Source organism: Nocardia sp. NPDC003269, assembly GCF_042888005.1.
In the GTDB taxonomy this organism is placed as follows: Bacteria; Actinomycetota; Actinomycetes; order Mycobacteriales; family Mycobacteriaceae; genus Nocardia.
In genome coordinates this window covers 659,364-1,107,231 of record NZ_JBIAPA010000003.1, presented here as the reverse complement: position 1 = coordinate 1,107,231, position 447,868 = coordinate 659,364, and the positions used below count along the sequence as shown (strand labels likewise).

Here is a 447,868-nt window from a genome sequence, read left to right as displayed (position 1 = left end):
GCGGCGGCGACCCGCGACGCCGAGACCGCGTTCCGGGTGTTCCGCGAGACCGGCACCGTCACCGGCAACGGCACCGTCAACTTCGTCGAGCGGGTGCCCGGCGAGGAGATCGCCGTCGCGCTAAACGCGCCGGGCCCGTGGGCGGCCGAGCGCACGGTCGAGCCCGTCGTCGCCACCTTCGACGGGGAAGTGCTGTCCGGCACGGGTTCCGCCGGTTTCGTCACCGGTTACGCCGAGGTGTTCCGCGCGCACCCGGAGATCACCTCCGTCGTCCACATCCACACGCCGTGGCTGGGCGGCTGGGCGCAGACCCACCGCACCCTGCCGATCCGCTACGCCGCCTCGCAGCGGCTGACCCTGTCGCGGGAGATCCCGCCGCACATCGACCGCACCATCGGCGCGGGCGAATTCATCCTGAGCAAGCTGACGACCGACCCGCACCTGGTCGCGATCTTCGAGGCCAACGGTGGCGCCAATGTGCTCGGCCGCGCCGGGCTGCTGGAACTGGCCAAGTTCGTGGTCCTGCTCGAGGAGGGCGCGCAGTACCAGGCCATCGCCGAAACCCTCGGCGGCTCGGTCGACTTCGATCCGTCCAACCTGGCGGTGCAGTGGCGCCGCAGCGGCCTGGCCGACGAGGCCCGCCGCCTCGGCCTGATCGGCGATGCCCGATGAGCCTGCGCGTCGGGTACTTCCCGCACAACAACTCGCTGTTCGTCCTGCGCCACCTCGGCATTCTGGAGCGCGCGATCCCCGACGTCGAGTGGGTCGACCTGCGCGCCCTGCCGCAGGCCGAGCGCGTCGACCCGAAGACCGCTCTGCCGGGCGAACATTCGGACTGGCTGTTCACCGAGGGCGGCTACGACATCATCGGCACCGGCTTCACCCCGCCGCTGACCGCGCTGGCCAACCAGCGCGACATCGTCTACCTCGGCATCTCCGGGCCGCGAGTGGAGAACGGCAGGCTGGTGGCGACGGCCGCGAGCGGCATCACCTCCGCCGCCGACCTGAAAGGCAAGCGGGTCGGCATCGCGCACGGGTCGTGGCAGACGACGCTGCTGCTGTTCGCCCTCGACCAGGTGGGACTGACCTGGGCCGATGTCGAACCGGTCGACGTCGACGTGCGCGGTGGCGGTGCCGCCCTGCTGTCCGGTGAGCTCGACGCCTGGGTCGGCACCTACCCCGGCCTGCGGGAGGTCGAGGCCGCCACGGAGCTGATCACCCTGGTCGACACCGCCTCGGTGTTCAGCCATCCGTCGCTGTGGTTCACCCGCCGCGACCTCGCCGAGGACAACCGGCCCGCGGTCGAGGCGGTGCTGGCCGCGCTGCGGGAGTCCGACGCGTGGATCGTCGCCAACCCGCGCGCGGCGGCCCAGTACTTCGTCGACGACGCGCGGGCGCGCGGCCTGCCCGCCGACCTGGACGCCTGGGAAGCCGCGCTGCGCGGCCGCCCGTTCGGCGTGCACCCGGTGAGCGAGGACTTCCTCGACGAACAGCAGCGCGCCGCCGAGCTGCTCGCCGCCAACGGTCTGCTGCCGCGCAGCGTCGACGTGCGGTCGGCGGTCCTGCCGTGGATCGGGACACTGCTCACCGAGCAGGCACCCGCCACCGTCTGACCCAGACCGACGATGTCCCGGTGCCGCATCGGTACCGGGACATCGCTCGTGCGGGTCAGCTCCGCTTGGACCCGGTGACCCACACGGGCCCGGTGAGCAGCCAGATCACGGTGATCACCCCCAGCGAGCCGAACACACCCATGAGCTGTTCGCGTTGCTGCGCATCGGCCACCGTGTAGCTCAACGCCAGGGTGAGCGCCCCGGCGATGGCCGCCGCGCCGAGCCAGCGCGCGAAGTCGGCCCACTCCTTGCGGGCGCGTTCCGGACCGTCCTTCGGCACCCGCACCGGCGCCGGTCCACCGGCGAAGCGGTAGGCGAAACGCGCGTCGAGCCACGCGATCATCCGGTGCCCGAACATCACCGTGCAGCCGAGGTAGATACCGGCCAGCCGGTGCGCGAAACCCACCTCGCCGCCCCGGTGCAGATCGATGGCCACCGCGACCACCAGGACCACGTCCAGCACCGGGACCAGCGCCAGCGTCACCAGGCCGGCGCGGCGCAGCCGCACGACATAGCGCAGCAGCAGACCGCCCACCACGAGCACCCAGAAACCGACCTCGCACGCGGCGATGGTCAGCAGTACGGGGTTGTTCCATGCGTCCATTTCCCCACTGTGCCGGGCACACCGGTGCGCCGTCGTCCCGCTGACGGCGCGCCCGCGGTCCCCCTTTCGGGGGACCCGGGACCCGACCCGGGTGTGCTGAAATGAGGCATGCCCCCGTCCCCCACGCTCCTGTCCCGGCTCGTGGCGGTGTACGACAGCGCGACGGCGGCCGCCGTCGGCGTGTTCCTCGTCGGGTTGCTGCTGTGGGCCGTCGGCGGCTGGCCAGTGGTCCTCGACCGCGATCTGTACCCCCCGGTGGCGAAGCTGGCGCTGCTGTGCGCGGCCTTCGCGATCCAGCTGACCGCGCAGCACCGGCCGGGTCTCGCCTTCGGGCTGATGGTCCTCCTGCTGGCCGGTGACTTCGTCCTCGGGCCGTCGCTGCCGCTGTGGATCGCCCTGTCCGACGTCATCTACCTGGCCGTCAGCGCCGGCTCGGACCGGCTCGGCGCGGTGGTCGCCGGGTTCGCGGTGGCGGTGACCGTGGGCGGTGCGCTGCTGGCGCTGACCGTGCTCGGGCTCCGGGCGGCGATCTACACCGCGCTGATCGGGGTCGCGATCACCTGGTCACCGCTGGGCTACGCGCGGGCGGTGCGGGCCTCGCGCCGCATGGTCGGGGTGGAGCGCAGCGCGGCCAGGGCCGAACTCGCCGCCCGCGACGCCGAGCGCTCGGCCGCACTCGGCGACGAGCGCAGGCGGGTCGCCCGGGACCTGCACGACACGGTGGCCGGTCACCTGTCCGCGGTCGCGATCCTGGCCGAGGTGGCGCAGAAGAACCCCGGCGACACCGCCGTCCTGCAATCGATCCGGGCAGGCAGCCTGGCCGCGCTCGACGAGATGCGCGCGACCATCGACCTGCTGACCTCCCCCGACGACACCGCCGTCACGGCGCGCCTGTCCTCCCTGGACGGGCTGATCGATGCCGCCGAGGCCGCCGGGGGCACGGTGACCCTGCGCCGACAGTCCGATCTGCCGCTGTCCACCGCGGTGGAAGCGGTGCTCACGCGCATCCTGGGTGAGACGATCGCGAACGCGACCAAGCACGCACCGGGCGCGCCGCTGGCGATCGACGTGCGCCGCGACGCAGGCAGGCTGGTCATGACGGCATCGAACCCGATCCCGCCGGGGCGGCCCGAGGGGGAAGGAAACGGATTGCGCAACATGATCTTTCGCGCCGAATCGATCGACGGCACGCTCACCGTGGGCGCCGAGGACGGCACCTGGCGCGTGCGCGCGCGGATTCCGCTGGGGGAGCGATGACGGTCACGGTGGTGGTGGCCGACGACCACGCCACGATCCGGGCGGGGATCACCATGCTGCTCGAGTCGTCCGGGCAGATCCGGGTCGTCGGCGAAGCGGGCGACGGGGTCGCCGCCCTCCGGCAGACCCGCGCGCTGAATCCCGACGTGGTGCTGATGGACGTGCGCATGCCGCGCGTCGACGGGCTCGAGGCCACCGCGGCGGTGGTCGCCGAGACGACCGCGAAAGTGCTGGTGCTCACCACCTTCGCCATCGACGACTACGTCCTCGGCGCGCTCGCGGCGGGAGCGAGCGGGTTCCTGCTCAAGTCCGTCGGTGGCGACGAACTGGTGCGTGCCGTCCTCGCCGTGGCCGACGGTGACGCGGTGCTCGACCCGAAGGTGACCCGCGCGGTGATCGCCGCGCTGCCCCGGGCGGCCGCCCAGGCGCCGCCGCCCGACCTGTCCGCCCTCACCGACCGCGAACGGCAGGTCCTGGCCGGTCTCGGCGCCGGACTGTCGAATCAGCAGATCGGCAGCCGCCTGCACATCGGCGAGGCCACCGTGAAGACCCACGTCTCCCGGGTGCTCACCAAACTCGGCGTGCAGTCGCGGGTGCAGGCGGCCGTGCTCGCCACCCAGGCGGGTCTGGAACCGTACTGACCGCGCGACGGCGATGCCCCGGGACCGCGTGCGGTCACCGGGGCATCGAGTCGGCGGGGCGGTGTTCAGCGTGCTGGTTGGGGGTCCGTCCGATCGTGACGGATCCGTCGTGATTCAAACCAATAGGTCAGGGAAACGGTGGCGTAGGAAGCCACTACCACTGCTGCGGTCACCAGAAGAAACGCGACGATCAAGGAAATCAGGAAAGCCATGTGCCCTCCTCGCGGTACGGTAGACAGGCGATGAAGGTGGTGGTCAGCGCCTCGTCGCGCCGATTCCGGACAAGCCCCGTGCTCTCGATAGTAGGGGCCCGGCGCGACAGTGGCACGGCCCGGCGGGTGTGACGGCGGTCATGGTCGTCGCGGAGTGTCGGCTACGCCATCGAAGCGGCCTGAGGTTGAATGTTCAATGGATCTGGGGTTCTACCGCGTCACGAGTTCTCGACATCGGCTTCACCACGAACATCCGACGAAGGAGCACGATCGTGAGCATGATCCTGGCTGTGTTGGACGGCGCTGTTCTCGCGCAGGTCGGCAACCCCACGCCGGAAGCCCCGCCGATGGCGGAGAAGATCTTGCAGTTGGGCCGGTACTTCACCTGGATGATCCTGCTGTCCGGCGTCACCGCCATCACCTACGGCGGTGGCCGGTTCGCCTGGGAGAAGTGGAGCGGCGGCGGTCTGCAGTCGCCGAAGATGATCGCCAGCGCCATGGCGGGCGGCGCCGTGGCGACCAGTGCGGGCACGATCATGAACGCGGTGATCGGAGCCTGACCTCCGGTCCCGTGGCGCGCGGCCCCGGCTAAGGTCGGGGCGTGCGTATCTTCCTCGCCGGCGCCACGGGCGTCATCGGAACGCGATTGCTGCCGTTGCTGATCGGCGCGGGCCACGAGGTAGCTGGCCTGACGCGCTCCCCGGGCAAGGCGGCAGCGATCCGCGCCGTCGGAGCCCACCCGATCGTGCACGACGTCTACGACGCGCCCGGCCTGGTCGCGGCGGTCACCGACTTCGCGCCCGATCTCGTGCTGCACCAGCTCACCGACCTTCCCGACGATGTCGCCGAGCTGGCGACCTCCGGCGAGGCGAACGCGCGCATCCGCACCGAGGGCACCGCGAATCTGCTGGCCGCGGCCGATGCCGCAGGCGCGCAACGCTTTCTCGCCCAGAGCATCGCCTGGCAACCGCCCGCCGGACGCGGAGCGGTGATCGCCGCGCACGAGGCCGCGGTGCTCGCCGCCGGTGGGGTGGTGATCCGCTACGGCCAGTTCTACGGCCCGGGAACGTATTACGAGTCGACACCGCCGGAGCATCCCCGCATCCACGTCGACGCCGCGGCCGCGCGCACGGTGGAGCTGCTCGATGCCCCGACCGGCACGGTGATCGTCACCGACCCGGTGGACGAGCCGAGATAGGCTACACATCGCGGTCAGCCGCATCTCGATAGTGGCTATCTATCATGATGGCCATGGAGCTGCGTCATATCCGGTACCTGCTCGCCGTCGCCGACCATGGGAACTTCACCCGGGCCGCCGAGTCGCTGCACATCTCCCAGCCGACGCTGTCCCAGCAGATCAAACAGCTCGAGCGGCTGCTCGGCGTGCAGTTGCTCGACCGCTCCGGCCGGACCGTGCGGCTCACCGACGCCGGTCGGGTCTACGCCGAACACGCGCGTAACGCGTTGCGCGATCTCGAAGCCGGGGAACGCGCGGTCCACGATGTGCAGGACCTGACCAGGGGACACCTGCGGGTCGCGATGACGCCCACGATCACCGCCTACCTCATCGGCCCGCTGATGGATCGGTTCCATCGCGCGCACCCGAATGTCACCGTGGCGGTCACCGAGACGACTCAAGATCGGCTGGAAGAGGACCTGCTCGCCGACGCCATCGATCTCGGCATCGCCTTCAGCGGCACCCATGCCGCGGGCGTCGACGGAACGGCCCTGTTCACCGAGGACCTGAGCCTGGTGGTCGGCGCGGACCATGCCCTCGCCGCGCACGCCGGGCCGCTGCCGATCGCGGATCTCGCCGCCGTGCCCCTGGCGCTGCTCAGCCGCGATTTCGCGACCCGCACCCATATAGACGCCTACCTTGCCGGCCACGAGGTGGCGCCGCGCATCGCGATCGAGGCGAACTCGATCAGCGCGCTGGTCGAATTCACCCGGCGCGGCACGCTCGGCACCGTCCTGCCCGACGCCATCGCCCGCGCCCACCCGGACCTGCGCCCGGTCCCGCTCGAACCCGCGCTGCCGAGCCGGACGGTGGAACTGCTCCGCCGCGGCACCGCCTATCACTCGGCCGCCGCCCGTGCCTTCGCCGCGATCGCCCGGGACGTCGCCGCCGAGTCATAGATGGCATCAATGGGAACTGTAAGAACTGCATATTGGACGCTATAGCTCCCGGCGGGCAGGCTGGATCTCGATCAGCAACACCGAGCCGGCACCCACCGAAGGGAGCGATTCATGACCGACCTCGCGGACGGCGTCACGCACTTCCAGCACGACGTCTTCCCTGGCAAGGCAACGCTTTTCGCCGATCTGGCGACCACCCACACGCCCCACACGCTGTTTATCGGCTGCTCCGACGCGCGCGTCGTGCCGGAGCTGATCACCAGCAGTGAGCCCGGCGAGCTCTTCGTGATCCGCACCGCGGGCAACCTCGTGCCCGCCTACGCGCCCGGGGGCGATGGGATCGCCGCCAGCATCGAATACGCGGTCGCGGTGCTCGGGGTGTCGCGGGTCGTCGTCTGCGGCCATTCCGGCTGCGGCGCGATGACCGCGGTCGCCGAGCGCCACGATCTGAGCACGATGCCGACCATCGCCCAGTGGCTGCGGCACACCGATGCCGCCGCGGCCCGGCTCGGCCCGGCCGGCGCGGTCGAGCTGCCGAGGCTCGTGCGCGCCAATGTCGTTGCGCAGCTGTCGAACCTGGCCACCCACCCGTCCGTGGCCCGCGCGCTCGCCACGGGTGCGCTCGTCGCCGAGGGCTGGGTGTTCGACATCGGCACCGGCGCGGTGACGGTCGTCGACGGCACCGGCACCGAGCACACTCCCGCCGCCTGAACCCCCTCCAGGAAAGGAACCATCCCATGATCCACGCACAGTTCGATCCCGCCGCCCGTCAGTCCCTGGCCGTCACCGCGGTCGCCGCGAAGACGGCGAAAGACCTGAGCTGGCAGGAGATCGCCGACGCTGCCGGTCTGTCGGTCGCGTTCGTCACCGCCGCCGTCCTCGGTCAGCACGCCCTGCCCGAGGCGTCCGCGGTGGCCGTCGCCGAGGTGCTCGGCCTCGACGCCGACGCGGCGGTCCTGCTGCAGACCATCCCCACCCGCGGCTCGATCCCCGGCGGCATCCCGACCGATCCGACGATCTACCGCTTCCACGAGATGCTGCAGGTCTACGGCACCACGCTGAAAGCGCTGGTCCACGAGCAGTTCGGCGACGGCATCATCAGCGCGATCAACTTCCGGCTCGACGTCCGCAAGGTCGCCGATCCCGAGGGCGGCGAGCGCGCCGTCATCACCCTCGACGGCAAGTACCTGCCGACCAAGCCGTTCTGAGGCCGAGATGGATTTCGCACAGCACACCATCGACCTGGCCCGCCGCAATGTCGAGGCGGGTGGGCGCCCGTTCGCGACGGTGATCGTGCGCGACGGCGAGATTCTGGCCGAGAGCCCGAATCTGGTCGCGCAGACCAGCGACCCCACCGCGCACGCCGAGATCCTCGCCATCCGGGCGGCCTGTTCGACGCTGGGCACCGAGCATCTGGTCGGGACGACGATCTACATTCTCGCGCTGCCGTGCCCGATGTGCCTGGGCGCGCTGTACTACTGCTCGCCCGACGAGGTCGTCTTCCTCACCACGCGCGACGCCTACGCGCCGCACTACGTCGACGACCGGAAGTACTTCGAGTTCAGCACCTTCTACGACGAGTTCGCGACCCCGTGGGATCAGCGTCGGCTGCCCCTGCGGCACGAACCGCGCGCGGAGGCCGTCGAGGTGTACCGCCGCTGGCAGGAGCGCAACGGTGGTGACCGCCGGGTCGGCGGCGTCCCGACCGCGGGCTGATCAGCGGCCCGACCGCACTTCGCGCACCGCGCGGCGCTTGAGCTGGGCGGACCGCAGCAGATACACCGGCGAGGGCGGCAGCCAGCCGAGCTGGCGGGCCATGCCCAGGTCGTCGCGGTTGGCCCAGTGCTCGAAGATCTTGCCGTCCCGCATGCGGAACCAGTGCGATTCGGTCATCGCGAAGGTCTTGCCGGTCGGCGGGAAGGCGTTGTCCACCGCGCCGGACTCGGTGTAGAAGACCAGCGGGCCGATCTGGCGGCCGTGCATCGTCGCGTAGACGGTCACCAGGTCGCCCTCGACCGCCGTGGCGTGGATGTCGTAGGACATGTCGGTGAACGCCTCGCGCAGCCACTCGGCGAGCGCGTGGATTCCGGCCGGGCCGGTGCCGCGCGCCCAGGGCGGCGCGGCCCGGCGTTCGCGGGTGATGCCGTCGGGATGGGTGACCTCGGCCAGGTCGGCGACGCTGCCGTCCACCATGAGATGGATGCCGCGAACCGCCACGGACGTCAGGTCGCCTGCGACGACCTGCGGGCTGATGGTGTTCATGATGACGCTCCGTCTGTGATAGAACTCCAATTGGGTAAAGTCGGACTGTATCTAAAAGTATTGGACCCCTCATGACCGAAGTCAAGAGGCGCTACGACGCGTCGGGGCGGCGCGCGCGAGCCAAGGCGCGGCGCCACGCGATGGTGGCCGCGGCCCAGGAGCTGTTCGAGCGCGACGGGTTCCGGCCGACAACCATCGCCGCGATCGCCGAGCGCGCCGGCGTCTCGGCGGAGAGTGTGTACAAGGCGTTCGGCACGAAGGCGGCGCTGGCGAAAGCCGTGTTCGACGTGGTCATCGCGGGCGACGACGAGGACGTCCCGGTCTATCAGCGCCCCGAGCAGCAGGCGATGCTGGCCGAACCGGACGTGCGCCGCAAGATCGCGATGTTCGTCCGCGGGCTGGCCCAGCGGCAGGCCCGGTCGGCCACGGTCCAGTTCCTGATCCGCGACGGCCGCCACGTCGACGATTCGCTCACCCCGGTGTGGGACAAGCTGGCCGAGGAGGGGCTGGTCGGGATGACCATGCTGGGCGGGCACCTGCTCGACACGGGGCAGCTGCGGCCCGGGATCGAGCTCGACGAGGTCCGCGACGTGCTGTGGAACTACCTGGCCATCGACACCTACGAGCGACTGGTCCTCGCCAGGGGCTGGTCGGTGGACCGCTACGCGGACTGGGTCGCGCGCACGATCATCGCCGCGCTCACCTGAGGCTCAGCCACGCGGGCGCGCGGTCCAGCCGCGGCAGGGTCTCGGACACCTGGGACACCAGCTGCCAGGGGCGATTCGTGTCGGTCCCGGCCTTGCCGCTGGTGAGGATCGCGCCCGCGAGCCCGCGCTCGGGATCGGCCCACCCGTACTGCGTCGTCAGCCCGCTGCGGCCGAAGTGGAATCGGGTGTCGCGGCCGAATTTCGAACGCCGCCCGCCCAGTTCGAATCCCGCGCGGCTGACCCGTCCCGCCGCGCCGGGCATCCGGTCGGCGGGCCGGATCGCATCGAACAGCGTGGTCGGTTCGATGATCCGGATACCGTCGAGTTCACCACCGTGGGTGAGGATTTCGTAGAAGCGCGACAGCTCGGCAGCGGTGGTCACCAGGTTGCCGGACGGTAGTTCGGCGGTGAGGAACGCGTCGTTGTCGGCTTTGGACGCCTTGTCCATCCGCCCGCCGAGCGCCTTGCGCGCCAGGAACAGCGACAGCCGCGACGGCGGCGGCCCGGTCTTCACGCTCGGTACGACCCGGTCGAGATCGGCCGGGTCGACGCCGAAATTGTTCCAGCGGAACCCGAACGGCACCAGTACCTGCTCGGCGAGGTGCTCGCGCATCCGCTTGCCGGTCGCCCGCTGCACGAGCAGGCGCTGGATCAGCCCGCTGGTCAGCGCGTGATAGACACGGAACCGGCCGGGCGGCCAGCTCGGCACGAGATCGGCGAGCGCCGCGACGGCCAGCTCCTCGTCGGGAACGACCTCGCTGCCTTGGTACGGCGGGGCGATGAACGGGACGCCCGCCGAATGCGACAGTACGTCGCCGATGGTGATCCGGTCCTTGCGATGCGAGGAGAACTCCGGAATGTACTCGCACACATGGTCGTTCAGTGCGAAGGCGCCCTGCTCGACGAGCATGGACATCACCGTCGCGGCCACCCCCTTCGCGGTCGAGAAGCCGCAGAACGGGGTGTCCGGGGTCGCCAGGATCTTCTCGGCATCGGGCGAATCCCTGGGCGCATTACCCCACCCGTGGCCGATGGTCCGGTTCAGCACGACCTTGCCGTTGCGCCGCAGGCACACCTGGATCGCCGGCGAGGTACCCATCGCGTACCACTCGCGCACGGAGTCCCACAGCCGAGCGACCGCCTCGGCCGACGTCCCGGCCTCGACGGGGTCGTCCTCGTGGCCGACCGTCGTCACCGTGTCCAGGTCCTCGGCGACCGTCACCAACGTGTCCGGGAGTGCGCTCATGCGACCCAGCCTATCGACGCCGCGGATCACCGACACTGTGACGCGGGCATCTCGAGGCTGTGACCTGGGGAGATATCGGGGAGATCGGATCGATGGGGACCGCGGGTGGACCGCAGTCGGGCTTCGCGGTGGTGTCGACACTACCCCGTGCGGGTGAACCGAAGCTGGCCGGTGCGGACGGGCCGAAGCTGCCCGATGCGGAGGGGCCGACATCGCCGACCCGGCGCCCGAACTGGGTTGTGCGCCGTCGCCCGGACTGTGTCGCTGCGGCGCTACGGCACGTTCCCGATGCGGCGCCGGTCACGCGCGCGCTTCGGACAGCTCGGCGGCCCGGGCCGGGTCGCCCGGGGTGCGGCCCGCCGCGACGACGGCACGCCGGGCGTAGGCGCGGACATCGGCGTCCGGGTCGGCGATCGCGGTCTCGAGCGCGTCCACGGCGGCGGTGTCGGTCGGCCAGGTCGCCAGGGCGAGGACCGCGGCCTTGCGGACGTCGAGATGCCGGTCGGTGAGGGCGTCGGCCAGTGGCGCCACGGCCACTTCGGGGGCGGCACCGGCGAGGCCGCGGGCCGCACCTACCCGGACCTGCCAGGCCGAATGCCGCAGTGCGGCAGCCAGTCCCGTGACGTCGTCGGCGCCGGGACCCAGCGCGGCGTAGGCCGTCAGCGCGGCGGCCCGCACCAGCGGATCGGGATCGGCGCCGAGTACCCGGATGACCTCGACCCCGCCCGCTCCGATCGACGCGAGCCCCTGGGCGACGGCGATGCGCACCTCACGGTTCGTGTCACCGGCGATGGAGGCCACCGCCGTGGCGTCGTCGAGCGAGACCAGTGCCCGCACCGCCTCGATCCGCACCCGATGATCGGTATCGCCCAGCGCCGCACGGTAGTCCGCCGCCGATCCGGCGCGCAGCGCCCGCAGCAGGTCGATCACGGTCGCCCTGACCAGCGGGTCAGGGGAGTCCAGGTGCTCGGCCAGCGCGCCCGCGCCCGGCAGCACCTCCACCAGTTCTCGCAGGCTCTCGGTCGCGGCCCGGCGCACCGAGGCCGCCTCGTCGCCGAGCGCGCGCACCAGTTCGGCGGCGAATCCGTCGGGCGTGTTCTCGGTGAGCACCGACAGCGCCGCCACCCGGACGACGGGATCGGGATCGGCCAGGTAGCTCGACACCTCCTCGACACCAGGGGAATCCAGCGCGAGCAGGGTCACCAGGCGGGGGGAGGACGGCGATGTCGCGACCGGCCGTTCGCGCACCGGGGCCTCCTGCGGCGCCCGCGTCCCGACGAGCGCCGGCTGGGCGATCACCTCGACGATCGGCTCGGCCGATGGCACGTCGTCGAGCCCGGGCACCGGCACCAGATACGGTGCCACCGAGCGCTTCACGAACTCCATCTCCCCGTCGGCGGTCTTGCGCAGATTCAGGTGGAAGTTCCACGACGCGTCGTCGCGCTCGGGCAGATCGGCCCGGTCGTGATAGAGCCCCCACCGGGATTCGGTGCGGGTCAGCGAACTCCGCGCCGCCATCTCCGCGCAGTCGCGGATGAACGAGACCTCCGCCGCCCGCATCAGCTCGTGCGGGGTGCGCGCGCCGATGCCCTCCACCTCCCCGCGCATCCGCTCGAAGGTCTCCACCGCGATCGACAGCTTGGCCGCGGTCTTCGGCGGCGCCACATAGTCGTTCACGAAACGCCGCAGCTTGTACTCGACCTGCGGCTGCGGCGGGCCCTCCGGCTGGCGCAGCGGCCGGTAGATGAGCTCGTGCGCGTCGGCCAGCTGATCCTCGGGCAGCTCGGCGGGGGCCGTGACCTCGGTCAGTGTCGAGGCCGCGTGCGCGCCGGCCAGATCGCCGTAGACGAACGCGCCGATCATGTAGTTGTGCGGCACGCAGGCCAGATCGCCCGCCGCGTACAGGCCGGGGACCGTGGTGCGCGCGTTCTCGTCCACCCAGACACCGGACGCGGAATGCCCACCGCACAAACCGATCTCGGAGATGTGCATCTCGATGTCGTGGGTGCGGTAGTCGTGGCCGCGATTGGCGTGGAAGGTGCCGCGGGTGGGCCGTTCGGTGGTGTGCAGGATCGACTCGAGCGTGGACAGCGTCTCGTCCGGCAGGTGCGAGACCTTCAGGTAGATGGGCCCGCGCGCGGACTCGATCTCCTGCTTCACCTCGGCCATCATCTGCCCCGACCAGTAGTCGGAGTCGACGAACCGCTCACCCTCGGCATTGACCTGGTAGCCGCCGAACGGGTTCGCGACGTAGGCGCACGCGGGTCCGTTGTAGTCCTTGATCAGCGGATTGATCTGGAAGCACTCGATGCCCGACAGTTCGGCGCCCGCGTGGTAGGCCATCGCGTAGCCGTCGCCTGCGTTGGTGGGGTTCTCGTAGGTGCCGTAGAGGTAGCCCGAGGCGGGCAGCCCGAGACGGCCGCACGGACCGGTCGCCAGGATCACCGCCTTCGCGCCGACCGCGACGAACTCACCGGTGCGCGTGTTCAACGCGGCCGCGCCCACCGCCCGCCCGTTCTCGGTGAGCACCCGCACCGGCATCAGCCGGTTCTCGATGCGGATCTTCTCGCGCATCGTGCGCTGGCGCAGGACGCGATACAGCGCCTTCTTCACGTCCTTGCCCTCGGGCATCGGCAGCACGTAGGACCCCGACCGGTGCACCCGGCGCACCGCGTACTCGCCGTACTCGTCCTTCTCGAACTTCACGCCGTAGCGTTCGAGCCGCTGCACCATCGCGAAACCCCGGGTCGCGGTCTGATACACGGTGCGCTGGTCGACGATGCCGTCATTGGCGCGGGTGATCTCGGCGACGTAGTCCTCCGGCTCGGCCTTGCCGGGGATGACGGCGTTGTTCACGCCGTCCATGCCCATGGCGAGCGCGCCGGAGTGCCGCACGTGCGCCTTCTCCAGCAGCAGCACGCTCGCCCCGGACTCCGCGGCGGTGAGGGCGGCCATGGTGCCCGCGGTGCCGCCGCCGATGACCAGGACGTCGCAGTCGAGCCGGACGCGGTCGGACAGGTCGGGAATGTTCACAGTGACTCCAGGATTCGGTCCCGTAGCGCCTGCCGGTCCACCGGCTCACGCGGGTCGGGAACCTCGACGAGCGCGCGCAGCGCACCGTCGCCGAGGACGGCGATCCGATCGCCGAGCAGCAGCGCTTCGTCGAGGTCGTGGGTGACGAAAACGATGGTGGTGGGATGCGCGCGCCAGGTGTCGACGAGCAGGCGCTGCATCTCCGCGCGGGTCTGGCTGTCGAGCGCGCCGAACGGCTCGTCCATCAGGACCGCGCGCGGCGACCCGGCCAGGCTGCGGGCCAGCTGCACCCGCTGGCGCATGCCGCCGGACAGATCGCGCGGCAGATAGTCGGCGTAGCCGGTCAGCCCGACCTCGTCGAGCCAGCGCTGCGAGCTCCGCGCCCGCTCACCGCGCGGTACGCCGCGAAGCCGCAGGGCCAGCTCGACATTGGCGCGCGCGGTGCGCCACGGCAGCAGCGCGTCGTCCTGGAACACCAGCGCGCGATCGGCCGACGGGCCGGTCACGGTGTCCTCGTCGGCCCGGATGACCCCGCCGCTCGGACGGCGCAGCCCGGCGATCGCGCGCAGCAGCGTCGACTTGCCGCAGCCGGATTTGCCCACCAGGACCAGGATCTCGCCGGGCGCGATGTCGAGGTCGATGCCGCGCACGACGGTCTTGGCGCCGTAGCTGATCCGTACCGATTCCAGGCGCAGCCGCATGCCGACCGAGACGGCGGGCGCGGCGGTGGTCGTGGTCATGACGCGACCTCTCTCGGCAGCCAGCGGGTGACCCGGCGGCCTGCCAGTTCGACGATTCCGGAGGTGAGGAAGCCGAGCACGCCGATGGTGATCATGCCGACGAACACGGCGGGGTAGTCGACGATGGTGTAGGACTGCCAGGTGCGGTAGCCGATGCCGAGCCGCCCGGAGATCATCTCGGCGGAGATGAGGCAGATCCAGGCCACGCCCATGCCCACCGAGAGCCCGCTGAACACCCCGGGCAGGATGCCGGGAACGACCACCCTGGTCAGCACCTCGCGCCGGGACGCGCCGAGCGTGCGGATCGCGTCCTCCCAGATGGTCGGCAGCGCCCTGGTGGCGTGCCGGGTGCTCACCAGCACCGGGAACAGCGACGCGGTGAAGGTGATGAACACGATGCCGGACTCGTCGCTGGGGAACAGCAGGATCGCCACCGGTACCAGCGCGATCGCCGGGATCGGGCGGACCAGCTCGGCCAGCGGACCGAACACGTCGGCCAGCAGCCGGGACCGGCCGAGGCCGATGCCCGCCAGCACACCGACGATCGCGGCCAGCCCGAACCCGGTCACGATCCGGATCAGCGACTGCGCCACATCGAGGTAGTACTGCCCGGTGCCCAGATGCTCGCCGAACTCGGCGACGATCTCGGTCACCGTCGGCAGCGTGTCGAAGCGCAGGCCCGCGCGCACATCGCCCGCGGTGAGCAGCTGCCACAGCCCGACCGCCGCCAGCACCGAGGCGACCCGGATCGACCGCGAGATCCACACCGACCGGCCGGTGTCGCTGTCGACGTCGTCGGGGTGCCGGGCCGCCGCGCCGTTGTCGTCCACGGCGGCCGCGGTGCGCGGACCGGAAATCGTGCTCATCCGCGGACTTCCGTCACGGCCTGGTCGTAGGCGATCGGCGTGGCGGCGGGATGGGCGGCGCGGTAGCGGTCGGCGGCGGCCTGCGTGGTGAACGGCAGGTAGCGGTCGGCGTCGCGCAGCCAGATCGCCTTGTCGGCGAACCAGCGGGTGCCCAGCTCGGCGTCGGGGAGGTAGACCGCGCGGATCGTCTTGCCCTGTGCCTTGGCGGCCTGCACCGCCCGCAGCAGGCAGGCCGGGTTCGCGGCGGGCTGCGGCTTGTCGGCGCCGTCGACCCAGATCTCGCCCGCCAGCGCCGGATCGGTCACGGGCACCGCGCAGATCGGATCGGTTCCGGTGACCTTGCTGGGGTTCACCCGCGATGCCAGCGCGGTGTCGTAGTCGCCGCGCCCGGTCTCGGCGAAGGCCTGGCTCAGCGGGCCGTCCTGGACGAACGCGTCGATGTCGAGGTCGGCGAAGTCGCCGATCGACTTCAGGTAGGTCACATCGTCTTTGAACGCGGCGATCAGGTTCGCCTTGAGGGTGGTGTCGAAGCTGGTGCCGCCGGGACCGTTGTAGAGGTAGACGACCTCCTGCGGCAGGCCGGAGCCCTTGGCGACGAGATCGGCCGCCTCGAACGGCTTCTCGTTGAGGAACGCGGTCGCGTCCAGCTGCGCGGCCAGGAACGCCTGCAGCACTTCGGGATGGTCGGCGGCGTAGGCGCGGCGGGCGACCACGCCGTGGAAGGTCGGCACGTTCAGCTCGGCGCCGTCGTAGAGCAGCTTGGCCTTGTTCTGCTGCACCAGCAGACCCGGCCAGGCCACGAACTGCGAGAGTGCGCTCACCTGATGCGATTCCAGTGCGGTCGCGCCGACCTGCGGCTGCTGGTTGAGCACCTCCACGCCCTTGGCCGGGTCGATGCCCGCCCGGCTCAGCGCCTGCACGAGCGTGCCGTGGCCCGCCGAACCGACACTGGCCGAGATCTTCTGGCCCGCCAGATCGGTGAGCGAGCGCGCGGGCGAATCATTCGGCACCACCACCATGTTCAGCGCGCCCTTGGGGTTGTAGCCGGTGATCGACACCAGCTCGGTGCGGGCGCGCTCGTTGGCCTGGGTACGGGAACCGTTGATGAGCAACGGGTAGTCGCCCATCGAGCCGATATCGATCTTCTCGGCCACCATCTGCGCGGTGATCGGCGCGCCGGTGTCGTAGTCCTGCCACTCCACCTGGTACTTCGCGCCGCCGGCGTCGGTGATCCGCTGCAGCCGCTGCTCCAGGTAGCCCTGCGCCTTGAGCAGGGTGCCCGCGGTGACGGTGTTGATGGTCTTGGACTGGTAGCCGATGACGACCTTGACGGTGCCCGCCGGCGCGGCATCGGTGCTGTCGAGCGAGCAGCCCGCCGCGGTGAGCGCGAGGGCGAGCACGGCGGGGACGAGACGAGTGAGCTTCATGCGTGGATTTCCCGGGTTCAGCGGAGCAGATAGGGCATGTTGACGGTGACGGCGCCGGTGGGGCAGCGGGCGGCGCACGGCCCGCAGTACCAGCACTCGTCGACGTGCATGTAGGCCTTGCCCGAATCCTCGTGGATGGCAAGGGAATCGAGCGGACACATGTCGACGCACAGGGTGCAGCCGGTGATGCACAGCGATTCGTCGATCGTCACGGGGACGTCGGCACGCTGGGGGACGAGCGCCATCTAGAGGACCTTCCATTCGGGTGCGCTGCGGGTGAGGCTGCCGCGCATAGTGATGCGGTCACCGCGCATGCGGATGTATTCGAGATCGACGGGCCTGCCGTCGTCGAGGTGGGTGAGGCGCTCCAGCATCAGCAGCGGGGCGCCGGCGGGGGTGTCGAGGGTGGTCGCGGTGTGCGGGTCGGCGGCCACCGCTTCGAGGGCGAGGTCGGCCGCGCCGAGCGACTGGCCGGTGACCTGCTCGAGCAGGACGAACACATCGGTCGTCTCGAGGTCGTTGGCCAGTACCGCGTCGCCGACATCGGGCGCGAGGTAGGTGAGATCCAGGCTCAGCGGCAGGTCGGCGAGGAAACGCAGCCGCTCGATGTAGACGACGCGGTCGCCAGGGGCCAGGCCGAGCCTGCGCGCGACGGCCGGGGGCGCGGTGATGTGGGTGGAAGCGCGCACCTCGTTGCGGACGGTGCCGTGTTCCTTGAGCGTCTCCTGCAGGCCGAGCAGGGCGTCGAGGCCGTGGTCGTACTTGCGGGCGGCGACGCGGGTGCCGACCTTGGGCGCGCGATCGATGAGGCCCTCGTCGCGCAGCAGCGCCAGTGCCTCGCGGACGGTGTTGCGGGAGGTGTCGTGCTCGGCGGCGAGCTCCTGCTCGCCGGGCAACCCGCCCTGGACCGCGCCGGCCAGGATCTGGTGGCGCAGGATATCGGCCACCCGGCGCGCCCGATCGGCGCGCTGGCCTCGGATCGGAGTGGGATCGGCGGCTGCCGTTTTCTCGCTGACCTGCATGAACAGCGACGATAGCGGCCGTTATGCGGCCCCGAGCCCGACGCGAATCGGGCCCGGATTCAGGGGATGTTTCTGCGCCGGGTGACCGTCGCCGGGACCTGCGGCGATCGGCGCGGGCGGCGGTATTGCGCCACCCCGGCCGGTGCGGGCGACATTCGGATCACGTCGATCGCAATGTCGCCCGGCGGCCGGGACGGATCAGGGCTGACCGGGCTTGAGGAGGATGAACAGCCCGTTCGCCTCGGCGCACAGGCGCTCGCCGTCGTGCATCGTGGCTCGCAGGTACACCTTGCGGCCGTCGGTCCGCTCCACCCACGCGCGCACCGTGAGCTTCTTGTTGAGCGGGGTGATCGAGCGGTAGTCGATCGTCAGCGAGGCGGTCCGGGTGACGGCCTTGGTGTGCACCGCGGCGGTCATGCCGAGGATGTCGTCGAACGCGACGCCGATCTGGCCGCCGTGCGCGGCGTTGTTGCCGCCCAGGTGGAAGGTGCGGAAGGTCAGCTCGGCGGTGACACCGTCGACGTCGGCGCTGGACACCGTGTACGGCGGCAGCGTGATGTTGCCGCGCGAGGGCAGGTCGGTGCGGGTCCAGCTCGGCGCCGACCACTCGTCCACGACCGCGGCGTCCAGGCGCGCGTTGAGCTGCTCGAGCGTCGCGATGGTCTCCTTGGCCAGCTCGTCGGACGGGTTGAGCAGGCGCGCCCGGTCCATCAGCTCGCGCACCTGTTCGATCAGTTCGCCGTAGTGCGGGCCGCCGATGGTCTGGTCCTGCATCGCCTGCCTGCGCTGCTGGATCAGCTCGGCGACCGGCCGGAAACCGCCCTCGTGGTGCTCTGCGTCCGGCAGCGAGTTGCCGACCTGTGTATCGTCCATATGCAACACGTTATCGCTGCGGAGCTGGATGTTCGCGTTCGGTGTCCCACTTGTGTACGCGCTCGTGACACGGCTCACCGCCGCAGGCGCTCCTCTATTAGGCTGGTCGGCGATCACCGAGCAGGTCTGTACGTACCGAGAGTCGGCGCGCCCGCGGGGTGCCCGGCGGATGAACGGCGAAAGGCTGAGCGCATGGGTATCGCGGCGGTTGTGTTCGACATGGACGGCGTGCTGATCGATTCCGAGCCCCTCTGGGAACAGGTCCGGCACGACTACGTCGACCTCAAAGGTGGCCGGTGGCAACCGGATTCGCAGCGCAAGATGATGGGCATGAGCACCCAGGAATGGGCCGCGTACATGAGCGACGACCTCGGCGTCGCCATGCCGCTCGACGACCTCTCGACCAAGGTCATCGATCTGATGGCCGACAAATACGCCCACCACGTGCCGTTGCTGCCGGGCGCCGTCGAGGCGGTGCAGCGGTGCGCGAGCCAGTGGAAACTCGGGCTGGCCAGTTCGTCGCCGCGCTCCCTGATCGACCTGGTGCTCGCGAAGTCCGGGCTGCTCGAGTACTTCTCCGCGATCCTGTCGACCGAGGAGGTCGGGCGCGGCAAGCCCGCGCCCGACGTCTACCTCACCATCGCCCAGCGCCTCGGCGTCGAGCCGGACAGCTGTACGGCCGTGGAGGATTCGACCAACGGCCTGCGCTCCGCGCACGCGGCGGGCATGCGGGTGATCGCCGATCCCCGTCCGGAGTTCCCGCCGGTGCCCGACGCGCTGGCGCTGGCCGCCGTGGTGATCGACGATCTCGATCAGCTCACCACCGAGGTGATCACCGGGACCGCCTGAGCCGGGTCAGAAACTGCCGGTGACGCCGTCGATCCGCTCCCGCAGCAGGTCGGCGTGGCCGTTGTGCCGGGCGTACTCCTCGATCATGTGCAGGTACACCCAGCGCAGGCTGTAGCCGTCGGACCGCCACGGGACGTGGAAGACGTGGTCGAGCGGCAGGTCGGCCACCGCCGCGTCGCAGGCGGCGACCTCGGCGTGGAAGAGCGCGAACGCCTCCTCGGCGGGCACCGAGGTGAGGTCGTCGAAATCGGCGTCCGGCTCCGTCTCGGACCCGTAGACCGGGTCGACGGGCTCCCCGGCGGCCGAGACCCGGAACCAGCCGCGCTCGACCTCGGTGAGGTGGCGGATCAGCCCGAGTAGCGAGAGTGTGGACGGGGGGACCGACCGGGTGGCGAGTTGATCGCGGTCGAGGCCGCCGCATTTGTTCAGCAGGCTCTGGCGATGGAAGTCCAACCAGGACTGCAACATCGGGCGTTCCGCCACCCCGACCAGCGTGCGGGTCGGGATGACTTCGGGCGCTGTCCACGTCATCGGGCCGACGGTACCGCCCGCCGCCGCGCGGCGCAGTCCGATTACCGTCGCCCGGCACCGATTCACCGGGACCCCTGGTCCCGTCCGCCCTCGATCCGGCACACTGACCGGATGGGTGCGCAGCGTGACGAATCGCCGGCGGTCGTGGTCCACCTCGGCGACGGTTCCGGCGCGCCACGGGCCGTCGACCCGGCCGATCCCGGCACCGCGGCCACCGACCCCGCCCCCGACCACCCGTTCCTGCTGCTGACCCGCACCGCCACCGAGCGGATCCAAGCGCGGTTCCTCGACGACGGCACCTACGAGCTCGAGCACACCGACGGTGGCGACCGCCGCCAGCTGTTCACCACCGACGCCCTGCTCGTGCGCGATGTCGTCTGGTCCTGGGTCCAGCAGGACCGCTGGTGGCGCGACACCGTCGCCTGGACCACCGTCGATCCCGCGATCGCCGAACTCGACGCCCTGCGCGCCGAACTGTCCGAGATGCTCGACGGCATCTCGGTGCTGGACGCGGTCACCGACGACCTCGACCGCGCGCTGGCCAGGGCCGACGAACTCCTCGCGGCCGACCCCGACCCGGACTAGTCCGCGTCGCCCTCGCACCAGTCGTCGAAGGCGTCGAACGCGGGCTCGGCGAAGGTCGGGACGGAATCCTCGACGGCGTCCTCGATCGGGTCCCAGACCCGGTCACACCCCGGCGGGGCAGGCGGCCACGACTCGATGAACCCGACCAGGGGGTCTTTCGGTGGCGTGGTGTCCTCGGCGGCGGCGATGCCCGTGCCCGCGGCGAGCAGTGCCACGGTGGCGCCCGCGGCGGCGACGATCCGGTACCCGATCCTCATGACATCCTCCTGTCGAGTCCGACATGCGATGTCCCGCGATCGTAACCGCCGGGCGGGGCGTCAGCGGGCGCGGGCGCTCCAGCGGCCGTCGTCGTAGCGCACCTCGATGGGGTGGGCGAAGGCGGTGGAGACATGGTCGGTGGTGATGACCTCGGCGGCCGGGCCGGTGGCGACGGTGCGGCCGTCGGCGATGAGCAGGGCGTGGGTGGTGCTGCTCGGCAGCTCCTCGAGATGGTGGGTGACCAGCACCGAGGCGACCTCGGGGTGGGTCCGGTCGAGGGAGTCGATGGTGGTGAGGAGTTGTTCGCGCGCGGCCAGATCCAGGCCGGTGGACGGCTCGTCGAGCAGCAGCACGCGGGGGCCGCTGATCAGGGCGCGGGCGATCAGGGTCCGGCCGCGCTCGCCCTGCGACAGGGTCGGCCAGATGTCGGCGGCCTTGCCGGTCAGGCCGAGGGTGTCGATGATCGCGTCGGCGCGGGCCAGGTCGTCGGCGGTGGGGGACCAGCGCATCGGTGTGTCGATCGTGCCTGTGATGCCGGTCAGCACGACCTCGCGAACGGTGAGCGCGTAGCGCAGCGGATGGCGCGGATTGACGTGGCCGATGGAGCGGCGCAGCCGGGCCAGCTCCACCCGGCCGAACTGCTCGCCGAGCACCCGCACCGCGCCGGTGGTGGGGAAGGTGACCGCGCCGCAGAAGCCCAGCAGGGTGCTCTTGCCCGCGCCGTTGGGGCCGAGCAGCGCCCAGTGCTCCCCGGCCCGCACGGTCAGCGAGATGCCGTTGATGATCTTCTTGCCCTCCCGCCGGAAGGTCACCTCGTCGAGTTCGATCACGGGCGCGCCGGTCATGCGAAGGCCTCCTTCAGGGCGGTCAGGTGGGTGCGGCTGAAAGTGGCTGCCGCCGTGGGGTTCCGGTCGGCGACGGCCTGGGTGAGCTGTTCGTGCGCGGCGTGGTCGGCCTGCTCGGAGGCGACCGGGCGCAGTTCCAGCATGTCGATCATGGCCAGGCGCAGGCGCGGCAGGAAGCTGTCGAACAGCTGGGTCAGCACGTCGTTGTGGGCGGCGACGATCACCGCGCGATGGAAGGCCATGTCCGCGTCGACGTGCTCGGCCACGGTCTGGCCGTCGGCGCGGCGCCCGGCCAGCGCGCGGCGGATGGCGCGCAGGTCGGCCGGTGTGCGGCGCTGCGCCGCCAGGGCCGCCGCCTCGGCCTCGATCGCGATGCGGGCCTCGATCACCGCCGCGATGGTCGCCCCGCGCAGCACGACGTCCCAGTCCTCGCTGACATCGAGCGCGGTGACGAACACCCCCGCGCCCTGCCTGCTGTCGAGCACGCCCTTGCCCGCCAGCTCCCGGATCGCCTCCCGCAGCGTCGACCGGCCCACACCGAGCTGGGCGGCGAGCAGCGTCTCGCCCGGTAATCGGTGGCCCAGCGGCCATTCGCCGGCGCGGATCCGCGCCAGCAGGAGTTCGGCCGCCTGAGCGGCCAGCGGCTGACGCCTGACCTGTGCAACCACCGGAGAACCTCTCTACTTGTCTGAGGAGTTGTGGTAGAAGTGTACCCATCATGACGCACACCGCGCTGCTCCTCCGCCGCCACGGCGGGGCCTGACCGACCGGCCGCCCCGCCGTGGGGCTCTGTCGTGGCCGGTCGCCGTCGTCTCGTGGCCGTTCGGCCAGGAAGCAGCACCGTCATGACCCCTTTTCCCACCCTGACCACCCCGAGCGGCGCGGTCGGCGCCGGCGCGCCCGCCTGGAATCGGCAGCGGCACTCGGCCATGCCCTCGCACCGCTATCGCGATGTCCATCGGCGCGTGGAAGTACCCGCCGGACACCGGGAGTGGCCGAATGCCCGGATCACCACGGCCCCGCTGTGGGTGCCCGTCGACCTGCGCGACGGCAATCAGGCGCTGGCCGAACCGATGGACCCCGGCCGCAAACGCCGGTTCTTCGAACTGCTGATCGCCATGGGGTACAAGGAGATCGAGGTCGGCTATCCGTCCGCCTCGCAGACCGACTTCGATTTCGTCCGCCTGCTGGCGCGCACCCCGATCGCGCCACCGGATGTGACGGTCGTCGTGTTCACCCCGGCCCGCCGCGATCTGATCGAGCGGACCGTCGAGTCGGTGCGCGGCCTCACCAACGAGGTGGTGATCCACCTGTACACGGCCACCGCGCCGGTCTGGCGGGAGGTGGTGCTCGGCAAGTCTCGCGAGCAGTTGCGGGAGCTGATCCTGGCCGGGGCCCGCGATGTGCTCGACACGGCGGGTGATCTGCCGAATGTGCGCTTCCAGTTCTCACCGGAGGTCTTCAACCTGACCGAACCGGATTTCGCGCTGGAGATCTGCGACGCGGTGAGCGAGCTGTGGCAGGCCTGCCCGCAGCGGCCGGTGACGCTGAATCTGCCCGCGACGGTGGAGGTCGCGACGCCGAATGTCTACGCCGACCAGATCGAGTACATGCACCGGAACCTGGCCCGGCGCGCCGGGGTGATCCTGTCGGTGCACCCGCACAACGACCGGGGCACCGGCATCGCCTGCGCCGAACTGGCCGTGCTGGCCGGCGCGCAGCGGGTGGAGGGCTGCGTCTTCGGCAACGGTGAGCGGACCGGCAATGTCGACATCGCGACCCTGGCGCTCAATCTGCACGCCCAGGGCGTCGACCCGATGATCGACTTTTCCGACATCGACGAGATCCGTCGCACGGTCGAGTACTGCACCCGGCTGCCCGTGCCCGAACGGCATCCCTATGTCGGCGATCTCGTGCACACCGCCTTCTCCGGCACCCATCAGGACGCGATCCGCAAGGGGCTGGCGCACCATCGCGCGACGGCGGCGCAGGCCGGGCTCGCCGAGCGCGAATCACCGTGGCAGGTGCCGTATCTGCCGATCGACCCCGCCGATATCGGTCGCTCCTACGACGCGGTGATCCGGGTGAACTCCCAGTCCGGCAAGGGCGGCATCGCCTACCTGCTGCAGACCGGGTACGGCTTGGACCTGCCCCGTCGTCTGCAGATCGACCTGGCTCGGCGGGTGCAGCGGCACACCGACGGGACCGGCGCCGAGGTCACCGCGAAGGACCTGTTCACGTTGTTCGAGCAGGCCTACACGGTCGCCGATCCGCGGATCGTGCTGGCGCGGTGGCAGGTCACCGACGCGAGCACCGAGATCGTGCTCGCCGTAGACGGTCGCGAGGTGCGCTCGGTACGGCACGGCATCGGGCCGGTCGACGCGGTCGTCGCGGCACTCGCCGCCGTCGGCCATTCGATCGAGATCCTGGGCCTGAGCCGGCATTCCGTGGAGGACGGCGCCGCCGTCAGCTACCTGGAGTACCGGGCGGCCGGGCGCACCGGCTGGGCCTTCGGGCGCGGCACCTCGGTGCTCACGGCGTCCCTGGCGGCGGTGCTGAACGCGGTGAACGCGACCACCTAGCCGACGATCTCGTGGGGCGGGCCCGACCCGCCTCACGAGAGACCGGTCAGCACCAGCCGGTGAGGTACATCAGGCCGAGGCTGGCGATGCCGAGGATCAGGCCGAGCGCGCCGCCGAGCACCAGCGGCCGCACCCCCGCGCTGCGCAGTCGCTCGACACTCAACGAGGTGCCGATAGCGGCCAGGACCGCGGCGATGAGCCAGCCGCTGGTGGTGGCCAGCGGGGCGGTGACCGCGCCGGGCAGAATGCCCAGCCCGGCGATGATCGAGGCGGCCAGGAACAACACGACGAACAGCGGGAACGCCTGACGCAGCGAGCCCGCGGGGGCACCGGTCTCCGCGGCGAGACGACGGCGGCCGACATGCAGACCGATACACAGCGGGACGATCGCCAGGCTGCGCACCAGCTTCACGATCACCGCGAAATGTGCGGCACCGGCGCCGAAGATGACACCCGCGGCCAGCACCGAGGAGGTGTCGTTGATCGCGGTGCCCACCCACAGCCCGAACGCCTCCTGCGAGAGCCCGAGCGCACGGCCGAGCGGCGGATACACCAGAACCGCCGCGACATTGAAGACGAAGATGGTGCCGAGCGCGTAGGCGACGCGCTGCTTGTCCGGCCGCAGGACCGCGGTGGCGGCGGCGATCGCGGACGCGCCGCAGATCGTGGTGCCCACCGCCACCAGCGTCGCCGACTCCCGGTCGACCGCCAGCATCCGGCCGACGAAGAACGCCGCCACCGCGCCGACGAGCAGCGTGCCGAGCAGCACGACGGCGGTCTCCTTGCCCACGCTCATCACCGAGCCCAACGGCAGGCCGAGCCCGAGCAGCACGATCGCCGCGCCGAGCAGCCGCTGCCGGGCGACGTCGAGGCCGGGGCCGAACGTCGCACCCGTCGCGTCCCGGCGACGCAGCACCATTCCGGCGACGGCGCCCGCGGCCAGCGCCAGCACGGGCGCGCCGATCATCGGCAGGGCCTTGCCGAACGGCATGGCCACGGTGGCCAGGAGTGCGGCGAGGGCCAGGCCGGGAGCGAAGGTGCGTACTCGGTTCACTCCTTCACCTTCGCCGCGCCGCAGACTTCCAGGTAGAGGCCGGTTTCCTGGGTGCACATAAGCCTGACTTATGGGCGGGTGTGGTTTCCTGGAAGAGTGCGGACACGAACCCGGCTCGCGCTGACCGCCGCAATCGCAGTGATGCTGTGGGGCGAGTGGGCGAACTGGCGCGCCTCCCGCGGGCGCGTCGGCTCGGCGGGCCCCGGGGCCGAGGCGGTCGTGGTGCTCGGCTATCGGGACGCGGGGCCGCGGGCCAACGCGATGAACCGGTGGCGGGTGCGCGCGGGCCTGCGCTCGATCGACCCGACGGCCACCGAATCCCGGCTGGTCCTGTGTGGCGGTGCGTGCGCGGGACCGGTCTCCGAGGCGGCGCTGATGGCCGACTACGCCACGGGGGAACGGGGCTATCGCGGTGACCTGGTGCTCGAGGAGTCGAGCCGATCCACCTGGGAGAACATCGCTTTCGCGATTCCGTTCCTGAAGGACGCCGACCGGATCAAGATCGTCTCCCTGCCCACGCACGCCGCGACCGGGCGCGACTATCTCTGGGAGCAGAGCCCGGAACTGGCCGTACGGCTGGTGCGGAGCGGGGAGTACCGCTTCGGTGAATGGATGCCGCTGAAACCGGTGGTCGCGCTCTACGGGGTGATTCGGAATCTGCGCGGCCGATACCGGGCCGAACACGACGACGAGAGTGCCTGATGCGGCGCGCCCGCGCGCGTCGCCCATAATCGGCGCATGACCCTGCCACCCGGAACCCCCGACCTGGAGGTCCTCGACCTCCTCGTGTCGGTGGCCGAGCTGGGCAGTCTGGGCGCGGCCGCCCGCCGCCACGGCATCAGCCAGCCCGCCGCCAGCATGCGGATCCGCGCCCTGGAACGGCGGATGCGGGTCAAGCTGCTCGACCGCGGCCCCACCGGCTCCGCGCTGACCGACGCGGGCCACGCCGTGGTCGAGCACGCGCGGATCGTGCTCGCCGCGGTGCGCGATCTCGTCGACGACGTCGACCGTCTGCGCGCCGCGGCCGCGCCACGGTTGCGCATCGCGGCCTCGAAAACGATTGCCGACCACCGTATTCCGCACTGGCTGGCCGCGCTGCGCACCGACCATCCCGAGGTGCTGATCTCGCTGGAGGTGGAGAACTCGACCCAGGTCGCCGCGCTCGTGCGCGACGGCGTCGCCGATCTGGGCTTCGTGGAGGGCCCGCATCCGCCCGCCGGGCTCGGCAGCCGCGTGCTCGGCACCGACGACCTGGTCGTCGTGGTCGCGCCCGACCACCCCTGGGCGCGCCGGACCACCCCGGTCGCGCTCGCCGAACTCGCCGGCACCGCCCTGCTGTGGCGTGAACCCGGGTCTGGCACCCGCGACACCGTCTGGGACCTGCTCAGCACCGCCGCGACGCCCGCGGGCCCGGCCGCCGAACTCGGCTCGGCCGCCGCCATCGTGGCGGCGGCCCGCACCGGCATGGCCCCCGCCGTCCTGAGCCGGCTGATCGCCGCGCCCGATCTGGCGACCGGCGCGCTGGTGGCGGTGCCGTGCGCCGACGCCGCCCGGCTGACCCGCAAATTCCGAGCCATCTGGCGCCGCACCACGCCGCCCTCGGGGCCCGGCGAACTGCTCGTCGACCGTGCCGCGCAACTCGAGATCGCCCGCTCGCCGGTGGTGGGACTTCCGAACGAGGGTGCATCGCCGCAGGTAGAGGGCGTGGAGCCGCAGCGCTAACTGGCGTAACTGTCCGGTAATTGCCCGAAACGTCCGCCGTAACGCGGCGTTCGGAGCATGTGCCGCATGACAGCCACTCCCTTTTCCTCGGCCCGGCCCCGGCCGCCCGATCCGGGCGCGGGCCGCCGCAGCGCACCGGCCCGTCGCATCCGTGACGTCCTGCGCGCCCGCATCCGCAGCGGCGTCTACGGCACCCGGCCGCTGCCCGCCGAGGCCCAGCTCGCCGCCGACTTCGCCACCAGCCGCAATATCGTCCGCGACGCGCTCACCCTGCTCCGCGACGAAGGCCTGATCGACCGGGTGCCGGGCGCGGGCACGTTCGTCGTCGCCGAGAAGGCGGTGCAGGGCCTGGACCGCCTGCGCGGCCTGGCCGAGACCTTCGAGACCCGCAGCGACCGGGTGGTGAACCGGGTCCTGCTCGCCGAGGTCGTGCCCGCCACGCCGCTGGTCGCCGAACGGCTCGAACTGGAGGCGGGCGACCCGGTCGTCGCGCTGGAACGGGTGCGCTACCTCGACGGCGCCCCGCTGTCGCTGGACGCCAGCTACCTGACCGCCGACATCGGCATCCCACTGCTCGATAAGGACCTCACCGGCTGTGACGTGTTCGGCCTGCTCGAAGCCGAGCTCGGGCTGCCGCTGGGCTCGGCCGCGGTCGCGATCGAGGCGGTCGCCGCCGATCCGACGGTCGCCGGGCTGCTGGAAGTCCGGGCGGGCTCCCCGCTGCTGTTCCTGGAGCGACTCACCTCCACCGATTCCGGCAGGCCCGTCGATCTCGAATACATCCGCTATCGCGGTGACCGGTTCTCCCTGTCCGGGCGGCTGGACCGCGTCCCGGTGACCCCGCGACGCACCGTCACCCGCGATTCCCACGAAAGGGGTTGATCCTCATGCAGATCCCATCGCTCACCGACCGGCGCGAGCTCGTCTGCGACGTTCTGATCGTCGGCGGCGGCACCGCGGGAACGATGGCCGCGCTCACCGCGGCCCGGCACGGCGCGAACGTGCTGCTGCTGGAGAAGGCGCACGTGCGGCACTCCGGCGCGCTCGCCATGGGCATGGACGGCGTGAACAACGCCGTGGTGCCCGGCAAGGCCAGCCCGGAGGACTACGTCGCCGACATCACCGTCGCCAACGACGGCATCGTCAACCAGCGCACCGTCTACGAGACGGCCACGCGCGGTTTCGAGATGGTGCAGCGCCTCGAGGGATACGGCGTCAAGTTCGAGAAGGACGAACACGGCGAATACGCGGTGCGCAAGGTGCACCGATCCGGCTCGTACGTGCTGCCGATGCCCGAGGGCCGGGATGTGAAGAAGGTGCTCTACCGCACCCTGCGGGCCCGCGACGTGCGCGCCAAGGTGACGATCTCCAACCGGGTGATGCCGGTACGGGTGCTCACCGTCGACGGCCGCGCGGTCGGCGCGGTCGGATTCGACACGCGCACCGGGGAATTCGTCACCATCTCGGCGGGCGCGGTGATCCTCGCCGCGGGCGCGTGTGGCCGCCTCGGGCTGCCCGCCTCGGGCTACCTCTACGGCACCTACGAGAACCCCACCAACGCAGGCGACGGCTACGCGATGGCCTACCACGCGGGCGCCGAACTGTCGGGCATCGAATGCTTCCAGATCAATCCGCTGATCAAGGACTACAACGGACCCGCCTGCGCCTACGTCGCGAACCCGTTCGGCGGCTACCAGGTCAACTCCGAGGGCAATCGTTTCGTCGACTGCGACTACTGGTCCGGGCAGATGATGGCCGAGGTCAAACGCGAACTCGACAGCGCGCGCGGGCCCATCTACCTCAAGCTGAGCCATCTGCCCGACGCCACGATCCGCGAGATCGAAGGCATCCTGCACACCACCGAGCGGCCCACCCGCGGCACCTTCCACGAGGGCCGCGGCACCGACTACCGCACCGGCGACATCGAGATGCACATCTCCGAGATCGGTTTGTGCAGTGGGCATTCGGCGTCGGGAGTCTGGGTCGACGAGCACGCCGCGACGACCGTCCCCGGCCTGTACGCCGCCGGTGACATGGCGCTGGTGCCGCACAACTACATGATCGGCGCCTTCGTCTACGGCGACATCGCCGGCGAGCACGCGAGCGCCTTCGCCCGCGGCGCGACGCATCCGGAACTGCCCGCCGACCAGATCGAGGCCGCCCACGACCTCATCTACCGCCCGCTGGGCAATCCCGACGGCCCGCCGCAGCCGCAGGTGGAATACAAGCTGCGCCGCTTCGTCAACGACTACCTGCAACCGCCGAAAGCGCAGTCCTACCTCGCGCTCGGCGTCGCCGCCTTCGAGCGGATGCACGCCGAGATCGCCGCCATGGGCGGGCAGACACCGCACGAACTGATGCGCTGTGCCGAGGTGAGCTTCATCCGCGACTGCGCCGAGATGGCGGCCCGCGCCTCCCTGCGCCGGACCGAAAGCCGGTGGGGGCTCTACCATCAGCGCGCCGACTGGCCCGCCCGCGACGACGCGGAATGGTTCTGCCACCTCAATCTCTATCGCGGCGCGAGCGGGTCGATGGAGTTCCGCACCCGCCCGGTCGCCCCGTACATCGTGCCGGTCCCCGGTTTCGTCCGGCCCGACGGCGTCGCCGATGTCGCCGCGCCCGACCTCGTCGGCGCGTGGGGTGCCCGATGAGCGCGCGCCTGCTGACCCTGCTCGACCTGGCCGACGAGTGCCCGGAACTCGACGACCTCACCCCGTACCTCGCCGACCCCGATCCCGAGGTCCGGCGCACGGCCCTGTCGGTGCTCAGCGAGACCACCGAGGACTGGGCCGCGGCGGCGCCGATCATCGCCGGCGCCCTCGCCGATGCCGACGTCGACGTCCGGCACACCGCGATCGGGCTGCTCACCGAACTGCTCGAGGTGCTGGTCCCCGGACCGGAATTCGATGCGGCCCTGCGGGACTGCGTCGCCGCGCCGGAACCGGCGGTGCGCTCGGCCGCGATCGAGGCGCTGTGGCGGCACCGCAGGGCGAGCGCCGGGGACCTGCTCGGGTGGCTGGCCGACCCCAACGCGACCGTGCGGCGCACCGTCGTCGGCGGACTCACCTCGGTCGACGCCATCGACGAACTCGCGGCCGCGGCGGCCGACGAGGACCTGAACGTCCGGATCGGCGTCGCGAAAGGGCTTGCCGCCGTCGGTGATCCGCGCGGCGCCGTCACGCTGCTGGCCCTGGCCGGCGACCCGGAACCGCTGGTCCGGGCCGCCGCGCTGGCGAGCCTGGCCGGCACCGGGTGCGACGACCAGGCCGCCGCCGTCGCCACCGCGGCGATGACGGATCCGGCCTGGCAGGTCCGGCAGGGCGCGGCGGTCGCGCTGGCCGCGGCCGATCCCGAGCTGGCGGCGGCCCCACTGCTGTCGGCCGTCTCCGACCCCAATCTCGATGTCCGTAAGGCGGCGGTGCGCGCACTGGCCGAACGGATCGCCGAACGCCGTGACATCACCACGGCGTTGCAGCGGGCACTCGACGACCCGGACGCCGACGTCCGCGCCTTCGCCCGCATCGGTATCGCCAACTCTGGAAAGGAACTCTGATGGCCCTGGTCAATGCCCGTCTCGATGTCCCCGTCTCGGTCGACGAGGCCACCTGTATCGACGGCTGCACGCTGTGCGTCGACATGTGCCCGCTCGATTCCCTCGCCATTCATCCGGAATCGGGCAAGGCCTACATGCACGTCGACGAGTGCTGGTACTGCGGGCCGTGCGCCGCGCGCTGCCCGGTCGGCGCCGTCACCGTCAACATCCCGTTCCTGTTGCGCTAGAAGAAGAACGGATCGACCCATGAGCTCTGCCTGCTTACGCCTGACCGCGCTGCTGCTCGGTGCCGCCGCGGTCGCTACCCTGGCCACCGGCTGCGGCGCCGGTGACGACGGCAAGACCGTCACCGTGAACATCGGCTACCAGTCCAAGACCATCAACACCGTCACCGCGGGCACCCTGCTCCGCGACCGCGGCACCTTCGAGGCCGAACTCGCGGCACTGGGCAAGACCACCGGCCTGACCTACCGGGTGGAGTGGAAGGACTTCGCCGCGGGTCCGCCGCTGACCGCGCAGATGCTGGCCGGACAGGTCGACATCGGCTCGATGGGCGACGCGCCGATCCTGGTGAACGGCTCCAAGACCCGTGATCACGCGGATGTGAAGTCGGAGCTGATCGCGGTCACCGGCTACAACCTGCGCGGTTCGCTCAACCAGATCGTCGTCCCGCTCGATTCGCCCGCGGCCACCCTGGCCGATCTGCGCGGGCAGATCGTGTCGACCAGTGTCGGTTCGGCCGCGCACGGCATGCTGGCGACCGGGCTGTCGGCGGCGGGGATGACCCTCGACGACGTGAAGCTGCTCGGCCAGGACCCCGCCGTCGGCGCCTCGGCGCTACAGGGCGATCAGGTCGCCGCGCTGGCCCAGTTCGTGCCGTGGCCACAGAAACTCGTGCACGACGGCAAGGCCCGGCTGCTCTACGACGGCGGCAGCGCGGGCATCCCGACCTTCCACGCTGTCGTGGCCAACGAGCGGTTCGGGACCCGGCACCCCGATGTCGTCACCGCGTTCCTCACCGCCCAGCGCAAGACCACCGACTACCTCAACCAGCAGCCGCTCGAGGCCGCGCAGCGGGTCGCCGAGATCACCGGTCTGCCCGCCGAAGTCGTCTACCTCTACAACGGCCCGAACGGCCTGGTGAGTTTCGACCCGACGATCAAGCCACGGCAGGTCGACGCGCTCGGCACCCTGCTGCCGTTCCTGAAGAGCCTGGGCGCGCTGTCCGACCTGAACCTCGGCGACTTCGTCGACGACCGGTATGTGCGGGCGGTCTACGGCGCCGGTTACGAGACCGCACGGGACTCGGTGACCGCGCCGTCGCCGCTGACCGGCACCGACAGCGTGTGCGGGGGAGTGGTCGACGGACTCGCGACCGCCTCGGAAGCCTGGTTCGCCGATCCGGCGACGACGTCGGTCGCCCGGACCCCGACCTGCCTGCTGCGGCAGATCGCGACCACGGGCGGCACCGTACGCGCCGCCTACGTTCCCGACCACGGCACCGGGACCAGACTGTTCGCCGCGACCGCGACCTGGGTCAGCGATCCCGGCGCCGGACCCGACGATCGGTTGCTGCCGTTCGCGATTCGCGCCGACGCGCAGCAGTACGCCGCCGCGCATCCGGGCGCCACGGTCATCGATTACCAGGCAGCACTGAAGTCCCGCTAGTTCCGTCACGTGAGACCAGGAGGCTCACCATGACCGTTTCCGCAGAACCCCTCGCCGCTCCGGTCGCGGCACCCGACACCGCCGTGCCCCGCGCGGAGTCACCCACCCGCTTCACGATTCCGCGCCGGGCGCGCAGGACCGTCCTGACCGCCGTCCCGCTGCTGGCGCTGCTGCTCGCGTGGCATCTGCTCACCACCTATCAGGTGGTGCTGTGGCTGCGCTTCGACAAGATCCCCACGCCCGCCGCGGTCTTCGAGTCGTTCCGCACCCAGCTGGGCGCGGCGAGCTACTACCGCGACATCGTCTCCAGCACCCGGCGCATCCTGGTCGGCTTCGGCCTGGCGACGGTGTCCGGTGTCCTGATCGGGATGGCGGTCGGCCGCTCGGCCGTCGTCAGCGCCCTGATCCGGCCGGTGCTCGAGGTCTTCCGCCCGATCCCCGCGATCGCGCTGGTGCCGCTGGCGATCCTGCTGTTCCCGACCGGCGAGCAGGGCATCGTGTTCATCACCTTCTTCGCCGCCTTCTTCCCGGTGGCGGTGAGCACCATCCACGCCATGCACGCGCTGCCCCGGGTGTGGGAGGAGGCGGCGCACACCCTCGGCGCGCGCCGGCGCGACATCCTCTTCCAGATCGCGCTGCCCGGCGCGCTGCCCGGCATCTTCTCCGGCCTGTCCGTCGCGATGGGCGTGGCCTGGATCTGCGTGATCAGCGCCGAGATGATCTCGGGGCAGTTCGGGATCGGCTATTTCACCTGGCAGTCCTACGGCCTGCTGGACTATCCCGGCGTGATCGTCGGCATGCTCACCATCGGGCTGCTCGGCTGGTTCACCGCCTGGCTGGTGGAACTGGCGGGGCGCCGGGTGAACCGGTGGCTGCCGAGGGCGCAGCGATGAGCGCCGGCGCCGCGGTGCGGCTGGCCGGCCTGCGCATCGCCTACGGTGCGAGCCTCGCTGCCGAAGTGGATCTCGACATCGAGGCCGGACAGATCGTCGTCCTGCTCGGTCCCTCGGGCTGCGGCAAATCCACGGTGCTGCGCGCGATGGCCGGTCTGCTGCCACCGGTCGGCGGCACGGTCTCGGTCGACGGCGGGCCCGCGGCACAGCACTGCTCAATGGTGTTCCAGGAGGACGCGCTGCTGCCGTGGCGCACCGCCCGGCGCAATGTCGAATTCGCGCTGAAGCTGCGCGGCGTCGCCCGCCGGGACCGCCGCGGCGAGGCGCAGGAACTGCTGAACCTGGTGGGGCTCACCGACTTCGGTGATCACCTGCCCGGCGCGCTGTCGGGCGGCATGCGCCAGCGGGTGCAATTGGCGCGGACGCTGGCGGCCCGACCGCGGGTGCTGCTGATGGACGAACCGTTCGGCGCGCTGGACGCGCAGACCCGCGCCGACATGCAGCGCCTGCTCATCTCGGTGTGGCAGCAACGGCGGACCACGGTCCTGTTCGTCACCCACGACGTCGACGAGGCGCTGCTGCTGGCCGACCGCATCGTGCTGCTCACCCCGCGCCCTGCCCGCATCCAGCGGGTGATCGAGATCGACGCGCCCCGCGCGCCGGGCGCGCGATTCGAGCCCGAATTCGCCCGTCTGCGTTATGAGATCCTCGCCGCGCTCGGCGAGCCGAACGAGAAGGAACTACAGCCATGAGCTTCGTCGTCGGAGCCGCCTGCGTGGACGTGCTCGACCGCGCCTGCGTGGAGGAATGCCCGGTCGACTGCATCTACACCGGTGACCGGATGGCCTACATCCATCCCACCGAGTGCGTGGACTGCGGTGCGTGCGAGCCGGTCTGCCCGGTCGAGGCGATCTCGCTCGCCGAGGACGTCCCGGCGGGACAGGAGGGCTTCGTCGCGGCGAACGCCGCCTTCTTCGACCTGCCGCTGCCCGGACGCGACGCCGCGCTCGGATCGCCGGGCAGCGCCGCCGCGGTGGGTGATCTCGGCGTGGACACGCCCTTCGTCGCGGAGTACCGGAAGTGACGGCCGCGCGTCATCCACTGCGCGTGGCGATCATCGGGGCGGGACCGGCCGGTATCTACGCCGCCGACGCATTGATGAAGTCCGATGCCGATGTCAGCATCGACCTCTACGAGCGCATGCCCGCGCCCTTCGGCCTGATCCGCTACGGCGTCGCGCCCGACCACCCGCGCATCAAGGGCATCATCACCGCCCTGCACAAGGTCCTCGACAAGGACCAGGTGCGCCTGCTCGGCAACATCGACTACGGCACCGACATCACCCTCGACGACCTGCGTCAGTTCTACGACGCGGTCATCTTCTCCACCGGCGCCAACGCCGACCGCGCCCTGCCCATCCCGGGCATCGACCTCGACGGCTCCTACGGTGCCGCGGACTTCGTGTCCTGGTACGACGGGCACCCCGACGTGCCGCGTTCGTGGCCGCTGGAGGCGGAGAAGGTCGCCGTGCTCGGTGTCGGCAACGTCGCCCTCGACGTGGCCCGTGTGCTGGCCAAGACCGGTGACGAACTGCTGCCGACGGAGATCCCGCCGAACGTCTACAAGGGTCTGAAGGCCAACAAGGCCGTCGAGGTCCATGTCTTCGGCCGTCGTGGTCCCGCCCAGGCCAAGTTCACCCCGCTCGAGCTGCGCGAGCTCGACCACTCGCCGACGATCGAGGTCATCGTCGACCCGGAGGACATCGACTACGACGAGGGCTCCGAGGCCGCGCGCCGTAACTCCAAGCAGGTCGACATGGTCGCCAACACTCTCGAGCAGTGGGCGATCCGCGATCAGGGCAACCGCCCGCACAAGCTGTTCCTGCACTTCTTCGAGTCCCCGGCCGAGGTCATCGGTGAGGACGGCAAGGTCGTCGGCCTGAAGACCGAGCGCACCCAGCTCGACGGCACCGGCAACGTCAAGGGCACCGGCGAGTTCAAGCAGTGGGACGTGCAGGCCATCTACCGCGCCGTCGGCTACCGCTCCGGCGAGGTGGCCGACATCCCGTTCGACGAGGACACCGGCACCGTTCCCCACACGGCGGGCCGGGTGCTCGCCGACGGGGGACCGCTGCCCGGTGTGTACGTGACCGGCTGGATCAAGCGCGGCCCGGTCGGCCTCATCGGCCACACCAAGGGCGACGCCAACGAGACCGTCGCCTGCCTGCTCGACGACCGGCCCGGCCTGGCTCGACCCGCCCGTCCCGAGCCCGGCGCCGTTCTCGAATTCCTCACCGGCGCGGGCATTCCGTTCACCACGTGGACCGGCTGGTACCGCCTCGACGCGCACGAACGCGCGCTGGGCGTGCCCGAGGGCCGGGAGCGGGTCAAAGTCGTCGAACGCGCGGAGATGCTGCGCGCCAGCCTCGGCCGATGAAGGGCACACCCATGCGCTTGCTCAATTCTCCGACCGCGGGACCGGGCACCACCGCCCTCACCGCCCCGGACTCCCCGACGACGGTGTACTGCGTCGTCTCCGGGAAGGGCGGCGTCGGAAAGTCCAGTGTCACCGTGAATCTGGCGGTCGCCCTCGCCCGGCGCGGCCTGCGCGTCGGCCTCATGGACGCGGATGTGCACGGGCACTCCATCCCCGCCATGCTCGGCATCACCACCGGACCGACGCTGGTGGAGCGAAGGATGGTGCCACCCACCGTCTTCGGTCTCCGGGTGCTCTCGGTCGGGATGTTCGCCGAGGACAACGCGCCGATCGTGTGGCGGGGCCCGATGCTGCATCACGCGCTGCGGCAGTTGGTGCACGACGTCGACTGGGGCGAGCTCGACGTCCTGCTGATCGATATGCCGCCCGGCACCGGTGACATCGCCATCTCCCTCGCCCAGCTGCTGCCCGCCGCGCAACTCCTGGTCGTCACCACGCCCCAGCGCACCGCGGCCCGGATCGCCGAGCGGGCGGGGGCCGTCGCCGCCAAGACCGGGCAGCGGGTCGCGGGCATCATCGAGAACATGTCCTGGTACGACACCCCCGACGGCACCAGGCACACCCTGTTCGGCGCGGGCGGTGCCACCGCCGTCAGCCGGGCGCTGAGCGGACTCCTCGACACCTACTGTCCCGTGCTCGGCCGGATCCCGTTCGATCCCGGCGTGTGCGCGGCGGGTGACGACGGCGCCCCGTTCACCCACACGGCCCCGGAGTCCGCGGCTGCCCGCGCGGTCGCCGAGATCGCCGCGACCCTGGCCGCCGCCCGCTCGCTCCACTCCGGCTGACCGCGGGCCGAGACCCCGATGAACCGCTCGGTACAGCGAAATGGTGCGTAAGCGACACGGACGGCTCTAGTCTGTATCCGCTACACACTGTGGAGGTTGGATCAATGACGGTCGAGATCGTGACCGAGCCGGCGCCGGAGGACCTGTGGACCGGATCGGGCCGGGCCGCCGGTGCGCCGCCGACGTCGATGATCGAGCGGATGACGCTGATCCTCGACGCGTTCGACGCGACCACCCCCACGCTCACGCTGCTCGGCCTGGCCGAGCGCACCGGACTACCGCGCTCCACGGTGCACCGCATCCTCGACCAGATGATCCGGCTGCGCTGGCTCGCGCACACTCCCGGCGGCTACCGCCTCGGGCTGCGCGTGCTGGAACTGGGTGGGCTGGCCGCCGAGCACAACGAGCTGCGCGAGGTCGTCGGCCCGCTGCTCTACGACCTGAGCCAGCGCACCGGCCTGATCGGGCATCTCGCCGTGCTCGACGGGCGCGAGGTGCTGTTCCTGGACCGGGCAGGCGGTCGCAGCCAGGTCGCCATCCCCACCCGCGTCGGCGGGCGGTTGCCCGCGCACTGTACGGCGGTCGGCAAGGCGCTGCTGGCCACGCTCGAACCGGGCATCGCGGAGGCCTCGCTGCGCGGGGTCACCACGCCGCGCACCGCCCGGACCATCATCGATCGCGCCGAACTGCACCGGGAACTGGCCCGGATCCGCAATCGGCAGGGTGTGGCCGTCGACTCCGAGGAATCGCTGCCCGGCGTCGGCTGCGTCGCGGTGCCGATCCGCGGCCGCGGTGTCGCGCTGGCCGCGATCTCGTTGTCGGGCACGGTGCAGGGCGACCGCAGCGCCCTCGACACCGCGCGGCTCGCCCGCGCGCTGGCCGAGGTGGCCAAGGAAGCGGCGCGTGCCCTGGGTCCCCGGCACGGCCGCCCCCTCTGACCGAGTCTCAGCCCCGCGCCATCGCGCGGCCCGCCGCGCGGCCGGAGAAGATGCACCCGCCGAGGAACGTGCCCTCGAGCGCGTTGTAGCCGTGCACGCCGCCACCGCCGAAACCGGCGACCTCACCGGCGGCGAACAGCCCGGGGAACACCTCGCCGTCCGGACGCAGCACCCGGGAGTCCAGATCGGTCTGCAAGCCGCCCAGTGTCTTGCGGGTCAGGATGTTCAGCCGCACCGCGATGAGCGGACCGTGCGCCGGATCGAGAATCCGGTGCGGCTTGACCACGCGCCCCGCCTTGTCACCGAAGTACTTGCGCGCGTTGTTGATCGCGGACACCTGCGCGTCCTTGGTGTACGGATTGGTGACCTCGCGGTCCCTGGCGACGATCTGGCGCTCCAGCACGGCGGCGTCCAGCTTCGGTCCGCGGGCGATCGCGTTCATCCCGTCGACGAGCTCGGTCAGCGAGTTCGCGACCACGAAGTCCACGCCGTGCTGCTTGAACGCCTCCACCGGTCCCGGCGCGCCCTTGGCGACCCGGCTGCGCAGGGTGAGCTTGAGATCCTTGCCGGTGATGTCAGGATTCTGCTCCGAGCCCGAGAGCGCGAATTCCTTCTCGATGATCGTCTGATCGAGCACGAACCAGGAGTAGTCGTGGCCGGTCGACAGGATCCGGCGCATGGTCTCGTTGGTGTCGAAACCGGGGAAACACGGTGCGGGCATACGGATTCCGTCGGCGTCGAACCACATCGACGACGGGCCGGGAATGATCCGGATCGCGTGATCGGGCCAGACCGGGTCCCAGTTGTTGATGCCCTCGGTGTAGTGCCACATCCGGTCCCGGTTCACCAGCGCGGCGCCCGCCTGCTCGGAGATGCCGAGCATCCGGCCGTCGACATAGGCGGGCACCCCGGAGATCAGCGTCTCCGGGCAGGGGCCGAGCCGGTCGGTGGGCCAGTTGCGGCGGATCAGCTCGTGCGCGTGCCCGATACCGCCCGAACTCACCAGCACCGCCGGCGCGTGGAAGGTGAACTCGCCCACCGTGTCCCGGTTCGAGGCCACTCCGCGCTCGGTGTCGCTCGGGGCCAGCACGCTGCCCGTGATTCCGGTGACGGCGCCGTCGGCGACGATCAGCTCGTCGACCCGGTGCCGGAACGCGAAGCGCACCAGGCCGCGGGCCTCACCGGCGAGCACGGGCTCGAGGAAGACGCGCAGCACCTCGGGGCCGGTGCCCCAGGTGAGATGGAACCGGGGGACCGAGTTGCCGTGCCCGTCGGCCAGCCCGCCGCCCCGCTCGGCCCAGCCGACCAGCGGGGTGACCCGAAGGCCCAAGGCGTGCAGGTAATCCCGCTTCTCGTCGGTGGCGAACCGGACGTAGGCCTGCGCCCACTGCCGCGCCATCCGGTCCTCGTCCTCGCGGTCGAAACCGGCCGAGCCGAGCCAATCCTGCAGCGCCAGTTCATAGGAATCCTTGATACCGAGCCTGCGCTGCTCGGGGCTGTCGACGAAGAACAACCCGCCCAGCGACCAGAATGCCTGGCCACCGAGATTGGCGCGGTTCTCCTGCTCGACGACCAGGACCTTGCGGCCGGCCAGGACCAGCTCGTGCGTGGCGACCAGGCCGGCGAGGCCTGCGCCGACGACGATCGCGTCGGGGGTGAAGTCGTCGGTGGGCTCTGACACTGTGCTCGACATCCACGGAACGTAGCATTGGTGCGTCGGTGGCCGGGGGTAAGTATTGGAAAATGCCCTGACCAGCGGCGTTTCGTTCGAGAGAGGTCTGGGAATCCATGAAAGTCCGAACCCGTACCGGTGCCGCGCTGCTGGTGTTCACGGTGCTCGCCGGTCTCGGCGCCACCTCCTGCTCGCGGTCGGAGCGGTGGTGCGAGCGTGACCAGGGCGATGTCCTCGTCGAGAACTCCTACTGCGAGCGCGGCGTCCCCGGCTACGAATGGGAGCCCGACCACGACAAGCCCAAGAAGAAGAAAAAGCCGAAGAAGCACTGATTCGCCTGCGGCCTTGTGCCGCAGGATGATCCGAGACCCGACCGTGGCGCAAGAGATGCCGACTTCGGATCGAGTCGATGCAGGTCAGCGGGTATCCCACCCCTGAGCGCGCCGAATACCGTTGTGGTGGACGGTGATCGCTCATCTCTATTTCTCACAACGGCGTGAGTGGGTGGGTGCCATGACCAATCGGAAGGTAATTCGTAACGTCGCACGACGGACAGCCCGGGTGCTGTCGGTGTTGCTACTGGCCGCGGGGATCGGGACAGCGATGTCACCGGGACTGACGGCGTTCGCGCAGAGTTGCGCCACGCTCGATGTCGTAGTCGCCCGTGGCACACAGGAACCCGGCTATCTCGGCGCCGTGGTCGGCGATCCGCTCTACGCGGTGCTGAGTGCGCAGCTACCGGTCGACACCACCGCCCACCGGGTCGAATACCCCGCGGATCTGCTGGTGCCCTCCTCGGTCAGTGACGGCACCCGGGCGATGACGACGCATGTGCTCGCCCAGGCCGCGGCCTGCCCCGATCAGCGGTTCGTGCTCGTCGGTTACTCGCAGGGCGCGGCGGTCGCGCACGGTGTGCTCGGTTCGCCGGCGATGATGATCCTGCCCGGGATGTGGGTGCTGCCCCCGGAGGTGTCCTCGCGCGTGGTGGCGGTGCTGCTGTTCGGTGACCCGCTGCGGCTCGTCGGCGGCACGGTCGCGCCGTTGTACGCCGATCGCACCGCGAACTACTGCACCGCGGGCGATCCCGTGTGCGCGGGCGGGGTGTTCCCCACGGCGCACGGCGCCTACAGCTGGGCCTTCGCGAACGCCACCGGTCAGGTGAACGCGCGGCTGTGAGGCCCGCTGCCCGTCGTCGTCAGGCGACGGGCAGTACCCCGGCCAGGACAGCGCCGATCTGCGCCACCGCGCGGTCGACGCTGCCGGTCGGCTGGAACAGATGACTCAGCGTCAGCCGGACCATGATCTCGACGAACGAGGTCAGCTCGTCGTCGGAGAGTTCGTCGAGCCGGTAGGACTGGCGCACGGTCCCGGTGAGCGTGGCGACCGCGCGGCCCAGGACCGGCTCCGGGTCGCTCATCAGCGCGGGCAGCAGGGCGGTGTCACCGTCGGTTCGCGCCGCGAGCACGGCCTTGATCAGGGTGTTGTCCCCGGCGTTGCGCAGCGCGTAGTCCGCGGCGGCGGTCATGCCCGCGATGGGGTCGGTCGGATGCTCGGCCAGCGTCTCGGCGATGCCGGCCAGATAGACGCCCAGTTCGCGCTCGATCAGCGCGTCGGCCAGCGCCTGCTTGGTGCCGATCTCCTTGTACAGGACCGGCCTGCTGATGCCGACCTCCTTGGCCACGCGCGACATGTTGACCGCGCCCCACCCTTCGGTGACGACCATCGTGCGGGCGGCATCGAGCATGCGGTCACGCAACAGCAGACGCATCTCGGCGTGGAAGTTCGGCGATTCGGCCACTCGATCATCGTACATGTGCTATCGAATCTGCTCGTTCATTGACAAACACTCCAACAGTGTATTCACTGAGAACACATTGCGCTATGTTGTAAACGAAGACGGCAACAACCGAGCCTGTGTCTCGGCGATCAGGAGAATGACAATGACGACATCTCGTATCGACGACCACGAAGGGTCGACGGCGGTCCTGCACTGGCGTGACCCCAAGCGGTACCTCTGGCTGTTCGGCCTGATCGCGCCCAGCGCGACACTGCTGGCCGTCGCCTTCGTGTGGACGTTCAACCAGCTGGGCTGGACCGCGGTCGCGCCGGTCTGGTGGTGGCTCGGGCCGCTGCTGGTCTACGTGCTGCTGCCGATCCTGGATCGCTTCTTCGGCCCCGACGGCAAGAACCCGCCGGAGGAGATGATGGAGCGGCTGGAGAACGACAGGTACTACCGGTACTGCACCTACGCCTACATCCCGCTGCAGCTGGTCAGCCTGGTGTTCGCCTGCTACCTGTGGTCGGCGCAGAACCTGTCCTGGCTCGGCGTCGAGGGTGGTCTGGGCCTGGTGTCCAAGATCGGCCTCGCCTTCACCATCGGCGCGATGGGTGGCATCGGCATCAACACCGCGCACGAGCTCGGGCACAAGAAGGACGAGCTGGAGCGCTGGCTGTCGAAGATCACCCTCGCGCAGACCGGGTACGGCCACTTCTACATCGAGCACAATCGCGGTCACCACGTGCGGGTGTCCACCCCGGAGGACCCGGCCAGCGCCCGCTTCGGCGAGTCGTTCTGGACCTTCCTGCCGCGCAGTGTGTGGGGCAGCCTGGTCTCGGCCTGGGAGCTCGAGCGCACCCGCCTCGAACGACTCGGCAAGAGCCCGTTCAGCATCCACAACGACGTGCTCAACGCCTGGCTGATGACGGTGGTGCTGTGGGTGGCGCTGGTCGCGGTGTTCGGCCCGGTGATCCTGCCGTTCCTGCTGATCCAGGCCGTGTACGGCTTCTCGCTGCTGGAGACGGTGAACTACCTCGAGCACTACGGCCTGCTCCGGCAGAAGACCGCCTCGGGCCGCTACGAGCGCTGCACCCCCGAGCACAGCTGGAACTCCGACCACATCGTCACCAACATCTTCCTGTACCACCTGCAGCGGCACAGCGATCACCACGCCAACCCGACCCGGCGCTACCAGACGCTGCGGCACATGGACGGCGCGCCCGAACTGCCCAGCGGCTACGCCAGCCTGATCGGCCTGGCCTACCTGACGCCGCTGTGGCGCAAGGTGATGGACCCGCGCGTGCTCGCGCACTACGACGGTGACATCACCCGGGTGAACATCCAGCCCGCGAAGCGGGACAAGGTCCTGGCGAAGTACGGAGCGCGCTGATGGCTGCCTACACCTGTCCGGTCTGCGACTACCGCTACGACGAGAGCGCCGGCGCGCCCCGCGAGGGTTTCCCGGCGGGCACCGCCTGGTCGGCCATCCCCGACGACTGGTGCTGCCCGGACTGCGGGGTCCGCGAGAAGCTCGACTTCGCCCCGAGCGAGGAGGTGTCGCGATGAGCGACTACAAGCTGTTCCGTTGCGTGCAATGCGGTTTCGAATACGACGAGGCGCTGGGCTGGCCCGAGGACGGCATCGAGCCGGGCACCCGCTGGGACGACATCCCCGATGATTGGTCGTGCCCGGACTGCGGCGCCGCCAAGGCCGACTTCGAGATGCTCGAGGTGAGTCGCGGATGAGCGGCCGGATCGTCATCGTCGGCACCGGCGTCGCCGGTGCCACCGCGGCCCAGACGTTGCGGCGCGAGGGCTACGTGGGGGAGATCGTCCTGGTCGGCGACGAGCCCGACCTGCCCTATCGCAGGCCCGCGGTATCGAAGGAACTGCTGGCGGGCACCGGTTCGTTCGATCGCGCGGTGCTCAAGCCGGTGAAGTTCTGGGTCGACAACCGGATCGATCTGCGTCCCGCGTTCGGCGTGGAGTCCGTCGACACCGACCGGGCGACCGTGCGCCTGGGCACCGGCGAGGTGCTCGGCTACGACAGCCTGCTGCTGGCCACCGGCGCCCGCGCGCGGGCGATCGACACCGCGTCGACCCGGGTGCACACGCTGCGCACCCGCGCCGACATCGCCGCGCTCCAGGCGGCGATCACCGCGGGCGGCTCGCTGCTGATCATCGGTGGTGGGCTGATCGGCTGCGAGGTCGCCGCCACCGTCCGTGGCCTGGGCGCGCGGGTGACCCTGCTCAATGCCGGTCCCGCGCTGATGGATCGGGTGGTGCCGGCGGTGGTGTCGGACCTGATGCGACGGATCCACGAGGAACACGGAGTCGTGGTGGCGAACGACGCGCTGACCACCCAGCTGGTCGACGCCGGTGACGGCGTCACCGCCACCGCCGCCGACGGGCGCACCTGGTCGGCCGCCGCCGCGCTCGTCGCCGTCGGTTCGGTCCCGGAGACGGCACTGGCCGAGGCCGCCGGGATCGCCGTCAACGACGGCATCGTCATCGACCAGCACTACCGCACCTCGGCGGCGGGGGTGTTCGCCGCGGGCGACGCCACCACCGGATTCCATCCGCTGCGTGGCGAATTCGAACGCGGCCAGCACTGGAACTCCGCGATGACCGCCGGTGCGGCCGCCGCGCTGTCGATCCTCGGCCATCCGGCCACGCCCGCGGAGGTCCCGTGGGGCTGGACCGATCAGCACGGTGTCTCGATGCAGTTCGCCGGGTGGCTGCATCCGCACGACGAGCTGATCGTCGACGGTGACCTCGACGGCAAGGACTTCCTCGCCGTGGCCCTGCGCGATCGACGGCCGGTGGGCGCCGTCGCCCTGCGCAGGCCCCGCGAGCTGCGGGCGATCCGTCCGCTGATCGCGGCGGGGGAGCCGTGGCAGTCGGCGGAGCCGGTCGCCGCGCACTGATCGGACACCGGTCGCCACACGCACCGGGCCGCTCCCGAGGTGATCTCGGAAGCGGCCCGGTGTCGTCACATGGTGCCTACCAGTGCACGCCGGGCAGCATCCGGCTCACCCGGGCGGCCGGGCTCGGCATCACCATCAGCGGGGTGAGCACCGGAGCCAGGACGGTGAGCGCGTTGCGGCTGGGCTCGGCCGGTTCGGCGGGCTCGGGCGCGGGCTCGGCCAGCACCGGCTTGCCCTGGGCGGCAGTGGATTCGCCGAACAGACGGAAACCGGTGTGCATGATGGTCCGCTTGAGCGAGGGCAGGAACATCTCCACGGCCTGCGAGAAGGTGCCGACCGGGGTGTCGATCCGGTCGGGCCGTTCCAGCATGGCACGCACCACGATCCGGGCGGCCCGCTCGGGATCGGGCAGCGGCAGGGCCCGGTAGAGATCGGTGGGCGCGATCATCGGGGTCCGCACCAGCGGCATCCGGATGGACGTGAAAGTGACACCGTCGCCGCGGTTCTCGACGGCGGCGATATCGCTGAAGTTGTCCAGCGCCGACTTGCTGGCGGCGTAGGCGGCGAAGCGCGGAACCTTGGTCTGCACCGCGATCGAGGAGATGTTGACGATGTGGCCGAAGTGCCGCTCGCGCATCGACGGCAGCAGCGCCAGGATCAGCCGCACGGCGCCGAAGTAGTTCACCGCCATGGTCCGCTCGAAGTCGTGCATGCGGTCCACCGAGTTGGCCACCGAGCGACGGATCGACCGGCCCGCGTTGTTGATCAGGTAGTCCACATGGCCGTGCTCGCTCAGCAGCTGCCGCACCAGGCTGTCGACGGCGGCCGCGTCGGTGATGTCGCACGGGTAGGCGAACGCGGTGCCGCCGTCGGCCCGCACGGATTCCGCTGCGGCGGTGAGGTCTTCGACGCCGCGCGCCACCATCAGCACGGTGGCGCCGCGCTGGGCGACCGCGTGCGCGGTGGCCAGCCCGATGCCCGAGGACGCGCCGGTGATCAGCACGATCCGGCCCGCGAGCCGATCGGCGTCGGCCGGGACCCGCCCGCGCTGCGGGTCGAGGTTCGCGCGCCAGTAGTCCCACAGCCGCTGGGCGTAGGTGTCGAAGGCGGGCACCGTCAGCCCGGGCAGCTGCGCCCGGGTCGACTCGGCGACGAACTCGGCGGTGAACCCGACGTGCGGGGCGACCTCGGCCGGAATGCCCGCCTGCTCGAACAGGAAGTCGCGCACGGCATGGGCGCCGGGCACATGACCGAGACCGGCCAGCGCGCGGGCACTGCCCGGGACGGTGCCGATTCCCACCGGGCCGCCCGCGGCGCCGGCCAGGGCGCGGTAGATCTCGCCGAAGGGCTGCGGTTCCGGGTTGACCAGGTGGAACGTGCGGCCGTCGAGCCCGTCCTTGCGCGCCAGCCGGACCATCGCCTCGGCGACGTAGTCGACCGGAACCACGTTGGTCGCGCCCAGATCGGGCAGCGGCAGCGGCAGATCGGCGGGCAGCGCGGACAGCGCGTCGATCGCGGCGAAGAAGTAGTAGGGGCCGTCGATCTTGTCCATCTCGCCGGTGCGCGAATCGCCGACCACGATGGCCGGGCGGTACACCCGCCAGCGCAGATCGGTGGCCTCGCGGACCAGCTTCTCGGCCGCGAACTTGGTGCGGTGGTACGGCGAGGTCAGATTCTGGCCGAGATCGAAGTCCTCCTCGAAGAACTTGCCGCGGTGATCGCCCGCCACGGCCACCGAGGACACGTGATGCAGCACGGCGTCGAGCCGGCGCGCCAGCTCGATCACCGAGCGGGTGCCCGCGACATTGGCCGCGTGCGCGGTCTCCTCGTCGGCGGTCATGTCGTAGACCGCGCCCAGATGCAGCACGTGGTCGGCGCGCGGCGGCTCGTCGCCCAGGCCGAGGCCCTCGGCGGTCAGGTCGCCGACCAGCGCGAACACCCGGTCACCGTCGGGATGCTGCGCGGTGAGCGCGGTGAACTTGGCCAGCGACTCGGCACGCACCAGCACGTGCACGATCGCCGTGGGATCGGCGGCGAGCAGCCCCCGCACCACTCGCCGACCGAGAAACCCGGTACCGCCCGTCACGATGTAGGAAACCATCGCCCCTCCTGAAATTCTCGAAACACGGTGTCGTGCAACAGTGATCCGGCATGCGGCGGTGGATGCGGGCATCAAATGTGCGATATCCAGCAGCAGGTGGCTGGAGAGAAACCGGGCACATCGTCGTCCCGGCAGGCCCTAACCGTACTCGTCGGTAACCTAGCCGGGCAAGCTCGTGGCGCCCGGTCACCGTGTGGGAATTGTCACCGATCGTCGCAGGTCAAACGGTGTGTGTGACAGTTGATTTCAGTAACTGAGAGTTTCGGACAACTTGTCGCTACCGTCCGGCGAGGACGTCGTCGACGACACCGCGCATCCGCGCGCGGAACACCTCGGGGGCGAAGGTGAGCGCGTGAGCGCGGATCTTCGCCGGATCGTAGGCGGCCGAATCGAACTCGCCCATCAGCTCGGCCAGCGCCGCGACGACCTCGTCGTCGGCACCGGCGGGCACGTACTCGCCGCTGACCCCCGGGCGCACCGTATCGAGCGCGCCGCCCGACCCGACGGCGAGCACGGGCGCCCCGCACGCCATCGCCTCGACGGGGACGATGCCGAAGTCCTCGATACCCGGCATGAGCAGTGCCCGGCAGCGCCGGTACATGTCCTGCAACTGCTCGGCGGAGGTGGCGCCGAGGAAGGTCGTCTCCGGGCCCGCGATCGCCTCGAGCTGGGCGCGGAAGCGGCCATCGCCGAGCACGACCAGGCGCACCCCGGCCCGCTGCGCGGCGCGAATGGCCAGGTCGGCCCGCTTGTAGGGCACCAGCCGGCCCGCGCACAGGTAGAAGTCCTCGCGGGCGACGGCCGGGTCGGGAGTGAACCGCGCGACCTGGACCGGCGGGTTGACCACCGAGGCGGGCAGGCCCCACCAGTCGGTGACCCGCTGCGCGACCGCGTGCGAATTGGCGACGACGTGGGTGAGCCGGGGCGCGGCGCGCAGTTCCCCGCGCCGGGCCAGGGTGCCCAGGGTGGCGAGGGCGAGCTGACCGGCGCGCCCGCCCGCCTCCTGGGCCCGGAATTCGCGATCCCAGGCCCAGCGGGCCGGGCTGTGCACGTAGGCGACGACCGGTGCGTCGGTGGCCAGGGCGGCCTGGGTGGCGAAGGCGTGATGGCTGATCACCACCACGTCGTGGTCGCGCAGCGGCAGGCGGCGCAGCACCCGCGGCACCAGCGGCAGCAGGGGAGCGTGCCTGCCGCCGGTCAGGGAGTGGGCCCGGCTGAGCCAACTGTCGTGGACCGCGCCGACCGGTGCGCGGACGCCACCCGGTGCGACGATCGGTGCGAAAACCTGGGCGTCGGGCCAGGTTTCGACGAACTCGCCGACCACCGCCTCGGATCCGCCGAACTCGGTGAAACGTTCGTGCACGAGGGCGACACGGGTCATCGGGAGGTGCTCGTTTCGATCTGTCGGGGAGCCGCGGTGCGGCGCAGGGCGGGGGCGACGGGCCTGCCACGCAGCAGGCCGTCGACGGTGCCGTGCTCGATCGCGCGGCGATAGATCACGGCCGCCTCGGCGCAGGCGGCGACCGTGGCGCGCACCGCGTCGGCGTCGTGGGCGGCGGAGACGACGAAGGACTGGCCGAGCACGCCGCGCTCGAGGAGTTCCTGGAGGAACAGGGTCCGAAAGGCTTGGGACGGAGCACCTTCCGCGTCGAGGGTGCGGAAGATCAGGCAGGACGGGCGACCCAGGACCTGGAGGTGGTCGGCGAGGCCGAGCGTGGCGGCGGCCGCGTTCACGCCGTCGGCCAGGTCGCGACCGGCCCGCTCCATCCGGGCGATCGGGTCCTCGGTGCGGTAGGCGTGCACGACCGCGCGGAACGCGGCCAGCGCCGAGGTCTCCGGGCCGTGTGTGGTCGAGAGCAGGAACACCCGGTCCTGGTCGGTGCGCAGGCCGCCGCGCTCCATGTACTCGCGTTTGCCGGCGAGCGCGGAGATCGGGAAACCGTTGCCCATCGCCTTGCCCCAGCACGACAGGTCCGGCGTGACGCCGTAGACGGCCTGCGCGCCACCCGCCGCCCAGCGGAACCCGGTGATCATCTCGTCGAACACCAGCAGCGTGCCGTGCCGATCACACAGTGCGCGAACGCCTTCCAGGTAGCCGGGCAGCGGCTCGGTCAGCGCGGTCGCGGCTTCGAGGAACACCGCGGCCACATCGCCGTCGGCCAGCGTGGCCGCCAGCGCGTTGAGGTCGTTGTAGGGGAACTTCACCGTGTCGACGACGGGGATGCCACCCGCCATGTCGGTGGTGCCGATGAACCAGTCGTCGACGGAGAAGAACGGCTGATCGCAGACGGCGATCCGGGTCCGGCCGGTCACCGCCCTGGCGAGGCGGACCGCGGCGGTGGTGGCGTCGGAGCCGTTCTTGGCGAACTTGACCATGTCGGCGCCGGGCACGAGCGACAGGAAGTCCTCGGCGGCGAGCAGTTCCAGCTCGGTCGGCCGGGAGAAGCTCAGGCCGTCGGCGGCGGCGAGTGCGGCGGCCGTGCACACCGGCTCGTAGCCGTGGCCCAGCGTGACCGAGCGCAGGCCCATCCCGTACTCGACGAACTCGTTGCCGTCGACATCCCAGACCCGAGCTCCCTTGCCGCGCACCAGCACCGGTGCCATGCCCTCGGGGTACTGGTCGCTGCCGCGCGCGTAGGTGTGCGCGCCGCCGGGAACCAGCTCGTGCAGCCGGGCCTGGACGGCCGTGCTGTGATCGAAGCTGCGCATCAGCATTCCTCTCGGCTCGTGCGGGTCCTCGGCGACCGGGTCCGAGCGGTTGCCTGCCTACGAGCTGGGCGTCGCGTTCTTGCTCGCGGTCTTCACCGGCGCCGCCCGCGGCGGCCACTGCCGGGGCAGGACCGTGGTCTCGGGGTCGTACGCGCCGGGTGCCGTCGCCGAGGCGACCGCATCGGCACGGGCGGACACGGCCGCGGAGGCACTCGCCGGCGCGGGCGTATCGGCGGTCGCGGCGGCGGGTTGCGGCTCGGCGGTGGGGCGCTTGCGGCCGGCGCGCCGTTCGAGCACACCCCGCGCGAGGACCAGGCCCTCGGCGGCGATGATCAACGTCGCCAGCGCGGCGAACAGGCCCTCCTGCACCGGGTGCGGGGCGACCAGTTCCGTGCGCGGGTTGCTGATCACGGTCAGCCGGGCCATGCCGAGCACCTGGCGGAACTCGATCTCGCGGGCGACGTCCCTGGCGTCGAAGCTCAGCTCCGGGCGCAGCGGATCGTCGACGAGCCGCTTGGAGAAGGTGTCCTCGACGGCCCGGCGGTGATCCTCCAGGTCGGCCGCCGAGCGGGCGATCGCCTCGGTGCGCATCTGGGAACCGACCCGGTCCAGCGACTGCTGCACCGCGAGGACGAGTTTGGCGGCCTGCTCGGGCGTGCCCGCCTGCGCCTTGATGATCAACAGCGACGGGGCGGGCCCGGTCATGGCCGAGACCCGGGGCCGCAGATCGTCTTCGGAGGGGGCGAGCCCGTTCTTCACCACGTCCGAGAGCACCCGGCTCTCGGTGACCAGCACGATGTAGGGCTGGGTGAGTTCGTTGAACACCGCGCCGATCGACTGCTGGGAGATCTGCGCGGTGAGGCTCGCCTCGTAGGTCCGGTCGCTGCGATCGCGCACCAGCCAGACGCCGGCGCCGACCAGCACCGCGATCACCAGGGCGATCGGCAGCACCCGGACCAGCTGGCGGGCGTGCCCGGCGAGGTCGACGCCGGACATCGACGCACTCGCCGAGCGGGACTCACCCGTCGCCGCCGTCCCCGTCTCGCTCACACTTCCCCCACATTCCGCCGGTAGTGGTGGCGATGTTAGCTGGGGTTCCGAGGTGTCGCGAGCGCGGCGAGACGCCGCCGCGAGCCGGTTACCCGCCGGGCGGGCTCGGCAAACGTGTCGCCGGATCGGAAACGTCGACGCCGTCGCGGTCGATACGCACGTGGTGCGGCGTGTCCGGCAACCGTTCAGCGGCTCGGTGTGGTGGAAATCGCCAGATGAGCGCGGGCACGGGGAGATCGGTACGCTGAGCCGGTTCGTGCCGGCCCCCAGCGGGCACGACGGATCGGTGAGTGACGGAAATCATGGAGGATCGAACAGTGGTGGGGGTTCGGGTGTCGGTGTGTGTCCCGGCATTCAACGCGGCGCGCACGATCGTCGAGACCATCGGGTCGATCCTGGAGCAGGACTTCGCGGACTTCGAGATCGTCGTGGTCGACAACGCGAGCGCCGACGGTACGGGCGACCTGGTGCGGTCGTTCGACGACGACCGGATTCGGCTGTACACCAACGACGCCGTCCTGCCGATGGCCGAGAACTGGGACAGGACGATCGGGCTGGCCTCCGGCGAGCTGGTCAAGCTCGTCTGCGCCGACGACCTGATCACCCCGAATTGCCTGTCGGCGCAGGTCGATGCGCTGCGCGATCCGGCGATCGCCGTCACCGGGGCCAGGTTCGACGTCATCGACGACGCGGGGACGCTGCTGGCCCGATCGCGCGGGCTGACGGGCCTGCTCGGCCGCTGCTCCTCGCGGACCACCCTGCGGGCCTTCGTCCGCAAGCTCCCCGACGAGCTGTGCCCGACGGCCGCGTTCATGTTCCGCCGCAGCGATCTCGCCACGACCAGCGGATTCCGCACCGACTTCCTCTACGCGATGGACATCGACCTCGTCGCGCAACTGGTCGAGCGCGGCGGGTTCTACGGCGACAGCCGGGTGCTGGCGGTCAACCGCGCCTCGACGTTCAACCATTCGTCCACCACGTCGACCCTGAGCAAGCTGTCCGACGTGCTCCGGTTCAACCACCACTACCGCCGCAGGCATCGCGATCAGATCCGTGCCGTCGATCTGCTCGTCGGTGACGGCAAGGTGGTGCGGCAGGCGCTGGTCCGGCTGTGCGCGCGGGTCAAACGCGCGATCGGGAAGGACTGAGCGCGTGGGCCCGCTGCTGTACCTGCTCGCCGTCCCGGTCGCCTGGGTGTTCCTGCGCTGGATCCGGCATCGGCCGCAGCGCGGGCTGTTGCTGGTCGCCGCGCTGGTGCCGTTCAACGGTCTGCTCCTGATCGCGCCCGGGTGGATGCAGGTCGACGGGTGGAAGGAGGCGCTGCTGCTGCTCACCCTCGGGGTGGCCGTCTTCGTCCCGCAGCGCGAACCCGAACCGCGCCCGGTGATTCCGTGGTGGTCGCTCGGCGCGGCCCTGGTCCTGTTCGGGGTCGTGTCGGCGTTCGTGACGGCGGGCTCGCTCGGCCTGTTCGCGATCAAGATCACGTTCTTCTACTTCGTCGTGGTCCCGCTGATCCTGTACCTGCGACCGTTCAGCGCGCGCGACCGCGATCTGCTGGTGACCATCATGATGGTGGAGTCGGTCGCCATCGCGGTGTTCGGGCTGGCCCAGCAGGCGATCGGCGCGGCCGGCCTGGCGCAGATGGGGTACGAGTACAACGAGACCATCCGGTTCTCCGGGGGCATCCTGCGCTCGTTCAGCACCTTCAACCAGCCGTTCCCTTTCGGCTTCTACCTGGTGACGGTCCTGCTCGTCGGCGGATCGGTCGCCCTCGCCGCGCCCCGGCGCCCACGCAACCGGATCTTCCTGCTGGCGACGCCGATCCTGGTGGCGGGGATCGCGGCGAGTGTGGTGCGGGCCGCGCTGGCCGGTCTGCTGGTGGGGGCGTTGGTGCTGGCGGTGGTGCGGTACCGGCGGCAGCTGAAATCGGTGATCATCGGCGGGGTCGTGCTGATCGTGCTCGGCAGTGTCGCGGTGTCCGCGCAGGCCCGCAGTTCGCTGTTCTCCTCGTCGAGCCTGGCCGACCGGGGGACCGGGTGGAACACCGTGCTCCGGTCGATGGGCAGTCATCCGTTCGGGGACGGGCTCGGCTCCACCGGGGCCGCGAAGGCACGTCAGCTGGTCGAGGAACTCGGCCCGATGGCGGAGAAACTGCCCTACGCCACCGGCGAGGTGCAGATCTACGGCCGTCCGTACCAGCCCGACAACTACTACGTGAAGCTGCTGATCGAACTCGGGCCGATCGGGGTGTGGTTGTTCGCGGCGATCATGGTGGTGATCTACCTGATGTCGATTCGCGCGGCCCGCACCCTGCGCGGGAACGACGCGGCCCTGGCCCTCGGGGTCGCGGCCGCCGTGCTGGCCAGTGCGGTGGCCGCGGTCGCCTCGAGCTACTTCGAGATCTTCCCGAGTGATTTCTACTTCTGGTTGCTGGCCGCCGTCGTCGGCTGTGCGATCACCCAGCAGTCCCCGACCGTCGAGCGCAGCTCCGTCCCCGAGCAGGTGGCATGAATATCGAGGCACGTGAGAATTCAGGTGGCGCACTGCGTTTCGGTGCGCTCGCCTGCCGCCCGAACGGGGCGGGGGTGTCGACGTATCAGCGTGAGCTGCTGGCGCGGATGCCCGCGCTGCTGGCGGGAACGGACCTGTCGGCCGTGGTCCAGGCCGATGCCGCGGCGACCCTGCCCCCGGGCATCACCCCGGTGCCGCGTCCGGTCGCGGCCGGAGCGCGGCGGGCCTGGCACGGCATCGCCCCGCTGCGCGGCGTCGATGTCTTCCACGGGCTCGACGTCGACGTTCCGGTCATCGGGCCGCGCGCCACCGTCAGCACCGTGCACGACCTGTCGGTGTTCGACGTGCCGTGGGCGTTCAGCCGCTACCGGGCGCGGGGCGAACAGCTGCTGGTCCGGATGTCGCTGGCCCGTGCCGATCTGCTCGTCGCGGTCTCGGAGTTCACCGCCGAGCGGATCGCGGACCGGTTCGGCCGGGAGGCGGTCGTCGTGCCGCTCGCGCCCGCCGGGTGGGCGCGGGTACCCGCGGACCACGAGGTCGCGCGGGTGCGCGCGCGATACGACCTGCCGCCGCGATTCGTGCTGCAGGTCGGCACCGTCGAACCGCGCAAACAGGTCGCGATGCTGGCCGAGGCGGCCGGTCTGCTCGACATCCCGCTGGTGCTGGCCGGTGCCGGGTCCGACGGCCCGCACGCGCCGAGCACGGCACTCGGACTCGGCTACGTCGACACCGCGGACCTGCCCGCGCTGTACGCGGCCGCGACGGTGGTCGCGTACTGCTCGCAGTACGAGGGATTCGGGCTGCCGCCGGTCGAGGCCATGGCCTGCGGTGGCGCGGTGGTCGCGAGCGCGGTCGGCGCGCTGCCCCAGGTCTGCGGGGACGGCGCGGTGCTCGTGGCGCGCACGACCGCCGAGGACTGGGCGAAGGCCCTGCGTCCGCTGGTGCACGACGCGGCCGCCAACCAGGACCTGCGCGAGCGCGGCCGCGCCGCGGCGGCCGAGCTGAGCTGGCAGCGGACGGCGGCGGCGACCGTCGCCGCCTACCGCGCGGCCGGGCTGCTGTCGTGACCGACGAGGCCACCGCGGCCGTCTCCCGCGACGATCCCGCGCACAGTGGCCGTGCTCGATCCGGCCGGGCCGCGGCGAGCAACACCGCGGCGATGCTGGCCAGCCGGATCTTCGCCGCGGTGCTGGGATTGCTGGGCACCACGCTGATCGCGCGCATGCTGCCCGCGGTCGAATGGGGTTACTTCTCCTTCGTGTTCGGTCTGCTCGGCATGCTCGCGATCGTCACCGATCTCGGTGTCGGACGCGCGGTCATCGGGAAGCTGGTCCACGGGGAACCCGCCGAGGCCGCCGAGATCGCCAGCTCGTTCATCGTGTTGCGGACGGTGCTCGGGCTCGTCGGCTACGGCCTGGCGCTCGGGTACGTGCTGGTCCTGCGATGTCCGCCGGAGGTGGTCACGGCCACCGCGGTCGCGGGGCTGGTGGTGGTCGTGGCCACGCCGAGTCACGCGCTGACCGTGCTGTTCCAGTCGACCATGCGGCTGACCCTGGTCGCCGCCGCCGAAGCGCTGGCCCGCACCGTGCAGCTGGCGCTGACGGTCCTGGCGGTGCTGTGGTCGCCGACCCTGCTCGTGGTCGTGGTGCCCGCCGTCGTGTACGAGATCGTCGCGCTCGTGGTGAAGATCGTCGGGATCGGGCGCGGGCTGGGCGGGCCGATCCCCGCGCGGCGCATCGAATTGCGCTGGTGGGGCGGCATGCTGCGGGAAGCGCTGCCGCTCAGCATCGGTCTCGCCCTGATCATCGTGTTGCAGAAGGTCGGGCTGCTGCTGCTCGGGCACTTCGACAGCTACGAGTCCGTCGGGCTCTTCGCCGTCGGCATGAAGTTCGCCGATCTGCTCGACACCGCGGCGCTCGCGGTGGTCGCCCCGCTGACCACGCTGCTGATCGCCCTGTGGCCGGACGATCCGGCACGTTTCCGCCGCTACTTCCGCCAGGCGACCACCGCGCTGACCGTGCTCGGGCTGGCCGCGCTGGTGGCCTTCTGGCCGGTCGCCACCGACAGTGTCCGGCTGCTGTTCGGCGCGGATCTGGACGCGGCGGCGGACGCCGCCCGGATCCAGATCCTCGGCGGCCTGCTGGGAGCGCTGGCGCACCTGGGCCTGGTCGCGCTGATGGCCGTCGGCCGCAATGTCGTCATCCCCTGGATCGCCGCGGTCGCCCTGCTGGTCGACCTCGCGCTGGCCTGGCCGCTGATCTCGCGCTGGTCCTATACGGGCGCGGCCGTCGCCGGATCGGCGGCGCAGCTGGTGCTGCTGGTCGCGGTCTGGGTCGCGCTGGCCGCCGCGGTCCGGGTGCGCCGGCTGGTGCCGCTGGCCACGGTGACCGCCGTCGCCGGGGTCGCCGCCGCGGTGATCGCGGCGGCGACCACGATCGACCGGCACTGGGCACCTCCGTGGATCGTCACCGCGATCACGGCCTGCCTGATATACCTGTTCCTCGCCGGCTGCATCGTGCGACGGACCGACGGATTGACGATACGAACCTTGCGGGGGCCGAAACCTGATGACACTGTGGCGAATCGCCCGGGGGATGCTCACCGCAGCAGTCGTCACGGTGACGATGCTGGGATGCGCGACGACCGTGCCGATCACCACTGACACCGCCGCCCCGGCCACCGGTCTCGGTGTGTCCGGTGGCCACGCCTGGCTGGAATCCGATGCGGCGGAACTGGATCGGCAGATGGCCGTCGTCGCCGCCAGCGGTGCCACCTGGGTCCGGATCGACCTCGACTGGTCGGTCATCGAACCGCAGCGCGGCCGCCAGGACTGGTCGGCGACCGACCGCGCCGTCGGCGCGGCCCGGGCTCACGACCTGTCCGTGCTGGCCATCCTGACCTACGCGCCCGCCTGGGCCGGGCTGCACGAGGGTGTCGAGACCAGCAAGGCGGTGCCGCAGCCGGTGCTGTTCGGCCGGTTCGTCGGCGACGCGGTCGATCGGTACCGCGACCAGATCTCGCACTGGGAGATCTGGAACGAACCCAATGTCACCGCCTTCTTCGCGCCACGGCCGGACATCGGCGTCTACGCGCATCTGCTGCGCCAGGCCGCACTGTCGGTCCGGGCGCGGCAGCCGCACGGCCAGGTCCTCGTCGGCGGGCTGGCACCGGCGACGAACAACGGCCAGGACATCGCGCCGACCTCGTTCGTGGAGCTGCTCTACGAACTCGGGGCCGCGGCCGACTTCGACGGGATCGCGGTGCACCCCTACTCCTATCCGGAGCTGCCCGCGTCGCCGGCCTGGTACAACGCGTTCGGCAATCTGATGGCCATCCGGCGCATCATGGACGCGAACAACGACACCTCGGTCCTGTTGTGGCCGACCGAATTCGGGGCGCCCACGGGTACCGGCGCGCGGGCTGTCAGCGAGGCCGTGCAGGCCGAGATCCTCGATCAGGGACTCGGTCTGATCGCCACGATGCACGATATCGGGCCGGTGTTCGTCTACTCCCTCGTCGACGCCGGGGACGACCGCGACGATCTCGAGGACAACTTCGGCATGCTCCGCCGCGACTACACCGAGAAACCCGCGCTGGCCGTGCTGCGCGCCCACGCGGAGGCCCGGCGTGCCGGCCGCTAGCGACGCTCGGGAGCTGGTGTTCGTCGCGCATTCCAGCCGGGCCTCGGGCGCCGAGAAGATCATGCTGGCCCTCGCCGAGCTGGCGGTGCGACACGGCAGGCGGGTGCGGGTGGTCTGTCCCGACGGACCGCTGCGGAATCTGCTGCCCGCCGCGGTCGGTCATGTCGCGATCCCGGAACTCGGGTTGGCCGGTCAGCGGGGCGGACAGCGGCTGCGCGCCGCCGCCGTCCTGGTGTGGCGGTGGTGGCTGGCCGCCCGGGTGCTCCGGCGGGTCTCGCGCACCGGCGAGGTCCGGCTGGTGGTGAACTCGACGATGGCCCTGCCCGCGGTGGCCCTGGCGCTGCCGCGACGGCGGTCGACGGTCTGGCTGGTGCACGACGTGGTGGTCAGCCGACGGCAGCTCGCGGTCGCGCGGGCGGGGCGCCGCGCGGTCGGTCGCGCGGTCGCCGTGTCCGAGCGAGCCGCGATGCCGTTGCGCGCGTTGGGATTCGAGGTCGAGGTCGCCCGGCAGGGCGTGCGCTGGCCGGTCGATCCCGCTCCGGTTGTCGAGCGCGAGCCCTTGGTGGCCGGGATCCTGGGCGTGGTGACCGAGTGGAAGGGCCAGCACGTGCTGCTGGCGGCCGCCGCCGAGCTCCCCGAGATCCGGATCGAGATCGCCGGCTCCGCGCATCCGGGCGACGAACCGTATCTGGCCGCGCTGCGGGAACGGGCGCAGCGGGCCGACCTGGCCGGCCGCGTCCGGTTCCTCGGCAACGTCGACCCGCTGCCGACGATCCGCGGCTGGGATGTACTGGTGTCGGCGAGCGTGCTGCCCGAGGCGGGCCCGCTGGTGGTGCTGGAGGCGATGAGCGTGGGTGTGGCGGTCGTCGCGACCGACCACGGCGGCAATGTCACCGACGACACGGCACTGTGCGTCGCGCCCGGCGATCCGATCGCCTTGCGCGACGCACTGCGGCGGCTCGGCCGGGACCCGGAGCTGCGCGCCCGGCTGCGGGACGGCGGCCGCGCCGCGATCGCGGCCGACCACGATCTCGCCGTGACGCTGCCCCGCATGCTGGACGCGCTGCTCGCGACCTCGGATCAGATCGAATAGGTCCGGCCGTAGGTGACGACGGTGTCGCCGGTGGCGGTGACGATCTTCACGAACGGACGGACATTGGTCTGGCCGAGCACACCGGTCACGGTGCCGTGGAACCCGGAAAGCCGCAGCACGCCTTCGGTTCCGGCGATGTCGCCACCGGCGACCTCGACCTCGCGGATACCCGGGCCGAACCCCACCGCCAGCTCGACGCCGGCGCGGGGGATCAAGCCGTCCAGTTTCACGGTCGGCCCGCTGCCGCCGACCTCGACCCCGAGACTGGGCGTCGACCACTCGAACTTCAGTCGTCCGTCGAGGGTGGCGGGATAGCCGACCTGGTAACCGATGGTGAGACGCCCGGTCCAGTCGGCCGCGTCGGGGCCGGTGACCAGGTAGGACGCCTCGCCGCTGTGGAACCACTCGCGGGTCAGCGGATTGCCGTCCAGCGGTGCGACGAAGTCGATCCGGGTGTGTGACTGGACCGCCTCGACGGTGCGGTCGTGCCCGTCGAGGACGGAGTTGCTGCTGTCGACGGCGGCACCGGCCGAGCCGGTGCCCATGGTGAGACCGATGACGACGGCCGAGGCCGCCGCGATCCTGCGCAGCGCGCGCGGACGAAACACGATGATGCCCCTCGGAATTGTTCCCCTGAACCTTCGCCCGCCGAACAATGTGTTCGACGTCGCCTCCCCACGATCCGGGCTCAGCCGGTGCGGCACTGCACCTGGCGCGACGTTGGGCACGTCGAGTATCCCACGGCGGCCGTTCATCCGCCGATCAGCGAAAGATCAGCTGCGCCACAGTGATCCGGGCGCGGCATCGAGCGCGCGGGCCCGTGGTCCGGCCGGATCGTCGACGAACCAGCGGCCGTCGAGGGCGGGCAGCAGCGCGGTGACCTCGTCGTACAGGTCGGGCAGCGTCAGCAGGACGGCGTCCGGGTCGGCCGCGACGAGGTCGGCGGGGGAGACGATCGGGACGTCGGTGCCCGGCATCCGGCCGCCCTGTTTGGCGGGCGAGGCATCGGCGACCCCGGCGAGCAGGCCACGGTGCGCGCCCGCCATCGCCAGCAGCGCGACGGCGCGCGAGGCCGCACCATAGGCGTACACCCGGTCTCCACGGGCGGCCCGGTGCTCGAGCCAGGCGCGCAGGGTGCCGACGTGCTGATCGACCACCCGCTGCAGGGTGTCGACGGCCGGGGCGGCGGCCTCGGCGGCGCGGATCGCCGCGACGGTGTGATCGGCGGGGTGGACGCCGTGGCGGGCGGCCAGCAGCACGGTGCCGCCGTAGAGCTCGAACCGCCATCCGGCGACCACACTCATCCCGGCCGTACGTAGCAGAGTGTCCAGCGTGGCGAGGGAGTAGTAGGCGAAATGCCCGTGCCGCAACGCATTCCACTGTCCCTGCGCGAGGATCGCGGCCAGTGAGTGGTACTGCACCAGCAGGACGCCGCCGGGTGCGGTGGCGGCCGCGCGGGCCGCGAAGGCCGCGCGCTGGTCGGGTTCGTGCATGATGCCGAAGCAGTCCAGGACCACGTCGGCGGGCCCGTCGGTCGTGGTGAAGCCGCGTTCGGTGAGCAGCGGCAGCCAGGTGCCGCCGTGCGGGCTGCCGAACTCGGTCACCGTCGTCCCCCGCAGCAGTCCCGCCGCGTCGACGAGCCGGACGGCCTCGGCGGCTTGTTCGCGCAGCGCCAACGGCTCGATGCCGCGCGGTTCCGCGGTGACGGTGTCGTCGTCGGCGAGCTGCGCCAGCCCACATCCCACGCAGCGGTCCATCCGCAACGGATGCCCCGACTCGGCGGCATCGACCGGGGTGTCGCGCGGCGGGAAGTGATCGGCGGCGGGCACCGAGCCCAGGTCGAGCACGGTGGTGAGGGCGGTACTTCCGCAGCCGCGGCACCGGCGGGTCATGACAGGATGTCCTCGTGCGTATCGAGCGGACCGAGCTGGCCGACGTGGTGGTACTGGTTCCCGAACCGTTCCGGGACGAGCGCGGACTGTTCACCCGCACCTTCGACGCCGCCGAGTTCGACGCGCACCTCGGCGTCGACGGTGCCGCGGCGAGCTTCGTGCAGGACTCGCAGTCGCGGTCCCGGCGCGGGGTGATCCGCGGCATGCACGGGCGCGGCGGCCGCGGCGAGGCGAAACTGGTCCGCTGCGCGCACGGCGCCGTGCACGACGTCCTCGTCGACATCCGGCCCGGCTCGCCCACTTTCGGCGCGCAGCAGGCGTTCCGGCTCGACGACGCGGACTTCCACCACCTGTACGTGCCGCCCGGCTTCCTGCACGGCTTCCAGGCGCTGACCGAGGTCGCCGACGTCTGCTACCGCATCGACCGCCCGCACGACCCGGCCGAGGATCTCGGGGTCGCCTACGACGACCCCGACCTGGCGATCGGCTGGCCGCTGCCCGTCGGCGTCGTCTCCGCGCGCGACGCGCAGGCGGGCAGCTGGGCGCGGCTGCGCGCTACGCTGGCGCCGTCGCACTGATCCGGCGCAACCGCGCGTCGAGTTCGCCGGTGTCACACAGCTTGCGCAGGTGCGGCAGCCGGGTGAACCGCTGGAAGAAGTCGTCGGCGGTCAGGCCGCGGGCGGTGTATTCGCGGTACAGCTCCGCGGCGCCCGCGGGCACCGTCCACCGCGCCTCGTAACCGAGCACCGTCCGCGCGGCGGAGAAGTCGACCCGATAGGACCGCGGGTCCGCGCCGTTCTCGCCGGTGACCAGCAGTCGCGACCCCGGCACCGTGTCGACGACGGCGGCCGCGATCTCGGCCACGGTGAGATTGTTGACCTCGGTGCCGATATTGAAGGCGCGGCAGGAGATGTCGGCCGCCGGTGCGGTCAGGCAGGTCGCGAACGCGGTCGCGATGTCCTCGGCATGCACCAGGGGCCGCCACGGTGTCCCGTCGGACAGCACCTTCACCTCGCCGGTGAGCACCGCGTAGCCGACCAGGTTGTTGAGCACGATGTCGGCGCGCAGCCGGGGCGAGAAGCCGAACGCCGTGGCGTTGCGCAGGAAGACGGGCGTGAAGTCGGCGTCGGCGAGGGCGGCGACGTCGTCCTCGACCCGCACCTTGCTCTGCGCGTACGGGGTGATCGGGCGCAGCGGGGCGTCCTCGGTGACCAGTTCTGCACCGGCCGCGCCGTACACCGAACAGGTGGAGGCGTACAGGAACCGCTGTACCCCCGCCTCTTTCGCCAGCCGCGCCAGCCGCACCGACGCGTGGTGGTTGATGTCGTAGGTGATCTCCGGGGCCAGCGCGCCCAGCGGATCGTTCGACAGCGCCGCCAGATGGATCACCGCGTCGAAGCCGCGCAGCTGCTCGACGGTGACCTCGCGCAGATCCACGGCCAGCTGGTCGGGATCACCGGCGAAGTCGCCGAGCAGGCAGTCGGCGAAGTAGCCGATGTCCAAACCGGTGACGGTGTGCCCCGCCGCCCGCAGCACCGGCACCATCACGGTGCCGAGATAGCCTTGGTGCCCGGTGACCAGTACCCGCATGTTCACGTCCGTTCCCATCTGATGATCGCCTTGTCCAGCACGAACGCCTCGGCGTAGGGCGCGTGGCACTGCACGCCACGCATCCGGGCCAGGCCGAGGAAGGCCTCTTCGTCGAACCAGTCGCGGCCGGTCTGCGACGGATAGTGCTCGTGCAGCAGCCGCGACTTCGCCCGCACGAGTTCCCGGGTCAGCGGGTGGTACAGGGTGGGTGCCGGAGTGTCGGTCTCCCACTTGAGGATCTCGTAGCCCAGGGTCAGGTGGTCGCGGAACTCGGTGGGCACCAGCTCGGCCAGCAGCCGGTGGTCCTGATGGGCGTCACCGCGATGCGGCGCGAACACCACATCGGGGTCGCCCGCGCGCCGGAATCGGGCCAGCGCGTCCTTGATCCGGTCCCAGTGCGCCGGTGCGCGGCCGTCGGGGATGTCGAGCACCTCGAGCTCGGGCTTCGTGCCGGAGCAGAACGCGGTCAGCGCCGCGCGTTCCTCGTCCTCGCGCGCGGTGCCGCCGCCGGACAGCACCAGGGCCCTGACCTCGAGCTCCGGGTCGGCGCCGGTGAGGGCGAGCAGCGTCGCGCCCAGCCCGATCGCGATGTCGTCACAGTGCGCGCCGAGCAGCGCGATCCGGCGCGGCGGACGGGGGAACAGCCCGATCACGCCTGCTCCCACACCATCCACGGCCGCGAGCCGTTGCGGTAGGCGTCGTCGAGTTCGGCGCGTTCCTTGAACGTGTCGGCCGGCTTCCAGAAGCCCAGATGCTGATAGCCGAACAAGCGGCCCTGCCCGGCCAGCGCGCCGCACGCGTCGGCGACCAGATCGCCGCCGGGCGGCAGCAGATCGAAGATCTGCTGGCTGAGCACGAAGTAGCCGCCGTTCTCCCACAGCGGCATCCGGGCCACCGGCATGATCTCCTTGACCTCACCGGCCGGGGTGATGTCGACACAGTGGAACGAGGACTGCGGCGGGACCACCAGCATCGACGCCGCCGCGCCCGAGGCGTGGAAGGTCTCGATCATGGTGTCCAGCGGGGCGTCGGTGAGCACGTCGGCGTAGTTGGCCAGGAAGTACTCGTCGCCGTCGAGGTACTGCCGGACCCGCCGCAGCCGCTCGCCGATCGCGGACTCCACCCCGGTGTCGACGAAGGTGATCGACCAGTCGCCGATATCGCTGCCCAGCAACTCCACCTGACCGTTGCGGATGACGAAGTCGTTGGACGCCGACTCCTGGTAGGTCAGGAAGAAGTTCTTGATGTGCTCGGCGCCGTAGCCCAGGCACAGGATGAACTCCTTGTGCCCGTAGTGCGCGTAGTACCGCATCACATGCCACAGCAGCGGCCGCGGCCCGACCAGCTGCATCGGCTTCGGGACGATGTCGTCGGACCCGCCGCGCATGCGCATGCCGTATCCGCCGCAGAACAACACGACCTTCATCGGTTCACCTTCGTTTCCGTGCCCGCGCGGTGCAGCACCGGCAGCGGATAGACCAGTTCGCCGCCCCAGTCGCCGACATGGCGCAGCTGGGCGGTGATCTCGGTTTCGAGATTCCACGGCAGGACCAGCACCACGTCGGGCCGGTCGGCATCGATGCGCTCGGGGGGATGGATCGGAATCCGGGTCCCCGGCGTGAATCGCCCGTGCTTGTAGGGATTGCGGTCCACGGTGTACTCGAGCAGGTCGGGCCGGATGCCGCAGTAGTTCAGCAGGGTGTTGCCCTTGCCGGGCGCACCGTAGCCGACGACCCGCCTGCCCTGCTCCCGGCAGTCGAGCAGGAAGCGCAGCAGCTCGAGCCGGACCCGCTCGGCCCGGACACCGAGTTCGGCATAACCGGCCGGGACGTGCAGGTCCGCGGCCCGCTCGAGCTCGAGGACCTCGGCCACGCGCGCGGTCGGCACCGCGACCGGATCGGGGCGGGCCCACAACCGGATCGACCCGCCGTGGGTCTCCAGCAGTTCCACATCGACCACCGTCAGCCCGGCGACCGCCAGCGCGCGCTGGGCCGAATGCACGGTGTAGTACTGGAAGTGCTCGTGGTAGACCGTGTCGAACTGGCCGAGCCGCACCAGCTCGAGCGCGTGGTGCACCTCGATGCTGAGCCAGCCGTCGTCGGCGAGCAGGGTACGCAGCGCGTGGGTGAAACCGCGCAGGTCGGGGACGTGCGCGTAGACATTGTTCGCGACCACCAGATCGGCGGGCCCGTGCTCGGCCCGCACCCGCGCGGCCGACTCCGCGTCGAGGAACGCGGTCTCGGTGGGGACGCCCGCCGCCCTGGCCGCCGCGCCGACATTGACCGACGGCTCGATGCCGAGGCACGGGATGTCCCGGGCCACCGCATGACGCAACAGATAACCGTCGTTGCTGGCGACCTCGACGACGAACGAGTCGGTGCCCAGCCCCAGCCGCTCGGTCGCGGTGGCGACGAACCGCTCGGCGTGATCGACCCAGCTGCGCGAGTACGACGAGAAGTACGCGTACTCGGTGAAGGTCTCCTCGGGGGTGATCAGCGCGGGGATCTGCAACAGCAGGCAGTCCCGGCACAGCCGCAGGTGCAGCGGATAGGTCGCTTCCGGCAGGTCGAGCTGGGTCTCGGACAGGAAACTCTCGCACGGTGGGGTCGCGCCCAGATCGAGCACGCTCACGAGCCGATCGGAATCGCAGAGACGACACTGCACGCGGGGTCCACCTTCTAGCTGTTCGATCATCGCGGCCGCTGCCGGACATGCCGGACGTCGGCGCGGCGAGCTCAGACGTTACAACCGGGGGGCGCGGGGGGCCATTCGAAACCGCTGGGAGCGAAACCGATTCGTGGTATGTTTCGGGGTTGTGGCTGTTCGCGGGCATTTCGGCAAATTGTCGGCGACGGCAACGCGACCCTGAGGAATTGTGACTCGTCCCACCGGGGAAATCAAATGTCCTGGCGTCATGTTTGATAGCCATGATAATTCGCGTGATAGCCGTGTGATTGCCGACATAGTCGGCAACCCTGTGGAATGCACTGTGGCGCATACCCTTCGGGAAGAAGTCCACTCGAGACTCTGTAACAATCATCGGACGGGTATCGAATCGACGGGCAGAGCGGCCGAGCAGGGGCCGCTTTTTCGGTCGACGGCGACCGGAAATTGATTCGTCTCCCGAGGGGGAGGTGTGGGTTCATGAGCTTCGAGCTCGCCGGTGGCAGCGACGTCGATGTGGTCAACGGTGTCCGAGTGCTGCGCCGAACGCAGCGTGAGAATTGGCAGGTGGCCTACCTCCAACGCCTGGCCGCCACCGATGTCGTCGCCGTGTTCGCGGCCGTCGTCGCCGCCCAGATCCTGCGCTTCGACGGCCCCGCCGCGCCGCCGCTGGCCTGGCCGCTGCCCTACGAGGTCGGCTACTCGGTGGTGTCGCTGGCGCTGGCCGCGGGCTGGCTGGCCCTGCTGCACGGGACCCGCACGCCGCAGGTGATCGGCTCGGGCAGCGAGGAATTCCGGCGGCTGGTCTCGGCGACGATGCGCCTGTTCGGGGTGCTGGCCATCCTGGCGCTGCTGCTCCGGGTGGAGGTGGCGCGCGGCTATCTCGCCATCGCGCTACCGGCCGGGCTGTTCGCCCTGATCGTGGGCCGGGTGGTGTGGCGGCTGCGGCTGCGGCGCTGGCGTGCCCAGGGACGCTGTCACACCGCGGTGCTCGTGGTCGGTTCGCCCGAGGCCGCGCAGGCGATGGCGGGCGCGTTCACCGACGACCCCGGCTCCGGCTACCGGATCGTGGGTGTCTGTGTGCCCGCCGGCGCCGGGGACGGGCGCTTCGCCACGGTCGACGGGCCCTCGGTCCTCGGCGACGATCGGTCGGTGCTCGAGGCGGTCCGCCGCAGTGGCGCCGACTCGGTGGCCGTCGCGGCGACCGAGCATCTCGGCCCGGTCGAGTTGCGCCGCATGGCCTGGGAACTGGACCCGCTGGGCGTCGATCTGATCGTGGCGCCGGGCGTGGTCGACATCGCCGGTGTCCGGCTCACCAACCGGATCGTTGCTGGCATGCCCATGCTGCACATCGACGGGCCGCGCTACGACCACGCCAAGTCCAGCCGCAAAGCGCTGTTCGACTTCTGTTTCGCCGCCACCGTGCTGCTGCTCATCGCGCCCATGCTGGTGGCCATCGCGATCGCGGTGCGCACGACGAGCGCGGGACCGGTCTTCTATCTGTCCGAGCGGATCGGCCGCGACGGCATCCCGTTCCGGATGATCAAGTTCCGCAGCATGCTGGTCGGCGCCGACCGCGCGGTGGACGCGCTGATCGAGAGCAACGGCGGCAATCCGGTCTTCTTCAAGGTGAAGGACGACCCGCGCGTCACCCCGGTGGGCCGCTTCCTGCGCAAGTACAGCCTCGACGAGCTGCCGCAGTTCTTCAATGTGCTGCGCGGGGACATGAGCGTGGTCGGGCCGCGTCCGCAGGTCCAGCGCGAGGTCGACAGCTACGACGGCGAGATGCGCCGCCGGCTGCTGGTGAAACCCGGCGTCACCGGGCTGTGGCAGGTGAGCGGGCGTTCGGATCTGTCCCCGGAGGATTCGGTGCGCCTTGACCTGTCCTATGTCGAGAACTGGTCGATGGTCCTCGACCTGGTCCTGATCGGGCGCACCATCGGCGCGGTCACCCGCGGCGACGGCGCGTACTGAGCACCGGGGTGGTGCGCCACGCGCACCACCCCGGCTCCGGCTCAGCGCAGGTCGCGCCGTCGGAAGGCGGTGAGCCCCACGGCGATTCCCGCCACCGCGACCAGCAGCAGCCACCCGAGCGGGACGATGTCGAACGCCGCGCCCGGCAGCTTCGGCGGATGCACGAACGGCACCAGATCCATCAGCCACTGCGGGAAGGTCCCCAGCGAGCCGAGCAGGACAACGACGATCATCGCGCTGAGCACCGCCCAGGCCAGCGACGCGTACTTCGGGACCACACCGAACAGCAGCAGCGCGATGGCGGTGACCACCCACACCGCGGGCAGTTGCACGGCGACCGCACTCAGCGCGTCGCCCAGCTTGCCGACGACGTCGCCGTCGGTGGCGCCCCAGACCACACCGATGCCCAAGCCCGCCACCAGCAGCGTGACGGCCGGACCGGCCAGCGCGAACAACAGGTGGCTCGACGCGTAGCGCACCCGGCCGACCGCCGCCGCCAGCACACTCTCGGCGCGGCCGGAGTTCTCCTCCTCGTGCAGGCGCAGCACCGCCGACACCGAGTACGCGGCGGCGGCCGCGGCGAGCATGGTGACGGCGTAGGCGATGAACGACTTCTCCAGGTCGGTCGACCCGCCCATCGAGGTGACCACGTCCTGCAGGGTGCCGCTGTCGTCGAGCATCCCGCCGATGCTGTTCACGGCACCGCCGATCAGCAGGCCGTACAGACCGAAACCGATCGTCCAGGCCAGCATCGACCCCCGCTGCAATCGCCACGCCAGCCCGACCGGACCCGCCAGCGCGGCACCCGCGACGGCGGGACCGGGACGTTCGGCCAGCAGACCGGCACCGAGGTCGCGGGTCCGCAGCAGCTGGTAGGCGAGCAGCGTCGCGCCGGTGGCGACGACGGCCAACGGCACCAGCACCCACCAGCGTTCCTCCGCGTACGGCCGGATCTGCAGGCACCAGCCCAGCGGCGAGAACCACGACAGCACACCGTTTCCGGCGTCGCCGACCGCGCGGATCGCGAACGCGGCACCCAGGGTGCCCAGCGCGACGCCGCGCGCGATCCGCGCGCTGTTGCTCAACTGCGCGGCGACCGCGGCCACCGCGGCCCAGACGATGCCCGACGCGGCCAGCGCCGCACCCCAGGCCACCGACCCCGCGACCGGCAGATCGGTCGCGAGCAGCGAAGCGGTACAGGCGATTCCGGCCACCGCCGACGCGCCGAAGGTGAGCAGCAGCGCGCCGGTGAGCCCGGCGAAACGGCCGATGCTGGTGGCGCCGACGAGTTCCGCGCGCCCGGTCTCCTCCTCGACCCTGGTGTGCCGGATGACCGTCAGCACGGCGGCGATGGCGATCATCGAATACATCGCCCCGGCCTTCCAGGTGCCGATGCTGCCGAGCGAGGAGCCGAACACGGGACCGTACATGGCCAGCAGCGCCGGGCTGGCCGCGGTGGTCGCGGCGAAGCTGTCGAGCTGCTGCTGGGTGGCGTAGAGGTCCTTGATCGAGACGATCTGCAGGGCCGGCATCAGCCCGATCAGCAGCGACCACAGCGGGGCGATGATCCGGTCGCGACGCAGATAGAGCCGCAGCATCTGCGCGGTGCCCGCGAACTCGCCTGCGGTGCGGGTGGTTCCGAGGAAGCCGGGGGAGGCGGCGATGGTGGTCATGCCCGCACCTTCTCCCCGGTGGCGGCCGCGTCGTCGGCGTCGACGTGGTAGTGCCGCAGGAACAGGTCCTCGAGGGTCGGCGGTGCGCTGGTGAGGCTGCGCACGCCCGCGTCACCCAGGACCCGGATGAGCCGGCCGAGGTGGTCGGCGTCGACCTGGCAGCGCAGGGTCGAGCCGTCGCGTTCGACGTCCTCGACGCCGGGCAGGGCGCCGACATCGCCTGGGTCGCCGATCAATTCGGCCGTGATCGCGGTGCGGCTGAGGTGCCGCAGTTGATCGAGCGAGCCGGATTCGACCGTGCGGCCCGCGCGGATGATCGTCACCCGATCGCAGAGATGCTCGACCTCGGACAGGATGTGGCTCGACAGCAGCACCGTCGCCCCGCGGGCGGCGGCCTCGCGCACACAGTCCTGGAAGATCCGCTCCATCAGCGGGTCCAAGCCCGAGGTCGGCTCGTCGAGGATCAGCAGATCGGCGTTCGCCGAGAAGGCCGAGACCAGGGCGACCTTCTGCCGGTTGCCCTTGGAATAGGTGCGGGCCTTCTTGGTCGGGTCCAGCTCGAACCGCTCGATCAGTTCGGCGCGGCGGTGCTCGTCGAGTCCGCCGCGCATCCGGGCGAGCAGGTCGATCGTCTCGCCGCCCGACAGCGACGGCCACAGCGTGACATCGCCTGGGACATAAGCGATCCGGTGATGCAGGGCGACCGCGTCGGTCCACGGGTCGCGGCCGAACAGGGCCGCGTCGCCGCCGGAGGCGCGCAGGACCCCGAGCAGGACGCGGATCGTCGTGGACTTACCCGCGCCGTTGGGGCCGAGGAAACCGTGGATCTCGCCGGGGCCGACCCGCAGGTCGAGCCCGTCGAGCGCGGTGAACCGGCCGAAGGTCTTGCGCAGGCCATGGACTTCGATGACCCGATTGGTGGTGGGGGAGGGCATCGTCTACTCCTCGATGAGGCTGTCGAGCAGAGTCGAATCGGTCAGCATGCCTTGGGTGTAGAGCTCGAGCGCCGGGAAGGTGGTCAGGTCCGAGAGGTCCCGGATCGCCTTGCGGTAGTCGAGCTTTCCCTCGCGCTGCATTCGCATCTGCAGATAGAGGTTGGTGGCTCCGACGTGGCAGAGCACGATGTATCTGGCCCGGGCCGCGGGGTCGCGGCTCGGTTTGAGCTGGCCCGCCTCGACGGCGGCCTGCATGTACTCCTGCGCGTCGGCGACCATGTGCTCGAGCAGGGACTCGGCCAAGGCGCCGCCGGCTTGGAAGCTGCGCAGCATGTAGGCGATCAGCGGGGCGTACATCTCGATCTCGGCCAGGGCGGTGAGCATTCCGGTGGCACCCTGCGAGCGGATGACGCGGAGCTTCTCGTCCCGGATGAGTTCGAGCACGCGGTCGTCGCAGGCGGCGCGCAGGCCGTCCTTGGAACCGAAGTGATGGTTCACCAGGCCGGGGGACACTCCGGCTGCCGCGGCGATCGCCCGGACGCCGACACCGAAACCCTGTTCACCGAACAGGTCGATCGCGGTATCGCGAATGCGGGCCATGGTCGTCAGATCGGCGGTGGATCCTTGCGGTACGGGCTGTTGGCTGAACACATGTTCAATATACTAAACACTCGTTCAATCCGCGAGCAAGAGTTTCCGGCGAACCAGTTATCAATCAATGTTTGAAATAGTGATTGAAACAACGATGGAAATCTGGTTGGCTGCCGGTATGGGATCAATCGGTACGAAGCCCCGCGACGCGCGGTCGGTGGAGACGCGGGAGCGGCTGCTCGCGGCGGCGGAGGAACTCCTGCTGACACAGCCGTCCGCGGAGGTCTCGGTGCGGGCGGTGTGCGTCGCCGCCGAGACCAATCCGGCCGCCGTCCACTACCACTTCGGCAGCAAGGACGCGCTGGTCGCGGCGCTGCTCGAGGATCGGCTCGCGCCGCTGTGGGCCGAACAGCTCGGTGCGGCGGCCCGGCGGGAGGCCGAGCTCGCCGAGGTGGTGGACGCGGTGATCGGCCCGCTGGCGGAACTGGCCGCGGATCCGCGCGGCCGCCTGTACCTGCGGCTGCTCGCCGAACTGGTGCTCGGCCGCCGCGAGGTGGGCTGGACCGGGGACTGGTTCCAGCTCGACTCCTGGGTGCGCTTCCTCCCCGACCTGGACCCCGCCGAGGCGCAGCGGCGGTGGCTGCTCGCCTTCGAGGTGCTGATCATGCGCTTCGGCGCGGGCCACGCGCCGTCGGCGGGCACCGTCGCCACGCTGCGCGATTTCGTGCTGGCCGGACTCGCGGGACCGGGTGCGCGATGACCGATATCTTCGCCCCGGCCACCCTCGGCCCGATCACCCTGCGCAACCGCGTGATCAAGGCCGCCACCTTCGAGGGCCGCACCCCGGACGCCCTGGTCACCGACGAGCTGATCGAGTTCCATCGCCGTATCGCCGCGGGCGGTGTCGGCCTGTCGACCGTCGCCTATTGCGCGGTCGCGCCCGAGGGCCGCACCGACCGGCACCAGATCTGGATGCGCCCCGACGCGGTGCCGGGACTGCGCAAGCTCACCGACGCGATCCACGCCGAGGGCGCCGCGGCCTCGGCGCAGATCGGGCACGCCGGGCCGGTGGCCAACGCCGCGTCCAATCGCGCGCCCGCGCTGTCGCCGAGCAGGCTGTTCTCCCCGCTCGGGATGCGGATGACCCGGCGCCCCGACGCCGACGGCATCGCGGAGCTGGTCGCCGCGCACGTGCGTAGCGCCCAGCTGGCCGAGGAGGCCGGGTTCGACGCGGTGGAAATCCATTTCGGCCACAACTACCTGGTGAGCGCCTTCCTGAGCCCGCTGCTCAACCGGCGCCGCGACGGCTACGGCGGCAGCCTGGTCAACCGGGCGCGGCTGGCCAGGGAGATCGCCGAGGGCGTGGCCGGCGCGGTCGGTGGCCGCCTGGCCGTGCTGGCCAAGCTCAATATGGACGACGGGGTCGCCGGTGGCCTGCGCCCGGCCGAATCGGTGCGGGTCGCGCAGATGCTCGAGGCCGACGGGACCCTCGACGCGCTCGAACTGACCGCGGGCAGCTCCCTGCTCAACCCCATGCTGTACTTCCACGGCGACGCACCACGGCGGTCCTTCGCCCGCACCTTCGGGCCGCCGCTGAGCTGGGGCCTGCGCGTGGCCGGGCCGGTGTTCCTGCGCGAATACCCGTACCGCAGCGCCTATCTGCTCGAGCGCGCCCAGCTGTTCCGCGCGGCGCTGCGCATGCCGCTCGTGCTGCTCGGCGGCATCACCGACTACGACGGCATGCGGCTCGCCCGCACCGAGGGCTTCGAGTTCGTCGCGATGGGCCGGGCGCTGCTGTGCGAACCCGACCTGCCGCGCCGGATCGCGGCCGAGACCACGACCACCGCCGCCTGCACCCACTGCAACGAGTGCATGCCGACCATCTTCACCGGCACCCGCTGTGTGCTGCCGATCGCCGAAGGAAACCTGTCGTGAGAATCGCCGTCACCGGGGGCACCGGCTATCTCGGCGCGCCCACCGTCGCCGCCCTGCTCGCCGACGGTCACGAGATCCGGCTGCTGGTCCACCCCGGGGAATCGCTGGACCGGTGGTGGCCGGAATTCGCGCACGACCGCGACCGCATCACCGTCGTGCGCGGCGACCTGCGCGACAGCGACACGATCACCGCGCTGCTCGACGGCTGCGCGGCGGTGCTGCACGCGGCCGGTGTGGTCGCCACCGACGACCGCCGGGAACCGCTGATGTGGCAGGTCAATGTCGACGCCACCGCCGAACTCCTGTGCCGCGCGGCCCTGGCCGGCCTCGACCCCATCGTGCACGTGGCCAGCTACAGCGCGCTGTTCCCGTGCCCGGACCCGGTGATGACCCCGGACAGTCCCACCGCGACGGGCCGCAGCGCCTACGGCCGCACCAAGTCCGCCGCCGACCGGGTCGCCCGGGCACTGCAGCGCAGCGGCGCGCCGGTGGTGATCACCTATCCCTCCAGCGTGATCGGACCGGGTCTGGCCGGCACCCGCGGCATTACCGAGCGCGGCTGGAACACCATGCTGCGCAGCGGCTTCGCGCCCCGGCTCGACGGCGGGATGGCGATGATCGACGTCCGCGACGTGGCCGAGCTGCACGCGGCGGTGATGGTGCCCGGTCAGGGGCCGCGCCGGTATCTGTGTGGCGGCCACCAGGTCCCGTTCGACACCGCCATCGACCTGCTCGCCACCGCCTCCGGCCGCCGGATCCGCCGGATTCCGGTGCGCCCCGGCATGTTCCGGGCGCTGGGCCGCGCCGCGGATGTCGCGTCGCGGTTCGTCGAGGTCGACGCCGCGTTCGGCTACGAGGCGGCGTGGCTGCTCACCTCCGACACCCCGACCGACGATTCGGCCGCGCTGACCGAGCTCGGGCTGACCTGGCGGCCCACCGCGACGTCCCTGCGGGACATGTTCGCCGCCTGAGCCCGCGGCGTCGGCACGATGTGAGGGAGAACGCGAATCCGCCGCCGGGCCGCGTGCACGGATTATGGTCGAAGGATGGCTACCGGCAACTCGACGACGGCAGAACATCTCCGCGCAGCGCTGGACGGACCTTGGCGCGCGGTCCGGGACCAGGCACGAGTCCAACTCGCCGACGACCGCTTCACCGGCGATCCCGAACTCGACATCCACGCCGCCAGGGCGCGCGTCCTCGACCAGATGCGGGTCATCGCGACCATGGGGTATCCCGAGCGCGGCTTCCGCTCCGAGAACGGCGGGACCGGTGACCCCGGCGGCGCGGTGACGGGCCTGGAGATGCTGGCCTACGCCGACCTGTCGCTGTGGGTGAAATCCGGTGTGCAGTGGGGCCTGTTCGGCGGCGCCGTGGAGAACCTGGGCACCGAACGGCACCGCGACTACATCAAGCGGCTGATCTCCCTCGACCTGCTCGGCTGCTTCGCGATGACCGAGTCCGGCCACGGCAGCGACGTCGCCAATCTGGAGACCACGGCCACCTACGACCCGGCCACCCAGGAATTCGTGATCAACACCCCGACCCCGTCGGCGCGCAAGGACTACATCGGCGGCGCGGCGGCGCACGCCCGCATGGCCGCCGTGTTCGCCCAGCTGATCACCGGCGGCGAGAACCAGGGCGTGCACTGCCTGCTGGTCCCCATCCGCGACGAGCTCGGCGCCGACCTGCCCGGCGTGACCACCTACGACGACGGCCTCAAGGGCGGGCTGCCCGGCGTCGACAACGGGCGGATCGTGTTCGACCAGGTCCGGGTGCCCAGGGAGAACCTGCTCAACCGCTACGCCGACGTCGAGCCCGACGGCACGTACTCCTCGGAGATCGAGAACCCGAGCCGCCGCTTCTTCACCACGCTGGGCACGCTGGTGCGCGGCCGGGTGAGTGTCGGCGGCGCGGCCGCGGCGGGCGCGCGGGTGGCGCTGAGCATCGCGGTGCGGTACGCGCTGGCCCGGCGCCAGTTCGCCGACCCCGACACCGGCGCGGAAACCCTGCTGCTGGACTACCGCAGCCACCAGCGCAGGCTGCTGCCGCTGGTCGCGAAGTCCTTCGCGCTGGCCTTCGCCCAGAACGACCTGGTCCGCCGCATGGACCTCATCCAGAGCGGCCGCGACACCGAACCGGGCGCCCAGCGCGCGCTGGAGAAGCGCGCCGCCGGCTTCAAGGTCGCCCAGACCCGGCACGCCACCAGGGCCATCCAGGAATGTCGCGAAGCCTGCGGCGGTGCGGGATATCTCACCGAGAACCGCCTCGTCACGCTCAAGGCCGACACCGACGTGTTCACCACCTTCGAAGGTGACAACGTCGTCCTCACCCAGCTCGTCGCCAAGGAACTGCTCACCGCCTACTCCGACGAGGTCCGCGATCTCGACGCGCTGGGCTGGGTGAAGTTCGCCGCCACCATGGCCGGTGACGTGGTGCGCAAGCGCTCCGGGGTGCGTCAGCTGATCCAGACCCTGCGCGATCGCTCCGACGAATCCGTCGACGAGGGCGACCTGTCCAAGCGCTCGGTGCAGCTGCAACTGTTCGCCGACCGCGAGGACTACCTGCTGCGGACCGCCGCGCACCGGCTGCGTGCCAGGGCCGCCGACACCGGTCCGTTCGAAGCGTTCAACAACGCCCAGGACCACATCCTCGCCGCGGGCGCCGCGCACATCGACCGGCTGGTGCTCGAGGAGTTCGTCGACGGGATCGCCGCCATCGACGATCCCGACGCCAAGGCGCTCGCCGAAACCGTCTGCGACCTCTACGTGTACGCCACGCTGGAGGAGAACCTGTCCTGGTACATCATGCACCGGTTCATGTCGGTGGAGCGGGCCAAGGCCGTGCGCCGCGGCGTGAACGAACTCGTCGACCGGTTGCGCCCGGACGCGCTGACCCTGGTCGAGGCGATGGGCGTGCCGGAGACCATGCTGCGCGCCGAAATGCTGCACGACGCCAGCGTTTTCGACCGGAGCTAGCGCGTTCCGGGGCGCAGTCGCTCCGCGAGCAAGCACAGGGCAAGGGCCAACGCCGCCGCCGCTGCCGCCCCACCGAGCACATCGGTGGGGCGGTGGTAGCCGAGCACGACCATGCCGGGCACGATCGCGACGAGCGCGAGCACGGTGAGCGTCGCGATCGCGACCCGCGCTGTGAGAGTGGTCACCAGGCACGCGAAAGTCGTTGCGACAGCGACCATATGGACCGTGTGACCGCTCGGGTAGGCGAGGTAGTCGTGCATTCGCCTGTCCCACAGCGGTTTCAGCACCACGGTGTTGATCACCAGCACGAGCTCGGGGACGACGAGCATGGTGACCGCCGCCCACCACCGGCGCCGCACCGCGAACCAGCCCACCGCCGCCAGCAGCGCGACCAGCACGACCGGCGCGTTGCTCGGCGTGACCAGCACCTGCGCCAGGCCGGGGGAGACCGCCGCGGTGATCGGGTCGGCGACGGCCGCGTCCAGTCCGGACGGTCCGCCGTCGGCGGGGAAGGTCAGCGGCAGCGCGGCGGTGAGCGCCGCGCCTGCCCCGATGGCCGTCGCGCGGACGACGGTGGTGCGCGGGGGAACGTGGTCGATCACCGACGCGACGATAGCCGCCCCGGGTGACGTCTCAGGCGGGGCCGTAGGTGAGCACCGCGGTCACCACGAACCACAGCACCCACGCGATCGCCACGATCATGCCGATCGCCAGGGTGATGCGCAGGAACGCGCGACCGAAGTCCAGGTCGCCGTCGACCCGCGGATAGAGCTTCCACGGGCTGTACCAGGGCGCCACCAGACCGCGCGAGGCCAGTTCGCGCTCGAGCTGGGCCTGTTCCTCGGCGTACTGCTCGGCCTGGGCCTGGGTCGGGCCACCGTGCCACAGCGTCACATCGATCGGGCCCAGGAAACCCTCGTTGAGCAGGTCCTGCGGCGCGGGCAGGAACGGCAGGATGCCCAGGCCGCGGAAGGCGATGGCGATGTCGTTGGCCGTCCAGAGGTTGTGTTCCTTGGCGGCCAGCATCTCGAAGTACTGCTCGAGCCGGTGCGGATCGTCGGTGACGATCACGTCGAAACTCGGATCGTTCCAGCCCTGGTGCACGTCGATCTGCGCGCCCGGCTGCGGCACGATTACGCCGAGCCCGTGCACGGCCCGCTGCCCGAGCCCTCGCGCGGCGAGGTAGTCCTGCAGGGCGAAGGTGTGTTCGCGCGAGCGCTCCAGTGGTGTCGACTTCTCGCCGCCGGTGAACTGGGCGAGCTCGCCGGAGACCATCCAGGGGCCGTTGAGCGGGATCTCCAGCACCCCGTCCTGCGGCACGGCGAAGGTCTCGGCCTCGATGATCACGCAGCTGGTCGGTGTCCAGACCACCGCGTCGAGCTGGTGCAGCCGGTCGTTGTGGAACAGGCCGCAGTTGATCGTGGCGACGCCGTGCGGGCTCGACGGGTCCTTCCACGTGCGCAGCCAATCGATGAGTGCGAGCTCGGCATCGGTGCCTGCCGCATTCTGCACGCGCACGAGCATGGAGTCCGCCCTTCTGGGTCGTTGGCGCCGCGGGCCGAGAACCGTTGGCGTACATCGTAGCTCGACAACCGGTGGATGCCCGGCAGGACGCCGGGAGGTGTTCAGCTCGGTTCGGCGGCGATCGTGCCCGCCGCGACGGCGGCGACCAGTTCGGCGTGATCGGCCTCGGTCCGATCGGCATAACGTACCGCGTAGGCGGCCACCGCCTCCTCGAACGCGTCGTCGTCGGCCTCGAGGTAGCCGGCCAGGGTGCGCGGGTCCAGCGAACGCGAGTGCGCCCGCGCCAGCAGCGCGCCCGCGAGCCTGCCGTAGTCGTCGAGGTCGTCGGCCGAGAGCCCGGCCGGGTCGATGCTGCCCTTGAGATTGCGGAACTGGCGCACGACGAACGGCAGCGGCTCGTCCAGGTCGACGGTGGTCCAGCCGAGCAGGATGTCGGTCTCGGACTGCACGCTGCGCGCGCCCGCCACGATGCGCTCGCCTTCGTGGCGCGGCGCGACCGGCGGCAGGAACGGGGCCAGCGCGGACGGCCTGGCCTGTTTGACCTGTAGCACCAGCGACTCGCCGTCGTTGCCGTGCAGCAGCGCCACATAGCTGTGCAGGCCGACGCTGCCGGTGCCGACGATCCGGAAGGCCACATCCGAGACCGCGAAGCGGGCCAGCAGGGCGCGACGGGACTCGCGGATGGTGCTCGCGTAGCGCTCGAGGCCGTCGATCACGGCGTCGGCGACCGGCGCGTCGACCGGGGTCAGGATCGGCGGGTCGCTGACGAAGCGGTGCTTGCGGATGCCGGTCTCGTGATCGTCGAGGTGCTCGGTCCACTTCGCCACGACCTTGGCGCTGGTGTTCTTGCGGGCCTTCTTGGCGGCCTTCTTGAAGTCGTCGATCAGGTCGTCGGCCTTGGCCGAGCCCAGGATCGACTCGTCGGGCAGCGCGGTCCAGGACTGCATGAACGGCATCTCGGCGAGCTCGACCGCGGTCTGCCGGTAGAAGCGGGCGGCGTCGCGCGCGGCGCGCACGCAGTCGTCCTCGGCGGCGCCGCTCTCGCGCCCGGCCAGCACCAGGCTGGCGGCCAGCCGCCGCAGGTCCCATTCCCAGGGCCCGAGCACGGTCTCGTCGAAGTCGTTGATGTCCATCACGATCTCGCCGCGCTGGGTGCCGTAGAGACCGAAGTTGGCGGCGTGCGCGTCGCCGCAGATCTGGGCGGGCAGCCCGCTGTCGGGGCCGGCGGCCAGGTCGGCCGCCATCAGCCCGGCGGCGCCGCGGAAGAAGGTGAACGGCGACGCGGTCATCCGGCCGATCCGCAGCGGGATCAGCCGCTCGATCCGGCCCTCGTTGCTCGCCTCGACGAACTCGAGCACCGTCGGCCGGTCGGGGCTCTCGACGACCCGCTCGGCCGCGTCGAACGGCACGCGCTGCCGGGCGGCGCGGCCGCGCGCACGGGCGTCCTCGGCGGAAACGTAGGAGCGCAGATCTGGACCACTGTCGGACACAACCGCCCAGGCTAGCGGGTCGGGGGACGACCGGCATCGCGACCGCGTGGCAACCGGACACGCCCGAAGGTTTTCGGCGTGGCCGGATGGCGCGAGCGGGGGTTCGTGCGGTATGCAGGGGCGTGGCAACCGAATCGGGACCGCCGGGCATCAACGACACCGAAACCGGTGGCGTGTTCAGCGACCGCATCCTGACCGTGCCCAATGTGCTGAGCCTGCTCCGGCTGATCGGTATCCCGATATTCCTGTGGTTGATGCTGGTCCGCCATGCCGACGGCTGGGCGTTCACCCTGCTGATCGCCAGCGGTGTCACCGATTTCCTCGACGGCAAACTCGCCCGCCTGCTCGACCAGTCCTCCCGGCTCGGCGCGCTGCTCGATCCGCTGGTCGATCGGTTATACCTCGTGACGACGCTCGTGGCGTTCGTCGCACGCGGGCTGATCCCGTGGTGGATCGCCGTGATCCTGATCGGTCGCGATCTGGTACTCACCGTGACCCTGTCGGTATACAAGCGCCGTGACCTGCCCGCGCCCGAGGTGATCTACCTGGGCAAGGCGGCCACCTTCGCGCTGATGTCGGCCCTGCCGTGGCTGCTCACCGGGGAGATGGACTGGGCAGGGGCGGGTTTCGGGTGGGCCTTCGGCTGGGCACTGCTGATCTGGGGCACCGCGCTCTACGTCTGGACCGGGGTGCTCTACGCGGGGCTGGCGGTCGCGGTCGCGCGATCGATACCGCCTGTGCCGCACCGCGGGAGCTAGTCGATACTCTTGCGTGCAACGTTGACGACGAAAGGACGTCCAGTGACCCGGACCCCCGAGGATCTGCGCTACACCGAAGAGCACGAATGGGTGCGGCGGACCGGCCCCACGGCGGTTCGTGTCGGCATCACCGACTACGCCCAGTCACAGCTGGGTGACGTCGTGTTCGTACAGCTGCCCGACGTCGACAAGGACGTGACCGCGGGCGAGAGCATCGCCGAGGTCGAGTCGACCAAGAGCGTGTCCGACATCTACGCCCCGCTGGGCGGCAAAGTCGTTGCGGTGAACGAGGATCTGGTCTCGGCACCGGAGACGCTGAACACCGATCCGTACGACGAGGGCTGGCTGTTCGAGCTCGCCTTCGACGACGCGGCAACGCTCGATTCCGCACTGGGTGAACTGCTGGATGCGGCGGGTTATCAAGGAGTTATCGGGGGCTGAGCAAGCCTTCACAGTTCTCCCTGCACGGGTACGCCCCGGCAGGGTACGGTCAAAGCCAAGCGGATACGTCGGGGAATCGACGCCGGGATCTTTTTCCTGGCGATGTGATCGCGCCGGTCGTGTCGCCGAATACAGCACCTGCTTGCATGGATAATCAGGTTCGAGGAGGAGAGAAACGGTGAGCGAGAACAGGGACCCGGGTTACGGGGAGACCGCGGCCGAGACGACGTCGGTCTTCCGCGCGGACTTCCTCAACGAGGTCGACGCGTCGCGCTCCGGAGAGCCGACCGGCGAACAGCCGGTGCAGGGCGTCGAGGGCCTGCCGGTCGGCGCGGCTCTCCTGGTGGTCAAGCGCGGCCCGAACGCGGGCTCGCGCTTCCTGCTGGATCAGCCGACCACCTCGGCCGGTCGCCATCCCGACAGTGACATCTTTCTCGACGACGTCACCGTCAGCCGCCGGCACGCGGAGTTCCGTCAGGACGACGACTCGTTCCAGGTCGTCGATGTGGGCAGTCTCAACGGCACCTACGTCAACCGGGAGCCGGTGGACTCCTCGGAGCTGCAGAACGGCGACGAGGTCCAGATCGGCAAGTTCCGGCTGGTCTTCCTGACCGGTCCGCGCGCGCAGGCGAACGAGTCGGCGTCGGGCGCGGGGTCGCGATGACCCCTACGGTGCTGGTGTCCGTGCTGGGCGCAGTGCTGTGACGGGGGCGGCGCAGTGGGCGCGCGGAGGAATGTCGATCGGCTCCGTGCTCGACCTGCTGCGACCAGATTTTCCTGACATCACCATCTCGAAGATCCGGTTCCTCGAATCCGAGGGCCTGATCCGGCCGGAACGAACGCCGTCGGGGTACCGGCGGTTCTCGGTGGCCGACTACGAGCGGCTGCGCTTCGTCCTGACCGCGCAACGCGATCAGTACCTGCCGCTGAAGGTGATCAAGGAGCAGCTCGAAGCGATCGACAGCGGTGCGGCGACCCTGGGCGTGCGTGAAGCGCGTGCCAGGGCGCACTCCCACCACAGTGCCGCGGAGGCCGGGCAGTCGCGGTCCGGCGCCGCGCGCGCGGAGACCGACGGCGAGGCCAGTCCGGCTCCGCCCCGTCGGCTCGGCGTCGTCCCCGGCGAGATCACGCCGGACGAATTGCGCTTCGACGTCGGGGTCCGGCTCACCCGGGCCGATCTGCTCGCCAAGGCGGGCATCGACGACCGTTTCCTCGACGACCTGCTGCGTGCCGGACTCATCGTCCCCGGCGCGGGCGGCTTCTTCGAATCCGACGCGGTGACGCTGGCGCACGCGGCCAAATCGATGGCCGAATTCGGCCTGGAGGCCCGGCATCTGCGCGCGTTCAAACTGGCCGCCGATCGGGAAGCGGCCCTGGTCGCCCAGATCGCCGCGCCGATCGCCAAGAGCCGTGACGCCGACGCGCGCGCCCGCGCCGAGGAGACCGTCCGCGAACTGGCGGCCCTGTCGCTGAACCTGCACGCGGCCCTGGTGAAGGCGGCCGTGCGGGCCGCGCTCGGCAACTGACACACCCGGCCACCGGATCGGGTATCACCCCGGCAACACGCCGATTTCGGCTCGGGCGTCCGCGTTGCACCGCCCGGAATTCGCCTAGACTCGTGGTTACGGCGAGCTGGGCAGCGGTCCTGCCGGCCGGCGGCGAGTATGGGAGGCAAGAACTCATGAGCGAGATGCGCGTCATCGGCATCCGTGTCGAGCAGCCACAGAACCAGCCCGTGCTGCTGCTGCGGGAAGCGGCGGGCGAGCGCTACCTGCCGATCTGGATCGGGCAGGCCGAGGCGACCGCGATCGTGCTCGAGCAGGAGGGGGTCACGCCGATCCGCCCGCTCACTCACGATTTGATCAAGATTCTGATCACCGAACTCGGGCACACCCTCAAGGAAGTGCGGATCGTCGATCTGCAGGAGGGCACCTTCTACGCCGATCTGGTCTTCGACGGCGACCTGCGGGTCTCGGCCCGGCCCTCGGACTCGGTGGCCATCGCGCTGCGCGTCGGCTGCCCGATCTTCGCCGAGGAGCCGGTCCTGGCCGAGGCCGGGCTGGTGATGCCCGACGAGCGCGAGGACGAGGTGGAGAAGTTCAAGGAGTTCCTCGAGTCCGTCTCGCCCGACGACTTCAAGGCCACGGACAGCTGATTCACATCACGATCTTCTAGACCTGAAGTAGAGGTCGAGGGAATCGCCGCGCGCGGTGCTTGGTGCGACAACAGTGCAGGTCCGACAATGGCAGGAGTAACCTCGAAAGTCGGGCAACATCCGTCGTGACTCCGGTACTCGAGAACGTCGGCAGAGCAAGGAGTGGTCAGTGGAAGAGCAATCGCAGGATGTGGTGCAGCCTGGCTTGTTCCCGGACGACTCGGTTCCGGATGATCTCGTCGGCTACCGGGTGCCGAGCGCGTGTCAGGTCGCGGGCATCACCTACCGGCAACTCGACTACTGGGCTCGCACCGGGCTGGTCGTACCGTCGATCCGTGGCGCCGCCGGGTCGGGCAGTCAGCGGCTGTACTCGTTCAAGGACATCCTGGTCCTCAAGATCGTGAAGCGACTGCTGGACGCGGGCGTCTCTTTACAGAACATCCGGATCGCCGTCGATCACCTGCGCAGCCGCGGCGTGCAGGATCTGGCCGGGATCACGCTGTTCTCCGACGGGACCACGGTGTACGAGTGCACCTCGCCCGAGGAGGTCGTCGATTTACTGCAGGGCGGGCAGGGTGTCTTCGGGATCGCGGTCAGCGGCGCCATGCGGGAACTGACCGGGGCGATCGCCGACTTCCCGGCCGAACGGGCCACCGAGATCACCGATCGACCCGAGGACGAACTGTCCTTCCGCCGCAAGGTGCGGGAGAACCGTAAGACCGGGTAGTGACGAGCACTACACCCCCGGCGTGCCCCAGGTGGCGCGGCCGGGGGTTTGCTGCATCTAGACTTGATGACGCGTCGCCGCCGTGCGGGAGAGTCCCGGAGTCGTGAGAGTCCGGGCGCCGAAGGAGCAGCACCTCCCCGTCAATCTCTCAGGCAACAGGGACCGCACGGTGATTCGACGCCTCTGGAAAGCGGTGGCTGCAGGCTGCCCGCCCACGGGGAAAGGGGCACGGCCGTCCGCGGTCGGGTCACCGAATCTCTCAGGCGCCACGACAGAGGGGGAGGGCTGGTACCCGTCGACCACCTGGTCGACCCGCCCGACCTTGGAGCTGCCGTGACCCGTTCGTTCGCCGACCGCCACATCGGACCCGATTCCGACGAACTCGCCCGGATCCTCGCGACCGTCGGCGTCGAGTCCCTCGACGCGCTCGCGACCACGGCGCTGCCCGCGACCATCCTCGACGAGTCCGGCCTCGGCGCGCTGCCCGCGCCCGCCACCGAGCACGAGGTCCTCGCCGAACTGGCCGCGCTGGCGCACTCCAACACCGTCGCCACCTCGATGATCGGCCTGGGCTACTACGACACGCTGACCCCGCCGGTGCTGGTGCGCAACCTGCTCGAGAACCCGGCCTGGTACACCGCCTACACCCCGTACCAGCCCGAGATCAGCCAGGGCAGGCTCGAGGCGCTGCTCAACTTCCAGACCATGGTGTCGGATCTGACCGGCATGGACGTCGCCAACGCCTCCATGCTCGACGAGGCCACCGCCGCCGCCGAGGCGATGACGCTGCTGCGCCGCGCGGGCAAGTCCAAGTCGAACCGGCTGCTGCTCGACGCCGATCTGTTCCCGCAGACCAAGACCATCATCGGCACCAGGGCCGAGCCGCTGGGCATCGAGCTCGTCGAGGCCGACCTGTCCACCGGCGTGCTGCCCGAGGGCGAGTTCTTCGGCGTCATCGTGCAGACTCCCGGCGCGTCCGGCCGGATCGTCGACTGGACCGCACTGTGCGCCGCCGCCCACGAGCGCGGTGCGCTGGTCGCCGCGGGCGCCGACCTGCTGGCGCTGACGCTGATCACCCCGCCCGGTGAGCAGGGCGCCGACGTGTGCTTCGGCACCACCCAGCGCTTCGGCGTGCCGATGGGCTTCGGCGGCCCGCACGCCGGCTACCTCGCGGTGCGCACCGCCTTCGCCCGGCAGCTGCCGGGCCGGCTGGTCGGCGTGTCGGTCGACGCCGACGGCGCGCCCGCCTACCGCCTGGCCCTGCAGACGCGCGAGCAGCACATCCGCCGCGAGAAGGCCACCTCCAACATCTGTACCGCGCAGGTCCTGCTGGCCATCGTGGCCGCCATGTACGCCAGCTACCACGGTGCGAACGGGCTGCGCGCCATCGCCCGCAGGGTGCACGCGCACGCGGCGGCCGTGGCGTCGGGCATCGGTGCGGCGCTGGTGCACGACACCTTCTTCGACACCGTCCTGGCGCACGTCCCCGGTGGCGCGGAAGCCGTTGTCGCCAAGGCGAAGTCGCAGGGGATCAACCTGCGCCTGGTCGACGCCGACCACGTGGCGATCGCCTGCGACGAGGCCACCACCGACGCGCACGTGGCCGCCGTCGTCGAATCCTTCGGCACCGCACAGGCTCCCGACGCGAGCGCGGGCGCCGAGCCCGCCGCGATCGAGAACCGCACCTCGGACTACCTGACGCATCCGGCGTTCACCCGCCACCACACCGAGACCGCCATGCTGCGCTACTTGCGTTCGCTGTCGGACAAGGACATCGCGCTGGACCGCAGCATGATTCCACTCGGTTCCTGCACCATGAAGCTCAACGCGACCGCCGAGATGGAGGCCATCACCTGGCCCGGGTTCGCCCGCCTGCACCCGTTCGCGCCCACCGAGGACGTGCCCGGCATCCTGAAGCTGATCGGCGACCTCGAGCAGTGGCTCGCGGAGATCACCGGCTACGACGCGGTGAGCCTGCAGCCCAACGCCGGTAGCCAGGGCGAGTACGCGGGCCTGCTCGCGATCCGCCGCTACCACCTCGATCGCGGCGACGACCACCGCGACACCTGCCTGATCCCGTCCAGCGCGCACGGCACCAACGCGGCCTCGGCGGCCATGGTCGGCATGCGGGTCGAGGTCGTGAAGTGCCGCGAGAACGGTGATGTCGACCTCGACGACCTGCGCGCCAAGATCGCCGACCACGCCGACCGGCTGGCCTGCATCATGATCACCTACCCGTCCACGCACGGCGTGTACGAGCACGAGGTGGCCGAGCTGTGCGCGCTCGTGCACGACGCGGGCGGTCAGGTCTACGTCGACGGCGCGAACCTCAACGCCCTGGTCGGCCTGGCGCGTCCGGGCCGCTTCGGCGGCGATGTCAGCCACCTGAACCTGCACAAGACCTTCTGCATCCCGCACGGCGGCGGCGGCCCCGGCGTCGGCCCGGTCGCGGTGCGCGCGCATCTGACCCGGTACCTGCCCGGCGACCCGCGCGAGACGGGCTCGCACGCGGTGTCGGCGGCGAACTACGGGTCGGCCTCGATCCTGCCGATCACCTGGGCCTACATCCGGATGATGGGCGCCGACGGCCTGCGCGCGGCGACGCTGACCGCGATCGCCGCGGCCAACTACATCGCCCGCCGCCTCGACGCCTACTTCCCGGTGCTCTATACCGGCGAGAACGGCATGGTCGCGCACGAGTGCATCCTCGACCTGCGCGAGATCACCAAGCAGACCGGCGTCACCGTCGACGATGTGGCCAAGCGCCTGGCCGACTACGGCTTCCACGCGCCCACCATGAGTTTCCCGGTGGCGGGCACCCTGATGGTGGAGCCCACCGAGAGCGAGAACCTCGAGGAACTCGACGAGTTCATCGCGGCCATGATCGCGATCCGCGGCGAGATCGACCAGGTCGGCGCCGGGGTGTGGCCGGTGACCGACAACCCGCTGCGCGGCGCACCGCACACCGCGGCGAGCCTGGTCGGCGAGTGGGACCACCCGTACAGCCGTGAGGTCGCGGTCTACCCGCGCGGCATCGGGCACACCCGCCCCAAGGTGTGGCCCCCGGTGCGTCGCATCGACGGTGCGTTCGGCGACCGCAACCTGGTCTGCTCCTGCCCGCCGCTGGACGCGTACGAGGACTGACGAACTCGACAGAGGGCCCCGCCGAAATTGGTTCGGCGGGGCCCTCTTTCGTCGTCGGCAGCCCGGCTACGGGATCACGGTGTCTGCTCGCCGGTCAGTAATCCCGCGCGGGCGAGCGCGATCGCCGCGTCGGCGGCCTGGTGCGCGTGCGCGGTGGTCACGGGCTCGTGGGTGACGAACAACCGGTGGAACAGCGGCGCCACCGCGAACCGGACCACCTCGGTACCGGCCACCTCCGGGTCGAGTTCGCCGCGCGCGATCGCCCGGTCGACGATCACCGCGGCCTCGGCGTGCCGTGCCGCGTAGAAGGTCCGCAGGGCCTCGGCCGCCGCGGGATGTTGCAGACCCGCGGTGACGAAAGCCGTTGCCACCGGACCTGATTCGGGGTCGGTGAACCCGGTGCGCACGAGCTCGGTGAGTGCGCGCAGATCGCCGGTGAGGGTGCCGGTGTCCGGGATGGCCCACGATCGGCCCGCGGCCAGGTCGAGCGCGTCGGCGACCAGGCCCTCGGGACTACGCCAGCGCCGGTAGACGGTGGTCTTGTGCACCCCGGCCCGCTGCGCGACGGCGTCGACGGTCAGGCCCTGGTAGCCGTGCTCGGCGAGCTCGGCCGTCGTCGCGTCGAGCACGGCCTCCCGCACTCGGGCGCTGCGCCCACCGGGGCGCCGTTGCGGTTCCAAAATCTACTCCCGTTGCGTTAGTGGTCGAGTGTCCGTATGGTTAAAGCTACACAAGTTGCGATTGGAGCGCTGTTTGACCACTCAACTGACCTTGCGGGGCGTGTCGAAGTCCTACGCGGACCGGCCGGTACTCGACGCGGTGACGGCGACGATCCGGCCCGGCGAGCGGATCGGCATCGTCGGGGAGAACGGCTCGGGGAAGTCGACCCTGCTGCGGCTGCTGGCAGGCGCCGAGCACGCCGATGCCGGATCGATCACCGTGACCGCCGAGGGCGGGCTCGGCCACCTCGCCCAGACCCTGTCCGGCGACACCGTCGAGGCGGCCGTCGAGCAGGCGCTGGCGGAACTGCGCGGGCTCGAGCGCGCGATGCAGGCCGCCGCCGAGGCGCAGGACATGGATCGCTACGGCGCTCTGCTCACCCGGTTCGAGGCCCGCGACGGCTACGCGGCCGACGCCAGGGTGGCGGCGTCGCTGCACGGACTCGGGCTGGGCGGGATCGATCGGTCGCGACGGCTGGACAGTCTCTCCGGCGGCGAGCGGGCCCGGCTCGGCCTGGCCTGTCTGCTCGCCGCGTCGCCGGAGGTACTGCTGCTCGACGAGCCGACCAATCACCTCGACGAGAGCGCGCTGACCTGGCTCGAGGCGCGGCTGCGCGGCCATCGCGGCACGGTCGTCCTGGTCTCGCACGACCGGATCTTCCTCGACCGCGTCGTGACCGCGATCCTCGAGGTGGCCGATCGCGGCCTGACCCGATTCGGTGGCGGCTACAGCGGGTTCCTGACCGAGAAAGCGGCCGCGCGGGTGCGCTGGGAGCAGGCGTACGCCCAGTGGCGCGCCGAGATCGGCCGGCTGGAGGAGTTCGCGACGACGACCGCGGTGCGGGTCGCGCACGGGCGGGCGATGACCGACAACAACAAGATGGCCTACGACCGCAACGCGGGCCGGGTGCAGAGTTCGGTCGCCTCCCGGGTGCGCCGGACCGCCGAACGCCTGCGCCGCCTGCGGGAGGATCCGGTGCCCCGACCGCCCGAACCCCTGCGCTTCCGTGGGCGATTCGCGGCGGCCGGATCGGACGCGGAGTTCGCCATCGGTCCCGTGACGCTGGGCGCCCGGGGACGGCTGCTCATCCACGGACCCAACGGCGCGGGCAAGTCGACCCTGCTCGACGCGCTGCACGCGACGGCGCCCGGCCGGATCGGCTACCTGCGGCAGGAGGAGCGATTCGAGCCGGACCGCAGCGTCACCGAGGCCTACGGCTTCGGCCGGGCCGCGCTGCTGGCGACGGGGCTGTTCGCGCCCGAACTGCTGGATCGTCCGGTCGGTACGTTGTCGGAGGGCCAGCGGCGCAGACTGTCCCTGGCGCGGGTGCTCGCGGGCGACCACGATCTGCTGCTGCTCGACGAACCGACCAACCACCTGTCGCTGACCCTGGTCGACGAGGTGGAACGCGCGCTGGACGACTACCGGGGCGCGGTCGTGGTCGTCTCGCACGACCGGGCGCTGCGCAGGCGGTTCCGGGGAATACAGAAGGGAATCGAAGACTTTGGCTGACATCGTACAAGTGATCGACGTACCCGGCGCGCCCTACGGGGTGACGGCCGGGCCGGACGGCGCGGTCTGGTTCACGCTGGTCGCGCAGGGCGCCCTCGGCCGTTGCGCCGGCGGCGAGGTGGAGATCTTCCCCCTCGACCCGGCCGACGGTCAACCGACCGTGATCGTGACCGGACCGGACGCGGCACTGTGGTTCACCGAGTTCCGGGGCGGACGGCTCGGCCGCCGCACCCTCGACGGCATCGTCACGAGCATCGCGATGGACGGGCCCTACGGCGTGTGCGCCGGCCCCGACGGGGCGCTGTGGTTCACCGCGTTGCAGGTGGGCCGGGTCGGCCGGCTGGGCGCCGACGGCACCGTCGAGCACGTCGACGTCGACGGGATGCCGTCGATGATCACCCCGGGAACCGATGGGGCACTGTGGTTCACGGTGAACCAGGGCAATGCGATCGGCCGGATCGACCGCGACCTCGCGCCCACCCTGTTCCCACTGCCCACACCCGCCGCCGCACCGGTCGGCATCACCGCCGGCCCCGACGGCGCGGTGTGGTTCACCGAGATCGGGGCGGGCGCGATCGGGCGCATCGAGACCGATGGCACCGTCACCGAATTCGCGCTGCCCGACCCGGCCGCGCGCCCGCACGCGATCACCACCGGCCCCGACGGCGCGCTGTGGTTCACCGAGTGGGCGAGCGGCACGCTCGGCCGGATCACCACCGAGGGCGACCTCGACCACCTGCCGCTCCCGGGGAAGGAACCGCACGGACTCACCGTCGACGCCAGCGGCCACCTCTGGATCGCGATGGAATCCGGTGCGCTGGTGGAGGTCTCACCCGGCTGAGGACCGCAATCGCTCGAGCAGCGCGCGCAACCCGGGCGCGGTCGGTGCCGTCGCGGCATCGATCGCGCCCAGCGGTATCTCGAGCATCCGCAGCGGATAGCCGTCGCCGGTCACCACGCCGGTGTCGGCGAACCCGAAGGCCGCGAGCAGGCGCGCGACACCGGTTCCGGCGTGCTCGGTCTGCGCGTAGACCCGGGTGGTCGGCCGGGCGGGATCGGCGGCGTGGATGTCGAGCAGGACCTCGGCCAGATGATCGATGTAGATCTGCGAGATGGTCAGCGGGCTGGCGCCGAGCCTGCCCCGGAACCCGCGCAGCAGCCCGACCGAGAACAGCACCACCGCGTCCGACCATTCGCCCGGCCTGCTCAGATGCAGACCGCGCAGCTGCGCGTCGGTCAGTCCGCCGGTGCGGCAGTAGGCGGCCTCACCGAGCCGGTTCAGCGGCAGGATGCAGGAGAATCCGACCGGGACGAAGGTGCCGTCGACCCGGGCCTCGATCAGGCTGTACGCGAGCGGATTGACCTGGTGCACACTGAGATTGCGCTGCCTGATCACATCGAGCGGGGTGGCGAATCCGGACCGGGCGAAGGCTTCCCGGTTGATCTGGCACAGCGTGTCCAGGTCGCGGTCGTCGAGATGGCGGACCCGGTAGTCGAGCTGCGGGGTCGCGTCGGTGTCGCCGGTCATCCGTCTCCCATAGTGCGAGGTGAGGTCGGGCAGCAGCCCGCTGTCGTCGATGATCCCGGCCAGCACGTCGATCGGTTCCCGGCCCGCGAGCCTGCCGACCGCCAGGGACAACCCGCGCAGCCCGGCCGCGATCACGACGGTGAACAGGACGAAGCCGAGCCAATCACTGTTGGTCACCACCGGCAGCGCGTCGATGCCCCGCTTCACCGGGTCGGCGATCTCGAGCGAACTGAACACGCCGGCGGTGGCCGTACTGGCGGTGAGGATGTAGTGGTTCGGCTTGCGCGCGGCCAGGATGACGCCGCGGTCGACGCGTTCGCGCCAGTGCCGGAACGCGACTCGCGCACCGTGGTTCGTCGCCATCACTCGTCTCCCCGCCGCGGATCGGACCGAACGCAGTGGGTTGCGAGTACCCGGCGGTGCGGTGGTTCACACCACCGATTCCGGCCGCGCGAGCGAATGATGGTGTCCGCGCGGCCGTTCGGGGCGTCAGGGTGTGGTCAGTGCCTTCACCACGGCGGTGCCGAAGCCGAGGTCGTTGCTCGTCGGCAGCCGGGTGTAGGTGCCGCCGGTCTGCTGCGCGAGGGTCTGCAGGGTCTGGGTGCCCTGGCCGCCGACTACGACGATGTCGATCCGGACGGGCTTGCCCGCGGTGGTCGCGGCGGTGATCTCGCTGACCAGCGCGGGCCCGGTCAGCGTCGAATCGTCGTCGGGACCGTCGGTGATGATCAGGATCGAGTTGGTCCGGCCGGGGGAGTAGGCCGCGACCGCGGCGCGGTAGGCGGCGAGCAGGCTCGGGTAGGCCTGATCGCTGGTGGTCTGGGTCGCCTTGGTGCTGGTGACCGCCGTCCCGACGGCATTGCGCTGCGTGTCGGTCAGCAGGGCGGTGGGGACCTGGACCTTGTACGGCGTGGTGCCGTCGAGGTTCTTGCCGAAGGTCCACAGCCCGAGACCGAAGTCCGGCGGCATCACGGTGAGCGTCGAGGCGAGCGCCGCGCTCGCGTTCGCGAGCCGGGTGGTCGATCCCTCGGCGGTGCCCATCGACGACGACACGTCGAGCAGCACCGTCGCGTTCACGCCGAGCACCGGGTTGGCCAGGGTGGACTGGACCTTCTGCAGTGCCGCCTTGTCCGGGTTCGGCGGGGCGGAGCCGATGGCCGGGCCGAACCCGTCGGTGGCCAGCGCGCCCGCCTGCTCCGGGGCCCGCAGGAAGTCGATGAAGCGGGAGGCGATGAGGTTCTGGGTCTTGTCGACCCAGGGGCCCGAGAGCAGCGCGGCGGGATAGTCCGCCAGCGGCGCGGTCCCGACCGGCCGGAACGCGGTCAGCCCGCCGGTGCCCAGCTGCTGGGCGGTCGCGGCGACGGCGTGCACCTCGTCGGCGGTGGGGTCGGTGGTGATCGCGGCCATCGCGGTCATCAGGTCGGCGGGCGTCTGGGCGCCCGCGGCCAGCCCGGAGATCGCGGCCACGACCTGCCCGGACCCGGCGGCCTGCTCGGTGAGCGGCTCGGTGCCCGAGACCGCGGCTCCGATCGAGGCGGCCGCCGCGGTGGTGGCGTCGCCCGTGGGCAGTGCCATCCGCAGGCCGCCCCAGCCGGCCAAGCCGACCTCGTCGAGCGAGCCCTGCTGCAGCCGTGGCAGGTCGGACCAGGCGACCTGATGCTGTTCGAGGGCCTGGCGCAGCGCGTCGGGCACGGCGAGCACGATCGGGCTGGTGGCGATGGAGGCGGGTGTGCCCTCGATCAGGCCGGGCACCCGGACCAGTTCGATCGACCGGGTCGAATCGGCGATCCACAGGCCGGGCTTCGGGCCCAGTGCCGGATCCCACTTCCCCGGATCGGCCAGTCCCGCGACGAGCGCGGCCGACGGCCGGGCCGACACCTCCACCCGGGCGCAGTGGTCGCGCACGCGCGGCTTGCTCGCGTTGTAGCGCTCGGCGGCGGCGCGCACCGGGCCCGCGATCGCCGGATCGACGGTCACGTCCAGCGACGCCGGTCCCTCGACACATTCGGCGGCCGCCGCGACGTCGGTGCTCGCGGCGCGGTCGCTGAGCTGGAACCACGCGAAGACGGCCACGATCACCAGAACGAGTACCGATGCCGCGATAACCGGACCTTTGCTGATGGTTCGAGATCTGGTCCCGCTGCGATGAGTACCCACGTGGCAAGTTTAAGGACTCGTGACCCGGCCGCCGCACGGTGGACTCCGGTGCGCATCGGTGCAGGTCACGGCGTAGGGCCGGGTGTCACGACGGACACCCGGCCCCGGCCGGTCACTCGCGGATCACGCGGCCACGGTCGTATTCACGGCCGCCCCAGACTCCCGACTGGCCGGTCTGCGCCGCGTACTCGGTGCACCCCGCGAGCAACGGGCAACCGGCGCAGATCCGGCGGGCGTAGTCGAAGTCCTGCGACGGGTACGGGAACCAGGCCTCGTGGTTCGGGTCACCCCGGCAGGCGGCGCGGTGCCATTGCCCCGAATCGGACAGAGTCAGCAGTTCGGTCAGTGCGAGGTCGGTGGTGGTCACGGCGCGTACTCCTTCCAGATCCGGCGCTGGGTGCGGGCCAGCGGGTCGGGAGCCTTGGGCTCCCACAGCAGCCGCATCCCCGCTTCCTCCGGGGTGCGGTCGGCCTTGCTCGTATTGCAGGGGCCGCAGCAGGCGATCAGGTTGCCCCAGGTGTTCGGTCCGCCCCTGCTGCGCGGGCGGATGTGGTCGACGGTCTGCGCCCAGTCGTCGCAGTAGCCGCAGCGGTGCCGGTCGCGGCGCAGGACACCGGCCAGGGTGGCGCGGCTGTCCTCACCGACCGGGGCGACGTGGCCCAGGTAGACGTAGCGCAGCAGCCGGATCGTCTCCGGCAGCCCGATGACCAGGTGCTGGGACCGGATCGGGAACCGCGGCGCCCGCTCGATGACGGTCTCCGCGGCACCGCTGATCAGCAGTGTCACGGCCCGGTCGGCGGTGATCTCGTCGAGGGCTTCGTAGCTGGCGTTGAGGACGAGCACCCTGGTGCGTATCCAGGTGTCGGACGTGGGCGCCATCGGGTCGACGGCATGACGGATCGTCATGGGAATCACCATGTTTCGAGAGAAGTGCGAACGACGGTCGGAGTCGAGTGGGATTACCGCGTCAGTGCGCGAACCGGAGACGGGCCATGGCATCGGGGCCCGCGCTCGACGCGCTGTGGGCCGAACCGGCGCGGCGATAGGTCTTCTCGGACTGTCGCAGTGGCGCAAGGTTTTTCATGGCCGTCTCCTCCTCTCGGGGTATCTCGTCGGTGTCGCCTTGTTGCGAATGACCGGCGTGGAATTCATGGTGGCATACGGCGCGCCGGATGTCGGCTGATTTATTTCCGGTAACGCTCCGATACCGACGGAAACCTCGAACCGGCAGGTCGCGATACATTTTCGGGGTGAGGTGCCCGTCGGGCGCACCGAACGCGAGGAGTGGTGCTCATGCGGACAGCGCTGATTCCGGCCACCGTGGCCTGCGCGGTGGTCCTGCTCCTTCCCGGCTGCGACAGCGATTCCGGCGGTACGAGCGCGCCCGCCGATCGGCCGAGTCCGACCCTGCCCGCACCCGGCCCGGCGTCGTCGGTCAAGACGAGCGCGGCGGGACCCGCGACCCTGGTGCCCCCGGCCGCCCTGCCCGCCCCGTCCCGGGGCCCGGCGGTGACCTCGGCGCCGGCGGCCACCGGCGGTCCGACCAGTCCGCCCGGCGTCGCGCTGCCCGATACCGCGCCCGCGTGCGCCGACGGCCAGGTGCTCGTCGGCGGCGGGCCGGTCACCGCGGCGGCCGGGCACCAGGGGCTGACCCTGCGCTTCTGGCTGGTCGGGGCCAGCGGGCCCTGTTCGCTGACCGGCTATCCGGGCGTCGACGCGATCGGGGACACCACCGCGAACGCGACCCGCACCCTGCGCGGCTACCTGGGCGGACTGCCACCCGATCGGAGCGAGCCCGCGACCGTGATCCTCACCCAGGACCACGGTGCGCAAGCCGTCGTGGAGGGCACCACCACCGACGCCTCGGGCAACGCCTGCCCGGTCTATACCGGGTTGCGGGTCACCCCGCCCGACACCACCGACACCGTCCCGGTGTCCGAGGCGCTGTCGGTATGCGATCTCGCGGTTCATCCGGTCACGCCGATGAGCTGATCGGCGGCGCCGGGGTGATCATGCCTGCGAGCACGGAACCCGCTGCGCCGGAACGGATTCCGATCTCTCATCGAGCCGGAACTGGGCCAGTCCCCAGACGGTGAGGCCGCACAGGGCGTAGCCCGCGCCGAATCCGCACGCGGCCCACCATCCCCACGCGGTGTACGCCCAGGCGGTGGTGACCGCGCCGAGCGCGGAGCCCGCGGAATAGAACGTCATGTAGGCGCCGAGGACGCTGCCGGTGCGGTCCGGGTGCGCGGTGGTCAGCAGATGCTGACTGGAGACGTGCACGGCTTGGACCGCGAAGTCGAGCACGACGATGCCGGCCACGAGCGGGAGCAGGGTCGGCCCCATCGGGGCGATGAGCAGCCAGGACCCGGCCAGGACCAGCAGTGACCACCCAGTGATCGCCTGCGCGTGACCGGCATCGGCCCACCTGCCCGCCCGGGTCGCGCCGAGCGCACCCGCGAGACCGACGACGCCGAACAGCCCGATCTCGGTGGTACCGAGCGACCACGGCGCGGCACCGAGGGGCAGGGCGAGGCCGCTCCAGAGGGTGCCGAAGGACGCGAAGAGGAAGAAGGCGATCAGGCCTCGGCTCCGGAACAGGCGATCCGTGATCACGAGACGCGCCATCGACCGCACGATCTGTGGGTAGCGCGCGCCGGGTGTCCGGATATCGGGACGCAGACCCGCCCGGGTGACGACGGCGAGCGTCGCGCACGACGCGGCCAGCAGGACGAAGACCGCGCGCCAGCCCAGCGTGTCGCCGAAGACGCCCGCGACCACACGGACACCGAGAATGCCGACGACCACCCCCGACGTGACGGCGCCGATGACGCGGCCGCGTTCGCCGGGTTCGGACACCGCGGCCGCGTAGGCGACCGTCACCTGCACGACGACCGCGAACACCCCGGCGACGGCGAGCCCCGCCATCGCGACGACACCGTTCGGCGCGGCGGCCGTGATCGCCGCTCCGACGCCGGTGAGTGTCAGCAGCCCGCCGATCAGCCCCCGCCGGTTCACCAGATCCCCCAGCGGTACCAGCAGGATCAGCCCGGCGAAATAGCCGATCTGCCCGGCCGCGACCAGCAACCCCACCGACTCGGCCGGCAACCCCAGCTGCGCGCCCGCCGCGCCCAGCACCGGCTGCATCGCGTAGATCGTCGCCACCGCCACGGCGCACACCGCGGCCAGGAGCAAGCGCTGTGGGCGCGCGATTCCGGTGACCATCACTCTCCAATCGGTAGCAAAATGCAACCAATTCACGATAGGGAATAATGGTTTCGAAACGCAACCCAATGCGGAAGGTGACAGATGACACCGACGTCCGGCCACGATCGCGCGTGGACCGACCCCACCTGCCCGGTCGCGCGCACCGTCGACCTGGTCGGTGATCGCTGGAGTCTGCTCATCGTCCGCGACGCCATGGACGGCCCCGGCTCGTTCACCGAGTTCCGGCAGCGCCTCGGGATCGCCCGCAACATCCTCGCCGACCGGCTGCGCAGGCTCGTCGACGACGGCATCCTCACCACCAGTGCCACCCCGAGCGGCAAGCGGCACGTCTACGAACTCACCGCCGCCGGGCGGGACCTGTTCACGACGATCGTCGCGCTGCGGCAGTGGGGTGAACGGCACGCCTTCGCCGACGGTGAACGGCACTCGACCCTCGTCGACCGGGACGATGAGGTGATCGCCGAGCTGCGGCCCCGCAGCGGGTCCGGCGCGCCGGTCACCGCCGAGACCACCCGCGTGCGGCGCGTGGACTGAGCACGCGACCGCCGCGGTGACCGCCCGATCAGAGGTTGCCGACCTCGCGTTCGAGCCTGCGGGCCACGAGATCGCGGGCCTCCTCGCGGAGCGTGGGCCGGAAACCGGTGGGGTACACCGGATCCGCGGGCGCGTACTGCTTCAGGACCTCCTTCGCGAGGGTGATCTTGTGGACCTCGGTCGGCCCGTCGGCGATGGCCATCACCTCGGCGTAGGTGGTCATGTCGAGGAACGGGAGGTCGGTGCTGACCCCGAGGGCGCCGTGCAGATGCAGTGCGCGGCGGGCGATGTCGTTCATGACCGTCGGCATGGCCACCTTGATGGCGGCGATGTCCTTGCGGACCGCGCGGTAGTCCTGGGCCTGGTCGATGCGCCAGGCCGTCCGCAGCACGAGCAGGCGGAACTGCTCCATCTGGATCCAGCTGTCGGCGATGCGCTCCTGGGTCATCTGGAAGCCGCCGAGCACCCCCTTGCGGGCCGGACGGGAGACCGCGCGCTCACACATCATGTCGAAGGCCTTGCGGACCAACGCGACCGTGCGCATCGCGTGGTGCACGCGGCCGCCGCCGAGGCGGGTCTGCGCGACGACGAAACCCGCGCCCTCCGCGCCGAGCAGATGATCGGCGGGTACCCGGACGTCGGTGAACCGCAGGTGCCCCTCGTGTTCGCTGAAGCCGGGCACGGTGAAATTGCGCACCAGTTCGAGGCCGGGGGCGTCTGCCGGGACGATGAACATCGACAGCCGCAGATGCGGTTCGGCGGACGGGTCGGTCACCACCATCACGATGTGGAAGGTGGCGAACTCGGCGCAGGAGTTGAACCACTTCTCGCCGTTGATGACCCACTCGTCACCGTCGCGGACGGCGGTGGTCCGGAACGCGGTCGGGTCCGAGCCGCCGGTGGGCTCGGTCATCACGTAGCAGGAGCCGATCTCCCCGTCGAGCAGTGGCCGCAGGTACCGCTCCTTCTGCTCCGCGGTGCCGAAGTGCGCCAGGATCTCGGCGTTGCCGGAATCCGGTGCCTGACAACCGAAGACGAGCGGCGCCCACATGGACGTGCCGAGCACCTCGTTGAGTAGAGCGAGTTTCAGCTGACCGTAACCGGGTCCGCCCAATTCGGGGCCGAGGTGGCAGGCCCACAGTCCCTGGTCCTTCACCTGCTGCTGCAGTGGCCGCATCAGCGCCCTGATCTCGGGATCGGTCCGGTCGTACGGGTTGGGGTAGATCAGATCCAGTGGCTCGACCTCGGTGCGGACGAAGTCCGCGACCCAGTCGAGCTTGCGCTGGTACTCCGGGTCGGTCTCGAAATCCCACGCCATGATCAGCCTTTCGGATCGGTGTCCGTGGCGCTGAGCCCGGACAGGACGGTGTCGGTGAGGATGTCGGCGATCTCGGCGGGGGAGTGCGCGCCGCGTTCGCGGTACCAGAAGCCGAGCGAGTTCAGCATGCCGAGCAGGCCGTTGGTGACGACGTGATCGGCGGTGCGCAGCCGCCCCGTGGCGTGTCCCGCGTCGATCACCTCCTGCCAGCGGTGCTGGAGGCGATCGCGCAGCCGCTGCAGCTCGACGGCGCGTTCGCCGGTGAGCGCGTCGGCGTCGCGCAGGTGCACCGCGACCGCCCGGCGATGGGTGACGATCAGCTCCACGTGACTGCGGATGAGCAAGCGCAACGTCTCGACCGGGTCGGTGCTCGCGTCGGCGATGCGCTCGGCGTCGGCGAGCAGCAGGCGGGTGTAGTCGGCGAGGATCTCCCACAGCAGCTCCTCCTTGGAGCCGATGTGGTAGTACAGCGCGCCGCGCTGGACATCGGCCCGCGCGCCGATCTCGGCGACGCCGGTGCCGTGGAAGCCGCGCTCGGCGAACAGGTCCAGCGCGGCGGCCCGGATGCGGTCGCGGGTGTCGGCCGCGCCACGATCGGTGGCGGGTGGGCGGCCCCGGCGGCGGACCGGGGCGACGGGTTCGCCGGATCGCGCGCCGTCCACCGTGCCTCCACTCCACCGGGCGACCTGGGACGAGCCGCCGAGAAATGTTCCGGTCAGTACATTAATTCTCCGGGTGCCTACAATCAAGGGGTGGGCCGCCACGCCCACGCGTCGACCTCGGCGTCTCGGCGTGGCGGAATGGACGGCGGTTCCACGGCGTTCGAACCCACACGAGGTGTCACCACTACCCACGGGTAACATGACATCGACTTTTCCCACCCGGCTTTCTCAAAAGTGAGGCAGTAGATGACAGAGCGGATTCAGGTCGGCGGGCTCCAGGTGGCCAGCGTTCTCCACGATTTCATCGAGAACGAGGCGCTCCCCGGTACCGGCGTAGATTCCGCCGCGTTCTGGGCCGGAGCCGAGCAGGTTATCAACGACCTCGCCCCGCGCAACCGCGCCCTGCTGGCCGAACGCGACGAGATCCAGGGCAAGCTCGACGCCTGGCACCAGGAGAGCCCGGGCGCCGGCTACGACAAGGGCGCCTACAAGCAGTTCCTGACCGAGATCGGTTACCTGCGCCCCGAGCCCGCCCCGTTCCAGATCGGCACCGGCAACGTCGACGCCGAGATCGCCACCACCGCGGGCCCGCAGCTCGTGGTGCCGGTGATGAACGCGCGCTTCGCGATCAACGCCGCCAACGCGCGGTGGGGTTCGCTCTACGACGCGCTCTACGGCACCGACGCCATCTCCGAGGCCAACGGCGCCGAGAAGGGCACCGGCTACAACCGCGTGCGCGGCGACAAGGTCATCGAGTGGGGCCGTAACTTCCTCGACGACGCCGTCACCCTGATCACCGGCTCGCACATCGGTTCGTCGTACTACAAGATCGTCGACGGCGAGCTCGAGATCGGCCTGGAAGACGGCACCGACATCGGCCTGGCCGACCCGTCGCAGCTCGTCGGCTACCTGGGCGACCCCGAGGCCCCGACCTCGGTGCTGCTCAAGCACAACGGCCTGCACATCGAGATCCAGATCGACGCGAACTCGCCGATCGGCTCGACCGACACCGCCGGTGTCAAGGACATCGTGCTCGAGTCCGCGCTCACCACGATCATGGACTTCGAGGACTCGGTCGCCGCGGTCGACGCCGAGGACAAGGTCGTCTGTTACCGCAACTGGCTCGGCCTGAACAAGGGCGACCTGGCCGAAGAGGTCACCAAGAACGGCAAGACCTTCACCCGCACCATGAACCCCGACCGCGTCTACACCGCGCTCGACGGCTCGGAGCTGGTGCTGCACGGCCGTTCGCTGCTGTTCGTGCGCAACGTGGGCCACCTGATGACCTCCGACGCGATCATCGACGCCGAGGGCAACGAGGTCCCCGAGGGCATCATGGACGGCCTGATCACCTCGCTGATCGCCGTGCACTCGCTCAACGGCACCGCGGCGCTGGCCAACACCCGCACCGGCTCGGTCTACATCGTGAAGCCGAAGATGCACGGCCCCGACGAGGCCGCGTTCACCAACGAGCTGTTCGGCCGGATCGAGGACGTCCTCGGCCTGACCCGCAACACCCTCAAGGTCGGCATCATGGACGAGGAGCGCCGCACCACGGTCAACCTCGCCGCGTCGATCGAGGCCGCCAAGGAGCGCGTGGTGTTCATCAACACCGGCTTCCTGGACCGCACCGGCGACGAGATCCACACCTCCATGGAGGCCGGGCCGATGGTCCGCAAGGCCGAGATGAAGGCCCAGACCTGGATCGCGTCCTACGAGGACTGGAACGTCGACACCGGCCTGGCCAAGGGCCTGCCCGGCAAGGCCCAGATCGGCAAGGGCATGTGGGCCATGCCCGACCTGATGGCCGGCATGCTCGAGCAGAAGATCGTGCACCCGAAGTCGGGCGCCAACACCGCGTGGGTGCCCTCGCCGACCGCCGCCACCCTGCACGCCACCCACTACCACCTGGTGGACGTGTTCAAGCGGCAGTCCGAGATCGCCAAGGGCGGCCCGCGCGCCACCGTCGACCAGATCCTGGAGATCCCGCTGGCCCAGTCCACCGACTGGTCCGACGAGGAGAAGCGCCAGGAGCTGGACAACAACTCCCAGGGCATCCTGGGCTACGTCGTCCGCTGGATCGACCACGGTGTCGGCTGCTCCAAGGTGCCCGACATCAACGACATCGGCCTGATGGAAGACCGTGCCACCCTGCGCATCTCGAGCCAGCTGGTCGCCAACTGGCTGCGCCACGGCATCGTCTCCGAGGCCGACGTGATCGCCAGCCTCGAGCGCATGGCCCCCGTCGTCGACCGCCAGAACGCCGGCGACAAGGCCTACACCCCGATGGCCCCGAACTTCGACGCCAGCATCGCCTTCCAGGCCGCCAAGGAACTGGTCCTCGAGGGCACCAAGCAGCCCAACGGCTACACCGAGCCGATCCTGCACCGCCGTCGTCGCGAGTACAAGGCCGCGCAGAAGTAGGACTGTCGAGTGTGTGAAAAGTAGCTCGTAGCAGTACTTTTCGCTTGCGGCCCCGCCTCGGAGAAATCCGGTGTGGGGCCGCTGTCTTCACCGGGGATCACCCTGGATACCGGCTCATCACCCTCAAAACGGTCACAAAAACGGTCGCACAATGATGCGCCGACATCGTCTGCAAAAGTTGACCTTCCACCGGGTTTGCGTCTCTCCTCGCGCGCCTGAAGACCTGTCGAGTGTTCTTTAAGCCGATAGCGCATCCTCGGCTGAACGCCGATCTTGTCCGCGCGGTGCCATCTGGTCACATGCGGGCGTCGGCTCGACCTCACACGGTGGCGGAAGCTGCTGGATCAGGCCCGGTCGACGAGTGCCGCGCGCAGCGCGTCGCGTTGACTCGCGAAGAACGACCGCGACACCGGTGCCTTTGGTAGGACCAGGTCGAAACCATGGAATGCGCCCGTGACGATCTCGACGGTGCACGGGACGCCGGCGTCGGCCAGGCGTTTCGCGTACGCCGTGGACTCGTCGTGGAACAAGTCGGCGGTGCCGACGCCGATCCAGGCGGGCGCGGTTCCGGAAAGGTCGGTGCGGCGTGCCGGTACGGCGATCTCCGGGTCGGTGTCGCCGAGGTAGGCGGCCCAGCCGAAGTGGTTGCTGCGCCGATCCCACAACCGCCATCGGGTGTCGTCCAGGTCGGACCGGGCCGAGGTTCGGTCGTCGAGCATGGGATAGACCAGCAGTTGAAATACGGGCGCGACCTCCTCGCGGTCCCGGGCGAGCAGCGCGAGGGCCGCGGCGAGGCCGCCGCCCGCGCTGGCGCCGCCGATCGCGACCCGTCGCGCATCGATGTCCGAGCGCCGCGCGAGCCAGGTCATCGCGTCGTAGCAGTCCTCGAGGCCTGCGGGATACGGATGCTCGGGGGCGAGCCGGTAGTCCACCGCGGCAACGACTATGCCCAGGGACTCGGCGAGATCGCGGCACACCGCGTCGTCCTGTTCCGGCACTCCGAAGACGTACCCTCCGCCGTGAATCCACAACAGAGCGGGGAGCGGACCGGTCATCGGGTGGCGCGGGCGGTGGAGCCTGATCCGGACCCCTGCATCAGTGGTCGCCTCGGTGGCATAGGGAGAGGAGCGCAGCTGCAGAATGCGGACAAGCCTGCGCAATAGCGGCAGTGACCTGCGGGAAATGGCGCGGCTCGGCGCGACCGCCGCCACCGAACGCAGGTCCGGATGGAAGTCGTGCAGTGAGAACCTGGCCCGGAGTAGTTTCCATCCGGGGGTGGAGGTGTGGCGATCCACGGTCGGTCTCCCCATGTCGCTGATGGTATCAAGCAATATAGAACGTGTTCTAGTTTCTCGGCGAATTGCGCCGCGCCGGATGCAGGCCGCCGTACTTCCGGCGCGGTCGCGATGATCCTCCCACCGGTGCTCTCCCTCGGGTAGGGGAGCACCGGCCCGGCGCGCTACACCGGATCGGGCGCGGCCTGCGCGGCCAGCAGTGTGGGCGCGGGGTTGGCGATCGGCAGGCCGAGGAACCGGCGCGCGTTGTCGCCCATGAAGTCGTAGGTCCGCTGCACGTCCATGTCCTCGGCGTACTTCCAGTAGCCGAGGGGCTCGGCGAGACCCTCCGGGTGCGGGTAGTCCGACCCGAAGAGCACCTTGTCCCAGCCGACCGTGTCGACCACATCGGCGACGCAGCCTTCCCAGAACGGGCTCACCCAGATGTTGCGCCGGAACACCTCGTGTGGGTGCTCGGGGAAGTTCTGCGGCATCTTCTTGTAGAGGTCCTCGAAGTCGTGGAACAGCGGCTGGATCCACGAGCTGCCGTTCTCGACGCTGGCGATCCGAAGATTCGGGAACCGGGTCAGGGTTCCGTGGCAGATGAGGCTGGTGATCATGTCGGCGATCTCGCGATGCCCCAGGGTCATCCACCGGAACGAGCTCTGCGCCATGAAGTTCGCCGTGTGCGGCGGTTCCCAGCGGGCGATGTAGCTGTCGAGTGGCGGGTAGCTCGCGTGCAGGACCACGGGCAGGCCGGCGGATTCCACATCGCGCCAGAAGGGATCGAACTCCGGCAGGGCGGGCGAACGCCAGCCGTGTAGCCCGTTGACCGGTCCGGGCTTAATCAGCACGGCTTTGGCGCCGTGGTCGAGGACATAGGCGAGTTCCCGCTGTGCCGCGTCGACTTCGGACAGGTTGATGATCGGCGTGGAGAACACGCGGTTCTCGTAGTTGTAGGTCCAGTGTTCGGCCATCCACTGGTTGAGGGCGTGGATGATCGCCAGCGTCAGCGCGGGATCGTCGGCGGCCGAATGCTCGACCAGACTGGCCAGAGTGGGGTAGTTCAGCGCTTCGACCACACCCTGGCGATCGAGCTCGGCGATCCGGTCCGCCGGGTTCCGGGTTCCCGAGGGCGCGTCGATCGCGGGGCCCTGCATCTCGCGCAGGGTGAGTCCCTCGGTGTTCTCCCCGGCGAAGAACTTCTCGTGCGCGCCGGGGGCGGCCACCCGCTCGAAGGTCGGGTTCGGGATGAAGTCGGTGACCTGGTTGTTGATCACGATCCGGGTCTGGCGGCCGATCTGGGCGAACTGCACCGCACGTTCGTACCGGTCCGGCAGGTACCTCGTCAGCGCGTCGGGGTTCTCGTACATGTGCTGGTCGGCATCGAAAATCGGTGCGGCACGGAATTGTTCGTCGGTGCTGCTCACAGTCGCCCTCCTCGGGAGCTGGGTTGTCGCTCCGGGCCGCGCCGCGCGTGCGGCGAAGGCGGGACGGCCCGGTGGCCCTGGATCACCCCACGGATAATTGTCTTATTTACGGTAAACCATACAGTAATGGATCAGCGGTGGGGTCGGGGAGTCGTGCCGACGGGGAATCGCAGCAGCGACTCCTGGGCGAAGGAGGCGATCAGGGTGCCGTCCTCGCCGAAGACGTCGCCCTGGCCGTAGCAACGGCCGCGTCCGACGAGCGCCGGGCGATGGCGCAGCAGCAGCCAGCCCTCGGTGGGCATCGGGCCGTGGAACCACAGCGTGTGCGAGGTGGTGGCGGAGGTGAAGTCCCGGCCGTTGCCGTGGTGGTCGATGCCGGGAAACGATCGCAGCGCGGTCGCGATCACGTGGAGGTCGCTCGCGTAGGCCAGTAGCGCCGCACGGACGCCGGAGTCGTTGCCGGGCAAGCGCATCCACAGGTCGAAGTCGGTGCCGGCATCGCCGTCGTCGGGTGCCGAGGTCGCTCGCGTATCCCAGGGCAGGAGCTCGATCTCGACGCGGTGCTCGGGCCCGGGCACCGACAGGGCCGGGCGGTCCGGCTGATACGCGGGGCCGTCTTCGTCGCTGTGCAGGGAGATCGCGCAGGTGGCGATCGTCCGTTCACCCTGTAGCGCGGAGACTGTCAGCGCGCCGAACGAGCGCCCGAGGTGGACGGGGTCGATCAGATAGGTGACCGGGTCGTCGGTGCGCCCTTCCCTGGTGAACAGGGCATGCAGGGATTTGATCGACCGGTCCGGCGCGTAGGCGTGGGCCGCGCGCGCGAACTGGGCGAGGAGTTGGCCGCCGAACAGGCGCCGGTGCGGCAGTTGCTGATTGGGTCCGGTGAGTACCCGCGGTGCTGCGCTCGGCGCCGAGGGTGCGGTGCGGTCCGCGCGTGGATCGTGTTCGCGCAGATCCAGGCAGGTCATGAGGTCGTGCAGCACGTCGGTCACGAGCTGATGATACGTTCTACTGGAATAGTTACAGTAGCTAATTCGACAGAGCATCGTGGAGGGTCGGATGACAGGGAACCGCGGCTCGAAGTGGCTCGGCGCAGCCCGTGTCTGGGCGCTGCTGGTGGCCTGTCTCGCGGTCGGGCTCGTGATCGCAGGCATGGTCGCGCTCTACGGAGCCCTGCCGAGCATCGCCACCGCGACCGGCGCCTCACAGCAGCAATTGACCTGGATCGCCGATTCCTACACCCTCGCACTGGCCTGCCTGGTGCTGCCGGGTGGCGCCCTCGGTGATCGGTACGGGCGCCGCCGGATGATGGTGGCGGGCTTGATCGTTCTGGCCGCCGGTTCGCTGATCCCGCTGGTGGTATCGGGCCCGGTCTGGCTCATCGCCGCGCGTGCGGTCACCGGTGCCGGCGCCGCGCTGGTCATGCCGTCGACCCTGTCGTTGCTGACCGCGGAGTTTCCCGCATCGCGCCGTGGGCTGGCGGTCGGAATCTGGGCGGCGGCGGTGGCCTGTGGTGGCGCGATCGGGCTGCTGGGTGCGGGCGCCCTGCTCGTGTGGTGGTCGTGGACGGCCATTCTCGTTGCGATGGCCGGTGCCGGGCTGATCCTGGCCGTGGCCGCGTGCACGGTGGCTGAATCCGTCGAGGAGTCGCGGCTCCGGTTCGACACGGCCGGTGCGGTGGTCGGGGCGGTGGCCGTCGGTTCGGTGGTGTTCGCGGCGTCGGAGGTGCCGTTGGTCGGGTGGAGCGATCCGCTCGTGCTGGTTCTCCTCGCGGTCGGTCTCGGCGCCGCTGCGTTGTTCGTCGCGGTGGAGTTGCGGGCGGATGCGCCGATGCTGGATGTGCGGCTCTTCGCCGACCGGCGTTTCGGTTCGGGAGCGTTCACCATCACGGCCCAGTTCCTCGTGGTGTTCGGCGTTTTCATGCTGGTCGTGCAGTATCTGCAGCTCGTGCTCGGGTACGGCCCGCTGGGCGCCGCACTGGCGGTGGCGCCGATCATGGTTCCCCTGATGCTTGTCTCACCGGTCGCCCCGTGGCTGTCGGAGCGCGTCGGGTTGCGCGCGATGATGGCGTCCGGGCTGGCAGTGACCGCGGTGGGCATGTACGGCTTGGCCCGGCTGTCGGTAGGCAGTGGGTATCTGGACCTGCTGTGGGCGTTGGTCGTGATCGGCTTCGGCATCGCGCTGTCCGCGACACCGGCCACGGCGGCCATCGTCGGCGCGGTGCCGACGCACAAGCACGGTGTCGCCGCGGCTGTGAACGATGCGACCCGTGAGGTGGGTGCGGCGATCGGGATCGCGGTCGTCGGGAGTCTGCTCGCTGCCGGGTATCGGGAGCGGATCGGCCCGGTGGTGGCGGCGCTGCCGCTGGAGTTGCGCGCGCCGGTGGCGGCCTCGCCTGCCGCGGCGCTGGAGGCGGCCGGGGTCTTCGGGCCCGCGGCGCGTCCGCTCGTCGAGCCGATCGAGGAGGCGTTCGTCCACGGGTCGGGCGCGGCGGCCACGGTGCTGGGGACCGGTGTGCTCGCCGCGGCTGTGGTCACCGTCTTTTGGGCGCCCGGCCGAGAGCGCTCCGCCGCCACCGATTCCGGGGTGGGCGAGCAGGCGTCCGAGTCCGCCCCGAACGACGCGCCGATCGTGGTCACCGGGAAAACGGCCGAGACGAACAGTTGACTGAATTATTTACTGTAATATCGACAGTAACTAGTTCACCCGAGAGGATGGTGCTCGATGGTCGATCGCAACGGCGCCGGAACCGGCTCGCGTCGGTTTCCCGGTACGGATGACGACGAGCCCGTCCTCGGTGATCTGATCGGCACCACGACCCACGACCTGCTCGACTATTTCGAGAAGTGCCCGTCGTGCGGATACGCGGCGCAGGCGTCGGTCACCACGCGCGCCTTCTCCCGGGGTGTCGTGGAGCGCAGGCTCTTTCGCACTTGTGGCCTGCCCTGCGGTTGGCACGTCTCGACAGCCGAGATCGTCGACGCGGTGCCGCTGACGCACTGCCGTGGGGTGGGCCGGCGAGCGGTGGCTACGTCGCAGCCCGGGTGAGGAACGTCCGGCGGACCACGCTGGCCGAGCCGGCGGCGAGGCCATCGCGCAGCGGTTCGTGGAGCAGCACGAGGTCGGCGGGACCGCCCGGCTGGACGCGCCGGGGCCGGCCGCCGGGATCGTCCAGCGGTGCGAGGTAGGCATCGAGTGCCTGTGTGGGAGAGAGACATTCCTCCGGACCGAGGACCTCGCCCGCATCCGGGCGGCGATGGACGGCGGCCGCGATGACGGCCCAGGGATCCATAGGGCCGTATGGTGCGTCACTCGACAGCGCGACACCCACCCCGGCGTCGAGCAGGGTGCGACAGCGGTACAGATCGGCCAGATCGTCGTCGGCGAGGTGGTCGCGGTAGTAGCTGCCACGCTGGGCGAGAAATCCGGGCTGGGTGACCACGCGCACGCCCCGGCTCGCGAGGGCGTCGATGATGTCGGCGGGCACGATGGCCGCGTGCTCGATACGGTCTCCGGGAAACGACCCGGCGACCTCCAGCGCGGCCATCAGCAGGACCAGCGCCTCGCGGGTCACACAGTGGACCGCGACAGCGCGGCGGTCCGCGTGCGCGGTGCGGACACGCGCGACGAGGTCGTCGAACAGCGGGAGTCCGGAATCGGCCAGCACGATCTTGTAGGGTCCGGCGCTGACGCGATTGGGGTACTCCCACGCGCCGCCGAGTGGGGTGCCCAGCAGCGAAACCCGTTGGGGTAGAGCACCATCGGCCACGGCGGAGATCAGCGCCGCGTGCGACCGGTCGGACAGGTCGGGCGTGGCGTCGGTGACCCCGGTGATCCCGAATCCCGTGAGGGTCGCACCCACTCCGTCGAGCCGCGGTGGCCCGGTGCGCGGCAGCCGGGTGCGCAGCCACGGGTCCGCACGCCAGATCCGGCCGGTCGGTAGCCCGTCGGTGCCGCATTCGACGCCCGGATGCGCGGGACCGCTGATTTCCGCGGCGGTGAGGGCGGCGGTGTTGAGGATCCACATCGCGCCGCTGCGATGCTGAATGCGGACTGGGCGCGCGGAATACAGCGCGTCCAGTGCCGCCGCGTCGAGATCGCCCGCGACGGTGTCGACGTAGCCGGTGCCGCGCACCCAGCCGTGTTCGTCACCGGGCGCGGCTGCCAACGCCGTCGCGAGGGCGGCGCGGTCCCGGACCGTGGGTGGTCCGCACGCCGTGGAGGTCGCGTCGGCGGCAATGGCGTGCAGGTGCAGGTGATGGTCGTGGAGACCGGGGATCAGCGCACCGCCGTGTGCGTGGATCACCTCGGCGGCATCTCGGGCGGACAGGTTCCGGCCGAGCTGATCCACGCGTCCGTCGCGGAGCCGCACATCCAGATCGGGGACGCCGTCGACCTCGGCGTGCCGGATCACGATGACGGTCACGGGACCGGAATCCGGAGGGAGCCGAGCACTCCGGCGGTGTCGGCGCCGGATTCCGGTGCGGGACCGGCCGGTGCCCGGGGAGTGGGGTCGGCCACCGGCACGGGGCCCGCCTCGGTGTCGGCGATCCACTGCTCGCCGTGGCGCCGGAGGTGTACGGCCGGTTCGTCGGTCAGAGTCGCCGTGACGACGTCGGTCATCGAGAGGTCCCAGAGCACGCCGGATCCGTCGGCAGGCGCCGAGGCCGCGAGCGCGGCGGCGGTGATCCCGGTCAGCGGGTCCGCGATCGCGTCACCGACGAACACCGGTGTGTTCGTGCCGATGTCGTGGGCGAGCAGACCCGCGGCCGCGGCGATATCGTCGCCGAAACCCACCCGGTGCGAGGATCGGCCCGCCGCCGTGATCGACAGCCAGGAGGTCCCGCGCGCGACCGCGCGGGCGGCATCGAGGCCGAATCCGGCCAGCGCCCTGGGCCGGGAGGACTCGATGACGATGTCGGCCGCGTCGACGAGCGCTGCCAGCGCGCGCCTGCCACCCGGTTCCCCGGGATCGAGCACCACGGATTCGTGGCCGTGGTGCAGCAGCGCGTAGAACTCGGGATTGCCCCGCCGCGCGCCGTCCGGGCGGTGGGGCGTTTCGACCTTGACGACGCGGGCACCGGCCAGCCCGAGCAGATGCGCGCAGAGCGGACCCGCCCACAGCGCGCTGAAATCCACGACGAGGAGTCCGGCGACCGGGCGAGCGGTCATTCCGGGCCATGGCGTTGCAGCGGGCGGGCGGAGGTCGGAGGTACCCGGGAGCCCCGGGACCGTGCTGCCGGCGCGGGTGCGGACGGGACCTGCCGCGAGACCGAGCAGTTCGGCGCGATGCCCCAGCTCGGTGCCGGGATGCTCGCGAGCCCAGCGCGTCAGCGCGGGCCAGGGATCCGCGCCGTCGAGGTTCACGCCGACGAGCGCGCCGATCAGGTCGGGGTCACCGGGCCTGGCACAGGACACCGCGGCCCAGCCGTCGGTGGTGCGCAGCAGCCGGCAATGGCGGCCCGCCGAGACCGCGCCACCGCGGCGCAGCCCGGTGAGCGCGGCGCGTTCGCCGAGCAGACGCGCGCCGTCGAGCCCGATCGGTGTCCCGGTAGCGGAAGCGAGAACGGAGATCAGCTCCCGAGCGTGCGTCGCGGCCCGTCCGGGCGGCATCAGCACGGGCCCGTCGGGCCGTCCGGTCAGCGCGACCACGCCACTGTCGGACCAGTCCACCACCGGTGAACCGGACTCGGGCGAGCGGGGGAAAAGCACAGCTCGATACTAGGGCGAAGGACGCGACAGCCGCCGTGCCACGATGAGCCGGTGAGCCGATATGTGAGCGACCCGGCGCCGGTGGACTTCGAACTCGACCTCGACGCGGACGGAACGCCGGTACAGCCACTGCTGGTCCTGCCGCTGGACGACTGGGCCGACGCGTCGCCCGCCCGGATCGCCGACACGGCGGCCCTGCTGTCGGGATCACTCCGCCTCACCGTCGGTGTCCTGCGTGGCACGGCACCGCCCGCGGTGACCCCGCTCCTGGACGCGCTGACCCTGACTCTGAGCGACGGTCCGGAGGTATCCCGCCAGGTCGTGACCCACCCCGATCCCGACGCGGCGGTGCGGCAGCTCGAGGAAGCGACGCGACACAACCCGCGGGCGAGCGTGGCATTGGGCAGGCTCCTGCGCCAGACCGGCGTCGCGGACACCACCGTGGCACTCAGCAGCGAGGCCGCGGTGTACTCGATGCTGCTGGCGGGCAGCGAGTTCCGGACCTGGCTACGCAACCGGGGCGGTCCGCGTCCGGTGACCTTCCCGGACCGCCCACTGGTGCGATTCGACCGGTCCGGCGCGGAGCTCGCGCTCGTTCTCGATCACGCCGAACGTCGCAACGCCCTGAGCGCGCGCCTGCGCGAGGAACTCCTGGAGGTGCTGCGCCTGGCCGAACTCGACCCCGCCGTCGAGCGGGTGCGGATAGCCGGGGCGGGCCCGGTGTTCTGCAGTGGCGGCGATCTCGACGAGTTCGGCACCGCCACCGACGTCGTCGCCGCCTACGAGGTCCGGCTCGAGCGCGCGCCGTGGCGCATCATCGACCGGCTGCGCGATCGGACAATCGTGCACGTCCAGGGCGCGTGCATCGGCGCGGGCATCGAGATGGCGGCCTTCGCCGGACAGCTGATCGCGGCGCCGTGCACCCAGTTCCGGTTGCCCGAGATCGCGATGGGACTGGTCCCCGGCGCCGGGGGCACGGTGAGCATCCCCCGGCGGACCGGGCGTTGGCGCGCGGCCTGGATGATGCTCACCGGCGACCCCATCGATACCGCGACGGCGTTGCGCTGGAACCTGATCGACGACATCGGCACCGACTCGCGAGCCCACCTCTGACCGATCCGCTTCACCGCCTCACCTGATTCCGGTGGTTCGGGACGGCGATGTCACCGGCCGTCGACGAGCGCGGTCAGCACACCGAAACTGTCGTGCGCTTCCACCGCCTCGACCGCGCGACGGACACCTTCCCGGGACACCTCCAGCGGCTGCATCCGCGCACCGGCCTCGGCGGTGCACACCGCGGCCAGGAACCAGTCGGTGGCCGCTGCCCGATACAGCGTCCACCACCGCGCACCGTCGACCGCGATTCCCGCGGCGGCGAGCCGGTCGACATACCGCTGGACCAGTGCTCGCTCGATCGTGCGCAGCAAGGCAGGATCCACCGACGCGGTCAGGAAGTACGCGACATCGCGGATTCCCGCACCGGCGGACGCGATCTGCCAATCGAGGAACCCCGGCCCGTCGTCCTCGAAGAACAGGTTGCCCAGGTGTGGGTCGCCGTGCAGCAGGGTCTGTGGCAGGCTCGCCCAGAAGGTATCCATCTCGGCGCTGCGGAGATAGAAGATCCGGCAGGCCCGCGCGACCGCGTTCGGGATCATGTCGGCGGTGTGCCCCTTGATGTTTCGCAGCAGGAGCCTGCGGATCATCGTCCCCAGGTGCGTCTCTACCGCCGGGCGGTGGGCGAGGGGAGCGAGATCGCCCGCGAAGCGGTCGCTGTTCCAGAACGCCGAGTGCAGGGCGGCCATCGCGTCGACGACCGCTTCGGCCTCGGCTCGGCTCACTGTGTCGACGACGGTCCGGAACCGTGCGGTCGCGGTGAGGTCCTCGAGCACCAGCGCGAAACGCGACCGCCGTGGATCCGACTCCGCCGCATGGCATCGCGGGATCCGCACCGGTGGATCTTCGCCCAGCGCCCGATAGGCGAGGACCTCCTTCTCGCCCAGCCCGAACAGATCGAGCAGGACATGCTGCGGATAGTCGCTCGGCGGCAGCTTCACGAACAGACGGTCGGGAATGCTGTCATCGTCGGCGGCGACACCGAGGCGAGCTCGCGCCGCCGTGCCCGAATGGCTGTCGAGGACGGTGATGCCCCGGATCGACCCCTCGGGCTTGCCGAGTGCGGTGGCCAGCCACGCCGGTGTGATGTCGGCGAGCTGCGAGGGCACTCGCGAAGCGCCGGGGAACCTGCGGTTGCGGGCGGTGCGCACCGCCCGGCGCGTGCCCTCGGCGAGGACACGCGCCGGGCGGGGTGTCCGCGGGTTCACCGACCGGCCCGGTCGGCCTGCTGCCGGGCGACGCGCTCGTCGTGGTGTCGCACGAGTTCGCGGAAGCCGATGCGCTCCCATCCGGGTTTCGGTTGCACACCCCACTCGTCGCGGGCGGTGGTCTGCCCGGCGCCCTCGGCCTGGCCGCCCAGCGGCGGCGCGTTGAACGCCGCGGGATATTCACAGGTCAGCGAGTCGTCGGAGTAGCGGACCTTGATCATCTCGTCACAGATCTCGTGCAGCGACAAGGTCGGCCAGCCGTACCAGAGGGCCAGCGCGGGCACGGTGAACGCGCCCTCGATGACGAGGGCGAACAGGCAGACGAAGATGCCGCGCTTGAGGAACTTGTGCATGCGGGCGAACGTCGGGGTGGTGCCGAGCGGAAGATCCTGTCCGGCACCGGTTGCTGAGTCGGTCATGAGTTGCTCCTGATAGCGGGGCCGGGTTCAGTCGGAGAAGATCTCGCGATTCACGGTGTGCAGGTAGGGGATGGCCAGGAAGGGCGTGATGTAGAAGATGTCGTAGAGCCACCAGCCGATGACCGGCAGCACGACACTGTCGAACCGGATGTCGGCGTAGACGGTCATGTTGACGATGTAGCCGACCCAGATGACCACGCCGAACCAGCAGGTCACCGTCAGCCACTGGTGTCCCCACCGCTTCATCTGCAGGAACGCGATCGCGGCGGCGACGCGCATCGGGAACACGACGAGAATGCACGCGATCTCCCAGCCCTTCTCGCCCGGCGCGCCCGATCCGCCGATCCAGAGTTCGTTGTAGTGCCACCAGTAGCCGCCGTCGAAGAAGTTGCCCCAGGCGGTGAAGAACACGCGGGTGATCAGGGTGTGGCTGGCGCCGATGTCCAGGGCCCAGCCGACCGTGTTGAGGAAGGCGTCCAGGATGACGAGATAGCCGATCAGGGTGACGATCACGGGCCGCACGGAGAGCCCCGATCGCTGGGCCCTGCGCTGGAGCAGGACCCCGCGCAGGAACAGCGGCAGGCCGAAGATCCCGAGGACATAGGTGCCCATCAGCGCGGTGCCCGCGGTGAGCCAGCGATCGGCGCGCCGCTGCGCGAGCCTGCTGTCCTCGTGGTGCTGGTCGAAGGTGACGGTTGCGGTCATGGCGGTCCCTACCAGTCCCTGGTCATGCACATCTGCATCTGGATCAGGAACATCGTCAGCAGGAAGCCGTAGATGGCGATCTGGAAGACGATCAGCGCACGCTTGCGCCGGCGATCTTGTTCGTTCACGGGAACTCTCTTCTTCTAAGGTCCGCGCGGGCAAGGGGTTACCGCACGGTGCGGCGGAATGCGCCGGTGCTTCGTCAGAAGGTGCCGATGTTGTTCATGACCCAGTACCAGAAGGCGATGATCAGCAGCATCGCTCCCCAGGTCAGGATCAGTCGGACGATGTCGAGCAGCATGCTGGGCTCTCTCTGTCGGTCGGCGCGGCGGTGGTGTCCTCATCGGGGCTCCAGGCTGCGCAGGGTGGTGGTGAGGTAGCTGTCGAGTACGGACTGCCGTAGGGCCTTCGTGCCGGTGGTCGAGGTCAGCAGGCCGTAGAGCCCGAGCAGGAAGAACATCGCGCTGTGGTGCGGCTCGACGGTGTTCTGTACCTCGCCCCGCTCTCCGGCACGGGTGATCTCCTCGGTCAGCACGATGATCAGTGGATGTTCACGCCAGCTCTCGTCGACCGGCCGCGTCGGCGAGAAGTGCATGGCGAGCAGATCTCTGAACAGCAGGCTGCCCAGCTGTCGCTCCAGTTCGGTGACCAGTCGGACGGTCCTGACGAAGGTGTCGCGCAGATCGGGGGATCGGCGCCGGAACCGTTCCAGCGCGCGGGCGATGCGGAACTCTTCTCGCTGCTCGAGTTCGAGCAGCACATGCTCCTTGGTGGGGAAGTGGAAGTAGAAGGTGCCGCGTGCGACACCGGCGGACTCGGCGATGGCGTTGATATCGGCGTCGGCCACGCCGGTTTGCTTCAGTTCGGCGATGGCCGCGTCGAACACCCGCTGCCGTGTGTGCAGCCGCCGGGCCTGTCGGCCCTGGTGCTGCTCCGGGGTTGTACTCATGGCTGGGTTCTAGCCCGTGCCCTCGACCGCTGTCAACGTGTGGAGCGGTGTGCTGATGTTGACAGATGTCAGTGAAAAATGTCAACGAACTCGAACGTAAACCGCTGTGGCCAGCGGTATCTCGAGTGTCGCGGGGTGTCGGCGAGCGCGGTCCGCCGGGAATCGGGGTGACGGTGTCCCGGGGTGTGTTCGCGCAGCGTGCGGCCGTCGCCGGGCAAATGCTGGAGAACTCTTCACGTGACTTACTGGATGCTTTACAGTAACGGCGAATAGGAGGCCGGTGAGCCTGTCTGTCGGCCACGATATCGAGGTCGCGCCCCGGGGATCTCCTTGACGCGAGGCGGGTGCGGTATGGATCTGGGGTTGCGCGACGCGGCCACGGTCGTGGTCGGCGGTAGCCGGGGTATGGGACTGGCGACCGCGCGATGTCTGGCGCAGGAGGGTGCGCGGGTCGCGGTGGTCGGACGTTCCGCCGCCGATGTCGAGGCGGCTGCCGCCGAGCTCGTCCGCTCGGGGAGTGCGGATGCGGTCGGTCTCGTCGCCGACGTGCGCGATGTCGAGCAGGTGGCGGCGGTGTTCGGCCGACTGGGGGAGCGCTGGGGCGGCGAGCTCAACGCGCTGATCAACACGGTCGGGCCGGATGTGCGCGGCACCGTGGAAGAGCTGACCGGCGAGCAATGGCACGAGGCCCTCGATCACGGAGTCCTGCCCGTGGTGCACTGCGTCAACGCGGCGCTACCGCTGCTGCGCCGGGCGTCGTGGGCGAGGATCGTGAACTTCTCCGCGCACTCGACCCAGCGTCAATCCGTCTCGCTGGCGGCCTACACCGCCGCCAAGGCCATGGTCACCAGCGTGTCGAAGAATCTGTCGCTGCTGCTCGCGCCGGAGGAGATCCTGGTCAATGTCGTCTCGCCCGGCACCTTCGTGACGCCGGCCCTGCTCGGCTGGGCTCGTTCGGTCGGCATCGAGAGTGCGGACCCCCACCGGCTGATGGCGGCCATCGGCGAGCACTACGGGCATCCCGCGCAACTGCCGCGGGCCGGCCTGCCCGACGAGATCGGTCCGGTCGTCGCGTTTCTCGCCTCCCGGCGCAACTCCTACATGACCGGCGCCAACATCAATGTCGACGGCGGTTCGGACTTCGTCTGAAATGCTGTTGTAGATCCAACTGTAAGTGATACAGTATCGACTTGTAGATCCTGGTGCGGCTGGACGCGCAGCGGAGATCGTCGGCGCGCCAGTGGCCGGGCCGAAGTACACATCGATGGGCCGACGTCGACCGACGGCGGCCGACCTGCTGATCGAATTACTCGCATTTGCCGGGTGATTCGGCGTGTCCCCACGATTCGTCAGGAATTCCGGATGTCGAGAAACTCCAATTCTGTCGGCGCACTCGGTGATTCCGAACCCGCCGCGCCGATGATGCCGGCCAGCCGGGCGGTCGGCTCCTGGTTCCGGGGATACCTCGACCGGCACCCCGGCGTCGCACTCGGCACCGTCGGTGGACAATTCGTCCTCGGGGTGCGCACCGTGCAGTTCCTGATCACCGATATCCTCACCGGCCGGTTCGCGGTCCGCGAAGCCGTGGATCAGGCGGCCTTCATGGCGTCGGCCGCGGTGCTGCCGACCATCTTCGTGGCCCTGCCCATCGGCGTCACGCTGTCCATCCAGTTCGGGTTGCTGGCAGGTCAGGTGGGTGCGACCTCGCTGGCAGGCGCCGCCAGCGGCCTGGCCGTCATCCGGCAAGGCGCGCCGATGGTGGCCGCGCTGCTGATGGCGGCGGCGGTCGGTTCCGCGATCTGCGCGGACCTGGGCTCCCGCAAGATCCGCGAGGAACTCGACGCCATGGAGATCATGGGTGTCTCGGTCATCCGGCGCATGGTCGTGCCGCGGTTCGCCGCCGCCGTCCTCATCGGCGTCTCACTCACGGGCGTGGTCTGCTTCGTCGGTTTCGTGGCCGGCTATGTCTTCAATGTCTTCGCCCAAGACGGCGCGCCGGGCAGTTTCGTGGCCACCTTCGCGTCGTTCGCCACCGTCGGCGACCTAGTCCTGACATTGATCAAAGCGGTGGTATACGGCGCGATCGTCGCGATCGTCGCCTGTCACAAGGGACTCACGACCGAGGGCGGATCGGCGGGCGTGGCGAATTCGGTGAATTCCACGGTGGTTTCGTCGATCCTGCTGCTGATGATCGTGAATGTTCTGTTCACACAGATATTCATGATGCTGTTCCCACGGCAGGGGTTGTAATGGCGTCGACCTACTACCCGCCCGGAATACGGATGGCGGCCGTGCTCCTGAAGGAAATCGGCATCGTGTTCATGCGGCTCGGCCACATGCTCACCTTCTTCGTCCGGGCCGTGCTCGCCATTCCGGTGATGCTGCGCAACTATCGTGCGGAATTCCTGCGGACCCTGTCGGATATCGCCTGGGGGAACGGCTCGATCGTCGTCGGCGGCGGTACCGCGGGCGTGATCATCGTGCTCGGCGCCGCGGGTGGCGCGATCGTGGGGCTCGAGGGATACAACGCCTTGCACCTGTTGGGGATGGAACCGGCGATCGGGCTGGTCGCCTCGACAGCGTCGACCAGGGAACTGGCCCCGATCATGGCCTCGCTGGCCTTCGCCGCGCAGGCCGGGTGCCGGTTCACCGCGCAGCTGGGGGCGATGGGGATCTCCGAGGAGATCGATGCGATGGAGTCCATGGCGATCCGGTCGATTCCCTACTTGGTGAGCACCAAACTGCTGGCCTCGGTCGTGGCGATCGTGCCGCTGTATCTGGTCTGTCTGGCGATGAACTACCTGGCGGTCGAATTCGTGGTCGGCGCGGCGGGCGGGCTGTCGCTCGGCACCTACCACCACTACTTCCAGCTCGTGCTCAGCGGACCCGACATCGTCTATTCGCTGGGCAAGGCCATCGTGTTCGTCCTGCTGACCACCACGATCCAGTGCTACTACGGCTACTACGCCGCCGGCGGCCCGCAGGGCGTCGGCATCGCGGCAGGCCGGGCCATGCGCGCCGCGATCTCGGTGATGATCGTCGTCAATCTGCTGCTGACCGTGGCCCTGTGGGGTATCGGCACCAGCGCCCGGCTGGGAGGGTGAGCTACCGGTGATGTTCGACAAGGACGGGCGTGGACCCTCCCTGTTCTGGCTGATGGTCCGGGGCGTCGTGCTCGCTGCCCTCGTGGCGGGCGGGGTCACCGTGGTCGTGCTGAAATCGTCGGGAACGTTCGACGAGAAGACCGAAGTCGTCGCGTTGCTGCAGCACGTCGGCGACGGCCTGCCACCGCGGTCCGACGTCAAGTTTCGCGGCGTCCTCATCGGGACCGTCGCCCAGGTGTCACCCGGATCCGAGGGGCGGCCCAGCCGGGCGCTGCTCGAACTCGATCCCGCGCGGATCGACGATGTCCCGAGTACGGTCACCGCGCGGGTAGTCCCGGGCAATGTCTTCGCGGTCTCCTCGGTCCAGCTGGTCGACAACGGGCCGGGCAGGCCGCTGCGGGCCGGTGACGCGATCGAGCAGGACGACAGCCTGTCGACCGTGCAGCTGCAGACGGCGCTGACCAAACTGCGCGCCATCGTCGCCGCCTCCGCCCGGATCGGCACCAGCGACACCGTCGGCGTGCTGGCGGCGGTGGCCAAGGCCACCGACCGGCGCGGTGGCGACCTGGTCGCGGCGGGCGCTGCGCTCGAACGGATCACCGCCGGGTTGTCAGCGCAGATCGCCCCGCCGGGGGAGCCGTCGACGATCGCGGCGCTCACCGATTCGGTGCAGGGCCTGGCCGCCGCCGCTCCCGATCTGCTGGACGCGCTGCATCATTCGGTGATCCCGATGCAGACGGTGGCCGCCCAGGACGCCGCATTGCGCGATCTCCTCACCGCGGGTGCCGCGACCTTGTCGACGGTCGGCGGTGGGCTCGGCGCCCACGTCGACGAGATGGTCACCGCGACCGATCAGTTGACGCCGGTGCTGGATGTCTTCGCTGCGGGCAGTTCACATTTCGGCCCGATCGCGGGACGGATCAAGAAGCTGTCCGATGTGTGGTTCGCCGAGTTCTGGAACGAGCGGACCCAGACCGGGACCGGAAAGTTCCAGATCCGGCTTAGCGCCGAAACGCCCTACACCCGTGCCGACTGCCCGCGCTACGGCGACCTGGCCGGACCCAGCTGCTCGACCGCACCGGAATCGGCCACCGCGCAACCACTACCCGCCTCGCTGGACCCGCGTTCCCTACCGAAACCGGTGCTGGCCCCGGAACTACAGGACCTGATCGGCCGCGTGCTCGGCGGTGACGCCAATGCCGCCGAACAGGTTCTCGCCCAACTGCTCACCACCGGAATCCTCGGAACAGGAGGTGTCCCGCGATGAAGTCCCGTCGCTCGGTCGTCGGACTCGGCATGTTTCTCGTCGTCGCGTTCGCGCTCATCTGGATGACATTCGTGACGCTGCACCGCGGTGTCGACGGCACGACCAGGTCGTACTCGGCGATCTTCACCGATACCACCGGCCTGCGTTCCGGGGACGACGTCCGCATGGCGGGCGTGCGGGTGGGCCGGGTCGACGCCGTCGAACTCGACGGCACGGTGGCCCGGGTGCGCTTCCGCGTCGCGGTCGAGCAGCACCTGTACGCCGACACCACCGCCGCGATCACCTACCAGAACGTGATCGGGCAGCGCTATCTCGGCCTGTCCCGGCCGGCGACCGGGTCAGCCGCCGAATTGTCCGGCGGCGCGCAGATTCCGGTGGAGCGCACCGAACCCTCGTTCGATCTGTCCGGCCTGCTCAACGGATTCGAGCCGTTGTTCAGCGGCCTGGACCCACAGCAGGTGGACAACGTCACCGCCGCGCTGGTGCGGGCCCTGCAGGGCGACGCGGGATCGTTGACCACGCTCATCGCCCAGATGTCCACGCTCGCCCAGTCGCTCGCGGGTCCCGATCAGGTACTGGGCTCGGTGATCGTCAACCTCGACCAGGTCGTGGCCCACCTCGACACCCGCCGCGCGGAATTCGGCACCCTGCTGAGCCGGACCCGCGCCATCGTCGACGGGCTGGCCCGCCACCGCGACGAACTGATGACGACCCTGACCGAGGCGTCCGGGGTCGCCGACCGGATGGCGACCGTCGTCGCCCAGGACCGGCCCGCCCTGGAACGGCTGCTGACCCGGGAGCCGGGCTTCACCCGGCACTTCGAACAGAACAAGGACCAGTTCGCCTACCTGGGCTTCAACCTCCCGGTGCTGCTGAAGGGAATCGCCCGGGTGAGCCAGGAGGGCGCGAACATGAATGTCTACCTGTGCAATCTCGGCTTCACCGCTGTCCCCGCGCTGTCGGACCTCGTGCCCGCGATCGTCCGCTACGCGACCCCGTCCGGCACCGTCCAGCAATCGCCGATGTGTAGGTGAACCACTCATGACGATCCCACCCGGGCTCCGGCGCCTCGTCGCGGTCGGCCGCCCACTCGAAGAACAACGTCCCCGGGTGCTCGGGGTCATCGCGCTGGCCGTGCTCGCCGGGGTGCTCCTGGCCGCGCTCGGGGTATCCGCCGTCGGCGTCGGTGCACGCGGCTACGAAGCCGAATTCGCCCAGTCGGCCGGCCTGCGCGTCGGTGACGGCGTCACCGTGGCCGGAGTTCCGGTCGGCGAGGTCACCGGCCAGCGTCTGGCAGGCGATCGGGTCGTGGTCCGGATGCGTGTCGACGACCAGGTCACCCTGGGCACCGAGACCTCCGCCGCGATCAAGCTGACCACCCTGCTCGGCGCCCGCTACGTCGAATTGCGCCCTGCTGGCCCCGGCGAGCTGCCTGATCGTCGAATAGGGCTGTCGCGCACCGCTGTTCCCTACGATCTGCAGCAATCGCTGGAGAACGCCACCACCACTTTCGAACAGATCGACGCCGAGCAGGTCGGCCGGTCGCTGGAGTTGCTGGCCACCCAGCTCGACGGCGTCCCGGCCGTGCTGCCGGGGGTGCTCGGCGACATCCGGACCCTGGCGGGCATTCTCGCGAGCCGGCGAGGCGAGCTCGGTTCGCTGCTGGCCGGGGTGCGCAACCTCACCGCGACGGTGACCGCGCAGCAGTCCGACCTCACCGCGATCGCGACCTCGGGCCGGGACCTGCTGACCGACATCGCCGCGCGCAGGCAGGTGATCGAACTGCTGATGACGGCGACGACCCGGCTGGTCGAACAGGTGCGCGCGATCGTCGTCGACGACCGGCCCCGCGTCGACGAGTTGATCGCCGGGCTGAACGGGCTGCTCGGTTCTCTCGCCCGGCACGACGACCTGCTGCGCAACACCCTCGAGATCCTGCCGGTGTCGGTGCGCAACCTCGCCAACGCGGCGGGCAACGGGAACTCGGTCGACTTCAACGCCCCCGCGGGCGTCCTCGTCGACTCCTGGATGTGCGCGCTGAGCGGGCAGGCCGCGCAGCAGAGCCTGCCGAAATACTTCGGGGAGTGCCGATGATGTCACCGACCACCGTGCTGCGCGCGCTGGCGCTGTTCGCGATCTGCGTCCTCGCCGGGTGTGCGGGCGGCCCACTGCGCACCGAGCCCGGCGACATCACCGTGGTGGCGCGTTTCGACGACGCCGCGGGTCTGTATGTCGGCAACGCGGTCGCCGTGCTGGGGATGCCGATCGGCGAGGTCACCGCGATCACGCCCGCCGGGGCCTACGTCGAGGTGCGCATGCGGGTCGACGGCGCGACGCCGATCCCGGCGGACGCGACCGCGGTGACCGTGTCCACCTCGGTGCTGACCGACCGGCACGTGGAGTTCACTCCGGTCTACCGCGGCGGTCCGGTCCTGCGTGACGGCGCCGTGCTCGCACCGGACCACTCCAGGACACCGGTCGGCATCGACCGGCTGCTCTCGATGGCCGACCGGATGTCCGGCGGGCTTTCCGGTGCCCAGCCAGGAGACGGGCCGATCGCCCGGCTGCTCGCGGTCGCGTCTTCGGCGACCGCGGGCAACGGAGATCAACTGCGGGCCACCATGGACGAGCTGTCGCGTGCCCTGCGCTTGGGCGACGACGCGGGCGCGGAGACCCGCGACGCGGTGACCCAGATCGTGAACGAGCTGGCGGCCCTGGTCGCGGCCGCGTCCCGCGGTGACCAGACCATCCGTGAATTCGGTGCGGCGTCGGTCCAGCTCGGTGACATGCTGGCCCAGCTCGACATCGGGGCAGGCACCACCGGGGCTCAGGTCGTCGCCGTCATGCGCCAGGCCGACGAACTGCTCGTCGACAACCGGACGGCGCTGAACTCGGCGGTCACCGATTCGGCGACCGTTATCAAAGCCCTGGCCGACTACCGCGATCAGCTCGCGGAATTCCTCGACGTCACCCCGATGCTGATGGCCAACGGCTACAACACGGTCGACCAGCAGACCGGCGGCGCGCGCATCCACGCGCTGACCGACAGCGTGGTGTTCGACGGGCAGATGGTCAAGGAAGTCTGCAACATCCTCGGCCTCCGCCAACTGGGCTGCAGCACAGGGACATTGCAGGACTTCGGCCCCGACTTCGGGGTCACCGACATGCTGGAAGCGATGAGCAGGTTGCCTCGATGAGTAGAGATTCCATTCTCGGGACCGCGGCCGGTGCCGCGGTAGTGCTCGTGCTGACCACCGGATGCGGTGTGGGACTCGGTGATCTGCCACTGTCCGCGCGCGGATCCGGGGCGCCGGGTTACACGATCACCGCGAGCTTCACCAATGCGCTGAATCTGCCCGACAAGGCCAAGGTGCGGCTGGCCGGTGCCGATGTCGGCGAGGTGCGCGAGATGACGGTCGCCGATTACCGGGCGGTGGTGCACCTGACCATCCGCGCCGATGTCGCGCTGCCGGTCGGCACCCGCGCCCAGCTGCGCACCGCGACACCGCTCGGCGATGTCTATGTGGCCCTGGACGCCCCGGCCGATGCCGGGCTCGCGACCGCGACCATGCGGGACGGCGACACCATCGATGTCGGGCAGACCTCGGCGGCGGCGACCGTCGAGGAACTGCTCACGACGGCGTCCCTGCTGGTCAACGGCGGCGCGATCCGCAATATGACCACCGTGGTCAACGGGTTCGGCCGGGCCGTTGGCGATCGCGGTGACCGGCTCGGCGACCTGATCGAGCAATCGCGCGAGCTGGTGACCGCGTTGTCGGCTAGATCCGACGACATCCGCCGCGCTCTCACCGAAACCGACCGGCTGGTGGGCGAACTCGCCAGAGATCGCCAGGTGATCGATGACTTCGTCGCCGCGGCGGGGCCTGCCTCGACCGTCGTCGGCGCCAACGCGCCCCAGATGCTCGATATGGTCCGCCGGATCGATGGTGTCACCGCCGAACTGGCGAAGTTCCCGGTGCTGCGCGGCGGCGAGATCGGCGGCCTCATCGGCAATCTCGACCGGATCTCCGCGGGCCTCAACGACGCCATCCTCGACCCGTCGACCAGCCTGGTCGCGATGAACAAGCTGCTGCCCTCGATCATCAAACTGAGCAGCGGCACCTCCGCCCACGGCAATGTGGACTTGCAGGACTTCGCGATCGGCGCGCTGGCTGATCCCGGGCATGAAGCTGATCCCGGCAGCCGGATTCCCGACGCGAGCGACTGGCAGGCGATGGTCGGTTCACTGACCTACACGCTGCTGCGGCTGCGCGAACGCGTGCTCGGACCCGGCCGGTGAGCCGGCGTCGCGCGGTGGCCGCCGCCGCGGACCTGCCCGCGCGCCTGCTCGTCGGCTTGGTCCGCGGCGGGAAGCGGTACCGGCACGCGGTGTCGGCGATCGCACTCGCCACGACCGCGGTGCTCGGCTCCACGTATCTGGTCTTCGGTGCCCTCGGCGTCGATCCGACCGCGGCGACGATCACGGTCCGGGTGCATCTCACCGAATCCGGTGGACTGCTCCCCGGGCAGGACGTCACGCTGCGGGGTGTGCCGATCGGTGAGGTCGCGGCCGTCGACTTCGCTCCCGGCGGGGTCGTGGCGCTGGCCCGCATCGATGCCGGCGTCGGGGTGCCCGACGACGGCACCGTCGAGGTGACGAGCCTGTCGACCGCCGGTGAGCAGTTCCTCGACTTCCGGCCGCGGCGATCGGCCGGGCCGTATCTGGACGACGGCGCGGTGATCACCCAGGACCGCACGTCGGTGCCGACACCGCTGTGGCGGATGCTGGGCACGCTGGACAGCACCCTGGCGCAGGTCGATCCCGCCCGGCTCACCGCCGTGCTCGACGAACTGGGCTCCGGCCCCGGCGGTCCACAGAAACTGGCCGATGTGCTCGACGGCGGCATCTTCCTGGTGTCGACACTGGATGCCGTGCTGCCGCAGACGGTGTCGCTCATCCGCGACAGCCGGACGGTGCTGTCGACGGTGGGCTCGGGATCGGTCGCGCTCGACCGATTCGCCGCCGACCTGGCCACCGCTGCGCGCGGTGTCGAGGCGAAGACCGGCGGTTACACCGAGCTCCTGCACACCACGCCGGGCACACTCGCCGCACTGGACACGATGGTGGCGGACAATTCCACGGCGGTGGTTTCGCTGCTGACGAACCTGTCGACCGTCGCGTCGATGACCACGACACGCGTACCGGCTCTCCAGGAGTTCTTCTTCCCGACCCAACGCGCGGGCTCCACGCTCGACGCGCTGGTGACCGTGATCCACGACGGTGGTTTCTGGGGGCTGGTGAGCCTGTATCCACGGCGCACCTGTACCTACGATCTGCCCCGCCAGGCGCCGTCCCTCAACAACTACGTCGAGCCCTACCTCTACACCTACTGCGCCGACACCGATCCGTCGCTGCTGGTCCGCGGCGCGCACAACGCACCGCGCCCGCTGGGCGAACGGGTCCCCGGCCCACCGCCGCCCGGCGTGCCGGCCGACCGGACCGCCACCGTGACACCCACCGGACCCTTCTCCCTGCCTATTCCGTTGCCACTGGCCGATTCCGGCCAGGAGATCCCCGCACCCCCCAAGTGAAGACAGCTCCCTCAGTACGTTGCGTAGAAGCGAGGACCCGTGATGACCGAGAAGACCGACACCGCCGCCGACGCGATCACCGATTCCGATCCCGGCGCCGAGACGACCGCCGACACCGCTACCGCGGCCGCCGAATCTCCCACGGCCGCTGCGCAGCCCGAGGCGGTGCTGCCGACCAAATGGCAGATCCGGCGCATGATCGCCCTGCTGATCTGGCGAAAGATCCGGATCCCTCTACTGATCGCCGTCGCCGTCGTCGCGGTCGTCCTCGCGGCGGTCTTCGGATGGAAACTGAAGCAGGACAGCGACACCGAGTCCGCGGCAGAGGCAGGCCTCGCCGCGGCCCGCGCCTACGCCGTCACCCTGACCAGTGTCGATTCCGGCAACCTGGACCACGACTTCACCGCGGTACTCGACGGGTCCACCGGCGAGTTCAAGGACATGTACACCCGCTCCAGCGGCCAGTTGCGTCAGCTGCTCGTCGAGAACAAGGCGGCGGGCAAGGGCACCGTGCTGGACGCGGCGGTGAAATCCGCGCAGCCGGACAAGGTCGAGGTACTGCTGTTCATCGATCAGACGGTGAGCAACGCGGCCGCGACCGATCCCCGGATCGACCGCAGCCGCGTACAGATGACCATGGAACTGGTGGACGGCCGGTGGCTCGCGAGCCGCGTGACCATCCCCTGATCGGCGGGTTCTGGTTCGAGTCCAGGTGGGGGAGCGTAACCATCAGGTCGCCACCAGAAATACGCCAAAGTAGCCCGAATCGAACTGTCCGGGGGCTACAACGATGTCGCTTCCGGGCTTGGCCCCATCGGTTTCATTGCCTCTGGAGCAGCGGTCGAACGTCCCTTGGGACGGTCTGACGGGCAACCTGGTGGGGGTGCCAACCCGACTGCCGGGTGTAAGCCGCCCATGCCGATGGATATGCCGGGCAGAGGTGCGTGACACGCGCCCTAGTCGCGGGGGGGGGGGGGGGCAAGCCTCGCGTGTTGATCACGACTGCGTCGCGACGGACCAATGCTGCGCGTCTCAGCTGGATTCCAGGCGCGGAAACGCGTCAGTGTTGCTCGGCGACTCCATGTAGCACGATGTCGACCGTCCGGGCGATGACCTCGTCGTCAATTGGTTGGTGGGTGAGGAGATGTCGGAAGTGCAGTGGCGCGATGAGTGCTTCGAGGACGGCCCGTGCGTCCGTTTCGGCCGCGACCTCGCCGCGTTCGACGGCTCGGTCGATTATCACCCGAGCTTCGCCGAACCTGGACTGCCAGAACCGGGTCCTTGCCTCGGCCATCGTCGAGTCGTCGTCGACGGTGGCCATGACCCGGGCCAGCGCAGCGCCCTGCTGTGAGGAGAGGTATACGGCGAGCGAATTCGAGAATGCTGTCAGATCGTCGCGCAGCGAACCGGTGTCGGGTATCGGCAGGAGGTCCAGGCTGAGGGTGAGTAGCGCGTCGAGTGTCAGTGCCTCGGCGGTGCCCCAGCGACGGATGAGCGAGGAGGCGTGAACACCCGCTCGCCGGGCGATGTCGTTCATCGTCGTTGCGCGTGTGTCGGCCTCGGTCAGGGCTTCGAGCGCGGCTCGAAGCGCCGCTTCGCGCACCCGCGCCGATCGGCCACCGGTCCGCCGCCGGACCTCCACTGATTCCTCCGTCGTGCCCACGAAGCAATGTTAACGCAGAAACATTGCTTTAGGGCCGGGAAGGGGGTTACGCTGCCTTATGGCAGTGGAATTGCGTTTGTCTCGATGGGGACGGGTCGCTATGCCCCGCCCTCGTCACAGACCATCGTCGGTCACGTTCTGATACACCATGCGCCGACCAAGCGACTCGTCGACCAGACACTACAAACAGGAACGGAGTGACGATGGCGATCGAAAGCCACAACCAAACGACGGCATTCACCGAGGGACTGGCCACCCGCAGGCAGGTGATGGGCGACGATTTCGTCGACCGAGCCCTGGCCCGGGCGGCAGGCACCGAATCCGACGAACTCCAGCACTTCGTCACCGAACACGTCTGGGGCGCGATCTGGAACCGGCCTGGTCTGACCCGCCGCGACCGCAGCCTGCTCAATATCGGCATCCTCACCGCCCTGCGCGCACACGAAGAACTCATCGGCCACGTCCGCGGCGCACTCACCAACGGGCTGAGCCGAGAGGAGATCGTCGAGGCGATTATCCACACCAGCGGATACTGCGGTGCGCCCGCCGCTCTGTCCGCGATGCGCAGTGTTCAGCAGGTGTTCGACCAGGAACAAACCTGACCGCGCACGCATCAGCGACGGTACTCAACTCAATTCCACTGCAATGAATCCGTGTCCTTCCCCGGAGGTCAGGACAACTGCAACTGCTGATTTTCATCACTGCTACCACCGTGGTCGTGCTGTCGGTCCTACTGGTGGTGTGCGTCGTTGTTACAGACCGCGACGACCTCGCAGGAATGCGACGCTCCCGCCGTCAAACCAGTAGCCCAACACCCAGCGACCGGCCCCGTCGAGTGCCCGTTCGTCGACGCTGATAGCTCAACAGGCCCGCTGATACGGCGGGTAGAAGGACCGTGATGGCATGGTCCATTACTGGTCGGACTCGCAACGTCGAGAGTGGCTTCCAGGGCACCGCCGAGCCGTGATCGCTTGGTCGAAGCTCTCCAAGCGTTGCAGGCCGCAGGCTATGACCTCTCGGGCACCGCGCTCGAGACGGCCGGTGGTTCGTCGGGATGGATCTCGACAACCTGCGGCACGTGCGCGAGCATGCTGACCGGATCCTCGAGGGGCGCCTGTTCAGCGTGAGGACGAAGCGATCACGGCTACGGCGCGGTTGAGGTGGGAAAGGATCTGCTGGCACGGGCGACCATCGTGCGACCTGCATATACAGTCGGCTGAAGTCGTGCTCATGGGGAGGTGGCGGCGATGATCGTGGGTGTGCGCGAGGCACCGCTCAGGAATCGCCGCTCGCGTGTGCCGTTGCCTGGCACGAGGTGTCAACGGTGGCGCCGCGCTGTTCGAAAACCTTCTGCGCGATCTCCAACGCGTTGAGAACGCGTGGAAATCCGGTGTAGGGGATGAGCTGCATGAAGATCTCCACGATCTGGTTGGGGCTCAGTCCGCTGGTCAGCGCCGTGTTGAGATGCAATTCGATCTGAGGTTCGGTTCCGAGCGTCGCCAGAGAGGCCAACGTGACGAGCGCACGCTGCTGGTTGTCCAGGTTCGGGCGCGTGTAGATGTCGCCGTAGGCGAACTCGATGATGTATTTACCTATGTCCGGTGCGATGTCACCGAGCCTGTCGGCGATCTTGAAGTGGCTTTCCCCGGCGGTAGCTGCCGTGTACTCGGTCAGTTTGCTCAAGCCCCGCTGATATCGGTTGTCGTTCACTTCCTGATTCCTTCCTGTTGTGCGTGCATGGGGGGATCGCCGCCGTGGGATGTGCCTCGCCTCGGCCGATGTTCTCGGCCGAGGCGAGGCTGAACAGCGGCTTTCATCGCTGTCCGCGAGGCGCCATTTCGCAGACCTGGTTGCATACGCATGCGTCGTCGCGACTGACGGTGGCGCGACGTGACTGCGGAGGCGGCCGAAGAGCGCGGGCAGCGCGCGTGTCGCTATCGTGCTTGCTTGGTGTGTACCGCCTGATCGACGAGTCGCTCGATTGGTCCTCGGTGCAGGGGACCGTGTCCTGGGATCACGGTGTCGGCTGCGAGGCCGGCGAGCGTCGAGAGACTCTGTGTCATCACATCTTCGTCCTCGTTGAAGACGCTGGGCAGCAATTGGGGTCCGCACTCCAGGTGCGAGAGCGGGTGGTCGGTGACGAGGGCATCGCCGGTGAAGACCACACCGGTCGACGGCATGAGCCAAGCGGTATGGCCGCTGGTATGTCCCGGTGTCGAGACGGGCACGAGCGCGCCAGGGATGTCGAGCGGCACGTCGTGCGGGACCGCGGTGACGTCAGGTATCGACATCTTCAGATGTGGCAGGGCAGCAGCGAAGGTTTGTACCACCCACCGGACTCCCGCGATGTGCCCGCACTGTTGGAACATTTCGCCGGGGGTGATCTGCTCCAAGTATTCACGCCGGGCGTGCCGTGCCTCCTCGGGGCCGGTGAGCACAGGGATTTCGCGGCCCGCACGCAGTGTCGGGATACCACCCATGTGATCGAGGTGCGCGTGGGTCAGGACAATCGCCCGCACATCTTCCGGCCGTCGGCCGATAGCTTGGATCGACGCCACCAGAGCATTGCCGTCATTCGGGTAGCCCGCGTCGATGACGGTGAGGGCGTCACCGTCATCGACGAGGGCCCAGTTGACGTTCGTGCCGGTCACCATGTGCACACCGGTCGTGACCTGAATGAGCTTCATTTGTCGTTCCCGATGATCTTGTGGGTGATGGTGCCGATGTTCTCGATGGACAGTTCGAGCAGGTCGCCGACCTTCGGCAGGGTTCCGCTCTCGATGCCCGAGCATCCGGCGATCGTTCCCGTACCGAACAACTCGCCCGGGTAGAGCTGCTCGCTACGCGAGGCATGCGCGAGCGCCTCGCCCAGTGTGTGTTGCATACCGGCTGTCGAGCTGCGGGTGACGACCTTGCCGTTGATCTTGACCTCGGCTCGTAACGCGGCCGGATCACCGATCTCCGCTGCCGCGACGATCACGTCCGACATCGAACTCTTGAAGTGCTTTGCCTTCTGTGGCCCGAAACCGCTACGCATCTCATCGAACTGGACGCTGCGAGCCGACAGGTCGTTGAGCACGACATAGCCGACGATCGCCTCGGCTGCTTCTGCCGGAGTGGCATTCAGCAGTGGCTTGCCGATGACGAACCCGAGCTCGAGCTCGTAGTCCAGGTCGTGGGTGTAGTCCGGTGCGGTGATGTCGGTCCCGGTGGGCACGAACGTCAACGCGTTGCTCATGTAGTAGATCGGCTGTGCGTACCACAGCGGGGACGGCTTGAATTCGGGGAAGGTCGATCCGTTCGCGGTCTCGTAAGCGGTGGCCTGCTCGTAGACGTCGGGCAGGTATCGGCGTGTCATCGCGCGGGAGGCGTCGATCACGTGCTGCTCGGAGAGCATGAAATCACGGAACGACATCGGCGCGAACGGCAGGCGTGCATCGGTCGCGGCGGCGATTGCCGGTGCGGTTTCACGCCAAGCGGGAACGGGCGGAAGTCCCAGCGGGGGCTGGGACTCATCGCCCCAGGTACGCCACAGTCCGTTCTCGAGTACTTCGAAAACTGTTGCGGGCGAAGCCTTTCGACGCCGAACTGCCTGGATGGTCGGTGAGGTCATGATTCGCTCGTTTCGTTCGAAGTTGACAGTGCGATGTCCAGATACGGTGCGATCCATGCGATCGCGTCGGCGAACGCTTCGTCGTAGTGCGCCATCGCACAGTGGTCGTCATCCGGGTACAGCTTGAGTTCCCCCTTGGGTGCCGCATGCGCCAGCTCGACGGTGTCCCGGGTGGGGACGAGGGTGTCGCTGTCGCCGTTGACCGCCAGGATCGGCATCGCGATATCCCCGAAGGCGTCTTGCACGGAAAATGCTCCGAGTTTGCGCGCGAGATCCATCGGATTCTTGGCGGCGAGGGTCTTTTCGAGCGTCCACAGCATGATCTCGGGCATGCCGAAGGTCGATGCGGACTTGAAGGCGTGGTGGTATAGCCCACCGTTGGAGACCACGGCCTTGAGCCGCTTGTCGCGCGTGGCCATACGGGTCGACCAGTGCGCGCCGAAGCTGGTGCCGTGCATGGCGAGTCGGTCGGAATCGATGCGAGGGTGCGAGGCCATGTGGTCGATGACCGCGCGGTAGTAGTTCTCCGAGTCCAGTGACAGGGGATTCCGGTAGGCAAAGGTCCCGGGCATCTCCATGATGAACACGGCGGCATCGGCGGGCCGATGCCGCAACGCAGGAAGAGCGATCTCGGCGATCGTGCCCTCCAGGCCGTTGGTCATCAGAATGGCGGGCGCACGGTCGACTCCCGCGGGCACAATCGCGTACCCGACGATCTGGTCACCGTTGATCTGGATCCTGAATGTGTCGACGTCGATGCCCATCGCGGGTGCGAACGTACGGATCAAGATGTCGAACACGCGGTTGGACTTCGCGTACGCCGTGAGGCGGCGGGTCGTCCAGCCCGGCCACGATGCGGCGAACAGATAGGTCATTGCCTGCACCAAGGCGTCGACCGCGGTTGCGGAATCGGTGTGCTCCGGGTGGGCCTTCTCGAACGCTGCTGCGGCTTGGCGTGATCGGTCGGTGAACAGCTGCGATGCGGGAGACAGGACGCTCCGGAGTTGTTCGACGACAGCGTCTCGGTCGCCGTCCAGAATCTGAGCGACGCTCGGACCGCCCAACCGCGCCAGCGCCGCATCGGCACCTGCGAGTTGTTGGTCTGCGAACGCACTCCAGTAGCCGGCCCAGGCCTCGTCGTCGAACGACCGACAGCCATCGAGTTGCGCGGCGAACTCCTGCGGATCGATACCGCCGAGCTTGGTGAAGCGGTCGACGAACAGTGCCGGCAGGAAGTATCCGACGCCGCGACGCTTGGCCGCTCGCTCTGTGGTTCTGGTCACCGCGTGCAGCGTGACGATCAAGTCCTGACGAAAACCGGCCATGACACAACCTCCTTACGTGCAGTAATGCAATTTCGTTGCTTTAACCACTGTAGGCCAGCGTGGCCGCTAAAGCAATGTTCTTGCGTTAACCTGGCCTGCGTGGATGCAGCGCAGGAACCAGCAGAGGTGCGTCGGCGTCCGGGCGGCCGATCGGCGAGGGTCCGAGATGCGGCACTGCGCGCCGCACTCGAATCCTTGACCGAGTCCGGTCTGGGTGGCACGACGATGAACGACATCGCGCGACGGGCCGGGGTGCATGCGAGCTCACTTATCCGCCGCTGGGGGACCATGGAGGTTCTGATCCTCGACGCGGTGCTCGCCTACAGCACGGATCGCTTGCCGATTCCGGAGACCGGTTCACTGCGCGGCGACCTGACCGCGTTCGCGGAATCCCTCGCGAGCTACCTGTCCTCACCGCAGGGCACCGCCCTGGCGCGGACTATGGCCGTAATCGAGGACGACGAGTTGGTGCCCGGCACTAGGGCGAGGTTCTGGCGGTCACGGTTGAGCGATGCTCGAGTAATAATCGACCGCGCTGTTCAACGCGGAGAAGTCGCCGACGGCACCGACGCGCAACTCGTTCTCGAAACGCTCATCGCGCCACTGCACTTTCGCCGCCTACTCACCCAACGAGCCAACGACAGCGACTACATTGCCGCCGTGGTCGATATCGTGATGTGCGGAATCACCCGCAATGAGCCGAACCAGTGCGCGGAACGTGAAAGTCTTGGACGCTCCCAGGCCGCAGCCACGTCCGAACATCCCGCTTGACGAGCGCAAAGACACCCCCAGCTGGGAGAACGGCCACCGTCACTCGGGTGATGAGCGGATGAGGCGGTCTTACCCAGCCCCTGCCTCCCACTACGCAACTTCGCGCTAGTTTGCATTCGAGGTCAGCTCGGGTCCAGGTGACGAGGTACCGCAGTGGGCACGCGGCGAGCCGGGCGTGAAAATAGGCCTGCGACGCGGCTTGGAATGTACCGCAGACGTTTTGAGGGACAGCGGATTGGCCGAATGAGACTGTCACAGACTGTGATTCGGGCGCGGCATTGCACGCAACGCCGCTCCGAGTTCGAGGACGGCTCGGGGGTCGCTGAGGGAACGGCCGGTGACTTCTTCGATTCGGCGCAAGCGGTAGCGGACAGAGTTGGGGTGCAGAAAGAGCTCGCGGCCGGTATCGGCGGCGGAGCCGTTCGCGGCAAACCAGGTCCGCAGCGTTTGCAGGAGCCGTTCACGTTCTTCGTAGGGCAGAGCCAAAAGCGGGCCGAGCGTAACTCGGGTCATCCGTTCCGCTTCGATCGGTGCTGCCGCGATCAGCATCGCGAGGGGGTCGTCGTCGAATCGGGCAACGCCTCGGGGACGGTCGCGCAGACCGGTCAGGGCGAGTCGGGCGAAATGCAGCGCCTGCGGTGTCTCGGGCAGCGCGTCGTAGGACGGGCTGATGCCCACACGGGCGTGATGGGCGCGGAGTGCCTTCAACACCGATGCTTCTCGGGATTCAGGCAGTGCGAGTACGCCGATCTGCTGATCGGGCAGCAATCGCCAGGCGGAGGTGATTTGTGCTGCGCGTAAGGCTATTTCGATGCCGGGTAGGGCCTCACGGCCGGGAGCGGGCGCATCCGCGGCGACGACGACGTAACGGCCGGCCGGTGGCAGACCGAGGATCCGGGTTGCTTCGCCGAGGGTGTTCGGATCGGCGATCATGCCAGTGAACAGCGCCTCGACCAGTACGGAGCGTTCGTGTTCGCGTTGCAGTAGTAGTTCGGTCGTGGTCTCTCTGTAGGCGGCCGCGACCGCGACAGCGTACTCACCCGATAGTGCCCAGACCTCCGCGGCGAGGTCGACGAGCATCGCGTCGGTGACCTCGGGGTGGCGTCGTGAGGCGGAGACCAGTTCGGACCACAGGAATTCGAATCCGATGCGGAAGGCGTGCAGGGTTTCGGCCAAAGGCACACCCTGTTGTGCGCGAAGCCGCCCGGTCTCCTCAGCCGGTTCCGGGTCCATCAATGCGGTAGGTGTCGAGTTCGGTGAGGAAACGCTGGGCCAGCCGCAGTCCGAGGTCGTCGATCGTCTCCAGTAGGAGCCCAGCTACTTCGATGATCGCTTTCGGCGGCAACGTACGGTCCATTTCCGCAGGTTACAGGTTCGCGACTGTTGTGGAGAACAGTGCCCGGCCGGTGATGTTGTCCCTGCATCCATGGGAGGCGAGTCACATTGATGCGACGATTCCGGCGATGTTTTCAGCACTGACGGAAGTTGACGATGCACTCCTTGACCGTGAATCTGTTGCAGTCGGCCCTGCGTGTCCCGGACCGGGTCGCGGTGCGATCGGACGAGGGGGTCCTGACCTACGGGCAACTCGAGGAGGCGACCGCGCGGGTCGCCTCGATGCTGCATGCCGAGGGCGTTACCCCTGGGTGTCGGGTGGCTTTGATGATGCCCAACGTGCCCGAGTTCGTGGTTCTCTACTACGGGATCCTGCGCGCGGGATGCGTTGTGGTGCCGATGAATCCGTTGCTGAAGGCTCGTGAGGTCGCCTACTACCTGACCGACTGTGGTGTACGAGTGCTGTTCGATTGGAGCGGCGGTCCGGGGGAGGGCGCACAAGGGGCGGCGGCGACCGGAACCGCTGTCCGGACGATCGATCCGGTGTCGTTTTCCGCGTTGCTGGCGCAGCACGCGCCACGCCATGACAGTCCGGAGGTGGAACAGGATCAGGTGGCGGTGATCCTCTACACCTCGGGGACCACCGGCCAACCCAAGGGTGCGGCGCTGACACTAGCCGGGCTCGCGCACAACGCCGAGGTGTACGCCTCGACAGTGCAGGAATTGCACCACGATGATGTGATCCTGGGCTGTCTGCCGCTGTTCCACACCTTCGGACAGACCTGCGCACTCAATGCCGCGATCTATTGCGGCGCCGCGCTGACGCTGGTTGCGCGCTTCGAGCCGGCCGCGGTGTTCGAGGCAATCGCCCGCGACCGGGTCACCGTCTTCGCTGGCGTGCCGACCATGTACTCCGCGCTGCTGCACGACGCGAGCGCGACAACAGCGGACACCACGTCGTTGCGACGCTGTGTATCCGGCGGTGCATCGTTGCCGGTGGAACTGCTCACCGCCTTCGAGAAGACCTTCGGCTGCGAGATCCTGGAAGGCTACGGTCTGTCGGAGACCAGCCCCGTGGTCACGTTCAACCACGCCGGGCGCCAGCGCAAACCCGGCTCGATCGGTGTGCCGATCCGCGACGTCGAGGTCGAGTTGGTCGATCTGATCGACGGGATCGGCGAGATCGCGGTCCGCGGCCCGAACGTCATGACCGGCTACTGGAATCGGCCCGAGGCGACCGAGGCCGCGATTCCCGACGGCTGGTTCCGCACCGGCGACCTCGCCCGGCGCGACGACGACGGCTACTACTACATCGTCGACCGCAAGAAGGACATGATCATTCGTGGCGGGTACAACATCTACCCGCGCGAAATCGAGGAGCTGCTCTACGAACACCCCGACGTCGCGCAGGCCGCCGTCCTCGGCATCGCCGACGATCATCTGGGCGAGGAGATCGTCGCCGCAGTCGTCCTGACCGCGGAAGCGAGCACCACGGCGGAGGAACTGCAGCGCTTCGTTCGCGAACGCGTCGCTGCCTACAAATATCCACGCCAGGTGTGGCTGCTCGACGAACTGCCCACCGGACCCAGCGGCAAGATCCTCAAGCGCGCTATCACGCGGCCATGAAACACGCTGCCACTGTGCGTATTTCATCCCTCGGATTCGCAGGATCGTTGGATGTCGACGTGCTGAAGCCGGCGATCGACGGCGATGAGTTCCTCAGGATGTCATCCAGGATTGTCTTTACTCAATCGCTACGGATGTTGCTGGTGATCCGGGCCGCGTGGCTTCGGTTGAGACTGCTGGGTCGATGCCTTCGCCGGGCACCACTACGTGACCGGTGCTCGGGCCTTCGTCAGGCTCTTGTAGTGGCGTCTATGAGCCCAGGCCGCCTAAGTAGGTTGCGGTGATGCTGGCGCAAGTGATGTCAGTCGCCGCGCGATTCGTCCATAGCTGCCTGGACCATGCGGGTATCGGCACAGTCAGATCCGGTAGTCGCGCAGTACGCCCCTGGCGATGATGCGCTTCTGGATCTCGCTGGTGCCCTCACCGATCAGCATGAACGGCGCTTCGCGCATGAGGCGTTCGATCTCGTACTCGGTGGAGTATCCGTAGCCGCCGTGGATCCGGAACCCGGCCTGCGTCACCTCGTTGCAGAACTCACTGGCCAGATACTTGGCCATGCCCGCCGCGACGTCGTTACGCAGGCCGGAGTCCTTGAGCCGGGCGGCGTTGACCATCATCAGATGCGCCGCTTCCACTTTGGTCGCCATCTCGGCCAGCGCGAACTCGATCGCCTGGTGCTCGACGATGGGTTTGCCGAAGGTGCTGCGCTGCTGGGCGTAGCGGGCGCCGAGTTCGAAGGCGCGGATCGCGATTCCGCAGGCGCGGGCCGCGACATTGACGCGACCGACCTCGATGCCGTCCATCATCTGCTTGAACCCATGTCCGGTGGTGCCGCCCAGGACGGCCTCGGCGGGCACGGTGTGGCCGTCGAGCAGCATTTCGGTGGTGTCGATGCCCTTGTAGCCCATCTTGTGGAGCCGGCCCGGAATGGTCAGGCCCGGTGCGACTTCGCCCAGTCCGGCGGGCTTTTCGAGGAGGAAGGCAGTGAGGTTGTCGTGCGCGCGCGGCTGCCCCTCGTCGGTGCGGACCAGGGTGGCGACCAGGGTGGCGGTGGAGCCGTTGGTGAGCCACATCTTGCGGCCGTCGATGGTGAATCCGCCGTCGGCGTTGCGGGTCGCCCTGGTGCGGATGGCGGCGACATCGGAGCCGAGTTCGGGTTCGGACATGGAGAACGCGCCCCGGATCTCCCCGGTCGCCAGCCGTGGCAGGAACCGTTGTTTCTGCTCGGGGGTGCCGTGCCGGGCGATCAGGTAGGCGACGATGAAATGGGTGTTGATGACACCGGAGACGCTCATCCAGCCGCGCGCCAGCTCTTCGACGCACAGGGCATAGGTCAGCAGGGATTCGCCGAGGCCGCCGTACTCTTCGTCGATCATGAGGCCGAACAGACCGAGTTCGGCCATCCGGTCGACGATGTCCTGTGGGTAGGTGTCGGTGTGCTCGAGCTGCTGGGCGGTGGGGATGATCTCCTTGTCGACGAAAGTCCGGACGGTGGCGAGTATTTCGGTCTGCACGTCGGTGAGTCCGTGGGTGTGCGCGAGTTTCATCGATGGATCCGTTCGTGGAATGGAGGGAGTCGGCCGGCGGTGCGGATCAGAGCATGATCGCGGTAAGAGTCTCGGCGACCAGCGCGGGTTTGCCGCCGTCCTCGTTCTCGACCGACCAGCCGACGGTGAGCAGGGCCCGCGAACCTTCGGTGCTCAGGGCGAGCGGGGTCGCCACCGCCCGCACGCGGGTGCCGGTCCGGACGGCGGCGGGAAAGCGGACCTTGTTGCTGCCGTAGTTGATCCGTGCGGTGCCGAACCCGATGGCGTAGAGATCGCGGCCGAGGCGGGGGAGCAGGGACAGGGTGAGGTAGCCGTGGGCGATCGTGGTGCCGTAGGGCCCGCTCGCGGCGCGGTCGGGATCGACGTGGATCCACTGGTCGTCGCCGGTGCACGCGGCGAACATGTCGACACGTTCCTGGCCGATGGCGATCCACGGGCCGGGACCGAGGGGTTCGCCGAGAGCTCCACCCAGGTCGTCGACGGAGGTGAAAGTGCGCAGTGTCATGGTCAGTTCACCCGCTCGAACACCGCGGCCAGGCCCTGCCCGCCGCCGATGCACATCGTTTCCAGACCGTAGCGCTGTTCGCGGCGGTGCAGTTCCCTGGCGAGGGTGGCCAGCATCCGGCCACCGGTGGCGCCGACGGGGTGCCCGAGCGAGATTCCGGATCCGTGCACATTGGTGCGTTCGGCATCACGTTCGCCGAACTTCCACTCCCGCATGACGGCCAGGGCCTGGGCGGCGAACGCCTCGTTCAACTCGATCAGGTCGATGTCGGCCAGTGTGAGTCCGGCCCGCTGCAACGCCGCCTCCGTCGCGGGGACCGGTCCGATACCCATGACATCGGGGCGCACCCCGGCCACGGCCCACGAGGTGAGCGAGACCAGGGGAGTCAGCCCCCATTCCTCGGCCTTGGCCCGGGTGGTCACCAGGCACATCGAAGCGGCGTCGTTCTGGCCGCTGGAGTTGCCCGCCGTGACGGTCGACTCCGGATCCAGCGCCGCCCGAACGGGTTTCAGCGCGGCCAGGGATTCGAGCGTGGTGTCCGCCCTGGGGTGTTCGTCGGTTTCGACGAGCACCTCGCCCTTGCGGGAGCGCACGGGCACCGGGACGATCTGCGCGGCGAGCACTCCGCTGCGCGCGGCCTCGATCGCCCGCTGGTGCGAGGTCAGCGCCAGCCGGTCCTGTTCCTCGCGGGTGATCGCGTAGGTGCGCCGGAGGTTCTCCGCGGTTTCGAGCATCCCGCCGGGAACCGGATGGAAACGGCCACCGGCGGTTTCGCGGCCACGCGCCAGCGCATCGTGGACCCGGACGCCGCCGCGCGCACCACCCCAGCGCATATCCGTGGAGTAGAACGGTGTGTTGGTCATGGATTCGACACCGCCGGCCACGACGACATCGCAGGCGCCGCTATCGACCTGCATGGCCGCCTGGACGACTGCTTGCAGACCCGAGCCGCAGCGCCGGTCGACCTGCATGCCGCCGACGGTCACCGGCAGGCCCGCGTCGAGGGCCACGACCCGGCCGATCGCCGGTGCCTCGCTGCTCGGATAGCAGTGCCCGAGAACGACGTCGTCGACGATGTCCGGGTCGATGCCGGTGCGGTCGAGCAGACCTTTCAGGGCTATCACGCCCAGTTCGGCCGCGGTGAGCGAGGCGAACGCGCCGCCGTAGCGTCCGATCGGGGTGCGCAGGGGCTCGCAGATGACAGTTTCACGCATGGGCTGGGTCTCCGTCGACGGTGAAATCGGCGGTGAGCACGGTGTGCTCGACCGCCTGGCCGGAGGTGGGCTCGGTGTGGACGGCGAGAGCGAGGTCGCCATCGGTGGTCTCGCGACGCCGGATCCGGGCGGGATCGCCACAGAACAGCGGGGCGATATTGCGGTGGCGCAGCCGGGACGGGCGCCGGTCCGGTTGTTCCCAGCGCAGGGTCTCGGCCATGGCCAGGGTCATGAGCGGACCGTGCACAACCAGGCCTGGATATCCTTCGACCGCGGTCGCGTAGGACAGGTCGTAGTGGATGCGGTGCGGATTGGCGGTCGCCGCGCTGAACCGCATCAGCACGGTCGGGTCGGTGTGCAGCTGCCAGTCCCCTTCGCTGCTGCGCTGCACGGGGTTTCGCGGCCACTGGTAGGTCCGGTCGGTCTCGATCGCCGGCGCGGCGGTACCGGCGCCCCGGTAGACGAGGTTCTGGTGTTCCACGACGGCGAGCGCACCGGTCTCGGCGAACAGCCGTATCTCGACTTCGACGACCGTGAGCGGACCGGAGCGGCCGTTCTTGGCGTCGACCGCGACCACCCGCGCCTCCCGGCGGACGGTGGATCCCACGTGCACCGTCCCGGGGAACGACACCGTGCCGCCGGCGAACATACGCCGCGGCAGCTCCACCGGCGGCAGGAACGACCCACGCGCCGGGTGCCCGTCCGCGCCGATGGCCGACGAGACGGGCCAGCGGGCCAGCGCGGCCCAATGCCACAGCGGCGGTAGCGGATCGCCCACCCCGATCGCCGCCGCACCGGAGTCGAACAGGGCGTTCAATGCGGCCACCGGGGCGGGATCGACGTAGTCGTCGGTGACCACGGTGTGTGCCTGCCATCCGGTCACATGAACCGCCCGCCGGTGACTTCGAGGATGGTGCCGGTCATGTAGGACGACAGGTCCGAGGCCAGGAACAGCGCGACCGCCGCGACCTCACCGGGTTCACCCGCCCTGGCCATCGGGATCTCAGCCATCTTCTGATCCCAGACCTTCGCCGGCATGGCCGTGGTCATGGGGGTGCGGATCAGGCCGGGCGCAATCGCGTTGACCCGCACGCCGAATCGGGCGGTCTCCTTGGCCGCGGCCTTGGTGAGGCCGATGATGCCCGCCTTGGCGGCCGAGTAGTTGGTCTGCCCGGCCATCCCGACTTTGCCCGAGAGCGAGGAGATGTTGACGATGGAGCCCCGGCCCTGTTCGCGCATGATCGCCGCGGCGTGGCGGGTGCCGTGCCAGGTGCCCTTGAGATGCACGGCGATCACCTGGTCGAAGTCCTCTTCGCGCATGGTGCGCATCGAGGCGTCCCGGGTGATCCCGGCATTGTTGACCATCACGTCCACCGCCCCGAATTCGGTCACCGCGGTGGCCAGCAGCGCCTCGACGTCGGCGGCGCTGGTGACATCGCAGAGGGTCGCGCGGACCCGGTCCGTGCCCAGGTCGTCGAGGGCGGAACCGGGATTCAGATCACCGAGGACGACCGAGGCCCCTTCGCGCAGGAACGCTGTGGCGATGGCCAGTCCGATGCCCTGGGCGCCGCCGGTGACAACCGCGACGCGTCCGTCCAGAAGTGACATTGGCGTGGATTCCTTCCGTGTCAGTACTGCGTGGAGCCGAGGTCGACCGCGATCTGCGCGGCGGTCACCGCCCGGGAATCGTCGGCGGCCAGCCAGCTCACCGCCGCTGCGATGTCCTCGGGCTGGGCGATCCACTCCGGCAGGAACGGCGTGGCCATCTGTGCCAGTTGCGGATTGGATTGCAGTGCCCGCCCGAGGGCGGCCACCATGTCGCCCCCGCCCATCGGAGTGGCGACCGCGCCGGGATGCAGGCTGTTGACCCGGATCCGGTGCTTGCCGAGCTCGGCGGCCAGTGCTCGCGCCATCCCGGTCACCGCGTGTTTGCTGGCGGTGTAGTGCACCATGAACGGCTGCATCTTCACCCCCGCCGCGGAACTGATCAGGATGATCGAACCGCCACGCCCGCCGTCGACGAGATGACCCGCGGTGGCGGCCACCGTGTTCCAGGTGCCGGTGACATTGATGTCGAGTACGTCGCGGAACGACTCGGCGGTGATCTCGTTCCAGACCTGGGGGATACAGATGCCCGCGTTGGCGACGACGATGTCGAGGCGGCCGAACGCCGCCACGCCCGCGTCGGCGGCGGCGCGTAGACCGTCCAAGTCACGGGTGTCGGCCCGATGGGCGATGATCCTGCGCCCGGTCGCCTCGACCAGGCGCACGGTCTCGTCCAGGTCGGCCGGCGCCGCCGAGTCGTATGGGACTGCCGCGGGCAGCGGGCCCGCGAGATCGACGGCGATGATGTCGGCGCCCTCGGTGGCCAGGCGAACCGCGTGTGCCCGGCCCTGTCCACGCGCGGCGCCGGTGATGAACGCGACTTTGTCGGTGTGTCGGCCGGTCACTGAACCTCCCTCTGGTTAGCCATATTGTAAATGCAACGGTATGGCTTTCATTCAGACTCTATTGTGGGGGCGGACGGGGTGCAAGGACGCGGGTCCCGTCCACGCCGGGCAGGTCGGTGGCCGCGGTCGGATTTTCGACGCGGTTCGCCCTGCCGGCTTGGTTGAGTGGGTTACAGTATGGATTACGGGATTGTCATCTGTCCGCAGCGCGCCAGGTTCGCGCTGACGTCCGGTCGCGAGGATGCGGCCGATGAGGAGGCACGAGATGTCGAAGGTTGTCGGGTTTGTCGGGGCGGGGCGCATGGGCGAACCGATGGTGGTCCGGCTGGTCGCCGCCGGATACCGGACCATCGTGTACGCGCGCCGCGACGACGTGCGCGAGCGGCTGCAGGTCGCGGGCGCGGAGGTCGTCGACTCGACGGCGACGATCGGCGAGCGTGCCGAGGTGATCATCACCTGCCTGTATTCCGACCCCCAGCTGATCGAGGTGCTCGGCGGTCCGTCCGGTCTGCTGGCGACGGCCCGGCCCGACGCGGTGGTGGTCTCGCACACCACCGGCGCGGTGTCGACGGTCAAGGCGCTGGCGGCCGAATACCCGGAGGGGCCGGTTCTGCTGGACGGCCCGGTGAGTGGTTCGTCCGAGGACATCGCCCACGGCAGGCTGACTGTGCTGCTCGGAGGTCCCGCCGAAGCCGCCGGGGCCGTCCGTCCGGTGCTGGAGGCCTATTCGAGCACGGTCATGTCCACCGGTGTGCTCGGTAGCGCGCTGGGGGTGAAGCTGATCAACAACGCGCTGTTCGCCGCGAATGCCCAGCTGGTCGGAGTCGCCGCCGCGGTCGGCAGGCAGCTCGGCGTCGAGGAGAACCAGCTCCTCGACGCGCTGGCGGTGGCCAGCGGCAACAGCTTCGCGGCGGATTCGATCCGCAAGACCGGCGGTTTCGCCGAATTCGGGAAGCTGGCTGGCCCGTTCCTGCGCAAGGACGTCGCGGCGTGTGTGAGCGCGACCGCCGATCTCGGCGTCGACCTAGCCGGCCTGCGCACCGCGATCGCCGACGGCCCGTTCGACCTGATCTGACGCTGCACCGGAGAGGCACCGCCCATGGAGATCACGACCACCAACACAGCAGGCGCGGGAGTTCGCTCCGACCCGGCCGCGACGGACCCGGCGGAGCTGCCGGCGATGCTGGCTCGCCAGCGCACGGCGTTCCTGCGAGAGGGGCAGCCGTCGGCCGCGGTGCGGCGCGACCGGGTCGACCGGTTGCTGGGCATGGTCCTCGACCACATCGACGACTACGCCGAGGCGATGTCGCAGGACTTCGGCACCCGGTCGCGCACCGGCACCCTGTTCGCCGAAATCCTCGGCATGCTCGCCGCTTTCGAGCACACCCGCTCCCATGTCGCGCGGTGGATGCGCCCGGAGAAGCCGAATCCGTTCTCGCGTGGCTTCGGCATCCGCACCGAGATCCATCCCAGCCCGCTCGGCGTGGTCGGCATCGTCGGCCCGTGGAACTTCCCGCTGCAACTGGTGGTCGTTCCCGCCGCCTCGGCCTTCGCGGCGGGCAACCGGGTGATGATCAAGATGTCGGAGATCACCTCGCGCACGGCCGAACTCACCCGCGTGCTCGCCGCGCGATACTTCGATCCCGACGAGCTCTCGATCGTCGTGGGCGGTCCGGAGGTCGGCGCGGCGTTCACCGCGCTTCCCTTCGATCACCTGTTCTTCACCGGGTCGACCGGGGTGGGCCGGAAAGTGATGCGCGCCGCCGCCGAGAATCTCGTCCCGGTGACCCTCGAACTCGGCGGCAAGAATCCGGTCGTGGTCGGCCCCGGCGCCGATCTGCGCCGCGCCGCGAACCGAATCGCTCGCGCGCGCATGGTGAACGGCGGCCAGGTCTGTGTGTGCCCGGACTACGTCTTCGTGCCCGAGGACGGCATGGCCCGGTTCACCGAGGCGCTGCGGTCCGAACTGCGGGGCATGTTCCCCACGATCGCCGGCAACGACGACTACACCTCCTCGGTGGACGACGCGAACTACACCAGGATCGTCGAGCTGATCGAGGATGCCCGCGCTCGCGGCGCCCGGGTGGAATCGGTGGCGCCGGAAGGGGAATCCCTGCCCGATCCGCACCGGCGCAAGATCGCGCCGACGCTGATCCACGACGTCACCGACGACATGCGTATTGCCACCGAGGAGGTCTTCGGTCCGGTGCTGCTGCTGCGGCCGTACACGACGCTCGGCGAGGTCAGCGACCACATCAACGCCCACCCGTCACCGCTGGTGGTCTACTGGTACGGCCCCGACCGCGCCGACTTCCGCGCGTTCGTCGCCCGAACCCGCAGCGGCGGGGTGGCCCGCAACGAGTTCGCGATCCACATGTTCTCCGAGAACGCGCCGTTCGGCGGCGTCGGCCACAGCGGCATGGGCGCCTATCACGGCAAGACCGGCTTCGACACCTTCAGCCATCGGCGCACCGTCGCCGGCACCGATCTACCCTTCCCGATCACCGGAATCGCCGCACCACCCTTCGGGCAGTGGACGGTCCGGATCGTCGACCTGGCCCTACGAGCCGCCCGGTGGCGCACCGCCCGCCGGGTCGCGGGGCGGCTGCCGGTGCGGACCTCCACCGCTGATGCCTGATCGCCGCACACACTCACTTCCCCCATCCGACGCGCCGTCACCGACGGCCGACTTTCGAGGAGTCATGTTGTCCGCTGCCACCGCCGGGCCAGAACCGGCACAGTTCACCCTGGTGGGAGCCGCCGACGCTGCCGCGGCCGCGCTGCCGGACCGGGAGCTGGTCATCCAGGGCGAACACCGCCGCACCTATGCCCAGACCGCCGAGCGCTCCATCCGCCTGGCCGCCTATCTGCATCGGCGCGGGCTCGGCTGTCACACCGAGCGTTCGGCGCTGCGCGGTCACGAGGTCGGGCAGGATCTGCTCGGCATCTACGCGCACAACGGCCACGAGTACATCGAGAGCCTGATCGGGGCGTTCCGCGCCCGGGTCGCGCCGTTCAACGTCAACTACCGCTACGTCAAGAGCGAACTCGGCCACCTGCTCGCCGATGCCGGAGCCACGGCCCTGATCTACCACGCGGCCTTCGCGCCGCGGGTGGCCGAGATCCGCGCCGAACTGCCCCGGTTGCGGGTGCTGATCCAGATCGCCGACGACTCGGGCAACGAATTGCTGGACGGCGCGGTCGATTACGAGACGGTCCTGGCCGAGACCGACCCGGTGCCGCCGCCGGTGACTCCCTCACCCGACGACCTCTACGTCCTCTACACGGGTGGCACCACCGGCATGCCCAAGGGCGTGCTGTGGCGCCAGCACGACATCTACATGGCCGCCTGCGGTGGCCGCGATGTCAACACCGGCGCCACCGTGGGCTCCTACAAGGAGATCGGTGCCAGGGCCGCGGCCAATCCCGGGGTGAAGCTGATGCTGCTGCCGCCGCTGATGCACGGCGCCGCCCAGTGGGCGGTGCTGACCGCGATGACCACCGGGCAATCGGTGGTGTTCTCCCCGGTCGTCGACCGGATCGACGCGGACGAGACGCTGCGCGCGATCGAGCGGGAACGGGTAGCGATCGCCATCGTCGTCGGTGACGCCATGGCGCGGCCGCTGCTGGCCGCGGTGCGGTCCGGCGTCGCCGATGTGTCCTCGCTGGCCGCGATCGCCAACGGCGGCGCGGTGCTGAACCCCGTCCTCAAACAGGAGTGGATCGATGCGGTGCCGGGACTGGCCGTGCTCGACGGGGTGGGCTCGTCGGAGACCGGGACCCAGTTGCACCACGTCTCGGCCGCCGGTTTCGTCTCCACCGGTACCTTTTCGGCGGGCCTGGACACCCGTGTGGTCGCCGAGGATCTCGCCTCGGTGCTCGAACCCGGCCACGACGGCCTGGGCTGGCTGGCCAAGCGGCTGTTCACCCCGCTGGGCTACAAGGGCGACGAAGCCAAGACCGCGGCGACGTTCCCGGTGATCGACGGAGTCCGGTACGTGCTGCCCGGTGACCGGGCGCGGCACCGCGCCGACGGCACCGTCGAACTGCTCGGCCGCGACGCGGTGACGATCAACTCCGGTGGCGAGAAGATCTTCGCCGAGGAGGTCGAGATGGCCTTCGCGTCCCATCCCGGCGTAGCCGACGTTCTGGTCGTGGGACGGCCCAGCGAGCGCTGGGGGCAGGAGGTCGTCGCGGTGGTGCAGCGCGCCGAGGGAACCATGGTGGGCGCCGACGAGCTGGTCGAGCACGCCGCGGGGTCACTGGCCCGGTACAAGCTGCCCAAGGCGGTCGTGTTCCGGCCGGCCATCAGCCGCAGCCCGGCGGGCAAGGCGGACTATCGCTGGGCGCGTGAACAGGTCGCCGGCGAGCAGTGAGCCCAGGACCCGGGTGGTGCGGATCGAGGTCGATCCGCACCACCCGGGTCCGTGTCATCTGCTGGTGGGTTCGGCCGCGCGCACCAGCGCGCCGCCGATGATGAGCCGCTGGATCTCACTGGTGCCCTCGTAGAGCCGCAGCAGGCGCACGTCCCGGTAGATCCGTTCCACCGCCACACCCCGCATGTACCCGGTGCCACCGTGCACCTGCACCGCGGAATCGGCGACGCGACCGGCCATTTCGGTGCAGTAGAGCTTGGCCACCGATGGCGCGAGGCGGCGATCCTCGCCGGTGACCCAGGACTGCGCGGCCGCGCGCACCAGGGCCCGCCCGGCCATGACGCCGGTCTGCATGTCGGCCAGGTGCGCCTGCACCAGCTGGAAGCGCCCGATCGGGGTGCCGCCCTGGGTGGCCGTGGCGGCGTAGGCGACCGATTCGTCGAGCGCGCGCTGCGCGGTCCCGACGGCCAGCGCCGCGATGTGGACGCGCCCGCGTGCCAGGGAACTCATGGCGGCCCGATAGCCGACGTCCTCCTGGCCGCCGACGAGGGCGTCCGCGCCGACCCGCACGTCCCGGAAACTCACCTCGGCGGTCCACGCCCCCTCCTGACCCATCTTGCGGTCCTTGGGCCCGACCGTGACGCCCGGCGTGCTCGCCGGCACCAGGAACACCGAGATCCCGGGCCCCGAACTGTCGGCCTGCCGGGTGCGGGCGAAGACGACGAACAGATCGGCCACCGGCGCGTTGGTGATGAATCGCTTCTCGCCGTTGATGATCCAGTCCCCACCCGTGGCGGTCGCGGTGGTGCGCAGCGACGCGGGATCGGATCCGGCGCCGGATTCGGTCAGCGCGAACGAAGCGACCACGGCGCCGGTGGCGATGGGCTCGAGCCAGCGGGCCTTCTGCTCCTCGGTGCCGAACCCCACCAGGACCTGTCCGGCGATGCCGTTGCTGGTGCCGAACAGCGACCGCAGGGCCAGGGTGGTGTAGCCGAGTTCCATGGCCAGCTCGACGTCCTGGGCCAGATGCAGGCCGAGTCCGCCCCACTGCTGCGGGATGGCGTATCCGTAGAGGCCCATCGCCTTGGCCTGCGCCACGATCTCGTCCGGAATCCGGTCCTGCGCGGCGATCTCGGACTCTCGCGGGACCACGACGGTGCGGACGAACTCTTTTGTCTGGGCGAGGATCTGGTGAAAATCCTCGTCGGTGACCTGGTCGGTGGTCGTGCTGGTCATGGCGAAGCCTTCCTCGGGCACGGCAGTCGCCGTGGCTGGCCGAACGTTGTGTTCGTGTTTACTGTAATACTATCGATAACCGGAACGGAGAAGAGGGAACGACGATGACAGCGATCGACGCGGGGGTACTCATCCTGCGGGTGTGCCTCGGGCTGACCATGGCCGCGCACGGTTACGGCAAGATCTTCACCGGCGGGCGGATCGCGGGCACGGCCCGCTGGTTCGACAGCATCGGGATGCGCCCCGGCGCGGTACACGCGCGCCTGGCCGCGGGAGCCGAGGTCGGAGCGGGACTCGCACTGGCACTGGGCATCGCGACGCCGTTCGCGGCGGCCGGGTTCGTCGCCCTGATGCTGGTGGCCGCGTGGACGGTGCATCGCGCGCACGGCTTCTTCATCGTCGGCAACGGCTGGGAGTACAACCTGGTGCTCGCGCTGGGGGCGATCGGCGTAGCGACGATCGGCCCTGGCCGGCTGAGCGTCGACGGTCTGCTGTTCGGCAGCGAAAACGTCGACGGCTGGGTAGGTTTCGGCATCGCCGCCGGGCTGGGCCTGGCGGCGGGCGCGGGTCAGCTCGCGCTGTTCTACCGGCCGCCCGTGCCGACGCCGTCCTGATCCGCTGCTCAGGTGGCCACGGGTACCTCCGCCAGGGTCGCCGCCGCGATCTCACGCAGGCCGTCGTGGATCGCGCCGTCACTGCTCAGCGGCGCGAGCACGCAGGCGTGCACGGCGTCGAGCTCGCCGATCCCGGCCGCGACGAGCCGCGCCGCCGCCACGAGGACCCGGGTCGAGGGCGGTTCGAAATGGAAGGCGCCGTCGGCCTTGCGGATGGCGACCGCGCAGCCGACGAGTCGCCGGGCCACCGCCGGATCCACCGCGGACTCGGCCACCAGCAGCTCGGCCTCGCGCTCCGGCGGCAGGTAGTCCATGGCGACGGTGACGAACCGTTGCCGGAACGAGGGTTTGAGTTCCTTGAGCGAACTGCGGTAGGTGGGGTTGTAGGAGCAGACGAGCATGAACGGATCGGGTGCGGCCACGACTTCGTCGGCGCGATCCAGGAACAGCGTGCGGCGGTGGTCGGTGAGCGCGTGCAGGACCGCGAGGGAATCGTGCCGGGCCTCGACCACCTCGTCCAGGTAGCAGATCGCCCCGGACTTCACGGCCCGGGTGAGCGGACCGTCGGTCCAGCGGACGTCACCGCCGGTGACCATGAACCGGCCGACCAGGTCCGAACTGGTCAGGTCGTCGTGGCAGCTGATCGTCACGACCGGCCTGCCGAGCAGCCTGCCCATGTGTTCGACGAAACGGGTCTTGCCGCACCCGGTGGGCCCGGTGAGCATCACCGGCAGCCGCTGGCGATGCGCACCCTCGAACAGGGGCACCTCGATACCGGCGGCGAAGTACGGATCTGTGTTCATTCGGCTACCAACTCTCGATGGATCTGGGCGAGCGCTCTGGGCAATTCGTCGACCCGCCCGATGCGGCGGGATCGTCTGGGCCCGAAGACCTCCGGCAGCGGGTCGACCCGGGTCGGGCCGACCCCGAGATAGAAGACCCGGACCCCGGCGTCCTCGGCTTCCTCCACGGCATGGGCGACATCGGCCCAGGCGTAGCGGCCTTCGTAGCCTTCGTCCGACATCAGTCCGTCGCCGATGACGATCAGCAACTTGCGCTGGGACGGCTGATCGACCAGCCGGGCGGTCAGGTGGCGCAGGGGAGCGCCGAGCCGGGTGTAGCCGCCGGTGACCAACCCGAGGCTGCCCGGGTCGACGAAATGTGGGTCCTGGAAATCCTTGAGACAGTCCACCTGCACCCGGTGCCGGGTGTTGCCGGTGAACACGAAGATGCCGTGCCGTTCCCCGGCCATGGTCATCGCCCGCGACAGGGCGTCCGCGCAGTCGAGTTCGAGCCGGAAGACCTGCCCGCCGTGCACTCCGAGCGAGGAGCTGCCGTCCAGCAGCAGGGCGGCGCTGACATCGCGGGACAGGGGCGCCAGCTCCCGGAACACTCGCGGCTGCGGCGCCCGGCCGGTGCCCGCGTCGACGACATAGGCGACGTAGCGGTCGATGTCGATATCGGATCCGTCCTCGAGCCCGGAACGCATCGCGCGGTGGGTGTGGTGTTCGAACCAGCGCCGCACATCACCGGAGACGGCGGTGACCGGGGTGTTGCGGGTGGGCAGCTTGCGTTCCAGCACGGCGACATGGTCGGGCAGGAAGGCGCCGGTCCAGCGGTTCCACTCCGGGTAGGGGATACCGGCGCGCTGGTCGGCCCTGACTTCGACGTCGTCGTCCTCCGGCCGGCTCGGCGGCGGCAGGTTCGCGTTGCGAGCACCGCCGTCCCCGCCGACCGGGACCGTCAGCGGGCGGTAGGAGTCGCTGCGCGCCGAGGTCCACGGCATCCGGGCGTAGACCCGGCGCACGGCCGAGGCCAGGGCGCCGCGTCCGGCCGCACCCGACGGCAGCGCGCCGAGCAACGGGTACGTCGTGAGTACCCGCCGGGTCCGGGCCAGCGCGAGCGCCCGATCGAGCATCCGGCCGCCGTCGAGATCGTCCTCGTGGAGCTCGAGATCTGTCAGCGCCCTGCGCAATTCGGGGAGCAGGCCAGGCAGGCGGGCACCGACCCAGGCGGCGGCCACACCACCTTCGACCAATGACAGCGCCGCCCGCTGCCGCGGCGACAGCTCGTGCAGCGCGTACTCGGCGATGCGGTCCTTGGACGGCGAACACTGCAGTGCGACACCACAGGTCAGGGTCGCGCGAGTCCAGTCGGCGTCGATCGGCGGGTACGGGACGTGCACGATGCGACGTCCCGTGCTCAGACCGAATCCCCGGTGGTCGCCGGTCATCAGACGCGCGTCGGTGCGTCGGCGTTCGGAGAAGGCCACCGCGGTCACCGCGCAGCTGCGCTCGATCGCGGATGCCCGTGCGGTATCCATCGGTCAGTCGCTCGCGACGGCGGTGCGGTCGGTGGCGAAATCGACGGTCGCGAAGTTGACGGTGGCCAATGCCGCGAGGCTGTCGTCGGGCCCGCCGTACACCTCGACCTGCACGACGACCGAGCGCTTACCCGCGTGCACGACGGTGCACCGCGTGCGCGCCGCGCCCTCGGTGACCGCACGGAAATAGCGCACGTTCAGGTCCGAGGTGACCACGCCGGCGTGCGGCGGCCGGTGCTCGAGCGCGACCGTGCCCGCGGCGATGTCGACCAGGGTGGCGATCAGGCCGCCCTGCAGGCCGCCGGAGGTGTTGACGACATGGGGCGCCACCGGCAGTTCCCAGTTCGGTGTGCCCTGGCTGTCGGTGCTCTTGCGGAAGCCGATGTGGTCGAGCAGCCCGCTGATGTGTCGAAGGGTTGTCATCATGGCGTTCACTCCTGGCGGGTGCCGGTGTCGGCGAAATGCGCGCGGACCGCGGACAGATCCGGCTTGCCCGACGGGGTACGGGGGATGGCGTCGACCAGCGCGATATCGGTGGGAATCTCGTAGCGGGCCAACCGGGTTCGCAGATGGTCGAGCAGGTCGGTGATCTCGGTCCGGCGATCGGGGCGCAATTCGACCATCGCGACCGGGGTCTCGCCGAGGCGGTGGTCGGGCCGGGCGACGACCGCCGCGCCGCGCACCGCCGGATGCGCCTCGATGGCCGCGCGCACCTCGTCGGGCATGATCTTGAATCCGCCGCGGATGATGGCCTGATCGGCACGTCCCAGGATCCACAGGAAGCCGTCGGCGTCGATGCGGGCGAGGTCGGTGGTGCGGATCCAGTCCGTCCCGGGCCCCAGCTGGCCGGGTATCACCTCGAGCAGCCCCTGGCGGTCCGTGCCGAGTTCGGTGCCGTCGTCGGCGACCACCCGCAGGAGGGCGCCACCACTGGCCCGTCCGACGCTGCCGCGTTTGGCCTGCCAGAACTGCCGATGGTCGGCCAGCGTCCATCCCGCGACCCCGCCGCCGAATTCGGTGGCGGCATACGAGGTCAGGACCGGGATCCCGAACTTCTCCTGGAAGGCGTCGGCGTCGGCGGCCGACAGGGGAGCGGTGCCGGAGGTGACCGCCCGGACACCGGCGAGATCATCGGCGGTGAGATCGGAGTGCAGCACCATGCGCAACGCGGCGGGCACCAGCGACACCGCGCCGGGCCGGTGCTCGCGCACGACGGCGGCCCAGCGGTCCAGCTCGAAACGCGGCAGGAAGACGAACGGCCGTGCGGTGAGCACGCATTGCAGGACCCGGAACACGCCGCCGATGTGCACCAGCGGGGCATTGACGATCGCGACACCGGTGCGCGGCGCGGTGGGTACCGGATGGCGATCGGGGTCGGTGCCCAGCACGCTGCGCCACAACATGTCGTAGGTCAGGTCGACGCGTTTGGGTGGGCCGGTCGTGCCGCTGGTCAGCATGCGGACCGCGGTCACCGGGTTCGTCGCCGACGCAACGGATTTCGCCCGCACTCGCCCCGGCTGCGCGTCCAAGCCGTCCACGGCCAGCGTCGTGGCGCCGGGGTCGACCAGGGCGGTGAGATCGTCGGTGTTGCCGATCACCAGCGGCAGGTCCAAGGCGGTGATGTCGTCGCGGATTCGGTCGTCACCGCGGGCGGGGTTGATCACGACCACCGTGCCTCCCGCGAGTAGGACACCGAGGAACGCGGCCACGTGTTCGGGGCGGTTGCGCAGCAGGATGCCCACCGGCTGTGCCCGCGGTACGTGGCCCGCGGTGCGGTGTGCCGCGGCGGCGAGCCGGTCCCAGGTGAACCAGGTTCCGTCGAACTCGATCGCCCTGGCGTCGGGTGCGAGGTCGAGGATCTGCCGGATCCGGGTGCTCAGCGGGTGATCGGGCGGCTGGGTCATCAGCGGATCCTCGGTTCGATCGGGGCGGCGGGCCCGACGTCGCGGGCGGCCGCCAGTTCCGCCTTGGCGATCGGGTTGCCGAGGCGGGTGTAGACGAGTCCGTGCTCCATCGCGGCCCGGTAGGGCTTGTCCAGGGATTCCCAGATCGCGCGCACCGTGCCCTGGGTGGCGGTCGGCGGTTTGGCCGCGATCCCGGCGGCGATGGCATGTGCGCGCTCCCAGAGCTGTTCGCGGGCGACGATTTCCGATACCAGACCGATCCGCAGCGCGGTGCCGGCGCAGATCCGCTCGTCATTGCCCATCAGGGCGATGCGCAGCGTCTCGCCGAGGCCGACGCGGCGCATCAGCCCGATCGGCTCCAGCGCGCACACCAGGCCCGCCGAGACGTGGGAGTCGAAGAAGGTGGCTTCCTCGGAGCAGATCACCACATCGGATTCGTTGACGAAGTAGAACGCGCCCGCGGTGCACATCCCCTGCACGGCGCACACCACCGGCTTCCACATCTTCTGCCATTTCGGGCTCAGCGCCTCGCCTGGGTCCTCGTGGTGCCAGATCCCCTCCGGCTGGCCGTAGGGCACCTTGATGTCGAGGCCGGCGGAGAAGGCGCGCGTCCCTGCCGCGCGCAGGACGACGGCGTTCACCGAGTCGTCCAGGCGAATCCGCCGCCAGACCTCGCGCATATCCTCGCACATGGTGCGGTCGAAGGCGTTGAGCCGGTCCGGGCGGTTGAGCGTCACGGTCGCGACCCGGTCGCGCTCGTCGACCTCGAACAGCACGGTGGAATAGGGGGTGTTCATCGGCACTGCCAGATCGGGTCGCGCTTCTCGACGAAGGCCTGCGGTCCCTCGAGAGCGTCCTCGGTGCGGGTGACCCGCTCCCGGAAGGATTCCGCGAGCATCTCGGCCTCGTGCAGCGGCACGTCCAGGCCCTTGAGGATGGCCAGTCGCGTACCGCGAACGGCCAGGGGCGCATTGGAATTGACGATCTCGGCGATCTCGCGCGCGCGTTCGAGGAGGCGGTCGTGCTCGACCACCTCGGTGATCATGCCGAGTTCGTAAGCCCGCTGGGCGCTCATCCGTTCGTGTTTGCCCATCAGCGCCATCCGCAGCGCGACGGTCCGGGGCAGCACCCTGGCCAGGCGGACCACCTCGCGCCCGGCGACCAGCCCGATACTGACGTGCGGATCGAAGAAGGTCGCCCGATCCGAGGCGATGACGATGTCGCCGGTGGTCACCCAGTCCAGCCCGGCCCCGCAGCACAATCCGTTGACCGCGACGACGATCGGCTTGGTCATGGTGCGAAACGGCGGCGTGCCCTCCTGCGGCGCCTCCCATTGCTCGTAGGTCGACAGGTAGGGCCGCTCGCTGACCACCTTGCCGTCGCCCGGGATCTCGGTGACATCGGCGCCCGTGCAGAACGCGCGGCCGGTCCCGGTGACGATCAGCAGCCACACCTTGTCGTCGTGCTCGGCCTCGTCGTAGGCGTCCCGCAGCTCCGTGATCATGTGCGGGCTCAGCGCGTTGAGGGCGTGCGGGCGGTCGAGCGTGATGGTGGCCGTGTGCCCGTCGACCTCGTAGCCGATGGTGTCGAACGGCATGCTTGCCTCCTGGAGACGGGGGTAGTGAAACATACTGTTGCATGTACAGTAGACAATACCGTCAGCCCTCCGCCAGAGTGGCCGCGATGCCCCGAGAAGAAATGAGCTGCGATGGCCGAACCCGCCACCGTGCCACCGGACACGGCGCGCACCGACAGCGCGCCGACGGGCCGGTTCGGTGCCGAACCCCTGGCCCAGACCGTCGCCGCCGCGGCGGCCGTGCGCCGCGTCGTCGGCCTGCTGCTCGCGCTCGAGCATCCGCACCCGGTCGTCGACGCGATGCTGTCCGAGCTGGCGGGCTGGGAACGCGAACTCGCCGCCGCGGTGGCGCCCGACCCGGCGCCGCGATTCGCCGGCGACCCCACGGACCGACGGGTGTACCTGAACCACGCCTTCGACATCGGCGCGTTCAATCCCTGCTTCCCCGAGTACGTCTTCGACCACCTCGACACCGCGACAGCGCGGGGCCGCATCACCTTTCCCCTCGTCCACGAGGGGCCGCCGGGTCTCGTGCACGGCGGCTTCCTCGGTGTGTTCTTCGACGCCGTGGTCCAGCATCACAGCTGCGCGTCCGGGGTGGCGGGCAAGACCCGATCGATGGAGGTCACCTATCGCAGGCCGACCCCGATCCTCACCGAACTCGACTTCGACATCGCGCGCGTGCTGAGCGACCGCGAGATCGAATCGACCGCCCGCCTCCTGCGCGACGGGCAGCTGCTGTGCTCGGCGGTCGTGCGCACCGTCGCCGTGCCCATCGACGGCTTGCCCACGGCGCGATTCGGGCCCCGAACCAGCCGTCCCTGACGGCCGCTGCCGACTACCCCAAAACTAAGGAAGAGATAGCCGATGACCGTTTCCCCTGCCACCGACGGCCGTGTGCTCTACGAGCTCGATCCGGACCGCCGGATCGCCACCATCACCCTGAACAACCCGGCCCAGCGCAACTCCTACGACGCCGCGATGCGTGACGACATCGCCCGCTGCCTGGACCGGGTGGCCGACGACGACGACATCACCGTGGTGCTGCTGCGCGGCGCGGAGCAGGTGTTCAGCACCGGCGCCGATATGAACAACGCGTACGGCTGGTACGGCGAGCGCGCCGCCACGAACGGTGAGCGCACGGCATCGCGCAGGCCCAGTCAGCGTAGGCGGCTGACCGTGGACCGCAAGTCCTTCGGCTTCTACCACGAGTTCCTCGGCTTTCCGAAGGTGACCGTCGGCGAGATCAGCGGGTACGCGCTCGGCGGTGGGTTCGAGATGGCCCTGATGACCGATATCTCGGTGATCGCCCGCGACACCCGGATCGGCATGCCCGCGGCCCGGTTCCTCGGCCCGGCGCTGGGCAGCCTGCACATGTTCTTCCATCGGCTCGGCCCGGTGCTGGCCCGCCGTCTGCTGTTGACCGGGGACATCGTCGAGGCGGCGAGTGTGGAGCATCTCGGGGTGTTCACCGAGACCTGTGATCCCGCCGCGGTGACCGCGCGGGCACGCTACTGGGCGGAGAAGGCGGCGAAGATGCCCGCCGACGGCGTCGTCATCGCCAAGGAGGCGTTCCGGATGGTCGAGCAGAGCCAGGCGTATCAGGGGGAGGAAGTCGCCAGCTACTTCTTCCACGCCTTCGGTACCAACCTGCAGTTCGCTCCTGGCGAGTTCAACTTCGTGAAGACCCGCGCCGAGCACGGCACGAAGGAAGCATTCCGCTTGCGCGACGCGCACTTCCACGTCCCCGAACCCGATCTGGGGTAGTCGAGGCCGGTGCCGGAACTCCGCCGGCACCGGCCTCTGCCGGTTCCGATGTCACATGACCAGGCCGCCGTCGACCGCCAGGATCTGGCCGGTGACGAACGAGGCGGCGTCGGAGGCCAGGAAGACGAAAGCGCCCGCCACCTCTTGTGGTCCGGCCCAGCGCCGCATCGGAATGCGGCTGAGCATCTGCTCGGCGAACCGGGGATCGGTGCGAATCGTCTCGGTCATCGGTGTCGCCGCGGCCGGGGCCAGCGCGTTGACGGTGATCTGCTTGCGCGCGAGCTCTTTCGCCAGCGACTTGGTCATGCCGACGATGCCGGATTTGGCGGCCGAGTAGTTCACCTGCCCGAGCGTGCCGACCAGACCCGCCGACGACGTCACATTGATGATGCGCCCCGTCCCGTCGGCCGGGAGATACGGCAGCGCCGCCTGGGTACAGCGGAACGCGCCGAGCAGATGGATGTCGAGCATCCGCAGCACCGACTCCTCGGTGGTGGCACCGAACATCGCGGGCTCGGTGATCCCGGCGTTGTTCACCACGATGTTGAGCGTGCCGCCACCGGCCTGTGCCGCGAGTGCGGCCGCGGCGTCGGCGGCGGCCCGGTCGCGGACATCCAGCGCGGTCGCGGTGGCCCGGCCGCCGTCGGCGACGATCTTCTCGGCCGTGGCTTCGGCTGCGCCACCGTCGATATCGGTGACGACTACGGTCGCGCCCTGCGCGGCCAGCGCGCCGGCGACGGCGGCACCGATACCGCCGCCCGCTCCGGTGACGAGTGCCGTGCGGCCGGTCAGGTCGAACAGGGTGCTGGTGTTCACAGGGCTCCTCGAACTCGGAAACGGTGGTGGAGTCGCGGATCAGGCGACATCGAAGCGCACCGGAAGTGCGGTCGGTGAGCGGAAGGGCTGGCCGAAGATGTGCGGATCACCGTCGGGCAGCAGGGTGATCCCGGTCAGCCTGCGCAGCAGCGCCTCCATCGCGACCCGGGTTTCCATGCGCGCCAGGTGCAGTCCGAGGCAGGTGTGGGCGCCTGCGGTGAAGCTGATGTGAGGCAGGCGGGGCCGGAAGATGTCGAACTCCTCCGACCGCTCCCAGCGGGATTCGTCGCGGTTGGCCGATCCGAGGCACAGGTCCAGCACCGCGCCCGCCGGGATGGCGACACCGTCGAGTTCGGTGTCCTCGGTGACATAGCGCTGAACCAGCGTCAGCGGTGTCTCGAACCGCAGTCCCTCCTCGATCGCCTGCGGGAGCAGACCGTGGTTGTGCTGGATCGCCGCGAACTGGTCGGGGTGGGTCAGCAGCTGGAAGAGCAGATTGCCCGAGGACCGGTAGGTGGTCTCCAGCCCGGCGGGCAGCAGCAGCCGCAGGAAGGAGTAGATCGCGCGATCGGACAGCTTCTCGCCGTCGATCTCCGCGGTGACCAGATTGCTGATGATGTCGTCGGCTGGCGCGGACCGCCGGAGCTCGATGTGTTCGAGAAAATACTCCTTCAGGTCCTTGGAGGCCTGCAATGCGCGGGGCACGTTGCCCGCGTAGCTGATGATCGCCACCGCGGCTTCCCGGAAGAACGGCAGGTCTTCCTCGGGCAGGCCGAGCAGCCGGGCGATGACCCGGGTGGGGAACTCGAAGGTGAAGTCGCGCACCAGATCCGCGCGGCCTTCCGCGATGAACTCGTCGATCAGCTTGTCGCAGATCGGGCGCACGATCTCGGGCTCCCACGTCACCAGCGATTGCGGTTTGAACGCGGCCGAGACCAGGTTGCGGTGCGCCTTGTGGGTCAGGCCGTTCATCGCCAGGATCGTCGGCCCCATGAACACCCCGATGGTGGCGTCATAGAGCTGGGTGCTGAACACCGATCCGTTGCGCAGCGCCTGGTTCACCGCCGACCAGGACACGGCGGCGAAGGTGTCGGTGGGCCGCAGTTCCGCGGGGGTTCGGGAGTAGTCCATCACCGTCCCGTGGAACACACCGCCCGCGCGCCTGCGTGCCGCGAAGAACGGGTAGGGGTCGTGCGGATCGGGCACCTCTGCGACCGTCGCTGCTGGGTCCTCGACGGGACTGTTCACGGATCACCTCTGACTTCGTCACGCCGAACGGCGGAGTGGACGTATTTACTGTAAGACATACAGTATATGAGTCGACACCGGTCCGGGCAATGTGACCGGGACCGGTGTCGGCGTCCTGGGATCAGAGCTGGACGGCCGGTCCGACCGCCATCGGCGCGACGAAACCGCCGTCGACGTGCACGTCCTGGCCGTTGATCCACCGCGAGCCGGGGCCGGTGAGGAAGTCGATCACCGGCACGATGTCGGCGACCGTGGCGTGCCGCCCGATCGTGGCCTTCACGGCGTCGAGGACTTCCTTGCCCATCGACGCCTCGAAGTCGGTCAGGATCGGGGTATCGGTGGGGCCGGGGCTGACGGTGTTGACCCGCACGCCGTACTTCTGCCACGCCGACGGTGCCAGGCGCTTGGCGAAGATGATCGCGGCCTGCTTGGACGTGCTGTAGACGGGGTAGGCCGGGTCCTGGGTCCGCTGCCAATCCCGCACGGCCGCGCTGTCGGTGACGGCGAGGAGCCCGGCGAGGTCGTCGATGCGCTGCTGCCAGCCGAGCGCCGCCACCGAGGCCACGGTGACGATCGCGCCGCCCTGGCGCAGCAGGGGCAGCATGCCGGTGGTGAACAGCCGCATGCCGAGGTAGTTCACCGCCAGGACGTCGTCGGCGGGTGCGGTGCCGGGGACGCCGGCGACGAAAGCCAGGGCGTCCCAGTCGCCGCCGATCCGGCCGAGCAGATCGGTGATGGCCGCCGCGTCGCGCAGATCGCAGATCTCGTGCTGCGCCGCCGGGGTGTCGCCGGGGCGCAGGTCGACCGCGAGGACGTGGTCGCCACGTTCGTGGAAGTGGGTCGCGGCGGCGGCCCCGATGCCCGATCCGGCACCGACCACGACGATCCTGCGCTGCTGGGAACTCATCAACTCTACCCCTTCGTAGATGCGACGGACGTATTTACCGAATGCTTGACAGTAAGCCCAACTATAAATCACTGTTGTGTCCTGGACAACGCGCTCACCGGCGCCGGGTGACGCCACCCGGGCCGGTCGGGCGAGCCGAGAATCCGAAAGGGTGCTGATGAGCATGCCGGTCGTCGACGAAGCCGCGAACGTCCTCGCGGATCCCACGGTCTACACCGATGAGAAGAGGCTGCACACCGCGCTGTCGGCGCTGCGGGCGGGCAATCCGGTGGCGCGTGTGGAGGTGCCCGGCTACAAGCCGTTCTGGGCGCTCACCAAGCACGCCGACATCATGGCGGTCGAACGCGCCGACAAGCGGTTCACGAACTGGCCTCGCCCGGTGCTGATGACCGCGCAGTCGGACGAGATGCAGGCCGCGGTCGGCATCAAGACCCTGATTCACATGGACGATCCACAGCACCGGGTCGTGCGCGCGATCGCCGCGGACTGGTTCGCGCCCAAGGCGATGCGCGCGATGAAGCTGCGGATCGAGGAACTCGCGGTGCGCTACGTCGACCGGATGCGCGACACCGGCGGCGAGTGCGACTTCGTCGGCGAGGTCGCGGTGAACTTCCCGCTGTACGTGATCATGTCGCTGCTCGGGGTACCCGAATCGGATTTCCCGCTCATGCTGAAGCTGACCCAGGAGCTCATGGGTAACGACGACGCCGAGCTGACGCGGTCGACCCCGGCGGACGAGACCATGAACGCGCTCATCGAGATGTTCGCCTACTTCCAGAAGCTCACCGAATCGCGTCGCGCGCAGCCGACCGACGACCTGGCCTCCACCATCGCGAACGCGACGATCGATGGCGAGCCACTCTCGGACGTGGACATCGTGTCGTACTACGCGATCATCGCGACCGCGGGACACGACACCACCAGCAGCAGCATCTCCGGCGGCCTGCGCGCGCTCATCGAGAACCCCGATCAGCTCGACCGCCTCCGGGGTGACCTCGGGCTCATGCCCCGGGCCACCGAGGAGATCATCCGCTGGGTGACCCCGGTCAAGGCCTTCATGCGCACCGCGGCCGAGGATTCGGTGATCAACGGGGTCACGATTCCGGCGGGTGATTCGCTGCTGCTGTCGTATGTGTCGGCCAACCGGGACGAGGACGTGTTCGACGACCCGTTCCGGTTCGATGTCGGCCGCGAACCCAACAAGCACGTCGCCTTCGGGTACGGGGTGCACTTCTGTCTGGGTGCGGCGCTCGCGCGGATGGAGATCAGCAGCTTCTTCAACGAATTGCTGCCGAGGCTGACATCGGTGGAACTCGTGGGTGAACCCGAGCTGACCGCAACGACATTCGTCGGCGGCCTCAAGCGCCTGCCGATCCGTTTCACCCTGGATTGACCGGCCTCCGGCCGATCCGTTCCCTGCCCCGCGTGCCGGCTGCGGCACGCACATCACAGAAGACAGGCCAGAAATGAACCATGCCGATACCTGGGACGAGACCCTCGACGATCTCGAGCGGCGCCGCACCCGTGTGCTCGAGATGGGTGGCCCCGAGCGCGTCGCCAAACATCGCGGCCGGGGCAAACTCGACGCACGGGCCCGGATCGAGTACCTGCTCGACCCGGGCACCTTCCAGGAATTCGGCACCCTGGTCGGCGGCGCGGTCGCCGCCGACGCGATCGTGGCAGGCTCGGGGCTGATCAACGGCGTCCCGGTGATGGTCGGCGCCGAGGACTTCACCACTCTCGCGGGCACCATCGCCCCCGGCAGCAACGCCAAGCGGTACCGGCTGGCCGAACTCGCGGTGCGCGACCGGGTACCGCTGGTGATGCTGCTGGAAGGCGCGGGATTCCGGCCCACCGGCGACCACTACGGCCGCACTCCGACCGACCTGCTGGCCCAGGCCCAGTGTTCGGGCAAGGTGCCGGTGGTCACCGCGGTCCTCGGCCCCTCGGCAGGCCACGGCGCGCTGATCGCGCCCGTGGCCGACTTCGCGATCATGAGCAAGCAGGGCGCGATCTTCACCGCGGGACCGCCGGTGGTGAAGATGTCGACCGGTGAGGACGTCTCGAAGGAGGATCTGGGCGGCCCGGACGTCGCGATTCCCAGCGGGGTCGTCCACAACGTCGGCGAGACCGACGAGGACGTCCTCGACGAGATCCGCCGCTACCTGTCGTATTTCCCGCCGAGCGCGTGGTCCTACCCGCCGGTCTACCTGGCCGACGCGTCGACGGAACCCCGTGCGACACCGGAACTCCTCGGCATCGTCTCCCGGGACAACCGCAACTCCTACGACATGCGGGCCGTGCTCGACGTGGTGTTCGACGACACCGACTGGTTCGAGGTCCAGCCCGGCCACGGCACCGCCGTCATCTGCGCACTGGCGCACCTGGGCGGCCATCCGGTCGCCGTGGTCGCCAATCAGCCGCAGGTGCTGGCCGGGTCGATCGATGCCGACGCCGCGGACAAGGCGGCGCATTTCATCATGGTCGCCGATTCCTTCCATCTGCCGATCATCTTCCTCGCCGACAACCCCGGCATGCTGCCCGGCAGCGAGTCCGAACGGGAAGGCGTGCTGCGCAGCGGCGCGAGGATGTTCGTCGCGCAGACCGCGGCGACCACGCTGAAACTGCACGTGACGTTGCGCAAAGCTTACGGATTCGGCTCCATGGTGATGTCGCTGATCGGATTCGACGGCCAGGCGGGCACTTTCGCCTATCCCGGCGCGACGATGGGAGCGATGAGCGCGGCCGCGCTGAGCAACGCCTCGCACGCGGAGGAGGAGCTCGCCGCCGAACTGCGCGAGATGGAGTTGACGGCGTCGTATCACTCGGCCGAGCACATGGGCTTCGACGAGCTCATCCGGCCGGAGGAGACGCGCAACACCTTGCTGCGGTCGCTGCAACGTGGCATCTACGCCCGGCAGGCGGCGGCGCAGCCGGTCGGGCGCACGGTCATCCTGCCCTGAACCGGGTGACGACGAAGGGGTCGGGCGGCTGCCCGACCCCTTCGTCGATGGTTCAGCGATCGGACTCGGTGAACCGGATGATGCCGCGCAGTCCGGGGGTGCGGTGGATCTCCCCGTACGCCTCGTTGATCTGGTCGAGCCGGTACTCCTTGGTGCCCGCCGCGTCGAGGTCCAGGTCGCCGAGTTTGTGCAGCGCGAGCACCTCGAGGATGTCCTCGTGCGGGTTGCCGCCGCCGAACAGGGTGGCCTGGATGTTCTTCTGCAGCAGGGCGCGCATCGACAACGTGAGGGCGGCCTCGCCGGCCATGGTGGGACCCATGGCGGTGAGGACACAGGTACCCGTTCGCGCGGTCAGGTTCAGCCACGCCTCCAGATCGTGGCCGTCGCGGCGGCTCATCGACGCGATCACCTTGTGGCACATGCGTCCCGCGGTCGCGTCGGCGATCGCCGTGGTGGCGGTCGCGAGATCCGGGAAAACCGCGGTGGCGCCGAGCTTCTCGGCCTGCGCGCGTTTCCAGGCGGCCGGATCGACGACGAACACCCGGCCCGCACCCGACAGCACCGCGCCTTGCAGCGTGGACGCTCCCGCCCCCGCCAAGCCGACGATGGCGACATCGTCACCGGGCTGGATCCGTGCGGTGTGCACGGCCGATCCGTAGCCGGTGGTGATACCGCAGCCGACGAGACAGGCGATCTCGAACGGGATCGAGGGGTCGATCTTGACCACCGAGGCACGATGCACGACGGCATAGGGCGCGAACGCGCCCACCAGGGCCATCGGATAGACATCGCGACCACCGGCGGTGACCCGGAAACTGCCGTCGGCGACGGCGGCACCGCCGAGCAAGCCCGCGCCGAGGTCGCACAGATTGCACAGTCCGGCCCGGCACGGCGGGCAGACGCCGCAGGAGGGCACGAACGACATCGCCACGTGATCACCCACCCGCAGATCATCGACGCCCTCGCCGATCTCGACGACGACGCCCGCGCCTTCGTGGCCGCCCAGGACGGGGAACCCGGCCAGGTCGAGGTCTCCGGTCGCCAGATGGTGGTCGGCGTCGCACAATCCGGCCGTCTCCATCCGGATCTTGACCTCACCGGCCCGCGGGTCGCCGATCTCGATGTCCTCGATCGACCACGCCTCGTGCCGGTCGCGGATCAGTGCGCCTTTGGTTTTCATCGGACCTTCTTCGTCGAGTCGGGCGGGGGTGTGGGGTCGGCCGGGTCAGCGGCCCTGGAAGTCCGGGGCGCGGCGCTGCCGGAACGCGGCCAGACCTTCCTTGAAATCTGCGGTACGGCAAGCGAGTTCGAGTGCGTAGAGCTCGTTGTCCATGGCCTCGGTGAGCCCGGTGCCGAGGTTGCGGTGGACGGCCTGCTTGGCCAGGCCCAGCGCGACCGTCGGCGCGTTCGCCAGCCGGTCGAGCAACTCGGCGGTGACGGTGTCGAGGTCGGCCGGTGCGGCGGTGGCGTGGATCAGGCCCCAGTCCGCGGCCTCGGCGGCGGATACCTTCTCCCCGAGCAGCAGCATGCGTTTCGCCCGGGCGAGCCCGACGAGCCGGGGCAGCAGCCAGGTGGCGCCCGAATCGGGGCTGAACCCGCGCGGCAGGAAGGGTTCCCAGAACACCGCGTCGGTGTCGGCGAGGGTGAAGTCGGCGGCGAGGGCCAGATTGCACCCGAGCCCGGCCGCCCATCCCCGCACGGTGCACACCACGGGCAGGTGGCAGGCGTGGAGGAGTTCGATCACCCGGTGGGCGGTGTGGGGGATGCGGCGGACCAGATCGCCGGCAGGTGGCCTCCGTCCGGCGTCGTTGGTCGAGACCCAGTCGACACCGGCGCAGAAGTGCTCGCCCGCTCCGGCGAGGTGGACGACGCGTAGCTGCTCGTCGGTGGCGGCGTCGCTCAGCGCCGCGGTCAAGGTGTCGATCATGCCGGGGGACAGGGCATTACGCCGGGTGCGTCGACGCAGCGTCAGGCGCAGTACCGGCCCGTCGCGGGTGACCTCGACCCAGCCCGTGGTGTCCTCGTCTTCGCCTGCCACCGGCGTACCGCCTTCCGATCCTCGACGTCACAAATACTGTCGCCGATACTGTAAACAATACCGTTCCTGCTGGAGAGTGTTCGGCATTGCGGCCGAATTCCTTGCTTTCATCCATACTGTTACGTATACAGTAGTCATATCTATTCGAGCTGCGGTACGTCGTGCGGCCACCGGGACGCGGTGGATCGACACCGGTGGCCACATGTCGAAGCGACCCCGCGACACGAGAGGATGTTGATGACCGCGCTCAGCTGTTCGGCGATCGACGTCGGCAACCAGTACTACGAGCCGCTCGCCGCCCTCACCTTCGACGGGCGATCGCCCGGAGCTGCGCCGGACGGCACCGCCGTGTCGGGTGACGCAGCCAGTGGAGTACCGCGGTGAGCGAGTGGACGATCAGCGCGGTCTTCGACGAGATCGCCGCGGCGGTACCCGACCGCACGGCCACGGTCTGCGGCGAACGACGCCGTAGCTTCGGCGACACGGCGCTGCGTACCCGCCGATTCGCGAACTTCCTCGCGGGCCGGGGATTCGGCGCGCACACCGAACGGACCGAGCTCGACCGGTGGGAATGCGGTCAGGACCGTATCGCACTCGTCTTGCGCAACGACCAGTACCTCGACGTGATGCTGGGCTGCCTGAAAGCCCGTGTGGTGCCGGTCAATATCAACCACCACTACACCGTCCACGAGATCCGCGACCTGCTGGCCTACCTGCGGCCCCGCGGCATCGTCTATCACCGCTCCTTCGGGCCCGTCGTCGCCGAGGCGATGCCCGACGGGGTGGACCTGCTGATCTCGGTCGAGGACGGCAGCCGGGTCCCGGAGATCGCCGGCGCGACCGGATACGAGAACGCGGTGACCGTCGGCCGCCCGGAACCGGTGATCGAGACCTCGCCCGACGACCTGGTCATGCTGTGCACCGGCGGTACCACCGGCAGGCCGAAGGGTGTGCTCTGGCGACAGGGCGACATGTACGTCTCGTCCATGAACGGCGCCGATCACGACTCACCGGACGGACTGCGGGAACTGGCGCGGATGACCGGGCACGTGTGGTTCGCGGTGTCACCGCTGTCGCACGCGGCCGGCATCTGGACCTCGTTCGCGGGCCTGCTGGCCGGGCAGACCGTGGTGCTCTACGACGATCGCGAGCGCTTCGACGCCGCGAACGCCCTGCGGATCGCCGAGGCCGAGCGGGCCGCGCTCATGACCATCGTCGGCGACGCCTACGCCGGGCCGCTGGTCCGCGCGTTGCGCGCCGGCGACTACGACCTGTCGGCGCTGCTGGCGATCGGCACCGGCGGCGCGGCGACGAACCCGGTGCACCGGCACGACCTGCTCGAGCTGCTGCCCCACGCCTACATCGTCGAAGGCTACGGATCCTCCGAAACCGGGGGAATGGGCTTCGGACGTAGCACCCGTGGCAACGAGGTCGACACCTTCGCCCCGATGCCCGGCGGCACCGCGGTGTCGCGCGACCGCACCCGTTTCCTGACGCCGGGGGAGACCGAGGTCGGCTGGGCGGCCCGGACCGGCCGGGTGCCGCTGGGCTACTTCCAGGACCGCGAGGCCACCGAACGCACGTTTCCCGAGATCGCCGGCGTGCGCACCGCGGTGCCCGGCGACCGGGCCACCGTCGACGCCGACGGAACCCTGCGACTGCTCGGGCGCGACGCCCTGGTCGTGAACACCGGTGGCGAGAAGGTGTTCGTCGAAGAGGTCGAGGAGGTCCTGCGCGCCCACCCGGACATCCACGACGCGCTGGTCGTCGGACGACCCAGTGCTACCTGGGGAAACGAAGTGGTCGCGCTGGCGTGCACGGACACCCCGGGCGACGACATCGCGGCGGCGTTGCGCGCGCTGTGCCGCTCGCGCCTGGCCGGATTCAAAGTCCCCAAAGCGGTGATCTTCGTCGAGGAGATCCGGCGGCTCGGCAACGGAAAGCCGGACTACCGGTGGGCCATGCAGCGGGCGGTCGAGGAAACCGCGGAAGGAATCGGAGCATGAGCGAACGCAAGGTCAACGACTGCCTGGTCAATGTGCACTTCGGCGAACGGGCTCAACCGCCCTGGATGCTCAAGGTTCGCGACGACTACTTCAAGGGCGGCAGCTCGATGTACGCCCCGGTCGACCTCGACGCCCTGCTCGGGGAGATGGACGAACAAGGCGTCGAGAAGGCGGTGCTGATGTACTCGATGGTCAAGCCGTCGACGACCGCGCTGAAATTCGTCGAACAGCGACCGGACCGGTTCTCCCTGGCGGTCAACGGGGTCGACCTGCTGCACCCGGTTCCGTCGCTACGGGAACTGTCGGCACTCGTGCGCGATCTGCCCGTCAGCTATACGACCACCGGCGCCAGCTTCTGGGGCGACGGCCGATATCCGCCCACCGACGCCGTGTACTACCCGCTCTACTACAAATGCGCGGAGATGGGTCTGCCGCTGTGCATGAACACCGGCCTGCCCGGCCCGCCGATCCCTGGTGAAGTGCAGAACCCGATCTATCTCGATCGCGTCTGCTACCAGTTTCCGGAATTGCGGCTGTGCATGATCCACGGCGCCGATCCCTGGTGGGACACTGCCATCCGGCTGCTCATCAAGTACGAGAATCTGCGCTTGATGACCTCGGCGTGGTCACCGAAACGCCTGCCGGACAGCCTGATCCACTTCATGCGGACCCGGGGCAAGAACAAGGTGATCTTCGGCTCGGACTGGCCGGTCCTGGCCATGCGCCGGGTGGTGCCCGAGGCGCTGGCGCTGGATCTGCCCGAGGACGTGGTGGACAACTACCTCTACAACAACGCCGAGGAATTCTTCTTCGGCGACCGGCCCGTCATCAGCTGACGCCGGCGAAATCAGGAGCAAACCACAATGGACCGTTACGAATTGCGCAGGCAGGACTATTCCCTGTCGGCCGACCAGACCGAACTCCAAGCCGTCTACGCGAAGTTCTTCCGCTCGCGGAGTCCGATCGACACCGTCCGGGCCGCCGAGGAAACCGGCTTCGACAAGGACCTGTGGGAACAGCTGTGCGCCACCGGCGCCACCACGATGGCACTGCCCGAAGCCGCCGGTGGGGACGGTGCGACGCTGGTCGACCTGTCGCTGGTCGCCGAGGAACTCGGCCGTGCGCTCGCTCCGGTGCCCTGGACCGACCACGTCTGCGCCGCCCGGTTGCTCGCCCGCCTCGGCGCGCTGACCGGCGCGGCAGGGAGCGCCGTCGTCGAGGGGGAGCGCCTGGTCGCGCTCGACACCCGCGTCGACTCCGCGACCGGCAGGCGACTCGTCGGAGCCGCCGCCGTGGCCGACCGGATCATCGTGCGCGATGGCGAGGAGATCGTCGAGCTCGGCTTCGACACCCGCCCGGCGCCGGTCGCCAATATCGGCAAACTGCCGATGGCGTGGGTGGATCCCGCCGCGGCCGACCACCGGACCGTGCTGGCCACGGGGACAGCGGCCCTGGCCGAATACGATCGCGCGCTGGACGAATGGCGGGTACTCACCGCGGCCGCCCTGGTCGGGCTCGTCGAGGAGACCCTGCGGATCGCCGCGGAGTTCGCGACCACCCGCTACACGATGGGCGTGCCGATCTCGACCCTGCAGGGTATCTCGCACCCGCTGGCCGATATCGCGATCACCGTCCACGCCGCCCGCAACCTGAGCCGGCGCGCGGCCTGGTTCCTGGAACACGAACCCACCGTGCAGCCGGGTCTGCCCGCCGCGGCCTTCGTCTACATCGCCGAAGCGGCGCCGAAAGCGGCGACCACGGCGACCCACGTCCAGGGCGGTCTCGGCGTGTCCGAGGAATCGGCGGCCGCGTCCTACCTCCTCCGGGCCAGGGGCTGGCCGTTGGCCGCCGGTGACCTCGGAGCCAGCGCGGTGCAGGTCGCCGAACTCTTCGCCGCGGCGACCGCCTAGAAACGGAGTACGAACATGGATTTCTCACGCGTCGAACTGTCCAGCGAGGATCAGGAATTCCTCGCCGGGGCACGGGAATTCCTCGCCACCCACGTCACCGACGAGGTGCGGCGCCGGGACCGCGAGACCGGCGACAACTTCGACGAGGGCGTCCATCTGGCCCTGGGTGCGGCCGGCTGGCTGAGCGCCGAACTCGCCGACGAGAGCGACGGGGGACTCGGCCGGCTGCGCAGGCGCCTGTGGGATCTGGAGAAGCGGCGGGTGCACATCCCCTGGGTCACCTGGGGCACCACCGCCATCGTGGCGACCTCGGTGCGCTCGCACGGTTCGGCGGAACTGCAGGCCGAAGTGCTGCCGGGGCTCGAGCGCGGCGAGATCCGGCTGTGCCTGGGCTATACCGAACCCGAAGGCGGATCCGATGTCGCGATGTGCAAGACCAGGGCGGTGCGCGACGGCGACCAGTGGGTGATCAACGGCTCGAAGATGTTCACCACCGGCGCGCACAACTGCCAGTACGTCTTCCTCATCACCAACACCGACCCCGAGGCGCGGAAACACAAGAGCCTCACCATGTTCCTGGTGCCGCTGGACAGTCCGGGCATCGAGATCCAGGGCATCAAGACGGTCGACGGCGACCGCACGAACATCGTGTACTACAGCGATGTCCGGGTCGACGACAGGTACCGCCTCGGCGCGGTCAACGAGGGCTGGTCGGTCCTGATGGGTCCGCTCAGCACCGAACACGGCGTGGTCGACGCCGAAGCCGACGGATTGCAGGACGTGTCGATCCTCGTGCACCAGGGCACCATGATGGCGACCTCCGTCGACCGGGTCACCGCGATCGCGGCGGCGCCGGGGCCCGGCGGGCAGCGGCTGCTCGACGACCGCTCGGTGGCGCTGCGGCTGGGCCGCAGCATCGCCCGGATGGAAGCGGCCCTGTCCGCGCCGCACATGTTCGGCCGGGTGGCCATCGCCCAGACCATGCGCGACATCTCCCCGGACCTGATGGACATTCTCGGGCCCGCCGCCGCGCTGCCGATCGACACCGAGGGCGCGGCCGACGACGGCGGCATGGAGTACATCTTCCGGTGGGCGCCGCTGTGCGGCATCTACGGCGGCACCCTCGAGGTGTTCCGCAACATGATCGCCCAGCACATCCTCGGACTCGGCAGGCCCACCTACGCACCGCTCGCCACGCCGAAAGCCACGGCGAGCTGACCGGCTCGGAGGGAGTACCCGTGGCCGAGGACACCCAGCGGCTGCCACCGCCGACGACGCCGGAGACCGAATTCTATTGGGCCTCCGGTGCCGACGGAGTGCTGCGCTTCCGGCAGTGCCGGTCGTGCGCCGCGCTCGTGCATCCACCGCGGCCGGTGTGCCGGTACTGCCGGGGTGAGGACTTCGACATCCAGGCGGTCTCCGGGTACGCCACGCTGATCGGATTCACCGTCAACCACCGGTTCGCGGTGCCCGGTCTGCCCGCACCCTACGTCGTCGCCCAGGTCGCGATCGCCGAGGACGACCGGGTTCGGCTGACCACCAACGTAATCGGCGCCGACCCGGACGATCTCGTCCTGGGACAGCGGATGATCGTGGAATTCCAGCAGGCGGGCCGGAGCTGGCTGCCACTGTTCCGGCCTGCGGATCCAGCGGCGGCGGAACCACTGTCGGCGCTGCCGACGGATCCGGTGGAACCGGCACGGCTGCGCGAGCGGATTCGCGGCCCGGTGACCACGGCCAAGTTCGAGGACCGGGTCGCGATCACCGGCATCGGCCGGTCCAGGATCGGCCGTCGGCTCCTGGCCGACCCGATGTCGCTGACGGTGCAGGCGTGCCGGGCGGCGGTGCGGGACGCGGGACTGTCCTTCGACGACATCGACGGCCTGTCGACCTACCCCGGATCCGGCGACTTCGGGCCGTTCGGTGAAGGCGGCGTCACCGCCGTGGAATCGGCCCTCGGCCTGTACCCGACCTGGCACAACGGTGGCGCGGAGACCTTCGGGCCCGGCGGATCGGTGATCGCGGCCATGCTCGCCGTCGCGGCCGGGCTGGCCCGGCACGTCCTGTGCTTCCGCACGGTGTGGGAATCGAGCTACGGCGAACTCGTGCGCACCGGGCGGATCACCCCGTCGGGCGGCATCACCGATCCCTGGCTGGTGCCCTTCGGTGCCGTGTCGGCCGCGCACCTGCTGGCGCAGACCGCGCAACGCCACTTCCACCGCTACGGCACCGACCGGGAGACCCTGGGCTGGATCGCGCTCAACCAGCGCGCCAACGCGGCGCTGGACCCGAGCGCGATCTACCGGGATCCGCTGACGATGGACGACTACCTGTCCGCGCGCACGATCACCACCCCGTTCGGTCTCTACGACTGCGACGTCCCCTGCGACGGCGCCGTGGCCGTGGTCGTCTCCGCGCGCGAAACCGCGGCCGATCTGGCCCAGCCCGCCGTCCTGGTGGAAGCGGTCGGAACGCAGATCGCCGAACGCCTGGAATGGGATCAGAGCACCCTCACCCACGAACCGCAGGTGCTCGGCCAGGCCGCCCACCTGTGGTCCCGCACCGACCTGCGCCCCGACGACGTGGATGTCGCCCAGCTGTACGACGGCTTCACCTTCAACTGCCTGTCCTGGATCGAAGCCCTCGGCTTCTGCGGCATCGGCGAGGCGAAGGACTTCCTGGCCGGCGGCGTCAACATCGCCCGCGGCGGCGTTCTGCCGCTCAACACCCACGGCGGTCAGCTCTCGCACGGGCGCACCCACGGTATGGGCCTGATCCACGAAGCGGTCACCCAGTTGCGCGGGCAGGCGGGACAGAGACAGATACCGGACGCCCGCGTAGCGGTCGTCAGCAGCGGGGGACTGACCCCCAGCGGAGTGATGTTGTTGCGGAGGGACGCATGAGTAACGAGAACGGTCCGGCCACCACCGGTCCGGTGACCACCCGCACCGTCGACGTGGCAGGCACGAGGTTCTCGGCGCTGTGCGCCGAGGTCGCCGACCCACGCGCGGTGGTGGTCGCCCTGCACGGCGGCGCCACCACCGCACAGTACTTCGACCTGCCGGACCGGCCGTGGTTGTCGCTGCTCCGGCTCGGCGCGCGGCTGGGATTCACCGTGCTGGCGCTCGACCGCCCCGGCTACGGCGAATCCGCGCCGTGGGATCGCTCTTTCGACCCACCCCAGCAGCGGGTCGACGCCACCTTCGCCGCGATCGACGCGCTGCTCGGCACCGGTCCGCGCGGCGCGGGCGTGTTCGTGGTCGGCCACTCGGCCGGCTGCGATCTGGCGGCCCGGATGGCCGCCGACCCCCGCGGGCACGACCTGCTCGGCCTCGAGCTGGCAGGCACCGGCGTGCACAAGCAAACCGCCGCGATCCGGGTCATCGAGGAAATCCACCGCACCCGGCGCCCCGGCGGCATCCGGGACCTGCTGTGGAGCCCGCCGGACGGCTACCCACCCGAGGTGTTCGGCGGCCGGTCCCTGTCCTCGGCCACCCCGGCGTACGAAACCGTCGTCGTGCGGGAGTGGCCGACGGACTTCCCGGTGCTCGCCGAGCAGGTGCGGATCCCGGTGCGGCTGACCAACGCCGAGCACGAACGGGTGTGGCGCACCGATCCCGGCGCGGTCCGCGAGCTGGCCGCGATGTTCACCGCGGCGCCCCGGGTCGTGAACCACGAACAGGCCGGATGTGGCCACAACATGAGCGTCGGCTTCGGCGCCGCGGGCTATCACCTCGGCCTGCTGGCCTTCGTCGAGGAATGCGCGGTGCGAGCCGGAGACCTGGTGACGAATTCGACGAAGAGGAACGACTGATGCAGAGAATGATCGCCCCCGAGATATCCACCTGGCCGGAGCCGGACTTCCAGCTGATCGCCGGATCGTGCGGCGATTGCGGCGCCGCGGTGTTCCCGGTCCAGGACCTGTGCCCGCGCTGTAGCAAGCCCGCGATCGAGCCGATCACGTTGCCGCGCACGGGCACCCTCGTCGCCTGGACCACACAGGGATTCCTGCCCGGCGCACCGTATCTCGGCGACGAGACCGCGGATACCTTCGTGCCGTTCGGCGTCGGGCTGGTCCAGCTGGGCGACATCATCCGGATCGAGGGGCGGCTGACCGAGAACGATCCGGCGACTTTGACATTCGGGATGAGTGTCGTGCTGACCAGCATCCCGCTCGGTACCGACGCCGAAGGCAACGAGGTATTCACCTTCGCCTTCCAGCCCGCCTGACGGACAGGAACTTCTGAGATGACCAACGAGGTCGCGATCATCGGTGTGGGCATGCACCCGTTCGGTCGCTTTCCCGGCAAGACCGCCATGCAGATGGGGACCGACGCGATCCGCGCCGCCCTGGCCGATGCCGGCCTGGAGTGGCGGGACATCCAATTCGCCGTCGGCGGCAGCTGGGAGGTCGCCAACCCCGATGCCATCGTGTCGCTGATGGGCCTGACCGGGATCCCGTTCACCAACGTGTTCAACGCGTGCGCCACCTCGGCGTCGGCCACCGAGGCCTGTGCGGACGCCATCCGGCTCGGCAAATACGACATCGGCATCGCGATCGGCATGGACAAGCATCCACGCGGTGCGTTCACCGTCGACCCCACCCTGGTGGGGATGCCGAAATGGTACGGCGAGAACGGTCAGTACCTGACCACACAGTTCTTCGGGATGAAAGCCAACCGCTACCTGCACGACCACGGCATCTCGGTGGACACCCTCGCGAAGGTGGCCGCCAAGAACTACCGCAACGGCGTGCTCAATCCGAATGCCTTCCGCCGCAAGCCGGTCGCCGAGGCCGATATCCTCGCCGCGCCCATGCTGAACTATCCACTGACCCACTACATGTTCTGTGCGCCGGACGAGGGCGCCGCCGCGGTGATCATGTGCCGCGCCGATATCGCGCACCGGTTCACCAATACGCCGATCTACGTCCGGGCGGTGGAGGTACGCACCCGCACTTACGGTGCCTACGAGGTGAATACCACCTACGCGCCCGTGCAGGAGGTCGCGTCGCCGTCGGTGTTCGCCGCCCGCGCGGCCTTCGAGAGCGCGGGGATCGCCCCGGCCGACATCGACGTGGTCCAGTTGCAGGACACCGACGCGGGCGCGGAGGTCATCCACATGGCCGAGGCGGGCTTCTGCGCCGACGGCGAGCAGGAACGGCTGATCGCCGAAGGGGCGACCGAGATCTCCGGGACACTGCCGGTGAACACCGACGGGGGGCTCATCGCGAACGGAGAACCGATCGGCGCTTCGGGCATGCGCCAATTGCACGAGCTGGTGCTGCAACTGCGCGGCACCGCCGGTGAGCGCCAGGTCGCCGGCGGCCCGAAGGCCGGATTCGCCCTGCTCTACGGTGCGCCCGGCACCGCGGGCGCGACCATCGTGACGACCTGATCGGGGCAGGCTATGCGATCACGTGAATGTCCGAGTACCCCATCCGGCACAGGAGGTGCCCAGTGAAAGTCCCGTTCACCTGGAAAGTCACCGGCTGGTTCATGGTCGGTTGGTCCGCAGAATTCCCGCAGGGGGAAACCAAGCCGCTGCACTACTTCGGTGAGGATCTCGTCGCCTACCGGGACGAGGCCGGGGAACTGCACATCCTCACCGGGCACTGCAAACATCTGGGCGCGCACCTCGGCCACGGCGGCAAGGTGGTCGGCGACTGTGTCGAGTGCCCGTTCCACGGCTGGCGGTGGGGCCCCGACGGCAGGAACCGGCACATCCCCGGCGAAGACCGGGTCAACCGCGGCCTGCGGCTGCAGGTGTATCCGGTGAACGAACAGAACGGGTGTGTCTTCCTGTGGCATCACCCCGAAGGCAACCCGCCGTCGTGGGAGATGCCCGACATCCTGCGCATGTTCCCGGAACTGGGCTCCGATCCCGTCGACTACTACCGGCCGTACCCGGAGTTCTCGAGCAAGACCGAACGCGAGCCGGTGCATCCGCAGGTCGTACTCGAAAACGGTCCGGACAGTCTGCATTTCGAGTACGTCCACGGTGCGACCGTCACTCCGAAGATGCTCGACTACAGCGCCGTCGATCACACCTGGTCGTTCTTGACCGGCTGGCCCGACGCGCGCAGCGACGACCCGGACAAGATGGCGCTGAAGATCCACGCGCAGATGTTCGGTCTCGGTGGTTCGATCAGCGCGTTCGAGGGCTCGTCCAGGCATCGGCTGATCTTCGCCACCACCCCGGTCGACGACGAATCCTCGGACCTGTTCTATTCGATCTGGTGGCCGCGCAACCCCGGTGACGAATCCGATGTTCCGCCACCGGAAGTCCGGGCGCGGGTGGAGAAACAGTTCCTGGTCACGGTCTGGGAGGACCTGAGCATCTGGCGGTACCAGAAATACGTGGAGCACCCGCCGCTCTCACCCAAGGACGCCAAACCGTATCTGTCCCTGCGCAAGTGGGCGAAACAGTTCTACGATGTCCCGCCGGTGGACGCGCCGGTGGCACCATGATCACGCCGTGCCTGCGGGCTCCGGCATGACGCGCAGGTCGCTGGCCGAGCTCGCGGCGCCCGGCCACACGGCCATCGTCACCCAGGAACTCCAGGGTGCGGTGGTCGGTGCGTCGGCCAGCCTGCGCGCGCTGGCCGAAGAGGCCCGCGACACCGCGTTGCCCGCGATCGGCGCCCTGCTCCCCGCGGCCAGGGCAGCCGGTGTGCGGGTGGTGCACTGCCTGGTCTGGCGTCGCCCCGACGGCCTCGGCTCCAATCACAACGCGAAGCTGTTCGCCCTCGGCGCGCGCGGCGTGCCCTTGGAGCCCGGTACCGAGGCCACCGCGCTGCTGCCCGAATTCGGGCCGGAGCCGGGTGATCTGGTGCTGCGGCGCAGGCACGGGCTCGGTCCCATGGGTGGCACCGATCTCGACGCGGTGCTGCGCAACCTCGGGGTGACGACAGTGGTCGCGGTGGGCGTCTCGCTGAATGTGGCCATCCCGAATCTGGTGATGGACGCGGTCAACGCCGCCTACGACGTGGTGGTGCCCCGGGACGCCGTGGCAGGTATCCCCCGCGCGTACGGGGCGGCGATGATCGAGAACACGTTGTCGATGATCGCCACGATCACCACGACCGAAGAACTGCTGGCCGCCTGGCGCTGACCCGGTCGGCACCACGAAACACCGACGGCGCTCCTGCCTTTCGTGCAGGAGCGCCGTCGGTGTCTCGTGTCGCTCAGTCGCTGGACGGAAGTTGCTTGGCTTCCTTGAGATCCAGGGGCACCGCATCGACGTCCAGGGTGCCCACACCCGCCCGGGTGACCAGGATCTCGGCGCCGGTGGCGTGGATGTAACGCTTGCCGACGGCGGTCCCATCGGCGAAATCCGGGTCGATGACCGCGTGTGCGTCCTTGGCCGCGCCCAGGTTCACCATGGGGGTGCCACCGCAGCGCAAGCCCGCGATGGCGTCGGTGGCTTTGATGACGATGACCTGGGTGTCGCAGACCTGGCTTTCGAGGCGGGTTCCGCTGGTGATCACGATGCTCCTCGGGTGGTGGTCGCGGCGGAGAGCTCGTCGACGAGATCGCGCCGCAGGATCTTGCCTGTGGGGTTGGTCGGGAGGTCTGTCCGGAAGACGACCCGGTCCGGAGTACGAGAACCGCGCAGGTTCGCGCGGACGTGTTCGCGCAGCCGCTCTGGGTCCGGGGCCGCACCGGGGACCGGCACGACAACGGCGACCAGGATCTGGCCCCACTGCTGGTCCGGTAGACCGACGACGGCGACCTGTGCCACCTCGGGATGCTCGACCAGCACATCCTCGAGCTCGGCCGGGGCGATGTTCTCCCCGCCGCGGATGATGGTGTCATCGGAGCGCCCACCGATGAACAGATAGCCGTCGGCGTCCAGCGCGGCCAGGTCCCTGGTCGGGAACCATCCGTCGTCGTCGAGCACCGAGCCGAGGCCACGATAGACCCCGGACACCTGGGGGCCCCGGACGAAGAGCTCGCCGATCTCGCCGGGCGTCAGGACGGTTCCGTCCTCGGCCCGGATCTGCAGTTCGATGCCCGGCACCGCCCGTCCGACCGAACCGAGCCTGCGGGCGATCGCGGGATCGGTCGCCGCGAAGGCGATCCGATGATCCTCCGGTGTCGACACCGCGATGGTCGAGCTGGTCTCGGTGAGCCCGTAGGCATTGACGAGGCCGACCTCCGGCAGCAGCTCGAGGGTCGCGCGGACCAGCGGCATCGGCGCGCGGGAACCACCGTAGGCGAGGGTGCGCAGGCTCGGCAGTCCTGGCCCCGGCGCCGCGCGCAGGGCGGTGACGATCCGGTCGAGCATCGTCGGCACCACTGTCGCGTTGGTGACGGCTTCCTCGCGGACCAGCGTGATCCAGCGCTGCGCGTCGAAGTGCCGCAGGTACACCGTGGTTCGGCCGGCATAGAGGTTCGACAGGGCGGCACCGACACCGGCGATGTGGTACGGCGGGACGCAGACCAGGGCCGCGTCCGTCGGTGCGGCAGAGCCGAATTCGACGGTGCCCATGACGTAGCTCGTCAGGTTGGCGTGGGTGAGTTCCACCGCTTTGGGCTGGGCGGTTGTGCCCGAAGTGAACAGCAGGACCGCGGTGTCCTCGGGCGCGGGTTCGGTGATGGTGGTGTCGCCGGACGCGGTGCGGACCGCCGCGCAGAACAGCGCGGAGCCGATGACCTGCTTGCCGGTCCCCGCGACGATGTCGGCGTATTCGTCGTCGGCGACCACGAGCGGGGCGGGGAGCCGCTCGATGAGCTCCCGCAGCGCGGCCGCGCCGAGCCGGTAGTTCAGCGGAGTGAACGCGCGGCCCGCGCGCGCGGACCCGAACAGCAGCAGCGGCAGCATGATTCCGCCGGTGCCGACGTAGGCGACATGGCCCACGCCCGCCGAGTCGATCAGGCCCGCCGCGCGGTCGGCCAGGCCGCTCAGCTCGGCCACGGTGGTCGTGGTGCCGTCGGCGACGACGGCGTTGTGGTCGGGCCGGGTGGCCGCGGCCATCTCGAGGAGCACGGAAATGCTCAAGATCTCACCTCATCGGTTCACAGCGGAGGCGGCCACCCTGAATGTGTTCCGGGGTGGCGCGCGGTCGTACCGGTCAGCTCGCGGTGTGCGCGGTGGCTGCCTTGATCTGGGCCTGGAAGGCGGCCAGCTTGTCCTCGGCCGCCGAGGTGGTCCGCTGGCTGCGGGACCGGATACTGACGTCGTGGTCGGCCGCGGCGGCACGCAGCGCGCCGACGGTGGCCTGCTCCCTGGGGATGTGCTGGAACGGGTCGAAGGAGTACCAGCGCATCGCGTTCAGGTGCGTGATCTTGTCGATCTCGTCGTCGGGCACCTGCTCCTGCTCGAGCAGCGCGAACAACACCTCGGGAGCGTCGGGCCACATGGAGTCGCTGTGCGGGTAGTCCATCTCCCAGGAGATGTTGTCGACACCGATCTCGTGCCGGAGGCGGACACCGACCGGATCGCTGATGAAGCAGGTGAGGAAGTGATCGCGGAACACCTCCGAGGGCAATTTGCCGCCGAAGTTCTGCAACGTCCAGGTCGAATGCATCTCGAAGGTGCGGTCCACCCGTTCCAGGAAATACGGGATCCAGCCCGTGCCGCCCTCGGACAGCGCGATCTTCAGGTCGGGGTATTCCTTGACGGGCCGGGACCAGAGCAGATCGGCCGCCGCTTGCACGATGTTGAGGGGCTGCAGCGTGATCATCACGTCCGGCGGGGAGTCGACCGCGGGAATGGACAGCCGCCCCGATGACCCGATGTGCACACTCAGCACGGTGTCGGTATCGACGAGTGCCTTCCACAGCGGATTCCAGTACGGGTCATGGAAACTGGGGTATCCCAGCGCCGCCGGATTCTCACTGAAGGTCAGCGAATGGACGCCCTTGGCTGCGACCCGGCGGACCTCGGCGGCGCACAGCTCGGCGTCCCAGATCACCGGCAGTGCCATCGGGATGAAGCGGCCGGGGTAGGCGCCGCACCACTCATCGATGTGCCAGTCGTTGTAGGCCCGGACGAGCGCCAGCGAGAAGTCCGAATCCTCGGTCGCGAACAGCCTGCCCGCGAAGCCGGGGAAGGAGGGGAAGTTCATCGACGCCAGGATGCCGCCGGCGTTCATGTCCTTGATGCGCTCGTGCACGTCGAAACAGCCCGGGCGGATCTCGTCGAGGCCGTCGGGCTCGAGGCCGTATTCCTCCTTCGGCCGCCCCGCCACGGCATTGAGGGCGACATTCGGGATGACGGTGTCGCGGAACTTCCAGACATCGGCACCGTCGGGGGTGTGCACCAGGCGCGGAGCGTCGGCGGCGTACTTCTTCGGCAGGTGTTCGGCGAACATGTCCGGCGGTTCGATGATGTGGTCATCGACGCTGATCAGGATCATATCGTTCTTGTCCACGAGCACTCTCCTAACTTAGATACTGTAAGGATTACTATAGAGATTTCCGCAAGGCTAGTGGGCCAGGAAGAGGATTTGGTCCCTGGTATAGCTGTGGTCGGGATGGCGCCCGGTGAGGTGCTGCCGAGCTCGCTCGACGAGGTCGTCTTCGTCGGCGCCGGTCAGCCACTCGCCGCACGGGCAGCTGAGGTACCGCTTCTGCGTCTCGGTCACAGGATCGCCCCGCTGTCCTTGGCGGCGACGATGTCGTCCCAGCTCAGACCGATCTCGAGCAGGATCGTCTCGGTGTGTTCGCCGTACTCGGGTGCGCGGCTGGCCGGTGCCGGGGTCTCGTCGAACTGGACCGGGGCGGCGACCGTGCGGTACTCGGTGCCGCCGCTGTCGGTCATGGTCATGAGGTAGCCGTTGGCGGTGACCTGGGGGTCGGTCAGCACTTCCCGGGGGCTGGCGATGGTGGCCCACACGCCCGGCTCGTCCGCGAGGGCCTTCTGCCAGTGGGCGAGGTCCGCCTCGGCGAAGGTCTTGCGCAGCTCGGCGGTGGCGGCTTCCTGGTTGACGACCAGATTGGCGAGTGGAGTGAACCGTGGGTCGGTGCCCAGATCGGGGCGGCCGATGCGCTCGCAGAAGCCGGCCCAGAACCGATCGGCCTGCAGCAGCACCAGTTGCACCCAGCGGTTGTCCCGGGTGCGGTAGCGGTTGACGGCGGGGTTGAGGGCGGTGCCCGCCTCGCCGGCCGGAATCCGGTCGATGGCGTAGTAGTCGGCGGCGGCGATGTCGGGCGCGACCGACCACATGCCCTGGGCGAGCAGTGAACTGTCGACGATCGGCGCGTGGCCGGTGCGCTCGCGATGGAACAGCGCGGCGGTGACGCCACCCGCCAGCGTGATGCCGCCCTGCAGATCGCCGAAGGCGGGGCCCTGCGCCATCGGGAACTCGGCGTCGGTCGGGGACAGGGCGTAGGCCACGCCCGCCCGGGCGAGGTAGCTGGCGGCGTCGAAGCCGCCGCGGTCCTTCTCCGGACCGCGGCTGCCGTGGCCGCTGCCGCGGGCGATGATCACCGACGGGTTGAACTCCCGGATCTGCGGCACCGTCAGGCCCGCGCGCTGGAGGGGAGCGGGCAGCCAGTTGGTCAGGAAGACATCGGCCTCGGCGATCAGCCGGCCCAGGATCTGCCTGCCCTGTTCGGTTTTGATGTCGACGCCGATGCTGCGCTTGCCGTGATTGCCGAGTTCCATCATGAAATTGGCCTGGACCGCGGTGCCGGTGCCGTCGAGGCCGCCGATGGTCAGGTTGCGGCAGGGATCTCCGCCCCGGGTGTCCTCGACCTTGATGACATTCGCGCCCCAGTCGGCCAGTGCCGCGCCGGCGCTCGGCACATAGGTCCACGACGCCAGCTCGACAACCGTGACGCCACTGAGCAATCCGGACATCGGTGCTCCTTTCCCGCGATTGATACGTGTCCCGAAGTACTATACGGTAATCATTACAGTTAATCATCCAGGATGGTCATCGGGAGGCAATGTGAGCGAGGTCGTCGGCGAGCGGACCGCACTGAGTCCGGAGCTGGGGCTGGTGGCCGCCGCGCAGGCCGAGTCGCGCATGCTCATCGACGGTGAGCTGACCGGCGCGCTGTCGGGCGCGATGTTCGACAACCACAGCCCGGCCACCGGGTCGGTGCTCGGCGTCACCGCCGCCGCGGGGGAGGCGGACATGACGCGGGCGATCGCCGCCGCGCGCCGGGCGTTCGACCACAGCTCCTGGCCGGTCGACCGGGCGCTGCGCCGCCGCTGCCTCGAGCAATTGCAGAGCGCGCTGGAAGCCGAGAAGGAACTGCTGCGCACCGAGCTGGTCGCCGAGGTCGGCTGCCCGGTCATGACGACCCACAACGCCCAGCTGGACTGGCCACTGGCCGAGGCGCTGCGCTATCCAGCCGGGCTCATCGACGAATTCGCCTGGGAGCGGGTGCTCGCGGGCGGCGGACTCTTCGGTGACCGGAACAAGCGCACCGTGGTGCAGGAACCAGTCGGTGTCGTCGCGGCGATCTGCCCGTCGAACTTCCCCGTCGAAGTCGTGCTCAACAAACTGGGTCCCGCCCTGGCTGCGGGCAACACCGTTGTCCTGAAACCGGATCCGCACACGCCGTGGAACGCCACCCGGCTCGGCAGGCTGATCGCCGAGCACACCGACTTCCCGCCGGGTGTGGTGAACATCGTGACCACGCCGTCGAACGATGTGGCCGTACTGCTGTCCACCGATCCGCGCGTCGATCTGGTCTCGTTCACCGGGTCGACCGAGGTGGGGCGCCTGCTCCTGCGCCAGGGCGCGGCGTCGATGAAGCGGACGTTCCTCGAGCTCGGCGGGAAATCCGCGCTGATCGTGCTCGACGACGCGAAACCGGAGCTCGCTCTGCGCAGCGCCATCGGGGTCTGCGTGCACGCGGGCCAGGCCTGCGCGGCGACGAGCCGGATGCTGGTGCACCGCTCCCTCTACGACGACATGGTCGAGGCAGTCGCGGCGGCCTTCGCCGCGGTCCCGGTCGGCGATCCGGCACTGCCGGAAACTCTCGTCGGCCCGTTGATCAGTGCCGCACAGCAGGATCGGGTCCGCGCCGCGTGCACACGGGCGCAGCGCGACGGCGCGCGCCTGGTCACCGGCGGCGCGATACCCGCCGATCTGCCTGCACACCTGGCAGGCGGGCACTTCTTCTCCCCGACGGTCTTCGCGACCGAGGACCCCGGTCTGGCGATCGCGCAGGAGGAAGTGTTCGGGCCGGTACTCGTCGTCATCCCGTTCTCCGACGACGACGAGGCCGTCCGCATCGCCGACGGCACCGCGTTCGGTCTGGCCGGCGCCGTGCTCTCGCGCAGCGACGAACGCGGGATGGCGATCGCGCGTCGTCTGCGCACCGGCGCGGTCGGCGTCAACGGCGGCATGTTCTACGGCGCTGACGCGCCGTTCGGCGGCTACAAGAACAGCGGAGTCGGCCGCCAGTGCGGCATCGAGGGCTTCCAGCAGTACCTCGAGACCAAGACCATCGGCTCCCGGCTCCCGCGACAGCACTGAGCCCGCGAGCACCCCTCGATCACCGTAGAAGTACTGAAAGGTTGCCATCAGTGGGAAGTTTGGACGACAAGGTCGCCGTCATCTCGGGCGCGGCCCGCGGACAGGGGCGGTCGCACGCGGTCAACCTGGCCGCCGCGGGCGCCGACATCATCGCCCTCGACATCTGCGCGGACCTCGAGGGGAACACCTACCCCCTGGCCCGACCCGAGGATCTCGAGGAGACCGCCCGGCTGGTCGAGAAGGAGGGCAGGCGCTGCCACCCGGCGATCGTCGACGTGCGTGACCGCACCGTGGTCTGGGCAGCGGTCGCCGCCGGCGTGGAAGCGCTGGGCCGCCTCGACATCGTGGTCGCCAACGCGGGCATCGCGCCGCTGGGCAGCGGGCAGAGCATGCGATCGTGGTCGGACACCATCGACACCGATCTCGTCGGGGTGTTCAACGTGGTGCAGGCCAGTCTGCCGCACCTGGGCGCGGGCGCCTCGATCATCGCGACCGGTTCGCTGGCCGCACAGCTGGGCAGTTCCACCAAGCAGGGGCCCGGCGGTTCGGCCTACAGCTTCGCCAAGCAGGTCGTAGCGCACTACGTCAACGATCTGTCGATCCAGCTGGCCAAGCAATCGATCCGGGTCAACGCGGTCCACCCGACCAACGTGGACACCGACATGCTGCACAACGACGGCATGTACAAGATCTTCCGCCCCGACAAGGACGCCCCGACCCGCGCCGACGCGGAGCAGGCGTTCCCGGCCATGCAGGCCATGCCCGTGCCCTACATCCAGCCGCAGGACGTCTCGAACATGGTCGTGTTCCTGGCCTCCGACGCCGCCCGGTACGTGACGGGCAGCCAGATCCGCGTGGACGCAGGCGGATTCGTCAAGGCCGTGCCCTGGGGGAAGTGAACCATGACCGAAACGACCACGGCCAGCAAGCTCTTCCGCTGCGTCATCTGCGGCTGGGAGTACGACGAGGAACTGGGCTGGCCCGACGACGGGATCGCCCCCGGCACCCGCTGGGACGACATCCCCGACGACTGGACCTGCCCGGACTGCGGTGCGGAGAAGTCCGACTTCGAGATGATCGAGGTCGCGCGGTGACGGTTCCGCGCCGCGGGCAGATCGTGATCGTCGGCGCCGGCATCGCCGGAGTCGGCGCCGCCAAAACCCTGCGCAGGGAGGGGTTCACGGGGTCGATCGTGCTGGCCGGTGCCGAACGGGCGCAGCCCTACCGGCGGCCGATGGTGTCCAAGGAACTGCTGTCCGGTGCGGTCGGCGCGGAGCGGGCTCGGCTCGAACAGCCGGTGTTCTGGGCGGACATGGGCATCGAGCTGCGCACTGACACGATCGCCACCCGCCTCGATACCGTCGCCGCCCGTGTCGAATTCGGGGACGGATCCGACCTGGCGTACGACGCTGTGGTGCTGGCCACCGGAGGCCGCGCGAAACGGCTGGACCACCTCGTCCCCGAGGCCTACACGGTGCGGCAGCTGGCCGACCTCGATGCGCTACGACCGGTGCTGGGCGCGGCCGGAAAGGTCGGCGAGACCCTGTCGGTGCTGGTCATCGGTGGTGGGTTGATCGGGATGGAGGTGGCCGCGGCCGTGCGCGGCAGCGGGGCCGAGGTCACCGTGCTGGAGGCCGCCGACCGGGTGCTCGCGCGGGTGCTGCCCGCCGCGATCTCCGCGAGTTACGAACGCCTGCACCGTGATCGCGGGGTCGGCGTGTACACCGGAGTGCGGCTCGTCGCGGCGGAGACCAGGGACGCGGTGACCACCGTGTCCGCCGAGGACGGCCGGTCCTGGCGCGGCGATGTCGTGATCGTCGCGGTGGGAATGACACCGGAGACCGGCCTGGCCGAGGCCGCCGGGCTCACGGTCGCCGACGGCGTGGTCGTCGACGAGTACTGCGCGGCCTCGGCGCCCGCGGTGTTCGCCGCCGGCGACGTCGCCCGGTTCCCCAATGCGATCCTGGGCGGGACCGAACGGGTCGAGCACTGGAACCATGCCCAGGCGCACGGCAGTGCCGCGGCACGCAGCGTGCTCGGTCACGGATCGCCCTACCGCGATGTCCCGTGGTGCTGGACCAGCCAGTTCGGCCGCACCCTGCAGATCGCCGGATGGCCGACTCGCGGTGACGAACTCGTCGTCCTCGGCGACCTCGATGGCGGCTCCTTCCTCGCGCTGTCCCTGGCGCAGGACCGGCTGATCGGTGCTCTCGGAGTCGGCAGGCCGAAAGACGTCCGCGCCGCACTGGAGCTGATCGGGGACGGTGCCCCGCTTCCGCGCGACCTGCTCGGCGCCGGCGACCTCGATCTGGTGGCGGCAGCGGCGACGCTGCGTTCCACCGGCGCGCCGGCGGCGTCGTGACGCCCCGCAACCCCACTGCTGTCACCGAACAGACCGACGCCGCACCGCCCGGTGCGGCCCAGAGAGACGAAGGTTGAGAGATATGGCCAAACCGGTCATCGTCAGCGCGGTACGGACCGCGATCGGGCGGTCCTTCAAGGGCGCGCTCGTCAATGTGGCATCGGAGACCCTCGCCACCGAGATCCTCACCGAGGCGGTCCGCCGCTCCGGTATCGACCCCGCCGAGGTGGACGATGTCATCCTCGCCGAATTGAACTACGGCGGCGGCGATCTGGCCCGGCACGCCGCGGTGGCCGCCGGAATGACCGGCGTTCCCGGCCAGGCCGTGAACCGGCACTGTGCGGGCAGCCTGACCTCGATCGCCAACGCGGCCGCGCACATCAGCGCGGGTGTGGAACGCGTCATCGTCGCCGGTGGCGTGCAGTCGCTGTCCACGGCCCCGCTGATGAAGTGGCGGGTGCCCGGTGTGGGCCCCGATCTCGAGTTCCGCGAGCCCTGGATCCCGCCATCGCATCCGGAGACCCCCGACGCCCCGGCGACCGACATGTCGATCACGGTCGGCTGGAACACCGCCAAGAAGGTCGGCATCAGCCGCCAGGAGATGGACGAGTGGGCGCTGCGCTCCCACCAGCGCGCGATCGCCGCGATCGATGAGGGCCGGTTCGCCGAGGAGATCCTGCCGTTGAAGGTGGCCCAGGCCGACGGCTCGGTGCTCGACTTCGCGGTCGACGAGCATCCCCGCCGCGACACCACCCTCGAGCGGCTGGCCTCGCTGCCGGTGCTGCACCCCGGGATCGAGGGCTTCTCCATCACCGCGGGCAACAGCAGCGGCATCAACGACGCCGCGGCCGCGGTCACCGTCACCGCCGACGACTACGCCGCAGGTGCCGGTCTCGAGGTGCTGGCCACGGTCCGGACCTGGGCCAATGTCGCGGTGACACCGGCGGACAACGGGCTCGCCGCGGTCGATGTGGTCGGCAAGGTGCTCGATCGCGCCGGGCTGAGCGTCGCCGATGTGGCGCTGTGGGAGATCAACGAGGCCTTCGCTTCGGTCCCGATCGCCGCCTGCCGCAAGCACGGCATCGACGAGTCGAAGGTGAACTTCTCCGGCAGCGGTTGCAGCCTCGGCCACCCGATCTCGGCCTCCGGCGCTCGCCAGGTGGCGACGCTGATCTACGAGCTGCGCCGTCGCGGCGGTGGGATCGGTGTCAGCGCCATGTGCGCCGGTGGCGGTATGGGCGGCGCCCTGGTCATCGAAGTCTGAGCACCCGGCAATCAGCGAACAGAACAAGGAGGTACCTGTGTCGGACGAAGTACAGGTCGAACGACGCGGCCGGACACTGGTCGTCACGATCAACCGGCCGCAGGCGCGCAATGCGGTGAATCTCGCGGTCAGCCAGGGGCTGGCCGACGCCATGGACGAACTCGACGGCGACGCCGAACTGTCGGTCGCGGTACTGACCGGCAGTGGCGGAAACTTCAGTGCCGGAATGGATCTGAAGGCCTTCGCAGCGGGGGAGTACCCGTATGTGGCCGGTCGAGGTCTCGGCTTCACCGAGAAGCCGCCACGTAAGCCGATCATCGCCGCGGTCGAGGGGTACGCCCTGGCCGGCGGCACCGAACTGGTGCTGGCGACCGATCTGGTCGTGGCTTCGCGTACCGCGCAGTTCGGTGTCCCCGAGGTCAAGCGCGGCCTGGTCGCCGGTGGCGGCGCACTGCTGCGGCTGCCCCGGCGGATCCCCTACCAGAAGGCGCTGGAACTGTCCCTGACCGGCGACACCTTCACCGCAGCGGACGCCGCGTCGTGGGGTCTGGTCAACGAGCTGGCCGAGCCGGGCGAAGCCCTGGACCGGGCACTGGCCCTGGCCGAGCGGATCACCGCCAACGGGCCGGTCGCCGTCGCGGTGACCAAGCAGGTCATCGTCGAGGCGGCCGCGTGGCACCCCGACGAGATGTGGCAGAAGCAGATGGCGCTCATCGGGCCGGTCTTCGCCACCGCGGACGCGCAGGAAGGCGCGAAAGCCTTCGCCGAGAAGCGAACCCCCCAGTGGACGGGCAAGTGAGGCCGCACGGCCGTCTTGTCCGCCGTCGAACCGAGAAGTGAGGAGAAGCAGTGTCGTTCGAAGGTGAAGTGGTGTTGGTGACCGGCGGTGCCGGTGGCCTCGGTGCCGCGACGGTGCGCAAGGTGCACGCCGAGGGTGCGGCCGTGGTGATCGCCGACCTGAATGACGAGAAGGGCAACGCCCTGGCGACCGAGCTGGGCAACAAGGCCGTCTACGTGCGGACCGACGTGCTCGACGAGGACTCGGTGGAGCACGCGATCGCCGCGGCCGCCGAACTGGGCACGCTGCGCTACGCGGTGATCGCCCACGGTGGCTTCGGCGTGCTGGAGAAGGTGGTCAACCGGGACGGATCCCCGCACACCCTGAAGGGTTTCACCGACACGATCGCGCTCTACCTGACGGGCACCTACAACGTGCTGCGACTCGCGGCGGCCGCGATGGCCAAGCTCGAGGCCAAGGCCAACGGTGAACGCGGTTCCGTGGTGATGACCAGCTCGATCGCCGGCTACGAGGGCCAGATCGGCCAGTCCGCCTACGCGGCGGCCAAGGGCGGCGTCAACGGTCTGACGCTGGTCGCCGCTCGCGATCTGAGCGCGGTGGGTATCCGGGTCAACAGCATCGCACCGGGCACCATGCACACCCCGATCATGGATTTCCTCGGTGCGGAGAAGCTCGCGCAGTTCGCCGCGTCCGTGCCGTTCCCGAAGCGGCTGGGCACACCGGTGGAATACGCGTTGCTGGCCCAGCACCTGCTCGAGAACCCGTACATCAACGGGGAAGTGGTGCGGATCGACGGCGGTCAGCGCTTCCAGCCGAAGTGAGTCGCGCCGTCACCACGGCCGCCCGAAACCGCCACCGCCGCTCCGTGATCCGGAGCGGCGGTGGCGCTTTCAGGACTGCTGCGGTGCGCAGGCCGCGGCGAGCAGGGCGGCCCGGGTGGCCAGTTTGACGCGCGGCCTGCCTGCGGCGGCGCCCGCGGCCAGTTCGGCGCGATCGATGGCCGCCCAGCCGTCCCGGCCGACGCGGTCGGGCTGCCTGCGGTCGAGCAACTCGGTGAGTGCGGCCCGGTCGCCGCTGGGGGACGACAGGCGCCCCGCGGCGAAGTCGGACAGGATGGCCTCGACCGTCTCCTGCGCGTCGACTCGGTTGGTACCGATGACGCCCTGCGGACCTCGTTTGATCCAGCCGGTCACATAGACCCGGTCCACCGGTGCGCCGTCCGATCCGACGACCCGGCCGTGCTCGTTGGGGATCACCCCGCGCGCGGGATCGAAGGGCAGTCCGGGTTGCGCGGTGCCCCGATAGCCGACCGCGCGCAGTACCATTCCGGCCGTGAGGGTTTCGGTGCGGTGGGTGGGCTCGGCACGGAGGCGGCCGTCCCGCGCGGTGAGTTCGTTGTGGACCAGCTCGACGGACTCGACCTTGCCGTCACCGGTCAGTGCGGTCGGCGAGGCGAGATAGCGGAAGACGATGCGGCGGTGGCTCGGCGTGCCCGCCGACGTCGAATACTGCTGTGCCACAGAATATTTCAGTCGCAGTGATGGTTCGGCCGCGGGATCGTCGAGCAGGGCGCGGCTCTCGGGGTCCAGGTCGAGGTCGGTCGACTCGACGACGACGTCGACACCATCGAGATGGCCCAGCGCGAGGAACTCCGGACCGGTGTAGGCGGCCTGTAGCGGACCGCGCCGCCCGATCAGGACGACCTCGGTGATACGGCTCGCCCGCAGAGCCGTGAGTGCGTGCTCGGCGATATCGGTCCGGCCCTCGAGCAGATCCGGTGGCATCGTCAGGACCCGGGCCACATCCAGGGCGACATTGCCGTTGCCGATGATCACCGCGCGCGGGCCCGACAGGTCGAACACCCGGTCGGCATAGTCGGGGTGACCGTTGTACCAGGCGACGAACTCCGTGGCGGAGTGCGAGCCGGGCAGGTCCTCGCCCGGGATGTCCAGGGTGCGGTCACCCGAGGCGCCGACCGCGTACAGCACCGCGTGGTGGTCGGCGAGCAGCTCGTCGTGCGAGATATGTACGCCCACTTCGACATTCAAGTGGAGGCCGACGGCCTCGCGGTCGAGGACCGGCTCGAATCGGGTGGTCATCGCCTTGGTGCTCCGATGATCCGGCGCGACTCCGGAACGGAGCAGGCCCCACGGGGTGGGGAGGCGGTCGAAGATCTCGATCTCGGCGGCGCAGCGCCGCAGCAGTTCCTCGGCGGCGTAGCAGGCTGCGGGGCCGGCGCCGACGATGGCTACCCGCAGCGGGCCGAGGTCCTTCGGCAACCGCAGGGGTGCGACGGGGTCGGCCGCGGGCAGCAGCGGATGCCGCCGGAAGTACGCGGCGTTGATGTCGGCGAATCCGGTCAGCACGTCGGGCAGGTCGTCCTCGGCGAAGACGGCGTCCACCGGGCACGCGTCGACGCATGCGCCGCAATCGATGCAGGTGTCGGGATCGATGTAGAGCATCTCGGCGGTCGCGAACCTGGGTTCGTCCGGACGGGGCCGGATGCAGTCGACGGGGCAGTCGGCGACGCAACTGGCATCGTTGCAGCAGCGCTGGGTGATGACGTAGGCCATGGTTTCCGCTCCTCGGGGGCAGGGTGGTGGTGAGCCGTCGTCGACGGGCGAGCGCGCGGGCCGGAATCGGCCAGACAATACTGTCCGTATTACAGTAAGTGACATTGGACGGCAGCTCCAGAGGTATGTACTGTAATAACAACAGTATGATCACCCGCCGGCCTTGCCGCCGGGTCGAGCGGATCGGAGATCGGTCGAATGCCCGACGGTGACAGAGGCCTCGCGGGGCGAACGATGATCATGTCCGGCGGTAGCCGCGGCATCGGACTCGAGATCGCCCGGCGGGCGGCCGCGGACGGCGCCAACATCACCCTGATCGCCAAAACCGATCAGCCGCACCCGAGTTTGCCCGGCACCATCCACACCGCCGCCGAGGAGCTCGAGCTGGCGGGCGGCTCCGTCCTGAAGGTGATCGGCGATGTCCGCCGGGACGAGGTCGTCGCGGCGGCGGTCGAGCAGACCTCCGAGCGGTTCGGCGGGATCGACATCGTGGTCAACAACGCGTCCGCGATCGACCTCTCGCGCACCGAGGACCTGTCGATGAAGGCCTACGACCTGATGCAGGACATCAACTGTCGCGGCAGTTTCCTGCTCGCCAAGACGGCGCTGCTGTACCTGCGGAAATCGGCTGAGGCGGGCCGTAATCCGCACATCCTGACGATGTCGCCACCGCTGAACCTCGAACCACGCTGGGCCGGAGCTCATCTCGGCTACACCATCGCCAAGTACGGCATGTCGCTGGTCACCCTGGGGCTCGCCGAGGAGCTGCGCGGCAGCGGCATCAGGGTCGACTCCCTGTGGCCGCGCACGACGATCGCGACCGCGGCGATCCGCAACCGGCCCGGTGGCGCACAGCGCGTTGCCACCGCGCGGATTCCGCAGATCTGCGCCGACGCGGCCTATCTGGTGTTCACCGCGCCCCCTGGCGAGGCGACGGGCCGGTTCCTCATCGACGAGGACGTGCTGGCGGCGCACGGCGTCACCGACTTCGGCCGATACCGGGCGGTGCCGGGCCTGGCTCCGCTCGACAAAGACCTGTTTCTGTAAACGCGCACCGGGTGACGCCGGCAGAACGGAAGGACTCGATCCCCGTGACCGACATTCTGCGCCGTGAGCGCAACGACCGCGTTGTGACGCTCACGCTCAATCGGCCCAGCCGCAAGAACGCGATCACCCTCGAACTGTGGGACGCGCTGCGCGGTGCGCTGGACGCGATCGCCCACGAACCCGGCGTGGGTGCCGTCGTCGTCACCGGGGCGGGCGGTGCCTTCTGCTCGGGCGCGGACGTCGTCGACAGCGATCCCTATGCCGCGCCGTTCCGGAAGCTGCGGGCGATCGCCGATGTCGCCCAATTCCTGCACGATCTGCCGGTACCTACCGTCGCGAAGGTACGCGGGGTCGCGGTCGGCGCAGGCTGGAACCTGGCCCTGGGCTGCGACCTGGTCGTCGCCACACCGGACGCGACGTTCTCCCAGGTGTTCACCCGGCGTGGGCTCTCGATCGACTGCGGTGGCTCATGGCTGTTGCCCAAGCTCGTCGGCGTCCAGCAGGCCAAGCGGCTCGCGCTGCTCGCGGAGACGATCGACGCGGCCGAAGCGCGCGAACTCGGCCTGCTCACCTGGATCAAGCCCGAGGCGGAGATCGACGAGTTCGTCGACGGGATCGCGCAGCGGCTCGCCGCGGGCCCGCCGATCGCGATCTCGCAGACCAAGGCGTTGCTCAACGAGGGTGTGGACCGATCCCTGCGTGAGGCCCTGGCCGGCGAGTCGCGCGCGCAGGCGGTCAATTTCGCCGTCGAGGATCTGCCCGAGGCCTATGCGGCGTTCGCGCAGAAACGGGAGACGGCGTTCACCGGCCGATGGAATGTCCGTCGGCTCGACGAGCTGGCGTAGTGGTCGGGTCGCTACTCGGTGCCCGCCGCCGCGCGGGTACGGCGAGGGGCGGCCGTCTTCCGGGTCGTCGTGGTCTTCTTCGCCGCGGTGGCCTTCGCGGCGGGTTGCGCGGCCGCCTTCTTTGCCGGGGCCTTCTTTGCCGGGGCCTTCTTCGCTGCGGCTTTCTCGGCCGCGGCCTTCTTCGGGGGCGCGCCGATCAGGCGCACCGCTCGTTCGAGAATGCAGTCGAGCCCGTATTCGAAGTTGTGATCGTCGGGAGCACCGCTGTGGTGGCCCCTGGCGCTCGCTTCGGCCAGCAGCGGGGTGGTGTCCGGTGCGATCTGCAGGTGTTCGTAGTACGCACCCGGTTCATCGCCGGATTCCTTGTTCTTGTCGTAGAGCCGCTGCAGCACCACCGAGCCGCGCGTGTGCAGCTGGACCGCGGAATAGGTGTCCACCGCGTCATCGACCGACATCCCCGCCTCGACCAGGTTGGCGACGACCTTCTCGGTCATCACGGCGCCGACCTGTGCCGCACGAGGACTCAGCGCGCCGCGGATGAGGATCAGATCGCACAGGATCGGGTTGCTCAGGAACGTCTTGCGCATGGTGCGCGCGTGGTTGCGCAGGGTGTCCTGCCAGTCGTCGGTCTCGATGAACGGCGCGGCATTCTCGTACTGCTGCAACGCTCGGTCGGTCATCGCGTTGAGGAGTTCGTCCTTCTTGCGGAAATACCAGTAGATGCTGGTGACGCCGACGCCGAGGTGCTTGCCGAGCAGCGGCATGCTCAGGTTGTCCAGCGAGATCTCCTCGGCGAGCTCGAAAGCGCGGTCGAGGATGTCTTCGGGGTTCAGGGAACCCCGCTCGCGCCGGGGGCGCCTGTCCGTGGTTGCTCGTTTCGTCATCTGTGGCCACCTTCGTGGAGTCTTTGGTGTGGGGGCTATATCGGTGCGCGGCCTTTGTTATTTACCACAGTAACCATTACCGATGGAGTTTCCGCTGCCCGGCACGCGGGCGCGTGGCCCGCGGAGGTGATCGCCCGAAATAAATACAGTAACATTCACGGGATGATATTCAGTGGAGCGCGCGGCGCAGGTGCCGACCTCGGACGGAGATCGTGGTTGTTCGCTCCCGCCGACAGCGAGCGGAAGACGACGAAAGCCGCGGCGAGCGCGGCCGATATCGTGATCCTCGATCTCGAGGACGCGGTGGCCCAGGATCGCAAAGCCCACGCACGCGCCCAGTGCGCGGAATTCCTGGCCGACTGCCCCGTCGCGGAGCGGCGGCGGCTGTGGGTCCGGGTGAACCCCTTCGACAGCCCGCACACCCTGACCGACCTGGCGGCGGTGCTGCCCGCCCGGCCCGGCGGCATCATGCTGCCCAAAACTCGTGGCGGCCAGGACCTGCGGACACTGGACAACTATCTATCCGCTCTGGAAGTGGCGGGTGGAACACCGGCCGGACACACCGCGGTCGTCGCGCTGGCCCCGGAGACCGCCGAATCGGTGCACACCATGGGGACCTATCGAGATGCGCCCCGGTTGGCCGCGGTCACCTGGGGTGTCGCCGATCTCGCGGCCGAGATCGGCGCGGCGGCGGTGAGCGGCGCCGACGGACGGTTCGGTCCGGTCCTCGAGACGGCGCGCAGCCTGTGCCTGTTCGGCGCCGCTGCCGCCGGCGCGGTCGCCGTCGACACCATCCACGCCGACTACCGCGACTCCGCCGGGCTGCGGGCGCGCTGCCTCCGTGCCAGGCAGGACGGCTTCGGGGGCATGCTGGCCATCCATCCGGACCAGGTCGAGATCATCAACGACGCGTTCGCGCCGACCGAGGCCGAACTGGCCGCCGCCCAGGAGATCGTGGATCTGTTCGCCGCCGACCCCGCGGCCGGGGCGATCGGCCATCGCGGTGCCCTGCTCGACCGGCCGCACCTCGCCCGGGCCCAGGCGCTGCTCTCGCGGCGACGCCCGAGCTGACCGGGTCGTCCGCTCGGGCGCGCGGATCAGATATCGGCCGCTGCCTTCCGCGATTCCGTGATGGACGGGGTGGAGAGCCCGATCAGGTCGCGCAGGACCGCGGTGGTGTGCTGACCCAGCGCCGGAGCGATCCGGGCGGGCAGGTGCGTCCCGTTGATCGACACCGGTGCGCCGGGCGCGAGATAGGTGCCGATGCCGGGCTGATCCAGGGGCGAGAACAGGGGATTGGCGGTGACTTTCGGGTCGGCGGCGACTTCACCGAAGGTCCGGTAACGCTCCCACAGCACGGATGTCCCCGCCAGTCCGGCGGCGATCTGCGCGCCGGTGTGGGTACGGAACCACGGGGTGAAGAGACCGGTGAGTGCTTCGCGATGACGGTAGCGATCTCCTTCGTCGGCGAAGTTGGCCGCGAGCGCGTCGGCGAGCGCGTCGACGACGTGGCCGGTTCCGGTGAGCTCGGTGAGATCCCGGAAGTGCCGGGCGGTCAGTGCCACCACCATGAAGGTCGCGCCGTCGGTTCCGGTGAAATGTCCGCCGAACTGGCCGTAGACGGCGTTGCCGAGCCGGGGGCGGGTGCGCTCGCACACCATGGCCTCGGTGAGGAACCCGAGGTTGCCCGCGGTGGCCAGGGCGACGTCCTCCAGTGGCAGCGAGATCCGGCTGCCCTCCCCGGTGGCGTCGCGGTGCCGGACCGCGGCGGTGATCGCGAGCGCCGCGTACAGGCCGCAGAGCAGGTCCCACACGGGCACCACATGATTGACCGGTTCGGCGTGGTCGGCCGGTCCGGTGACGAGGGGGAAGCCGGTGGCCGCGTTCACGGTGTAGTCGACGGCGGTCGACCCGTCCGCGCGGCCGAGGATTTCGAGATGGATCAGATCGGGCCGCAGGGCGGCCAAGGCGGCATGGCTGTGCCAGTCGCGGCCGGACACGTTGGTCAGCAGGATTCCGCCCGCGGGGCCACCGGCCGTGATCAGCCGGCTGATCAGCTGCTGTCCCTCCGGCGATCGGAGATCTGCGGTGACCGAGTGTTTGCCCTTGTTCAGGCCCGTCCAGTAGATGCTGGCGCCGTCATCGGTCAACGGCCACCGGTGGACATCGGCGGCACCGCCGAGCGGGTCGACCCGGATGACCTCGGCGCCGAGCTGACTCAGAGTCATCCCGGCCAGCGGTGCAGCCACGAAGCTGGAGATCTCGACGACCCGGACCCCGGCCAAGGGCTGTGTCGCGGACTGCTGATCCTCGCTCACCGACCAGCTCCTTCCGGCTGGGGGGACTGCAGCAGGGTGCGGAGACCACGGATGTCGACCTTGCCGGTCGCGCCGCGCGGTATCCGCTCGGGCGAATCCGTCAGCACCCACACCGTGGGTATCTTGAAGGCGCTCAACGACTCCCGGACTTGGGCGCGCAGTCCGTCCGGCGTGGCCGAGCTGTCGCAGACCACGAGCGCGCCCACGCGTGCGCCCTGTTCGCCCGCGACATCGGTCACGCACGCATCGATGACGCCGTCGAGACCGCGCAGCGCCCGCTCCACCTCGCTGGGATACACCGTCGCGCCGCTGACCTTGAACATGTCGTCGGCACGGCCGTGATAGAAGAGGAAGCCCCGGTCGTCGACACGGCCGAGGTCGCCGGTGCGGTAGAAGCCGTCCGGTGTCATGAATTCGGCGCGCTCGCGCAGGCACATCCCGCGCAGCAGATGAGGTCCGCGCAGTTCGATGACACCCACGTCGCCGGCAGGCACCGCGGATCCGGTGTCCTGGTCGGTGATCCGGAGCTGTGTCCCGGCGAACGGCTGCCCGCAGCTGCCCCAGGCCGACGCGGGCATATCGGTATGCGCGGGATACCCGCTGTACGGGCCGAACGATTCGGTCATGCCGAACAGGTTGGCGCGCGCACCGGGTCTGGGCCGTAGCTCGGCGGGCAGCAACGCGTCCAGGCTGCCCGGCAGCAGCGTCGTGACGGCGACACCGTCGGTCTCGGCCACCCGGGCAAGGGCCTCGGCCTGCTCGGGCCAGCCACGGAACAGCGTCACCCGTTCCCTGCGCAACAGCTCGAGGGTAGCCGGCGGGTGGGGGACGGCTTCGGTGACGAGCGTGGCACCGGCGAGCAGTGCCGAGAGCACGCCGCCGCCGAGGCCACCGACCCAGAAGAACGGCATCGGCAGGTAGAGGCGGGTGCTCGCGTCGATGGCGCGGGCGGACAGGCCGGCCCGGACGGCGCCGAAAGCACTGCCGTGGGAGTGCAGGACTCCCTTGGGCATGCCCCGGCTTCCCGACGTGAACAAGATGGCGAAGGTATCGGCAGCCGACACGGATTCGGCCAGGGCTGTGGAGATTCGGACCGCCCTGCCGGTCGGCTTCGCGGTCAGGAGCCGATCCGCGGTCCAGATCTGCCTGAGCGCCGGGAGCGACGAATCGGGTGCGACCGCGCCGTCCTGGTGAGCCGGTGGGAGATCGTCGAGATAGTTCCGGCCGCGGAACTCCGGCACCGTCACCACGATCCGGACCGCGGCGACGCGCAGCTGGGCACGCAACTCCGGCGGGCGCAGCAGCGTGCTCAACGGGACCAGGGTCGCACCGATCCTGGTGAGCGCCACAGCGATCCGGACCCAATCGATGCCGTTGGGCAGGAGCAGCCCCACCCTGGTTCCCTTGCCGACACCGGAATCGACGAGCACGGCGGCGAGTTCCCTTGTCGCCGAGTCGAGCTCGCCGTAGGTGAGCCGGCCACCGGGTTCGATCACCGCCGGAACACCGCCGAACCTCTCGGCCCGATCGCGGACGAGCCGGTCCATGGTCGTGGCGGGATGCTCGCCCGGGTGCGCCCGCGGTGACGGCTCGATACCGCGACCCACCGGGTGGAATACGCCGTCATCGTCGCGATGGACGAGTTCGCCTGTGTGGAACCACTGGTCGGGATCGAAGCACTCCTCACGGCTTCGCCGATGGTAGTTCTGCATGACGAACGGTCCGCGGAAACAGAACTCGCCGACCACTCCCGAATCGACCTCGGCGCCGGTATCGGGGTCGAGGACCGCTGTATCGAAGCCCGGCATCGGCATTCCGACGGCTCGGCGCTCGTCCCCGTGCCACAGAACCGAACCGCCCGCTTCGATCGAGCCCGGCCCCTCGGAGCAACTGGCGGGGGCCTGCGTGGGAGCGCCGAGGCTGTGACGTTGCAGCGTCGCGCCGGCGAGCACGGCGGGCAGCAACCCGGACAGGATTCCGGCGGGGGAGGGAATCGGGTGATCGGTACGCAGCACCGACTCCCCGGTCAGCCCACCCGTCCGGTTGCGCACGCGATGACCACCGAGCAGAGAGCCATGGGTATGCACGGCACCGGTGAGCGAGTCGGTCGAGGGCAGATAGAGCAGGCACAGCGGATCAGCGCCATGGACATCGTCTTCGAGCGCGGCGAGCTGTTGGTCGTCGACGTCGTCGGCCCATCGGTGGACGTCCGGGGCGTACCGCGCCGGTGTCGTGCTGTCGGTGATCACGTGGCGCAACTGTGGTGCCGCCGTGCAATACCACCTCCCCTCGGCGTCGAATTCCGCGCCGCACAGGGCCTCCGAGACCACCCTGGCCGCACTCGGCAGGTGATCTTCCCGCGCCCGCAGGAGGATCCGGGCATCACTGTGGGCCATCAGATTCCGGATCTCGACGGGGCCGGCGGAGGCGGGTAGCGGGACGGCGACGGCTCCGATGCGCGCGGCGGCGAGCAGCGCGACAACGAATTCCGCCCCGTCCGGGTACAGCAGCCCGACATGTACGCCCTTGCCCGCGCCGAGCCCGGCGAGACCGCGGGCGAGCAGTGCCGAACGATGCTCCGCGGCACCGAAGGTCAATTGCTCGCCGCCCCGATCGAGCAGCGGCCGGTCCGGGAACGCTTGCGCGTGCGCGCGCAGCACTCCGCCCAGTGTCGTGGGTTCTGCGCCGGGTGCTCGTCGTGTCGGCTCCACCTCGGTACCGCCTTCCATCCAGGTTCTCCTGTCTAAGGGCTGCTTCGCGTGGCGATGGCCTGCTGGGCGCGGTCGAGCACCGAGGCCAGACCCCACTCGAAGTTGTGGTCGTCGGGTGCGCCGGAGCGGCGTCCCTCCGCCATGGCCGCGGCGAGCAGCGGTGTCGTTTCGGGCTCGATCCGGATCACGTCGTAGTACGCGGCGGCCTCGCTGCCCAGCTCCTGGTTCTTGTCGTGCAGGCGCTGGAGCACCACCGATCCCTGGACGTGCAGGTTGACCGCCGAATAGACGGTGAACGCGTCGTCGAGCGACAACCCGGCGCTGACCAGGTTCGCCACGGTCCGCTCCACCTGTTCGGCGCCGAGTCGCGCCGCGTGCTGGCTCAGCGCCGAGCGGATCAGGACCAGGTCGCACAGGATCGGGTTGTCGAGAAAGGTGCGGCGCATGATCCGCGCGTGCCGGGCCAGCGAATCCCGCCAATTGTGCGGCTCGACCGAGGGAAAGGGCACCGCGTACAGGTAGCGGCGCAGCGCGCGGTCGGTCATCGCGTTGAGCAGATCGTCCTTCTTGCGGAAGTACCAGTAGATGCTGGTCACCCCGACATCGAGGTGTTTGCCCAGCAGCGGCATGCTCAGGCCGTCGACGGTGACCTGCTCGGCCAGTTCGAACGCGCCGTCGATGATGTCCTCCGGATTGAGGGAGCCACGTTCGCGCCTGCGTCGCGGTGCGCTTCCCTGACGGCCGCTCACGCGGTGACTTCCGGGGCGCGGGTGTAGCGCGGTTCGCGCTTCTCCGCGTAGGCGGCGAAGGCCTCGAGCACGTCCGGTCCCGCGAGATTGGCGCTCGCCGCCGACGCTTCGGCGTCGAGGGCTTCCAGCAGGGTTCGACCGGTACCCGTGTTGAGCAGGTCCTTGGTCTGCCGGAGCGCCAACGGCGGACCGGCGGCGAGGCGCTGGGCCAACTCGGTCGCGACGCCGTCGATCGTGTCTGCGGTGTGCAGCCAGGTGACCAAGCCCAGTTCGAGGGCTTGCGTTCCGTCGATCATCTCCGCCAGCAAGGCGAGGCGTTTGGCCTGCTGGAGGCCGACCAGTCGGGGCAGCAGCCAGGAGCCACCACAGTCCAGCGACAGCGCCCGGCGGGCGAAGATCTGGCAGAACCGCGTCTCCGGTGTCGCGATCACGAGATCGCAGGCCAGCGCGAGGTTCCAGCCCGCGCCGACGGCGACGCCGCGAACCTTGGCCAGGGTCGGCACCGGCAGTTCGTGCAGCAGGCGCACGGTGTCGTTGATGGTCGCGAGTTCCGCGCGGGGATCGGGGAATTCGTCCATGCCCTCGGCATCGGCGATATCGGCACCGGCACAGAATGTTTCGCCGGAGCCGGTGAGGACCACGGCGCGGACCGTGTCGTCTCCGGCGATGTCGCTCAGCGCTGCCCGCAGCGCGTGCCACAGCGGGAAGCTGATCGCGTTCTTGCGGTGCGGGCGGTTCAGCGTCAGAGTGCACACCCCGTCGGTCTGTTCGATGAGCAAGGTGGGTTCTGCGGTCACTGGATCGTCCTTTCGTCGTTGTTCCCGGCGGGCCCGAGCGCGCCCCGGCTGCGGAACTCCTCGATCTCGTCCGGCGTGAAACCCGCTCTTACCAGCACGGATTCGGTGTGCTCACCCAGTGCGGGTACCGCGCCCATCGGCGGCTCGAAGCCGGTGATGACCGGTGGTGGCAGCAGTGCGGTCACCGGACCCGCCGGGGTCGGGACGGCGCGCCAGCGTCGGCGTGCGGCCAGGTGCGGATGCGTGAGGACCTCGCCGGGCGTCCGGAACCGGGAATTGCCGATACCGGCCGCATCCGCCCGCTCCTGCACGGCGTCGGCCTCGTGGCGGCCGCACCAGCGGGCGATCTCCCGGTCGAGTTCGTCGCGCAGCCGCACCCGGTCGGCATTGGTGGCGTACCGGAGGTCGGCGGCGAGGTCCGGACGGTCGATCAGGTCGCGGGACAGGCGCTGCCATTCGCGGTCGTTGGTGGTGCCGAGGACGACTGTCGCGCCGTCGGCGGTGCGGTACGCGCCGTAGGGGGCGACCGCGGGCGAACTCATGCCCAACGGCTGCTGGTCGACCCCGGTGTGGCGGGTGTAGGTCAGGTGGTAGCCCATCAGCTCGGCCGCGGTGTCGAACAGGCTCACCGACGCGCTGGCGGGCTCGGCGGATCGACCGGCGGGAGCACGTTTGGCGTAGAGGAGCGCCAGGATCGTGAGCGCGGCGTACAAGCCGGAACTCACATCGGCGATGGGCGGTCCGGGCTTCGCCGGCGCGTCCGCTGTGCCGGTGACCGCGCAGGTGCCCGACTCGGCCTGGATGAGCAGGTCGTAGGCCCGTTTGTGCGACAGTGGGCCGCCCGCGCCGTAGCCGTCGATCTCCATCACCACGAGTTCCGGGAACTCCGCCGTCAGCCGCTCGGCCGACAGCCCGAGGGTGGCCGCCGCGCCCGGTGCGAGGTTGGACACGAAGACATCGGCGGTCTCGAGGATCCGCCGCAGGATCGCGCGGCCGTCGGGATCCTTGAGATCCAGCGCGACTGATTCCTTGCCCCGATTCGCCCAGACGAAGTGCGCGGCGAGGCCGTGGACGACATCGTCGTAGTGCCGGGCGAAGTCGCCGCCGGCCGGATTCTCGATCTTGATCACCTGGGCGCCGAAGTCGGCGAGGACGCGCGTGCACATCGGCGCCGACACCGCCTGCTCCAGCGCGACCACGGTGAGCCCGGACAGCGGTCCTTGCGGTCCTGCCTCGTCGGAAATCTGCACAGCTGACCTCGTTTGCGTCGATGGGCCGGTGACATCGGCCGCGAAGGTATCTACTGTAACGTATACAGTAGTAAGAACCGCACGGGCTACTGTCGTCTGGTGTCCGTGTGGCGTCACGGCGGCGCGAGGATCGGTGAGGCAGAGGTTGTCAGTGATGAAGTATGTTCTGGAGTACCCCGGTGAGCGTCCCGGTGCCGCGGAGGAATTCCTGCATCCCGCGGTGATTCGCGAACTCACGGTCGCGGCCGAGGAGTGCGGATTCGCCGCGGTGGCGCTGAGCGAGCACCCCGCGCCGTCGCTGAAATGGCGGCACAGCGGTGGGCACAACACGCTGGACCCGATCGCGGCGCTGAGCTACATCGCCGGCGTGACCTCGCGGATCCGGCTGCTCACCAACCTGTACGTGCTCCCTTTCCGCAACCCGTATCTCGCGGCCAAGGCGCTGGGAAGCCTGGACGTCGTCTCCGGCGGCCGGCTGATCGCCGGTGTCGGAGCCGGATACCTGCGCGCGGAGTTCGCCGCGCTCGGCATCGATCACGCACGGCGGGGCCGCCTGCTCGACGAGTCGCTCGAGGCGATGTGCCGGATCTGGTCCGACCCCGGATCTCCGGTCGCCGGAGAAGGTTTCGGCGCGCCGGGACCGGTGTGGCTCCAGCGCCCGGTCCAGCGGCCCCATCCGCCGCTGTGGATCGGGGGCAACGGCGCCGCCGCCCGGCGCAGGGTCATCCGGCACGGTGCCGGGTGGATGCCCATCATCGCGGATCGAGGGATGGCCGCGGCGATGCGCACGACCGCGATCGAGAATGCCGAGGAGTTCAGCGAGGGCGTCGACGGTTTGCGTCGCGAACTGGCCGCCGCCGGACGTGATCCGGACTCCGTCGACATCCAGATCGTCTGCCCGGTGATCGATTTCGCCGACGGCTCCTCGGTGCGGACCGGGATAGATGTCCTGGAGGACCTCGGGAAGCGCGGCGCCACCTGGGCCGTCGTGCATGCCGACAGCACGAGTCCCGATGCCGCGGCCCGGTCGATCCGGGCGTTCGCGGACTCGGTGATCGCGCGGTAGACGCGCCATGGAAATCGTCACAGCGAACCGAAGATGGAGTGTGTCATGACCGCACAGGTGCCAGCCGAGCTCGCGGACCTTCTCCGGCGGCCGATCGTCGGTGTTCTCGGAACGGTCGCGCCGCACGGTGCTCCGGATCTGTCGCCGATGCGGTTCAAATGGGACGGTGCGCATCTGCGGATGAGCCACACCATTCCGCGTCGTAAATTCACCAGCCTGCAAGCGAATCCGAACTACTCGTTCCTGATCACGGATCCGGATGCTCCGTCGCGATGCCTGGAAACCCGGGGGTGGCTGGTCACGGTGCTCGGGGACGAGAAGGGCGAGTTCTACCAGGAGCTGAACGAACTCTACGGTGACGCCGGAGGCGGACTGCCCGACGACGTCTACGACCGTGTCGTGCTGATTCTCGACGTCACCAGGTTCGTGGCCAAGTAACACGGCCGCCCGTCCCAGCACTGTTGTTGCGGTGCTGGGACGGGCGGCGCCGATGCGGTGGGTCCGCTGGGTCAGTCCAGCGTGACCTTCGCGCCGATCAGCTCGAGTGCGTTGTCCCGCATCACCTTTCGGGTGTCCTCGTAGGAGAACTCCGGGAACTGCGGGATGTCGGCGGTGAAGGTGGTCGGATCGGCGAGACCCTCGCCGTGCGGCCAGTCGGAGCCGAACAGGATCTTGTCGACGCCGATCGTCTCGGCCAGCAGCTTCACGTCGTCCTCGTAGTAGGGGGCGATCCAGACATGGTTCTTCAGCTGCTCGACCGGGTCCTCCGTGAAGTGGTACGGCGCGGTGTTCGCCGCCTTCTTGAGGCGCTTGATCAGGCGATGGACGAAGTATGAGCCGTTCTCGATGCTCGCGACCTTGAGCTTCGGGTGCCGGGTGAAGACCTGGTGGACGATCATCGAGGCGATGGTGTCGTGGATCGCGCGGTCGTCCAGGAGGATCTGATCCAGCGGATCCTTCTTGCCGAACCCCTCGAATTGGGCCTTGCCACCCCACAGCGCGTTGATCGCGAGGTACCCACTGTCGGACAGATGGAAGCCGACAGGCACCCCGGCCTCGGCCAAGCGGGCCCACACCGCGTCGTGCAGCGGGTCGCCCAGCGATCGGGGGTGCGTGACGCCGGGCACCGGCGCCGGGCGGACCAGGACCATCTTGGCACCCCGGCTCAGCACGAACTCGACCTCTTCGACCGCGGCCACCGGGTCGGCGAGCGAAATGATCGGCGCGGCGATGATCCGATGGTCGGGCCGGTCGAATCCCCAATCCTCGTCGAGCCACAGATTGAAGGCGTGCAGGGAGGCCATTGTCGCGGGGATGTCGTGCTTGAGGGCTTCCTCGACCCCGCAGGCGAAGGTGGGCAGCATGAAAACGGTTTCGAGCTTCTGCCTGTCCAGGACCGGTACACGCGCGTCGCGCTGCTGGTATTCCGGGTGGTCGGCCAGGCGATCGACTTTCATCAACGAGGCGGGATCGACGCCGTCCGGGATCTCACCGCGGAACAGCAGATCGAGGCAGCCGGGTTCGATGATGGGGTCGAACGTCGGGTTGGGGACGAAGTGATTGACCTTCCCGCCCATGATCGCGAGGGTGCGCTTGCCGTCCTGGACCATCTGCACTCCGCGCTGCCGGAATTCCTTGGGCAGGTGGCGGGTGAACGCGTCCAATGATTCGTAGTAGTGGTTGTCGACGTCGATGGCCAGATAGTCCAGCGTTGTCATTCCCTGTCCCTTCGTTACGGATACCGCCGTCGAGGCCTCGTGGCAGACCGTCGGAGACGCTGCGGTGGGTCATACTGTATCGCTTCCAGTATTGCATTTGGAACATCGGATGACGAGGTTTCCGGACCAGGCCGGGCGGGCGGTGATCGCTACTCGTGGTGATCCGGGGTCGCGTGATGGTGGTTCGGCGGCGGCGTGAGATCGTCGACCACCACCAGATTCCCGCCGGATCGTTTGGCCCGGTACATCGCCGCGTCAGCGGATTGCAGCAGTCGGTCCGGAGTCGGGCTCGGGCACTGTGCGCACAGCGTCGCGTCGAAGACGGCCACGCCGACGCTCGCGGTGACCACCACACCGGCCGCCGGCGGTTCGGCGACCACTCGGCACAACCGCTCGGCCTCGATTCGAGCGGCCGCTGCGGCGATCGGGGCGGCCACTACGAATTCCTCTCCGCCGGTGCGTGCCACCACCGCCAGCGCACCGGCGGCGTCGCGCAAGCGGCGCGCGGTTCGTTCCAGGACGGTGTCGCCGATGCCGTGTCCCCAGGTGTCGTTGACGTTCTTGAACCGGTCGAGGTCGAAACAGATGACACAGATCGCGGGATTGCGGTCCATCAGTTGCGGCAGCCGGTTCTCCAGACCTCGGCGGTTGAGCAGTTCGGTCAGTGGGTCCGACAGCGACTCGGAGCGTAGTAGCCAGTAGAGGAGCTGGTATGCGGGCATCGCGCCGGCCACCGACGCGAGGAGGAGTGCGACCGCGACCGCCAGGTGGACATCGCCGCCGCCGGTGGCGATGCGCACCGACAACACCAGTACCGACAGCACCGACCAGGCCGAGTGCACGGCCAGCGCCCGCGCACTGTGGAAGAAGCTCAGGTAGCTGCCGGTGACCAGGAGCAGAACCGTGCCCATCGCCCCGAACAGCCGATCCTGCAACTGCAGGAATTCGACCGTGAACAGCACGTCGGCACAGGCGATCAACAACAGCGACTCGGTCCGGTTCGGCCACGGCAGCAGCCACCAGCGCACCGCCCACAGCGTCCCGGACAGCACGCCGATCGTCGAGGCGATACCGGGATCGCCGGGCGGACCTACCGGGGTTCCCGCGATCACCGCGCCCATCACCGCGATTGCCGCTCCAGCCCCGCCGATCAGCACTTTGAGCGGCCCCAGAGCCGACCGAGCCGCCAGGGTGCAGACCAGCCATCGGTAGTCGACCGGGTCCTTCCACCAGGCGCGCAGCATGCCGCCGCCCGTCATCGCCCCACCCTCGGTCCCCGACCGCGTTGCCGACTGTCGCTCGCGCCGTTTGGGAGAAGTCCGGAAATCCCACCAGCTCATCGGCAGTAGTCTAGGCCGCACCGATTCATGCCCGACCCGTGCGTGTGTGTCGCGGCCCACAGTCGACGTCTTCACTGCGTGCCCAGCCGATTGCGCAGCCTCACTACGCGACTGTGAATCCTGCCGAGCGGGGCCGATCGGCTTAGTTGGGTGGCTCTGGAAGATCGTCGAGTGCACAGAGCGCCCGACGCGCGGCGGTACTCACCCGGGGCGTCGAGTCCTCGATCAAACGACGCAGAACTGGCTTTGCTTCAGTCAGGCCGTGCTTACCGATCACCTTGGCCACCCATTCGCGAACCCGCCAGTGCTCGTCTTCTGCGGCCTCGGCCAAGTACGGAAATGCCTCGTCTCCCCATACCCAGAACAAGCCGCGGCCGGCCCAGACGCGTAGCCAGTACCGTTGGTGGGCCGGCATGCCGCGGTCGATCAAGTCCTGCCCCAGGGGACCACCAAGTGCGACAACGAGACCGATGTCGGAGTCGTCGCCGTCCAGCATTCGACTGCAGCCCTCGACGAAGGCGGTTCGCCCACGGCGCCGGCACTCGCGCTCGATGCTTTGTCGAGGGGTCGACTGCCATATCCGGGTCGGCATCGACTCAGTATCACCGGCGCCGCCGCGCATCGCCACCGCGCTTTCCGGCAGCCCGATGACGTGGTCGCCCTGCGCTGCTGCCAGGCGGATATCGCAGGCCGGTGCGAAGACGCAGCCGACAGGAAGCTGGGCATGAGCTGCCCCTGGTTGATGCTGCTGCTCATGCCGCCCGCTGAACATAAGAAATGGAAGTACTACAAGACAGTTTAGAAGTATATGGTGGTGAAAATGTGAGTTTCCGCTGGTACGGTGGGTTGGTGACCAGGCGGAGCTACAACCAGTACTGCGGTTTGGCGAGCGCGCTCGACATTGTCGGCGAGCGCTGGAGTCTGCTGGTGGTGCGCGAGTTGATGTCCGGCCCCAAGCGCTACTCGGATCTGGCCGCGGCGCTGGTCGGCATCGGCACCAGCATGCTCGCCTCCCGGATGCGGTATCTCGAGGCGGATGGGATCGTCGCCCGCCGTCATCTGCCGCCGCCCGCGGCGTCGCTGGTGTACGAACTGACGCCCGCGGGCCGGGAACTCGCCGAGGCGATGACGCCGCTGGCCATGTGGGGGGTGCGTCACCGTCTCGGCACGCCCCGGTTGCCGGAACAGGCCTTGCGGGCGGAGTGGAGTCTGGTCTTTCTCGCCGAAATGATGGACCGTGACGCGCTCGCCGGCGTGCGCGCGACCATCGAATTCCGGGTCGACGAGTCGATCGCGCAGATGCGGCTGGCCGATGGGCAGGTCGAGGTCCGGCCGGGTGCGGCGATCGGTGAGGCGGACGCGGTGGTGACGACGGACGTCGTGACACTGGCGGCGATCGGGGCCGCGCGGCTCTCCGCCGTCGACGCGATCGCCGCGGAACGCGTAGTCCTGGCCGGTGATCCGTCGGTGCTGCAGGTGCTGCTGGCGGCGTTGCCGTCCGCCCTGGTCTACGGGGAGGCGGGCGGCGACGGTTCCGCTGCCGCCCCCGAGGGCGAGCAGTGACGCTTCTAATTTAGTTCTTGAGTACTTCTAAAACTTATGTGATCGTGAAGGGGTCGGGTTGTCGAGGATCTAGGAGGGGATGATGGGCGTTATGAACGGCCTCGCGTGGGGACGGATCGCGCTGGGTGTCGTGTCGCTGGTGGCACCGCGCAGGTTGGCCGGTGCGTTCGGCGTCGCCGGCACACCGGAATCGGAGTACCTGACCAGGGTCTACGGTGCCCGCGCGATCGCGATGGGCAGCAACTATCTCGTCGGTACGGCGGCGGATCGTCGGCGCTGGCATCGCCTCGGCTTGGCGATCGACACGTCCGACACCATCGCCGGCGCCGTCCAGGTCTGGCGCGGTGGTGTCCCCGTGCGCGCGTCGATCGGGTTCCTCGCGCTCACCGGCGGTTACGCCGCGGCGGGTGCCTACGCGCTGAGTCGTGCGGGCGCGCCGGCCGGATCTCCGGGCTGACGGACGGTTCCCGGTCGACGAGCTCGCCCGGGAACCACCGACTACGGTGCAGGCAGGAGCTCGTCGCCGTAGATCTCGAGGCAGCGCAGGGCCAGTTCGATATGGACCCGGCGGTGCTCGATCTGGTGACCCATGCGACGCTCGGCCTGGTGGAGCCGGTAGCGGATGGTGTTCGCGTGCACGCCGAGCAGGTCCGCCGTCGCCGCGATACTGCCTCCGGCGTAGAGGAATTCGCGCACCGTATCGCGAAGTCGGGCGACCGGCTCGCTGCGCTCGGTGAGTTCGCCGAGTTCGCGCTCGACGAGCGCGCGCACGGCATCGATGTTCCCGTCGCCGGTGAGCAGGCACACCAGGTCGACGTCCTGGTAGGCGGTCACGGTGGCGGCGTGCGAGGCCGTGGTCGCGATCCGCTGTGCGGCACGTGCTTCCAGATGGCTGCGGCGGAAGCCGTCTACGCCGGGACTCGGAATGCCGACCGCGACATGGGTGTACGTGGTCGGCGGCGACGGGAGGTGACCGGTCTCCGGGCGGTGCGGTGTCCCCACCCAGGCCCACATGCCGTGGGTGCCGCTGCTGATCAGCAGTGGCGGTGGTGCGCCGAGCCAGTCGGCGATGTGCGTCGCGTGTTCGCGAAGCAGGTGCGTTGCCTGCCGGGCGGGCACCTCACCGTCGGTCCAGAGCACGAGCGCTGTCTGGAAATCGTCCATCGGGTGACCGAGATCGTCGGGCGAGTCGGCGGTCGGCGCCGGCTCGCCGTGCAGGATGGCCTGGACGGTCGCGGTGCGGTGGGCATCGGAGTCGTGGATGCGGTGCTCGCGCTCGTTCAGGTACGCGGCGACGATGTCGTCGAGACAGCTGTCGAGCCACAGCGTGCTGCGTTCCCAGAAGGTGACCAGTACGACCCCGCGCAGCTCGGAATCGGGAATCTGCTCGTTCAGTACGTGAGTGATGTACCGCCACAACCCGCGCTGGGCGGCACGATATGTCTTGAGCAGGATGTCCACGCCGTAGCCGCGGCGCGCCACTGTCCGCGCGCCGTCCACGGCCTCGGTGGGCGGCCGTGCCTCGAACCGGGTGTGCCCGACGACGGTGAGGAAGCTCAGCCAGTGCGCCCGGGTGGCCGCCCTGACCTCCCTGCGGAGTTCGGCGTCGGCGAGGAAGTGCGGAAACGTCTCCTGGATCGCGGAATCGACGGTGGACAGGATCGTCTCGCTCGCGGGCTCGGACCGCATCCGCAATGCGAACCCGGTCAGCCAATCGAGGGCTGTCGCCTGGTCCGCGACGGCGGCGCGGATCGGTTCCGGCGCGCGGGGGCGAGCTGTCCTCACTGCGCCGCGGCGTGGTCGAGCCGAGGCGCCTGTCCGGTGGGGGTGGTTGTGCTGTCGGAAGTAGCGGATGCCGGCATCACTGCACCATAGCCCAACCGGACTCGACTGTCCGGATGTTTGGGATTCTCACAGTTCCGGGCACGCGGTATTGTGCGGGCGCATCAGTCGCGCGACCACATTTGGAGGGGAAAACAACTTCACGACGCACGGTTGGTGCTGCCGTACTTCGCTGCTACATTCGAAACGGTCGATGTCGAGTGGAAGTGGGAGGCCCTGGGCTCCCGTCGTTTCTCGGAAATCGGGAGATGGTGAATTCGACACCTGTTTCCGCGGCGATAGGCAAAGGCGGGAAACCGTCGATGCGCTTTTCGGTATGACCGCGCGGGAGAAGTCGATCGGCGCGGTCTGTCGCCCGGTGCGCGTGCTGTGCGCGTGCGCCGCCCGGCTGACGATTCGCGACCGGGCGGGGCTCGCCTGTGGGTAGCGTTGTCCGGATGAGCTCGCCACGTCGTGTCAACAGGGGGCCTGCCGCCGCCGCCGGGAATCGGGTCGCCCTCCTCGCCGCGGCGAAGACCACCTTCGCCGAACACGGCCTCGACGCGCCGCTGAACCTGATCGCGCGCACGGCGGGAGTCGGGCAGGGCAGCCTGTACCGGCATTTTCCGACTCGTGAGGCGATCATTCTCGCCGTTTTCGACGAGAACCTCGCCCAGTTGGAGGCGATGGTCGCGAAGACCGACTCGACGCTCGACGAGCTGCTGGCGGAGATCTTCGACCAGATCGTCGAGGTGGCGGTCTTGTTCGACCTGTTCCGTCTCGCCGACAGCAGCGACCCGCGGCTGGTGGAGATCATCGCCCGCCTCTACGCCCTGCTCGACGAGAAGCTCGCCGACGACAGCCGGCGGGGCAGCGTCCGCCGCGGGGTCACGGCGGAGGAGATCTTCCTGGCCGTGGGAATGCTGGGCGCACTGCTGAACAAGACGCCGGAACAGGACCGGGTGGTGGTGGCGGGCAAGTGCTGGGGACTGCTGTTGCGCGCGCTGTGTGAGTGAAAACCGGCACACTTGACGCCGTCGGGTGGTCCCGTTCACAATATGCCTCGGCAACCGGATATTCATGTCCGGTTGTGGTCGGGGGACGCGCCGGTGAAATCACCGGCGCGTCGGCGGCGACAATTTCGCGCATTGCGCCGATTCCGCACTCGGCCCGGTCGAAATGACGACCGGACATGGTCCGGTGTCAGGTAGCAGATTGCAGGGGAATTCTTGAAGAAAGCACGTACAGTCGCCCCGATGACGTCGGCGATTGCTGCGCTCGCGGTGGCATGCGCCTCGGCGACAGTGTTCGCGCCGCCTGCCCACGCGGTGTCGGACTCGTTCTACAGCTACCGCGGGGAGACGTCGCTGGCCGATGTCGAGCCCGGCACCGTCCTCGACACCAGGACCACGACCTATCACCTCATCGGCATACCCACGCCGATCACCGCGGTGCAGCTGCTGTATCGGACGACGGATGCCCAGTATCGGCCCAGCGCCAACGTCACCTCGATCCTGCTCCCGCCCGGCGGTGTTGATCCGGCGCGGGCGGTCGCCTACCAATCCTTCTACGATTCGCTCGATCCGGAGCACGGTCCCTCGCGATCGATCGCCGGCGACGTCAGCTTCGGCGGCATGGTGCTCACCTCCGAGGCCACGGTGATCGCCGACATCCTCGCCCGCGGCTACACGGTGATCATCGCCGATACCGAAGGGCAGCAGGCGAATTTCGCGGCGGGGCCCGAATACGGGATGAACACCCTCGATTCCCTCCGCGCGGCCGTGCGCTCGGCCGAGACCGGACTCACCGCGCAGACGCGCATCGGTCTGGTCGGCTACTCCGGCGGCGCGATCGCGACCGACTGGGCCGCGGCGCTGGCGCCGGACTACGCGCCGGAGGTGAACGCGAAGCTGGTCGGGGCGACCCAGGGCGGTCTGCTGGTGAATCCGGCGCACAACCTGCGCTACGTCAGCGGCAGTCTCGGCTGGTCCGGTGTCGCCGCCATGGCGATCATCGGTGTCGCGCGGTCCTACGACATCGACTTCACGCCCTATCTGAGTGACTACGGCACCCGGGTGGTCGCCGCACTGCGCGACGCCTCGATCGGCAATGTGATCTTCCAATACCCCGGCCTGACCTGGCAGCAGCTGGTCAAGCCCGAGTACGCCGACCCGAATTCCGTTGTGCCGCTGGTCGAAGCGGTCGACAGGGTCAACCTCGGCTACGCGCCGACGCCGACCATCCCGCTGTACATCGCCCAGGGCGCCAACGGGAATCTGGAAGGCACCGACGGCGGCAAACCTACCGTCGGCGCCGGTGACGGTGTCATGGTCGCCGGCGACGTCCGCAGTCTCGCCCGCAAGTACTGCGCGGACGGTAACCCCTACGTCGAGTACCGGCAGTACGACGAACTGAGCCACATTCCGACCCTCGCGGCATGGAGCGTCGGTGCGATCTCGTGGATCGACGCGCGCTTCGCGGGCCTGCCCGCGGGCTCTAGCTGTGGTTCCATTCCCGAGGGCAATCCGCTCACCTCGGACCTGTGACGGTCGGGGCCGCCGGTCGGGTGAGACCGGCGGCCCCGATCCTCAGACCGACACGGTGGTGTCGGCGCGCCGAGCGGGATCGATCGCGGCGGCGCGGGCCAGCGTCGCCCGCGCCATCTTGATGTGCGCGGCGTCGACGAGCACGCCGTCGACGCCGACGGCGCCGCGTCCAGCCGCCTCCGCCTCCCGGTAGGCGGCGATATTGCGTTCTGCCAGCGCGATTTCCGCCGCGGTGGGGGAGTAGGCGGCATTGGCGATCGGCACCTGGCTCGGGTGGATCGCCCATTTCCCGGTGTAGCCGAGCAGTGAGGCCCGCTGGGCGTCGCGCTCGTAGCCGGCGAGGTTGCCGTAGTCGGGGAACGGCGCGTCGATCGCGTCGATACCCGCGATGCGGGCCGCGACCAGCACCTTGTTGCGGGCGTAGTGCCAGAAGTCGCCGGGGTAGTCGCCGAGCGGTTCGAAATTCGTGTCCACCCGGGCGCCCTGGGACAGCGAGAAGTCTCCGACCCCGAAGATCAGGGCGTCCACCCGGGGACTGGCGACGGCGATCGCCTCGGCGTTGGCCAGTCCCTCGACCTCTTCGATCAGCACCTCGAGCCGGATCTCGCGCTCGAGCCCGAGTTTGTCCTCGAGCTGGGTCAGCAGCACGTCGACCCACCACACATCGCGGGCGGTGCGCGCCTTGGGCACGACGATGGTGTGCAGGTGGGCGCCGGCGCGGCTGACCACTTCGATGATGTCGTCGTGGCACCAGCGGGTGTCGAGGGCGTTGATCCGGATCGCGGGAACCGTACGGCCCCAATCCAGGTCGGTCAGTGCCGAGATCGCCTTCTCCCGGGACTGCTCCTTGAGTGCTTCCGGGGTCGCGTCCTCGAGATCGAGGAATACCAGGTCCGCGCCGCTGGCCAGGGCCTTGGCGAACATGTGGTCGTTGCAGGCGGGCAAAGCGAGTTCGGAGCGCCGGATCAGCAAGGTCATCGTGGAATCCTTTGTCGTGGGGAAAGACTCACAGCACGCCGCGGCGGTGCAGGTCGTCGATGGTCGCGGCGTCGAGGCCGAGCAGCTCGCCGTAGACCTCGGCGTTGTGCTCGCCCAGCCGGGGCCCGAGGTGGGATACCCGGCCCTGCGCCGCGGAGAAGCGCGGCACCGGCGCCTGCACGGTCACGGTGCCGAGTTCGTCGTCGGCGACGGGCACGAACACCTCGCGGTGGCGCATCTGCTCGTCGCGGACGAGATCGGTGATGTCGTAGACGGGGGCCGCGGCCACCTGTTCGGCGTCGAAGACGCGCATGGCTTCGTCGAGGGTCTGACGCGAAACCCATTCCGCCACCACCTCGTCCACTTCGCGGGCTCGGGCGAGGCGGCGCTGTGGATCACCGAAGTCCGCATCGTCGACCAGATCGGCACGGCCGATCGCGTGGAACACCCGCAGGGCCAGCGCGGGCGAGCTGCCCGACATCGCCAGCCACTTGCCGTCGGCGGTGCGATAGGTGTTGCGTGGTGCGGAGATATCCCACCGGTTGCCCGCGCGCTGGGCCACGGTGCCGAGCTGGTCGTAGCTGAGCAGTGTCTGTTCCAGCAGCCGGGTGAGCGGGTCGACCAGGTTGATATCGATCAGCTGGCCGGGACCGCCGTGCACATCGCGGTGGTAGAGCGCCATGAGGACGGCATAGGCGGCGTTGAGCGAGGCGACGCCGTCGGCCAACATGAACGGCGGCAGCGTCGGTGGGCCCTGCGCCTCGCCGGTGATGTGGGCGAAGCCGCTCATCGCCTCGCCCAGCGTGCCGAAGCCGGGACGTTCACTCTTGGGGCCGGTCAACCCGAAGCCGGTGATGTGCAGCATCACCATGCGTTCGTTGACCGCACGCAGACTCGCGTAGTCCAGGCCCCACGTGCGCAGGGTCTGCGGCCGGGTGTTGGTGACCACGACGTCGGCGGTCGCGACCAGCTTGCGCAGCAACTCCTGACCTTCGGCGACGCGCAGGTCCAAGGTGATCGAACGTTTGTTGCGCGACACCGACTTCCACATCAGCCCGACGTCGTTGCGCTGTGCGCCCCACGTCCGGATCGGGTCACCGCCGGTGGGTTGCTCGATCTTGATCACCTCGGCGCCGAATTCGCCGAGGTAGGTGGCGGCCAGTGGCGCCGCCGCGAGCGTGGCGAGATCGAGCACCCGCACGCCGTCGAGCATGGCTTGGTTCATCTCACACCACGGTGCTCGCTGGCCGGGTGGGCGCGGGCCGGGACAGGCCGAGATGCTCACGCAGGGTCGTGCCCTCATAGGCGGTGCGGAACAGACCGCGCTGCTGCAACCGGGGTACCACCATCCGCACGACGTCCTCGAACGAGCCGGGCATATGCGTGGCCGCCAGGACGAAACCGTCACAGGCCTCGCCGTGGAACCACTCGGCCATCTGGTCGGCGACCTGTTCGCCGGTGCCGACGAACCGCGGCCCCTGTAGCAGCGTGGCGCGGTGGCCCGCCAGATCTCGCACGGTGACGGTGCCACCGATGTGGGTGCGCAGATTCTGCACCAGACCGCGGATACCCGAGACCGAGGCGATCAGCTCGTCGGTGACCGGGTCGTCCAGATCGTGTTGCGCGAAGTCGTAGTTCATCAACTCCGAGAGCAATGTCAGCGACGCCATCGGATGGACCAAGTCCTCGAGCAGCATCGCCTCACGTTCCCTGGCGTGCTGCTCGGACTCGCCGACCACCGCGTAGGCCATCGGGCAGATGCGTACCGAGGCAGGATCGCGGCCCGCGTCGGCGATCCGGGCCTTCTGGTCGGCGTAATGCGTGCGGGCCACTTCCAGGCCGGGGTCGCCGGTGAAGATCAATTCGGCCCAGCGCGAAGCGAATTCGCGGCCGCGACCGGACGAGCCCGCCTGGATGATCACCGGTCGGCCCTGCGGTGTGCGCGGCACGGTCAGCGGTCCGCGCGCGGAGAAGAAGCGCCCCTCGTGCCGCAGTTCGTGCACCTTGGCCGGATCGGCGAAGTAGCCCGCGGCGCGGTCGTGCACGATCGCGCCGTCGTCCCAGGTGTCCCACAGGCCGGAGACCACCTCGAGGAATTCGTCGGCGCGGTCGTAGCGCTCGTCGTGCCCGAGGTGGGCGTCCACGCCGAAGTTCTGGGCCTCGCTGTCGTTGACCGAGGTCACCACGTTCCACGCGGCCCGGCCCGCGGAGAGGTGATCGAGGGTCGCGAAGGTGCGCGCGACGTGGAAGGGCGCGTAGTACGTCGTGGAATACGTCGCACCCAAGCCGATGTGGGAGGTGCTCTGCGCCAGGACGCCGAGGACCACCCCCAGGTCCAGCTTCACCGGGCGCGCGCCGGTGCGCACCGCTTCCTCGACCGAGCCGCCGTAGATGCCGGGCATGGCCAGCCGGTCGTCGAAGAACATCAGGTCGAAACAGCCCTCCTCCAGCTGCCGCCCGACCTTCGCGTAGTACGACGCGTCCAGATAGCCGTGCTCGGTGGCCGGGTGCCGCCAGGACCCCGAGTAGACCGAGGTGTTGCCCGCCTGCATGAACGCGACCAACGTCATCCGGTCGCCGTGCCTCATCGCCATAATTGGAATGTAACATCTGACATATCAGATTTCAAACCTGGTACCTCTGGCCTGTTAAGCTTCGCGAATGGCAACCGACATCGCCGGGACCGTTCGCGAACGAGCGGCCCGAGAGCTGCGCGATCGCATCCTCACCGGGGCTCTGCCCGCGGGCACGCGGATCGACCTGGACGCCATCACCGACGAATTCGCCACCAGCCGTACGCCGGTGCGGGAAGCGCTGCTGGAACTGTCCTACGAAGGTCTGGTCCGCGTCGCGCCGCGCAGTGGGATCACGGTGATCGGGATCAGCCCGGCCGACATCATGGACAGCTTCACCATCCTGGGCGTCCTGACCGGACAGGCCGCGGCCTGGGCCGCGCAGCGCGCGAGCACCCCCGAGCTGGCGCACCTGCGCGAACTTGCCGCCGATGTCGCGTCCCGTTCCGGTGACGACTCCATCGGCGAAGCCAACTGGCGGTTCCACCAGGAAGTCCACCGGGCCGCGCACTCGCCGCGCCTGCTGACCCAGATCAAACAGGCTGTGCGGGTGGTTCCCTCGAACTTCTTGCGGCTGTTCCCCGAGCACGAACAGCACTCGCTCGACGATCACGATCAGCTCATCGACGCGCTCGGCGAGCGTGACGCAGTGCGGGCCAGGGCGATCGCCGAACGGCATGTGCTGGACGCGGGCCGGTCGCTCACCGAGTGGCTGGAGCAGAACGCCGGCGAGGCTGGGCAGTAGGCGACGAGTCCCACCTCGAACGTCCCGCGCCGGCCGGGCCGGTCAGCGTACCGAGGGGATACCCGCAGCGCCCCGCGCGGCCGCGAGTGAGGCTGCGTTGCTGCGGAATCCCTCGATCACCGGCACGGTGTCGGTCTCGGTCTCGGTCGCGGCCAGCGCGCGCTGCTTGAACGCCCGCGCGGCGGTGCTGAGGCGATGGCTCATCACGTCGACGCGGCGCTCGAACTCCGCGGGCAGTTGGCCCCACAGCACGATTTCGATCAGGTCGTGTTCCAGGCAGTTCAGGACGCCGTCGCGCACCCGGTTGTCGGATCGGAGCAGATCCGGTGCGACGGCCAGTGCGTCGGGCCAGGTGTGGTGCACCGGAACGGCAAGGGGTCCTTCGAGTTCGAGCACGCTCGCGCCGAGGATCTGCAACGGCAGCAGGTCGGTGACATCGGCGAGAACGGCGTTCACGTCCCAGCCTGCCATGGAGCGGTCGAACAGCCATCCGCCGGCGTGGGTGACCACTTCGCGGGCGTCGGTCGCCAGTACCGCCAGCCGGTACCGCAGCGTGTGTCGGTGCGCGTAGGCCCACCAGTCGACGATCGGTCCTGCGCCCTGGGCAACATCCACGAACAGTCCATTCCGAGAGATCGAAGCGCTTTTCAGCAGTCGTACTACAACTCCACCGGCCCTGCGGCGGGAAATCGGGAAGCTGTACGAACGGACAAATCTGGACGGTCGACCTGGTATGCGTCGAGCGGAGCGGCCGCCCCACTGGGAGAGAATGACATTTCCGAAAAATAGAATGAAACTCTTGACCGAGGGTTCGGTCCGGTGTTAAGCCTGTCTTCGAGACATGTGCCACGAGGGCTGTGATGCCGAAGGGGATGCGCGATGACGCTGCGATCGGTTCTGGACGAAATACGTGAGCGACCCGGAAAAGGTGAGGTCATCCCGATCATCGACCCGGTGACCGAGGAGCAGATCACCGAGTTCACCGACTGTGGGCCCGAGGCGGTGGACGAGGCGGTGACTCGGGCTCGGACCTCGTTCGAGGCCGGGGTCTGGCAGGGCCTGTCAGGCCGGGAGCGGGCCAAGATCATGTGGCGCATCGCCGATCTCATGGACGCGAACGCGCAAGAGCTGGCAGAGCTCGACTCGCTCAATACGGGAATGCCGCTCGCGCAAGCACAGATGATCGTTCCCACGTGCGCCGAGTTCTTTCGCTATTACGCGGGCTGGTGTACCAAACTCAACGGCTCGGCGTACGAGGTGCAGATGACCGGTGGCGTGTCCGGCGCCTACGCCGACATGCACGCCTACACCCTCAAAGAGCCCTACGGCGTGGTCGGCCTGATCTTCCCGTGGAACGGCCCGGTGTTCAACGCCTGCGCGAAGCTGGCCCCCGCGCTGGCCGCCGGTTGCAGCAGTGTGGTGAAACCCGCTGAGGAGACGCCGCTGTCGGCACTGCTGCTGGATCGGCTGATCGCCGAGGCCGGCGTGCCCGAGGGGGTGGTGAACCTGCTGACCGGTTACGGGCACACCGCGGGCGCCGCGATCACGGCGCATCCCGATGTCGAGAAGGTGGCCTTCACCGGCTCCACCGAAGTCGGCAAGCAGATCGTGCAGGCCTCGGCGGGCAACCTCAAGAAGGTGATGCTCGAGCTCGGTGGCAAGTCGCCGGTGCTGATCTTCGACGACGCCGATCTGGACATGGCGGTGCTGATGGCGGCGATGGGCATCTTCGTGCACTCGGGCCAGGGCTGTGTCTGCGGTTCCCGGATCTTCGTCCAGCGCGGGGTGTACGAGCGCGTCGTCGAGGGCATCGCGACCGTGGCGAACAACCTCAAGCTGGGCGGCCCGAAGGAAGATGGCAGCATGATCGGGCCGCTGATCAGCGCCAAGCAGCTGAACCGCGTCATGGGCTATATCGACGAGGGCAAGTCCGACGGGGTCGACGTGATCACCGGCGGGCATCGCCTCGACCGCAGTGGCTATTTCGTCCATCCCACCGTGCTCACCAATGTCGATCCCGCGACGAGCAGGCTCTACCGCGAGGAGATCTTCGGGCCGGTGGTGACGGTGCTCCCGTTCGACGACGAGGACGAGGCGGTGGCGCTGGCCAACGACACCTCCTACGGCCTGGCGGCCACGGCATGGACCACGAATCTCAGCCGTGCGCACCGGCTGGCCAAGCGGTTGCAGGCGGGCACGGTGTCCTTGAACTGCCAGCTGGTGTTCGATCACGGGGTGCCCTTCGGTGGCTACAAGCAGTCGGGTTGGGGTCACGAGTTCGGGCGCGAAGGCGTCGAGGCGTACATGAAGACGAAGTCGGTCTGGGCTCAGCTCTGAACGGGTGACGAGAAGCGGCGGCGGGTATCCCGGCCGCCGCTTCTCGCGTTACGCGTCAGTCCACGAACAGGTCGCGCGTCGGGTGCGCGCCACCGCCGTAGCGGGACAGGTCGTCGATCCCGGCGAACCGCGTGACCGCTTCCGTGTCGAGGAAGCACCGGCCGGTGACGACGCGCGCGGGCTGGGTGGTGATCGCCACGGCGGCGTCGGCCATGATCCGGGGGCTGCGGGCCGACGCGAGCTGGTCGGCGCCGTCCTCGAGTGCCGCGACGGCCGAGGTGGCGATGAACGTCTGCGGCCACAGACAGTTGAATCCGATTCCGGCATCGCCGAATTCGGTCGCCCATCCCTGACTCAGCAGCGTCATGGCGTACTTGGACTGGGTGTAGACGGGGTGCGCGCCGAGCCAATGCGGAGCGAGATTGACCGGGGGCGAGATGCTCAGCACGTGCGGGTTCGGCGACGTGCGCAGGTGTGGCAGGCAGGCCTTGGTGAGCAGGAACGTGCCGCGCACGTTGATGTCGTGCAGCAGGTCGAAGCGCTTGATCGTGAGTGCCTCGGTGCGCTCGGTGGCGATGGCGCCCGCGTTGTTCACGCACACGTCGATGCCGCCGAACCGCTCGATCGCGACGGCCACGGCGCGGGCCACATCGTCTTCCCTGCGGACATCGCCGACGACGGCGGCGGCCCGGCCACCTGCTGCTTCGACCTCGGCCGCGGCGGTGTGCACGGTGCCGGGCAGCCGCGGATGCGGCGCGTCGGTCTTGGCCAGCAGAACGACGTTGGCGCCCTGCTCGGCGGCGGCGACGGCGATCGCCGCGCCGATGCCCCGGCTGGCGCCGGAGACGAGGACGGTGCGGTCGCGCAGCAGGTGTTCCAGGTCGGGCATCATATTCTCCAGAGTTGGTATTGGTGTTCTCCAATTATGGAAGTAGCATATTCATTCACAGCGACCCATTTGGAGGAACCGTGCGTATCGGCGTGATGATCGGCCCGGAGCGGGGTGACTCCGGGCGCAAGCTCGAGCGCATGCTGCGCGATATCGCCTGGGCGGAGTCGGCGGGACTCGACACCGCCTGGATCCCGCAGATTCCCACCGACTTCGACGCGCTCATCACCGTCGCGGCGATGGGACTGGCCACCTCGCGGATCGAACTGGGCACGGCCGTCGTCCCGTTGCAGGCGCAGCATCCGGTCGCGCTGGCTCGCCAGGCACTCTCGGCGCACGCGGCGGCGGGCGGCAGGCTCGCGCTCGGGGTCGGGCCGTCGCACCACTGGATCGTGCGTGACATGCTCGGCCTGCCGTACGAGAAGCCGGCGGCCTACACCCGCGACTATCTCGAGGTGCTCGCGGCCGGTCTCACCGGCAGTGGATCGGTCGATGTCGAGAACGACACCTTCGCGGTGCACAATCCGTTGGATCTCGGCCCGGTCGCCCCGGTGCCGGTGCTTGTCGCCGCGCTGGGGCCGGTGATGCTGCGGATCGCGGGGGAGCAGGCCGACGGCACAGTCCTCTGGATGGCCGACGAACGCGCGATCGCCGAGCACGTGGTCCCGCGGATCACCAAGGCCGCCGCCGACGCGGGCAGGCCCGCGCCGCGCGTGGTCGCCGGATTGCCGGTGTGCCTGTGCGCGCCGGGGCAGGTCGACGAGGCGCGCGAGCGGGCGAATCGCATTCTCGGCGAGGCGGAGGTCTCGCCCAACTATCAGCGGCTGCTCGACCAGGGTGACGCGAGCACCATCGGCGATCTGTGCCTGGCAGGCGACGAGGACGCCATCGCGGCGGGCTTGCGTCGCTACGCCGAGGCGGGCGCGACCGACATCTCGGTGCGGCTGCTGCCGATCGGCGACGACCGCGATGCGCTGATCGCCTCCAAGCAGCGGACCAGGACGATGATCGCCGAGCTGGCCGCGCAGCTGCGCGGCTGACGACCCCGGTGGCGCCCGGAGCCGTTGTCCTGGGCGCCACCGGAACTCACTCGTAGTCGACGGTCAGGTCGGTGGAGTCGGGGACGGCCTGGCAGGTCAGGACGTAGCCGTCGGCGACCTCGTCGTCGGCCAGCGCGTTGTTCTGGCGCATGGTCGCCCGGCCCGCGGTCACCTTGGCGATGCAGGTCGCGCAGTTGCCCTGTTCGCAGGAGAACGGCGGGGTGAGACCACCGCGCCGGGCGCTCTCCAGCAGCGTTTCCCCCTCTTTGTGGGGCACCGACCGCCTCTTGCCGTTCAGGATCACCGTAACGGTTCCACCCGAATCCGGTGCTGCCGCAGGGACTGTCGGCGCGGTGCTCGCCGCGACAGGCGTGCGGAAGCGCTCACTGAACACCGCACCGGGTCCGGGGAGTGCGCGCTCCACCAGTTCCATGAACGCCTCGGGCCCGCAGATGTAGTGATCGCCGGGCGCGTCCGCGCCGACGAAGGCGCGGACGGTCGCGGCATCGAGATATCCGCGCTCGCTGTCGAGGTGGCGGACCACCTCGAGCCGGTCCGGGTAGCGGGCGACCAGGTCGGTGAGGGCGCCCGCGAACAGCATCGATGCCCGGTCGCGGTCCGCGCACAGGAGCCGGACCCGGCGGGTGGTGCTCGCCAGCGCCGCCTTGGTGAGCGACAGGATCGGGGTGATACCGCTGCCGCCGCTGAAGCCGAGCAGCGCGACCTCGGTGTCGCGCAGGCAGAACCGGCCCGCGGCCGTGGACAGCTCCACCTCGTCGCCCTCGGCGAGGGTGTCGAGCAGCCAATTCGACACGGCGCCGCCGGGCACGCGCTTGACCGTGGTCATCAGCTCGGTATCGGTCTCCGGCGCGCTGGACATCGAGTACGAGCGGAACAGTTCGGCGCCGTCCACGGTGACCCGGAACGTGCAGAACTGCCCCGCCCGGTAGCTCAGCGGTCCGTCGTGCGGGGCGAGCACGAAGGTCCGCGCGTCCGGGCTCTCGGCCACCACCCGGGTCACGGTCGCTCGCAGATATGAAGAGAGTGTCGCCATGGACCGCGTCCTCCTGGTATGAAGATTCTATCGAAATGAGAATAGTATTCTCTCTCATGAGACGGGAACCTTCCAAGATGGCCGATACCGTGCCCAGCGCGCTCGTATTCGAGGATCGGGCCTACACCGCTGACGAACTCGGCGCTCTCGCGGCCGGCCTGGGCGGCGAGCTCACGGCCCGGGGTGTCCGGATGGGGGACCGGGTGGCGCTGATGTCGTCGAATCGGCCCGAATTCGTCGTCGCGGTGCTGGCCGTGTGGCGGATCGGCGCCTGCGTCGTCCTGATCAGTCCGGCCTGGAAACAAGACGAGGTCGCGCACGCCGTGGCGCTCACCGCACCGGTCGCCGCGCTCGGCGACAGCCCGGTCCTCGGCGACCTGCTGCCGATGCGTCACCTCGACGACCCGATCGCCGCCTCGGAAGATAGTGCGGCCGAACCGGATCCGGCCGCGGACGCCGTCCTGGTGTTCAGCTCCGGTACGACCGGGATGCCGAAAGCGGTACGGCACACCCACGGTTCGCTCGCGGTGGCGGTGCGGCAGTGGACCGAGGTCCTCGGCCTCACCGGTGCCGACCGGATCCAGATCGCCACCCCGCCCTCGCACATCCTGGGCCTGCTCAATATCGTCACCGCTCTGCGGGCCGGCGCCTGGATGCGGCTGCATCGGCGCTTCGACCTGAACACCATGCTGTCCTGCGTCCAGGACGACCGGATCACCATCGAGATGGCCGTCGCGCCGATCGCGATCGCCCTCGCCGCCCACCCCGAACTCGAACGCTACGACCTGAGTTCACTGCGTTACATCATGTGGGGCGCCACCCCGGTGACGGCGAGCATCGCCGAAACGGTGACCGTGCGGACGGGTGTGCCGTGGCTGCCCGCCTACGGCGCCAGCGAGCTGCCGGTCATCGCGTGCAATCCGCTTGTCGGCGCGCGGCTGGACTCGGTCGGCAAGGCCGCGCCGGGCGTCGAGATCCGGGTGGTGGACCTCGACACCGGAAAACCGCTGGCGGCGGGGGAGACCGGCGAGATCCAGTGCCGGTCGACCTCGACCATGGCGGGCTACCTGCCTGCCGAGGCCACCGCGGACGCCTTCGACGGCCCGTGGTACCGCACCGGCGATGTCGGGCACGTCGACGCCGACGGCTGGATCCGGATCACCGACCGGGCCAAGGAGATGATCAAGGTGCGCGGCTTCCAGGTCGCGCCCGCCGAGATCGAGGCGGTGCTGCACGACCATCCGCTGGTCGCCGACTGTGCGGTGTTCGGCACGCCCGACCCCTACGACGGGGAGGCGGTGGTGGCCGCGGTCGCCGTGCTCGACACCGTCGCCGCCGACGAGCTGATCACCCTGGTCGGTGACCGCCTGGCCTCCTACAAGCGGCCCCGGCGTGTCGTTTTCGTACCCGAGATCCCGCGCCTGCCCTCGGGCAAGGTGCTCCGCCGAGTCCTCGAGGAGCGTCATGGACGTCCGACTGACCAGTGAGCAGCGTCAGCTGCGTGATGCCGCCGCGCGGCTGGCCGACGACCTCGGACCCGGCTCGGTCGCCGATCTCGACGACGCGAACCGGCGGGAGCGACTCGAGAAGGCGGTCGATGTCGCGGGGTGGCGCAGCTTGCGCTCCGATGGGGCCTCCGGTGTCGAAGTCGCCTTGGTCGCCGAGGAATTCGCGCGGGGACTCATCGACGTGGCGTTCCTGGGGCCGGTCCTGGCCGATGACCTGCGCGGGGCCGCCGAGGGGCGATGGACGATCGGCGTCGACGGCCGCGCGGTCGATGCCGCGGGCCGCGACCGGGTGCTGCTGCTCGACGACCGGCAGCTCTACGCCGCCGAGGTCGGTGCCCGGCTGCCCGGCGCCGACCTCACCCGGACGGCCGCGGACATCGGCAGTGCGCGGGAACTGCTCGGCGAGCTGTCGCCCGAACAACTCGTCCAGTGGCGGGCACTGGCCGTCACCACGACCACCGCGGACCTGCTCGGCGCGGCCCGTGGCACACACCGGCTGGCGGTCGACTACGCGAAAGTTCGCGCGCAGTACGGCCACCCGATCGGCACCTATCAGGCAGTGGCGCATCTGCTGGCCGAGAGCCTGGCGCTGATCGAGGGGTCGATCAGCGTGCTGCGCTACGCCGCCTGGGCGGTGGACGAGCTGGCGCCCGCCGAGGCATTGCGCGCGGCGCGCGTCGCCAAGGTCTACACCGCGCGCGCCGCCCGCACCGTGTGCGAGACCTCGATCCAGGTGCACGGCGGCATCGGCAACACCTGGGATTGCCTGGCGCACGTCTACCTGCGCCGGGTGCTGACCTCGACCGAACTGTTCGCAACACGTCTGGAGGACATCGACCGTGGACTATCGTGATTCGCCGGACGAAGCCGCCTTCCGCGCCCGGTTGCGGGACTGGCTGGCCGGCGCGGCCGCGTCCTTCCCCTCCTCCGGCGACGAGTACTGGGCCCGCGCGGGGGACTGGCATCGGGCCCTGTACGGCGCGGGCTTCTTCGGCCTGTCCTGGCCGAAGGAATTCGGTGGACACGCGCTGGCACCGGTTTACGACGTCATCCTGGACGAAGAGCTGACCAGGGCCGGTGCGCCGGCCCGCCCCAGCCTCGGCTATCTGGTCCACGGACTGGGCAGGCACGCGAGTCCCGAACTGCAACAACGCTTTCTGCCCGGCATGATCGACGGCTCGCAGCGGTGGTGTCAGGGCTTCAGCGAGCCGGACGCGGGTTCGGATCTGGCCTCCCTGCGCACGACGGCCACCCGCGACGGCGACGACTACGTGCTGCACGGCCACAAGATCTGGACCAGCTACTCCGATGTCGCCGATTGGTGCCTGCTGCTCGCCCGCACCGACCCGGACGCCCCACGGCACAAAGGCATTTCGGGATTCATCGTCTCGATGCACCAGCCGGGGGTCGAGCAGCGGCCACTGCGGATGATCAGCGGGGTCACCCGCGAGTTCGGGCAGGTCCGGTTCGACGGCGCCCGGGTCCCCGCCGACCGGATGGTCGGCGCTCCCGGCGACGGCTGGAAGCTCGCCATGACGGTGGTCGGGCACGAACGTGAACCGGCCACACTGGGTTTCGCGGCCCGCTACGCGAAGACGGTGCGGCAGCTCGAGTCCCGGGTGGACGGCCGAGTCCCCGACGAACTCGCCTGGGCGGCGGTCGAATCGGAGATGCTGCGGCTGCACGTGCGCCGCAGGCTCTCCGAACAGCTCGACGGGCTCGTGCACGGACCGGACGGGTCCCTCGACAAGCTGCTGATGACCTGGGTGGAGCAGTCGGTCGGCCACGCGGCACTCGCGGTGGCGGGCACCGCCGCCGACGACATGTTCGGCAGCTACCTCTACAGCCGCGCCCAGAGCGTGATGGGCGGTACGTCGCAGATCCAGAAGAACATCATCGCCACGCGAATCCTCGAGCTAGGAGCCTGACATGTACGACCTGCCCTCCGAGATCCATGTCGAGGCCGACGGCCCGCTGCGGATCATCACCCTCAACCGGCCCGACGCGCTCAACGCCGTCGACGACGCACTGCACTCCGGCCTGGCCGCGCTGTGGCCCCGGCTCGCCGCCGACCGCTCTGCCAGGGCCGCGGTCCTCACCGGGGCGGGCGCGGCGTTCTCCGCCGGCGGGGACTTCGCCTACCTGGCCGAACTGGCCCGCGATCCCGAGCTGCGCGCGAAGACCATCGCGCACGGCCGCGAGATCGTGCTCGGCATGGTGCGGTGCCGGGTGCCGGTGATCGCCGCGGTGAACGGGCCCGCCGTCGGGCTCGGCTGCAGTCTGGTGGCGTTGAGCGATATCGCCTACATCGCCGAGGACGCCTACCTCAAGGACCCGCATGTGCAGGTCGGCCTGGTGGCCGCCGACGGCGGTCCGCTCAGCTGGCCGCTGCACACCAGTCTGCTGCTGGCCAAGGAATATGCCCTGACCGGCGCCAAGATCACTGCCGAACGGGCACGCGAGATGGGCCTGGTGAACCACGTGGTCGCCGATCCGCTCGCCGAGGCGATGGCCTGTGCCAAGCGGGTCGCCGAACTGCCCCAGCAGGCCGCGGAGAGCACCAAGCGGCTGCTGAATCTGCATCTCGAGCGGGCCGTGCTGGCCACGCTCGACTACGCGACCACCGCGGAGGACCTCTCGTTCCAGACCGAGGCCTTCCGCACGGTGATCACCCGCCTCACCGCCGGCAAGTAGCGCGGCCCAGCCCGCATCGGCATCGACAGGGAAGGGACCCGGAGGCATCCGGGTCCCTTACCTGTCGTGTGCCGCTAGCGCGGCGGGAAACGCAGCGCACCGTCGAGGCGGATGACTTCGCCGTTGAGATAGTCGTTCTCGACGATCGCGGTGGCCAGTTTGGCGTATTCGTCGGAGCGTCCCATCCGCTTGGGGAACGGCACCTGCGGACCCCAATACCCCTCGAGCTGGTCGGCCGCCTTGCCGTAGGCGGGGGTGTTGACGGTGCCGGGCGCGATGGTGACCACCCGGATGCCCAGGGGGGAGAGGTCGCGGGCGGCGACCAGGGTCATCGCGGCGACGCCACCCTTGGCGGCGGCGTAGGGGAGCTGCCCGATCTGGCCTTCGAACGCGGCGATGGAAGACGTGTTCACGATGACGCCGCGGGCGCCCTCGTCCAGCGGCTCGGTGGTCGCCATCGCCTCGGCGGACAGGCGGAGCACATTGAACACGGCGGTCAGATAGAACTCGATGGTGGTGCGGAAGCCCGCCAGCTCCAGTGGCGAGCCGTCCTTGCCGATGAGCCTGCCGCCCGTCGCGGGGCCACCATGGGTGTCGACCGAGATCCGCAGCGGTCCCAGCGATTGTGCCTCCGCGACCGCCGCGCGCACCGAATCCTCCTGGGTGGCATCGGTATGCACGTAGCGGATGCCGAGTTCGTCGACAAGCTCCTTGCCCTTGTCGTCGGCGACGTCGGCGACGACGACCTTCGCACCCGCGGCGTGCAGCCGCCGCACGGTCGCCTCGCCGAGGCCGCCGGTGCCGCCGACGACGAGTGCGGAACTTCCACTGATCTGCATAGCGCGATCCCTCCTTGTGAATATCAATCTCAATGAGCGAGAATACTATTCTCACAAGGACACGTCAGCCCCTTGCGGGCAATCCACCGAGGAGGCCCTCATGCCCGAAGCCGTCATCGTTTCCGCCCTGCGGACGCCGATCGGCACCGCCCGCAAGGGCACCTTGCGCGACACCACCGCCTTCGACCTCGCGCACCACGTGGTCGGCGCGGTCGCCGGGGAACTCGACACCGACCGAATCGATGACGTGATCCTCGGTGAGGGCCGTTACGGCGGCGGTGTTCTCGCGCGACATGCCGCCGTCACCGCCGGCCTGACCGCGGTGCCGGGCCTGGCCCAGAACCGGCACTGCGCCGCGGGGATGGCCGCCGTGCAGTCGGCGGCGGCGAGCATCAGGTCGGGGATGGACGAGCTGGTGATCGCCGGTGGCGTGAACAGTGATTCGACCGCACCGCGCGCGCGGTTCAAGGTCGGCGCGGACGAATGGATCGACCCGTGGGTCTCGCCCAGTCACCCCGACCGCCCGGACGCCCCGGCCCTCGACATGTCGATCACCGTCGGCTGGAATACCGCGGTGCGGGCCGGGCTCACCCGGGACGACCTGGACCGGTGGGCATTCCGCTCCCATCGCAACGCGATCACCGCCATCGACGAAGGCCTGTTCAAGGACGAGATCCTCCCCGTCGAGACCCCGCACGGGCTCTTCGACGTCGATGAGCATCCACGCCGCGACACCAGCCTGGAGCGGCTGGCCTCGCTGAAGGTGCTGCACCCCGAGATCGACGGCTTCTCGATCACCGCGGGCAACGCGTCCGGCGCCAATGACGGCGCCGCGGCGCTGGCGATCGCCTCCGATCGGCTCGGGCTGCCCGCGCTCGGCTACATCCGGGGCTGGGCGTCGGTCGGCGTCGACCCGGCCGACACCGGGCTGGCACCGATCGAGGCGATCACGAAAGCCGCTCGCCGGGCCGGGATCTCGCTCGGCTCGGTGCGGCTGATCGAGATCAACGAGGCGTTCACCTCGGTGCCGCTCGCGGCGATCCGGGCGCTGGACCTGAATCCGGAGATCGTGAACTACAGCGGCAGTGGCTGCTCGCTCGGCCATCCGGTGGCGGCGACCGGGGCCAGGATGATCGTCACCATGGTCCACGAATTGCGCCGTCGCGGCGGCGGATTCGGCATCGCCGCGCTGTGTGCCGGTGGCGGGATGGGATCGGCGACGGTGATCGAGGTGCCTACCGTCTGAGTGGTGCCGAGAGAAGGAGAACCGGCAGGTCGGTGGTGACCTGCCGGTTCTCGTGGTGTGTTCGAGGGAGCAACGCGGCCGCGGTGGGCCGGAGACTCAGGCGCGGGCGAACCCGTGCGCGCAGAAGTTCCAGACCTCGGTGGCCGTGATCGGATGCTGGGTCTCCTCGTCGACCGCGCCGGTGGACTGCGCGGTGAACATGACGGTCTGCATCACCATGGCCGCGGCACGGCGGGTGTTCATGTCGGCGGTGATCTCGCCCGCTTCCTTGGCGAGGTCCATCAGCTCGGTGAACAGGGCCAGCACCGGCGCGTGCGCGACCTTGACGTGCCCGGGGTGGGACACGAGCAGTTGCGGCGCGAAATCGGTGAACAGCGGGCGCTGGGCCGCGGGATCGGGACGGCACAGCTCGAACAGCAATTCGACGGTGACCTGGAGCTTGTCCATCGGGTCGGTCTGCCCGTCGGCGGCCGCGCGCAGCTGCTCGGACGTGCGTGCCAGCGCGTCCTCGAACAGGGCGAGCAGCAGCTCGTGCTTGCCGTCGAACTGCAGATAGAAGCTGCGCAGCGACTGGCGGGAGCGGTCGACGACCTCCTGCACGGTGAAGTCGGTACTGCCCTTTTCCGTGATGATGGCCTGCGCGGCGTCGAGGAACCGCTGTACCCGCTCCTCGGCGCGCAGTGTCGCCGTGCGTAGCGATCGTTCGACCGCGCGCTGTTTCCAGGCCGGCTTCTCGCTCGGGCTGGTCACGGGCACCTCGATCCCCGGTCATGCGAAGAGAACATGAATGCACTGTACCGGAGAACCCCGTTTAACTGTGTAGCCATGTGCGGCATGTCGCAACATTCGAGAGACTGTTACTTCCAATCATGAGAATGTTATTCTCGTAAGATCGCATCCCGCCCGGCAAGGAGCATCGATTTGTACATCCGCTACGAAGTCGCCGATCGCATCGCGACGATCACCCTCGACCGGCCGGACGCCGCCAATGCCCAGAACGGTGAGCTGCTCGACGAGCTGGACGCCGCCTGGATGCGCGCCGCCGGATCGGCCGACGTCGCGGTCATCGTGCTCAGGGCCGAGGGCAAGCACTTCTCGGCCGGCCACGACCTGAAGGACAGGTCGTGGCCCGATCCGAGCTCGATCACCCTGGACCGGATCTACGAGCTGGAATCGCGCCGCTACCTGGAGTATTCGCTGCGGTGGCGCAATGTGCCCAAGCCGTCCGTCGCGGCGGTGCAGGGCCGGTGTATCGCGGGCGGGCTGCTGCTGTGCTGGCCGTGCGATCTGATCGTCGCCGCCGAGGACGCCCTCTTCTCCGATCCGGTGGTCCTGATGGGCATCGGTGGCGTCGAATACCACGGCCACACCTGGGAACTCGGTGCGCGCAAGGCCAAGGAGATCCTGTTCACCGGGCGACCGGTGACGGCCGAGGAGGCCGAGCGGGTCGGCATGGTGAACGTGGTCGTCCCGCGCGCCGATCTCGACGAGCACACCCGGCAGCTGGCCGCCCGGATCGCGGCCATGCCGGCGTTCGGTCTGCGGCAGGCCAAGCGGGCGGTCAATCAGACCCTGGATGTGCAGGGCTTCTACGCGGCTATCCAGTCGGTCTTCGACATCCATCAGACGGGACACGGAAACGCGTTGAGCGTCAACGGATATCCGATCCTGATCGACATGGACGAAATGAAAGCGAACATCAAGTGAGACAAGGAAGTTTCATGCGCACATCCCTGTTCCGCACCACTGCGGCCTGTTGCGGTCTCGTCCTGGCCACGGCGCTGACCGGCTGTGGCTCCGACGACGAGGCCGACGCGGCACCGTCCGCCGCCGCGACCAGCAGCGCCGCCCCGGCGACCGCCGACGCCGCCACTACGCAGGCCATCACCCAGGCTTACACGACCTTCTTCGACGGCTCCAAGCCGGCGACCGAGCGGGCCGCGCTGGTGCAGAGCGGCGATGCCTTCCTGGCGATCCTGCAGGCCCAGGCCCAGAATCCGCAGTCCTCGGGTACCTCGGTCACCGTGTCGACGGTGAAGGTCACCGGTGCCGACACCGCCGACGTCGGCTACACGCTGCTGATGGGCGGCAACCCGGTGCTGCCGGATCAGACCGGGCAGGCGGTGAAGCAGGGCGAGAGCTGGAAGGTCGCCGCGACCACGTTCTGCGCGCTGCTGGCCATCCAGGGCGGGACCTCGACGGCCTGCTGAGCGCGCGCGATCGCCCGGTACCGCAGCGGTACCGGGCGATCGTCGTGTGTGCGGCGGGTCAGAGCTCGGCGAACCGGGTGGCCGTGCCCGACAGCCGGATCGTCGCGCCCGCCTCCCTGGTGAGTTCCCGCGCGCTCCCGAGCAGGCCGTCCAGGACCAGGGACCGCCGGACATGGCGGTGCAGCGCGTGTTCGGCGGTGAAACCGATGCCGCCCAGCACCTGCTGGCAGTGCCGGGCCGCGGTGCGGGCGGCCTGTCCGGCCGCCGCTTTGGCCAGCAGGGCGGCAGGGGCGTGGTGCTCGGCGCGGGTGGGGTCGAGGGCGGCCTCGTCGGCGACGGTCAGTGCCGCCTCGGCGCCGTCGAGCGCCACCAGGGTCTCGGCGAGGCGATGCCGCACCGCCTGGAACGCGGCGAGTGGGCGGCCGAACTGAGCCCGGTCCAGTGCGTGCGTGCGGGCCAGCGTCAGCATGGCGTGCCCGGTGCCCAGCAGCCACCAGCCAAGCACGCGCCTGCCCTCGGCGAGCGGGCGCGCGGCCGGCGCGATGCCCGCCGCGGCGCGGTACAGCGGGAGCTCGCCGTCGATCGAATCACCCTGTCGTGCGGGCCGATCAGGGTCGGGGCGGTCCCACCGCACCCAGCGCCCGCCCGCGAAGGGCAGGACCGTGGTGTCCGTCCCGGCGGCGGCCAGTACGTCGAGGACCAGTGGCGCGTGCGCGCCGGTCTCACCGAGCAGCCGGAACACGACCGGACCGGTGAGTTCCGGTGCTGCCGTGTGGATCTCAGGCCAGCCGAGCTCGGCCAGCGCGGTGTCCAGCGCGTGGCCGGTGCGGCCGGACATGGCGTGGCGGAGCGAGCCGTTCAGCAGGGCGCGCTCGTCCGGGTCGAGCCCTGGACGTTCGGGCATGATCATTCCTTCCCGAGATCGAGGAGCCTGCGGGCGATGATGTTGCGCTGGATCTCGGCGGTGCCGCCGTAGATCGTCGCCGCCCGGGAGTAGAGGAACTCGGTGCGCCACGGGCCGTCGTCGAGCTCGACCGCACCCGGCAGGAGATCGCGCGCGAGGTCGAACAGTTGCTGTTCGGCGCCGGCGAGCAGCACCTTGTCGATCGAGGTCTCCGGGCCGAGCTGGGCGCCCTCGGCGAGGCGGCGCTGGGTGCCCAGCGACCGGCAGCGCGCGGTGTGCAGGGCGAGGTAGGCGGCGCCGAGCGCGTCGTCGTCCTGGTCGCCGACCTGCCCGATGACCCGGTCGAGGCGGGTGAACAGGTAGGCGATCCGGTGCCAGAAGCAGGTGGATCGTTCGTGTGGCAGCAGATCCATCGCGATCCGCCAGCCGTCGCCGGGCGCGCCCAGCATCCGATCGCCGGGAACCACCACATCGTCGAAGAACACCTCGGCGAACTCGTCGACGCCGTGCATGGTCCGCAAGGGGCGCACCGTGATTCCCGGTGTGTCCATGTCGACGAAGAACGCGGTGATCCCGTCGTGGCCCGGCCCGGTCCGGGTGAGCAGCACGCAGCGGGCCGCGTACTGCGCGAGACTGGTCCACACCTTCTGGCCGGAGATCACCCAGTCCCGGCCGCGTGGTGTCGCCGTGGTGCTGAGCGAGGCGAGATCGCTGCCGGAGCCGGGCTCGGAGAACCCCTGGCACCACTGTTCGCGGCCGGACAGGAGCAGCGGCACCATCCGCGCGGCCAGCGCGGGCGGCGCGTAGGAGATCATCGTCGGCGCCAGGACCTCGATCATCGACCAGATACCCGGCTCGGCCAGGTCGCGGGTCGCGACCTCCTCACCCAGGACCGCGCGCAGCGCGGCGGGTCCGCCGAGACCGCCGACCTCGGCGGGCCAGCCGTAACGCATCCAACCCGCGTCGAACAGCGCCCGCCGCACCCGCAGTAGCTGGGCGACGTGGCCGTCCAGGGATTCGTCGGGCGCGGGCGCCAGGTCGTTGGCGTCGAGCCACCCGCGCAGCCGGTTGCGGAACTCGGAGATCTCGTGCAGGACAGGCGCTTGCGGACCGGTGTCGACCGTCATGGCCGGGATCGCTCGAACGCGTGCGGGATCCCGGAATCATGGTCGCCGTTGCGGCGGATGAACGTCATACGCCGGGTTCGCAGCCGCCAGCCGTCGTCGGTGCGTACGAGCGTGTCGGTGTAGTAGCCGATGCGCAGGTCGTGGGTGCTGTGGTCGACGAAGCACAGCGGCTGCGTGCCGGTCGCCTTGTCACCGTCGATCTCCAGCGCCGGTGTCCCGGTGAGGAACAGCCCTTTCGGTGCGGCGGCGACGAGGTCGGGGAACAGGTCGAGGGTGTAGGTGTCGCCGAAGGCGCTGTAGGTGCCGTCGGGGGTGAACACCGCGAGCAGCCCGTCGATGTCGCCCTGCGTGATGGTCACCGCGTAGCGGGCGAGCACCTGCTGGATCTCGAGCAGGTCGTCACTTCTGGACATGAATTCTTCCGCCTTTCATCACAAATCGCACGTCCCTGGTGCAGGTGATGTCCGCCAGGGGATCACCGGGGACGGCGATGACATCGGCCAGCAGCCCCGGCGCCAGCCGTCCGCGGTCGGTGACGCCGATCAGCTCCGCGGCCCGCACGGTGGCCGCGCGGACCACGTCGATCGGTGCCAGGCCCCGCTCGACCAGGGCGACGAGTTCGTCGGCGTTGCGGCCGTGCGGAATCGCGGGCGCGTCGGTGCCCACCGCGATCCGGACGCCGGCCCGGTAGGCGGCCAGCACCGAGGTGCGGGCCTTGGGGAACATCTCGGCGGCCTTGGCCTGCAAGGCCGGATCGGCCTTGGAGACGTCCATGGCGTCGGCCAGCCGGGTGGTGGGTACCAGCCAGGTGCCGTGCTCGACCATCAGCGCGATGGTCTCGTCGTCGATGAGGAAGCCGTGCTCGATGCAGTCGATCCCGGCGGCCACCGCGTGCTTGACCGCGTCGGCGCCGTGCGTGTGCGCGGCGACCCGCAGTCCGCGACGATGGGCCTCGTCCACGATCGCGCGCAGTTCCTCGTCCGAATAGTGTTGTGCGCCGGGCGCTCCGGTGAGCGACATGACGCCGCCGGAGACACAGATCTTGATCAGCTGCGCGCCGTGCTTGATCTGGTAGCGCACCGCCTTACGGACCTCGTCGACGCCGTTGGCGATCCCTTCCTCGATCGTCAGCTGCAGCACGTCGGGGGCGAAGGCCGCGAACATGGTCGGGTCGAGGTGTCCGCCGGTCGGGGTGATCGCATGGCCCGCAGGCACGATGCGGGGTCCCTCGATCCAGCCCTCATCGATCGCCTTGCCCAGCGCGACATCGAGCAGATACCCGCCGGTCTTGACGAACAGGCCGAGGTTACGGACGGTGGTGAACCCGGCCCGAAGAGTGCGGCGGGCATTGCCCACCGCACGCAACACCCGCAGGGCCGGATCGTCTTTCACGCTGGAGGCGAGCCCGGTCTCCCCGCGCCCGCCCATCAGCAGATTGACTTCCATGTCCATCAGTCCGGGCAGCAGGACGAGGTCGCCGAGTTCGACGACCTCGCCCTCGACATCACCGCCGACACCGGTGATCCGGTCGTCCTCGACCCGCAGGATGCCCGGCCGGACGATCTCGCCGGTGTCGACATCGAGGAGACCGGCCGCTCGCAGCGTGCGCGTCGTCATCGGCTACACCACCGGTTCGCGCACGACATCCAGGTAGGCCGCACCCGAATCGGGCACCCGCGCCTGCTTCCAGACCTCGATCGGGAACGACACCATCACCAGCGACTGCAGCAGATGGAACAGGTGGCGGCCCTCCTCCGGCAGATCGTTCCACTCGTACTTGCCGTCGATGAAGTCCAGCGCGGGCTGCATGCGCGGGAACACCGCGTCGTAGAGTTCCTGCATCTGGTCCATCGACGAGGCCAGCCGCTTGGCGTAGCGCTCGGGTTCGGTCGCCAGGATCCAGTCGCCGAAGCGCTCCAGGTCGGCGAACTCGGCGGGCAGCGCCTTGGTCGAATCAGTGCTTGCCATCGCGGTACTCCTTGACGATCTTCTGGGCGGTGGTGTGCAGGTGGCGGAGCAGGATCTCCTGATCGTTGAGCGGGAAGTCGGTGACCTCGCGGGTGGCGATCATGGTCTGGGTGGCCTCGAGGGTGTTCGCGTCCTGCAGCGCGTACTCCTTGAAGGTGACCGCGGCCAGCTCCTGGGCGAGGCGCTCGCGCGCGTTCTTCGCGGGCACGAAGTACAGGTTCGCCTCGAAGATGTGGCGGTCCACCGCGGTCGGCCAGTAGTGGTAGGTCAGGAACCAGCCCGGCGCCCAGAACAGCAGGGAGAAGTTCGGGAAGATCTCGAATTCGTCCACGCCCCAGGCTTTGTGGCCTGCCGGGTTGAGGCCGGGCGGCAGCGGATCGAGGCCATCGATGTCGGGCCGGTCCCACGGCCCGAACAGACCGCTGCGCAGTTCGCGCTCGAGGGGCTTGACCATCATCGGGTCCTTCGGCGGCGCCATGCCGCCCCAGGAGGACACCATCGAGTGCGGCGCGTCGATCTCGTAGTGCAGTGCCTCGAAGCCGGTGCCGATGAGCTTGTCGGCCTCGTCCTTGACCGCCTGCTTCTGGTGCAGTACCGGCGCGTGGTAGAACTCGGCGAAGGCGTCGATGAACAGCTTCCAGTTCGAGCCGATCTCGGCCTTGTAGCTGTAGACCTCGCTCATCTCCGCGAACGGATAGCCTTCCAGGCCCTTCATCATCGGGCCCAGGTACTCGGTCAGCGGCGCCGCGGTCTCGTCGAGGTTGACGAAGACGAAGCCTTCCCAGATCTCGCAGCGCACCGGCTTGAGCCCGAACTCGCTCTTGTCCAGGTCGAAGAACTCGCCTTCCTGCTGGACGAAGGTCAGCTCGCCGTCGAGGCCGTACCGCCAGGCGTGGTACTTGCAGGTGAACTGCCGGCAGGTACCGGCGGTCTCCTCGTTGGGGTAGTCGTCCCAGACCAGCTTGTTGCCGCGGTGACGGCAGATGTTGTGGAAGGCGCGGACCACGCCTTCCTTGTCCTTGACGATGATCAGCGAAGTGCCGACGCAGGCGAGCTCTTTGGTGAAGTAACTGCCGACCTTGGGCAGCTTGTTCACCCGGCCGACATTGAGCCAGGTCCTGCGGAAGATCGCCTGGCGCTCGTCCTCGTAGAAGGCGGGGTCGATCGAATCCGTGTAGTCCACCGGGGCGGTGCCCAGCTCGGGATAGTTCTGCGTCCAGCTCCCTGCCGCCGGCTTGGTGAAGTGTGCCAAGGGACTCCCTCTCGTGAGAATATGATTCTCCAAAACTGACTACCAGATTTCCATGCAGGTCGGGCGCTGTCAAACGCGACTTCGGCCGCCCGGTGCGAGCGTCGAGTCGGCCGCCCCGGCCGACCTGGAAGATTCATACTCTCCGGAAACTCGATATTGATTATCCGATTCTGAGAAGATAGTTTCCGTTGCAGCGGGCGCCATGCCGCCGCTGCTCACGGAGGAGGAACACGGTGAAACCACAGCGAACAGTCATCGCCCTGATGGCGGTCGCTCTCCTGGTGGCAGGGTGCGGCCGGGAGAGCGGAGCGCGCGAAGACGGTGCGAGCGGTCCGGCGGCTGCCGCGTCAGGCGACTTCGGCACGCTCAGCGATGTCTGCACGCCGGGCACGCCGGGCAGCGCGCAGGCCCAGGGCGTGACGGCGACCGAGATCGAGGTCGGTGTCTTCTCCGACATCGGCTTCACCAAGAATCCCGACTTCGTCGACGCGGCCAAGGTTTTCACGTCGTGGTGCAACGCGGCGGGTGGAATCAACGGCCGCAAGATCGTCACCAACCTGCGCGACACCAAACTGATGGAGGTTCGCCAGCGCATGCTCGAGGCCTGCCGGGAGGACTTCGTCCTGGTCGGCGGCAGCGCCGCGCTCGACGGTCTCGGCGTCAAGGACCGGCTCGAATGTCTGCTGCCGGAGTTCCCGGCGCAGGTCTCCCAGACCGCCAACACCGGCTCGGACCTGCAGCTGGGCGCGGGCTCGTCGATGTCGGAGAACGTGAATCCCTATACGGGATTCCAGGATTGGCTGATCAACGAGGCCTTCCCCGGGTCCAAGAGCTCCATCGGCATGATCAACGGCGACTCGCCGATCACCAAGGTCATGGGCGACAAGCTCACCGAGTCGCTCACTGCCGCCGGGGCGAAGATCGCCTACAGCGACCTGTACCCGATCTCGGGTGTCTCGGACTGGACGCCCTACGCCCAGGCCATCAAGGCCGCCGGGGTGAAAGGCCTGATCTTCTACGGTGACTTCCGCTACCTGGCGAAGCTCCAGGACGTGCTGACCAGCATGAACTACAAGCTGGACTGGATCGACGCCAATGCCAACTCCTACAACCAGGTGTTCCTGGACTCGGCGAAGAGCTCACTCGGACAGCAGAACAACGTGCTCGACATGAGCGGCACCGCACCGCTGGACGCGGCCGACCGGGTGCCCGCGGTGCACCAGGTGAAGGACCTCTTCCAGCAGTATGCCCCGGGCAGCGCCATCACCTTCCAGGTGCTGCGCGCCTTCCAGTCCTGGCTGTTGTTCGCGAAGTCGGCCACCGCCTGTGGTGCCGATCTGACCCGCGCCTGCGTCTACAAGACCGCGGCGAAGGAGACGGCCTGGACCGCAGGCGGTTTGCAGGCACCGGTCGACCTGTCCAAGCCGCTGGCCGACCAGACCCGCTGCTTCAACGTGCAGCAGGCCGGTCCGGACGGATGGAAGTCCGCGCAGTTCTCGCCGAACACCGACGGGCTCTACCGCTGCGGCTTCACCCCGTACCGGTACAAGGCGGACTTCGGTCAGCCGATGACCCTGGCCTCGGTGAACAAGAGTCTCGCGGATCTGAAGTGACGGAGCGCGTCCGCTGATGGAGCAATTCCTCGCCTTCGGCATCGTCGGCCTGAGTACCGCCGCGATCTACGCCGTGATCGGCAGTGGCCTGGTACTCACCTACACCACCACCGGGGTGTTCAACTTCGCGCACGGTGCCGCGGGCATGGTCTCGGCCTTCGTCTACTGGCAGTTGTCGGTGGGCTGGGGCTGGCCGGTTCCGCTCGCGCTGGCCGCGGTGCTGCTCGTCTTCGCCCCGGCCTTAGGTCTGTTCTTCGGCCGGACCCTAGCTCCCACCCAGGGTTTGGGCGACGCCGAGAAATTGGTGATGACCATCGCGCTGCTCAGCGGGTTGATCGTGCTGGCGCGCTGGATCTGGAATCCGAACGAATCGCGGTCGCTGCCGCGCTTCTTCCCCGACCAGCCGTCGCTCGATCTGGGCGTGGTGACGTTGACCTGGCACCAGGCCCTGACCATCGCGGTCGCGATCGCGGTGGCGATCGCGCTGCGGATCCTGCTGTACCGCACCCGAACCGGGGTGGAAATGCGGGCCACGGTCGATGACCGCGCCCTGGTGGGGCTCACCGGCGCCGACCCGCAGCGGGCCAACCGGATCGCCTGGATCCTCGGCATCGAGCTGGCCGCGATCGGCGGCATCCTGATCGCGCCGATGGTCACGCTGGACGCGGCGCAACTGTCGCTGTTGATCGTGAGTGCCTACACCGCGGCCATTTTCGGGCGGCTGCGCAATCTGCCGATGGTGTTCGCCGGCGCGGTGGTCGTCGGTCTGCTGGAGAGCTACCTGACCGGGTACCTGCCGCAGAACGAATACCTGCCGGGGCTGCGGCTCGCCGCGCCCGCGCTGTTGCTGTTCGTCGCGCTGTTGTTGTTCCCGCACGGCCGGTTACGCGGGCGCGACCGGCGGGTGGGCGCGGTGCCGCTGCCCACCCTCGGCGGATCGGCCGTCTTCGCGGCGGTGATCGTCACGCTGGGGCTGATGCTGGCGACGATGCTCAGTGAGCCGGATCTGATCACCTACGGCGCCATGTTCGCCTGGGGCGTCATCGCGCTGTCGTATGTGCCGCTGCTCGGGTTCGCGGGGCAGATCTCGCTGTGCCAGCTCGGTCTGGCCGGTATCGGCGCGGTGGCCTACGGGCATCTGGGACCGGACGGTCAGTGGTGGGCACTGCTCGCGGCCATGGGTATCGCGGGACTGGTCGGCGCGGTGATCGCGATTCCGGCACTGCGGCTTTCAGGTGTCTACCTGGCGCTGGCCACCGCGGCCTTCGCGGTCGTGCTCGACCGCTGGATCTTCACGCTGCCCGCCTTCGAGGTCTTCGGGGTGCGGATCGCGCTGTTCGATCAGGGCTCGGTGTCGATCGCCGGGCCGGACCTGTTCGGGCTGAAGGTGGAGACCACGGGAGGGATCACCGTGTTCGCCGCGGTCTGCCTCGCCCTGGCGGGTCTCGGCGTCGCGCTGTTGCGGCGCAGCCGGTTCGGCAGGCGGCTGATCGCCCTGCGCGACAGCGAGGCCGCCTACGCGACCCTGGGCGGCAGCCTGCTGCTGGCGCGGGTGGCGGTGTTCGCGCTCTCGGCGGCGCTGGCCGGCCTGGGCGGCGCGCTGTACGGAATGCAGGTGCGGGCCGTGGCGCCGGACCAGTTCAACCTGGTGGCCGGGCTGCCGATCTTCCTGATCGTCACCATCGCCGGTCTCGGCGCCGTCGGAGCGGGCATGTTCACCGGTCTGGTGTTCGCGGGTCCGCTGAACGTGATTCCGGTGTTGTGGCCCGGGCTGCTGAATCTCTCGCAGGTGCTGCCGTCGGTGGCCGGCATCCTCTTCGGTGGCGGCGTGCTGAAGGACGGCGCGATCGCTCCGCTGCGCCGGGAGTGGTTCCCGATGCTGCGCGACCGGGTGGTGGCTCCACTGCTGGTGCTCGTCGTCCTCGGGCTGTGGGGCCTGCGGCTGCTCGAGGCGATCGACGGCTGGGCCTTCACCGGCGGTGCCGTCGTCGCCATCGTGACGGCGCGGATCTGGAACTCGGTGCGCGATCGCCCCGCGGCCGATCCGTCGGTGGTGCCGGTCGAATGGTGGGGCATCCGGCGGCCCTGGACACCCGAGGACGAGGAGGTGCTCGACCGTGCCGTCACTACTGGAAGTTGACGATGTCACCGTCGTGTTCGGCGGAAACCGGGCGTTGGACGCCGCCACCCTGCGCGCCGAGGCCGGCGCGATCACCGGCTTGATCGGCCCCAACGGTGCGGGCAAGAGCACCCTGTTCGACGTGATCTGCGGGCTGCGTACCCCGGTGCGCGGACGGGTGCGCCTCGGCGGTCGCGACATCACCCGTGCCGGACCCGCCCGCCGGGCCAGGCACGGCATGGCGCGCACCTTCCAGCGGCTCGAACTGTTCGGCCGGCTCAGCGTGCGCGACAACCTCCTGGTCGCCGCCGAACTCGGGCCGGACCGGCGCCGGGCCGGACAGGTCGTCGACGACATCATCGACCGGTTCGGCCTGGCCGCGGTCGCCGACGCCTGCGCCGACGAATTGCCCACCGGCACCGGACGACTGGTCGAAGTCGGCCGGGCGGTCGCGGCCCGGCCGAGCGTGATCCTGCTCGACGAACCCGCCGCGGGCCAGGACCACACCGAAACCGAGCGCTTCGGGGAACTGCTGCGCGCCCTCGCGCACGAGGGCGCGGCGGTGCTGCTGGTGGAACATGACATGGGCCTGGTGATGAACGTGTGTGACGCGGTCTACGTCCTCGACCTCGGCCGGGTGATCGCCTCCGGGCCGCCCGCGACGATCCGTGCGGACGAGGCCGTCCTGGCCGCCTACCTGGGGGACCTGTGACCACCGTGCGGCCGGCCACCGCGGTGGTCCCGGCCGAGACCACCGACTCGGCGCCCCTGCTGGCATTGCGGGGTGTGCGCGCCGCCTACGGCGCCATCACCGTGCTGCACGGCGTGGATCTCGAGGTCGCGGCAGGCCGGGTCGTCGCGCTGCTCGGGCCCAACGGCGCGGGCAAGACGACGGCACTGAACGTGGTGGCCGGAACCCACCCGGTGACGGCAGGTGGTCTGGAGCTGGGCGGGCGCGACGTCAGCGGCGCGACGGCCCGCGATCTGGCCCGCGCCGGGGTCTGCCTGATCCCGGAAGGCCGCGGCGTGTTCCCCAATCTCACTGTGCGCGAGAACCTGTGGATGATGACCTGCACGGGTCGTACCCGCGCACAGATCGAGGAGATCGCCTTCGACCGGTTCCCGATCCTGCGCACCAGGGCGGGCCAGGTGGCAGGCACCATGTCCGGCGGCGAACAGCAGATGCTGGCGCTGGCCAGGGGACTGGCCACCGACCCGGCGGTGCTGCTGCTCGACGAATTGTCCATGGGCCTGGCGCCGCTGGTGGTCGAGCGGCTCTACGAGCAGGTCGCCGAGATCGCCCGCCAGGGGGTGGCGGTGCTCGTGGTCGAGCAATTCGCCGCCGCCGTCCTCGACATCGCCGATCACGCGGCCGTCCTGGTGCGCGGACGCATCGTGCGCCAAGGACATCCGGACAGCGGACTCCGCAACGAATTGGCCGCCCTCTATCTAGGAAGTGACCCATCATGACCGAATCCCGCGCGGACCGTTTCGCCCGAGACCTGCGAGAACTCAAGATTCCCGACCCGTCGGCAGGCCGTTCCGGACTGTGGCTGCGCACCGGTGTGGTGCTCATGGTGGCCGGGCCCGTGCTCGCCGCGCTGGCCTACCTGATGTCACACGGCACCACCGACCCACTGGCCCAGCGAGACGCGATCGTGCTCGCGCTGGGTGGCGTGGCCGCCGCCGTCAGCGGCGCCGCGGTGTTCCTGCGCTATTCGCTGACCGACTTCCTGCGGTTCTGGCTGGCCCGCCAAGCCTACGAACTGGACGGACTCGCCGCACGGACGATTCGGGAGCCGGTGGCGTCCGGATCGGCCGACTGAGGAGGGGGACCGCACGATGCCCGAAGGTATGCATTTCGACCTGTCCGAGGACCAGGAGCTGATCCGTTCCTCGGTCGCCCAGCTGTGCCGCAAGTTCGACGACCAATACTGGCTGGAACACGACCGGGACCACGAATTCCCCACCGAGTTCTACCGGGCGATCGCGAGCGGCGGCTGGCTCGGCATCACCATTCCCGAGGAATACGGCGGGCACGGCCTCGGCATCACCGAGGCCACCCTGCTGGCCGAGGAGGTGTCGCGCTCCGGCGGCGGGATGAACGCCGCGAGCTCGATCCACATGTCCATCTTCGGGATGCAGCCGGTGGTGGTGCACGGCTCCGAGGAACTCAAGCAGCGCACCCTGCCGCGGATCGCCGCCGGTGACCTGCACGTGTGCTTCGGCGTCACCGAACCCGGTGCGGGACTGGACACTCCGCGCATCACCACCTCGGCCCGCCGCGACGGCGACCACTACGTGGTGAACGGGCGCAAGGTGTGGATCTCCAAGGCGCTCGAGTCGGAGAAGATCCTGCTGCTGACCCGGACCACGCCCTACGACGAGGTCGAGAAGAAGACCGACGGCATGACCCTGTTCCTGACGGACCTGGACCGCGCCCACGTCGACATCCGCCCGATCGCCAAGATGGGCCGCAACGCGGTGAGCTCGAACGAGCTGTTCATCGACGATCTGCGGGTGCCGGTCGAGGACCGGGTCGGCGAGGAGGGGCAGGGCTTCCGCTACCTGCTCGACGGTCTCAACCCCGAACGCATGCTGATCGCGGCCGAGGCGCTGGGCCTGGGCCGGGCGGCCCTGGACCGGGCGGTGCGCTACGCCAAGGAGCGCGTCGTCTTCGACCGCCCGATCGGCAGCAATCAGGGCATCCAGTTCCCCCTGGCCGACTCGCTGGCCCGTCTCGACGCGGCCGAGCTGGTCCTGCGCAAGGCGACCTGGCGCTACGACAACGGGAAATCCTGTGGGCGCGAGGCGAACACGGCCAAGTACCTGTGCGCCGACGCCGGCTTCACCGCGGCCGATCGCGCCCTGCAGACCCACGGCGGGATGGGGTACGCGGAGGAGTACCACGTCTCACGCTACTTCCGGGAGTCACGGGTGATGCGGATCGCGCCGGTCAGCCAGGAAATGATCTTGAACTTTCTGGGCACACACGCCCTGGGACTGCCGAGGAGCTACTGATGGCACCGCAGACACTGTTCGACCTCACCGGCCGTTCCGCGCTGGTGACCGGGGCGGCGGGTGGCATCGGCGCGGCCGTCGCCCAGGCCCTCGCCACGGCGGGCGCCGCGGTGCTGGTGACCGATCTGGACGGTGCGGCCGCGGCCGCCGTCGCGGAGAAGATCACCGGAAACGGCGGCACCGCCGCGAGTTTCGCCTTCGACGTCACCGACGCCGACGCGGCGGCCGACGCCGCCGAGCGGGCGGCCGCCCTGGCCGGTGGCGCGCTGCACATCCTGGTCAACAATGCCGGGGTGACCGCACCGGCGATGCTGAACAAGACCACCGGGGAGTCGGTACGGCGCCTGTTCGACATCCACGCGCTCGGGGCCATCCAGTGTGTCCAAGCGGCACTGGAGTACCTGCCCACCGACGGCACCGGGCGGATCATCAATGTCACCTCCGCGGCCGGGATCGTCGGCACGCTCGGCCAGGTGAACTACTCCGCGGCCAAAGCCGCGGTCATCGGCATCACCAAGTCGATGGCGAAAGAGCTGGCGCGCAAGCAGATCCTGGTCAACGCGGTGGCCCCGCTGGCCGCGACCACGATGACGCACGCCATCCGCACCGACGACCGGTTCGCGCCGCAGATGCTGGACCGGATCCTGTTGCGCCGCTGGGCCGAACCGGAGGAGGTGGCCGGCGCATTCGTGTTCCTGGCCTCTGACGCCGCCTCCTTCGTCACCGGGCAGGTGCTGCCGGTGGACGGCGGCACGGTGATCTGATGACGCCGGTGGACTCACCCGCGCCCGCGCCGCTGGCCGGGATCACTGTGATCGCGCTGGAGCAGGCCGTCTCGGCGCCCATGTGCACGCGGGTGCTGGCCGATTTCGGTGCCCGGGTAATCAAGGTCGAGAACCCGGTGGGCGGTGATTTCGCCCGGCACTACGACGATGTGGTGCTCGGGCAGGCCGCGCATTTCGTCTGGGTGAACCGGGGCAAGGAGTCGATCGCCCTCGATCTGAAAACCTCTGCAGGGCTGGATATCCTGCATCGGCTGCTGAGCGGTGCCGATGTGCTGGTCTCCAATCTCGCCCCGGGCGCGACCGCTCGGCTCGGCTTGTCGCCGGAGGACCTCGCCGCCCGGTATCCCTCGCTCGTCGCGGTCGAGATCGACGGGTTCGGCCGCAACGGGCCGCTGTCGCACAAACGCGCCTACGACCTGCTGGTGCAGGCCGAGGCGGGGGTCTGTGCGGTGACAGGGACCGCGGGGCAACCTGCCAAACCCGGTCCACCCGTGGCGGATGCGACCACCGGGCTGTACGCGGCGCTCTCGATCATGATGTGCCTGTACCGGCGTGACACCGGCGGGCCCGAGCGTATCGACCTCCCGGTGACCGGCGCGGGCATCGGCATCAGCCTGTTCGACACCATGGCCGAACTGATGGGCTACCACCTCACCTACGCTCGCCACGCCGGCGTCGATCAGGAACCCCTCGGCATGAGCTCACCCGCGGTCGCCCCGTACGGCGCCTACCCGACCGCCGACGGCCACACGGTTGTCCTGGGCACCACCAACGACGGCGAATGGCAGCGCCTGGCCACGACGATCCTGCAACGCCCGGATCTGGCTGCCGACAACCGACTCCGCACCAACCCCGGTCGCACCGCGCACCGCGCAGAACTCGACGCGGCGATCACCGCCTGGTGTTCGCGCCACAGCCTGGCGGAAATCCAGCGGATCGCAGACACCGCCGGTATCGGGAACGCCCGCTACAACCGGCCCAGTGATGTTCTCGCCCACCCGCAGCTGGCGCAGCGCGACCGGTGGCGCGAGATCGACACCCCCGCCGGTGCAATCTTGTCGCTTCTGCCGCCCGCGATCATCGCAGGCTACGACCCACCCATGGGCCCGGTGCCCGCCCTCGGCGCCGACACCTACCGCGTTCTGAACGACATCGGCTGCACAGCAACGGAAATCGAGCATCTGCGCACCACCGGTGTGATCATGCCGGCACCGCGCACGGAGGCAGTGACATGAACGGCGGCCGCGGCAAGGCTCCGACGAGCAGCTCCGGAAACGTCCTCGCCGGTCCTTTTACACCGGCCGGGGCTGCATCCGGACCCGCACGGTGGCGCCCGCGCCCGGCCTGCACCGGCCCGCACGGGCTCGCACCGAGTGCGCTCGTCGGCGCAGCAGTCGCTACGGGCGCCGCACCGTGTCGTCGTTCGCGCCATCATGACCGGGCACGGTGCATCGCCGGTGCGCCGCGACTGGCACGGCGTGCGCCCGATGCGAGCATTCGGACTGATGAGCAGCGTCGGACGGGAGTTCGTGGGCGGCATGTCACCAGAGCCTGTGCCGGATGGAGGTTGCGCCGTGACCGGTGACGCCGCGGACTCGGTGCTGCTGATCGCCGACCGCGACGGCGTGCGCACCGTGACCCTGAATCGCCCACACCGGCGCAATGCGATCGACGCCGAGCTCTTCGCCGCCTTGGCCGACGCGCTGCGGGCGGTCGCTACCGATCGTGGTGTGCGGGCGCTGGTCCTCACCGGGGCGGGCAGCGCCTTCTGTTCCGGGGCCGATATCTCGGTGCCCGACAACGCGCATCCGATCTATCGCATGCGCCCGCTCGCCGAGGTGGCGACGTTGCTGCACGAGCTGCCGCTGCCGACGGTCGCCAAGGTCACCGGGCCCGCGATCGGCGCCGGGTGGAATCTGGCGCTCGGCTGCGATCTGGTGATCGCGACGCCCGAATCGACCTTCGCGCAGGTATTCACGGCCCGTGGGCTCACCCTCGATCTGGGCGGTTCGTGGCTGCTGCCCCGGCTGGTGGGGATGCAGCAGGCCAAGCGGTTGACGCTGCTGGCCGAGACCATCGATGCCACCGAAGCACACGCGCTGGGGTTGGTCACCTGGATCAAGCCCGCGGACGAGATCGACGCGTTCACCGACGATCTCGCCGCCCGGCTGGCCACGGGCCCGCCGGTCGCGCTGGCCCAGACCAAGGCGCTGCTGCACGAAGGCGCCGACACCACCCTGCGCCAGGCGCTCGCCGCCGAGTCCCGTGCGCAGGGCCTGAACTTCGCCACCGCCGACGCGCCGGAAGCCTTCGCCGCGTTCGCCGAACGGCGCGAGCCACGCTTCACCGGGCGGTGGACGGTGCAACGTCCACCGATCCGTCCCACGAGCTCCGAGAACGGGAGATAGGCATGCCCGAGGTAGTCATCGCCGGCGCGGTCCGCACCGCGGTCGGCAAACGCAACGGCGGTCTGGCCGGGGTGCACCCGGCGGACCTGTCCGCCCGCGTGCTCACCGCCCTGGCCGAACGCACCGGCCTCGATCCGGTTGTCGTCGACGACGTGGTGTGGGGCTGTGTCTCCCAGGTGGGCGACCAGTCGAGCAATATCGGCCGGTACGCGGTACTGGCCGCGGGCTGGCCGGAGAGCGTGCCCGGCACGACGGTGAACCGCGCCTGCGGGTCCAGTCAGCAGGCCGTCGACTTCGCCGCCCAGGCGGTCATGTCGGGGATGGCCGATGTCGTGGTGGCCGGCGGGGTCGAGGTGATGAGCCGGGTGCCGCTGGGTGCCGCCAAAGCCGGTGGCGCGCCGTACGGTCCGCAGGCGCTGGCCCGCTACGACGGCTTCTCCTTCAACCAGGGCGTCTCGGCCGAACTCATCGCCGAGAAGTGGGGCCTGGACCGTACCCGCCTTGACGAGTTCTCGGTGCTTTCCCACGAACGCGCTGCCGCCGCCCAGGATGCGGGCGCTTTCACCGAGCAGATCGTGCCCGTGGCCACCGACGACGGTGTGATCGAGGTCGACGAGGGCATCCGGCGGGGGACCAGCGTGGAGAAGCTGGCGAAGCTGGAGCCGGCCTTCCGTGACGACGGAGTCATCCACGCGGGCAACTCCTCCCAGATCTCCGACGGTGCCGCCGCGCTGGTGCTCACCACCCCGGCGAAGGCGCGCGAACTGGGACTCACCCCACTGGCCCGCTATCGGGCGGGCGCGGTGGCCGGTTCGGACCCGGTCCTCATGCTGACCGGCCCGATTCCCGCCACTGAGAAGGTGCTGCGCCGCGCCGGGCTCACGCTGTCCGAGATCGGGGTGTACGAGGTGAACGAGGCCTTCGCGCCGGTGCCGCTGGCCTGGCTGGCCGAGACCGGCGCCGACCCGGCCCGGCTCAACCCGCTGGGCGGGGCGATCGCGCTCGGACACCCGCTCGGCGGATCGGGCGCAGTCCTGCTGACCCGCATGCTGCATCACATGCGCGACAACGGGATTCGCTACGGCCTGCAAACCATGTGCGAAGGCGGCGGCACCGCCAACGCCACCATCGTCGAGCTCGTCTGAGACCGGGGAGAAGACGTGCGTCGTGAATTGTTCACCCCTGATCACGAGGCGTTCCGCGAACTGGTGCGCGGCTTCGTCGAGAAGCGCATTGTGCCGAACTACGCGGATTGGGAACGCGCCGGGCGAATGCCGCGCGAGATCTTCACCGAGATGGGCGAACTCGGCCTGCTCGGCATCGCGCTGCCCGAGGAGTACGGTGGCGCGGGCCTGCGCGACTACCGCTACAACGTGGTCCTGCAGGAGGAGTCCGCCCGCGCCCTGGTGACCCTCGGGACCGTCCGCACCCAGCTCGACGTCATCCTGCCGTACTTCCTCGAGTATGCGAACGCCGCGCAACGCGAGCGCTGGTTCCCCGGCCTGGCCGACGGATCACTGCTCACCGCCATCGCCATGACCGAGCCCGGTACCGGCTCCGACCTGGCCGGGATGCGCACCAGCGCGGTACGCGACGGCGACCACTACATCCTCAACGGCGCCAAGACCTTCATCACCGGTGGGCTGCTCGCCGATCTGGTGATCGTCGTGGCGCGCACCGCCACCGACCCCGGCAACCGCAGGGCTGGACTCACCCTGCTGGTCGTCGAGGACGGGATGGCTGGCTTCGAGCGCGGCCGGGAACTGGAGAAGATGGGCTGCAAGGTGCAGGACACCATGGAGCTGTCGTTCACCGATGTGCGGGTGCCGGTGGCCAACCGGCTGGGCGAGGAGGGTGCCGCCTTCGGCTATCTCGGCCACAACCTGCCCCAGGAACGGCTCACCGTCGCGGTCGGCTCGGTCGCCCAGGCGCGTGCCGCGATCGGCGCCACCGTCGAATACACCAGGGAGCGTAAGGCTTTCGGTACACCAGTGGCCTCGTTCCAGAACACCAAGTTCGAGCTGGCCGCCCTGTCCACCGAAGTCGAGGCCGCGCAGACCATGATCGACCGGGCCGTGACGGACCTGGTCGACGGCGTACTCTCCGGCGCCGACGCCGCCCGGGTGAAACTGTTCTGCACCGAGGTACAGGCCCGCACCGTCGACCGCTGCCTGCAACTGTTCGGCGGCTACGGCTACATGACGGAATACCCGATCGCCCGCCTCTACACCGATGCGCGCGTGGCCCGCATCTACGCTGGAACCAGCGAGGTGATGAAGATGATCGTCGCCAGAGACCTCGGCCTGTCCTGACGCAACGTGAAAAGCGCCGGAATCCCACGATCCCGGCGCTTTTCACGGTCTCTCAGGCCGTCGGCGCGTACCCGAGGATGCCCTTGATCTCGACGTAGTCGTCGAAACCGAACGCACCCCATTCGCGGCCGTTGCCGCTCCTGCGGAACCCACCGAACGGGCAGTGGAAATCGAACCCGTCGTTGATCGAGACGTACCCGGCCCGGATGCGGTGCGCCACCGCCCGTGCCTGGTCGAGGTCGGCGCCGGCGACGTTGCCCGCCAGCCCGTACTCGGTGTCGTTGGCGATCTCCACCGCGTGGTCGATGCTGTCGTAGGCCAGGATGGTCAGCACCGGGCCGAAGATCTCCTCGCGCGCGATCGTCATGTCGTTGGTGACGTTCGCGAACACCGTCGGCTTGACGTAGTAGCCCTTCGTCAGCCCGTCGGGACGGCCGGTGCCGCCGACGACCAGGGTCGCGCCCTCGTCGATACCCCGCTGGATGAGCCACTGGACCTTGTCGAACTGCGCCTTCGACACCACCGGGCCGAGGGCGACCTCGGTGGTCGGATCGCCGACGGTCAGCTGCTCGGCGGCTGACTTCGCCGCCGCGATCGCCTCGTCCATGCGGGCGCGCGGCACGAGCATCCGGGTCAGCGCGCTACAGGTCTGACCGGAGTTCATCATCAGCGGACCGATCCCCGCCGCGACATTCGCCGCGAACTGCTCGTCGTCGAGCACGATATTGGGGCTCTTGCCGCCGAGCTCCTGGGTGACCCGCTTGACGCTGGGCGCGGCGGCGCGGGCCACCTCGATCCCGGCCCGGGTGGAACCGGTGAAGGAGATGACATCGACCTCCGGGTGCGCGGCCAGCGGCGCGCCCACCCCGGGCCCGTCACCGTGGACCAGGTTGAACACGCCCGCGGGCACCCCGGCGGCGTCGAGCACCTCGGCGAAGATCTGCGCGCTGAACGGCGACTGCTCCGAGGGCTTGAGCACGACCGTGCAGCCGGCGGCCAACGCGGGGAACACCTTCACCGCGATCAGGCTCAGCGGCCAGTTCCACGGCGTGATCAGCCCCGCGACGCCGATCGGCTCGCGGGCGATCAGGGTGGCCCCGCGCTGCTCGGTGAACGGGTAGTCACGCAGCACCTCGATGGCGGTATCGAGATGTCCGGCAACCAGATTCAGCTGGAACCCGTTGGCCAGCGCGGCCGGGGCGCCCATCTCGGCGGTCAGCGCGGCCGCGATGTCGCCGCGGCGGCGTTCGAACTCGGCACCGATCGCGGTCAGTACGGCGAGGCGGTCGTCGACCGAACTCGCCGACCAGCTCGGGAACGCGCCGCGCGCGGCGGCCACCGCCCGGTCGATATCGGCCGCGGTGCCCGCGGCGACGGTGCCGTAGACCTCTTCGGTGGCCGGGTCGACGACCTCGAAGGTCGCGGTGCCGGCGGGCTCGATCCATTTACCGCCGACATAGAACGTGGAGATATCCGGCATGACTACTGGGTTCCTTCCGCGTACCAGGTGCGGAACTCGTCGTAGGAGGGCATCTCCTCGGAGTTCGCCTTCGGGTCGACGGCCACGTGGATCACGCCCGGTCTGCCGCTGGCGTAGGCCCGTTTGATCGCCGGCGCGATGTCCTCCTCGCGCTCGACGTACTCGCCGTAGCAGCCGAAGCCCTCGGCGACCTTGTCCAACCGGGTCCCGGTGCCCCAGTGCACGCCGGTCTCGAGCGAGCCCTGCCCGAAGGTGCGTTTGTACACGCCGACCTCGAGACCCCACGCGTAGTCGACCGCGACCACCGAGACCAGCGGAAGGTTCAGGCGCACCGCGGTTTCCAGTTCCGCGATCTGGAACTGGAACGAGGAGTCGCCGGAGATCAGCATCACCGGGCGTTTGCGGCCCTCGGCGACCGAGGCGCCGACCGCGTAGGGCAGGCCGGTGCCGAGGTGGCCGAAGTTCTGGTTCCAGATCACGTCGTGCGGCTTGGCCTGGGAGTAGGTCCAGCCGAAGATCGTGGTGGCGCCGCCGTCGCGGACCATGATGCCGTCGGCGGGAAAAGCCTTGGTGGCCTCCACGATCAGCCGCGCCGGATGCACCGGGGTGCGCCCGGACGGCGCGGTCTCGGCGAGTTCGGCCAGCCGCGCGGTGTCCTGCTCGATCCAGCCGGCGAGTTCCGGAGTGGCGGTGCGCGGGGTGTCGCGCAGTGCTTCGACCAGCTGCGGCACGATCGCGCGCAGGTCGCCGACCAGCGGCACATCGATCGACCGGTTGACCCCGATCGCGGTCGGATCCTGTTCGATCAGAATCCATTTCCGGTTCGCCTCGTTGGCGACCCAGTGCCTGCCACGCCCGTAGTGCACCGGCTCACCCAGCTCGGTGCCGATCGCCAGGCACAGATCCGACTGCACCACGGCCTCGACCGCCGACGGGGAGAACCCGTACGGGAAGGTGCGGTCCTCGAGGCCCTCGATATAGGAGGTGCCGCCGGAGGTCTGGATCACCGGAACCGCCAGCAGCTCGGCCAGTTCCCGCACCGACGCACCGGCGCGGGCGGTGTGCGCACCGTGACCGACCAGCAGAATCGGCTGCTTCGCCGCCCGCAGCAGGTCGACCGCCTCGGCGATCTTGTCCGCGCCCGCCGTCTGGCCGACCAGGCGATACCCGGACGGTGGCAGGGGAGCGGGCACATCCAGTTCTTCGAGGATGACGTGCGAGGGGTATTCGATATAGACCGGGCCGGGCGTTCCGGTGAGTGCCTTGCGCAGGCCCTCGCGGATGATCTCGTCGGTCTGGTCGGCGTATTCGATGCTGGCGCTGTACTTCACCGAGTTCTCGAACAGCGCAGCCTGTTTGACGAACTGGATGCGGCCGCGCCGCACCCGCTGCTCGGTGATCCGGGCGCGCTGACCACCCAGGAAGATCACCGGCGAGTTCTCCACTTTCGCGCACATCATCGCGCCGGCGAGATTGGCGACGCCGGGCCCGAGGGTGCCGATGCACACCGCCGCCGTGCCGGTCATCCGGGAGACCGCCTCGGCCATGAAACCGGCCGATTCCTCGTGATGCGGTGCGATGACGTTCCACCCGCGTTCCTCCGCGAGATGGAACATGTGCACGAAGTTCGGATCCGGGATCCCGAAAATTGTGGTGATGCCTTCGGCTTCGAACAGCTGAAGGATCCGTTCATAGACCTTGACCGACATGCCGGTGTGCCTCCGTCACTAGCGCGAAACTCTTCCTGAGGTGATCTGTGTGACCGGCCGGAACCGGCGGCAGGATCCACGAGTCCGTGGTGTCACGGATCGCGTCGATCTGCTCGCCGACCTGCTCGATCGTCCACGAGGGCCGATGGACCCCCGGGGTTTCGGCGATATAGGCCCGGCCCACCCGTCCGGCGACGGCCACCAGCATCTCGCCGGTGATCGAGCAGGATTCGTGGGCGAGCCACCCGACCGCCGGGGCGGTGAGTTCGGGTCCCATCGGCGGATAGGCGGAGGTGTCGAGTCCGTCCGCCAGCCGGGTCACCGCGGCGGGCACGATGACATTGCTGGTGATGCCCGAGTCCGCGCCCTCGAGCGCGACGACATTGGACAGCCCGATCATCCCGGCCTTGGCCACCGCGTAGTTGGCGACGCCCTTGTTGCCGTAGAGCCCGCCGATCGAGGAGGTGAGCACGACGCGGCCGTACCCGGCCTCGGCCATGACCGGAAAGGCCGGGCGCACCACATGGAACGCCCCGCGCAGGTGCACATCGAGCACCGACTCGAAGTCCGCGTAGCTCAGCTCGCGCAGGGTGCCGTAGCGGACATTGCCCGCGTTGTGCACCAGGATGTCGAGCCGCCCGAAGTGCGTCAGCGCGGCGTCGACGATCGCGCGCCCGCCCTCGGGCGTGGCGACGGACTCGCCGCACGCGACGGCTTCGCCACCCGCCGCGCGGATCTCGGCCACCACCTCGGCGGCGGGATCGCCCTCGACGGTGTCGCCGCGGACACTGCTGCCCAGATCGTTGACCACGACCTTGGCGCCCCGCGCGGCCAGCAGCAGTGCGTAGGCGCGGCCCAGACCGCGCCCCGCGCCGGTGATCACGGCGACACGATCGTCGAATCGCAACGTCATCTGCTCAGCTCCAGGCCGGGCAGGTCCCCGCTGTCGCGCCACGCCCGCAGGAGGTCACCGAAGGCGTAGAAGCCGGGCCAGTACGGTTCGCCGAGGTGTGAGCGGATGGTCTGCTCGCCCTCGTTGTTGTAGTAACCGGGAGTGCATTCCCGCTGGAAAGTGCTGTTGTCGACCGCGGTTTCGCGCACCGTGGTCACCCACTCCCGCACCGCTTCGGCGGTGGGCTCGACCGTGGTGGCCCCGGTGTCGACGGCCTGTTTCAGGATGTAGGCGATGTGCTCGGCCTGCTGGTCGAACATGTCGGTGGTGCTCGCGGTGACTCCGCCCTGGAGGAACCCGGTGAAGAAAAGGTTCGGGAAGCCGCGGGTGGTGAGGCCGTGCAAGGTCTGATAGCCCTCGCCCCAGTGCTCGTAGAGCGAGCGGCCGTCGCGGCCGGCGAACGGCGCGATGCCGAAGCGGCGGTCCAGGTCGGTGGTGATCTCGAAGCCGCTGGCGAAGATGATGCAGTCCACCGTGTGCTCGGTGCCGTCGGCGACGATGCCCCGGGCCGTGATGCGCTCCACGCCTTTGGTTTTCGCGACATCGACCAGGGTCACGTTGTCGCGGTTGAAGGTGGGCAGGTACTGGTCGTTGAAGCACGGCCGCTTGCACAGGAACCGGTAGTACGGCTTGAGCGCGGCCGCCGTGGCCGGATCGGTGACGATCTCGTCGACGCGCCTGCGCACGCGCTCCATCGCCTTGTAGTCCTCGATCTCGCGCAGCTCCAGGAACTTCTCCGGTGTCAGCGTCGTCCACCCGCCGGTGGCGCTGAGATGCGCCTCGAGGTTGCGGCTGACCTCGGTCCAGCCGTCGCAGATCAGGTCGGCCTGGCCCGGAGTGAACGCCTCGAACGCGGCGGTGTGGAAGTTGCGCTTGCGCTCGCGGGTCCAGCCCGGCTGCACCGAGGCGGCCCACTCCGGATCGGTCGGCACGTCACCGCGCTCGTAGACATAGGAGGGGGTGCGCTGGAAGACGTAGAGGTGCTCGGCGGTTTCGGCCAGGTGCGGCACGATCTGGATGCCGCTGGCACCGGTGCCGATCACCGCGACCTTCTTGCCCGCGAGCTTGTCCAGCCCGCCCCGCATACTGCCGCCGGTGTAGTCGTAGTCCCAGCGCGCGCTGTGGAAGGTGTGGCCGGCGAACTCCGAGATACCGGGGATACCAGGCAGTTTGGGCTTGTTGAACGGGCCCTGCGCCATGATCACGAAGCGGGCGCGCAGGTCGTCGCCGCGGTTGGTGCCGATGCGCCAGCGGTCGAGCTCGTCATCCCAGTGCAGCGATTTCACCAGCGTGCTGAAGATCGTGCGGCCGTAGAGGTTGTAGTGCTTGCCGATGCGCTGCGCGTGCTCGAAGCACTCGTCGCCGCGCGCGTACTTCTCGGTCGGCATGTAGCCGGTTTCCTCGAGCAGCGGCAGATAGGCGTAGCTGTCGGTGTCACATTGGATGCCGGGATACCGGTTCCAATACCACGCGCCACCGAAATCGCCGGCCAGCTCGATGATCCGGAAGTCGGTGACCCCGGCCTCCTCGAGCCGGGCGGCGGCGAGCAGACCCGCCCAGCCACCGCCGAGGATCGCGATGCCGATGTCGTCGGTGATCGGTTCCCGGGGGACGACTCTCGTGTACGGGTCGCCCTCGTAGAAGTCGGTGAAGCCATCGTCGGTCACCAGGTACTGACCCTGGCCCTCGGTGCGCACGCGCTTGTCGCGTTCGGCGAGGTAGGTGGCCCGGAGTTCCTCGACATCGACGTCGGGGGTCTGCGTGGGTGCGCAGTCGCTCATGCGGATTTCCTTGCTGGAGGGTGATTCACGCGAGATCACGGGGAGCGCCGGTGTCCATATACCGGGCGAGGTTGTGGTGCAGGTTGACCACGCTGCGTTCGCGATAGGGGTTGGGCTTGGGGCCGGAGAAGCCCCGCGACTTCATGCCCTGCTGGACCGCGGCCATATTGTCGAAGTCCTGCGGCAGCACGGTGCGCCAGCCGGGGTCGCCGACGGGGGTGTATTCCCATTCGGTCTGCGGCTCTTCGCCTTCCGGAAACAGTTCGAAGACCGCGGCCTCGAAGATGCACTTGTCCGGATCGGTGCCGAAGGGGCGGAACCGGTAGCAGAGCATGTTGTTGACCGCGTGCCCGATCTGGAAGTTCGGGAAGATCTGCCAGGCGGTGCCGCTCTTGGCGACGATGTCGGGCTCGACCTTGGGCCAGTCGACCCCGCGCGCCTGATCCTCGGCCCTGGCCGTCTCGAGCCAGTAGCGCAGCACCTGGTCGGACGGGGTGTCCTCAGGCAGTTCGTCGACCAGCCGGTTGGCTACGTCGACCAGGGTGCGGGTGGTGTTGGTGTTGGCGTTCTCCCAGGTGAAGTTCTGCAGCTGGGCGGTGGAGACTCGGGCGTCGGCGCCGCCGCCGACGCGCAGCTTGGCCTGGTTCTCCTCCATGCCCTTCGGGGCGTCGTAGCCGATATTGCTGTGCTTGCCCTGTGCGCGGGCCCAGCCGAGGAAGGAGCCGAAGTTCGAGAACTCCGGGTGGGTGTAGGGGACGTGGTAGGTCTCCATGAACGCCTCGAAGGCGACCTTCCAATTGCAGTCGAAGGTCAGCCATTTGCGCCACCGGTAGCGCATCTTCTCCAGCTCGAAGTGCTCGAGCAGGCTCGCGGCGGGTTCGAGATAGTCGCGCAGCGATTCGCCGTCGGGGTCCATGGTGATCCAGACCCAGCCGCCCCAGGTGTCGACCCGGACCCGCTGGAGTCCGTCGTTGCGGTCGGTGAGACCGCACGGCCAGTCCTCGCGTTCGGCGACGAAGGTGTTGCGGCCTTCGAGGTCGTAGCGCCAGCCGTGGAAGTTGCAGGTGAACTGGCGGGCCTGTCCGCGACCGTCGTGCGCGCCCGGGGGAGTGTCGACGAGTCGGCGGCCCCGGTGCGCGCACACATTGTGGTAGGCGCGCAGGGTCTCCGGCGTGGTGCGGACGACGATGATGGAGTCCGCGCCGATCTCGTAGGTCAGGTAGTCGCCGACGCGGGGGATCTCCTCCACCCGGCAGACCTGCTGCCACACCTTGGCCCACAGGCGGTCGCCCTCAGCTCTGGCGTACTCGGGGGAGATGTAGGCCTCGACGCCGATCGTCATCGGGGTCGACAGCGGGTCGGCGGCGGGATCGGTGGTGTTCTCGGCGGTTTCGGTCATGACATCCTCCTGATGCACACCGTGGTTCGTCAGCGGGTGATGGCGGCGCGGAAGTCCTCGTTCTCGAGGAACAGCGAGGTGTGGTCACCGCCCAGATGGGTCCAGCGCAGATTCAGGCCGCCGTCCACGAGCAGCGTCTGGCCGGTGAGATAGGTCGACAGGTCAGAGAGCAGGAACAGGATCGGGCCGGCCTGTTCTTCGGGCTGACCGCGCCTGCCCATGGTGATGGCGCGCCGGTCGCGGTCGGGGTCGGCGCCGACGTAGGCCCGTGAGGCCGGGGTCTCGGTGACGCCGGGGGCGACGGCGTTGACCCGGATGCCGTCCTGGGCCAGTTCCACGGCCAGCGTCCGGGTGGCGGCCACGAGTGCGGCTTTGGCTGTGCCGTAGGCGATGTGGAAGGGCGCGGTGTTCATCCCGCTGATCGAGGAGACCGAGACGATCGACCCCGGGCTGCCCTGTTCGCGCAGCGCCCTGGCCACGCCCTGGCTCATGAAGAACATGGTCTCCAGGTTCTGGGCGAACAGCGCGCGCCAGTCCTCGCGGGTGACGCGGGTGGCCGGCATCCAGGTGGCCGGGTCCGCGCCGCCCGCCACATTCACCAGCCCGTGCAGGCTGCCGGGCAGGTCGGCGACCCGGTCCAGGACCGTGGCGATCCCCTCGTCGGTGCTCGCGTCCGCGGCGACGGGGATCACCGAAAGTCCTTCGGCAGCGAGGGGATTGATGTGGGTGTCGAGATTGTCCGTGGACCGGCTCACCGCCACCACGGTCGCCCCGGCGGTGGCGACCAGGCGGGTGACCGCCGTGCCGATGCCACCGCCGCCCGCACCCGAGACGATGACGATCCTGTCCCGCAGACCCAGGCCCTCGAAGCCCGCCGCCGCGCTCATGCCGGTGGCCGCAGCGTGAGTACGCTGCCCTCGGCGTCGGCGGAGAGGTAGACGGTGCCGTCGGGTCCGGCGGTGATACCCGCGAACGGACCCATCGGACCGGAGAACGGTGGCGTGCCGAGCAGCGGCTTGGCGACCACGCCTTCGGGCACGCCCACCGGCAGGTTCGCTGCGAGCACGCTGCGCACCTTGGTCGCGAGGTCGAACTCGATCAGCGCCTTGAGGCCGACGTCGACGATGAGCAATTGGTTGCCGCGCACCAGGATTCCGTGCGGTGTGTCCAGTCCGTCGACGACGGTGTCCACTCCGCCGCTGCCGATCGAGACGATCCGCCCACTGCCGGACTCGGATACCAGCACGGTGTCGTCGGGGCCGAGAGCCACGCCGAGCGGGCGATCCAAGCCACTCGCCAGCACCTCGACCGTGCCGCCGCGCAGCGAAAGGACCTGGCCCGCACCGAATTCGGCGGCCACCACGGTGCGGTCCGCGGTGACGGCGATGCCGTAGAGCTGGTCGAAGCCCTCGGCCAGGACCTCGGTGACCGGCTCGGGACCCGGCCGGTAGGAGGCGATCTCGCCCGAGGAGGTGGCCACCAGCAGCTCGCCGGGGCCCACCGCGGTGACCCCGCGCACGTAGCCGGGGGTGTTGAGGCTGAACAGCGAGGCGACCTGGGTCAGCCCGGCATCGCCGAATACATAGAGGTAGGTGCCGTCGGCGACGTAGAGGGTGCCGTCGGAAGCCACGGTCAGATCCAGCGGCCACATGAGGCCGCCTTCCAGGATCGACTCGGTCGCGCCGCCGGCGAGTATTTCGGTGATCTCGCCGGTGAAGCTCGACACGAACAGCCGGTTGCCGACGAAGGTGCAGTTGTCCAGGCCGGGCTCCAGCGCGGCCAGCACCCGCCGCTCACCGGTGCGCGGATCGATCCGCAGCACCTCGCCGGTGCCGACCTGGGTCGAGACGAGGAACCCTTCGGCATCGAACTTGACCGAGTCGGGCACGCCGAGATCGCCGACGACACGTTCGGGTTCGCCGCCGTCGGGATCGATACGCCAGATGTCGTTGGTGCCCATGACCGGGTAGTAGAGGAGTCCGTCGGGCCCGAACTCCATGGCATTGGGCATCGGCAGGTTGTCCTGCAGCACGCGCGGTGCGCTGCCGTCCAGCGGCAGTTCCATCAGGCGTCCACCGACCCGGCATTCGTTCACGAACAGCCTGCCGTGGTGGAAGGTGATGCCGTTCGCGCCGGGCAGGTCGTCGCGCAGTACCCGCGAGGTGCCGTCGGTGTGGCGCACGCTGACGCGGGCGTCCATGTACTCGGTGGCGATGAGATTGCCCTCGGTGTCGAAGGCGAGATCGTCGGGGGCGACGATCTCGCCGCCCTTCGCGCTGACGGTCTCGAGCTCGCCGGTGCCGACATCGAGCGCGCTGATCTGGCTACCGGCCACCTGCGCGACATAGATGCGGTTGTCCGCGCCGGTCCGTAGGCCGTTGGCGCCGAAGAGGCGGCTCGGTGGTGTCAGCCGGCGCAGGCTCCAGCCCTCGGCGACGGTGAATGGTGTCTCGCTGCGGTAGCGCGCCCCTCGGGTCACTGCGGGGCCCTCCCCTACGGTCGGATCAGTGGGTGTTGCGGGTCACCGTACGTCAATCCTCGCAATGATTGCAATACTGGGCTCGGTCGGTGAAATCGCTGCTCAGCGCGCCCTTTCCGAATCCGGGCACGGCTGTATGACGAGGCGCTCCGAGGTGGTGTCACGGTGTCGCGAGGGCGACGATCGAGGTCGGGCGGGCTCGTCGAACGGCAAGGGAACTAGATATGCAAGATTCTGAGAATTAGATTATCCAAGATGTGGTGCCGACGGACTGATATCCGTGAATCCGCTGGTACGGGCGAGATCTGGCTCAGATGCGGGTGCTCGGCCGCATCCGTGCGGTCGGCCGCGCGCCTTGGGGCGATGCGCTGATCATGTCGGCGTCGTATCGCTCGAGTACGAGGCTCTGGGTGGCCGAGAGGTGACTGCGGTAGAGCCGCTCGGCCTCGGCGGCGCGACCTGCCTCGATCTCGCGCGCGATCCGGCGGTGGGTGCGCACGGCGGCGTCGGCCTGCTCGCGGGAGGGGTACGAGCCCTCCTGGGTGAGCTCGAGGGCCCATGCCTGCTCCTGCGCCGACCACAGGGTGACCAGCGAACTCACCATGTAGCGGACGGTGAGATTGGGCGTATGGGTGACGATCAGATCGTGGAATTCCCTGGCGGTATGGGTGAATTCGGCCCCGTCGTCGAGCAGTTCGGCGGACTTCTCGACATTCTCGAGCAGGGCGGGCACCACGGTCGTCGCCCGGTCGGCCCGGCCCGCGCACGCGGCCGCGCACAGGGGTTCGAGCATGCGCAGGCCCGCGGCCAGATCGCCGAGCGTCACCCGGGCGCCCTGCAGGGCGAGGCCGAGGTGATAGGCGGCCGAGGATTCGTCGGGCCGATGCACCTCGGCGCCACCGACATTGCCGCGGCGGACGGTGACCAGGCCCTCGGTCTCCAGGATGCGCAGCGCCTCGCGGATCGACGGGTAGCTGACGCCGAAGTCCTGGACCAGCTGGTCCTGGGTGGGGAGCCGATAGTCCGCGTCGCCGGTGAGGATGCGGGCGCGCAGTTCGGCGGCGACCGTCTCGGCGATGCGGCGCTGCGGGACCCGGCCCCGGCGCGGGGCGGTCACGCGGCTCGCCTGTCGCGCACTGCATCCCGGGTCGTCGTCTCCGCCATGGGCGCAGTCTAATCGGGGCGTCGTTGACCCCACAAATATTGCTATCCTTATGAGGATTGACGTACTGTGCGTCGTATGGACTTCACCATGGGCGAAGCCGCGGCGGGTCTGCGCAGCGAGCTCCGGCGGTCGATCGCCGCGGAGGTTCCGGCCGATTTTCTCGGCGCGTTCACCGACGATCCCGCGGATCTGGCGACGGCTCAGCGATTCTGTGGCGTGCTCGCCGATCGTGGCTTGCTCTGTGCGGCATGGCCGCGGCGCTTCGGCGGGCAGGGCGCGTCGGTGTGGGAGCAGACCGTGGTGCGCGAGGAGATGTGGGCCCACCACGAACCGCGCGGTGCGCAGTACATGGGCGTCAATTGGGTCGGGCCCACCCTCATGCGGCACGGCACCGCCGAGCAGCAGCGCCTGCACCTGCCGCCCATCGCGGCGGGCGAGGTGATCTGGTGCCAGGGCTTCTCCGAGCCGGACGCCGGGTCGGACCTGGCCTCGCTGCGCACGACCGCGCGCCCCGACGGCGATGGCTGGCGGATCTCCGGGCAGAAGATCTGGACCTCCTACGCCACCATGGCGCAGTGGTGCTTTCTGCTCGCCCGCACCTCGACCGGTGGCCGTAAACAGCAGGGGCTCACGGTGTTTCTGCTGCCCATGACGGCGCCCGGTATCGAGGTCCGCCCGATCCGCTCCATGCTCGGGCCACATCACCTCAACGAGGTCTTCTTCGACGACGTGCGGGTCGGCCCGGCCGACGTGCTCGGCTCCGTGGACGAGGGCTGGGCCGTGGTGCAGGAGGTGCTGGCCTTCGAACGGGTCGGCATCGCCCGCTACGCCCGCTGCGAACGACTGCTGCACCTCGCGCCGACCGCGCTCGGCGACCGCTGGGACAGCCTGCCCCCTGCTCTGCGCGGCCGGTGGGCCCGCGCGCTGACGCGGGCCCGGCGGGCCCGGCTGCTGGCGTATCAGGTTGTCGCCCTGCAGAACACGGGTCGGGTGGCGCCCGGCGACGCCGCCGCCTACCGGATCGCGGTCACCCGGCTGGACCAGGAGAGCGCCGCGCTGCTCACCGAACTGGCCGCCCACGTACCCGACGAAGTCGGCGTGCGCCGGAACTTCCGCCGCGCCGTCGACGACCACTGGCGCTACGCGAACGCCGCGACCGTGGCCTCGGGCAGCGTCGAGATGCAGCAGATCCTGCTGGCCCGCGCGTTGCTGTCGGGAACGCGACGATCCGGGGCGGCCGCGTGAGTGCGGCCGTGCTACCACCAGGGGGCGACATGCATCTCGAATTATCCAGCGAGGCCGCCGAATTCGGCCGTCAAGCACTCCGCGCGCTGCGCGCGGCAGGCGGTGACGACCTCGTTCAGCTGGCCGAGGCCGACCCGGCGATCCGGCACACCACGATCGCGCCCGTGCTCGCGCGGCTGGGCGCATGGGACCTGAGTCCCCGGCGCGACCCGATCGAACTGGAAGCGGCCGCCGCCCTGTGCCGCAGCGCGGGCTACTGGGCCGTCCCGTATCCGGTGGCGGAGCGGCTGTCCCGCGCGGACGACCTCGACGCCGACGCCCTCGTCGTGGTGGCCGGTCCGGAGCTCGCCGCCGCGATCGCAGACCTCGACCTGCGCGTCGTCGCGGTGGATCCGGCAGGCCTGCGGTGGACCGCGACGGCTCGGTCCGGTGGTGGGACGGGTGGGGAGTTCGCTGTCCGGCTGGGTGGCGGGGCCGGGGGAGAGTTCTCGGTGCGGCTCGGTGGGGGATCCGAGGGGGCGGTCGGCGGACGTTCCGGCGCGGGAGCGGTGGCGGGAATCGTCGCCGCGGCGGGCGGGCGGATTCCGCGGGAGACAGCGTTCGTGACGCCGATTGCGTTGCGGACCTTGGATGCTCGCGGTGCGGGCAATCTGGCGCTGGCGTTGGTGCTGCCGTGCTGGACGCTGCTCGGGATGCTGGACCGCGCCATGGAACTGGCGGGCGACCACGTGCTGGTGCGTGAGCAGTTCGGGCAGCGACTGGCGGATTTCCAGTCGGTGCAGTTCCAGCTCACCGACGGGGAAGTGGAGCGCAAGGGCGTCGAGATGCTGGCCAGGTACGCGTTGTGGAGTGTCCAGACCGGGCAGCCCGGCGCGGTCGCCGACGCCCTCGCCCTGCGGCTGGCCGCCCTGGAGGCCGCCGAGATCGTCTTCCGGGTCGCGCACCAGGTGCACGGCGCGGTCGGGTTCTGCGACGAGACGACACTGTCGTGGCTTTCCCGGCACAGTCTGCCGTTGCGCAGGCTGCCGCTCGGGATCACCGGTACCGAGGACCTGCTCACCCGTCGGATCGGTGCCGACGGGCTCGCCGGTCCGTTCTCCCATCCCCGAGGGGCGTGACCCCGTGGACCCGCTGCCACCCGGACTCACCGTGACCGCCGACGGCCCGGTGCGCCTCGTACTGTTCGACCGGCCCGACGCGCTCAACGCCGTGAACGCCGATCTGCACCGCGCGCTGGCCGAGGTCTGGCGGCACCTGGCCGCAGATACCGAGGCCAGGGTGGTGGTCCTGACCGGCGCCGGACGAACGTTCAGCGCGGGCGGCGACCTGGACTGGATCACCTCCTTCCTCGACGACCCCGTCGCCCGCGACGAGAGCATCCGGGAGGGCGCGCAGATCATCGAGGAGATCCTGCGCTTCCCGCTGCCGGTGATCGCGGCGGTCAACGGCGCAGCCGTCGGCCTCGGCGCGAGCATCGCCGTGCTCAGCGACGTGGTACTGCTGTCGGAGCGGGCCTATCTGGCCGATCCGCACGTCGCGGTCGGCCTGGTCGCCGGTGACGGCGGCGCCGCCTTCTGGCCACTGCTCACCCCCATCCTGCGCACGCGCGAGTACCTCTTCACCGGTGACCGCATCGACGCCGCCACCGCCGTCGACGTGGGCTTGGCCAGCCGCGTGGTCGCCCCGGAGGCACTCCTGCCCGAGGCACTCGCCCTCGCACACCGCATCGCAGCCCAGCCACCCGAAGCGGTGCGCGGCACCAAACGTGTGGTGAACATGTACCTCAGCCAGGCGCTGGCGGGCCCGATGCAGGCGGGCTTCGCCGCCGAGATCGTCTCCATGCAGACCACCGAGCACCGCGACCGGCTGCTCGCCCTGCGTCAGCGGGCCCGATGACGCCCCCGGAGGCAATGGGTGCGCGTCCGGTGGCACCGGCGGAGGCAATGGGTGCGGGCCCGGCGGCAGCGGTGGAGGCAACGGGCGCACGCTCGGCGGCAGCGGCGGCAACGGGCGCGCGCCCGACGACATCGGCGGATGCGGTGGATGCGCGCCCGGTGGCAGCGGCAGATGTGGTGGATGCGCACGCGATGGCACCGACCGACCTGGTGGGAGTGGACGATCGGTGGCCCGCCGACCTCTCGGAATTCCGCGAGCACGTCCGGCACTGGTGCCGCACCCAGCTCCCCGGGGACTGGCGGCAGACCCAGCTCGGTGCGTCCGACGCGGAATTCGTTCGGTTCCAGCGGGAGTGGTTCCAACGGCTGCGGGCCGCCGGGTTCGCGGTGCCGCACTGGCCCGCGGAGTACGGGGGCGGGATGCCGGTCGGGCATCAGATCGTGCTGTACCAGGAGCTGGCCGCGCACGACGCGCCGCGGCTGGTGCTCGCCTTCGTCGCCATCCATCACGCGGCCGCCACCCTGCTCGCGGCGGGAACCCCCGAACAACGCGCGCGGCATCTGCCCGCGATTCTCGACGGGGAGATCTGGGTGCAGGGTTTCTCCGAACCCGACGCGGGCTCGGACCTGGCCGCGTTGCGGACCGCCGCCGTCCGTGACGGTGAGGACTGGGTGATCACCGGCCAGAAGGTGTGGGCCAGCGGCGCGCAGTACGCGGACTGGTGCCTGCTGCTGGCCCGCTCCGATCCGGCCGCGCCGGCGCGACAAGGGATTTCGTACTTCCTGCTCGACATGCGCAGCCCCGGCATCGAAGTCCGGCCCATCCGCCAGGCCACCGGCGAATCGCATTTCTGCGAGATCTTCCTCGATCAGGTGCGGGTACCCGCGAGCGGACTGATCGGCGCGGAGAACGCCGGCTGGCAGGTCGCCCAGCGCACGCTCGGCGCCGAACGCGGACTGACCATGCTCGAACTGGCCGAGCGGCTCGGCAATGCCGGATTCCGCATGCTGCTGGCCGATGCCGCCCGCCCTGGTCCCGGCGGCCGGGCGCTGGACGATCCGGTGGTGGCCGATCGCCTCGCCGAACTGGAGATCGAACTCACCGGCCTGCGCGCGCTGTGCCGCGACCTGGTCGAACGGCACGAGGCGGGCACGGGCGGACCGGCCGACGCGTCGATTGTGAAGCTGTACTACAGCGAACTCCTCCAGCGGATGACCGATTTCGGCGCCGAACTGGGCGGCGTCGAGGCGCACACGGTGCTGTGTAAGCCGATGTCGGGCGGCTGGGAGTCCGGCGCCTGGGTCCTGGATTTCCTCGGTTCCTGGGAATGGACCATCCCCGGTGGCACCAGCGAGATCCAGCGCACCATCATCGCCGAACGCGGCCTCGGGCTGCCGCACGAGCCGGTGGGAGAGAAGCGATGACCGACTTCGCCGAATTCCACGACGATCTGCGCGTCCTCGCCAGGGATCTGCTGGCGAAATCGGCCCGCGATCCGGTGCCGTGGGCGACTATCACCGAGGCCGGCTGGCCGGGGTTGGCGGCACCCGTCGAATTCGATGGTGCGGGAGCGAGCTTCGCCGAGGTCGCGGTGTTGCTCGGCGAGGTGGGCCGGGCCGCGGCCGTCACGGCGCTGCCGACGGTGCTGGCCCTGTCGGTCCCGGCGCTTGCCGAGGTCGTCGCAGATGACCTACGCGACAACGTTGTCCGGGACACGGTCGCAGGGCGCACGGTGCCGGTGCTGGTCCTCGACGCAGGTGGCGACACCGATCCGGCCTTCGCGCTGGAAGGCGGGCCCGCCGGACCCGTGCTGACCGGTTCGGCGGCTTTCGTGCTGGACGCGCAGACTGCCGATCTGCTGCTCGTCCCGGTGCGGGCCGACGCCGGGAAACGATCGCTCGTCGCGGTCGTGCCCGGCACCAGCGGATTGGCGATCACCCCGACACCACTGGTCGACGCCACCCGCTCGGCCGCCGCGGTGACCGCCGACCGGGTGCCCGTCCACGCCGTCTGGCCCTTTCCGGCGCACAGCCCACCGGAGGCGCTGCGCGCGCGAGCCGCCGTCGCGGTGGCTTGCGACTCGCTGGGTTCGGCCGAAGCCATGCTGGCGGCGACCGTCGCCTATGTGCGGGTGCGCGAACAATTCGGTCGCCCGGTCGGCTCGTTCCAAGCGGTGAAGCATGCCTGCGCGGACATGCTGGTGCAGGTCACCGTCGCCCGGCACCTCGTCGACGCGGCGGTCCGGGCGCTCACCGAGCGGCCTGCCGACGCGATCGTCGCGGCGGCCGCGGCGAAGGCGTACACGAGCACGGCGGCTGTGCGGGTAGCGGGCGCCGCGCTGCAATTGCACGGCGGATTCGGCTACACGTGGGACAGCGGAATCCATGTCCATCTCAAGCGTGCGACCTTGAACCGTGCTCTCTTCGGCGAACCGCAGGCGCACCGCAGGATCCTCGCCGCCCGATATCGGTAGCGCCCGCGGATCACCCGGACGATCGGGTCGCGGCAACCGCCGATCCGGATCGCCAGGGTGATTGTGATCGACGCCACGAGCCCCATGCAACTGGTGGCATAGAGGTCGGTGTGACTCCTATCGTGCAGGAACTGATGTTCGCCCGGCGGCCCGCCCGCCTGGGGTGCGGGTCAGGGAATCGGCGCCGTCACCGAAGCCGAGACCACCGCCGAACTCGTGGCGACGCTGCGCGGGCAGTACGAGCAAGATTCCGGTGGCGCCGCGCGCGGGCCGCCGGAACCTCCTGCGCTCTCCGCTAGGTCGCGAGCCGGGCCGCGGCCAATCGGCGCAGCTCGGCGGATTTGATCTTGGCGCTGCCGGTGAGGGCGAAGTCGTCCTCGCTGTAGAGCAGGACGTGCCGGGGCACCTTGTAGCTGGCGAGTCGTTCGCGCAGAAAGGCGCGGACGGCCTCGCCGTCGAGGGCGGTGTCTGCCTGCGGGACGACGCAGGCCACCACCACCTCGCCGAGCGTATCGTGCGGAATACCCACCGTGCGACCGACTTTCACGCCGGGACAGCGATTGAGCTCCTCGTCGACTTCGAGCGGGGAGACGTTCGCGCCACCGGTCTTGATGATGTCGGTGAGTCGGCCTTCCCAATACAGGCGGCCGAGGTCGTCGAGGTAGCCGCCGTCGCCGGTGTGGAAATAGCCGTCGGCATCGAGGGTTTCGTCCAGCGGGATGCCGACGTAGCCGAGCATCAGGGTGGGGCCCTTGACGCAGATCTCGCCGCTCGCGCCACGGGTCAGGACGGTTCCGGTGAGCGGGTCGACGATCTTGATCGTATTGCCGGGCAGTAGTTCACCGCTGCTGCCCGCGATCGTGTCCTCGGGCGTGCAGGCCGCGAAACAGGTGGTGATGGTGAAGGTTTCGGTATTGCCGTAGGCGTGCCCTGGTTCGGTCCAGGTCGTGGTCACCGTGGGATGGCGGGCGGCGGGATAGTCGACGTCGACGAACCGCAGCGCGCTCAGATCCACCGTCGCCCAATTGGGCGCGCCTTCGAGCTGGGCCCACTGATGCGGCCAGGCGACGGGGAAATTCACCCGCTCGGACTGCATCAGTTCCAGTGCCGCCGCGCCGTCGAAGGTCGACTGGAGAACCAGCGACCCGCCCGCGGCCAGGGTCGATCCCAGCGCCTGCCCGAAATTGCCGGACCAGAAGAAGCCGTTGGCCGTCCAGCACCGGACATGGTCGTCGGGGCCGAAACCGAACATCCGCCGGAAACGCCACATCTGGATGGTGACCCCGCGGTGCGCGCTGCGAATTCCCTTGGGCTTGCTCGTGGTTCCGGAGGAGAAGAACAGCACCGCCGTATCGCTCGGCTGCACCGTGGCGGCGGCCGCCTCGACGAGGTCGACCGGCTCGGATTCGCCGCGAGCGACGAACGTGTCCCAGCTCTCGATGGCGCCGCCGTCCAGGGGTGTCCCGACGACGGCGAGGTGGCGCAGGAACGGATAGGCCGCCGATCGCACGGCACCGGGCGCCGCCGTGCCGATCGCAGGCTCGAGATCGGTGAGTACCGTCGCGAAATCCGTTCGGGCGACCGCACGTTCGAACAGCAGCACGGAAACGCCGGACAGCCGCAGCAGGTATTCCAGCTCCGCGGGAGTGGAGAAGGTGCTCAGCGCCACCGCCACGCCACCGGCCAGGGAGGTCCCGAACACGGCCGCCAGCCATTCCGGCCGATTGGTCATCAGCACACCGACCCTGGTGTCCTTGCCGACCCCGGCGGCGCGCAGGGCGCGCGCCACCGCGACGGACCGATCCCACAGCTCGTCGTAGGTCCAGCGGGTGACGCCGGTGTCGTCGTGGAAGACGAGCGCTTCCCGATCGCCGTATCGCTGGGTCACCTCGCGCAGGAAACCGGGGAGGGTCAGGGTGCCCAGTCCTGGTTCCTCGGCCAGCGGTGGGCCGGACGCGATGGCCGGGCTCGCTACTTTCTCGGTCATCGTCGACCTTTCCGTTCTTTCTTCCGGCTCAGCGCGGCAGTTCTACTTCGGCGACGCACTTCACGAGCGTGCCGAAGTTCTGGTCGGTGAGCCTCAGCTCGATCTGGACCAGGGGGACACCCCACGTCGAGTGGGCCTCCTTGCCGACGACTTCGGCATCGAAATAGGTGACGTCACCCTCGAAAGCGGGCAGCCGGAAATCGGCCTTCGTGTGGCGGACCAAACCCTCGTTGCCCGCCCAATACGCGAGATAGTCGGTGCACCAGGCGCCCATCGTCGCGCCGTATCCGTAGGCGCGGGCCATGCCGACCTCGCCGGCTTTGCCGGCATCGATATGGCCGCGGGAGGGGCCGACGTAGAGGCCGTCACGCAGCCGCGGATCGATCTTGGCGCCTTCTTCGTCGAAGCCGAAACCCTCGGTCCAGCCGGGGTCTTGATACACCCACGGATCCGCGACCCCCTCGGGCGCGACCCAGCCGAACGTGCCCCAGATATTGAAGAGGAAGGCACGGTATTCGGTGGTGAAACTCGCGATGGAATGCGGTCCGATCACGCGGCGCGGCAGGGTGTCACCGACTTTCACGTCGTCGAAACGCGGGGAGACCCCGAGCCGGTTGGAATGCAGCCACGCGGTGCGCACGGCGTCGACCTCGGACAATTCGGCCGCTGTCCAGCGTTTGATCTCGCCGGCCTGGTCGTCGTACATACCGCGCTTGCTCGCCTCCTCGGCGAGATAGCGGATGGCGGTCGAGCGCTCGCGGGCGACGAGCACACCGTGCTGATTGCGATGGGTGGTGTCACCGCGCGAGAACATGGTCGGTCCCGCGAATTTCGTCTCCGCGACCTTGTAGTCGTGGAAGCGGCGCTCCTGGAACAGGGTGTCACCGGGACGTACCGGCGCGCCGTAGAACCACCATTCCTCGCCGCCGAAGATCAGATGGCTACCGGGGATGCGGCCGACGCATGCGGGAGCCGCGCCGTGCCCGTAATCGAGTGCGACCGCCATGGATTGGGGTGCGATCAGCCCGCCGTACCGGGATTCCCCGGCGAATCGCTGATCCCAGTGCAGCGGATTGGGGTAATCCATCGCCATGACCCAGCGGCGGATATCGGAGGAGCTGCACGGATCCCACAGCTGACCGCCGCCGATCGGGGTGCCGACCCGGTGCTCGACATCGCTGAGGTCGAGTTCGACGGCGGCGGTGCGCTTGTTCGTGGCCACGATGCTCCCTCAGCGGTTGACGTCGACGACGAGACGGCCACGCACGGTGCCATCGATGAACCGGTTCGCGGCGGCGATCGCCTCGCTCAGCGCAACCTCGGCGGCGATGGTGTCCAGCGCGGCGGGATCGAGGTCGCGAGCCAGCCGCTCCCATGCCAGGATCCGGCGCGGGACCGGCGCCATGACGCTGTCGATCCCGTAGAGGGTGACCCCGCGCAGGATGAACGGGGCGACGGTGCCCGGCAGATCCATGCCCTGGGCCAGCCCGCAGGCGGCGACGGCGCCGCCGTAGCGGACCTGCGCGCTCGCGTTGACCAATGTGTGGCTGCCGGCGGCGTCGACCACGCCCGCCCAGCGTTCCTTCTGCAGCGGCTTGCCGCGTTCGGCGAGCTCGGCCCGGTCGACGACGGTGCTCGCGCCCAGATCCTCGAGATACCCGGCCTCGGCGGGCTTTCCGGTGGCCGCTGCCACCGTGTACCCGGCCGCGCTGAGCAGGGCGATCGCCACACTGCCGACGCCGCCGGTCGCGCCGGTCACCAGGATCTCGCCGTCCTCCGGTCGCAGGCCGTGTCCGGCCAGCGCCTCCACACACAGACTCGCGGTGTAGCCGGCGGTACCGATCGCCATCGCCTGGCGGGCGGTGAAGGCGTCCGGCTGCGCGATCAGCCAGTCACCGCGCACGCGGGCGCGCTGGGCCAGGCCGCCCCAGTGGGTTTCCCCGACACCCCAGCCGTTGAGCACGACCTTGTCACCGGCCGACCAGTCCGGGTGACCGCTCTCGGCGACCACGCCGGCCAGGTCGATGCCCGGCACCATCGGGAACGAGCGGACCACCGGCGACTTTCCGGTAATGGCCAGGGCGTCTTTGTAATTCAGCGTGGAGTAGGCGATATCGATGGTGACGTCGCCGTCCGGCAGCGCCTCGTCGGACACGGTGGTCGCGCTGACCTCGGGTGGCGTGCCGCTCTTCTCGATAAGGATGGCCGAGAACATGGGTACTACCCCTCTCTCCTGCGAGAATGTAATTCTCGCTTGGGTATGGATATGTTTTCATCGGGAGTGTTCGGTGTCAATCGCCCGGGAGCGGGCGCTGTCGTCAGCGTGCGGTCCAGCCGCCGTCCACCACGATCGTCTGCCCGGTGACATAGCGCGCGGCATCGCCAGCCAGCCAGATGATGGCGCCGACCAGGTCCTGGGCCGTGCCTTCCCGGGGGAGCGGGGTGTTGCGGCGCAAGTACTCGGCGCCGCGGTCGCTGTCGTAGAGGCTGTCGGTGATCTCGCTGCGGAAGAAGCCGGGCGCGACGGTGTTCACCCGGATCGAGTGCCGGGCCCACTGCACCGCGAGTTCGGTGGTGAGCCCGGACAATCCGGCCTTGCCCGCCGCGTAGGAGGCCTGGGGGATGCCGGGCACGCCGACCCGGCCGCTGATCGAGGAGACGTTGACCACCGATCCGCCGCCCGCGTCGCGCAGGTGCGGAAACAGCGCCTGCGCCAACAGGAACGGTGCCACGAGGTTGAGGCCGAGGGTGCGCTGCACGGCGTCGAGCGATTCGTCCTCGGCGCGTGCGGTGGTGAACCGGTTGCCCGCCGCGTTAACCAGGATCGTCGGTGCGCCGAGCTGATCGATCACCCGCGGTGCCACGGTGCCGACCTGCGCCGGGTCGGCTAGATCGCAGACGACGGCGAGTCCGTCGATTCGGTCGGCGAGCTCGGTGAGCCGATCGGCGCGCCGGGCCACCACGGCGACCCGGGCACCGAGTCCGGCGAGAGCCTCGGCCACGGCGGCGCCGAGTCCCGAGGACGCGCCGGTGACCACGGCGACCCGGCCGGTCAGATCGAACAGCCGCAGGGCTGCCGCGTGCTCGGTGCTCATCGGTTCTCCTGCTGGGCGGTGACGGCGAGTGCGGTGAGCCCGGTGCGTTCCACCTTGCCCATGGCGTTCACCGGCAGCGTGTCCACCCTGGCCCAGATCTCGGGCACCTTGTACCCGGCGAGTTCCTTCCGGCACAGGCTCGCCAGCTCGGCGAAATCTACGGTGTCGCTGTCGGTTTCGACGACGGCCGCCACCTTCTGGCCGAGCCGTTCGTCCGGTACGGGGCACACCGCCACCTTGCTCACCCGGGGATGGGTGGCGAGTACCCGTTCCACCTCGAGCGGGTAGACATTCGCGCCGCCGCGGATGATGACCATCTTCTTGCGGTCCAGCACCGACAGGCGGCCCTCGGCGTCGACGGTGCCGATGTCGCCGGTGGCGAACGGGCCCGGCTCCGGTGGGCGAACGGCGCCGTCGGACCAGTAGCCCAGGGTGGGGCGCCAGAGTCCGGCCCAGGGACCGTGGGTGGCGACGGCCAGGCGGAGTTCGCCGAGCGAACCCGGTGGCAGGCGCCGGTTCTCGTCGTCGTAGGCGGCGACGTCGAGGTGCGGGAGGACGTGACCGCTGCTGCCCGGTGTCCAGCCGTCGCCCGGCGGATCGATGGCGACCACCGTGGGTGCCTCGGTGAGACCGTAGGTGGTGCGCGGGACGAGGCCGTGGTGGGCCGCGGCGAAGGCGGTGCGCACCGTATCGGGAGTGTCGCTGCCGCCGCTCCAGACCTCCCGCAGCGAGCCGAGATTCGCACCCGGCCGGCGGGCGAGGTCGTAGAGCTGGGCGGGGGCGCCGTTCCACACCGTGACCCGGTGGGTGGCGATCCACTCGGCGACCCCGTCGGCATCGCGGCGGTCCATGATCACCGCACACCCACCGGCCTGGGCCGTGGTCAGGGTGGACAGCACCATCATGTTCAAGATGGTGAGCGGGAAGCTGTCGCCCCGGCGCAGGTCGGGGCCCCAGTCGCGGGTCGCGCGCACCACCGCGCCCGGCAGCAGCAGGTTGCGCTGACTGTGGACCACCGCCTTCGGGCGACCGGAGGTGCCGCTGGTGAAGGCGATTCCGGCGGGCGCGTCGATGTCGTGGGCGAGGGTGGGCGCGGGGTCGGCCCTCGTCGTCAGGTCATCCCAGTGATCCGGGAACACCGCGCGCGGTGCGGTGCCACCCCAGCGGGAACCGGCCAGCACGACGACCGGATCGCACAGATCGTGCAGATACTGTTGCTCGGCGGGAGAATTGGCTTCTCCGATACCGGTCCAGATCGCCCCGATGCGCTGCGTGCCGTGAAACGCGGCGACGATGCCGAGATCATTGGGCAGGCAGGCGGCGACCCGATCGCCGGGCCGGACGCCGAGCGACCACAGCGCACCCGCCGCGCGAGCGGCCTGTTCGTCGAGGTCGGCGTAACTCCACGTCCCCGAAGCGGCGATGATCGCGGGCGCGTCGGGGCGCTCGCGCAGCGGATCGTCGAGCGCGGACGCGACGGGGCGCGGGGTACGGATGTTGCCGGTGAAGCTGTCCACGACTTCCTTGATAGCACTATCCTTGCAAAGATTCACCAGATAGCCCGATCGGGTACTGGGCGAAAGGGGACGCGATGGAACACACAGGTCCGCTCGCGGGGATTCGGGTCATCGACCTGACCGCGATGGTGATGGGGCCGTACTGCACGCAGATCATGGCCGACATGGGCGCCGAGGTGATCAAGATCGAACCGCCGCGCGGGGACGACACCCGCTACATCTCGGTGGGTCCCGAGCCCGGGATGAGCGGGGTCTTCGTCAATGTCAACCGGGGTAAGCGCAGCGTCGTTCTCGACCTGCGGACCGAGGACGGCGCGGCGGCCCTGCGCGAACTGATCGCCGGTGCCGACGTTTTCGTCCACTCCATGCGCGCGGCGGCGATCGAGCGGCTCGGGTTCGGGTATCGGGAGGTGGCCGCGCTGAATCCGGCCATCGTCTACACGAACTGCTACGGCTACGGTCGCGGGGGGCCGGACTCCGGCCTGCCCGCCTACGACGACACCGTGCAGGCCGCCTGCGGTCTCCCCGCCGTGCAGGAGATGCTCACCGGCACACCGGGTTACGTGGGCACCATCATCGCCGACAAGGTCGCGGGCCTGACCGCGGTGTACGCCACGACGATGGCGCTGTTGCATCGGCAGCGGACCGGGGAGGGTCAGGAGGTCGAGGTCGCCATGTTCGAGACGATGGCGGCGTTCATGTTGGTCGAACACGGCAACGGCGCCCTGTTCTCGCCGCCACTGGGTCCCGCCGCCTACCCCAGGGCGGTGACCCCGGAACGCAGGCCCTACCGCACCGCCGACGGATACCTGGCGGCGCTGGTCTACAACGACAAGCAGTGGTCGGCGTTCGTGGCGGCCGTGCGACCGCGGTGGGCTGGCCCGGAATTCGCCACGCTGGCACAGCGCGCGGCCCGGATCGATCTGGTCTACGCCCGGCTCGCCGAGACCTTCGCCGAACGCACCACCGAGGAGTGGTTGACGATCCTGCGGAAGCTGGAGATCCCGGCGGCGCCGGTGCGCTCGCTCGACGACCTGTTCGATGACGAGCATCTCGCGGCGGTCGGCTTCTTCCAGACCGTGGACACCCCGCACGGGCCGGTCCGCTTCCCCGGCCCGCCGGTGCGCTTCTCCCGGACACCGGGCCGGATCGCCGGTCCCGCACCGCGACTCGGCGCCGATACCGGCGCCGTGCTCGAACAGCTCCGCTCGGTCGTTCCCGGGCCGGTGGCCGGATGACCGCCGTGCTGCCTGCCGCCGACCTCGACCTGCGGACGATCCTGCGACCCGGCGACCGGATCGTCGCCGGGCAGGCCTGTGGCGAACCGACCACCCTGATCGAGGCGCTCATCGCCCAGGGCGGCGAGATCGCGGACCTGTCGCTGTTCCTCGCGACCAGCTTCTCCGGCCTGCTCACCCCGGCCGCAGCCGCGGTGTTCGAGCCGGTGAGCATGGGTGCCATCGGCGCGCTGCGCGGACTCACCGCGGAGCACCTGCTGAGCGTGGTGCCCTGTCATGTCAGCCGGATCGGCCCGATGCTCGAGGCGGGCGAGTTGCCCTGCGACATCGCGTTCGTGCAGGTCGCGCCCGCCGACCCGGACGGCACACACAGTCTGGGGCTGATCAGCGACCACATCCTGTCCGCGATCCGCGCGGCCCGGGTGGTGGTGGCCGAGGTGAACGACCGGGTGCCGCGCACCGTGGGTGAGCGGATCCACGCCACCGACATCGATGTCGCGATCCGGGTCTCCCGGGATCCGGTGCGGGTCACCCCCGCCGCCATCGGACCGGTGGACGAGGCGATCGCCCGGCACGTCGCCGGGTTCATCGACGACGGTGCCGTGCTGCAGGTCGGGATCGGCGCGGTTCCCGACGCGGTGCTGCGGCTGGTGCGCGACCGCACCGACCTCGGGGTGCACTCGGGCATGATCGGCGATGCCCTGGTCGACCTGGTGGAGGCCGGGGTGGTGACCAACGCGCGCAAGGAGATCGATCGCGGGGTCTCGGTGACCGGCGCGCTCATCGGCACCGAACGGCTCTACCGGTTCGCTGACCGCAATCCGCTGATCCGCATGTGCACCACCGCCTACACCCACGACCCGGCGGTGCTCGGGCGGCTCAGCCGGCTGGTCACGGTGAACTCGGCCGTCGAGGTCGATCTCACCGGGCAGGTCAATGCCGAGCAGAGCGGCACAGCGTATTTCGGCGGCACCGGCGGACAGGTGGACTTCGTGCGCGCGGGTCTGCGGTCGCCGGGTGGGCGGTCGGTGATTGCCCTGCAATCCACAGCCCGGCGCGGGTCGGTCAGCCGGATCCGCGCGGCGCTGTCGGGGCCGGTCACCACCGCGCGCAGTGATGTCGACGTGATCGTCACCGAATACGGCGCCGCCGAACTGGCGGGCCGGACGCTGGCCGAGCGGGCCCGCGCGCTGATCGCGGTCGCGCACCCCGGCTTTCGCGACGACCTGGACCGTGCGGCGCACGAGATCCAGCGGAGAGGATTCTGATGTCCGAGGACGCAGTGCTGTTCGAGGCCAGGCCGGACGGGATCGCGGTCATCACCCTGAACCGCCCCGATACCCGCAACTGCCTGGCACACGACGTTCGGGCCGGGTTGTTCGCCGCGTGGGAACGTTTCGAGGCGGACCCGGCACTGCGGGTCGCGGTGCTCACGGGCGCGGGGCGGGCCTTCTGTGCCGGTGGGGATCTCAAGGAGATGGTGGAGACCGGGATGACGATCCCGCCCCGGGACATGTTCCCGGTGCCCTACGACACGGTGGAACTGAGCAAACCGACGATCGCCGCGGTCAACGGCGCCGCCTTCGCGGGCGGCTGGATGATCGCCCAGGCCTGCGACCTGTGCGTCGCCTCGACGGAGGCCAGCTTCGCCGTCACCGAGGTGAAGGTGGGGCGCAGTTCACCCTGGGCCGCACCGCTGATCCACATGATCCCGCAGCGGATCATGATGGAGATCCTGCTCACCGGCAAGCCGATCGACGCGCGACGCGCCTACGAGATCGGCCTGGTGAACCGTCTCGTCGAGCCCGCCGACCTGCTGCCTGACGCGCTGGAACTGGCAGGCGAGATCGCGGGTGCGGCGCCGCTGTCGGTGCTCGCCGCACGCGAGACGGTCATGCTCGCGACCGAGATGGGGCGTTCGGCCGCCCTGCACGCGGCCCGGCACGCGGCGGTGCGGTGCTATCGCAGCGCCGATGCGCAGGAAGGCCCGCTGGCGTTCGCGGAGAAGCGCATCCCGCGGTGGACCGGTACGTGATCGCGGATCGGCCGGATCACCCGCCGCCTACCGCCCGAACTCGGCGTGGAGTTCGGGCAGGAATCGCGCGAGGTGGTTCATCTCCTGCCCGCACATGAGGAGGTCGCGCGCCATCGCGAGGTCGGGCACGAGGTCGCCCACATCGACGGCAGCGCCGCGCTGCACTGCCCGCGCGATGTGGTGCGGGTCCGGCGGGCGAGGTGCGACGAGATTCAGATAGAACCGCGACCGCATCTCGCAGCCGCCCTCGATCGGGCGGACCTGGTGGGCGAGCCAGCCCAGGTCCACCGGGAACACGCTGCTGCCGACGCGGCCGAAGACGATGGTGTGTCCGTCGGGGACGGTGAAGCCGTGCTCGCGCGGGTCGCGGAAGGCGATGGCCAGCTGCTGCAATGTGGCGCCGATGTACTCGTCGACATAGGAGATGTTGCCGACGTAGCGATCCCGATCGGGACCGGCCACCCCGCTGCGGTCGGCGGCGACCTCGGCGTACCGGTGCGCATCCGGGTGCCACAGCTTGTAGCGGGCCGACTCGGCCAGATGCCAGCCGAACCACCAATCCCACATCGCCGCGCTCACCCGCGGCATCTCGGTGCGCACCGCCACCCACACCGCACCGTCACCGGTGAAGCCGTAGCCGGTCTCGACCGGTGACGTGCCGCTCGGCGCGAGGTCGGCGGGCAGATCGGCGAACAGCGGGATGCGCTCGGCCGGGCTGGGCGGTCCCGTATAGGCGTCGACGACCACCATCGGCGCTGGCGCCGTGCGGCCGGTCATGTACCTCGCGTAGGGCTCGGCCCAGTCCCGCGGTGTGTATCCCGCGTAGCGCTGGTTGTCGGCGGGATCCTCGGCCCGCGCGACGCCCATGGCGGTCGACATCAGCGTGCCGGCCGCCCCCACCCCGATCGCGAGGGCGCCCCGGCGGCTGATGTTCGGCTGTCGCACCATGTCCCGAGACTAGGGCGCGCGGTGAGACCCGTTGCGCTGTCAGCTCCGTCGCTGGGCGCCGCACCGATCGGCCGACCGCCGAATGGTGAGTTCTCCCCATCGACGGGGGCGATCGACGTGTCGCGAGAGGGCGGGCAGCCGCGCGCTACCGCCCGTGCGGGACCTGGTCGAACGGCATATCGCGGTCGGCGGCGGCCTCCCTCGGCATGCCGAGCACCCGTTCGCTGATCACGTTGCGGGCCATCTCGGTGCTGCCCCCTGCCAGGCTCCAAGCCGCGCGGAACAGGTAGTCCAAGCCGACGGTCTCGGTGTCGGCGGCGTCGCCCGGCGTGTGCGTCGCGCCGTCGGGTCCGGCGATCCGCAGCGCGGTATCGGTTTGCAGCCAGGCGTTCTCGGCGGAGAAGAGCCGGGGGAGGGCGCCCGCGGCGGGGGGCAGCGTGCCCGCCGCGATCGCCCTGGTGACGTGGACGATGAGCTGATCGCGCACGATGTTCATGGCCCGTGCTTCGCCGATGTCCTCGCGGACTCGCGAATCGCCGTCCTGGCCGGTCGCTTTCGCCAGGCGCAGCAGCTGGTCGGCCTCGCCACCGAGGTGCGGGCGGGCGCCACTGGTGTAGGGCGAGGTGCCGCCCAAAGCCGCCCGCTCGTGGAAGAGCAGGCGCGAGGCCGCTGCCCAGCCGTCGTCGACCGCACCGACCACCGCGTCCGCGGGCAGCACCACATCGTCGAAGAACTCCTGGCAGAACTCGGTCGAGCCGGTGACCTGCTTGATCCGCTGCACCGTGACCCCCTCGGCGTGCACCGGCACCAGGAACAGGGTCAGGCCTTGATGTTTGGGCACGGTCCAGTCGGTGCGGGCCAGGCACAGGCCGTAGTCGGCGGCGTAGGCGCCCGAACTCCAGATCTTGGAGCCGTTGAGAATCCACTGGTCGCCGTCGCGATCGGCGCGGGAGGTCAGGCCCGCCAGGTCCGAGCCACCGCGCGGCTCGGACAGGAACTGCACCAGGATCTCGTCACCGCGCAGCACGGCGGGCAGGTGGGTCCGCTTCTGCTCCTCGGTCCCGAGATCGAGCAGGCTGGCCGCGCAGATGGCCAGCGTGGGCACGTTCAGCAGCAGCGGCATCTCGTAGGGCAGCGATTCCTCGGTGAAGGCCGCCTGGTGATCGGCGGTCAGGCCGAGGCCGCCGTATTCGGTCGGGAAACAGATGCCGGCGAAACCCCCGTCGTGGAGCACGCGCTGCAGATGGCGGGCGTGCTGCCACGCCTCCTCGGTGTCGGCGGGCGCGGTCGTCGGCGGCGCCGGGGGCAGCGTGGCCTTCAGCCAGTTCCGTGCCCGGACGCGGAATTCCTCGACGGTCTCGATGTCGGTGGTCATACGACGATGCCTTCCTGGATGGACGGTGCGGTCAGGCCGCGGAGTCGAGCAGATCGGTGATGTGGCGCCGGTGTTCCTCGGGTGTGCCGTACAACGCGCGACCGAGGGTGATCCGGCGCAGGAACAGGTGCAGATCGTGCTCCCAGGTGACGCCGATTCCGCCGTGCAGCTGCACGCAGTCCTGGGCGATCACCGGAGCCTTCGCGCCCACATACGATTTCGCGATGCTGATGTACTCGCCGGTCTCCGGCGCCTCGGCGTCCCAGGCCGCCGCGGCGGCGAACGCGGTGGCGCGGCAGGCTTCCAGCCAGGTCTTGTTGTCGGCCATCCGGTGCTTGAGCGCCTGGTATGAGGCCAGCGGCCGTCCGAAGGTGTAGCGCTCGAACAGCCAGGTCAGCGTGCGGGTGAGGGCGCGGTCGGCGGCGCCGGCCGACTCCGCGGCGGTGACGAGGGCGGCGGCGCCTGCCTGCGCGCGCACCGCGGCGGCGGCCTCGGCGCCGGTGTGGGTCACCGCGTCGGCGCCGATGACGACATCGTCGAAGACGACCTTGCCGGTGCGCCGGGTGAGATCGATGGTCCAGGTGGGGCTGACCGCGACGCCCGGCGTATCGGTGGGCACCAGCAGCTGGATCGGGCCGTCGGGGCCGGTCGCGGTGACCAGGAACAGATCGGCCTGATCGGCGGCCTCCACCCGGTCCTTGACGCCGGTCAACCGGTATCCGGCGCCGGCTCGCACCGCTCTGGTCCCGGCGGCTTCGCCGGTGAGCGCGCCGAATCCCGCACCGGGTTCGTACACCGCCCAGGTCACGACGACCGTTCCGGCCACGATCGCGGCGACTGTGTCGGCGAGGTGGCTCGCGGTGGCGCGCAGACCCGCCAGCGCGGCGGTGGTGGTGACGAACGGGCCGGGTGCCGCGGCGCGGCCGAGTTCCTCGGCGACCAGGGCGAGTTCGGTCATCGGGTAGCCGGAAACCGAACCGCCGCCGAGGCTTTCGGGCACCAGCATCGCGGTCCAGCCGAGTTCGGCGCCGCGTCGCCACCAGTCCCGATCGAAACCGGTCCCGGCGTCGGCGAGCGCACGCACGGTGTCGATCGGGACCGTGCCCGCGAGGAATTCACGGGTGGTCGTCTGGAAAAACCGCTGGTCCGCGGTGGGGTCGTGGGGCATCGGATCGGTCCTCCGGTTGACGCGCAGCAAGCAGTGTGGAAATCTCATACTCACATGTGAGAGGCTTATTCTCAATCACGGAAGTCGACTGGCACCAACAGCCGCTGGGTGGCGTCGACCGGAATCTCGAAGGGACCCGTCGCGTGGTGAACAACTTCCAGGATCTGGACTTCTTCCTCGGACAGGAGCTGGTGGCAGATCCCTACCCCTATTTCGACTCGTTGCGCGAGCAATGTCCGGTGACCCGCGAGCGGCATCACGACGTGATGATGGTGACCGGTTACGACGAGGCACTCGAGGTCTACAACGATGTCGAACGGTTCTCCTCGTGCATCGCCGTCACCGGCCCGTTCCCCGGATTCCCGGTTCCGCTGGACGAGAACAGCGATGTCGACGCCGTGATCGCCGAGCATCGCGACAGCCTCCCGATGAGCGATCAGCTGCCGACGATGGATCCGCCGACGCACACCGACCATCGCGCGCTGCTCATGCGGCTGATCACGCCGAAGCGGCTGAAGGAGAACGAGGAGGCGATGTGGTCGATCGCCGACCGCATGCTCGACCACTACCTGGTCACCGGCGGTGACTGCATGCGCGAATTCGCTGGTCCCTTCACGCTCTACGTGATCGCCGACCTGCTCGGTGTACCCAAGGACGACCAGGACGAGTTCCTGCACACCCTGCAGCGCGACCCGCACCGCGAGGGCGCCAGCGTCGGCTCCACGCAGGGTGAGGGCATGTCGCACAACCCGATCGAGTTCCTCTACGGCAAGTTCTCGGCCTACATCGAGGACCGCCGCCGCAACCCGCGCGGCGACGTGCTCACCAGCCTGGCCACCGCGACCTTCCCGGACGGGTCGCAGCCGGAGGTCATCGACGTCGTGCGGGTGGCCGCCAACGTCTTCTCGGCCGGCCAGGAGACCACGGTCCGGCTGCTGAGTTCGGCGCTGAAACTGCTCGCCGAGCGTCCCGACATCCAGGAGTACCTGCGCGCGGACAAGAGCCGCATCCAGAACTTCATCGAGGAATCGCTGCGGATGGAGAGCCCGGTCAAGGGCGACTTCCGGCTCGCGAAGACGACCTCGACGGTGGGCGGTGCCGAGGTGCCGGTGGGGACCGTACTGATGGTCGTCAACGGTGCGGCCAATCGTGACCCGCGCCGTTTCGACGATCCGACCACGTTCGATCCGGCGCGTTCGAATGCCCGCCAGCACATCGCCTTCGGGCGCGGTGCGCACACCTGCCCGGGCGCGCCGCTGGCCCGCGCGGAAGCCAGGATCGCCATCGAACGCCTGCTGGCCCGCACCACCGATCTGCGCATCGACGAGGCCGTGCACGGGCCCGCGGAGGAGCGGCGGTATCACTACCTGCCCACCTTCATCCTGCGTGGGCTCACCTCGCTGCACCTGGAATTCGACACCGAGGAGGCCTGATGAAGGTAACTGTCGACGCGGACCGCTGCCGTGGCCACGGTGCCTGCCTGGGGCTGTGTCCCGAGGTCTTCACGCTGAACGTGGACGGCTATGCCGAGACGGCCCCGGGTGCGGTGCCCGACCATCTGGTCGGTGCGGTGGAGGAAGCCGTGTCGGCCTGTCCGGAGCAGGCCATCGTCGTGGAGTGAGTGAAATGGGTTCCGTTGCGGTGCAGCGGAACCCATTTCGTGTCCGGCTCGCGGTCTGATCGGTTACTCGGCTGGCACCGCCAGGCTCAGGAGGATGGGGTGACCGGTGTCGACGGCGTCAGACCGGCGCGGATCGCGGCTTCGAGGAGGCCGAGGTCCGCGCCGAGTGCGTCGGCGACCGCGCCGGCGACCGCGATGTCCTTGCGCAGGAATTCGCCGACGGTGGTGCGGAACAGGTCCACCGAGCCCCTGCCCGCGATCCGGGTGACCGCGTTGCCGCCGCTGCTGGCGTGGGGGAGCGCGGCCAGCAGCGCCGGTTCGGACAGGCCGAGGTGGGCACCCAGCCGCACCGCCTCGGCGACGAGACCGATCTGCGCCGCGAACAGGACGTTGTTGACCAGCTTCACGCGCTGACCGTCGCCGAGCCCGCCGACGCGCAGGACCGGATCGGCATAGGCGCCAAGAACTTCGGTCGCGAGGCGGCAGTCGCCGTCGGACCCGCCGAGGAAGACCGTGAGGGTGCCCGCGGCGATATCGTGCGGGCCACCGCTGACCGGGGCATCGACCACACCGATACCCCGGTGGGTCGCGGCGGTCGCGACGGCGACGGCGGTCTCCGGGCTGCCGGTGGTGTGCAGGACGACGAGCGCGTCGGCGGGCAGCTCGGTGAGAAGCGGTCCCTCCAGGCAGATCTCGCGTACCTGGTCATCGCTGAACACGCAGACGATGAGCACCTCGGCGTCGTGGGCCGCCTCGGAAACGCACGCGACGGGAGTGGCGCCGACGGCGGCCAACTCCTCGTGCGTCTCGGCCTTGCGGGCCAGAGCCCGTACAGAGTGCCCGACGTCGACGAGACGGGCGATCATCGGCTTGCCCATCCGGCCCGCGCCCACGAATCCCACACGCATCGGTTCTCCTTCTTCGATCGGGCAGCGACAGGAGGATCAGTGATTTCCGCCGGTGCCGAACAGCGGCAACGCCATCGCTCGTCGTCAGCCGGACTGGTGAGCCGACCGAACATCGGGCCTTTGGGCGGACATTGCGGTGATCGGCCGGACTGGTGATCGGTCGAATCGCTCTGCCGCCTGCGGTTGGCAGCGCGTTGATCAGCCGGTCGATCACCACGCCGTCTGCGGGGGCAGAGCAGCAACAGCCGCACACCGCAGCGCACCGATTCCGAAATCGTCAGCGGGGCAGTGCCTGTCGTTCCCGCTTCATCACTGCCAGGGCGGCATCGGCGGCGTCGAGTTCGATCCCCGGCTCCGCGGCCGCGGCGGCGGCGAGGTCGGCGAGCAATCCGACGTCCTTGCGCAGGAGCTCGCCCGCGCGGACGGCCAAGCCGTCGAGGGTGCCGCCCGAGGCCACGACGCGTCCCAGTGCGAAGCTGTCGGCGGTGCCGTGGGTGATGACCTCGCCGAGCCGCGCGGTGTCGAGGCCGAGCTCGGCGCCGAGGCGCAGAGTTCCCTGTGCGGTCGCGAGATTGGCGGTGAACAGCAGGTTGTTGAGCAGCTTGGCGAACTGGCCCGCGCCGACGTCGCCGAGGTGCACGATCGGATTCGCGTAGGTCGCGAAGACCGGCCGCGCGGTCTCGACCGCGTCGGCGGGTCCGCCGACCATCACCAGCAGTCGGCCCTCGGCGGCGGCGGGGCCACCGCCGCTCACGGGTGCGTCGAGGACCGAAATACCTTGGCGTGCGGCGAGTTCCGAGAGTTCACGGCAGGTGTCCGGGTGCACGGTGGAGTGCACCGCGAGCACCGAGCCGGGTGCCATGCCTGCCAGTACGCCGTGCTCACCGGTGACGACCTCGCGGACGTCGGCGTCACCGACCACACACACGCACACCAGATCGGCGGCCGCGCCAAGGGCGGCGGGGGAGTCGGCGGTGCTCGCCGTGGTGTCGGCGAAGGGCTCGAGCGATGCGGGCCTGCGCGCCCACAGCGTGGTCGGGTAGCCGGCGTCGATGATGCGCCGGGCCATGGGTCCGCCCTGGCTGCCCAGTCCGATGAATCCGATGCGCATCAGTGCGCCTCCTGTCCGGTGACGACGGGGGCCGGGGCCGGGCGATAGAACGCTGCCAGCAGGCCGATGGTCGAGGCGACACCGAGTCCGAGCGCGAGAAGTCCACCCGCCCAGCCGGTGACGGTGATGTCGAGGGTGTGATCCAGCGAGACCCGGCCGGGGCCGAGCGCGCCCAGGGCGACCGCCGCCACGGCGAGCACGAGGACGTACTCGTAGCCCTCCTTGAACACGAAGAATCCGTTCGTCCGGTGGGCGAGCAGCCCGGCGACGAGCATCACGCCCACCACCGCGCCCGCGCCCAGCGGTGTGCCGAGTCCGAGCACGAGCAGCGCGCCGGCACCGATCTCGGTGACCACGCTCGCCCACGCCTGCAACACGCCGTTGCGCAGGCCGAGCCCGGTGAACCAGCCCGCGGTGCCTGCGATCCCACCGCCGCCGAGCCAGTGGTTGACCCCGTGCGCGATCATGGTGGCGCCCACCACGACTCGCAGCAGGAGCAGGGCGGTATCGGTCGCGTCCATCACATTCACCTCTCCGGCGGCACCGTGCCGCCGTCCAATTGTGTGGTGGGACCGGAGAATTCGCCGTGCTCGGCGGTGACCATGCATTCCTCCGCGAACGCGAGCAGACCCAGGTGATAGGCCGCGGCGGTATTGCCCACACTGATGTTGTGCGCGGTGTCGAGCTGGCGGTTGAGCACTACCCGCGGCGCGGCGGTGAACAGCGCGCCCACCTCGGCCAGCGCGGCCACATCGTTGCACCAGACCCGCTCGTGGTCGCCCGCGGAGAACCGCACTGGCACCCGGATTCCGGCGGCCAGCGCCGGGAAGATCCGCGTGGCCCAGTCGGCGACGGCCTCGGTCTCCGCCGGCGGGGCAGGCACCGCGATCGAGGCGCCGCGGCGGGCGTCGGCCGGATAGAGCCGCGGCGGATTCCAGATCAGGTCACCGACGCCCGGCGGACGGGGCGAATCGGGGCCGACGGTGCGCAGGATGCCCGCGCCGTCGGGGTGATAGCGAAAGCCGGTGCCCGCCAGCTCCACGCCGAGCAGGTCGGTGAACCGGGGATCACCCGCCATCCGCATCGCCAGTTCCGCGCCGGCCGAATGGGCGGTGAGGAACACTCCGGCGCCGCGCGGGCGCCCGCGCAGGAAGGCCGCGAGCGCCTCGAACATCAGGTCGACGCGGACCGCCGCCGGGATCAGCCGCTCGGCGTAGGGCGCGGAGCTGCCGTAACCGGGGCGGTCCGGCGCGAGGACCGTGTAGCCGAGCCGATGCGCCGCCCGCACGAGCGACAGCTCCGGATGCCCGGGACAGTCGAAATAGGCCGACGTCGTCGACCCGCCGTGCAGAGCGAGCAGCACCGCGCGCGGCGCCGGTGCCTCGGCGAACAACGCCGAGACCGGAACGCCGTCGACCTCGGTGACGACAGCCGCGGGCGCGTCGTCACCGACGGTGGGGAGCCCGGAATGGGTGAGGGTCACGTCATCTCGCTTTCCTGGCACTCATGACCCGGCGCGCAGCAGCATCGCACCGCCGGGGGTGAGCCCGCCGCTGGACACCACCGCGACCCGGGCGCCGGACACCTGTCGTGGTCCGGCGTCGCCGCGCAACTGCGCGATGGCCTCGTGCAGCAGACCCATGCCGTGGGTGCGGCCGTGGGAGAGCTGCCCGCCGTGGGTGTTCACCGGGATCAGCCCGTCGCGGGCGATGTTCTTGCCGCCGTCGAGGAAGTCCGCGGCCTCACCGATTCCGCAGAACCCGAGCGCCTCGATCCAGGACAGACAGTTGAAGGTGAAGCCGTCGTAGAGTTCGGCCACGTCGACATCGCGGGGCCGCAGGTCGGTGCGCGTCCACAGGTGCGCGGCCGGACCGAGGACCTGTGGTTCGTGGGTGAGGGTGCTCTGGTCCCACTCGATGCGCTCGACGATCTGGGTGCCGACCGCTTCCACGAACACCGGGGTGCTCGCCAGATCGGCGACCGTGTCGACCGCGGAGACGACCACGGCGACCGCGCCGTCGCACGGGACATCGCAGTCGTAGAGCCCGAACGGGCTGGTGACGGGCCGGGCCGCGAGATAGTCGTCCATGGTCATCGGGTCGCGATAGACCGCGGTGGGATCGAGTTCGGCGTTGGCGCGCTGGTTGAGCGCGATCCAGCCAAGAGTCTCGCGGGTGGTGCCGTAGTCGTGGAAGTGCCGCTGCGCCTTCTGCGCCAGGGTGTGCGCGGCGGAGGTGGCGCCGAAGGGGGTCAGCCAGCTGGCGGTGCGGCCACCGCCCGGGGTGATCCGGCCCGCCTTCATCTGCTCGGCGAACGTGGATTCCCAGACGGTGCGGAAGCACAGCACGTGCCGGGCCAGCCCGGCGGCCACCGCGGTCATCGCGGCGATCACCGAGCCACCGGGACCGAAGGTTTCGATCCCGCCGTTGTGCCAGGTCGGCCGGATCCCCAGCGCGGCCTCGAGCGCGGTCACCCCACCTTCGCCGAACCCGCCGAGATTGCCGCCGCCGGGATAGGACGACAGCCCGTCGATGTCGTCGAAGGTGAGTCCGGCGTCGGCGACCGCGCGCTCGCAGGCCGCCACGGTCAGCGACAGCGCGGGCACCATGAGCCTGCGGCCGATCTGCGACATCCCGATGCCGGTGAGCGCGACCCGGTCCTCGAACTTGTCGCCGCGCACCATCGGCCGGATGCGCGCGGCGTAGCCGTCCGGGGCGATCTCGTCCACCGGCAGCGCGACCGGCTCGCCGGCGACCGGGCGGAACAGTGGCAGCCACACGTCACCGTCGGGCTGGAAGGTGACCTCGACCGGCATGCCGAGTTCGAGCGAATCCGGCTCGGCCGCCACGATATTGGTGGTCAGCCGGACCCGGGTATCCTCGACGGGCGCGACGGTGGCCACCACATACGGCGGGTCCAGGCCGGGCACGGCGAAGCGATGGTTCACCGTGTACGCGATGAGCGTCGCGCGGCCGGAGAGCTCGCGGACACCGAGCTCGCTTCCACGGCAGTACCGGCACACCGGCTGCGGTGGATGCAGCAGGGCTGCGCAGGAGTGACACTCCTGGATCCGCAGGACGCCGTCGGCGCCCGCGGTCCAGAAGAATTCGTTGTCCGGGCCGAGCTGCGGCAGCGGCCGCCCGGACGCGGGTGTGCCGTCCTCGGTCACTGTTCCGCCAGTGAGATGGCGCGCTCGGGGCACGAGTGCACCGCTTCGCGCACCTGGTCCTGCTGATCGGCGGGCACCTGCTCGTCGACCGGCGAGGAGTGGCCGTCGATATCACTGAGTTCGAACGCCTTCGGCGCGATCATGGCGCACAGCGTGTGCCCCTGGCAGCGCTGCGCATCGACCTGGACCTTCACGATGAAACTTCCTCTCAGATGTGGTACTCGTACCACTTCAGGTAGCCGCCGCCGTCGACGCGCAGCTGCGTCCCGGTGATGAACCGCGACTCATCCGAGGCCAGGAACAGCACCGCGTCGCTGATGTCGCGGGTCTCGACGAACGGGATCGGCATCGCCTGCTGGACGCCGAAGGCCGGCTCGGCGTCCGCGCGGGTCGGGTGCTCGAGATCGGGACGGAACGAGCGGTACATGGGCTCGCTCTGCAACATCGGGGTGTCGCAGTTGGTCGGGTGGATCACGTTGGCGCGGATACGTTGTGCCGCGATGTGCAGGGCCAGATGGTGCACGTACTCCGACAGGCCGCGCTTGGCGACGACGTAGGCGATGCCGCCCGGATCGCGGCCGGGCTGATCCACCTTGGCGATGTCCATCAGGGCCGCGACCGAACCGGTCGCGATGATGGACGCGCCCTCCGTCAGATGTGGCAGCGCGGCCTGGATGGTGTTGATGACGCCGATCAGGTTGGTGTCGATGACATCGGACCAGGCCTGCCACTGCGGCGTGCCCTTCATCCCGGCGATGCCTGCCTGGGCGACCACGACGTCGAGGCGGCCGAATTCGGCGACGCCGTCGGTGACGACCGTCTTGAGGGCGGCGGCGTCACGGACGTCGACCTGCCTGGTCAGGATCCGGCGTCCGGCCTTCTCGACCAGCCGCGCGGTCTCCTCGAGATCCTCGGGGCGCGACAGCGCGTAGCCGATGGAGTCGATGTCGCGGCAGATGTCGACGGCGATGATGTCGGCGCCTTCTTCGGCCAGCCGGACCGCGTGACTGCGGCCCTGGCCGCGCGCCGCGCCGGTGACGAAGGCGACTTTGCCTGCTACGCGTCCCATGGGAGTTCCTCTCGTTCGGGGTGTTCGATGCTCATGTGTTGCGTCCGCCGTTGACCCCGAAGATCTGCCCGGTGATGTAGGAGGCTTCCTCGGAGATCAGGAAGGCGCACGCCGCGGCGATGTCGGCCGGCGTGCCGACGCGGCGGACGGGCGTGCGCTCGATGTGGTCCTCGACCGTGCCGCCGAGGCGCTCGGCCTGTTCGTTCTTGCGCAGCATCGGGGTGTCGATGAACCCGGGCGGCACCGCGTTGACGGTGATGCCCGACGGACCCAGTTCCAGCGCAAGGGCTTTGGTGAGTCCGTTGACCGCCGACTTGGCGGCGACGTAGTGCGCCATGAAGGGCTGGCCCGAGTGCGTGCTCGACGAGGAGATGTTGACGATGCGGCCCCAGCCCGCGTCGATCATGTCCGGCAGCACGGCCTGGATGGTGTGGAAGACGCCGTGCAGGTTCACATCGATGACCCGCTGCCACTCCGCGAACGACAGCTTCCCGAAGCGCTTGAATCCGTCCAGCCCGGCCGAGTTCACCAGCACCGCGATCGGGCCGAATCTCGCGCGGACGGCGTAGAGCGCCGCGGCGACCTGTTCCGGATCGGTGACGTCGGCGCGGAAGGCGAAGTCGTCGTCGGCCGCCGGGTGCAGATCCAGGGTGGCGACGTGGAAACCGTCGCCGCGCAACCGTTCGGCGATCCCGAGCCCGATGCCGGAGGCGCCTCCGGTGACCACGGCTGTCTTCACGTGCGATCCCCCGCTCCGGCCCTCACGGCCGCTGGTGTGTGGAACAAAAGAATCTCCCTTCCGGATGTGAGAACCGTACTCTCGTCGAGTTCCGGTTAGCAAGGGCGGCCGTCGAATTCGGGAACCCGGGGCGATGTGGACGAATCGCGCCGATTCGATCGCAGATCCCTGCTACCGTCCCGTTTGTTGCATGTAGCATTCTCGGTTGAGAGAATGCAATTTCCATCGGGACGTGGTCCCAGCAAGGAGGCGGGATGTCAACGCAGGAAGTGGCGGGGACGGTGACACGTCGATTGCTCGTCGACGGGCAGCTGCGCGAAACCGGGCAGACGCTCGCTTCGCTCGATCCCGCGACCGGCGAGGTGTACGGCTACGCGCCCGAGGCCGGGGTCGGCGATGTCGACGACGCCGTCGCCGCCGCGCGCCGCGCGTTCGACAAGACCACCTGGGCGACGAATCCACGTTTCCGCGCGCGCTGCCTGCGGCAGCTCTATCGCGCGCTGCGCGACAATGTCGAGGAACTGCGCGCGCTGACGATCGCCGAGGTCGGCGCGACGCGCGCGCTGACCGCGGGCAATCAGCTGGAGACCCCGTTCGAGATCGTGCGCTACTACGCCGAACTGCTCGACGACTACGGGTGGACCGAGGACCTCGGCAATGTCGAGATCCGCGGGCAGCAGCATCACCGCTGGGTCGAGAAAGAAGCGGCGGGCGTGGTCGCCGCGATCGCCGCCTACAACTATCCGCATCAGCTGGCCCTGGCGAAGCTCGCACCCGCGCTGGCAGCCGGTTGCACGGTGGTGCTCAAGGGCGCGCCGGACACGCCGCTGGCCACGCTGGCGCTGGGGGAGATCATCGCCGACCACACCGAGATCCCGTCGGGCGTGGTGAATGTCCTCGCGTCCTCCGATATCGCGGTGGGCAAGCGGATGACGACGCATCCGGACGTGGACGTCGTCACCTTCACCGGTTCCACCCCGGTGGGACGCGAGATCATGGCGGCCGCGAGCGCGACGCTCAAGAAGGTGTTCCTGGAATTGGGCGGCAAGTCGGCGATGATCCTGCTCGACGACGCGGACTACACCCAGGCGGCGGTGTTCGCGGCGTTCAGCGTCGTCACCCATGCCGGACAGGGCTGCGCCCTCACCACCCGGTTGCTGGTGCCCGCCGCCGATCACGACCGGGTCGCCGAATTGGTCGCGGCCAACTTCGCCCATGTGCGCCACGGTGATCCGAACGACCCCAAGACCTATATGGGCCCGCTGATCAGCGCCAAGCAGCGGGACAAGGTGCACGACATGGTGCAGCGCGCGGTCGCCGCGGGCGCCACCCTGGTGACCGGTGGCGAGAAGCTGGATCCCGGCTTCTTCTATGCCCCGACCCTGCTGGCGAACGTCGACCCCGACAGCGAGATCGCGCAGGAGGAGGTGTTCGGCCCGGTGCTGGCGCTGATTCCGTACACCGACGACGACGAAGCGGTCCGCATCGCCAACAACTCGATCTACGGGCTGTCGGGCGCGGTCTTCAGCGCTGACGCGGACCGGGCCAAAGCGGTGGCACGGCGGGTGCGCACCGGCACCTTCAGCATCAACGGCGGCAACTACTTTCACCCCGACGCCCCGTTCGGCGGCTACAAGCAGTCCGGCATCGGCCGGGAGATGGGCGTGGCCGGGCTCGAGGAATTCCTCGAGTACAAGACCCTCGCGGAAGTTCTCGGATGAGCGGGCCGCTGGCGGGCATCACGGTGCTCGAGGTCGCCATGTACGGGTTCGTGCCGTCGGCCGGTGCGGTGCTGTCGGACTGGGGCGCCGATGTGGTGAAGGTGGAGCACGCCAGTGGTGGCGATCCGCAACGCGGACTGCGGCGGGTGGGCGCCTTCACCGTCGAGGGCGATCCGAATCCCAATGTGGAACACGCGAATCGGGGCAAGCGCAGTATCGGCATCGACATGTCCGTCCCGGAGGGCCGCGAGGTGATCCGGGCGCTGGCGAAGAACGCGGATGTGTTCCTCACCAGCTTCCTGCCCGCCGCGCGGACCAAGTTCGGCATCGACGTCGACGACATCCGCGCGGTGAATCCGGACATCGTCTACGCCCGGGGCAGCGCACTCGGTCCCCGTGGCACCGAGTCCATCCGGGGCGGGTACGACATGACCGCCTTCTGGTGCCGCGGCGGGATCGCCGCGACCATCACACCGGAGGGGACCGAAGGTCTGATCCAGCCGCCGGGCCCGGCCTTCGGCGACACCATCTCGGGCACCAACCTGGCCGGCGGGATCGCCGCCGCGCTGCTGAAACGCGAACGCACCGGCGAGACCTCGGTCGTCGACGTCTCGCTGCTGGGCAGCGGGCTGTGGGCGCTAGGCCATACGGTCGCGCTGTCGGCCTCGCAGCAGCAGCCGATGCGCGCGCCGCGCCCCGGTGTGCACGGCGCGCCGACCAATCCGCTCTCGGGCCTCTACGCCACCGCCGACGACCGCTACCTGTCGTTCGTCATGTTGCAGCCCGCCAAGTTCTGGGCCGACGTGTGCCGCCACATCGACCGGCCCGACCTCGCCGACGATCCGCGCTTCGCCGACGCCGCGTCGATCGCCGAGCACACCGCCGAGGCGGTGGCGATCCTGCGCGAGGTGATCGGCGCGCGCACCCTCGCCGAGTGGACCGAGCGATTCGCCACGCTGGCCGGTCCCTGGGCGCCGGTCCAGGATTCGGTGCAGCTGCTCGCCGACGCCCAGATCCGGGCCAACGAGTATCTGCTCCCCGCCGGTGAACTCGAACTGGTCTCCAGCCCGGTGCAGTTCGACGTGGCACCGCCCAGCCTGCGGCCGGGACCGGAGTTCGCCGCGCAGACCGAGGAGATCCTGCTCGAACTGGGACTCGACTGGGATCGCATCATCACGCTCAAGACCGCGGGCGCGGTCACCTAGTCGTCCGGAAGGAGCCGACATGCCGCATGTTGCGTCGATGGGGACGTACCTACCCTGCTGGGGGCACCGGCATCACCGTGTCGCCGGAGACGACGAGGACGCGGTCACCCTCGCGGTGGAGGCGGGCCGGGCCGCGCTCGCCGGCGGCGAGCCGGTGGAACGGGTGGTCCTGGTCAGCCGCGATCTGCCGTTGGTGGAGAGCAGCAACACCGCGGTGTTGCTCGCCGGGCTCGGGCTCGATCCCGAGCTCGAGGTGACCGAGCGGCTCGGTGGCGCCCCGGCGACCCTGGACGCGCTCAGTTCCGCCCGTCCGCGCACCCTGGTGATCGGCGTCGACCTCGAGCCCGCGGGCGCGGCGGCCGCCTGGATCTCCGACCGCAGCGGGATGCAGGTGCGGACCACGGCGCGGGTCGCGCGCAGCCTGCCGGTGCGTACCCGCCATGCCGACGGCGTCCACGACTACGGCGACCCCCGGCTGCTGCGCGAGCGCGGTCTGGTGGCGTCGCTGTCGGCGGCCTGGCTCGACACCCCGGTCGCGGTGGCGGGTGTGGAGCACAAACAGGCGGCAGCGCTGTGTGGGACACCGCCCCAGCTGCCGACCAACGGGGCCTCGTCGGCGCTGTTCGCCCTGGCCGCGATGGCGGAGTGGGACACTGCCGGGCTGCTGGTCGGGGTGGAACAGGCCAGCCTGTCCGGCGTCACGGTGGTGCCGGGACCGCTGTCGCTGCGGCGACTCGAGCCGCCGGCCCGGCCACCGCTCGACGGCATCGTCGAACCCGGCACGGACCTGCCGCTCTCGCTGGCCGCCTACGAGCGTGCCTTCGAGGCCAAGGTCCGCTGGGAAGCGGGCCGCCACGAGGGCACCGACGAGCTGGACTTCCCCCCGCGATACCGGCTGGGGGAGGACGGCACCCTCGCCACCGCCTACACCCTGGTTCCGCTGCCGCGCACCGGCACCGTCTACGCCGCGACCACCGTGCGTATGCCGGTGCCCGGTCAGAAGAGTCCGTACACGCTGGTGATCGTCGAGCTGGACGACATCGGCGTACGCGCCCTGGCGAAGGTGACCGGTGCCGACGCGGGCACCGCGGAGATCGGGGTGCGAGGCCGAATGGTGTTGCGCCGGGTGGCGATACGTTCGGGTGTCCCGGACTACGGATACGCGTTCGAGCCGGAAAGGGAAGCGGCATGAGAAGAGTCGCCGTCGTCGGTGCGGGCATGACACCGTTCGCCGAACACTTCGCCTTCGGAATCGGCGACCTGCTGCCGATGGCCTTCGCCGAATGCGCGGCCTCCGTCGACAAGGGCCTGCGGATCGACGAGATCGAGGCCGCGTGGTTCGGCGCGCTGCGGACCACCGACGGGTTTCCATCGGGGATCCTCGCCGAGGCGCTCGGCCTGCCCGACCTGCCGGTGACCCACATCGAGAACTCGTGTGCCACCGGCAACGACGCGGTGCGAAATGCCTTGTACGCCATCGCCTCCGGCGCGGTGGACGTCGCGCTGGTGATCGGCGCCGACAAGCTGCGCGAGACCGCGGAGAAGGACATGCTCCGCGAATGGGAGTCGATGACCAGGCACCGCGCCTGGGACTACGAACTCGGTTTGTTCGCACCCGCCGGCTTCGCCCTGCACGTGAGTCGCTACCTGCACGAGTCCCCGGCCACCCGCGAGCACCTGGCCATGGTGGCGGTGAAGAATCACCGGCACGGCGCGCGGAATCCGAAGGTGCGCTTGCCCTTCGAGATCACCCTCGAACAGGCGCTCCAGGCGCCGATCGTGGCCGACCCGTTCGGGGTGTACGACTGCGCACCGCAGAGCGACGGCGCCGCGGCGCTGGTGCTCGTCGCCGAGGACGTCGTGGACCGCTACACCGACGCGCCGGTGTGGGTGCGCGGAGTGGGGCTGGGGCTGGACTCGATCATGGTGCAGCACAAGCCGGATCTGACCACCTTCCCGGCGACGCTGCGGGCGGCCCGTCGCGCCTTCGCGATGGCCGGTCTCGGCCCGGCCGACATCGATGTGGCCGAGGTGCACGACTACTTCACCGGCATCGAGCTGATGAGCTACGAGGATCTCGGCTTCGCCGAGAAGTTCGAGGCCCACAAGCTCGTGGAGACGGGCGCGACCTCGGTCGGCGGTGCGCTGCCGGTCAATCCCAGCGGTGGCCTCAAGACCAAGGGGCATCCGCCCGGCGCCACCGGCATCGCCCAGTGCGTCGAGTTGTTCGAGCAGCTGCGCGGCACCGCGGTGAACCAGGTCGAGGGCGCGCGCTTCGGGTTGGCGCACAACCTGGGTGGCCCGACCGCGGTCGCCGCGGTGACGATTCTCGAGGGCCCTGCCCGCTGAGTCGACCCGGCATACACGAGAGCCCGGTCCCCGCAGGGGGACCGGGCTCTCGTCGCGATCGGGTCAGAGCGCGTGCCAGACGGTGATCCGTGTCCGGGCGGAGTCGGCCGCCGTCGACACCGTCATCCGGCCGTCCGCGGCCCTTGCGCCGAGTTCGGCGAGCACGGTCGAGGGCTCCCGGTCCAGGACGAACACCGACAGATAGCGGGCTTCGTCCGGTCCGCCCCTGGCGAGCCTGTGCCGTTCGCACGAGACCACGCCGGGGATGGTGAGCATCTCCGGGATGTGTACGTCGGTGTACCAGCGGTTGTACTCGTCGTCCATCCCGTCGTGCGGGGTGGCGAAGATCATCAGGCGAGCTGTCATGGTCGTCCTCAGCCGTTGTGCCGGGTGTAGGCTGCCGCGTACTCGGCCCGCGAGCGGGTGGACACGTCGACGTCGGTCGCGGTGGCGCGCAGCGCGCCGACGGTGGCGCGCTCCCGTGTGATGTGCCCGAACGGATTCCAGTTGAAGTGCCTGCAGGCGTTCTCCCAGGTGATCTTGTGGATGTCGTCGTCCGTGGCGCCGGCGGCCAGGAGTTCCTCGAGCACGAACTCGGGGGCGTTGGGCCAGATCGAATCCGAGTGCGGGTAGTCGCATTCCCACGCGATGTTGTCGATGCCGATGTCGTGGCGGAACTTCAGCGCGGTCCGGTCGGTGACGTAGCAGGCGAGCACGTGCTCGCGGAATACCTCACTGGGCAGCTTGCCGCCGAAGTCGCGGCGCAGCCAGCGCTGGTTGGTGTAGTGCCGGTCCGAGCGGTCAAGGAAGAACGGGATCCAGCCGACACCGCCCTCGGACAGCGCGACCTTCAGCCTCGGGAAGCGCCGGAAAGCGGGTCCCCACAGCAGATCCTGGGCCGCGATGAGCGAAATGCTCGGGGCCAGCACCATGAGATTGTCGATCGGCGCGTCGGGGGCGAGCCGCAGCACGCCGAAGCCCTGGCCGATGTGCAGGTTCATCACGGTCTCGTTGTCCTGCAGCGCCTGGAACACCGGCGCCCAGTAGTCGATGTCGTGATAGCTGGGCAGGCCGTCGATGTGCGGCAGTTCGGGCATGGTCACCGAGTGACAGCCGCGGGCGGCGAGGCGTTCGATCTCGGCGACCGCCAGCTGCGGATCCCACATGGGCAGAATGCCGATCGGGATGAAGCGGCCCGGATAGGCGCCCGCCCAGTCCTCGAGATGCCAGTCGTTGTACGCCGAGATCATCGCGACGGTGATCTCGTCCTGGCCGCCGCGGCTCAGATGCCCGGCGCTGAATCCGGTGAAGGTGGGGAAGCACATGGAGGTGAGCACCCCGTTGGCGTCCATGTCGCGCACGCGGTCGTGCACGTTGTAGACGGCGGGGCGCATCTCCGCGTAGCCGGCCGGGTCGCGGCCCCACTCCTCGGCGGGCCAGGTGACCACGGCATTGAGCCCGGCGACGCCGGTCGGCCGATCCCGGTAGATCCAGTGGTCGATGCCCTTCTCGTCGGCGACCACGCGGGGCGCGTAGTCCGCCCATTTGCGGGGGACATGGTGGTCGAACATGTCGAGTGGCTCGACCACATGGTCGTCGATGCTCACGAGTATCAGGTCGTCGGTCTTCACGGGGCTCCTCGCTCTGTGATGTGCAACGCCGGGACCGCATCGTCAGAATGCGCTGCCCGGCAGGCGAGAATGCAATTCTCGCAATTGGCAAAGCATACCGCACGGGGTGAGCCGGCGGACTCGAAGCTGTGCCGGGTCGGGTACGCGGGAACCGGTCACGACAGCTGGTCCTTCATGACCTTGCCGGTCGCGTTGAGCGGCAACGCATCCAGGAACCGCACCGAGCGCGGCACTTTGTATCCCGCCATCCGGTCCCGGCTCCAGGCGATGAGTTCGTCCTCGGTGACCTCGGCCTTGACCACCACATACGCCCGTCCCACCTGGCCGAGCCGCTCGTCGGGTACCCCGATCACCGCGGCCTGCGTCACCGCGGGATGTTCGAGCAGAAATCCCTCGATCTCCGCGGGATAGGCGTTGAATCCGCCGACGATGAACATGTCCTTCTTCCGTCCGACGATGCGCAGTCTGCCGTCGATGTCCAGCTCGCCCAGATCGCCGGTGTGCAGCCACCCGTCCGGATCGATGGCCGCGGCGGTGGCGTCGGGATCGCCGAGATAGCCCAGCATGACCGAGTAGCCGCGGACGAGAACCTCGCCGTCCTCGGCGATCCGGACCTCGACACCATCGCAGGGCCGGCCAACCGTGGTCGCGATCTGTTCGAAGGTGTCGCCGGGCCGGGAGGCGGTGGCCGTGCCGGCCTCGGTGAGGCCGTAGCCGGTCATGATGGACCGGAACGGCAGCTCCTGGGCGATCCGGCGGATGAGCTCCACCGGGATGTCGGCGGCGCCGGTCACCGCCGCGCGCAGCGAGGACAGGTCACGAGTGCCTTTCGCTTCCAGCAGTGCGTGATACAGGGTGGGCGGCCCGGGCAGCATCGTCACCCGTTCCCGTTCCACCAGGTCCAGGACCGTGTCGACGTCGAAGACCGGCACCGGCAGGACGGTCGCGCCCCGGATGAGCGAGGCCACCAGCCCCGCCTTGTACCCGAAGGTGTGGAAGAACGGGTTGACGATCAGATACCGGTCGCCCTCGCGCAGGTCGGCCAGATCGCACCACTCCGCATAGAGCCGCAGGGTCTGCCGGTGGTTCATCGTGACGCCCTTGGGGCGTCCGGTGGTTCCCGAGGTGAAGATGACATCGGCGACATCGGTTCCCGCGACGGCGCGTTCGAACGGTTCGCCCGCCTCGAGGAACCCGGATTTCAGGTCGATCACCGGCACCTCGGTGACACCGGTGTAGTCGGTGCCGAGGAAACCCTGTTCCACCAGCACCGCTTTCGCCCCGCTGCGCCGGATGACATCGGCCGCCTCGCCCGCCTTGAACCGGGTGTTCACCGGCACCAGCACGGCACCGGCGGTGAGCACGCCGAACGCTGCGATCATCCACTGCGCGGAGTTCGGCGCCCAGAGGGCGACCCGGTCGCCCTTGTCGATACCCGCAGCGGCGAGTGCCCCCGCGGCCCGGCGTACCCGGGCCGCGAGTTCGGTGAAGCTCAGGCGCACGTCGCCGTCGACGACCGCTTCGGCGTCCCCGAAGCGGTCGGCCGCGCTCGCCACCAACTGCGGGAGGGTTTCCCAGCTCATACCTTCAGCAGCCGTGCGAGATTGCCGCCCATGATCTTGGCCTGGTTCGCCATCGGCATGTCCTTGATCTCGTGGATGTAGCGCGCCGGCTCGGCCAGCCCCTCCGGATGCGGCCAGTCCGAACCGAACAGCACGTGATCGACGCCCATCACATCGGAGAGCCGCTGCAGGTCCTCCTCCCAGAACGGGCTGACGTAGAGGCTCTGCTTGATCGCCTCGATCGGATCGCGGAAGCCGAAGCCCTCCGGTGCCTTCTTGTAGACGTCGGAGAGCTGCTGCAGCAGCGGCTCGAGCCAGGCCGAACCGTTCTCGATGACCGCGATCTTCAAGTCGGGGAACCGATTCAGCGCACCGTGACACACCCACGACGCGACCGCGTCGGTGACCGGCCGCCACTGATTGGTCATGGCGAAGGTGTTGGTCTGGAACGGCAGCATCTCCAGGCCGTTGCCCTCCCACTCTGCATCGAAGCGGGAGTAGCCGCTGTCGGAGGAATGCATGGTGACGAGCACGTCGAGTTCGACGACCCGCTTCCAGAACGGATCGAACTCCGGCATCGCGAACGAGCGCATGCCCTTGAAACCGGGCACCGGAGCCGGACGCACCAGGATGGCCTTGGCGCCGTGTTCGACGACGGCCCAGTTCAATTCGGCGATGGCCCGCTCGACGATCGGCAGGGTGATCACCGGGACGGTGAAGATGCGGCCGGAATGGACGAAACTGCCGTCCTGGCCCCAGTCCTCGAGCATCCACCGGTTCAGTGACTCGATGACCGCGTGGATCAGTTCGGGATGGTGGCGCATGCGCTCTTCGACCAGGCTGGCCAGGGTCGGGAACATCAGGGCGCGTTGCAGTTGCAGGTCGTCCATCACCTGCAGGCGGGCCTCCGGATTACGGAAGGCGTCGATCGCCTTCATCGACTTGCCGAAGATCTCGCGGCGGCTCTTGCCCTCGGGATTGCCGTTCTTGAAGTACTCCTCCATCGCGCCCGGACGCGCGACCACGTCGAAGGTCGGATTCGGGATGTACTCGCTGATCTGCCCGAGCACCGCGATCTTGGTGCGGCCGTTGATCTCGACGTACTGGATGGCGCCCTCGTACTGCTTGGGCAGGTGCCGGGTGAGCGCTTCCTTGGTCTCGTAGAGATGGTTGTCCGCGTCGAAGAGCTGGTAGGGCAGCTCGATCTTCGTCATGTGGATCCTCCTTACCGATTTGTGAGAATCATATTCTCTTCAGGATTGAACGGCAATGTCCTCGTGGTGGAGGGCGAGGTCGCGGCGGACAACGAACTTCTGCACCTTGCCGCTGGCGGTACGCGGGAAATCGGCGACGACATGCACCTCTTCGGGCCACTTCTGCTTGGCCATCCCGGCTGCGGCGAAGTGCGCGCGCAGCTGATCGAGGGACGGGCCCGCCTGGCCGGGCAGCAGCCGCAGGACCGCGGCGGTCCGCTCGCCGAGCCGGGGATCGGCCACCGCGACGGCGGCGGCCTCGGCGACGCCGGGCAGTGTGAGCAGGACTTCTTCGACCTCGAGCGCGCTGATGTTCTCGCCGCCGCGGATGATCATGTCCGACTTGCGATCGGTGATGGTGAGGTAGCCGTCGTCGTCGAGCACGCCGATGTCGCCGGTGTGGTACCAGCCGTCGGCGTCGAACGCGGCGGCGGTGAGGTCGGGTTCGGTGTAGCCCAGGCGCAGATCCGGTCCGCGGCTGAGGATTTCGCCGTCCTCGGCCAGGCGGATCTCCACACCGGGCAAGGCGTTGCCGTCGGTGAAGAGCCGCTTGCCCGTCGGCGCGGTGGAACGCGACCCGGTGATCGACGGGTGCTCGGTGCTGCCGTAGGAGCGGTAGACGGTGATCCCGGTGTCGTCCAGGCGTCGGGTGAGCGCGGCGGGCACGGCGGCGCCGCCGAGTCCGGCATAGCGCAGGTATGGCAGGTGCGCGTCGGTCCAATCCGGATGATCGAGCAGGCTGGTGACGTAGTACGGCACGCCGCCGCCCACGGCGAGCTGCTCGTCGGTCATGAGCGCGAGAATCCGCGCCGGATCCCACACGTCGACCAGGTTGATCGGCGCCCGGTCCAGGACCGGGATGAGGAAGGCGTTGACCATGCCGATGAAATGGCCGACCGGCGCCGCGGTGATCTGGTCACCGCGATCGGCGGGATAGATCCCGGCCAGCTGCCGCGTCTCGTGACCGAGCGTGTGATGGCTGTGGACAACGCCTTTGGGGGCCCGGGTGGTGCCGGAGGTGAACGCGATCAGCGCGGGGCTCTCGGGGGCCACCGGCAGCACGCCCGGCAGTGGCTCGTCGTCGAGCAGCTCCTCGAAGTCGCGGCCGACGACGCCGGTGACCGCTACCGCGCGGTAGGCCTCGGGCGCGAACTCGAGGCTGCCGAACCGGTCGGCGGTGACGAAGACGTCGGGCCGGACCGACTCGAGGATGTGGGTCAGCTCCCGGCGGCCGTAGAAGTGCACCACCGGGACGACGGTCGCGCCGAGGAACGCCGAGGCCCAGAAGACGGCCGCGGCCTCCATCCAGTTCGGCAGCTGGAACGCGACGACACCGCCCGGGCCGACCCCGCGGCGGTGCAGGCCCGCCGCGAGCCGGCGGGCGAGGTGCTCGACCTCGGCGACGGTGCCCGACCACGGCCGGGTGGCGGAATGGACCCGGAAGGTCGTGTCGGGCGCGGCGTGCAGCCCTTCGGTCAGTAGGTCGCCGAGGGTCTCGGAGGTCCACCAGCCGTTCTCGCGGTAGCGGCGGGCCAAGTCGGGCGGGATCGTGCGCATCGGCGGACTCCTTCGTCGGCGGGCCGAGCAGGGCCTCGCGCCGCGAGTATATGATTCTCGATCAGAGAGAATCATATTTGCAGGAGTGTGTTCAAGGGTGCGGATCGGATCCAGGGCACCGCCTGCTGCTTCGGCAACCCTTTCGTCAATGAGAGGTAGATCACACCTCCACGTTCACTGAGAACCTTCCTCGCGCTGGTGAGAATCAAATTACGGTGTGGTCGGCAGTTGCGTTCCGCGGGTTCGGTGACACCGCGTTGCCCAGCTCGGGCGCCCGCGGGGGACTCGCAACGGACCGTTTCGGCTGCTCGCCTGCGAAAACGGGGATGAAGATATGGCTACAGGTCAGGGTGTTCATTCGGTCATTCGGTGGCGCGCACACGCGCACCGGCACCCGCTACGGCACCGGCTCGCCGTGGTGGGCCCGGATACCGCCGATATCGTCCGGCACGCGGGTGGCTGGCTGTTCGACCGGGCCGCCGCGGGGTGGGAGGTGACGGCGCTGGTCGCCGACTCCGAGAACGTCGGTCCGCTCCAGATTCTCGGTGCCACCGTGCTGGATCTGCGCCAGTCGCTGGCGGTGTCGCGGCACGATCTCTGGCCGACCGCGGTCGCTGTCTCGGTCCGCAGTTATCTCGCCGAACCGCAGGTGCGCGAAGGCGTGCTCGACTGTCTGGACCGAGGTCTGACGGAGGTTGCCGTCTGGGGTGACGATCTGCCCGATGAACTGGAAGAGCGGGTCGGCGCGTCGTGTCATCGGGTGAGCGTCGCCGCCCGGGCCTTCAAATCCTGTGCCCTGACCGCGGCCGGATTGCCCGGTGCGGCTGTGCCGCCGGTGGAATCCTTCCGGTCCGGGACCCTGCTGCCGCCCTCGTTTCGTGGCGAGATGCGCGACCTCGTTCCCCTGAGGTAGCCCGTTCGCCGACGCCGCTTCGATGGCGTCGCATCGTCATGTCTTCGTCCGTCGCCATGTCTGTTGTGCGACGGCGTGTTTCGATGACCTCTCAGGAGAATGCAATTCTCTCAAATGGACTTTATGACTCTTGACGTGAACGCGAGACCTAGCTCACTATGGAGAAGTTCATTTCCGGGAGCAACCCGAAAGATCACCTATGACGATCCCCCGCGAAGCCGCGGTCCGGGACAGCCCGCAGGGCGAGGCCCGTCTCGCGCAGACGAAGCCGGCGACCCGGGAGATCTCGGCCTGGTGGCGTGGCTATCTGCGGCGGCACCCGGTGGCCGCGCTGGAGACCGTCGGCGGGCAGTTCGTGCTCGGCGTGCGTGCCGTGCAATACCTCGTCGCCGACATCGCCACCGGGCGTTTCGCTTTCGGCGAGTTCATCCGGCAGTCGGCGTTCATGTCCTCGGCGGCGGTGCTGCCGACCATCTTCGTCTCGCTCCCGATCGGGGTGACCCTGTCCATCCAGTTCGGTCTGCTCGCCGGTCAGGTCGGCGCGACCTCGCTGGCCGGTGCGGCCAGCGGGCTCGCGGTGATCCGCCAGGGCGCGCCGATGGTGGCCGCGCTGCTGATGGCCTCGGCGGTGGGGTCGGCGATCTGCGCCGACCTCGGCTCCCGCAAGATCCGCGACGAGCTCGACGCGATGGAGGTCATGGGCGTCTCGGTCGTGCGGCGCCTGGTGGTGCCCCGGGTCGCGGCGGCGGTACTGGTCGGCGTCTCGCTCACCGGCGTGGTGTGTTTCGTCGGCTTCCTGGCCGGCTATCTGTTCAACGTCTTCGCCCAGAACGGCGCGCCGGGCAGTTTCGTCGCCACCTTCGCCTCGTTCGCCACCGTCGGCGACCTGTGGCTGACCCTGGTCAAGGCGGTGGTCTACGGGATGATCGTCGCGGTGGTGGCCTGTGAGAAGGGCCTGCACACCGAAGGCGGTCCGGCCGGTGTCGCCAACGCCGTCAATTCGACGGTGGTCTCCTCGATCCTGCTGCTGATGCTGGTGAACGTCGTGTTCACCCAGCTGTTCATGATCCTGTTCCCGCGGCAGGGCCTGTGATGGCGGCGCCGTATCGCCCGGTGGGCACCCGCACCGTCCTGCGCGTGTCGCGGCGCATGGGCATCTCGGTCATGCGCCTCGGGCACATGGTCACCTTTCTGCTGCGCGCGCTGTTCTCCATCCCGGTGATGCTGCGGCACTACCGGACCGAGTTCCTGCGCATCCTGTCCGACATCACCTGGGGCAACGGCTCGATCGTGGTGGGTGGCGGAACCGCCGGGGTGATCATCGTGCTCGGCGCGGCAGGCGGGGCCATCGTCGGGCTGGAGGGCTACAACGCCCTGCACCTGCTCGGGATGGAGCCGACCATCGGTTTGATCGCCGCCACGGCCTCGACCAGGGAACTCGCGCCGATCATGGCGTCGCTGGCCTTCGCGGCCCAGGCGGGCTGCCGGTTCACCGCCCAGCTCGGCGCGATGGGCATCGCGGAGGAGATCGACGCGATGGAATCGATGGGCATCCGTTCGGTGCCCTATCTGGTCAGCACCCGGCTGCTGGCGTCGATGGTGGCGATCGTGCCGCTGTATCTGGTCTGCCTGGCCGCCAACTATCTGGCCGTGCGGGTGGTCGTCGGGTTGTCCGGCGGGCTCTCCGCCGGCACCTACGAGCACTACTTCCAGCTGGTGCTCAACGGTCCCGACATCGTCTACTCCCTCGGAAAGGCCGTCGTCTTCGTGATCATCACCTCGACCGTGCAGTGCTACTACGGCTACTACGCCGCAGGCGGACCGCAGGGGGTCGGCATCGCCGCCGGACGCGCGATGCGGGCGGCCATCTCGTTGATGATCATTGTCAATCTGCTTCTCACGGTGGCGATCTGGGGCATCGGCGCCAGCGCACGGCTGGGTGGGTGAGCCCGTGTCGGTGCTCTTCGAGAAGGACGGACGCGGTCCGGCGGGCTGGATGCTGCTGCTGCGCGGGGTGGTCGTGCTCGTCGCGGTCACCCTGGTGCTGACGGTGCTGCTGATGAAGTCGACCGGACGCTTCGACGAGAAGGTCGAGGTGACCGCGGTGCTGGAGCAACTCGGCGACGGCCTGCCCGACCGCTCCGACGTGAAGTTCCGCGGGATGCTGGTCGGCATCGTCGACGGGGTGGTCCCGGCGCGCGGAGGCATGGCCAACCGGGTCCGGCTGCTGCTGGATCCCACTGCGGCCCAGGGTGTTCCGCGTACCGTGACGGCACGGGTCGTCCCCAGCAACGTCTTCGCCGTCTCCTCGGTCCAGCTGGTCGACAACGGTCCGGGCCCCGCGATCACCGCCCACACCGAGATCCGCCAGGACACCAGCCTGTCCACCGTGCAGCTGCAGACCGCGCTGACCAAGCTGCGCGAGATCATCGCCGCCACCGCCCGCATCGGCACCGCCGACACGGTGGGTGTGCTGGCGGCCGTGGCCGAGGCGACCGATCGGCGCGGTGCCGACCTGGTCGGGGCCGGCGCCCGGCTCGACCGCATCACCGAGGAATTCGACGCGCTGCTCACGCCCGACGGCAGCCCACCCACCCTGACCATGCTCGCCGAATCGGTCCGCGGGCTGACCGCCGCGGCGCCCGACCTGCTCGACGCGCTGCACCACGCGGTGCTGCCGCTGCGCACCTTCGCCGAACAGCACGATCAGCTGGCGGGACTGCTCACCGCGAGCGGGACGACCCTCGGCACGGTCGGCGCGACGATGGATCGCCGTACCGATCAGCTCACCGGCATCGTGCACGAGATGGGTCCGGTCCTGGACGTCTTCGCGGCGGGCTCACCGGCGTTCAGCCAGATCGTGGTGAGTATTCGCAAGCTCTCGGACCTGTGGTACGCGGAGTTCTGGAACGCCGAGAACCCACGTGGCCGTGGCAAATTCCAGTTCCGGATGACCCCGCACACCCCCTACACCCGGGCCGACTGCCCGCGCTACGGGGGACTGGCGGGCCCGAGCTGCGCGACGGCGCCCACCTCGGTGCCGATCGAGGAGCTCCCCCCGGTCATGGACCCGCGAACCTCTCCGGCCGCGCCCGAGCTCGCCGGCGAACTCCCGGCCGAGATCAAGACATTGATCGAGCAGGCATTGGGCGGCACCCACAACGGGGCCGAAGCGCTGCTGGCGCCGCTGCTGGCCGACGGCCCGCTGCCGATGGGAGTCCCACGATGAGCTACCGCAAGCCGCTGCTGGGGGTGAGCCTGTTCGTCACGGTCGCGATGGCGCTGATCTGGGTGACCTACGTGACCCTCGACCGCGGCGTCAACGGCGACACCGCACCGTATTCCGCGGTCTTCAGCGACGTCAGCGGCCTGCGGGTCGGCGACGATGTGCGGATGGCCGGGGTCAGGGTCGGCCGGGTGGACGCCATCGAACTGGCGGGTGTGCAGGCCCGGGTCCGCTTCCGGGTGGCCGACGACCAGGTGCTCTACGGCAACACCAAGGCCTCGATCACCTACCAGAACGTCATCGGCCAGCGCTATCTCGGCCTCGCGCTCGCCGAGTTCGGCGACGCCCGGCCGCTGGCGCCGGACGCGGAGATCCCGTTGGCGCGCACCGAGCCGTCCTTCGACATCTCGGTTCTGCTCAACGGTTTCGAGCCGCTGTTCGGCGGGCTCGATCCCGCGCAGGTGGACAACGTCACCGGGGCGTTGATCAAGGCCCTGCAGGGTGATCAGACCTCGATGGTGCTGCTGATCGAACAGGTGTCGTCGCTGGCGCAGTCCCTGGCCGGACCCGACCAGGTGCTCGGCGCGGTGATCGCCAACTTGAGCACGGTGGTCGGCGACCTGGCACACCGCAGCGGCGAGGTGAGCGGCCTGATCAGCCAGTCGCGAGCCATCATCGGCGGCCTGGCCGAACACCGGGACCAACTACTGGGAACGCTGGACTCGGCGGCGGTGGTCACCGGCCGGATGGCCGGATTGCTCGATGACATGGAACCGGATCTGAACGCCATGCTCTACCGCGAACCCGGCTTCACCCGGCACTTCGCGGAGAACAAGCAGAACTTCGCCTACCTCGGCTTCAATCTGCCCGCGCTGATGAAGGGCCTGGCCCGGGTCAGTCAGGAGGGCTCGTATCTGAGCACCTACCTGTGCAACTTCAACATCACCCTGTTGCCCTCACTCGTGGCGCTGGTACCGACGGTGGTCGGTCTCGCCACGCCGGGTGGGCAGCCCCAGTATTCACCGATCTGCAGGTGAGGCGACCATGAAAGAAACTGTCCGACAGTGGATCCGGCTGGCCGGGCGGCCGATCGAGGAGCATCGCAGGGTCGTGCTCGGGCTGTGCGCGGTCGCGGTCCTGGTGGCGGCGACCGCCGGTGCGGTCGGTGTGCACGCGCTCGGGGTCGGCACGACACGGTACGAGGCGGAGTTCGCCCAGGCCGCGGGGATCAGCAGCGGGGACTCGGTGACCGTCGCGGGGGTCGCGGTCGGCACCGTCGGCGGCACCCGGCTGGCCGGTGACCGGGTCGTGGTCGCGCTGAACATCGATTCCTCGGTGCCGCTGGGTGCCGGGACCGGGGCGGCCATCAAACTGACCACGCTGCTCGGCGCCCGTTATGTGGAACTGCGCCCCGCCGGCGAGGGTGCGCTGCCGGATCGGCGGATCACCCTGGAACACACCGAGGTTCCCTACGATCTGCAGACCGCGCTGGACAACGCCACGGTCACCTTCGACCGGATCGATGCCGCCCGGATCGGTGACTCGCTGACCGCGCTGGCCGCGCAGCTGGACGGGGTGCCGACGGTGCTGCCCGCCATGCTGACCAACCTGCGCGCGCTGGCCGCCGTCATCGGTGAGCGGCGCGGGGAGATGAGCGCACTGCTGACGAGCACCGCGCAACTCACCACGGTGCTCACCAGCCAGCAGGCCGATCTGGCTGCCGTGATGACCCAGGGCCGTGACCTGCTCACCGAGATCGTGGCCCGCCGCGACGCGGTGGTCGGCTTGATGAACGCCACCCGCGCCCTCGCCGATCAGGTGAGTGCGCTGGTAGTCGAGGACCGCCCGGCCGTGGACAGCCTGCTGGCCGGTCTCGACGGTCTGCTCGGCAGCCTCGCCCGCAACGACGCGCTGCTGCGCAACACCCTCGAGATCCTGCCGATCCCGGTGCGCAACTTCGCCAATGCCTCCGGCACCGGCAACGAGGTCGACTTCACCGCGCCGGCCGGACCGCTCATCGATTCGTGGATGTGCGCGCTGGGTGGACGCGCGCAGATGGCGAACCTGCCCCCCTACTTCGAGGACTGTCGATGAGAGCCGGACGTGCACTGCTGAGCGCCGCTGTCGTGCTGCTGGTCGGCGCGGCGGCCGGATTCGCCGGCAACCCGATCCAGGGCGAGCGCCGGGCCACCGTGACCGCGCTGTTCGATAACGCCGCCGGTCTCTACGTGGGCAACGCGGTGGCGGTGCTCGGGATGCCGGTGGGTGAGGTCACCGCCGTGCAGCCCCGCGGCTCGCACGTGGAGGTCACCCTGGCCGTCGACCGCGATGTCGAGATCCCCGCGGGCGTCCGGGCCGTGACCCTGTCGACGTCGGTGCTCACCGACCGGCACGTCGAACTGACCCCGGTCTATCGGGGTGGGGCCACCCTGGCCGACGGCGCGCGCCTCGGCCTTGATCGCACCCGTACCCCGGTGGAATTCGACCGGTTGCTCGGCGCCGCCGACCGGATGGCCGGTGAGCTCGAGGGCGAACAGCCGGGCGACGGTCCGGTCGCGCGGTTGCTCACCGCGTCCTCGGCGATCGCCACCGGCAGCGGCGCCCAACTGCGCGACACCCTCGACCAGCTCGCGGTCGCGGTGAGACTCGGCGAGGACGGCGGCGATGCCACCCGGGAGACGCTCACCCAACTGGTGGACCAGCTCGCCGTGCTGGTGCGCGCCGCCGCGGCCAACGAGCGGACCATCAGCGAATTCGGCACCGCGACCGGGCAACTCGGCGACGTGGTCGCCGATCTCGGCATCGGCACCGGGGGCACGGGCGCCCAGATCGTCGAGATCCTGCGCCGGACCGACACCCTGCTCGCCGAGAACGCCGGTGTGCTGCAGACGACCGTGGCCAACACCGCCACGGTGACCAAGGCGCTGGCCGACTATCGCGGTCAGCTCGCCGAGTTCATCGACGTGACGCCACTGCTGCTCAACAATGCCTACCGCGCTGTCGATTTCGAGTACCGCGGGGTGCGCGTGCACGCGCTGCTGGACAAGGTCTTCTTCGACGGCCAGCTGGTCAAGGAGGTCTGCAATATCCTCGGGCTGCGCCAATTGGGCTGCGCGACCGGGACACTGCAGGACTTCGGTCCCGACTTCGGGATCACCGACATGCTCGAGGCGATGTCGAGGATGCCCCGATGAGGCCGGCGCGAGGCTCCCGCATCGTGGCGCTCGTGCTCGCGGCCCTGTGTTCGGGTGGCTGTGCCGTCGGGCTCGGCGACCTGCCACTGCCCGCACCCGGTAGTGGCGGCGAGAACTACACCGTCCGAGCGGATTTCGCGAACGCGCTGAACCTGCCGGCGAAGGCGAAGGTCCGGCTGTCCGGCGCCGAGGTCGGCGAGGTGACCGAGATGGCGGTGCGCGACTACACCGCCGTGGTCACCCTGAGCATCCGGCCCGACGTCCGGCTGCCGCTGGGGACGACCGCCGAACTGCGCACCGCCACGCCCCTGGGCGACGTGTTCGTCTCGCTGACCGCACCCGCCGACGCCACCGCGGCCACCCCGGTGCTCGCCGACGGCGACCGCATCGCCCGCGAGCACACCTCCGCCGCGGCCACCGTCGAGGAACTGCTCACCACCGCCTCGCTGCTGGTGAACGGCGGCGCTATCCGCAATCTCACGACCATCGTCAACGGGCTCGGGCGCGCGGTCGGCGACCGGGGCGACCGGATGGCGGAGCTGATCGCGCAGTCGACCCGGGTGGTCCAGTCGCTCGCGGCCCGCTCCGACGACATCCGCGCCACCCTGTCGGAGGTCGACCAGCTCGCCCGCACGCTGAACGAGCAGACCGGCACCATCGAGGACGTCCTCACCGCCGCCGGGCCCGCGCTGACCACCCTGCGCGCCAATTCCGCGCAAGCGCTGTCGCTGGTCGGCGAAGTCGACCGGCTCTCCCGGCAGCTCGCGCGGTTCCCCGGCCTCGACGGCACCGAGACCACCGGCATGATCGCCGACATCAACCGGATCGCCGAACAGCTCAACGCCGCGGCGACGGACCCGAATGCCAGTGTGGCGGCGATGAACTCGATGCTCGGCCCGGTGATCGCGGTCACCACCAGCACCGCGGCCAGTACCGACGCCGACTTCCAGGACCTGGCCCTGGGTGTGCTGCCCGATGTCAATCATCCGGGCGATCCGGCGAGCAGGTTGCCGGACGCACGGGACCGGACGAACTTCGTCGGCACGCTCACCTATACCCTGCTCCGCCTGCAGGGCCGGATCACCGGAGCCGGCCGATGAGCGGCGGCGCGGGGGAGCCGGTGGCCCGCATGGTCGTCGCCGTGGTGCGGACCGTCCGGGCGCGGCGGGCGGCGGTCTCGGCCCTGTCGCTGGTGGTGACGCTGGTGATCGGTATCGGCTACCTGGCCTTCGGCGCGCTGGGCGTGAATCCCGCGGCCGCGACCTACCGCGTCCGGGTCCATCTCGCCGATTCCGGGGGACTGCTGGCCGGTCGCACCGTGGCGCTGCGCGGGGTGCCGATCGGCACGGTGGAATCGGTCACGCTCACCGAGCGTGGTCTCCTCGCGGTCGCGGTGATCGACGCGGGCACCGCGGTCCCCGCCGACGGCGAGGTCCGGGTGGCGAGTCTGTCGCTGGCGGGGGAGCAGTACCTGGATTTCCGGCCCACCCGTGACGACGGCCCCTACCTGGCCGACGGGTCGGAGGTGGCGGTCGAGCGGACCAGCACGCCGACCCCGTTGTGGCAGACCCTCGGACAGCTGGATTCCACCCTCGCCCAGGTCGATCCGGCTCAGCTGGCGGCGATCGTCGACGAGTTCGGGGTCGGGCCGCAGGGTGCGGAGAAGCTGTCCGACCTCATCGACGGCGGCATCTTCCTGATCTCCACCCTGGACGCGGTGCTGCCCCAGACCGTCGGCCTGATCCGCGACAGCAGACAGGTTCTCGGGACCGTGCGGAACCTGACCCCGGGCCTCGGCGAGTTCGCCACCGACCTGGACCAGGTGCTGACCGGCGCGAGCGCGAAATCCGGTGGCTACGTGGCACTGCTGGACGCGGCGCCCGGAACGCTGCGCGCGCTGGACGCGGTGATCGCGCAGAACGCGGGCACCGGCGCGAATCTGCTCGACAACCTCGGCGTGGTCGCCGAGGTGACCGGCGCCCGGGTGCCCGCGTTCCAGGAGTTCTTCTTCCCGGCCGAGCGCAGCGGTTCCACCCTGGACGCGATCGCGGTCGCCTTCCACGACGGCGGTGTCTGGGGCCTGGTGAACCTGTACCCCCGCTACTCCTGCGACTACGACCTGCCCCGCCGAGCGCCGTCGCTGCCCGATTTCCCCGAGCCGTACGTGTACACGTACTGCCCGAACACCGACCCCTCGGTGCTGATCCGCGGCGCGGCCAACGCGCCCCGCCCGCCCGGCACCGCGATACCGGGCATTCCGCCGGCCGGCGAGAGCCCCACCCGGCAGACGGTGTCGACGCCGATCGGGCCGCTGTCCCTGCCGCTCACCTTCGCGGGCCCGCCGTTGCCGGACCCACCCCCGGCGCCGCCGCGATGACCGGACCAGACCACCTCCCCAGCCCGATCCCTACCGCGAGGAACGACGCCATGAGTGATACCGACACTGTCGTAGTCGACCGGAAGACCGAACCGCTCGCCGACGGCGAGCCGAAGGAGCCTGTCGAGGCACAGGATTCGCCGTCGGCGGAGTCCGCCGACGCCGCCCCCGCCGGAATACCCCTGCGGTACCGGTTGCTGCTGATGGTCGCGCGCGTGCTCGTCGTCGCCCGCCGTTCGGCTCTGCCCGTCATGGCTTTGCTGGCGGTCGTCGCGCTCGGCGCCGCCGGGGTTCTGGGCTGGCAGCTGCGGCAGGAGCGGGCGGTCGACGACGCCGCCGCCGCGGCGCTGCAGGCCGCCCGCGCCTACGCGGTGACCCTGACCAGCGTCGACTCCAGCCGCCTCGACAGCGATTTCGCCGCCGTGCTCGACGGATCGACCGGCGAATTCCGCGACATGTACACCCGCTCGAGCGGCCAGCTGCGCGAACTGCTGCAGGAGAACAAGGCGACCGGGAAGGGCGCGGTGCTGGAGGCGGCGGTGAAGTCGGCGACCGAGACCGAGGTCGAGGTGCTGCTGTTCATCGACCAGACCGTCACCAATGCCGCCGCCACCGATCCCCGGGTCGATCGCAGCCGGGTCCTGATGACCATGCGGCTCGTCGACGGCCGCTGGCTCGCGAGCCGGGTCTATCTGCCCTGATCTCGGCGGGCATCCGGCCCGTGCCTTCCCCCACCGTTGTTTGCGAGGAGTATCCGAATGACCGATTTCGACACCGTCGACTACTTCACCGATCCGGCCCTGGTGCCCGATCCCCACCCCTATTTCGATCACCTGCGCGCGAAGTGCCCGGTCACGAAGGAATCGCAGTACGGGGTGTACGCGGTGACCGGGTACGCCGAGTCGATGGAGGTGCTGCGCGACGCGAACCTGTTCTCCTCGGCCATCTCGGTCGGCGGCCCGTTCCCGCCGCTGCCCTTCGCCATCGAGGGCGACGACATCACCGAGCTGCTCGAGCAGCACCGCTCGCAACTGCCGATGTACGAGCACATGGTCACGATGGACCCGCCCCAGCACACCTACGCGCGGTCGTTGCTGAACCGGCTGCTCACCCCGGCGCGGCTGAAGGAGAACGAGGAGTTCATGTGGCGGCTGGCAGACCGCCAGCTCGACGAGTTCCTGTCCGCGGGCAGGTCGGAGTTCCTCGTCGACTACGCCAAGCCGTTCTCGCTGCTGGTGGTCGCCGACATGCTCGGGGTGCCCGAGGAGGATCACGAGCAGTTCCGGATCGTGCTCGGCGCCGAGCGGCCCGGTGCCAGGGTCGGGGCGCTCGACAACGAGATCGTCGCGTCCAATCCGCTGGAATGGCTCGACGAGAAGTTCGTCGGCTACATCTCCGAGCGCCGCGAGAACCCGCGCGACGACGTGCTGACCTCGCTCGCGCTGGCGAAGTACCCGGACGGCTCCACGCCCGAGGTGATCGATGTGGTCCGCTCGGCCACCTTCCTCTTCGGCGCGGGTCAGGAGACGACCGCCAAACTGCTCAGCGCGGCCCTGCGCATCCTCGGTGATCATCCCGAGGTGCAGCAGGCGCTGCGCGCGGACCGCAGCCTGATCCCCGCCTTCATCGAGGAGACCCTGCGGCTGGACGCGCCGGTGAAGTCCGGGTTCCGGCTCGCCAAGCGCGCCACCACTGTCGGTGACGTCGACATCCCGGTCGGCTCGACGGTGATGGTCTGCCCCGGTGCGGCCAACCGTGACCCGCGCCGCTTCGAGAATCCTCACGAATTCCAGCTGGGCCGCACCAACTTCCGCGAGCACATGGCCTTCGGACGCGGCGTGCACTCGTGCCCCGGCGCTCCGCTGGCGCGCGTCGAGGGGCGGGTGTCGATCGAGCGGATTCTGGACCGGATGCTCGACATCCGCATCGACGAGCAACAGCACGGCCCCGCCGGTGACCGGACCTACCGCTACGAGCCGACCTTCATCCTGCGCGGCTTGTCCGACCTGCACATCACCTTCACCCCCAACCCCTGAATCACCCACGGACGCTGGGTTTCCCAGAGAAAGAGGTTCACGATGACCGGACGAGTCGACGGTAAGGTCGCCTTCATCACCGGCGCGGCACGCGGCCAGGGCCGCAGCCACGCGGTACGGCTGGCGCAGGAGGGCGCCGACATCATCGCCATCGATGTCTGCAAGCAGCTCGACAACGTGCCCTTCCCCATGTCCACGCCCGAGGACCTGGCCGAGACCGCGGAATTGGTGAAGGCCGAAGGCAGGCGCGTGGTGACCGCCGAGGTGGACGTGCGTGACTACGACGCGCTCAAAGCCGCGGTGGACAGCGGCGTCGAGCAGCTGGGCAGGCTCGACATCATCGTCGCCAACGCCGGCATCGGCAACGAGGGTGGCGCACTGGCCGACCTCGACGAGACGCTGTGGGACGACATGATCGCCGTCAACCTCGGCGGCGTCTGGAAGACCGTGAAAGCCGGTGTCGGGCATCTGGTCGCAGCCGGTGGCGGCGCGGTCGTGCTGACCGGCTCGGTGGGTGGCCTCAAGGCCTACCCGAACGTCGGCCACTACGTGGCGGCCAAGCACGGCGTGGTCGGGCTCATGCGCACCTTCGCCGTGGAGCACGGGCACCAGTCCATCCGCGTCAACTCGGTGCACCCCACCCACGTCAGCACCTCCATGCTGCTCAACGAGGGCACCTACAAGCTGTTCCGGCCCGACCTGGAGAACCCGGGCCCGGCCGACCTCGAGCCGATCTGCCGGATGTTCCACACCCTGCCCACGCCGTGGGTGGATCCGGTGGATGTCAGCAACGCGGTGCTCTACCTGGTCTCCGACGAGGCCCGGTTCATCACCGGTGTCTCGCTGCCGGTCGACGCCGGCAGCATGCTGAAGTAGCGGAGCCGAAGCGATGCTGTTCGAGTTCGACTCCGAGCAGCGGCTGTTGCGCGAGATCGTGCGTGAGGTCGCGGCCAAGGAGTGCCCGCCGTCCCTGATCCGGGACATCGCGGACAAGGGCGCCGACCCCGCCGCCCTGTGGCAGACCTATGTCGGTCTCGGCTGGACCGAACTCACCGAGTCCGGTGCCGCGGTCGAGCTGGGCATCGTCTGCGAGGAACTGGGCCGGGCCACCGACCCGACGCCGTTCCTCGCGACGATGACCCAGTTCGCGCCGCTGGTGCCGGGCGTGGGACGCCTCGACCGGCCGGGTGCGGCGGTGTACGGCGGGGTCACCGCCGCCCGCGACAGCGCGGGCTGGCGGCTGTCCGGCACCGCCGGGCAGGTACTCGACGGTGACCGGGCCGAACAGCTCGCGGTGGTCACCGACGCCGGGGTGTTCGTGGTCGCCGCCGAGGCGGTGATCACCCGCCGCACACCGGTTTTCGATCCGGTGCTGCATCTGGCCGAGGTCACCTTCGATGAGGTCGCGGTGCGCCGGGCCGACCGGGTCGAGGTCGAGGTGGCGCGCGCCCGTCAGGTCGCGCTCACCGGGCTGGCGCTGACCACGGTCGGTGCCTGCCGCCGGATCCTGGACATGGCACTCGACCATGTGCGGGGCCGCACCCAGTTCGGGGTGCCGATCGGATCGTTCCAGGCGGTGCAGCACAAGGCGGCCGATATGCACGTGGCGATCGAACGGGCGCGGGCACTGGGCTTCTTCGCCGCGCTGTGTCTGGCCGCCGACGATCCACGGCGGCGGCTGGCGGCTTCGATGGCCAAAGCCGCGGCGGGCGAGTGCCAGTCGCTGGTGTTCCGGCACGGCGTCCAGCTCTTCGGCGCCATGGGCTTCACCTGGGAGAACGACCTGCAGTTCGCGCTCAAACGCGCGAAGGCGGGGGAGCTGCTGCTCGGCGGCGCCGCCGAGCACCGAGCACTCGTGACGGAGGAATACCGTGCAACTCAGCTTTGATCACGACGTCGAGGCGTTCCGCGCGGAGTTCGTCGCCTTCCTCGCCGAGCACCTGCCCGGCGAGGACGAGGCGGCGCAGCGTTCGGAATCCAGTGCGCACGTGCCGGACTGGGCTCGGCGCTGGCAGCGGCTGCTCTTCGACAACGGGTGGCTGCTGCCCGGCAACACCCCGGAATTCGGCGGCCGCAACGCCTCGGTGCTGCAGCAGTACGTCTTTCACGAGGAGCTGTCCAAGCGGCGGATCTATCACAGTTTCAATCCGCAGGGCGTCGGCATCATCGCCGCCTCGCTGCTGTCGTTCGGCACCGCCGAACAGCAGCGGCAGTGGGCGATCCCGATTCTGCGGGCCGAGATCACCGCTGCACTCGGCATGAGCGAGCCGGGCGCCGGGTCGGACCTGGCCGGATTGCGGACCAGGGCGATCCGTGACGGCGACCACTACGTGGTGGACGGGCAGAAAGTGTGGACCTCCGGCGCCCACCACGCCGATGTGCTGCTCACCTTCGTGCGCACCGACCCGGATGCCCCCAAGCACCAGGGGATCAGCGTGCTGCTGATCCCGACCGACGCCCCTGGCATCACGCGGCGGCCGTTCCCGTCGGCCTGCGCGCCCGACGATCTGGACTTCAACGAGGTCTATTTCGACGGTGTGCGGGTGCCGGTGGCCAACCGGGTCGGACCCGAGAACGAGGGCTGGTCGGTGGCCAACGGGTCGCTCGGGCACGAACGCACCCTGCTGTGGCTGGGATTCGCGGATCGGCTCGAAGACCTCGTGGCCGACTTCCGCCCGCGCACCGAACTCGACCGTGACGCCTACGCGCGCCTGGTGATGGACAGCTACGCGCTGCGCCTGCTCGGTTCGGCGGCGCTGGCCAGGGAATCGCGCGGTGAGCAGGATGTGCCCGCGCTCTCGGTGCTCAAGGTGCTCGGCTCCGAGGCGGTGCAGTCGGCCGCCGAGCGGGCACTCGACGCCGTCGGCGCGGACGGGCTGGCGCACCCGGCGGTGACCTCGCCGCCGAATCCGCTGAATCTGGAGAACTTCTCCGGTGGCTGGTTCGAGCGCTACCTGCGCAGTTTCTCCGGGACCATCGCCGGTGGCACCTCTGAGATCCAGCGCAACATCATCGCCCAGCGGGTGCTCGGTCTGCCCAGAGCCTGACCGGGACAGGCGCGCGAGCCGGTGGGCTCGCGCGCTTCCGGTCTCAGTGCCGCGGGCGGCCCGCGGTCTCGTCCAGTGCGACACCGAAGGTGTTGAACGCCATGGCCAATGTCGTATAGCAGCCCACGGTGAAGACGAAATCCATCCGTTGACGGTCGTCCAGCCGGGCGCCGAGCGCGGTCCACGTCTCGTCGGACAGCGCGGACTTCTCGTCCAGTTCGTCGACGGCGTCGAGGACCAGGCGATCGAATTCCCCTGGCGCGGTGCCGACCCGCCGCGCCGCGTCGATCTCGGCGTCGGTCAGTCCCGCGGCCCGCCCCATCTCGGCGTGATGGTGCCATTCGTAGGCGCAGTCGCGACGGTGGGCCACCCGCAGCACCGCCAGCTCACGCAACCGGGGTTCTAGCGTGGACGCGAACAGCAGGTGCGTGTTGAACCCGAGGAAGGCGCGGGTCAACCGGGGATGGCGGACCAGGACCGACAGGGCGTTTCCCGCCTGGGCCGGCGTGCGGCGCTCCGGGGGCAGCATGCGCGCCAGCGCGGCGTCGACCTCGTCGTTCCATTGATCCTCGGGAAGCGGGGGCAGAGCCATGTCGGCCTCCTCTCCGGCGCGCGAGTGACCGCACGCCATTGCTGATTCGATTCTTCTGCTGTGAGAATATACTTCTCTCAATTGGAGAGCGTGATGCTTAGAGGTGGAATCGCATGACTGCGCAGGACTTTCGCGGCGCCCCGGGCGGATCGGCGCCGAAGCGGCGGGCCGAGATCCGGCGGCACAATCTGCGCTACCGCCTCGCGGTGGTGGCCGGCACGGCCGCCGATGTGGTGCGCCACGCGGGCGGCTGGTTGTGTGACCGCACGATGGCGGGCTGGGAAGTCACCGTGGTGCTGGCGGATACTCGCGACGGCGGCTCGGTGGAGATCCTCGGCGCGAGCGTGCTCGAGCTGGACACCTCGCTCGCCGCGGCGGCGCACGATCCGTGGCCGCACGCACTGGCCGTCGCCGCCGACCTGTTCACCGCCGACGCGCGAGTCCGTCGTGGTCTGCTCGACTGCCTGGATCACGGCCGGGCCGAAGTCGTGGTGTGGGGAGATTCCGTCCCCGCGAGCCTGGACAGCAGGCTCGACACCGTGCACCACCGGATCAGCGTCGCGGCACAGACGTTCAAGGACTGTGCGCTGACGGCGGTGGGTCTGCCCACGGTCGCGGGGGAGACGAGTGAGCGGTTCCGCTGCGGTGAACTCCTGGTCACCGGAACGTGGGGCGCAACAGATCTCGTCCAGATCGGGTGAGCCACCGGCTTTCGACCGGCTGGCCCACACGGATCGCGGTCTCCGCTACCTTCTCGCTCGCCGATGGCATCGGTGAATATGTTATTCTCCGATACGGAGAATGGGATATCGCAGCACCGTGGCGGTCTCGGCATGCCGCCGGGCGGTGCGCGTGGAGAGGGTGCGACATGAGCATTTCGCTGCTGCTGGACATGGCCGCGTCGAACGACCCGGACCGCTGTGCGGTGGCCTGCGGCGAGACACAGTGGACGGCAGCCGAATTGAGCGTGCTGTCCCAAGGCGGCGCCGCGGTGCTGACCGGCTCCGGGGCCCGCAGCCTCGCCTACGTGGGGACCGGCGGGCATCTGCTGCCGCTGCTGCTGTTCGCCGCCGCCGGTGCGGCGGTGCCGTTCACGCCGCTGAACTACCGCCTCGGCGCCGAGGCGCTCGGCGCGCTCATCGCCCGGCTGGACGCGCCGCTGCTCGTGTGCGACGACGAGTACTACGACATAGTCGTGCGCGAAGTGTCCGGTTCCGGTGTCACCGTGCTGCGTTCGCCGAAGTTCCTGGCGCTGGCCACGTCCGCCGAACCCGCCGCCGTGGACGCGGACCCCGAGCAGGTGGCGGTCGTACTGTTCACCTCCGGGACGACCTCGACGCCCAAAGCGGTCGAACTCACCCACAACAACCTGGTCAGCTACATCACCGGCACGGTCGACTTCGCCTCTGCCGCACCGCGGGACGCGGCACTGGTGTGCGTGCCGCCCTATCACATCGCCGGGGTCGGCGCCGCGATGTCGCATCTGTACGCCGGCCGGAAAGTGGTGTATCTGCCCACGTTCGACGCCGCCGCATGGGTCGCCGCGGTGCGCCGGGAGTCGGTGACCACGGCGACCGTCGTGCCGACCATGCTCGCTCGCATCGTCGCCGAACTCGAGCGCACCGGCGCGACGCTGCCCTCCCTGCGCACTCTCGCCTACGGCGGTTCCAAGGTCGCCCTGCCACTGCTGCGGACCGCGCTGCGGCTGCTGCCCGCCACCGGCTTCGTCAATGCCTACGGCCTGACCGAAACCAGTTCCACCATCGCGGTTCTCGGGCCCGACGACCACCGCGCGGCTCTGGCCGCCGACGACCCCGCGCTGGCGCGCAGGCTGGGTTCGGTCGGTACCCCCGTCCCCGGCATCGAACTGCAGATCCGTGACGAGAACGGCACCGTGCTGCCCGCGGGCGCGACGGGTGAGCTCTACGTCCGCGGGGCGCAGGTATCGGGCCGCTACACCGGCATCGGCTCCGTCCTCGACGCGAACGGCTGGTTCCCGACCAGGGACGTGGCCGTCCTCGACAGCGACGGATTCCTGTATATCGGCGGGCGTTCCGACGACACCATCATCCGCGGCGGCGAGAACATCGCCCCGGCCGAGATCGAGGATGTGCTGGTGGAGCATCCGCAGGTGCGCGAGGTCGCGGTCATCGGTATCGATGACGTGCAGTGGGGCCAGATCATCGTGGCGGTCGTCGTACCCGGTGGTGACCACGCGCCGGATCCGGAGGAGCTGCGCGGTTTCGCCCGCGCGGGCCTGCGCGGCTCACGAACCCCGGACCGGGTCGTCTTCCGGGACTCGTTGCCCGCCACGCCCACCGGGAAGATCCTGCGGCGCGACCTGGTCGCGGAGTACAGCGGGCACTGAGCTGCCGGTCCGGGCCGCCTCGGTGTCAGGCACCGGCGGCCCAGGCCGTGCGTCCACCTCACGACCGCAGGCGGAACATCGCCTCCTGGGCGTAGGAGGCCACCAGCTGTCCGTCTTCGGTGAGGACGTCACCGCGGCCGAAGATCCGACCGTCGGCGAGGATCGGGCTGTGCTGGCGCAGCACCTGCCAGACGTCGCTGCGGACGGGCCGGTGGAACCACAGCGTGTGGGTGGTGACCGCGGACAGGAATCGGGTGCCGTTGCCGGACTGGCTGATTCCCTCCTCGGGCCGCAGCGCGGTGCCGATCAGCGTCAGATCGGTGGCATAGGCGGTGAGCGCCGCGCCCAGCTCCGGCTCGACCGGCGGGGTGCGCATCCACAGCGTGTAGTCCGGTGCCGCGACCGCGGTGCTGTCGAGGTCGTCGGTCGCGCGCGCCTCCCACGGCAGCAGCGGGAACTCCACCCGATACTCGGGACCGAGCAGAGGGCCGACCGCGGGCAGGCTCTGGCGCTGCGAGCCCTGTTCGGGAACATGCAGCGAGGCAATGGCTGTCGCGATCACCTGCTCGCCCTGGCAGGCGAGGATCGAAGCGGTGGCGAACGAGCGGCCTTCGTGCAGGGGGTTCACGTGGTACCGGATCGGGGTGTCCGACTGCCCCTCCCGGGTGAAGACGGTGTGCAGTGACTTCACCGCCTTGTCCGGAAACGCGAGCCGGGCCGCCACCATCAGCTGTCCTAGGATCTGACCGCCGAAGACGCGGTGATACGGCAGGGTCTGGTTCTCGCCGACCAGGGCGATGTTGTCGATGCCGACCGCGGGTTTCAGGTCGAAGCAGGAGAGTAGGTCGTTCCACATATCGGGCATGCCGCTAGTGTAAATCGAATTCTCGTTTGAGAGAATGGGATTGTCACTCTGCTGGTGCTTCGATGCCACGGGCGCAGAAGTGCCAGATCTCCTCGGCGGTGAGCGGTCGTCCCTCGCCGACGGAGGCGCCCGGGGTCATGGCCATGTGCATCGTCATGGCGGCCATCCGTCGCGGGTGCAGGTCGCCGCGCAGCCGGGCGGCGGCGCTCGCCTCGGTCATCAGTTCGGCGAACATCGTGAACAGTGCGGCGTGGGCGGAGCGCACCTCGGCCGGATCGGATCCGCTCAGCTGCGGCGCGAATTCGGAGAACAGCGGCCGGTGCGCGTCGGGGTCGGGGCGGCAGAGCTGGAACAGCAGCACCACCGCGGTGCGCAGCTTATCGAGCGGATCGGTGCGGCCCGCGGTCGCCGCGCGGATCTGTGTCGTCGTCCGGGCCACGGCGTCTTCGTAGAGGGCGAGCAGCAGTTCGTGTTTGCCGTCGAACTGCAGGTAGAAGCTGCGCAGGGACTGTCGCGAGCGGTCGATGACCTCCTGAACGGTGAAATCTGTCGTGCCACGCTCGGTGATGATCGCCTGGGCGGCGTCCAGGAAGCGCTGCACGCGCTCGCCCGCTCGCTGGGTCGCGGTGCGCAGTGACCGCTCTACGGCGCGCTGCTTCCATGCGGGTTGCTCGCCGCGGTCGCCCGCGGTGCTGTGGGGTGGGTCGTGACGAATCGACACCGGTCCCTCCGTTTCCGTCCTGGCGGCTGTGTGGAGTATCGATTACCGTATTGTAAGAATGGCATTCTCGTCCCACAATCGCGGATGTTGTCGTGGCGAGGGATGCCGAGGTAGGCGAGAGGCCCAGATGGCGATCACACCAGAGCAGCGGACCGCGCCGGAGTCGTCCGTGTCGCGGATGCTGCGGATCTTCGATGTCGAACCCGACGGCCCGACCGGCTTCACCGGCGTCAGCGACGGTGGTTCGCGACACGTGGTGGACGGCACCCAGTTGCTGGCTCAATCCCTGGTCGCGACCGCGAAGGTGCTGCCGGACAAGGTGGTTCGTTCCGCGCACGCGGTCTTCACCCGGGCGGTCGACCCCGCGGCGCCGGTGCGGTTCGAGGTCGAGGTGACCCATCGTGGCCGGTCCATGGCCGCTGCGGTGGTCGCGGTCGAGCAGGCGGGCCGCCGGTGCGCCACCGTCTCGGTCCTGGCCGATGTGCCGTCGGCCGATGTCGTGCGACACCACGCTCCGCGTCCCGCGGTGCCCGGCCCGGCGGCGGCACTGCCCGCGGACATGCCGATGGCAGGCCGGGAGCTGCGCGTCGTCGGCGTCGCCGACGTCAACGATCCCGCCGAGCTCGGGCCGCCGGAACTGCACGCCTGGGTGCGTTACGACCCGGTGCCCGAGCGCGACGACCTGGCCAGGGCGCTGCTGGCGCATTTCACCGGGCACCTGTCGGTGTCCACCACCTTGCGCGCCCATCCGGGCGTGGGCACCGCGCAGGCGCATCACAGCCTGTCGACCGCGGTGATGACCGTCGCGGTGCGTTTCCACGAACCGATCGGCTGGGACGGATGGCTGCTGTATTCCCACGAGAGCATCCAGGTCGGGGCCGGAATGTCGTGTGTGCACGGCCTGGTACACACCGAAGACGGCCGTCTGCTCGCCTCTTTCACGCAGGAGGCGATGATCCGCGGCCTGCGCGCCGACGACGACGCCGTGCCCGTGGCGGCCCGGCTCTGACAGGAGATCTGATGACCGGACACCGAGGATTCCTCGACCATCCTGACTACCGCGTCGACATCCACGCCCGGCGCAATCTCGTCACCGCGCGGCTGGACGGGCTGCTGATCGCGGAATCGACCAGGGCCCAGCTGGTCGACGAGCAGGACCACGGCCTCGTCTTCTATCTGCCGCGCGACGATGTCCGCGTGCCATTGACGCGCGCCGAGGGATACAGCAGCACCTGCCCGTTCAAGGGAGTGGCGACCTACTGGCGCTTCGCGGGGGACGGCGGGGAACCGCTGGTGTGGAGTTATGAGGACCCGACCCCGCAGGTCGCGCGGCTGCGGGGGCACGTGGCGTTCTATCAGGACCGGGTGACGCTGCGGGTCGGTGTCGCCACGCCCACCGTCAGCGGGCGCTGAGTCGGAGCCGGCCTGCTCACCGGTGTCGGCCCGCGCGGGGCGTTCCCCGCCATCCACACGGCAGCCCGCACGTCGGCTGAAGTGTCGTGTCGACGCGTCCGTCGCCGAAGACGGCGACGGTCTCGGTCGCCTCGGCGGGATAGTCGCACGCCGGGCACTTCTCGAAGAAGTCGAGCACCTGGCGCACCATCACACGCGTGCTCGCCCCCGGCTCGGCGGGCGCGGGCGACGGCCGGGTGCGACGGCTGCGGGGCGGGCCGGAACGGCCCGCGGTATCGCGGGGGTCGATGCGGGTTCGCATGATCGTCCTTCTCTCGCCGGTCGCCCGGCGATCTGTGTGCGTGCGGGGTCGGGTGTGGTCAGCGGCGCGCGAGGGTGGCGGCGATCCGGTCGAGCGACCGGAGCACGGTCTCGAGCTCGAGCCCGAGTTCGCGCTGGGCGGTGTCGACGCCGGTGGTGCGCCGCCAGCGGGTCAGCATTCGTGCCGTCGCGTCTTCGGCGCCGCGAGCCAGAGCGGGTACGTCTGCCGAAACCAGTGGCGGTGCCGGCACGGCGAGGTCGGTCGCCAGCCGGCAGGCGCAGGCGGACACGATCCAGAGGATCTCCGCCAGTTCCGGTGCCACGGCGATCACCTCGTGCGCGCGGGCCACCTCGGCCGCGAGTTCCATGTGCTCGATCGCGTAGTCGACCAGGCCGCGCAGCCGCGGGTGGTCGCAGTGCTCGCATCGCCCGGCCCGCGGCCGGGGCAGTGCGCTGAGCCGCTGCTGGACGGCGCGGGCGTCGGCGGGCGGCAGCGCCAGTTCGTGCAGAATCCGCGCCGCGGCCAGCAGGCTGGCACCCGGTTCCGGCGACCCGTGACCAGGACCGTGGTCGCACCGCCGTCGCGGGCTCGGCTCGGTGGCCCGGACCGTGACGGTTCTCCGGCGCCGTGCTTCGGCCTCGTTCGAAGTCATGATCGTTCCGTCTCTCTCGACCGTCGGAGAATGTCATTTCCACTATATCCACGAAAATGGCATCCGCGCCGCACGCATCGTGTGAGAAGTGTTGCTACAGCAGCGAGAACAGCGTTATCGTCAGTGGCATGGATCAACATGTCGAAGTCCGCCGCCGACCGGAGCGCACCGATCCCGCACGCGGAGACTGCCGATGAGCTGGGAACCGCCGGGGCCCGTGTGGCTGTTCTGCCCGGCGGACCGGCCCGAGCGGTTCGCCAAGGCGGCGGCCTGCGCGGACGTGGTCATCCTGGACCTGGAGGACGGTGTCGGAGCGAATGCGAAAGCCGCGGCGCGCGAGGCGATCCGGGATTGCAGGCTGGATCCCGCGCGGACGGTCGTCCGGATCAACGCGCTCGATTCGCCGGAGGTCGAGCTCGACCTGCGCGTGCTCGCCCAGACGCCCTATCGGGTCCTCATGCTCCCGAAAGCCGAAACCGGTGACCTGCCCGCCCTGCTCGCCGGCTACGACATCATCGCGCTGGTCGAAACCCCGGCCGGGGTCCGGCGGGTGGACGAGATCGCCGCGGCCCGAACGGTGCTCGCGGTGATGTGGGGAGCCGAGGACCTGGTCGCCGCTGTGGGCGGGAGCTCGTCGCGGCGGGCGGACGGCACCTATCGTGATGTCGCCCGGCAGTTACGCTCGACGACGCTGATCGCGGCGAAGGCCCAGGGCAAGCTCGCCGTCGACGGTGTCTTCCTCGACATCCTCGATCTCGACGGGCTCGCCGCCGAAGCCGAGGACGCCGTCGCGTCCGGGTTCGACATCAAGGTCGCCCTGCACCCCACGCAGGTTCCGGTCATCGCCGACGCTTACCGCCCCGACCCGCGTGATGTCGAGTGGGCGCGGCGCGTGCTCGCGCTGGCGCGGAATGCGCGGGGAGTCTTCGCGGTCGACGGACGGATGGTCGACGCGCCCATCCTGAGCCACGCCGGTCGCATCGTCGCACGCGCGGACTCGATGGGCATCGCGTCGCGCTGACGGCGGAACTCACACGGTGGTCATCGCCGACGGCGGCAGGTCGAGGCTGGTCCGGATGCCGGGAGGAGCCGCGCACAGGAGCGGGATCGTGCGCGCCGCGCGATGCGCGGTGTTGGCCGGGGCGAGTCCCCCGGACAACCCGGACGCGGCCGGTGTCCGCACGATGATCTCGACGGGCGCGGCATCGCCGACGATGGTGGCCCGCCAGCCGTTGTGCTCGAGCGGCCACGCGGGATCCAGGTCCGGCACGCGATATCACGTCGCCCGGTAAGCGATTCGAGGGACAGTGGAGTGACTGCCGACCAGCGACAAGCGGTACGCGCCGACGGTTCCGGCCGGTATCCGGTCGCGCCCGCACCCCGCCGGGTGCGTCGAGACGGCGTAGTCACCACCGACTTCGATGGTGTCGATCGCGAGTCCGAGGCCGTCGGCGACCAAGCGCAGTGACGGGCCGAAGCTCCGCTGGAAGCGGATCAGCGCCCGCGGATCCATGTGCGTTGGGCAGGTCGCGCCGAAGGCGGCGATCCCCGGTCCCGGCGCGGCCGGGGCGCTGCGGGTGAGATCGGTGTACTCGTCGATCGTCACGGTGTCGATCCGCCGCTGGACCGCGCCGATCGTGATCGGCATCAGCTCGGTCACGAAGCCCGGGCTGACGCCGGTGCTGTGCAGGGACGCGCCGCCTGCCCAGCAGGCGGATTCGAGGCGGGCGCACAGCGTGGGCTCCATACTGTCGGGATGGTGCAGGTCGCTGCGGGTTGTGATCACATTGATCCCGGCCATCAGCAACCGGCACACCGTGTCGGCATCGAACTTCCGCGGCATGTAGAGCACGCAGTCCGGCGCGAGCGTCAGGACGTCCTGGGAGGTCCGCCCGCGGTCGGTGTCCGCGTCGGACGGCCGGGCACGGTCGCCGGGATGCCGTTCGGTGCGGACCGCGAGCAGGTCGAGACCCGGATGGTCGCCGACCGCGGCGGCGAGGTGCCGGGCGAGCGAGCCGGACGCCCACACGACGACCGTGTAGCGGTGCGGCGGCGGTCGTATCGCGCTGCGGTACAAGGTATCCGGTTCCACGGCAGTGCCTTTCGGTCATGCGCCGCCCGCGCCGCCGCGGTGCGGGCACGCCGGGTGGTCAGACGGGATCGAACGAGGAGATGCGCCAGTCCTCGTCGACGCGGGTCAGGGTGACCCGGACACTGCTCGCCGTGATCGCCGGGTCGGGTTTGTCGGCACTCGTCGTGGTCTGGTTGACGAACACCAGGACCACCGCCCGGTCGGGGCCGATCTCCGCGGTCGCGGCCCGCACGACGGCCGCGGCGGTGGTGACCGACTTCTCCTTGGCCGCCGGCGCGACGATCTGCTGGGTGAACTGGCTGTAGTAGGCCAGGAAGTCGCCCGTGAGATGTGTTCGGGCGGCGGCGAAATCCTCGTCGATCGTGGCCGGTTTGTAGGAGAGCAGCGCCACGGTTCCGGTCGTGGCCGCCTCGACCGCCGCCTGCTTGGCGGTGGTGTCCACCGCGCTGTCGGGGCGGTACTGCGTCGACCACAGTACGATCGCCGCGATCGCGGCGGCGGCCGCGACCAGGATGAGCGCCGCGACACGTGCCTCGGAGCGCAGGCGAGTGCCTGTGCCGCGCAATCCCGCGACGAGCCGCCCGCGACGAGTCCGCGGCCGTGGGGTGGGGGAGTCGGTGCTCATGGGACGAACTCGACCTTCGACATCTTGAGCTGGTCGCCGTCGCGGGCCACCGTGACGCTCAGGCGCCACGTGCGCGGTTCCTGCTGCGCACCGGCGGAATTGGTGACCTGCGAGGTGGCCGCGACGAGGACGACCGCGGAGGTCTCGGTCATGGACTCGACCGCAGCGGCGGTCACCCGCCCCGCGGTGGCGACCTTGGACTGCTGGATCACCGCGGTGAAATCCTGTGCCCGGCCTTCGAAGTCGCTGCGGAATGCGCCGGTCGACAGCGCGAGGACCCGGTCGACATCCTGATCGGCCCGGCTGAAGTCGAGCGAGGTCAGGGCGACGACACCCTGCTCGGCCGCCGCGGCGAACTCCGCGGCCTGTTCGGTGGTGCCTGCGGTCCGATGGTGGTGCCAGGCCAGGTATCCGCTCGCGCCGACGGCGATGATCAGTGTCAGGGCCGCCGCGGCCACCACCGAGCGGTGGCGGAAACGGGCGGGATGCGGTGCCGGGACCTCGGTGTCGTCTCGATCGGAGCCGTCGCCGTCGCCGGCGGGTGCGGGCGGGGAGTCGTCGGGAGGTGGGTCGGCCGGTGCTCGATCGGCGGTGGCCGCGGCCCGGCGGCGAAGCCGGGCCGCCCGCGCCCTGGCCCGGGCGGCCTCGGCGGTCGCTTCGGCGGCGATCGCCTCCGCTTCGGCCTCCAGCGCCTCGAAGTGCAGAGCGTCGGCATCGTGCTCGTCGAGTTTCATTGTGCTGCTTCCACTTCCGGTCGATCGTCGACGCCGAGTCCGCGGTATCGGAGTCATGCCACGCGATTTGCACCTTCTCCTGCTGCGAGAATTACGTTATCACCGGTGCGGTGCGATCGACGGCGAATCGGCACGCATCCGGCGGTAGACGTGCCCATGGCGCCACCCGTTCGGTGCGGGCTGAACCGTTTCCGTGCAGTCGTTTCGGTTGAAGAATCGTGATCAGCGCTGAGTGAATATGATATTCTCGATCAAGGAGAATGCCGATATCGTAAATCGGTGTGGGCGGGTAGAGAGGTCGACAATGGTCACCAGCGGTACGCGGCTACGCAGTCAGGTCTGTGACACCGAAGTCATCGTGGTTCGCCCGGCGGACAGCCTCGACGACCTGCGCGCGGGTGGTGTGCCGATGGTGCCGCTGGGGACCGAGGTCACCGCCGGGGCGAGTCCGCATGTCGACTTCGCCGACGGGAACGTGCTGGGCAAGCGCTACGTCGACGACACCGGCGCCGAGATCCTGGTGACCAAGCCGGGTGCCGGGGCGCTCAGCATCGGCACGGTGCGGCTGACCCTCAAGGGTGCCGCGCCGTTGCCCGCGAGCGACTGACATGCGCACCGGCGCGGTCGCCCGGCGCCTCGCGTGCGATCAGCGGGTCCAGCTCGTGCTGACGCGGACCGTGATCGCACTCCAGCATCTGGCGATCTCGCTGTGGCCGGTCGAGAATCAGCGTCTCGACTATCCGGTGCGATGTACCACCGGACCGTGCGCCACCGGCGATCGGCACGGCCCCGGGCCGGACACTCCGGGTCCGCGATGAGGTCGGCGACTTCCCGCTGGGGACGCACGGTGGCCGCCAGAGCGGCCGGGCCGCTGACGGCGGTGGGCGGGTTGTTCGCGATGTCGGCCGACGCCGTCCGGTTCGCCTTCCGGCGGCCGTTCCAGGCTCGGGAGTTCTTCGAACAGGCCTGGTTCATCGTGCGGGTGTCGATGCTGCCGACCGTGCTGGTGGCGATCCCGTTCACCGTGCTGGTGAGCTTCACCCTCAATATCCTGCTGCGCGAACTCGGCGCCGCCGACCTCAGCGGTGCCGGTGCGGCCTTCGGCGCGGTGACCCAGGTCGGGCCGATGGTGACGGTGCTGATCGTGGCCGGCTCCGGGGCGACCGCGATGTGCGCCGACCTCGGTTCCCGCACGATTCGCGAGGAGATCGACGCGATGCAGGTGCTCGGCATCGACCCGGTCCAGCGCCTGGTGACCCCGCGCATGCTCGCCTCCGGACTGGTCGCGCTGCTGCTCAACAGTCTCGTCTGCCTGATCGGGATCATGGGCGGCTATACGTTCTCGGTGTTCGTGCAGGACGTGAATCCCGGTGCGTTCGCGGCGGGTATCACGCTGCTGACCGGACTCGGCGAGCTCGCGATCTCCTCGGTCAAGGCCCTGCTGTTCGGCTTCGTCGCCGGCCTGGTGGCCTGCTATCGCGGGCTGATCGTGACCGGGGGAGCCAAGGCGGTGGGCAATGCCGTCAACGAGACGGTGGTCTACGCGTTCATGTCGCTGTTCGTGATCAATGTCGTGGTCACCGCGGTCGGGATCCAGCTGACCGGGCGATGAGGGAGAGGGACGGATGACACTGGCTGCACGCTATCCACTGACCCTGCGGCGGCTGCGCCGACCGGTCCTGAGCCTGGCCCGGGTCGGCGACCACGCCCTCTTCTACGTCAAAGCGCTGGCCTACGCCCCCTTCGCGGCGGTGCATCACCGGCGCGAGACCATCCGGCTCATCGCCGAGATCAGCATGGGCGCGGGCGCTCTCGCGGTCTTCGGCGGCACGGTCGTGATCGTCGGCTTCCTGACCCTGGCGACCGGCGGCACCCTGGCCGTGCAGGGCTACAGCTCCCTCGGCGATATCGGCATCGAGGCGCTCACCGGATTCCTGGCCGCCTTCATCAACGTCCGGATCTCCGCGCCGGTGGTGGCCGGGATCGGGCTGGCGGCGACCTTCGGCGCCGGGACCACCGCGCAGCTGGGCGCGATGCGGATCAACGAGGAGATCGACGCGCTGGAATCCATGGCGATCGAACCGGTCTCGTATCTGGTGGGTACGCGGATCGTCGCCGGGATGATCGCCATCACCCCGCTGTACGCGCTCGCGGTGGTGGCGTCGTTCGTGGCGAGCCGGTTCACCACGGTGTTCCTGCTCGGCCAGTCACCCGGGCTCTACGACCACTACTTCACCACTTTCCTCAACCCCGTCGATCTGGCCTGGTCGTTCGCGCAGGCGCTGCTGATGGCCTTGACGGTGCTGCTGATCCACACCTACTTCGGGTTCCACGCCGCCGGTGGCCCGGCCGGTGTCGGCCTCGCGGTGGGCAACGCGGTGCGCACGTCGCTGATCGCGGTCGTCTCGGTGACGCTGCTGATCTCGCTGGCGGTCTACGGCGCCAACGGCAACTTCGATCTGTCGGGTTAGGGAGGGCCGTCATGCTGCGCATGCTGGGCCGGGTCGTCACCGGGCTGATCGCCATCGGCTGTGCCTGCGCGGTGGTGGCGGGCAGTGTCGTGCTGTTCCGCGGCGGGCTCGCCGACACCGCCGAGGTGACGGTGATCGCGCAACGCGCCGGGCTGGTGATGAATCCGGACGCGGACGTGAAGATGCGCGGGGTCACCGTCGGGCGGGTCACGACCATCCGCGAACGCCCCGACGGCACCGCGGCGCTGGAACTGGCGCTCGACACTGGCACGCTGGCGTTGATCCCGGCCGACGTGCGGGTCGCGATCGCCTCGACCACGGTGTTCGGCGCGAAGTACGTGCAGCTGAGCCCGCCCGAACGGTCGGCAGGGGGCTCGCTGCGGGCCGGTCAGGTACTCACCGCCGACCGGGTGACCGTCGAGATCAACACCGTCTTCGAACAATTGACCACGGTGCTCGCGGCGGTCGAGCCCGCGAAGCTGAACGCGACCCTCGGCGCGATCGCCACCGCCACCCGCGGTCGCGGCGCCGAGGTCGGCGCGATGCTCGGCGACCTCGAACAGTTCCTGGCGACGCTCGAGCCGGCGCTGCCCGCCCTGCGCACCGACCTCGCCCTGGCACCGCCGGTGCTGACCGCCTACGCGAATTCCGCGGGCGCGCTGGTGGATACCGCGCACAATGCCGCCGCGATCAGCCGCACGCTCATCGACGAACAGCGCAATCTCGACACCCTGCTCGTCTCGCTGATCGGGTTCGCCGACACCGGTGACCGGGTGCTCGCCGCCAATGCCTCCGCGCTGGCGCGAACGCTGGATCTGCTGGTGCCCACCACCGCGCTCACCAGTGAATACCGTGAGTCGCTGCGCTGTTCGCTGGACGGGTTCGGCCTGCTCGCCCACTCGAAACCGGTCGACGTCCCCGGCCTCGGGCTCTCGGCGAACTTCCTGTGGGGCATCGACCCCTATCGGTATCCGGAGCACTTGCCCAAGGTGGCCGCGACCGGTGGTTCGCAGTGTTCGGTCCTGCCGGTGGGCTACGAGGAGAAGCCGCCGTTCGTCGTCGCCGATGTCGGGGCCAACCCGTTCGCGCGGGGCAACCAGTCGGTGATCCTCAACGTGGACAACCTGTCCCAGTTGTTGTTCGGCGGTGCGCGATGAGCCGTCGTAACGCGCCCCTGGTGAAATTCGGGATCTTCGCGGTCGTGATGGTGCTGCTGTCCGGCTTCCTCGCGCTGGTGTTCGGGCAGTACCGCGGCGGCGACACCGAACGGTACAGCGCGCTGTTCGCCGACGTGTCCCGCTTGCGCACCGGTGACTCCGTACGGGTCGCGGGCGTCCAGGTGGGCAGCGTGCGCGGCGTCGAACTGCTCGCCGACCACACCGTCCGCGTCGATTTCGACGCCGACACCACCCTCGCCCTGACCACCGGCACCACCGCCGCGGTGCGCTACCTGAACCTCGTCGGTGACCGCTATCTGGAACTGACCGACGACGCAGGCGTGCACGACCGGCTCGGCGCCGGTGCGGAGATCCCGCGCGAACGGACCGCGAGCGCACTGGATCTGGACCTGCTGCTCGGTGGGCTGAAGCCGGTGGTGCAGGGACTCAGCGCCCAGGAGGTGAACGCGCTGACCTGGTCGCTGCTCGAGATCGTGCAGGGCCGCGAGGGCACCTTGAACTCGCTGACCGCGGGAACCGCGGCGTTCACCACGACCCTGGCGCAGAACAACGCTGTCGTCGAGCGACTCATCGACCACCTGAACACAGTGATGACCACGCTGGCCGGGGAGGGCGGCCGATTCGCCGGCACCCTCGATCGCTTGCAGACCCTGACGAGCGAACTGGCCAGGGAGCGCGAGCCGATCGGCGCCGCCATCGACGTACTGGATCGCAGCACGGCGTCGGTGGCGGACCTGCTCTGGCAGGCGCGGGCGCCGCTGGCGGGCACGGTGCACGAATTGGCCAGGCTGGCACCACTGGTCGACGACGACAAGGCAACCCTCGACGCGGCCCTGCGGCGCGCGCCCGAGAACTTCCGCAAGCTCGTGCGCACCGGCGCCTACGGCAATTTCATCCAGTACTACATCTGCGCGATCACTGTCCGGGTGACCGACGCGAACGGCGAGGTGCTGGTGCTGCCGTGGATCGAGCAGACGACAGGACGGTGCAGCCCGTGAGCATGGCGCAGTATCGCGGCGCGCATCTGGCGCGGCCGGGTGTGATCGGCATCGTGCTGGCCGTGTGCGTGATCGCCATCGGTCTGCAGTCCCAGCAGTTCATCCTGCTCGCGACCACGGTGCGCTACGGCGCGGTCTTCCAGGAGGCGGGTGGGCTGGCGGTGGGTGACGAGGTCGTCCTGTCCGGGGTCACGGTGGGCCGGGTCGTCGGGGTGCGCCTGGACCACGGGGATGCCAGGGTGGACTTCGCCGTCCAGGACGATGTCGTGCTCGGCACCGAGACCGAGGCCAGGATCAAGACCGGATCGCTGCTCGGGCAGCGGATCCTCGAACTCACCTCGCGAGGTCAGCGCACGCTGCGGCCGCACCGGGTGATCCCGGTGGCACGGACCTCGTCGCCGTATTCGCTGACCGACGCGGTGGGTGACCTGACCACAAACGTGCGCGAGATGGATACCGGCGCCCTGGATCGTTCGCTGGCACTGCTGTCGCAGACGCTCGACCAGATCGCGCCGCACCTGGGCCCGGCGCTGACCGGGCTGACCGAGGTGTCCCGGTCGGTGAACAGCCGCGATCAGTCGTTGCGCAGTCTGCTCGCCGCCACCGCCGAGGTGTCGGGCATCATCGGGGAGCGCGGCAGCAGGCTGAACACCCTGCTGCTGGACGCGAATTCGCTGCTGCAGGTGCTCGCGCAGCGTCGGCAGGCGATCGTGGACCTGCTGGCGAACGTGTCGGCGGTGGCGGCGCAGCTCTCGGGCGTGGTCGCCGACAACGAGGCCGAACTGGCGCCGACGCTGGACCGGCTCAATGCGATCGTGGCCATGCTCGAACAGAACCGCGACAACATCGCCGCCGCACTGCCCGGCTTGGCGAAAGTCTCCCTGACTCAGGGTGAAGCGGTCTCGGGCGGTCCGTTCTACAACGCCTTCGTGGTGAACCTGCTCGACGGACATCTCCTGCAGCCCTTCATCGATCAGGCCTTCGGAGTGCAGCCGCAGAGCCGGATCCCGGTGCCGACGCCGGCGGCCCCCCGATGACCCGGCGGTCCCTGCTGCGCGCCTGCGCCGCCCTGGTCGTAGTCGTCGCCGTTCTCGCCGGGGTGTCCGCCGGGTGGCGAAACCTGTTCGGGCCGTACACGGTGCGGGCGGTGTTCAGCTCCGCGACCGCGATCTACCCCGGCGACGACGTCCGGGTCTCCGGGGTGAAGGTGGGCTCGATCGTGTCGATCGAACCGCACGGCACCACCACCGAACTCGTGCTCGCGGTCGACCGCGCGGTGCCGGTCCCCGCCGACGCCCGCGCGGTGATCATCGCCCAGAGCCTGGTCGACTCCCGTTATGTGCAGCTCACCCCCGCCTACCGGGATACCGGCCCGCGACTGCCCGACGGCGCGACCATCCCGCTCGAACGCACCGCGATACCGGTCGAATGGGACGAGATCAAAACCCAGCTGACCCGTCTGGCCACCGATCTCGGCCCCGGCCGCGAGCTGTCGTCCAGCTCGCTCGGGCAGTTCGTCGACAGTGCCGCGAACGCGATGGCGGGCAACGGCGACGCACTGCGCAAGGCCCTCACCGAGCTGTCCGGGATCGGGCGGATCCTCGCCGACGGCAGCGGCGACATCGTCGGGATCATCCAGAATCTCCAGCGTTTCGTGACCGCGCTGCGCGATAGCAATGTCCAGGTCGTCGAGTTCCAGAACCGGCTGGCCTCGCTGACCAGCGTGCTCGACGACAGCCGCACCGCTCTGGACTCCGCGCTCACCGAACTCGCGCACGCGGTCACCGAGGTACAGCGCTTCGTGCGGGACAACCGCGCCAGGGCCGGGCAGCAGTTGCAGGGACTCGTGAATGTCACGCAGAACCTCGTCGACCACCGCGACGACCTAGAACAGCTGCTGCACATCTTCCCGACGAGCATGGCCAACTTCTACAACATCTACAACCCGGACACCGGCACCGAATCGGGCGTCTTCGGGCTCAACAACTTCTCCAATCCAGTACAGCTGGTGTGCTCGGCGATCGCGGGTATCGAGAACACGACCTCGGCGGAATCCGCCCGGAAATGCCATCAGTACCTCGGCCCGGTGCTGCCGCTGCTGAACATGACCGATCTGAACAACCTGCCGTTCCCGATCAATCCTGTCCTCTCCCCGGCCGCGCGCCCGGAGAACCTGATCTACACCGAGCCCGAGCTCGTGCCGCAGGCCGTCGGAGCGCCGTCGGCACCGGCGTCCCCGCCGCCGACGCTGGCCGACATCCTGTTCCCGGGAGGACCCCGATGACCGCACGGACGCGCATCACCCACCGGCGGAAGCGGATCGGCGCGCTGGCCGCCGCCGCGACCGTCCTGCTGTCGCTGACCGGCTGTGGCTGGCAGGGCGTGAACTCGCTGCCCCTGCCCGGGGCGGAGGGCGGGCCGGGGTCGACGACGCTGTCGGTCGAGATCGCCGACGCCGGAACACTGGTGGCCAATTCACCGGTGCTGGTCGACGATGTGGTGGTCGGCAGCGTGCGCCGGATCCGACTGGCCGGCTGGCACGCGGTCGTCGACGTCGACATCCGGCCCGACACCACCGTGCCGGGGAATGTGGTCGCCACGATCGGCCAGACCAGCCTGCTCGGGTCCAGCCATCTCGCGCTGAACACGCCGGACGGCGTCGCGCCCGCCGGGGCGCTGGCGCCGGGAACCACCGTCGGGCTCAACCGGGCCTCGACCTACCCCTCGACCGAGCAGACCCTGGCCTCGCTGTCGGTGGTGCTCAACGGCGGCGGGCTCGGTCAGCTCGGTGACATCGTGTCCGGCCTCGGCGACGCCTTCGACGGGCGGCAACAGCAGATCGGCACCCTGCTCACCCGCCTGGACACCGTCATGGGCACGCTAGCGGGTCAGCGCGACGACATCGTCGCCGCCATGCGGGCCCTGGAACGGCTGGCCGCCACCTTCGCAGGTCAGCGCGACGTGCTCACCGATGCCCTGCGGGAACTGCCCGCCGCCCTCGACGTCCTGCTGGCCGAGCGTCCCGCCCTGACCACCGCCCTGGACCGGCTGCGGGTCTTCGGCGACACCGCGAATGCGGTGGTGACCGAGGTGAAATCGGATCTGGTGGCCGACCTGCGCAACCTCGAACCGACCCTGCGCGCGCTCGCCGATGTGGGCCCGCGCATCGATGCCGCCCTGGCCTACGCCACGGTGTATCCCTACGGGCAGTCGGTGATCGATCGCGCCGTGCGCGGCGACTACCTCAACCTGCACGCCACGGTCGATCTCACCGTGCCGCGCCTGCGCCGGGAACTGCTGCTCGGCACACCCTGGGGTGACCCGACGGCCGTCGTCCAGGCCGCCGTGGGTGACCCCGGCTATGCCCGGCCGACCACCAACCCGCTGGGCGTCGGCGTGGAACCTGTTCCGGGAGAACGCTGATGCTGCTGTCGACATTCGTCCGCGCTCAGCTGGTGATCTTCGCGGTGCTGTCGGTGATCGGGTTGACGGTGATGCTGACGGTGTACGTGCGCCTGCCCGCGCTGCTGGGCGTCGGCACGCACACCGTGTACCTCGAGCTGCCCGAATCCGGTGGCCTGTACCGGTTCGGCAATGTCACCTATCGCGGGGTGCAGGTCGGCAAGGTCACCGCGGTCGAGCTGACCGCGACCGGGGTCAGGGCGACCATGACGGTGGACGCGGCGCGGCCGATTCCGGCCGATCTGGAGGCGCAGGTACGCAGCGTCTCGGCGGTGGGGGAGCAGTACGTCGACCTGCGGCCCCGCACCGATGCCGGGCCCTACCTGCGGGACGGCTCGGTGATCACGGCCGCCGACGCGACCGTGCCCCAGCAGGTCGGCCCCATGCTGGACCGGCTCAGCGACCTGGTCGGGACCATTCCCGTCGATCGGCTGCACGAGCTGCTCGACCGGTTGTTCCAGGGCGTCAACGGTGCGGGGCCCGACCTGGATTCGTTGCTGGCCTCCGCCGCGACGATTACGAAAAGCTTGAACTCCGTGTCGGATTCGACCGCGGCGCTGGTCACCGACAGCGTGCCGCTGCTGGACGCGCAGGCCCGCACCACCGATGCCGTCCAGTTGTGGACCCGCAGTCTGGCCGGGGTCACCGGCCAGCTCGTTGCCGACGACCCGCAGGTCCGGTCGTTGCTGCGGACCGGGCCGGGCTTCGCGAACGAGGTCGGCGCGCTGTTCGCCTCCGTCGAGCTGACCCTGCCGGTGTTGCTGGCGAACCTGACCTCGATCGGGCAGCTGGCGGTCACCTACAACGCGGGCCTCGAACAGATCCTCGTCCTGCTGCCCCCGGCGATCTCGATGATCCAGGCGGTCCAGCCCTCCCGCAACGCCTCGGGCCTCGGCCTGGGTGACTTCCGGTTCGGCAACCTGTCCGATCCGGTGACCTGCACGGTCGGCTTCCTCCCGCCGACCGCTTGGCGCTCGCCGGAGGACACCGACACCATCGACACCCCGGAAGGGATGTACTGCAAGCTGCCCCAGGATTCCGATATCGCGGTGCGCGGGGCCCGCAACATCCCGTGCGCCGCGCGCCCGGGCAAGCGGGCGGCGACGGCCGCGCTGTGCAACAGCGACGAGGACTATGTCCCGCTGGCCACCACGCAGCCGGAAACCGGTCCGTATCCCCGTGATCCAGGGTTGGAGGACCAGGGCGTGCCGCCCGATACCCGGCCGGTGCCGCCACCGGCCGAGCGGCCCTCGAACGCCGTGCCGTCGCGGATCGGGGTCGGCCTGGCCGGATACGACCCGAACACCGGCAACTACGTCGGCTCCGACGGCAAGCTGTATCGGCAGGGCGATCTGGCCGCGCCGCCCGCCGGGCAGTGGCAGCGATTGCTCCCGACGGGCTGATCCGCTCAGCGGTTCTGCCAGACCGGGGTTCGCTTCGCCACGAACGCCGCGGCGCCCTCCCGCGCGTCGGCGCTGGCGAAAACGACCGAACGCCAGTGGTTCAGGCGGTCGACCAACCGGTGATAGGCGAGCGTCTGGGGATCGGTGCCGTACCCGATCTGCGCGCCCTCGGCGAAGGCACGCAGATCCATGCCCGAGCAAAACGACCGATCACCCGCGCCGGTGAGAACGAGGACCCGGCCGCCGGTGCCCGCCTCGGCGGCGAGAACCGCGGCGCCTATGCCACGAAGCATCCTGTCGGTCAGGGCATTCCGCGCCTGCGGGCGCTCGAGCCGGACGATGGTGACCGCACCACGGCGGTCGATCGTGAGCTCGTCGCCGGCGATGGATTCTACGGATTCACGGCGGTCGGTGCTACTGGTCATGATCAACTCCTTGTGAGACGCTGGTTCTCGCATTGCAAAATTTCAATTCTCGACCCTGAAGGGGAACGGCGATGGCCCGATCGAAGATGCTCGTGTTCTCGAATCCGGTGGCAGGTCAGGACACCGAGTTCAACGAGTGGTACGACACCGTGCACCTCGACGAGGTGCTCGCGGTACCGGGTGTGGTGGCCGGCGAACGCTACGGACGGGTGCCCGCGCAGCTGCCGGGTGCCGGCGCCGCCGCGCAGAGTTACCTGGCCGTCTACGAACTCGACGACGACCCGGACAAGGTCGTCCAGGCCTTCCAGGAGCGCGCGGCCACGGGGAAGGTCGGGCTGAGCCCGGCCCTCGACCTCGCCTCCCTCGTCGTCACCGTGTGGCGGGCCCGCGAGTAACTAGGCCAGCAGCTGTGGTCTGCGGCGCGCGGTATCGAGGAGTTCCTCGACCGAGACGAGCTTGACCCGCGGGCGGTCCCGGGCCGCGCCGCAGTCCCGCTCGGCGGCATCGATCGCGCGCCAGCCCGGCCAGTCGACCGGTGTCAGGCCCCGGTCGGTAATCAGCTCGAGCAGGGCCCGGCGATCCTCGACCGGTCGATCCAGGTCGCCGTTCGCGTGATCGGCCAGCAGTCCGGCAACCGTCTCGGCCGCGCAGCTCCGGTTGGTGCCGATGACGCCGCGCGGCCCGCGCTTGATCCAGCCGGTCACATACACCCCGGGCACCGCGGCGCCGTCCGTGTCGACCACCCGGCCCACCCGGTGCGGGATGGTGCCGGTGCGCGCGTCGTAGGGCAGTCCGTGGACCGGCCTCCCGCGGTAGCCGATCGAACGGAAGACCAGGGTGGTCTCGATCGGGTCCGGATCACCGCTCACCCGCAGCGCCTCGACGCGCTCGGTGCCGATCAATTCGACCGGCGCGGCGTGGAACCGGAAGACGATGCGCCGATTGCCCGGGGTCGGTGGGCGGTCGGCGTAGGCGCGGGCCAGTTCGAGTTTCGCCGCCGTCTCGACGTCGTCGTCGGGATGCGCCGACAGATCCCCGGCCTCGATGGCGACATCGACCCCGTCGAGATGGCCGAGCGCGCTGAACTCGCCGACCGAGAAGGCGGCCTCGCGCGGCCCGCGCCTGCCGAGGATCACCACCTCCTCGATCCGCTGCTCCGACAGGGCGGCCAGCGCGTGGTCGGCGATATCGGTCGCGGCGAGCGCGGCCGGACCGGCCAGCAGCATCCGGGCGACGTCGAGTGCCACATTGCCGTTGCCGACGACGACCGCCCGCCGGGCCGTCAGATCGAACCGGTGGGCGGCGTGCTCGGGATGCCCGTTGTACCAGCCGACGACATCGGCGGCCGCGTGATGTCCGGCCAGGTGTTCGCCGGGGATGCCGAGCTCGCGGCTGTCCGGGGCGCCGACGGCGTAGATCACGGCGTGATGATGGTCCAGCAGATCCTGGTGGGTCAGCCCGGCGCCGATCTCCACCGCGAGATGACAGCCGAACCGCTCTGTGCGAAAGGCGTTGTCGAAGACCCGGACCACCGATTTGGTGCGCTGATGGTCCGGCGCGACCCCGAAGCGCACCAGGCCGTACGGCGTGGGTAACCGATCGAACATGTCGACTTCGATGCCGTCGATGCCGAGCAACTCGGTCGCGGCGTAGCAGGCCGCGGGACCGGCCCCGACGATCGCGACCCGCAGGGTGCCGGGGGCGACTGCGGCACGCTGCGCCGGGACCGTGAGGTCGCCGAACTCGAGGGGATGTCGCTGGAAATAGGCGGCATTGAGGTCCCGGAACCGCTCCTGGTCCGGGGGCAGATCGTATTCGGAGTAGATCGCGTCGACCGGGCACTCGTCCGCGCACGCGCCGCAGTCGATGCAGGTCTCGGGATCGATGAACAGCATCTGGGTGCCGTCGTCGCCCTCGCTCGGGCGGATGCAGTCCACCGGGCAGGCCGCGATGCACGAGGCGTCCTTGCAGCAGTTCTGGGTGATGACGTAGGCCACGGCGGTTCCTCGGAGTCCGGAAATCATATTCTTACATCGAGAGTACATACTATCCTGTGAACAAGAATGACATTCTCATCGTCGGTGGGAGCAGAGGAGGTCGGTCGGATGTTGCTCGAGTTCGACGACGATCAGCGGTTGTGGCAGCACACCGTGCGCGAGGTCGTCGCGAAACACTGTCCGCCCGCGCTGGTCCGGGCCGTCGCCGACCAGGGGGCCGACCCGGAGCCCCTCTGGAAGCGCTATGTGGAGCACGGCTGGACGGCGATGACCGACCAGCGCGATGCCGTCGAGCTGACCATCGTGCACGAGGAACTGGGCCGGGCCTGCGATCCGACGCCGTATCTGGCCACCACGAGCCAGTTCGCGCCGCTGGTACCGCGGGCGCCCGCCGGCGTGGCGGGCGCCGCGGTGTTCGGTGGCATCACGCCCCGGCGGGTGGGCGCCGAGTGGGTGCTGCACGGTGCGGCCGAGGTGCTCGACGGTGATCGGGCCGACCTGCTCGCCGTCGTCACCGGCGCCGGTGTGTTCGTGGTCGAGTCGGGACAGGTGCACAGCCGCCGCTCGGCGATCTTCGATCCGGTCCTGCACCTGGCCACCGTCACCTTCGACCATGTACGGGTCCCGGCCGACAGCGCCACCGGCGGCGATGTCGCGCGGGCCCGCGCGAGCGCGCTGACCGGACTGGCCGCGACCATGGTCGGCGCGTGTCAGCGGGTGCTCGACCTGGTGGTGGCGCACGTGCGAGAGCGCCGCCAATTCGACACTCCCCTGGGATCTTTCCAGGCGGTGGCGCACAAGGCCGCCGACATGCACGTCGCCGTCGAACGCGCTCGCGCGCTCACCTACTGGGCCGCGCTGACCCTGGCCGAGGCCGACGAGCGCGCCGGACTGGCGGCGGTCATGGCCAAGGCGGCGGCGGGCGAGTGCCAGGAACTCGTCTTCCGGCACGGGCTGCAACTGTGCGGCGCGATGGGCTACACGTGGGAGAACGACCTGCAGTTCGCGCTGAAGCGGGCCAAGGCGGGGGAGATGCTGCTCGGCGGAACCGACGAGCACCGGGCGACGATTGCGAGACAGTACCGTGCAGCTGCGATTTGACCAGGACGTCGAGGACTTCCGCGCCGACCTGATCGCGTTCCTCGACGAGCACCTGCCCACCGATGCCGGTGCGGCGGCCCGCCCCCGGTCGAGCGCCCACCTGCCGGACTGGGCGCGCCGGTGGCAGCGGGTGCAATTCGACGCGGGCTGGCTGGTTCCGGGGTATCCGCCGGAGTTCGGCGGGCGCGACGCCGGGATCGTGCAGCAGTACGTGCACCGGGAGGAGCTGGCCCGGCGCGGCATCCACGAGAGCTTCAATCCGCAGGGCGTCGGCATCGTGGCCGCCTCGCTCATCACCTTCGGTACCGCCGAACAGCAACGCCGATGGGCGATTCCGGTCCTGCGCGGCGACCTGACCGCGGCGCTGGGCATGAGCGAGCCGGGGGCGGGATCGGATCTGGCCGGGCTGAGCACGCGGGCGGTCCGCGACGGCGACCACTTCGTCGTCTCCGGGCAGAAGGTGTGGACCTCGGGCGCCCACGACGCCGACGTGCTGCTGGCCTTCGTGCGTACCGACCCCGACGCGCCGAAACACCGTGGCATCTCCGCGATCCTGATTCCCACCGACCTGCCCGGGGTCGAACGCAGGCCGTTCGCCTCGGTGGCCGACCCGGACGACCTGGACTTCAACGAGGTGTTCTTCACCGAGGTCCGGGTGCCGGCGGCGAACATCGTCGGTGCGGTGAACGAGGGCTGGCGGGTGGCCAACGGCTCACTGGGGCACGAACGCACGCTGCTGTGGCTGAGTTTCGCCAGCAGGCTCGACGGTCTGCTCGCCGATTTCCAGCCGGTGACCGCGCTCGACGCCGACCGCTACGCGACGCTGGCGCTCGACGCCCAGGCCCTGCGCCTGCTGGGTTCCCGCGCACTCGCCGGCGCGGCCCGCGGCGAGGACGACGTGGCGGGCCTGTCGGTGCTGAAACTGCTGGGCTCCGAAGCGGTCCAAGCGGGCGCGTCGGCCGCGCTGACCGCAGCGGGCCCGCGCGGCCTGATCCATCCCGACGTCACGGCGCGCTACAGCCCGCTGAGCCTGGAGGAGTCGGCCCCCGGCTGGTTCGAACGCTACGTCCGCTCCTTCGCCGGCACGATCGCCGGCGGCACCTCCGAGATCCAGCGCACCATCATCGCCGAGCGCGTCCTCGGCCTGCCCCGGCGATAGCAGCAGGCAGACGAGCGGGGCGCGATGCCGACGCAGACACCGTTGACTCACATGATTGTTCCCCGCTCGGGTCCGGATCGGGTAGTTCGCGGTCGCGCGTGGCTGGGCTCGGCGACATGAGGACCGCGGTCGTTCGCATCGATGTCGACCCCGACCGGATACTGACCCCGGCACGGCGGGCCGCCGGGCTGAACGCGCTGCGCGCCGATGCCACGGGTCTGTGTGACAACCCCGGTGTGGAACTGCGATTCCAGGTCGACACCGACGACCCCGCCACCACGGTGCGTGATCTGGTGCGTGCGTGCGCGCGGGCGTTCGGGACCGAGCCGGTGCCGGGCACGGTGACCTTCCTCAGCCGCGGCACCGACGACGACGCGCACGGCGTGCTGGCCGGCTTCGGCCTCACCGGCGACGTCGACCGTCTCCCCGATGCCGCCGGATTCGATATCGTCACCGTGACCCTGCGCGCGGCCGACCTGGCACGAGTCCCCGAGAGCCGGGTGCTGACCGCGCTCGAGGCTGCCCTGAATACCGAAGTGCGCCTGCTGTTGCGCTGAACCGGCGATGGCGGGGTGGCTCACCGGCGGGCCAGGAACTCGGCGATCGCCGGTGCGGCCAGCACCCACGTGTCGAACAGATTGAACCGGTCGATCCGACCGGTAGCCCGATCCGCCATGGCCCGTTCCCAGGCGTCTTCCGGCCAGGGCGGGTCGATCAGCTCTGCGCCGTCGATCAGGCAGGAGATCTCGAGCGAGGTGCGCCGCGGGTGATCCAGATCCTGGGCGCCGCCGCGAATGATCAAGGTGGGTACCCCGATCCGGTCGAACAGGTCGTCGTCGACGCCCGGCACGGTCTGGCCCGGCTTCTGCACGTAGGCGTTGAGCCAGCGCAGCGACAGTTTCACGAACTCGTCGCGGTCCAGGGCCAGCAGCCGCTGCTCGTTGCCGGGATTCTGTTCGACGCGCTCGCGCCACTCCCGCAGTTTCAGCAGACCGGGGATTCCGGCGCCACGGACGACCTGGAGACTCGGCAGGATGTAGTGCGCACCGAGATTGAACAGGCCGTAGGTCCCGCCGACGATGTTCCAGAGCACGAGCCGGGTGACCAGCTCCGGGTACTCGATGGCGGTCAGCAGTGAATCCCGGGCACCACCGGACCCGCCCGCCAGTACACAGGGACCCAGCCCCAGCTCGGTGAGCAGTCCCGCGAGCGTCTCGGCCCGCATGTGGGATTCGCTCACGCCGTAGAACTGCACGTCGGAGGCGCCGCAGTTAGGCCGGTCCCACAGCAGCACGGTGTGCCCGCGCGCGACCAGGGCCTCGGCCAGTGGTCGCAGGCCCGGAATGTCTATCCCGAACCGGCCGCCCGGCGTCAGCACCACGAGAGTGCCCGTCGTGCCGAGGATCTCGTAGACGACGCGGCCGCCGTTCACCGTCACGGAGGGCACGGGAGGTCCTTTCACGCCTGGACGACGACGGAGCCGTCGACGACACGCACCGGATAGGTCCGGATACTCCACTCGGGTTTGACCGCCGTGGTTCCGGTGGCCAGCTCGAACCCCCACTGATGCCATGGGCAGTAGAGGAACTCGTTGTCGCGCACCATCACCGCGTCGCCGGGGACGCTCTCGTCCACCACGGTCCGTCCCCGCGTCCGCCCGGAACACAGCGGACCGCCCTCGTGCGGGCAGTAGTTGGCGATGGCGTAGAAGGTGCCGCCGACGTTGTAGACCCCGACCCCGAACCGGCCGATCGGCACCACCATCGACGACCCGGGCGGGATCTCCTCGACCGTGGCGACCACGTGCTCGCGGCCCGGCGCCAGGCGCGGCTGTTCGCCGGACGTCGACCCGTCCTCGGTCATCTCAACGCCTCCGGGGTGAATCGGGCAGCGCAGGAACGAATTCCGGTAGGTGGTAGGTCTCGATGCCGTTGCGGAACATCACCCGGTCCCTGGCCGCCACGGGCAGATGCTTGACCAGCCAACGCGGATCGTCGAAGGTCCAGTGCGGGTAGTCCGAGGAGAACAGCAGGATCCGGCCCGCGTCCATCCATTCCAGCGCGCGGGTCAGTTCGGTCTTGTCCTCTGGATAGTCCAGCGGCTGGGTGGTGAACCGGATGTGTTCCTTGACGTACTCCGAGGGCTTGCGCCGGATCGTCATCCACTGCTTGCGCGAGGCGTAGATCGCGTCCATCCGCCACATCAGCGGCAGGATCCAGGTGAACGCGTGCTCGACGAACACGATGCGCAACGCGGGAAAGCGATCGAAGGTGCCGTCGAAGATCAGGCTCATGATCTGGTTGGCCGCCAGCAGCGAGTAGCTGACCATGAAATCGTGGTTGTAGCTGGGGAATCCGACCGGCGACATGGGCATCGTCTCGAACGCGCCGCGCCCGAGATGGCAGCTCACCACCAGATCGTGGCGCGTCGCCGCCGCCCAGATCGGGTCGTACTTCGGATCGCCCCAGGACGGTCGCGGTTCGGCCTTGAGCAGGATCTGTGCCATGTAGGGATGACCGGCCCACTGCTCGATCTCGGCGACCGCGCCGGCCGGATCGTCCACGGCGACGCAGATCGACCCGCGCCAGCGCTGATGCCAGTTGGCAACCGGGTCGAGCCAGTGGTTGGCCTGCCAGTGGTTGATGCCGGTGGCCATGGCCTGGGTCGCCTGCGGCAGCCGGGTCGCCCGGACGGTCGGCTCCAGGATGGCGATGTCGGAGCCGGCCTCCAGGATCAGCTGCCGGTACGCCAGGTCGGGGTCGCTGCCGGGGAATTGACCGTCGGCGGGGAACGCGTCGACCCGCATCGCGTAGGAGTGCGCGTAGTCGGGGGCGTCGTAGATGATCGTGTCGCCCACCCGGTGACTGAGAAAGTAGGCGCTGCGATGCGGTTCGGGGATGTACTCGACGAGTTCGCCCCGGCGCGGCACCGGATGCACGTCGGAGTCGACGACCCGCACGGCGACCTGTTCGGGTGCGGGGGCACGCTGCTCGTGCTGGATCGGCGGCATACGCATCCTTCCTGGAACTAGCTGGTGGGGACCGCGGCGGCGGTGGGGACCTCGATGCCGTAGAGCCGCGCCGCGTTGGCCCAGCAGAGCTTGTCGCGTTGCTCGGCCGTCAGGGCCGGCGACAGGGTGTCGACATCGGCGGCCTGCCAGTGCGGATAGCTCGAGCCGAACATCACCATGTCGTCCTTGCCGGTGAAACCCAGCCATTCGGCGGCGAATTCGGCGTCGGCGGGCGGACCGTCGTGCCGGTCCTGGACGAAATACACGTGCTCCGGGAGGTAGTCGCTCGGCATTCGCGGCGCCCACGGGGTCTGCTCGAGATGCGGCCTGCCGAAGGTGTCCATCCGCCAGCTGAACGGCGTCAGCAGATCCGCGCCACCGTCGGCCCAGACGAACCGGAGGTCGGGGAACCGCTCGAAGACGCCCTCGGCGATCATGTTCAGCAGGTGGTAGAGGTAGTTGAGCGACATGAACCCGACGTACTGCTCGTAGGTCCGGGTGTGGCCCGACGGCGTCGGCGGGAACGCGATGCTCTCGCCGGTCTCGATGTGCACCGCGACCGGCAACCCGGCCGCGGCGGCGGCCTCCCACAGCGGCCAGAACTGTGGCTTGCCGTAGAGCTCCCGTGCCTGCAACGGCACCCCGACCTGCACGATCGACGGATGCTGCCCGTAACGGGCGATCTCGCGCAGCGCGCCGGGAATGTCCTCCGGGTTGACCCGCAGGGTGCCCCGGAACCGGTCACCGAACTCCTCGTGCGCGAGCCAGCGGGTGACCAGCATGTCGTTGTGCGCGGCCAGCACCGCCGAGGTGAGGTGCCGGTCGGGCAGGATGCCCCGGGTCATCGGATGCAGGATCGCCACGTCGACGCCGCGGTCGGTGAACAGGTGCCCGCCGACCACGGCCGGGTCCGCACCGGGCGCCCGGCGGCCGGGGCCGCTCGAGCCGGCGAGGTATTCACCGCCCGGCGCCCCGTACCAGTCCAGGTCCACATCGGGCACGCCCCGGCTCTTGAACGGTTCGCGCAGATGATCGCGCAGGTCCCTGTTCGAGGCGAAGAAGATGTGCACGCTCGCGTCGATGTACGGGGTGGTGGTGCCGTCGGCGTGGGTCCGCATCAGTCGATCCGGGCCATCTCGGGCCGCGCCGTCACCGACGCGGCGAGCTGCTGCTCGTCACAGATGATCTGGAGTTTGGCCAGGGTCTCGTCCAGGCCTGCGCCGAGCCGCGGGCCGGGGGTGAAGGTGGCAGGCAGGTTGCGCATGCCCTGGATGACCCCGATCGTGTCGTAGTGCACGGTGCCCGCCGGATCGCAGGCGAAGTCGGGCATCCGGTCGAGCACGGCGGTGAGCATCGACTTGAACACGGTGCGCGCGACATTGGAGCCGATGCAGCGGTGCACGCCGAGCCCGAAGCTGAAGTGCCGGTTGCCGCGCCGGTCCAGCACGATGTCGTCCGGATCGGGGAACACCTCGGCATCGCGGTTGGCCATCGCCCAGGACAGCCAGAGCCGTTCGCCCTCTTTGAATTCGGTGCCCTCGATCGCGACGTCGGCCGAGATGGTGCGCCCGTCGCCGGGCGCCGGGGTGAAGTAGCGCAGGAACTCCTCGGTCGCGGGCGCGAGCAGGGTCTCGCGGTCACGGCTGAGCCGGGCGCGTTCCCCGGGATTCTGCGACAACCACTCGAGCGCGTGCGCGGTGAGCGCGGTGGTGGTGTCGAAACCGCCGCCGATGATCAGGCCGAGCATGCCGAGCAGCTCGAGGTCGGGCGCGGGTTCACCGTCGATGCGCAGTTCGGTGAGCGCCTCGAGCAGGCCGGGGCGCGGATGCTGTTTGACCTCGGCCAGACTCGTCAGCAGGTCGATGCCCATCGCGCGGTGCAGTTCGGCCACGCGCGGGGCATCGGGGGAGTCCTCCGGGGTGTACACCGCGGCGTGCACCGGCTCGCTGTAGATCGACCACTTGGCCAGGGGGATGCCGAGCATGGCGAGCGTGAGCACCGCGGGCACGACATTGGCGAGGTCGTCGACGAAATCGATGCGGCCCGATTCGATCTTCTCGTCGAGCGCGGCCCGCACGATCTCGTCGATCACCGGCTCCCAGCGGCGCACCGCGGCCGGGGACAGGTAGGGGTTGAGCACCTGCCGGTAGAGCCGGTGCTCGGGATCGTCCATCTCGAGAATTCCGCCGCGCACGAGTTGCGCGCGCTGGGCGGTGGGAATCGAGATGCCCTTGTACCCGTTGCGCTCGCCGTTGAGGTCGTGGTCGTTGGACACGTGCGGGCAGCGGGCGAGCTCGAAGACCGCGTTCGCCCCGGCGGCCACCCAGTGGCCGTCGTAGGTGTCGGTCCAGGCGACCGGGCACTTCGCGTGCAGGTCGTGGGTGATCTCGGTGAAGCGGTGCCGGTATTCCGGGGTGTGCCGGTCGAAGTGGTATCGGTTCGCCTTGCGGTCCCGGTCGAAGTGGTATCGGTTCGCCTTGCGGTCCCGGTCGGCGGCATCGTCGATGCTCACGGATGCTCTCCTGTTCCAGCGCAGCTGTCGCGCGATCGGAGTGGCACGACAGGGAAGTCCGTGCAAGAACATGACTTGCCGGATACGAGAACCGTACTCTTGAACCGTGTTTCGCCGCAAGGGAGACCCGGCTATTGCCGTGAGCTCGGTTGTCGGCGGCGGCGGGTGTAGCCGGGGGTGACCGGCTTCGGGAACCGTGCGCAGCCACAAGATCCGCGAAAAGATTGCGGCGCTCGCTGTCGGAGAATAACATTCTCGCCATACGATAACTTCGATCTCGCCGGTGTCGTGACGCCCGGTTGGGTGACGGCGGCCGACAAGGAGAGCGCGACAGTGACTTCGCAAGAGAAGGCGCCGACCGTGGAGTGGGACGCCGAGGTCGACGTCGTCGTCCTCGGCAGCGGCGCGGCTGGGCTCACCGCGGCGCTGAGCGCCGCGACCGCCGGTGCGTCGGTCGCGGTCTTCGAGAAGGCGGCGACCGTCGGTGGCACGAGCGCGGTCTCGGGCGGCATAGCCTGGATTCCCGCGCACGATCGGATCCAGGGCGAACCGCTCACCGTCGCCGACGCGATGGCGTATCTGCGCGCGCAGTCCTTCGGCTCGATGGACGAGGACCTGGTCCGGACCTTCGTCGAAACCGGTGCTGCCACCATCGCTTTCGTCGAGGCGCACAGCGGTGTGCGCTTCGAGGTCGCCGACGGATTCCCCGACTACAAACCCGAACTGCCCGGCGGCAAGCCGGGCGGCGGTCGCTCGCTGAGCCCGGTGGCCTTCGATCCGGCCCGGCTCGGACCGTGGCGCGACCGCATCACCAGTTTTCCCGCCGACTGGAGCAATGTCGGTTTCGACGCCGAGACCAGGGCACGGCTGCACGCCTCGGTGGACGAGGACAGCTCGGCCGACCTGTGCGTGGCGGGCACCGCCCTGGTGGCGGGGCTGCTGGTGGGTGTGCTCGCCGCCGGCGTGGTGCCGAGCACCGGCGCCCGCGCGGTCGAACTGCTCGCCGACGACGGCGCGATCACCGGCGTCCGGGTGGCCACCGCGGCGGGCGGCAGCACGGTGCGCGCCCGCCTGGGCGTGGTCCTGGCGACCGGTGGCTTCGAGTGGGACCCGGCACTGGTCGGGGCCTACCTGCGCGGACCCATGCGTGGCCCGGTCTCACCGCCGAACAACACCGGCGACGGCCTGCGGATGGCGATGGCGCACGGCGCGGACCTCGGCACCATGAGTGAGGCGTGGTGGGTGCCGGTGGTGCGGATCCCCGGCGACACCATCGACGGGCATCCGCGCAGCCGCAGCGTCCGGCTCGAGCGGACCCGGCCGCGCAGCATCATGGTCAACCGGGCCGGTCGGCGCTTCGTCAACGAGGCGTCGGAGTACAACTCGATGGCCGGTGCCTTCCACTATCTGGACCCGCGCGGCGGCTACGTCAACGATCCCGGCTGGATCGTCTTCGACGCCGAACACCTGCGCCGCTACGGCTTCCTCGGTGTCGCGCCGGGTGATCCGGTCCCCGCTTGGTTCAACGAATCCGCGGACCTGCCGACGCTGGCCGGGCGCATCGGGGTCGACCCCGCCGGGCTGGCCGCCACCGTGGCCGGCTGGAACCGCGACGTCGCGGCGGGCCACGATCCGGCCTTCGACCGCGGCGCGAGCGCCTACGACGGCTGGTGGGGCGACCAGGATGCCGCGACCGCGGCGGGCCGCACCCTCGGCCCGATCGACACCGGGCCCTACTACGCGGTCCCGGTGACCGTCGGCGCGATGGGCACCAAGGGCGGCCCGCGCACCGACCGCGACGGCCGGGTGCTGCACGTCGACGGCGCGGTCATCCCCGGGCTGTTCGCCGCGGGCAATGCCATGGCCGGAGTCACCGGCCGGGCCTACGGCGGCGCGGGCGGCACCATCGGCCCCGCCATGGTGTGGGGCCACCGGGCCGGGCACACCGCGGCCACCGGCAAGCCGGTCGAGGCCTGACCACAGTGAACAACCGACGGGCAGAGGGAGTGACGGAGTTGTCCGAGCACGAAAGCGTATGGAGCGACCTGCAGGGCGTGCCGTTCACCCAGGGGTACCTCGATGTCGGCGGAGTGCGCACCCGCTACCTGCACGCGGGCGCCGACGACCTCCCCACCCTGGTGCTACTGCACGGGTCCGGCGGACACGCGGAAGCCTATGTCCGCAACCTGGCCGCCCACGCCGACCACTTCTCCACCTGGTCGATCGACATGCTCGGTCACGGCTACACCGACAAACCCGGTCACGCGCTCGAGATCCCGCACTACGTCGACCATCTGATGACGTTCCTCGACACCATCGGCGTGCGCCAGGCGTCGCTGAGCGGTGAGTCGCTGGGCGGCTGGGTCGCCGCCCGCGCCGCCATCGATCACCCCGAGCGGGTCGATCGCCTGGTGCTCAACACCGCGGGCGGCTCCCAGGCCGACCCCGAGGTGATGCGGCGCATCGTCACCCTGTCGATGGCCGCGGCCGCCGACCCCACCTGGGCGACCGTGCGGGCGCGGATCACCTGGCTGATGGCCGACAAGTCCAAGGACTACGCCGATCTCGTCGCCAGCAGGCAGCGCATCTACCGGCAGCCGGGATTCACCGCCGCGATGCACGACATCATGGCCCTGCAGGACCCGGTGATCCGCGAGCGGAACCTGCTGGGGGAGAAGGAGTACGGGCAGATCACCGCGCCCACCCTGGTGGTGTGGACCAGCCACGACCCGACCGCCGATGTGGCCGAGGGCAGGCGGATGGCCTCGATGATCCCCGGCGCCCGCTTCGAGGTGATGCAGAACTGCGGGCACTGGCCGCAGTACGAGGACGCCGCGACCTTCGACGCCCTGCACCTCGCCTTCCTGCTCGGGGCCTGAGATGGCCGACCCCGACGTCCTCATCGTCGGCGCGGGCCCGGTCGGCCTGACGCTGGCCAACATCCTCGGCGCCGCGGGTGTGCGCACCCTGGTGGTCGAGGAGCGCGCCACCCTCATCGACTACCCGCGCGGTGTCGGTCTCGACGACGAATCGCTGCGCACCTTCCAATCGATCGGGCTGATCGAGCGGATCCTGCCGCACACCACCCCGAACCAGATCATGCGCTTCGTCGACGCGCGGCGCCGTCTGCTCGCCGAGATCGCCCCGGCGGACACCTCGTTCGGCTGGCCCAAGCGCAACGGATTCGTGCAGCCACTCGTCGACGCGGAGTTGCTGGCCGGGCTCGACCGGTACCCGTGTGTGTCGGTGCGGTGGTCGGCGGCGGTGGGGACCTGTGCCGACCGGGGCAGGCACGTCGACGTCGGGATCGTGACCGCGACCGGCCCCGAGGTGGTGCGGGCCGGGTATGTCGTCGGGTGCGACGGCGGTCGCAGCGTCACCCGCAAGGCGATGGGCGTGAGCTTCGACGGCACCACCTCACCGACCCGGTGGCTGGTGGTCGACATCGCCGCCGATCCGCTCGGCCACCCCAATATCGAGGTCGCCGCCGACCCGGCGCGCCCGAACGTGTCGGTGTCCATCGCGCACGGAATCCGCCGCTTCGAGTTCATGATCCACGACGACGAACCCGACGAACTGGCCGAGGATCCGGCGTTCGTGGCCGGCATGATCGCACCGCTGGTGCCCTACCCCGAGCGCCTCGACATCATCCGCAGGCGCGTCTACACCCATCACTCCCGCATCGCGGGCGCCTTCCGCGCCGGGCGGCTGCTGCTGGCCGGTGACGCCGCGCATCTGATGCCGGTCTGGCAGGGCCAGGGCTACAACAGCGGAATCCGCGACGCGGCGAATCTGGGCTGGAAGCTGGCGGCCGTGGTGACCGGCCGGGCCGACGCCACGCTGCTCGACTCCTACGACACCGAACGCCGCACCCACGCGCGCGCCATGATCGACCTGTCCACGCTGGTGGGGCGGGTCATCTCGCCGACCGACCGCCGGGTCGCCGCGATCCGGGACGTCCTCGTCCGGGCCGCGGCGGCGATCCCGCCGGTCCGCGGCTATGTGCTCGGCATGAAGTTCAAGCCGATGCCGCGCTACGAGCGCGGTGCGGTGGTGCATCGCTGGTCGCGATCGGAACCGTCGCCGGTCGGGACCTTGTTCGTCCAGCCGGTGGTGCGCACCAGGACGCAGCCGGAGGTGCTGCTCGACGAGGTGCTCGGCCCGTGGTTCGCGGTGCTGTGCTGGAACAACGACCCGCGCGCGGTGCTCGGCGACGAGGTGTTCGCCCGCTGGCTGGCGTTCGGCGCCCGGTTCGTCGCGGCCCGGCCCGCCACGCAATTGGCCTGGGCCGGACAGGATCACGAGGACGTGACCGTCGTCGGTGACCGGACCGGTGCGCTCAAGCGCTGGTTCGACGGCCAGGCAGACTCGGTGGTCTTCCTGCGTCCGGACCGGGTCGTCGCCGGGTCGTCCATCGCGCAGTTCGCCCCCGAACTCGGCGCCGACCTGCTCGACACCATCGCCTCGACGCGAGGAGGTTCCGATGCCGCTGGCCGTGTGCTGCGTCTCGCACAGCCCTCTGCTTGACCTGCCCGGGCCGTCGCCGGAACTGCGCGCCGAGATCGGGGCCGCCGTCGACGACGCGGCCCGCTTCGTGCGCGAGTTCGATCCCGAGCTGGTGGTGACCTTCGCGCCCGACCACTACAACGGCTTCTTCTACCGGACGATGCCCCCCTTCTGCATCGGCACAGCGGCTTCCGGCGTCGGCGACTACGGCACCCATGCCGGACCGCTGGACGTTCCGGCCGCGCTGGCGACCGAGCTCGCCGAGGCGGTGCTGGCCGCGGGCGTGGACGTCGCGGTGTCGACGGCGATGGATGTCGACCACGGCACCGTGCAGCCACTGGAACGGCTGCTCGGCGCGGCCACCGCACGTCCGGTGATCCCGGTCTTCGTCAACGCGGTCGCTGTTCCGCTCGGTCCGGTGGACCGCGCCAGAGCCCTCGGAGCGGCGGTGGGCGCGTTCCTGGCCACGCTCGACGGACGGGTCCTGGTCCTCGGTTCCGGTGGCCTGTCCCATGATCCGCCGGTGCCGCGTCTGGACACCGCGACCGGCGCGGTCCGCGACCGGATCGTGCACGGCGGGCCGATGTCAGCCGAGCAGCGTGCCGCCCGCAGCGCCGCGGTGGTCGAGGCCGCTCGCGAATTCGCCGCGGGCGAGGGCGCCCTGCGACCGCTGAACCCGCAGTGGGACAACGAATTCCTGACTCTGCTCGACGAGGGCAGGCTGGCCGAGTTCGCGCACTGGGACAACGCGGCCGTCACGGCCGCCGCGGGCCACTCCGCCCACGAGATCCGCACCTGGGTGGCGGCGTTCGCGGCGCTGGCCCAGCAGGGCCCGTACCGGACGCCCGTGCGTTACTACCGGGCCGCCCCCGCGCTCATCGCCGGTTTCGCGGTGCGCGCCGCCGTGCCCGCCGACCCGGACCCGACGACGAAGGAGGGCCGAGCATGACCGCCGACGCCACCCCGGAACCACCGTCCGGCACCATATTCGACGAAGAGGTCGACGTCCTCGTCGCCGGTTCGGGCGGCGGCGGGCTCACCGCCGCGCTGAAGGCGGAGGCCGACGGGCTGTCGGTGTTGGTCGTCGAGAAGGGCCCCAGTTACGGCGGATCGACCGCGCTGTCCGGCGGCGGCATCTGGGTGCCCAACGCGCCGGCGCAGCGGCGCGCCGGTTTCGCCCTCGACCCCGACGATGTCGTCACCTACCTGGAGACCATCACCGAGGGCGCGGTCGACACCGCACGCCTGCGCGGCTACGTCACCAAGGCCCCCGAGATGATGGAGTTCCTCGAAAGTCGCAGCTGCCGAATGGAATTCGTCTGGAAACCCGGCTACGCCGACTACTATCCGGAACTGCCCGGCGGCTCGGCCCAGGGCAGCACCATCAATGTCCCGCCGATCGATCTGCGCGAACTCGGCGAGGACGAGGCCACCCTGCTCGCACCGCTCGCGCTGGCGCCCAAGGGCATCTGGCTGGGGCCCAAGGATCTGCGGATGTTCTACCGGGTCCGGCAGAGCTGGCGTGGCAAAGCGGTACTGCTGAAGCTGATCTGGCGGATGGTGCGCGCCCACCTGTTCGGCGACCGCATCGTCACCATCGGCCAGTCGCTGGTGGCGCGGCTGCGGCTGGCGCTGCGGGAACACGGTGTCCCACTGTGGCTGAACGCCCCGATCACCGCGCTGCACGTCGAGAACGGCCGCGTCGTCGGCGCGACCGTCGCCCGCGACGGCAGACCGGTGCGGGTGCGCGCCCGGCGCGGGGTGATCCTGGCGACCGGGGGTTTCGACCACGACCTGGCCTGGCGCGTCGCCGAACAGCCCGCCGTGGACGAGGACTGGAGTTTCGGCAACCAGCTCTCCCTCGGTGACGGTATCCGCCTCGGCCGCGAGGCGGGCGGCGACACCGAGCTGATGGACGAGGCCTGGTGGTTCCCGGCGATCCAGTGGCCCGACGGTCGGCTGCAGTTCATGCTCAACGAGCGGATGATGCCCGCCCAGTTCATGGTCAACGGCGCGGGTGAGCGCTTCGTCAACGAGGCCGCGCCCTATATGGACTTCGGCCACGCCATGATCGAGGGCCAGAAATCCGGGGTCACCCACATCCCGTGCTGGCTGATCACCGACCACCGCTCCTGGAAGCGCTACGTCATCGGCGGGCACCTGCCGATCCCGAAGATCCCGCTCGCGCCGGTCCCCACCGGCTTCACGATTCCCGCCGCCTGGCTGGAGTCGGGCGTGGTCGTCGCCGCCGACAGCTGGGCGGAACTCGCCGCGAAGATCGATGTCCCGGCGGAAGCGTTGCAGTACACGGCGACTCGCTTCAACAAGCTCGCACACGCGGGCCACGACGACGACTTCGGGCGCGGCGACAGCGTCTACGACAACTACTACGGCGACCACACCCTGCCGAACCCGAACCTGCACCCGATCGGCAAACCGCCCTACTACGCCTTCCGCGTCATCCTCGGCGACCTGGGCACCTCGGGCGGGCTGCGCACCGACGAGCACGCCCGGGTGCTGCGCGCCGACGGCACGGCGATCGCGGGCCTGTACGCGGTCGGCAACACCGCGGCCGCGGTCATGGGCCGCAGCTACGCGGGTGCAGGCGCGACCATCGGCCCGGCCATGACCTTCGGCTACATCGCCGCCGAGCACCTGACGCAGCACCCGGCACCCGCCGACACCACTGGAGGTACCCGATGAAAATTTCCCTCTTCTACGAATTCGCGCTGCCGCGGCCGTGGACCGACGACGACGAATACCAGATGTTCCAGGACGGTCTGGACGAGGTCGAACTCGCCGATCAGGCGGGCTTCTCGACCGTCTGGCTCACCGAGCACCACTTCCTCGAGGAGTACTGTCACTCGACCGCGCCGGAGATGTTCCTGGCCGCGGCCAGCCAGCGCACCGAGAACATCCGCCTCGGCTTCGGCATCATGCACCTGCCGCCGGCGATCAACCATCCCGCCCGCGCCGCCGAACGGGTCGCCACCCTCGACCACCTGTCCAACGGGCGCGTCGAATTCGGCACCGGCGAATCGTCCTCGGTCGGTGAGCTCGGCGGGTTCGCCATCGACCCGGCCGACAAGCGCGCCCAGTGGGAAGAGGCACTGCAGGTCACCGTGCGCTGCATGACCGAAGCGCCGTTCACCGGTTTCAAGGGCAACCACCTCGAGATGCCCGCCCGCAATGTCATCCCGAAGCCGCGCCAGACCCCGCACCCGCCGCTGTGGGTCGCCTGCACCCGGCCGTCGTCGGTGCAGATGGCGGCTCGGATGGGTATCGGCGCACTGAGTTTCGCCTACACCGGGCCCGAGGCGCTGGGCGACCGGGTGCGCGGCTACTACCAGGAGTTCGAGGACCACGCGGCGCCGATGGTGCCGCGGATGAACCCGAACATCCTCGCCATCGGCGGCGACCTGTCGATGATGGTCGCCCCCACCGACGACCAGGCCGTGCAACGCCTCGGCGTCGGCGGCGGGTTCTTCTCCTACGGGATCATGCACTACTACATGACCGGCATGCACACCCCCGGCCGGACCCAGGTGTGGCAGTCCTACCTCGACGCCGTGAAGGACGATCCGACCGTCGCCTACGGTCCCGGCCGTGGCGCGATCGGTTCGCCCGACACCGTGCGCGAATTCCTGCGCGGCTACGAGGCCAGCGGCGTCGACGAGATCATCCTGCTGCTCAACCCGCGCAGCCACGAGGCCACCATGGAATCGCTCGAGATCATGGGCAAGCAGGTGCTGCCCGAATTCATCGAACGCGACGAGTCGGCCGTAGCCGAGAAGGCGAAGCGGATGGCCCCGATCCTGGCGAAGGCCGAGGCGCGCCGCGTGCCGATGCCCTCGCCCGCCTTCGACGAGGACTACTCCTTCGGCGGTCTGCCCACCGGTCGCGGCGGGACGTTCACCGCGGGCGAGATTCCCGAGGCGATGGCCGAGATCGAAGAGGGCCAGAAGCAGGCCGCGGCCCGGCTCGAAGAGCAGCAGCGACTGCTGGAAGAACGCGGCCGGGCCTGAGGCGATGGACACCTTCGAGCAGCGGTGCCGATTCGACGGGCAGCGGGTGGTGGTCACCGGCTGCGCGTCGGGCATCGGCGCGCGCGTCGCCGCCGAGGTGTCGCGGCTGGGCGCGCGGGTCGTCGGCGTCGACCTGCGCGACCCCGGCCGCGACGCGGTGTGCGACGAGTTCGTCGCGATGGACCAGGGCGACCCCGCCGCGATCGACACCGCGCTCACCCGGATCGGCGGCACGGTCGACGCGCTGTTCAATGTCGCGGGGGTGTCCTCCGGCATCGGCGACCCGAGCAAGGTGGTCGCGGTGAATTTCCTGGGTCTGCGCCGGTTCACCGAGGCGATCGTGGCGGGCATGGCGCCCGGTTCGGCGGTCGTCTCGGTGTCCTCGCTCGCGGCCTCCGACTATCACGAGAACCGCTGGGACACCGCGGGACTGCTCGACACCGCCTCCTTCGCCGACGGCCTGGTGTGGTGCGCCGACCATCCGGAGATCGTCGCCGACGGCGGCGGCTACCGGCTGGCCAAGGAGGCGCTGATCCTCTACACGATGCGGCGCTCGGTGGAGCTGGCCGCCGCGGGGATCCGGATCAACTGCACCGGTCCCGGCGTCACCGACACCCCCATCCTGGATCAGCTGCGCACCGCCTACGGACCGCACTACCTCGACGGCATCCCCCAGCCGCTCGGCCGCGCCGCGGACCCGGTCGAGCAGGCCACGGCGCTGCTGTTCCTCAACAGCGGGGCGGCGGCCTACATCACCGGCCAGGTGCTGTGGGTCGACGGCGGCACGCTCGCCGCGCGCCTGGCGGACGAACTGGCCGGCCCCGCCCCGGCCACCCGGCAATAACTGGAAGGAATCCACCGCCGTGGCAACTCTCACCGATTTCCACTCCCTCGCCGAGCGGGTCCGCAACTGGGGCCGCTGGGGCGCCGACGACGAACTGGGCACCCTGAACTTCATCACCCCGGCCAAGATCGCCGCCGCCGCCGGACTCGTCCGCCACGGCAAGGTCTTCCCGCTCGGGATCGACTTCGGCTCCAGCGGCCCGCAGGGCGCCTTCCAGTTCCGGCAGAACCCCACCCACGTGATGACCGTCGACGGCGGCGACGCCAGGACCCTGGCCGAATACGGCCCGAAGTGGTTGCGCAACAGCGTCGCGGGCGAACTGAGCAGCTTCTTCGCCGACAACCCGTTCCGCTTCAACGACGACCTGATCATCATGCCGCTGCAGGCCGCCACCCAGTGGGACGCGCTGTCGCACGTCTACTACGCCGACCAGCTCTACAACGGTTTCCCCGCCGAGTCCGTCACCAGCCAGGGCGCCTTCCACTGCGGCATCGACAAGGTCGACGGCAAGGGCATCACCAGCCGTGGCGTGCTGCTGGACCTGGTGCGCTATCGCGGCGCGGACACCTATCTCGCGCCGGGCGCGCCGATCACCGCCGACGAACTCGACGAATGCGCCGCCCGCCAAGGCGTCACGATCGAATCCGGTGACATCGTGCTGGTGCGCACCGGCTGGTGGGACCGCTATCTCGAGGCCCGCGACGGCGCCGAGCCGTACTCCGGCCTGGACTGGACCTGTGCGCTGTGGCTGCACGAACACGAGATCGCCGCGGTCGCCGCCGACAACCTGATGGTCGAGGACCCGGCCCCCGGCGTCGACGGCACCTTCCTGCCGCTGCACATGCTGTGCCTGCGCGATATGGGCCTGATGCTCGGCGAGTACTGGGACTTCGCGGCGCTGGCCGCCGACTGTGCCGCCGACGGGGTCTACGAATTCCAGCTCGTCGCACCGCCGTTGCGCGTCGTCGGCGCGGTCGGGTCGCCCCTGAACCCCATCGCGATCAAGTAGCGGAGGTCGACCGAACATGACTGTCAGCACGACGAGCCAGACCACGGCGACACCGGTCACCGACGGACGCCCGTTCGTGGTCGGCCTCGGCGGCACCCTGCGCGAGGACTCCTCGACCGAACGCGCCCTGCGGCACTGCCTGGCCGCGGTCGAGCGACGCGGTGGGCGCACGGCCCTGTTCAGCGGCACCGACATCGATCTGCCGATGTACAGCCCGCACGAGCCAGGCCGCACCGCGCGCGCGACCGCCCTGGTCGAGGCCCTGCGGCGGGCCGATGCCGTGCTCGTCGGGTCACCCGGCTACCACGGCGGAGTGTCCGGCCTGGTCAAGAACGCGCTCGACTACATCGAGGACATGCGCGGCGACACCACGGTCTACCTGGACAACAAGCCCTGGGGATGCATCACCTGCGCCTACGGCTGGCAGGCCGCGGTCGGCACGCTCGGCCAGCTGCGCGTCATCGGCCACGCTCTGCGCGCCTGGCCGACCCCGCTCGGCGTGGCGATCAACTCGGCCGAACCGATCTGGGACGCCGAGGGCGCGCTCACCGATGCCGGCATCGAGGCCCAGCTGGACATGCTGGCCGGGCAGCTGCTGTCCTTCGTCCCCACGGGCGGCGGCCGGTCATGAGCGAGAACCGCACGGAGACTCGGCATCTGGCGGTGTCCACCGCCCTGACCGCGCTGCGGGCGGGCCGCGTGATCATCGTCGCCGACCCGGCGGCCGAGGGCGTTCGTGGGCATCTGGTGCTGGCCGCCGAACACGTCACCCCCGCCGCGATCACGGTGCTGAGCGGGCTGGGCTGCGGGCTCGTACAGGTCGCGCTTCGTGCTACGACGCTGGACGCCCTCGCCGTTCCGCCCGCGGATCCGGCGGGCACCGGCCCGAACCGGGCCCGCTACCGGGTCTCGGTCGGTCTGGCGGGCTCGGCCGGAATCTGTGCCTCTCAGCGCGCGGCCACCGTGCGGGCCCTCGCCTCGGCCGATGCGCACGCGGCCGAATTCATGAGGCCGGGAAACGTTTTCCCCCTCGGCACCGCCGCCGACGGTGTGCTGGAAGTCCCCGAGATCCCGGAGGCCGCTGTCGATGTCACCGAGCTCGCCGGGCTGCGGCCCGCCGGGGTGATCTGCGAGATCACCGGCGCCGACGGGGAATACCCCACCTGGCCGGACCTGGCCGAACTCGGCCGCGTCCACGGGTTCCCGATGGTCTCGGTCGCCGAGGTGGTCGCCTACCGGCGCCGTGAGCTGTGCCGGGTGACCAGACACGGTGCCGCGCGCATCCCGGCGCCGCTCGGACAGTTCCGGGCCATCGGCTTCACCGACGGCCTCGATCGCGAACACATCGCCTTCGTGCACGGCGACCCCGCCCGCGCAAGCGCGCCGCTGGTGCGGCTGCACTTCGAATGCCTCATCGGTGACGTGCTCGGGTCGCGGGCGTGCGGCTGCCGCGACGCGCTGCACGGCGCCCTCGCGCGGATCGCGGCCGCGGGCTGTGGCGTGCTGATCTATGTGCGGGCAGGCAAGACTGCGATCGGCGACACGCTCCGGGCGAGCGCGCCCGGCGGGGAATCGGCGCTGCCCCGGGCACATCCGGTGGGACACAGCGATCTGCAGTCCGCCTTCGACATCCTCGACGACCTCGGCCTGCGCGAGATCCGGCTGCTCACCGAACCCGGCGAGACCCATACCGCGCCCGGGCACGTGCGCGTCGTCGAGCGTGTGCCGCTCTCGGCGGTCGAGCGGGTGGAGCGGGCCTCGTGATCGCCGACTACCGCCGTCTCGTCGTCGACGGGCACGAGACCGCCTATCTCGACACCGGTTCCGGCGAACCGGTCGTCCTGCTGCACGGTGGCGAATTCGGCGCCGACGCGGCGCTGGGCTGGGAGTACACCGTCGACGTCCTCGCCCACAGCCATCGGGTGATCGCCCCGGACATGCTCGGCTACGGCCGCTCGGCGAAGGTCGTCGACTTCACCGACGGGCGCGGACTGCGCATCCGCCACGTCGCCGCCCTGCTGGCCGTCCTCGGCGTCGACTCCGCGCATTTCGTCGGCAATTCGATGGGCGCGATCAACCTGCTGGTCGATCAGACCGCCGCGCGGCCGCGGCTGCGGGCGCGCAGCCTGGTCGCGATCTGCGGTGGCGGCGAGATCCTGCGCAACGAACACGTCGACGCGCTCTACGACTACGACGCGACCACCGTGGGGATGCGCCGCATCGTGGCGGCCCTGTTCCAGTCGCGCGCCTACCCCGCCGACGTCGACTACGTCCGGCGCCGCCACGAGTCCAGCGTCGCGCCGGGCGCGTGGGAGGCCCTGGCCGCCGCCCGATTCCGCCGTCCCGGCGCCGACGCGCCGTCGACCCCGGCCGCTGACCGCGACTACCACCGGATCGCGGCGCCCACCCTGTTCGTCGAAGGCGCGGGCGACAAGCTGCTGCCCGCGGGCTGGGCGGACGAGCTGGCGCACCGGGTGCCCCGCGGAGCGAGCGCGGTCGTACCGGACGCCGGGCACTGCCCTCAGCTCGAGCAGCCCGCCGTACTCAACGCGTTGCTGCTGGATTTCCTCGCCCGCCACGCCGATTCGGCGGAGCGGGTCACGGATGCGCCGGTCGTGGCGCGATGACCGGATCAGAGAAGGAGAACGGATGACCGACGAACTGGCAGGCCGGGTCGCCGTCGTGACGGGCGGCGCGTCCGGGATCGGTGCGGCGATCGTCGCGCGCTTCGTCGCCGCGGGCGCTCGGGTGGTCGTCGGCGACGTCGACGCCGGACGGGGCCGCGCCTCGATCGCGGGCTACGGCGACGCCGCGGTCTTCGCGGAGACCGACGTCGCCGACCCCGTGCAGGTGCGGCGGTTGGTCGACCGCGGCGTCGAGGTCTTCGGGCGGCTCGACGTGATGTGCAACAACGCGGGCGTCTCGGGCGTGATGCACAAGGACTTCCTGCACGACGACCTGCTCGACTTCCACCGGGTGCTCGGGGTGAACCTGCTCGGCGTGATGGCCGGTACCCGCTTCGCCGCCGCGCACATGGCCGCGGCCGAGGGCGGGTCGATCATCAACGTGTCCTCGATCGGCGGCATCCAGGCGGGCGGTGGCGTCCAGAGCTATCGCGCCTCCAAGGCCGCCGTCATCCACTTCACCAAATCCGCCGCGATCGAGCTGGCGCAGTATGGGATCCGGGTCAACTGCATCGCCCCCGGCAGCATCCCGACGCCGCTGCTGGCCTCCTCGGCCGACCGGATGCCGAGCGGCGCGAGCGAGAAGTTCACCCGGATGGTCCGCGAGTCCATGCGCGACGACCGTCCGCTGCGGCGTGACGGCGAGCCGGCGGACGTGGCCGAAGCGGCGGTCTATTTCGGCAGCGACCTGTCGCGCTACGTCACCGGGACCGTCCTGCCGGTCGACGGTGGCACGGTGGCGGGCAAGCCGTTGCGGCGCCGCCCGAAACCTGCCGAGCAGGGGAGTGCGCGATGAAGCGCGGTACCGGTGTGCTCGTGGTCGGAGCCTCGGCCGCCGGCCTGGCCACCGCGGAAGCCCTTCGGCGCGAAGGATATCGGGGCCGGATCACCGTCCTCGGGGCCGAGCCGCACCTGCCCTACGACCGGCCGCCGCTGTCCAAACAGATCCTGTCGGGGCAGTGGCGCGCCGAACGCACCCTGCTGCGACCGCCACGGCTGCTGGCCGGGCTCGACCTCGAGCTGATCCTGGATACACGCGCACTGGCCTTGGACGCCGCGACCCGGACCGTGCAGGTCCGCGGCGGGTCGATCACCGCCGACCACGTGGTGATCGCCACCGGCGCCGCGCCACGCACCCTGCCCACCCCGCCCGCCCTGCGCGGCGTCCACGTCCTGCGCACTCTCGACGACGCCCTTGCCTTGCGGGCCGGGTTGGGCGACGCGCAACGGGTGGTCGTCGTGGGCGAGGGCGTCCTCGGCAGTGAGATCGCCGCCACCGCAGGCGAACTCGGCCGCGACGTCACCCTGTGCGGTCCGCTGTCGGCGCCGATGGCCGGTCAGCTCGGTGACCTGGTGAGCGCCCGGCTCGGCGCGCTGCACCGGGCCAACGGCGTGCGCCTCGAACTCGGTGCCGCGGTCGATGGGCTCACCGACCGCAACGGGGAGGTCACCGGGGTGGCCCTCGCGGGTGGCGCCGTGCTGCCCGCCGATCTGGTCGTCGTGGCGATCGGCGCGGCCCCGGTGACCGGCTGGCTCGACGGCAGCGGCCTGTCGTTGCGCGACGGGGTCGTCTGCGACGCGTGTTGCCGTGCGGCCGAGGGGGTCTACGCCGCGGGCGACGTCGCCCGCTGGCGCCACCCCGGACTCGGCGCCGAGGTCCGGTGGGAGAACCGCACCAACGCCACCGAGCAGGCCGCGGTCGTCGCCGCCGCCATCGCGGGCACCCCGCGCCCGCACGCGCCGATCTCGTACTTCTGGACCGACCAGTTCGGCACGAAGATCCAGGTCCACGGCACGGTCACCCGCGACGCCACCGCCGGGGTCGTCGACGGCGATCCGGACGACGGGCGCTTCGTCGTCCGATACGAGCGCGACGGTGCCGTGACGGCGGTCCTCGGCTGGAACATGGCCAAACAGGCCAGGATTCGCCGCCAGGAATTGATCGACGGGCGGGCTGATCCCGTCCCCCAAGAGAGCAGGTCTCGATGAAGGTGACAGTCGACCAGGTCAAGTGCGTGGCCGCGGGCCACTGCGTGATGCACGCCGACGAGGTGTTCGACCAGCGCGACGAGGACGGCATCGTCGTGCTGCTCGACGCCGAGCCACCGGCCGAACTCGCCGGCGACGTCCGCACCGCCGCCGCCGTGTGCCCCGCCATGGCCATCCACATCGAGGAATGACCCGCGCGCCCGCGGCCCCGCCGCGGCGCCCACCGAAGGAGTGAACCGTGTCCGACACATCGGCCGAGACCACCGCCACCGCGGCAGCACCCGAGTACCCGATGCTGCGCGCGCCGGGCTGCCCGTTCGCGCCGCCCGCCGAGACCTTGCGGCTCGGCCGCGCCGACCCACTGCACCGGGTCCGGATCTGGGACGGCAGCACCCCCTGGCTGGTCACCGGGTACGCGGAGTACAAGCAGCTCATGTCGGATCCGCGGGTCAGCGTCGACGATCACCGGCCCGGTTTCCCGCACTGGAACGAGGGCATGCTGGCCATTGTCGGGAGCAGGCCGAAGTCGGTGTTCACCACCGACGGCGCCGAGCACCAGCGCTACCGGCGCATGCTCACCAAGCCGTTCACTTTCAAGCGGGTCGAGAGCCTGCGCCCGGCGATCCAGCAGATCACCGACGAGCACCTCGACCGGCTGCTCGCCGGGCCGAAACCGGCGGACCTGGTCGAGGCGCTCGCGCTGCCGGTGCCGACGCTGATGATCAGCGAGATGCTCGGCGTGCCCTACGACGATCACGAGTTCTTCCAGCAGCACGCCAGTGTCAATGTCGACCGGTTCGCCACCAAGGAACAGGCCGCCGCCGGGCGCGCGGGGCTGGCCCGGTACCTGGTCGAGCTGATCGAGCAGAAGCTGGACGACCCGGCCGAGGACGTGGTCTCCGATATCGCCGAGCGGGTGCGCTCGGGTGAGATCGACATGCGCGAAGCCGCCCAGCTCGGCACCGGGCTGCTGATCGCCGGCCACGAGACCAGCGCCAACATGATCTCCCTCGGCGCGCTCGCGCTGCTGGAGAACCCAGCACAGTTCGCGCTGCTGCGCGACACCGAGGACCCGGCAATCGTCGTCAACGCGGTCGAGGAACTGCTGCGCTATCTGAGCATCATCCAGAACGGGCAGCGCCGCATCGCCACCGCCGACATCGAGATCGCGGGGCTGACGATCCACGCCGGGGACGGGCTGATCTTCGATCTGGCACCGGCGAATTGGGACGAGCGGGCATGGGAGTCACCGGACCGGCTGGATCTGGCCCGGCCCGCGGCACACCACCTCGGCTTCGGCTTCGGCCCGCACCAGTGCGTCGGTCAGCAGCTCGCCCGCGCCGAACTGCAGATCGTTTTCCGGACGCTGGTGCGCCGGATCCCGACTCTGCGCCTGGCGATTCCGCTCGACGAGGTCGAGTTCAAGCACGACCGCCTGGCCTACGGCCTGTACTCGCTACCCGTCACCTGGTGACCGGTATCCATTCCTAGCTGCCGTGAGGGGCGATCCGATGACGACCAGCACCACCGACGAGGTGTTCTACGACCCGTACGACGTCGAGCTCAACGCCGACCCGTTCCCGATGTTCCGGCGGCTGCGCGAGGAACTTCCCCTGTACTACAACGAGACCCACGACTTCTACGCGGTGTCGCGATTCTCCGATGTCAACGCCGCGCTGCTCGACAAGGACACCTTCAGCTCGGCCCGCGGCGCCATCCTGGAGCTGATCAAGGCGAACATCCCGATCCCGCCCGGTGTCCTGATCTTCGAGGACCCGCCGATCCACGACATCCACCGCCGGCTGCTGTCGCGCATGTTCACGCCCCGCAAGATCCAGGCGCTCGAGGGGCAGATCCGCCGATTCTGTGCCGACAGCCTCGATCCGCTGATCGGCACGGGCCGGATCGATTTCGTCGCCGATATCGGCGCGCAGATGCCGATGCGCACGATCGGCCTGCTGCTCGGCATCCCCGAGCAGGACCAGGAAGCCATCCGTGACTTCGCCAACGACCAGATGCGCACTGAGGAGGGCCAGCCGATGAAGGCGGCCTCGGAGGGCATGACAGGCGGTGAACTGTTCGCCGCCTACATCGACTGGCGCGCCGAGCACCCGTCCGACGACATCATGACCGAGCTGCTCACCGTCGAATTCGAGGACGAGACGGGGGTGGAGCGGCGCCTGAGCCGCGAGGAACTGCTGACCTACGTCAATGTCGTGTCCGGCGCGGGCAACGAGACCACCACCCGCCTGATCGGCTGGGCGGGCAAGGTGCTGGCCGAGCATCCCGATCAGCGCAAGCAGCTGGTCGACGATCCCGGCCTGATCCCCAAGGCTGTCGAGGAACTGTTGCGGTTCCAGCCGCCGGCCCCGCACGTGGCCCGCTACGTGACTCGCGACATCGAACTCCACGACCGGACGGTCCCGGCGGGCAGCGTGATGATGATGCTGATCGGCGCGGCCAACCGCGACGACCGGCACTTCGCTCCCGACGGCGATGTCTTCGACATCCACCGGCTCTCCCGCCCGCACCTGTCGTTCAGCGCGGGCACGCACTACTGCCTGGGTTCGGCCCTGGCCCGGCTCGAGGGCCGGATCGCGCTGGAGGAGATCCTGCGCCGGTTCCCCGAATGGGAGGTCGACCTGTCCGCGGCCCGGCTCTCCCCGACCTCGACCGTGCGCGGCTGGGATACCTTGCCCGCCACCACATGCTGACCGCCGCGCACCGCGCGGGCGTGGCTACCGCCCTGGCTCGCGCCGAACGCGACCAGGTTCCGGTATCTCCGCTGACTTGCACCTGGCCGGACATCGACGTCATCGACGCCTACGAGATCCAGCTGCTCAACATCGGGGCGCGGGTGCGTGGCGGAGCGCGGGTGATCGGCCACAAGATCGGGCTGTCCTCACCGGCGATGCAGCAGATGATGGGCGTCGACGAGCCGGACTACGGTCACCTGCTCGACGACATGTGGCTCGATCAGGACCGCCCCGTGCCCGCGGGCCGGTACCTGTGGCCCCGGGTCGAGGTCGAGGTCGCGTTCCTGCTCGGCGCCGACCTGCCGGGCGCGGACTGCACCGAGCGCGACGTGCTCGCCGCCACGGCGGCGCTGGCACCCGCGCTCGAGATCATCGACTCCCGGATCGAGAACTGGTCCATCGGGATCTGCGACACCATCGCCGACAACGCGTCGTCGGCTGGCTTCGTCCTCGGTGTCGACCGGGTCGCACCGAACGAGGTGGACAGGCGCGATATCGATGCCGTGCTGTTGCGCAACGGCGAGATCCTCGCGCAGGGGAACAGCGATGCAGTGCTGGGTGATCCGGCGACGGCGGTGGCCTGGCTCGCGCGCAAGGTCGCCGGGTTCGGGGTGCGGTTACGGGCGGGCGATGTGGTGCTGCCCGGGTCCTGCACCTGGGCGATCGACGCGCGTCCCGGTGACGAGTTCGTCGCGCGGTTCGGTGGGCTCGGCACTGTCCGGGCCGTTTTCGACTAGTTCGGAAGAAGGTTGTGTCATGGTGGCGAAGACATCGGTAGCCATTGTCGGGTCCGGAAACATCGGCACCGACCTGCTGTACAAACTCCTGCGGTCGGAGTGGCTGGAACCGCGCTGGATGATCGGCATCGATCCCGCCAGCGACGGCTTGGCCCGGGCCGCGGAACTCGGTCTGGAGACCTCCGCGGCGGGCGTGGACTGGCTGCTGAACCGGCCCGAGGCACCGGATCTGGTCTTCGAGGCCACCTCGGCCGCCGTCCATCGCGCAGCGGCCCCGCGCTACGCCGAGGCTGGGATCCGCGTCGTCGACCTCACCCCGGCGGCGATCGGCCCCGCGGTCGTGCCGCCGGCGAATCTGCGCGAGCATCTGGACGCGCCGAACGTCAATATGATCACCTGCGGCGGGCAGGCGACGATTCCGATCGTCCACGCCGTCTCCCGGGTGGTCGAGGTAGCGCTGGCCGAGATCGTCGCCTCGGTGTCGTCGGCCTCGGCCGGCCCGGGAACCAGGGCGAACATCGACGAGTTCACCCAGACGACCAGCCGGGGCGTCGAGACGATCGGCGGCGCCGCACGCGGCAAGGCGATCATCATCCTGAATCCGGCCGAACCGCCGATGATCATGCGCGACACCGTCTTCTGCGCCATCCCCGAGGACGCCGACCAGGACGCGATCACCGCGTCCATCCACGAGGTGGTGGCGCAGGTGCAGACCTATGTGCCCGGCTACCGATTGCTCAACGACCCCCAGTTCGACGATCCGTCGGTGCACTCGGGTGGCCGGGCGGTGGTCACCACGTTCCTCGAGGTGCAGGGCGCGGGCGACTACCTGCCGCCGTACGCGGGCAACCTCGACATCATGACCGCGGCGGCCACCGCCGTCGGTGAGCAGATCGCCCGCAGGACAACCGAACTCGCCGCGGGCGGCGCGGCACAGGGAGCGGCGCGATGAGCGACATCTGGGACGTCCGGATCACCGACACCTCGCTGCGCGACGGGTCGCATCACAAACGCCATCAGTTCAGTGGCGACGAGGTCCGTGCGATCGTCACCGCGCTGGACGGGGCCGGGGTGCCCGTCATCGAGGTCACCCACGGTGACGGCCTCGGCGGATCCTCGTTCAACTACGGCTTCTCCGCGACTCCCGATCAGGAACTCATCGCCATCGCGGCACAGTCGGTGACGAACGCCCGGATCGCGTTCCTCATGCTGCCCGGGGTGGGCACGATCGACGACATCGCCCTGGCCCGGGACAACGGCGGCGCCATCTGCCGCATCGCCACCCACTGCACCGAGGCCGACGTCTCGATCCAGCACTTCGGCGCCGCACGGGAACTCGGCCTGGAAACGGTGGGGTTCTTGATGATGGCCCACACCGTCGGGCCGGAGCGCCTCGCCGCGCAGGCCAGGATCATGGCCGACGCCGGGTGCCAGTGCGTGTACGTGGTCGACTCCGCGGGGGCGCTGGTCGGCGATGAGGTCGCCGACCGGGTGGCGGCGCTGGTGGCCGAGCTGGGCACGGACGCCCAGGTGGGGTTCCACGGCCACGAGAACCTCGGGCTCGGTGTCGCGAACTCGGTGTCGGCCGTACGGGCGGGCGCGGCCCAGATCGACGGCAGCGTGCGGCGGTTCGGCGCGGGCGCGGGAAACGCGCCGGTGGAAGCGCTGATCGGTGTGTTCGACAAGATCGGCGTCAAGACCGGCATCGACTTCTTCGACATCGCCGACGCGGCCGAGGACGTGGTGCGGCCCGCGATGCCCGCCGAATGCGTCCTCGATCGCAACGCGCTGATCATGGGGTACTCGGGTGTCTACTCGAGTTTCCTGAAACACGCGGTGCGCCAAGCGGAACGCTACGACGTCTCCGCGGCGCAACTGCTGCACCGGGCGGGGCTGCGCAAGCTCATCGGCGGCCAGGAGGACCAGCTCATCGACATCGCTCTCGAACTGGTCAGGGAGCGGGCGACCGAGGACGAGCGCCCCGCACGGTGACCTCCCGCGGGATACCGCCTGCCCGACCCGAGATCCCGGTGCGGGCGGGCGGTTCCGGGATCACCGCGCAGCGGTCCGGGCGGGCGCCACCGTCGGCTCGCCACCGACGACCCCGGCGGCGATCAGTGCGCTGATCTGCGTGGCGTCCAGGCCCAGAGCGGTGAGCACGGTGAGATTGTCCTGGCCCAGCAGCGGCGCGGGCGCACGGTGGAGCCGGTACGGTCCCGCCGAGAACCGGGCGGGCACCGTGCTGTGCCGGGCGGTTCCGGTGACCGGGTGCGTGACGGTCTCGAAGAAGCCACGGAAGGCGAGCTGCGGCAGGTCGGCCTGGCGGTGCGGCTGTATCACCTCGGCGACGGGAACCCCCGCGTCCCACAGGATCCGCACGACCTCGGCGCCGTCGCGGTCCGCGCACCAGGCCGCCAGCCGCGCATCGATCTCGGTATGCCGGGCGTGCCTGCCCGCCGCGCTCGACAGCGCGGGGTCAAGCATCCAGAAGGGGGTGCCGAGTGCCGCACGGAGCCTGCGCCATTGGCCGTCGGTGGCGACCGCGATCGCCACCCAGCAGTCCCGGCCGCCGAATTCGTCGGTGCCCGCGACCCGGTACAGATTCTGCGGCGCCGCCGCCGGGCCCCGGTTGCCGTCGCGGTGCAGCAGAACGCCGTTCGCGGAGTACTCCACGACCTGTTCGGCGGCGACATTGAGCGCGGCCTCCACCATGGCCGCTTCGATCAGGGTTCCCTCGCCGGTGCGGCGGCGGTGGGTCAGCGCCAGCAGCAAGGCGTTGAGCGCGTGGACGCCCGCGTTCGGGTCGCCGATCGAATAGGGCTGCACCGGGTTCTCGTCGGGGTGACCGGTCAGCCAGCTGATGCCCGAGGTGTCCTCGATGACATAGGCGAAGGCAGGATTGTCGCGCCACGGCCCGCTCGTGCCGAATCCGGGCATGCGCACCATGATCCCGTCGGGCCGCAGCGCGCGGTAGGCGGGATAGTCCAGGCCGATCCGCTCGAGCACGCGCGGGGTGTAGTTCTCCACGACGACATCGCAGGTCGCGGCGAGCCGCGCCAGCAGCGCGCACCCGCGCTCGTCGGCCAGATCCACGGTGATGCTCTTCTTGCCCGCGTTGAGCCCGGAGAAGATCGGCGATTTCTCCCACCACCGGTCTTCGCCTGCGGGCACCCCCGCGATGAGCCGGGTGCCGTCGAGCCGCGTGGGTGATTCCACGTGGATCACCTCGGCGCCGAGCATGGCCAGGTAGTGGGTGCACGACGGACCCGCCCAGAAGGTGGTGAGATCGAGCACCCGCATCCCCTGGAACGGCAGCTGTTCCGTTGCGCCGCCACGGGTTCGGGAAGCGGTGCCGGCCGCGGGCACACGGTGGTGCTCGGTGTGCTCGCCCAGCCGGGGCGCGGCCCCGGGTTCGGGCAGCAGCGGGGGATCGAAACGATACGGCGGGCCGGGGCGCACGAATCCGTCACGGGGATCGGTCACGAACGACTCCCGCGCCAGATGATGATCCATTGCCGGGGCGTTCGCGCCGTCGGCGACCGGCCCGTTGGGAATCCGGAAGGCCGAGGCCAGATCCTGGACCACGTCGACCGGGTGGCCGGCCAGCCAGGCATAGATCTGCGGTGCCTTGGCGGCGGCGCGTTCGGTGATCGAGGCGTCGGTGTCCTCGTCGATCCACTCGGGATGCCCGACCATCGAGCACAGGTCGAACCACTGCTGCACGGTGCCGCAGCCCACCGAGACCAGGCCGTCGGCAGCGGTCGCGATGCCGGGGACGCTGCGCCTGCGCCGCGTGCGGAACGGGCGGCCGAGCGCATCGTGGAAGGTGACGGGAAAGTAGGTCAGCCCGAGGATCTGGGCTTCGAGGATCGAGAGGTCGATCAGTTCGCCCCCGCCGCCGCGCAGCCGTGAGGTCAGGGTGGCGACGGAAGCGTGCGCGCCGGCGAACCATTCGCCGATCCGTCCGCCGACGGCCACCGGCGCCCGCTCCGGCGCCCCGCGCCCGAGCCCGATGATGCCGCCCGACCACGCCTGCAGCGTGAACTCGGTGGCCGCCCGTCCCGCCCACGGCCCGTCGAGCCCGAACGGCGTGATCGCGGTGACCACCAGGTGCCGGTGCGCGCGCCGCAGCGCGGCGGGGGACCAGGCGGGATCGTCGGCGATCGGCGAACCGGGTTCCCACACCACGACATCGGCCGTCGCGAGCAGTCCGTCGAGCATCGCGCGATCGGCCGCTGCCCGGACGTCCACGACCACACTGCGTTTGGCGCCGCTGAGGAAGGTGAACAGCGGCCCGTCGGCGCCGGACCCGAGCGGGGTGTGCGAGGCCGACCAGCGCCGCAGCGCCGCACCCCGGGGCGGCTCGACGAGGACCACCTCGGCACCGCCGTCGGCGAGCAGTTTGGTGCAGTAGGCCCCCGCGATCCCGGTGGACAGGTCGAGGACCGTCCACCCGGACAGCGGCGGGACGGCGGTACTCACCGGTCGTCCTTGCGCGCGGACTTGCTCAGCCGGAACTCCGGGGGGAAGCGGGCGTCGTTGTCCTTCACCGCCGCACTGAGCCCGCTGTCGTAGGCGTCTCCGAGCATGAGTTCGTCGTCGGCGTGCACGTGCCCGCCCATCGATTCGAAGAACCCACTCAGCAGGCTGCCCATGTACTCGCCCTGCTGTTGCTTCATGATCTCGAAGAACACCTTCTGCATGAAGATGGTGTCGGTAGGGCGATTCCGGGCGCAGGCCAGCGCGTACTTCGCGGTCTCGGCCTCCAGTTCGTCGCGCGGCACCACCTTGGTGAGGAAGTTGCAGTCGGCCATCTCCTGCGCGGTGAACGCGCGGCCGGTGAACACCATCTCCTGGAACTTGCGCAGGCCCATGGTCTGCGCCCAGGTCCACATCCGCGGGCCCCAGCCGTAGTAGCGAAACGACGGATGGCCGAAGAGCGCGTCGTCGCTGGAGATCACCAGATCGGCGTCGGCGGCCTGATAGAAGTGCCAGCCGTAGCAGTAGCCCTTCACCTCGACGATGCTGATCTTCTTGAACTCCTGCAGGCTCCGGCAGCCCGCCTGCGCGTTGGCGTACCACTGGCTGACCGTCGCGCCGTGCCGGAACGACCCTGCGGGCGGATGGCGCACCCCGTCCTCGGCGCCGATCCGGTATTCGGCCAGTCGTGGACCCGGATCCGGATCACGCTGCACGGCGAGGAATTCCGGCAGGTCGGCACCGCTGCCGAGGTCGTCGCCCGCGCCGCGGACGACGAGCACCTTGACCTCGTCGTCGACGCTCGCGCGATGGATCAGCTCGCCGTAGCGCAGCCGGGCCGCGATGGTCGGGGCATTGAGATGGTCGGGCCGGTCGAAAGTGATGGTGGCGATGCGGGTTTCGGGGTCCTTGTCGTAGCGGATGATCTCCTCCGCCGACGGCTGCTCCGGTCCGGGCACGATGCGGCTCCTTTGCCTGGACGGGGCGGGCCGCCCGGCGGGTGGCCCGCCCCGAAGGGTGTTGCGGGTCAGTGCGGCCAGTGCGGCGCGTCGGTCAGCACCTCGGCGCCGTCGGCGGTGATCAGCACCGCGTCGCGGCCGAAGACGGCGCCGACCCCGGGCTCCCAGACATAGCTGGTGACCGAGAGCACCATGCCGGGCTCCAGTCGTTCGGCCTCGGCGGTCCGCCGTAGCAGCGGGGAGACGACCGGGGCGTCGAAACCCATGCCCAGTCCGCGGGCCACCGGCATCGGCGGCAGCGATTCACCGGCGAGCTCGTAGGCGGCCAGGAGATCGGCGGCCGACGCGCCCGGTCTGCATGCTTCGACGAGCCTGTCCCACAGGGCATCCCAGCGTCGATAGAGCGCTCGCGCCCCGGCATCGCCCACGCCGTCGGCGGGCCAGGTCCGGCCGACCTCGCCGATGTAGCCCTCGCCGAGAATGCCTGCCGAGAACGCCACCAGATCGCCCGCCCGCGCGCGCCGCTGCACGCCCGCGCGCCGCCACGGATGCGCTCGCGAAGTGACCCACGCCGAGTCCTGGGAGGCGGGCGTGCTGATCCCGCCCGCCGCCATCGCCTCCAGCAGGATGCCGATCAGCGACTGTTCGCTCACCCCCGGCGCGAGCGCGGCCACCGCCGCCGCCAGCCCCTGCTGCGCCACGGCCAGGGCGCGGCGCAGCGCGAGGATCTCCTCCGGCGTCTTGATCCGTCGCGCGGCGCTCATCGCCGGTTCCCCGTCGACGAGTTCGGCCTGCGGGAACGCCCGCGGCAGCAGCTGGGCGAAGGTCGGGGACAGGGCGTCGGTGCCGACGCGGCGGGCCGTGCTCGCGCCTTCGATGCGGCGCAGCACCTCGATGGTGGTGAGCGGATTCCACGCCAGGCCGTAGAGATTGCCGTGCGGGATGTCCTCCGGAATGCCCTCGTCCCAGGTGCTGAGCAGGTGCACCGCGCCGCTGTCGCGAACCAGGGTGGCGACGGGGCCGAACGGGCGCGTGCCCGCCACCCACAGTTGCGGTGCGCCCGCCACATAGCGGGCATTGGCCTGCCTGCCCAGGACGAGGACGTCGAGATCGTCGGCATGCATCTGTGTCAGCGCGCGAGCGCGTCGCCCCTGCCGCAGGGCGCGCTCGTCGGGCAGGATCTCAGTACCCATACGGGTCGTACGGGTAGTCGGTGAGGGCCGCGTAGCCCTGGTCGGTGATCACAACGATCTCCTCGCTTCGATATCCACCGGTGCCGTCCTCCCAGACGACCGGTTCGAGCACCAGCACCATCCCCGGCTCGAACACGAAGTTCTCGTCGTACTCCGCGCCGAGATCGGTGCCGATCATCGGCATCTCGGCGGCGCTGACGCCGATGCCGTGGCCCAGATAGAAGTGCGGCAGCCAGGGTGGGACGCCGTCGTTGGCCGCGATCGCGGCCCGGGTGAGATCGGCGGCGGTGGCACCGGCCCGGGTGACATCGAGCACCGCGGTCACGATCTCGCGCCAGCGTTCGAACTGCCGTCGCTGCCGCGCGTTCGGGGTGTCGCCCACGATCCAGGTGCGGCCGAAGTCCGAGCAGTAGCCGCCATAGGTGATGCTGACGTCGGTCCACAGCACGTCACCGGCCGCGAGCGCGCGTTCGGTGGAGAGCAGTGGCAGCGCGAGATCGCCGTGGGTGGTCCACACGCCCTCGGCCTTGGACCGCGGCATCACCTGCCAGATGGCGTCGAGCATGTTCGCGGTGGCGCCGAGTTCGAAAGCGCGCCGGACGAATCCGGCCGAGAGATCGATCTGGCGGCATCCGGGCTGGAGGGCGGCCTGCACCTCGGCGATCGCCTGCTCGGTGATCCGGTTCGCGATCCGCAGGCAGGAGATCTCGTCGGGCGTCTTGATCAGTTTCGCCGCGCCGACGACCAGCGCGGCGTCGGACGGTGCGCCACCGGGGAACAGCGCGGCCCCCGCCCGGCGCATCGCCCCGGTGCACTCGTCGACCGCGACGGTGGACCCCGCCGGGACGAGCTCGGCCAGGGTACGGGCGAAAGTGTCCACGCCCTCGTCGAATTCGAGGTAGACCGGTCCGTGCAGGTGGTCGGCGGGCAGTTCGGTCTCGTCGGCGGTGCCCTCCCGGAACGGCAGGAACAGGTGCGGCCACGGATCACCGGCCACCACCACGGCCACCGGGCGCTCGACGTGCGAGAGCCCGGCGTCCCCGAGCGGCCAGTTCGCGCCGGTGGCGTAGGCGACATTGGTGTTGTTGAGCAGGACCAGCGCGTCGACGCCGCGGGTGGCCATGGCGGCCCGCAGCCGGGCGCCGGTCTCGGTCCGCATCCGGGCCCGGTCGGGGACGTCGGGGATGTCGAGGGCCGCGGATCGCGCGGCCGTGCTGAACACCGTCATCTCAGACGCCGAGGAAGTCGCGGATGTTGCCGCTGACGATCCGGGCCGCCGCCGCCGGACCGACGGCCTCGACGACCGCGGCCAGGGACCGCTCGGAATAGCCGAAGGTGCTCTCGTTGTGCGGGTAGTCCGAGGACCACATCACCCGGTCGATCCCGATCCGGTCGATGAGCGAGAGCCCGAGCGGGTCGACCATGAACGAGGCGCGCATGTGATGGTCCCAGTAGTGCCGGATGTCGTGTTCGACCGGCCGGTCGAGCATGTGCTGGAAGGAGGCGAGCATGTGCTCGGCGTCCTGGATGGCCGCGGGAACCCAGTTGACGCCGCCCTCGAACCAGCCGATGCTCAGTCCGGGGTGGCGGTCGATGATCCCGCTGAAGATGTACTTGGAGAACAGTTCCCGGAACGGCGCGACATTGTGCATCATGCCGACCGCGACGCTGTTGACCTCACACGGCGCCGACAGCGGCGACTCCCCGATGTGATGGGAGACCGGGACGCCGGACTCCTCGATGGCATCCCACACCGGAATCATCGCGGTGCTGCCGTAGTCGATGACCGCGCCCTCGTCGTCCTTGCCCGCCGCCAGCGGGAGCAGGAAGGTCTTGAGCCCCAGCGACTTCAGCTCGTCGAGGGTGCGGCGCGCGCCCGCGGCGTCCCACCAGTTGACCAGGCCGACACCGTAGAAGGCGCCGCCGGACTGCTCCTGCAGTTCGGCGATGTAGGCGTTGTAGGTGCGAAAGCAGAGCTCGCGGATCTCCTTGTCCGGGTAGAACAGCAGCGCGAGTAGTGCGTTGGGGAACGCCAGTTCCTTGGCGATGCCGTCGGCGCGCAGATCGGCGCCGCGCGCGTCCAGGTTGGCGCTGCCCGAGCCCTCCAGCGGGTCGTACTGCATGAGCACATGGCTGAAATCGCCGGGCAGGAACGACTTTCCCTTGCGGCCGAGCTGATAGGCGCCGTCCTCGTACCAGACCCGGGGCGCGCGGTCCTTGAGGTTCTCCGGGAACCGCTCGTAGAAGATGTCGTGCGCCAGCGAGATGTGGTTGTCGGCGGAGAACACCTCGGTGCCCGCGGGCAGGCCGAGGGTGCCCACCGCCTTGCCGCGCCGGTCCTTCGGTGGGCCGAATCCGCCGGGTGGGTACAGCGGGGCGCTACTACTGGGAACCGGCATCCTGTCCTCCAATTTGATTCTCCAAATGCGGAAATAACGTTATCACAGGTGGCGAGCGTGACCAGGGGGCAATTTCTGGGAAAGCGAGTTTCGTCCACGCAGCAGCGCAAGAACGCTATTCTCGACACATGAGACCCTTGTCGCAGCGGGTCAACCAACCTACTGTGTGTTCACTAGGTTTTCTCGAACAGGGTGCCGCGCATGACTTCTCCTCGTCCTTACGCCTCGCTACTCGCCAAGGGAGAGGATCGCCGCCAGCGGATCGTGGCCGTCGCCCAGCGTCTGCTCACCCGCAACGGTTGGCGCAACACGAGTCTGGCGATGATCGCGCGCGAGGCCGGGGTGAGCCCGGCGGGGTTGCTGCACCACTTCAGCTCCAAGAACCAGTTGCTGCACGCGGTGCTGGACGCGCGCGATGCCGACGACCTGCAGCAGGCGGACCTGCGCGGGGACCTGATCGAAGAGATCGAGAAGGTCGCCGAGCGGATCCGGCGTTCACCCGAACTGGTCGGCACCTTCGCCGTGCTGCTCGTGGAGAACCTGCAGCCCGAGGCTCCTCTGCACGACCGGATGCTGGACCGATGGAACCTGGCCGTCGGCATCGTCACGACGCTCATCCGCCACAACCAGGAAATCGGCCGCTACCGTGCTGATTTCGATCCCGGGATCCGGGCGGTGGAGATCGTCGCTTTCATCAACGGAATGGAGATCTCATGGCTGCTCGATCATTCGATTCCCCTGACCGAGGTGTTCGCCGAGTACACGAGGTCGCTGAAACGCGACTTCGCCCCGGCCCCTCCGCGATGAGGTACCGCCTCGACGTCGTGGCGACCAGCGTCGTCGACGTCGTCGAACATGCCGGGGGCTGGTTGTTCGATCGTGCGGTCGCGGGCTGGGACGTGTCGGTGCTCGTCGCCGAGATCTCCGACGCGCGGCCGCTGCGCATCCTCGGCGCCGAACTCGTCGACCTCCATCAGGTGCTCGCCGCGCACGGCCAAGGCCGCAGACCGCACGCTCTGGCGATCGCCGGCGATGTCTGTTGTCGCGACTCGCGCGCGCACCGCGGCGTCGTCTCTGCCCTGCGCGACGGGGGAGTGGAAGTCGTTGTCTGGGGCGATGACTGGTCCTCGCCGCCCGAGCATCGGGTCGATCCGGTGGTGCACCGGCTCAGCGTCGCCGCGCAGGCGTTCAAGGCGCAGGCGCTGGCCGCCGCCGCGCTGCCCGCCGAATCGATCGGCACGACAGAGGTTTTCCGCAGTGGCGTCTCGATGTTCCCGCCCGTCGGGGCGGATCTGAGCCCGGTCAGCTGAGTCGGACCGCCGTCGCTCGCGTCCCGCCGGGGCGCGAGCGACAGCGAACCGGTCAGATCCGGACGTAGACGGCCTTGGTGGTGAAGTAGGCGTCGATGCCCTTGCGGCCGCGCTCGCCACCCCAGCCGGACTGCTTCTGGCCACAGATCGGCATCGAGGGATCGGCCGCGAGCGCGGAGTTCACCCAGATCTGCCCGGCGCGCAACTCGTTGACGACGCGGTGTGCGCGGCCGAGGTTCTCGGTCCAGATGGAGCCCGCCAGACCGTAATCGGTGGCATTGGCGGCCGCGATCACCTCGTCCTCGTCGTCGAAGGGGATGACCGAACCGACCGGCCCGAAGATCTCCTCGCGGATCAGCCGCATGTCCGGGGTGGTGCCGGTGACGATGGTGGCCTCGTAGAAGTAGCCGCGGCGGTCCATCGGCTTGCCGCCGGTCACCACCTGCGCGCCCGCGGCGACGCCGTCGTCGACGATGCCTGCGACACGCTCGCGCTGCTTCGCGCTGATCAGCGGCCCGAGGACCGAGCTGGGGTCGTCGCTGCCACCCATCGGCAGCATCTTCGCGAAGGCGGCGAGACCGTCGACGACCCGGTCGTAGATGCCGCGCTGGACATAGATGCGCGACGTGCAGGAACAGTTCTGCCCGGAACCGGCGAGCAGCCCCATCCCGGCGCCCATGATCGCCTTGTCCAGGTCGGCGTCGTCGAACATGATCAGCGGCGACTTGCCGCCGAGTTCGAGCGTGAGCCGCTTGAGGTTGCCCGCCGCGGCTTTCACGATCAGGCGGCCGACCTCGGTCGATCCGGTGAACGAGATCTTGTCGACGTCCGGATGAGCGGTGAGCGCGGCACCGGTCGTCTCGCCGTACCCGGTGACGACATTGAGCACGCCGTCGGGCAGGCCTGCCTCGCGGAAGATCTCCTCGAGTTTCAACGCGCTGAGTGGGGTCTCCTCGGCGGGCTTGAGGACGGCGCTGCATCCCGCGGCGAGCGCGGGCGCGACCTTGAGCATGGCGACGAAGAACGGCCCGTTCCACGGCACGATGAGGCCGACGACGCCGACCGGCTCGAGCTGGGTGAAGGTGTGGAAGCTCTCGAATTCGCCGAGCAGGCCGTCGGAGACGAGGCTGCTCGATTCGCCGTGGATCTTGCCGACCCACCCGGCGTAGTACATGAGCATGTCGTAGGCCACCGCGATGATGTGTCGTGCGGCCATGGCGTTCATGCCGTTGTCCCGTGCTTCGATCGCCGCGAGTTCGTCGGTGCGTTCCCGGACGATGGCCGCGGCCCGGAACAGTACGTCCGCGCGGTGGATCGCGGGCTGCTTGCGCCACACCCCGGATTCGAACGTCTCCCGGGCTCTGCCCACCGCCGCGTCGACCGCCTTCTGATCGGAATCGATGACTTCGGCAATCTGTTCCTCGGTCGACGGATCGAAGACCTGAATGATTCTCGTGCTGGAGCCGTCGGTCACGGATTCGACGTTGATGGTGTTGCTCACTATGCCTCGTTCCTTCGCCGTGCCGCCCCAGCGGGGGCGGCACGGTGTCTCGGGTGCTGAGAACCCGGGGGTGGGATTTCCTACGGCGATCAATCTATGAGAATGATACTCTCCTGATGGGGGAATATCGTATCCGCAGCGCATCTTCCCGTCTGACGTCGCCGTTGCGGATGCGGGGTTGGGTGGGTGTGGGTCGAGGACGGCGAGGACATGCTGCGGGCTGGCGCGCCTGTCGTCGAATTCATCGGCTCGAAACACCGCGGGTTGTTCGGGGAAACAGCGCTTCTCGATGCTGTGCCGGAATCCTGTCGGACAAGAGGTACGAATGTGAATTCGGGAGATACCGCGTGGGTGCTGGCCTGCGCCGCGCTGGTCATGTTGATGACACCGGGACTGGCGTTCTTCTACGGGGGCATGGTCGGCAGCAAGAGTGTGCTCAACATGTTGATGATGAACTTCGTCTGTCTTGGCGTGGTGTCTATGCTCTGGGTGCTCTACGGCTATAGCGAAACATTCGGTGACGACGTCTTTTACGGGGTCGTGGGGGACATGTCGCACGCGCTGCTGCGCACGACCCACGGGACGTTGTCCGGGCCGGTGGGGCACCAGATCCCGACCATGGCGTTCGTCATGTTCCAGTTGATGTTCGCGGTCATCACCACGGCGTTGATCACCGGTGCGATCGCCGGGCGGACACGCTTCTGGTCGTGGATAGTGTTCGCGGCCCTGTGGGTCACCGTCGTCTATTTCCCGGTCGCGCATTGGGTTTTCCACGTCACCGGTTTCACCGACACCGATTCCGCCGGCGCCTCCGCCGATGTCGGCGGGTGGATCGCGAACCAGCTTCGCGCGTTCGATTTCGCGGGTGGCACCGCGGTGCACATCAACGCGGGCGCGGCGGCGCTGGCGTTGGCGCTGGTGCTCGGCAAACGCCACGGCTGGCCGCGCAGCATCGCCCGGCCACACAATGTGCCGTTCACCTTGCTCGGCGCGTCGCTGCTGTGGTTCGGCTGGTACGGCTTCAATGCCGGATCGGCGCTGACCGCAGGCGATCTCGCTGCCCTGGCGTTCACCAACACCACCATCGCGGCAGGCGCCGCGTCGTTCGCCTGGATCGTCGTCGAACAACTCCGGGACGGGAGACCCACCACCATCGGGGCGTCCTCGGGCGCGGTCGCGGGGCTGGTCGCCGTCACCCCCGCGTGCGGTTTCGTCGGCGTCGTCGGTGCCTTGTGCATCGGTGTGGCCGCGGGTATCTGTTGCGCGCTCGCGGTGAGCCTGAAATACACCTTCGGCTACGACGATTCGCTCGACGTGGTCGGAGTTCACCTGGTCGGCGGAGTGGTCGGCACCCTGTTGGTCGGCGTGTTCGCCGACGTCTCGGTCAACCCCGCGGGTGGCAACGGCCTGCTCTACGGTGGCGGATTCGTCCAGTTGCAGCGCCAGGCCATCGCTTCGGTGGCCGTCATGGCCTATTCCTTCGTGGCGACGTTGCTGCTGGCGTGGATCGTCGACCGGCTCATCGGCCTTCGAGTCGGCTCCGAATCCGAGGCCGAGGGCATCGACGAATCCGAACATGCCGAGTCCGCCTACAGCCTGAACCTCCCGCCCGCGGGCCCGGCGCCTGCTCTGCTGCCGTCTCGAGCGCCGTCCCGGCCCCAGCGTCTCCCTCCGCCTCGCCCAGCCCCGCGGCCCAACGACCACCGCTGGTGAGACAGTAGGGCCGCATCGGCTACGCCGCGCTGATGCCCGCTCAGCGGGGTGAGCCGGCCCTGTCACCCTTCGGCGCCGTCTTGCTGGTGACCAGGCCTATGCCGAAGCCGAACACCGTGATCGCGAAGAAGCACAGCAGCAACCCGCCGATCTTCGCCTCGGTGTCGGTGTCGGGACTGCGCCCGGAGCCGGAGGATCCGGCGACCACCGCGGCGGGATCGACGATCGCCTGGATTCCGGTGATCAGCAGAACTATCGCACCGAGGATCAGCGCGATACCGCCGAGCACGCGTTTGGCGGTACGGCGCGGTCCAGGGGCCTCGGCAGGTTCGGGGACGTCGGAGGCTGACATGCACGCAACCTATCACCGTGAGTCGACTCGGTTGCGTGCGCTAACGAACTGCTCTCTCGTTCCGCGGCAGGGCTGTCCATCAACATGGTCGACGTCATCGAAGCCGAACGCCAGTCTGAGCCGGGGCCGGTTGCTGGCTCCACCGGAGAGGCGTGGCGCGACGGTGTTGTCGCGGGCGAGCCGACATGCGTGCTCAGTGTCGGCCGCGGCGGCCCGGATCGTACGTAGAGTCCGAAGTCCGAAGTCCGAAGTCCGACGGAGGAGGCTGGATCTATGGCACGCGAGCTGTTGGCCGGGATCGTCGTCGCGATCGGTGCCGCCGTGGTGGCTGTGGGGTTGGTGTCTGCCGGGTCCGGTTGTGGCGGTGCAGCACCGGGTGCTGGTTGTGGATCGGTGCCCGAGCAGGCCGAGGTGGGGCAGGCGCAACCGGGGACGAAGACCATCACCGTGACCAAGACCGCCGCACCGGATGGGAAATCGTCCACGCCGACCAACGTCCCGAAGTCGACGAAGACGGTTACGGTCAGCAGGACCAAGTAGGGCCCCGACGGTCCCCGCTGTTCAGTCGATCTCGACTACTACCTTTCCAAGTGCGCGGCCCGCGCCGACGTAGGCCAAGGCGAGCGGAGCCTCCTCGAGCGGGAAGGTGCGGTCGAGGTGGATGTCGATTTCTCCCGCGACGCACATGCGCGCCAGCGGCTCGAAATGCGCAGGCCCCTCCTCGACGACGAGTACGCCGAGCGAACGTCCGGTCACCAGGCCGAGGAGTGCGCCCGCGGTCGCGGTGCGTAGCACGGCTCGGGTGGTTCCGCCGACGCAGCGGTATCGGCCGCCGCGTGTCAGTGCCCGGCGGTAGGCGAAGACCGATCGGAGGGCGACGAGGTCGAGTATCCGGTCGTAGGGGCCGGTGCGGGTGAAGTCCGTGACGCGGTAGTCGAGGACCTCGTCGGCGCCGAGTGCGCGTAGGAAATCGAGTTTGCCGGCGTTGTCGACCCCGGTCACCCGGGCGCCCGCCCGCCTGGCCAGCTGGATCGCGAACGCGCCCGTCCCACCGCCCGCCCCGTTGATCAGCACCGACATCCCCGAGGTGATGCCCGCGGTGCCCTGGATTGCGATCGCCCCTGACTGCGGCAGTGCGGCGGCCTCGGCGAAACCCAGTTCCGGCGGCTTGTGGGCCACCGTGGACGCGGGCGCGACGGCGTACTCGGCGAATCCGCCCTTGTGCACGAGATTGTCGCTGTACACCGCGTCACCCGGCGCGAACCCGGTCACCGACGACCCGACGGCCTCGATCACGCCGGCGATATCGGAGCCGAGAATGCCCCGGCGCGGTGCCAGCAAGCCGCCGATCCGCGAATAGAACGGCGTCCCACGCAGGCTCTCCCAGTCCGAGAGGTTCAGCGCGGTCGCGCGCACGCGGATGAGTACCTGGTCCGCGGCGGGCTCGGGTACGGGAACGTCGGTGAGAGACAGCACTTCCGGACCGCCGTAGCGGTCGTAGACGACGGCTTTCACGAGGTCTCCGAGGGCATCCGGTGACAGCCTGACACGCTGCGAATTCTAGTCGAAGCACGCACGGCCCTCGGATCACCAGTAGTGCGGTGTCAGTCCCCAGAAGTCGAATTCGGCGGTGAGGAGGGCCCGCAGCGCGGCGCGGGTCGGGAAGCGGTCGGGGTCGGCGCCGGTGACGGCGAGAGTCACGGTGCGGCCGTCGGTGGAGAAGGACAGGTTCACGCCGACCTCCACCCGGCGGAACATGGCGGGATCGTTGGTGCACACGACCGGGCGCATGAGGACGGCGGCGGCCCGGTGGCCGGCGAAGTCGGCGACGCCCTGGGCGGTCTCGCCGAGATTGGTGCACAGGCACTCCGGTGCGGTGGCGGTGCGGGCGAAGTGACGCAGGACGAAGCGGGGCAGGATCATCTGGAGCGGTTGCAGATGCTGGAGGGCGGGGGTGGTGGCCGGGTCGCGGTAGGCGGTCGCGGCTCGTTTGACCGCCGCCCTGACCGCGCCGAGGTCGATGCGGTCAGTGGCGCGGTAGCGGACCGAGATCGGCAGGCCGGTGGTGGCATTCGCGCGCGGGTCGTCGGCGGTGCGCATCGAATGGGGGATGTCGACGCGGATGTCGGCGGCGTCGCCGACGCGCCCGCTGCGGCCGAGCAGGCCCGCGCCGAGGGCGATCAGGAGTCCGTTGGTCGTGCCGGAATGCGTGGCGGCGATGGAGTTCCACTGATCCAGGGACAGGTGCACGACGGCATCGGCGGGCGACCAGCGATCCGGCAGCGGCAGCTCGGGGTCCGCCGGTCGGGGAGTGCGGCCGGGTTCGGTGACGGCGCGCGCCGCGAGGGCGGCCCGGATTCCCCGCGCGACGGCCCGGAGCTGGAACACGGCGTCGAAGATGTTCGCGCCGACCGTATTCCAGGGTGCCCGGCCGACCAGGCTCCCGGAGCTCACGGTCCGATCGGGCTCTTCGGTCAAGCGGGCCAGCGCGTCACCGACGGCGAACAGCACCGCGCCGCCGTCGGAGGCGACATGCGAGGTCACCAGCGACACCAAGGTGCCGCCCGTGGTGGTCGGCGCGGCGGACAACCGCCACACCGATCCGGCCGTGGGGTCGAAATCGACTCGGCTCTGGGCGAAGTACCAGTCCAGGACCTCGTCCTCGGTGACCGGCACCGTGTCCCAGCCGAGCGGGATCGAGGCGGCGGCGGGCATCCAGTACGGGCGGGCGAAGGGCACCCGGGTGCCCTGGACCCGGCGGGCCAGGAAGCCGTGGGCGAGCTGGGCGTGGAAGCGGTCGAGCAGCTCCCGGCTCAGCGGTTCGTCGAATCGCCAGGCGAGCTGGTTGACCAGCGCGTTGCCGTAGAGGCTGTGCAGTTTGAGGAACAGATCGTCGTCGGCGGTGAGCCGGTTGACGGCGGCCGCGGGGGTGATCGCGGGGGCGGTGAGTGTCATGGGGGCTCCTCTCAGCGGGCGCGCAGCGTGCGGACGGTCAGGGGCGCAAACACGGCGACGACGACGAGCGAGGCCACCACCGACCAGCAGGCGTCGGCGCCGATCGCGCCGTCCTCGGCGAGCGTGCGCACCGCCGACACCAGATACGACACGGGGTTGTAGTCGGAGACGTAGGCGAGCCAGGTGGGCATCGACTCCTCCGGCACCAAGGCGTTGGAGGCGAAACTCAGGAACGTCAGCACCAGCATCGACATGCCCTGCACGGCGGCGGGCCGCGACACGGTGACCCCGATGAACGCGAACAGCCAGCTGATCGCCGTGGTCGCCAGCACGACCAGCACCGCGCCGGCGAGGAATCCGAGCGGATGCGCGGGCCGGTAGCCCATGGCGAAGCCGACGATCACCACGGTGGTCGCGGCGATCACATATCGGGTCGCGCCGGCGAGCAACGCACCGGCGACGGGCGCCGACCGGGCGATCGGCATGGCGACGAACCGGTCGAACACCCCCGACCTGATGTCCTCGGAGAGCTGCACGCCGGTGGCGACCGAGGAGGTGAGCACGATCTGCACCAGCACGCCCGGGATCAGAATCGGCAGGTAGGCCGTCATGCTGCCCGCGATGGCGGTGCCGAAGATGCTGCCGAACAGCAGCGGTCCGACGATCGGCAGCAGCAGGGCGTCGTAGAGCAGCTGGGGGCTGTGCCGGAAGGTGAGCAGGCCACGCCAGGCCATCAGCAGGGACTGGAACAGCGCGGCGGGCAGGCTCACGTGGGTGACCCGGGGGCGGCGATCGATCGTCGCGGGGGCGGTGGCCTCGGCGGCGATCTCGGCAGTGGTGACGGTCATGGTGGTCTCCGTGATCAGGCGGCGGCGCGGGCCGTGCCGGTGAGAGCGAGGAACACCTCGTTCAGGTCGGGTCGGTCGACGGCGAAGCCGCGCAGCGCGATGCCCGCGGCCCGGCAGGCGGCGACGATGTCGGCGGCGGTGCCCGCGTCCGCGAGCGCGACGGTGAGGATCCCGGCCGAGGATCCCTCCGGCACCTCGCCGGTGAGGTCGGCGACGATGGCCTCCGCGTGCGCGGACTGAGCCGCATCGGCGAGTTCCAGGCGCAGCACCTGATCGCCGATGGAGGCCTTGAGCTCGGCGGCGGTGCCCTCCGCGACGATGGCGCCCCGATCGATCACCGCGATCCGGTCGGCCAGCGCGTCGGCTTCCTCGAGGTACTGGGTGGTGAGCAGCACGGTCGCGCCGCGCGCCACGAGCTTGCGGATGATGCCCCACATGCGGTCGCGGGTGTGCGGGTCCAGGCCGGTGGTCGGTTCGTCGAGGAAGATCAGCGGGGGATCGGTGATCAGCGTGGCGGCCAGGTCCAGGCGCCGCCGCATCCCGCCGGAGAACTGGCCGACCGGACGATCGGTAACCGCGCTCAGCTCGAATTCCTCGAGCAGTTCGGCGCTGCGCGCGGCGGCCTCGCGACGCGAGAGCCCCAGCAGTCGTCCGAACAGGCGCAGATTCTCACCGGCGGTGAGGGTTTCGTCGACGGAGGCGTACTGGCCGGTGAGCCCGATCATCGAGCGCACGGCGGTGGCTTCGCGCACGATGTCGTAGCCGAAGATCTCGGCGCTACCGCGATCGGGGCGCACCAGGGTCGCGAGCATCCGCACGGTGGTGGTCTTGCCCGCGCCATTGGGGCCGAGCAGGGCGAAGACCGTGCCCGCGGTGACGGTGAGGTCGACGGCGCCGACGGCGGTGAAGTCGCCGTAGGACTTGCCGAGTCCGGTGATCCGGATGGCGATCTCGGGGTTCATGGAAGTCTCCCTGCGGCGTGGACGAAGTCGGAGGTGAGCGGGGCGAGCGCCTCGACGGTGTCGGCGGCGCGCGCGACCCCGTCGCTGGTGAACGTCGCGGCGTAATCGGTCGCCCTGCGACGGACGTCGGGGGTCGAGATCCGGTCGAGCAGCGCGCCGAGGCGCGCGGCGGTGAGCGTGTGCGCGGGCGCGGTCGCCGCCAGGCCGAGCCGCTGGAGTGCCTGCCCCCAGTAGGGCTGGTCGGCCTGGACGGAGCAGATGACCTGCGGCACACCGGCTCTCAACGCGGCCGCGGTGGTGCCCGCGCCGCCGTGGTGCACGGCCGCCACGCACTGCGGCAGCACCTCGGCGTGGTCGACCTGATCGACGACGGCCACCTCGGCATCGAGGGAGGGCGTGATCGCGGCCCACCCCGAGGCCAGCAACAGCCGCCGGCCCCGACCCGCGCAGACCGCACGCAGCATGGCGACGAACGCGACGGGATCCCCGACATCCATCGAGCCGAAGCCCACATAGATCGGTGCGGAACCGACAGCCAGCCACCGGCGAACCGCGACCGTGGTGTCGGTGCGGTCCGCGGTGAGCACACCGTCGACGTCGATCGGAAAGCCGGTGAACGGCCCGGGCAGTTCGTCGCGCAGACCGGGGAACAGCGCGGGGTCGTAGGCCTGGATTCGCACCCGGACCTGTGGTTCGCCCGCGGGCAGCACCGGCGCCAGCGCGGCGGCCCTGGCGCGGGCGAGGACCGACCAGCCCCAACGGTGCACGACACCCGGAATCCGCTCCGCCCACCGCGCCGGAACCACCGGGACGACGGTCGTGGCCTGGATCGGGAAGAAGTGCATCGCCGCGAACGGCAGCCCGGCCTCGCGCGCCACCACGGCGGCGGCCTCCTCGCCCGCCATGCCCGCCACCACCACGTCATGACCCGGCACGAGCTCGCGCAGATCGGCGACCATCTCCGGCACGCCACGTTGCTGCAGGTCGAGTACCGCCCGCACCCGTGCCCACGGATTCCGGGCGCCGAATCGGGGGTCGGTGCGCTGGGCACGCAACAGCGCGGCGCTGTCGCAGCCGAACCCGACGGCGGGGACCCCGTGCTCGGTCGCGAACCCGACGAGGTTGGGGGCGAGCGCGAGGGTCACCTCGTGGCCCCGGGCGATCAGCGCGCGCGCCAGCAGGATGCCGGGCTGGGCGTCGCCCCGGCTGCCGGTGAAGGCCAGCAGTGCCCGCATCGGCTCACACCGCCTGCGCGACGACCGGCGCCGCGGCGGGCGCGGGCGCGTCGAGGTGGACCGCCGCGGTGACCTCCGCGAGCGCCGCGCCGAACGCGGTGAGGAACTCGTCCATCACCTCGGCGGGCAGGCCCGCCGGATACCGGGTGGACACGTAGAGGCCGTCGGCGGCCCGCACGACCCACAGGAACACCTCGTCGGTGGAGTACGACTCCGCCCGCAGGGTCCGGCCACGCAGGTCGGCGACGAGCTCGTAGCCGGGCAGCACCCGGATATCGAGGAAGGAGATGCCGAACCGGGGCGTCTCCGCGACCCCGAGGACCTCCAGCACCCGGGACCAGGACGCGTCGTTCGCGGTCCGCGACCGGCGCAGCGCCGTGCGCGCGCTGTCCAGCGCGGCGGCCATCCCCGCCTCGGGCTCCACCCGGATGTCGACCGGGACGACATTGACGAACCAGCCCATCGACTCCAGCCAGCGCAGATCGGGGCGGGTCGCGATCGGCATGATGGTGCGCATCCGCTCCGCGCCGAACCGGCGCTGATGGGCCACCGCCAGCGCAGCGAACACCGCCACCGACATCCGGTGCCGCACCTGGTCGAGGACCGCCTCGACCCGTTCGAGCTGGTCGAGCTCGAGCACCCGGCGCGACACACTCGGCTGCGCCAGGTCGGCCGGTGCGGGCCGGTGCGCGTGCGGGGCGAACCGCGGCATGGTGCCGTCGCCGCCGGCGAGGAACTCCCGCCAGGTCGCCACCGCGGGCGAGTCGGCGTCGAGCTCGGCGGCGGCCGCGCGCTCGACCACGGCGAAGTCGGCGGCACTACCGAAGGTGGCCGACTCGCGGGCCTGCTCGCCCGCCAGTACCTCGCGGTACAGGGTGCGCAGCTCGAGAATGAGAATGGCCTGGGAGTAGGCGTCCATGACCGAGTGATCGGCGGCCACCAGCACGGTGAAGTCCGCGGTCGCGGCGTGCTCGACCGTCGCGGCGAGCAGATGCGGCCAGACCAGCGGAGACAGGCGCAGTTCCAGTGCACCGCAGAGGAATTCGTTGATCCGGGTGCCGTCGGTGAGTCCGTCCACCCGGTGCTCGGCGATGCCGACCGCCGTGGCGGGGGCGAGCAGTCGGCGCGGTTCGCCCGCGGCGTCGACGCGCACCGTGGTGCGCAGCCCCTCGTGCCTGGCATGCCAGCGACGCAGCGTCTCGCGCCAGGCGGCGGGCTCGAGGCGCGCGTCCATCTCGAAGACGGTGCCGATCCAGCGCCCACGACCCGGTCGCGGATCGGCGGGGTCGACCCCGGCGCAGTAGCCGGCGTGCACGCTGGTCAGCGGACGGTCGTCGGGCTGCCAGGCAGCCGGGGGGAGTTCGGGCGTCCAGATCGACAACGTGCCGGGACGGATCTGGAATTCGGACAGGTGGGTGTATTCCATGACCGGGTTCACCTCGCGACGAATACATGCCGAAGCGGCGGAAGACGGATTCGAAAAAGGGGCACGTCGATGTGTCACCACTGGTGCTCTGGAACTTCGACGGCGGATATTCCCGGGAAGCCTCGGCGGATCTGATGGTATAGCCGGAACGGCGGAATTCATTCCTGTGACGGCGATCACGATTTCGCTGAACAAAACTCGTCGGTCAGCACCTTTTGCCGAGCGGTCGGCGGATTACGGCTGGCGCACAGAATATTTCGGAATGGAATTACCTGCGCACAGTGGTGTCCGCCGATACTTTTGTTCACCCGGGCCGGTCGACGGTGTCGGCGTCATCACAGCCCGGGGCGTCCGTTGTCCGGTGCTGTTTCCCCGTCGTTCATCTGACGCATGATGGCAGTGGGTGCAATCCCGGAACCTGTGGCGGTCAACGCGGTGCCGCGGCGTCGCCGCGAATGGCCAAGTCACGCAGCCGGAGCCAATCGATCGTGGGTGGGGCTGGCGGCGTTCCCGGCCGGTGGCGCGGTACCCATACGCGCAATGCGCCCGGTTCGATGACGCAGCGCACCGGGGTGTCGAGCTGGCGGGACTCGCCGTCGACACCGACCGGGATCTGTGGCGCGTCGGTGTCGACGGCGACTTCCGGGGTGGTGTGCTGGGTCAGGCCGCGGCTGCGGGTGCGGCGGATCAGCCCGACCGCGTCGCGGGTGTTGGCGACCGAGACGGTGACTGCCCCGAGCGTGCCGCGATCGAGGCGTTCGCGGCGGCTCAGCCCGGCGAGGTCGCTGGTGCCGTAGGGGTTGTTGCTCACCAGGATCGCTTGCGGGCCGTCGACCGTCGTGCCGTCGATGCGGGCGACGAGCCGGTTGCCGGTGTGCCCGGCGAGCAGGTCGGGCAGCAGGCGCAGCACCGTCGCGGTCTTGTCGTCGCGATAGGCGGGACTGCGCACGATCTCGGCGTAGACGCCGAACGAGGCGTTGTTGACGAACGGCAGGCCGTTGATCCGGCCCAGGTCCACCCGCAACTCCACACCGTCGCGGAGGGCGTCGAGCCCGGCGGCGGGATCGGCGCGATCCAGGCCGAGGTCCATCGCGAAGTGATTGCGGGTCCCCGCGCTGATCACCAGGAACGGCAGGTCGTGCTCGGCCGCGATGCCCGCCACCAGCGCCTGGGTCCCGTCGCCGCCCGCCACCCCGAGCAGATCCGCGCCCCGGGCGACGGCGTCTCTGGCCAGCGTCTCGACGTCGACATCGCCTTCGAGCAGGGCGACCTCCGCGCCGAGTTCCTCGGCGCGGCGGCGCAGATCGAACTTCTCCACCTTCCCGCCCCCGGAGCGCGGGTTCATGATGAGGAACGGGCGTTGGGCCACCGGGGCGGGCCGGTCGGGCGCGGGGGCGTGATGCGTCCCGGTGCGCAGCGCGACGCGCGCGCACAGGAGCGCCAGCAGAGCCACCGCCACGGTGAGCAGCACCACCCACAGCAGCCGGGCCCGCACGAACGCCACGACGACGATGATCGGCGAGAGCACCGCGATCGCCAGCGACACCCAGCGCAGCAGTCCGTACCTGGTCAGGAACCAGTACAGGGCGGCCAACGTGACGACCACGCCGCCGGTGCCAACGATCAGCACGCCGAGAGTCCCCACCACTCCCGCGAACAGCACCGGGATCACCGCGGTCAGCGCGGCGAGGAGAAGGGCGGCCCGGGCGGACCAAATCCGGATCCGCGCACCGGAGTCGGCGCTCATCGCCCAGCCCGCCGCACGTCGGGCCGGGGCGATGTCGCTAGCGCCGGCGGAGTCAGTGCTGTGGTCTCCAGGTGGAGATCGCCCAGACGATCACCAGGCTGAGCCCGATGATGATGAACGACCAGGCCGGATAGTAGGGCAGGGACAGGAAGTTCGCGACGATCACCAGCGCGGCGACGGCGAGCGCGCTGTACCGCCCCCAGGTGGCGCCCAGGACCAGGCCGACGCCGACGATCAGCGCCAGCACCCCGAGCACGACATGAATCCATCCCCAGGTCGTCGTGTCGAACTTGTACACGTATTCGACTCCGGCGACATATATTTCGTCGTCCAGCAGCGCGGCAATGCCCTGCAGGATCGAGACCGCCGCCAAGATGAGCAGCATGCACGCGGCCGTGATGGAAATACCCTCCGCGATGGCCTGTGTCTGGAAGGGTTCTTCCTCGGGTGGCGCGCGATGCGCCGACGAGGTATTGCTGGTCATGCTCGACTCCTCGGGATGCTGAGGGAAAGAAAGTGCCCGTCGAGAAATGGATCGCCGAGAATTGCGCCGACGGTCCGAGAGCGAAGTCGGCGAGCAGTGTGTATTCGGTGCGAGAACGCACTGATTTTACCGAAATAGTGTCCTCCGAACAAGGAATCGGGTGGTCACGGGATCAGCCCGCCGACGGGGGCGCCGCCTCGACACGGTCGAGTTCTTCGTCGAGGGCGAGCGCGGCGGTGATCAGGGCCAGATGCGTGAACGCCTGCGGGAAGTTGCCGAGTTGTTCGCCGGAGGGGCCGATCTCCTCGGCGAACAGACCGACGTGATTGGCGTAGGTCAGCATCTTGTCGAAGGCGTAGCGGGCCTGCTGCAAGCGGCCGGTCCGGGCCAGGGCTTCCACGTACAGGAAGCTGCACAGGTTGAAGGTGCCCTCGGTCCCGCGCAGGCCGTCGGGGGAGGCCTCGGGGTCGTAGCGGTAGACCAGGCTGTCGCTGACCAGTTCGTGGTCCATCGCGTCGAGGGTGCTCAGCCACATGGGGTCGTTCGGTGACAGGAATCCCATGCGGGGCATGAGCAGCAGCGACGCGTCGAGGACATCGGTGGCGTAGTGCTGGACGAAGGCCTGGCGTCGCTCGCTCCAGCCGCGGTCGATGATCTGCCGGAAGACCGCGTCGCGTTCGGCGGTCCAGCGGGCCAGATCGGCGGGTCGGGCGTGCTCGGTCGCCAGCCGGATACTGCGATCGAAGGCCACCCAGGTCATCAGCCGGCTGTAGGTGAAATCCTGACGCCCACCGCGGGTTTCCCAGATTCCCTCGTCGGGCCGGTCCCAGTGGTCGGCGAGCCAGTCGATCAGGCCGGTGAAGGTGCGCCAGCCGGCGATCGCGGCCATGTCGGTGGCCTGGGCCAGGGCGTCGGCCGCCTCGCCGTAGATGTCGAGCTGGATCTGGTCGGCCGCGCCGTTGCCCACCCGCACCGGCGCCGACTTCTCGTAACCCTCCAGGTGGGGCAAGATCAGCTCCTCGAGCTTCGGATCGCCGTCCACGCGGTACATGATCTGCAGGGGCTCGCCGGAGGCGGTGCCGCCGGCGTCCACCCGTTCGCGCAGCCAGCGCCGGAAAGCGAGGCCCTCCGCGGCGAATCCGAGGTCCATCAGCGCGCGGACCGAGAGGGAGGCGTCCCGGATCCAGGTGTAGCGGTAGTCCCAGTTGCGCTCGCCGCCGATCTGCTCGGGCAGTCCCATGGTGGCCGCGGCGATGGGGGCGCCGGTCGGCGCGTAGGTGAGCAGCTTGAGGGTGATCGCCGAGCGGTTGACCATGTTGCGCCAGCGGCCGCGATAGGTCGACGAGCGCAACCAGGTCTGCCAGAAGTGGCGGCAGTGGTCGAATTCGGTGGCGATGGCGGCCCATTCGGGTGCCGCCGACGCGGCGGCGCCCGGGGCGGTGGTGGTCAGCACGACCGCCGCGCGTTCCCCCGCGGATAGGGTGAAGCGCGCGGTGACGTCCGCGCCGTCGGGGTCGAGCACGATCGGTTCGGTGGCCTGCAGGTGCAGATCGGCGGTGGGGGAACGGAAGACGGCGGTGCGCTCGTCGACCTGCTCGAGAGTGTGGGTGGCGCGGGCGTAGTCGAAGCGTGGCCGGCATTCGAGGGTGAAGGTCAGGCTGCCGCGGACCACCCGCACGACGCGGACGAGCCGGTGCCGATCGGTGGGCGCGGTGCCGGGGATCGGGACCATGAAATCGGCGACCTCGCCGACGCCGTCGGGTCCGGAGAACCGGGTGACCAGGATGGCGGTGTCGGACAGGTACAGCTGCCGGACCGTGCCCGCGCTGGCCGGGTCGACCGCGATCGAGCAATGTCCGCCCCGCGCGCTGTCCAGCAGCGAGGCGAACACGCTCGGTGAGTCGAAGCGGGGCGCGCACCACCAGTCGATGGTTCCGGCGGACGACACCAGCGCCGCGGTCTGCAGGTCGCCGACGATGCCGTGTTCGTCGATGGGTGGGTACGCGTTCACGAGCGCTCCTCGCCTCGGGACTCTGCGGTCGGCCGTGCTGCCAGCCAACCAGCCGCCCGCGGCGCGGTCCTCACCCGGAACGGGTGATTCCCGTGACCGGACGGCGGGGCAGCAGGCCGGTGCCGAACAGCGCCAGGATCGCCAGCAGCGCGGTCACCGCGAACGCCACCTGCAGTGCCTCGAGGCGGGCATCGGTGTTGACGGCCAGGATGGCCTCGGCGGTGGCGTCGTCGATCCCGGCGTCGTCGAGCGCGTCCGACAGCTGCCGGTCCGACAGGAAGGGCACGCCCGAGGACAGATCGGTGGTGGCCTGCTGCTGCACGGAGGCGGGCACGGCCGGGTTCTGCTGGATGCCCGAGACCACCGACGACGTCAGCGTCGCGATCAGGATCGAGCCGATCAGCGCGGTCCCGAGGGACGCGCCGAGCTGGGTGGCGGTGTTCTGGATGCCGCCGACCTCGGAGCTGCGCGAATCGGGCACGGCCGAGACCGTGACCGCGCCCAGCTGCGAGGCCAGCGCGCCCAGACCCAGCCCCATCAGCAGCATCGGGATCGACACCACGGCCGCGTCGGCGCCGGGATCCATGCCGGCGGCGAGCATCAGCACGCCGACGATGATCACGCCCAGACCCAGCCGGACGACCCGGCGCGGATCGGCCTGCGGCCGGAAGCGGGGGATCCCGATCGCGGCCAGCACCAGCGCGACCGACAGCGGCAGGATGCGCACCCCGGTCTCGACCGCGCTGAGCTCGAGCACCACCGACAGGAACAGCGGCACGGTGAAGAACACCCCGGCCTGCACGGCGAACTGCGCGAAGAACATGCTCGACCCGCCGACGAGCTGCCGGTTGCGCAGCAGCGCCGGATCGACGAGCGGGTCGCGGCCCCGGTCGACGAGGTAGGTCTGCCTGCGCAGGAACAGATACATGGTGAACAGGCCGCCGAGTATCAGCCAGATGACCGCCGACAACCCGAACAGCGCGGGCGCGCCGGAGGTCGGTCGCACCCACCCCCATTCACTCGACCGCAGTACGCCGAACACGATCGCGCCCAGGCCGAGGACCGACAGCACGGACCCGACCAGATCGAGCCGGACCTGCTCGGCGGGCGCGTCCTCGACGCGGCGCAGCACCAGCAGGATCGCCACCACGATGACCACCTCGCCGAAGAAGACGTAGCGCCACGACGCGAACGTCGTCACCGCGCCACCCAGCAGCGGACCGACCGCGACGGCGACCGCGCCCGCCGCCGCCACCATCCCGTAGGCCGCCGAGCGGCGCGCGGGCGGGAAGTTGCCCGCTACCAGGGCGACGATCGCAGGCATGATCAGGGCCGCGCCGATCCCCTCCAGCAGCGACCAGCCCAGCAGCAGGATCGCCAGATTCGGCGCCAGGCCGGTGACGAACGAGCCGATGCCGTAGATCACGAGGCCGATCCCGAACACCCGGCGCCTGCCGACGATGGCGCCCACCTTGCCGCCGGTGATCATCAGCGAGGCCATCACCAGCGTGTAGAGCGTGATGGCGGTCTGGATCCCGGTGATCGTGGTGTCGAGGTCCTGGGCGACGGTGGCCATCGACACGTTCATCACCGAACTGTCGAGCGTCATCAGGAACTGGCCGGCGGCCAGCACGAGCAGGACGAGCGAACTCGACTTCACCGGTGGCGCCGACACGTGGTCCTCCTCGCGGTCAGTGGGTCAGGACGACTTTGACCGCGACGACCGTGGTGGCCGCGCAGCCCAGCACCACCGCCCCGATCAGCGTCGATCGGTCCGGGCGCCGGCCTTGCAGCCGCCGGATGACGAAGACGATGCCGGCGATCCGCACCAGCATCACGACCTCGGCCAGCACCTGCGCGGTGCGCGGCTGCAGCCACCCGAAGGCCGCGGCCGCGAGCACGACGCAGGGCACCACCGCCGAGCTGAGGATGGGCAGCGAATCGCGCAGGTCGGCCCAGCGATCCGCCGTGGTCTGCGGCGAGCCCTCGCGCACCGATCGGCCGACGCTCTCGGCGAAGGAATGCGCGATGAACGTCGACACGGCGGTCCCGAGAACAACCAGGATGCCGACGTTCTCGGCGGACGGCGCGACCGGGATCAGGGCGGCCAGGATCAGTACGTTCCCGTAGATGTAGGCGCTGATGCGGCTGGCCGCGTTGCCCTGGTCGAGGGGGACGCGGGAGAACAGGGGCCTGTGCAGGAGCTCGTGACTGATGCTGTCCATCCGTCCTCACCGTGTTCGTCGGGCGCTACCGGTCTCACGTCGGAAAGGTGTGCTTCCCCAGTACTGTATTCGCGGTTCGCGACGGCCGCGAGGAGGTGCGACGCCTGTCGTCGTCGGGACCCGGCGCCGATCGCCCGCCGTCTCGATCTCGGGCGAATATCTGTCCGGCGGGGAATTCACCGCACCGGACGAGCTGTCCGGCAATTGTGCCCCGCACGGCATTCGAGCGCCGGGCGATTTCGCATCGGCAACGCTCTCACCTGCTGAAACATCGATTTCGTTGTCGACGAGACGAATGCGCGCGCGTGCTCACTGGTAATGCTCCAGTGCGCCGAGATCGTGTCGTGATCGGCGGTGGCGAGTTGCTATGGTGGGCAAGCGAATCGTTCGTCCGAATGTTAGGAAAACTTGATGGGAAGCACTGCTCTCGACGTCATTGCCCTGCTGGTCAACCGGGCAGCCGGATTCTGGAACTGGATGGCGACCGGCTCGGCGGGATTCCCGCCGCTGTGACGGTGTGATCTGTGCGCGCGAAACCCCGGAAGGCCAACGGCCCTCCGGGGTTTCGCCGTTTCCGGTGCCGGCATCCGTAGGGTGGGCCCATGACGACCGTGGAGACCGGGACCGTGCCACCGACTCGGCGCTGGGTGTCGGCGATGCGCGCGTCGACGGTGCTGGCGGCGGGGGCGATCGTCGCGCTGCTGCTCGACGACGCCACCGCCCTCGACCTGCTGGTCACGGTCGCCGCGGTGCTCGCGCTGCTGGTCGCCGGCGTGGTCTGGCTGGTGTGCGCGCCGATCGGGTGTGCGCGCTACCGGCGCTACGGCACCGTGCTGGTCGCGCCGCTGGTGGTGCTGGCCGGGGTCGGCGCCGTCGCGGCGGGGATTCCGGACCGGGTGGCCTGGTGGCTGTCGGAATCGGCGCTGACCGAGGTGGCGCGGGGACGGTGTGCCGAGTCCGAGGCAGGCTGGATCGGGGTGATCCGGGTGTCCTCGGTCGCCGATCGCGACGGCGGCTGCCTGTTCGGGATCGGTGACTCGCTCGGCGGCCTGGCCTACTTCCCCGCCGGTGCCCGGCCGCCGGTGCACGTCCCCACCGCCTATCAGCCCGTCTACACCCCGTTCGACGGGAACTGGTACCGGTACTCGGTCGACGTGCACGACGGGCACTGAGACGCTCGTCCGGTTCTGTCGTACCCCGGCGTTACCGTTGGCGCACAGCCCATGTCGAGGAGGGTGACGATGACCGACAGTGTCGACGGTGTGCGGGAACGAGCGCGGCGTCCGGAGGATCTGAGCCGGCTGGTGGTCGAACGGCTGAACGCCGGTGACGTGGACGGCCTGGTCGAGTTGTACGAATCCGAGGCGGTCCTGGCCCTGCCGGACGGCGTGGTGGCGACCGGCATCGCGGAGATCAGAGCCGCCTACGCGCGCCTGGTCGCGGACCGGCCGGTGTTCCAGCTCGGCGCGCAGGCGCCCGCGCTGCGGGCAGGCGATCTGGCGCTCACGTCGTCGCGGCTGCCCGGCGGCACGGGGGCGACCGTCGAGGTCGCGCGCAGGCAGCCGGACGGTAGCTGGCGCTGGATCCTGGACCAGCCGAACGTGCTCGGCTGAGCGGGTAGCGGTGTCCAGAATGTTGGACATCGCGGGGAACGCCTGCTCCGTAGCGTGGTGCTCAGGTCGGGACCAGCACATCGAGGAGGCCTGTACATGACGAGGTCGCATTCCGTCCTCGCCCGGGCGTCGGGCTCCGACGGCGCGTGGCGCACGACGATGCCGCTCGCCGAGCACGGCGACGACGCGGGCCGGGTACGGCACCTGGTCGCCGCGTTCACCGAGACCGAGGACGCGGTGGGCGCCGCCGAGATCGAGGACGTCGTCGCGGCGTGGGTGCGCCAGGGTGTCTCGTTGGAGACGGTGCTGCGCTACGCGGTGCTGCGCGAACACCACAGCGCGGTGCACCTGATCACGGCGGCCCTGCTCGACGGGAGCGCGACCGCGACGATGGCCCGGCGGTGCGGGGTCGAGATCGCGTCGCACTACTGGGTGCTCGCGGTGGCCATCACCGATCCGCCCGCGTCCGGCGCCCGGGTACGCCCCGATCGGGCACAGGGCCGGCGTCGGCTCGAGCAGGTGCGCGCCGAGTTGTTCCGCTGGTCGGACGGCACCGCGCTGTCCCTGCTGACCGGCGACGGAGGCACCGCGCTGCTTCCCGGTGATGTCGACGCCGACGAACTCGAACCGCTCTTCGCCGCGCTCACCGACGCCGCGGGCGTGCCGATCACCGTGGCGGTCGCGCACTGCGCCGGCGACGCGCTGCCGACCTGGGCGGACCGGACCCACAGCCTGCTCGACATGGTGCAGCGGCTCGGCGTCGACGGCAGGCTGCACCACTTCGCCGACCTGGCGCTGGAGTACCAGCTCACCCGACCGGGCCCCGGGCGGGATTTCCTTGCGGCGCTGCTGGATCCGCTCGACGAGCACCCCGAACTGTTCGCTACCCTGCGGTGCCACATCGCGCACGACGTGAACCGGCAGCGCACCGCGCGTGCCCTGCACGTGCACCCCAACACCGTCGACTTCCGGCTCAAGCGGATCGCCCGCCTGACCGGCTGCGACGCGACCCGCAGCCACGGCCTGTGGCGCCTGCGGTCGGCGTTGGTCGCGCGCAGCTATCGCAGCGCGGAACCGGTGTAGCGCAGCGGCTTGCGCCGATCGATCAGTTCTGGTTCAAGCCGGTCGACAGGACGACGACGACCTTGTCCTGGGTGACCTCGCTGACCCGGACATCCATCCCGTTGGCCGCCTGCGACTGGCCGACCGGCACCGTCACCTGCTGGCCGCCGATGCTCAGCGTCACCATGTCGCCGTTCACCGCGACCAGCTCGGCGTCGATGCCGAGCACCGATGCCTTGGCGCTCACCCCGCGCTCGAAGGTGACCGTGCACCCGCTCACGTTGCACTCGGTGGTGGTGCCGGGGCCCGTCATGGTGCAGGCGGAGGCGGCGAAGGGCAGCAGGAGGGCGAACGCACACAGCGTGATCAGCCGACGAACAGGCATGCCGGTCAGTGTAGTGCGAGCCGCCGGGCCGGGGCCGAAAGCGATGAGTCGGGAGCGAAGGTACAACGGAACGGTCTCGCCGTGTTGCGGGTCCGCCACGCCGGGTAATACCGTCGCTGACAGGTAACTGGCGTCGCAGAGGGGTTGCCGATCGTGTCCGGTACGTCGGGGTGAACCGGCCGAATCTGTCGTTCGTGAGCAGATCCGCCGGTCGACCGGGTGGTCGCTGGACGCGAGCGGTCGAGTCGGGAGGTGGGTCGATGAGCGCGAGCGAGATGACGGTTGCCAGCCGCTGGTGGTGGCGGCCGGGGTGGACACCGGGACGGTCCTTCTACGACTGGCAGGTCACGCCGACCCAGCCGGTCGCCGACAAGCTGGTGGAGATCTTCGGCCCGACGCTGACCAGACTGCCCGGCTTCGAACCGGTCGACGCGGGCCGGCTGCGGATCGGAGTCCAGGGCATCGGCTTCGTCGACGGCGTCAAGGGAGTGCATCTCGCGGCGCTGGTCGCCGGCTCGCGCACCGTCCTCGCCGAGCGCGCCCCGTTCCAGATCGGCTTCGGCGCGCCCGTGGTCGCGGCCGATTCGATCCGGCTGCCGATCACCTTGCCCGCCGATCTGCTCGAGGTCCGCGACGACCTCACCCGCGCGCTGACCGACGTGTGGATCCGTGAACGGATCCCCGAGTTCGGCGAGCCGCTGCGGCCGTACCTGGCCCTGGCCTACGCCACCCGGCCGACCCCGGTCGAGCACGTCCGGACGGTGCTCGCCGAGGAAGGCTTCGCCGATTTCGGCCTCGACGACACGGTGTCGTCGGTGTCGCTGGTCGAATTGCAGTGCGAGAACCAGCGATACGACTGGTCCGAGGTGAGCACCGCCGATCTGCTCCGGGTGCCCGATCCGGTCGTCGAACCCACCGTCTACGACGATCCGCTCTTCGGCGCGTTGCGACGACCGGCGGACCTGCTCAGGGGATGAGCCGCGGCGGCGGGGTGCCGTGCGGCAGGCGCGGGCCGACCGCCACCCTGGCGCCCGCGGTCCGGCCGTTGCCCCAGCCGAGCTTCTCCCGGTACCGGCCGATGTGCTCGGTCGGCAGCGTGGCCTCGCGGGGGAGCGCGGTGGACTCCGGGGACACGTAGAGCGCGTCGGTGGGGCAGTACGCCTCGCACATGAAGCAGGTCTGGCAGTCCGATTGCCTGGCGATGACCGGAATGCCGTCCTCGGTGCGGTCGAACACGTTGGTGGGGCAGGCGAGCACGCATTTGTCGCAGCCGATGCAATCCTGCGCGCGCAGCAATTCGATCACGACGCCACCGCCAGTCCGGCGTTACGGGCGTCGGCGGTGCCGGTCCACGGCGCGTCGAGGCCACCGGAGACGACGTGGTGATGCTGGGCCGGATCGATGGCGGGATGATCGGCCCGTTTGCTCATGCCCCTGGTCTCGGTGCGCGACAACGTCGATCGGTACATCAACCTGCCGACCGCGGTGATCGCCGCGGCCTGCCTGGCCCTGATCCGGTCGTCGCCGGTCGTGCCCGCCAGCCCGTCGGCGGCGGCGTTCCACAGCTCGTCGAGACGGGCGAGCGCGGGCCGCAGCCGGTCGCCGTGGCGCAGGTAGTTCTTCTCGAACGGGATCAGTTCCGCCTGGGCGGCCGCGACCACCTCGGCGGCGGCGAGGGTGCCGGAACCGGTGGGTCGCAGGCCGACCCGGCCCGCGCCCTCGACCTCGCCGCCCGTGCGCGCCGTGCGGGCGTAGCGCGCGGCGCCCGCGCCGGCCCAGCTGCCCGACGACATCGCCCAGGCCGCGTTGTGGCTGCCCCCGCCGGTGAAACCGCCGCAGATCCGCTCCCTGGTCGCGGCGTCGCCCGCGGCGAAGAGCCCGGGGACCGTGGTGGCGCAGTCGTCGTCGACCACATCGATGCCGCCGGTGCCGCGCACGGTGCCCTCGGCGAGCAGGTCGATCTCGAAACGCTGGGTGAACGGGTCGATCCCGCGGCGGTCGAACTGCAGGAAGAAGTTCGGCTGCCCCAGCCGCATCTGCGCCTGCACGGTCGCGTCGGCCCGGTCGAGCTGAGCGAAGACCTTCTCCCGCGACAGGGTGCGCGCGATCACCGAGCGGCCCCTGGTGGACCCGGCGTCCTCGAGTACCCGGCCGTCCTCGCCGAAGAAGGTGGCGTAGCCGTAGTAGGCGGTCTTGGTGATGGTCGAGCCCTTGGGCACGATCGCGTAGGCGTTGGAGAACTCCATGCCCGAGAACCGCGCGCCCACCTCGGCCGCCATCAGCGCGCCGTCGCCGGTGTCGACATTGGTGCCCAGCGCCCCGGACAGGAACGCGCAACCGCCGGAGGCCAGCACCACCGCACCCGCGGTGATCCGGTAGTCCCGGTCGAGCTGGCGCTGATGCCCCGCCGCGCCGCGCACCGCGCCGGTGTCGTCGACGAGCAGTTCCAGCGCGGGTGAGTGGTCGTGGATCCGCACCCCGATCCGCTGGAGCCAGGCGCGCATCCGCCGCATGTACTCCGGACCCTGCACGCCGGTGCGCAGCGGTTCGCCGGTGGCCGGGTCGACAGGGAAGGGGTAGCGGCCCTCGACGGCGAGCCGGTGCATGTTCGTGTAGGTCTGGTCCAGGACGCGGTCCATCCAGTAGTGGTCGGCGAGGTGGCCGCCCAGTGCCTCGCGCGACGCCTTCGCGCTCGCGCGGGCGGTGGCCTCGGGCGCGACGTACCAGACCCCGGTGCCCGACGGCGCGGTGGCGCCGCTGGTGCCGCAGTAGCCCTTGTCGACCAGGATCACCTCGGCGCCCGCCTCCCTGGCGTGGATCGCCGCCCAGGACGCGGCGGGGCCGCCGCCGATCACCAGGACGTCGGTGCTGGTGTGCCAGGTTTCGCTCATGGATCGTGCTCCTGTCGAGAAGAAGCCGGTGCCCGGCCGGGGACGGCCGGGCACCGGAGGGGAAATCAGGCGCCGGTGAACTTCTCGCCGGCCACCGAGCTGGACGCCGTGCCGTCGACGCCGACCGGGACCTCGCCCTCGAGGGTGGTGCGGTAGAGCACCCGGGTGACGTCGAGGTGGTCGAGATCGCTCGGGGCCAGGTGGGCGGTGGCCCGGTTGTCCCAGAACGCGATGCTGCCCTTCGCCCACCGGAACCGGACGGTGTAGGCGGGGTGGGCGATCTCGTCGAAGAGCAGCTGCAACAGGGCGTCGCTCTGCGGCGGGGTCAGGCCGATGATCCGGGTGGTGAAGCCCGGGTTCACGAACAGCACCCGCTCACCGGTCACCGGGTGCACCCGCACCACCGGGTGCTCGGTGACCAGCGGCGCGGCCGCGATCTTGCGGGCGTAGTCGCTGTCGGCCTCCCACGGCGGGATCCGGCCACCGAAGCGGTGCTCGGCGCGCAGGCCGTCGAGGAAGGTGCGCAGCGACTCCGGCAGCCCGGCGTAGGCGGCGGCCAGATTGGTCCACTGGGTGTCGCCACCGCGCTCGGGGGCGATCTCGGCGCGCAGGATCGACGCCGCGGGCGGGTTGATCAGCGGCGAGACATCGGTGTGCCACTGGTTGGTGTAGCTGAACTTCTTGCGGCCGAACCGCTTCTCGTAGAGGCGGCTGTCGACGGCCAGGATCTCCGGGTGCTCGGTGGGGGCGTCGTCGTCGTAGGGGTGCGACGGGGTGACGGCGCCGAACCGGCGGGAGAAGGCGATCTGCTCGGCGTGGCCGATCTCCTGATCGCGGAAGAACAGCACCTTGTGCCGGTGCAGGGCGGCGGTGAGCTCCGCGACCTGGGCGTCGGTGAGCTCGGTGCGCAGGTCGACGCCGGCGACCTCGGCGCCGATGTGCCCGGCGACCGGAGTGATCTCCAGTTCGGTAGCGGTGCGGGGGGTTTCGATGGTGGTCATGTTCTCGGTCCTTCGGGGATGCCGGGCTGGGGGCGGGTGTGCTCAGCGGCCCGGACAGGAACTGCTCACCACCCGCATCAGGTCGATGTCGAGACGTCGGGTCCGCATCAGGCGCTGGCCCGCGAATCCCGCTCGGCGAACCGGCTTTCCACCGGGTCCAGGCCGTAGTGGCCACGCAGCGTGGTGGATTCGTAGTCGGCGCGGAACAGGCCGCGCTCCTGCAGGATCGGCACCACCCGGTCGACGAAGTCCGCCAGCCCGCCGGGCAGGTACGGCGGCATGATGTTGAAGCCGTCGGCGGCGCCCGCCTCGAACCAGGTCTGCAGCTCGTCGGCCACTTGCTCGGGCGTGCCGGCGAAGGTCCGGTGTCCGCGGCCACCGCCCAGCTTGCCGATGAGCTGGCGCACGGTGAGCTCCTCGGTCTCGGCCAGCTCCTTGACCAGCGTGAACCGGCTCTTGCCGCCCTCGATCTCGCTCTCGGCGGGCAGCGGGGGCAGCGGCGCGTCGAGCGCGTGCGCGGTGAGGTCGACCCCGAGCATGGACGAGAGCTGACGCAGCGCGTAGTCCGGCGAGATCAGGTCGGTGAACTCCTGCTCGAGCGCCTTCGCCTCCTCGACGGTGTCGGCGATGAACGGCACCAGGCCGGGCAGCACCTTCAATTCGTGCTCGGCGCGACCGTATTTCGCCAGCCTGCTCTTGAGATCGCGGTAGAACCGCACGCCCTCCTCGAGGGTGCGCTGCGCGGTGAACACCGCCTCGGCCCGGTGCGCCGCGAACTCCTTGCCCGATTCGGACGATCCGGCCTGCACCAGCAGCGGCCTGCCCTGCGGGCCACGCGGCGAGTTGAGCGGGCCGCGCACCCGGAACCGCTCGCCGGCGTAGTCGAGGGTGTGCACCCGGGTCGGGTCGGCGAACACGCCGGCCTCGGCGTCGAGCACGATCGCCTCGGACTCCCAGCTGTCCCACAGCGCTAGCGCCACGTCGACGAACTCCTCGGCGCGCTCGTAGCGGCGGGCGTGCTCGGGGATCGCGTCGAGGCCGAAGTTGTAGGCCTCGTCGACACTGCCGGAGGTGACGATGTTCCAGCCGGCCCGCCCCGCGCTGATGTGGTCGAGCGAGGCGAACTTGCGGGCCAGGTTGAACGGCTCGTTGTAGCTGGTCGAGGCGGTGGCGATGAGGCCGATCCGCTCGGTGGCGGTCGCGATCGCCGACAGCAGCGTCACCGGTTCGAACACCGCCAGGGTGTTGCGTTCGATGCGCGGGCCGACCGCGAGGGTGTCGGCGAAGAACACCGAGTCGAGCTTGCCGCGCTCGGCGATGCGGGCCAGCTCCTGGAAGTGCCGCACATCGAGTACCCGGTGCGCGTCGGTCCGCGGGTGGCGCCAGGCCGCCTCGTGGTGGCCGACGCCCATCAGGAAGGCGTTGAGATGAAAGGTCTTGCGGGACATGGAAGAGACTCCTGGTCAGGCGTCGGTCGGCGAGGTGCGCCAGCGGGAGAGGCGGCGTTCCAGCGCGACGAGGGCGAAGTTGAAACCGAGGCCGATCAGCGAGATGGCTACGATGCCCGCGTACATCTGCGGGATCTGGAAGTTCTGCTGCGCGGCGGTGATCAGATAGCCGAGACCGGCCCTGGCGCCGACCATCTCGGCCGCGATGAGAACCAGGATCGAGCCGGCGGCCGCCATCCTGATGCCGGTGAAGATCGACGGGATGGCCGCGGGCAGGATCACCTTCTGGAACAGCCGCAGCGGCGAGAAGCCGAGCGACACCGCCGATTTCACCAGCAGTGGGTCGACGGTGCGCACCCCGGTGATGGTGTTGAGCAGGATCGGGAAGAAGGTCGCGTAGCCGATCAGCGCGATCTTCGACGTCTCGCCGATGCCGAGGATCAGCACGAACACCGGCAGCAGCGCCAGGGCGGCGGTGTTGCGGAACAGCTCGAGCACCGGATTGAGGAAGTCCGAGACCGGCTTGTACCAGGCGATCGCGATCCCGACCGGCACCGCGATCACCAGGGCGATCGAGAAGCCGGTGATCGACCGGGTGAGACTGGCCGAGACGTGTTCGCCCAGTTGCCCGTTGGCGGCGAGCTCGGCGAAGGCCTGCACGACCACCGAGAACGGCGGCAGGAACACCTCGTCGACCAGGCCGAACCGGGGCGCGAGTTCCCAGGCGCCCAGCAGCAGCGCGAAGGCCAGCAGGGGCTTGGTGATCCGGATCAGGGTCGCGGCGGTGGTGCGGGCGGCGCGGGCCAGCCCGGCGGGCACCGCGGGCCGGGGGACCGGAATCGCCAGGGGGACCGCCGGTTCCGCGGCGACTTCGGCGGGGCGGACGAGGACGGGGACGGCGCTAGACATGGGCGGGGCTCCTGTCGGTGGACGCGACCGCCGCCGCGGCGCGGTCGTCGGTGGCGAGCTCGAGCCGCTGTGCCCGGCTCACCTCGCTCTGCAGTTCGGTCCAGATGCGGTGGCGGTAGTCGCGGAACTGTTCGCTGGAGCGGACATCGATGTCGCCGGTGCGGTCGATATCGATGTCGATCACGGCCTTGATCCGGCCGGGCCGGGAGGTGAGCACGGCGACGCGCTGGCCCAGGTACACGGCCTCGTCGATCCCGTGGGTGATGAACAGGATGGTCTTGCCCGTGGTGCGCCAGATGCGCAGCAGTTCGTCCTGCAGCGACTCCCTGGTCTGCGCGTCGAGGGCGGCGAACGGTTCGTCCATCAGCAGCACCTCCGGGTCGAAGGCCAGGCTGCGGGCGATGGCGACCCGCTGCTTCATGCCGCCGGAGAGCTCGTGCGGGTAGCGGTCGCCGAAGCCGGCCAGGCCGACCAGTTCCAGGTAGTGCTCGGCGATCGCCCTGCGCTCCTTGCGCGCCACGCCCTTGGCCTCGAGGCCGAACTGGATGTTGGCGCGGGCGGTGCGCCACGGCAGCAGCGCGTACTGCTGGAACACCACGCCGCGGTCGAGCCCGGGGCCGGTGATCGGGGCGCCGTCGAGCAGGATCTGGCCCGCGCTGGGGGTGTTCAGGCCGCCGAGCAGGTCCAGCAGGGTGGACTTGCCGGAACCGCTGGGGCCGACCAGGACCAGGAACTCCCCGGCGCCGACGTCGATGCTGATGTCGTCGATGGCGGTGAACTTCTCGGCCGCGCCGCGCACGGCGAACTGTTTGCCGACGCCCCGCAGGGCGAGTTTGGCTGTGGTGGTACTCATTTCGCGGCCACCGCCTCGCCGGTCGGGCCGCTGGCGGGCTGGTAGGTGCCGTTGGCGTAGGGGTTGTCCTGGTTGGTGAACAGGTCCTTGGCGGCGATCTTGCCCTTGGGCAGTTCACCGTTGCGCTCGAGCCAGTCGATCCAGATCTGGATCTCGCGGTCGGCGATCACCGCACCCGCCACCGGGATGCCGGAGCTGCGCCAGTAGTCGAGCAGCTTGAGGTTCTCGTTGCGGCCACGCTTGGTGATGATCTCGGCGAACTTGGCCACCACCTCGTCGCGCGGGGTGATCTGCAGCCAGCGGGTCGCCCGCGCGGTGCCCTGCACGAAGTCCTTGACGGCGGCACCGTTCTGGGCGATGTAGTCCTTGCGGAAAACGTAGGTGCCGTAGTCGAATTCGCCGAAGATGTCCTTGTCGGTGAACAGTGGGCGCAGGCCGCCGCGAGGCACCGCGGTCTCGCGGTACACGCCGCCGAGCGCGGCGACGTCGATCTGGCCGCTGCGCAGCGCCTCCTCGGTGTTGACCGGCGGCACCACGATCAGCTGGACCTGCTTGATCTCGGCTTCGCTGAGCCCCTGCTGGTGCAGCCATTCCCGGGTGACGAACTCGTGGTGCGCTCCGAGGGTGTTGACGCCGACCTTCTTGCCGATCAGGTCACGGGCGCTGGTGATGCCGGAGTCGTCGCGGACGAAGTAGCCGGTGAACGACTTGGCGTCGGAGCCGTAGGAGCTCAGCACCGCCTGCACCGGTGCGCCACCGGCGGCGAGCTTGACCACCGCGCCGTTGAACGCGCTGCCGAATTCGATCTGCTTGGTGGCGGCGGCCTGGATATTCGCCGGGCCGCTGGTGGTATCGCCCTCCCACTGCAAGCTGATCGTGCTGAAGTAGCCGAGGCTGTCGGCGAGTTCGAAGGCCGTGACCAGGCCGGTCTGGCCCTGATAGCGCAGGACGGTCTTGCCGTCGGCGGTCGTCGGCGCGTCGGTGGCGCCGCACGCGGTGACCACCGCGAGGGCGGCGGGAACGACGAGTGCGGCGGCGAGCGCCCGCAGCGGACGTCGTCGGAAGAGGGTGGAGAACATGTTTCGGGGTGCTTTCGACGGCACGCGTGACCGCGCGGCGGGCCACACGGGCGCACGCCGCGACGATCCGCGCGAACGGATTACCGGGAAGGAGAGGGGAGAGAATCGGCGGACCTGGAGCCGCCGCGGCGTCAGCGGCGACAGAATCCGGGCGACAGGCGCATCAGGTCCACCGTACGGCGGCGGACGAGCGCGGGGGATTCGATCATGACGGGACTTTCGGTGACGAGTGCGGCGAGGGCTGCGCCGCAACGGATTCCATAGTGCGCCCGGCGGTGTCCGGGCGGCAATGCCGTTTTCGCATCGTGGAAATCACGGTGCGCCGAATCCCGTACCAGCGGCGCCCGCGTGGAAATACGGTCCGATGCGCACGGCGATCTGGTGCATCGCGGGCACGACGGCTCGCACGAGATCCCGGTCGAGGCGGACCGAACGCGCCTGCACACCCAGCGCGCCCCAGACCTGCCGGTCGGGTCCGAGCACCGGGACGGCGATCGCGCGGATCGGCTCGTCGCTGTCGATCTCCTCGACCGCGAACCCGCGCCTGCGCACCGTGTCGAACAGTTCGCCGGTGGCCGCGTCGGCCCTGGCCGGGGTGTGCGCGAGCAGCGCGTGGCCGACCGCGCTGGTGGACAGCGGGCTGCGCTCCCGCGGAATCTGGTTGTGGCAGAAGTACACCGGTGGCCGCGCCTGGAAGACGGTGAGCGCCTCTTCCGCGTCGGGCACGCTCAAACTGACGGTGATCTTGATACCGGCGGCGAGCGCGTACAGATGGGGTGCGGCAGCGTCGAGACCCAGCCGGGAGAGGGCGGGGCGGGCCAGGCAGGCCAGTCCGTGCCCGATCCGGTAGCGATCGGTGGCCGGATCCTGTTCGAGCAGCCTGCCCCGAACGAGGGCCTGGGCCAGCCGGAAGGTGGTGCTGACGGGCAGTCCCGCCCGCTGCGCGAGTTCGCTGAGCGACAGTTCGGGATCGCTGCCCTGGAAGCAGTTCAGCACGTGCACCGCGCGGTCGACTGCTTGCGCGCCGGAGCGCGGCGGTTCGGTGGCGGTCATGGCGGCTCCCTCTCGACGAAGTGCCGTGAACTATCGCCAACGCCGTGATCAGGCGCAATCCTTCCGCGCACCGATAGCGGAATTCGAGCGGTGCGGGGCGGCCTCAGTCGCCGTCGGCCCGCGCCGGGGCGACGGGCGGGGAGAGCCGGATGACGCCCGCGTCGAGGTCGACGTCGAGCCTGGGTTCGCGCTCCTGGCCGTTGCTGTCGCCGCTGCCCTCGTTCTGCAGCTTCTTGCCCGGAAACAGCTCGCCCATGATGCCCACGGCTCCACGATAGCCGCGGGCACCGGCGCGGCCTCACCAGAAGCGCGGTGTCAGTCCCCAGTCGCCGAACTCGGCGGCGAGCAGGTCCTGCAGCGCCGCGCGGGTCGGGAAGCGGTCGGGGTCACCACCGGTGACCACCAGGGTGACGGTGTCGTCGTCGCAGGAGAACGCCAGGTTGACGCCCACTTCCACCTGCCGGAACAGCTCGACCGGGCCGGGATTGACCACGGGGCGCATGATCACATCGCGCGCCCGGTGCTCGCCCAGCACGGCGATGTTCTGGGCGGTGCGCCCCATGTTGGTGCACAGGCACTCGGGCGCCTTGGCGGTCCGCGCGAACTTGTGCAGCACCACCTTCGGCAGCAGCATCTGGACCGGCTGCAGATGCTGGATCGGCGGAATGGTCGCGGGATTGCGGTAGGCCAGGCCCGCTGCCTTGAGCGCGGCGCGGACCGCGGGCAGATCGGCCCGCGCACCGGCGCGGTAGGTGACGCTGATCGGCAGCCCGGTGGTGGCGTTGGCCCGCGGATCGTCGGCGACCCGCATCGAATGCGGGATGTCGACGCGGACGTCGGCGCCGTCGGCGATCCGGCCGCTGCGCCCGAGCAGACCGACGGCGACACCGATCAGCAGGCCGTTGGTGGTGCCGCCGTTGGCCGCGGCGACGGCGTCCCAGTCGGCGAGGTCGACCTGGACGATCGTCTCGGCGGCCTGCCAGGTCTCCGCGTGCGGCAGGCGGGGTTCGGCCGGGCGCGGATTGCGGGCGGGCTCGCTCACCCCGCGGGCGCGGCGCGCCAGGCGCACTCCGCGCGCGACCGCGCGCACCTGTCCGACCGCGTCGGCGATGTCGGCGGCGAAGCGGCCGGGGCCGGCGACCGGGCCGACCAGATGGCCCGCGCTGGCGGCCCGGTCGGGGGTCTCGCCGCGATTGAGCCGGTCCAGCGAGTCGACGATCGCGTGCATCATCCCGCCGCCGTCGCAGGCGACATGCGAGGCGACCAGGGTGACGACGGTGCCGCCGGACTCCGTGTGCGCACCCGCCAGCTGCCACACCAGGCCGCGCTCGGGGTCGAACTCCACCGCGGCCTGCTCGAGGAACCACTCCAGCACCCGGTCGTCGGGCAGCGGCGTGGGCGACCAGATCAGCGGCAGCGACTCCGTGGCCGGCTCCCAGTGCGCCCGCGCGATCGGGAACCGGGTGGTGCGGACCTTGCGGGCGATGAATCCGGTGGCCAGGTGCGCGTGCCAGCGCCGCAGCAGGTCGGGGTCGAGCCGCTCGTCGAAGCGATAGGCCAGCTGATTGACCAGCGCGTTCGGGTAGAGGCTGTGCAGCTTGAAGAACAGGTCGTCGTCGGCGGTGATCCGGTTGAGACCGGCCGGTCCGGTGGCGACGGCCGCGACGGCGGGGGAGGTGACGGTCATCGGGAACTCCTCATCGGGAACGGAGAGTGCGCACGGTCAGCGGCGCGAAGACGGCGACGACGACCACCGAGGCCACCAGCGACCAGCACGCGTCGGCACCGACGGTGCCCGCGGCGGCCAGCTCGCGCACGGCGGAGACCAGGTAGGACACCGGATTGACGTCCGAGACGTGCTGCATCCAGGTGGGCATGGATTCCTCGGGCACCAGGGCGTTGGAGGCGAAGCCGAGGAAGGTCAGGACCAGCATGCACATGCCCTGCACGGCGGCGGGCCGGGCGACGGTCGCGCCGATGAAGGCGAACAGCCAGCTGATCGCGGTCGTCGCGAAGACGACCAGCACGGCACCGGCGAGGAACCCGGCGGTGTGCTCGGGCCGGTAGCCCATGCAGAATCCGACGATCACCACCGTCGTCGCGGCGATCAGGTACCGCACCGTGCCCGCCAGCAACGCTCCGGCAACCGGGGCGGAGCGGGCGATCGGCATGGCGACGAAGCGGTCGAAGACCCCGGAGTGGATGTCCTCGGACAGCTGCACACCGGTGGCGACCGAGGAGGTGAGCACGATCTGCACCAGCACGCCCGGAATCATGATCGGCAGGTAGGCCGCCATGCTGCCCGCGATGGCGGTGCCGAAGATGCTGCCGAACAGCACCGGGCCCACGATCGGCAGCAGAATGGCGTCGTAGAGCAGCTGCGGGCTGTGCCGGAAGGTGAGCAGGCCACGCCACGCCATCATCAGCGCGTGCTGTACCGCCGCGAGCGCGCCGACCCGGGTGATCCGCGGCGCGCGCACGACCTGCGGCGGCGTCGTGCCGGTCGGGGTGGTGAGAGTCATTGCGCTGCTCGACCTTTCACGGAGGGCGGTCATGCCGCGTCGACGGTGTCGGCGGTGCGGGCGTGTCCGGTCAGCGACAGGAACACCTCGTTGAGGTCGGGCCGGTCGACCGCGAAACCCCGCAGGGTGATGCCCGCGGCGCGGCAGGCGGCGACGATGTCGGTGCCGAGCGCGACATCGGGCAGCGCGACCGTCAGCGTGCCGGTGGAGGAGCCCTCGGGGACCTCGCCGGTGAGTTCCTGGATCAGCGACTCGGCACGGCGCAGGTCCGCGGTGTCGGGGATGTCCAGGCGCAGCACCTGTTCGCCGATCGAGGCCTTGAGCTCGGCGGCCGTGCCCTCGGCGACGAGGGTGCCGCGATCGATCACCGCGATCCGGTCGGCCAGCGCGTCGGCTTCCTCGAGATACTGGGTGGTGAGCAGCACCGTCGCGCCGCGTTCGACGAGTCCGCGCACGATGCCCCACATGCGGTCGCGGGTGTGCGGGTCCAGGCCGGTGGTCGGTTCGTCGAGGAAGATCAACGGGGGCACGGTGATCAGCGTCGCGGCCAGATCCAGGCGGCGGCGCATCCCGCCGGAGAACGCGGAGACGCTGCGGCGCGCGACGGCCGAGAGCTCGAACTCCTCGAGCAGCTCGTCGCTGCGCGCGGCGGCGTCCCGGCGGGACAGGCCGAGCAGGCGGCCGAACAGGCGCAGATTCTCACCGGCGGTGAGGGTTTCGTCGACGGAGGCATATTGCCCGGTGAGCCCGATCATCGAGCGCACGGCCGTGGCCTCGCGCACCACGTCGAAGCCGAACACCTCGGCGCTGCCACGATCGGGGCGCAGCAGCGTCGCGAGCATGCGGACCGTGGTGGTCTTGCCCGCGCCGTTGGGGCCGAGCATCGCGAAGACCGAACCGGCCGGGATGCTGAGATCGATACCGCCGACGGCGGTGAAGTCGCCGTAGGATTTGCCGAGGCCGCTGGTGCGGACGGCGATGTCGGTGGTCACAGGGGCCTCCCGGCATGGTCGAGTTCGGGGGTCGGGAAGGTCAGGGGGACAAGGGTTTCCACCTCGTCGGCGGCCAGGGCGACGCCCCGCCGGGGGAACGCGTGCGCGTACGCGGTGGCGCGCGCGACCACCTCCGGGTCGGCGACGCGATCCAGCAGGGCGGTGAGCCGGTCGGCGGTCAGCTCCGCGGCGCGCAGGGTGCCGGCCAGGCCCAGCCGGGCCAGCGCCCGGCCCCAGTACGGCTGATCGGCCTGGATCGAGCAGATCACCTGCGGCACCCCGGCGCGCAGCGCGGCGGCGGTGGTGCCCGCCCCGCCGTGGTGCACCGCGGCGACACAGCGCCCGAACACCGCGGCGTGGTCGACCTGCTCGACGATCGCGACCTCGGCGGACAGCTCCGGCTCCAGGCCCGCCCAGCCGGCGGCCAGCAGCAACCGCCTGCCCCGGCGCGCGCAGACCGTGCGCAGCATCGCCACCAGCGCCGCCGGATCGTCGACGGCCATCGAGCCGAAGCCGACATAGATCGGCGCGGGGCCCGCGTCGAGCCACGCGGTGAGCGCGGGATCGGCGGGGCCGCCGAGGAATCCGTCGGCGTCGACGGCGAAACCGGTGATCGGATGCCGATCGGGGAGCTCGGCCGCCAGCCCGGGGAACAGGTCGATATCGTAGGCCTGGATCGAGACCCGGCCCGGCAGTGGATGTTCCACGATGCCGAATTCGGCGAGCGGCTCGGCCAGCGCCGCATCGCGGGCCCATCGCAGGCCGGACCAGATCCGCCGGTTGAGCGCACCGGGAATCCGGGCGCCCCACGCGGTGGGGACGACCGGCACCGAGCGATTCGGGTGGATGGGGAAGAAGTGCACCGCCGCCAGCGGCAGGCCGACCCGCCGGGCGGCCTTCTCGGCCGCCTCCTCGCCCGCCATCCCCGTCACCAGCACGTCGTGACCCGGCGCGAGTGCGAGCAGGTCGCGCACCGCCTCGGCCACGCCACGCCGCTGCAGATCCAGCACGGCCCGCAGCCGCTGGCGCGGGCTGAGGCTGCGGAACCGCCGGTCGTCGTGCTGGGTGCGCAGCAGCTCGGCGCTGTCGCGACCGAAACCGACGGCGGGAATGCCGTGCGCGGTGGCGAAGTCGACGAGATTGGGGGAGAGGGCGAGCGTCACCGAGTGCCCGCGAGCCAGGAGCTCGCGGGCCAGCAGGATGCCGGGTTGGGCATCGCCACGGCTGCCGGTGAAGGCCAGCAGTGCACGCATCGTCAGCCCGCGCTCAGCGCTGCCGACGCGGTGTCGGCGACCGGGGCGCTCGTGACGGGCGCCGCGAGGGTGGTGACCGCGTAGATGGCCCTGGCGAATTCGGTGAGGAAGCGATCCATCACCTCGGCGGCCAGGCCGGCCGGGTAGCGGGTGGACACGTAGAGGCCCTCGGGGCCGCGCACGACCCAGAAGTACACCTCGTCGGTGGAGTACGACACCGCGCGCAGGGTGCGTCCGCGCAGGTCGGCGACCAGTTCGTAGTCCGGCAGCATCCGGATGTCGAGGAACGACGCGCCGAAGGTCGGGCCCTCGAGCGCCCCCGCCATCGCCAGCGACCGGCCCCAGGAGGCGTCGTTGCAGATGTGGGCGCGCTTGAGGGCGGCCCGGGTGACGTCGAGCGCGGTGCCCATGTCGGCGCCCGCGGGCAGGGTGATGTCGACCGGCACCACGTTGACGAACCAGCCCATCGACTCGAGCCAGGTCAGGTCGGGGCGGGTCGCGATCGGCATGATGGTGCGGAACCGGTCGTCGCCGAACACCTCTCGCGAGGCGGCGGCCAGCGCGGCGAACACGGTGACCGAGAGCCGGTGCTTGAGCCGGCCGAGCGCCTCCTCGACCTCTTCGAGCTGGTCGAGGGTCAGCAGCGTGCGCGAGACACTGGGCTGGGCGTGCTCCCCGTCGAGCGCGGCCACCATGCCCTCGGCGAAGCGGGGCATCGGCGAGCCGGGCGTGCCGACGAAGTCGCGCCACACCCCGACGGCGGGGGAGTCGGGGGTGAGTTCCTCGGCGGCGGCGCGTTCGACGGCGGCGAAGTCGGCGGCGCTGCCGAAGGTGGCCGAATCGCGGATCTCCCCGCCGTCGCGCACCGCGGTGTAGAGAGTGCGCAGTTCGAGGATCAGCACGGCCTGGGAGTAGGCGTCGAGCACCGAGTGGTCGGCGGCGACCAGGACGGTGAAGTCGTCGGTGTCGTGGGCGACGGTGGCCACCAGCAGATGCGGCCAGATCAGCGGCGACAGCCGCAGTTCCAGTGCCTCGCACAGGAATTCGTTGATCAGGTCACCGTCGGTGAGTTCGGGGACCGGCGCCGAGGCGACCCGCACGGTGCCGGGGGCGGTGGTGATCCGGTGGTAGTCGCCGTCGCCGGTGGGGGCGACGGTGGTGCGGAAGCCCTCGTGGCGGTCGTGCCACAGTTCCAGGGTCCTGGCCCATACCCGTGCGTCCAGCGGGGCGTCCATCTCGAAGATGGTGCCGATCCAGCGGCCGCGACCGGGGGTGGGGTCCTCGGGATCGAGGAAGCCGAGGTACTGGGAGTGCACGCTGGCGAGCGGGCGTTCGTCGTCGTACCACGAGCCGGCGTCGGCCAGCTCCGGGGTCCAGATGGACAGGGCGCCGGAGCGGATCGTGAATTCGGACAGATGGGTGTATTCCATGCGGGGTCACCTCGAGGTGCAGTGCATGCCGAAGACGGCGCGAACGGGGATGTCGGTGACCGCGGTCGCGTCACCGGATGTTGCTCTGGATCCCGCACCGGATGTAGCTGGCGAACCCTGGGCTATCCCGAGTCTATAACTCTGAGAGTTTTCTGAAATATGCGTTAGTCACAACTGGCCTATGTGAAGAAGCTCACTTTCAATTTGTCTCGGAACGCCAGCGTAACCCGGTGCCCCTGAAGTAAGGGGGTTTCAGTTCAGAAAGTCCGGAACCGAATCAGTGGATGGGCCCTGACCTGTGGTTATGTCGTGACAGTCGGCCCGAACTCGGCGAGCACGGTGCCGTGGCGGACCACGCCGGAGAGTCCGGGGAGCTCCGCCGGGGGCGTCCAGGACCGGAATCCGTCGTAGCTGTCGCTGTAGACATAGCGGCCGTCGGTGTAGGCGTCGAGGTAGATCCGGTGCCCGCCGTCGGGCAGGCGGACCACCGACTGACCCTCACGCGGACCGCCCCATCCGGCCCAGTCGCCGGTGGCCACGAAGGAATAGGGGCCGATCGGGCGGTCGGCCACGGCCAGTTCGATCAGCTTGCTGTCCTCGTTCTTGACGAACGCGAACAACCGGCCCGCCAGTCGGACCAGGGTGGTGTCGATATAGCCGAGGGACCCCGGTCCGCCGGGGCCGAGGCCGAGCAGCGGCACCGGCGGCGCCCAGGTCGTCAGGCCGGGGTCGAGGGGGATCAGCAGGTGCGGGGTGAAGCCGTGACCCCAGGTGAGCGAGACGATGATGCCGACGCGGCCCGCGGCGTCGGCGTACCACTCCGGCGCCCACGCGCCGTCGAGCCTGCCCGCGACCAGCATGGGCACCGGGGCCATGGACGTCCAGGTGATCCGGTCGAGGCTGTGCGCCAGGCCGATCGCGGTGGCGTCACCGGCGATCGTGTACGTGAGGTAGTAGCGACCGTCGGTGTGCCGCAGGATGCTCGGATCGCGGACCAGGCCCGTGGGCGGGGTGTAGGCGTCCTCGTCGACGGGGGTGAACGCCGTACCGTCGGCCGACTCGTACACCGCCAGTGTGGTGTCGCTGTCGGCGCGGAAGGCGGTCATCGTGTAGCGGGTGGGCGTGCGGTCGGGGTCGACCCCCACGCCGGGACCCAGGGCGGATTGCGCCCGTGCGGTCCCCGCGGCCAGCAGGGGGAGCCCGGCCAGGAGTGCGAGTGCGGATCGTCGGCCCACCGTCATCGCCATGACCGGGGATTATCCGATCGCGAACGGGTCGGGCGGCGCAGGCGCGCCGCGACGGGGTCAGCCGCGCGCCGCGACGGTCTCGGTCTCGGGCGCCGTGGGCGCCGCGGTGATCGGCAGCTTCGCGTCGAGCGCGAGTCCGAGCAGGCCGATCGAGAGGCAGACCGCCGAGACGACGACCGCGATCGGATCGGTGTGGCCCGCCAGCGAGCCGGCCAGGACGACTGTCGAGATGGTGCCCGGCGCCGAGCCGACGAGGGTGGCCGCCAGATAGGGCAGCACCCGCACCGAGGACAGGCCACAGCAGTAGTTGACGATCGAGAACGGCGCGAGCGGGATCATCCGCAGCGCGGCCACCGCGAGCCAGCCGCGCTGGGCCAGTCGATCATCGATCGCGCGCACCGCCGGGTGGTGCAGATGCCCGGCGACCCGGTCCCGGCCGAGCGCGCGGACGCCCAGCAGCGCCAGTGTCGCGCTGATCCCGGTCGCGCCCAGCGCGACGATCGAACCGAGCACCGGACCGAACAGGACACCACTGGTCACGGTCAGCACGGTGCGTGGCACCGGCGCCACCGCGACCAGTGCGTAGAAGAGGAAGAACAGCAGCGGCAGCAGCGGACCGGCGCCGCCCGCCCACTCCCTGATCTGCTGCGGGCCGGGCAGCGGGACCATCATCGCCACCACGAACAGCACGGCGACCCCGGCCAGAGCCATGAGCAGGCGCGGGGAGCGGATCAGTCGGGACACCGGGTAAGCGTACCGGCCGGTAGGGGATGGCCGGAGAGAGTGGACAGGGTGTCACAGTTAGCATCATGTAAGAACCGGACACATCCTGGTTCGCCGCAGTATTCCGCTGCTGGGCTGATGCTGCCGGATCGGCAGTACACCGGGATGCGGTCGTCGAATGGAAGAGAGAACAGCAGCTATGCCGATTGGTTCAGAGTCCGGGGCGGGACTCGCGCCGGATCCGGTGCCCGAGTACGCCGCGTGGCGCAAGGGCGTGGCGGGCGTGCTGGCGAAGGCGCGACGGGTCGAGGTCGCCGAGCTCCCGGCGGAGCCCGAGCATCTGCTCGACGAGACCACCTATGACGGGCTGACCATCGCCCCGCTCTACACCCGCCGCGACGAGCTGCCCGAGCAGCCGTTGCCCGGCGCGTTCCCGTTCGTGCGCGGTGGCAGCGCCACCCGCGATCCGCAGCGCGGCTGGTTCGTCGCCGCGTTCGCCGGCTCGGCGGATGCCGCGGCGACCAACCGGACGATTCTCGGCTGGCTCGAGAACGGCGTCAGCGCCGTGTCGCTCGGGATCGGCGCCGAGGGCGTCGCACCCGCCGACATCCCCACCGCGCTGACCGGCCTGCTTTTCGAGCTGGCCCCGCTGACCCTGGTCGCGGGCGCCGACGTCGAGGCCGCCGCCACGCAGGTCTTCACGGTGCTCGACGGTTACCAGCTCGCCGAGCGCGCGCAGATCCAGGTCGGCCTGGGTGCCGCGCCGCTGACCAGCGCCTTCGCCGGCACCGCCGACATCGACACCGAGCAGGCCGTCGCCCTGGCGGCGCGCGCGATCGCCCGCCCGGAGACCGTCCGCGCGATCACCGTGGACGGCACCGCCTTCCACAACGCCGGCGCCGCCGACGCGCAGGAGCTGGGCGCGTCCGTCGCGGCCGGTCTCGCGTACCTGCGCGCGCTGACCGCCGCCGGTGTCGACATCGCCGACGCGTTCGGCCAGCTGGAGTTCCGCTTCGCGGCCACCGACGACCAGTTCGCCACCGTCGCGAAATTCCGTGCGGCCCGGCGCCTCTGGGCGCGCGTCGCGCAGGTGTGCGGTGCGCCTGCCTTCGGCGCGGCCCCGCAGCACGCGGTGACCTCGGCCGCCATGATGACCCAGCGTGACCCGTGGGTGAACCTGCTGCGCACGACCCTGGCCGCCTTCGGCGCCGGTGTCGGCGGTGCCGACTCGGTCACCGTGCTGCCGTTCGACTCCGCGCTGCCCGCGGGCGAACTCGGTGTCTCGCAGTCGTTCTCGGAGCGCATGGCCCGCAATATCCAGCTGCTGCTGCTGGAGGAATCCCGCCTCGGACACGTCCAGGACCCGGCCGCCGGCTCCTGGTACGTCGACTCCCTGACCGACGACCTGGCCGCCAAGGCCTGGGAGTTCATGCAGGAGATCGAGGCCGCGGGCGGTTACCCCGCCGCGCTCGCTGCTGGCCTGGTCGCCGACCGCATCGCCGAGACCGCCGCCACCCGCGCCGCCGACATCGCGCACCGCAAGACCGCGGTCACCGGTGTCAACGAGTTCCCCAACCTGGCCGAGACCCCGCTCTCGGAGCAGGCCCGCGCCGGGGATTCGGTCGCGCGCTACGGCGCCGCGTTCGAGTCGCTGCGCAACCGCTCCGACGCGTTCCTCGCGGCCACCGGCGCCCGTCCCAAGGCGCTGATCGTGCCGCTGGGCCCGGTCGCCGAACACAACGCGCGCACCATCTTCACCGCGAACGTGCTGGCCTCCGGCGGGATCGAGTCGGTCAACCCCGGCCCGCTCACCGTCGACGGGATCGCCGCGGCCGCCACCGAATCCGGCGCGCCCATCGCGGTGCTGTGCGGTGCGGACAAGCGCTACGGCGAGGAAGCGGGCGCCGCGGTCGAGGCCCTGCGCGCCGCGGGCATCGACACGGTCCTGCTGGCCGGACCGGAGAAGTCGGTCGCGCAGTACAGCGGTACACAGCGTCCCGACGGGTACCTGACCCTGCGCATCGACGCGGTCGCGGTCCTGTCGCAGCTGCTGGAGAAGGTGGGAGCCTGATGACGACATCCGATATCGAGCACCTGATCGGTAGTTTCGCCGAGGTGCCGCTCACCGAGCACGCGCCGACGGCCGCCGAGGTCGACGACGCGCAGGTGAAGGAGTTCGTGGCCGAGGCAGCCGCGGCCAACCACACCACCGCCGATCAGCTCACCTGGGCCACGCCCGAGGGCATCGACGTGCCGCCGGTGTTCACCAAGGCCGACCGCGACGCCGTTGTCGCGCAGGGCTATCCGCTGGACACGGTGCCCGGTGTGGCGCCGTTCCTGCGCGGTCCCTACCCGACCATGTACGTCAACCAGCCGTGGACCATCCGCCAGTACGCGGGCTTCTCCACCGCCGCCGACTCCAACGCCTTCTACCGCCGCAACCTGCAGGCCGGTCAGAAGGGTCTGTCGGTCGCCTTCGACCTGGCGACGCACCGGGGCTACGACTCCGACCACCCGCGCGTGCAGGGTGACGTCGGCATGGCCGGTGTCGCGATCGACTCGATCCTGGACATGCGCCAGCTGTTCGATCAGATCCCGCTGGACCAGGTGTCGGTGTCGATGACCATGAACGGCGCGGTGCTGCCGATCCTGGCGCTCTACGTCGTCGCCGCCGAGGAGCAGGGCGTCACGCCCGCACAGCTGGCCGGAACCATTCAGAACGACATTCTGAAAGAGTTCATGGTCCGCAACACCTACATCTACCCGCCCAAGCCCTCGATGCGGATCATCTCCGACATCTTCGCCTTCACCAGCGCCGAGATGCCGAAGTTCAACTCGATCTCCATCTCCGGCTACCACATCCAGGAAGCCGGTGCCACGGCCGATCTGGAGCTGGCCTACACCCTCGCCGACGGCGTGGAGTACATCCGGGCCGGTATCGCGGCGGGCATGGACGTCGACAAGTTCGCCCCGCGCCTGTCGTTCTTCTGGGCCATCGGCATGAACTTCTTCATGGAGGTCGCCAAGCTGCGCGCGGGCCGGCTGCTGTGGAGCGAACTGGTCTCGAAGTTCGAGCCCAAGAGCGCGAAATCGCTGTCGCTGCGCACCCATTCGCAGACCTCGGGCTGGTCGCTGACCGCGCAGGACGCCTACAACAATGTGGCGCGCACCTGCATCGAGGCGATGGCCGCGACCCAGGGCCACACCCAGTCGCTGCACACCAACGCCCTCGACGAGGCACTCGCCCTGCCGACGGACTTCTCCGCCCGCATCGCCCGCAACACCCAGCTGCTGATCCAGCAGGAGTCCAACACCACGCGCCCGATCGACCCGTGGGGTGGCTCGTACTACGTGGAGTGGCTCACCCACCAGCTCGCCGAGCGCGCCCGCGCGCACATCGCCGAGGTGGAGGCGCACGGCGGGATGGCGCAGGCGATCTCGGAGGGCATTCCGAAGCTGCGCATCGAAGAGGCGGCCGCGCGCACCCAGGCGCGCATCGACACCGGCCAGCAGCCCGTGATCGGCGTCAACAAGTACCAGGTCGAAGAGGACCAGCAGGTCGAGGTCCTCAAGGTCGAGAACTCGCGCGTGCGCGCCGAGCAGATCGAGAAGCTGGAACGCCTGCGCGCCGAACGTGATTCGGCCGCCGTCGAGGCCGCGCTGGCCAACCTGACCCGCGCCGCCGCCTCGTCCGAGGGCGGGATGGAGAACAACCTGCTCGCGCTGGCCATCGACGCCGCCCGCGCCAAGGCCACCGTCGGTGAGATCTCCGACGCACTGGAGAAGGTCTACGGCCGCCATCAGGCCGAAATCCGTACGCTCTCCGGTGTGTACCGTGACGAAGCAGGCAAGGCTTCCAACATCGGCGCGGCCATCGCGCTCGTCGAGGAGTTCGCCGAGGCCGAGGGCCGGCGCCCGCGCATCCTGGTCGCCAAGATGGGCCAGGACGGCCACGACCGCGGCCAGAAGGTGATCGCCACCGCGTTCGCCGACCTGGGCATGGACGTCGACGTGGGCCCGCTGTTCCAGACCCCCGAAGAGGTGGCGCGCCAGGCGGCCGACAACGACGTGCACATCGTCGGTGTCTCCTCGCTGGCCGCGGGTCACCTCACGCTGGTGCCCGCCCTGCGGCAGGCGCTGGCCGAGGTGGGTCGCCCCGACATCATGGTCATCGTCGGCGGTGTCATCCCGCCCGGCGACTTCGACGAGCTGTACGAGGCGGGCGCCGCGGCGATCTTCCCGCCCGGCACGGTCATCGCCGACGCGGCCATCGATCTGCTGAAGAAGCTGGGTGCCTCGCTCGGACACGAGATCGGCGGCGGCGCGCAGGCATGACCAGTGAGCGCCCGCAGGCGGTAGCCGGCGTCACGACGAAGGGTGCCCGAGCATGCCGTTGGGGAACACGATGAGCGAGCCCGCACAGGGAGGCGGGGGAGCCGTGGCGCACCCCCGGCTCGGCACCACCGCGGGTGTCGGGGCCCCGCGCAACGAAGGCAGGACCGTCGCCCGTGCCGCGCGCACGATCGATATCGGTGAACTCGCCGACGGGATCCGCGCGGGTCAGCGTGCTCCGCTGGCCCGGGCGATCACGCTGGTCGAATCGACCCGCGCCGATCATCGGGAGCTGGCCCAGCAGTTGCTGCTGCGGCTGGGGACCGAGCCGGGCACGGTCGTGTCGAACCGGGTCGGCATCACCGGTGTTCCGGGCGTGGGCAAGTCGACCTTCATCGACGCACTCGGGATGTACCTGCTCGGCAAGGGACATCGGGTGGCGGTGCTGGCCGTGGACCCGTCCTCGACCCGTACCGGCGGTTCGATCCTCGGCGACAAGACCCGGATGGCGCGGCTGTCGCTGGAGGCCGACGCGTTCATCCGGCCCTCGCCGACGGCGGGCACGCTCGGCGGCGTCGCCAAGGCGACCCGCGAGACCATCGTGCTGCTCGAGGCCGCGGGCTACGACGTGATCCTGGTGGAGACCGTCGGCGTCGGCCAATCCGAGGTGACCGTGGCCAATATGGTCGACGTGTTCTGTTTCCTCACCCTGGCCCGCACCGGTGACCAGTTGCAGGGCATCAAGAAGGGTGTCCTGGAGCTGGCCGAGCTGGTCGCGGTGAACAAGGCCGACGGCAAGCACGAGATCGAGGCCAAGGCCGCCGCGCGCGAACTGGCGGGCGCCCTGCGCCTGATCCACCCGCACGACGCCCTCTGGCGGCCGCCGGTGCTCACCATGAGCGGCCTCGAAGGTGTCGGCCTCGACAAGTTCTGGGACACCGTCCTGGAACACCGCCGCGTCCTCACCGACGCGGGCGAGTTCGCCGAGAAGCGCCGCCGCCAGCAGGTCGACTGGACCTGGACCATGGTCCACGACCAGATCCTGCGCCGCCTCGCCGACAATCCGGCCGTGAAATCCGCACGCGCCCAAATCGAATCCGCCGTCCGCGACGGCACTCTCACCCCGGCGCTGGCCGCCGAGGAAATCCTGCGCGCTTTCGACGCCTGACAACTTTTCGCGACCCAGGGGTTGCGCGAAGTCTTGTCGGTGTGAATACTTAGGCATGTGCCTAAGTATTCGGGTGGTGAGTCGGACGGGGGACTGGACAGTGTCTTCCGGGCGCTGGCCGATCCGACGCGGCGGGCGATCGTCGAGCGGCTCGCTCGGGGTCCGGCCTCGGTGTCGGATCTCGCGGCGCCGTTCGAGGTCGCGCTGCCGACGATCGTGCAGCACCTGAAGGCGCTGGAGGCCGGGCGGATCGTCAGCTCGGCCAAGATCGGGCGCGTGCGGACCTATCAGCTGGCGCCGGGGGCCTTCGGGTCCGCGATCGACTGGCTGCGGCAGCAGCGACCACCGGCCGAGCGTCAGCTGGACCGGCTCACGGCACTACTCGTGGAATCAGCGAACAACGCAGAGGGAGAAGAACAATGAACAACACCGCTACCCGCTCCATCAACCACGCCCAGTTCACCATCGAGCGCGAGGTGCCCGTGGCGCCCGCGGTCGCATTCCAGGCGTTCGCCGACCCTGCCATCAAGAGCAAGTGGTTCGGCGGCGAGGAGGGCTGGGAGCTCACCGAGGCCTCCGTCGATTTCCGGGTCGGTGGCATCGAGGTCAACGAGGGTGTCTTCCAGGAGACGGTGACCTCGCGCTTCGTCGCCACCTACACCGACATCGTCGCCGACGAACGCCTCGTCTACACCTACGACATGTGGCTCGACGGCGCCCACATCTCCACCTCGGTCGCCACCTGGGAGTTCGAGCCGACCAGCACCGGCACCAAGCTCACCCTCGTCGAGTTCGGCGCCCACCTCGACGGCCACGACACCGGCGCCCAGCGCGAAGAGGGCACCCGCGAACTGGTCGCCGCCCTCGCCAAGTACCTCGAATCCGTCGCCTGATCACCCGTGCCCCATGTCCATCCGCATCGGGGCGGGCCGCTGCCCCGGCGCGAGGACCAGGAACTGGCCCATCATGCCCTGGTCCTCGTGATGCAGCAGGTGGCAGTGGTACATGTAGGGGAAGGTCGGGTCGGTGTGATCGGCGAAGTGCATGGCCAGGGTGTACGTGGCGCCCGGTGCCGTGTACACGGTGTCCTTCCAGCCGGAAAGCGCTGGGGGCGGCGGATTTCCGTCGATCGCGAGGATCTGGAACTGGACATCGTGGATGTGGAAGTTGTGCGGCCAGTTGTCCTCGTTGCGGACCGACCAGACCTCGGTGGTGTCGGCCGGGATCGTCAGATCGATGCGGTTCATGTCCATGCGGCGGTTGTTGATCATGAACCACCGCAAGGCGAAGGTCCGGGTCGGCGCGGTGCTCGCCGTGGCGAGCGGCCGGATCGGCACGAGCGCCGCGGGCACGGCCGCCGTGGGGCGCAGGGTGTCGGCGCCCCGGAGGGCCAGGATGTCGAAGGTGTCGTCGAAACCGAACTCGGCCGCCCGATCGATCCCCGCGCGGTCTTCGATCGGGAGCGACCGTAACGTGACGGTTTCACCCGCGCGGACGGTGACCACGATCTCCGCCCTTTCCCCGGGGCTGAGCTGGATTCGGGACAGCGCAACGGGTTCCGGGAGCAGGCCACCGTCGGTGGCGATCAGCTGAAACGTCCGGCCGTCGCCGAGCGCCAGGTGGTACAGGCGGCCCGACGATCCGTTGAGGACACGCAGTCGCACCCGCTCGGTGGTGACGTCGAGATGGGCACCGACGATGCCGTTGGTGACGATGGTGTCGCCCAGCAGGCCGACATCGGTCGCGTCGGATTCGTCGATGCCGCCGTCGGCGGTGAACCGGCGGTCCTGGATCACCAGCGGGATATCGTCCACGCCATAGGTTTTCGGCAGGTCCAGCGCATCGGCCGGATCGTCGTCGAGCAGGAAGAAGCCGGCCAGTCCGCGGTGGACGTGCTTCTCGGTCGCGCCGTGCGGATGCGGGTGGTACCAGAGCGTGGCCGCCTGCTGGGCCACTGTCCAGCTCGGCGTCCACACCGCCCCCGGCTCGATCATCTGATGCGGTCCGCCGTCGACCGCGGCCGGCACGTGCATCCCGTGCCAGTGCACCGACGTCGGTTCGGGCAGGTCGTTGGTCACCGTGACGCCGACCCGCTCACCGCGGCGGGCCCGCAGTGTCGGGCCGAGGACCGACCCGCTGTACCCCCAGGTCGCGGTGCGCGACCCGGGCAGCATCTCGGTGCTTCCGGCCTGGGCCCGGAGCGTGAACCGGCGCACACCATCGGCGCCGACGGTCGACGGCGCCTGCGGCGGGATCGGCAGCGGACGCGTGCCCGCCGGTGCCGCGGGGGAGGCCGTGCGGACCGAGCATCCGACGGCATAGGCGAGCGGGGTGAGGGCGAGCCCGGTGAGGAAGCCTCGGCGGGAGACCACGTGTCGTACTCCTTGTCTGTGCGGGTGCCTCCAGCTTCGATCGGGCCGGGCCCCGGCGACTCCGCCCCGGAGCCGGATCGCGGACGGTCGATTCCGGCCGCGCGGCTGTTGCGGACGCGCCGATCGCGTGCTACTCCCGACGCGTCGCCTACCGTGGGTGCGTGATCGACACCAGCGCACGCCGCACCCGGCGGCCGCTCCTGCGGTGGCTGCCGCTGGCGCTGATCCCGGTCCTGCTGCTGGCGAGCACCTATCCGGGCCAGTACCGGGTGCCGCCGCACTACTGGCTGCTCGCGATGACGGCCGGGGTGGTGTTCCTCGCGGGAACGCGATGGCCGCTGGCGGTCTCGCTGATCCTGTCGGCGCTGGCCGTGCCGATGCTGCGGACCCCGGCCTGGAGCGTGTCCGGACTGGTGCCGTACCTCGGCGCGGTCGCGCTGGTCGACGTGATCGCGCGTACGCATCGGCGCTCGACGGTGTGGGTGGCGACGGCGGGTTGGGCCGCCGCGGTGGTCCTCGGGCGCGTCGGCCTGCACGACACCTCGATCGGGCGGGCCTCGACCGTGGTCGAGGCGGTCGCCTACGTCGGCCTGCCGCTGCTGCTCGGGCTGTATCTGCGCGGCCAGCGCGATCTCGCGGACAATCTCCGGATGCGCGCGGCCGAGGCCGAGGCCCGTACCCGCCTCGACGAGCGCGCGGCCATGGCCAGGGAACTGCACGATGTGGTCGCCCACCACATGGCCTCGATCGTCCTGCGCGTCGCCGTCGCGGGCCGGGTGGTACGTGACGCCGATCCGCGGGTGGTCGCCGTCCTCGACGACGTGCGCGCCACCGCCGCCGACGCGCTCGCCGACATCCGCCGCTTCCTCGCCGCCCTCCGCGATCCCGCCCTCGGCACCGTGGCCCTGGTCGAGGCGGACGCGGTCGACGCCGAGATCACCGCGGCGCTGGTCCGCGCGCGGGCCGCCGGATTCACCATCGACGCCGAGATCGCCACCGACCTGGGCGCACTCGACGCGATGCGCAGGCTGACGCTGCTGCGGGTGGTGCAGGAATCGCTGACCAACATCATGAAACACGGGGATCGCGCGGTGCCCGTGCGGTTCCGGATCGACCGGCGCGCGGACGGCATCGACCTCGAGGTGATCAGCGGCCGTGCCGGGGGCACCGCGCCGCCGGGCCACGGCCTGGTCGGAATGCGGGAGCGCGCCGCACTGGCGGGCGGCACGCTCACCGCCGCGGCCGACGACCGGCACTGGATCGTACGGGCCTGGCTGCCCGACGTCGCGAAGGGAGCCGAACCGGCATGATCTCGGTACTGCTGGCGGACGATCAGCGCCTGGTGCGCGCGGGGCTGCGCATGCTCATCGAGGACACCACCGACCTCGCCGTCGTCGGCGAGGCGGCCGACGGCACGGCGGCCGTGCGCCTGTACGCCGAACTCGCGCCCGATCTGGTGGTGATGGACCTGCGCATGCCCGGCCTGGACGGCGTCGCGGCCACCCGGCAGATCATGGCCTCGTCGCCGGGTGCGAAAGTGCTGGTGCTCACCACCTTCGACGACGACGAGCACCTGTTCCCGGCGCTGGCCGCCGGTGCCGCCGGCTACTTCGTCAAGGACACCGACCCCGAGGTCCTGCTCGACGCCATCCGGCGCACGGTCGACGGTGACCTGGTGTTCTCGCCCGCGCTCCTGCGCCGCCTGGTCGACCGGGCACTCACCGCCAAGCCCGCGGTCGCCGTGCCGGAGCTGAGTCCGCGGGAACGCGAGGTCTTGCGTCTGGTCGGTGCCGGGTACGGCAATCAGGAGATCGCCGAACGGCTGCACCTCGGCGTGAGCACTGTCAAGACCCACCTCGCGAATCTGTTCGAGAAGACAGGCACCGACAACCGCGTCCGCTTGGCCGTCTACGCCGCCGAGCTCCCGGAGTATCTCAATGGTGAGATACATCATGATTAACTAACTCAATATTGAGATATATTCGTCCTGTCAGGCAGTCGGGTTGTCGCACAGGAGGATTGATCATGCGGATCGCGGTGTTCGGAGCCGGTGGCGCCGTCGGGAGCCGGGTCGTGGCCGAGGCCCTCGCCCGCGGACACGAGGTGACCGCGGTGGCCCGGCGGGCGGTGCCGATGCCCGCGGGAGTGCGGCTCCTGCTCGGCGACGCGTCCAGTGCCGAGCAGGTCGAGCGGCTCGCGGCCGGGCAGGATCTCGTCGTCGCCGCGACCCGGCCCGCGCCGGGCTCCGAGGCGGAGTTGCCGGTGGTCGCGGCGGCGATGCTGGCCGGGGTGGCGCGCGCCGGGGCGCGGCTGCTGGTCGTGGGTGGTGCGGCGACGCTGGTCGTCCCCGGCGTCGGGCTGCCGTTGCACGAAACCGCCGAATTCCCGGCGGAACTGGCGGCGATCGCCCAGGCCTGCGCCGAGCAGCTCGCGATCTGCCGCGCGGACGGCGTGGCGGACTGGACGTATCTGAGTCCGCCCGCGGACCTGGCGCCCGGCGTGCGCACCGGTGTCTACCGGATCGGCACCGACGAGCTGCTCGTCGACGCGGACGGCGCGTCGGTGATCTCGATGGAGGATTTCGCCGTCGCGCTGCTGGACGAGGCCGAGCGCCCGGCGCATCGGCAGGCCCGGTTCACCGTTGCTGCTTCATAATTCACCCCGGGTTCCGTTGTCTCTGGTGACGAATCGGTAAGAAGCCGGTAACGGCGCTGTGATCTTCCCCGATACTGAGTCGGACCGCACTGAGTGGTCGGTTTTCAGTAGGAGGTTCGATCGATGAGGTGCCGCAGCGCGCTCTCGGCGTTGGCGGCGGTGTTCCTCGCCGTCGGTGCGACGGTCGCCGGTGGCCCGTCGGCCATCGCGCAGGGCCCGGAATCCGGTGTCGCGGTGGCCCATCGGGCGGTGACGATCGATGGCTCCCGCGCCGAGGTGACCTCGGTCGACGGACGGCAGGTGACGGTCCGGATCTACTCGGCGGCGATGGCCCGCGAGGTGTCGGTGAAGGTGCAGCGCCCCGCCGACACCTCGGTGCCGCGGCCCGCGCTGTATCTGGTGAACGGCGCCGGTGGCGGCGAGGACACCGCGACCTGGGAACAGAACACCGACGTGGTGGACTTCCTGGCGGGCAAGGACGTCAATGTCGTGATGCCGGTGGGTGGCGCGTGGAGCTACTACACGGACTGGCGCAGTACGGATCCGCGTCTCGGCGTGAACAAGTGGCGCACCTTCTTCCTCGACGAACTGCCCGCCCTCGTCGACACGATGTTCGAGACGACCGGCCGCAATGCCATCGCCGCGAACTCGATGACGGTCACCTCCGTGCTGCAACTCGCCATCGCGAAACCGGGGCTGTTCCGCTCGGTCGCGGCCTACAGCGGTTGCGCGCAGATCAGCGATCCGGTCGGCAGGCAGTTCGTCAATGTCGTCGTCGGCACCGGGGGCGGGGACGCGTCGAACATGTACGGGCCGCCCGGTGATCCGGAATGGGTCGCCAACGACCCGGTCGTCAACGCCGAGGGGCTGCGCGGCACCAAGCTCTACATCTCCAACGGCAACGGCCTGCCCGGCGAACACGACAAGCTCGGCGACCCGCACCTGATCACCTGGGGTCCGGTCGGGCTGGCCAATCAGATCGTCGTCGGTGGCGTGATCGAGGCCGCGACCAGCTGGTGCACCGAGAACCTGCGGGAACGGCTGGCGGAGCTCGACATTCCCGCCACCTTCGACGTGGACACCCAGGGCACCCACTCGTGGGGCTACTGGCAGAAGGCGTTCAAGAACTCCTGGCCGCTGCTGGCCGAGGGGATGGAGATCCCCGCCTGATCAGCCCAGCTCGAACAGCGCGACCGCGTTGTCGTGGCACACCTTGCGCAGCCACTCCGGGCCCAGATCCAGGCGCTCCAGCGCCTGGACGGCCTCGGCGTACGGGTACGGGATATTGGGGAAGTCGCTGCCGAACAGGATCCGATCACCGAAGCGGCGCAGGCGTTCCCGCTCGCCGGGCGGGAACGGGGCGTCGCTCTCGCTGAAATCGGTCCACACCATGGTGGTGTCGAGGTACAGGCGCGGGTACCGCTCGGCCAGATCGAGGAACTCGCTGTACTCGGGGGTGCCCATGTGCGCGATGATCAGGCGCAGGTCCGGGAATCGCCGCAGCAGTTCGGCGATGGGCGCCGGTCCGGTGAATTCGCCGGGGGCCGGACCGGATCCGCAGTGGATGAGCACGGGCACGCCCGCCTCGGCGAGGATCGCCCACACCGGGTCCAGCAGCGGATCGAGCGGGGAGAACGCGCCGACCTGGATGTGCACCTTGAAGACCCGCGCGCCACAGTCGATCGCCGCGCGGACGTAGTCGGGGGCCGAGGGCTCCGGGTAGAACGTCGCGGTGTGCAGGCAGTCGGGCGTTCGGGCCGCGAAATCGGCGGTCCAGTCGTTGAGCCAGGCCGCCATCTGCGGCTTGTGCGGGTACACCAGCGAGGTGAACGCGCGGACGCCGAAGTCGCGCAGGGTCTTCAGCCGCACCTGCTCGTCGTCGCGATAGGTGATCGGCCACGTCCGCCCGGTCAGCGGGCCCGCCTGGTCGAAGTACGCCCACACCTTGCGCATCACCTGATCGGGCATGAAATGGGTGTGCACGTCGACGATCGCGGGCAGCCCGAGGCGGGCCCGGAAGTCGGCGAGGTAGGCGGCGGTATCGACGGTCACGAGGGCGGCTCCGGGTACAGGCGACGGGCCAGCGCGCCGACGCGGGTGACGAGACGTTCGAAGAAGACGGCGGGATCGGTGCCGATCACGATGTCGGCGTTGGGTTCCCGGCCCCACATGCCCGCCCAGTCGGCGACGGTGGTGGCGCGGGTCAGCGTGCCGGTCAGCTCGACATCGACGGTCGCGGGCCTGGTCGTCGCCAGGGCGGGGTCCAGCGCCACCGCGGCGGCGAAGGGATCGTGCATGTGCGCGAGGTAGCCCAGGTCGTAGCCGTCGTGGAAGTCGAAGTAGAAGCGCACCGCGTCGACCAGGTAGCGGATCACCGGATTGCTTGCCGCCGAGCGCCATTCGGTGGCGTCACCCGCCGCGACCCGCTCCGGCGGCGTGCTGTGCGCGGCCTCGGCCAAGCGCACCAGATGCTCGGGCCACATCTCGATCGACTCGGTGATGTCGAGCGCGCAGACGAGGGGCCGGCGGTCCGGCGGGGCGGCCGAGAACGCGTCGAAGACCTCTTTGGCGGCCTCGGGGTCGACGTGGATGTTCCACTCGTTGGTCGGCGTCGTGTTCCCGGGGTGGTTGAACGCCCCGCCCATGATGACCAGGCGGTCCAGGAGCCGGGGCAGCTCGGGCTCCATGCGCAGGGCCAGCGCCAGGTTGGTCAGCGGGCCGGTGCACAGGCCGATCGCGGTGCCGGGGTGCGCGCGGGCCAGCTCCACCCACATCCGCGCGGCGGAGCGGTCCGAGAGCGGCCGCGGCGAGGCGGGGAGTTCGGCGTAGCCAAGGCCCTGCGGGCCGTGGGTGTCCTCGGTGGTGCGCAGCGGCACGACCAGCGGTCCGTTCGCGCCCGCCGCGACCTCGACGGTGCCGGCGCGGGCGAGATCGAGCAGCGCCAGGGTGTTCGCGGCGACCTGGGCGGTCGGCACGTTTCCCGCGGTCGCGGCGATCCCGAGGAGTTCGGCCTCGGGGGAGGCCAGCAGATACAGCAGCGCCAGCGAATCGTCGATTCCGGTATCGACATCGAGGATGATCTTGCGCGCCACAGGTCGAGGGTAACCGCGGGCGTTTCGCGTTCCGCTGCCGCCCGTGCCGTTCGCCGCTGGTCATGGCGGTTTCGCCCGGTGGGAAGACGCATCCGGCACCCCGAATGTGACGTCGGCGGGGGCGAAAGAGCTGTGACGGCGGCGGTTTCGGTTAGTCTCGCTGGGAGATTGCGGACCGATAGCTCATAAAACCGGCGAGGGTAGGTGCATCTTGAAGGCGACGACCGCTGCGAAATTGGCAGAGTTGCGGAAGAATCTGGCAGCCGCGCAGGAGCCTGCGGGGGACGTGGGGGTCGCCAAACGGGCCGCCAAGGGGATACCCAGTCCGCGCGAGCGGATCGGCATGCTGCTGGACACGGGCAGTTTCGTCGAGATCGGGGCGCTGGTGAAGCAGCCCGGCGTGGCGAACAGCCTCTACGGTGACGGCGTGGTGACCGGGCACGGCACGGTCGACGGTCGCCCGGTGGTGGTGATCGCCCACGATCAATCGGTGTTCGGCGGTTCGGTCGGGGAGATGTTCGGCCGCAAGGTCGCCAAGGCGATGGACCTCGCGGCCGAGATCGGCTGCCCGTTCGTGGCGATCAACGACTCCGGCGGGGCGCGCGTGCAGGACGCGGTCACCTCGCTGGCCTGGTACGCCGCCATGAGCAGGCGGCAGCTGAACCTGTCGGGCGTGGTGCCGCAGGTGTCGATCATGCTGGGCAAGTGCGCGGCGGGCGCGGTCTACGCCCCGATCAACACCGACGTGGTGATCGCGACCGAGAACGCCTACATGTTCGTCACCGGACCGGAGATCATCCGCGAGACCACCGGCGAGGAGGTGACCCTCGAGGAACTCGGCGGCGCCTACAACCAGGCGCAGAACGGGACCATCCACCATGTCGCGGTCGACGAGCGGGCCGCGTTCGACTGGGCCCGAGCCTATCTGGGCTTCATGCCGTCGAACTGCTTCGAGCACGCCCCGGTGGTCAACCCGGCGCTCGAGCCGGAGATCACCGACACCGACCGGGAACTCGACACCCTGATCCCCGACTCCGACCGCGCCGGCTACGACATGTACGACGTGCTGCTGCGGATCTTCGACGACGGCGAGTTCCACGAGGTCGGGGCCAGTGCCGCGCGCAACATGATCACCGGCTTCGCCCGGGTCGACGGCCGCAGCGTCGGTGTCGTGGCCAACCAGCCGCAGGTGTTCAGCGGGGCGATCGATGCCCGATGCTCGGACAAGGCGGCGCATTTCATCCGGCTCTGCGACGCGTTCGGGCTGCCGCTGATCTTCGTCGTCGACACGCCCGGGGTGCTGCCCGGCGTCGAGGAGGAGAAGATCGGCGTCATCAAGCGGGGCGGCCGGTTCTTCTACGCGGTGGTCGAGGCGACCGTGCCGATCGTGACCGTGGTCGTGCGCAAGGCCTACGGCGGCGGCTACGCGGTGATGGGGTGCAAGCAGCTCGGCGCCGATGTGAATCTGGCCTGGCCGACCGCGCGGATCGCGGTCATGGGCGCCGAGGCCGCGATCGGGCTCACCCAGCGACGGCAGCTCGCCGCCGTGCCCGAGGCCGAGCGCGACGGCGTCCGGCAGCAGATGGTCGACTTCTACAACACCGCGGTCGCCACACCCTGGATCGCCGCCGAACGCGGCTACATCGACGCGGTGATCGAGCCGTCGACCACCCGGCTGGAGATCCGCAAGGCCCTGCATCTGCTGCGGGACAAGCACGTCGAGCAGCGACCGCGCAAGCATCTGCTGATCCCGCTGTGAGCCCGGCACCCGCGTCGCCGCGCGGCCGGGCGGCGCGGATCAGTAGGTCGGCAGGGCGAACTCCTCGGTGTGGCCGAAGAAGATCTTCTTGGTGATCGGCCGCATCGGACGCGACATCATGATCCGCACATTGGTCTTGGCCAGGCGCGTCATCAGCGGGGTCTTGGGGAGCATCATCGCGATGCCGCCGCCGGGGATCTCCTTGGCCTTGGCCAGGAACGGCGTGATCTTGTCCTGGTAGCGCTGCTGCGCGCCGGCCGGATCGTCCGGGGTGGCGGCGATCTCGGCGGCGAGCACGTAGGCGCCGACGATGGCCATGGCGGTGCCCATGCCGGTCATGGGGGAGCCGCAGTAGCCGGCGTCGCCGACGAGGGTGACCCGGCCGACGGACAGCTCGGGCACGTCCACCCGGGCGAGCTCGTCGAAGTAGAAGTCGGTCGTGGTCTCCATCGCGGCGAGCACCGCGGGGGCGTGCCAGCCCGCGTCACCGATCATCCGGCGGATGAGCGCGCGCTGGGCGTCACCGTCGCGGCGCAGGGTCGGGTCGACCTCGGTGCGCAGGGTGATGATCGCCTTCGCGGTGGCCGGGTCGCCGTCGGGCCGGATGCCGAGCATGGCGCCGGGCACCAGGCGCATGCCGAACCAGCCGGGCTCCACATCGGCCGGGGACGGCATGGTGAAGAACGCGCCGTAGCCGCCGAGGTTGGTGCTGAACTGCTCCTCCGGGCCGAAGACCAGCCGCCGGGTCGCCGAGTGCACGCCGTCGGCGCCGATCACCAGGTCGAAGCGCTCGGTGGTGCCGGAGGCGAAGGTGACCGTGACGCCGGTGTCGTCTTGGTCGATCTGTTCGATCCACTCGCCGTAGCGGTAGTCCAGCTCGCCGGTGTCGACGGTGGCGACGGCCTCGAGCAGGACGTTGTTCAGATCGCCGCGGGTGATCTCGATTTCGGCGACGGCGCCCTGACCGTCGAAGTCCTCCATCGCCATCCTGGCGTAGATCTTGCCGTCGCCGTCGATGTAGGACATGCCGCGCTCGTCGAGCTGGTACTTCGCGATGCCCGCCATCAGGCCCATCTTCTCGGCGGCTTCCTTGCTCGGTCCGCGCAGGTCGACCGCCTGGCCGCCGGGGCGGGGGACCGCGGCCCGCTCGACCACCGTCGTGCGAATGCCGTTGCGCAGCAACTGGAGTGCGACCGCGTTGCCCGCGATACCGCCGCCGGAGACCAGAACGTGCAGGGGGCTGGTGGTGGTCATGGTGTTTCCCGTCTGGAGAAGAACGAATGTCTTAGACATATGTCTAACACAGGCCTGGCACGAATGTCTAGCACAAATGTCTAAGACGATCCGGTACGCTCGTGAGCATGGGAAACAGGGAAGACCTACTGGCCGGGGCGCGAAAGGTGATCTTGGAGCGCGGCGTGGCGAAGGCGACCGCCCGTGATATCGCCACGGCGGCGGGGGTGAGCCTGGCCGCGATCGGCTACCACTTCGGGTCCAAGGACCGCCTCGTCACCGAGGCGCTGGCCGAGGCGCTCGGCAACGCGATCGGCGATGCGATGGAGGCGCTGATCGCCGACGGCGCGGGCTCGGCGCCGCTGGCCGGGTTCGCCGGGCTGTGGAACGCGATGCCCGGGGTGTTCGCGGACAACCACGAGGCGATGCTGGCCAGCCTGGAGAACATCGTGCGTATCGTGCGCTCCGACGAGGCGCGCGCGCAGCTCGGTGACCAGCTGACCCGCGCGGTCACCGACATCGGGGACAACGTGCGGGCCGCGCATCCCGAACTCGACGCGGCCCAGGCCGACGCCATCGGGCGCCTGTATTTCGCCCTGGTGCAGGGGCTGGGCGTGCTGTGGCTGCTGAAGCCGGGCGAGGCGGTCGCCGACGGCGACCAGCTCGCGACCGCCATCCGGGCGCTGGCGGGGAAATGAGTGTCGTCGGTCAGCCGCGGCGCAGGCGGTCCGGCGTGTCGAGCCAGAACGGCTGGGCCGAGCCGTACGGCGGTGCGGGCCAGCGGTAGTCGTCGTAGTCGGCGAAAGCCGGTGCGGCCGTGACGATATCGCCGTGCGACGTGGTCGCGGCGGGATCGGGCGGTGCCGGTGCGGGGTGGTCCGGGCTGCGGTCGCCTGCCTGGAGCCAGGCCGCGGTGCGGGCCAGCGAGACCCGCACCGTACGGCCCACGCCGTCGGTGGTGCGGGCCCGCAGCGCGTCCATGACGCCTGCGGCGAGGAGGTAGCCCGAGCCGTGATCGAGTGCCTGGGCGGGCAGCGCGCCGGGGCGATCCGGACCGCCTTCGAGCAGGGAGATACCCGACGCCGCCTGGACGATGCTGTCGAAGCCGCGTCGCCCGCCCCACGGTCCGGTCGTGCCCCACGCCGAGACGGACGCCTCGATCAGACCGGGCCGGGCTGCCGCCCGCACACCGGCGGCGGCCAGCGCTCCCGGCCGGTAGCCGGTCACCAGGACATCGGCGGCGGCCAGCAGTTCGGCGAAGGTCGCGAGGTCGGTGCGCAGGTCGAGCAGCGTCGAGCGTTTGCCCTGGCAGGTGTCGGCGAACTGCCAGTCGATCTCGGGCAGGTGCGGTGGGTCGACGCGGAGGACGTCGGCGCCGAGCAGGGCCAGGGTCCTGCTGGCGACCGGGCCCGCGAGGACCCGGGTGAGGTCGAGGACGCGGATGTCGGCCAGCGGTCGTTCGACGGTCGGGGCGGCGGGGCGTGGCGGGTCCGCGGGCACACGGTCGCCCCGCGGGTCGACCGTGACCAGCGGGCCGGTCGCGGCGGCCCGGCCTTGCGGGCTGGTCGACCACTCGGCCTCGGTGCGGACCCGCACCGCGATGGCGCCCACCGTGGCGGCGGCGTCCTCGATCTCGGCGCCCTTCAGTGTGGCGAATCCGGCCGTGAGCCGGGTGAGGTCGGTGCCGGCGGGCAGCTCGAGCGCCTGGAGCAGCCGTGCGCGATGGTGCGGGTAGTTGGCGTGGGTGCGGACCCAGCCGTCGGCGCTGCGGAAGAACCCCGACAGCTCGGCGAAGATCGACGGCGCCGCCCCGGCCCGGCGGAACAGCCGTTCGCTCGCGAAAGCCGCGGCGATGCGGGCCGGGTCGAGTCGCGTCGGCCGGGTGGCCAGGCCCAGCGCCGCGCGGTACCGATTCGCCGAGCCTGCCGCCGCGGCCACCGATCCCGCGGCCAGCGCCCACACCGGTAGCGTGGCTGCCAGCCGGGCACCGGGCGACGGCTCGCCGTCGAGTGCCGACGGCTCGAGTCCGAGCCCGGTCTCATAGGCGTGCACGAGGTGCTGCGCGGTGGTCACACCGCTCAGCCTAGCGACGAGGATGTCAGGCGAGGAGCGTGATGTGGGCGTGAATACAGCGGCGACGGAATGGATTCGGGTGCTGCGGGCCGATCCGGTGGCCCGGCGGCGGCTGGTCTGCTTCCCGCCCGGTGGGGGATCGGCCACCGCCTATCGTGCGCTGGCCCAGCACATCGGGCCCGGCGCCGAGGTGACGGCCGTGCAGTACCCCGGCCGCCAGGATCGGCTCGGCGACGCGGTGATCACCGAGCTGCACGCGCTCGCCGACCGCATCACCGAGGACGTCGCCCGCCGCCCCGGTCCGCCGCGGGTGCTGTTCGGGCACAGCATGGGCGCGACGGTCGCCTACGAGACGGCGCGCAGGCTGGCCGCCGCGGGCGAACCGCCGGCGGCGCTGATCGTGTCCGGCCGTCCCGCACCGGATGTCGTCGAGACCGGGCGACTGCACCGCGGCTCCGACGCGGCCCTCATCGACGACCTCGAGCGCCTCGCCGCCGACCCGGCCCCGGTGCGGCTGTTGCGCACCGAACCCGGCCTGGCCGAGCTGGTGCTGCCCGCGGTGCGCGCCGACTACCAGGCGGTCGAGACCTACCGCCACGCGCCGGGCCCCGCGTTGACCTGCCCGGTCGTCGCGCTGGTCAGCACCGAGGACCCGACCACCACGGTCGAGCAGGCCGAGGGGTGGCGCACGGTCACCGAGGGGTCGTTCGCGCTGCGGACCTTCCCCGGCGGGCACTTCTACCTCGACGAGCAGCCCGCCGCGGTGGCGCAGGAGATCACACGGCACCTGAGCTGAGGCCGCGGTGGCGCAGCTGGAGGCGCACATAGCCCGCCCACGACACCAGCACCGCCACCGCGGCCGCCAGCCGCACCAGCCCGAGCGCGCTGTCGGGGTAGATCACGCCGGTCAGATAGTGGTCGATGAACCCGGCCTGCGGCAGCCGGGCCACCCCGGCCTGGGTGCGCGCCCAGTTCTCGGCGTAGGTCAGCGGGCAGTCGAAGCCGATCAGAATGGTGCCGAACCCCCACGATGCCGCCAGCAGATGCAGCCCGATGGTGCGCGGCCATCGCCACGCGAGGAAACCGCCGGCGACCACGTACGCGATGAACGCGACGTGGGTGACGGCGATCAGATCGGCCAACACCCGGAACGGCACATATTCAGATTAGGCGGCCGTCCGCCGATCGGAATCATGATCAACATTCCGGTTCGGCATCGCTTGGTTCGTGTTACCAGGAGGACGGTTGGTAATCCTTGAGGAAGCAGCCGTAGAGGTCGACGCCGTTCTCGCCCTGCACGATCGGGTCGTACACGCGGGCGGCGCCGTCGACCAGGTCCAGCGGTGCGTGGAAGCCCTCCTCGGCCAGCCGCACCTTGGTGTAGTGCGGGCGCTCGTCGGTGATCCAGCCCGTGTCGACCGCGGTCATCAGGATCGAGTCGGCCTCGAACATCTCCAGCGCGCTGGTGCGGGTCAGCATGTTCAGCGCGGCCTTGGCCATGTTCGTGTGCGGATGGCCCGGGCCCTTGTAGCCGCGGCTGAACTGGCCCTCCATCGCCGAGACGTTGACGACGTACTTGCGCCGCCCCGCCGCCGCGGCCATCACCGGCCGCAACCGCGACACCAGGATGAACGGCGCGACGGAGTTGCACAGCTGCACCTCGAGCAGCTCGGTGGCGTCCACCTCGGCGACCGTCTGCACCCAGCTGTTGGTGTGCGCGAGGTCGGGCACCAGCCCACCGGCATCGATCGCCACGCCCGCCGCGATCCGTTCCGGCGTCGCCGAGCCGGCGACCAGCGCCAGCTCGGCGACATCGGCGGCCGACAGCGACGGCGTCAGCGAGGCGGTGAGCGCGGTCGGATGCGCCTGCATGGTCTTGCCGAAGGTGACCATCTCTGGCAGCACGCCCGCGGGCAGCGGGGCGGTCTCGGCGTCGACCAGGGCGCTGTAGGCGCCCACCGAACGGCGCACGGTCTGCGCGGCGTTGTTGATCAGGATGTCGAGCGGGCCCTGCGCGGCGACGTCGTCGGCCAGCGCGACGACCTGGGCCGGGTCGCGCAGGTCGATGCCGACGATGCGCAGCCGGTGCAGCCAGTCGGCGCTGTCCTCCATGGCGGCGAAGCGGCGGATGGCGTCGTTGGGGAACCGGGTGGTGATGGTGGTGTGCGCGCCGTCGCGCAGCAGCCGCAGCGCGATGTACATGCCGATCTTGGCGCGGCCGCCGGTGAGCAGGGCGCGCTTGCCGGTCAGGTCGGTGCGGGCGTCGCGCTTGGCGTGGCTCGCCGCGGCGCAGTCGGGGCACAGCTGGTGGTAGAACGCGTCGACCTGGGTGTAGCGCTGCTTGCAGATGTAGCAGGGCCGCGGCTTGAGCAGCGTGCCCGCGCTCGCGCCGGTGGTGGCCGAACTGATCTGGATGCCCGCGGTCTCGTCGTCGATGCGCTGCGGCGAGCCGGTGGCGGTGGCCGCGATGACCGCGCGATCGGCCGAGGCGACCTGCTCCCTGGCCTCGATGCGCCGCCGCTGCTTGAGCTTCTTGAACATGTGCCCCACCGCGCGCTGGACGGCGATCGAATCGGGATGTTCCTTTTCCAGCTGCCCGGCCTGTTCGAGCACCCGCAGACAGGTCGCCAACTCGTCCGGATCGATCATGTTCGCGGTCATCGGGGAGTGCGGCATTCCTTCGTGCGGGAGCGGGGGACGACACTCATTGTCGCATTGGCCGCTCGACGGACCCGCTGGGTATCGTGGTGCACCGTCACCGCAACAGCGCGGCGACCCTAGAACCCGACGGAGCAGCCCGATTTCCCCGCTCGACACCGATACCGCAGACGCGCCGCGCAGGCGCAGGCTCGAACCCGACGAGCGACGCGCGCAGATCCTGGCCTGTGCCATCGACATGTTCGGCGAGCGGCCCTACGCGGCGGTGTCCACCGCGGAACTCGCGCAACGCGCCGGTGTCGCCCGCGGGCTGATCAACCACTACTTCGGCAACAAACGTGACCTGTACCTGGCCGTCGTGCGCCGCATGGTGACCTTGCCGCGGCTGGAGAAGGTGTCCATTCCCGACGGCACCCAGGTCGAGCGGGTCGCCGCGATCGTCAGCTGGCTGCTCGACACCATCGCCGAGCACGGCACGACCTGGGTGAAGGTCACCAGTCACGAGGGCGTCGGTGACGACCCCGAGGTGCAGCAGATTCTCGACCAGGCCGACGACGCGGCCGCCGAGCGGATGCTGGTGATGATGGGCCGTTCCGATCTGGCAGGCAGTGCGACATCGCGCGCACTGGTGCTCGCCTACGCCGGACTGGTGAAGGTGGCGGGCAGGGAGTGGATCACCCGCGGCACGCTCACCCGCGACCAGGTGCACCGGCTGCTCGTCGACACCCTGCTCACGGTGATCACCCAGACCATCCCGAGCGTGGAACCGCGACCGGGCGTGCCCGGCTAGGACGTCAGCCTGCGCTGGCCGGGGTTCGGCAGCGGGATGTCGCGGGCGCTGTAGCGCTGCGGGCCCACATGACCCGGCGCGTGCCCGCTGCGGCCGTAGGCGAGTTCGATCTGCTGTTCCCTGCGGTGTTCGAACAGCAGGGCGCCCAGGCCGCCGACGAGGAATATCGCCGTGGCCACCCCGGCGACCACCGCCCAGCCGTAATGCTCCGTCCCCGCCGCCACCAGTGTGCAGGCGAGGCCGACGACGCCGATCGCGCACGCGATGATGCCGGGAACGTTGTAATCGTCGGCGAGCAGATCGCCGGCCTGGGCATGCCAGGGCTGCTTGTCTGCCGGAGTGGTGCTGCCGGGCATAGGGTCCTCCTCGCGGGCCGATGCTGCGCGCTGTGGTTCACCTCATGACCAGCATGGACCCGTCGATGGTGGGGAGGCAAAGGTGTTTGCCGGTTCGTTACCCGTGTCCATGCCCCTGGATTCGAGGGCGAACCGCAGGTACACGCATTTGTCGTTTGCGCTGACCGACCGCCCCGGAGTCCCTATTCTCGTCGCGTAACCCGGCGCCGCAAGTGGTTCGATTCCGCGCCGGGGGGATCGAGAGGGACCCGGGGTTGATGGCACGGTACGACGAATGGGACGACGACCCCGAGGAGGAAGCCGACGATCGGCGCTGGAACGGCCAGCGCTGGCCGCACGCGACCCAGGAAGAGGGTGCGGTGGGCGGCGCACGCGCCGACCAACCGCGGGTGAACCCGTACGCGATGGTCGCGCTCGCCGCCGCGCTGGTGCTGCTGTTCCCGATCGCGATCGTGTTCGGTCTGCTCGCGTTCGGGCATCCGCGGGGGCGGGGGATCGCGGTGTTCGCGCTGCTGCTCGGCATCGCCGAGGTGGCCGCCCTGGCCACGGTGGGACTGGTGATGTTCGGCGGGCTGGACGTCGAGGTGCCGACGCTGGCCAAGGAGACGACGGTGACCTCGGTGTCGACCACGGTGCCGTCGCAGGGCGCGCCGACGGCCACCGCGACCGGGACCGTCCCGGTGCTGGGCACCGTCGTCGAGAAGGGCACGCCGTGCTCGGCGGACCGGGCCGGGCTGCTCGGCGTCGCGGCCGACGGCGCGACCCTGCTGTGCCTGCGCGCCGACGGCGCCTACACCTGGTCGGGCCCGTTCCGGGTGTCCGGGTCGTATTACACCGAGGGCACGCGCTGCGATCCCACGGTCGACAAGTCGGGGCGCACCTCCGACAACCACGCCCTGGTGTGCGAGGGCAAGGCGGGGGCGGGCACCTGGGTGCCCTGGACCGAATAGGTCCTCAGTCGGCCTTCTTGGCCCGGCTCGGCTGCACCCGCGGTGGCTCGTTCGGCATCTTCGGGTACTGCGGCGGCCACGGCGCGTCCATCAGGCCCGCCGCCATATCGCGCTCCGACATGGCCAGCAGCGGTTCGATCGACTGGGGCGCGCGGTCGGCCCACGGGTCGCCGAACTCGGCCAGCCGGGCGGGAACGGTGGCGAGGGTGAGCTCGTCGGGGACGACGGTGTCGAGATCGGCCCAGGCGATCGGTGTCGACACCTGACCGCCCACCTTCGGCCGCACCGACCACGCGCCGAACACGGTCTTGTGCGGTGCGTTCTGGTTGAAGTCGACGAACACCCGCGACCCGCGCTCCTCCTTCCACCAGTGCGCGGTGATCTCCTCGGGATGGCGGCGCTCCAGCTCCCTGGCCAGCGCGACGGCGGCCGCGCGCACCTCGTAGCCGTCCCACCGGGGTTCGAGCACGGCGTAGATGTGCAGTCCGCGTGAGCCGGAGGTCTTGATCCAGCTCTCGATGCCCAGTTCGGTCAGCAGGTCCCTGGTGCGCACCGCGGCCCGGCGCAGATCGTCGAAACCGATCCCGGGCGAGGGATCGAGGTCGATCCGCAGTTCGTCGGCGATCCGCAGGTCGGGCACGTGATTGGGCCAGACGTGGAAGCCGAGGCAGCCCTGGTTCACCGCCCACAGGACGTGGGCGAGGTCGTGCGCGACGAGGGCGTCGCTGGTGGTGCCGTTCGGTGTCGACACCTCGACGGTCCGCAACCAGTCCGGCGCCGACTTCGGCACCCGCTTCTGGAACCACGACTTGCCGGACGCGCCGTCGGGATAGCGCTCGAGCAGCAGCGGCCTGCCGCCGATGACGCCCAGCAGCGGCTCGGCCACGGCCTGGTAGTAGCGGACCAGGTCGAGCTTGGTGTCGCCGCGTTTGCTGAAGTAGACCTTGTCCGGATTGCTGATCGACAGCGCGCGCCCGTCGACCTCGAGCTCCACCGCGGCGCTCATCGCGCACCGCCGAAGATCGCGTCGAGCTCGGCCGGGGCGACCTCGTCGAGCTGGGCGTAGGTGCACGAGTCCGGGGTCCGGTCGGCGCGGAAGCGGACCAGCCGTCCGCCGTGCCGGAACCGTCCCGATTGCACGTGCTCGTAGCGGACCTCGGCGACCAGTTCCGGCCGCAGCGGTTCCCAGGACAGATCCTTGCCGCCGGTCCATCGGCTCACCCCGCCCGGCATCTTGCCGTCGGCGGTGGCCTGGGCGGCCGCGTCGGCCCAGGTGCGCCACGGGTGGTCGTCGAGCGCGTTCTCCCGCAGCGGTGCCAGCTCGCCGAGCAGTTCGCGGCGCCGGGCCGCGGTGAAACTGGACGCGACTCCGACATGATGCAGGTTCCGGTCGTCGTCGAAGAGGCCGAGCAGCAGCGAGCCGACCCCCTCGCCGTCCTTGTGCATCCGGTAGCCCGCGACCACACAGTCGGCGGTGCGTTCGTGCTTGATCTTGAGCATCACGCGTTTGTCCTGCAGATAGGCCAGGTCGTCGGCCTTGGCCATCACGCCGTCGAAACCCGCGCCCTCGAACCGGGTGAACCAGTCCTGAGCGACATCGGGATCCTGGGTGATCGGGGTCAGGTGGATGCGGCCCGGCGCGGCCTCGAGCAGCGATTCCAGCGCGCGCCTGCGCTCGGTGAACGGTTCGGCGGTCAGATCGCGATCGTCGAGGGCGAGCAGATCGAAGGCGACGAAGCTGGCCGGTGTCTCGGCGGCCAGCTTGTTCACCCGCGACGCGGCCGGATGCAGCCGCTGCTGCAGCGTGTCGAAATCCAGGCCCTGATCGGTCACGACCACGATCTCCCCGTCCACCACACAGCGCTGCGGCAGCGCGGCTTTCAGCAGTTCGGCCAGTTCGGGGAAGTACCGGGTGAGCGGGCGGTCGTTGCGGGAACCGAGCTCGATCTCGTCACCGTCGCGGAACACGATGCAGCGGAACCCGTCCCATTTGGGTTCGTAGCTGAGCCCGGGCTCCCGGGGTAACGACGGGGTCGACTTGGCCAGCATGGGGCGCACTGGCGGCATCACCGGTAGATCCATCCGATCCTCCTCGCGGGTGGGTTCACCCGTGTCGACGGCGCGAGCGTGCCCGATTCATCGGTGCGGGTTCGATCGTAGGTCGGCCCACCGACACCGGCGCGGACATCGCGCGCGGTGGTGTCACGCTCAGCTGTCGACGTGCACGTGCGGCCGCCGCGCCGGGTCCGGCTCGGCCCGCCGGATGATCTCCCTGGTCACCGGCGCGACCTCGCCTTCACCGACGAACAGGAACTTCAGCAGGTTGACCAGCGGATTGCCTTCGGTCCATTCGAAGTACACGTGCGGTTCGAGCCCGGTGCGATCGCGGATCGCGAACAGGATCGCCGCGATCGAGTTGGGCACCGCGGTGGCCTGCACGCTCAGGACGTGGTGGCGCCCGACCTCGATCGCGGTCACCCGCAGATCGGTACTGAACTCCGAGGCGTCGCCGACGATCACCTCGAGGAACAGGATCGAGTCGGCGTCCGGGATGTGGCTCTCGCGCCGCTGGTCGGCTTCCTTCTCGTCGTACTCCGCGGGCGCGCGCTGATCGATGGCGTGGGTGACGATCCGGATGACGCCCGTCGCGGCGGCCCCGTCGATCAGCGCGGCCGCCGCGTCGTCGAAGCTCACCTCGATGGCCCGCAGCTCGAACGCGCGGTGCGCCCGCGAGGCCAGCGACACCACGATGATCGCGAGGATGAACAGCGAGGCCAGGTGCACGCCCTCGGGCCGTTCGAACACATTGGCGATGGTGGTGTAGACGAACACAACGCTGACCACCCCGAAGCCGATCACCTTGCGCCGCTCGCCCTTTCGATGGGCCGAGAGCGTCACCGCGATCGCGGCCGAGGTGATGAGCACCAGCACGCCGGTGGCGTAGGCCGCGCCTTGGGCGTCGACATCGGCGTCGAAGTACCAGGTGATCCCGAAGGCCACCGCCGCGAACACCAGCACCAGCGGCCGCACCGCCCGCGCCCACTCCGGCGCCATGCCGTAGCGGGGCAGATACCGGGGCACCAGATTGAGCAGCCCGGCCAGCGCCGACGCGCCGGCGAACCAGAGGATCGCGATGGTGGCGATGTCGTAGACGGTGCCGAAGCCGTTGCCGAGGTACTCGTGGGCCAGGTACGCCAGCGCTCGCCCGTTCGCCTGGCCGCCGGGCTCGAACTCCTGCTCCGGGATCAGCACGACCGTGATGAAACTCGACACCAGCAGGAACGCGCTCATGATCAGCGCGGCGGTGGTGAGGAGTTTGCGCGCGCCGATGATCCGCCCGCGCGGGTACTCGGGGGTGTCGCCGGGTTCGCCCTTGATCAGCGGCATCACCGCCACGCCGGTCTCGAATCCGGACAGGCCGAGCGCGAGTTTGGGGAAGACCAGCAGCGAGACCGCGATCATCATCCAGACGCTGCCGTGCTCGGTGGTCATCGCGTGGGTCCAGTCGATCACCCGGTGCTCGCTGGTGAACACGTGCCACAGCCCGACCGCGCCGACGATCGCGTTGAGCGACAGATACACCCCGACCAGGCCGACGGCGATCCCGATGGCCTCACCGAAACCCCTGAGGAACACCGCGGCCAGCAGCCCGAGCAGGATCAGCGTGATGATCAGGCGCGAGTCCTGCCAGGCGGCGGGGGCGAACGGATTCTCGATGATGTGCGCGGCGCCGTCGGCGGCCGAGAGCGTCATGGTGATGACGAAGTCGGTGCACGCGAACCCGAGCAGCACCAGGATGAACAGCTTGCCCGACCAGCGCGGCAGGATGTCGGTGAACATCGCCAACGACCCACCGCCGTCCGGGCTTTCGCGCGCGACCCGGCGATACACCGGCAACGCGCCGAACAGGGTGAGCGAGACCAGCACCAGCGTGGCCAGCGGGGAGAGCGCGCCCGCGGCGATGGCCGCGATGCCCGGTTGATAGCCGAGGGTGGAGAAGTAGTCGACGCCGGTCAGGCACATCACCCGCCACCACGACCGCTGATGCGGTTCGGCGTGCGCGACCGCGCGCATCGGTCCGGAATGCTGGGCGTGCTTCGGGTCCGCCACGCCGTCGAGCAACCAGGCGGTGAAGCGTGACTGATCGGTGGTCGTCGTCACCGTGACTCCCTGGGCGGTCGGTCCAGCAGCACCGCAGCTACCGGATCAGTCGGGAGTCTAGGTGGCCCGGCGGCGGTGACCGCGCAGGCGCGAGGTCAGCTGTCGAGCCAGCCGTGCTCGTCGGCGAAGGCGGTGAACCGCTCGCGAATGGTGATGATCTCGGCCGCGGTGAGCGCGGGGGAGGCTTCCAGCAGCAGTTCGGTGATCTGTCGGCGCAGGTCCTCGGCGCCGAGGCGGTCGCCGCCCGCGCGCTCCTTGCGCGACTTCGGCGCGGGCGCGGTGTGCCCCGCGGCGGTCAGGTTGATCGCCTTCGGGCCGCGATCGCCTTCGGTCACATCGAATTCGAAGAGTCTGCCCTGGCGCAATTCGTCCTCGTCGAGGCCGATGTCGTTGACGTGGACGAAGACATCGGGCCCGCCGTCGTCGGGCCGGATGAACCCGAATCCCCGTGACCCGTCGAACGACACCAATTTCCCGATGGACACCGACCAGCTCCTCGCTCCGCTTCCCGACGCCACTGTAACGCGGCTTTTGGGCGTTTTTCCGGGAAAGCGGACAGACAGCGACATCGCGGGGCCGCGGTCCGGTCGGCCCGACCGGACGTGGTCACAATCCGGTAACTGTTAGTTCACATCCGCTCGTTAGCGTTCCGAATCTGTTGGTACGTGCGTGGAGGTTGTCGCGAGTGTTCGACCCCGGTCGGGGAATCAGGTCGGGGGGCCACGAGGACGGTCGCGGCGTGCTGACGGCGCCGCGGGACGGGTCGGCGGCGGTGTGTTTCCGGCCGCCGGTACCGCCGGTCGTCCTGCTCGGGCCGCAGCCGCGTCCGGCGTATGTGCCGCTGGCGCCCGCCCAGGAGCGCATGTGGCACGCCGCCCGGCTCGGCCGCTCCGCGGACTGGAATGTCGCGCGGGCGCTGCGGCTGCGCGGTGCCGACGTGGACCGGGCCGCGCTGCGGTCGGCGCTGGAATGCCTTGTCGCCCGGCACGAACCGCTGCGCACGATCTATCCGGTGACCGAGTACGGCCCGGCCCAGCAGGTCGTCGACCCGGCGGATCTGCACCTCGACATCGCCGAATGCGCCGTCCCCGAGGCGGAACTCCCGGCGGCCGTCGCCGCGCTGTCGGCGCGGGCCTTCGATCTCACCCGCGAGCCGCCGGTGCGGGCGCGGGTGTTCGTCGTCGGTCCCGACGACGTCGTGCTGGCCCTGGTCGTGCACCACATCTCGGTCGACGGCCGCTCGCTGGGCCCGCTGATCCGGGACCTGGTCACCGCGTATCTCGCCTGCCGCGGCGGTACCGCGCCCGAGTGGTCGCCGCTGCCGGTCAGCTACACCGACTACACCCTGTGGAAGCACGCCCAGCTCGGTGAGTTCACCGACGAGTGGAGCCGCGCGACCCATCAGCTGCGCTACTGGGCCAACGCGCTGGCCGGCCGGCCGGCCCTGCTGGATCTGCCCGCGCGCGAACCCCAGTCGCCACCGGTCGACCCGGTCGCCGGTGCGCTGCTGCCGATCTCGTTCGACGCGCGCACCCATGCCGGTCTGCTGCGCGTCGCCCAGGACCGGCGGGCGAGCCTGTTCATGGTCCTGCAGGCCGCGTTCGCGGTGTCGGTCGGCGCGTTCGCCCGCAGCGCCGACGTCACCGTGGCCACCGCGGTCTCCGGGCGTGATCACCGGCTGCTCGACGACCTGGTCGGCAACTTCTCCGACGACGTGCTCATGCGGGTGCGGCTGGACCGGGCCGGCGACGTCGACGAGCTCGTCGACCAGGTGCGCCGGGTCGCGCTCGCCGCCTACGCTCACCCGGACACGCCCAATCCCCGGCTCAAGCGCTGCCTGCTCCAGGACGCGGCGCTGCCGCTGTTCCAGGCGACATTGATCCTGCAGCGGGCCGAGGCGCCGCGCACCGCCACCGAACCCGCTCCAGCCCACGGTCTCTCGATCACCGAGCTGCCGACCGGCGTGATCAGGGCCAAGCACGATCTCGAGTTCGGGCTGACCGATCACTACGATCCGGTCGGCGCCCCGGCCGGTATCGACGGCTCGTTCCTGTACCCGGTCGCCCGGTTCGACGAGGAGACCGCCGACCGGTTCGTCGCCCGGTTCCGGGCCGTCGTCGGGCTCCTCGCCGACGGCTATCGTGGCCCGCTCGGCGCGCTGCTCGCGGCCACGGGCACCCGCCGGTCCCTCGCCGGCGTCCGCCGGGCGGCGCGGGTGCTGGTCTGATCAGCCGCCGCGTTCGAGCGGATGACCCGCGTCGCGCCAGGCGACGATGCCACCGGCCAGGCTGTAGGCGTCGTAGCCCGCGCGGTGGGCCAGGGCGGCGAAGCGCAATGAGGTCTCGCCGACCGGGCACACGAACACGACCGGCCGGGAGCGCGGGAACGGCATGCCCTGGGCGAGCATCTCGTCGAGCTGATCGTCGCGGATATTGAGCGCGCCGGGCACGTGCCCGACCCGATAGGCCATCGCGCCGCGGGTGTCGACGACGGTCGGCCTGCCGGTGCGGTCCAGCTCGGCCAGCGCCGCCGGGGTGAGCGTGGGCGCGGCGGCGGTGTCGTCGGGACCGGGCGCGGCCGGGCCCGCCGTCTTCCCGAACAGATCCGGCCTGCGCTTGGCGATATAGGACAGGTACGGCTCGAGCCGGTCGCACACGATGAGGACCGCGACCAGCGGCCGATCGTCCGGGCGCGGCGCCGCGGCCAGCGCGCGCAGAGCCGCCGCGTAGCCCGCGCCACTGGTCGGCCCGGCGAGCACCCCGTAGCCCTGGATCAGCGCGAGGGTGGCATCGATGGCGGCGGCCGAATCGACGGTGACGATGTCGTCGTAGAAGTCGGGCCGGAACAACCCGACATCCCACATCTCGCGTTCGGAGCGGATACCGGGAATGAAGTCGAACCGGTCCGAGACCACCCCGATGGTGCGCAACCCCGGATGATGGGCGAGCAGCGCGGTCGCGGTGCCGCGGGTGGAGCCAGTGGTGCCGAGCCCGCCGATGAGGTAGTCGAGATGCGCGATGCCCGCCGCGGCGAGGTCGGCGGCGATCTCGGTGCCGGTGCCGTCGTGATGGGCGTCGATATTGCGCTCGTTGGTGTACTGCGACGGGTGGAACCACCGCTCGGGGGCCTGGCCGGTGGTCTGCGCGATCACCGCCGAGACATCGTCGGCCGCGTGCGGATCCGGGCATTCGGACAGGCCCGGCAGCTCCACGATCTCGGTGCCGAGCAGTTGCAGCAGCTGCCTGACCTCGCCCACCCTGATCCGGTTGGTCACCGCCCGCAGCGGGATGCCGTGCAGCGCGCCGAGGACCCGCAGTGCCTTGGCCGTGTTGCCGCTGGAGGCCTCGATGAACGACTGCCCGTCGGCGGCGATGCGGTCCACGTCGGCGCGGATCATCGCCCAGGCGACCCGGTCCTTGACCGAGCCGAACGGATTGTGCGACTCCAGTTTCGCGTACAGCTCGACCCCGGCCAGCCCGTGCACCGCCGGGTCTAGGCGCAGCAGGGGAGTGTTGCCGATGAGCTCGGTGATGTGGGTGTAGACCATCACGGCACCCGGAAGTCCGCGTCGTGGCACAGCGTGAAGCCGCTGTCACCGTGCAGCACAGCGACTTTCGCCACCTCCGGATGCATGCTGGCCTGCGCGGCGGACAGATCCATGTGATAGGCGCCGGTATTGGCGAACAGCACGGGATCACCCGGCGCGGGCACTCCGGCCACCCGCACCTTCCGCTGGGTGACCAGATCCCGCTCCAGACACAGCTGCCCGGCGAAGAACACCCCGCCGGGGTCGGCGAGCGCGGGTTCGGCGAGCACCACGGGGTCGATGAGCACCTCCTGATCGGCGGCGGTGACCGTGTCGCGGCTCAGGTCCAGATGCACCAGGGTCGCGCCGTTACCCGCCTGCTTCACGAATTCGACACTGGCCAGGGTGATTCCGGCCTGATCGACCAGTGCCTTGCCGGGTTCGAGCCACAGCTCGAGCAGATTGTCGGCGAGGACCTGTCCGAGCCCGCGACCGCCGTGTCCGGGCAGCGGCGTCGCGAGCAGGTCGGCGAGGATATCGGCGGCCGACTCGGTATTGGCGTACTTGTGAAACACCGGTCCGCCGTGGATCGCACCGCCGGACACGTGATAGCCGAAGGAGGCACTGCCCCAGTGCAGCGCCTCGCCCCGGCCGAGCAGGCCCGCGCGCAAGGCATGATCGTAGGCGTCGTAGCCCGCGGCGTCGGCGGTGAACACCTGACGCAATCCACCGCCGATATCGAGCACGGTCGGCGTCAGATCGTGGCCGTAGGCGCGCTCGACCAGATCCAGGCACGCGGCGACCGCCCGCACGCGTTCCGCGGTGGCGGCGGTGTCGAGGTGGAACGCGAAACCCCGCAGCCGCAACCGATCGCGGTGCCGGGTGAGCACGTCGAACGCGGCGTCCACGGCCGTGAGATCGATGCCGAAGCGGCTCGGTGCGCTCCCGGGGAAGCCCGAGATGCGCAGCAGGACAGGAACTGTCGTCCGCGCCAGGTCGGCCAGCGTCGACAGCTCCCACAGATTGTCGACATTGACCGTCACGCCCGCAGCGAGCGCCGCGCGCACCATGGCCACGCCCTTGGGACCGGTCGCCTCGACCCGGTCGGCCGGGAACCCGGCGGCCAAGGCGGCCGCCAGCTCCCGCGCCGACGCGACATCGACGGAGATCCCCGCGTCCGCCGCGGTCCGCGCGAAGGCGGCCGAACGGTTCACCTTGTGCGCGTAGCAGATCCGGTACCGGCTGGCCCCCGCGTCGAGCGCCCCGCGCAGCCCGGCCAGGTTCGCCGCGAAGACCTGGGGGAACAGCAGGTGCAGCGGCGAACCGTAGCGGTCCAGCGCGGCCCGCACGGCGGTCCGATCGGCCAGGAACTCGGCGACCAGCGGGGGGAGCGCGGCGGGAACGGCGGGCGGCGTCATCCCACCGCCGCGCCCGGCGCCTGCGCCGGCACGTCGTCGACCGGGTTGTAGCCGCCGTCGCGCAGCGCCTCGAACACCCGGAACCGATGTCGTGGACTGCGGATCCGCGCGCTCACCCGCTTGGACTCCAGATCGACCTCGGCCACCGGGATGTCCATCGATTCGAGCAGCGCGGTGATCGTGCGGACGCAGTGTTTGCAGCTCATGTCGGGCACGTAGAACACGCCGTCGTCGCCCAGCGCACCGTCGGGGACGTGCTCGGCGGTGTCCTCGGCGACCACCACCGTGGCCGCCAGCGCGGCGAAGGTCTCGACGAACCGGTCGACCACGGTGGCCAGCACATGCACCGCCGCCCCACCGACCGCCTGCGGTGCCGCCGCGAGGCAGGCGGGCCGCGCGCCCGCGGGCAGCAGCGCGTATTGCCGGGAGACGAGATCCAGCTCGTCGTGGTACTTGGCCACCGCCGCCTCGGTGTCGAGGCCCTCCTCGGTGACCGCCCGGCGCATCACCGTGTGCGCGTCGGCGATGGTGGCGTCCTTCATGGCACGCAGCACCGCGATCGAGTCGGCCGTGTAGCGCACGCTCCCGTCCGGCTGGGCGACCAGGCGCACCGGGATCATCCCGCGCCGGAAGGTGGAGGCCTGCAGCTCCCAGAACCAGCGCGTCGCGACGGCGGCGAAGATGCCGGAATCGCGCAGCCCCCTGGCGAAGTCGACGATCTCGCGATAGGGGGTGTCGGCCGCCACGAGTCCGTGCTGGGTCAGCGCGCGTCCGGTGGCCTCCACCCCGACGCGGAAGATCTCGTGCGGATCGTGATCGGTGGTCGTGCCCGCCAGCACCGCGAGATCGGGTGCGGGCAGTGTCGCCGCGCGCGCCACCAGACCCGAGGCGGCCAGCTCCCGCCACAGCGTCAGCACCGTCTCCCTGGCGACCACGGCCAGCTCGGGACCGGCGCCCCCGGTGTGGAAATAGCCGGTGTTGGGCACGCCCGCGCTGTCGGTCCAGGTGATGCGATGGGTCGCGCTGGTGACCTGGTCGGGGCGGCACGGCCGCATGAACCGCTCCAGATACATCCGCTGCGACTGGGTCAGCGCGCTGCCGGGCTCGGGGCGTAACGCGGTGGCGCGCACAGTGATCCGGGTCGGTGACGGCGGCTCGGCGGCCACGAACAGTCCCGGTGCGGCCAGCTCGGCCAGTACCCGGGACGCGGCCCGCCGATCGTAGTGCTGCGTGGGGTGCGTGCCCATGGGTTCCTCCTCGGCTCGGGACAGGAAATGGTCAGCGCCCGTGCCCGGCGAGGCCGGCCACGCAGGCGACGAAACGATCGATCTCGTCCAGGGTGTTGTAGAGGTGGGTGCTCACCCGCACCGAATCCGCGCCGGGCTCGGTGCCCGGCACGCAGTGCGCCCCGGTGCGGACCAGGAAACCGGCGTCGGCCAGCACGAAACCGAGATCGGTGGCGCTGATCCCGTCGAGGGTGAACGAGACGATCCCGTACCCCACCGCGCACCCCGCGTAGGCGGGCCCCGGCAGGAACTCCAGGCCGGGCAGCGGCCGCAACCCGTCGATCAGCCGCAGCGTGAGCTCCCGGTTGTGCGCGGCGATCGCGATCGGATCCAGCTCGTCGAGCAGGTCGAAAGCCGGTGCGAGGGAAAGTATTCCGGGAATGTTGTAGGTGCCGCCCTCGAGCATTTCCGGCATCCCGGTGGTGATCAGCCCGGTGTCGCCGACCCGCACCCCGGAATGGCCACCGGGCAGGAACGGCCGCAGCCGGTCGTGCACCCGCCGCCGGCAGTACAGCAGGCCGATCCCGGGCGCGCCGAACATCTTGTGCCCGGCGAACACCGCGAAGTCGGCGCCGAGGTCGAGCACGTCGACCGGCAGGTGCCCGCCGCTCTGCGAGCAGTCGAAGCACAGCAGGATCTCCGGATCGATCCGGCCGCGCAGTTCCTCGAGCGTGGTCAGCCCGCCGTAGACATGGTGCAGATGACTGGTGGTGATCAGCCGGGTGCGCGGACCCACCTGGGCGGCGATGTCGTCGATGTCGGCCTCGCCCGCCGCGGTGCTGCGGTAGGGGCGCAGCACGATCCGGCGCCCGAACCGGGCCAGGGTGTCGCGCAGGTGATGCCAGGGCAGCACGTTGGACGCGTGATCGGCGGGGTTGTAGAGGATCTCGTCACCGTCGTCGAGGACGGCCAGCCCCCAGCTGTGGGCGACGGCGCCGAGCGCCGCGGTCGCGCCGGCGGTGAACACGATCTCGTCGGGATGGGCCGCCCCGACGAACGCGGCGGCCCTGGACCGGACGGCGGCGATCCGCGCGGACAGCGACGTCGCCCAGCTGTAGGTGCCGCGCCCGGCATTGGCCGTGTGCTCGGCGTGATAGCCGGTGACGGCGGCGATCACGGTGTCCGGCTTCTGGGTGGTCGCGGCGCTGTCGAGATACACCACGGCCGGATCGGCCAGCGCGGGGAAGCGGTCACGGATCGTGGCGGGCACCGGGGTCGGCGCGTGCCGCAGCGCCGGAACGGCGGTCAGCTCGGGCCGGAGGGGGTGCACCAGATCAACGATACGCACTTTTCTGGTACGGCCGACGAAGAATTCTCGCGGGCAACGCTTTTCGGGCCCAGGCTCAGTACCGGCCCTGCAGGTAGTCGACCAGGTGTCCGCGTTCGGCAGCCAGTTCGGTGATCTCGCTCTTCACCACGTCGCCGATGCTGACGATGCCGACCAGCCGGCCCGCCTCGACCACGGGCATGTGCCGGACGCGATGCTCGGTCATGATCTCGCGCAACGAGGAGACGTGATCCTCGGGCCCGCAGGTACGGACCCGGTCGGTCATGATCTCGGCGACCGGCCGGTCGAGCACGGCGGCGTCGAGCCGGGCGAGGTGGCGGACCACGTCGCGCTCGGAGACGATCCCGCTGATGGCCGCGCCGTCGGGGGAGACCACCACCGCGCCGATATTGTGCTCGGCCAGCACGGTGAGCAGGACACGCACCGTGGTCTGCGGCGGCACCGTGGTCACCGTCGTGCCTTTGTTGCGCAGGATCTCCGCTATACGCATATGCCGCTCACCCGTGTCGAGCCCGATTCTTCATCTCCAGGATGCCCCGGGTGACACGGCTGTGACCAGCACGAAGACGTTACAACCGGCTATTCGTCGTCCAGGCCCGCGGAGAGATAGGCCGCGGCGGCCAGCCACTGCCTGCACTGCGGTCCGTGCACGTCGTGCTGACGCAGCATTTCGCGTGCCTGCCGGTAGGTGAGCCCGAGCGGCTCGTCGCTACACGATCCGGTGGCCGCGCCTGCCGTGCCGAGGTATCGCGGGACCTCCAGGCCGGCGGTTCCGGCCGAGACCCTGCGGGGTGTTCGAAACGGCGTACTCATCCGAGTCCCCTCGCATCCGGCAGCGGAGGGCCCGTCCGGCTGGTGCTGCCGACGTCCCTTCCGGTGATCTTGAGGGCTGAGTCTACGGGGGTGTTGTTTGCAGATGCAAGAACATCTGCACTGTCAATTCGGACGTGTCGGGCATCTGATCGGGTTGTGGCGCTTGCGAATTCAGGGGACTGGACGTCACCGATCGAGCGGCCGCCCAGGTCGTGTCGTCGGGTAAGTACCGACCGGTGCGACCGCATGTGAACCGTGTTAATGTCCCGATCGCGACGTGCAGATGCAAGAACGTTTGTACGTGCATCTGCAACTTTCGTACTGATGGCATCAATCGAGAACGAGGAGTGTGACGTGTCCGGTATGCACCATGATCAGCGGGAACGCCCCGGCGTCGGCGACTGGCGCAAGAGCACCTTCAGCAACCCCAGCGGCAACTGTGTCGAGGTGGCCGAAGCGACGGACGGTTCGGTCGCCGTACGCAACTCGCGCGACCCGCACGGCTCGGTGATCTTCTACACCCGGCCCGAGATCGACGCTTTCATCCGCGGCGCGAAGGCCGGAGAGTTCGACTACTTGACCCGGTGATCGGTAATATCGGCAGCCATGACGGCTGAACCCGACGAGATCGGTCGCGTGCAACCCGTTGTCGATCGCGGCCCCACCGTGCTGCGCATCGCCCTCGGTGGTCAGTTGCGCAAACTGCGCGAGAGCAAAGGCATCACCCGCGAAGCGGCTGGTGACGCGATCCGTGGCTCACACGCCAAGATCAGCCGGCTCGAACTGGGACGCACCGGATTCAAGGAACGCGATATCAGGGACCTGCTCACGCTCTACGGTGTCCACGACACCCGCGAGCGTGAGTCCTTCTTCGAACTGGCCCGGCAGGCAAGTGAACCCGGCTGGTGGCATCGCTACAGCGATCTGCTGCCCTCGTGGTTCAGTACCTACCTCGGGCTCGAGCAGGCGGCCAGCCAGATCCGCACCTACGAGGCCCAGCTGGTGCCCGGTCTGCTGCAGACCCCGGAGTACACGCGGGCGATCGTGACCCTCGGGTTCGACGACGCCGATACCGAGCGCCGGGTGCAGGTCCGCCAGCTCCGCCAGGACGTGCTGCGCCGGGTGGACCCGCCGGTGGTGTGGGCGGTGATCGACGAGGCCGTGCTGCACCGCCCGATCGGTGGGCGCGAGGTGCATCGCGCGCAGCTGCGCTACCTGGCCCAGCTGTCGACGATGCCGAACGTGACCGTGCAGGTGCTGCCGTACTCGGCCGGCGGGCACGCCGCCGCGGGCAGTTCCTTCAGTATTCTGCGCTTCGCCGAGCCCGAACTGCCCGACATCGTCTACCTCGAGCAGCTCACCAGCGCGCTGTACCTCGAGCGCAGGCAGGACCTGGCGCTGTACCTGTCGGTGATGGACCAGCTCAGCGTCCAGGCCGCGCGACCGGATCGCTCGCGCGAGATCCTGCTCGACTACGCCGAGCGGGCCGGAGGCGAGACACCGCTACCGGGCGCCGAGGACGGCGCCCGGTCCGGGTCGGTGATTCAGTAGCGGATGCAGCCCGCGGCGATCCGCCAGAAGGTGTCGGGGGTCAGCGTCTGCAGATCCCAGTCGTCGGCCAATTCGTGCGCGGTGGTCACGATCCGGTCGATATCGAAATCGTTGCGTGTCGCCGCGCCGGTGGATTCCACCGCGTCGATGACATAGGCGACCGCTGTTTCCCTGGAGCACCCTGCGGTGACGGGGTGGGTCGTCGCTGCGCGATCAGCGAGGCCGAAACGGCCGTTGGTGTTGTTCATGGTGAACGCCCCTGTGTTTAGGCAGTGGCAAACCCAAGGCAAACCTAGCCCCAGGTGTGCCGCTCGCGGCCTCCCCTGACTATCCCCTGAATTGTGTTGCGGCCCTGAGTTTAGGACGGGGCAAGTTTCAAATGCAAGCACATCTGCACGATCGATTCCGTCTCGATGCAGCGCTTTTCCCGGCTTCTGAGCGGCGAATCCGGGGTGACGCCACCGTGTTCACGGCGGGCGGTGGGTGGATAACGCCGTGACCGGCGGCTGGCCTGTTCCGCGGGGTGGCGAAAAGGGTGCCGCCGGTCACCGGAAATCGGCTCCCCGGCCGAATACTGTTGGGATAGTTAATTTTCGGCTATCGAATTGCCGACACGGCCGACGCAATCGGCTCCGGACCGGAAACCACTTCCAGCGTGTGCCGAAAAGTGTTGTCCGCGACCAAGATCGACGCGAGCGTCGCGGCGACGTCGGCGCGAGGAATCGGACCGCGCCCGATCGGCGGCGATCCGAGCGTGACCAGACCGTTGCCTGCGTCGTCGGTGAGCATGCCCGGCCGCAGGATCGTCCAGTCCAGCGCGCGGGAGCGCAGGTCGTCCTCCGCGCGGGTCTTGGCATCGATATAGGCGGCCCAGACCTCGTCGGTCCCCGGGGCCGGTGGCGCGCCCGCGCCCATGGTGGAGATCTGCACGAAGCGCCGGACGCCGGTCCGCTCGGCGGCGTCGGCGAGCTGCACCGAGCCGCCGAGGTCGACGGTGTACTTGCGCTCGACGCCGCTGCCGGGGCCCGCGCCCGCGGCGAAGACCACCGCGTCCGAGCCGGCGACCGCGGCGGCGAGGTCGGCGGGAGTGTCGCGCTCCATGTCGAAGATGACCGGGACGCCGCCGGTCGCGGCGATGTCGGCGGCCTGATCGGGGCGGCGGATGAGCGCGTGGACCTGATCACCGCGGCGGGTGAGCGACGATGCCAGCAGCAGGGCGATCTTGCTGTGTCCACCGGCGACGACGATGCGCATGCGAGTGCTCCTTTCGAACGGATCGACGGCCCTCAGCGCTCCGGGCCACCGGGATTGCAGTTCGCCGACACCGTGGCCGAATAGCCGACGGCGGGCCGCCACGGTTCGAGATTCCAGCTCGGCTTGTCGGGCGCCACCATCCTCGCCCACACCCAGTGGCAGACGAACTGGTCCCGCATCCCCGGCGCGTCGGCGTCGGCGTCCAGGGCCAGGACCTCCTGCCAGGCGAGTTCATCGGTGCCCGGCGCGGCGGTGCGTCGGCCCGCGACGGTCGGCACGACGAGCAGGCGGGCGCCGTCGACGGTGTCGGTCCAGGTGACATGGTCGATCAACGGCAGCCCGGCATACGGGTCGACCGTCGGCGTCGGCGGTGCGAGGGTGACCGGCGGCTTGCTGGTCGAGCGGGGCGGCGTCGTTGTTGTCGACGGTGTGGCCGTGGCCGGCTCGTCGGCGGCGGTCGTGGCACAGGCGGTGAGGCCGAGTACCGCGACGGCGGCGAGTGTGGCCGGGAACTGCCACCGAATCACGCGACGCCCCTCCTTGTCGTCCTGGCGCGCGGCCGGGACGCGGCCGCCCGGCCCAGCCTAGTGCGGCGGGCGCGGCGGCGCCGTCGGGCTCAGTGCCACAGCGATCGGCAGGGGAGCCGGCGCAGCTCGGGCCCGACCTGCCCGTCGACGGTCACCAGCAGGCCGGCGTGCACCGCCGCGGTGGTGAACTCCCACGCCTCGGCGGGGGTCGCCGCGTACTCCAGCACCAGCGCGTCTTGCGGGGTCGCGCCGTCGAAGTAGACCGTGATCCGCCGGGTCGGTATCTCGGTGCGGTCGGCGCGATGGGCGGTGGCGGCGATGTTCTCGTCGATGGGAATCATGGCGTGCTCCTTCTACCCCGGCGCTGGTGGGCGCCTTCCTACTCGACGGTAGGGCCCGGGCCGTCGAGTGGAACATGTTCTGGAATTCACTGGAGATCTCACAGCCCTCCGGTGCCGCGGCGGGGCGGTGGCCGACAAGAATCGCCGTCGACTTGAATCCGGTCACAACCCGCATTCGCGCCGGTTGTGAGCTCCGCCGATCTAGGTCCGAAGGGGTACCGACGAGCCACGCTACCGGCAAGTATCGGTCTCGACGGCAGCGACACGGGAGGAGCGCCGGATGATCTGGGCAGCCACGGCACGACGGGCTCGGCCACGCCGCGCGGTGTCGGCGGTGGGGGTGGCGCTGGTGCTGGCCGTGGTCGGCGTGGCCCCCGCGCACAGCGCACCGCTCTACCCGAGCGCCGATCCCGACCCCTTCTACGCCAAGCCCGCCGACCTGTCGGCGGCGCAGCCGGGCGACGTGCTGGCCGTGCGGCCGATGCCGCCGCTGGCGATGTTCCCCGACACCAGGATCACCCTGGTGAAGTTCCGCTCGACCAACTCCGCGGGTGAACCGATCGCGGCGACCACGACGGTGCTGCAGCCGGCGGGCCACCGCCGGGACGAACCGGTGCTGTCCTACCAGCACATCATCAACGGCCTCGGCGTGCGCTGCTCGGTCTCCAAGGTGCTCTACACGAACGACCCGAATCTCATGGTGCGCGAAGCGGTCTTCTGGAACCTCGCCCTGCGGCGCGGCTGGACGATGGCGCTACCCGACCACCTCGGTCCCGATTTCGCCTACGGCGCGGCCAGATTGGGCGGTCAGGTGACCCTCGACGGGATCAGGGCGATCCGCAAGGTCGACGAACTCCAGGTCGCGGGGAGCCGGGTCGCGATGGCGGGCTACTCCGGCGGCGGGATGGCGACGGCCTGGGCAGCGGCATTGCAGCCCAGCTACGCGCCCGACGTCGAGATCGCGGGCGCCGCGATGGGCGGGGTTCCGATGAACCTGGTGTCGATGCTCGAGGGTCTCGGCTTCGGCTCGCACCCGGTGTTCGGTCTGGCGCTGGCGGCCGGCATCGGCCTGGAACGGGAGTATCCGCAACGGTTTCCGATCAGCGAGCAGATGAACGCGCGCGGCCTGGCCGCCCGCGCCGCGATCGCCGACGCGTGCACCAACGACATCCTCGGCGCGGGCGCGGGCCGAGGCATCCTCGATTTCGCCGCCACGACCTCGATGGTCGACGACCCGGACGCCCGCGCCGTGGTGGAGGAGAACAGTCTCGAGCTCTACCCCGGCACGCCGAGGATGCCTGTCTTCGAATGGCATTCGCCCATCGACGGCCTGATCCCGGTCGACGCGATCACCACCACCACGCACCGCTGGTGCGCGGCGGGCACCCCGGTGGTCACCGAATCGACGCCCACCCCGGACCACCTGACCGCAGCTGTGCTCGGACTGCCTTCCGCGCTGAGATGGCTCGACGCGCGGCTGCAGGGGGAACCGGCGCCCAGCACCTGCTGAGCCCGGTGGCGATCGGCCCGGATCCGCACACCCCGACACGGATCCGGGCCGATTGTTGTTGCGATCGAGCCGCATTGCGTCACGACTCGGGCACGACGCCGATCCGGCCGGGGGGTTCCGGCGTACCGTCAGTGGACTGACGAGGGCGCGTTCGGGGAGGTTCGGCGGGAGACGAAGCACCGCATCGCCGCACGTCAGCGACGATTCCGAGTTGCCACCCGAAGGCGTGTGTGCCATGCGATCTGTCCGTGTGCTGTTCTGCTCGATCCTGCTGCTCTGTTCGTTCGCCGTCGGCACCGCCGCCGCCGAACCCACCCCGGAATTCCCGGTGCCGCACCCGGGTACGCCGGGCTTCCTGCCCGATCTGCAACGCTGGATCGATCAGGTGCTGCCGTCACCGATCCAGCCCTCGGGCGGGGCGGCCACCGACCCGGAGGCCGAACTCGCCGCGCTGCGAGCGGCGGTCCTGCCCGCGGCGGTCGGTGACGCCATGTTCGACCACTGGCCCGACGGGCTGGCCGATCTCGCGCCGGGCGACATCATCGCGACCCGCGACATCCTCGCCACCGCGGGCCCGTTGACGCTGGTGCCGCTGCGGTCGGCCACCCTGCTCAAGTACCGGACCGACGATTCGCAGGGCCGCCCGTCCTTCGCCACCGCGACGCTGCTCGTGCCCGCCACCGACTGGACCGGCCCCGGTGACCGGCCGGTCCTGGTCAACAACCTGCCGATCGATGCGCTGGGTCGTGAGTGCACGCCGGGCTACACGCTCTCGCACGGCCTCAACCTGCACTCCAGCATGACCGAGTTCTTCCCGCCGACCACCCAATTGGCGGCCCTGCGCGGGTACGCGGTCCTGGTCCCCGATCACGAGGGCCCGTGGATGGCCTACGCGGAACCGTATGTCGCCGGGCACGCGGTGCTCGACGGGATCCGGGCGGTGCGCGGCGTCGACCCGGCGGTGTTCGGCGCGAGCCGATTCGCGATGACCGGCTACTCGGGCGGCGCCATCGCCACCCACGGCGCGGCCAAGCTGATCGGTTCCTACGCACCGGAACTCGCGGACGTGATCGTCGGCGCGGCACTGGGGGGCGTGCCCGCCGATTTCGAGATCCTCTCGCGCAGCATGAACGCCAACCTCGCCTCCGGAATCTTCATGGCGGCCACCTTCGCGATCGGCCGGGAGCGCCCCGAGATCCTGGCCGCGATGAACAACCTCGCGCGCTGGGTCGCCACCTCGGTGATGAAGGACCAGTGCGTCAGCGTGTTCGCCGTTCCCGGCATCCTGCACCTGCCCATCGATGTCGGCGCGAACATCCCCGACCCCCTGCGGTCGGACCTGGCGGAGAGGATCTACGAGATCACCCGCATGGCCGGAATGCGCTCGGCCACACCGCTCTACATCTACAACGGGGAGCAGGAGTTCTGGATCCCCGCCGCGGGCGCCCGCAATCTGTACAACGAACAGTGCGCACTTGGCGCGAACGCGGTGTACCGGAGTGTCTTCGGTGAGCATGTGATCGGCGCGGTCACCGGATATCCGGAGGCGATGCTCTGGCTCGACGAGCGATTGCAGGGTGTAGCCGCTCGCACGGAATGCTGACTCGGCGGAACTGGGAACCCTCTGCGTTTTTCGCGGGAAATGCTGTGAACGTTCAGCGGGCCCGGGGAATACCCGGGTGGGGTGCGATGACAGCCGGTCGGTGCTGGTGAATCGCGCCAGAGGGTGACCCGGGCCGCTCACGGTCCGGGTAGCCGAAGAATTCCTGTGCCCCCTCATGGGGGTTTTCGACAACCGGTGGTGACCTGTCCAGAAACCCGTAAACGGCGGAAAGGCCGGGATTTTCGGGCCTTATGTTCGTGGCGGTTTCGACAAAAAGCCATTCGTGTTTCTCGAATCGCACAGGAAGATACGCCAACGATGAAATCTCCCAGTCGCAGACGGACGCTACAGACGGCGGTGCTCACCGGCGTCGGCGCGCTCGCCGTCGCGCTCACGGGTCCGGGGGCGGCGGCGTCCCCCGACCCGGCGCCCTCCGAGCAGGCCCTCGCCGACATCATCACCGCAGGCCGCGAAGTGGCCGGGCCCGGTAGCGGTTCGGCCTGCACCTCCGGCAGCGGCGCCGGGTCCGGGAACGGTTCGGGCAACTGCTACGGCGGTTCCGGGTCCAGTTCGGGCTCCTCCGGTGGAAAGTCCACCGACACCATCGGTTACGGCCCGGCGCAGACATCCTGGCTGGCCGCGTTCGCCTACGGACTCGGCAACGGGGACGCCGCGCCGCCCGGGGCCAATGATTGGAACTGCAAGCCCACCGCCGAACATCCGCGTCCGGTGGTGCTGCTGCACGGCACCTGGATGAACGCCTACAACGGCTACGCCTACATGGGTCAGCCGATCAAGGACGCCGGCTACTGCACCTTCACCTTCAACTACGGCCGCTCCGGCCTGGTCGAAGGCGGCGGTCTCGGATCGCTGCTGCCCGGCGTCATGGGCACCGGCTACATCCAGGACTCGTCCAAGCAGGTCGCCACCTTCGTCGATCGCGTGCTCGCGGCCACCGGCGCCGGCGAGGTCGACATCATCGCCCACTCCCAGGGCGGTGCCCTGGCCAACTGGTACACCAAGTTCGACGGCGGCGCGGCCAAGGTGAAGAACCTGGTCACCTACGGTGCCACCCACCACGGCACCAGCCTGGACGGCATCGGCGCCCTGGGCCGCATGATCAACAACGCCGGCATCGACATCCTGGGCCTGATCGAGATCTTCGTCGGGCACGCCGGTATCCAGCAGACGATCGGCTCGGACTTCGTCAACCAGCTCAACGCCAACGGTGACACCGTCGCCGGGGTCGACTACACCGTCGTCGGCACCCGCTACGACGAGATCACCAACCCCTACGACCTGACGTTCCTGAAGCCGGGGCCGGGCGCCACCGTCACCAACATCACCCTGCAGGAGGGCTGTGAGCAGGACGTCTCCGACCATCTGACGATGATGTACTCGCCGCGGGCGCTGTCGATCGCGCTGCGGGCCCTCGATCCCGCGAGCAGCCCGAACCTGGTCTGCGAGTTCAACCCCTGGCTGGTCGGGGGTGGTGGCTCCCTGTGAGACGACACGAAGGCGCTGTCCGCGATCGCGGACAGCGCCTTCGGCGTTTCCGGGGTCGGTCAGGCTGCCGAGCGGTAGCTGCGGGCCACGAGGGCCGAGCGCAGGTACCACAGGCCCGACGGCTGGGTCGGGTCGAAACCGGTGAGCTGGCCGATCCGCTTGAGGCGGTAGTCGACGGTGTTGGTGTGCACATGCAGCACCCGCGCGGTGCGCTGGCGATTGAGATTGTTGGCGATGTGGCGCTGCAGGGTCTCCAGCAGCTCGGGGTACTGGTCCAGCGGGTCGAGCAGCGAACCGAGGAACTCCCGGCCGGGGCCGGGGCGGGTCAGCTGGTATTCGAGGGCCAGCTCGTCGAAGCGGTACAGCCCCGAGGTGACCTCGAGCCGCTGGACCATGTCGAGCAGCTCGTGGGCCTGGTCGGCGGCGTCGGGGACGCCGGTCGTGCTGGTCTCGACCAACGCCGCGGTGATGCCGACCTGCGCCGCCTGGGAGAGCTGGGCGACGAGGGCGGCCAGACCGTCGCGATCGAAGGTGCCCGCCGGGATGAGCACCGTGCCACCGTCGACGCTGAGCAGCGACAGCGCCGAATCGCCGCACCGCTTGGCCAGTTCGGCCTGCACCCGGCGCAGTTTGCGCCGCGCGACGACCTGCGCGTCGAGGGCCGGGTTGGCCTCTTCCCGATGCGGTGGGATCGCGAGGGCCAGAACGGCGTACGTCTCGGCGATCGCGATTCCGCACTCGCGGGCCATCGTCGAGGTGCTGTGACCGCCGAGCAGCGCCGAGGTGAGCGTGTGCACGGCGGTGTGGTGCTCGCTGACCACGCCGCGCAGCTCCCGCACGTAGGCCAGCGACACCTGGGCGGTGATGGTGTCGAGCATCTCCATCACCATCTTCACGCCGTCGACCAGGTTGTCGTAGTCCTTCACCGACGCGTTGGCGACCACCAGGTCGAGGCCGATCTTGAAACCCTCGGCGATCGAGTGGTGGATGGTGTCGATCGGCACGCCCTCGCGGGCCCAGCCGCTGGCCGCGTCCTGCAGGCGCTGGAGCTTGTTGGGGATGTCGCGGCCGTCGAGCATGCTGACGGCGAATTCCAGGCAGATTCGCGTGATGGTGGTGACGTCGCCGGTGATCGCGTCGCCGGGCAGGGTGCCGCAGGGGACGACATTGGCGACGAAGTGGCCGACCATCTGCCGTGACAGGGCGCGCACGTCCTTCAGCGGCGACGACATCGGCTGACCGGAGATGGTCAGCGATTGCCGGGGTGGATTCTCAACGGACATCTGTGTTCCCTTCGCCCATCTTGCGGCTCTGCCCCCGCTGTCCAGCGACTTCACCCTAGCCAACCCGCGGCGATGCCGGAATGGAACGTCAGGTTATGGGTCGCGGACCCATGCTTGCTTGCCTGCTTGGTGAGCGGTCACAAGTCTGGTCCATCGCTATGAGTGGTTGTAGAGTTCTCCGCGCCGGAACGAACCGATAGGGGCACCATGCGACCTGCCGTCCGTTGTCTGGTCTGGGAACTGGACGAAACCCTGTGGGACGGCGTGGTCCACGACTCGACCAGCACCACGCTGCGCCCGCAGGCACTGCGTACGCTCACCAAGCTGAGCGAGCGCGGAGTGCTGCATGCCGTCGCGGCACGTGGTGATCGTTCCCGTACCCTGCGTACGCTCTACCGGCACGGCCTCTACGAGATGTTCTCGGCGGTCGAGGTGGGCTGGGGCCGCAAGTCGGCTTCGATCGTGCGGGTCGCCGACACCCTCGGCCTCGGGCTGGAGGGAATGGCGTTCGTCGACGCCGAGCCGGTGGAACGCGCCGAGGTATCGCGGGCGCTGCCGATGGTGCGCTGCTATGCCGCGCGCAATGTGGACATGCTGCCGCTGCTGCCGGATTTCCGGCACGACCTGCGCTCGGGCCCGGTTCCGACCCCGCCGCTGGGCTTCGCGCGCGTCCCGGCGCTCTGACGACCCGAGTCCGCTTGCGCGCGCTGCGATCTCGCACGCCATGCGACTCCGCACGGCGTGCAATCGTGCACTGTGTGCCGAAATCGGGCGCGGGGCAGTGGATCAGGACTATTCCGGCAGCAGCGACACGGTGAGACCGGCCAGTCGGGCCGGGTCGGCGACCACGTCGTAGGCGGCGATCCGCGCGTCGCGGACCGTGAAGGTGACCACGAACAGCGCCCGGCCCGCCCGCACCACGACGAGTCCGGGCCGACCGTCGACGAGCACCACGACCGCCTCGCGCGAGCGCTGCCGCAGCACGACCGTGCCCTCGGCGACCGCGGCCGCGCCACGCACCAGGGCGGCCATGCCGGGTGGCAGTGCCGCCGGATCGGCCGAGCGCACCACATCGGGCGCCAGCACGGCGAGGAGTTCGTCGAGGTCACCCTCGCGCGCCGCCTTCAGGAACGCGGTCACCACGGCCCGCTGCGCCGTGAGTTCCGCCGGGCCGATCCGGGCCGGCGCGTGGACGCGCTGCCTGGCCCGGCTGGCCAGCTTCTTGGTCGTCGCCGGTGTCCGCCCGAGAATCGGGGCGAGGTCGGCGAAGGGCACGGCGAACAGGTCGTGCAGCACGAACGCGACGCGTTCCTCCGGTCCGAGCACGTCGAGGACGACGAGCAGCGCGCGCCCGACCGCGTCGGCCAGCAGTGCGTCGTCCTCGGGGTCGGCCCCGGGACCGACGGCGGGCGCGTCGACGGCAGGCTCGGCGGTCTCCGCGCGCTGGGCCCGCACGCGCAGCTGATCCAGGCAGATCCGGGAGACGACGGTGGTCAGCCAGCCGTCGAGATTGCCGATCTCGGTCACGGCGACGCGGTCCAGCCGCAGCCACGCCTCCTGTACCGCGTCCTCGGCCTCGGCGGCGGTGCCCAGCATCCGGTAGGCGACGCCGCGCAGCCGGTCACGGCGTTGTTCGAAGGCGAGCGCGAGCGCATCCGCGTGCATCGGTCACCTTTCGGCCGGCCCGTTCGTCATCGGATCGACGGCGGTCGCCGTCGCTCACCGTAGACCGGAGGAACCCACTCATGCACACGAGCTTCGTCATCGTCACCGTGCTCGCCGCCCTGGCCGCACTGATCGCCGCCGCGGTCGATGTCGTCCGCGCCGACTGGGTCCGCGAGAACATGCGCCGCTACGGCGTCGCACCGTGGACGCTGACCCCGCTGGCGGCGATCAAGGCGGTCGGTGGGCTGGCCTTGCTGGCCGGGCTGGCCTCGCGGCCGCTGGCGATCGCCGCGGCGGCCGGGCTGGTGCTGTATTTCCTCTGCGCCGAACTGACCGTCCTGCGCGCCCGCGCCTACACCGACCTCGGCTATCCGCTGCCGTACCTGCTGCTGGCCGCGGGCTCGCTGGCGCTGGCTCTCGCCTGAAGCCGGTGGTGGGGCGCCCCGCCGGGCGCGCCCCCCCCGCGGGGGCGGGCGCCGCCCCGCTGAAATACGCCCCCCGCGCACCCCTGAACAACGCCCGGGC

The 447,868-nt window shown here is 69.9% G+C and carries 433 protein-coding genes, 2 pseudogenes and 1 riboswitch (1 of these 436 running past the window's edge); of the genes and pseudogenes, 224 read left to right on the top strand and 211 right to left on the bottom strand.

Translation table 11 applies throughout. The features are described 5' to 3' along the window. Together ACFYWJ_RS25140 and ACFYWJ_RS25135 are read left to right on the top strand one after the other, a co-directional pair. Positions 1-672: the 3' portion of a class II aldolase/adducin family protein gene (locus ACFYWJ_RS25140; RefSeq protein WP_355282030.1), read on the top strand. It extends 48 nt beyond the left edge of the window; 672 of the gene's 720 nt are visible here — the last part of the coding sequence; its start codon lies beyond the left edge, outside the window; its stop codon occupies positions 670-672. Continuing rightward, the gene (locus ACFYWJ_RS25135) at positions 669-1,613 is read left to right on the top strand and encodes an ABC transporter substrate-binding protein (protein WP_355282033.1); all 945 of its coding nucleotides are present in this window, start codon (positions 669-671) and stop codon (positions 1,611-1,613) included. The genes ACFYWJ_RS25140 and ACFYWJ_RS25135 overlap by 4 nt, the downstream gene beginning before the upstream one ends. A gap of 55 nt (positions 1,614-1,668) precedes the next feature. Here the strand turns inward: ACFYWJ_RS25135 and ACFYWJ_RS25130 are convergent, their stop codons facing one another. Next, complete coding sequence (locus ACFYWJ_RS25130) at positions 1,669-2,217, bottom strand: hypothetical protein (RefSeq protein WP_355282036.1); 549 nt, start codon at positions 2,215-2,217, stop codon at positions 1,669-1,671. A 108-nt stretch (positions 2,218-2,325) separates the two neighbouring features. Between ACFYWJ_RS25130 and ACFYWJ_RS25125 the strand changes: the two genes are divergently transcribed. Together ACFYWJ_RS25125 and ACFYWJ_RS25120 are read left to right on the top strand one after the other, a co-directional pair. Beyond that, the gene (locus tag ACFYWJ_RS25125; RefSeq protein WP_355282039.1) at positions 2,326-3,474 is read left to right on the top strand and encodes a histidine kinase; all 1,149 of its coding nucleotides are present in this window, start codon (positions 2,326-2,328) and stop codon (positions 3,472-3,474) included. Further along, entirely contained in the window at positions 3,471-4,115 is a 645-nt protein-coding gene (locus ACFYWJ_RS25120) for a response regulator transcription factor (RefSeq protein ID WP_355282042.1), read from the top strand. The genes ACFYWJ_RS25125 and ACFYWJ_RS25120 overlap by 4 nt, the downstream gene beginning before the upstream one ends. 65 nt (positions 4,116-4,180) lie before the next feature. Here the strand turns inward: ACFYWJ_RS25120 and ACFYWJ_RS25115 are convergent, their stop codons facing one another. Beyond that, entirely contained in the window at positions 4,181-4,327 is a 147-nt protein-coding gene (locus tag ACFYWJ_RS25115) for a hypothetical protein (protein WP_365014945.1), read from the bottom strand. A gap of 278 nt (positions 4,328-4,605) precedes the next feature. Here ACFYWJ_RS25115 and ACFYWJ_RS25110 point away from each other — a divergent pair, with 278 nt between their 5' ends. The 6 genes from ACFYWJ_RS25110 (at position 4,606) to ACFYWJ_RS25085 (ending at position 8,179) form a co-directional block, all read left to right on the top strand. Beyond that, positions 4,606-4,887 carry a hypothetical protein gene (locus tag ACFYWJ_RS25110; RefSeq protein ID WP_218717450.1) on the top strand — a complete coding sequence of 94 codons (282 nt, stop codon included), beginning with the start codon at positions 4,606-4,608 and terminating at the stop codon, positions 4,885-4,887. Positions 4,888-4,928: 41 nt separating this feature from the next. Next, on the top strand, positions 4,929-5,525 hold the full coding sequence (locus tag ACFYWJ_RS25105) for an NAD-dependent epimerase/dehydratase family protein (RefSeq protein ID WP_355282044.1): 597 nt from the start codon (positions 4,929-4,931) through the stop codon (positions 5,523-5,525). A 53-nt stretch (positions 5,526-5,578) separates the two neighbouring features. Beyond that, on the top strand, positions 5,579-6,463 hold the full coding sequence (gene cynR, locus ACFYWJ_RS25100) for a transcriptional regulator CynR (protein WP_355282047.1): 885 nt from the start codon (positions 5,579-5,581) through the stop codon (positions 6,461-6,463). Between the two features lie 111 nt (positions 6,464-6,574). Beyond that, positions 6,575-7,174, top strand: coding sequence for a carbonic anhydrase (locus ACFYWJ_RS25095; protein ID WP_355282049.1), 600 nt, complete (start codon positions 6,575-6,577; stop codon positions 7,172-7,174). Positions 7,175-7,200: 26 nt separating this feature from the next. Beyond that, entirely contained in the window at positions 7,201-7,671 is a 471-nt protein-coding gene (cynS, locus tag ACFYWJ_RS25090; protein WP_355282051.1) for a cyanase, read from the top strand. 7 nt (positions 7,672-7,678) lie between these two features. After that, the gene (locus ACFYWJ_RS25085) at positions 7,679-8,179 is read left to right on the top strand and encodes a nucleoside deaminase (RefSeq protein WP_355282054.1); all 501 of its coding nucleotides are present in this window, start codon (positions 7,679-7,681) and stop codon (positions 8,177-8,179) included. Here the strand turns inward: ACFYWJ_RS25085 and ACFYWJ_RS25080 are convergent, their stop codons facing one another. Further along, a complete protein-coding gene (locus ACFYWJ_RS25080) occupies positions 8,180-8,725 on the bottom strand; it encodes an ester cyclase (protein WP_355282056.1) in 546 nt (181 codons plus the stop codon). Between the two features lie 71 nt (positions 8,726-8,796). Here ACFYWJ_RS25080 and ACFYWJ_RS25075 point away from each other — a divergent pair, with 71 nt between their 5' ends. Next, positions 8,797-9,432: a helix-turn-helix domain-containing protein gene (locus ACFYWJ_RS25075; RefSeq protein WP_355282059.1), complete on the top strand. Its 636-nt coding sequence runs from the start codon at positions 8,797-8,799 to the stop codon at positions 9,430-9,432. On the opposite strand, the gene ACFYWJ_RS25070 is transcribed toward ACFYWJ_RS25075, so the two are convergent. The 8 genes from ACFYWJ_RS25070 to ACFYWJ_RS25035 form a co-directional block, all read right to left on the bottom strand. Then, positions 9,425-10,678: a serine hydrolase gene (locus ACFYWJ_RS25070; RefSeq protein WP_355282061.1), complete on the bottom strand. Its 1,254-nt coding sequence runs from the start codon at positions 10,676-10,678 to the stop codon at positions 9,425-9,427. The genes ACFYWJ_RS25075 and ACFYWJ_RS25070 overlap by 8 nt on opposite strands. A gap of 300 nt (positions 10,679-10,978) precedes the next feature. Continuing rightward, positions 10,979-13,711, bottom strand: coding sequence for a fumarate reductase/succinate dehydrogenase flavoprotein subunit (locus ACFYWJ_RS25065; protein WP_355282064.1), 2,733 nt, complete (start codon positions 13,709-13,711; stop codon positions 10,979-10,981). Then, positions 13,708-14,451: an ABC transporter ATP-binding protein gene (locus ACFYWJ_RS25060; RefSeq protein ID WP_355282066.1), complete on the bottom strand. Its 744-nt coding sequence runs from the start codon at positions 14,449-14,451 to the stop codon at positions 13,708-13,710. The genes ACFYWJ_RS25065 and ACFYWJ_RS25060 overlap by 4 nt, the downstream gene beginning before the upstream one ends. After that, positions 14,448-15,317 carry an ABC transporter permease gene (locus tag ACFYWJ_RS25055; RefSeq protein ID WP_355282068.1) on the bottom strand — a complete coding sequence of 290 codons (870 nt, stop codon included), beginning with the start codon at positions 15,315-15,317 and terminating at the stop codon, positions 14,448-14,450. Before ACFYWJ_RS25055 ends, ACFYWJ_RS25060 begins: the two co-directional genes overlap by 4 nt. After that, positions 15,314-16,744: an ABC transporter substrate-binding protein gene (locus ACFYWJ_RS25050; protein ID WP_355282070.1), complete on the bottom strand. Its 1,431-nt coding sequence runs from the start codon at positions 16,742-16,744 to the stop codon at positions 15,314-15,316. The genes ACFYWJ_RS25055 and ACFYWJ_RS25050 overlap by 4 nt, the downstream gene beginning before the upstream one ends. Positions 16,745-16,761: 17 nt before the next feature. Next, positions 16,762-16,989, bottom strand: coding sequence for a ferredoxin family protein (locus ACFYWJ_RS25045; RefSeq protein WP_019046727.1), 228 nt, complete (start codon positions 16,987-16,989; stop codon positions 16,762-16,764). Beyond that, positions 16,990-17,766, bottom strand: a complete 777-nt coding sequence (locus ACFYWJ_RS25040) for a GntR family transcriptional regulator (protein ID WP_355282072.1) — start codon at positions 17,764-17,766, stop codon at positions 16,990-16,992. It abuts the gene before it with no gap. Positions 17,767-17,964: 198 nt separating this feature from the next. Further along, positions 17,965-18,639, bottom strand: a complete 675-nt coding sequence (locus ACFYWJ_RS25035) for a PaaI family thioesterase (RefSeq protein WP_355282074.1) — start codon at positions 18,637-18,639, stop codon at positions 17,965-17,967. A gap of 192 nt (positions 18,640-18,831) precedes the next feature. On the opposite strand from ACFYWJ_RS25035, the gene ACFYWJ_RS25030 reads away from it, so the two are divergent. After that, positions 18,832-19,488: an HAD family phosphatase gene (locus ACFYWJ_RS25030; RefSeq protein ID WP_355282076.1), complete on the top strand. Its 657-nt coding sequence runs from the start codon at positions 18,832-18,834 to the stop codon at positions 19,486-19,488. A gap of 6 nt (positions 19,489-19,494) precedes the next feature. Here ACFYWJ_RS25030 and ACFYWJ_RS25025 read toward each other — a convergent pair whose 3' ends face one another. Further along, on the bottom strand, positions 19,495-20,019 hold the full coding sequence (locus tag ACFYWJ_RS25025) for a DinB family protein (protein ID WP_355282078.1): 525 nt from the start codon (positions 20,017-20,019) through the stop codon (positions 19,495-19,497). 111 nt (positions 20,020-20,130) lie between these two features. On the opposite strand from ACFYWJ_RS25025, the gene ACFYWJ_RS25020 reads away from it, so the two are divergent. Then, positions 20,131-20,604, top strand: coding sequence for a hypothetical protein (locus tag ACFYWJ_RS25020; RefSeq protein WP_355282081.1), 474 nt, complete (start codon positions 20,131-20,133; stop codon positions 20,602-20,604). On the opposite strand, the gene ACFYWJ_RS25015 is transcribed toward ACFYWJ_RS25020, so the two are convergent. From ACFYWJ_RS25015 to ACFYWJ_RS25005, 3 genes are read right to left on the bottom strand one after another with little or no spacing between them, the layout of a single operon-like run. Next, complete coding sequence (locus tag ACFYWJ_RS25015; protein ID WP_355282084.1) at positions 20,601-20,861, bottom strand: hypothetical protein; 261 nt, start codon at positions 20,859-20,861, stop codon at positions 20,601-20,603. The two genes, ACFYWJ_RS25020 and ACFYWJ_RS25015, sit on opposite strands and share 4 nt — an antisense overlap. 60 nt (positions 20,862-20,921) lie before the next feature. Next, on the bottom strand, positions 20,922-21,707 hold the full coding sequence (locus ACFYWJ_RS25010; protein ID WP_355282087.1) for an ATP-binding cassette domain-containing protein: 786 nt from the start codon (positions 21,705-21,707) through the stop codon (positions 20,922-20,924). Further along, complete coding sequence (locus tag ACFYWJ_RS25005; RefSeq protein WP_355282090.1) at positions 21,704-22,375, bottom strand: FCD domain-containing protein; 672 nt, start codon at positions 22,373-22,375, stop codon at positions 21,704-21,706. The genes ACFYWJ_RS25010 and ACFYWJ_RS25005 overlap by 4 nt, the downstream gene beginning before the upstream one ends. A 261-nt stretch (positions 22,376-22,636) precedes the next feature. Between ACFYWJ_RS25005 and ACFYWJ_RS25000 the strand changes: the two genes are divergently transcribed. Next, positions 22,637-24,289 carry a 2-isopropylmalate synthase gene (locus tag ACFYWJ_RS25000; RefSeq protein ID WP_355282125.1) on the top strand — a complete coding sequence of 551 codons (1,653 nt, stop codon included), beginning with the start codon at positions 22,637-22,639 and terminating at the stop codon, positions 24,287-24,289. 46 nt (positions 24,290-24,335) lie between these two features. Here the strand turns inward: ACFYWJ_RS25000 and ACFYWJ_RS24995 are convergent, their stop codons facing one another. After that, positions 24,336-25,343, bottom strand: a complete 1,008-nt coding sequence (locus ACFYWJ_RS24995) for a putative sulfate exporter family transporter (RefSeq protein WP_355282093.1) — start codon at positions 25,341-25,343, stop codon at positions 24,336-24,338. A 96-nt stretch (positions 25,344-25,439) separates the two neighbouring features. Between ACFYWJ_RS24995 and ACFYWJ_RS24990 the strand changes: the two genes are divergently transcribed. The 12 genes and pseudogenes from ACFYWJ_RS24990 to ACFYWJ_RS24935 all read left to right on the top strand — a co-directional run bounded on the left by ACFYWJ_RS24990 (position 25,440) and on the right by ACFYWJ_RS24935 (position 37,398). Further along, on the top strand, positions 25,440-26,045 hold the full coding sequence (locus ACFYWJ_RS24990; RefSeq protein WP_355282095.1) for a YdcF family protein: 606 nt from the start codon (positions 25,440-25,442) through the stop codon (positions 26,043-26,045). A gap of 36 nt (positions 26,046-26,081) precedes the next feature. Next, positions 26,082-27,065: a LysR substrate-binding domain-containing protein gene (locus ACFYWJ_RS24985; protein ID WP_355282098.1), complete on the top strand. Its 984-nt coding sequence runs from the start codon at positions 26,082-26,084 to the stop codon at positions 27,063-27,065. Positions 27,066-27,131: 66 nt separating this feature from the next. Further along, the gene (locus tag ACFYWJ_RS24980) at positions 27,132-27,947 is read left to right on the top strand and encodes a GntR family transcriptional regulator (protein WP_355282100.1); all 816 of its coding nucleotides are present in this window, start codon (positions 27,132-27,134) and stop codon (positions 27,945-27,947) included. Positions 27,948-27,952: 5 nt separating this feature from the next. Next, positions 27,953-30,618, top strand: a pseudogene (locus tag ACFYWJ_RS24975) (fumarate reductase/succinate dehydrogenase flavoprotein subunit). Further along, positions 30,618-30,845, top strand: a complete 228-nt coding sequence (locus tag ACFYWJ_RS24970) for a ferredoxin family protein (RefSeq protein ID WP_355282102.1) — start codon at positions 30,618-30,620, stop codon at positions 30,843-30,845. The pseudogene ACFYWJ_RS24975 and the gene ACFYWJ_RS24970 overlap by 1 nt, the downstream one beginning before the upstream one ends. A gap of 19 nt (positions 30,846-30,864) precedes the next feature. Further along, the gene (locus tag ACFYWJ_RS24965) at positions 30,865-32,286 is read left to right on the top strand and encodes an ABC transporter substrate-binding protein (RefSeq protein ID WP_355282104.1); all 1,422 of its coding nucleotides are present in this window, start codon (positions 30,865-30,867) and stop codon (positions 32,284-32,286) included. Positions 32,287-32,315: 29 nt separating this feature from the next. Continuing rightward, the gene (locus ACFYWJ_RS24960; protein ID WP_355282106.1) at positions 32,316-33,179 is read left to right on the top strand and encodes an ABC transporter permease; all 864 of its coding nucleotides are present in this window, start codon (positions 32,316-32,318) and stop codon (positions 33,177-33,179) included. Beyond that, positions 33,176-33,931, top strand: coding sequence for an ABC transporter ATP-binding protein (locus ACFYWJ_RS24955; RefSeq protein WP_355282109.1), 756 nt, complete (start codon positions 33,176-33,178; stop codon positions 33,929-33,931). The genes ACFYWJ_RS24960 and ACFYWJ_RS24955 overlap by 4 nt, the downstream gene beginning before the upstream one ends. Next, positions 33,928-34,263 (top strand): ferredoxin, encoded by a 336-nt coding sequence (fdxA, locus tag ACFYWJ_RS24950; RefSeq protein ID WP_355282112.1) that lies wholly within the window; start codon positions 33,928-33,930, stop codon positions 34,261-34,263. Before ACFYWJ_RS24955 ends, fdxA begins: the two co-directional genes overlap by 4 nt. Further along, positions 34,260-35,615: an FAD-dependent oxidoreductase gene (locus tag ACFYWJ_RS24945; RefSeq protein WP_387161750.1), complete on the top strand. Its 1,356-nt coding sequence runs from the start codon at positions 34,260-34,262 to the stop codon at positions 35,613-35,615. Before fdxA ends, ACFYWJ_RS24945 begins: the two co-directional genes overlap by 4 nt. Continuing rightward, positions 35,612-36,460: an Mrp/NBP35 family ATP-binding protein gene (locus ACFYWJ_RS24940; RefSeq protein ID WP_355284811.1), complete on the top strand. Its 849-nt coding sequence runs from the start codon at positions 35,612-35,614 to the stop codon at positions 36,458-36,460. Before ACFYWJ_RS24945 ends, ACFYWJ_RS24940 begins: the two co-directional genes overlap by 4 nt. Positions 36,461-36,564: 104 nt before the next feature. Further along, positions 36,565-37,398, top strand: coding sequence for an IclR family transcriptional regulator (locus tag ACFYWJ_RS24935; RefSeq protein ID WP_355284814.1), 834 nt, complete (start codon positions 36,565-36,567; stop codon positions 37,396-37,398). A gap of 7 nt (positions 37,399-37,405) precedes the next feature. Here ACFYWJ_RS24935 and ACFYWJ_RS24930 read toward each other — a convergent pair whose 3' ends face one another. After that, positions 37,406-39,091, bottom strand: a complete 1,686-nt coding sequence (locus ACFYWJ_RS24930) for an FAD-binding dehydrogenase (RefSeq protein ID WP_355284816.1) — start codon at positions 39,089-39,091, stop codon at positions 37,406-37,408. Between the two features lie 95 nt (positions 39,092-39,186). Between ACFYWJ_RS24930 and ACFYWJ_RS24925 the strand changes: the two genes are divergently transcribed. Both ACFYWJ_RS24925 and ACFYWJ_RS24920 read left to right on the top strand, forming a co-directional pair. Continuing rightward, positions 39,187-39,402 carry a hypothetical protein gene (locus tag ACFYWJ_RS24925; RefSeq protein ID WP_218716198.1) on the top strand — a complete coding sequence of 72 codons (216 nt, stop codon included), beginning with the start codon at positions 39,187-39,189 and terminating at the stop codon, positions 39,400-39,402. Positions 39,403-39,673: 271 nt separating this feature from the next. Continuing rightward, positions 39,674-40,246 carry a cutinase family protein gene (locus ACFYWJ_RS24920; RefSeq protein WP_355284819.1) on the top strand — a complete coding sequence of 191 codons (573 nt, stop codon included), beginning with the start codon at positions 39,674-39,676 and terminating at the stop codon, positions 40,244-40,246. Positions 40,247-40,265: 19 nt separating this feature from the next. On the opposite strand, the gene ACFYWJ_RS24915 is transcribed toward ACFYWJ_RS24920, so the two are convergent. Continuing rightward, the gene (locus ACFYWJ_RS24915; protein WP_355284821.1) at positions 40,266-40,868 is read right to left on the bottom strand and encodes a TetR family transcriptional regulator; all 603 of its coding nucleotides are present in this window, start codon (positions 40,866-40,868) and stop codon (positions 40,266-40,268) included. A gap of 142 nt (positions 40,869-41,010) precedes the next feature. Between ACFYWJ_RS24915 and ACFYWJ_RS24910 the strand changes: the two genes are divergently transcribed. The 4 genes from ACFYWJ_RS24910 to ACFYWJ_RS24895 are packed head-to-tail and all read left to right on the top strand — an operon-like array spanning position 41,011 to position 43,773. Beyond that, positions 41,011-42,237: an alkane 1-monooxygenase gene (locus tag ACFYWJ_RS24910; protein WP_355284824.1), complete on the top strand. Its 1,227-nt coding sequence runs from the start codon at positions 41,011-41,013 to the stop codon at positions 42,235-42,237. Then, complete coding sequence (locus ACFYWJ_RS24905) at positions 42,237-42,413, top strand: rubredoxin (protein WP_355284827.1); 177 nt, start codon at positions 42,237-42,239, stop codon at positions 42,411-42,413. Before ACFYWJ_RS24910 ends, ACFYWJ_RS24905 begins: the two co-directional genes overlap by 1 nt. After that, positions 42,410-42,592: a rubredoxin gene (locus ACFYWJ_RS24900; RefSeq protein WP_019046747.1), complete on the top strand. Its 183-nt coding sequence runs from the start codon at positions 42,410-42,412 to the stop codon at positions 42,590-42,592. Before ACFYWJ_RS24905 ends, ACFYWJ_RS24900 begins: the two co-directional genes overlap by 4 nt. Beyond that, entirely contained in the window at positions 42,589-43,773 is a 1,185-nt protein-coding gene (locus tag ACFYWJ_RS24895) for an FAD-dependent oxidoreductase (RefSeq protein ID WP_355284830.1), read from the top strand. The genes ACFYWJ_RS24900 and ACFYWJ_RS24895 overlap by 4 nt, the downstream gene beginning before the upstream one ends. A gap of 76 nt (positions 43,774-43,849) precedes the next feature. Here the strand turns inward: ACFYWJ_RS24895 and ACFYWJ_RS24890 are convergent, their stop codons facing one another. The 4 genes from ACFYWJ_RS24890 to ACFYWJ_RS24875 all read right to left on the bottom strand — a co-directional run bounded on the left by ACFYWJ_RS24890 (position 43,850) and on the right by ACFYWJ_RS24875 (position 49,633). After that, positions 43,850-45,874 (bottom strand): SDR family oxidoreductase, encoded by a 2,025-nt coding sequence (locus tag ACFYWJ_RS24890; protein ID WP_355284832.1) that lies wholly within the window; start codon positions 45,872-45,874, stop codon positions 43,850-43,852. 277 nt (positions 45,875-46,151) lie between these two features. Further along, entirely contained in the window at positions 46,152-47,255 is a 1,104-nt protein-coding gene (locus ACFYWJ_RS24885; protein WP_355284834.1) for a glycosyltransferase, read from the bottom strand. After that, on the bottom strand, positions 47,252-48,583 hold the full coding sequence (locus ACFYWJ_RS24880) for a glutamate-1-semialdehyde 2,1-aminomutase (protein ID WP_355284836.1): 1,332 nt from the start codon (positions 48,581-48,583) through the stop codon (positions 47,252-47,254). Before ACFYWJ_RS24880 ends, ACFYWJ_RS24885 begins: the two co-directional genes overlap by 4 nt. Positions 48,584-48,640: 57 nt before the next feature. Continuing rightward, positions 48,641-49,633, bottom strand: a complete 993-nt coding sequence (locus ACFYWJ_RS24875; RefSeq protein WP_355284838.1) for a hypothetical protein — start codon at positions 49,631-49,633, stop codon at positions 48,641-48,643. A 317-nt stretch (positions 49,634-49,950) separates the two neighbouring features. On the opposite strand from ACFYWJ_RS24875, the gene ACFYWJ_RS24870 reads away from it, so the two are divergent. The 6 genes from ACFYWJ_RS24870 to ACFYWJ_RS24845 are packed head-to-tail and all read left to right on the top strand — an operon-like array spanning position 49,951 to position 56,878. Further along, on the top strand, positions 49,951-50,781 hold the full coding sequence (locus ACFYWJ_RS24870; protein WP_355284841.1) for a glycosyltransferase: 831 nt from the start codon (positions 49,951-49,953) through the stop codon (positions 50,779-50,781). 4 nt (positions 50,782-50,785) lie between these two features. After that, positions 50,786-52,144: an O-antigen ligase family protein gene (locus ACFYWJ_RS24865; protein WP_355284843.1), complete on the top strand. Its 1,359-nt coding sequence runs from the start codon at positions 50,786-50,788 to the stop codon at positions 52,142-52,144. Then, positions 52,141-53,211, top strand: a complete 1,071-nt coding sequence (locus tag ACFYWJ_RS24860; protein ID WP_355284846.1) for a glycosyltransferase family 1 protein — start codon at positions 52,141-52,143, stop codon at positions 53,209-53,211. Before ACFYWJ_RS24865 ends, ACFYWJ_RS24860 begins: the two co-directional genes overlap by 4 nt. Beyond that, positions 53,208-54,806 carry an oligosaccharide flippase family protein gene (locus ACFYWJ_RS24855; protein ID WP_387161760.1) on the top strand — a complete coding sequence of 533 codons (1,599 nt, stop codon included), beginning with the start codon at positions 53,208-53,210 and terminating at the stop codon, positions 54,804-54,806. Before ACFYWJ_RS24860 ends, ACFYWJ_RS24855 begins: the two co-directional genes overlap by 4 nt. Further along, positions 54,790-55,785 (top strand): beta-xylosidase, encoded by a 996-nt coding sequence (locus ACFYWJ_RS24850; protein WP_355278531.1) that lies wholly within the window; start codon positions 54,790-54,792, stop codon positions 55,783-55,785. Before ACFYWJ_RS24855 ends, ACFYWJ_RS24850 begins: the two co-directional genes overlap by 17 nt. After that, positions 55,772-56,878 (top strand): glycosyltransferase family 4 protein, encoded by a 1,107-nt coding sequence (locus ACFYWJ_RS24845; protein ID WP_355278528.1) that lies wholly within the window; start codon positions 55,772-55,774, stop codon positions 56,876-56,878. Before ACFYWJ_RS24850 ends, ACFYWJ_RS24845 begins: the two co-directional genes overlap by 14 nt. Here the strand turns inward: ACFYWJ_RS24845 and ACFYWJ_RS24840 are convergent. Together ACFYWJ_RS24840 and ACFYWJ_RS24835 are read right to left on the bottom strand one after the other, a co-directional pair. After that, the gene (locus ACFYWJ_RS24840) at positions 56,866-57,486 is read right to left on the bottom strand and encodes an MspA family porin (protein ID WP_355278525.1); all 621 of its coding nucleotides are present in this window, start codon (positions 57,484-57,486) and stop codon (positions 56,866-56,868) included. The genes ACFYWJ_RS24845 and ACFYWJ_RS24840 overlap by 13 nt on opposite strands. 165 nt (positions 57,487-57,651) lie before the next feature. Beyond that, on the bottom strand, positions 57,652-58,770 hold the full coding sequence (locus ACFYWJ_RS24835; protein WP_355278523.1) for a methyltransferase domain-containing protein: 1,119 nt from the start codon (positions 58,768-58,770) through the stop codon (positions 57,652-57,654). Positions 58,771-58,784: 14 nt separating this feature from the next. Here ACFYWJ_RS24835 and rfbC point away from each other — a divergent pair, with 14 nt between their 5' ends. Next, positions 58,785-59,348: a dTDP-4-dehydrorhamnose 3,5-epimerase gene (gene rfbC, locus ACFYWJ_RS24830; RefSeq protein ID WP_355278520.1), complete on the top strand. Its 564-nt coding sequence runs from the start codon at positions 58,785-58,787 to the stop codon at positions 59,346-59,348. Here rfbC and ACFYWJ_RS24825 read toward each other — a convergent pair. The 4 genes from ACFYWJ_RS24825 to ACFYWJ_RS24810 are packed head-to-tail and all read right to left on the bottom strand — an operon-like array spanning position 59,326 to position 63,024. Beyond that, positions 59,326-60,360 (bottom strand): SDR family oxidoreductase, encoded by a 1,035-nt coding sequence (locus ACFYWJ_RS24825; RefSeq protein ID WP_355278581.1) that lies wholly within the window; start codon positions 60,358-60,360, stop codon positions 59,326-59,328. The genes rfbC and ACFYWJ_RS24825 overlap by 23 nt on opposite strands. A gap of 2 nt (positions 60,361-60,362) precedes the next feature. Further along, positions 60,363-61,013 (bottom strand): PIG-L family deacetylase, encoded by a 651-nt coding sequence (locus tag ACFYWJ_RS24820; RefSeq protein ID WP_355278517.1) that lies wholly within the window; start codon positions 61,011-61,013, stop codon positions 60,363-60,365. Further along, positions 61,010-61,786 (bottom strand): glucose-1-phosphate cytidylyltransferase, encoded by a 777-nt coding sequence (locus ACFYWJ_RS24815; protein ID WP_355278515.1) that lies wholly within the window; start codon positions 61,784-61,786, stop codon positions 61,010-61,012. The genes ACFYWJ_RS24820 and ACFYWJ_RS24815 overlap by 4 nt, the downstream gene beginning before the upstream one ends. Continuing rightward, on the bottom strand, positions 61,783-63,024 hold the full coding sequence (locus tag ACFYWJ_RS24810) for a class I SAM-dependent methyltransferase (RefSeq protein ID WP_355278512.1): 1,242 nt from the start codon (positions 63,022-63,024) through the stop codon (positions 61,783-61,785). Before ACFYWJ_RS24810 ends, ACFYWJ_RS24815 begins: the two co-directional genes overlap by 4 nt. Before the next feature lie 480 nt (positions 63,025-63,504). Here ACFYWJ_RS24810 and ACFYWJ_RS24805 point away from each other — a divergent pair, with 480 nt between their 5' ends. After that, a complete protein-coding gene (locus ACFYWJ_RS24805) occupies positions 63,505-64,998 on the top strand; it encodes a sugar transferase (protein ID WP_355278509.1) in 1,494 nt (497 codons plus the stop codon). Between the two features lie 41 nt (positions 64,999-65,039). On the opposite strand, the gene ACFYWJ_RS24800 is transcribed toward ACFYWJ_RS24805, so the two are convergent. The 3 genes from ACFYWJ_RS24800 to ACFYWJ_RS24790 are packed head-to-tail and all read right to left on the bottom strand — an operon-like array spanning position 65,040 to position 68,257. Then, complete coding sequence (locus tag ACFYWJ_RS24800) at positions 65,040-66,671, bottom strand: ABC transporter permease (RefSeq protein WP_355278507.1); 1,632 nt, start codon at positions 66,669-66,671, stop codon at positions 65,040-65,042. Beyond that, positions 66,668-67,606: an ABC transporter ATP-binding protein gene (locus ACFYWJ_RS24795; RefSeq protein WP_355278504.1), complete on the bottom strand. Its 939-nt coding sequence runs from the start codon at positions 67,604-67,606 to the stop codon at positions 66,668-66,670. The genes ACFYWJ_RS24800 and ACFYWJ_RS24795 overlap by 4 nt, the downstream gene beginning before the upstream one ends. A gap of 3 nt (positions 67,607-67,609) precedes the next feature. After that, positions 67,610-68,257, bottom strand: coding sequence for a TetR family transcriptional regulator (locus tag ACFYWJ_RS24790; protein ID WP_355278502.1), 648 nt, complete (start codon positions 68,255-68,257; stop codon positions 67,610-67,612). A gap of 118 nt (positions 68,258-68,375) precedes the next feature. Here ACFYWJ_RS24790 and ACFYWJ_RS24785 point away from each other — a divergent pair, with 118 nt between their 5' ends. From ACFYWJ_RS24785 to ACFYWJ_RS24770, 4 genes are all read left to right on the top strand, one after another. Then, positions 68,376-68,957 carry a helix-turn-helix domain-containing protein gene (locus ACFYWJ_RS24785; protein ID WP_355278499.1) on the top strand — a complete coding sequence of 194 codons (582 nt, stop codon included), beginning with the start codon at positions 68,376-68,378 and terminating at the stop codon, positions 68,955-68,957. Further along, positions 68,954-70,132, top strand: a complete 1,179-nt coding sequence (locus ACFYWJ_RS24780; RefSeq protein ID WP_355278496.1) for an NADH:flavin oxidoreductase — start codon at positions 68,954-68,956, stop codon at positions 70,130-70,132. The genes ACFYWJ_RS24785 and ACFYWJ_RS24780 overlap by 4 nt, the downstream gene beginning before the upstream one ends. Further along, on the top strand, positions 70,129-71,103 hold the full coding sequence (locus tag ACFYWJ_RS24775) for an NAD-dependent epimerase/dehydratase family protein (protein WP_355278494.1): 975 nt from the start codon (positions 70,129-70,131) through the stop codon (positions 71,101-71,103). The genes ACFYWJ_RS24780 and ACFYWJ_RS24775 overlap by 4 nt, the downstream gene beginning before the upstream one ends. 75 nt (positions 71,104-71,178) lie before the next feature. Continuing rightward, positions 71,179-73,110, top strand: coding sequence for an acyl-CoA dehydrogenase (locus ACFYWJ_RS24770; protein WP_355278491.1), 1,932 nt, complete (start codon positions 71,179-71,181; stop codon positions 73,108-73,110). Here ACFYWJ_RS24770 and ACFYWJ_RS24765 read toward each other — a convergent pair. The 3 genes from ACFYWJ_RS24765 to ACFYWJ_RS24755 form a co-directional block, all read right to left on the bottom strand. Then, the gene (locus tag ACFYWJ_RS24765; protein WP_355278488.1) at positions 73,107-73,712 is read right to left on the bottom strand and encodes a phosphatase PAP2 family protein; all 606 of its coding nucleotides are present in this window, start codon (positions 73,710-73,712) and stop codon (positions 73,107-73,109) included. The two genes, ACFYWJ_RS24770 and ACFYWJ_RS24765, sit on opposite strands and share 4 nt — an antisense overlap. A gap of 31 nt (positions 73,713-73,743) precedes the next feature. After that, positions 73,744-74,622 carry a nuclease-related domain-containing protein gene (locus ACFYWJ_RS24760; protein WP_355278486.1) on the bottom strand — a complete coding sequence of 293 codons (879 nt, stop codon included), beginning with the start codon at positions 74,620-74,622 and terminating at the stop codon, positions 73,744-73,746. Positions 74,623-74,735: 113 nt separating this feature from the next. Then, a complete protein-coding gene (locus ACFYWJ_RS24755; protein WP_355278483.1) occupies positions 74,736-76,124 on the bottom strand; it encodes a DUF2252 domain-containing protein in 1,389 nt (462 codons plus the stop codon). Positions 76,125-76,246: 122 nt separating this feature from the next. Between ACFYWJ_RS24755 and ACFYWJ_RS24750 the strand changes: the two genes are divergently transcribed. The 7 genes from ACFYWJ_RS24750 to gcvP all read left to right on the top strand — a co-directional run bounded on the left by ACFYWJ_RS24750 (position 76,247) and on the right by gcvP (position 83,349). Continuing rightward, positions 76,247-76,882: a CDP-alcohol phosphatidyltransferase family protein gene (locus tag ACFYWJ_RS24750; protein WP_355278481.1), complete on the top strand. Its 636-nt coding sequence runs from the start codon at positions 76,247-76,249 to the stop codon at positions 76,880-76,882. Positions 76,883-76,924: 42 nt separating this feature from the next. After that, on the top strand, positions 76,925-77,323 hold the full coding sequence (gcvH, locus tag ACFYWJ_RS24745; protein ID WP_355278478.1) for a glycine cleavage system protein GcvH: 399 nt from the start codon (positions 76,925-76,927) through the stop codon (positions 77,321-77,323). A 178-nt stretch (positions 77,324-77,501) separates the two neighbouring features. Beyond that, positions 77,502-77,987: an FHA domain-containing protein gene (locus tag ACFYWJ_RS24740; RefSeq protein ID WP_110041099.1), complete on the top strand. Its 486-nt coding sequence runs from the start codon at positions 77,502-77,504 to the stop codon at positions 77,985-77,987. A 70-nt stretch (positions 77,988-78,057) separates the two neighbouring features. After that, positions 78,058-78,849, top strand: a complete 792-nt coding sequence (locus ACFYWJ_RS24735; protein WP_355278475.1) for a MerR family transcriptional regulator — start codon at positions 78,058-78,060, stop codon at positions 78,847-78,849. A gap of 155 nt (positions 78,850-79,004) precedes the next feature. Continuing rightward, positions 79,005-79,478: a bifunctional nuclease family protein gene (locus ACFYWJ_RS24730; protein ID WP_019046780.1), complete on the top strand. Its 474-nt coding sequence runs from the start codon at positions 79,005-79,007 to the stop codon at positions 79,476-79,478. Between the two features lie 169 nt (positions 79,479-79,647). Further along, the gene (locus tag ACFYWJ_RS24725; protein ID WP_355278472.1) at positions 79,648-80,205 is read left to right on the top strand and encodes a MerR family transcriptional regulator; all 558 of its coding nucleotides are present in this window, start codon (positions 79,648-79,650) and stop codon (positions 80,203-80,205) included. A gap of 75 nt (positions 80,206-80,280) precedes the next feature. Beyond that, positions 80,281-80,380: riboswitch (glycine riboswitch) on the top strand. Positions 80,381-80,538: 158 nt separating this feature from the next. Continuing rightward, entirely contained in the window at positions 80,539-83,349 is a 2,811-nt protein-coding gene (gene gcvP / locus ACFYWJ_RS24720; protein WP_355278469.1) for an aminomethyl-transferring glycine dehydrogenase, read from the top strand. Positions 83,350-83,423: 74 nt separating this feature from the next. Here the strand turns inward: gcvP and ACFYWJ_RS24715 are convergent, their stop codons facing one another. Continuing rightward, a complete protein-coding gene (locus tag ACFYWJ_RS24715; protein WP_355278467.1) occupies positions 83,424-84,029 on the bottom strand; it encodes a TetR/AcrR family transcriptional regulator in 606 nt (201 codons plus the stop codon). Positions 84,030-84,102: 73 nt separating this feature from the next. Between ACFYWJ_RS24715 and ACFYWJ_RS24710 the strand changes: the two genes are divergently transcribed. Next, positions 84,103-85,581 (top strand): ABC-F family ATP-binding cassette domain-containing protein, encoded by a 1,479-nt coding sequence (locus ACFYWJ_RS24710; RefSeq protein ID WP_355278464.1) that lies wholly within the window; start codon positions 84,103-84,105, stop codon positions 85,579-85,581. Between the two features lie 10 nt (positions 85,582-85,591). Further along, a complete protein-coding gene (locus ACFYWJ_RS24705) occupies positions 85,592-86,422 on the top strand; it encodes a virginiamycin B lyase (RefSeq protein ID WP_355278462.1) in 831 nt (276 codons plus the stop codon). Here the strand turns inward: ACFYWJ_RS24705 and ACFYWJ_RS24700 are convergent. From ACFYWJ_RS24700 to ACFYWJ_RS24685, 4 genes are all read right to left on the bottom strand, one after another. Continuing rightward, positions 86,411-87,472, bottom strand: coding sequence for a hypothetical protein (locus ACFYWJ_RS24700; RefSeq protein WP_355278459.1), 1,062 nt, complete (start codon positions 87,470-87,472; stop codon positions 86,411-86,413). The genes ACFYWJ_RS24705 and ACFYWJ_RS24700 overlap by 12 nt on opposite strands. A gap of 126 nt (positions 87,473-87,598) precedes the next feature. Continuing rightward, on the bottom strand, positions 87,599-89,188 hold the full coding sequence (locus ACFYWJ_RS24695; protein ID WP_355278456.1) for a VWA domain-containing protein: 1,590 nt from the start codon (positions 89,186-89,188) through the stop codon (positions 87,599-87,601). Between the two features lie 190 nt (positions 89,189-89,378). Beyond that, entirely contained in the window at positions 89,379-89,633 is a 255-nt protein-coding gene (locus ACFYWJ_RS24690) for a WhiB family transcriptional regulator (protein ID WP_189034276.1), read from the bottom strand. Beyond that, positions 89,630-90,172, bottom strand: coding sequence for an HNH endonuclease (locus ACFYWJ_RS24685; protein ID WP_355278453.1), 543 nt, complete (start codon positions 90,170-90,172; stop codon positions 89,630-89,632). Before ACFYWJ_RS24685 ends, ACFYWJ_RS24690 begins: the two co-directional genes overlap by 4 nt. Positions 90,173-90,559: 387 nt before the next feature. Here ACFYWJ_RS24685 and ACFYWJ_RS24680 point away from each other — a divergent pair, with 387 nt between their 5' ends. Then, on the top strand, positions 90,560-91,258 hold the full coding sequence (locus tag ACFYWJ_RS24680; RefSeq protein ID WP_355278450.1) for a DUF4232 domain-containing protein: 699 nt from the start codon (positions 90,560-90,562) through the stop codon (positions 91,256-91,258). Between the two features lie 18 nt (positions 91,259-91,276). Here the strand turns inward: ACFYWJ_RS24680 and ACFYWJ_RS24675 are convergent, their stop codons facing one another. Beyond that, on the bottom strand, positions 91,277-92,491 hold the full coding sequence (locus tag ACFYWJ_RS24675) for an MFS transporter (protein WP_355278447.1): 1,215 nt from the start codon (positions 92,489-92,491) through the stop codon (positions 91,277-91,279). A gap of 84 nt (positions 92,492-92,575) precedes the next feature. Here ACFYWJ_RS24675 and ACFYWJ_RS24670 point away from each other — a divergent pair, with 84 nt between their 5' ends. Beyond that, on the top strand, positions 92,576-93,028 hold the full coding sequence (locus tag ACFYWJ_RS24670; protein WP_355278444.1) for a helix-turn-helix domain-containing protein: 453 nt from the start codon (positions 92,576-92,578) through the stop codon (positions 93,026-93,028). Between the two features lie 28 nt (positions 93,029-93,056). On the opposite strand, the gene ACFYWJ_RS24665 is transcribed toward ACFYWJ_RS24670, so the two are convergent. Both ACFYWJ_RS24665 and ACFYWJ_RS24660 read right to left on the bottom strand, forming a co-directional pair. Continuing rightward, complete coding sequence (locus ACFYWJ_RS24665; protein ID WP_355278441.1) at positions 93,057-94,346, bottom strand: acyl-CoA dehydrogenase family protein; 1,290 nt, start codon at positions 94,344-94,346, stop codon at positions 93,057-93,059. A 2-nt stretch (positions 94,347-94,348) separates the two neighbouring features. Next, positions 94,349-95,008 (bottom strand): TetR/AcrR family transcriptional regulator, encoded by a 660-nt coding sequence (locus ACFYWJ_RS24660; protein WP_355278438.1) that lies wholly within the window; start codon positions 95,006-95,008, stop codon positions 94,349-94,351. A 246-nt stretch (positions 95,009-95,254) separates the two neighbouring features. On the opposite strand from ACFYWJ_RS24660, the gene ACFYWJ_RS24655 reads away from it, so the two are divergent. After that, positions 95,255-97,432, top strand: coding sequence for a malate synthase G (locus ACFYWJ_RS24655; RefSeq protein ID WP_355278435.1), 2,178 nt, complete (start codon positions 95,255-95,257; stop codon positions 97,430-97,432). 344 nt (positions 97,433-97,776) lie between these two features. Here the strand turns inward: ACFYWJ_RS24655 and ACFYWJ_RS24650 are convergent, their stop codons facing one another. From ACFYWJ_RS24650 to ACFYWJ_RS24640, 3 genes are all read right to left on the bottom strand, one after another. Further along, positions 97,777-98,643 (bottom strand): alpha/beta hydrolase, encoded by an 867-nt coding sequence (locus ACFYWJ_RS24650; RefSeq protein WP_355278433.1) that lies wholly within the window; start codon positions 98,641-98,643, stop codon positions 97,777-97,779. 248 nt (positions 98,644-98,891) lie between these two features. Continuing rightward, the gene (locus ACFYWJ_RS24645) at positions 98,892-100,079 is read right to left on the bottom strand and encodes an amidohydrolase family protein (RefSeq protein ID WP_355278578.1); all 1,188 of its coding nucleotides are present in this window, start codon (positions 100,077-100,079) and stop codon (positions 98,892-98,894) included. A gap of 188 nt (positions 100,080-100,267) precedes the next feature. Further along, positions 100,268-101,128: an acyl-CoA thioesterase domain-containing protein gene (locus ACFYWJ_RS24640; RefSeq protein ID WP_355278431.1), complete on the bottom strand. Its 861-nt coding sequence runs from the start codon at positions 101,126-101,128 to the stop codon at positions 100,268-100,270. Positions 101,129-101,195: 67 nt separating this feature from the next. Here ACFYWJ_RS24640 and ACFYWJ_RS24635 point away from each other — a divergent pair, with 67 nt between their 5' ends. Together ACFYWJ_RS24635 and ACFYWJ_RS24630 are read left to right on the top strand one after the other, a co-directional pair. Beyond that, on the top strand, positions 101,196-102,803 hold the full coding sequence (locus ACFYWJ_RS24635; protein WP_355278429.1) for an MFS transporter: 1,608 nt from the start codon (positions 101,196-101,198) through the stop codon (positions 102,801-102,803). Between the two features lie 57 nt (positions 102,804-102,860). Continuing rightward, positions 102,861-103,184, top strand: coding sequence for a hypothetical protein (locus ACFYWJ_RS24630; RefSeq protein WP_355278427.1), 324 nt, complete (start codon positions 102,861-102,863; stop codon positions 103,182-103,184). Here ACFYWJ_RS24630 and ACFYWJ_RS24625 read toward each other — a convergent pair. Both ACFYWJ_RS24625 and ACFYWJ_RS24620 read right to left on the bottom strand, forming a co-directional pair. Next, positions 103,165-104,562 carry an amidohydrolase family protein gene (locus ACFYWJ_RS24625; protein ID WP_355278424.1) on the bottom strand — a complete coding sequence of 466 codons (1,398 nt, stop codon included), beginning with the start codon at positions 104,560-104,562 and terminating at the stop codon, positions 103,165-103,167. The genes ACFYWJ_RS24630 and ACFYWJ_RS24625 overlap by 20 nt on opposite strands. Further along, a complete protein-coding gene (locus ACFYWJ_RS24620) occupies positions 104,559-105,848 on the bottom strand; it encodes a CoA transferase (protein WP_387161782.1) in 1,290 nt (429 codons plus the stop codon). Before ACFYWJ_RS24620 ends, ACFYWJ_RS24625 begins: the two co-directional genes overlap by 4 nt. 51 nt (positions 105,849-105,899) lie before the next feature. Between ACFYWJ_RS24620 and ACFYWJ_RS24615 the strand changes: the two genes are divergently transcribed. Then, complete coding sequence (locus ACFYWJ_RS24615; RefSeq protein WP_355278421.1) at positions 105,900-106,961, top strand: enoyl-CoA hydratase/isomerase family protein; 1,062 nt, start codon at positions 105,900-105,902, stop codon at positions 106,959-106,961. Between the two features lie 50 nt (positions 106,962-107,011). Here the strand turns inward: ACFYWJ_RS24615 and ACFYWJ_RS24610 are convergent, their stop codons facing one another. From ACFYWJ_RS24610 to ACFYWJ_RS24595, 4 genes are all read right to left on the bottom strand, one after another. After that, complete coding sequence (locus tag ACFYWJ_RS24610) at positions 107,012-108,070, bottom strand: phosphotransferase (RefSeq protein ID WP_355278419.1); 1,059 nt, start codon at positions 108,068-108,070, stop codon at positions 107,012-107,014. A gap of 95 nt (positions 108,071-108,165) precedes the next feature. Then, positions 108,166-108,588, bottom strand: a complete 423-nt coding sequence (locus ACFYWJ_RS24605; protein WP_355278416.1) for a hypothetical protein — start codon at positions 108,586-108,588, stop codon at positions 108,166-108,168. Between the two features lie 27 nt (positions 108,589-108,615). Further along, positions 108,616-109,293: a hypothetical protein gene (locus ACFYWJ_RS24600; RefSeq protein ID WP_355278415.1), complete on the bottom strand. Its 678-nt coding sequence runs from the start codon at positions 109,291-109,293 to the stop codon at positions 108,616-108,618. Between the two features lie 340 nt (positions 109,294-109,633). Beyond that, a complete protein-coding gene (locus ACFYWJ_RS24595) occupies positions 109,634-110,242 on the bottom strand; it encodes a TetR family transcriptional regulator (RefSeq protein ID WP_355278413.1) in 609 nt (202 codons plus the stop codon). Positions 110,243-110,593: 351 nt separating this feature from the next. Here ACFYWJ_RS24595 and ACFYWJ_RS24590 point away from each other — a divergent pair, with 351 nt between their 5' ends. From ACFYWJ_RS24590 to ACFYWJ_RS24545, 10 genes are all read left to right on the top strand, one after another. Beyond that, a complete protein-coding gene (locus ACFYWJ_RS24590) occupies positions 110,594-111,391 on the top strand; it encodes an SDR family oxidoreductase (protein ID WP_355278410.1) in 798 nt (265 codons plus the stop codon). 270 nt (positions 111,392-111,661) lie between these two features. Further along, positions 111,662-112,492, top strand: a complete 831-nt coding sequence (locus tag ACFYWJ_RS24585) for an ABC transporter permease (RefSeq protein WP_355278572.1) — start codon at positions 111,662-111,664, stop codon at positions 112,490-112,492. Beyond that, positions 112,492-113,346 carry an ABC transporter permease gene (locus tag ACFYWJ_RS24580; protein WP_378826369.1) on the top strand — a complete coding sequence of 285 codons (855 nt, stop codon included), beginning with the start codon at positions 112,492-112,494 and terminating at the stop codon, positions 113,344-113,346. The genes ACFYWJ_RS24585 and ACFYWJ_RS24580 overlap by 1 nt, the downstream gene beginning before the upstream one ends. A 10-nt stretch (positions 113,347-113,356) precedes the next feature. Next, positions 113,357-114,613: an MCE family protein gene (locus ACFYWJ_RS24575; protein WP_355278569.1), complete on the top strand. Its 1,257-nt coding sequence runs from the start codon at positions 113,357-113,359 to the stop codon at positions 114,611-114,613. Continuing rightward, positions 114,610-115,647, top strand: coding sequence for an MlaD family protein (locus ACFYWJ_RS24570; protein ID WP_355278405.1), 1,038 nt, complete (start codon positions 114,610-114,612; stop codon positions 115,645-115,647). The genes ACFYWJ_RS24575 and ACFYWJ_RS24570 overlap by 4 nt, the downstream gene beginning before the upstream one ends. Before the next feature lie 7 nt (positions 115,648-115,654). Next, positions 115,655-116,707, top strand: coding sequence for an MCE family protein (locus tag ACFYWJ_RS24565; RefSeq protein WP_355278402.1), 1,053 nt, complete (start codon positions 115,655-115,657; stop codon positions 116,705-116,707). Next, entirely contained in the window at positions 116,704-117,810 is a 1,107-nt protein-coding gene (locus tag ACFYWJ_RS24560; RefSeq protein WP_355278399.1) for an MCE family protein, read from the top strand. Before ACFYWJ_RS24565 ends, ACFYWJ_RS24560 begins: the two co-directional genes overlap by 4 nt. Further along, a complete protein-coding gene (locus ACFYWJ_RS24555) occupies positions 117,807-118,913 on the top strand; it encodes an MlaD family protein (protein WP_355278396.1) in 1,107 nt (368 codons plus the stop codon). The genes ACFYWJ_RS24560 and ACFYWJ_RS24555 overlap by 4 nt, the downstream gene beginning before the upstream one ends. Further along, positions 118,910-120,205, top strand: coding sequence for an MlaD family protein (locus tag ACFYWJ_RS24550; protein ID WP_355278394.1), 1,296 nt, complete (start codon positions 118,910-118,912; stop codon positions 120,203-120,205). Before ACFYWJ_RS24555 ends, ACFYWJ_RS24550 begins: the two co-directional genes overlap by 4 nt. A 42-nt stretch (positions 120,206-120,247) precedes the next feature. Beyond that, complete coding sequence (locus ACFYWJ_RS24545) at positions 120,248-120,892, top strand: hypothetical protein (protein ID WP_355278392.1); 645 nt, start codon at positions 120,248-120,250, stop codon at positions 120,890-120,892. A 373-nt stretch (positions 120,893-121,265) separates the two neighbouring features. Here the strand turns inward: ACFYWJ_RS24545 and ACFYWJ_RS24540 are convergent, their stop codons facing one another. Then, the gene (locus tag ACFYWJ_RS24540) at positions 121,266-121,868 is read right to left on the bottom strand and encodes a TetR-like C-terminal domain-containing protein (protein ID WP_355278390.1); all 603 of its coding nucleotides are present in this window, start codon (positions 121,866-121,868) and stop codon (positions 121,266-121,268) included. 203 nt (positions 121,869-122,071) lie between these two features. Between ACFYWJ_RS24540 and ACFYWJ_RS24535 the strand changes: the two genes are divergently transcribed. After that, a complete protein-coding gene (locus ACFYWJ_RS24535; protein ID WP_355278387.1) occupies positions 122,072-122,470 on the top strand; it encodes a carboxymuconolactone decarboxylase family protein in 399 nt (132 codons plus the stop codon). A gap of 673 nt (positions 122,471-123,143) precedes the next feature. Here ACFYWJ_RS24535 and ACFYWJ_RS24530 read toward each other — a convergent pair. The 4 genes from ACFYWJ_RS24530 to ACFYWJ_RS24515 form a co-directional block, all read right to left on the bottom strand. Continuing rightward, complete coding sequence (locus ACFYWJ_RS24530; RefSeq protein ID WP_355278385.1) at positions 123,144-123,578, bottom strand: carboxymuconolactone decarboxylase family protein; 435 nt, start codon at positions 123,576-123,578, stop codon at positions 123,144-123,146. Between the two features lie 224 nt (positions 123,579-123,802). Next, positions 123,803-124,555 (bottom strand): MBL fold metallo-hydrolase, encoded by a 753-nt coding sequence (locus ACFYWJ_RS24525; RefSeq protein ID WP_355278383.1) that lies wholly within the window; start codon positions 124,553-124,555, stop codon positions 123,803-123,805. After that, positions 124,552-125,481, bottom strand: a complete 930-nt coding sequence (locus ACFYWJ_RS24520; RefSeq protein ID WP_355278381.1) for a fumarylacetoacetate hydrolase family protein — start codon at positions 125,479-125,481, stop codon at positions 124,552-124,554. Before ACFYWJ_RS24520 ends, ACFYWJ_RS24525 begins: the two co-directional genes overlap by 4 nt. Beyond that, a complete protein-coding gene (locus ACFYWJ_RS24515) occupies positions 125,478-126,806 on the bottom strand; it encodes an alpha/beta hydrolase (protein ID WP_355278379.1) in 1,329 nt (442 codons plus the stop codon). The genes ACFYWJ_RS24520 and ACFYWJ_RS24515 overlap by 4 nt, the downstream gene beginning before the upstream one ends. A 99-nt stretch (positions 126,807-126,905) precedes the next feature. On the opposite strand from ACFYWJ_RS24515, the gene ACFYWJ_RS24510 reads away from it, so the two are divergent. Next, positions 126,906-127,577, top strand: coding sequence for a TetR/AcrR family transcriptional regulator (locus tag ACFYWJ_RS24510; RefSeq protein WP_355278376.1), 672 nt, complete (start codon positions 126,906-126,908; stop codon positions 127,575-127,577). A gap of 252 nt (positions 127,578-127,829) precedes the next feature. On the opposite strand, the gene ACFYWJ_RS24505 is transcribed toward ACFYWJ_RS24510, so the two are convergent. Then, positions 127,830-128,753: a helix-turn-helix domain-containing protein gene (locus tag ACFYWJ_RS24505; RefSeq protein WP_355278373.1), complete on the bottom strand. Its 924-nt coding sequence runs from the start codon at positions 128,751-128,753 to the stop codon at positions 127,830-127,832. A 37-nt stretch (positions 128,754-128,790) separates the two neighbouring features. Next, positions 128,791-128,934 (bottom strand): hypothetical protein, encoded by a 144-nt coding sequence (locus tag ACFYWJ_RS24500; protein WP_355278370.1) that lies wholly within the window; start codon positions 128,932-128,934, stop codon positions 128,791-128,793. A gap of 134 nt (positions 128,935-129,068) precedes the next feature. Here ACFYWJ_RS24500 and ACFYWJ_RS24495 point away from each other — a divergent pair, with 134 nt between their 5' ends. After that, a complete protein-coding gene (locus tag ACFYWJ_RS24495) occupies positions 129,069-130,538 on the top strand; it encodes a long-chain fatty acid--CoA ligase (protein WP_355278566.1) in 1,470 nt (489 codons plus the stop codon). Positions 130,539-130,894: 356 nt separating this feature from the next. Here the strand turns inward: ACFYWJ_RS24495 and ACFYWJ_RS24490 are convergent, their stop codons facing one another. Genes ACFYWJ_RS24490 through ACFYWJ_RS24465 form a run of 6 tightly spaced genes read right to left on the bottom strand, consistent with a single transcriptional unit; the run spans position 130,895 to position 136,254 of the window. Beyond that, the gene (locus tag ACFYWJ_RS24490) at positions 130,895-132,085 is read right to left on the bottom strand and encodes an acyl-CoA dehydrogenase family protein (RefSeq protein WP_355278367.1); all 1,191 of its coding nucleotides are present in this window, start codon (positions 132,083-132,085) and stop codon (positions 130,895-130,897) included. Positions 132,086-132,131: 46 nt separating this feature from the next. Then, on the bottom strand, positions 132,132-132,584 hold the full coding sequence (locus tag ACFYWJ_RS24485; protein ID WP_355278564.1) for a MaoC family dehydratase: 453 nt from the start codon (positions 132,582-132,584) through the stop codon (positions 132,132-132,134). An 8-nt stretch (positions 132,585-132,592) separates the two neighbouring features. Continuing rightward, positions 132,593-133,804, bottom strand: coding sequence for an acetyl-CoA C-acetyltransferase (locus ACFYWJ_RS24480; RefSeq protein WP_355278364.1), 1,212 nt, complete (start codon positions 133,802-133,804; stop codon positions 132,593-132,595). Further along, positions 133,797-134,687 (bottom strand): hypothetical protein, encoded by an 891-nt coding sequence (locus ACFYWJ_RS24475; protein WP_355278361.1) that lies wholly within the window; start codon positions 134,685-134,687, stop codon positions 133,797-133,799. The genes ACFYWJ_RS24480 and ACFYWJ_RS24475 overlap by 8 nt, the downstream gene beginning before the upstream one ends. Then, entirely contained in the window at positions 134,684-135,412 is a 729-nt protein-coding gene (gene fabG / locus ACFYWJ_RS24470) for a 3-oxoacyl-ACP reductase FabG (RefSeq protein ID WP_355278358.1), read from the bottom strand. The genes ACFYWJ_RS24475 and fabG overlap by 4 nt, the downstream gene beginning before the upstream one ends. Positions 135,413-135,432: 20 nt before the next feature. Continuing rightward, positions 135,433-136,254 carry a mycofactocin-coupled SDR family oxidoreductase gene (locus ACFYWJ_RS24465; RefSeq protein ID WP_355278355.1) on the bottom strand — a complete coding sequence of 274 codons (822 nt, stop codon included), beginning with the start codon at positions 136,252-136,254 and terminating at the stop codon, positions 135,433-135,435. A gap of 265 nt (positions 136,255-136,519) precedes the next feature. Between ACFYWJ_RS24465 and ACFYWJ_RS24460 the strand changes: the two genes are divergently transcribed. From ACFYWJ_RS24460 to ACFYWJ_RS24450, 3 genes are all read left to right on the top strand, one after another. Then, positions 136,520-137,329, top strand: coding sequence for an NAD(P)-dependent oxidoreductase (locus ACFYWJ_RS24460; RefSeq protein ID WP_355278352.1), 810 nt, complete (start codon positions 136,520-136,522; stop codon positions 137,327-137,329). A 24-nt stretch (positions 137,330-137,353) separates the two neighbouring features. Then, positions 137,354-138,892, top strand: a complete 1,539-nt coding sequence (locus ACFYWJ_RS24455; RefSeq protein ID WP_355278350.1) for a coniferyl aldehyde dehydrogenase — start codon at positions 137,354-137,356, stop codon at positions 138,890-138,892. A 64-nt stretch (positions 138,893-138,956) separates the two neighbouring features. Further along, positions 138,957-140,630 (top strand): acyl-CoA synthetase, encoded by a 1,674-nt coding sequence (locus ACFYWJ_RS24450; protein WP_355278348.1) that lies wholly within the window; start codon positions 138,957-138,959, stop codon positions 140,628-140,630. 54 nt (positions 140,631-140,684) lie between these two features. Here the strand turns inward: ACFYWJ_RS24450 and ACFYWJ_RS24445 are convergent, their stop codons facing one another. Continuing rightward, positions 140,685-141,866 carry an acyl-CoA dehydrogenase family protein gene (locus ACFYWJ_RS24445; protein ID WP_355278346.1) on the bottom strand — a complete coding sequence of 394 codons (1,182 nt, stop codon included), beginning with the start codon at positions 141,864-141,866 and terminating at the stop codon, positions 140,685-140,687. Positions 141,867-141,970: 104 nt separating this feature from the next. Between ACFYWJ_RS24445 and ACFYWJ_RS24440 the strand changes: the two genes are divergently transcribed. After that, the gene (locus ACFYWJ_RS24440; RefSeq protein WP_355278344.1) at positions 141,971-142,480 is read left to right on the top strand and encodes a DoxX family protein; all 510 of its coding nucleotides are present in this window, start codon (positions 141,971-141,973) and stop codon (positions 142,478-142,480) included. Between the two features lie 8 nt (positions 142,481-142,488). Here ACFYWJ_RS24440 and ACFYWJ_RS24435 read toward each other — a convergent pair whose 3' ends face one another. The 6 genes from ACFYWJ_RS24435 to ACFYWJ_RS24410 are packed head-to-tail and all read right to left on the bottom strand — an operon-like array spanning position 142,489 to position 148,304. Further along, on the bottom strand, positions 142,489-143,283 hold the full coding sequence (locus ACFYWJ_RS24435) for an AAA family ATPase (protein WP_355278341.1): 795 nt from the start codon (positions 143,281-143,283) through the stop codon (positions 142,489-142,491). After that, on the bottom strand, positions 143,280-144,803 hold the full coding sequence (locus ACFYWJ_RS24430; protein ID WP_355278339.1) for a VWA domain-containing protein: 1,524 nt from the start codon (positions 144,801-144,803) through the stop codon (positions 143,280-143,282). The genes ACFYWJ_RS24435 and ACFYWJ_RS24430 overlap by 4 nt, the downstream gene beginning before the upstream one ends. Before the next feature lie 3 nt (positions 144,804-144,806). Further along, entirely contained in the window at positions 144,807-145,226 is a 420-nt protein-coding gene (locus ACFYWJ_RS24425) for a PaaI family thioesterase (protein WP_355278337.1), read from the bottom strand. 8 nt (positions 145,227-145,234) lie between these two features. Further along, positions 145,235-146,707: an AMP-binding protein gene (locus tag ACFYWJ_RS24420; protein WP_355278334.1), complete on the bottom strand. Its 1,473-nt coding sequence runs from the start codon at positions 146,705-146,707 to the stop codon at positions 145,235-145,237. After that, complete coding sequence (locus ACFYWJ_RS24415) at positions 146,707-147,510, bottom strand: enoyl-CoA hydratase/isomerase family protein (protein WP_355278332.1); 804 nt, start codon at positions 147,508-147,510, stop codon at positions 146,707-146,709. The genes ACFYWJ_RS24420 and ACFYWJ_RS24415 overlap by 1 nt, the downstream gene beginning before the upstream one ends. Continuing rightward, positions 147,501-148,304, bottom strand: a complete 804-nt coding sequence (locus ACFYWJ_RS24410) for an enoyl-CoA hydratase-related protein (protein ID WP_355278330.1) — start codon at positions 148,302-148,304, stop codon at positions 147,501-147,503. Before ACFYWJ_RS24410 ends, ACFYWJ_RS24415 begins: the two co-directional genes overlap by 10 nt. A gap of 111 nt (positions 148,305-148,415) precedes the next feature. Here ACFYWJ_RS24410 and ACFYWJ_RS24405 point away from each other — a divergent pair, with 111 nt between their 5' ends. After that, positions 148,416-149,108 carry a hypothetical protein gene (locus ACFYWJ_RS24405; RefSeq protein ID WP_355278328.1) on the top strand — a complete coding sequence of 231 codons (693 nt, stop codon included), beginning with the start codon at positions 148,416-148,418 and terminating at the stop codon, positions 149,106-149,108. A 42-nt stretch (positions 149,109-149,150) separates the two neighbouring features. Further along, positions 149,151-150,050, top strand: coding sequence for an enoyl-CoA hydratase/isomerase family protein (locus tag ACFYWJ_RS24400; RefSeq protein WP_355278326.1), 900 nt, complete (start codon positions 149,151-149,153; stop codon positions 150,048-150,050). A gap of 51 nt (positions 150,051-150,101) precedes the next feature. On the opposite strand, the gene ACFYWJ_RS24395 is transcribed toward ACFYWJ_RS24400, so the two are convergent. From ACFYWJ_RS24395 to ACFYWJ_RS24385, 3 genes are all read right to left on the bottom strand, one after another. Continuing rightward, the gene (locus ACFYWJ_RS24395) at positions 150,102-150,866 is read right to left on the bottom strand and encodes an SDR family NAD(P)-dependent oxidoreductase (RefSeq protein WP_355278323.1); all 765 of its coding nucleotides are present in this window, start codon (positions 150,864-150,866) and stop codon (positions 150,102-150,104) included. Positions 150,867-150,905: 39 nt separating this feature from the next. Continuing rightward, positions 150,906-152,072, bottom strand: coding sequence for a cytochrome P450 (locus ACFYWJ_RS24390; RefSeq protein ID WP_387161802.1), 1,167 nt, complete (start codon positions 152,070-152,072; stop codon positions 150,906-150,908). Between the two features lie 163 nt (positions 152,073-152,235). Then, the gene (locus tag ACFYWJ_RS24385) at positions 152,236-153,021 is read right to left on the bottom strand and encodes an SDR family oxidoreductase (protein ID WP_355278319.1); all 786 of its coding nucleotides are present in this window, start codon (positions 153,019-153,021) and stop codon (positions 152,236-152,238) included. Positions 153,022-153,178: 157 nt separating this feature from the next. On the opposite strand from ACFYWJ_RS24385, the gene ACFYWJ_RS24380 reads away from it, so the two are divergent. Next, on the top strand, positions 153,179-154,414 hold the full coding sequence (locus tag ACFYWJ_RS24380) for a cytochrome P450 (protein ID WP_355278318.1): 1,236 nt from the start codon (positions 153,179-153,181) through the stop codon (positions 154,412-154,414). A 73-nt stretch (positions 154,415-154,487) separates the two neighbouring features. Then, positions 154,488-155,984 (top strand): carboxyl transferase domain-containing protein, encoded by a 1,497-nt coding sequence (locus tag ACFYWJ_RS24375; RefSeq protein ID WP_355278316.1) that lies wholly within the window; start codon positions 154,488-154,490, stop codon positions 155,982-155,984. Positions 155,985-156,036: 52 nt separating this feature from the next. On the opposite strand, the gene ACFYWJ_RS24370 is transcribed toward ACFYWJ_RS24375, so the two are convergent. Continuing rightward, complete coding sequence (locus ACFYWJ_RS24370) at positions 156,037-157,164, bottom strand: NDMA-dependent alcohol dehydrogenase (protein WP_355278314.1); 1,128 nt, start codon at positions 157,162-157,164, stop codon at positions 156,037-156,039. 45 nt (positions 157,165-157,209) lie between these two features. Further along, the gene (locus ACFYWJ_RS24365) at positions 157,210-158,022 is read right to left on the bottom strand and encodes an enoyl-CoA hydratase-related protein (RefSeq protein ID WP_355278312.1); all 813 of its coding nucleotides are present in this window, start codon (positions 158,020-158,022) and stop codon (positions 157,210-157,212) included. 237 nt (positions 158,023-158,259) lie between these two features. Here ACFYWJ_RS24365 and ACFYWJ_RS24360 point away from each other — a divergent pair, with 237 nt between their 5' ends. The 11 genes from ACFYWJ_RS24360 to ACFYWJ_RS24310 all read left to right on the top strand — a co-directional run bounded on the left by ACFYWJ_RS24360 (position 158,260) and on the right by ACFYWJ_RS24310 (position 169,051). After that, a complete protein-coding gene (locus ACFYWJ_RS24360) occupies positions 158,260-158,406 on the top strand; it encodes a hypothetical protein (protein WP_355278310.1) in 147 nt (48 codons plus the stop codon). Continuing rightward, positions 158,403-160,028, top strand: a complete 1,626-nt coding sequence (locus tag ACFYWJ_RS24355; protein ID WP_355278307.1) for an AMP-binding protein — start codon at positions 158,403-158,405, stop codon at positions 160,026-160,028. Before ACFYWJ_RS24360 ends, ACFYWJ_RS24355 begins: the two co-directional genes overlap by 4 nt. Then, positions 160,025-160,864, top strand: coding sequence for an amidohydrolase family protein (locus tag ACFYWJ_RS24350; protein ID WP_355278306.1), 840 nt, complete (start codon positions 160,025-160,027; stop codon positions 160,862-160,864). The genes ACFYWJ_RS24355 and ACFYWJ_RS24350 overlap by 4 nt, the downstream gene beginning before the upstream one ends. A 27-nt stretch (positions 160,865-160,891) precedes the next feature. Continuing rightward, entirely contained in the window at positions 160,892-161,938 is a 1,047-nt protein-coding gene (locus tag ACFYWJ_RS24345; RefSeq protein ID WP_355278303.1) for an acyl-CoA dehydrogenase, read from the top strand. Between the two features lie 15 nt (positions 161,939-161,953). Continuing rightward, positions 161,954-163,156 (top strand): acyl-CoA dehydrogenase family protein, encoded by a 1,203-nt coding sequence (locus tag ACFYWJ_RS24340; protein WP_355278301.1) that lies wholly within the window; start codon positions 161,954-161,956, stop codon positions 163,154-163,156. Between the two features lie 20 nt (positions 163,157-163,176). Beyond that, positions 163,177-164,841, top strand: a complete 1,665-nt coding sequence (locus tag ACFYWJ_RS24335) for an OB-fold domain-containing protein (RefSeq protein ID WP_355278299.1) — start codon at positions 163,177-163,179, stop codon at positions 164,839-164,841. Next, entirely contained in the window at positions 164,838-165,752 is a 915-nt protein-coding gene (locus ACFYWJ_RS24330; protein WP_355278298.1) for an alpha/beta fold hydrolase, read from the top strand. The genes ACFYWJ_RS24335 and ACFYWJ_RS24330 overlap by 4 nt, the downstream gene beginning before the upstream one ends. Then, positions 165,752-166,168 (top strand): OB-fold domain-containing protein, encoded by a 417-nt coding sequence (locus ACFYWJ_RS24325; protein ID WP_355278295.1) that lies wholly within the window; start codon positions 165,752-165,754, stop codon positions 166,166-166,168. Before ACFYWJ_RS24330 ends, ACFYWJ_RS24325 begins: the two co-directional genes overlap by 1 nt. Positions 166,169-166,186: 18 nt before the next feature. Then, positions 166,187-167,335 (top strand): thiolase family protein, encoded by a 1,149-nt coding sequence (locus tag ACFYWJ_RS24320; RefSeq protein WP_355278293.1) that lies wholly within the window; start codon positions 166,187-166,189, stop codon positions 167,333-167,335. A gap of 62 nt (positions 167,336-167,397) precedes the next feature. Beyond that, complete coding sequence (locus ACFYWJ_RS24315) at positions 167,398-168,408, top strand: Rieske 2Fe-2S domain-containing protein (RefSeq protein WP_355278290.1); 1,011 nt, start codon at positions 167,398-167,400, stop codon at positions 168,406-168,408. A 25-nt stretch (positions 168,409-168,433) separates the two neighbouring features. Beyond that, positions 168,434-169,051, top strand: a complete 618-nt coding sequence (locus ACFYWJ_RS24310) for an isochorismatase family protein (RefSeq protein ID WP_355278562.1) — start codon at positions 168,434-168,436, stop codon at positions 169,049-169,051. Between the two features lie 73 nt (positions 169,052-169,124). On the opposite strand, the gene ACFYWJ_RS24305 is transcribed toward ACFYWJ_RS24310, so the two are convergent. The 5 genes from ACFYWJ_RS24305 to ACFYWJ_RS24285 form a co-directional block, all read right to left on the bottom strand. After that, complete coding sequence (locus ACFYWJ_RS24305) at positions 169,125-169,427, bottom strand: hypothetical protein (RefSeq protein ID WP_355278289.1); 303 nt, start codon at positions 169,425-169,427, stop codon at positions 169,125-169,127. Further along, positions 169,424-170,941 carry a class I adenylate-forming enzyme family protein gene (locus ACFYWJ_RS24300; protein ID WP_355278286.1) on the bottom strand — a complete coding sequence of 506 codons (1,518 nt, stop codon included), beginning with the start codon at positions 170,939-170,941 and terminating at the stop codon, positions 169,424-169,426. The genes ACFYWJ_RS24305 and ACFYWJ_RS24300 overlap by 4 nt, the downstream gene beginning before the upstream one ends. Positions 170,942-171,014: 73 nt before the next feature. After that, positions 171,015-172,316, bottom strand: coding sequence for an amidohydrolase family protein (locus ACFYWJ_RS24295; RefSeq protein WP_355278284.1), 1,302 nt, complete (start codon positions 172,314-172,316; stop codon positions 171,015-171,017). A 54-nt stretch (positions 172,317-172,370) separates the two neighbouring features. Beyond that, positions 172,371-172,529, bottom strand: coding sequence for a DUF1059 domain-containing protein (locus ACFYWJ_RS24290; RefSeq protein ID WP_355278281.1), 159 nt, complete (start codon positions 172,527-172,529; stop codon positions 172,371-172,373). Next, positions 172,526-173,746 (bottom strand): CoA transferase, encoded by a 1,221-nt coding sequence (locus ACFYWJ_RS24285; protein ID WP_355278280.1) that lies wholly within the window; start codon positions 173,744-173,746, stop codon positions 172,526-172,528. Before ACFYWJ_RS24285 ends, ACFYWJ_RS24290 begins: the two co-directional genes overlap by 4 nt. A gap of 169 nt (positions 173,747-173,915) precedes the next feature. On the opposite strand from ACFYWJ_RS24285, the gene ACFYWJ_RS24280 reads away from it, so the two are divergent. From ACFYWJ_RS24280 to ACFYWJ_RS24250, 7 genes are all read left to right on the top strand, one after another. Then, positions 173,916-175,379: an aldehyde dehydrogenase family protein gene (locus tag ACFYWJ_RS24280; protein WP_355278559.1), complete on the top strand. Its 1,464-nt coding sequence runs from the start codon at positions 173,916-173,918 to the stop codon at positions 175,377-175,379. Between the two features lie 50 nt (positions 175,380-175,429). Continuing rightward, positions 175,430-176,278, top strand: coding sequence for a mycofactocin-coupled SDR family oxidoreductase (locus ACFYWJ_RS24275; RefSeq protein ID WP_355278278.1), 849 nt, complete (start codon positions 175,430-175,432; stop codon positions 176,276-176,278). 3 nt (positions 176,279-176,281) lie between these two features. Next, positions 176,282-176,473: a rubredoxin gene (locus ACFYWJ_RS24270; protein ID WP_355278275.1), complete on the top strand. Its 192-nt coding sequence runs from the start codon at positions 176,282-176,284 to the stop codon at positions 176,471-176,473. After that, positions 176,470-177,741, top strand: a complete 1,272-nt coding sequence (locus ACFYWJ_RS24265) for an FAD-dependent oxidoreductase (RefSeq protein WP_355278273.1) — start codon at positions 176,470-176,472, stop codon at positions 177,739-177,741. The genes ACFYWJ_RS24270 and ACFYWJ_RS24265 overlap by 4 nt, the downstream gene beginning before the upstream one ends. A gap of 82 nt (positions 177,742-177,823) precedes the next feature. Beyond that, on the top strand, positions 177,824-179,005 hold the full coding sequence (locus ACFYWJ_RS24260) for a thiolase family protein (protein WP_355278270.1): 1,182 nt from the start codon (positions 177,824-177,826) through the stop codon (positions 179,003-179,005). A 37-nt stretch (positions 179,006-179,042) separates the two neighbouring features. Then, on the top strand, positions 179,043-179,804 hold the full coding sequence (locus ACFYWJ_RS24255; RefSeq protein WP_355278267.1) for a crotonase/enoyl-CoA hydratase family protein: 762 nt from the start codon (positions 179,043-179,045) through the stop codon (positions 179,802-179,804). Positions 179,805-179,854: 50 nt separating this feature from the next. Beyond that, complete coding sequence (locus ACFYWJ_RS24250) at positions 179,855-180,625, top strand: SDR family NAD(P)-dependent oxidoreductase (RefSeq protein ID WP_355278264.1); 771 nt, start codon at positions 179,855-179,857, stop codon at positions 180,623-180,625. 69 nt (positions 180,626-180,694) lie between these two features. Here ACFYWJ_RS24250 and ACFYWJ_RS24245 read toward each other — a convergent pair whose 3' ends face one another. Then, positions 180,695-182,377, bottom strand: a complete 1,683-nt coding sequence (locus ACFYWJ_RS24245) for an FAD-dependent oxidoreductase (RefSeq protein WP_355278263.1) — start codon at positions 182,375-182,377, stop codon at positions 180,695-180,697. Between the two features lie 198 nt (positions 182,378-182,575). Here ACFYWJ_RS24245 and ACFYWJ_RS24240 point away from each other — a divergent pair, with 198 nt between their 5' ends. Both ACFYWJ_RS24240 and ACFYWJ_RS24235 read left to right on the top strand, forming a co-directional pair. Further along, positions 182,576-183,424 (top strand): NAD(P)-dependent oxidoreductase, encoded by an 849-nt coding sequence (locus tag ACFYWJ_RS24240; RefSeq protein WP_355278260.1) that lies wholly within the window; start codon positions 182,576-182,578, stop codon positions 183,422-183,424. A gap of 44 nt (positions 183,425-183,468) precedes the next feature. Beyond that, positions 183,469-184,269 carry an enoyl-CoA hydratase-related protein gene (locus ACFYWJ_RS24235; protein WP_355278258.1) on the top strand — a complete coding sequence of 267 codons (801 nt, stop codon included), beginning with the start codon at positions 183,469-183,471 and terminating at the stop codon, positions 184,267-184,269. An 11-nt stretch (positions 184,270-184,280) separates the two neighbouring features. Here the strand turns inward: ACFYWJ_RS24235 and ACFYWJ_RS24230 are convergent, their stop codons facing one another. Next, positions 184,281-185,153 (bottom strand): TetR/AcrR family transcriptional regulator C-terminal domain-containing protein, encoded by an 873-nt coding sequence (locus ACFYWJ_RS24230; RefSeq protein ID WP_355278256.1) that lies wholly within the window; start codon positions 185,151-185,153, stop codon positions 184,281-184,283. Between the two features lie 216 nt (positions 185,154-185,369). Here ACFYWJ_RS24230 and ACFYWJ_RS24225 point away from each other — a divergent pair, with 216 nt between their 5' ends. Beyond that, positions 185,370-186,224, top strand: a complete 855-nt coding sequence (locus ACFYWJ_RS24225) for a CoA ester lyase (RefSeq protein ID WP_355278254.1) — start codon at positions 185,370-185,372, stop codon at positions 186,222-186,224. A 26-nt stretch (positions 186,225-186,250) separates the two neighbouring features. Here the strand turns inward: ACFYWJ_RS24225 and ACFYWJ_RS24220 are convergent, their stop codons facing one another. From ACFYWJ_RS24220 to ACFYWJ_RS24195, 6 genes and pseudogenes are all read right to left on the bottom strand, one after another. Then, a complete protein-coding gene (locus tag ACFYWJ_RS24220; protein ID WP_355278251.1) occupies positions 186,251-187,471 on the bottom strand; it encodes a CoA transferase in 1,221 nt (406 codons plus the stop codon). Further along, positions 187,468-189,018: a class I adenylate-forming enzyme family protein gene (locus ACFYWJ_RS24215; protein WP_355278556.1), complete on the bottom strand. Its 1,551-nt coding sequence runs from the start codon at positions 189,016-189,018 to the stop codon at positions 187,468-187,470. The genes ACFYWJ_RS24220 and ACFYWJ_RS24215 overlap by 4 nt, the downstream gene beginning before the upstream one ends. A gap of 162 nt (positions 189,019-189,180) precedes the next feature. Further along, positions 189,181-190,200 (bottom strand): annotated as a pseudogene (locus ACFYWJ_RS24210) (AMP-binding protein); the annotation flags it as partial. A 14-nt stretch (positions 190,201-190,214) separates the two neighbouring features. Further along, the gene (locus ACFYWJ_RS24205; protein ID WP_355278249.1) at positions 190,215-190,931 is read right to left on the bottom strand and encodes a TetR/AcrR family transcriptional regulator C-terminal domain-containing protein; all 717 of its coding nucleotides are present in this window, start codon (positions 190,929-190,931) and stop codon (positions 190,215-190,217) included. Next, entirely contained in the window at positions 190,928-191,728 is an 801-nt protein-coding gene (locus ACFYWJ_RS24200) for an enoyl-CoA hydratase-related protein (RefSeq protein ID WP_355278247.1), read from the bottom strand. The genes ACFYWJ_RS24205 and ACFYWJ_RS24200 overlap by 4 nt, the downstream gene beginning before the upstream one ends. Further along, complete coding sequence (locus ACFYWJ_RS24195) at positions 191,725-192,978, bottom strand: CaiB/BaiF CoA-transferase family protein (protein ID WP_355278244.1); 1,254 nt, start codon at positions 192,976-192,978, stop codon at positions 191,725-191,727. Before ACFYWJ_RS24195 ends, ACFYWJ_RS24200 begins: the two co-directional genes overlap by 4 nt. A gap of 154 nt (positions 192,979-193,132) precedes the next feature. On the opposite strand from ACFYWJ_RS24195, the gene ACFYWJ_RS24190 reads away from it, so the two are divergent. Beyond that, entirely contained in the window at positions 193,133-194,044 is a 912-nt protein-coding gene (locus tag ACFYWJ_RS24190) for a TIGR03619 family F420-dependent LLM class oxidoreductase (RefSeq protein WP_355278241.1), read from the top strand. Between the two features lie 45 nt (positions 194,045-194,089). Next, entirely contained in the window at positions 194,090-194,482 is a 393-nt protein-coding gene (locus tag ACFYWJ_RS24185) for a pyridoxamine 5'-phosphate oxidase family protein (RefSeq protein ID WP_355278239.1), read from the top strand. A gap of 71 nt (positions 194,483-194,553) precedes the next feature. Here the strand turns inward: ACFYWJ_RS24185 and ACFYWJ_RS24180 are convergent, their stop codons facing one another. From ACFYWJ_RS24180 to ACFYWJ_RS24170, 3 genes are all read right to left on the bottom strand, one after another. Further along, entirely contained in the window at positions 194,554-195,762 is a 1,209-nt protein-coding gene (locus tag ACFYWJ_RS24180; RefSeq protein ID WP_355278236.1) for an amidohydrolase family protein, read from the bottom strand. Positions 195,763-195,911: 149 nt separating this feature from the next. Continuing rightward, positions 195,912-197,162 carry a GGDEF domain-containing protein gene (locus ACFYWJ_RS24175; RefSeq protein WP_355278234.1) on the bottom strand — a complete coding sequence of 417 codons (1,251 nt, stop codon included), beginning with the start codon at positions 197,160-197,162 and terminating at the stop codon, positions 195,912-195,914. An 82-nt stretch (positions 197,163-197,244) separates the two neighbouring features. After that, positions 197,245-197,874, bottom strand: a complete 630-nt coding sequence (locus ACFYWJ_RS24170) for a HEAT repeat domain-containing protein (protein WP_355278231.1) — start codon at positions 197,872-197,874, stop codon at positions 197,245-197,247. Positions 197,875-197,951: 77 nt separating this feature from the next. On the opposite strand from ACFYWJ_RS24170, the gene ACFYWJ_RS24165 reads away from it, so the two are divergent. Then, positions 197,952-198,665, top strand: a complete 714-nt coding sequence (locus ACFYWJ_RS24165; RefSeq protein ID WP_355278229.1) for a winged helix-turn-helix transcriptional regulator — start codon at positions 197,952-197,954, stop codon at positions 198,663-198,665. An 82-nt stretch (positions 198,666-198,747) separates the two neighbouring features. Continuing rightward, entirely contained in the window at positions 198,748-199,122 is a 375-nt protein-coding gene (locus tag ACFYWJ_RS24160) for a DUF4267 domain-containing protein (protein ID WP_355278227.1), read from the top strand. Between the two features lie 41 nt (positions 199,123-199,163). Here the strand turns inward: ACFYWJ_RS24160 and ACFYWJ_RS24155 are convergent, their stop codons facing one another. Next, on the bottom strand, positions 199,164-200,450 hold the full coding sequence (locus tag ACFYWJ_RS24155; protein ID WP_355278224.1) for a helix-turn-helix domain-containing protein: 1,287 nt from the start codon (positions 200,448-200,450) through the stop codon (positions 199,164-199,166). A 494-nt stretch (positions 200,451-200,944) separates the two neighbouring features. On the opposite strand from ACFYWJ_RS24155, the gene ACFYWJ_RS24150 reads away from it, so the two are divergent. Together ACFYWJ_RS24150 and ACFYWJ_RS24145 are read left to right on the top strand one after the other, a co-directional pair. After that, positions 200,945-201,502: a helix-turn-helix domain-containing protein gene (locus tag ACFYWJ_RS24150; protein WP_355278222.1), complete on the top strand. Its 558-nt coding sequence runs from the start codon at positions 200,945-200,947 to the stop codon at positions 201,500-201,502. 240 nt (positions 201,503-201,742) lie between these two features. Further along, on the top strand, positions 201,743-203,032 hold the full coding sequence (locus ACFYWJ_RS24145) for a lipase family protein (protein ID WP_355278219.1): 1,290 nt from the start codon (positions 201,743-201,745) through the stop codon (positions 203,030-203,032). Positions 203,033-203,074: 42 nt separating this feature from the next. On the opposite strand, the gene ACFYWJ_RS24140 is transcribed toward ACFYWJ_RS24145, so the two are convergent. The 3 genes from ACFYWJ_RS24140 to ACFYWJ_RS24130 are packed head-to-tail and all read right to left on the bottom strand — an operon-like array spanning position 203,075 to position 206,604. After that, complete coding sequence (locus ACFYWJ_RS24140) at positions 203,075-204,010, bottom strand: CoA ester lyase (RefSeq protein WP_355278218.1); 936 nt, start codon at positions 204,008-204,010, stop codon at positions 203,075-203,077. Positions 204,011-204,038: 28 nt separating this feature from the next. Continuing rightward, on the bottom strand, positions 204,039-205,223 hold the full coding sequence (locus ACFYWJ_RS24135; protein WP_355278554.1) for a CoA transferase: 1,185 nt from the start codon (positions 205,221-205,223) through the stop codon (positions 204,039-204,041). A 13-nt stretch (positions 205,224-205,236) separates the two neighbouring features. After that, the gene (locus ACFYWJ_RS24130; RefSeq protein WP_355278215.1) at positions 205,237-206,604 is read right to left on the bottom strand and encodes an LLM class flavin-dependent oxidoreductase; all 1,368 of its coding nucleotides are present in this window, start codon (positions 206,602-206,604) and stop codon (positions 205,237-205,239) included. A gap of 67 nt (positions 206,605-206,671) precedes the next feature. Here ACFYWJ_RS24130 and ACFYWJ_RS24125 point away from each other — a divergent pair, with 67 nt between their 5' ends. Further along, the gene (locus tag ACFYWJ_RS24125) at positions 206,672-207,328 is read left to right on the top strand and encodes a GntR family transcriptional regulator (RefSeq protein ID WP_355278213.1); all 657 of its coding nucleotides are present in this window, start codon (positions 206,672-206,674) and stop codon (positions 207,326-207,328) included. A gap of 42 nt (positions 207,329-207,370) precedes the next feature. Here ACFYWJ_RS24125 and ACFYWJ_RS24120 read toward each other — a convergent pair whose 3' ends face one another. Then, positions 207,371-207,880, bottom strand: coding sequence for a hypothetical protein (locus ACFYWJ_RS24120; protein ID WP_387162232.1), 510 nt, complete (start codon positions 207,878-207,880; stop codon positions 207,371-207,373). A gap of 327 nt (positions 207,881-208,207) precedes the next feature. On the opposite strand from ACFYWJ_RS24120, the gene ACFYWJ_RS24115 reads away from it, so the two are divergent. Then, entirely contained in the window at positions 208,208-209,665 is a 1,458-nt protein-coding gene (locus tag ACFYWJ_RS24115) for an aldehyde dehydrogenase family protein (RefSeq protein WP_355278209.1), read from the top strand. 55 nt (positions 209,666-209,720) lie between these two features. Here ACFYWJ_RS24115 and ACFYWJ_RS24110 read toward each other — a convergent pair whose 3' ends face one another. After that, complete coding sequence (locus ACFYWJ_RS24110; protein ID WP_355278207.1) at positions 209,721-210,554, bottom strand: SDR family oxidoreductase; 834 nt, start codon at positions 210,552-210,554, stop codon at positions 209,721-209,723. A gap of 80 nt (positions 210,555-210,634) precedes the next feature. On the opposite strand from ACFYWJ_RS24110, the gene ACFYWJ_RS24105 reads away from it, so the two are divergent. After that, positions 210,635-211,594 (top strand): LLM class F420-dependent oxidoreductase, encoded by a 960-nt coding sequence (locus tag ACFYWJ_RS24105; RefSeq protein ID WP_355278204.1) that lies wholly within the window; start codon positions 210,635-210,637, stop codon positions 211,592-211,594. Positions 211,595-211,640: 46 nt separating this feature from the next. On the opposite strand, the gene ACFYWJ_RS24100 is transcribed toward ACFYWJ_RS24105, so the two are convergent. Then, entirely contained in the window at positions 211,641-212,648 is a 1,008-nt protein-coding gene (locus ACFYWJ_RS24100; RefSeq protein WP_355278202.1) for a ferredoxin--NADP reductase, read from the bottom strand. Between the two features lie 56 nt (positions 212,649-212,704). Between ACFYWJ_RS24100 and ACFYWJ_RS24095 the strand changes: the two genes are divergently transcribed. Genes ACFYWJ_RS24095 through ACFYWJ_RS24080 form a run of 4 tightly spaced genes read left to right on the top strand, consistent with a single transcriptional unit; the run spans position 212,705 to position 216,850 of the window. Continuing rightward, positions 212,705-214,135 (top strand): class I adenylate-forming enzyme family protein, encoded by a 1,431-nt coding sequence (locus tag ACFYWJ_RS24095; protein ID WP_387161832.1) that lies wholly within the window; start codon positions 212,705-212,707, stop codon positions 214,133-214,135. Beyond that, positions 214,113-215,009: an acyl-CoA dehydrogenase family protein gene (locus ACFYWJ_RS24090; RefSeq protein WP_355278201.1), complete on the top strand. Its 897-nt coding sequence runs from the start codon at positions 214,113-214,115 to the stop codon at positions 215,007-215,009. The genes ACFYWJ_RS24095 and ACFYWJ_RS24090 overlap by 23 nt, the downstream gene beginning before the upstream one ends. Next, positions 214,996-216,084 carry an acyl-CoA dehydrogenase family protein gene (locus ACFYWJ_RS24085; RefSeq protein WP_355278199.1) on the top strand — a complete coding sequence of 363 codons (1,089 nt, stop codon included), beginning with the start codon at positions 214,996-214,998 and terminating at the stop codon, positions 216,082-216,084. Before ACFYWJ_RS24090 ends, ACFYWJ_RS24085 begins: the two co-directional genes overlap by 14 nt. A gap of 1 nt (position 216,085) precedes the next feature. Next, positions 216,086-216,850: an enoyl-CoA hydratase/isomerase family protein gene (locus ACFYWJ_RS24080; protein WP_355278196.1), complete on the top strand. Its 765-nt coding sequence runs from the start codon at positions 216,086-216,088 to the stop codon at positions 216,848-216,850. A gap of 74 nt (positions 216,851-216,924) precedes the next feature. Here ACFYWJ_RS24080 and ACFYWJ_RS24075 read toward each other — a convergent pair whose 3' ends face one another. Next, the gene (locus tag ACFYWJ_RS24075) at positions 216,925-217,689 is read right to left on the bottom strand and encodes an SDR family NAD(P)-dependent oxidoreductase (RefSeq protein ID WP_355278194.1); all 765 of its coding nucleotides are present in this window, start codon (positions 217,687-217,689) and stop codon (positions 216,925-216,927) included. A 100-nt stretch (positions 217,690-217,789) separates the two neighbouring features. Here ACFYWJ_RS24075 and ACFYWJ_RS24070 point away from each other — a divergent pair, with 100 nt between their 5' ends. Then, the gene (locus ACFYWJ_RS24070; RefSeq protein ID WP_355278193.1) at positions 217,790-218,935 is read left to right on the top strand and encodes a thiolase family protein; all 1,146 of its coding nucleotides are present in this window, start codon (positions 217,790-217,792) and stop codon (positions 218,933-218,935) included. Between the two features lie 96 nt (positions 218,936-219,031). On the opposite strand, the gene ACFYWJ_RS24065 is transcribed toward ACFYWJ_RS24070, so the two are convergent. Continuing rightward, positions 219,032-219,685: a TetR/AcrR family transcriptional regulator gene (locus ACFYWJ_RS24065; RefSeq protein ID WP_355278190.1), complete on the bottom strand. Its 654-nt coding sequence runs from the start codon at positions 219,683-219,685 to the stop codon at positions 219,032-219,034. 171 nt (positions 219,686-219,856) lie between these two features. Between ACFYWJ_RS24065 and ACFYWJ_RS24060 the strand changes: the two genes are divergently transcribed. Both ACFYWJ_RS24060 and ACFYWJ_RS24055 read left to right on the top strand, forming a co-directional pair. Further along, positions 219,857-220,642, top strand: a complete 786-nt coding sequence (locus ACFYWJ_RS24060; protein WP_355278188.1) for an enoyl-CoA hydratase — start codon at positions 219,857-219,859, stop codon at positions 220,640-220,642. A gap of 14 nt (positions 220,643-220,656) precedes the next feature. Continuing rightward, positions 220,657-221,145, top strand: coding sequence for a hypothetical protein (locus tag ACFYWJ_RS24055; protein WP_355278185.1), 489 nt, complete (start codon positions 220,657-220,659; stop codon positions 221,143-221,145). A 58-nt stretch (positions 221,146-221,203) separates the two neighbouring features. On the opposite strand, the gene ACFYWJ_RS24050 is transcribed toward ACFYWJ_RS24055, so the two are convergent. From ACFYWJ_RS24050 to ACFYWJ_RS24025, 6 genes are read right to left on the bottom strand one after another with little or no spacing between them, the layout of a single operon-like run. Next, positions 221,204-222,049 carry an acyl-CoA dehydrogenase family protein gene (locus ACFYWJ_RS24050; RefSeq protein ID WP_387161838.1) on the bottom strand — a complete coding sequence of 282 codons (846 nt, stop codon included), beginning with the start codon at positions 222,047-222,049 and terminating at the stop codon, positions 221,204-221,206. Positions 222,050-222,051: 2 nt separating this feature from the next. Beyond that, positions 222,052-223,176, bottom strand: a complete 1,125-nt coding sequence (locus tag ACFYWJ_RS24045) for an acyl-CoA dehydrogenase family protein (protein WP_355278182.1) — start codon at positions 223,174-223,176, stop codon at positions 222,052-222,054. Then, positions 223,173-223,589, bottom strand: coding sequence for a nuclear transport factor 2 family protein (locus tag ACFYWJ_RS24040; RefSeq protein ID WP_355278180.1), 417 nt, complete (start codon positions 223,587-223,589; stop codon positions 223,173-223,175). The genes ACFYWJ_RS24045 and ACFYWJ_RS24040 overlap by 4 nt, the downstream gene beginning before the upstream one ends. Further along, the gene (locus tag ACFYWJ_RS24035; protein WP_355278178.1) at positions 223,576-224,793 is read right to left on the bottom strand and encodes an amidohydrolase family protein; all 1,218 of its coding nucleotides are present in this window, start codon (positions 224,791-224,793) and stop codon (positions 223,576-223,578) included. Before ACFYWJ_RS24035 ends, ACFYWJ_RS24040 begins: the two co-directional genes overlap by 14 nt. 3 nt (positions 224,794-224,796) lie before the next feature. Then, positions 224,797-225,144 carry a hypothetical protein gene (locus ACFYWJ_RS24030; protein WP_355278176.1) on the bottom strand — a complete coding sequence of 116 codons (348 nt, stop codon included), beginning with the start codon at positions 225,142-225,144 and terminating at the stop codon, positions 224,797-224,799. Next, positions 225,131-226,396 carry an aromatic ring-hydroxylating dioxygenase subunit alpha gene (locus tag ACFYWJ_RS24025; protein ID WP_355278173.1) on the bottom strand — a complete coding sequence of 422 codons (1,266 nt, stop codon included), beginning with the start codon at positions 226,394-226,396 and terminating at the stop codon, positions 225,131-225,133. Before ACFYWJ_RS24025 ends, ACFYWJ_RS24030 begins: the two co-directional genes overlap by 14 nt. A gap of 233 nt (positions 226,397-226,629) precedes the next feature. Here ACFYWJ_RS24025 and ACFYWJ_RS24020 point away from each other — a divergent pair, with 233 nt between their 5' ends. From ACFYWJ_RS24020 to ACFYWJ_RS23970, 11 genes are all read left to right on the top strand, one after another. Beyond that, complete coding sequence (locus tag ACFYWJ_RS24020; RefSeq protein WP_355278170.1) at positions 226,630-228,009, top strand: ABC transporter substrate-binding protein; 1,380 nt, start codon at positions 226,630-226,632, stop codon at positions 228,007-228,009. A gap of 16 nt (positions 228,010-228,025) precedes the next feature. Next, positions 228,026-230,149: an ABC transporter permease gene (locus ACFYWJ_RS24015; protein ID WP_355278167.1), complete on the top strand. Its 2,124-nt coding sequence runs from the start codon at positions 228,026-228,028 to the stop codon at positions 230,147-230,149. Beyond that, the gene (locus ACFYWJ_RS24010; protein WP_355278165.1) at positions 230,127-230,840 is read left to right on the top strand and encodes an ABC transporter ATP-binding protein; all 714 of its coding nucleotides are present in this window, start codon (positions 230,127-230,129) and stop codon (positions 230,838-230,840) included. The genes ACFYWJ_RS24015 and ACFYWJ_RS24010 overlap by 23 nt, the downstream gene beginning before the upstream one ends. Next, entirely contained in the window at positions 230,837-231,598 is a 762-nt protein-coding gene (locus ACFYWJ_RS24005) for an ABC transporter ATP-binding protein (RefSeq protein ID WP_355278162.1), read from the top strand. The genes ACFYWJ_RS24010 and ACFYWJ_RS24005 overlap by 4 nt, the downstream gene beginning before the upstream one ends. After that, positions 231,595-231,954, top strand: coding sequence for a hypothetical protein (locus ACFYWJ_RS24000; protein ID WP_355278159.1), 360 nt, complete (start codon positions 231,595-231,597; stop codon positions 231,952-231,954). The genes ACFYWJ_RS24005 and ACFYWJ_RS24000 overlap by 4 nt, the downstream gene beginning before the upstream one ends. A 28-nt stretch (positions 231,955-231,982) precedes the next feature. Then, positions 231,983-233,149 carry an acyl-CoA dehydrogenase family protein gene (locus ACFYWJ_RS23995; RefSeq protein WP_355278546.1) on the top strand — a complete coding sequence of 389 codons (1,167 nt, stop codon included), beginning with the start codon at positions 231,983-231,985 and terminating at the stop codon, positions 233,147-233,149. Next, a complete protein-coding gene (locus ACFYWJ_RS23990) occupies positions 233,149-233,913 on the top strand; it encodes an SDR family oxidoreductase (RefSeq protein ID WP_355278158.1) in 765 nt (254 codons plus the stop codon). The genes ACFYWJ_RS23995 and ACFYWJ_RS23990 overlap by 1 nt, the downstream gene beginning before the upstream one ends. Further along, on the top strand, positions 233,913-235,169 hold the full coding sequence (locus tag ACFYWJ_RS23985) for a CaiB/BaiF CoA-transferase family protein (RefSeq protein ID WP_355278156.1): 1,257 nt from the start codon (positions 233,913-233,915) through the stop codon (positions 235,167-235,169). Before ACFYWJ_RS23990 ends, ACFYWJ_RS23985 begins: the two co-directional genes overlap by 1 nt. A 339-nt stretch (positions 235,170-235,508) precedes the next feature. After that, the gene (locus ACFYWJ_RS23980; RefSeq protein ID WP_355278154.1) at positions 235,509-236,342 is read left to right on the top strand and encodes an enoyl-CoA hydratase-related protein; all 834 of its coding nucleotides are present in this window, start codon (positions 235,509-235,511) and stop codon (positions 236,340-236,342) included. A gap of 2 nt (positions 236,343-236,344) precedes the next feature. After that, positions 236,345-237,487, top strand: coding sequence for a thiolase family protein (locus tag ACFYWJ_RS23975; protein ID WP_355278151.1), 1,143 nt, complete (start codon positions 236,345-236,347; stop codon positions 237,485-237,487). Between the two features lie 15 nt (positions 237,488-237,502). Continuing rightward, positions 237,503-238,654 (top strand): acyl-CoA dehydrogenase family protein, encoded by a 1,152-nt coding sequence (locus tag ACFYWJ_RS23970; protein ID WP_355278150.1) that lies wholly within the window; start codon positions 237,503-237,505, stop codon positions 238,652-238,654. A gap of 52 nt (positions 238,655-238,706) precedes the next feature. Here ACFYWJ_RS23970 and ACFYWJ_RS23965 read toward each other — a convergent pair whose 3' ends face one another. The 8 genes from ACFYWJ_RS23965 to ACFYWJ_RS23930 all read right to left on the bottom strand — a co-directional run bounded on the left by ACFYWJ_RS23965 (position 238,707) and on the right by ACFYWJ_RS23930 (position 249,571). Then, positions 238,707-240,134, bottom strand: coding sequence for an aldehyde dehydrogenase family protein (locus tag ACFYWJ_RS23965; protein ID WP_355278147.1), 1,428 nt, complete (start codon positions 240,132-240,134; stop codon positions 238,707-238,709). A gap of 2 nt (positions 240,135-240,136) precedes the next feature. Next, positions 240,137-241,843 carry a thiamine pyrophosphate-binding protein gene (locus ACFYWJ_RS23960; RefSeq protein ID WP_355278145.1) on the bottom strand — a complete coding sequence of 569 codons (1,707 nt, stop codon included), beginning with the start codon at positions 241,841-241,843 and terminating at the stop codon, positions 240,137-240,139. Then, positions 241,824-242,756 (bottom strand): SDR family NAD(P)-dependent oxidoreductase, encoded by a 933-nt coding sequence (locus ACFYWJ_RS23955; RefSeq protein WP_355278142.1) that lies wholly within the window; start codon positions 242,754-242,756, stop codon positions 241,824-241,826. The genes ACFYWJ_RS23960 and ACFYWJ_RS23955 overlap by 20 nt, the downstream gene beginning before the upstream one ends. Beyond that, entirely contained in the window at positions 242,753-244,576 is a 1,824-nt protein-coding gene (locus ACFYWJ_RS23950) for an NAD(P)/FAD-dependent oxidoreductase (RefSeq protein ID WP_355278139.1), read from the bottom strand. The genes ACFYWJ_RS23955 and ACFYWJ_RS23950 overlap by 4 nt, the downstream gene beginning before the upstream one ends. Positions 244,577-244,601: 25 nt before the next feature. Then, positions 244,602-245,975: an aromatic ring-hydroxylating dioxygenase subunit alpha gene (locus ACFYWJ_RS23945; RefSeq protein ID WP_355278136.1), complete on the bottom strand. Its 1,374-nt coding sequence runs from the start codon at positions 245,973-245,975 to the stop codon at positions 244,602-244,604. Positions 245,976-246,004: 29 nt separating this feature from the next. After that, on the bottom strand, positions 246,005-246,862 hold the full coding sequence (locus ACFYWJ_RS23940) for an SDR family oxidoreductase (RefSeq protein WP_355278134.1): 858 nt from the start codon (positions 246,860-246,862) through the stop codon (positions 246,005-246,007). Beyond that, positions 246,859-248,454, bottom strand: a complete 1,596-nt coding sequence (locus ACFYWJ_RS23935; protein ID WP_355278131.1) for an SMP-30/gluconolactonase/LRE family protein — start codon at positions 248,452-248,454, stop codon at positions 246,859-246,861. Before ACFYWJ_RS23935 ends, ACFYWJ_RS23940 begins: the two co-directional genes overlap by 4 nt. Before the next feature lie 310 nt (positions 248,455-248,764). Further along, positions 248,765-249,571, bottom strand: coding sequence for a GntR family transcriptional regulator (locus tag ACFYWJ_RS23930; RefSeq protein ID WP_355278128.1), 807 nt, complete (start codon positions 249,569-249,571; stop codon positions 248,765-248,767). 123 nt (positions 249,572-249,694) lie between these two features. Here ACFYWJ_RS23930 and ACFYWJ_RS23925 point away from each other — a divergent pair, with 123 nt between their 5' ends. From ACFYWJ_RS23925 to ACFYWJ_RS23905, 5 genes are all read left to right on the top strand, one after another. After that, positions 249,695-250,864, top strand: coding sequence for an acyl-CoA dehydrogenase family protein (locus ACFYWJ_RS23925; protein ID WP_355278125.1), 1,170 nt, complete (start codon positions 249,695-249,697; stop codon positions 250,862-250,864). A 29-nt stretch (positions 250,865-250,893) separates the two neighbouring features. Then, on the top strand, positions 250,894-251,982 hold the full coding sequence (locus tag ACFYWJ_RS23920) for an acyl-CoA dehydrogenase family protein (RefSeq protein WP_355278122.1): 1,089 nt from the start codon (positions 250,894-250,896) through the stop codon (positions 251,980-251,982). 4 nt (positions 251,983-251,986) lie between these two features. Further along, the gene (locus ACFYWJ_RS23915; protein WP_355278119.1) at positions 251,987-252,760 is read left to right on the top strand and encodes an enoyl-CoA hydratase/isomerase family protein; all 774 of its coding nucleotides are present in this window, start codon (positions 251,987-251,989) and stop codon (positions 252,758-252,760) included. 191 nt (positions 252,761-252,951) lie between these two features. Next, entirely contained in the window at positions 252,952-254,184 is a 1,233-nt protein-coding gene (locus ACFYWJ_RS23910; RefSeq protein WP_355278117.1) for an acyl-CoA dehydrogenase family protein, read from the top strand. Next, complete coding sequence (locus ACFYWJ_RS23905) at positions 254,181-255,233, top strand: acyl-CoA dehydrogenase family protein (RefSeq protein ID WP_355278114.1); 1,053 nt, start codon at positions 254,181-254,183, stop codon at positions 255,231-255,233. Before ACFYWJ_RS23910 ends, ACFYWJ_RS23905 begins: the two co-directional genes overlap by 4 nt. Positions 255,234-255,528: 295 nt before the next feature. Here ACFYWJ_RS23905 and ACFYWJ_RS23900 read toward each other — a convergent pair whose 3' ends face one another. The 5 genes from ACFYWJ_RS23900 to ACFYWJ_RS23880 form a co-directional block, all read right to left on the bottom strand. Continuing rightward, entirely contained in the window at positions 255,529-257,220 is a 1,692-nt protein-coding gene (locus ACFYWJ_RS23900) for a class I adenylate-forming enzyme family protein (protein ID WP_355278111.1), read from the bottom strand. A 28-nt stretch (positions 257,221-257,248) separates the two neighbouring features. Beyond that, positions 257,249-258,442, bottom strand: coding sequence for a MaoC family dehydratase N-terminal domain-containing protein (locus tag ACFYWJ_RS23895; RefSeq protein ID WP_355278110.1), 1,194 nt, complete (start codon positions 258,440-258,442; stop codon positions 257,249-257,251). 9 nt (positions 258,443-258,451) lie between these two features. Beyond that, on the bottom strand, positions 258,452-259,435 hold the full coding sequence (locus tag ACFYWJ_RS23890) for an MDR family oxidoreductase (protein WP_355278109.1): 984 nt from the start codon (positions 259,433-259,435) through the stop codon (positions 258,452-258,454). A 103-nt stretch (positions 259,436-259,538) separates the two neighbouring features. Next, on the bottom strand, positions 259,539-260,315 hold the full coding sequence (locus tag ACFYWJ_RS23885) for an SDR family oxidoreductase (protein WP_355278107.1): 777 nt from the start codon (positions 260,313-260,315) through the stop codon (positions 259,539-259,541). Beyond that, a complete protein-coding gene (locus ACFYWJ_RS23880) occupies positions 260,312-261,832 on the bottom strand; it encodes a class I adenylate-forming enzyme family protein (protein WP_355278105.1) in 1,521 nt (506 codons plus the stop codon). Before ACFYWJ_RS23880 ends, ACFYWJ_RS23885 begins: the two co-directional genes overlap by 4 nt. A 74-nt stretch (positions 261,833-261,906) precedes the next feature. Between ACFYWJ_RS23880 and ACFYWJ_RS23875 the strand changes: the two genes are divergently transcribed. From ACFYWJ_RS23875 to ACFYWJ_RS23865, 3 genes are read left to right on the top strand one after another with little or no spacing between them, the layout of a single operon-like run. Continuing rightward, positions 261,907-263,070 carry a CoA transferase gene (locus tag ACFYWJ_RS23875; protein WP_355278104.1) on the top strand — a complete coding sequence of 388 codons (1,164 nt, stop codon included), beginning with the start codon at positions 261,907-261,909 and terminating at the stop codon, positions 263,068-263,070. After that, positions 263,067-264,338 (top strand): acetyl-CoA hydrolase/transferase C-terminal domain-containing protein, encoded by a 1,272-nt coding sequence (locus tag ACFYWJ_RS23870; protein ID WP_355278101.1) that lies wholly within the window; start codon positions 263,067-263,069, stop codon positions 264,336-264,338. Before ACFYWJ_RS23875 ends, ACFYWJ_RS23870 begins: the two co-directional genes overlap by 4 nt. Next, entirely contained in the window at positions 264,338-265,105 is a 768-nt protein-coding gene (locus ACFYWJ_RS23865) for an enoyl-CoA hydratase-related protein (RefSeq protein WP_355278098.1), read from the top strand. Before ACFYWJ_RS23870 ends, ACFYWJ_RS23865 begins: the two co-directional genes overlap by 1 nt. Positions 265,106-265,132: 27 nt before the next feature. Here ACFYWJ_RS23865 and ACFYWJ_RS23860 read toward each other — a convergent pair whose 3' ends face one another. The 3 genes from ACFYWJ_RS23860 to ACFYWJ_RS23850 form a co-directional block, all read right to left on the bottom strand. Further along, the gene (locus tag ACFYWJ_RS23860; RefSeq protein WP_355278096.1) at positions 265,133-266,053 is read right to left on the bottom strand and encodes a DAPG hydrolase family protein; all 921 of its coding nucleotides are present in this window, start codon (positions 266,051-266,053) and stop codon (positions 265,133-265,135) included. Between the two features lie 145 nt (positions 266,054-266,198). Then, a complete protein-coding gene (locus ACFYWJ_RS23855; protein ID WP_355278094.1) occupies positions 266,199-267,428 on the bottom strand; it encodes an acyl-CoA dehydrogenase family protein in 1,230 nt (409 codons plus the stop codon). A 31-nt stretch (positions 267,429-267,459) separates the two neighbouring features. Then, positions 267,460-268,596 carry an acyl-CoA dehydrogenase family protein gene (locus ACFYWJ_RS23850; protein ID WP_355278091.1) on the bottom strand — a complete coding sequence of 379 codons (1,137 nt, stop codon included), beginning with the start codon at positions 268,594-268,596 and terminating at the stop codon, positions 267,460-267,462. Positions 268,597-268,739: 143 nt separating this feature from the next. Here ACFYWJ_RS23850 and ACFYWJ_RS23845 point away from each other — a divergent pair, with 143 nt between their 5' ends. Further along, on the top strand, positions 268,740-270,029 hold the full coding sequence (locus ACFYWJ_RS23845; RefSeq protein ID WP_355278089.1) for a cytochrome P450: 1,290 nt from the start codon (positions 268,740-268,742) through the stop codon (positions 270,027-270,029). Continuing rightward, entirely contained in the window at positions 270,029-270,217 is a 189-nt protein-coding gene (locus ACFYWJ_RS23840) for a ferredoxin (protein ID WP_355278086.1), read from the top strand. The genes ACFYWJ_RS23845 and ACFYWJ_RS23840 overlap by 1 nt, the downstream gene beginning before the upstream one ends. Positions 270,218-270,303: 86 nt before the next feature. Here the strand turns inward: ACFYWJ_RS23840 and ACFYWJ_RS23835 are convergent, their stop codons facing one another. From ACFYWJ_RS23835 to ACFYWJ_RS23800, 8 genes are all read right to left on the bottom strand, one after another. Then, a complete protein-coding gene (locus ACFYWJ_RS23835) occupies positions 270,304-271,125 on the bottom strand; it encodes an NAD(P)-dependent oxidoreductase (RefSeq protein ID WP_355278084.1) in 822 nt (273 codons plus the stop codon). A 277-nt stretch (positions 271,126-271,402) separates the two neighbouring features. Continuing rightward, complete coding sequence (locus ACFYWJ_RS23830) at positions 271,403-272,236, bottom strand: NAD(P)-dependent oxidoreductase (protein ID WP_355278081.1); 834 nt, start codon at positions 272,234-272,236, stop codon at positions 271,403-271,405. Next, positions 272,236-272,757 (bottom strand): DoxX family protein, encoded by a 522-nt coding sequence (locus ACFYWJ_RS23825; RefSeq protein ID WP_355278078.1) that lies wholly within the window; start codon positions 272,755-272,757, stop codon positions 272,236-272,238. Before ACFYWJ_RS23825 ends, ACFYWJ_RS23830 begins: the two co-directional genes overlap by 1 nt. 5 nt (positions 272,758-272,762) lie before the next feature. Beyond that, positions 272,763-273,719, bottom strand: a complete 957-nt coding sequence (locus ACFYWJ_RS23820) for an alpha/beta fold hydrolase (RefSeq protein WP_355278076.1) — start codon at positions 273,717-273,719, stop codon at positions 272,763-272,765. A gap of 21 nt (positions 273,720-273,740) precedes the next feature. Then, positions 273,741-275,405: an OB-fold domain-containing protein gene (locus ACFYWJ_RS23815; RefSeq protein ID WP_355278073.1), complete on the bottom strand. Its 1,665-nt coding sequence runs from the start codon at positions 275,403-275,405 to the stop codon at positions 273,741-273,743. Then, positions 275,402-275,599: a ferredoxin gene (locus ACFYWJ_RS23810; RefSeq protein WP_355278070.1), complete on the bottom strand. Its 198-nt coding sequence runs from the start codon at positions 275,597-275,599 to the stop codon at positions 275,402-275,404. Before ACFYWJ_RS23810 ends, ACFYWJ_RS23815 begins: the two co-directional genes overlap by 4 nt. Positions 275,600-275,613: 14 nt before the next feature. Then, positions 275,614-276,474 carry a mycofactocin-coupled SDR family oxidoreductase gene (locus ACFYWJ_RS23805; RefSeq protein ID WP_355278067.1) on the bottom strand — a complete coding sequence of 287 codons (861 nt, stop codon included), beginning with the start codon at positions 276,472-276,474 and terminating at the stop codon, positions 275,614-275,616. Positions 276,475-276,505: 31 nt separating this feature from the next. Then, positions 276,506-277,213, bottom strand: a complete 708-nt coding sequence (locus ACFYWJ_RS23800) for an SDR family NAD(P)-dependent oxidoreductase (protein WP_355278064.1) — start codon at positions 277,211-277,213, stop codon at positions 276,506-276,508. A 254-nt stretch (positions 277,214-277,467) separates the two neighbouring features. On the opposite strand from ACFYWJ_RS23800, the gene ACFYWJ_RS23795 reads away from it, so the two are divergent. From ACFYWJ_RS23795 to ACFYWJ_RS23780, 4 genes are read left to right on the top strand one after another with little or no spacing between them, the layout of a single operon-like run. After that, positions 277,468-278,934: an aldehyde dehydrogenase family protein gene (locus ACFYWJ_RS23795; protein WP_355278061.1), complete on the top strand. Its 1,467-nt coding sequence runs from the start codon at positions 277,468-277,470 to the stop codon at positions 278,932-278,934. Continuing rightward, positions 278,931-280,139 carry a CoA transferase gene (locus tag ACFYWJ_RS23790; RefSeq protein ID WP_355278058.1) on the top strand — a complete coding sequence of 403 codons (1,209 nt, stop codon included), beginning with the start codon at positions 278,931-278,933 and terminating at the stop codon, positions 280,137-280,139. Before ACFYWJ_RS23795 ends, ACFYWJ_RS23790 begins: the two co-directional genes overlap by 4 nt. A gap of 19 nt (positions 280,140-280,158) precedes the next feature. Beyond that, positions 280,159-281,331: an OB-fold domain-containing protein gene (locus ACFYWJ_RS23785; protein WP_355278055.1), complete on the top strand. Its 1,173-nt coding sequence runs from the start codon at positions 280,159-280,161 to the stop codon at positions 281,329-281,331. Then, positions 281,328-282,488, top strand: a complete 1,161-nt coding sequence (locus ACFYWJ_RS23780) for a thiolase family protein (protein WP_355278052.1) — start codon at positions 281,328-281,330, stop codon at positions 282,486-282,488. Before ACFYWJ_RS23785 ends, ACFYWJ_RS23780 begins: the two co-directional genes overlap by 4 nt. 63 nt (positions 282,489-282,551) lie before the next feature. Here the strand turns inward: ACFYWJ_RS23780 and ACFYWJ_RS23775 are convergent, their stop codons facing one another. The 5 genes from ACFYWJ_RS23775 to ACFYWJ_RS23755 form a co-directional block, all read right to left on the bottom strand. Next, the gene (locus tag ACFYWJ_RS23775) at positions 282,552-282,854 is read right to left on the bottom strand and encodes a hypothetical protein (RefSeq protein ID WP_355278049.1); all 303 of its coding nucleotides are present in this window, start codon (positions 282,852-282,854) and stop codon (positions 282,552-282,554) included. 8 nt (positions 282,855-282,862) lie between these two features. Next, on the bottom strand, positions 282,863-284,119 hold the full coding sequence (locus tag ACFYWJ_RS23770; protein ID WP_355278046.1) for an amidohydrolase family protein: 1,257 nt from the start codon (positions 284,117-284,119) through the stop codon (positions 282,863-282,865). A 155-nt stretch (positions 284,120-284,274) separates the two neighbouring features. After that, on the bottom strand, positions 284,275-285,702 hold the full coding sequence (locus tag ACFYWJ_RS23765; RefSeq protein ID WP_355278043.1) for a FadD3 family acyl-CoA ligase: 1,428 nt from the start codon (positions 285,700-285,702) through the stop codon (positions 284,275-284,277). Continuing rightward, a complete protein-coding gene (locus ACFYWJ_RS23760; protein WP_355278041.1) occupies positions 285,699-286,895 on the bottom strand; it encodes an amidohydrolase family protein in 1,197 nt (398 codons plus the stop codon). Before ACFYWJ_RS23760 ends, ACFYWJ_RS23765 begins: the two co-directional genes overlap by 4 nt. Positions 286,896-286,934: 39 nt before the next feature. Next, entirely contained in the window at positions 286,935-288,491 is a 1,557-nt protein-coding gene (locus tag ACFYWJ_RS23755; RefSeq protein ID WP_355278038.1) for an AMP-binding protein, read from the bottom strand. A gap of 334 nt (positions 288,492-288,825) precedes the next feature. On the opposite strand from ACFYWJ_RS23755, the gene ACFYWJ_RS23750 reads away from it, so the two are divergent. The 14 genes from ACFYWJ_RS23750 (at position 288,826) to ACFYWJ_RS23685 (ending at position 303,284) form a co-directional block, all read left to right on the top strand. Then, the gene (locus ACFYWJ_RS23750) at positions 288,826-289,404 is read left to right on the top strand and encodes a hypothetical protein (protein WP_355278035.1); all 579 of its coding nucleotides are present in this window, start codon (positions 288,826-288,828) and stop codon (positions 289,402-289,404) included. A gap of 199 nt (positions 289,405-289,603) precedes the next feature. Further along, a complete protein-coding gene (locus ACFYWJ_RS23745; protein ID WP_355278033.1) occupies positions 289,604-290,497 on the top strand; it encodes an ABC transporter permease in 894 nt (297 codons plus the stop codon). Next, positions 290,497-291,351, top strand: coding sequence for an ABC transporter permease (locus ACFYWJ_RS23740; RefSeq protein ID WP_355278030.1), 855 nt, complete (start codon positions 290,497-290,499; stop codon positions 291,349-291,351). The genes ACFYWJ_RS23745 and ACFYWJ_RS23740 overlap by 1 nt, the downstream gene beginning before the upstream one ends. 4 nt (positions 291,352-291,355) lie before the next feature. Further along, a complete protein-coding gene (locus tag ACFYWJ_RS23735) occupies positions 291,356-292,633 on the top strand; it encodes an MCE family protein (protein ID WP_355278028.1) in 1,278 nt (425 codons plus the stop codon). Then, positions 292,630-293,667, top strand: a complete 1,038-nt coding sequence (locus tag ACFYWJ_RS23730; RefSeq protein WP_355278026.1) for an MCE family protein — start codon at positions 292,630-292,632, stop codon at positions 293,665-293,667. Before ACFYWJ_RS23735 ends, ACFYWJ_RS23730 begins: the two co-directional genes overlap by 4 nt. A 7-nt stretch (positions 293,668-293,674) precedes the next feature. Then, on the top strand, positions 293,675-294,724 hold the full coding sequence (locus ACFYWJ_RS23725) for an MCE family protein (protein WP_355278024.1): 1,050 nt from the start codon (positions 293,675-293,677) through the stop codon (positions 294,722-294,724). Continuing rightward, the gene (locus ACFYWJ_RS23720; RefSeq protein ID WP_355278022.1) at positions 294,721-295,824 is read left to right on the top strand and encodes an MCE family protein; all 1,104 of its coding nucleotides are present in this window, start codon (positions 294,721-294,723) and stop codon (positions 295,822-295,824) included. Before ACFYWJ_RS23725 ends, ACFYWJ_RS23720 begins: the two co-directional genes overlap by 4 nt. Then, the gene (locus ACFYWJ_RS23715; protein WP_355278019.1) at positions 295,821-296,924 is read left to right on the top strand and encodes an MlaD family protein; all 1,104 of its coding nucleotides are present in this window, start codon (positions 295,821-295,823) and stop codon (positions 296,922-296,924) included. Before ACFYWJ_RS23720 ends, ACFYWJ_RS23715 begins: the two co-directional genes overlap by 4 nt. Then, positions 296,921-298,201 (top strand): MlaD family protein, encoded by a 1,281-nt coding sequence (locus ACFYWJ_RS23710; RefSeq protein WP_355278017.1) that lies wholly within the window; start codon positions 296,921-296,923, stop codon positions 298,199-298,201. The genes ACFYWJ_RS23715 and ACFYWJ_RS23710 overlap by 4 nt, the downstream gene beginning before the upstream one ends. A gap of 50 nt (positions 298,202-298,251) precedes the next feature. After that, positions 298,252-298,902, top strand: a complete 651-nt coding sequence (locus tag ACFYWJ_RS23705; protein ID WP_355278014.1) for a hypothetical protein — start codon at positions 298,252-298,254, stop codon at positions 298,900-298,902. A gap of 57 nt (positions 298,903-298,959) precedes the next feature. Beyond that, a complete protein-coding gene (locus tag ACFYWJ_RS23700) occupies positions 298,960-300,237 on the top strand; it encodes a cytochrome P450 (RefSeq protein WP_355278011.1) in 1,278 nt (425 codons plus the stop codon). A 42-nt stretch (positions 300,238-300,279) separates the two neighbouring features. After that, positions 300,280-301,113 carry a mycofactocin-coupled SDR family oxidoreductase gene (locus tag ACFYWJ_RS23695; RefSeq protein WP_355278008.1) on the top strand — a complete coding sequence of 278 codons (834 nt, stop codon included), beginning with the start codon at positions 300,280-300,282 and terminating at the stop codon, positions 301,111-301,113. Positions 301,114-301,126: 13 nt separating this feature from the next. Further along, positions 301,127-302,125 carry an acyl-CoA dehydrogenase family protein gene (locus ACFYWJ_RS23690; protein WP_355278005.1) on the top strand — a complete coding sequence of 333 codons (999 nt, stop codon included), beginning with the start codon at positions 301,127-301,129 and terminating at the stop codon, positions 302,123-302,125. Continuing rightward, a complete protein-coding gene (locus ACFYWJ_RS23685) occupies positions 302,109-303,284 on the top strand; it encodes an acyl-CoA dehydrogenase family protein (RefSeq protein WP_355278002.1) in 1,176 nt (391 codons plus the stop codon). Before ACFYWJ_RS23690 ends, ACFYWJ_RS23685 begins: the two co-directional genes overlap by 17 nt. A 43-nt stretch (positions 303,285-303,327) precedes the next feature. Here ACFYWJ_RS23685 and ACFYWJ_RS23680 read toward each other — a convergent pair whose 3' ends face one another. After that, the gene (locus ACFYWJ_RS23680) at positions 303,328-303,876 is read right to left on the bottom strand and encodes a carboxymuconolactone decarboxylase family protein (RefSeq protein WP_355277999.1); all 549 of its coding nucleotides are present in this window, start codon (positions 303,874-303,876) and stop codon (positions 303,328-303,330) included. A gap of 188 nt (positions 303,877-304,064) precedes the next feature. Here ACFYWJ_RS23680 and ACFYWJ_RS23675 point away from each other — a divergent pair, with 188 nt between their 5' ends. Then, positions 304,065-304,577, top strand: coding sequence for a hypothetical protein (locus ACFYWJ_RS23675; protein ID WP_387162236.1), 513 nt, complete (start codon positions 304,065-304,067; stop codon positions 304,575-304,577). Between the two features lie 167 nt (positions 304,578-304,744). Further along, positions 304,745-306,244, top strand: a complete 1,500-nt coding sequence (locus ACFYWJ_RS23670) for a fatty acid--CoA ligase family protein (RefSeq protein WP_355277996.1) — start codon at positions 304,745-304,747, stop codon at positions 306,242-306,244. Between the two features lie 58 nt (positions 306,245-306,302). Here ACFYWJ_RS23670 and ACFYWJ_RS23665 read toward each other — a convergent pair whose 3' ends face one another. Both ACFYWJ_RS23665 and ACFYWJ_RS23660 read right to left on the bottom strand, forming a co-directional pair. Then, positions 306,303-307,109 (bottom strand): acyl-CoA thioesterase domain-containing protein, encoded by an 807-nt coding sequence (locus ACFYWJ_RS23665; protein WP_355277993.1) that lies wholly within the window; start codon positions 307,107-307,109, stop codon positions 306,303-306,305. Between the two features lie 43 nt (positions 307,110-307,152). Further along, on the bottom strand, positions 307,153-307,830 hold the full coding sequence (locus ACFYWJ_RS23660) for a TetR/AcrR family transcriptional regulator (protein WP_355277990.1): 678 nt from the start codon (positions 307,828-307,830) through the stop codon (positions 307,153-307,155). A 127-nt stretch (positions 307,831-307,957) separates the two neighbouring features. Between ACFYWJ_RS23660 and ACFYWJ_RS23655 the strand changes: the two genes are divergently transcribed. After that, positions 307,958-308,839 carry an acyl-CoA thioesterase domain-containing protein gene (locus ACFYWJ_RS23655; RefSeq protein ID WP_355277988.1) on the top strand — a complete coding sequence of 294 codons (882 nt, stop codon included), beginning with the start codon at positions 307,958-307,960 and terminating at the stop codon, positions 308,837-308,839. A gap of 11 nt (positions 308,840-308,850) precedes the next feature. Continuing rightward, on the top strand, positions 308,851-309,243 hold the full coding sequence (locus ACFYWJ_RS23650) for a DUF427 domain-containing protein (protein ID WP_355277985.1): 393 nt from the start codon (positions 308,851-308,853) through the stop codon (positions 309,241-309,243). Between the two features lie 16 nt (positions 309,244-309,259). Here the strand turns inward: ACFYWJ_RS23650 and ACFYWJ_RS23645 are convergent, their stop codons facing one another. Then, positions 309,260-309,544 (bottom strand): hypothetical protein, encoded by a 285-nt coding sequence (locus ACFYWJ_RS23645; RefSeq protein WP_355277982.1) that lies wholly within the window; start codon positions 309,542-309,544, stop codon positions 309,260-309,262. Positions 309,545-309,602: 58 nt separating this feature from the next. After that, positions 309,603-310,196, bottom strand: coding sequence for a hypothetical protein (locus tag ACFYWJ_RS23640; protein ID WP_355277980.1), 594 nt, complete (start codon positions 310,194-310,196; stop codon positions 309,603-309,605). 193 nt (positions 310,197-310,389) lie between these two features. Between ACFYWJ_RS23640 and ACFYWJ_RS23635 the strand changes: the two genes are divergently transcribed. Further along, on the top strand, positions 310,390-311,217 hold the full coding sequence (locus ACFYWJ_RS23635) for a CoA ester lyase (protein WP_355277977.1): 828 nt from the start codon (positions 310,390-310,392) through the stop codon (positions 311,215-311,217). Between the two features lie 9 nt (positions 311,218-311,226). Here ACFYWJ_RS23635 and ACFYWJ_RS23630 read toward each other — a convergent pair whose 3' ends face one another. Genes ACFYWJ_RS23630 through ACFYWJ_RS23615 form a run of 4 tightly spaced genes read right to left on the bottom strand, consistent with a single transcriptional unit; the run spans position 311,227 to position 313,647 of the window. Further along, positions 311,227-311,466 carry a hypothetical protein gene (locus tag ACFYWJ_RS23630; RefSeq protein WP_355277974.1) on the bottom strand — a complete coding sequence of 80 codons (240 nt, stop codon included), beginning with the start codon at positions 311,464-311,466 and terminating at the stop codon, positions 311,227-311,229. Positions 311,467-311,472: 6 nt separating this feature from the next. Beyond that, complete coding sequence (locus ACFYWJ_RS23625; protein WP_355277972.1) at positions 311,473-312,288, bottom strand: dihydrodipicolinate reductase; 816 nt, start codon at positions 312,286-312,288, stop codon at positions 311,473-311,475. Positions 312,289-312,346: 58 nt separating this feature from the next. Next, positions 312,347-312,913 carry a twin-arginine translocation pathway signal gene (locus ACFYWJ_RS23620; protein ID WP_355277970.1) on the bottom strand — a complete coding sequence of 189 codons (567 nt, stop codon included), beginning with the start codon at positions 312,911-312,913 and terminating at the stop codon, positions 312,347-312,349. After that, entirely contained in the window at positions 312,910-313,647 is a 738-nt protein-coding gene (locus ACFYWJ_RS23615) for a hypothetical protein (protein WP_355277967.1), read from the bottom strand. Before ACFYWJ_RS23615 ends, ACFYWJ_RS23620 begins: the two co-directional genes overlap by 4 nt. 304 nt (positions 313,648-313,951) lie before the next feature. Here ACFYWJ_RS23615 and ACFYWJ_RS23610 point away from each other — a divergent pair, with 304 nt between their 5' ends. The 9 genes from ACFYWJ_RS23610 to ACFYWJ_RS23570 all read left to right on the top strand — a co-directional run bounded on the left by ACFYWJ_RS23610 (position 313,952) and on the right by ACFYWJ_RS23570 (position 323,159). Further along, entirely contained in the window at positions 313,952-314,254 is a 303-nt protein-coding gene (locus ACFYWJ_RS23610; RefSeq protein ID WP_355277965.1) for a hypothetical protein, read from the top strand. A 207-nt stretch (positions 314,255-314,461) separates the two neighbouring features. Then, on the top strand, positions 314,462-315,259 hold the full coding sequence (locus ACFYWJ_RS23605) for an MlaE family ABC transporter permease (protein ID WP_387161881.1): 798 nt from the start codon (positions 314,462-314,464) through the stop codon (positions 315,257-315,259). 13 nt (positions 315,260-315,272) lie between these two features. After that, positions 315,273-316,118, top strand: coding sequence for an ABC transporter permease (locus ACFYWJ_RS23600; RefSeq protein ID WP_355277963.1), 846 nt, complete (start codon positions 315,273-315,275; stop codon positions 316,116-316,118). Between the two features lie 11 nt (positions 316,119-316,129). Next, positions 316,130-317,275, top strand: a complete 1,146-nt coding sequence (locus tag ACFYWJ_RS23595) for an MCE family protein (protein ID WP_355277960.1) — start codon at positions 316,130-316,132, stop codon at positions 317,273-317,275. Beyond that, positions 317,272-318,294, top strand: a complete 1,023-nt coding sequence (locus tag ACFYWJ_RS23590; protein ID WP_355277957.1) for an MCE family protein — start codon at positions 317,272-317,274, stop codon at positions 318,292-318,294. The genes ACFYWJ_RS23595 and ACFYWJ_RS23590 overlap by 4 nt, the downstream gene beginning before the upstream one ends. A gap of 2 nt (positions 318,295-318,296) precedes the next feature. Further along, positions 318,297-319,331 (top strand): MCE family protein, encoded by a 1,035-nt coding sequence (locus ACFYWJ_RS23585; protein ID WP_355278542.1) that lies wholly within the window; start codon positions 318,297-318,299, stop codon positions 319,329-319,331. Then, complete coding sequence (locus tag ACFYWJ_RS23580) at positions 319,328-320,578, top strand: MCE family protein (RefSeq protein WP_355277954.1); 1,251 nt, start codon at positions 319,328-319,330, stop codon at positions 320,576-320,578. Before ACFYWJ_RS23585 ends, ACFYWJ_RS23580 begins: the two co-directional genes overlap by 4 nt. Then, entirely contained in the window at positions 320,575-321,717 is a 1,143-nt protein-coding gene (locus ACFYWJ_RS23575) for an MCE family protein (protein WP_355277951.1), read from the top strand. Before ACFYWJ_RS23580 ends, ACFYWJ_RS23575 begins: the two co-directional genes overlap by 4 nt. Continuing rightward, positions 321,717-323,159: an MlaD family protein gene (locus ACFYWJ_RS23570; RefSeq protein WP_355277949.1), complete on the top strand. Its 1,443-nt coding sequence runs from the start codon at positions 321,717-321,719 to the stop codon at positions 323,157-323,159. The genes ACFYWJ_RS23575 and ACFYWJ_RS23570 overlap by 1 nt, the downstream gene beginning before the upstream one ends. A gap of 5 nt (positions 323,160-323,164) precedes the next feature. Here the strand turns inward: ACFYWJ_RS23570 and ACFYWJ_RS23565 are convergent, their stop codons facing one another. Beyond that, a complete protein-coding gene (locus ACFYWJ_RS23565; RefSeq protein WP_355277946.1) occupies positions 323,165-323,584 on the bottom strand; it encodes an enoyl-CoA hydratase/isomerase family protein in 420 nt (139 codons plus the stop codon). Positions 323,585-323,655: 71 nt separating this feature from the next. Here ACFYWJ_RS23565 and ACFYWJ_RS23560 point away from each other — a divergent pair, with 71 nt between their 5' ends. Next, positions 323,656-323,979, top strand: coding sequence for a hypothetical protein (locus ACFYWJ_RS23560; RefSeq protein ID WP_355277943.1), 324 nt, complete (start codon positions 323,656-323,658; stop codon positions 323,977-323,979). Here ACFYWJ_RS23560 and ACFYWJ_RS23555 read toward each other — a convergent pair whose 3' ends face one another. Then, positions 323,980-325,581 (bottom strand): FAD-dependent oxidoreductase, encoded by a 1,602-nt coding sequence (locus ACFYWJ_RS23555; RefSeq protein WP_355277940.1) that lies wholly within the window; start codon positions 325,579-325,581, stop codon positions 323,980-323,982. Positions 325,582-325,689: 108 nt separating this feature from the next. Here ACFYWJ_RS23555 and ACFYWJ_RS23550 point away from each other — a divergent pair, with 108 nt between their 5' ends. The 3 genes from ACFYWJ_RS23550 to ACFYWJ_RS23540 all read left to right on the top strand — a co-directional run bounded on the left by ACFYWJ_RS23550 (position 325,690) and on the right by ACFYWJ_RS23540 (position 328,398). After that, positions 325,690-326,682 (top strand): acyl-CoA dehydrogenase family protein, encoded by a 993-nt coding sequence (locus ACFYWJ_RS23550; protein WP_355277937.1) that lies wholly within the window; start codon positions 325,690-325,692, stop codon positions 326,680-326,682. Beyond that, positions 326,666-327,841 carry an acyl-CoA dehydrogenase family protein gene (locus tag ACFYWJ_RS23545; RefSeq protein WP_355277935.1) on the top strand — a complete coding sequence of 392 codons (1,176 nt, stop codon included), beginning with the start codon at positions 326,666-326,668 and terminating at the stop codon, positions 327,839-327,841. The genes ACFYWJ_RS23550 and ACFYWJ_RS23545 overlap by 17 nt, the downstream gene beginning before the upstream one ends. A 116-nt stretch (positions 327,842-327,957) precedes the next feature. Beyond that, a complete protein-coding gene (locus tag ACFYWJ_RS23540; protein ID WP_355277934.1) occupies positions 327,958-328,398 on the top strand; it encodes a hypothetical protein in 441 nt (146 codons plus the stop codon). Positions 328,399-328,418: 20 nt separating this feature from the next. Here the strand turns inward: ACFYWJ_RS23540 and ACFYWJ_RS23535 are convergent, their stop codons facing one another. Genes ACFYWJ_RS23535 through ACFYWJ_RS23515 form a run of 5 tightly spaced genes read right to left on the bottom strand, consistent with a single transcriptional unit; the run spans position 328,419 to position 333,363 of the window. Then, complete coding sequence (locus ACFYWJ_RS23535) at positions 328,419-329,288, bottom strand: alpha/beta hydrolase (protein WP_355277931.1); 870 nt, start codon at positions 329,286-329,288, stop codon at positions 328,419-328,421. An 11-nt stretch (positions 329,289-329,299) separates the two neighbouring features. Further along, positions 329,300-329,704: a Rieske 2Fe-2S domain-containing protein gene (locus ACFYWJ_RS23530; protein ID WP_355277929.1), complete on the bottom strand. Its 405-nt coding sequence runs from the start codon at positions 329,702-329,704 to the stop codon at positions 329,300-329,302. A 1-nt stretch (position 329,705) separates the two neighbouring features. Beyond that, the gene (locus ACFYWJ_RS23525; protein ID WP_355277926.1) at positions 329,706-330,851 is read right to left on the bottom strand and encodes an amidohydrolase family protein; all 1,146 of its coding nucleotides are present in this window, start codon (positions 330,849-330,851) and stop codon (positions 329,706-329,708) included. 17 nt (positions 330,852-330,868) lie between these two features. After that, positions 330,869-331,969: an amidohydrolase family protein gene (locus ACFYWJ_RS23520; protein ID WP_355277924.1), complete on the bottom strand. Its 1,101-nt coding sequence runs from the start codon at positions 331,967-331,969 to the stop codon at positions 330,869-330,871. Further along, positions 331,969-333,363: a cytochrome P450 gene (locus tag ACFYWJ_RS23515; protein ID WP_387161892.1), complete on the bottom strand. Its 1,395-nt coding sequence runs from the start codon at positions 333,361-333,363 to the stop codon at positions 331,969-331,971. The genes ACFYWJ_RS23520 and ACFYWJ_RS23515 overlap by 1 nt, the downstream gene beginning before the upstream one ends. Positions 333,364-333,723: 360 nt before the next feature. Between ACFYWJ_RS23515 and ACFYWJ_RS23510 the strand changes: the two genes are divergently transcribed. The 19 genes from ACFYWJ_RS23510 to dmpG are packed head-to-tail and all read left to right on the top strand — an operon-like array spanning position 333,724 to position 353,905. Further along, positions 333,724-335,340 (top strand): FAD-dependent oxidoreductase, encoded by a 1,617-nt coding sequence (locus ACFYWJ_RS23510; RefSeq protein ID WP_355278537.1) that lies wholly within the window; start codon positions 333,724-333,726, stop codon positions 335,338-335,340. A 38-nt stretch (positions 335,341-335,378) separates the two neighbouring features. Continuing rightward, on the top strand, positions 335,379-336,242 hold the full coding sequence (locus tag ACFYWJ_RS23505) for an alpha/beta hydrolase (protein ID WP_355277922.1): 864 nt from the start codon (positions 335,379-335,381) through the stop codon (positions 336,240-336,242). 1 nt (position 336,243) lies between these two features. After that, on the top strand, positions 336,244-337,890 hold the full coding sequence (locus ACFYWJ_RS23500; RefSeq protein ID WP_355277920.1) for a bifunctional 3-(3-hydroxy-phenyl)propionate/3-hydroxycinnamic acid hydroxylase: 1,647 nt from the start codon (positions 336,244-336,246) through the stop codon (positions 337,888-337,890). Beyond that, positions 337,847-338,818: a 3-carboxyethylcatechol 2,3-dioxygenase gene (locus tag ACFYWJ_RS23495; protein ID WP_355277919.1), complete on the top strand. Its 972-nt coding sequence runs from the start codon at positions 337,847-337,849 to the stop codon at positions 338,816-338,818. The genes ACFYWJ_RS23500 and ACFYWJ_RS23495 overlap by 44 nt, the downstream gene beginning before the upstream one ends. Then, the gene (locus ACFYWJ_RS23490) at positions 338,815-340,572 is read left to right on the top strand and encodes an FAD-binding protein (protein ID WP_355277917.1); all 1,758 of its coding nucleotides are present in this window, start codon (positions 338,815-338,817) and stop codon (positions 340,570-340,572) included. The genes ACFYWJ_RS23495 and ACFYWJ_RS23490 overlap by 4 nt, the downstream gene beginning before the upstream one ends. Continuing rightward, positions 340,569-341,894: an LLM class flavin-dependent oxidoreductase gene (locus ACFYWJ_RS23485; protein WP_355277915.1), complete on the top strand. Its 1,326-nt coding sequence runs from the start codon at positions 340,569-340,571 to the stop codon at positions 341,892-341,894. The genes ACFYWJ_RS23490 and ACFYWJ_RS23485 overlap by 4 nt, the downstream gene beginning before the upstream one ends. 4 nt (positions 341,895-341,898) lie before the next feature. Next, the gene (locus ACFYWJ_RS23480; RefSeq protein WP_355277912.1) at positions 341,899-342,738 is read left to right on the top strand and encodes a coniferyl-alcohol dehydrogenase; all 840 of its coding nucleotides are present in this window, start codon (positions 341,899-341,901) and stop codon (positions 342,736-342,738) included. Between the two features lie 19 nt (positions 342,739-342,757). After that, complete coding sequence (locus ACFYWJ_RS23475) at positions 342,758-343,747, top strand: cyclase family protein (RefSeq protein WP_355277911.1); 990 nt, start codon at positions 342,758-342,760, stop codon at positions 343,745-343,747. Between the two features lie 16 nt (positions 343,748-343,763). Then, complete coding sequence (locus ACFYWJ_RS23470) at positions 343,764-344,378, top strand: NAD(P)H-dependent oxidoreductase (protein WP_355277908.1); 615 nt, start codon at positions 343,764-343,766, stop codon at positions 344,376-344,378. Continuing rightward, positions 344,375-345,511 carry a 3,4-dihydroxy-2-butanone-4-phosphate synthase gene (locus ACFYWJ_RS23465; protein WP_355277907.1) on the top strand — a complete coding sequence of 379 codons (1,137 nt, stop codon included), beginning with the start codon at positions 344,375-344,377 and terminating at the stop codon, positions 345,509-345,511. The genes ACFYWJ_RS23470 and ACFYWJ_RS23465 overlap by 4 nt, the downstream gene beginning before the upstream one ends. Continuing rightward, the gene (locus ACFYWJ_RS23460; protein WP_387162240.1) at positions 345,511-346,374 is read left to right on the top strand and encodes an alpha/beta fold hydrolase; all 864 of its coding nucleotides are present in this window, start codon (positions 345,511-345,513) and stop codon (positions 346,372-346,374) included. Before ACFYWJ_RS23465 ends, ACFYWJ_RS23460 begins: the two co-directional genes overlap by 1 nt. A gap of 22 nt (positions 346,375-346,396) precedes the next feature. Next, the gene (locus ACFYWJ_RS23455; RefSeq protein ID WP_355277903.1) at positions 346,397-347,227 is read left to right on the top strand and encodes an SDR family oxidoreductase; all 831 of its coding nucleotides are present in this window, start codon (positions 346,397-346,399) and stop codon (positions 347,225-347,227) included. Beyond that, positions 347,224-348,420 carry an FAD/NAD(P)-binding oxidoreductase gene (locus ACFYWJ_RS23450; protein WP_355277901.1) on the top strand — a complete coding sequence of 399 codons (1,197 nt, stop codon included), beginning with the start codon at positions 347,224-347,226 and terminating at the stop codon, positions 348,418-348,420. Before ACFYWJ_RS23455 ends, ACFYWJ_RS23450 begins: the two co-directional genes overlap by 4 nt. After that, complete coding sequence (locus ACFYWJ_RS23445) at positions 348,417-348,611, top strand: ferredoxin (protein WP_355277899.1); 195 nt, start codon at positions 348,417-348,419, stop codon at positions 348,609-348,611. Before ACFYWJ_RS23450 ends, ACFYWJ_RS23445 begins: the two co-directional genes overlap by 4 nt. 47 nt (positions 348,612-348,658) lie before the next feature. Continuing rightward, the gene (locus tag ACFYWJ_RS23440; protein WP_355277897.1) at positions 348,659-349,894 is read left to right on the top strand and encodes a cytochrome P450; all 1,236 of its coding nucleotides are present in this window, start codon (positions 348,659-348,661) and stop codon (positions 349,892-349,894) included. A 37-nt stretch (positions 349,895-349,931) separates the two neighbouring features. Further along, on the top strand, positions 349,932-351,134 hold the full coding sequence (locus ACFYWJ_RS23435) for a cytochrome P450 (protein WP_355277895.1): 1,203 nt from the start codon (positions 349,932-349,934) through the stop codon (positions 351,132-351,134). After that, on the top strand, positions 351,128-351,913 hold the full coding sequence (locus ACFYWJ_RS23430; RefSeq protein ID WP_355277893.1) for a 2-keto-4-pentenoate hydratase: 786 nt from the start codon (positions 351,128-351,130) through the stop codon (positions 351,911-351,913). Before ACFYWJ_RS23435 ends, ACFYWJ_RS23430 begins: the two co-directional genes overlap by 7 nt. 19 nt (positions 351,914-351,932) lie before the next feature. Then, positions 351,933-352,865 carry an acetaldehyde dehydrogenase (acetylating) gene (locus ACFYWJ_RS23425; protein WP_355277890.1) on the top strand — a complete coding sequence of 311 codons (933 nt, stop codon included), beginning with the start codon at positions 351,933-351,935 and terminating at the stop codon, positions 352,863-352,865. Continuing rightward, complete coding sequence (dmpG, locus tag ACFYWJ_RS23420; RefSeq protein ID WP_355277888.1) at positions 352,862-353,905, top strand: 4-hydroxy-2-oxovalerate aldolase; 1,044 nt, start codon at positions 352,862-352,864, stop codon at positions 353,903-353,905. The genes ACFYWJ_RS23425 and dmpG overlap by 4 nt, the downstream gene beginning before the upstream one ends. 60 nt (positions 353,906-353,965) lie before the next feature. On the opposite strand, the gene ACFYWJ_RS23415 is transcribed toward dmpG, so the two are convergent. The 5 genes from ACFYWJ_RS23415 to ACFYWJ_RS23395 all read right to left on the bottom strand — a co-directional run bounded on the left by ACFYWJ_RS23415 (position 353,966) and on the right by ACFYWJ_RS23395 (position 360,943). Beyond that, on the bottom strand, positions 353,966-356,395 hold the full coding sequence (locus ACFYWJ_RS23415) for a CoA transferase (RefSeq protein ID WP_355277886.1): 2,430 nt from the start codon (positions 356,393-356,395) through the stop codon (positions 353,966-353,968). Further along, a complete protein-coding gene (locus ACFYWJ_RS23410; protein WP_355277883.1) occupies positions 356,392-357,351 on the bottom strand; it encodes an enoyl-CoA hydratase/isomerase family protein in 960 nt (319 codons plus the stop codon). The genes ACFYWJ_RS23415 and ACFYWJ_RS23410 overlap by 4 nt, the downstream gene beginning before the upstream one ends. 68 nt (positions 357,352-357,419) lie before the next feature. Continuing rightward, positions 357,420-358,544 carry a M24 family metallopeptidase gene (locus tag ACFYWJ_RS23405; protein ID WP_355277880.1) on the bottom strand — a complete coding sequence of 375 codons (1,125 nt, stop codon included), beginning with the start codon at positions 358,542-358,544 and terminating at the stop codon, positions 357,420-357,422. Beyond that, positions 358,534-359,772 carry a Xaa-Pro peptidase family protein gene (locus ACFYWJ_RS23400; RefSeq protein WP_355277878.1) on the bottom strand — a complete coding sequence of 413 codons (1,239 nt, stop codon included), beginning with the start codon at positions 359,770-359,772 and terminating at the stop codon, positions 358,534-358,536. The genes ACFYWJ_RS23405 and ACFYWJ_RS23400 overlap by 11 nt, the downstream gene beginning before the upstream one ends. A gap of 1 nt (position 359,773) precedes the next feature. Next, complete coding sequence (locus tag ACFYWJ_RS23395; protein ID WP_355277875.1) at positions 359,774-360,943, bottom strand: amidohydrolase family protein; 1,170 nt, start codon at positions 360,941-360,943, stop codon at positions 359,774-359,776. 201 nt (positions 360,944-361,144) lie between these two features. On the opposite strand from ACFYWJ_RS23395, the gene ACFYWJ_RS23390 reads away from it, so the two are divergent. Together ACFYWJ_RS23390 and ACFYWJ_RS23385 are read left to right on the top strand one after the other, a co-directional pair. Further along, on the top strand, positions 361,145-361,750 hold the full coding sequence (locus ACFYWJ_RS23390) for a helix-turn-helix domain-containing protein (RefSeq protein ID WP_355277873.1): 606 nt from the start codon (positions 361,145-361,147) through the stop codon (positions 361,748-361,750). Beyond that, entirely contained in the window at positions 361,747-362,253 is a 507-nt protein-coding gene (locus tag ACFYWJ_RS23385; RefSeq protein WP_355277870.1) for a hypothetical protein, read from the top strand. Before ACFYWJ_RS23390 ends, ACFYWJ_RS23385 begins: the two co-directional genes overlap by 4 nt. A 52-nt stretch (positions 362,254-362,305) precedes the next feature. Here ACFYWJ_RS23385 and ACFYWJ_RS23380 read toward each other — a convergent pair whose 3' ends face one another. After that, positions 362,306-363,742 carry an aldehyde dehydrogenase family protein gene (locus ACFYWJ_RS23380; RefSeq protein WP_387162243.1) on the bottom strand — a complete coding sequence of 479 codons (1,437 nt, stop codon included), beginning with the start codon at positions 363,740-363,742 and terminating at the stop codon, positions 362,306-362,308. 339 nt (positions 363,743-364,081) lie between these two features. On the opposite strand from ACFYWJ_RS23380, the gene ACFYWJ_RS23375 reads away from it, so the two are divergent. Beyond that, entirely contained in the window at positions 364,082-365,467 is a 1,386-nt protein-coding gene (locus tag ACFYWJ_RS23375) for an ammonium transporter (protein ID WP_355271751.1), read from the top strand. A gap of 40 nt (positions 365,468-365,507) precedes the next feature. Here the strand turns inward: ACFYWJ_RS23375 and ACFYWJ_RS23370 are convergent, their stop codons facing one another. Further along, the gene (locus ACFYWJ_RS23370; RefSeq protein WP_355271753.1) at positions 365,508-365,819 is read right to left on the bottom strand and encodes a hypothetical protein; all 312 of its coding nucleotides are present in this window, start codon (positions 365,817-365,819) and stop codon (positions 365,508-365,510) included. A 273-nt stretch (positions 365,820-366,092) separates the two neighbouring features. Between ACFYWJ_RS23370 and ACFYWJ_RS23365 the strand changes: the two genes are divergently transcribed. Further along, positions 366,093-366,359, top strand: a complete 267-nt coding sequence (locus tag ACFYWJ_RS23365; protein WP_355271754.1) for a hypothetical protein — start codon at positions 366,093-366,095, stop codon at positions 366,357-366,359. 21 nt (positions 366,360-366,380) lie between these two features. Here the strand turns inward: ACFYWJ_RS23365 and ACFYWJ_RS23360 are convergent, their stop codons facing one another. The 6 genes from ACFYWJ_RS23360 to ACFYWJ_RS23335 form a co-directional block, all read right to left on the bottom strand. Beyond that, entirely contained in the window at positions 366,381-367,334 is a 954-nt protein-coding gene (locus ACFYWJ_RS23360; protein WP_355271756.1) for an NAD(P)-dependent alcohol dehydrogenase, read from the bottom strand. Between the two features lie 72 nt (positions 367,335-367,406). Continuing rightward, positions 367,407-368,774: a hypothetical protein gene (locus ACFYWJ_RS23355; RefSeq protein ID WP_355271758.1), complete on the bottom strand. Its 1,368-nt coding sequence runs from the start codon at positions 368,772-368,774 to the stop codon at positions 367,407-367,409. A gap of 11 nt (positions 368,775-368,785) precedes the next feature. Further along, positions 368,786-369,622, bottom strand: a complete 837-nt coding sequence (locus ACFYWJ_RS23350; protein ID WP_355271759.1) for an ABC transporter permease — start codon at positions 369,620-369,622, stop codon at positions 368,786-368,788. A gap of 14 nt (positions 369,623-369,636) precedes the next feature. Continuing rightward, a complete protein-coding gene (locus ACFYWJ_RS23345) occupies positions 369,637-370,584 on the bottom strand; it encodes an ATP-binding cassette domain-containing protein (protein WP_355271760.1) in 948 nt (315 codons plus the stop codon). Next, positions 370,581-371,819: a nucleotide disphospho-sugar-binding domain-containing protein gene (locus ACFYWJ_RS23340; RefSeq protein ID WP_355271762.1), complete on the bottom strand. Its 1,239-nt coding sequence runs from the start codon at positions 371,817-371,819 to the stop codon at positions 370,581-370,583. The genes ACFYWJ_RS23345 and ACFYWJ_RS23340 overlap by 4 nt, the downstream gene beginning before the upstream one ends. Positions 371,820-371,823: 4 nt before the next feature. Next, positions 371,824-373,245 carry a condensation domain-containing protein gene (locus ACFYWJ_RS23335; protein WP_355271763.1) on the bottom strand — a complete coding sequence of 474 codons (1,422 nt, stop codon included), beginning with the start codon at positions 373,243-373,245 and terminating at the stop codon, positions 371,824-371,826. On the opposite strand from ACFYWJ_RS23335, the gene ACFYWJ_RS23330 reads away from it, so the two are divergent. Then, the gene (locus tag ACFYWJ_RS23330; RefSeq protein ID WP_355271765.1) at positions 373,244-373,639 is read left to right on the top strand and encodes a hypothetical protein; all 396 of its coding nucleotides are present in this window, start codon (positions 373,244-373,246) and stop codon (positions 373,637-373,639) included. The genes ACFYWJ_RS23335 and ACFYWJ_RS23330 overlap by 2 nt on opposite strands. A 33-nt stretch (positions 373,640-373,672) precedes the next feature. Here ACFYWJ_RS23330 and ACFYWJ_RS23325 read toward each other — a convergent pair whose 3' ends face one another. The 5 genes from ACFYWJ_RS23325 to ACFYWJ_RS23305 form a co-directional block, all read right to left on the bottom strand. Further along, entirely contained in the window at positions 373,673-374,992 is a 1,320-nt protein-coding gene (locus tag ACFYWJ_RS23325; RefSeq protein ID WP_355271766.1) for a diacylglycerol kinase family protein, read from the bottom strand. 52 nt (positions 374,993-375,044) lie between these two features. Next, positions 375,045-375,476, bottom strand: coding sequence for an acetyltransferase (locus tag ACFYWJ_RS23320; RefSeq protein ID WP_355271768.1), 432 nt, complete (start codon positions 375,474-375,476; stop codon positions 375,045-375,047). A gap of 172 nt (positions 375,477-375,648) precedes the next feature. Then, entirely contained in the window at positions 375,649-377,487 is a 1,839-nt protein-coding gene (locus tag ACFYWJ_RS23315; protein WP_355271770.1) for a glycoside hydrolase family 15 protein, read from the bottom strand. 70 nt (positions 377,488-377,557) lie between these two features. After that, positions 377,558-379,162 (bottom strand): MFS transporter, encoded by a 1,605-nt coding sequence (locus ACFYWJ_RS23310; protein ID WP_355271772.1) that lies wholly within the window; start codon positions 379,160-379,162, stop codon positions 377,558-377,560. 16 nt (positions 379,163-379,178) lie between these two features. Continuing rightward, positions 379,179-379,712, bottom strand: a complete 534-nt coding sequence (locus tag ACFYWJ_RS23305; protein ID WP_355271774.1) for a hypothetical protein — start codon at positions 379,710-379,712, stop codon at positions 379,179-379,181. A gap of 602 nt (positions 379,713-380,314) precedes the next feature. Here ACFYWJ_RS23305 and ACFYWJ_RS23300 point away from each other — a divergent pair. The 3 genes from ACFYWJ_RS23300 (at position 380,315) to ACFYWJ_RS23290 (ending at position 382,408) form a co-directional block, all read left to right on the top strand. Next, positions 380,315-380,884, top strand: a complete 570-nt coding sequence (locus ACFYWJ_RS23300; protein WP_355271775.1) for a hypothetical protein — start codon at positions 380,315-380,317, stop codon at positions 380,882-380,884. Between the two features lie 69 nt (positions 380,885-380,953). Beyond that, positions 380,954-381,325, top strand: coding sequence for a nuclear transport factor 2 family protein (locus ACFYWJ_RS23295; protein WP_355271776.1), 372 nt, complete (start codon positions 380,954-380,956; stop codon positions 381,323-381,325). 96 nt (positions 381,326-381,421) lie between these two features. Next, complete coding sequence (locus ACFYWJ_RS23290) at positions 381,422-382,408, top strand: helix-turn-helix domain-containing protein (RefSeq protein ID WP_355271778.1); 987 nt, start codon at positions 381,422-381,424, stop codon at positions 382,406-382,408. 22 nt (positions 382,409-382,430) lie between these two features. Here ACFYWJ_RS23290 and ACFYWJ_RS23285 read toward each other — a convergent pair whose 3' ends face one another. Further along, complete coding sequence (locus ACFYWJ_RS23285) at positions 382,431-382,772, bottom strand: hypothetical protein (RefSeq protein WP_355271779.1); 342 nt, start codon at positions 382,770-382,772, stop codon at positions 382,431-382,433. Between the two features lie 260 nt (positions 382,773-383,032). On the opposite strand from ACFYWJ_RS23285, the gene ACFYWJ_RS23280 reads away from it, so the two are divergent. Continuing rightward, positions 383,033-383,749, top strand: a complete 717-nt coding sequence (locus tag ACFYWJ_RS23280; protein ID WP_355271780.1) for a hypothetical protein — start codon at positions 383,033-383,035, stop codon at positions 383,747-383,749. Here ACFYWJ_RS23280 and ACFYWJ_RS23275 read toward each other — a convergent pair. The 16 genes from ACFYWJ_RS23275 to ACFYWJ_RS23200 all read right to left on the bottom strand — a co-directional run bounded on the left by ACFYWJ_RS23275 (position 383,739) and on the right by ACFYWJ_RS23200 (position 400,194). Further along, on the bottom strand, positions 383,739-384,077 hold the full coding sequence (locus ACFYWJ_RS23275) for a ferredoxin family protein (protein ID WP_355271782.1): 339 nt from the start codon (positions 384,075-384,077) through the stop codon (positions 383,739-383,741). The two genes, ACFYWJ_RS23280 and ACFYWJ_RS23275, sit on opposite strands and share 11 nt — an antisense overlap. Continuing rightward, positions 384,074-385,663, bottom strand: a complete 1,590-nt coding sequence (locus tag ACFYWJ_RS23270; protein ID WP_355271784.1) for an FAD-binding protein — start codon at positions 385,661-385,663, stop codon at positions 384,074-384,076. The genes ACFYWJ_RS23275 and ACFYWJ_RS23270 overlap by 4 nt, the downstream gene beginning before the upstream one ends. 65 nt (positions 385,664-385,728) lie before the next feature. Further along, complete coding sequence (locus ACFYWJ_RS23265) at positions 385,729-386,664, bottom strand: TauD/TfdA family dioxygenase (RefSeq protein ID WP_355271786.1); 936 nt, start codon at positions 386,662-386,664, stop codon at positions 385,729-385,731. Between the two features lie 107 nt (positions 386,665-386,771). Beyond that, the gene (locus ACFYWJ_RS23260) at positions 386,772-388,112 is read right to left on the bottom strand and encodes an LLM class flavin-dependent oxidoreductase (protein ID WP_355271788.1); all 1,341 of its coding nucleotides are present in this window, start codon (positions 388,110-388,112) and stop codon (positions 386,772-386,774) included. A gap of 15 nt (positions 388,113-388,127) precedes the next feature. Next, positions 388,128-389,021, bottom strand: coding sequence for an ABC transporter permease (locus ACFYWJ_RS23255; protein WP_355271790.1), 894 nt, complete (start codon positions 389,019-389,021; stop codon positions 388,128-388,130). Further along, positions 389,014-389,874 (bottom strand): ABC transporter ATP-binding protein, encoded by an 861-nt coding sequence (locus tag ACFYWJ_RS23250; RefSeq protein WP_355271791.1) that lies wholly within the window; start codon positions 389,872-389,874, stop codon positions 389,014-389,016. The genes ACFYWJ_RS23255 and ACFYWJ_RS23250 overlap by 8 nt, the downstream gene beginning before the upstream one ends. Further along, positions 389,871-390,953: an ABC transporter substrate-binding protein gene (locus tag ACFYWJ_RS23245; RefSeq protein ID WP_355271793.1), complete on the bottom strand. Its 1,083-nt coding sequence runs from the start codon at positions 390,951-390,953 to the stop codon at positions 389,871-389,873. The genes ACFYWJ_RS23250 and ACFYWJ_RS23245 overlap by 4 nt, the downstream gene beginning before the upstream one ends. 312 nt (positions 390,954-391,265) lie before the next feature. Continuing rightward, positions 391,266-392,006, bottom strand: coding sequence for a helix-turn-helix domain-containing protein (locus tag ACFYWJ_RS23240; protein ID WP_355271795.1), 741 nt, complete (start codon positions 392,004-392,006; stop codon positions 391,266-391,268). 103 nt (positions 392,007-392,109) lie between these two features. Continuing rightward, complete coding sequence (locus tag ACFYWJ_RS23235) at positions 392,110-392,262, bottom strand: hypothetical protein (RefSeq protein ID WP_355271797.1); 153 nt, start codon at positions 392,260-392,262, stop codon at positions 392,110-392,112. A gap of 42 nt (positions 392,263-392,304) precedes the next feature. Next, complete coding sequence (locus ACFYWJ_RS23230) at positions 392,305-393,693, bottom strand: hypothetical protein (RefSeq protein ID WP_355271799.1); 1,389 nt, start codon at positions 393,691-393,693, stop codon at positions 392,305-392,307. Between the two features lie 10 nt (positions 393,694-393,703). Next, positions 393,704-394,528, bottom strand: a complete 825-nt coding sequence (locus tag ACFYWJ_RS23225; RefSeq protein ID WP_355271801.1) for an ABC transporter permease — start codon at positions 394,526-394,528, stop codon at positions 393,704-393,706. 29 nt (positions 394,529-394,557) lie between these two features. After that, a complete protein-coding gene (locus tag ACFYWJ_RS23220) occupies positions 394,558-395,520 on the bottom strand; it encodes an ATP-binding cassette domain-containing protein (protein ID WP_355271803.1) in 963 nt (320 codons plus the stop codon). After that, positions 395,517-396,773, bottom strand: coding sequence for a glycosyltransferase (locus ACFYWJ_RS23215; RefSeq protein WP_355271805.1), 1,257 nt, complete (start codon positions 396,771-396,773; stop codon positions 395,517-395,519). Before ACFYWJ_RS23215 ends, ACFYWJ_RS23220 begins: the two co-directional genes overlap by 4 nt. A gap of 2 nt (positions 396,774-396,775) precedes the next feature. Then, positions 396,776-398,203: a condensation domain-containing protein gene (locus ACFYWJ_RS23210; RefSeq protein WP_355271806.1), complete on the bottom strand. Its 1,428-nt coding sequence runs from the start codon at positions 398,201-398,203 to the stop codon at positions 396,776-396,778. 302 nt (positions 398,204-398,505) lie between these two features. Beyond that, complete coding sequence (locus ACFYWJ_RS23205; RefSeq protein ID WP_355271808.1) at positions 398,506-399,450, bottom strand: hypothetical protein; 945 nt, start codon at positions 399,448-399,450, stop codon at positions 398,506-398,508. 57 nt (positions 399,451-399,507) lie between these two features. After that, positions 399,508-400,194: a TVP38/TMEM64 family protein gene (locus ACFYWJ_RS23200; RefSeq protein WP_355271809.1), complete on the bottom strand. Its 687-nt coding sequence runs from the start codon at positions 400,192-400,194 to the stop codon at positions 399,508-399,510. Between the two features lie 178 nt (positions 400,195-400,372). Here ACFYWJ_RS23200 and ACFYWJ_RS23195 point away from each other — a divergent pair, with 178 nt between their 5' ends. The 5 genes from ACFYWJ_RS23195 (at position 400,373) to ACFYWJ_RS23175 (ending at position 406,566) form a co-directional block, all read left to right on the top strand. Further along, positions 400,373-402,244, top strand: a complete 1,872-nt coding sequence (locus ACFYWJ_RS23195; protein WP_355271811.1) for a methylmalonyl-CoA mutase family protein — start codon at positions 400,373-400,375, stop codon at positions 402,242-402,244. Further along, positions 402,244-404,508 carry a methylmalonyl-CoA mutase gene (gene scpA / locus ACFYWJ_RS23190; protein WP_355271812.1) on the top strand — a complete coding sequence of 755 codons (2,265 nt, stop codon included), beginning with the start codon at positions 402,244-402,246 and terminating at the stop codon, positions 404,506-404,508. Before ACFYWJ_RS23195 ends, scpA begins: the two co-directional genes overlap by 1 nt. 70 nt (positions 404,509-404,578) lie before the next feature. Next, on the top strand, positions 404,579-405,673 hold the full coding sequence (gene meaB / locus ACFYWJ_RS23185; RefSeq protein WP_355271814.1) for a methylmalonyl Co-A mutase-associated GTPase MeaB: 1,095 nt from the start codon (positions 404,579-404,581) through the stop codon (positions 405,671-405,673). A gap of 57 nt (positions 405,674-405,730) precedes the next feature. Further along, entirely contained in the window at positions 405,731-406,096 is a 366-nt protein-coding gene (locus ACFYWJ_RS23180; protein ID WP_355271816.1) for a metalloregulator ArsR/SmtB family transcription factor, read from the top strand. Beyond that, positions 406,093-406,566, top strand: a complete 474-nt coding sequence (locus tag ACFYWJ_RS23175; RefSeq protein ID WP_355271818.1) for an SRPBCC domain-containing protein — start codon at positions 406,093-406,095, stop codon at positions 406,564-406,566. Before ACFYWJ_RS23180 ends, ACFYWJ_RS23175 begins: the two co-directional genes overlap by 4 nt. Here ACFYWJ_RS23175 and ACFYWJ_RS23170 read toward each other — a convergent pair whose 3' ends face one another. Next, positions 406,567-408,045 carry a multicopper oxidase domain-containing protein gene (locus ACFYWJ_RS23170; RefSeq protein ID WP_355271820.1) on the bottom strand — a complete coding sequence of 493 codons (1,479 nt, stop codon included), beginning with the start codon at positions 408,043-408,045 and terminating at the stop codon, positions 406,567-406,569. Between the two features lie 161 nt (positions 408,046-408,206). Between ACFYWJ_RS23170 and ACFYWJ_RS23165 the strand changes: the two genes are divergently transcribed. From ACFYWJ_RS23165 to ACFYWJ_RS23150, 4 genes are all read left to right on the top strand, one after another. Next, positions 408,207-409,355, top strand: coding sequence for a histidine kinase (locus tag ACFYWJ_RS23165; RefSeq protein WP_355271822.1), 1,149 nt, complete (start codon positions 408,207-408,209; stop codon positions 409,353-409,355). Beyond that, entirely contained in the window at positions 409,352-410,005 is a 654-nt protein-coding gene (locus ACFYWJ_RS23160) for a response regulator transcription factor (RefSeq protein WP_355271824.1), read from the top strand. Before ACFYWJ_RS23165 ends, ACFYWJ_RS23160 begins: the two co-directional genes overlap by 4 nt. Before the next feature lie 65 nt (positions 410,006-410,070). Next, complete coding sequence (locus tag ACFYWJ_RS23155; RefSeq protein ID WP_355271826.1) at positions 410,071-410,700, top strand: NAD(P)H-binding protein; 630 nt, start codon at positions 410,071-410,073, stop codon at positions 410,698-410,700. A 123-nt stretch (positions 410,701-410,823) separates the two neighbouring features. After that, positions 410,824-411,870 (top strand): alpha/beta hydrolase family protein, encoded by a 1,047-nt coding sequence (locus ACFYWJ_RS23150; RefSeq protein WP_355271828.1) that lies wholly within the window; start codon positions 410,824-410,826, stop codon positions 411,868-411,870. Here ACFYWJ_RS23150 and ACFYWJ_RS23145 read toward each other — a convergent pair whose 3' ends face one another. Continuing rightward, a complete protein-coding gene (locus tag ACFYWJ_RS23145; RefSeq protein WP_355271830.1) occupies positions 411,871-412,752 on the bottom strand; it encodes an amidohydrolase family protein in 882 nt (293 codons plus the stop codon). Further along, the gene (locus ACFYWJ_RS23140) at positions 412,749-413,792 is read right to left on the bottom strand and encodes a nucleoside hydrolase (RefSeq protein ID WP_355271832.1); all 1,044 of its coding nucleotides are present in this window, start codon (positions 413,790-413,792) and stop codon (positions 412,749-412,751) included. The genes ACFYWJ_RS23145 and ACFYWJ_RS23140 overlap by 4 nt, the downstream gene beginning before the upstream one ends. Before the next feature lie 211 nt (positions 413,793-414,003). On the opposite strand from ACFYWJ_RS23140, the gene ACFYWJ_RS23135 reads away from it, so the two are divergent. Beyond that, positions 414,004-415,551: an acyl-CoA carboxylase subunit beta gene (locus tag ACFYWJ_RS23135; RefSeq protein WP_355271833.1), complete on the top strand. Its 1,548-nt coding sequence runs from the start codon at positions 414,004-414,006 to the stop codon at positions 415,549-415,551. 39 nt (positions 415,552-415,590) lie between these two features. Here the strand turns inward: ACFYWJ_RS23135 and ACFYWJ_RS23130 are convergent, their stop codons facing one another. After that, a complete protein-coding gene (locus ACFYWJ_RS23130) occupies positions 415,591-416,805 on the bottom strand; it encodes an FAD-dependent monooxygenase (protein ID WP_355271835.1) in 1,215 nt (404 codons plus the stop codon). A gap of 107 nt (positions 416,806-416,912) precedes the next feature. Between ACFYWJ_RS23130 and ACFYWJ_RS23125 the strand changes: the two genes are divergently transcribed. Next, positions 416,913-417,482, top strand: coding sequence for a helix-turn-helix domain-containing protein (locus tag ACFYWJ_RS23125; protein ID WP_355271837.1), 570 nt, complete (start codon positions 416,913-416,915; stop codon positions 417,480-417,482). Between the two features lie 10 nt (positions 417,483-417,492). On the opposite strand, the gene ACFYWJ_RS23120 is transcribed toward ACFYWJ_RS23125, so the two are convergent. Then, the gene (locus ACFYWJ_RS23120) at positions 417,493-418,857 is read right to left on the bottom strand and encodes a CoA transferase (protein WP_355271839.1); all 1,365 of its coding nucleotides are present in this window, start codon (positions 418,855-418,857) and stop codon (positions 417,493-417,495) included. Between the two features lie 43 nt (positions 418,858-418,900). On the opposite strand from ACFYWJ_RS23120, the gene ACFYWJ_RS23115 reads away from it, so the two are divergent. Next, a complete protein-coding gene (locus ACFYWJ_RS23115) occupies positions 418,901-419,653 on the top strand; it encodes an alpha/beta fold hydrolase (RefSeq protein WP_355271841.1) in 753 nt (250 codons plus the stop codon). Here the strand turns inward: ACFYWJ_RS23115 and ACFYWJ_RS23110 are convergent. Both ACFYWJ_RS23110 and ACFYWJ_RS23105 read right to left on the bottom strand, forming a co-directional pair. After that, a complete protein-coding gene (locus tag ACFYWJ_RS23110; RefSeq protein WP_355271843.1) occupies positions 419,634-420,014 on the bottom strand; it encodes a DUF2784 domain-containing protein in 381 nt (126 codons plus the stop codon). The genes ACFYWJ_RS23115 and ACFYWJ_RS23110 overlap by 20 nt on opposite strands. A gap of 73 nt (positions 420,015-420,087) precedes the next feature. Continuing rightward, positions 420,088-421,518 carry an SDR family NAD(P)-dependent oxidoreductase gene (locus tag ACFYWJ_RS23105; RefSeq protein ID WP_355271844.1) on the bottom strand — a complete coding sequence of 477 codons (1,431 nt, stop codon included), beginning with the start codon at positions 421,516-421,518 and terminating at the stop codon, positions 420,088-420,090. Between the two features lie 235 nt (positions 421,519-421,753). Here ACFYWJ_RS23105 and ACFYWJ_RS23100 point away from each other — a divergent pair, with 235 nt between their 5' ends. Continuing rightward, positions 421,754-422,305 (top strand): TetR/AcrR family transcriptional regulator, encoded by a 552-nt coding sequence (locus ACFYWJ_RS23100; protein WP_355271846.1) that lies wholly within the window; start codon positions 421,754-421,756, stop codon positions 422,303-422,305. Here the strand turns inward: ACFYWJ_RS23100 and ACFYWJ_RS23095 are convergent. Next, complete coding sequence (locus tag ACFYWJ_RS23095) at positions 422,302-422,661, bottom strand: hypothetical protein (RefSeq protein ID WP_355271848.1); 360 nt, start codon at positions 422,659-422,661, stop codon at positions 422,302-422,304. The genes ACFYWJ_RS23100 and ACFYWJ_RS23095 overlap by 4 nt on opposite strands. Positions 422,662-422,918: 257 nt before the next feature. Here ACFYWJ_RS23095 and ACFYWJ_RS23090 point away from each other — a divergent pair, with 257 nt between their 5' ends. Next, on the top strand, positions 422,919-423,611 hold the full coding sequence (locus ACFYWJ_RS23090; RefSeq protein WP_355271850.1) for a hypothetical protein: 693 nt from the start codon (positions 422,919-422,921) through the stop codon (positions 423,609-423,611). Positions 423,612-423,615: 4 nt separating this feature from the next. Here the strand turns inward: ACFYWJ_RS23090 and ligD are convergent, their stop codons facing one another. The 4 genes from ligD to ACFYWJ_RS23070 form a co-directional block, all read right to left on the bottom strand. Beyond that, a complete protein-coding gene (gene ligD / locus ACFYWJ_RS23085; protein WP_355271852.1) occupies positions 423,616-424,617 on the bottom strand; it encodes a non-homologous end-joining DNA ligase in 1,002 nt (333 codons plus the stop codon). Next, positions 424,614-425,693 carry an ATP-dependent DNA ligase gene (locus ACFYWJ_RS23080; protein ID WP_355271854.1) on the bottom strand — a complete coding sequence of 360 codons (1,080 nt, stop codon included), beginning with the start codon at positions 425,691-425,693 and terminating at the stop codon, positions 424,614-424,616. The genes ligD and ACFYWJ_RS23080 overlap by 4 nt, the downstream gene beginning before the upstream one ends. Positions 425,694-425,819: 126 nt before the next feature. Beyond that, complete coding sequence (locus tag ACFYWJ_RS23075; protein ID WP_355273003.1) at positions 425,820-427,685, bottom strand: amino acid transporter; 1,866 nt, start codon at positions 427,683-427,685, stop codon at positions 425,820-425,822. A 182-nt stretch (positions 427,686-427,867) separates the two neighbouring features. Further along, the gene (locus tag ACFYWJ_RS23070; RefSeq protein WP_355271856.1) at positions 427,868-428,257 is read right to left on the bottom strand and encodes a cold shock domain-containing protein; all 390 of its coding nucleotides are present in this window, start codon (positions 428,255-428,257) and stop codon (positions 427,868-427,870) included. Between the two features lie 254 nt (positions 428,258-428,511). Between ACFYWJ_RS23070 and ACFYWJ_RS23065 the strand changes: the two genes are divergently transcribed. Beyond that, on the top strand, positions 428,512-429,999 hold the full coding sequence (locus tag ACFYWJ_RS23065) for a condensation domain-containing protein (protein WP_355271858.1): 1,488 nt from the start codon (positions 428,512-428,514) through the stop codon (positions 429,997-429,999). Here ACFYWJ_RS23065 and ACFYWJ_RS23060 read toward each other — a convergent pair whose 3' ends face one another. The 6 genes from ACFYWJ_RS23060 to ACFYWJ_RS23035 all read right to left on the bottom strand — a co-directional run bounded on the left by ACFYWJ_RS23060 (position 430,000) and on the right by ACFYWJ_RS23035 (position 436,103). Beyond that, positions 430,000-431,319 (bottom strand): pyridoxal-phosphate dependent enzyme, encoded by a 1,320-nt coding sequence (locus ACFYWJ_RS23060; protein WP_355271859.1) that lies wholly within the window; start codon positions 431,317-431,319, stop codon positions 430,000-430,002. Further along, positions 431,319-432,716, bottom strand: coding sequence for an alanine racemase (locus ACFYWJ_RS23055; protein WP_355271861.1), 1,398 nt, complete (start codon positions 432,714-432,716; stop codon positions 431,319-431,321). Before ACFYWJ_RS23055 ends, ACFYWJ_RS23060 begins: the two co-directional genes overlap by 1 nt. Continuing rightward, positions 432,713-433,963 (bottom strand): heavy-metal-associated domain-containing protein, encoded by a 1,251-nt coding sequence (locus ACFYWJ_RS23050; RefSeq protein WP_355271863.1) that lies wholly within the window; start codon positions 433,961-433,963, stop codon positions 432,713-432,715. The genes ACFYWJ_RS23055 and ACFYWJ_RS23050 overlap by 4 nt, the downstream gene beginning before the upstream one ends. 31 nt (positions 433,964-433,994) lie before the next feature. Next, positions 433,995-435,272, bottom strand: coding sequence for an aminotransferase class V-fold PLP-dependent enzyme (locus ACFYWJ_RS23045; RefSeq protein ID WP_355271865.1), 1,278 nt, complete (start codon positions 435,270-435,272; stop codon positions 433,995-433,997). A 73-nt stretch (positions 435,273-435,345) separates the two neighbouring features. Beyond that, positions 435,346-435,780 (bottom strand): CBS domain-containing protein, encoded by a 435-nt coding sequence (locus ACFYWJ_RS23040; protein ID WP_355271866.1) that lies wholly within the window; start codon positions 435,778-435,780, stop codon positions 435,346-435,348. Positions 435,781-435,869: 89 nt separating this feature from the next. Beyond that, positions 435,870-436,103 (bottom strand): hypothetical protein, encoded by a 234-nt coding sequence (locus ACFYWJ_RS23035; protein WP_355271868.1) that lies wholly within the window; start codon positions 436,101-436,103, stop codon positions 435,870-435,872. Between the two features lie 363 nt (positions 436,104-436,466). Between ACFYWJ_RS23035 and ACFYWJ_RS23030 the strand changes: the two genes are divergently transcribed. Next, the gene (locus ACFYWJ_RS23030; RefSeq protein WP_218720531.1) at positions 436,467-436,691 is read left to right on the top strand and encodes a DUF397 domain-containing protein; all 225 of its coding nucleotides are present in this window, start codon (positions 436,467-436,469) and stop codon (positions 436,689-436,691) included. An 18-nt stretch (positions 436,692-436,709) separates the two neighbouring features. Beyond that, the gene (locus ACFYWJ_RS23025) at positions 436,710-437,654 is read left to right on the top strand and encodes a helix-turn-helix transcriptional regulator (RefSeq protein ID WP_355271870.1); all 945 of its coding nucleotides are present in this window, start codon (positions 436,710-436,712) and stop codon (positions 437,652-437,654) included. Here the strand turns inward: ACFYWJ_RS23025 and ACFYWJ_RS23020 are convergent. The 4 genes from ACFYWJ_RS23020 to ACFYWJ_RS23005 form a co-directional block, all read right to left on the bottom strand. Then, entirely contained in the window at positions 437,648-437,902 is a 255-nt protein-coding gene (locus tag ACFYWJ_RS23020; protein ID WP_218720037.1) for a hypothetical protein, read from the bottom strand. The two genes, ACFYWJ_RS23025 and ACFYWJ_RS23020, sit on opposite strands and share 7 nt — an antisense overlap. Before the next feature lie 349 nt (positions 437,903-438,251). Then, on the bottom strand, positions 438,252-438,908 hold the full coding sequence (locus tag ACFYWJ_RS23015; RefSeq protein ID WP_355271872.1) for an SDR family oxidoreductase: 657 nt from the start codon (positions 438,906-438,908) through the stop codon (positions 438,252-438,254). 32 nt (positions 438,909-438,940) lie between these two features. Further along, positions 438,941-439,435 carry a DUF2599 domain-containing protein gene (locus ACFYWJ_RS23010; protein ID WP_355271874.1) on the bottom strand — a complete coding sequence of 165 codons (495 nt, stop codon included), beginning with the start codon at positions 439,433-439,435 and terminating at the stop codon, positions 438,941-438,943. Positions 439,436-439,524: 89 nt separating this feature from the next. After that, the gene (locus ACFYWJ_RS23005) at positions 439,525-439,776 is read right to left on the bottom strand and encodes a hypothetical protein (RefSeq protein ID WP_355271875.1); all 252 of its coding nucleotides are present in this window, start codon (positions 439,774-439,776) and stop codon (positions 439,525-439,527) included. Between the two features lie 280 nt (positions 439,777-440,056). On the opposite strand from ACFYWJ_RS23005, the gene ACFYWJ_RS23000 reads away from it, so the two are divergent. The 3 genes from ACFYWJ_RS23000 (at position 440,057) to ACFYWJ_RS22990 (ending at position 444,395) form a co-directional block, all read left to right on the top strand. Further along, the gene (locus ACFYWJ_RS23000; RefSeq protein ID WP_355271876.1) at positions 440,057-441,286 is read left to right on the top strand and encodes a lipase family protein; all 1,230 of its coding nucleotides are present in this window, start codon (positions 440,057-440,059) and stop codon (positions 441,284-441,286) included. A 235-nt stretch (positions 441,287-441,521) separates the two neighbouring features. Then, entirely contained in the window at positions 441,522-442,889 is a 1,368-nt protein-coding gene (locus tag ACFYWJ_RS22995) for a lipase family protein (RefSeq protein WP_355271878.1), read from the top strand. A 318-nt stretch (positions 442,890-443,207) separates the two neighbouring features. Further along, positions 443,208-444,395, top strand: coding sequence for an alpha/beta fold hydrolase (locus tag ACFYWJ_RS22990; protein WP_355271880.1), 1,188 nt, complete (start codon positions 443,208-443,210; stop codon positions 444,393-444,395). Positions 444,396-444,454: 59 nt separating this feature from the next. Here the strand turns inward: ACFYWJ_RS22990 and ACFYWJ_RS22985 are convergent, their stop codons facing one another. Beyond that, positions 444,455-445,678 carry a CdaR family transcriptional regulator gene (locus ACFYWJ_RS22985; RefSeq protein ID WP_218720043.1) on the bottom strand — a complete coding sequence of 408 codons (1,224 nt, stop codon included), beginning with the start codon at positions 445,676-445,678 and terminating at the stop codon, positions 444,455-444,457. A gap of 207 nt (positions 445,679-445,885) precedes the next feature. Here ACFYWJ_RS22985 and ACFYWJ_RS22980 point away from each other — a divergent pair, with 207 nt between their 5' ends. Beyond that, positions 445,886-446,362 carry an HAD-IIIC family phosphatase gene (locus ACFYWJ_RS22980; protein ID WP_355271882.1) on the top strand — a complete coding sequence of 159 codons (477 nt, stop codon included), beginning with the start codon at positions 445,886-445,888 and terminating at the stop codon, positions 446,360-446,362. Positions 446,363-446,470: 108 nt separating this feature from the next. Here the strand turns inward: ACFYWJ_RS22980 and ACFYWJ_RS22975 are convergent, their stop codons facing one another. Further along, the gene (locus tag ACFYWJ_RS22975) at positions 446,471-447,343 is read right to left on the bottom strand and encodes a sigma-70 family RNA polymerase sigma factor (protein WP_355271884.1); all 873 of its coding nucleotides are present in this window, start codon (positions 447,341-447,343) and stop codon (positions 446,471-446,473) included. An 80-nt stretch (positions 447,344-447,423) separates the two neighbouring features. On the opposite strand from ACFYWJ_RS22975, the gene ACFYWJ_RS22970 reads away from it, so the two are divergent. Continuing rightward, on the top strand, positions 447,424-447,768 hold the full coding sequence (locus ACFYWJ_RS22970) for a DoxX family protein (protein WP_355271886.1): 345 nt from the start codon (positions 447,424-447,426) through the stop codon (positions 447,766-447,768). Positions 447,769-447,868 lie beyond the last annotated feature (100 nt).

Excerpts from the sequence above, each read along its gene's own strand:
- ACFYWJ_RS23745 (WP_355278033.1), top strand. The coding sequence starts at position 289,604 with ATGACGATCCCCCGCGAAGCCGCGGTCCGGGACAGCCCGCAGGGCGAG.
- ACFYWJ_RS24955 (WP_355282109.1), top strand. The coding sequence starts at position 33,176 with ATGAGCGCCGGCGCCGCGGTGCGGCTGGCCGGCCTGCGCATCGCCTAC.
- ACFYWJ_RS23835 (WP_355278084.1), bottom strand. The coding sequence starts at position 271,125 with ATGCGTGTGGGATTCGTGGGCGCGGGCCGGATGGGCAAGCCGATGATC.
- ACFYWJ_RS24635 (WP_355278429.1), top strand. The coding sequence starts at position 101,196 with ATGACAGGGAACCGCGGCTCGAAGTGGCTCGGCGCAGCCCGTGTCTGG.
- ACFYWJ_RS23285 (WP_355271779.1), bottom strand. The coding sequence starts at position 382,772 with ATGCCTGTTCGTCGGCTGATCACGCTGTGTGCGTTCGCCCTCCTGCTG.
- ACFYWJ_RS24585 (WP_355278572.1), top strand. The coding sequence starts at position 111,662 with ATGATGCCGGCCAGCCGGGCGGTCGGCTCCTGGTTCCGGGGATACCTC.
- ACFYWJ_RS24140 (WP_355278218.1), bottom strand. The coding sequence starts at position 204,010 with ATGACCTTGCTGATCCGGCGCTCCGAACTCGCTTTGCCCGCCTGCAAC.
- ACFYWJ_RS24570 (WP_355278405.1), top strand. The coding sequence starts at position 114,610 with ATGAAGTCCCGTCGCTCGGTCGTCGGACTCGGCATGTTTCTCGTCGTC.
- ACFYWJ_RS23255 (WP_355271790.1), bottom strand. The coding sequence starts at position 389,021 with ATGTCTAGCGCCGTCCCCGTCCTCGTCCGCCCCGCCGAAGTCGCCGCG.
- ACFYWJ_RS24185 (WP_355278239.1), top strand. The coding sequence starts at position 194,090 with ATGACCGCACAGGTGCCAGCCGAGCTCGCGGACCTTCTCCGGCGGCCG.
- ACFYWJ_RS24575 (WP_355278569.1), top strand. The coding sequence starts at position 113,357 with ATGTTCGACAAGGACGGGCGTGGACCCTCCCTGTTCTGGCTGATGGTC.
- ACFYWJ_RS23265 (WP_355271786.1), bottom strand. The coding sequence starts at position 386,664 with ATGACCACCATCGAAACCCCCCGCACCGCTACCGAACTGGAGATCACT.
- ACFYWJ_RS24040 (WP_355278180.1), bottom strand. The coding sequence starts at position 223,589 with ATGTCCAGAAGTGACGACCTGCTCGAGATCCAGCAGGTGCTCGCCCGC.
- ACFYWJ_RS25110 (WP_218717450.1), top strand. The coding sequence starts at position 4,606 with ATGATCCTGGCTGTGTTGGACGGCGCTGTTCTCGCGCAGGTCGGCAAC.
- ACFYWJ_RS23725 (WP_355278024.1), top strand. The coding sequence starts at position 293,675 with ATGAAAGAAACTGTCCGACAGTGGATCCGGCTGGCCGGGCGGCCGATC.
- ACFYWJ_RS23235 (WP_355271797.1), bottom strand. The coding sequence starts at position 392,262 with ATGGGCGAGCTGTTTCCGGGCAAGAAGCTGCAGAACGAGGGCAGCGGC.
- ACFYWJ_RS23575 (WP_355277951.1), top strand. The coding sequence starts at position 320,575 with ATGACCGCACGGACGCGCATCACCCACCGGCGGAAGCGGATCGGCGCG.
- ACFYWJ_RS24285 (WP_355278280.1), bottom strand. The coding sequence starts at position 173,746 with ATGTCCGGATTGCTCAGTGGCGTCACGGTTGTCGAGCTGGCGTCGTGG.
- meaB (WP_355271814.1), top strand. The coding sequence starts at position 404,579 with ATGAGCGAGCCCGCACAGGGAGGCGGGGGAGCCGTGGCGCACCCCCGG.
- ACFYWJ_RS24560 (WP_355278399.1), top strand. The coding sequence starts at position 116,704 with ATGATGTCACCGACCACCGTGCTGCGCGCGCTGGCGCTGTTCGCGATC.
- ACFYWJ_RS24095 (WP_387161832.1), top strand. The coding sequence starts at position 212,705 with ATGAGACGGGAACCTTCCAAGATGGCCGATACCGTGCCCAGCGCGCTC.
- ACFYWJ_RS23890 (WP_355278109.1), bottom strand. The coding sequence starts at position 259,435 with ATGTTCTCGGCCATCCTTATCGAGAAGAGCGGCACGCCACCCGAGGTC.
- ACFYWJ_RS23080 (WP_355271854.1), bottom strand. The coding sequence starts at position 425,693 with ATGGATCTACCGGTGATGCCGCCAGTGCGCCCCATGCTGGCCAAGTCG.
- fdxA (WP_355282112.1), top strand. The coding sequence starts at position 33,928 with ATGAGCTTCGTCGTCGGAGCCGCCTGCGTGGACGTGCTCGACCGCGCC.
- ACFYWJ_RS23975 (WP_355278151.1), top strand. The coding sequence starts at position 236,345 with ATGCCCGAGGTAGTCATCGCCGGCGCGGTCCGCACCGCGGTCGGCAAA.
- ligD (WP_355271852.1), bottom strand. The coding sequence starts at position 424,617 with ATGAGCGCCGCGGTGGAGCTCGAGGTCGACGGGCGCGCGCTGTCGATC.
- ACFYWJ_RS24450 (WP_355278348.1), top strand. The coding sequence starts at position 138,957 with ATGTTGTCCGCTGCCACCGCCGGGCCAGAACCGGCACAGTTCACCCTG.
- ACFYWJ_RS23100 (WP_355271846.1), top strand. The coding sequence starts at position 421,754 with ATGTTCGGCGAGCGGCCCTACGCGGCGGTGTCCACCGCGGAACTCGCG.
- ACFYWJ_RS24910 (WP_355284824.1), top strand. The coding sequence starts at position 41,011 with ATGACGACATCTCGTATCGACGACCACGAAGGGTCGACGGCGGTCCTG.
- ACFYWJ_RS25015 (WP_355282084.1), bottom strand. The coding sequence starts at position 20,861 with ATGAGGATCGGGTACCGGATCGTCGCCGCCGCGGGCGCCACCGTGGCA.
- ACFYWJ_RS23195 (WP_355271811.1), top strand. The coding sequence starts at position 400,373 with ATGCCGATTGGTTCAGAGTCCGGGGCGGGACTCGCGCCGGATCCGGTG.
- ACFYWJ_RS23025 (WP_355271870.1), top strand. The coding sequence starts at position 436,710 with ATGACGGCTGAACCCGACGAGATCGGTCGCGTGCAACCCGTTGTCGAT.
- ACFYWJ_RS25040 (WP_355282072.1), bottom strand. The coding sequence starts at position 17,766 with ATGCAGGTCAGCGAGAAAACGGCAGCCGCCGATCCCACTCCGATCCGA.
- ACFYWJ_RS24270 (WP_355278275.1), top strand. The coding sequence starts at position 176,282 with ATGACCGAAACGACCACGGCCAGCAAGCTCTTCCGCTGCGTCATCTGC.
- ACFYWJ_RS25030 (WP_355282076.1), top strand. The coding sequence starts at position 18,832 with ATGGGTATCGCGGCGGTTGTGTTCGACATGGACGGCGTGCTGATCGAT.
- ACFYWJ_RS23305 (WP_355271774.1), bottom strand. The coding sequence starts at position 379,712 with ATGGACAGCATCAGTCACGAGCTCCTGCACAGGCCCCTGTTCTCCCGC.
- ACFYWJ_RS24735 (WP_355278475.1), top strand. The coding sequence starts at position 78,058 with ATGTCGATCGGCTCCGTGCTCGACCTGCTGCGACCAGATTTTCCTGAC.
- ACFYWJ_RS24905 (WP_355284827.1), top strand. The coding sequence starts at position 42,237 with ATGGCTGCCTACACCTGTCCGGTCTGCGACTACCGCTACGACGAGAGC.
- ACFYWJ_RS23750 (WP_355278035.1), top strand. The coding sequence starts at position 288,826 with ATGGCTACAGGTCAGGGTGTTCATTCGGTCATTCGGTGGCGCGCACAC.
- ACFYWJ_RS23095 (WP_355271848.1), bottom strand. The coding sequence starts at position 422,661 with ATGCCCGGCAGCACCACTCCGGCAGACAAGCAGCCCTGGCATGCCCAG.
- ACFYWJ_RS23130 (WP_355271835.1), bottom strand. The coding sequence starts at position 416,805 with ATGACCACCACCAGCCCCCTGCACGTTCTGGTCTCCGGCGGCGGTATC.
- ACFYWJ_RS24495 (WP_355278566.1), top strand. The coding sequence starts at position 129,069 with ATGCACTCCTTGACCGTGAATCTGTTGCAGTCGGCCCTGCGTGTCCCG.
- ACFYWJ_RS23485 (WP_355277915.1), top strand. The coding sequence starts at position 340,569 with ATGAAAATTTCCCTCTTCTACGAATTCGCGCTGCCGCGGCCGTGGACC.
- ACFYWJ_RS23700 (WP_355278011.1), top strand. The coding sequence starts at position 298,960 with ATGACCGATTTCGACACCGTCGACTACTTCACCGATCCGGCCCTGGTG.
- ACFYWJ_RS23730 (WP_355278026.1), top strand. The coding sequence starts at position 292,630 with ATGAGCTACCGCAAGCCGCTGCTGGGGGTGAGCCTGTTCGTCACGGTC.
- ACFYWJ_RS24960 (WP_355282106.1), top strand. The coding sequence starts at position 32,316 with ATGACCGTTTCCGCAGAACCCCTCGCCGCTCCGGTCGCGGCACCCGAC.
- ACFYWJ_RS23665 (WP_355277993.1), bottom strand. The coding sequence starts at position 307,109 with ATGCCCGATATGTGGAACGACCTACTCTCCTGCTTCGACCTGAAACCC.
- ACFYWJ_RS24455 (WP_355278350.1), top strand. The coding sequence starts at position 137,354 with ATGGAGATCACGACCACCAACACAGCAGGCGCGGGAGTTCGCTCCGAC.
- ACFYWJ_RS24645 (WP_355278578.1), bottom strand. The coding sequence starts at position 100,079 with ATGTACGAGAACCCCGACGCGCTGACGAGGTACCTGCCGGACCGGTAC.
- ACFYWJ_RS23005 (WP_355271875.1), bottom strand. The coding sequence starts at position 439,776 with ATGATTCCCATCGACGAGAACATCGCCGCCACCGCCCATCGCGCCGAC.
- ACFYWJ_RS24260 (WP_355278270.1), top strand. The coding sequence starts at position 177,824 with ATGGCCAAACCGGTCATCGTCAGCGCGGTACGGACCGCGATCGGGCGG.
- ACFYWJ_RS24135 (WP_355278554.1), bottom strand. The coding sequence starts at position 205,223 with ATGCTCGACGGCGTGCGGGTGCTCGATCTCGCCACGCTCGCGGCGGCG.
- ACFYWJ_RS23445 (WP_355277899.1), top strand. The coding sequence starts at position 348,417 with ATGAAGGTGACAGTCGACCAGGTCAAGTGCGTGGCCGCGGGCCACTGC.
- ACFYWJ_RS23405 (WP_355277880.1), bottom strand. The coding sequence starts at position 358,544 with ATGGGTACTGAGATCCTGCCCGACGAGCGCGCCCTGCGGCAGGGGCGA.
- ACFYWJ_RS23790 (WP_355278058.1), top strand. The coding sequence starts at position 278,931 with ATGAGCGGGCCGCTGGCGGGCATCACGGTGCTCGAGGTCGCCATGTAC.
- ACFYWJ_RS25035 (WP_355282074.1), bottom strand. The coding sequence starts at position 18,639 with ATGGACGATACACAGGTCGGCAACTCGCTGCCGGACGCAGAGCACCAC.
- ACFYWJ_RS24835 (WP_355278523.1), bottom strand. The coding sequence starts at position 58,770 with ATGACCCGCCGGTGCCGCGGCTGCGGAAGTACCGCCCTCACCACCGTG.
- ACFYWJ_RS23470 (WP_355277908.1), top strand. The coding sequence starts at position 343,764 with ATGACTGTCAGCACGACGAGCCAGACCACGGCGACACCGGTCACCGAC.
- ACFYWJ_RS23270 (WP_355271784.1), bottom strand. The coding sequence starts at position 385,663 with ATGAGCGAAACCTGGCACACCAGCACCGACGTCCTGGTGATCGGCGGC.
- ACFYWJ_RS25130 (WP_355282036.1), bottom strand. The coding sequence starts at position 2,217 with ATGGACGCATGGAACAACCCCGTACTGCTGACCATCGCCGCGTGCGAG.
- ACFYWJ_RS23350 (WP_355271759.1), bottom strand. The coding sequence starts at position 369,622 with ATGACCGTCACCACTGCCGAGATCGCCGCCGAGGCCACCGCCCCCGCG.
- ACFYWJ_RS24350 (WP_355278306.1), top strand. The coding sequence starts at position 160,025 with ATGAGCGAACGCAAGGTCAACGACTGCCTGGTCAATGTGCACTTCGGC.
- ACFYWJ_RS23260 (WP_355271788.1), bottom strand. The coding sequence starts at position 388,112 with ATGTCCCGCAAGACCTTTCATCTCAACGCCTTCCTGATGGGCGTCGGC.
- ACFYWJ_RS23520 (WP_355277924.1), bottom strand. The coding sequence starts at position 331,969 with ATGCGGACCCACGCCGACGGCACCACCACCCCGTACATCGACGCGAGC.
- ACFYWJ_RS23695 (WP_355278008.1), top strand. The coding sequence starts at position 300,280 with ATGACCGGACGAGTCGACGGTAAGGTCGCCTTCATCACCGGCGCGGCA.
- ACFYWJ_RS23940 (WP_355278134.1), bottom strand. The coding sequence starts at position 246,862 with ATGAGCGCGGCGGCGGGCTTCGAGGGCCTGGGTCTGCGGGACAGGATC.
- cynR (WP_355282047.1), top strand. The coding sequence starts at position 5,579 with ATGGAGCTGCGTCATATCCGGTACCTGCTCGCCGTCGCCGACCATGGG.
- ACFYWJ_RS25025 (WP_355282078.1), bottom strand. The coding sequence starts at position 20,019 with ATGACGTGGACAGCGCCCGAAGTCATCCCGACCCGCACGCTGGTCGGG.
- ACFYWJ_RS24785 (WP_355278499.1), top strand. The coding sequence starts at position 68,376 with ATGGGATCAATCGGTACGAAGCCCCGCGACGCGCGGTCGGTGGAGACG.
- ACFYWJ_RS24500 (WP_355278370.1), bottom strand. The coding sequence starts at position 128,934 with ATGGACCGTACGTTGCCGCCGAAAGCGATCATCGAAGTAGCTGGGCTC.
- ACFYWJ_RS24125 (WP_355278213.1), top strand. The coding sequence starts at position 206,672 with ATGGCAACCGACATCGCCGGGACCGTTCGCGAACGAGCGGCCCGAGAG.
- ACFYWJ_RS23775 (WP_355278049.1), bottom strand. The coding sequence starts at position 282,854 with ATGACAGCTCGCCTGATGATCTTCGCCACCCCGCACGACGGGATGGAC.
- ACFYWJ_RS23950 (WP_355278139.1), bottom strand. The coding sequence starts at position 244,576 with ATGAGCGACTGCGCACCCACGCAGACCCCCGACGTCGATGTCGAGGAA.
- ACFYWJ_RS24045 (WP_355278182.1), bottom strand. The coding sequence starts at position 223,176 with ATGACGGTCGACACCGGTCCGCAAGCGCCTGTCCTGCACGAGATCTCC.
- ACFYWJ_RS23690 (WP_355278005.1), top strand. The coding sequence starts at position 301,127 with ATGCTGTTCGAGTTCGACTCCGAGCAGCGGCTGTTGCGCGAGATCGTG.
- ACFYWJ_RS24565 (WP_355278402.1), top strand. The coding sequence starts at position 115,655 with ATGACGATCCCACCCGGGCTCCGGCGCCTCGTCGCGGTCGGCCGCCCA.
- ACFYWJ_RS24380 (WP_355278318.1), top strand. The coding sequence starts at position 153,179 with ATGAGCATGCCGGTCGTCGACGAAGCCGCGAACGTCCTCGCGGATCCC.
- ACFYWJ_RS24985 (WP_355282098.1), top strand. The coding sequence starts at position 26,082 with ATGACCCTGCCACCCGGAACCCCCGACCTGGAGGTCCTCGACCTCCTC.
- ACFYWJ_RS24925 (WP_218716198.1), top strand. The coding sequence starts at position 39,187 with ATGAAAGTCCGAACCCGTACCGGTGCCGCGCTGCTGGTGTTCACGGTG.
- ACFYWJ_RS24895 (WP_355284830.1), top strand. The coding sequence starts at position 42,589 with ATGAGCGGCCGGATCGTCATCGTCGGCACCGGCGTCGCCGGTGCCACC.
- ACFYWJ_RS24375 (WP_355278316.1), top strand. The coding sequence starts at position 154,488 with ATGAACCATGCCGATACCTGGGACGAGACCCTCGACGATCTCGAGCGG.
- ACFYWJ_RS23985 (WP_355278156.1), top strand. The coding sequence starts at position 233,913 with ATGACGCCGGTGGACTCACCCGCGCCCGCGCCGCTGGCCGGGATCACT.
- ACFYWJ_RS25120 (WP_355282042.1), top strand. The coding sequence starts at position 3,471 with ATGACGGTCACGGTGGTGGTGGCCGACGACCACGCCACGATCCGGGCG.
- ACFYWJ_RS23060 (WP_355271859.1), bottom strand. The coding sequence starts at position 431,319 with ATGGTCTACACCCACATCACCGAGCTCATCGGCAACACTCCCCTGCTG.
- fabG (WP_355278358.1), bottom strand. The coding sequence starts at position 135,412 with ATGTCACTTCTGGACGGACGCGTCGCGGTTGTCACCGGCGGCGCCCAG.
- ACFYWJ_RS23780 (WP_355278052.1), top strand. The coding sequence starts at position 281,328 with ATGAGAAGAGTCGCCGTCGTCGGTGCGGGCATGACACCGTTCGCCGAA.
- ACFYWJ_RS24935 (WP_355284814.1), top strand. The coding sequence starts at position 36,565 with ATGACGGTCGAGATCGTGACCGAGCCGGCGCCGGAGGACCTGTGGACC.
- ACFYWJ_RS24555 (WP_355278396.1), top strand. The coding sequence starts at position 117,807 with ATGAGTAGAGATTCCATTCTCGGGACCGCGGCCGGTGCCGCGGTAGTG.
- ACFYWJ_RS23390 (WP_355277873.1), top strand. The coding sequence starts at position 361,145 with ATGACTTCTCCTCGTCCTTACGCCTCGCTACTCGCCAAGGGAGAGGAT.
- ACFYWJ_RS23340 (WP_355271762.1), bottom strand. The coding sequence starts at position 371,819 with ATGCGGGCACTGCTGGCCTTCACCGGCAGCCGGGGCGACGCCCAGCCC.
- ACFYWJ_RS23650 (WP_355277985.1), top strand. The coding sequence starts at position 308,851 with ATGACCGGACACCGAGGATTCCTCGACCATCCTGACTACCGCGTCGAC.
- ACFYWJ_RS24515 (WP_355278379.1), bottom strand. The coding sequence starts at position 126,806 with ATGGCCGGTTTTCGTCAGGACTTGATCGTCACGCTGCACGCGGTGACC.
- ACFYWJ_RS23300 (WP_355271775.1), top strand. The coding sequence starts at position 380,315 with ATGACGACCGTGGAGACCGGGACCGTGCCACCGACTCGGCGCTGGGTG.
- ACFYWJ_RS23610 (WP_355277965.1), top strand. The coding sequence starts at position 313,952 with ATGGTCACCAGCGGTACGCGGCTACGCAGTCAGGTCTGTGACACCGAA.
- ACFYWJ_RS24480 (WP_355278364.1), bottom strand. The coding sequence starts at position 133,804 with ATGCGTGAAACTGTCATCTGCGAGCCCCTGCGCACCCCGATCGGACGC.
- ACFYWJ_RS24360 (WP_355278310.1), top strand. The coding sequence starts at position 158,260 with ATGACCGCGCTCAGCTGTTCGGCGATCGACGTCGGCAACCAGTACTAC.
- ACFYWJ_RS23615 (WP_355277967.1), bottom strand. The coding sequence starts at position 313,647 with ATGAAACTCGACGAGCACGATGCCGACGCTCTGCACTTCGAGGCGCTG.
- ACFYWJ_RS23455 (WP_355277903.1), top strand. The coding sequence starts at position 346,397 with ATGACCGACGAACTGGCAGGCCGGGTCGCCGTCGTGACGGGCGGCGCG.
- ACFYWJ_RS23875 (WP_355278104.1), top strand. The coding sequence starts at position 261,907 with ATGGAACACACAGGTCCGCTCGCGGGGATTCGGGTCATCGACCTGACC.
- ACFYWJ_RS23050 (WP_355271863.1), bottom strand. The coding sequence starts at position 433,963 with ATGGGCACGCACCCCACGCAGCACTACGATCGGCGGGCCGCGTCCCGG.
- ACFYWJ_RS24545 (WP_355278392.1), top strand. The coding sequence starts at position 120,248 with ATGACCGAGAAGACCGACACCGCCGCCGACGCGATCACCGATTCCGAT.
- ACFYWJ_RS24920 (WP_355284819.1), top strand. The coding sequence starts at position 39,674 with ATGTCACCGGGACTGACGGCGTTCGCGCAGAGTTGCGCCACGCTCGAT.
- ACFYWJ_RS24770 (WP_355278491.1), top strand. The coding sequence starts at position 71,179 with ATGGCTACCGGCAACTCGACGACGGCAGAACATCTCCGCGCAGCGCTG.
- ACFYWJ_RS23280 (WP_355271780.1), top strand. The coding sequence starts at position 383,033 with ATGAGCGCGAGCGAGATGACGGTTGCCAGCCGCTGGTGGTGGCGGCCG.
- ACFYWJ_RS24370 (WP_355278314.1), bottom strand. The coding sequence starts at position 157,164 with ATGAAAACCAAAGGCGCACTGATCCGCGACCGGCACGAGGCGTGGTCG.
- ACFYWJ_RS23325 (WP_355271766.1), bottom strand. The coding sequence starts at position 374,992 with ATGAGCGCCGACTCCGGTGCGCGGATCCGGATTTGGTCCGCCCGGGCC.
- cynS (WP_355282051.1), top strand. The coding sequence starts at position 7,201 with ATGATCCACGCACAGTTCGATCCCGCCGCCCGTCAGTCCCTGGCCGTC.
- ACFYWJ_RS24130 (WP_355278215.1), bottom strand. The coding sequence starts at position 206,604 with ATGGCGATGAGGCACGGCGACCGGATGACGTTGGTCGCGTTCATGCAG.
- ACFYWJ_RS24655 (WP_355278435.1), top strand. The coding sequence starts at position 95,255 with ATGACAGAGCGGATTCAGGTCGGCGGGCTCCAGGTGGCCAGCGTTCTC.
- ACFYWJ_RS23435 (WP_355277895.1), top strand. The coding sequence starts at position 349,932 with ATGACGACCAGCACCACCGACGAGGTGTTCTACGACCCGTACGACGTC.
- ACFYWJ_RS23105 (WP_355271844.1), bottom strand. The coding sequence starts at position 421,518 with ATGACCGCGAACATGATCGATCCGGACGAGTTGGCGACCTGTCTGCGG.
- ACFYWJ_RS24420 (WP_355278334.1), bottom strand. The coding sequence starts at position 146,707 with ATGACCCAGCCGCCCGATCACCCGCTGAGCACCCGGATCCGGCAGATC.
- ACFYWJ_RS24055 (WP_355278185.1), top strand. The coding sequence starts at position 220,657 with ATGCGCACATCCCTGTTCCGCACCACTGCGGCCTGTTGCGGTCTCGTC.
- ACFYWJ_RS23825 (WP_355278078.1), bottom strand. The coding sequence starts at position 272,757 with ATGGACGCGACCGATACCGCCCTGCTCCTGCTGCGAGTCGTGGTGGGC.
- ACFYWJ_RS23210 (WP_355271806.1), bottom strand. The coding sequence starts at position 398,203 with ATGGAATACACCCATCTGTCCGAATTCACGATCCGCTCCGGCGCCCTG.
- ACFYWJ_RS24930 (WP_355284816.1), bottom strand. The coding sequence starts at position 39,091 with ATGTCGAGCACAGTGTCAGAGCCCACCGACGACTTCACCCCCGACGCG.
- ACFYWJ_RS24665 (WP_355278441.1), bottom strand. The coding sequence starts at position 94,346 with ATGGCGTGGGATTTCGAGACCGACCCGGAGTACCAGCGCAAGCTCGAC.
- ACFYWJ_RS23345 (WP_355271760.1), bottom strand. The coding sequence starts at position 370,584 with ATGAACCCCGAGATCGCCATCCGGATCACCGGACTCGGCAAGTCCTAC.
- ACFYWJ_RS23990 (WP_355278158.1), top strand. The coding sequence starts at position 233,149 with ATGGCACCGCAGACACTGTTCGACCTCACCGGCCGTTCCGCGCTGGTG.
- ACFYWJ_RS24940 (WP_355284811.1), top strand. The coding sequence starts at position 35,612 with ATGAAGGGCACACCCATGCGCTTGCTCAATTCTCCGACCGCGGGACCG.
- ACFYWJ_RS23565 (WP_355277946.1), bottom strand. The coding sequence starts at position 323,584 with ATGACCAGTAGCACCGACCGCCGTGAATCCGTAGAATCCATCGCCGGC.
- ACFYWJ_RS24890 (WP_355284832.1), bottom strand. The coding sequence starts at position 45,874 with ATGGTTTCCTACATCGTGACGGGCGGTACCGGGTTTCTCGGTCGGCGA.
- ACFYWJ_RS23620 (WP_355277970.1), bottom strand. The coding sequence starts at position 312,913 with ATGAGCACCGACTCCCCCACCCCACGGCCGCGGACTCGTCGCGGGCGG.
- ACFYWJ_RS24825 (WP_355278581.1), bottom strand. The coding sequence starts at position 60,360 with ATGCGGGTACTGGTCACCGGGCACCAAGGCTATCTCGGCACCGTGATG.
- ACFYWJ_RS24075 (WP_355278194.1), bottom strand. The coding sequence starts at position 217,689 with ATGCAGATCAGTGGAAGTTCCGCACTCGTCGTCGGCGGCACCGGCGGC.
- ACFYWJ_RS23760 (WP_355278041.1), bottom strand. The coding sequence starts at position 286,895 with ATGACGAAGATCGAGCTGCCCTACCAGCTCTTCGACGCGGACAACCAT.
- ACFYWJ_RS23755 (WP_355278038.1), bottom strand. The coding sequence starts at position 288,491 with ATGCGCACGATCCCGCCCGACTTGGCCCGCCGCTACCGCGAGAACGGC.
- ACFYWJ_RS24815 (WP_355278515.1), bottom strand. The coding sequence starts at position 61,786 with ATGAAGGTCGTGTTGTTCTGCGGCGGATACGGCATGCGCATGCGCGGC.
- ACFYWJ_RS24580 (WP_378826369.1), top strand. The coding sequence starts at position 112,492 with ATGGCGTCGACCTACTACCCGCCCGGAATACGGATGGCGGCCGTGCTC.
- ACFYWJ_RS24180 (WP_355278236.1), bottom strand. The coding sequence starts at position 195,762 with ATGACAACGCTGGACTATCTGGCCATCGACGTCGACAACCACTACTAC.
- ACFYWJ_RS23480 (WP_355277912.1), top strand. The coding sequence starts at position 341,899 with ATGGACACCTTCGAGCAGCGGTGCCGATTCGACGGGCAGCGGGTGGTG.
- ACFYWJ_RS24425 (WP_355278337.1), bottom strand. The coding sequence starts at position 145,226 with ATGACAACCCTTCGACACATCAGCGGGCTGCTCGACCACATCGGCTTC.
- ACFYWJ_RS25070 (WP_355282061.1), bottom strand. The coding sequence starts at position 10,678 with ATGAGCGCACTCCCGGACACGTTGGTGACGGTCGCCGAGGACCTGGAC.
- ACFYWJ_RS23850 (WP_355278091.1), bottom strand. The coding sequence starts at position 268,596 with ATGCCCCACGACCCCACCGCGGACCAGCGGTTTTTCCAGACGACCACC.
- ACFYWJ_RS23785 (WP_355278055.1), top strand. The coding sequence starts at position 280,159 with ATGCCGCATGTTGCGTCGATGGGGACGTACCTACCCTGCTGGGGGCAC.
- ACFYWJ_RS25010 (WP_355282087.1), bottom strand. The coding sequence starts at position 21,707 with ATGACCGGCGCGCCCGTGATCGAACTCGACGAGGTGACCTTCCGGCGG.
- ACFYWJ_RS23635 (WP_355277977.1), top strand. The coding sequence starts at position 310,390 with ATGAGCTGGGAACCGCCGGGGCCCGTGTGGCTGTTCTGCCCGGCGGAC.
- ACFYWJ_RS23840 (WP_355278086.1), top strand. The coding sequence starts at position 270,029 with ATGAAGGTAACTGTCGACGCGGACCGCTGCCGTGGCCACGGTGCCTGC.
- ACFYWJ_RS23020 (WP_218720037.1), bottom strand. The coding sequence starts at position 437,902 with ATGAACAACACCAACGGCCGTTTCGGCCTCGCTGATCGCGCAGCGACG.
- ACFYWJ_RS23595 (WP_355277960.1), top strand. The coding sequence starts at position 316,130 with ATGCTGCGCATGCTGGGCCGGGTCGTCACCGGGCTGATCGCCATCGGC.
- ACFYWJ_RS24490 (WP_355278367.1), bottom strand. The coding sequence starts at position 132,085 with ATGAAACTCGCGCACACCCACGGACTCACCGACGTGCAGACCGAAATA.
- ACFYWJ_RS23740 (WP_355278030.1), top strand. The coding sequence starts at position 290,497 with ATGGCGGCGCCGTATCGCCCGGTGGGCACCCGCACCGTCCTGCGCGTG.
- ACFYWJ_RS23720 (WP_355278022.1), top strand. The coding sequence starts at position 294,721 with ATGAGAGCCGGACGTGCACTGCTGAGCGCCGCTGTCGTGCTGCTGGTC.
- ACFYWJ_RS23240 (WP_355271795.1), bottom strand. The coding sequence starts at position 392,006 with ATGACCGCCACCGAACCGCCGCGCTCCGGCGCGCAAGCAGTCGACCGC.
- ACFYWJ_RS23680 (WP_355277999.1), bottom strand. The coding sequence starts at position 303,876 with ATGGCTCTGCCCCCGCTTCCCGAGGATCAATGGAACGACGAGGTCGAC.
- ACFYWJ_RS24070 (WP_355278193.1), top strand. The coding sequence starts at position 217,790 with ATGCCCGAAGCCGTCATCGTTTCCGCCCTGCGGACGCCGATCGGCACC.
- ACFYWJ_RS23160 (WP_355271824.1), top strand. The coding sequence starts at position 409,352 with ATGATCTCGGTACTGCTGGCGGACGATCAGCGCCTGGTGCGCGCGGGG.
- ACFYWJ_RS24230 (WP_355278256.1), bottom strand. The coding sequence starts at position 185,153 with ATGACGAAACGAGCAACCACGGACAGGCGCCCCCGGCGCGAGCGGGGT.
- ACFYWJ_RS24535 (WP_355278387.1), top strand. The coding sequence starts at position 122,072 with ATGGCGATCGAAAGCCACAACCAAACGACGGCATTCACCGAGGGACTG.
- ACFYWJ_RS24600 (WP_355278415.1), bottom strand. The coding sequence starts at position 109,293 with ATGACCGCAACCGTCACCTTCGACCAGCACCACGAGGACAGCAGGCTC.
- ACFYWJ_RS24795 (WP_355278504.1), bottom strand. The coding sequence starts at position 67,606 with ATGCCCTCCCCCACCACCAATCGGGTCATCGAAGTCCATGGCCTGCGC.
- ACFYWJ_RS23900 (WP_355278111.1), bottom strand. The coding sequence starts at position 257,220 with ATGACCGAGAAAGTAGCGAGCCCGGCCATCGCGTCCGGCCCACCGCTG.
- ACFYWJ_RS23805 (WP_355278067.1), bottom strand. The coding sequence starts at position 276,474 with ATGGGACGCGTAGCAGGCAAAGTCGCCTTCGTCACCGGCGCGGCGCGC.
- ACFYWJ_RS24980 (WP_355282100.1), top strand. The coding sequence starts at position 27,132 with ATGACAGCCACTCCCTTTTCCTCGGCCCGGCCCCGGCCGCCCGATCCG.
- ACFYWJ_RS24035 (WP_355278178.1), bottom strand. The coding sequence starts at position 224,793 with ATGACGACGCGCACGCTGCGAGCGGCCGGTCTCCTCGATGTCGACACC.
- ACFYWJ_RS23330 (WP_355271765.1), top strand. The coding sequence starts at position 373,244 with ATGACCGGGTTCACCTCGCGACGAATACATGCCGAAGCGGCGGAAGAC.
- ACFYWJ_RS22995 (WP_355271878.1), top strand. The coding sequence starts at position 441,522 with ATGCGATCTGTCCGTGTGCTGTTCTGCTCGATCCTGCTGCTCTGTTCG.
- ACFYWJ_RS23550 (WP_355277937.1), top strand. The coding sequence starts at position 325,690 with ATGTTGCTCGAGTTCGACGACGATCAGCGGTTGTGGCAGCACACCGTG.
- ACFYWJ_RS23250 (WP_355271791.1), bottom strand. The coding sequence starts at position 389,874 with ATGAGTACCACCACAGCCAAACTCGCCCTGCGGGGCGTCGGCAAACAG.
- ACFYWJ_RS24445 (WP_355278346.1), bottom strand. The coding sequence starts at position 141,866 with ATGACCAGCACGACCACCGACCAGGTCACCGACGAGGATTTTCACCAG.
- ACFYWJ_RS23215 (WP_355271805.1), bottom strand. The coding sequence starts at position 396,773 with ATGCGTGCACTGCTGGCCTTCACCGGCAGCCGTGGCGATGCCCAACCC.
- ACFYWJ_RS22970 (WP_355271886.1), top strand. The coding sequence starts at position 447,424 with ATGCACACGAGCTTCGTCATCGTCACCGTGCTCGCCGCCCTGGCCGCA.
- ACFYWJ_RS24685 (WP_355278453.1), bottom strand. The coding sequence starts at position 90,172 with ATGACGATCCGTCATGCCGTCGACCCGATGGCGCCCACGTCCGACACC.
- ACFYWJ_RS23425 (WP_355277890.1), top strand. The coding sequence starts at position 351,933 with ATGGTGGCGAAGACATCGGTAGCCATTGTCGGGTCCGGAAACATCGGC.
- ACFYWJ_RS25050 (WP_355282070.1), bottom strand. The coding sequence starts at position 16,744 with ATGAAGCTCACTCGTCTCGTCCCCGCCGTGCTCGCCCTCGCGCTCACC.
- ACFYWJ_RS24440 (WP_355278344.1), top strand. The coding sequence starts at position 141,971 with ATGACAGCGATCGACGCGGGGGTACTCATCCTGCGGGTGTGCCTCGGG.
- ACFYWJ_RS23055 (WP_355271861.1), bottom strand. The coding sequence starts at position 432,716 with ATGACGCCGCCCGCCGTTCCCGCCGCGCTCCCCCCGCTGGTCGCCGAG.
- ACFYWJ_RS24100 (WP_355278202.1), bottom strand. The coding sequence starts at position 212,648 with ATGGCGACACTCTCTTCATATCTGCGAGCGACCGTGACCCGGGTGGTG.
- ACFYWJ_RS24405 (WP_355278328.1), top strand. The coding sequence starts at position 148,416 with ATGGCCGAACCCGCCACCGTGCCACCGGACACGGCGCGCACCGACAGC.
- ACFYWJ_RS23585 (WP_355278542.1), top strand. The coding sequence starts at position 318,297 with ATGGCGCAGTATCGCGGCGCGCATCTGGCGCGGCCGGGTGTGATCGGC.
- ACFYWJ_RS24110 (WP_355278207.1), bottom strand. The coding sequence starts at position 210,554 with ATGCCCGACCTGGAACACCTGCTGCGCGACCGCACCGTCCTCGTCTCC.
- ACFYWJ_RS24245 (WP_355278263.1), bottom strand. The coding sequence starts at position 182,377 with ATGGCCTACGTCATCACCCAGCGCTGCTGCAACGATGCCAGTTGCGTC.
- ACFYWJ_RS24460 (WP_355278352.1), top strand. The coding sequence starts at position 136,520 with ATGTCGAAGGTTGTCGGGTTTGTCGGGGCGGGGCGCATGGGCGAACCG.
- ACFYWJ_RS23710 (WP_355278017.1), top strand. The coding sequence starts at position 296,921 with ATGAGCGGCGGCGCGGGGGAGCCGGTGGCCCGCATGGTCGTCGCCGTG.
- ACFYWJ_RS24145 (WP_355278219.1), top strand. The coding sequence starts at position 201,743 with ATGACGTCGGCGATTGCTGCGCTCGCGGTGGCATGCGCCTCGGCGACA.
- ACFYWJ_RS23075 (WP_355273003.1), bottom strand. The coding sequence starts at position 427,685 with ATGCGCGCGGTCGCGCACGCCGAACCGCATCAGCGGTCGTGGTGGCGG.
- ACFYWJ_RS24900 (WP_019046747.1), top strand. The coding sequence starts at position 42,410 with ATGAGCGACTACAAGCTGTTCCGTTGCGTGCAATGCGGTTTCGAATAC.
- ACFYWJ_RS25115 (WP_365014945.1), bottom strand. The coding sequence starts at position 4,327 with ATGGCTTTCCTGATTTCCTTGATCGTCGCGTTTCTTCTGGTGACCGCA.
- ACFYWJ_RS24730 (WP_019046780.1), top strand. The coding sequence starts at position 79,005 with ATGAGCGAGATGCGCGTCATCGGCATCCGTGTCGAGCAGCCACAGAAC.
- ACFYWJ_RS24430 (WP_355278339.1), bottom strand. The coding sequence starts at position 144,803 with ATGGATACCGCACGGGCATCCGCGATCGAGCGCAGCTGCGCGGTGACC.
- ACFYWJ_RS24340 (WP_355278301.1), top strand. The coding sequence starts at position 161,954 with ATGGATTTCTCACGCGTCGAACTGTCCAGCGAGGATCAGGAATTCCTC.
- ACFYWJ_RS24215 (WP_355278556.1), bottom strand. The coding sequence starts at position 189,018 with ATGGACCGGCTCGTCCGCGATCGGGCCGAGAGGTTCGGCGGTGTTCCG.
- ACFYWJ_RS22975 (WP_355271884.1), bottom strand. The coding sequence starts at position 447,343 with ATGCACGCGGATGCGCTCGCGCTCGCCTTCGAACAACGCCGTGACCGG.
- ACFYWJ_RS24780 (WP_355278496.1), top strand. The coding sequence starts at position 68,954 with ATGACCGATATCTTCGCCCCGGCCACCCTCGGCCCGATCACCCTGCGC.
- ACFYWJ_RS23365 (WP_355271754.1), top strand. The coding sequence starts at position 366,093 with ATGGCACGCGAGCTGTTGGCCGGGATCGTCGTCGCGATCGGTGCCGCC.
- ACFYWJ_RS23035 (WP_355271868.1), bottom strand. The coding sequence starts at position 436,103 with ATGAGTACGCCGTTTCGAACACCCCGCAGGGTCTCGGCCGGAACCGCC.
- ACFYWJ_RS24410 (WP_355278330.1), bottom strand. The coding sequence starts at position 148,304 with ATGCCGTTCGACACCATCGGCTACGAGGTCGACGGGCACACGGCCACC.
- ACFYWJ_RS24805 (WP_355278509.1), top strand. The coding sequence starts at position 63,505 with ATGAGCTTCGAGCTCGCCGGTGGCAGCGACGTCGATGTGGTCAACGGT.
- ACFYWJ_RS22985 (WP_218720043.1), bottom strand. The coding sequence starts at position 445,678 with ATGTCCGTTGAGAATCCACCCCGGCAATCGCTGACCATCTCCGGTCAG.
- ACFYWJ_RS23955 (WP_355278142.1), bottom strand. The coding sequence starts at position 242,756 with ATGACGTTGCGATTCGACGATCGTGTCGCCGTGATCACCGGCGCGGGG.
- ACFYWJ_RS24280 (WP_355278559.1), top strand. The coding sequence starts at position 173,916 with ATGCTCATCGACGGTGAGCTGACCGGCGCGCTGTCGGGCGCGATGTTC.
- ACFYWJ_RS24605 (WP_355278416.1), bottom strand. The coding sequence starts at position 108,588 with ATGACCGACTCAGCAACCGGTGCCGGACAGGATCTTCCGCTCGGCACC.
- ACFYWJ_RS24160 (WP_355278227.1), top strand. The coding sequence starts at position 198,748 with ATGGGCGTTATGAACGGCCTCGCGTGGGGACGGATCGCGCTGGGTGTC.
- ACFYWJ_RS23580 (WP_355277954.1), top strand. The coding sequence starts at position 319,328 with ATGACCCGGCGGTCCCTGCTGCGCGCCTGCGCCGCCCTGGTCGTAGTC.
- ACFYWJ_RS24800 (WP_355278507.1), bottom strand. The coding sequence starts at position 66,671 with ATGACCACCATCGCCGCCTCCCCCGGCTTCCTCGGAACCACCCGCACC.
- ACFYWJ_RS23925 (WP_355278125.1), top strand. The coding sequence starts at position 249,695 with ATGGACTTCACCATGGGCGAAGCCGCGGCGGGTCTGCGCAGCGAGCTC.
- ACFYWJ_RS23320 (WP_355271768.1), bottom strand. The coding sequence starts at position 375,476 with ATGACCAGCAATACCTCGTCGGCGCATCGCGCGCCACCCGAGGAAGAA.
- ACFYWJ_RS23290 (WP_355271778.1), top strand. The coding sequence starts at position 381,422 with ATGACGAGGTCGCATTCCGTCCTCGCCCGGGCGTCGGGCTCCGACGGC.
- ACFYWJ_RS24150 (WP_355278222.1), top strand. The coding sequence starts at position 200,945 with ATGAGCTCGCCACGTCGTGTCAACAGGGGGCCTGCCGCCGCCGCCGGG.
- ACFYWJ_RS24520 (WP_355278381.1), bottom strand. The coding sequence starts at position 125,481 with ATGACCTCACCGACCATCCAGGCAGTTCGGCGTCGAAAGGCTTCGCCC.
- ACFYWJ_RS25000 (WP_355282125.1), top strand. The coding sequence starts at position 22,637 with ATGCCCTCGCACCGCTATCGCGATGTCCATCGGCGCGTGGAAGTACCC.
- ACFYWJ_RS24345 (WP_355278303.1), top strand. The coding sequence starts at position 160,892 with ATGGACCGTTACGAATTGCGCAGGCAGGACTATTCCCTGTCGGCCGAC.
- ACFYWJ_RS24880 (WP_355284836.1), bottom strand. The coding sequence starts at position 48,583 with ATGCGCAGCTTCGATCACAGCACGGCCGTCCAGGCCCGGCTGCACGAG.
- ACFYWJ_RS23370 (WP_355271753.1), bottom strand. The coding sequence starts at position 365,819 with ATGTCAGCCTCCGACGTCCCCGAACCTGCCGAGGCCCCTGGACCGCGC.
- ACFYWJ_RS23450 (WP_355277901.1), top strand. The coding sequence starts at position 347,224 with ATGAAGCGCGGTACCGGTGTGCTCGTGGTCGGAGCCTCGGCCGCCGGC.
- ACFYWJ_RS25135 (WP_355282033.1), top strand. The coding sequence starts at position 669 with ATGAGCCTGCGCGTCGGGTACTTCCCGCACAACAACTCGCTGTTCGTC.
- ACFYWJ_RS24435 (WP_355278341.1), bottom strand. The coding sequence starts at position 143,283 with ATGAACACAGATCCGTACTTCGCCGCCGGTATCGAGGTGCCCCTGTTC.
- ACFYWJ_RS24000 (WP_355278159.1), top strand. The coding sequence starts at position 231,595 with ATGACCGAATCCCGCGCGGACCGTTTCGCCCGAGACCTGCGAGAACTC.
- ACFYWJ_RS24700 (WP_355278459.1), bottom strand. The coding sequence starts at position 87,472 with ATGGCGACGAACCACGGTGCGCGAGTCGCGTTCCGGCACTGGCGCGAA.
- ACFYWJ_RS23995 (WP_355278546.1), top strand. The coding sequence starts at position 231,983 with ATGCATTTCGACCTGTCCGAGGACCAGGAGCTGATCCGTTCCTCGGTC.
- ACFYWJ_RS23560 (WP_355277943.1), top strand. The coding sequence starts at position 323,656 with ATGGCCCGATCGAAGATGCTCGTGTTCTCGAATCCGGTGGCAGGTCAG.
- ACFYWJ_RS24320 (WP_355278293.1), top strand. The coding sequence starts at position 166,187 with ATGACCAACGAGGTCGCGATCATCGGTGTGGGCATGCACCCGTTCGGT.
- ACFYWJ_RS25055 (WP_355282068.1), bottom strand. The coding sequence starts at position 15,317 with ATGAGCACGATTTCCGGTCCGCGCACCGCGGCCGCCGTGGACGACAAC.
- ACFYWJ_RS23570 (WP_355277949.1), top strand. The coding sequence starts at position 321,717 with ATGCTGCTGTCGACATTCGTCCGCGCTCAGCTGGTGATCTTCGCGGTG.
- ACFYWJ_RS23715 (WP_355278019.1), top strand. The coding sequence starts at position 295,821 with ATGAGGCCGGCGCGAGGCTCCCGCATCGTGGCGCTCGTGCTCGCGGCC.
- ACFYWJ_RS23905 (WP_355278114.1), top strand. The coding sequence starts at position 254,181 with ATGACCGACTTCGCCGAATTCCACGACGATCTGCGCGTCCTCGCCAGG.
- ACFYWJ_RS24385 (WP_355278319.1), bottom strand. The coding sequence starts at position 153,021 with ATGAGTTCCCAGCAGCGCAGGATCGTCGTGGTCGGTGCCGGATCGGGC.
- ACFYWJ_RS23040 (WP_355271866.1), bottom strand. The coding sequence starts at position 435,780 with ATGCGTATAGCGGAGATCCTGCGCAACAAAGGCACGACGGTGACCACG.
- ACFYWJ_RS24670 (WP_355278444.1), top strand. The coding sequence starts at position 92,576 with ATGACACCGACGTCCGGCCACGATCGCGCGTGGACCGACCCCACCTGC.
- ACFYWJ_RS23870 (WP_355278101.1), top strand. The coding sequence starts at position 263,067 with ATGACCGCCGTGCTGCCTGCCGCCGACCTCGACCTGCGGACGATCCTG.
- ACFYWJ_RS24325 (WP_355278295.1), top strand. The coding sequence starts at position 165,752 with ATGCAGAGAATGATCGCCCCCGAGATATCCACCTGGCCGGAGCCGGAC.
- ACFYWJ_RS23205 (WP_355271808.1), bottom strand. The coding sequence starts at position 399,450 with ATGGCGATGACGGTGGGCCGACGATCCGCACTCGCACTCCTGGCCGGG.
- ACFYWJ_RS25080 (WP_355282056.1), bottom strand. The coding sequence starts at position 8,725 with ATGAACACCATCAGCCCGCAGGTCGTCGCAGGCGACCTGACGTCCGTG.
- ACFYWJ_RS23855 (WP_355278094.1), bottom strand. The coding sequence starts at position 267,428 with ATGACCACCGACATCGAGACCGTCGAGGAATTCCGCGTCCGGGCACGG.
- ACFYWJ_RS25020 (WP_355282081.1), top strand. The coding sequence starts at position 20,131 with ATGGGTGCGCAGCGTGACGAATCGCCGGCGGTCGTGGTCCACCTCGGC.
- ACFYWJ_RS23400 (WP_355277878.1), bottom strand. The coding sequence starts at position 359,772 with ATGACGGTGTTCAGCACGGCCGCGCGATCCGCGGCCCTCGACATCCCC.
- ACFYWJ_RS24965 (WP_355282104.1), top strand. The coding sequence starts at position 30,865 with ATGAGCTCTGCCTGCTTACGCCTGACCGCGCTGCTGCTCGGTGCCGCC.
- ACFYWJ_RS24860 (WP_355284846.1), top strand. The coding sequence starts at position 52,141 with ATGAATATCGAGGCACGTGAGAATTCAGGTGGCGCACTGCGTTTCGGT.
- ACFYWJ_RS23015 (WP_355271872.1), bottom strand. The coding sequence starts at position 438,908 with ATGCGCATCGTCGTCGCCGGTGGACACAGCAAGATCGCCCTGCTGCTG.
- ACFYWJ_RS23600 (WP_355277963.1), top strand. The coding sequence starts at position 315,273 with ATGACACTGGCTGCACGCTATCCACTGACCCTGCGGCGGCTGCGCCGA.
- ACFYWJ_RS23830 (WP_355278081.1), bottom strand. The coding sequence starts at position 272,236 with ATGCGCATCGGATTCATCGGACTGGGCAGCCAGGGCGGACCCATGGCC.
- ACFYWJ_RS25095 (WP_355282049.1), top strand. The coding sequence starts at position 6,575 with ATGACCGACCTCGCGGACGGCGTCACGCACTTCCAGCACGACGTCTTC.
- ACFYWJ_RS24590 (WP_355278410.1), top strand. The coding sequence starts at position 110,594 with ATGGATCTGGGGTTGCGCGACGCGGCCACGGTCGTGGTCGGCGGTAGC.
- ACFYWJ_RS23385 (WP_355277870.1), top strand. The coding sequence starts at position 361,747 with ATGAGGTACCGCCTCGACGTCGTGGCGACCAGCGTCGTCGACGTCGTC.
- ACFYWJ_RS23530 (WP_355277929.1), bottom strand. The coding sequence starts at position 329,704 with ATGACCGAGGACGGGTCGACGTCCGGCGAACAGCCGCGCCTGGCGCCG.
- ACFYWJ_RS23000 (WP_355271876.1), top strand. The coding sequence starts at position 440,057 with ATGATCTGGGCAGCCACGGCACGACGGGCTCGGCCACGCCGCGCGGTG.
- ACFYWJ_RS24630 (WP_355278427.1), top strand. The coding sequence starts at position 102,861 with ATGGTCGATCGCAACGGCGCCGGAACCGGCTCGCGTCGGTTTCCCGGT.
- ACFYWJ_RS24525 (WP_355278383.1), bottom strand. The coding sequence starts at position 124,555 with ATGAAGCTCATTCAGGTCACGACCGGTGTGCACATGGTGACCGGCACG.
- ACFYWJ_RS23155 (WP_355271826.1), top strand. The coding sequence starts at position 410,071 with ATGCGGATCGCGGTGTTCGGAGCCGGTGGCGCCGTCGGGAGCCGGGTC.
- ACFYWJ_RS23245 (WP_355271793.1), bottom strand. The coding sequence starts at position 390,953 with ATGTTCTCCACCCTCTTCCGACGACGTCCGCTGCGGGCGCTCGCCGCC.
- ACFYWJ_RS24675 (WP_355278447.1), bottom strand. The coding sequence starts at position 92,491 with ATGGTCACCGGAATCGCGCGCCCACAGCGCTTGCTCCTGGCCGCGGTG.
- ACFYWJ_RS23495 (WP_355277919.1), top strand. The coding sequence starts at position 337,847 with ATGCCGCTGGCCGTGTGCTGCGTCTCGCACAGCCCTCTGCTTGACCTG.
- ACFYWJ_RS24050 (WP_387161838.1), bottom strand. The coding sequence starts at position 222,049 with ATGCCCGAACGTCCAGGGCTCGACCCGGACGAGCGCGCCCTGCTGAAC.
- ACFYWJ_RS23645 (WP_355277982.1), bottom strand. The coding sequence starts at position 309,544 with ATGCGAACCCGCATCGACCCCCGCGATACCGCGGGCCGTTCCGGCCCG.
- ACFYWJ_RS23965 (WP_355278147.1), bottom strand. The coding sequence starts at position 240,134 with ATGCCGGATATCTCCACGTTCTATGTCGGCGGTAAATGGATCGAGCCC.
- ACFYWJ_RS25085 (WP_355282054.1), top strand. The coding sequence starts at position 7,679 with ATGGATTTCGCACAGCACACCATCGACCTGGCCCGCCGCAATGTCGAG.
- ACFYWJ_RS23670 (WP_355277996.1), top strand. The coding sequence starts at position 304,745 with ATGAGCATTTCGCTGCTGCTGGACATGGCCGCGTCGAACGACCCGGAC.
- ACFYWJ_RS24885 (WP_355284834.1), bottom strand. The coding sequence starts at position 47,255 with ATGACCCGTGTCGCCCTCGTGCACGAACGTTTCACCGAGTTCGGCGGA.
- ACFYWJ_RS25075 (WP_355282059.1), top strand. The coding sequence starts at position 8,797 with ATGACCGAAGTCAAGAGGCGCTACGACGCGTCGGGGCGGCGCGCGCGA.
- ACFYWJ_RS24080 (WP_355278196.1), top strand. The coding sequence starts at position 216,086 with ATGTACGACCTGCCCTCCGAGATCCATGTCGAGGCCGACGGCCCGCTG.
- ACFYWJ_RS23540 (WP_355277934.1), top strand. The coding sequence starts at position 327,958 with ATGAGGACCGCGGTCGTTCGCATCGATGTCGACCCCGACCGGATACTG.
- dmpG (WP_355277888.1), top strand. The coding sequence starts at position 352,862 with ATGAGCGACATCTGGGACGTCCGGATCACCGACACCTCGCTGCGCGAC.
- ACFYWJ_RS23910 (WP_355278117.1), top strand. The coding sequence starts at position 252,952 with ATGGCACCGACCGACCTGGTGGGAGTGGACGATCGGTGGCCCGCCGAC.
- ACFYWJ_RS24190 (WP_355278241.1), top strand. The coding sequence starts at position 193,133 with ATGAAGTATGTTCTGGAGTACCCCGGTGAGCGTCCCGGTGCCGCGGAG.
- ACFYWJ_RS23640 (WP_355277980.1), bottom strand. The coding sequence starts at position 310,196 with ATGACTTCGAACGAGGCCGAAGCACGGCGCCGGAGAACCGTCACGGTC.
- ACFYWJ_RS23655 (WP_355277988.1), top strand. The coding sequence starts at position 307,958 with ATGGCGATCACACCAGAGCAGCGGACCGCGCCGGAGTCGTCCGTGTCG.
- ACFYWJ_RS23525 (WP_355277926.1), bottom strand. The coding sequence starts at position 330,851 with ATGCCGCCGATCCAGCACGAGCAGCGTGCCCCCGCACCCGAACAGGTC.
- ACFYWJ_RS25045 (WP_019046727.1), bottom strand. The coding sequence starts at position 16,989 with ATGGCGCTCGTCCCCCAGCGTGCCGACGTCCCCGTGACGATCGACGAA.
- ACFYWJ_RS23465 (WP_355277907.1), top strand. The coding sequence starts at position 344,375 with ATGAGCGAGAACCGCACGGAGACTCGGCATCTGGCGGTGTCCACCGCC.
- ACFYWJ_RS23705 (WP_355278014.1), top strand. The coding sequence starts at position 298,252 with ATGAGTGATACCGACACTGTCGTAGTCGACCGGAAGACCGAACCGCTC.
- ACFYWJ_RS23175 (WP_355271818.1), top strand. The coding sequence starts at position 406,093 with ATGAACAACACCGCTACCCGCTCCATCAACCACGCCCAGTTCACCATC.
- ACFYWJ_RS23945 (WP_355278136.1), bottom strand. The coding sequence starts at position 245,975 with ATGACCGAAACCGCCGAGAACACCACCGATCCCGCCGCCGACCCGCTG.
- ACFYWJ_RS23090 (WP_355271850.1), top strand. The coding sequence starts at position 422,919 with ATGGCACGGTACGACGAATGGGACGACGACCCCGAGGAGGAAGCCGAC.
- ACFYWJ_RS24240 (WP_355278260.1), top strand. The coding sequence starts at position 182,576 with ATGCCCGACGGTGACAGAGGCCTCGCGGGGCGAACGATGATCATGTCC.
- ACFYWJ_RS23355 (WP_355271758.1), bottom strand. The coding sequence starts at position 368,774 with ATGACACTCACCGCCCCCGCGATCACCCCCGCGGCCGCCGTCAACCGG.
- ACFYWJ_RS24330 (WP_355278298.1), top strand. The coding sequence starts at position 164,838 with ATGAGTAACGAGAACGGTCCGGCCACCACCGGTCCGGTGACCACCCGC.
- ACFYWJ_RS23885 (WP_355278107.1), bottom strand. The coding sequence starts at position 260,315 with ATGAGCACCGAGCACGCGGCAGCCCTGCGGCTGTTCGATCTGACCGGC.
- ACFYWJ_RS23920 (WP_355278122.1), top strand. The coding sequence starts at position 250,894 with ATGCATCTCGAATTATCCAGCGAGGCCGCCGAATTCGGCCGTCAAGCA.
- scpA (WP_355271812.1), top strand. The coding sequence starts at position 402,244 with ATGACGACATCCGATATCGAGCACCTGATCGGTAGTTTCGCCGAGGTG.
- ACFYWJ_RS23865 (WP_355278098.1), top strand. The coding sequence starts at position 264,338 with ATGTCCGAGGACGCAGTGCTGTTCGAGGCCAGGCCGGACGGGATCGCG.
- ACFYWJ_RS24015 (WP_355278167.1), top strand. The coding sequence starts at position 228,026 with ATGGAGCAATTCCTCGCCTTCGGCATCGTCGGCCTGAGTACCGCCGCG.
- ACFYWJ_RS23295 (WP_355271776.1), top strand. The coding sequence starts at position 380,954 with ATGACCGACAGTGTCGACGGTGTGCGGGAACGAGCGCGGCGTCCGGAG.
- ACFYWJ_RS22990 (WP_355271880.1), top strand. The coding sequence starts at position 443,208 with ATGAAATCTCCCAGTCGCAGACGGACGCTACAGACGGCGGTGCTCACC.
- ACFYWJ_RS23590 (WP_355277957.1), top strand. The coding sequence starts at position 317,272 with ATGAGCCGTCGTAACGCGCCCCTGGTGAAATTCGGGATCTTCGCGGTC.
- ACFYWJ_RS23125 (WP_355271837.1), top strand. The coding sequence starts at position 416,913 with ATGGGAAACAGGGAAGACCTACTGGCCGGGGCGCGAAAGGTGATCTTG.
- ACFYWJ_RS23230 (WP_355271799.1), bottom strand. The coding sequence starts at position 393,693 with ATGACCGTCACCTCCCCCGCCGTCGCGGCCGTCGCCACCGGACCGGCC.
- ACFYWJ_RS23335 (WP_355271763.1), bottom strand. The coding sequence starts at position 373,245 with ATGGAATACACCCACCTGTCCGAATTCCAGATCCGTCCCGGCACGTTG.
- ACFYWJ_RS23765 (WP_355278043.1), bottom strand. The coding sequence starts at position 285,702 with ATGAGCTGGGAAACCCTCCCGCAGTTGGTGGCGAGCGCGGCCGACCGC.
- ACFYWJ_RS23225 (WP_355271801.1), bottom strand. The coding sequence starts at position 394,528 with ATGACTCTCACCACCCCGACCGGCACGACGCCGCCGCAGGTCGTGCGC.
- ACFYWJ_RS24680 (WP_355278450.1), top strand. The coding sequence starts at position 90,560 with ATGCGGACAGCGCTGATTCCGGCCACCGTGGCCTGCGCGGTGGTCCTG.
- ACFYWJ_RS24595 (WP_355278413.1), bottom strand. The coding sequence starts at position 110,242 with ATGAGTACAACCCCGGAGCAGCACCAGGGCCGACAGGCCCGGCGGCTG.
- ACFYWJ_RS23150 (WP_355271828.1), top strand. The coding sequence starts at position 410,824 with ATGAGGTGCCGCAGCGCGCTCTCGGCGTTGGCGGCGGTGTTCCTCGCC.
- ACFYWJ_RS24310 (WP_355278562.1), top strand. The coding sequence starts at position 168,434 with ATGACGCGCAGGTCGCTGGCCGAGCTCGCGGCGCCCGGCCACACGGCC.
- ACFYWJ_RS24400 (WP_355278326.1), top strand. The coding sequence starts at position 149,151 with ATGACCGTTTCCCCTGCCACCGACGGCCGTGTGCTCTACGAGCTCGAT.
- ACFYWJ_RS23395 (WP_355277875.1), bottom strand. The coding sequence starts at position 360,943 with ATGCCGGTTCCCAGTAGTAGCGCCCCGCTGTACCCACCCGGCGGATTC.
- ACFYWJ_RS23490 (WP_355277917.1), top strand. The coding sequence starts at position 338,815 with ATGACCGCCGACGCCACCCCGGAACCACCGTCCGGCACCATATTCGAC.
- ACFYWJ_RS25125 (WP_355282039.1), top strand. The coding sequence starts at position 2,326 with ATGCCCCCGTCCCCCACGCTCCTGTCCCGGCTCGTGGCGGTGTACGAC.
- ACFYWJ_RS23960 (WP_355278145.1), bottom strand. The coding sequence starts at position 241,843 with ATGTCGGTCAAGGTCTATGAACGGATCCTTCAGCTGTTCGAAGCCGAA.
- ACFYWJ_RS24115 (WP_355278209.1), top strand. The coding sequence starts at position 208,208 with ATGACGCTGCGATCGGTTCTGGACGAAATACGTGAGCGACCCGGAAAA.
- ACFYWJ_RS24030 (WP_355278176.1), bottom strand. The coding sequence starts at position 225,144 with ATGGCAAGCACTGATTCGACCAAGGCGCTGCCCGCCGAGTTCGCCGAC.
- ACFYWJ_RS23500 (WP_355277920.1), top strand. The coding sequence starts at position 336,244 with ATGGCCGACCCCGACGTCCTCATCGTCGGCGCGGGCCCGGTCGGCCTG.
- ACFYWJ_RS24170 (WP_355278231.1), bottom strand. The coding sequence starts at position 197,874 with ATGTTCAGCGGGCGGCATGAGCAGCAGCATCAACCAGGGGCAGCTCAT.
- ACFYWJ_RS24090 (WP_355278201.1), top strand. The coding sequence starts at position 214,113 with ATGGACGTCCGACTGACCAGTGAGCAGCGTCAGCTGCGTGATGCCGCC.
- ACFYWJ_RS23605 (WP_387161881.1), top strand. The coding sequence starts at position 314,462 with ATGAGGTCGGCGACTTCCCGCTGGGGACGCACGGTGGCCGCCAGAGCG.
- ACFYWJ_RS22980 (WP_355271882.1), top strand. The coding sequence starts at position 445,886 with ATGCGACCTGCCGTCCGTTGTCTGGTCTGGGAACTGGACGAAACCCTG.
- ACFYWJ_RS23860 (WP_355278096.1), bottom strand. The coding sequence starts at position 266,053 with ATGGTGCGACAGCCGAACATCAGCCGCCGGGGCGCCCTCGCGATCGGG.
- ACFYWJ_RS23030 (WP_218720531.1), top strand. The coding sequence starts at position 436,467 with ATGCACCATGATCAGCGGGAACGCCCCGGCGTCGGCGACTGGCGCAAG.
- ACFYWJ_RS23430 (WP_355277893.1), top strand. The coding sequence starts at position 351,128 with ATGCTGACCGCCGCGCACCGCGCGGGCGTGGCTACCGCCCTGGCTCGC.
- ACFYWJ_RS24970 (WP_355282102.1), top strand. The coding sequence starts at position 30,618 with ATGGCCCTGGTCAATGCCCGTCTCGATGTCCCCGTCTCGGTCGACGAG.
- ACFYWJ_RS25060 (WP_355282066.1), bottom strand. The coding sequence starts at position 14,451 with ATGACCACGACCACCGCCGCGCCCGCCGTCTCGGTCGGCATGCGGCTG.
- ACFYWJ_RS23795 (WP_355278061.1), top strand. The coding sequence starts at position 277,468 with ATGTCAACGCAGGAAGTGGCGGGGACGGTGACACGTCGATTGCTCGTC.